Source organism: Sorangium sp. So ce381, from assembly GCF_051473845.1.
Taxonomy (GTDB): Bacteria; Myxococcota_A; Polyangia; order Polyangiales; family Polyangiaceae; genus Sorangium; species Sorangium atrum.
Window position 1 is genome coordinate 7,366,225 of record NZ_CP150336.1, and the last position, 461,373, is coordinate 7,827,597.

The 461,373-nt window shown below is 71.5% G+C and carries 309 protein-coding genes and 3 pseudogenes (2 of these 312 cut by a window edge); 133 read left to right on the forward strand and 179 right to left on the reverse strand.

Annotated elements, in window-relative coordinates:
* The 5 genes from WMF29_RS27450 to WMF29_RS27470 form a co-directional block, all read right to left on the reverse strand.
* Window positions 1-476, reverse strand: the 5' portion of a protein-coding gene (locus WMF29_RS27450; RefSeq protein ID WP_437323096.1) for a hypothetical protein. 127 nt of this gene lie to the left of the window's left edge; the window shows 476 of its 603 coding nt (coding positions 1-476); the start codon lies at window positions 474-476; its stop codon lies beyond the left edge, outside the window.
* Window positions 477-534: 58 nt separating this feature from the next.
* Complete coding sequence (locus WMF29_RS27455) at window positions 535-3,864, reverse strand: hypothetical protein (RefSeq protein ID WP_437323097.1); 3,330 nt, start codon at window positions 3,862-3,864, stop codon at window positions 535-537.
* A 147-nt stretch (window positions 3,865-4,011) separates the two neighbouring features.
* Complete coding sequence (locus tag WMF29_RS27460) at window positions 4,012-7,224, reverse strand: hypothetical protein (protein ID WP_437323098.1); 3,213 nt, start codon at window positions 7,222-7,224, stop codon at window positions 4,012-4,014.
* 204 nt (window positions 7,225-7,428) lie between these two features.
* Window positions 7,429-8,871, reverse strand: a complete 1,443-nt coding sequence (locus WMF29_RS27465; RefSeq protein WP_437323099.1) for a sigma 54-interacting transcriptional regulator — start codon at window positions 8,869-8,871, stop codon at window positions 7,429-7,431.
* 162 nt (window positions 8,872-9,033) lie between these two features.
* Window positions 9,034-12,228, reverse strand: coding sequence for a hypothetical protein (locus WMF29_RS27470; RefSeq protein ID WP_437323100.1), 3,195 nt, complete (start codon window positions 12,226-12,228; stop codon window positions 9,034-9,036).
* Window positions 12,229-12,474: 246 nt separating this feature from the next.
* Between WMF29_RS27470 and mug the strand changes: the two genes are divergently transcribed.
* On the forward strand, window positions 12,475-12,987 hold the full coding sequence (gene mug, locus WMF29_RS27475; protein ID WP_437331175.1) for a G/U mismatch-specific DNA glycosylase: 513 nt from the start codon (window positions 12,475-12,477) through the stop codon (window positions 12,985-12,987).
* 181 nt (window positions 12,988-13,168) lie between these two features.
* Here mug and WMF29_RS27480 read toward each other — a convergent pair whose 3' ends face one another.
* Window positions 13,169-13,675, reverse strand: coding sequence for a hypothetical protein (locus WMF29_RS27480; RefSeq protein ID WP_437323101.1), 507 nt, complete (start codon window positions 13,673-13,675; stop codon window positions 13,169-13,171).
* A gap of 392 nt (window positions 13,676-14,067) precedes the next feature.
* Here WMF29_RS27480 and WMF29_RS27485 point away from each other — a divergent pair, with 392 nt between their 5' ends.
* From WMF29_RS27485 to WMF29_RS27500, 4 genes are all read left to right on the forward strand, one after another.
* Entirely contained in the window at window positions 14,068-16,521 is a 2,454-nt protein-coding gene (locus tag WMF29_RS27485) for a PAS domain S-box protein (RefSeq protein ID WP_437323102.1), read from the forward strand.
* 129 nt (window positions 16,522-16,650) lie between these two features.
* Window positions 16,651-17,223, forward strand: a complete 573-nt coding sequence (locus WMF29_RS27490) for an OmpA family protein (RefSeq protein WP_272094017.1) — start codon at window positions 16,651-16,653, stop codon at window positions 17,221-17,223.
* Window positions 17,224-17,581: 358 nt separating this feature from the next.
* Window positions 17,582-18,088 carry a YtxH domain-containing protein gene (locus tag WMF29_RS27495; protein WP_437323103.1) on the forward strand — a complete coding sequence of 169 codons (507 nt, stop codon included), beginning with the start codon at window positions 17,582-17,584 and terminating at the stop codon, window positions 18,086-18,088.
* Window positions 18,089-18,098: 10 nt separating this feature from the next.
* Window positions 18,099-18,647 (forward strand): hypothetical protein, encoded by a 549-nt coding sequence (locus tag WMF29_RS27500; RefSeq protein ID WP_437323104.1) that lies wholly within the window; start codon window positions 18,099-18,101, stop codon window positions 18,645-18,647.
* Between the two features lie 373 nt (window positions 18,648-19,020).
* Here the strand turns inward: WMF29_RS27500 and WMF29_RS27505 are convergent, their stop codons facing one another.
* Complete coding sequence (locus WMF29_RS27505) at window positions 19,021-20,139, reverse strand: CBS domain-containing protein (protein ID WP_437323105.1); 1,119 nt, start codon at window positions 20,137-20,139, stop codon at window positions 19,021-19,023.
* Window positions 20,140-20,572: 433 nt separating this feature from the next.
* Window positions 20,573-21,754: a mechanosensitive ion channel family protein gene (locus WMF29_RS27510; protein WP_437323106.1), complete on the reverse strand. Its 1,182-nt coding sequence runs from the start codon at window positions 21,752-21,754 to the stop codon at window positions 20,573-20,575.
* A gap of 407 nt (window positions 21,755-22,161) precedes the next feature.
* Here WMF29_RS27510 and WMF29_RS27515 point away from each other — a divergent pair, with 407 nt between their 5' ends.
* The 4 genes from WMF29_RS27515 (at window position 22,162) to WMF29_RS27530 (ending at window position 31,167) form a co-directional block, all read left to right on the forward strand.
* A complete protein-coding gene (locus tag WMF29_RS27515) occupies window positions 22,162-22,758 on the forward strand; it encodes a hypothetical protein (RefSeq protein ID WP_437323107.1) in 597 nt (198 codons plus the stop codon).
* Window positions 22,759-23,302: 544 nt separating this feature from the next.
* A complete protein-coding gene (locus WMF29_RS27520) occupies window positions 23,303-28,330 on the forward strand; it encodes a HAMP domain-containing protein (RefSeq protein WP_437323108.1) in 5,028 nt (1,675 codons plus the stop codon).
* A 277-nt stretch (window positions 28,331-28,607) separates the two neighbouring features.
* The gene (locus WMF29_RS27525; RefSeq protein ID WP_437323109.1) at window positions 28,608-29,114 is read left to right on the forward strand and encodes a hypothetical protein; all 507 of its coding nucleotides are present in this window, start codon (window positions 28,608-28,610) and stop codon (window positions 29,112-29,114) included.
* Between the two features lie 184 nt (window positions 29,115-29,298).
* Complete coding sequence (locus WMF29_RS27530) at window positions 29,299-31,167, forward strand: serine/threonine-protein kinase (RefSeq protein WP_437323110.1); 1,869 nt, start codon at window positions 29,299-29,301, stop codon at window positions 31,165-31,167.
* A gap of 45 nt (window positions 31,168-31,212) precedes the next feature.
* Here the strand turns inward: WMF29_RS27530 and WMF29_RS27535 are convergent, their stop codons facing one another.
* Window positions 31,213-32,346 carry a phospholipase D-like domain-containing protein gene (locus tag WMF29_RS27535; RefSeq protein WP_437323111.1) on the reverse strand — a complete coding sequence of 378 codons (1,134 nt, stop codon included), beginning with the start codon at window positions 32,344-32,346 and terminating at the stop codon, window positions 31,213-31,215.
* A 430-nt stretch (window positions 32,347-32,776) separates the two neighbouring features.
* Here WMF29_RS27535 and WMF29_RS27540 point away from each other — a divergent pair, with 430 nt between their 5' ends.
* Both WMF29_RS27540 and WMF29_RS27545 read left to right on the forward strand, forming a co-directional pair.
* Window positions 32,777-33,283, forward strand: coding sequence for a hypothetical protein (locus WMF29_RS27540; RefSeq protein ID WP_437323112.1), 507 nt, complete (start codon window positions 32,777-32,779; stop codon window positions 33,281-33,283).
* 7 nt (window positions 33,284-33,290) lie between these two features.
* Entirely contained in the window at window positions 33,291-33,776 is a 486-nt protein-coding gene (locus tag WMF29_RS27545) for a DUF421 domain-containing protein (protein ID WP_272094028.1), read from the forward strand.
* A gap of 7 nt (window positions 33,777-33,783) precedes the next feature.
* Here WMF29_RS27545 and WMF29_RS27550 read toward each other — a convergent pair whose 3' ends face one another.
* The 5 genes from WMF29_RS27550 to WMF29_RS27570 form a co-directional block, all read right to left on the reverse strand.
* The gene (locus WMF29_RS27550) at window positions 33,784-35,274 is read right to left on the reverse strand and encodes a DUF2330 domain-containing protein (RefSeq protein ID WP_437323113.1); all 1,491 of its coding nucleotides are present in this window, start codon (window positions 35,272-35,274) and stop codon (window positions 33,784-33,786) included.
* A 244-nt stretch (window positions 35,275-35,518) separates the two neighbouring features.
* Window positions 35,519-36,952, reverse strand: coding sequence for a methylenetetrahydrofolate--tRNA-(uracil(54)-C(5))-methyltransferase (FADH(2)-oxidizing) TrmFO (trmFO, locus tag WMF29_RS27555; RefSeq protein WP_437323114.1), 1,434 nt, complete (start codon window positions 36,950-36,952; stop codon window positions 35,519-35,521).
* A gap of 33 nt (window positions 36,953-36,985) precedes the next feature.
* Window positions 36,986-39,586 carry a type I DNA topoisomerase gene (gene topA, locus WMF29_RS27560; RefSeq protein ID WP_437323115.1) on the reverse strand — a complete coding sequence of 867 codons (2,601 nt, stop codon included), beginning with the start codon at window positions 39,584-39,586 and terminating at the stop codon, window positions 36,986-36,988.
* A 127-nt stretch (window positions 39,587-39,713) separates the two neighbouring features.
* Complete coding sequence (locus WMF29_RS27565; protein ID WP_437323116.1) at window positions 39,714-40,685, reverse strand: DNA-processing protein DprA; 972 nt, start codon at window positions 40,683-40,685, stop codon at window positions 39,714-39,716.
* An 82-nt stretch (window positions 40,686-40,767) separates the two neighbouring features.
* Entirely contained in the window at window positions 40,768-41,517 is a 750-nt protein-coding gene (locus tag WMF29_RS27570) for a hypothetical protein (protein ID WP_437323117.1), read from the reverse strand.
* A gap of 79 nt (window positions 41,518-41,596) precedes the next feature.
* Between WMF29_RS27570 and WMF29_RS27575 the strand changes: the two genes are divergently transcribed.
* Window positions 41,597-42,601: a hypothetical protein gene (locus WMF29_RS27575; protein ID WP_272094034.1), complete on the forward strand. Its 1,005-nt coding sequence runs from the start codon at window positions 41,597-41,599 to the stop codon at window positions 42,599-42,601.
* On the forward strand, window positions 42,598-43,404 hold the full coding sequence (locus WMF29_RS27580) for a glycerophosphodiester phosphodiesterase (protein WP_437323118.1): 807 nt from the start codon (window positions 42,598-42,600) through the stop codon (window positions 43,402-43,404). The genes WMF29_RS27575 and WMF29_RS27580 overlap by 4 nt, the downstream gene beginning before the upstream one ends.
* A 26-nt stretch (window positions 43,405-43,430) precedes the next feature.
* Here WMF29_RS27580 and WMF29_RS27585 read toward each other — a convergent pair whose 3' ends face one another.
* The 3 genes from WMF29_RS27585 to WMF29_RS27595 all read right to left on the reverse strand — a co-directional run bounded on the left by WMF29_RS27585 (window position 43,431) and on the right by WMF29_RS27595 (window position 48,087).
* A complete protein-coding gene (locus WMF29_RS27585) occupies window positions 43,431-44,945 on the reverse strand; it encodes a serine/threonine-protein kinase (RefSeq protein ID WP_437323119.1) in 1,515 nt (504 codons plus the stop codon).
* Window positions 44,946-45,106: 161 nt separating this feature from the next.
* The gene (locus WMF29_RS27590) at window positions 45,107-45,994 is read right to left on the reverse strand and encodes a LolA family protein (protein ID WP_437323120.1); all 888 of its coding nucleotides are present in this window, start codon (window positions 45,992-45,994) and stop codon (window positions 45,107-45,109) included.
* 197 nt (window positions 45,995-46,191) lie between these two features.
* On the reverse strand, window positions 46,192-48,087 hold the full coding sequence (locus tag WMF29_RS27595; protein ID WP_437323121.1) for an HTH domain-containing protein: 1,896 nt from the start codon (window positions 48,085-48,087) through the stop codon (window positions 46,192-46,194).
* An 891-nt stretch (window positions 48,088-48,978) separates the two neighbouring features.
* Between WMF29_RS27595 and WMF29_RS27600 the strand changes: the two genes are divergently transcribed.
* Entirely contained in the window at window positions 48,979-49,371 is a 393-nt protein-coding gene (locus WMF29_RS27600) for a hypothetical protein (RefSeq protein WP_437323122.1), read from the forward strand.
* A 33-nt stretch (window positions 49,372-49,404) separates the two neighbouring features.
* Here the strand turns inward: WMF29_RS27600 and alaS are convergent, their stop codons facing one another.
* The 3 genes from alaS to WMF29_RS27615 all read right to left on the reverse strand — a co-directional run bounded on the left by alaS (window position 49,405) and on the right by WMF29_RS27615 (window position 55,681).
* A complete protein-coding gene (alaS, locus tag WMF29_RS27605; RefSeq protein ID WP_437323123.1) occupies window positions 49,405-52,158 on the reverse strand; it encodes an alanine--tRNA ligase in 2,754 nt (917 codons plus the stop codon).
* Window positions 52,159-52,336: 178 nt separating this feature from the next.
* Window positions 52,337-53,176 carry a HEAT repeat domain-containing protein gene (locus WMF29_RS27610; RefSeq protein WP_437323124.1) on the reverse strand — a complete coding sequence of 280 codons (840 nt, stop codon included), beginning with the start codon at window positions 53,174-53,176 and terminating at the stop codon, window positions 52,337-52,339.
* A 312-nt stretch (window positions 53,177-53,488) separates the two neighbouring features.
* On the reverse strand, window positions 53,489-55,681 hold the full coding sequence (locus WMF29_RS27615) for a TIGR04551 family protein (protein ID WP_437323125.1): 2,193 nt from the start codon (window positions 55,679-55,681) through the stop codon (window positions 53,489-53,491).
* Window positions 55,682-56,300: 619 nt separating this feature from the next.
* On the opposite strand from WMF29_RS27615, the gene WMF29_RS27620 reads away from it, so the two are divergent.
* Complete coding sequence (locus tag WMF29_RS27620; RefSeq protein ID WP_012237759.1) at window positions 56,301-57,092, forward strand: OmpA family protein; 792 nt, start codon at window positions 56,301-56,303, stop codon at window positions 57,090-57,092.
* Between the two features lie 96 nt (window positions 57,093-57,188).
* Here WMF29_RS27620 and WMF29_RS27625 read toward each other — a convergent pair whose 3' ends face one another.
* Both WMF29_RS27625 and WMF29_RS27630 read right to left on the reverse strand, forming a co-directional pair.
* Window positions 57,189-61,064 (reverse strand): protein kinase domain-containing protein, encoded by a 3,876-nt coding sequence (locus tag WMF29_RS27625; RefSeq protein ID WP_437323126.1) that lies wholly within the window; start codon window positions 61,062-61,064, stop codon window positions 57,189-57,191.
* A gap of 253 nt (window positions 61,065-61,317) precedes the next feature.
* Entirely contained in the window at window positions 61,318-64,746 is a 3,429-nt protein-coding gene (locus tag WMF29_RS27630; protein ID WP_437323127.1) for a caspase family protein, read from the reverse strand.
* 152 nt (window positions 64,747-64,898) lie between these two features.
* Here WMF29_RS27630 and WMF29_RS27635 point away from each other — a divergent pair.
* Window positions 64,899-66,448, forward strand: a pseudogene (locus WMF29_RS27635) (ATP-binding protein).
* A 484-nt stretch (window positions 66,449-66,932) separates the two neighbouring features.
* Here WMF29_RS27635 and valS read toward each other — a convergent pair.
* The 5 genes from valS to WMF29_RS27660 form a co-directional block, all read right to left on the reverse strand.
* Window positions 66,933-69,632: a valine--tRNA ligase gene (valS, locus tag WMF29_RS27640; RefSeq protein WP_437323128.1), complete on the reverse strand. Its 2,700-nt coding sequence runs from the start codon at window positions 69,630-69,632 to the stop codon at window positions 66,933-66,935.
* Window positions 69,633-69,773: 141 nt separating this feature from the next.
* Window positions 69,774-70,508 (reverse strand): ferredoxin--NADP reductase, encoded by a 735-nt coding sequence (locus WMF29_RS27645; protein ID WP_437323129.1) that lies wholly within the window; start codon window positions 70,506-70,508, stop codon window positions 69,774-69,776.
* Between the two features lie 213 nt (window positions 70,509-70,721).
* Window positions 70,722-70,931: a hypothetical protein gene (locus WMF29_RS27650; protein ID WP_437323130.1), complete on the reverse strand. Its 210-nt coding sequence runs from the start codon at window positions 70,929-70,931 to the stop codon at window positions 70,722-70,724.
* Between the two features lie 916 nt (window positions 70,932-71,847).
* Window positions 71,848-72,528, reverse strand: coding sequence for a hypothetical protein (locus tag WMF29_RS27655; protein ID WP_437323131.1), 681 nt, complete (start codon window positions 72,526-72,528; stop codon window positions 71,848-71,850).
* A gap of 157 nt (window positions 72,529-72,685) precedes the next feature.
* Complete coding sequence (locus WMF29_RS27660) at window positions 72,686-74,011, reverse strand: flavohemoglobin expression-modulating QEGLA motif protein (RefSeq protein ID WP_437323132.1); 1,326 nt, start codon at window positions 74,009-74,011, stop codon at window positions 72,686-72,688.
* Window positions 74,012-74,369: 358 nt separating this feature from the next.
* On the opposite strand from WMF29_RS27660, the gene WMF29_RS27665 reads away from it, so the two are divergent.
* Both WMF29_RS27665 and WMF29_RS27670 read left to right on the forward strand, forming a co-directional pair.
* A complete protein-coding gene (locus WMF29_RS27665; RefSeq protein WP_437323133.1) occupies window positions 74,370-75,830 on the forward strand; it encodes a serine/threonine protein kinase in 1,461 nt (486 codons plus the stop codon).
* A gap of 535 nt (window positions 75,831-76,365) precedes the next feature.
* The gene (locus tag WMF29_RS27670; protein WP_437323134.1) at window positions 76,366-77,406 is read left to right on the forward strand and encodes a serine/threonine-protein kinase; all 1,041 of its coding nucleotides are present in this window, start codon (window positions 76,366-76,368) and stop codon (window positions 77,404-77,406) included.
* A 134-nt stretch (window positions 77,407-77,540) separates the two neighbouring features.
* Here the strand turns inward: WMF29_RS27670 and WMF29_RS27675 are convergent, their stop codons facing one another.
* On the reverse strand, window positions 77,541-78,503 hold the full coding sequence (locus WMF29_RS27675) for a serine/threonine-protein kinase (protein WP_437323135.1): 963 nt from the start codon (window positions 78,501-78,503) through the stop codon (window positions 77,541-77,543).
* Between the two features lie 135 nt (window positions 78,504-78,638).
* Complete coding sequence (locus WMF29_RS27680; protein ID WP_437323136.1) at window positions 78,639-80,372, reverse strand: serine/threonine protein kinase; 1,734 nt, start codon at window positions 80,370-80,372, stop codon at window positions 78,639-78,641.
* Between the two features lie 314 nt (window positions 80,373-80,686).
* Between WMF29_RS27680 and WMF29_RS27685 the strand changes: the two genes are divergently transcribed.
* The 3 genes from WMF29_RS27685 to WMF29_RS27695 all read left to right on the forward strand — a co-directional run bounded on the left by WMF29_RS27685 (window position 80,687) and on the right by WMF29_RS27695 (window position 82,756).
* The gene (locus tag WMF29_RS27685) at window positions 80,687-81,637 is read left to right on the forward strand and encodes a sigma-70 family RNA polymerase sigma factor (RefSeq protein ID WP_437323137.1); all 951 of its coding nucleotides are present in this window, start codon (window positions 80,687-80,689) and stop codon (window positions 81,635-81,637) included.
* Between the two features lie 165 nt (window positions 81,638-81,802).
* Window positions 81,803-82,219 (forward strand): VOC family protein, encoded by a 417-nt coding sequence (locus WMF29_RS27690; RefSeq protein ID WP_437323138.1) that lies wholly within the window; start codon window positions 81,803-81,805, stop codon window positions 82,217-82,219.
* 33 nt (window positions 82,220-82,252) lie between these two features.
* Window positions 82,253-82,756 carry an SRPBCC family protein gene (locus WMF29_RS27695; RefSeq protein WP_437323139.1) on the forward strand — a complete coding sequence of 168 codons (504 nt, stop codon included), beginning with the start codon at window positions 82,253-82,255 and terminating at the stop codon, window positions 82,754-82,756.
* Window positions 82,757-82,811: 55 nt separating this feature from the next.
* Here WMF29_RS27695 and WMF29_RS27700 read toward each other — a convergent pair whose 3' ends face one another.
* On the reverse strand, window positions 82,812-86,705 hold the full coding sequence (locus WMF29_RS27700) for an ATP-binding protein (RefSeq protein ID WP_437323140.1): 3,894 nt from the start codon (window positions 86,703-86,705) through the stop codon (window positions 82,812-82,814).
* A 460-nt stretch (window positions 86,706-87,165) separates the two neighbouring features.
* Here WMF29_RS27700 and WMF29_RS27705 point away from each other — a divergent pair, with 460 nt between their 5' ends.
* Window positions 87,166-87,366, forward strand: a complete 201-nt coding sequence (locus WMF29_RS27705; RefSeq protein WP_437323141.1) for a DUF6289 family protein — start codon at window positions 87,166-87,168, stop codon at window positions 87,364-87,366.
* Window positions 87,367-87,541: 175 nt separating this feature from the next.
* Window positions 87,542-88,732: an endo-1,4-beta-xylanase gene (locus WMF29_RS27710; protein ID WP_437323142.1), complete on the forward strand. Its 1,191-nt coding sequence runs from the start codon at window positions 87,542-87,544 to the stop codon at window positions 88,730-88,732.
* A 96-nt stretch (window positions 88,733-88,828) separates the two neighbouring features.
* Here the strand turns inward: WMF29_RS27710 and WMF29_RS27715 are convergent, their stop codons facing one another.
* Complete coding sequence (locus WMF29_RS27715; RefSeq protein ID WP_437323143.1) at window positions 88,829-89,194, reverse strand: DUF4180 domain-containing protein; 366 nt, start codon at window positions 89,192-89,194, stop codon at window positions 88,829-88,831.
* A gap of 159 nt (window positions 89,195-89,353) precedes the next feature.
* Window positions 89,354-90,286, reverse strand: a complete 933-nt coding sequence (locus WMF29_RS27720) for a DUF2935 domain-containing protein (RefSeq protein ID WP_437323144.1) — start codon at window positions 90,284-90,286, stop codon at window positions 89,354-89,356.
* A 511-nt stretch (window positions 90,287-90,797) separates the two neighbouring features.
* Here WMF29_RS27720 and WMF29_RS27725 point away from each other — a divergent pair.
* From WMF29_RS27725 to WMF29_RS27735, 3 genes are read left to right on the forward strand one after another with little or no spacing between them, the layout of a single operon-like run.
* On the forward strand, window positions 90,798-91,190 hold the full coding sequence (locus WMF29_RS27725; protein WP_437323145.1) for a YciI family protein: 393 nt from the start codon (window positions 90,798-90,800) through the stop codon (window positions 91,188-91,190).
* Complete coding sequence (locus tag WMF29_RS27730; protein WP_437323146.1) at window positions 91,190-92,452, forward strand: RNA polymerase sigma factor; 1,263 nt, start codon at window positions 91,190-91,192, stop codon at window positions 92,450-92,452. Before WMF29_RS27725 ends, WMF29_RS27730 begins: the two co-directional genes overlap by 1 nt.
* Before the next feature lie 12 nt (window positions 92,453-92,464).
* Window positions 92,465-93,547 carry an AraC family transcriptional regulator gene (locus tag WMF29_RS27735; RefSeq protein ID WP_437323147.1) on the forward strand — a complete coding sequence of 361 codons (1,083 nt, stop codon included), beginning with the start codon at window positions 92,465-92,467 and terminating at the stop codon, window positions 93,545-93,547.
* A gap of 63 nt (window positions 93,548-93,610) precedes the next feature.
* Here the strand turns inward: WMF29_RS27735 and WMF29_RS27740 are convergent, their stop codons facing one another.
* From WMF29_RS27740 to WMF29_RS27795, 12 genes are all read right to left on the reverse strand, one after another.
* Window positions 93,611-94,204: a hypothetical protein gene (locus WMF29_RS27740; protein ID WP_437323148.1), complete on the reverse strand. Its 594-nt coding sequence runs from the start codon at window positions 94,202-94,204 to the stop codon at window positions 93,611-93,613.
* 45 nt (window positions 94,205-94,249) lie between these two features.
* Entirely contained in the window at window positions 94,250-94,699 is a 450-nt protein-coding gene (locus WMF29_RS27745; RefSeq protein ID WP_437323149.1) for a hypothetical protein, read from the reverse strand.
* A gap of 215 nt (window positions 94,700-94,914) precedes the next feature.
* Complete coding sequence (locus WMF29_RS27750; RefSeq protein ID WP_437323150.1) at window positions 94,915-95,772, reverse strand: hypothetical protein; 858 nt, start codon at window positions 95,770-95,772, stop codon at window positions 94,915-94,917.
* A gap of 21 nt (window positions 95,773-95,793) precedes the next feature.
* On the reverse strand, window positions 95,794-96,720 hold the full coding sequence (gene coaA, locus WMF29_RS27755) for a type I pantothenate kinase (protein WP_437323151.1): 927 nt from the start codon (window positions 96,718-96,720) through the stop codon (window positions 95,794-95,796).
* Window positions 96,721-96,764: 44 nt separating this feature from the next.
* Complete coding sequence (locus tag WMF29_RS27760) at window positions 96,765-97,997, reverse strand: hypothetical protein (RefSeq protein ID WP_437323152.1); 1,233 nt, start codon at window positions 97,995-97,997, stop codon at window positions 96,765-96,767.
* A gap of 400 nt (window positions 97,998-98,397) precedes the next feature.
* A complete protein-coding gene (locus tag WMF29_RS27765) occupies window positions 98,398-99,039 on the reverse strand; it encodes a bifunctional 4-hydroxy-2-oxoglutarate aldolase/2-dehydro-3-deoxy-phosphogluconate aldolase (protein WP_437323153.1) in 642 nt (213 codons plus the stop codon).
* Window positions 99,036-100,133, reverse strand: coding sequence for a PfkB family carbohydrate kinase (locus WMF29_RS27770; RefSeq protein WP_437323154.1), 1,098 nt, complete (start codon window positions 100,131-100,133; stop codon window positions 99,036-99,038). Before WMF29_RS27770 ends, WMF29_RS27765 begins: the two co-directional genes overlap by 4 nt.
* Window positions 100,134-100,242: 109 nt before the next feature.
* A complete protein-coding gene (locus WMF29_RS27775) occupies window positions 100,243-101,907 on the reverse strand; it encodes an MFS transporter (RefSeq protein WP_437323155.1) in 1,665 nt (554 codons plus the stop codon).
* Complete coding sequence (locus WMF29_RS27780; protein WP_437323156.1) at window positions 101,904-102,677, reverse strand: SDR family NAD(P)-dependent oxidoreductase; 774 nt, start codon at window positions 102,675-102,677, stop codon at window positions 101,904-101,906. Before WMF29_RS27780 ends, WMF29_RS27775 begins: the two co-directional genes overlap by 4 nt.
* Window positions 102,674-103,792, reverse strand: coding sequence for a hypothetical protein (locus WMF29_RS27785; RefSeq protein WP_437323157.1), 1,119 nt, complete (start codon window positions 103,790-103,792; stop codon window positions 102,674-102,676). The genes WMF29_RS27780 and WMF29_RS27785 overlap by 4 nt, the downstream gene beginning before the upstream one ends.
* Window positions 103,789-105,030 carry an enolase C-terminal domain-like protein gene (locus tag WMF29_RS27790; protein ID WP_437323158.1) on the reverse strand — a complete coding sequence of 414 codons (1,242 nt, stop codon included), beginning with the start codon at window positions 105,028-105,030 and terminating at the stop codon, window positions 103,789-103,791. Before WMF29_RS27790 ends, WMF29_RS27785 begins: the two co-directional genes overlap by 4 nt.
* Before the next feature lie 445 nt (window positions 105,031-105,475).
* Window positions 105,476-105,691 carry a hypothetical protein gene (locus WMF29_RS27795; RefSeq protein WP_437323159.1) on the reverse strand — a complete coding sequence of 72 codons (216 nt, stop codon included), beginning with the start codon at window positions 105,689-105,691 and terminating at the stop codon, window positions 105,476-105,478.
* A 175-nt stretch (window positions 105,692-105,866) separates the two neighbouring features.
* On the opposite strand from WMF29_RS27795, the gene WMF29_RS27800 reads away from it, so the two are divergent.
* Window positions 105,867-106,727, forward strand: coding sequence for a PAS domain-containing protein (locus WMF29_RS27800; protein WP_437323160.1), 861 nt, complete (start codon window positions 105,867-105,869; stop codon window positions 106,725-106,727).
* A gap of 69 nt (window positions 106,728-106,796) precedes the next feature.
* On the opposite strand, the gene WMF29_RS27805 is transcribed toward WMF29_RS27800, so the two are convergent.
* Both WMF29_RS27805 and WMF29_RS27810 read right to left on the reverse strand, forming a co-directional pair.
* Window positions 106,797-107,408 carry an antibiotic biosynthesis monooxygenase family protein gene (locus WMF29_RS27805; RefSeq protein WP_437323161.1) on the reverse strand — a complete coding sequence of 204 codons (612 nt, stop codon included), beginning with the start codon at window positions 107,406-107,408 and terminating at the stop codon, window positions 106,797-106,799.
* 55 nt (window positions 107,409-107,463) lie between these two features.
* Window positions 107,464-107,904 carry a hypothetical protein gene (locus WMF29_RS27810; protein WP_437323162.1) on the reverse strand — a complete coding sequence of 147 codons (441 nt, stop codon included), beginning with the start codon at window positions 107,902-107,904 and terminating at the stop codon, window positions 107,464-107,466.
* Between the two features lie 249 nt (window positions 107,905-108,153).
* Here WMF29_RS27810 and WMF29_RS27815 point away from each other — a divergent pair, with 249 nt between their 5' ends.
* Both WMF29_RS27815 and WMF29_RS27820 read left to right on the forward strand, forming a co-directional pair.
* Window positions 108,154-108,690, forward strand: coding sequence for a GNAT family N-acetyltransferase (locus tag WMF29_RS27815; RefSeq protein ID WP_437323163.1), 537 nt, complete (start codon window positions 108,154-108,156; stop codon window positions 108,688-108,690).
* Window positions 108,691-108,994: 304 nt separating this feature from the next.
* Window positions 108,995-112,939, forward strand: a complete 3,945-nt coding sequence (locus tag WMF29_RS27820; RefSeq protein ID WP_437323164.1) for a protein kinase domain-containing protein — start codon at window positions 108,995-108,997, stop codon at window positions 112,937-112,939.
* Window positions 112,940-112,954: 15 nt separating this feature from the next.
* Here the strand turns inward: WMF29_RS27820 and WMF29_RS27825 are convergent, their stop codons facing one another.
* Genes WMF29_RS27825 through WMF29_RS27840 form a run of 4 tightly spaced genes read right to left on the reverse strand, consistent with a single transcriptional unit; the run spans window position 112,955 to window position 116,890 of the window.
* Window positions 112,955-113,725, reverse strand: coding sequence for a response regulator (locus tag WMF29_RS27825; protein WP_437323165.1), 771 nt, complete (start codon window positions 113,723-113,725; stop codon window positions 112,955-112,957).
* Window positions 113,722-115,257 (reverse strand): sensor histidine kinase, encoded by a 1,536-nt coding sequence (locus WMF29_RS27830; RefSeq protein WP_437323166.1) that lies wholly within the window; start codon window positions 115,255-115,257, stop codon window positions 113,722-113,724. Before WMF29_RS27830 ends, WMF29_RS27825 begins: the two co-directional genes overlap by 4 nt.
* Entirely contained in the window at window positions 115,254-116,162 is a 909-nt protein-coding gene (locus WMF29_RS27835) for a hypothetical protein (RefSeq protein WP_437323167.1), read from the reverse strand. The genes WMF29_RS27830 and WMF29_RS27835 overlap by 4 nt, the downstream gene beginning before the upstream one ends.
* Window positions 116,159-116,890: a sensor histidine kinase gene (locus WMF29_RS27840; protein ID WP_437323168.1), complete on the reverse strand. Its 732-nt coding sequence runs from the start codon at window positions 116,888-116,890 to the stop codon at window positions 116,159-116,161. Before WMF29_RS27840 ends, WMF29_RS27835 begins: the two co-directional genes overlap by 4 nt.
* 1,045 nt (window positions 116,891-117,935) lie before the next feature.
* On the opposite strand from WMF29_RS27840, the gene WMF29_RS27845 reads away from it, so the two are divergent.
* Entirely contained in the window at window positions 117,936-119,009 is a 1,074-nt protein-coding gene (locus WMF29_RS27845; protein ID WP_437323169.1) for a GDSL-type esterase/lipase family protein, read from the forward strand.
* 128 nt (window positions 119,010-119,137) lie between these two features.
* Here the strand turns inward: WMF29_RS27845 and WMF29_RS27850 are convergent, their stop codons facing one another.
* Window positions 119,138-121,780 carry a pentapeptide repeat-containing protein gene (locus WMF29_RS27850; protein WP_437323170.1) on the reverse strand — a complete coding sequence of 881 codons (2,643 nt, stop codon included), beginning with the start codon at window positions 121,778-121,780 and terminating at the stop codon, window positions 119,138-119,140.
* Between the two features lie 73 nt (window positions 121,781-121,853).
* On the reverse strand, window positions 121,854-122,696 hold the full coding sequence (locus WMF29_RS27855; RefSeq protein WP_437323171.1) for a hypothetical protein: 843 nt from the start codon (window positions 122,694-122,696) through the stop codon (window positions 121,854-121,856).
* A gap of 560 nt (window positions 122,697-123,256) precedes the next feature.
* Between WMF29_RS27855 and WMF29_RS27860 the strand changes: the two genes are divergently transcribed.
* Window positions 123,257-127,486: a TOMM system kinase/cyclase fusion protein gene (locus WMF29_RS27860; protein WP_437323172.1), complete on the forward strand. Its 4,230-nt coding sequence runs from the start codon at window positions 123,257-123,259 to the stop codon at window positions 127,484-127,486.
* 145 nt (window positions 127,487-127,631) lie between these two features.
* Window positions 127,632-128,081 carry a BMA_0021/BMA_0022 family TOMM bacteriocin gene (locus WMF29_RS27865; protein WP_437323173.1) on the forward strand — a complete coding sequence of 150 codons (450 nt, stop codon included), beginning with the start codon at window positions 127,632-127,634 and terminating at the stop codon, window positions 128,079-128,081.
* A 1-nt stretch (window position 128,082) separates the two neighbouring features.
* Here the strand turns inward: WMF29_RS27865 and WMF29_RS27870 are convergent, their stop codons facing one another.
* Complete coding sequence (locus tag WMF29_RS27870; RefSeq protein ID WP_437323174.1) at window positions 128,083-129,255, reverse strand: amidohydrolase family protein; 1,173 nt, start codon at window positions 129,253-129,255, stop codon at window positions 128,083-128,085.
* Between the two features lie 674 nt (window positions 129,256-129,929).
* On the opposite strand from WMF29_RS27870, the gene WMF29_RS27875 reads away from it, so the two are divergent.
* Window positions 129,930-131,036, forward strand: a complete 1,107-nt coding sequence (locus WMF29_RS27875; RefSeq protein ID WP_437323175.1) for a sensor histidine kinase — start codon at window positions 129,930-129,932, stop codon at window positions 131,034-131,036.
* A gap of 289 nt (window positions 131,037-131,325) precedes the next feature.
* Here the strand turns inward: WMF29_RS27875 and WMF29_RS27880 are convergent.
* Window positions 131,326-131,502, reverse strand: a pseudogene (locus WMF29_RS27880) (hypothetical protein); the annotation flags it as partial.
* Window positions 131,503-131,704: 202 nt separating this feature from the next.
* On the opposite strand from WMF29_RS27880, the gene WMF29_RS27885 reads away from it, so the two are divergent.
* The gene (locus WMF29_RS27885) at window positions 131,705-133,558 is read left to right on the forward strand and encodes a sigma 54-interacting transcriptional regulator (protein WP_437323176.1); all 1,854 of its coding nucleotides are present in this window, start codon (window positions 131,705-131,707) and stop codon (window positions 133,556-133,558) included.
* A 16-nt stretch (window positions 133,559-133,574) separates the two neighbouring features.
* Here WMF29_RS27885 and WMF29_RS27890 read toward each other — a convergent pair whose 3' ends face one another.
* From WMF29_RS27890 to WMF29_RS27900, 3 genes are all read right to left on the reverse strand, one after another.
* Window positions 133,575-135,068 carry a flavin monoamine oxidase family protein gene (locus WMF29_RS27890; RefSeq protein WP_437323177.1) on the reverse strand — a complete coding sequence of 498 codons (1,494 nt, stop codon included), beginning with the start codon at window positions 135,066-135,068 and terminating at the stop codon, window positions 133,575-133,577.
* A gap of 65 nt (window positions 135,069-135,133) precedes the next feature.
* The gene (locus WMF29_RS27895; RefSeq protein ID WP_437323178.1) at window positions 135,134-136,615 is read right to left on the reverse strand and encodes a hypothetical protein; all 1,482 of its coding nucleotides are present in this window, start codon (window positions 136,613-136,615) and stop codon (window positions 135,134-135,136) included.
* Window positions 136,616-137,119: 504 nt separating this feature from the next.
* Window positions 137,120-137,917, reverse strand: coding sequence for a sensor histidine kinase (locus tag WMF29_RS27900; RefSeq protein ID WP_437323179.1), 798 nt, complete (start codon window positions 137,915-137,917; stop codon window positions 137,120-137,122).
* An 836-nt stretch (window positions 137,918-138,753) separates the two neighbouring features.
* Here WMF29_RS27900 and WMF29_RS27905 point away from each other — a divergent pair.
* Entirely contained in the window at window positions 138,754-139,929 is a 1,176-nt protein-coding gene (locus WMF29_RS27905) for a lactonase family protein (RefSeq protein WP_437323180.1), read from the forward strand.
* A 409-nt stretch (window positions 139,930-140,338) separates the two neighbouring features.
* Here WMF29_RS27905 and WMF29_RS27910 read toward each other — a convergent pair whose 3' ends face one another.
* Window positions 140,339-140,803 carry a nuclear transport factor 2 family protein gene (locus WMF29_RS27910; protein ID WP_437323181.1) on the reverse strand — a complete coding sequence of 155 codons (465 nt, stop codon included), beginning with the start codon at window positions 140,801-140,803 and terminating at the stop codon, window positions 140,339-140,341.
* A 36-nt stretch (window positions 140,804-140,839) separates the two neighbouring features.
* Between WMF29_RS27910 and WMF29_RS27915 the strand changes: the two genes are divergently transcribed.
* Both WMF29_RS27915 and WMF29_RS27920 read left to right on the forward strand, forming a co-directional pair.
* Entirely contained in the window at window positions 140,840-141,523 is a 684-nt protein-coding gene (locus WMF29_RS27915; protein WP_437323182.1) for a TetR/AcrR family transcriptional regulator, read from the forward strand.
* 553 nt (window positions 141,524-142,076) lie between these two features.
* On the forward strand, window positions 142,077-142,331 hold the full coding sequence (locus tag WMF29_RS27920; RefSeq protein WP_437323183.1) for a hypothetical protein: 255 nt from the start codon (window positions 142,077-142,079) through the stop codon (window positions 142,329-142,331).
* A 63-nt stretch (window positions 142,332-142,394) separates the two neighbouring features.
* On the opposite strand, the gene WMF29_RS27925 is transcribed toward WMF29_RS27920, so the two are convergent.
* The gene (locus WMF29_RS27925; RefSeq protein ID WP_437323184.1) at window positions 142,395-143,735 is read right to left on the reverse strand and encodes an Acg family FMN-binding oxidoreductase; all 1,341 of its coding nucleotides are present in this window, start codon (window positions 143,733-143,735) and stop codon (window positions 142,395-142,397) included.
* 5 nt (window positions 143,736-143,740) lie between these two features.
* Between WMF29_RS27925 and WMF29_RS27930 the strand changes: the two genes are divergently transcribed.
* Window positions 143,741-144,703 (forward strand): LysR family transcriptional regulator, encoded by a 963-nt coding sequence (locus tag WMF29_RS27930; RefSeq protein ID WP_437323185.1) that lies wholly within the window; start codon window positions 143,741-143,743, stop codon window positions 144,701-144,703.
* Between the two features lie 117 nt (window positions 144,704-144,820).
* Window positions 144,821-145,741, forward strand: coding sequence for a transposase (locus WMF29_RS27935; RefSeq protein ID WP_437323186.1), 921 nt, complete (start codon window positions 144,821-144,823; stop codon window positions 145,739-145,741).
* A 140-nt stretch (window positions 145,742-145,881) separates the two neighbouring features.
* Here the strand turns inward: WMF29_RS27935 and WMF29_RS27940 are convergent, their stop codons facing one another.
* The 3 genes from WMF29_RS27940 to WMF29_RS27950 are packed head-to-tail and all read right to left on the reverse strand — an operon-like array spanning window position 145,882 to window position 149,442.
* Complete coding sequence (locus WMF29_RS27940) at window positions 145,882-147,669, reverse strand: hypothetical protein (RefSeq protein WP_437323187.1); 1,788 nt, start codon at window positions 147,667-147,669, stop codon at window positions 145,882-145,884.
* A complete protein-coding gene (locus WMF29_RS27945; protein ID WP_437323188.1) occupies window positions 147,656-148,495 on the reverse strand; it encodes a S8 family peptidase in 840 nt (279 codons plus the stop codon). The genes WMF29_RS27940 and WMF29_RS27945 overlap by 14 nt, the downstream gene beginning before the upstream one ends.
* Complete coding sequence (locus WMF29_RS27950) at window positions 148,492-149,442, reverse strand: hypothetical protein (RefSeq protein ID WP_437323189.1); 951 nt, start codon at window positions 149,440-149,442, stop codon at window positions 148,492-148,494. The genes WMF29_RS27945 and WMF29_RS27950 overlap by 4 nt, the downstream gene beginning before the upstream one ends.
* 206 nt (window positions 149,443-149,648) lie before the next feature.
* Between WMF29_RS27950 and WMF29_RS27955 the strand changes: the two genes are divergently transcribed.
* The gene (locus tag WMF29_RS27955; RefSeq protein WP_437323190.1) at window positions 149,649-150,254 is read left to right on the forward strand and encodes a hypothetical protein; all 606 of its coding nucleotides are present in this window, start codon (window positions 149,649-149,651) and stop codon (window positions 150,252-150,254) included.
* Window positions 150,255-150,293: 39 nt separating this feature from the next.
* Here WMF29_RS27955 and WMF29_RS27960 read toward each other — a convergent pair whose 3' ends face one another.
* Window positions 150,294-152,318, reverse strand: a complete 2,025-nt coding sequence (locus WMF29_RS27960) for an ATP-binding cassette domain-containing protein (RefSeq protein ID WP_437323191.1) — start codon at window positions 152,316-152,318, stop codon at window positions 150,294-150,296.
* A gap of 18 nt (window positions 152,319-152,336) precedes the next feature.
* Here WMF29_RS27960 and WMF29_RS27965 point away from each other — a divergent pair, with 18 nt between their 5' ends.
* Window positions 152,337-153,011 (forward strand): hypothetical protein, encoded by a 675-nt coding sequence (locus WMF29_RS27965; RefSeq protein ID WP_437323192.1) that lies wholly within the window; start codon window positions 152,337-152,339, stop codon window positions 153,009-153,011.
* 342 nt (window positions 153,012-153,353) lie between these two features.
* Here WMF29_RS27965 and WMF29_RS27970 read toward each other — a convergent pair whose 3' ends face one another.
* From WMF29_RS27970 to WMF29_RS28020, 11 genes are all read right to left on the reverse strand, one after another.
* On the reverse strand, window positions 153,354-154,856 hold the full coding sequence (locus WMF29_RS27970; RefSeq protein ID WP_437323193.1) for a pyruvate kinase: 1,503 nt from the start codon (window positions 154,854-154,856) through the stop codon (window positions 153,354-153,356).
* A 223-nt stretch (window positions 154,857-155,079) separates the two neighbouring features.
* A complete protein-coding gene (locus WMF29_RS27975) occupies window positions 155,080-157,548 on the reverse strand; it encodes a SpoIIE family protein phosphatase (RefSeq protein ID WP_437323194.1) in 2,469 nt (822 codons plus the stop codon).
* A gap of 19 nt (window positions 157,549-157,567) precedes the next feature.
* Window positions 157,568-157,945: a hypothetical protein gene (locus WMF29_RS27980; protein ID WP_437323195.1), complete on the reverse strand. Its 378-nt coding sequence runs from the start codon at window positions 157,943-157,945 to the stop codon at window positions 157,568-157,570.
* Complete coding sequence (locus WMF29_RS27985; protein ID WP_437323196.1) at window positions 157,926-158,339, reverse strand: hypothetical protein; 414 nt, start codon at window positions 158,337-158,339, stop codon at window positions 157,926-157,928. The genes WMF29_RS27980 and WMF29_RS27985 overlap by 20 nt, the downstream gene beginning before the upstream one ends.
* A gap of 283 nt (window positions 158,340-158,622) precedes the next feature.
* The gene (locus WMF29_RS27990; RefSeq protein ID WP_437323197.1) at window positions 158,623-161,112 is read right to left on the reverse strand and encodes a SpoIIE family protein phosphatase; all 2,490 of its coding nucleotides are present in this window, start codon (window positions 161,110-161,112) and stop codon (window positions 158,623-158,625) included.
* A 17-nt stretch (window positions 161,113-161,129) separates the two neighbouring features.
* Window positions 161,130-161,507, reverse strand: a complete 378-nt coding sequence (locus tag WMF29_RS27995) for a hypothetical protein (RefSeq protein WP_437323198.1) — start codon at window positions 161,505-161,507, stop codon at window positions 161,130-161,132.
* Complete coding sequence (locus tag WMF29_RS28000) at window positions 161,488-161,943, reverse strand: hypothetical protein (protein ID WP_272094116.1); 456 nt, start codon at window positions 161,941-161,943, stop codon at window positions 161,488-161,490. The genes WMF29_RS27995 and WMF29_RS28000 overlap by 20 nt, the downstream gene beginning before the upstream one ends.
* Before the next feature lie 183 nt (window positions 161,944-162,126).
* Complete coding sequence (locus WMF29_RS28005; protein WP_437323199.1) at window positions 162,127-164,604, reverse strand: SpoIIE family protein phosphatase; 2,478 nt, start codon at window positions 164,602-164,604, stop codon at window positions 162,127-162,129.
* A gap of 40 nt (window positions 164,605-164,644) precedes the next feature.
* Complete coding sequence (locus WMF29_RS28010; RefSeq protein WP_437323200.1) at window positions 164,645-165,022, reverse strand: hypothetical protein; 378 nt, start codon at window positions 165,020-165,022, stop codon at window positions 164,645-164,647.
* Window positions 165,003-165,536: a hypothetical protein gene (locus WMF29_RS28015; RefSeq protein WP_373372160.1), complete on the reverse strand. Its 534-nt coding sequence runs from the start codon at window positions 165,534-165,536 to the stop codon at window positions 165,003-165,005. Before WMF29_RS28015 ends, WMF29_RS28010 begins: the two co-directional genes overlap by 20 nt.
* A 148-nt stretch (window positions 165,537-165,684) precedes the next feature.
* Complete coding sequence (locus WMF29_RS28020) at window positions 165,685-170,277, reverse strand: nSTAND1 domain-containing NTPase (protein ID WP_437323201.1); 4,593 nt, start codon at window positions 170,275-170,277, stop codon at window positions 165,685-165,687.
* Between the two features lie 124 nt (window positions 170,278-170,401).
* Between WMF29_RS28020 and WMF29_RS28025 the strand changes: the two genes are divergently transcribed.
* Both WMF29_RS28025 and WMF29_RS28030 read left to right on the forward strand, forming a co-directional pair.
* Window positions 170,402-170,983, forward strand: a complete 582-nt coding sequence (locus WMF29_RS28025; RefSeq protein WP_437323202.1) for a Uma2 family endonuclease — start codon at window positions 170,402-170,404, stop codon at window positions 170,981-170,983.
* Between the two features lie 324 nt (window positions 170,984-171,307).
* Window positions 171,308-176,443, forward strand: coding sequence for an AAA family ATPase (locus WMF29_RS28030; protein ID WP_437323203.1), 5,136 nt, complete (start codon window positions 171,308-171,310; stop codon window positions 176,441-176,443).
* Window positions 176,444-176,546: 103 nt separating this feature from the next.
* Here the strand turns inward: WMF29_RS28030 and WMF29_RS28035 are convergent, their stop codons facing one another.
* Together WMF29_RS28035 and WMF29_RS28040 are read right to left on the reverse strand one after the other, a co-directional pair.
* Window positions 176,547-178,157: a DUF1552 domain-containing protein gene (locus tag WMF29_RS28035; RefSeq protein WP_437323204.1), complete on the reverse strand. Its 1,611-nt coding sequence runs from the start codon at window positions 178,155-178,157 to the stop codon at window positions 176,547-176,549.
* The gene (locus WMF29_RS28040) at window positions 178,154-179,938 is read right to left on the reverse strand and encodes a DUF1592 domain-containing protein (RefSeq protein WP_437323205.1); all 1,785 of its coding nucleotides are present in this window, start codon (window positions 179,936-179,938) and stop codon (window positions 178,154-178,156) included. The genes WMF29_RS28035 and WMF29_RS28040 overlap by 4 nt, the downstream gene beginning before the upstream one ends.
* A 395-nt stretch (window positions 179,939-180,333) precedes the next feature.
* Here WMF29_RS28040 and WMF29_RS28045 point away from each other — a divergent pair, with 395 nt between their 5' ends.
* Window positions 180,334-181,686: a glucuronyl esterase domain-containing protein gene (locus tag WMF29_RS28045; RefSeq protein ID WP_437323206.1), complete on the forward strand. Its 1,353-nt coding sequence runs from the start codon at window positions 180,334-180,336 to the stop codon at window positions 181,684-181,686.
* A gap of 38 nt (window positions 181,687-181,724) precedes the next feature.
* Here the strand turns inward: WMF29_RS28045 and WMF29_RS28050 are convergent, their stop codons facing one another.
* The 5 genes from WMF29_RS28050 to WMF29_RS28070 all read right to left on the reverse strand — a co-directional run bounded on the left by WMF29_RS28050 (window position 181,725) and on the right by WMF29_RS28070 (window position 193,246).
* Window positions 181,725-183,362, reverse strand: coding sequence for a serine/threonine-protein kinase (locus WMF29_RS28050; RefSeq protein WP_437323207.1), 1,638 nt, complete (start codon window positions 183,360-183,362; stop codon window positions 181,725-181,727).
* A 41-nt stretch (window positions 183,363-183,403) separates the two neighbouring features.
* A complete protein-coding gene (locus WMF29_RS28055; protein WP_437323208.1) occupies window positions 183,404-185,578 on the reverse strand; it encodes a CHAT domain-containing protein in 2,175 nt (724 codons plus the stop codon).
* Complete coding sequence (locus WMF29_RS28060; RefSeq protein WP_437323209.1) at window positions 185,548-189,771, reverse strand: CpXC domain-containing protein; 4,224 nt, start codon at window positions 189,769-189,771, stop codon at window positions 185,548-185,550. Before WMF29_RS28060 ends, WMF29_RS28055 begins: the two co-directional genes overlap by 31 nt.
* A gap of 378 nt (window positions 189,772-190,149) precedes the next feature.
* Complete coding sequence (locus tag WMF29_RS28065) at window positions 190,150-191,973, reverse strand: sigma 54-interacting transcriptional regulator (protein WP_437323210.1); 1,824 nt, start codon at window positions 191,971-191,973, stop codon at window positions 190,150-190,152.
* 214 nt (window positions 191,974-192,187) lie between these two features.
* Window positions 192,188-193,246 carry a hypothetical protein gene (locus tag WMF29_RS28070; RefSeq protein ID WP_437323211.1) on the reverse strand — a complete coding sequence of 353 codons (1,059 nt, stop codon included), beginning with the start codon at window positions 193,244-193,246 and terminating at the stop codon, window positions 192,188-192,190.
* Window positions 193,247-194,190: 944 nt separating this feature from the next.
* Between WMF29_RS28070 and WMF29_RS28075 the strand changes: the two genes are divergently transcribed.
* Window positions 194,191-195,090: a hypothetical protein gene (locus tag WMF29_RS28075; RefSeq protein WP_437323212.1), complete on the forward strand. Its 900-nt coding sequence runs from the start codon at window positions 194,191-194,193 to the stop codon at window positions 195,088-195,090.
* A gap of 149 nt (window positions 195,091-195,239) precedes the next feature.
* Entirely contained in the window at window positions 195,240-198,050 is a 2,811-nt protein-coding gene (locus tag WMF29_RS28080; RefSeq protein ID WP_437323213.1) for a protein kinase domain-containing protein, read from the forward strand.
* A 38-nt stretch (window positions 198,051-198,088) separates the two neighbouring features.
* On the opposite strand, the gene WMF29_RS28085 is transcribed toward WMF29_RS28080, so the two are convergent.
* Window positions 198,089-198,358 (reverse strand): hypothetical protein, encoded by a 270-nt coding sequence (locus tag WMF29_RS28085; RefSeq protein ID WP_437323214.1) that lies wholly within the window; start codon window positions 198,356-198,358, stop codon window positions 198,089-198,091.
* A 376-nt stretch (window positions 198,359-198,734) separates the two neighbouring features.
* Window positions 198,735-199,283 carry a hypothetical protein gene (locus WMF29_RS28090; RefSeq protein ID WP_437323215.1) on the reverse strand — a complete coding sequence of 183 codons (549 nt, stop codon included), beginning with the start codon at window positions 199,281-199,283 and terminating at the stop codon, window positions 198,735-198,737.
* Window positions 199,284-200,015: 732 nt separating this feature from the next.
* On the opposite strand from WMF29_RS28090, the gene WMF29_RS28095 reads away from it, so the two are divergent.
* From WMF29_RS28095 to WMF29_RS28105, 3 genes are all read left to right on the forward strand, one after another.
* Window positions 200,016-203,255, forward strand: a complete 3,240-nt coding sequence (locus WMF29_RS28095; protein WP_437323216.1) for a right-handed parallel beta-helix repeat-containing protein — start codon at window positions 200,016-200,018, stop codon at window positions 203,253-203,255.
* 370 nt (window positions 203,256-203,625) lie between these two features.
* On the forward strand, window positions 203,626-204,138 hold the full coding sequence (locus WMF29_RS28100; protein ID WP_437323217.1) for a hypothetical protein: 513 nt from the start codon (window positions 203,626-203,628) through the stop codon (window positions 204,136-204,138).
* 49 nt (window positions 204,139-204,187) lie between these two features.
* A complete protein-coding gene (locus tag WMF29_RS28105; RefSeq protein WP_437323218.1) occupies window positions 204,188-206,707 on the forward strand; it encodes a right-handed parallel beta-helix repeat-containing protein in 2,520 nt (839 codons plus the stop codon).
* An 81-nt stretch (window positions 206,708-206,788) separates the two neighbouring features.
* Here the strand turns inward: WMF29_RS28105 and WMF29_RS28110 are convergent, their stop codons facing one another.
* The 4 genes from WMF29_RS28110 to WMF29_RS28125 all read right to left on the reverse strand — a co-directional run bounded on the left by WMF29_RS28110 (window position 206,789) and on the right by WMF29_RS28125 (window position 214,814).
* Window positions 206,789-208,216 (reverse strand): right-handed parallel beta-helix repeat-containing protein, encoded by a 1,428-nt coding sequence (locus WMF29_RS28110; RefSeq protein WP_437323219.1) that lies wholly within the window; start codon window positions 208,214-208,216, stop codon window positions 206,789-206,791.
* A 62-nt stretch (window positions 208,217-208,278) separates the two neighbouring features.
* Window positions 208,279-212,619 carry a protein kinase domain-containing protein gene (locus tag WMF29_RS28115; RefSeq protein WP_437323220.1) on the reverse strand — a complete coding sequence of 1,447 codons (4,341 nt, stop codon included), beginning with the start codon at window positions 212,617-212,619 and terminating at the stop codon, window positions 208,279-208,281.
* A 301-nt stretch (window positions 212,620-212,920) separates the two neighbouring features.
* On the reverse strand, window positions 212,921-213,754 hold the full coding sequence (locus tag WMF29_RS28120; protein WP_437323221.1) for a Uma2 family endonuclease: 834 nt from the start codon (window positions 213,752-213,754) through the stop codon (window positions 212,921-212,923).
* A gap of 283 nt (window positions 213,755-214,037) precedes the next feature.
* The gene (locus WMF29_RS28125) at window positions 214,038-214,814 is read right to left on the reverse strand and encodes a hypothetical protein (protein WP_437323222.1); all 777 of its coding nucleotides are present in this window, start codon (window positions 214,812-214,814) and stop codon (window positions 214,038-214,040) included.
* A 471-nt stretch (window positions 214,815-215,285) separates the two neighbouring features.
* On the opposite strand from WMF29_RS28125, the gene WMF29_RS28130 reads away from it, so the two are divergent.
* The gene (locus tag WMF29_RS28130) at window positions 215,286-216,797 is read left to right on the forward strand and encodes a sigma 54-interacting transcriptional regulator (protein ID WP_437323223.1); all 1,512 of its coding nucleotides are present in this window, start codon (window positions 215,286-215,288) and stop codon (window positions 216,795-216,797) included.
* Window positions 216,798-217,045: 248 nt separating this feature from the next.
* Here the strand turns inward: WMF29_RS28130 and WMF29_RS28135 are convergent, their stop codons facing one another.
* Both WMF29_RS28135 and WMF29_RS28140 read right to left on the reverse strand, forming a co-directional pair.
* Entirely contained in the window at window positions 217,046-219,421 is a 2,376-nt protein-coding gene (locus tag WMF29_RS28135) for a hypothetical protein (protein ID WP_437323224.1), read from the reverse strand.
* A gap of 193 nt (window positions 219,422-219,614) precedes the next feature.
* Window positions 219,615-222,125 carry a PAS domain S-box protein gene (locus WMF29_RS28140; RefSeq protein ID WP_437323225.1) on the reverse strand — a complete coding sequence of 837 codons (2,511 nt, stop codon included), beginning with the start codon at window positions 222,123-222,125 and terminating at the stop codon, window positions 219,615-219,617.
* Between the two features lie 362 nt (window positions 222,126-222,487).
* Between WMF29_RS28140 and WMF29_RS28145 the strand changes: the two genes are divergently transcribed.
* Together WMF29_RS28145 and WMF29_RS28150 are read left to right on the forward strand one after the other, a co-directional pair.
* Window positions 222,488-223,849, forward strand: a complete 1,362-nt coding sequence (locus tag WMF29_RS28145; protein WP_437323226.1) for an SGNH/GDSL hydrolase family protein — start codon at window positions 222,488-222,490, stop codon at window positions 223,847-223,849.
* 215 nt (window positions 223,850-224,064) lie between these two features.
* Window positions 224,065-225,990, forward strand: coding sequence for a PAS domain-containing hybrid sensor histidine kinase/response regulator (locus WMF29_RS28150; protein WP_437323227.1), 1,926 nt, complete (start codon window positions 224,065-224,067; stop codon window positions 225,988-225,990).
* 66 nt (window positions 225,991-226,056) lie between these two features.
* Here the strand turns inward: WMF29_RS28150 and WMF29_RS28155 are convergent, their stop codons facing one another.
* Entirely contained in the window at window positions 226,057-226,512 is a 456-nt protein-coding gene (locus WMF29_RS28155; RefSeq protein WP_437323228.1) for a GFA family protein, read from the reverse strand.
* A gap of 114 nt (window positions 226,513-226,626) precedes the next feature.
* On the opposite strand from WMF29_RS28155, the gene WMF29_RS28160 reads away from it, so the two are divergent.
* Window positions 226,627-227,616: a helix-turn-helix transcriptional regulator gene (locus WMF29_RS28160; RefSeq protein ID WP_437323229.1), complete on the forward strand. Its 990-nt coding sequence runs from the start codon at window positions 226,627-226,629 to the stop codon at window positions 227,614-227,616.
* 13 nt (window positions 227,617-227,629) lie between these two features.
* Here WMF29_RS28160 and WMF29_RS28165 read toward each other — a convergent pair whose 3' ends face one another.
* Together WMF29_RS28165 and WMF29_RS28170 are read right to left on the reverse strand one after the other, a co-directional pair.
* Entirely contained in the window at window positions 227,630-228,286 is a 657-nt protein-coding gene (locus tag WMF29_RS28165) for a hypothetical protein (RefSeq protein ID WP_437323230.1), read from the reverse strand.
* 128 nt (window positions 228,287-228,414) lie between these two features.
* The gene (locus tag WMF29_RS28170) at window positions 228,415-231,837 is read right to left on the reverse strand and encodes a protein kinase domain-containing protein (RefSeq protein WP_437323231.1); all 3,423 of its coding nucleotides are present in this window, start codon (window positions 231,835-231,837) and stop codon (window positions 228,415-228,417) included.
* Between the two features lie 540 nt (window positions 231,838-232,377).
* On the opposite strand from WMF29_RS28170, the gene WMF29_RS28175 reads away from it, so the two are divergent.
* Genes WMF29_RS28175 through WMF29_RS28185 form a run of 3 tightly spaced genes read left to right on the forward strand, consistent with a single transcriptional unit; the run spans window position 232,378 to window position 236,353 of the window.
* Window positions 232,378-232,692 carry a hypothetical protein gene (locus WMF29_RS28175; protein WP_437323232.1) on the forward strand — a complete coding sequence of 105 codons (315 nt, stop codon included), beginning with the start codon at window positions 232,378-232,380 and terminating at the stop codon, window positions 232,690-232,692.
* On the forward strand, window positions 232,689-234,098 hold the full coding sequence (locus WMF29_RS28180; protein ID WP_437323233.1) for a hypothetical protein: 1,410 nt from the start codon (window positions 232,689-232,691) through the stop codon (window positions 234,096-234,098). The genes WMF29_RS28175 and WMF29_RS28180 overlap by 4 nt, the downstream gene beginning before the upstream one ends.
* Window positions 234,095-236,353 carry a hypothetical protein gene (locus WMF29_RS28185; protein WP_437323234.1) on the forward strand — a complete coding sequence of 753 codons (2,259 nt, stop codon included), beginning with the start codon at window positions 234,095-234,097 and terminating at the stop codon, window positions 236,351-236,353. The genes WMF29_RS28180 and WMF29_RS28185 overlap by 4 nt, the downstream gene beginning before the upstream one ends.
* A 40-nt stretch (window positions 236,354-236,393) precedes the next feature.
* Here WMF29_RS28185 and WMF29_RS28190 read toward each other — a convergent pair whose 3' ends face one another.
* Entirely contained in the window at window positions 236,394-237,716 is a 1,323-nt protein-coding gene (locus WMF29_RS28190) for an RNA polymerase sigma factor (RefSeq protein WP_437323235.1), read from the reverse strand.
* A 446-nt stretch (window positions 237,717-238,162) separates the two neighbouring features.
* Here WMF29_RS28190 and WMF29_RS28195 point away from each other — a divergent pair, with 446 nt between their 5' ends.
* Window positions 238,163-238,675, forward strand: a complete 513-nt coding sequence (locus tag WMF29_RS28195) for a hotdog fold domain-containing protein (protein WP_272094140.1) — start codon at window positions 238,163-238,165, stop codon at window positions 238,673-238,675.
* A 329-nt stretch (window positions 238,676-239,004) separates the two neighbouring features.
* Window positions 239,005-240,489: a hypothetical protein gene (locus WMF29_RS28200; RefSeq protein WP_437323236.1), complete on the forward strand. Its 1,485-nt coding sequence runs from the start codon at window positions 239,005-239,007 to the stop codon at window positions 240,487-240,489.
* 72 nt (window positions 240,490-240,561) lie between these two features.
* Here WMF29_RS28200 and WMF29_RS28205 read toward each other — a convergent pair whose 3' ends face one another.
* Window positions 240,562-241,881 (reverse strand): DUF5690 family protein, encoded by a 1,320-nt coding sequence (locus WMF29_RS28205; RefSeq protein WP_437323237.1) that lies wholly within the window; start codon window positions 241,879-241,881, stop codon window positions 240,562-240,564.
* A 151-nt stretch (window positions 241,882-242,032) separates the two neighbouring features.
* On the opposite strand from WMF29_RS28205, the gene WMF29_RS28210 reads away from it, so the two are divergent.
* Entirely contained in the window at window positions 242,033-242,554 is a 522-nt protein-coding gene (locus tag WMF29_RS28210) for an ion channel (RefSeq protein WP_437323238.1), read from the forward strand.
* A gap of 618 nt (window positions 242,555-243,172) precedes the next feature.
* Here the strand turns inward: WMF29_RS28210 and WMF29_RS28215 are convergent.
* The gene (locus WMF29_RS28215; RefSeq protein WP_437331260.1) at window positions 243,173-244,357 is read right to left on the reverse strand and encodes a hypothetical protein; all 1,185 of its coding nucleotides are present in this window, start codon (window positions 244,355-244,357) and stop codon (window positions 243,173-243,175) included.
* Between the two features lie 147 nt (window positions 244,358-244,504).
* Between WMF29_RS28215 and WMF29_RS28220 the strand changes: the two genes are divergently transcribed.
* The 4 genes from WMF29_RS28220 to WMF29_RS28235 all read left to right on the forward strand — a co-directional run bounded on the left by WMF29_RS28220 (window position 244,505) and on the right by WMF29_RS28235 (window position 250,122).
* Entirely contained in the window at window positions 244,505-244,858 is a 354-nt protein-coding gene (locus WMF29_RS28220) for a BON domain-containing protein (RefSeq protein WP_437331176.1), read from the forward strand.
* A 1,035-nt stretch (window positions 244,859-245,893) separates the two neighbouring features.
* Window positions 245,894-248,377, forward strand: coding sequence for a hypothetical protein (locus WMF29_RS28225; RefSeq protein WP_437323239.1), 2,484 nt, complete (start codon window positions 245,894-245,896; stop codon window positions 248,375-248,377).
* Window positions 248,378-248,559: 182 nt separating this feature from the next.
* Window positions 248,560-248,811 (forward strand): hypothetical protein, encoded by a 252-nt coding sequence (locus tag WMF29_RS28230; protein ID WP_437323240.1) that lies wholly within the window; start codon window positions 248,560-248,562, stop codon window positions 248,809-248,811.
* A 177-nt stretch (window positions 248,812-248,988) separates the two neighbouring features.
* Window positions 248,989-250,122, forward strand: a complete 1,134-nt coding sequence (locus WMF29_RS28235; RefSeq protein WP_437323241.1) for a radical SAM protein — start codon at window positions 248,989-248,991, stop codon at window positions 250,120-250,122.
* Window positions 250,123-250,230: 108 nt separating this feature from the next.
* Here the strand turns inward: WMF29_RS28235 and WMF29_RS28240 are convergent, their stop codons facing one another.
* Window positions 250,231-251,511 (reverse strand): lipase family protein, encoded by a 1,281-nt coding sequence (locus WMF29_RS28240; RefSeq protein WP_437323242.1) that lies wholly within the window; start codon window positions 251,509-251,511, stop codon window positions 250,231-250,233.
* A 655-nt stretch (window positions 251,512-252,166) separates the two neighbouring features.
* Between WMF29_RS28240 and WMF29_RS28245 the strand changes: the two genes are divergently transcribed.
* Window positions 252,167-253,057, forward strand: a complete 891-nt coding sequence (locus WMF29_RS28245) for a glycine zipper family protein (protein ID WP_437323243.1) — start codon at window positions 252,167-252,169, stop codon at window positions 253,055-253,057.
* A gap of 208 nt (window positions 253,058-253,265) precedes the next feature.
* On the forward strand, window positions 253,266-255,479 hold the full coding sequence (locus WMF29_RS28250; protein ID WP_437323244.1) for a hypothetical protein: 2,214 nt from the start codon (window positions 253,266-253,268) through the stop codon (window positions 255,477-255,479).
* Window positions 255,480-255,797: 318 nt separating this feature from the next.
* Here WMF29_RS28250 and WMF29_RS28255 read toward each other — a convergent pair whose 3' ends face one another.
* On the reverse strand, window positions 255,798-257,186 hold the full coding sequence (locus WMF29_RS28255; RefSeq protein ID WP_437323245.1) for a hypothetical protein: 1,389 nt from the start codon (window positions 257,184-257,186) through the stop codon (window positions 255,798-255,800).
* Between the two features lie 376 nt (window positions 257,187-257,562).
* A complete protein-coding gene (locus tag WMF29_RS28260; RefSeq protein WP_437323246.1) occupies window positions 257,563-260,481 on the reverse strand; it encodes a DUF4215 domain-containing protein in 2,919 nt (972 codons plus the stop codon).
* 479 nt (window positions 260,482-260,960) lie between these two features.
* Here WMF29_RS28260 and WMF29_RS28265 point away from each other — a divergent pair, with 479 nt between their 5' ends.
* The gene (locus WMF29_RS28265) at window positions 260,961-266,621 is read left to right on the forward strand and encodes a DNA repair ATPase (RefSeq protein ID WP_437323247.1); all 5,661 of its coding nucleotides are present in this window, start codon (window positions 260,961-260,963) and stop codon (window positions 266,619-266,621) included.
* 295 nt (window positions 266,622-266,916) lie between these two features.
* Window positions 266,917-268,119 carry an FIST signal transduction protein gene (locus WMF29_RS28270; RefSeq protein ID WP_437323248.1) on the forward strand — a complete coding sequence of 401 codons (1,203 nt, stop codon included), beginning with the start codon at window positions 266,917-266,919 and terminating at the stop codon, window positions 268,117-268,119.
* A 117-nt stretch (window positions 268,120-268,236) separates the two neighbouring features.
* Here the strand turns inward: WMF29_RS28270 and WMF29_RS28275 are convergent, their stop codons facing one another.
* Entirely contained in the window at window positions 268,237-269,199 is a 963-nt protein-coding gene (locus WMF29_RS28275) for an L-lactate dehydrogenase (RefSeq protein WP_437323249.1), read from the reverse strand.
* A 123-nt stretch (window positions 269,200-269,322) separates the two neighbouring features.
* On the reverse strand, window positions 269,323-270,516 hold the full coding sequence (locus tag WMF29_RS28280; protein ID WP_437323250.1) for a mechanosensitive ion channel family protein: 1,194 nt from the start codon (window positions 270,514-270,516) through the stop codon (window positions 269,323-269,325).
* 83 nt (window positions 270,517-270,599) lie between these two features.
* Here WMF29_RS28280 and WMF29_RS28285 point away from each other — a divergent pair, with 83 nt between their 5' ends.
* Complete coding sequence (locus WMF29_RS28285; protein ID WP_437323251.1) at window positions 270,600-271,046, forward strand: CoA-binding protein; 447 nt, start codon at window positions 270,600-270,602, stop codon at window positions 271,044-271,046.
* A 37-nt stretch (window positions 271,047-271,083) separates the two neighbouring features.
* On the opposite strand, the gene WMF29_RS28290 is transcribed toward WMF29_RS28285, so the two are convergent.
* Window positions 271,084-271,506, reverse strand: coding sequence for a cupin domain-containing protein (locus WMF29_RS28290; protein ID WP_437323252.1), 423 nt, complete (start codon window positions 271,504-271,506; stop codon window positions 271,084-271,086).
* 232 nt (window positions 271,507-271,738) lie between these two features.
* Here WMF29_RS28290 and WMF29_RS28295 point away from each other — a divergent pair, with 232 nt between their 5' ends.
* Window positions 271,739-272,776 carry a PA0069 family radical SAM protein gene (locus WMF29_RS28295; protein ID WP_437323253.1) on the forward strand — a complete coding sequence of 346 codons (1,038 nt, stop codon included), beginning with the start codon at window positions 271,739-271,741 and terminating at the stop codon, window positions 272,774-272,776.
* A gap of 348 nt (window positions 272,777-273,124) precedes the next feature.
* Here the strand turns inward: WMF29_RS28295 and WMF29_RS28300 are convergent, their stop codons facing one another.
* Together WMF29_RS28300 and WMF29_RS28305 are read right to left on the reverse strand one after the other, a co-directional pair.
* A complete protein-coding gene (locus tag WMF29_RS28300) occupies window positions 273,125-273,499 on the reverse strand; it encodes a molecular chaperone DnaJ (RefSeq protein WP_437323254.1) in 375 nt (124 codons plus the stop codon).
* Window positions 273,500-273,689: 190 nt separating this feature from the next.
* On the reverse strand, window positions 273,690-274,598 hold the full coding sequence (locus WMF29_RS28305) for a LysR substrate-binding domain-containing protein (RefSeq protein ID WP_437323255.1): 909 nt from the start codon (window positions 274,596-274,598) through the stop codon (window positions 273,690-273,692).
* A gap of 158 nt (window positions 274,599-274,756) precedes the next feature.
* On the opposite strand from WMF29_RS28305, the gene WMF29_RS28310 reads away from it, so the two are divergent.
* Window positions 274,757-275,584: an alpha/beta hydrolase fold domain-containing protein gene (locus WMF29_RS28310; RefSeq protein ID WP_437323256.1), complete on the forward strand. Its 828-nt coding sequence runs from the start codon at window positions 274,757-274,759 to the stop codon at window positions 275,582-275,584.
* Window positions 275,585-275,687: 103 nt separating this feature from the next.
* Window positions 275,688-277,952 (forward strand): ATP-binding protein, encoded by a 2,265-nt coding sequence (locus tag WMF29_RS28315; protein WP_437323257.1) that lies wholly within the window; start codon window positions 275,688-275,690, stop codon window positions 277,950-277,952.
* Window positions 277,953-278,076: 124 nt separating this feature from the next.
* Here the strand turns inward: WMF29_RS28315 and WMF29_RS28320 are convergent, their stop codons facing one another.
* Complete coding sequence (locus WMF29_RS28320) at window positions 278,077-278,424, reverse strand: response regulator (protein ID WP_437323258.1); 348 nt, start codon at window positions 278,422-278,424, stop codon at window positions 278,077-278,079.
* A gap of 329 nt (window positions 278,425-278,753) precedes the next feature.
* Here WMF29_RS28320 and WMF29_RS28325 point away from each other — a divergent pair, with 329 nt between their 5' ends.
* Together WMF29_RS28325 and WMF29_RS28330 are read left to right on the forward strand one after the other, a co-directional pair.
* Complete coding sequence (locus WMF29_RS28325; protein WP_437323259.1) at window positions 278,754-282,275, forward strand: CHASE domain-containing protein; 3,522 nt, start codon at window positions 278,754-278,756, stop codon at window positions 282,273-282,275.
* Window positions 282,276-282,780: 505 nt separating this feature from the next.
* A complete protein-coding gene (locus WMF29_RS28330; protein WP_437323260.1) occupies window positions 282,781-284,154 on the forward strand; it encodes an extracellular catalytic domain type 1 short-chain-length polyhydroxyalkanoate depolymerase in 1,374 nt (457 codons plus the stop codon).
* A gap of 101 nt (window positions 284,155-284,255) precedes the next feature.
* Here WMF29_RS28330 and WMF29_RS28335 read toward each other — a convergent pair whose 3' ends face one another.
* Window positions 284,256-285,140 (reverse strand): hypothetical protein, encoded by an 885-nt coding sequence (locus WMF29_RS28335; RefSeq protein WP_437323261.1) that lies wholly within the window; start codon window positions 285,138-285,140, stop codon window positions 284,256-284,258.
* An 89-nt stretch (window positions 285,141-285,229) separates the two neighbouring features.
* Here WMF29_RS28335 and WMF29_RS28340 point away from each other — a divergent pair, with 89 nt between their 5' ends.
* From WMF29_RS28340 to WMF29_RS28350, 3 genes are all read left to right on the forward strand, one after another.
* The gene (locus WMF29_RS28340) at window positions 285,230-286,825 is read left to right on the forward strand and encodes an SOS response-associated peptidase (protein WP_437323262.1); all 1,596 of its coding nucleotides are present in this window, start codon (window positions 285,230-285,232) and stop codon (window positions 286,823-286,825) included.
* A gap of 480 nt (window positions 286,826-287,305) precedes the next feature.
* Window positions 287,306-288,085 (forward strand): HAMP domain-containing protein, encoded by a 780-nt coding sequence (locus WMF29_RS28345; RefSeq protein WP_272094172.1) that lies wholly within the window; start codon window positions 287,306-287,308, stop codon window positions 288,083-288,085.
* A gap of 25 nt (window positions 288,086-288,110) precedes the next feature.
* Window positions 288,111-288,569 (forward strand): tellurite resistance TerB family protein, encoded by a 459-nt coding sequence (locus tag WMF29_RS28350; protein WP_272094173.1) that lies wholly within the window; start codon window positions 288,111-288,113, stop codon window positions 288,567-288,569.
* Window positions 288,570-288,617: 48 nt separating this feature from the next.
* Here WMF29_RS28350 and WMF29_RS28355 read toward each other — a convergent pair whose 3' ends face one another.
* From WMF29_RS28355 to WMF29_RS28365, 3 genes are all read right to left on the reverse strand, one after another.
* Entirely contained in the window at window positions 288,618-290,300 is a 1,683-nt protein-coding gene (locus tag WMF29_RS28355) for an NFACT RNA binding domain-containing protein (protein WP_437323263.1), read from the reverse strand.
* Window positions 290,301-290,316: 16 nt separating this feature from the next.
* Complete coding sequence (locus WMF29_RS28360; protein WP_437323264.1) at window positions 290,317-291,129, reverse strand: hypothetical protein; 813 nt, start codon at window positions 291,127-291,129, stop codon at window positions 290,317-290,319.
* 169 nt (window positions 291,130-291,298) lie between these two features.
* On the reverse strand, window positions 291,299-292,036 hold the full coding sequence (locus WMF29_RS28365) for a hypothetical protein (protein WP_437323265.1): 738 nt from the start codon (window positions 292,034-292,036) through the stop codon (window positions 291,299-291,301).
* 125 nt (window positions 292,037-292,161) lie between these two features.
* Here WMF29_RS28365 and WMF29_RS28370 point away from each other — a divergent pair, with 125 nt between their 5' ends.
* Complete coding sequence (locus WMF29_RS28370; protein ID WP_437323266.1) at window positions 292,162-292,905, forward strand: formylglycine-generating enzyme family protein; 744 nt, start codon at window positions 292,162-292,164, stop codon at window positions 292,903-292,905.
* Between the two features lie 305 nt (window positions 292,906-293,210).
* Window positions 293,211-295,982: a DUF5916 domain-containing protein gene (locus WMF29_RS28375; RefSeq protein WP_437323267.1), complete on the forward strand. Its 2,772-nt coding sequence runs from the start codon at window positions 293,211-293,213 to the stop codon at window positions 295,980-295,982.
* A gap of 4 nt (window positions 295,983-295,986) precedes the next feature.
* Here WMF29_RS28375 and WMF29_RS28380 read toward each other — a convergent pair whose 3' ends face one another.
* The 4 genes from WMF29_RS28380 to WMF29_RS28395 are packed head-to-tail and all read right to left on the reverse strand — an operon-like array spanning window position 295,987 to window position 302,875.
* On the reverse strand, window positions 295,987-297,168 hold the full coding sequence (locus WMF29_RS28380) for an ATP-grasp domain-containing protein (protein ID WP_272094180.1): 1,182 nt from the start codon (window positions 297,166-297,168) through the stop codon (window positions 295,987-295,989).
* Between the two features lie 30 nt (window positions 297,169-297,198).
* Window positions 297,199-298,221, reverse strand: coding sequence for a hypothetical protein (locus WMF29_RS28385; RefSeq protein WP_272094181.1), 1,023 nt, complete (start codon window positions 298,219-298,221; stop codon window positions 297,199-297,201).
* Window positions 298,218-301,964, reverse strand: a complete 3,747-nt coding sequence (locus WMF29_RS28390; RefSeq protein WP_437323268.1) for an ATP-binding cassette domain-containing protein — start codon at window positions 301,962-301,964, stop codon at window positions 298,218-298,220. The genes WMF29_RS28385 and WMF29_RS28390 overlap by 4 nt, the downstream gene beginning before the upstream one ends.
* Window positions 301,961-302,875, reverse strand: a complete 915-nt coding sequence (locus WMF29_RS28395; protein WP_437323269.1) for a phytanoyl-CoA dioxygenase family protein — start codon at window positions 302,873-302,875, stop codon at window positions 301,961-301,963. The genes WMF29_RS28390 and WMF29_RS28395 overlap by 4 nt, the downstream gene beginning before the upstream one ends.
* Window positions 302,876-303,002: 127 nt before the next feature.
* Here WMF29_RS28395 and WMF29_RS28400 point away from each other — a divergent pair, with 127 nt between their 5' ends.
* The 4 genes from WMF29_RS28400 (at window position 303,003) to WMF29_RS28415 (ending at window position 308,050) form a co-directional block, all read left to right on the forward strand.
* A complete protein-coding gene (locus WMF29_RS28400; protein ID WP_437323270.1) occupies window positions 303,003-304,013 on the forward strand; it encodes a methyltransferase in 1,011 nt (336 codons plus the stop codon).
* Between the two features lie 172 nt (window positions 304,014-304,185).
* Complete coding sequence (locus WMF29_RS28405) at window positions 304,186-305,250, forward strand: cupin domain-containing protein (protein ID WP_437323271.1); 1,065 nt, start codon at window positions 304,186-304,188, stop codon at window positions 305,248-305,250.
* 281 nt (window positions 305,251-305,531) lie between these two features.
* Window positions 305,532-306,389: an aminotransferase class I/II-fold pyridoxal phosphate-dependent enzyme gene (locus tag WMF29_RS28410; protein WP_437323272.1), complete on the forward strand. Its 858-nt coding sequence runs from the start codon at window positions 305,532-305,534 to the stop codon at window positions 306,387-306,389.
* Between the two features lie 512 nt (window positions 306,390-306,901).
* The gene (locus WMF29_RS28415; RefSeq protein WP_437323273.1) at window positions 306,902-308,050 is read left to right on the forward strand and encodes a hypothetical protein; all 1,149 of its coding nucleotides are present in this window, start codon (window positions 306,902-306,904) and stop codon (window positions 308,048-308,050) included.
* Between the two features lie 38 nt (window positions 308,051-308,088).
* On the opposite strand, the gene WMF29_RS28420 is transcribed toward WMF29_RS28415, so the two are convergent.
* Together WMF29_RS28420 and WMF29_RS28425 are read right to left on the reverse strand one after the other, a co-directional pair.
* Window positions 308,089-308,919 carry a class I SAM-dependent methyltransferase gene (locus tag WMF29_RS28420; RefSeq protein ID WP_437323274.1) on the reverse strand — a complete coding sequence of 277 codons (831 nt, stop codon included), beginning with the start codon at window positions 308,917-308,919 and terminating at the stop codon, window positions 308,089-308,091.
* Between the two features lie 67 nt (window positions 308,920-308,986).
* Window positions 308,987-309,595: a hypothetical protein gene (locus WMF29_RS28425; RefSeq protein WP_437323275.1), complete on the reverse strand. Its 609-nt coding sequence runs from the start codon at window positions 309,593-309,595 to the stop codon at window positions 308,987-308,989.
* Window positions 309,596-309,911: 316 nt separating this feature from the next.
* Here WMF29_RS28425 and WMF29_RS28430 point away from each other — a divergent pair, with 316 nt between their 5' ends.
* Window positions 309,912-311,168 carry a hypothetical protein gene (locus WMF29_RS28430; RefSeq protein ID WP_437323276.1) on the forward strand — a complete coding sequence of 419 codons (1,257 nt, stop codon included), beginning with the start codon at window positions 309,912-309,914 and terminating at the stop codon, window positions 311,166-311,168.
* 381 nt (window positions 311,169-311,549) lie between these two features.
* Window positions 311,550-312,041, forward strand: coding sequence for a protein kinase domain-containing protein (locus WMF29_RS28435; protein ID WP_437331177.1), 492 nt, complete (start codon window positions 311,550-311,552; stop codon window positions 312,039-312,041).
* Window positions 312,042-312,125: 84 nt separating this feature from the next.
* Here WMF29_RS28435 and WMF29_RS28440 read toward each other — a convergent pair whose 3' ends face one another.
* Entirely contained in the window at window positions 312,126-312,674 is a 549-nt protein-coding gene (locus tag WMF29_RS28440) for an ester cyclase (RefSeq protein ID WP_437323277.1), read from the reverse strand.
* 249 nt (window positions 312,675-312,923) lie between these two features.
* Here WMF29_RS28440 and WMF29_RS28445 point away from each other — a divergent pair, with 249 nt between their 5' ends.
* Window positions 312,924-313,895 (forward strand): LysR family transcriptional regulator, encoded by a 972-nt coding sequence (locus tag WMF29_RS28445; protein WP_437323278.1) that lies wholly within the window; start codon window positions 312,924-312,926, stop codon window positions 313,893-313,895.
* A 54-nt stretch (window positions 313,896-313,949) separates the two neighbouring features.
* Here WMF29_RS28445 and WMF29_RS28450 read toward each other — a convergent pair whose 3' ends face one another.
* The gene (locus tag WMF29_RS28450; protein ID WP_437323279.1) at window positions 313,950-314,519 is read right to left on the reverse strand and encodes a hypothetical protein; all 570 of its coding nucleotides are present in this window, start codon (window positions 314,517-314,519) and stop codon (window positions 313,950-313,952) included.
* A 253-nt stretch (window positions 314,520-314,772) separates the two neighbouring features.
* Between WMF29_RS28450 and WMF29_RS28455 the strand changes: the two genes are divergently transcribed.
* On the forward strand, window positions 314,773-315,744 hold the full coding sequence (locus WMF29_RS28455) for an aldo/keto reductase (RefSeq protein ID WP_437323280.1): 972 nt from the start codon (window positions 314,773-314,775) through the stop codon (window positions 315,742-315,744).
* Between the two features lie 202 nt (window positions 315,745-315,946).
* A complete protein-coding gene (locus WMF29_RS28460) occupies window positions 315,947-316,909 on the forward strand; it encodes an MBL fold metallo-hydrolase (protein ID WP_437323281.1) in 963 nt (320 codons plus the stop codon).
* Window positions 316,910-317,170: 261 nt separating this feature from the next.
* Here the strand turns inward: WMF29_RS28460 and WMF29_RS28465 are convergent, their stop codons facing one another.
* From WMF29_RS28465 to WMF29_RS28480, 4 genes are all read right to left on the reverse strand, one after another.
* Window positions 317,171-318,037, reverse strand: a complete 867-nt coding sequence (locus tag WMF29_RS28465) for a carbohydrate ABC transporter permease (protein WP_437323282.1) — start codon at window positions 318,035-318,037, stop codon at window positions 317,171-317,173.
* Window positions 318,034-319,032, reverse strand: a complete 999-nt coding sequence (locus WMF29_RS28470; RefSeq protein ID WP_437323283.1) for a carbohydrate ABC transporter permease — start codon at window positions 319,030-319,032, stop codon at window positions 318,034-318,036. The genes WMF29_RS28465 and WMF29_RS28470 overlap by 4 nt, the downstream gene beginning before the upstream one ends.
* Entirely contained in the window at window positions 319,029-320,399 is a 1,371-nt protein-coding gene (locus tag WMF29_RS28475; protein WP_437323284.1) for an extracellular solute-binding protein, read from the reverse strand. The genes WMF29_RS28470 and WMF29_RS28475 overlap by 4 nt, the downstream gene beginning before the upstream one ends.
* 283 nt (window positions 320,400-320,682) lie before the next feature.
* Window positions 320,683-321,366 carry a TetR/AcrR family transcriptional regulator gene (locus tag WMF29_RS28480; RefSeq protein WP_437323285.1) on the reverse strand — a complete coding sequence of 228 codons (684 nt, stop codon included), beginning with the start codon at window positions 321,364-321,366 and terminating at the stop codon, window positions 320,683-320,685.
* A 197-nt stretch (window positions 321,367-321,563) separates the two neighbouring features.
* On the opposite strand from WMF29_RS28480, the gene WMF29_RS28485 reads away from it, so the two are divergent.
* Together WMF29_RS28485 and WMF29_RS28490 are read left to right on the forward strand one after the other, a co-directional pair.
* The gene (locus tag WMF29_RS28485; protein ID WP_437323286.1) at window positions 321,564-322,805 is read left to right on the forward strand and encodes an HlyD family secretion protein; all 1,242 of its coding nucleotides are present in this window, start codon (window positions 321,564-321,566) and stop codon (window positions 322,803-322,805) included.
* Window positions 322,806-322,820: 15 nt separating this feature from the next.
* Window positions 322,821-324,404: a DHA2 family efflux MFS transporter permease subunit gene (locus WMF29_RS28490; RefSeq protein ID WP_437323287.1), complete on the forward strand. Its 1,584-nt coding sequence runs from the start codon at window positions 322,821-322,823 to the stop codon at window positions 324,402-324,404.
* A 36-nt stretch (window positions 324,405-324,440) separates the two neighbouring features.
* On the opposite strand, the gene WMF29_RS28495 is transcribed toward WMF29_RS28490, so the two are convergent.
* From WMF29_RS28495 to miaB, 4 genes are all read right to left on the reverse strand, one after another.
* The gene (locus WMF29_RS28495) at window positions 324,441-325,877 is read right to left on the reverse strand and encodes a VanW family protein (RefSeq protein ID WP_437323288.1); all 1,437 of its coding nucleotides are present in this window, start codon (window positions 325,875-325,877) and stop codon (window positions 324,441-324,443) included.
* A 234-nt stretch (window positions 325,878-326,111) separates the two neighbouring features.
* A complete protein-coding gene (gene thiS / locus WMF29_RS28500) occupies window positions 326,112-326,312 on the reverse strand; it encodes a sulfur carrier protein ThiS (RefSeq protein WP_272094203.1) in 201 nt (66 codons plus the stop codon).
* Window positions 326,309-326,893 carry a gamma carbonic anhydrase family protein gene (locus tag WMF29_RS28505; RefSeq protein WP_437323289.1) on the reverse strand — a complete coding sequence of 195 codons (585 nt, stop codon included), beginning with the start codon at window positions 326,891-326,893 and terminating at the stop codon, window positions 326,309-326,311. The genes thiS and WMF29_RS28505 overlap by 4 nt, the downstream gene beginning before the upstream one ends.
* Window position 326,894: 1 nt before the next feature.
* Window positions 326,895-328,409 (reverse strand): tRNA (N6-isopentenyl adenosine(37)-C2)-methylthiotransferase MiaB, encoded by a 1,515-nt coding sequence (gene miaB / locus WMF29_RS28510; protein ID WP_437323290.1) that lies wholly within the window; start codon window positions 328,407-328,409, stop codon window positions 326,895-326,897.
* A gap of 337 nt (window positions 328,410-328,746) precedes the next feature.
* On the opposite strand from miaB, the gene WMF29_RS28515 reads away from it, so the two are divergent.
* From WMF29_RS28515 to WMF29_RS28525, 3 genes are all read left to right on the forward strand, one after another.
* Complete coding sequence (locus WMF29_RS28515; RefSeq protein WP_437323291.1) at window positions 328,747-330,591, forward strand: AMP-dependent synthetase/ligase; 1,845 nt, start codon at window positions 328,747-328,749, stop codon at window positions 330,589-330,591.
* A 168-nt stretch (window positions 330,592-330,759) separates the two neighbouring features.
* Window positions 330,760-331,722, forward strand: coding sequence for a prolyl aminopeptidase (pip, locus tag WMF29_RS28520; protein WP_437323292.1), 963 nt, complete (start codon window positions 330,760-330,762; stop codon window positions 331,720-331,722).
* Window positions 331,723-332,005: 283 nt separating this feature from the next.
* Window positions 332,006-332,503: a host attachment protein gene (locus tag WMF29_RS28525; RefSeq protein WP_437323293.1), complete on the forward strand. Its 498-nt coding sequence runs from the start codon at window positions 332,006-332,008 to the stop codon at window positions 332,501-332,503.
* Here the strand turns inward: WMF29_RS28525 and WMF29_RS28530 are convergent.
* A complete protein-coding gene (locus tag WMF29_RS28530) occupies window positions 332,469-333,965 on the reverse strand; it encodes an OmpP1/FadL family transporter (RefSeq protein ID WP_437323294.1) in 1,497 nt (498 codons plus the stop codon). The genes WMF29_RS28525 and WMF29_RS28530 overlap by 35 nt on opposite strands.
* Before the next feature lie 5 nt (window positions 333,966-333,970).
* Window positions 333,971-337,837, reverse strand: a complete 3,867-nt coding sequence (locus WMF29_RS28535) for a hypothetical protein (protein WP_437323295.1) — start codon at window positions 337,835-337,837, stop codon at window positions 333,971-333,973.
* Window positions 337,838-338,013: 176 nt separating this feature from the next.
* On the opposite strand from WMF29_RS28535, the gene glmU reads away from it, so the two are divergent.
* From glmU to WMF29_RS28565, 6 genes are all read left to right on the forward strand, one after another.
* Window positions 338,014-339,435 carry a bifunctional UDP-N-acetylglucosamine diphosphorylase/glucosamine-1-phosphate N-acetyltransferase GlmU gene (gene glmU / locus WMF29_RS28540; RefSeq protein WP_437323296.1) on the forward strand — a complete coding sequence of 474 codons (1,422 nt, stop codon included), beginning with the start codon at window positions 338,014-338,016 and terminating at the stop codon, window positions 339,433-339,435.
* A 20-nt stretch (window positions 339,436-339,455) separates the two neighbouring features.
* Window positions 339,456-340,244 (forward strand): endonuclease/exonuclease/phosphatase family protein, encoded by a 789-nt coding sequence (locus tag WMF29_RS28545; RefSeq protein ID WP_437323297.1) that lies wholly within the window; start codon window positions 339,456-339,458, stop codon window positions 340,242-340,244.
* On the forward strand, window positions 340,241-340,864 hold the full coding sequence (locus WMF29_RS28550) for a hypothetical protein (protein WP_437323298.1): 624 nt from the start codon (window positions 340,241-340,243) through the stop codon (window positions 340,862-340,864). Before WMF29_RS28545 ends, WMF29_RS28550 begins: the two co-directional genes overlap by 4 nt.
* An 822-nt stretch (window positions 340,865-341,686) precedes the next feature.
* Window positions 341,687-341,866, forward strand: coding sequence for an FmdB family zinc ribbon protein (locus WMF29_RS28555; protein ID WP_437323299.1), 180 nt, complete (start codon window positions 341,687-341,689; stop codon window positions 341,864-341,866).
* 18 nt (window positions 341,867-341,884) lie between these two features.
* Window positions 341,885-342,268, forward strand: coding sequence for an encapsulin-associated ferritin-like protein (locus WMF29_RS28560; protein WP_437323300.1), 384 nt, complete (start codon window positions 341,885-341,887; stop codon window positions 342,266-342,268).
* Window positions 342,269-342,270: 2 nt separating this feature from the next.
* Complete coding sequence (locus WMF29_RS28565) at window positions 342,271-343,074, forward strand: family 1 encapsulin nanocompartment shell protein (RefSeq protein WP_272094216.1); 804 nt, start codon at window positions 342,271-342,273, stop codon at window positions 343,072-343,074.
* A gap of 15 nt (window positions 343,075-343,089) precedes the next feature.
* Here the strand turns inward: WMF29_RS28565 and ribA are convergent, their stop codons facing one another.
* The 8 genes and pseudogenes from ribA to WMF29_RS28605 all read right to left on the reverse strand — a co-directional run bounded on the left by ribA (window position 343,090) and on the right by WMF29_RS28605 (window position 349,428).
* Window positions 343,090-343,767 carry a GTP cyclohydrolase II gene (gene ribA, locus WMF29_RS28570; protein WP_272094217.1) on the reverse strand — a complete coding sequence of 226 codons (678 nt, stop codon included), beginning with the start codon at window positions 343,765-343,767 and terminating at the stop codon, window positions 343,090-343,092.
* Between the two features lie 300 nt (window positions 343,768-344,067).
* Complete coding sequence (locus WMF29_RS28575; RefSeq protein WP_437323301.1) at window positions 344,068-345,312, reverse strand: serine hydrolase domain-containing protein; 1,245 nt, start codon at window positions 345,310-345,312, stop codon at window positions 344,068-344,070.
* Between the two features lie 214 nt (window positions 345,313-345,526).
* Window positions 345,527-345,796: pseudogene (locus tag WMF29_RS28580) on the reverse strand (ATP-binding cassette domain-containing protein); the annotation flags it as partial.
* Window positions 345,796-346,173, reverse strand: coding sequence for a DUF1048 domain-containing protein (locus tag WMF29_RS28585; protein WP_437323302.1), 378 nt, complete (start codon window positions 346,171-346,173; stop codon window positions 345,796-345,798). The pseudogene WMF29_RS28580 and the gene WMF29_RS28585, both read right to left, overlap by 1 nt.
* On the reverse strand, window positions 346,157-346,486 hold the full coding sequence (locus WMF29_RS28590) for a PadR family transcriptional regulator (RefSeq protein ID WP_437323303.1): 330 nt from the start codon (window positions 346,484-346,486) through the stop codon (window positions 346,157-346,159). Before WMF29_RS28590 ends, WMF29_RS28585 begins: the two co-directional genes overlap by 17 nt.
* 437 nt (window positions 346,487-346,923) lie before the next feature.
* Complete coding sequence (locus WMF29_RS28595) at window positions 346,924-348,726, reverse strand: acyl-CoA dehydrogenase (protein WP_437323304.1); 1,803 nt, start codon at window positions 348,724-348,726, stop codon at window positions 346,924-346,926.
* Between the two features lie 136 nt (window positions 348,727-348,862).
* Complete coding sequence (locus WMF29_RS28600; RefSeq protein WP_437323305.1) at window positions 348,863-349,189, reverse strand: type II toxin-antitoxin system RelE/ParE family toxin; 327 nt, start codon at window positions 349,187-349,189, stop codon at window positions 348,863-348,865.
* Window positions 349,186-349,428 (reverse strand): addiction module protein, encoded by a 243-nt coding sequence (locus WMF29_RS28605; RefSeq protein WP_437323306.1) that lies wholly within the window; start codon window positions 349,426-349,428, stop codon window positions 349,186-349,188. The genes WMF29_RS28600 and WMF29_RS28605 overlap by 4 nt, the downstream gene beginning before the upstream one ends.
* A 612-nt stretch (window positions 349,429-350,040) precedes the next feature.
* Between WMF29_RS28605 and WMF29_RS28610 the strand changes: the two genes are divergently transcribed.
* Window positions 350,041-351,405, forward strand: a complete 1,365-nt coding sequence (locus WMF29_RS28610) for a Vgb family protein (RefSeq protein ID WP_437323307.1) — start codon at window positions 350,041-350,043, stop codon at window positions 351,403-351,405.
* Here WMF29_RS28610 and WMF29_RS28615 read toward each other — a convergent pair.
* Together WMF29_RS28615 and WMF29_RS28620 are read right to left on the reverse strand one after the other, a co-directional pair.
* Entirely contained in the window at window positions 351,382-354,564 is a 3,183-nt protein-coding gene (locus WMF29_RS28615) for an efflux RND transporter permease subunit (protein ID WP_437323308.1), read from the reverse strand. The genes WMF29_RS28610 and WMF29_RS28615 overlap by 24 nt on opposite strands.
* A complete protein-coding gene (locus WMF29_RS28620) occupies window positions 354,561-355,907 on the reverse strand; it encodes an efflux RND transporter periplasmic adaptor subunit (RefSeq protein WP_437323309.1) in 1,347 nt (448 codons plus the stop codon). The genes WMF29_RS28615 and WMF29_RS28620 overlap by 4 nt, the downstream gene beginning before the upstream one ends.
* Before the next feature lie 225 nt (window positions 355,908-356,132).
* Between WMF29_RS28620 and WMF29_RS28625 the strand changes: the two genes are divergently transcribed.
* The gene (locus tag WMF29_RS28625; RefSeq protein WP_437323310.1) at window positions 356,133-357,053 is read left to right on the forward strand and encodes a methyltransferase domain-containing protein; all 921 of its coding nucleotides are present in this window, start codon (window positions 356,133-356,135) and stop codon (window positions 357,051-357,053) included.
* Here the strand turns inward: WMF29_RS28625 and WMF29_RS28630 are convergent.
* From WMF29_RS28630 to WMF29_RS28655, 6 genes are all read right to left on the reverse strand, one after another.
* Window positions 357,019-357,918, reverse strand: a complete 900-nt coding sequence (locus tag WMF29_RS28630; RefSeq protein WP_437323311.1) for a helix-turn-helix domain-containing protein — start codon at window positions 357,916-357,918, stop codon at window positions 357,019-357,021. The genes WMF29_RS28625 and WMF29_RS28630 overlap by 35 nt on opposite strands.
* A gap of 147 nt (window positions 357,919-358,065) precedes the next feature.
* On the reverse strand, window positions 358,066-358,860 hold the full coding sequence (locus tag WMF29_RS28635; protein WP_437323312.1) for a hypothetical protein: 795 nt from the start codon (window positions 358,858-358,860) through the stop codon (window positions 358,066-358,068).
* Between the two features lie 83 nt (window positions 358,861-358,943).
* Window positions 358,944-359,831 (reverse strand): hypothetical protein, encoded by an 888-nt coding sequence (locus tag WMF29_RS28640; protein ID WP_437323313.1) that lies wholly within the window; start codon window positions 359,829-359,831, stop codon window positions 358,944-358,946.
* On the reverse strand, window positions 359,797-360,663 hold the full coding sequence (locus tag WMF29_RS28645; protein ID WP_437323314.1) for a hypothetical protein: 867 nt from the start codon (window positions 360,661-360,663) through the stop codon (window positions 359,797-359,799). The genes WMF29_RS28640 and WMF29_RS28645 overlap by 35 nt, the downstream gene beginning before the upstream one ends.
* 11 nt (window positions 360,664-360,674) lie before the next feature.
* Window positions 360,675-361,460 carry a hypothetical protein gene (locus WMF29_RS28650; protein ID WP_437323315.1) on the reverse strand — a complete coding sequence of 262 codons (786 nt, stop codon included), beginning with the start codon at window positions 361,458-361,460 and terminating at the stop codon, window positions 360,675-360,677.
* 454 nt (window positions 361,461-361,914) lie between these two features.
* A complete protein-coding gene (locus tag WMF29_RS28655) occupies window positions 361,915-362,958 on the reverse strand; it encodes a hypothetical protein (protein WP_437323316.1) in 1,044 nt (347 codons plus the stop codon).
* A 941-nt stretch (window positions 362,959-363,899) separates the two neighbouring features.
* On the opposite strand from WMF29_RS28655, the gene WMF29_RS28660 reads away from it, so the two are divergent.
* Window positions 363,900-364,583 carry an HAD family hydrolase gene (locus WMF29_RS28660; protein ID WP_437323317.1) on the forward strand — a complete coding sequence of 228 codons (684 nt, stop codon included), beginning with the start codon at window positions 363,900-363,902 and terminating at the stop codon, window positions 364,581-364,583.
* A gap of 198 nt (window positions 364,584-364,781) precedes the next feature.
* Here the strand turns inward: WMF29_RS28660 and WMF29_RS28665 are convergent, their stop codons facing one another.
* From WMF29_RS28665 to WMF29_RS28690, 6 genes are all read right to left on the reverse strand, one after another.
* Entirely contained in the window at window positions 364,782-365,048 is a 267-nt protein-coding gene (locus WMF29_RS28665) for a hypothetical protein (RefSeq protein WP_437323318.1), read from the reverse strand.
* Window positions 365,045-366,070 carry an AAA family ATPase gene (locus WMF29_RS28670; RefSeq protein WP_437323319.1) on the reverse strand — a complete coding sequence of 342 codons (1,026 nt, stop codon included), beginning with the start codon at window positions 366,068-366,070 and terminating at the stop codon, window positions 365,045-365,047. The genes WMF29_RS28665 and WMF29_RS28670 overlap by 4 nt, the downstream gene beginning before the upstream one ends.
* A gap of 698 nt (window positions 366,071-366,768) precedes the next feature.
* Window positions 366,769-367,233 (reverse strand): hypothetical protein, encoded by a 465-nt coding sequence (locus WMF29_RS28675; protein ID WP_437323320.1) that lies wholly within the window; start codon window positions 367,231-367,233, stop codon window positions 366,769-366,771.
* A 217-nt stretch (window positions 367,234-367,450) separates the two neighbouring features.
* Window positions 367,451-367,588 (reverse strand): hypothetical protein, encoded by a 138-nt coding sequence (locus WMF29_RS28680; RefSeq protein ID WP_437323321.1) that lies wholly within the window; start codon window positions 367,586-367,588, stop codon window positions 367,451-367,453.
* Between the two features lie 4 nt (window positions 367,589-367,592).
* The gene (ppk2, locus tag WMF29_RS28685) at window positions 367,593-368,498 is read right to left on the reverse strand and encodes a polyphosphate kinase 2 (protein WP_437323322.1); all 906 of its coding nucleotides are present in this window, start codon (window positions 368,496-368,498) and stop codon (window positions 367,593-367,595) included.
* 260 nt (window positions 368,499-368,758) lie between these two features.
* Window positions 368,759-369,643: an STAS domain-containing protein gene (locus tag WMF29_RS28690; RefSeq protein WP_437323323.1), complete on the reverse strand. Its 885-nt coding sequence runs from the start codon at window positions 369,641-369,643 to the stop codon at window positions 368,759-368,761.
* Between the two features lie 206 nt (window positions 369,644-369,849).
* On the opposite strand from WMF29_RS28690, the gene WMF29_RS28695 reads away from it, so the two are divergent.
* On the forward strand, window positions 369,850-371,745 hold the full coding sequence (locus WMF29_RS28695) for a MutS-related protein (RefSeq protein ID WP_437323324.1): 1,896 nt from the start codon (window positions 369,850-369,852) through the stop codon (window positions 371,743-371,745).
* A 1-nt stretch (window position 371,746) separates the two neighbouring features.
* Window positions 371,747-372,730, forward strand: coding sequence for a hypothetical protein (locus tag WMF29_RS28700; protein ID WP_437323325.1), 984 nt, complete (start codon window positions 371,747-371,749; stop codon window positions 372,728-372,730).
* A gap of 42 nt (window positions 372,731-372,772) precedes the next feature.
* On the opposite strand, the gene holA is transcribed toward WMF29_RS28700, so the two are convergent.
* Together holA and WMF29_RS28710 are read right to left on the reverse strand one after the other, a co-directional pair.
* Window positions 372,773-373,840 carry a DNA polymerase III subunit delta gene (gene holA / locus WMF29_RS28705; RefSeq protein WP_437323326.1) on the reverse strand — a complete coding sequence of 356 codons (1,068 nt, stop codon included), beginning with the start codon at window positions 373,838-373,840 and terminating at the stop codon, window positions 372,773-372,775.
* Between the two features lie 91 nt (window positions 373,841-373,931).
* Entirely contained in the window at window positions 373,932-374,453 is a 522-nt protein-coding gene (locus WMF29_RS28710; protein WP_437323327.1) for a hypothetical protein, read from the reverse strand.
* 54 nt (window positions 374,454-374,507) lie between these two features.
* On the opposite strand from WMF29_RS28710, the gene WMF29_RS28715 reads away from it, so the two are divergent.
* Window positions 374,508-375,764, forward strand: a complete 1,257-nt coding sequence (locus WMF29_RS28715) for an SLC13 family permease (protein ID WP_437323328.1) — start codon at window positions 374,508-374,510, stop codon at window positions 375,762-375,764.
* A 52-nt stretch (window positions 375,765-375,816) separates the two neighbouring features.
* On the opposite strand, the gene WMF29_RS28720 is transcribed toward WMF29_RS28715, so the two are convergent.
* Window positions 375,817-376,014, reverse strand: coding sequence for a hypothetical protein (locus tag WMF29_RS28720; protein ID WP_437323329.1), 198 nt, complete (start codon window positions 376,012-376,014; stop codon window positions 375,817-375,819).
* Window positions 376,015-376,308: 294 nt separating this feature from the next.
* Here WMF29_RS28720 and WMF29_RS28725 point away from each other — a divergent pair, with 294 nt between their 5' ends.
* Together WMF29_RS28725 and WMF29_RS28730 are read left to right on the forward strand one after the other, a co-directional pair.
* Entirely contained in the window at window positions 376,309-377,070 is a 762-nt protein-coding gene (locus WMF29_RS28725; protein WP_437323330.1) for an SDR family oxidoreductase, read from the forward strand.
* A gap of 140 nt (window positions 377,071-377,210) precedes the next feature.
* Window positions 377,211-379,364, forward strand: a complete 2,154-nt coding sequence (locus WMF29_RS28730) for a hypothetical protein (protein ID WP_437323331.1) — start codon at window positions 377,211-377,213, stop codon at window positions 379,362-379,364.
* A gap of 160 nt (window positions 379,365-379,524) precedes the next feature.
* Here the strand turns inward: WMF29_RS28730 and WMF29_RS28735 are convergent, their stop codons facing one another.
* The 6 genes from WMF29_RS28735 to WMF29_RS28760 all read right to left on the reverse strand — a co-directional run bounded on the left by WMF29_RS28735 (window position 379,525) and on the right by WMF29_RS28760 (window position 387,240).
* Window positions 379,525-380,367 carry a CPBP family glutamic-type intramembrane protease gene (locus WMF29_RS28735; protein ID WP_437323332.1) on the reverse strand — a complete coding sequence of 281 codons (843 nt, stop codon included), beginning with the start codon at window positions 380,365-380,367 and terminating at the stop codon, window positions 379,525-379,527.
* Between the two features lie 53 nt (window positions 380,368-380,420).
* Window positions 380,421-381,392 (reverse strand): OmpA family protein, encoded by a 972-nt coding sequence (locus WMF29_RS28740; RefSeq protein WP_437323333.1) that lies wholly within the window; start codon window positions 381,390-381,392, stop codon window positions 380,421-380,423.
* A 17-nt stretch (window positions 381,393-381,409) separates the two neighbouring features.
* Entirely contained in the window at window positions 381,410-381,811 is a 402-nt protein-coding gene (locus WMF29_RS28745; protein WP_437323334.1) for a DUF4398 domain-containing protein, read from the reverse strand.
* A gap of 228 nt (window positions 381,812-382,039) precedes the next feature.
* Window positions 382,040-383,944, reverse strand: coding sequence for a DEAD/DEAH box helicase (locus WMF29_RS28750; RefSeq protein WP_437323335.1), 1,905 nt, complete (start codon window positions 383,942-383,944; stop codon window positions 382,040-382,042).
* A gap of 261 nt (window positions 383,945-384,205) precedes the next feature.
* The gene (locus WMF29_RS28755; RefSeq protein ID WP_437323336.1) at window positions 384,206-386,143 is read right to left on the reverse strand and encodes a glycoside hydrolase family 9 protein; all 1,938 of its coding nucleotides are present in this window, start codon (window positions 386,141-386,143) and stop codon (window positions 384,206-384,208) included.
* 197 nt (window positions 386,144-386,340) lie between these two features.
* Window positions 386,341-387,240, reverse strand: a complete 900-nt coding sequence (locus WMF29_RS28760; protein WP_012237941.1) for a 1,4-dihydroxy-2-naphthoyl-CoA synthase — start codon at window positions 387,238-387,240, stop codon at window positions 386,341-386,343.
* Between the two features lie 357 nt (window positions 387,241-387,597).
* Between WMF29_RS28760 and WMF29_RS28765 the strand changes: the two genes are divergently transcribed.
* From WMF29_RS28765 to WMF29_RS28785, 5 genes are all read left to right on the forward strand, one after another.
* The gene (locus WMF29_RS28765; protein ID WP_437323337.1) at window positions 387,598-388,776 is read left to right on the forward strand and encodes a PAS domain-containing protein; all 1,179 of its coding nucleotides are present in this window, start codon (window positions 387,598-387,600) and stop codon (window positions 388,774-388,776) included.
* Window positions 388,777-388,896: 120 nt separating this feature from the next.
* Window positions 388,897-389,970, forward strand: coding sequence for a fibrinogen-like YCDxxxxGGGW domain-containing protein (locus WMF29_RS28770; RefSeq protein ID WP_437323338.1), 1,074 nt, complete (start codon window positions 388,897-388,899; stop codon window positions 389,968-389,970).
* A gap of 83 nt (window positions 389,971-390,053) precedes the next feature.
* Entirely contained in the window at window positions 390,054-390,575 is a 522-nt protein-coding gene (locus tag WMF29_RS28775; RefSeq protein WP_272094248.1) for a hypothetical protein, read from the forward strand.
* 26 nt (window positions 390,576-390,601) lie between these two features.
* Window positions 390,602-391,240 carry a hypothetical protein gene (locus tag WMF29_RS28780; RefSeq protein ID WP_437323339.1) on the forward strand — a complete coding sequence of 213 codons (639 nt, stop codon included), beginning with the start codon at window positions 390,602-390,604 and terminating at the stop codon, window positions 391,238-391,240.
* Between the two features lie 111 nt (window positions 391,241-391,351).
* Complete coding sequence (locus WMF29_RS28785) at window positions 391,352-393,424, forward strand: protein kinase domain-containing protein (RefSeq protein ID WP_437323340.1); 2,073 nt, start codon at window positions 391,352-391,354, stop codon at window positions 393,422-393,424.
* A gap of 51 nt (window positions 393,425-393,475) precedes the next feature.
* Here WMF29_RS28785 and WMF29_RS28790 read toward each other — a convergent pair whose 3' ends face one another.
* Both WMF29_RS28790 and WMF29_RS28795 read right to left on the reverse strand, forming a co-directional pair.
* Complete coding sequence (locus WMF29_RS28790; RefSeq protein ID WP_437323341.1) at window positions 393,476-394,399, reverse strand: hypothetical protein; 924 nt, start codon at window positions 394,397-394,399, stop codon at window positions 393,476-393,478.
* Between the two features lie 241 nt (window positions 394,400-394,640).
* Window positions 394,641-398,531: a serine/threonine-protein kinase gene (locus WMF29_RS28795; RefSeq protein WP_437323342.1), complete on the reverse strand. Its 3,891-nt coding sequence runs from the start codon at window positions 398,529-398,531 to the stop codon at window positions 394,641-394,643.
* 205 nt (window positions 398,532-398,736) lie between these two features.
* Between WMF29_RS28795 and WMF29_RS28800 the strand changes: the two genes are divergently transcribed.
* Window positions 398,737-400,290 (forward strand): serine/threonine-protein kinase, encoded by a 1,554-nt coding sequence (locus WMF29_RS28800; protein WP_437323343.1) that lies wholly within the window; start codon window positions 398,737-398,739, stop codon window positions 400,288-400,290.
* Between the two features lie 129 nt (window positions 400,291-400,419).
* Here the strand turns inward: WMF29_RS28800 and WMF29_RS28805 are convergent, their stop codons facing one another.
* Window positions 400,420-401,496 (reverse strand): class I SAM-dependent methyltransferase, encoded by a 1,077-nt coding sequence (locus WMF29_RS28805; protein WP_437323344.1) that lies wholly within the window; start codon window positions 401,494-401,496, stop codon window positions 400,420-400,422.
* Between the two features lie 178 nt (window positions 401,497-401,674).
* Here WMF29_RS28805 and cysS point away from each other — a divergent pair, with 178 nt between their 5' ends.
* The gene (gene cysS / locus WMF29_RS28810; RefSeq protein ID WP_437323345.1) at window positions 401,675-403,213 is read left to right on the forward strand and encodes a cysteine--tRNA ligase; all 1,539 of its coding nucleotides are present in this window, start codon (window positions 401,675-401,677) and stop codon (window positions 403,211-403,213) included.
* Between the two features lie 649 nt (window positions 403,214-403,862).
* On the forward strand, window positions 403,863-406,484 hold the full coding sequence (locus WMF29_RS28815; RefSeq protein WP_437323346.1) for a LamG-like jellyroll fold domain-containing protein: 2,622 nt from the start codon (window positions 403,863-403,865) through the stop codon (window positions 406,482-406,484).
* A gap of 96 nt (window positions 406,485-406,580) precedes the next feature.
* Here WMF29_RS28815 and WMF29_RS28820 read toward each other — a convergent pair whose 3' ends face one another.
* The 4 genes from WMF29_RS28820 to WMF29_RS28835 form a co-directional block, all read right to left on the reverse strand.
* Window positions 406,581-407,396 (reverse strand): arylamine N-acetyltransferase family protein, encoded by an 816-nt coding sequence (locus WMF29_RS28820; RefSeq protein ID WP_437323347.1) that lies wholly within the window; start codon window positions 407,394-407,396, stop codon window positions 406,581-406,583.
* 121 nt (window positions 407,397-407,517) lie between these two features.
* The gene (locus WMF29_RS28825) at window positions 407,518-408,588 is read right to left on the reverse strand and encodes a type IV pilus twitching motility protein PilT (protein WP_437323348.1); all 1,071 of its coding nucleotides are present in this window, start codon (window positions 408,586-408,588) and stop codon (window positions 407,518-407,520) included.
* Window position 408,589: 1 nt separating this feature from the next.
* Window positions 408,590-410,437, reverse strand: a complete 1,848-nt coding sequence (locus WMF29_RS28830) for a type IV pilus twitching motility protein PilT (RefSeq protein ID WP_437323349.1) — start codon at window positions 410,435-410,437, stop codon at window positions 408,590-408,592.
* 206 nt (window positions 410,438-410,643) lie between these two features.
* Entirely contained in the window at window positions 410,644-411,159 is a 516-nt protein-coding gene (locus WMF29_RS28835; RefSeq protein ID WP_437323350.1) for a hypothetical protein, read from the reverse strand.
* A 1,056-nt stretch (window positions 411,160-412,215) separates the two neighbouring features.
* On the opposite strand from WMF29_RS28835, the gene WMF29_RS28840 reads away from it, so the two are divergent.
* The 3 genes from WMF29_RS28840 to ilvD all read left to right on the forward strand — a co-directional run bounded on the left by WMF29_RS28840 (window position 412,216) and on the right by ilvD (window position 415,429).
* Complete coding sequence (locus WMF29_RS28840) at window positions 412,216-412,959, forward strand: class I SAM-dependent methyltransferase (RefSeq protein WP_437323351.1); 744 nt, start codon at window positions 412,216-412,218, stop codon at window positions 412,957-412,959.
* Window positions 412,960-413,059: 100 nt separating this feature from the next.
* On the forward strand, window positions 413,060-413,296 hold the full coding sequence (locus WMF29_RS28845) for a hypothetical protein (protein WP_272094263.1): 237 nt from the start codon (window positions 413,060-413,062) through the stop codon (window positions 413,294-413,296).
* Window positions 413,297-413,512: 216 nt separating this feature from the next.
* Entirely contained in the window at window positions 413,513-415,429 is a 1,917-nt protein-coding gene (ilvD, locus tag WMF29_RS28850; protein WP_437323352.1) for a dihydroxy-acid dehydratase, read from the forward strand.
* Between the two features lie 174 nt (window positions 415,430-415,603).
* On the opposite strand, the gene WMF29_RS28855 is transcribed toward ilvD, so the two are convergent.
* Window positions 415,604-416,089 carry a hypothetical protein gene (locus WMF29_RS28855; RefSeq protein WP_437323353.1) on the reverse strand — a complete coding sequence of 162 codons (486 nt, stop codon included), beginning with the start codon at window positions 416,087-416,089 and terminating at the stop codon, window positions 415,604-415,606.
* Here WMF29_RS28855 and WMF29_RS28860 point away from each other — a divergent pair.
* The 3 genes from WMF29_RS28860 (at window position 416,088) to WMF29_RS28870 (ending at window position 419,854) form a co-directional block, all read left to right on the forward strand.
* A complete protein-coding gene (locus WMF29_RS28860) occupies window positions 416,088-416,978 on the forward strand; it encodes a formylglycine-generating enzyme family protein (protein ID WP_437323354.1) in 891 nt (296 codons plus the stop codon). The two genes, WMF29_RS28855 and WMF29_RS28860, sit on opposite strands and share 2 nt — an antisense overlap.
* Before the next feature lie 162 nt (window positions 416,979-417,140).
* Complete coding sequence (locus WMF29_RS28865) at window positions 417,141-418,151, forward strand: FAD-dependent oxidoreductase (protein ID WP_437323355.1); 1,011 nt, start codon at window positions 417,141-417,143, stop codon at window positions 418,149-418,151.
* Between the two features lie 806 nt (window positions 418,152-418,957).
* Window positions 418,958-419,854: a fatty acid desaturase gene (locus tag WMF29_RS28870; RefSeq protein ID WP_437323356.1), complete on the forward strand. Its 897-nt coding sequence runs from the start codon at window positions 418,958-418,960 to the stop codon at window positions 419,852-419,854.
* A 202-nt stretch (window positions 419,855-420,056) separates the two neighbouring features.
* Here the strand turns inward: WMF29_RS28870 and WMF29_RS28875 are convergent, their stop codons facing one another.
* The 5 genes from WMF29_RS28875 to WMF29_RS28895 form a co-directional block, all read right to left on the reverse strand.
* On the reverse strand, window positions 420,057-421,781 hold the full coding sequence (locus WMF29_RS28875) for a hypothetical protein (protein WP_437323357.1): 1,725 nt from the start codon (window positions 421,779-421,781) through the stop codon (window positions 420,057-420,059).
* 180 nt (window positions 421,782-421,961) lie between these two features.
* A complete protein-coding gene (floA, locus tag WMF29_RS28880) occupies window positions 421,962-422,954 on the reverse strand; it encodes a flotillin-like protein FloA (protein ID WP_437323358.1) in 993 nt (330 codons plus the stop codon).
* A 48-nt stretch (window positions 422,955-423,002) separates the two neighbouring features.
* On the reverse strand, window positions 423,003-423,476 hold the full coding sequence (locus WMF29_RS28885) for an NfeD family protein (protein ID WP_437323359.1): 474 nt from the start codon (window positions 423,474-423,476) through the stop codon (window positions 423,003-423,005).
* Window positions 423,473-425,050: an NfeD family protein gene (locus WMF29_RS28890; protein WP_437323360.1), complete on the reverse strand. Its 1,578-nt coding sequence runs from the start codon at window positions 425,048-425,050 to the stop codon at window positions 423,473-423,475. The genes WMF29_RS28885 and WMF29_RS28890 overlap by 4 nt, the downstream gene beginning before the upstream one ends.
* Before the next feature lie 41 nt (window positions 425,051-425,091).
* Window positions 425,092-425,889 carry an alpha/beta fold hydrolase gene (locus tag WMF29_RS28895; protein WP_437323361.1) on the reverse strand — a complete coding sequence of 266 codons (798 nt, stop codon included), beginning with the start codon at window positions 425,887-425,889 and terminating at the stop codon, window positions 425,092-425,094.
* A 346-nt stretch (window positions 425,890-426,235) separates the two neighbouring features.
* On the opposite strand from WMF29_RS28895, the gene WMF29_RS28900 reads away from it, so the two are divergent.
* Window positions 426,236-428,335 (forward strand): hypothetical protein, encoded by a 2,100-nt coding sequence (locus WMF29_RS28900; RefSeq protein ID WP_437323362.1) that lies wholly within the window; start codon window positions 426,236-426,238, stop codon window positions 428,333-428,335.
* An 88-nt stretch (window positions 428,336-428,423) separates the two neighbouring features.
* Here WMF29_RS28900 and WMF29_RS28905 read toward each other — a convergent pair whose 3' ends face one another.
* Both WMF29_RS28905 and WMF29_RS28910 read right to left on the reverse strand, forming a co-directional pair.
* Window positions 428,424-432,431 (reverse strand): serine/threonine-protein kinase, encoded by a 4,008-nt coding sequence (locus tag WMF29_RS28905; RefSeq protein WP_437323363.1) that lies wholly within the window; start codon window positions 432,429-432,431, stop codon window positions 428,424-428,426.
* 8 nt (window positions 432,432-432,439) lie between these two features.
* Window positions 432,440-433,261 (reverse strand): hypothetical protein, encoded by an 822-nt coding sequence (locus WMF29_RS28910; protein ID WP_437323364.1) that lies wholly within the window; start codon window positions 433,259-433,261, stop codon window positions 432,440-432,442.
* Between the two features lie 245 nt (window positions 433,262-433,506).
* Here WMF29_RS28910 and WMF29_RS28915 point away from each other — a divergent pair, with 245 nt between their 5' ends.
* Window positions 433,507-434,913, forward strand: coding sequence for a serine/threonine protein kinase (locus WMF29_RS28915; RefSeq protein WP_437323365.1), 1,407 nt, complete (start codon window positions 433,507-433,509; stop codon window positions 434,911-434,913).
* A gap of 43 nt (window positions 434,914-434,956) precedes the next feature.
* On the opposite strand, the gene yddG is transcribed toward WMF29_RS28915, so the two are convergent.
* Together yddG and WMF29_RS28925 are read right to left on the reverse strand one after the other, a co-directional pair.
* Window positions 434,957-435,952 carry an aromatic amino acid exporter YddG gene (gene yddG / locus WMF29_RS28920; RefSeq protein WP_437323366.1) on the reverse strand — a complete coding sequence of 332 codons (996 nt, stop codon included), beginning with the start codon at window positions 435,950-435,952 and terminating at the stop codon, window positions 434,957-434,959.
* Between the two features lie 99 nt (window positions 435,953-436,051).
* A complete protein-coding gene (locus WMF29_RS28925) occupies window positions 436,052-436,903 on the reverse strand; it encodes a matrixin family metalloprotease (RefSeq protein ID WP_437323367.1) in 852 nt (283 codons plus the stop codon).
* Between the two features lie 478 nt (window positions 436,904-437,381).
* Between WMF29_RS28925 and WMF29_RS28930 the strand changes: the two genes are divergently transcribed.
* The 5 genes from WMF29_RS28930 (at window position 437,382) to WMF29_RS28950 (ending at window position 443,027) form a co-directional block, all read left to right on the forward strand.
* Window positions 437,382-438,209 (forward strand): TIGR02452 family protein, encoded by an 828-nt coding sequence (locus WMF29_RS28930; RefSeq protein WP_437323368.1) that lies wholly within the window; start codon window positions 437,382-437,384, stop codon window positions 438,207-438,209.
* 203 nt (window positions 438,210-438,412) lie between these two features.
* Window positions 438,413-440,074, forward strand: coding sequence for a serine hydrolase domain-containing protein (locus tag WMF29_RS28935; protein WP_437323369.1), 1,662 nt, complete (start codon window positions 438,413-438,415; stop codon window positions 440,072-440,074).
* Window positions 440,075-440,170: 96 nt separating this feature from the next.
* Window positions 440,171-441,433: a glucose-1-phosphate adenylyltransferase gene (locus tag WMF29_RS28940; protein ID WP_272094280.1), complete on the forward strand. Its 1,263-nt coding sequence runs from the start codon at window positions 440,171-440,173 to the stop codon at window positions 441,431-441,433.
* Window positions 441,434-441,608: 175 nt separating this feature from the next.
* Entirely contained in the window at window positions 441,609-442,643 is a 1,035-nt protein-coding gene (locus WMF29_RS28945; RefSeq protein ID WP_437323370.1) for an aspartate-semialdehyde dehydrogenase, read from the forward strand.
* Window positions 442,644-442,652: 9 nt separating this feature from the next.
* Window positions 442,653-443,027 carry a DUF4406 domain-containing protein gene (locus tag WMF29_RS28950; RefSeq protein ID WP_437323371.1) on the forward strand — a complete coding sequence of 125 codons (375 nt, stop codon included), beginning with the start codon at window positions 442,653-442,655 and terminating at the stop codon, window positions 443,025-443,027.
* Between the two features lie 61 nt (window positions 443,028-443,088).
* On the opposite strand, the gene WMF29_RS28955 is transcribed toward WMF29_RS28950, so the two are convergent.
* From WMF29_RS28955 to WMF29_RS28970, 4 genes are all read right to left on the reverse strand, one after another.
* Window positions 443,089-444,096, reverse strand: coding sequence for a hypothetical protein (locus tag WMF29_RS28955; protein WP_437323372.1), 1,008 nt, complete (start codon window positions 444,094-444,096; stop codon window positions 443,089-443,091).
* 168 nt (window positions 444,097-444,264) lie between these two features.
* Window positions 444,265-445,908 carry a cache domain-containing protein gene (locus WMF29_RS28960; RefSeq protein ID WP_437323373.1) on the reverse strand — a complete coding sequence of 548 codons (1,644 nt, stop codon included), beginning with the start codon at window positions 445,906-445,908 and terminating at the stop codon, window positions 444,265-444,267.
* A 742-nt stretch (window positions 445,909-446,650) separates the two neighbouring features.
* Complete coding sequence (locus WMF29_RS28965; protein WP_437323374.1) at window positions 446,651-448,381, reverse strand: glycoside hydrolase family 5 protein; 1,731 nt, start codon at window positions 448,379-448,381, stop codon at window positions 446,651-446,653.
* 655 nt (window positions 448,382-449,036) lie between these two features.
* Window positions 449,037-449,783: a TVP38/TMEM64 family protein gene (locus WMF29_RS28970; protein ID WP_437323375.1), complete on the reverse strand. Its 747-nt coding sequence runs from the start codon at window positions 449,781-449,783 to the stop codon at window positions 449,037-449,039.
* Window positions 449,784-450,059: 276 nt separating this feature from the next.
* On the opposite strand from WMF29_RS28970, the gene WMF29_RS28975 reads away from it, so the two are divergent.
* On the forward strand, window positions 450,060-451,970 hold the full coding sequence (locus WMF29_RS28975) for a DUF4215 domain-containing protein (protein WP_437323376.1): 1,911 nt from the start codon (window positions 450,060-450,062) through the stop codon (window positions 451,968-451,970).
* Window positions 451,971-451,979: 9 nt separating this feature from the next.
* On the opposite strand, the gene WMF29_RS28980 is transcribed toward WMF29_RS28975, so the two are convergent.
* Window positions 451,980-453,206, reverse strand: coding sequence for a GAF domain-containing protein (locus WMF29_RS28980; protein ID WP_437323377.1), 1,227 nt, complete (start codon window positions 453,204-453,206; stop codon window positions 451,980-451,982).
* A 163-nt stretch (window positions 453,207-453,369) separates the two neighbouring features.
* On the opposite strand from WMF29_RS28980, the gene WMF29_RS28985 reads away from it, so the two are divergent.
* From WMF29_RS28985 to WMF29_RS29005, 5 genes are all read left to right on the forward strand, one after another.
* Window positions 453,370-455,427, forward strand: a complete 2,058-nt coding sequence (locus WMF29_RS28985; protein WP_437323378.1) for an ATP-binding protein — start codon at window positions 453,370-453,372, stop codon at window positions 455,425-455,427.
* A 173-nt stretch (window positions 455,428-455,600) separates the two neighbouring features.
* On the forward strand, window positions 455,601-455,834 hold the full coding sequence (locus tag WMF29_RS28990) for a hypothetical protein (RefSeq protein WP_437323379.1): 234 nt from the start codon (window positions 455,601-455,603) through the stop codon (window positions 455,832-455,834).
* A gap of 865 nt (window positions 455,835-456,699) precedes the next feature.
* On the forward strand, window positions 456,700-457,200 hold the full coding sequence (locus WMF29_RS28995; protein WP_437323380.1) for a hypothetical protein: 501 nt from the start codon (window positions 456,700-456,702) through the stop codon (window positions 457,198-457,200).
* 228 nt (window positions 457,201-457,428) lie between these two features.
* On the forward strand, window positions 457,429-459,033 hold the full coding sequence (locus WMF29_RS29000) for a carboxypeptidase regulatory-like domain-containing protein (protein ID WP_437323381.1): 1,605 nt from the start codon (window positions 457,429-457,431) through the stop codon (window positions 459,031-459,033).
* A gap of 110 nt (window positions 459,034-459,143) precedes the next feature.
* Window positions 459,144-461,373, forward strand: partial view of an AgmX/PglI C-terminal domain-containing protein gene (locus WMF29_RS29005; protein ID WP_437323382.1) — the 5' portion only. Its footprint extends 1,304 nt past the window's final position; 2,230 of the gene's 3,534 nt are visible here — the first part of the coding sequence; the start codon lies at window positions 459,144-459,146; the stop codon falls past the right edge of the window.

Genomic DNA, 461,373 nt, shown 5'->3' on the forward strand with positions numbered 1-461,373 from the left:
TAGATGGTGGTGAACATCGCGCGCTGGGCCCCCTCGAGCTTGCTGAACGCGCTCTTGCACGCGGGGACGGGCACCCTCTCGCAGCGGGCCATGCGCGCGCAGCGGGACTCGATGACCTGCGCCGCCGTGGGCTCGTCCGGGTTGAGCTTGACGGCCACCTCGTCGTTGCACTCCAGGATGATCTGGCTCCGGTCCGGCGAGCTCTCGGTGGCGGCCTCCATGCGGCGCGAGAAGCAGCTCGTCATCGCGCGGAGGTACGTGGGCGACGCGGTCGGGTAGGCGGCCTTGCACGCGTTGAGGTGCTCCCAGGACGCGCCGGCGCGCTGGAGCTTGGCGAGCGCGGCGCACCACTCGGCCTGGGCTGCGATGACACCGTCGCGATCGGGGAAGCTGGTGGGCCGCTCAGAGCAAGCGTTCAGCTCAAGCATCGACGCGGCCACCGCGATCGGCAGGGCCAAGGATCGAAGGGCGGGCATGGGCGGACCCTAGCACGAGAGCCCCGCCGACGCGGAATCTCCGGATGCTCGCCGCCCGTCATGGCCGGTTTGGCAGAAGCTCGCAGCGGAGTCTCATGCCCCCGCCGCCGCGGAGGGCCGCGGCGCCGCCGGGGCCGAAGACCACACCGAGGTCCAGCCCACCCCGGGCCGCGGCGCGGATCTCGATCGCCTCGACGCACAGGGCGCCGGGGCCGCCGGCGAGCAGCGCGGCGCCGGGGGCATCCCCGTCGAACAGCGGCGCCCCGCTCCTCGAGGCCACCCGCAGCGCGGCGGGCAGCTCGGCGATGAACCGGTGCGACGGTCGCGCGCCGCCGCAGCCGCCGGCGCCCATCTCCGCGAGCGACGCGAGGGTCCCGAGCGGCTCGAGCGGGCCGACCTGGCCACGGGCGACGTCGATCGACCCCGCGACCACCTCCCCCGAAGCGACGGAGTAGCCGATGAGGGCCACGCCAGGAACGTCGAGCCGGCGGCCCAGGGTGAGGCGGGCGCCCGCGAGCTCGGGGACACGCGCGAGCCCGAAGGCCGGGAAGGTGCCCTGCCGCACCGCGACGACGAAGCTGCGCCTTCCGGCGTCGAGGGCGAGCAGCTCGCCGCCCGGCAGCTCGACCGCGGCGGCGATCGTGCCGGCGTGGTCGAACGGCAGCAGCGCAGGCGGCTCGGCGCCCGCGCGCACGCGGAGGCCGCGCCGGCCCTGCGGCCCGCTCGCGTCGAACAGCAGCAGGAGATCCGCAGGCGCCCTGGCGCCGGGCGCGAGCAGCACGGGGACAGCATCGCCGGACACCGCGCCGAGCGAGCCGTCGCGGAGCGACAGGCGGCGCGGCACTTCGGCGCGCGCGAACGGCAGGAGCACGCTCGCGGTGAAGGTGCCGTCGCGGAGCGCGCCCAGGGGAGAGGACGGGGCGGTCGACAGCGAGACGACCGGGAGCTCGCCGCCGGTCAGACGGGCCGTCGCGGGCTCGCCGCCTGCCGCGGGCATGCCCCGGGGAACGCGGCGATCGGGGAGGCGACCCAAGGCGCGCGGCGCCGGGGCGGCCGACGGCGGTGGGAAGGAGGACGGGTCGTCGTCGAGGCGGCAGGAAACGAGCGGCGGAGGGGAGGCGCGGAGGGCTGGGTTCGCCGCAGGAGCGAAGGGCGGCGCGCTGCGCGGCGAGGGCGGAGGGCCGCCCCAGCCGAGGCGGACGAGGCCGTGCTCACCCATCGCGCAGCCGATCGGGGAGCACGCGAAGGGGGCGCCCTCGTCGAAGGGAGGCTCGATCTGGCGTGCGGGCGGGCCCTCGGCCGGGCGCCACGAGCGGCCGCCGTCGGTCGACTCGAAGAAGGCCGGCGGGTCGTCGCCGGTGGCGGCGAGCGCGAACCGCCCGCCGACGACGACGTTCTGGACGCCCGCCGGGAGGGGAAAGACGGTGACGCCGCCGCGCGCGTCGATGCGCAGGCCGGCGATGCGGCCGCCGCGGCGGCGCGAAAGCAGCCGCTCCGCTCGACGGGCGCGCGCGGGAGAGCCCGCCTCCGGCAGCGCCTCGCGGACGGGCGAGACGCCGTCGGCCTCCTCGGGCAGGTGCAGCCAGCCGCGCACGGCGCCGTCGTCGTCCTCCCAGAAATCGGTGTCGATGAGGCGCGGCGATGCGGCATCGCCGGACCCCGGGAAGGCGCCGCCCACGAGCGCCGGCAAGGTGCCGCCCGCGAGCGCCGGGTCGCGATCGCGCACGCGGACCACGCGGACGCCTTCGGGTGGACCCACAGGACGACGTTGGCGCCCGCTCACGGGGGGGCCGAGGGGCGACCTCCGCGGCGCGCCGTCCTCCTCCTCTATCTCGGAGGTCCGGCGCCCTTCGTCTTCGTCCTCCTCGGAGGGCCGCGGCCCCCTCGGCGCCTCCAGCACGAGCGCGGTGACGGTCCCGCGCTCGCCGACGATCCAGCGGTAGAGGCGGTCGGCGTCCTCTCCCTCGATCCGGCGCTCGACCCAGCGGCCGCCGCCGACGCGCACGCACACGCGCGCAACGCCTTGCTCTGCGGGCTCGCGGCTCTCGGCGTCCTCTTGCGGCTCGTCCGGCGCCGGCCGCGCAAAGCGCCGGGGCCATGGCGTCTCGTCGTCCGTCGGGACGACGTCTCCCGGGCTCTCCGGAAAGTCGTGGAGCCCAGGGGGAACGCTGCCGCACCGGCCGATGAAGGCGAGGCGACCGCGATCGTCGCCGACGAACGCGCCCGGCGAGCTCGCGATCGGATCGGGGCCTCGGCTGCGGGGCGGGAACGTGGCCTCCAGCCGTGGCGCGGAGAGCGTCGTCTCGAGCCGGAGCACCTGGGCGGCCTCGTGCGCGCACGCGAGCAAGACGTCGTCGCCCGACCGGAACGGCTGGCAGCGCGCATAACTCGGGTCGAGGCTCTCGATCTCCGCCTGCGCGAGGGGCTGGGCGGTCGCCGCCGCGAGCACCGCGAGGCCGCCGTCGCGAGCGACGAGCAGCCTGCCGCCAGGGAGGAGAGCGCCTGTGGCCGCGGCCAGCGCGACCCCCGCCGGAGCGAGCGCGCGGACCGAGGTGGTGCCGAGCGGCAGGTCCCGCGCAGGCGGGAGAGAGAGCGAGGCGCTCGGCCCGGACCGCGGCGGAGCGGGCACCGCGGGTACGAGGCCGGCGGCGCTCACGTGGAGCGTGGCGCCGCCCGACGGCCCGAGGAGCGCGACCGCTCCGCCGCCGTCCTGCTCCTCGAGGAGCGACGTGGCGAGCCCGCGCGTCTCGAGCACGTCGATCCAGGTAGCGCCCCCGTCGAGCGTGACCGAGGCGCGGCCGACCAGGTCGAGGCGCGCCGCGCGGCGCGCGTCGACGGCCACCGCGTCGACGACGCCCGCGGCGCCGAAGCGGCGAACGGCGAGCGTGGAGGGATCGATCTCGAGGAGCCCCCGATCGCTGCGCAGGAGGATCGTGTCGAGGTACGGCCGCGCGCCGCCGGGAGCGCCGACGTCGGCGATGGGCGCGAGCTCGCCGAGGAAGTCGGCGGCGCGGTAGACGCGGCCCTCGGACCACAGGAGGAACCCGCCCCCGAGGCGCGCCGGGATCGACCGGAACCCGCGGAGCAGCTCGGCCGCGGGGGCGTCGGCGAGCACGACGCCGCCCTCGAGGCGCACGCGGCGCCCCTCGAAGAGCGCGGGCTCCGGGCGGGGCGCGGGCGCGCGTTCGCCGTCCCCGGCGGCGTCGAGGAGGACGCCGATGTCCTCGGTGAGGACGTAGCGCGCAGGAGAGAGCGGCAGCGGGTCGGCGAGCGCGGCGGCCCGAGGCTGCGCAGGCCGCGGTGGGCGCTCCGGAGCGGCGCTGCACGCGGCGGCGAGGGAGAGCGCGAGGAGCACGCCTGCGCGGGAGGGCATCGCGGCGGCGCTCACGCGACGCATTCTAGACCATCTGAAAATCCACTGCAGGGTGCTCCTGGACGGGCAGACGGTGCGCCGCGAACGCTGCGCCCTCCGCGGCGCCCCGCGCGGTCCGGGGCCGTGCGCCGCGGCCGAGAGGACCGAGAGCGCGCGCTCAGCTCAGCGCACGCTCACGACCGCCTTGCACTGCACCGGCTGCCGGCTCTCCTGGCCGTACAGGACGAGCGCGAGCGTGCCGCCGCCGGCGCCCTGCGCCGGCTCGCTCCGCCGCGCCGCCGCGGGGCTCGGCCCGCCGCGCCCGCGCCGATCGACGAGCCCGCCGTGCGCGCCGAGCGGCACCGCGGGAGATGGCCCCGCGAAGCGCGCGATGAGCTTCTTCACGACGCCGGGCGGCTCGTAGAAGCCGAGGCCGCCCTCGTAGCGCTCGTCGCGCACGACGAGCTCCACGGCGTCGAGGCACGCGCGCTCGCGCGACCACCGGATCACCGCGACGCCGGCTGTCCCGGCCGCGGTGATCCCCGGCAGCGAGCCGGGCACCAGGCCGATCTCCGTGTCGAACGGCAGGACCACGCGCGCCTCTCCGGCGCGCGGCGCGCAGGCAGGGTCGCTGCCCGCGCCGAGCGCGCCGAGCGGGGCGAGGGCTTCCTCGGGGCCCAGGGTGCCGAGCACGGGGTCGACCGGCGAGAGCACCGCGCCGCCGTCTCCCGCCACCGCCACGAAGACGGGCGCGCCCGCGCCCGCGCGCGCGCCTGCGCCGAAGGTGAAGCGCGCCCGCTGCGCCGCGGTCGCGCGCGCGGTGCGCTGCACGTGAAGCTCCCGGATCGCCGGAGGCGGCCCGCCGCCCCCGGGCCGCGCGAGAGGAGCCCCACCGCGCGCGCCGCGGAAGTCGACCGAGCTCACCGCGAGGCCGTCGTGCCGAGGGCTCAGGAACACCGCGCGCTCGCCGAGATCGACGCCGATCGCGGGCTGGGGGGCGCAGCCGCCGACCGGCCGCGTGACGCGCGCGGCGTCCAGCAGGCCGGCGAGGCACGCCTCCGCGGGGCCGGCCGCGACCGGGGCCACGCGACCGTCGCGATCGATCACGAGCCCGACCTGCGCCTCGTACGGCCGGTACGCGAGCTGGAGCAACCCGGCGCTCGCGAGGGGCACGGTGGCGCGGTGGATCTCGGCGTGCACGTCGAGCGGCGCGATCCACGCGAGCTCCGCGTCGGCAAAGGAGGGGCCCGGCAGGCCGCCGCTGCCCGACAGGCCGACGCTGCCCGACAGGCCAACGCTGCCCGACAGGCCAACGTTGAACGACGGCAGCCTCAGCATCCCGAGGGTGCCGAGCCGCAGCGTGCCCGCCATGCGCGACGGCGGCGCGGCGACGGCGCCGAACCCGGACGACTCCGGCACGCGCGCGGCGTCGAGCGGCCCCGCGAAGCTGCAGGCGAGCCGCGCGAGGGGCGGCGGCGCCGGAGGCCGCGCCGCCCTGTCGCGATCGGGCGGGGGCCGCGCGGCGGGCGGCTCCGCCAGGGCCGCGCCGGGCGGCGACGCGGCGCGGCCTCCGCCGCCGCCGCCGGAGCGCGGGGCCGACGCCCACCCGAGCCGGAGGAGCGTGCCGAGGCTGCAGCCCACCGCCGAGCAGGCGTTGAGGCGCGCGGCCCCGCCGCCCGGCGGCGGCGCGACGGGCACCCACCGCTGCCCTCGATCGATCGTCTCGAAGAGCCCGCCGTCCTCGGTCTCGGCGAGCGCGAAGGGGCCCGACGCCGCGATCGAGCGCGCGCGCGCCGGCACGGCGTGGCGGCGCAGCCGGCCGGCGGGGTCGATCGTGATCGGCGCGGGATCGGCCGCGTAGCCGTGCACGGGGAGCCAGCCCTCGATGGCGCCGTCCGCGCGCGCGGCGAGCGCGCGCGAGAGCAGCTCCGCCCGCTCGTCGCCGTACGGGGGCAGGAGGAGCGGCGGCTCGCCCCGCGCGAGCCGCACGACGCGCAGCGCGCCGCGCACCTCGACGCGCTCGCCGTCCGGCAGGAACGTGCCGGGGCGCGCGATGAGGGCGACCGCGCCCCCGCCTCGGCGCGGTATCCAGGCGAGGACGTCGGTCGCGTCCGCCGCGTCGAGGCGGTGCTCGACCCAGTCTCCCGGCCCGCGCCGCACGCAGAACACCGCGCTCTGTTGCGTCGAGTCGCCGCCGAGCGCCCCTTGAGAGAACGCGCGGAGATCGATCCGCGGCCTCGGCGGCCCCTCGCAGGGCCCCACGTAACCGAGCGCCTCGCCGTCGACGCCGACGAAGCGATCGGTCTCCCGCGCCGGCTCGGGCAGGAGCTCGAACGAGCGCTCGACGCGGAGGGCGCGCGCGTCGCTGGAGAGGTCGACGACGCTCGCGCGCTCCGGGCCGGCGCAGACGGCGAGCAGCGCGTCGCCCGCGCGGAACGGCGCGCACTCGCCGCTGCCGGGCGGGAGCGGCGCGACGGACGAGGCGCGGCCGGTGGCGAGGTCGATGCGGCCGATGAGGCCGTCCACGGCGAGCGCCGCCCCGCCGTCGGCGAGCGGCAGGCCCGAGGCGACGGCGTCCGCGAGCTGCTCGAAGGGCGCGCGGCCGGGCCACCCGGGATCCACGCCGGCCGCCGGCGGCGCGCGCCGCGCGCGGGGCTCGCCGAGGCGACCGCTCGGCTCGAGGGCGCGCTCGAGGCCGAAGGCCAGCGACGCGACGATCTCCTCGCCGCGGACGTCGAGCGCGATCGCGTCGCCGAGCTCCGCCGTGACGTCGCGGTACGACGCGCCCCCGTCCAGCGTGAGGAGCGCGCGCCCGAAGACGGTGAGGCCGAGCGCGCGCCGCTCGCTGGCCGCCGCGGCCGCGACGAGGGACGGCGAGCCGAGCGGCCGGAGCGCGCCGCTCGCGCCCTGGACGACGAAGCTCCCGGCCGCGGTGAGCAGCCCGATGCCGTCCAGCCATGGGAACGCGCTGGCGACGTCGCCCGGCAGGGTCGCGAGCTTGCGGAGCTCCCCGCCGAAGCTCTCGGCGGCGTAGATGTCGCCGCCGCTCCAGAACAGGTAGCGCGCGGCGTCGACGGCGGCCGCGCCGGGCCGGGCCCACGCGGGGAACGCCGCGCCGCCGGCGAGCACCACGCGGTCCGCGCCCAGCGGCTCGAGCCGATCGAGGCCGTGCAGCTCGGCGCGCTGGCCGTTGACGATCGCCCTGTCGACCTCCCGGCCGCCGATGACCACGCGTTCGACCAGGCCGACGAGGTAGGGCTGCGCGACGTACCGGGCCGGGCCGAGCGCGACGGTCGCGGTGGCGCGGGGAGGCGGTTCGAGCGCGCCGGGCGGCGCGGCCGCCGGCTCGGCCGCACCGCACGCCGCGAGCGCGAGCGCGGCGAGGAGAGGGGCCACGACGTCCAGTCTCAGGCGGGCAGGATCCATCCCGTGCGGTGCTCGGCGCGATCGAGGGCAGACCGCTCAGCGCCTGCGCTGCAAGAGGCGGTGAGCGGGCATGATCTGGAGCTTGCGGGTGAGCGGGCTTTCGGCGGTCATACGGGTGCAGGTCGGCCTCGGCGGGCGCGAGCGCAGCCGCTCTGCGCGGCGCCGAGCGCGATGCTACCCGCGAAACGCGTCGGCCTTGAGGTTGTATCGCCTCATCCAGCGGTGCACCTGCACTCGATCTCTCCCCAGCACGCGCGCCACGGCGGCGACGTTCCCCTGGTGCCGCGCGAGGAGATCCCGAAGCACGCTCTCCTCCGGGGTGGTCCTCGGCGGCAGCGGCCCGCCCGGCGCGGACGCCCCGTCCTCCGCAGGCTCCTCGTCGTACTGCGGGTAGACCGTGGCGCGGGAATCCTCCCCGAGCTGGCTCGCGAGGGCAGCGCCCCGGGCCCCGTACGTCTTCATCCGATCGCGGATGCTGTCGCTGAGATCCTGGACGCCGAACTCGGCGCCGCGATCCGCGGCGGCCCAGCGCTTCAGGAGCGCCTCGAGCTCCCGCACATTGTAGGGAAAATCGTGGTGGAGCAGGGCCGTCATGGCGACCATGCTGGGCCGGATCTCGGACCGACCGTGGCGCGCCGCGAGCGCGGTGCAGAGCAAGAACATGTCTTCCTTGCGTTCCCGGAGGGCGGGCAGGGTCACGCTGTGCTCGTTCAGACGACCGAACAGATCGGCGCGGAAGGCTCCCGTCTGCTGGAGCTTGTCGAGATCGCGGTGCGTGGCGGCGACGATCCGCACGTCGATCCGCTCGGACTGCGTCCCGCCGAGCGGCGTGAACTCCTTCGACTGGATCACCCGGAGGAGCTTCGCCTGGGCTTCCGCCGGCATGTCCCCGATCTCGTCGAGGAAGAGCGTGCCCTCGTGGGCCGCGCGGAGGAGGCCCGCCCTGTCGCGGTCGGCGCCCGAGAACGCGCCGCGCCGGTGCCCGAAGAGCTCCCCCTCGACGAGGGCGGCGGGGATGGCGGCGCAGTTGACGGCCAGGAACGGGCCGCGCCGGCCGCTCCAGTCATGGAGCTGGTGGGCGAAGATCTCCTTTCCAGTCCCGCTCTCACCGCGAATCAGCACCGAGAGCTCGCTGCGCGCGATCTCGTACAGGCTGCGAGCGAGGCTCCGGGTCTGGTACCCGCCCACGATCCGCCCCATCGAGAAGCGCGGCGGCCCCTCCGGCACCTCCTGCGCATCGAGGGTCGCGCCGTCGATGCGGTAGCGGGCGTAGCTCTCGACGTCGCGCTCGACGAACTTGAAGATGGCGTCGCCGACCCGGACCTGGTCGAGGTGCGCGATGGGCACCTCCGTGACGAACTCGCCGTTGCAGAGCGTGCCGTTGCGGCCGCCGAGATCGGTCAGCACCCAGACGCCGCCCCGCCGCTCGATCCGGGCATGATGGCGCGAAGCGCTCCGCGTCGGTACGGACACATCCGCGGCCGGATCGCGGCCGAGGACCGAGCCTTGCTCGAGCACGGGGTACGCCGGCCGGAATTGCTCGTAATTGTCGGCGTAGAGCAACACGAGCCCCGCCCCGGCGCTGTCCTGCCGAGAGAACGGAGCACGAATTTGCATTGTCGCTGTACTATCGATGTCCTTTGATCGCTGTGTCCCGTCGCCGTGCATTGCAAATGGTGATGGTACCAACCTATCCGTCCGCAGGGCGCATCATTCGTCCGATCCGATCGTGCTCGCGGAGCGGTCTTGAGACGAGCTGATCCACATCCGCGCCGCGCCTCAGCCGTCCTCGGGCCGCGCGCCCACGGAGCACACGAGGCGCTGGGTCGTCGCCTGCGCTCGCAGCACGCCTTGTCCTGCGCCGGCGCCGGCGCCGCGCCTCTCCTGCCCGCGCGGGGCCGCCCACCGCGCGACAAGCGCCGCGCCCTCCGCACGCTCACCGCGCCGCCTCGAGTCGGAGGCCGCGAGGTGCAGCGCTTCGAGGCAGACGCGCTCGCGCCCCCAGCGCACGTGCGCGAGGCCCTGGTTCCCGAGCGCGAGCGCGGGCAGCGCCCTCCCATCGAGGCGCAGGGCGCGCTCCGGATCGAGCGCAACGAGCGCGCGCCACGCGCCCTTCAGGGCGCGGCAGCGCGCGTCGCTGGCCGCGGTCAGCGTCGCCCAGGGCGCGAGCGCGACCACCTCGCCCACGGTCCCCCCCATGCGGTCCAGCACCGCCGCGCCCGCGATCTCGAGGGCCGAGCCGTCGAGCACCAGCACGCCGGCCTCGCCGTCGTCGCGCCACGCGAGGGTCATCGGCCGGCCCCGGAGCTCCTCGCGGTCGAGCGCCACGAGGCGCGCAGGCCGCCGGGGCTCCGGCGTGTGCTCCTCGATGGCCACGCGGCGCCGGAGCTCGCCGAGCACGAGCGCGCGGCCCGGACCGAGCAGGAGACCCGGGGCCCGCCCCGGCGCGGTGTCCGCATAACCTCGGCGCGGCTCGAACGCAGGGAGCGCCCGCGCGCCCTGCGGGCCGAGCAGCAGCTCCCCCGCCTCGGCGAGGACGAGCAGCCCGACCTCGCCGCTCGCGGCGAGCAGCGGCATCGACGCGCTGCGCTTCCCGCGTTGACCGCCGCTCAGCGCGAGCTCGGTCGCGTTCAGCCGCAGCGCCTCGCCGCGCAGATCGAACGGCGGGAGGTAGAGCACGCTGTGCGTCCGGACCGCCGCGACCTTCGGGCCTCCCTTTCCCGGCGCCGCGGCGCCCTTGCCCGACGCCGCGCCGTTGGGCGGCGCCTCCTCGGGCGCGGCCTCCTCGGCGGGCGGCGCCTCCTCGGCTGGCCGCGCGGCGCGCCCAGGCGCCGGCGCGTCGGCGACGAGCTCGAGCGTCTCGCCATACGACGTCGGCACGGTCCATCGCTCCGAGCCAGCCTCGGGCGCGGCGCCCGGGCGCAGCGCCGGCAGCTCGATCGGCGCACAGGAGAGCGACGGCAGCGCTGCCGGCGGCTCCTCGATCCGGCCGGCGCCGCCCCCGCAAGCCGCCGCGTCCGCCGCGGCGGCGCCCGCGCGGCTTGCCTCCGCCGCCCCGCAGCCGAGGCCCGGCGCGGCGGCGATGGTCGGCGACAGCTCGCCCGCGCCCCAGCCGAGCCGCACCACGCCGCTCAGCGCACAGCCGAGCGCGGAGCACCCGCCCTGGAACGACGGCGGCGGCACCGGCGAGCGCCCTGCGGCGCGCCACGTCCGGCCGTGATCGAGCGTCTCGTAGAGCTCCGCGCCGGCCGTGACGAGCACGCCGCGGTCGCCGGTCACCACCATCCCCGCTGGATCCGGCGGCAGGGCGTGCGGCGAGACCGTCCCGTCCTCCGCGATCGTGACGCCCAGGCTCGCCTGCCCGACGGGATCGGGCCACTCGACCGACGACAGCCACCCGTCGACCCCGCCGTCCTCGCGCGCGCGGAAGCGCCTGTCGACGAGCGCCCGTGTCCCGTCGCGGAGGGGCGGCGTCCAGTACCAGCCGGGGAGGTGTCCGCGGAGCTCCACGACCCGCGCGCCCCCCTCGTCGCGGCCCCGCGGCGCCCCGGCCGGCGCTGGCAGCCGCGCGTCTCGCTCGCCCCTCAGCAGCGCGATCGCGCTCCCGTCCCGGCGCGGCGCCCAGCCGACCAGCGTCTGTGACTCGCCGACCTCGACCGCGTGCTCGACCCAGTCGCCCGGGCCGCGCCGCACGCAGATCCTCGGGTGGATCACGACCTCGCCGTAGCGGCGATCCCGCTCCTCGTCGCTGGCGACCCGCGGCGACGCCGCGCAGCCGCCGACGTAGCCGAGCGCGCCGCCGTCGTCGGCCACGAAGAACCCTTCGTCGCTGAAGGAGCGCTCCATCCGCGGCGCCTCGCCGCGCTCGGAGCGCAGGACGTAGCTGCCGTAGCCGTCGTAATCGTCCCACACGCAGAGGAAGAGCGGCCCGTCCTCCGCGGGCACGGGCGCGCAGCCCAGCCCGTCCGGGAGCCAGCCGGAGAACCGCTCGCGCACCGCGCCCGTGCTCACGTCGATCCGCGCGGCGCCGCCCTCGAACACCCCGAGCGCGGTCCCGTCGGGCAAGAGCGCGCCCGAGGAGACGGCCGCCGCGAGCGGCGCGAGATCGTCGAGGGCGAGGGCGTCGCGCGAGGCGGCCTGGGCGCCCGCGAAGAGCAGCTGGAACGACCCGCTCGGCCAGCTCGAGCGGAGGTCGCCGTCGGGCCGGCCGAGCGAGCCGTCCGGGAGGACGGCCACGCGCCCGAGCGCCGTGTCGAGCGCGAGCGCGTCCGGGGCGACGCTCAGGGCGCGCACGGCGAGCCCGAGCCGCTGGCCGGCATCGATCCACGTCCTGCCGCCGTCCGCCGTCGTCGCGGCGCGGCCGAAGACGTCGAGGCGCGCCGCGCGCGAGGCGTCCAGCGCGGCCAGATCGTGGATGGCCGGCATGTCGAGCGCCCGGCCCCGATCCTCGCCCGGCAGGAGCTCCCGCGGCCCCTGCTCCATGAAGACCACGACGCCTCGCAGGCCGTTGCGGGCGCCCCGCACCGCGCCGCCGCCGCCGAGCGCCACCTCCGCGAGCGGCCCCGTGAAGCCGCGCGAGCGGAACGCCCTGCGCCGGGTCCAGTGCAGGAAGCCCCCGCCGAGGTGGGGCGCGATCGCGAGCGATCCGACGACGGGATCGCCGGACGCCCACAGCTCGGCCTCCCACGCCGCCGCGGCGATGCGCCCGTCTCCGCCGAGCTCGATCCGCGCGCCCTCCGTGACGACGCGAGCCGCGACGGCCGCGGCCGGTCCGTCGTGCGTCGCCCGGAACACGCCCTCGGAGAGCGCCTGGAAATAGCGCGCCCCCGCCGGGGCAGCGCTGGCGGCGCCGGTCGCGCCCGGCGCACGCGCGGCCCGAGCAGCCCCCGCGCCGCTCGCCGGGCTCGGCTCGGGCGCACGCGCGCAGGCGGCCGCGAGGAGAGCCGAGATCAGACCGAGGGAACGCACAAGCATCCGGGGAAAGCACGACGGTATCCGTTGTCGCGCCCCCGTCCAGGGTCGATCCACGTCCTCCCCCCGGCGGCCGCGCCCGTCGTCCCCGGCTCCCGCGCTCCTCGCCTCGGCTCCCGCGCTCCTTCATGCAGCGCCGTCGTAAGCTGCAGCCGCGGCGCCCTGCGCCCGCCCGGAAAGCCTGTGTACTCCCCTCCCCGACCTCGACGACCCACCCGCGACGAGCTCCTCGCCGCCGCCGGCAAGACGGTGCCGGACGTCATCGCCCCGGACCTCGATGTCCTCTTCTGCGGCATCAACCCGGGCCTCTACACCGCCGCCGTCGGGCACAACTTCGCCCGCCCCGGCAACCGGTTCTGGCCGGCGCTGCACGCCGGCGGGTTCACCGATCGCGTGCTCTCCCCGTTCGAGGAGCGCGAGCTGCTGAAGCTCGGGGTCGGGATCACCAACGTGGTCGAGCGCGCGACCGCGTCGGCGGACGAGCTGTCCGCCGAGGAGCTCGCCGCGGGCGGGCGGCGGCTCGAGGCCACGGTGCGACGCTACCGCCCTCGCTTCCTGGCCGTGCTCGGGATCGGCGCCTACCGAGGCGCGTTCGGCAGGCCTCGCGCCGTGCCCGGCCCCCAGACAGAGACGCTCGGCGCAACGCGGCTCTGGGTGCTGCCGAACCCCAGCGGGCTCAACGCCAGCTATCAGCCGGACAGGCTCGCGGCGATGTTCCGCGCCCTCCACGAGGCGGTCACGTCGACCGGGGCCTCGCCGTGAGCGGCGAACGCGCGCCGACGCCGATCCCCTGAAAGGCAGGATCCAGCGTACCGTCGCCGCCCCGCGCGACGTGCGTCGTGCGCCGACTCGGCTCTTCCGCTTCAGGCCAGCTCAGCGACCGCCATGACCGACAGACAGGCGGTCTCCCGGCGCGCGCTCGCGGCGTCGCTCGCCGGCGCGCCTACTCGGGCAGCGCGCTCGCCTCCTCCTGAGGCACCTTCGCGCGCGCCCTCCGGGCCTCTTCCCGGACGGCGGCGAGGCCGGGCGGCCCCTCGGACGATCGCCCGCCGCGGTTGCTCACCGCGGCGAGCCACGCGAACGGCGAGTCCGGCGCGCTCTGCGCGACGAGGAGGACGGCGCGGGACGCGTAACGCGAACAGCCGTCCTCGCACACGGGCAGCACGAGGCGGAGCCCTCCGCCGCCACCTCGGCTCACGAGGGGCGCCACGCGGAGCTCCGCCGGAGGCGGCGACAGCACGGCCATGATCGTGCGCTCCATCAGCTCGACGAACGTCGCTCCAGACATCGCAGGCGGCTCGGATGTCGGCGTCCCCGCGCGGTCCGCCGCGTCGAGCCGGCCTGGCGGGAGCGCGAAGAGCCCCGCTCCGTCGGCCGCCGCCGCCGGCGAAGTCGGCAGCGCGCCCACGAGCGCCCCCACGAATGAAGCCAGCTTGAGTCCGAATCGCATACCTGCTCCCTCTGCGGCATCGTCTGCGGCACATCCAGCAGGCCCCATGCCAGCCACGCGCGGCCGCCCGCCCCGTCGCGGCGCCCCATCCAGCACGGTCCGCTCCGCTCGCCGCGCGTGACGGATCGCCACAGCGTGGCGCGCGGAGGCCCGATCCCGCGCGGCCTTGTCGCCGCGCGCTGGAGACGCCGCGGCGAGCCGGAGATGACTGCTTCGAGCGCGTCGAGCAGGCGAATGGCCCTCGCCGGCCGAGCGCCGCTTTCGCTTGCCAGAAGGTCCGGGCGCCGTTAACCGTCTTCGTCATGCCCGACCGAAAGCCAGGGCTGAGCCCGCTTCAGGTGAAGTCCTCTGTCCTTCCGGGCGCTCCCCTCCCGTCCGCTCCTTCCGAGCCCGTGGCGAGCATTCTGCTCGTCGACGATCACCGCGCCAACCTCCTCGCCCTCGAGGCCGTGCTCGATCCGCTGCGCCAGCGGCTCGTCACCGCGCAATCCGGCGAGGAGGCGCTCGAGCACCTCAACCGCGAGGAGTTCGCGTTGATCCTCATGGACGTGAAGATGCGCGGTATCGACGGCTTCGAGACGGCCGCCCGCGTGAGGGGGCTCGATCGGGCGAGGCACACGCCGATTATCTTCATCTCGGGGCTGCCGGAGGACGAGGACCGACGGTATCGCGGCTATCGCGAGGGCGCGGTCGATTATGTCGTCAAGCCGTTCAATCCCGACATCCTCCGCGCCAAGGTGGCGGTCTTCGTCGAGCTGCACCGGAGGGCCGAGCAGATCAAGCGGCAGGAGGCCGCGCTCCGCCAGCTGGAGCGCCAGGCGAGCGACGAGGTGTTCCGGCGCATCATGGACACCAGCATGATGGGCCTGCTCTTCAGCGACTACGAGGGGCGCGTCATCGAGGCGAACGACTGCTTCCTGTCGATGATCGGCTACACCCGCGAGGACCTCAAGGCGGGGCTGCTCAGCTGGCAGGAGCTCTCCCCGCCGGAGTACGAGCACGTCCACCACGACGCGGTCAACGAGCTGAGCCTCCACGGCGTCACGAAGCAGTTCGAGAAGGAGTACATCCGCAAGGACGGCAAGCGCGTCGCGGTCCTCGTCGGGTCCGCCCGCATCGAGACGCAGCGGCGCAACCTCACCTACGTGCTCGACATCAGCGAGCGCAAGCGCGCCGAGGCCAACGTCAGCCTCCTCGCCGGCGCGGGCGAGATCCTCTCGTCCTCGCTCGACTTCCGCGAGACGCTCGGGCAGCTCGCCCGGCTCGTCGTCCCGCTCCTCGCCGACTGGTGCGCCGTGGACATCCAGGGCCAGGACGGCGCGATCCAGCGCGTCGCCGTCCAGCACACCGACCCACAGAAGGTGGAGCTCGTCCGCCAGATCGAGCAGAGCTATCCTGTCGATCCCGCGGCGAGCCGCGGCGTGCCGAAGGTGCTCCGGACGGGCGAGGCCGAGTGGGCCTCCGAGATCCCGGACTCCCTGCTCGTCGAGAACGCGCAGGACGAGGAGCACCTCCGGATGGCGCGCGAGCTCGGCCTCCGGTCGTACCTGGTCGTGCCGCTGGCGGCGCGCGGCCGCGTCCTCGGCGCGATCACGCTCGCGCACGCCGAGTCGGGCCGGAATTACACGAAGGTCGACGTGCAGTTCGCCGAAGAGCTCGCCCGGCGCGCCGCCCTCAGCGTCGACAACGCCCTCCTCTTCGAGCGCGAGGTCACCGTGCGCAAGGAGGTCGAGACGCTCGCGGAGGAGCTGAAGCACAGCGAGGCGCAGTTCCGGCTGCTCGCCGAGACGATGCCGCAGCTCGTGTGGACGAACCGCCCGGACGGTCACCACGAGTACTTCAACCGGCGCTGGTACGACTACACGGGGCTCACCGCGGAGGAGACCGGCGGCGAGGGCTGGAGCCGGATGATCCACCCCGAGGAGCACGAGCGGGCGATCGAGGCCTTCCGGGAGGCGCTCCGCACGGGCGAGCCGTACGAGAGCCAGTGCCGGCTCCGGCGCGCGGACGGCGTGTACCGCTGGTTCATCGGCCGGGCGGTCGCCGCGCGCGACGGGTCGGGCCGCATCGTCCGCTGGTTCGGCACGTACACGGACATCGACGATCAGAAGCGCGCCGAGGAGGAGCGGCAGCGGCTCGTCCAGGCGCTGGAGCGCAGCAACAAGGAGCTCGATCAGTTCGCGTACGTCACGAGCCACGACCTCAAGGCGCCGCTCAGGGGCATCGCCAACCTCTCGCAGTGGATCGAGGAGGACCTCAACGACAAGATGACGGCGGAGAGCCGCAAGCAGCTCGATCTGCTCCGCGGGCGCGTCCACCGGCTGGAGAACCTCATCGACGGGATCCTGAGCTACTCGCGGGCGGGCCGCGCCCGCGAGAAGCCCGAGGCGATCGACGTCGGCAAGCTCCTCCGGGAGATCATCGAGCTGCTCGCGCCCCCGCCGGAGACGCGTGTCGAGATTGTCCCCGACATGCCCGTCCTCGTCACGGAGCGCGCTCCGCTCCAGCAGACGTTCCTGAACCTGATCGGCAACGCGCTGAAGCACGCCGGGGGCACCGATCCGGAGGTCCGGATCACCGCGCGCGACGCCGGCCCGTTCTGGGAGTTCTCGGTCTCCGACAACGGGGCGGGCATCGCCCCCGAGTACCACGACCGCATCTGGGGCATCTTTCAGACGCTGAAGGCGCGCGACAAGGTCGAGGGCACCGGCATCGGCCTGTCGGTCGTGCAGAAGATCGTCCTGAGCAAGGGCGGGCGCGCCTGGGTCGAGTCCGCCGTCGGCGCCGGCGCCACCTTCCGGTTCACCTGGCCCAAGCTCGAGGCCAGAGAGCCTTCATCCCCCTGATGACCCCGCCTCGAGCGCGGGGCGTGGCGCGCGGCGACACGGCTCGATCGCTGGACAGGCACGGAGCTTGAACGACCCCCTCGGAACACAAGGCGGCTCATCACGGCCGACCTCGAAAGGAGGGTTCTCATGCTGTCGATGTCCAACCTGCCCAGGCTCTGCCTTGGCGCGCTTGCGCTCTCGCTGTTCACCGCGTGCGCCGCGGCCCCACCCCCGGAGCAGGCTCACCCCGAGCCGAGGTTGCCCAACCCCGGCCCGGATGGAGTCTACAAGGTCGAATGGCCCGATCTCAGGGAGGGCGAGGATCGGTTCATCGGCCTCACCCTCGGGGCCGACATCGCCGACGTCTGCCGCCTGCCCAAGACGAGCTTCGCCTTCGACTCCGCCGAGCCGCTGCCGCAGGAGCACGTGGAGCTCCGGGCGCTCGTCGACTGCCTGCTCTCCTCGGGCCTCCAGGGCGCGAGGATAGAGCTCGTCGGCCGCGCCGATCCGCGCGGCACCCAGGCGTACAACCAGGATCTCTCGCTCCGCCGCGCCGCGCGGGTGAAGGAGATCCTCGTGAAGGAGGGCATCCCTGCGGATCGCATCACGACGCGCGCGACGGGCGACGCCCAGGCCGTCGGAGCTCAACCGATGTACTCCTATGGCTATGATCGCAGGGTCGACGTCGCGCTGATCGGCGTCGCCCACGCCCCCCGGTGACGCGCGCGTTCGCCCGCTCGGCGGACGCGGCTCGGGGCCCCTGCCGCAGCGGCGCAGCCGCTGGATCTCCCGCTCTCCGCGGGCCTGCTCTCCCCTCTCCTCCCCTGATCCCATCTCTTCCGTTGGCGACGGGGCCGCGCGCCACGACCCTTGGTTCACGGGCGCTCGTCTCATGGCATGCGTTGCGCCCGAGGCGCGTCACGACAGCTGTGGCGTTTCGTCACGCTCGCGCCACGCCGAGGGTGCGCGGCCTCGGAGATAGGCGCTCTGGACGCGAGCTCTCGGTTGGTCCGGGCCCTGCAATGGTTTCCTGACACGAACCGGCGGATGTCGTGTCCGTCACGAGGAGACAAGAGCCATGACGAACCGAATGAGCAACGCGGTGGGGACTGCGAAGGGTGTGGTCGAGTCGGCGGCTTCCGGAGCGGGCGTCGCCGCCACGGCGGCCAGGACGACGGCGTTCGACGTCGCGAAGGCGATCGCCGGCGTCGCCGCCACGGTCGGGGCGCTCGGCTTCGACGACGTGCTCGGCTGGGTCGGGCTCGCGCGCAAGCGGAGCCCGCTCACGGCGCTCGGCCTCTTCGGCGCCGGCCTCGCGGTGGGCGCGGGCGTGGCCCTGATGCTCTCGCCGACGTCGGGCGAGGCGCTGCGCCGCGAGCTCCTGACCCGCCTCGACGGCCTGAAGCGCCAGGCGACCCGCGGGGTCGAGCAGGCCGAGCGCAAGGTCCAGGACAAGGTCGGCAACGCGGTCGACGCGGTGAAGGGCGCGGTCGCGCCGTCCGAGACGAGCTCTGCGAACTCGCATTACGGCATCGAGGGAGCTGGGCGGACCCACGGCGGCGAGAGCGGCCATCACCTGAGCTGAGGCGCTTGCCGTGTGGCTCGAAGCCATCATCACGCGGGAGGATCTCGCCCAGCTCTTGGGCGAGTTCCTCCCTGTGAAGATCCACCTGGACGACGACGAGACGACCGATCGCTGGCTGTACCTGGGCAAGGCGACCGAGATTGCCCTGGCCGATGAGCTGGGCTTACGGGTCACCTGCCCTGCGGAGCTCCAGTGGTCCATCGCGGGCGTCAACCCCACCATCCGGCTCGATGAGCTCAAGGTGCTGATTTGCCCCGAGATCATCGAGAGGAACAAGGGGAACGTCCTTGCGTTCAACGTAGAGCTCGAGGAGGCGGACATCCGCGGCATCCCCTCGATCCTCGATCACACCGTCATGAGGGCGGTCAACGCGGCGCTCGCGAACAAGCGGCCTGAGTGGAACTTCACGAAGACGCTCACGCACACCGTGGGTCTCCCCTCCAACCTCGATCCCATCGAGGGGCTGCACATCGGGGTCGCCTGGGGCAAGCGCCGCATCAGTCAGGACGCGCTCGTGCTCGTGGTCTCCTTCAAGCTCAATTTCGTTCGAGGCGATTGAGCTCCTGAGCTCCGCCTCTCGATTCCCGACGAGCGCCCCGCCCCCCTCTCCGGGTTGGCGGGGCGCGTTGCTTGAGCGTCCTTGTGTCCGGAAACACGCTCGCCCCTTACGTCCCGATCCCGGAGGGGGCCGGGCATCCCGCCGAGCCCCCCACCATCGGTCGCCAACGTGAACGTTTACGTGGTCGTGAACGTTTACGTGGTCGTGAACGTTTTCGTGGTCGTGGTCGTGGTCGTGGTCGTCAACGATAGGCCGTGAACGGCCACGACCACGACCACGACCACGAAAACGACCACGTAAACGTTCACGACCACGACCACGTAAACGTTCGGATGTAGGAGGACGCGGCGCGAAGCTTGGTTAGCGCCTATGACTATCCGACCTGAGGAGCCAGGTGAATCCTCCCGAGCCGCCCCCCCCGCCCGCGCGTGAGCGCGCCCGCGATGTCCGAGTGCTTCACGAGCCCGAGGTAGCTCTCTCCGTCGAAGACGGCGACCACCGGCGTGTTCTTCTCGATCATCTGCCGCCCCACCTCATTGAGCGGCACGTCCGCCGCCACCCGGGGCAGGTCGCAGCGCATGATCCACGCGATGAACGACCCTTCCTGGCCGGCGGCCAGCGCGCGCATGACATCCGTTCGCGTCACGATCCCGATCACGCGGTCCTCGTAGACGACCGGGAAGTCCGGCTCCTGGCTCGCGAGGATCCGCCGCGCGGCGTCGCCCACGAGCTCGCCAGGCCACAGCTGGACCGCCCTGCCCTCGCTCGGATGTTCTTCGGGCGGCGCCACGGGCGCCATCACCGCCTGCGCCGCGCTCCACTCCCGCCGCGCCTCCACGAAGAGGAGCGCCGACACCGCGGCCACGACGAGCTGACCGCCGAACAGGCCCATGAAGAACAGCACCGCCGCTGCCGCTTGCCCGAGCGCCGCCGTCATCGACGTCGCGAGCCAGGCGCCGGTGAGCGGTGACAGCGCCTCGCGCAGCGCGCGCCCGCCCTCGAGCGGCAGCGCCGGCAGCAGGCCGAGCAGCGCAATCCCCAGGTTCGCGCTGGCGATCCACACGATCGCCGCCTCGCGCGACGGCGCTTCGGCGGCCTGAAGAACCGAGATCCACCCGAGCTCGCCCACCCCGCGCTGGGCCTCGACGGCCAGCACGAAGAGCGCCCCGAGGGCCACGTTCGCCGCGAGGCCGAGCGCGCGGCCCTGCGCCCGTCCCCCGGCAGGACGCGAGCGGAGGGCCATCGGGCCGAGCGGCGAGAGCTGGACCTCCCGCAGCCTCAGCCCGAGCAGCCTCGCCACGATCCCATGCACGAGCGCTTGCAGCGCCGCGCACCCGAGCAGCGCCGCGCCCAGCGCGCAGCCGAAGAGCGCGCCGCTCCACCCGTGCCGCGCCCCCCACTGGAGCGCCCCTATCGGGAGCAGCAGGCCGAACGCCGCGTGCGCAAACACATCAACACCGCCGAGCCGCGTGATCCTGATGACCGACTTCATGGTGTCTTGCTCCTGGGGTTCCCGCGCAGGCACCTGCACATGGCGGGAGGCGCAGTTCCGACGTGCCACTGCCTCCTCCCCCGGGGCGTGGCGAACACCTCGTCGCGCGATCGACGGCTCGGCTGACGGGCACTTGTCCCAGATCTTTCTGATTTTACTGCAAATCACGTGCCGGTTTCCTGCGCCTCGCTTGCAAGGGAGCGGCGCGCGGAGCCACTCCTGGCGGTCAGAGCGGGCGTGACTGGCCTGAAGGGCTGTTCCGCCGCGTTGGTGGTCCTCATCGCGTCAACATCGCCTCAACCGAGGCGGTGCGCCTGCGGCAGAGCCTGGACGGGCCTGCGGCGCACCCGAGGGCGCAGCGGATGCGCCGGGCTCATCGCACCTCGCCTGAACGCCGCGGTGTGGCGTTCCGCGACATGGTGGGCGCATACCGTCACGGCGCCGCATCGGGCAGCCTGTCGCCCGCTCCAGCCCGGCGTGTGCGGCCCGAGGCCGGACCACGACCCTCCGCCGCTTCCATGACAGAGGAGGTCCGGGTCAAACGCTCCTGCGGCAGGTACGCGCCGCTCTCGAGCTCCTGGACCCAGCGGAGCATCTCCTCGCGAAGCCAGCACCGCAGATCGAACAGCTGCCCAGGATCGCGCGCCGAGACGAGCAAACGCACCTCGATCGTGCGCTCTGTCACATTCGTGACTTGAACCGCCTTCACGCGCTCATCCCAGAGCTCGCTGCTCGGGAGGATCGACTCGAAGTGCCGCCGCAGGGCGTCCACCGGGGTCCGGTAATCCACGTAGATCTCGACGGTGCCCAGCTTCTCCGACCCGTGCTTCGTCCAGTTCTGAAACGACTGGTCCAGGAGCCTCGCCGTCGGGACGATGAGCCGCCGCTCGTCCCAGATCTTCACGACCACGTGGGTCAGCCGGATCTCCTCGATCGTCCCGAACTCGCCGTCCACCACGACCTTGTCGCCGAGGTCGATGGGGCGGGTGAACAGGATGTGGAGGCCCGACAGGATCGCGCCGACCGGCTTCTGCGCCGCGAGGCCGAGCACGACGCCGGCGATGCCGGCCGACGCCAGCAGCGAGACGCCGACGTTCCTCACCGCCTCGAAGTTCATGAGCACGAGCGCGCCCGCCACCATCACGATGAGCACCCGCGCGACCCGCTCGAGCACGCGAGCCTGGGTGCGCAGCCCGCGGGACGACTCGCTCCCCTCCTTGAGATGACGCAGGGCGCGCGCGTCCAGCACCTCCGTCAGGATCCCCACGATGCGCATCAGGAGCCACGCCACCCCGCCGATGAACAGCGCCGAGAGGAGCGACCGCAGATCGGTCACGAGGCCCTGGCCGATCCGCGTGAGCTTGGCGAGCCCCGCTGTCAGGACGACCCCGAGACAAAGGGTCACGGGGCCGATTGCCGCGTCGAGTGTCTTTTCGTCCCACGGCGTCGCGGTCCGTCGCGCGACGACCGAACCGCCGCGCCGAAAGACGCCCGCGGCGATCCGAGCGAGCCCGAAGCCGACCGGAACGCTCGCCGCGACGATCACCCACGGCCACACGCCATCACCCGGGATCCCCAGCCGGGCGCCGAGCGATTCAAAGTTCGAGTTCTGCATGCGTCCACTCCTTCACCAGCGCACCCGCGCCGCGCGCGCCTCCGTGGCCTGGAGCCCCGGGGACACGGGCCTCCCCGCCGCGCTCTGGAGAGCGGCGGGGAGGGCTGTGACCGAGCGAGGCGTGGCGGGCTCATCCATCGTGTGTGCGGCGTCCCCACGGCACAGGGCGTGCCGCCGGACCCTCCCCCGCGCGTCCAGCCGGATCTCCGCCGCTCGCCGAGCTGAGCTGGCGAGGACGGATGGAGGCACGCGCGCCCCGTTGCGGCGATCTGCACCAGCGCCGCTCGACCCCGCCGGGTGCGTGCGACCGACCCGAGCGGCGCGGCATGCTGTGTGCACGCTGGATCTGCAGCGGAGCCGACGGGGCGTCGAGATCGGCTGAAGAAACGCGGCAAAAGGACTCGTTTATGTCAGAGCGCAGAAGCCAGGTCGATGATTTCACTCGGCTCACCGAGGAGGATTTCACGCGGCTCACCGAGGAGACGGAGCGGCTCGCGAGGCACGTCGAGGACCTCCGGCACCGGATCGCCGCGACGACCGCGAAGCGCCGCGCGTCCTCCGGCACGCTCCCTGCGCAGAGCGCCGCCCCGTTCGCGCCGCCGCACGGGTCCCCCTCGGAGCGGACGCACAACGCGACCCCGGAGCGGCCGTGCGACGCCGCCGCGGAGCGGCCGTATGACGCCGCCCAGGAGCGGCCGTATGACGGGCCGCCGGAGCGGCCGTATGACGCCGCCCAGGAGCGGACGCACGACGCGGCATCGGAGCGGCCGCTCCGCGGAGCGACGGAGAGGCCGCCCCCCCGTCACTCTCCCTTTCCTGAGCGCACCTCGTGCCTCGCGAACGTGTCGCGGTGGCTGCCGCCGCTCAGGACCGGGAGAGACGCCATGGAATCGGGCGTCCATGAGAGGGTGGGAGAGGCAGGGCGTTACAGCATCATCACGCCGCGCAACAAGCCGAGCGATCTCCCGACGAGGCGCCGCTCGCCCAAGTCCGACGTGGCCTGAGGCGCCGACTCGGAGGGTAGCCGCGCCGGCGCGAGGGGCCCCCTGCCCCGGTGTGCCGCCGCGGCTTCACGCGCGCGCTCGGCCCGATAGAACGCGGCGAGCACGCGCGCCTTGCGCGCTGCACGCGCGCGCCCTGCGCGCTGCGCGCTGCGCGTGGCGCGAAGCTTGCGCGGCTGAGCGCCTGCGGTGTAATACGAACACATGCTGCTGCGCGGTGGGAGCAGAAGCGCATGGCCGACGTGCCATGAAGCCTGAACCCGAGGGGACCCCGACGGCCCCCTCGCGGTCGGCCAGCGAGGGCCCCGCTCCTCGGCGGCGGGAAGCGTCGCGCGGCGCCCGAGCGCAGCGTCCATCGATGAGACCGCCGTCCAGGCGAGAGGGCCTGTCCTCCTGTCGTCCTCTCGCGCGGCGCCCTGGGATCACGCCGGGGCGCCTGGTCCGACGGCCTCGAGCGCTCCGGCGTCCCTCCGCGCCCGGGGCGCGCGCTCATTTCCCTTTTTGACCGATCGGTCCTATCCGCAGGCGGGACCAGGAGAACAGCGGCATGGAGCAGCGAAGCGACCTCGACAAGGCGGCCCGCAAGGCGAGAGCCGGCAATGGCAAGAGCAAGAAGGCCGCGTCCGGGGACGGGCTGGACGGCGCCGCGCGCGCGGCGAAGGCCCGCCCGGCCGAGCGCCCCCGCGCCGCCGCGCCGCTCGAGAGCGACAGGCTCGATCGGCGGACGCTGCTGATGGCGCTGACCGGCCTGAAGAAGGGCGATTTCTCGGTGCGGCTGCCCGTCCACTGGCTCGGGCTCGACGGGAAGATCGCCGACACGTTCAACGATGTCGTCGAGCGCAACGAGAAGCTCGCGAAGGAGCTCGCCCGCCTGAGCCGCGCGGTGGGCAAGGAGGGCAAGCTCTCGCAGCGCGCCTTCATCGGCGAGGTCAGCGGCGCGTGGGCCGACGAGATCGGGTGCATCAACGCGCTCATCGGCGATCTCGTCCACCCCACCGCCGAGACGGCGCGCGTCATCGGCGCCGTGGCCAAGGGCGATCTCTCGCAGACGATGGCCCTCGAGGTGGACGGCAGGCCGCTCGACGGCGAGTTCCTCCGGACCGCCAAGACGGTCAACACGATGGTCGAGCAGCTCGGCTCCTTCGCCTCCGAGGTCATCCGCGTCGCCCGCGAGGTCGGCACCGAGGGCAAGCTCGGCGGGCAGGCCGACGTCCGCGGCGTCGCCGGCAGTTGGAAGGACCTCACCGACTCCGTCAACTCGATGGCCGGCAACCTCACCTCCCAGGTGCGCAACATCGCCGCCGTCACCACCGCCGTCGCCACGGGCGATCTCTCGAAGAAGATCACCGTCGACGTGAAGGGCGAGATCCTGGAGCTCAAGGACACCATCAACACGATGGTCGATCAGCTCCGCTCCTTCGCCTCCGAGGTCACCCGCGTCGCCCGCGAGGTCGGCACCGAGGGCAAGCTCGGCGGGCAGGCCGACGTCCGCGGCGTCGCCGGCACCTGGAAGGACCTCACCGACTCCGTCAACTCGATGGCCGGCAACCTCACCTCCCAGGTGCGCAACATCGCCGCCGTCACCACCGCCGTCGCCAACGGCGATCTCTCGAAGAAGATCACCGTCGATGTGAAGGGCGAGATCCTGGAGCTCAAGAACACCATCAACACGATGGTCGACCAGCTCAACTCCTTCGCCTCCGAGGTCACCCGCGTCGCCCGCGAGGTCGGCACCGAGGGCAAGCTCGGCGGGCAGGCCGACGTCCGCGGCGTCGCCGGCACCTGGAAGGACCTCACCGACTCCGTCAACTCGATGGCGTCGAACCTCACGGCCCAGGTGCGCAACATCGCGACCGTCACCACCGCCGTCGCCAAGGGTGATCTCTCGAAGAAGATCACCGTCGACGTGAAGGGCGAGATCCTGGAGCTCAAGAACACCATCAACACGATGGTCGACCAGCTCAACTCCTTCGCCTCGGAGGTCACCCGCGTCGCCCGCGAGGTAGGCACCGAGGGGAAGCTCGGCGGGCAGGCCGACGTCCGCGGCGTCGCCGGCACCTGGAAGGACCTCACCGACTCCGTCAACTCGATGGCCGGCAACCTCACCTCCCAGGTGCGCAACATCGCCGCCGTCACCACCGCCGTCGCCAACGGCGATCTCTCCGAGAAGATCACAGTCGACGTGAAGGGCGAGATCCTGGAGCTCAAGAACACCATCAACACGATGGTCGATCAGCTCCGCTCCTTCGCCTCCGAGGTCACCCGCGTCGCCCGCGAGGTCGGCACCGAGGGCAAGCTCGGCGGACAGGCCGACGTCCGCGGCGTCGCCGGCACCTGGAAGGACCTCACCGACAACGTGAACTCGATGGCCGGCAACCTGACGAACCAGGTGCGCGGCATCGCCAAGGTGGTGACCGCGGTCGCCAACGGCGATCTCAAGCGAAAGCTGGTCGTCGACGCCAAGGGGGAGATCGCCGCGCTCGCGGACACGATCAACGGCATGATCGAGACGCTCGCGACGTTCGCGGATCAGGTGACCACGGTGGCGCGCGAGGTCGGCGTCGAGGGCAAGCTCGGCGGGCAGGCGAGCGTGCCCGGCGCGGCCGGCACGTGGAAGGACCTCACCGACAACGTGAACCAGCTCGCGGCCAACCTCACAACGCAGGTGCGCGCGATCGCCGAGGTCGCCACCGCCGTGACCAAGGGCGATCTCACCCGGTCCATCAAGGTCGAGGCGCAGGGCGAGGTCGCCGCGCTGAAGGACAACATCAATGAGATGATCCGGAACCTCAAGGACACGACGCTGAAGAACAGCGAGACGGACTGGCTCAAGAGCAACCTCGCCAAGTTCTCGCGCATGCTCCAGGGGCAGAAGGATCTGCTCACCGTCGGCCGGAGGATCCTGTCCGAGCTCGCCACCGTCGTCACGGCGCAGCAGGGCGTCTTTTACATCATGGATGCCTCCCGCGAGGAGCCCGTCCTGAAGCTGCTCGCGAGCTACGCGTTCAAGGAGCGCAAGCACGTCGACAACCAGTTCAAGCTGGGCGAGGGGCTCGTCGGGCAGTGCGCGCTCGAGAAGGAGAAGATCCTCCTCGTCAACGCGCCCCCCGATTACATCACGATCACGAGCGGCCTCGGCGACGCGCCCCCGGTCAACATCATCGTGATGCCCGTGCTCTTCGAGGGGCAGGTGAAGGCCGTCATCGAGCTGGCGTCGCTCGAGCGCTTCAGCCCCACCCACCAGGCGTTCCTCGACCAGCTCACCGAGTCGATCGGCATCGTGCTCAACACGATCGAGGCCAACATGCGCACCGAGGACCTGCTCAAGCAGTCCCAGTCGCTGGCCCGCGAGCTCCAGAGCCAGCAGGAGGAGCTCCAGGAGACGAACGCCGCGCTCGGCGAGAAGGCGCGGCTCCTGGCGGAGCAGAACGTGGAGGTCGAGCGGAAGAACCACGAGGTGGAGCAGGCCCGCCAGGCCCTCGAGGAGAAGGCGCGTCAGCTCGCCCTCACGTCCAAGTACAAGTCGGAGTTCATGGCCAACATGTCCCATGAGCTCAGGACCCCGCTGAACAGCCTGCTCATCCTGTCGGACCAGCTCTCCAGGAACAACGACCAGAACCTCACCGCGAGGCAGGTCGAGTACGCGAAGACGATCCACGCGTCAGGCACCGATCTCCTGGGGCTCATCAACGACATCCTGGATCTCACGAAGATCGAGTCGGGCACCGTCGTCGTCGACGTCGGAGAGATCAGCTTCACGGACCTCTCGGACTACGTGCGCCGCACGTTCCGGCACGTCGCCGAGGCGAAGAAGCTCGATTTCGAGCTCTCCTTCTCGTCGACGCTGCCGACGTCGATGTCCACCGACGCGAAGCGGCTTCAGCAGGTGATCAAGAACCTGCTCTCCAACGCCTTCAAGTTCACCGAGCGCGGCAAGGTGGTCCTGGAGGTGACAGTGGCCCGCAGCGGCTGGAGCCGTGAGAACGATGTGCTCAACCGGTCCGACGCTGTGATCGCCCTCTCCGTCCACGACACAGGGATCGGGATCGCGCCGGACAAGCAGCAGATCGTCTTCGAGGCGTTCCAGCAGGCGGACGGCAGCACGAGCCGCAAGTACGGCGGCACCGGGCTCGGGCTCGCGATCAGCCGGGAGATCGCGGGGATGCTCGGCGGCGAGCTCACGCTGGTCAGCGCGCCGGGGCGCGGCAGCACGTTCACGCTCTACCTGCCGCGCACCTTCCGGCCCGTGCGGGCGGCGCGGCGGCAGCCGACACACGTCCTCGACGCGCCGCCGTCCGTCGATGATGCCGTCCACAGCAGCCGGCCGTCGGATCGCACGTCCGCGAGCGCGGACGTCCAGATCATCGACGACAGCGAGAGCGTCCGCCCTGGCGACCGCGCGATCCTGATCGTGGAGAACGACACGGTGTTCGCCCGCTTCCTCGTGGATGTCGCGCGGGAGCACGGCTTCAAGGCGGTCGTCGCGCTCCGCAGCGCGACAGCGCTCTCGCTGGTGCGAGAGATCGAGCCCGCGGCGATCACGCTGGACATCAACATGCCCGACGTCGACGGGTGGCGCGTGCTCGACGGCCTGAAGCGCGACCTCTCGGCGCGGCACATCCCGGTCCAGGTGATCACGACAGAGACGGAGGAGGAGCGGAGCCGCGCGCGGCGGATGGGCGCGGTGGGCCTGCTCAACAAGCCGCTCAGCAGCAGGACGGCGCTCGACGAGGCGTTCGCGCGGCTCGCCGGGCTGATCGACTCGCCGCGGCGCCGGCTGCTCGTCGCGGCCCCGGACGAGGCCTCCTTCGCCCGGCTGACCGAGTTGCTCGGGGACGAGGAGGTCACGGTCGCCGGCGCGACGACGGCCCAGGAGGCGCTCGACGCGCTCGATCGCGAGGCGTTCGACGCGATCGTGATCGATCTGCACCTGCCGGACATGCCCGGCCTCGAGCTCATCGAGCGCCTCGATCGCGCGGGGCGCTTCGCCGATCTCACGGCCATCGTGTACGCGCCGGCGGGGGTCGCCGGGGACGACGAGGCGCGCCTCTCCCGGCTGGCGCAGACGCTGCCCGTGAAGCCTGTCCAGTCGAGAGAGCGCCTGCTCGACGAGCTTACGCTCGCGCTGCACCGCCGGCTCTCGGATCTGCCGGAGCAGACGCGGCTCATCGTGGAGCAGCTCCACGAATCGGCAACCACGCTCTCCGGCAAATGTGCGCTGATCGTCGACGACGATTTCCGCAACATCTATGCGCTGAAGACCGTCCTCGAGAGCTACGGGATGACCACCCTCACCGCCGACACGGGGAAGGCCGCCATCGAGCGCCTGGGGAGCACGAGCGGGATCGACGTCGTGCTCATGGACATCATGATGCCAGAGATGGACGGATACGACACGATCCGCGCGATCCGCAAACAGCCGGCATTCCAGACGCTACCGATCATCGCCGTCACGGCGAGGGCGATGAAAGGCGACCGGGAGAAGTGCCTGGAGGCGGGCGCGACCGACTACACCTCGAAGCCGGTCGACACGGAGCAGCTGCTGGCGCAGCTCCGCATCTGGCTGCATCGCTGAGCTCGCTTCACCGCGCGTCACCGCCGCCTCCACACAACGCCCCGAGACAACTCCCGAGCACGTCCGTCGCTTTCGTCTGCGCTGCAACGACGCCTCAGTGTGGCGCACCTGCGCAAGATCTTGCGCGGCACACGGACCGTCGACAGCGCAGAATACCGAGCATTTTCCGCATTTTCTCTTGGCATGCCGCCTGCTGTAGCGATGCAGCGATGTGGGATTCCAGAATACAGGCAAGGCGCGCGACGCGAGAGGACGTTCGTCGGGAAAGGAGCTGTAGGTGACGGCAAAGCTGGTGACCGGTCTCGTCAGGACCTGGCCGGACGCCGAGAGGTCGGTCGAGCGCGTGATGAGCTGCGGATACACGCGTGACGCCATCAGCGTTGTCATGAGCGATGCGGGGCGCGACCAGCGCGCCGTGGGCGGAAGCACCGGCGCGGCGGCGGACGTCGGCGGGGCGGCGGGGTCGGCCTCGGCCGCGCTCGCGGTGCTCGGCACGAGCGTGGCGTTCCCTGGCCTGGGGCTCGTGGCGGCGGGGCCCATCGAGGCTGCGCTCGCCGGCGCCGGCGCGGCCGGCGGGCTCGTCGACGCGCTCGTCGACGCCGGCATCCCCGAGCACCGGGCGAGCATCTACGACAGCGGCCTGCGACAAGGCGCGATCCTCGTGGGCGTAATTGCTTCCTCCGAGCGAGATGCAGAGATCCTGGAATTGATCCTCGAGTATGCCGGCGCCGAGGACGTCCGGAGCGAGAGCTCGCAGCGGCGTCCGTACGACAGCTTCATCTGAGCGCTCGCTGAAGAGCGAAAGGCACGTGGCAACTTGCCTCGCTGAGGCGCGCTGCCGCTGACGCGCCCGTGCAGGGGTTCAGGAGCTCCCCGAGCGGATCGCCTGGCACAGGCGATGCTCCAGACTCGGCGCGTGCCGTCGCGTGGCGAGCGGCGGATGGCCGGAGCACACGGCAGGAGACCGCATGTCGAGCAACATGACCCAGGCGTTCGATCACACCTCAGGGGAATGCTTCGAGGTCGGCACGGTGGTGGGCGACAAGTATCAGCTCCTCCGCAAAGCGGGAGAGGGCGCGATGGGGTCTGTCTGGGTCGCCACGAACACGGCGCTCGAGGCCAATGTGGCCATCAAGGTGCTGCGGCCGGAGATGCGCTCTCCCGCGATCGCCGAGCGCCTGCTGCGTGAGGCGCGGGCCGCGGCGAAGCTCAGCCACCCCGGGATCGTGCGTGTCTTCGATCTCGGCAAGACCGCGGGCGGCACCCCGTACATCGTGATGGAGCTCCTGGAGGGCGAGGCCCTCCGGGACGTGCTCTGCCGCGAGCACCGGCTCGCTCCCGAGGTGGCGGTCTCCATCCTGCTGCCGGTCGCGAGCGCGATGCACGCGGCCCACGAGCGGGGCGTCGTTCACCGGGATCTCAAGCCGGACAACGTCATGCTCGCGAATCAGGGCGACGGGCGGATAAGGCCCAAGGTCGTCGATTTCGGGATCGCGAAGGTGACGTGGACCGAGCCCGAGTCCGGATCGACGGGCGCGGCCGTGATCGGGACTCCCCAGTACATGCCGCCGGAGCAGGCGCTGGGGCAGGGCCACATCGATCATCGCGCGGACGTCTGGGCGCTCTGCACGATGCTGTACGAGGTGATCGCGGGCGAGACGCCGTATGCGGGAGAGCACGGGTTCGGGACGCTGCGCGCGATCATCCAGGATCCGGTGCGCTCGCTCGTCGAGCGGTGCGGCTCGGACCCGGCGCTGTGGTCGATCATCGAGCGCGGGCTGCGCAAGGATCCGGCGGAGCGCTGGGGGAGCATGCGCGAGTTCGGCGGCGCGCTCGCGGCGTGGCTCGTAGCGAGGGGTGTCTCGGAGGACGTGAGCGGCGCATCGCTGCGCGCGCAATGGCTGGAGGAGCGGGCCAGCCAGATCCCGTCGCCGTCGCCGCGACAGGTGGCGGTGAGCTCCGCGCCGACGCTGCACTCGCGCCGCGCGGACGACTCCCTGGAGCTGCAGCTGCCCCTGACGGCCCCGCAGAGGGCGCCGGGGGCGGCGGAGCGCAAGGGGATCGAGGAGAGCGGAGAGCGCGCGTGGTCCGAGGCGACGGCGATGGTGAATCTGCCGGGGGCGGCGTCTCCGTCGCCGCGATCCTCGTGGCGGGAGCGCTTTCCGCTCCGCGCCGTCGCGGCGGCGGGGCTCGTGGCCCTGGCGGGAGCGGGGGTGTGGAGCGTCGCGCTGGGCACGACGGGCAGCGCGGTCGAGTCGACGCTGGCGCCGCCGGTCGAGCCCGCGGCGATGATCGCCGCTGCGCCGTCTCCGGCGCAGCCAGCGCTCGAGGCGATCTCCCGGCCGGCCGGCGTGGCGCCCGGGAGCGTGGCGCCGCCGGCCGGGCCCACGGTGCCGCGCCCGGCGCGCGCTCTGAAGGCCACGGTCCCCGCGCCTGCGACGCCGGCCGCGGCAGCGCGGACTGCGACCGCCGCGCCGGCGGCGAGCGCGCCGGCCGCGACAGGGAAGCCGCCGGCGCCGGCGGCGAGCGCGCCGCCCGGGTCATCCGGGACTACCACGGGCGCGCAGGCGCCTGCTCCGCCCGCACAGCCGGTCTCCGCCGGCTCGGCGCCCGTGCCGGGGAGCGCCGCCTGTCCGGCTGGCGGAGGCCGGGAAGGCGGGGAAGCGGCCTGCCCGCCGGCCGCCGAGGCGTCGGCGAGCGCCGCGGAGGTCTACGATGACGCCGGGACGGCCGAGAAGGAGCCCGCCGTCCACCGTGCGGCGCCCACCGAGGAGGCGCCGCCGTCCGCGGATGCCGGCGCAGCGGAGGGCTCTTCGAGCGCTCCAGCGGCGCCGTAGCGGCCCTATGCCGCCCCGGCGCCGCCCCGGCGGGCGAGGCCAGCGCTAGACGCCGAGCGCCCGCAGGAACCCGCCCTCGCACTCGGCCTCGGGGAGCGCGCCTCGCCGGCGCACGCCCGCATGGCGAGGCTCCAGCAGGTCGAGGCCGAAGCTCCACAGCGCGTTGCGCGCCTGCGCGAAGAGGCCCTGCCTGGGCAGGTTGTCGAGGCGCACGGCCTCGCTCCGCCCGAGGTCCTGCTCGAACAGGCGGGCCGCGTCCCTCACGAAGGCGGGTTGCTTGACGATGAGGTTCGCCTCGCTCACCCACCTCAGGCTCGTCGGGTTCACGTTGAAGGTCCCCACCGTCGCCCAGTCGTCGTCGATCACCGCGAGCTTCGCGTGGAGCATCGACGGGAGGAACTCGTGGATCTGGAGCCCGTTCTCCAGCCATGACGCGTACCGCGCGAGGCTCGCGTGCCGGAGGGCCGGGAGGTCGGAGTCGCGCGGCACGATGATCTTCACGTCGATCCCGCGGCGCGCGGCGTCGATGAGCTCGCGCTCGAGCCCGCGGGGAGGGCAGAAATATGCGTTCTCGATCCACACCCGCCGCCGCGCCGCGCGCACCCGCTCGAGGTGGCGCTCGTAGATGACCGCGGGCGGCGTGGGCGCGTCGGTGATGAACTCCACGTCGTCGTAGACGCCGCCCGTCCAGTAATCGAAGGACCGCCCCGCGGCCTCGTCGGCGAGCATCCAGCGGCACTCGAACGCCCGCGCCATGTCGGTCACGCAGGGCCCCATCACCCGGCTACAGACCTCGTGCCAGCCGTCGCCGCCCTCGTCGCGCGGCAGCCACTCGTCGGCCCACGCAGCGCCGCCGACGTACCCGGCGCCGTCGATCACCACGATGCGCGAGTGCTCCCGCGGGAACAGGGCGCCCCCGCGGAGTACGGCGCCCAGCGGCCTGTAGGCGCGGGCGCGGATGCCGCGGGCCCGCATGTCCTCGAAGAACGCCGCCGGCGTCGTGTGGCTGCCGAGCGCGTCGTACAGGAGCCGGACATCCACGCCGCGCCGCGCGGCGCTCGCGAAGGCGTCGGCGAAGCGACGGCCCATGAGATCGTTGCGGTAGATGTACGTGGAGATCCAGATCCGCTCCCGGGCACGCGCAATGTCATCGAGGAGCGACTCGAGCACCCATTTCATCCCCGGGAGGAGGCGCGTCGTGTGGAGAGCGCCCCCTGCCGCAGCGCGACCGGTGCTGGAGTCCGCCCTGGAGCCTGGAAACGTCGGCGCCGAGCAGGTCATGTCGAGTCCCGAACGCCGGGCGGCTGCAGCTCGATTGCCACAGCGGCCCGCGCGTCCTCACCACCGTGGCTCAAGCAGCCGGTGTGCCACGTCGCCAAGGCGCGAGCGCGCAGGGATGTCAGCAGGAGAAGGCGCACCGCGTGGCAAAGTGCCACGCGCGCGGCGCCGGTGAGGCGACCGGTCTCTCCGGCGCATCGCTGTCCTCGCGGGCTTCGCAGGCGGGCCGCGCGTGCGCGAGCGGGCCGCGGCACCAGTCTTGAACGGCGTGGGCGCGATGATGCCCGCCGCCCGCGAGCTCTCCGCTCTTCGACCCGCCCGGACGCGCGCCATGTCGCGCCGGGCGCCCTCCGAGCCCCAACCCAGACCGCCGCCCGCGCCGCCGCTGCGGCGCCGGCTCGCCCTGGACCCCCTGCACGCGATCGGCGCGTTCGCGCTCGCCTGCGTGGCCGCAAGCGCCTTGTTCATGCACGCGCGGGGGACGCGCGAGGCGACGGCGCAGGGGCTCACCCTGCGCGTCGCTCATCCCGAGAGGATGCGCTTCCGCGACATGGAGCGGGTCACGTTCGACGTGGAGAACACGGCGGGCGAGCCCTGCCGGGCGGCCACGCTCACGCTCGACGAGGCGTACCTGGACAGCTTCGAGGAGCACCACGCGACGCCGGCAGAGGCGGCGTTCGGGCGCTTCGAGCTGGGCGACCTCGCGCCCCGCGAGCGACGCCGGATCGACATCGAGCTCCGCGGCGAGCGCAGCTGGCTCGCCTCGGGCAACGCGACCCTGTCGTGCGACGGGGAGCGCGGCGTCCACGTGCCGCTCCGCACGTTCATCTTCCCCTGAGATCACCATGGAGACCGTCGCGCGCGTCGCCTTCGTCTATGTGTTCCTCGCCGCCGCGTTCCGCGTGCTCGGCAAGCGCGAGCTCAGCTCGATGTCGCCCTTCGAGCTCGTCACGCTCATGCTGATCCCCGAGATCGTCTCTCAGGCCCTCGTCCGCGAGGCGTCGCTCGCGAACGCGCTCGCGGGCGTGTCCACCGTCCTCGTGCTGGTGTTCCTGACGTCCGTCCTGACGCACCTCTTCCCGAAGGCGTCCGAGGTCATCGACGGCTCGCCCACGGTGCTGGTCGCGAAGGGCCGCATCCTGGAGGCGGCGTGCAATCGCGAGCGGATCCAGCCGGAGGAGATCCTGTCCGAGATGCACAAGAGCGGGCTGGAGCGCCTCTCCCAGGTGCGATGGGCCATCCTGGAGGCGGACGGCGCTCTCACCATCGTCCCGGAGCAGGGCCACGGCCTGCCCGTCTCCCCGGCCAGGACGCGGGACGAAGGCGTGTGAGCGCCGGTCAGGCCGGGCGGGAGGCGAGGCGGCGCGCGCCGCGGCGGGCGATCGCCGCCGCGAGGGCGAGGGCGCCGAGCGTCATGCCCACGAGCGTGCCCTGCCCGCGGGTCCGCGAGGGGCGGTCGCCGTCGAGGACCGGGATCGCCGCGCCGCAGAGCACGTCGGCGTGGACGCTGACGCGGGCGCGCAGCCAGTTGTCGACCCGCTCCTGCGGCGCGGGGCTCAGGACGAGGTCCGTGTCGAGCGCGGCGCGCGGCAGGTTCGCCTCCAGGCGGGTCAGCCAGACGTCCTTCGGGTGCAGGCCGACCATCGCGATCGCGAGGTCGTCGAGCGCCCCGCACGCGAGTTCGCGCGCGTCGATCTGGCCGGATGCGACCTCCCCGCAGCTCGGATCGGACAGCGGGACGCCGGCCGGGCACGGGTTCGCCACGGCGCGGCTCTCGGTCGCGATCTCGGCGAAGCGCACGGCGCACGCGGCGTCCTGGACCTCGCCGGTCTCGCCGTTGGCGAGCCCCTGCTGGGCGAACGCGGCGGCGATCGTGTCGACCGGGGTGGTCGAGCCGCTCGTGGTGTAGCGCACGCCGAACGGCGCCGCGGGGCTCGACACGGGCGAGAACAGCGAGCCCTGCTGGGCGTAGGGGGTGAGGAACGCGCGGCCGCCGTCGGCCGCCGCGATCGCCTTCTCGCGGAGCACGCCGTAGTTCGACTCCTGCGAGGCGAAGTCCCACGCGAGGAGGTCGATGGGGACGGCCGCGGCCGCGAACCCCTCGGGGGCGAGCCGCGCCTCGCTGATGGTGAACAGGGTGATCGCGACGTTCGCGCCCGTCCCGGCCGCGACCATCCGGAGCGGGAGCGCGGGGTTCGCCCCAGGCGTGACGACCCGCACCGGCGTCATCTCCTTCACGTCCTTGCCGGGCTGCAGCCTGATGGCGATGAAGTCGAAGCCCTCGCCGACATAGGCGTCGATGATTGGCTGCGTGGACTCGTCGACGTTGAAGCCGTTCGTCTCCAGCCACGTGTTCAACGCGCCGGGCGTGTCCGTCGCGAGCGTCACGGTCTCGTACGGACCGGCGGTGCCGCGGTGGAGCACGGTGACCTGATCGCCGACGCCGAGCGAGTCCCCCGCTGCCTCCGCGGAGCCGAGGGTCGAGCCGCAGCCCCCGCCGCTGCGGGCGCAGGTGGAGCTCGGCGCGGTGATGCGCACCGACGTGGCCGCGTCGAGCGTCTCGAACCAGGCGTCCGAGCCGACCTCGAGGAGCGCCCCGCGCTTCACCGGGAGCACCCACCCGAACGCGCTCGGATCGCCGGAGTACTGGATCTGATCCCAGAGCACCGACTGGACGGGCGACACCGAGAGCACCATCCGGTGCGCGTTGACGACCGTCGTCTCGGTGGGCGGGGCGAAGCACCCGCCGCAGGCGAGCGCCTCGCGCGGCGACAGGAGCGTCGCGGAAGGAACGGCGAGCGCAAGGAGCGCGAACAAGCGAAGTTTCATCGGCTACCTCCAGGGGCGCGGATCCGCGCGGGCGGGCTCTCGGGAGCGCGCGGGCGGCGCGGCGCACCGCCGTCAGGCTATCCAAGCCTGCGCGCGGCGGGCAGCCCGCGCACGATTGGCGCGCCGCCGGCCGCGCGGCGAGCCGCCGTCGGCCCGCGCACGATTGGCGCGCCGCCTGCCGCACGGCGAGCCGCCGTTGGCCCGCGCACGATCGGCGCGCCGCCTGCCGCGCGGCGATCCGCGGTCAGCCCGCGGCCCACCACGCGTCGAGATCGCGGAGGGCGCGCTCGGCCATCACCTCGTAGCGGGCGCGCTTGCGCAGCTTGCCGTGCGCTGGATCGAGCGGCGCGATGTGCGCCCAGGTGATGTTGGACGGCTGATACGTGGGCTGCTTCCGGCCGAGGTGCGTGAGGATGCCGCCGAGCGCCGTCGTGGGCGGCGGCGGCCGGAGCGGCTCGTTCCGCAGCTGCTGCGCGAGGAGGATCGCGCACACGAACCCGGCCGCGGCGCTCTCCACGTAGCCCTCGACGCCCGAGATCTGGCCGGCCAGGTGCACGCCCGGGAGCGCCCGGAGCTCCATCGCGGGGCCGAGGAGCGCCGGAGCGTCGACGAAGGTGTTCCGGTGCACGGAGCCCATGCGGAGGAACTCGGCCTCCTCGAGGCCGGGCACCATCCGGAACACCCGCAGCTGCTCGGCGTACTTCATGCGCGTCTGGAAGCCGACCAGGTTGTACGCCGTCGCCGCCTCGTCCTCCGGGCGCAGCTGGAGCACCGCGTAGGGGCGCCGGCCGGTGCGCGGATCGGTGAGCCCCACCGGCTTCATCGGCCCGAACGCGAGCGTCTGCTCGCCGCGCGCCGCCATCACCTCGCAGGGCAGACACCCCTCGAAGTAACGCACCTCCTCGAAGGCGCGGGCCTCCACCTTGTCCGACGCGACGAGGGCCTGGACGAACGCCTTGTACTGCGCCTCGTCGAAGGGGCAGTTCACGTATGCCTCGTCGCCGGCCTCGGCGTCGTCGCGGCGCTCGGCCGCGTCCTCCGGCTGCGCGGCCCGCTCCGGCTGCGCGGCCCGCTCCGGCTGCGCGGCCCGGTCGCCGCGGACCGCGCCCCCCTTGCCGTAGCGCGACTGCTTCCACACGCGCGACCAGTCGATCGAGTCGGCGCTGACGATCGGCGCGATCGCGTCGTAGTAGGCGAGGTGCTCGGCGCCGACGGCCGCGGCGAGGCTCGCCGCGAGGGCGTCGGAGGTGAGCGGCCCCGTCGCGAGGATCACGGGCCGCTCGGCGGGGATCTCGGTCACCTCCCGGTGCTCGACGGTGATCCGTGGGTGGGCCTCGATCTCACGCGTCATCGCCTCGGCGAACCGCTCGCGGTCGACCGCCAGCGCGCCGCCGGCCGGCACCGAGGTCTCGTCGGCGCACCGCAGGGCGAGCGAGCCCACGCGCCGGAGCTCCTCCTTGAGGAGCCCCACCGCGTTGCTCAGCGCGGCGCCGCGCAGCGAGTTCGAGCACACGAGCTCGGCCAGCCGATCGCTCGTCTGCGCGGGCGTGCGCTTGTGAGGCTTCATCTCGACGAGGCGCACGCGCAGCCCGCGCTGCGCGAGCTGGTACGCCGCCTCGCAACCGGCCAGGCCGCCTCCGACGACGACGACGTCGTGCTGGCTCTCCGCTCCGTTCATACAGCTCACCAGGTGGGGGGTGTCGCGGGCTTCTTAGCTCGCCGTGCGGCGGGCGCGCACGGCCCGCGCGGGCTTTTCGGCGGCTCCCTGGGCCGCTCCGGCGCCCTGCGGCGCCGCCTCGGGCCGGCTGGCCGGCGTGGGCTCCGCCGGCGCGGGCCGGGCGGCCGGCGCCGGGGCGGCGCTCGCGACGAGCGCCGCGGCGTCCGGGGTGGCGGCGCCATCCGCGGCGCCGTCCTCCCCTTCGCCCTCGACGATCTCCTGCTTGAAGCCGCAGTCCTTCGTCGCGCAGACGAGCATCGCCTTCTTGCCGCCGGTGCGGGTGACGAACTTCGCTCCGCACTGGGGGCACGGGACCGGCACCGGCTTCTGCCAGAGCTTGAACTCGCACTTCTGCTCGGCGTTCCAGTTGGAGCAGCCGTAGAAGGTGCGCCCGCCCTTCTTGCGCGGCCGGATCTCGATGAGATCTCCGCCGCAGCTCGGGCACGCGACGCCGAGCGGCACCGGGCGCGTGTTCTTGCAGGCCGGGTACCCGGTGCACGACAGGAAGTCGCCGAAGCGGCCCGTCTTGATGATCATCGGCTTCCCGCACTTGTCGCACGAGATGTCGGTCTCGCGGACGGCGGCGGTCCCCCGCGCGTCGGACAGGTCGCGCGTCGCCTTGCACTTCGGGTAGCGCTCGCAGCTCAAGAACCAGCCGTTCTTGCCCCACTTCTTGAGCATCATCGACCCGCACTCGTCGCAGACGATGTCGGTCTTCTCTGCCTCGGGCTTCCACGGCGCGAGCTTCTTCGACTTGTCGAGCTGCTCCCTGAACTTCTTGTAGAAGCTCTTGAGCAGCTGCTCGCGCTTCAGGCTGCCGGCGCCGACCGCGTCGAGCTCCTCCTCCATCTGCGCGGTGAAGTTCGGGTCCATGATGTCGAGGTTCGACCGGACGAGGCCGTCGACCACGAACTTCCCGAGGAGCGTCGGCTGGAACGCGCCGCCGTCCCGCTTCTCGACGTACGCGCGCTGCTGCACCTTGCTGATGATCTCCGCGTACGTCGACGGGCGGCCGATGCCGCGCTTCTCCAGCTCGCGCACGAGCGAGCCCTCGTTGTAGCGGGGCGGCGGCTGCGTGAACTTCTGATCGGTGATGACCCCAGGGGGCGACACGGCGAGCGCCTCGCCCTCCTTCATGTCGGGCAGGAGCGCCTCCGAGTCCTCCTCGGCCGAGGGCCCCGGCGCCGCGCGCTCCGCCTCGGCGGCGGTCGCCTCGGGCGCCGGAGCGGCGGCGCCGCCGTCCGCGGCTGCGCCTGCGCCTGCGCTCTCCTCCTCGCCGGCGAACTCCTGCTGGCCCTCGGTCACCTGCAGCCAGCCGGCGAACTTCAGGATCCGCCCGGTCGCCCGGGCGAGGTAGCTCCGGTACGCGGGCGCCGCGACCGTCGGCGCGACGTCGATCTCGACCGTCGTGCGGTCGTACACCGCCGGGGTCATCTGCGAGGCGACGAAGCGGTTCCAGATGAGCTTGTACAGCTTGTACTGCTCGTCCTTGAGGTGCTTCTTGATCGAGTCCGGGTGGATCTCGACGCTCGTCGGCCGGATCGCCTCGTGCGCGTCCTGCGCGTTCTTCTTCGACTTGTAGACGTTCGGGCGCTCGGGGACGAACTCCTTGCCGTACCGCTTCGCGACCACGCCGCGCACCTCGGCGATCGCGTCGTCGCTCACGCGCGTCGAGTCGGTACGCATGTACGTGATGAGGCCGACGGGGCCGCCGTCGCGCTTGAGGTCGATGCCCTCGTAGAGCGCCTGCGCGATCTGCATCGTCCGCTTGGCGCCGAAGTGCAGGTAGTTCGTCGCGTCCTGCTGGAGCTTCGAGGTGGTGTACGGGGCGGGCGGGTTGCGCTTCTGCTCGCGCCGCACGACCTTCGCCACCCGGTAGCGGGCGGTCTCGAGATCGGCGCGCACCTTCCCGGCGACCTCGCCGTTCGTCACCTCGAGCTTCTTGCCGTCGGCGGAGGCGAGCTTCGCGACGAACGGAGCGCGCTGCGGCGGGCTCGCCGCGCCGAGGCCGACCGCGATGTTCCAGTACTCCTCCGGGACGAACGCCTCGACCTCGCGCTCGCGGTCCACGATGAGCCGCAGCGCGACCGACTGCACCCGCCCCGCCGACAGGCCGAACGCGAGCTTCGACCAGACGAGCGCCGAGACGTCGTAGCCGACGATGCGGTCGAGCACGCGCCGCGCCCGCTGCGCGTCGTACAGGTTCTCGTCGAGCTTGCGGGGGTTGTGGACGCCGTGGTCGACCCCCTTCTTCGTGATCTCGTGGAACTCGACCCGCGCCACCTTCAGCTTCGGGTTCTTGATCTCCTCCGAGATGTGGAACGCGATCGCCTCCCCTTCGCGATCGGGGTCGGTCGCCAGGAGCACCTCGTCCGCCTTCTTCGCGGCGGACTTCAGCTCCTCCAGGACCTTCTCCTTGCCCTCGATGACCTCGTAGGTCTCGGCAAAATCGTTCTGCACGTCGACGGCGTTCTGCTTCTTCGGCAGGTCCTTGACGTGCCCCTTCGAGGCGAACACCTCGTACCCGTTGCCGAGATATTTCTTGATGGTCTTCGCCTTCGCCGGCGACTCCACGATGACGAGCGTCTTGGCCATCACCACCTTCTGAGCAACGAGATCGGGCTTGTGAGGATTGAGGGGCGCCCTTCGGTGCGAGGGAGGCCCCCCCGCGAGGAGGCGGCCACCCGAAACCGCACTGGGCAGGGTGAGCCGGCGCGCCCCTTCAACGAAGAGCCCGCCGAAACAACCCGGCGGGCCCCTCTACTACTACGGCCTGGAGCGTCAACGTCAAGAGTGCCTCCACGGCGCGTCTGGGCGGAAGCCCCGTCCTCTCGCAGACCTCATCGACGTGCGCCGGCCGGGCGTCCAGGGCGTCGAGGACCGCGCGTTCGGCCGCGCTGATCGACGGAAATGGCCCGCTTTCCCCGGGCGAAGCGCTCGTCGGCGCCCCGAGGGCGGCCTCCGGGAGCGGCAGCGTGCCGCCGCCGGGCGACCTGCTGCGGGCCGAGCGCCGCGCTCGCCGGCGGGGAGGGGGCGCCTGCCCGCCGAGGACGTCGATGACGTCGTCCGCGCGCGTGACGGGGCGCGCGCCGGCGACGAGCTCCAGCGCGCAGCCCACGCCGCGCGGGCTCCACGGGGCGTGGGGGACGACGCAGAGGTGGCGGCCGAGGCGCCGGGCCGCCGCGGCGGCGGAGCGGGCGCCGCTCTCGACGCCCGCCTCGACCACGACGGTCGCGAGCGTGAGCGCAGCGAGGACCGCGTTGCGCTGGAGGAACAGCGCCGGCAGCGGCGGCGTGTCGTCGGGGACGCGCGCGAGCAGCGCGCCGCCGGCGGCGAGGACGCGCTCGAACAGCGCCGCGTGCTCCCGCGGGTACGGGCGCGCGTGGCCGCCGCCGCTGACGACGACCGTCGGCGCGCCCGCGTCGAGCGCGCCCTCGTGCGCGGCCGCGTCGACGCCGCGCGCGCCGCCCGACCAGATCGAGAAGCCCGCCTCGCCGAGCGCCGCGGCGAGCGCGCGGGTGAACCGGAGCGCCTCGTCGCTCGCGGCGCGCGTCCCGACGATCGCGACGCCCGGGCACGCCGGGAGCGCGCCGCGCAGGTAGAGCGTCGGCGGGGCGGCCTCGGTCTCCGTCACGAGGGCCCAGAGCTGCGCGGGGTAGGATGGATCTGCGGGCTGGATCTCGATCGACGCCATACGCGGCGTGTCGACCGACGCCCGGGGCGAGTTGCGCGAAATGAAGAGCGCGCGGCCGCCCGCTCCCGGCGAGATCGCCGCGCTACCGGGGCGGCACGCGGGGCGGCGCGCTCGGCGGCGCCGTGTTGGGCGGGGTCGCGCCGGACGGCGCGGCGCCGGGCGGCGCGGCTGGACGCGCGCCCCGGAAGCCCTGGACGAGCACGACGCCCGCGCCGCGCCGCACCTGCGCGTGGAGCTCGACGGCGAGCGGCGCGGCGGCGGGCGCGGAGAGGCACGCTCCCCGGCCGCCGATCACCGCGACCGGGCCGCGGTCCGCGTCCTGGGCGACGATCTCGAGCGCGGGCGGCGCGCCCTTCGTGACGAAGAGATCGACCTCGATCACGCCGAGCCCGCCCTGCGCGATGAACACCGCGCACTCGTCAACACCGCGCGGGATGCGCGCGGGGATCGCGCCGCTCTCCCCTTCCGCGATCGCGAGCGACACGACGTCGCCGAGGGGCGCCATGCCCCTCGCCTCCCCGCGCGCGGTGTTGGCGAGCGCGAGCGCCGTCACGCGCGGCACCGGCGCGCTCGCCGCGGGCCGCTGCTGCGCCGCGCGGCTCAGGAACAGGCGCGACGCCTCCGGGTCCGGCTCGGGCGCATCGCGCGGAGGCGGCGGGTTCCGCGACGTGTCGGGCGCGGGCGAGGAGGCCGGCGGAGGCGGCGGGCTAGGGTGCAGGACCTCGGCGCCGCCTCCGCCGCAAGCCGACACGGCGAGCGCGAGCGACGCAGCGAGCAGGCGGCGCGCCGGCCCGAACGGATGCAGTTCGATGAGAGCGAGGGCGCGCCGCACCGCGCGGAGCCTACCAGAACCGCCGCGCCGCGCTCGGTCTGCGAGCGGCCGGCCGTGGGTCGTGCTACCCACTCGCCCGATGAAACCCAGGGACATCGTCGTCGCGACGCATGGTCACTGCTTCGACGGCATGGCGAGCGCGGCGCTGTTCACCCGCCTGATGCAGGCGCTCCGCCCCGGCGAGCCGCTCGCGCTGCGGTACCGCTCCTGCGGGTACGGCCCGGGCATGACGATGATCCCGCCGTCGTGGCTCGACGGCGACGAGAACGCGATCCTCGACTTCCGCTACACGCCGACGAAGAAGCTGACGTGGTACTTCGACCACCACGTCACCGGGTTCGGCTCGGACGAGGAGCGCGACGCGGCCCTCGCCGGCGCGTCGCGCTCGAAGGTCGCGGGCGACGCGCCCCAGGTCTTCTACGACGCCGCCTACGGCTCGTGCACGAAGCTCATCGCGGACGTCGCCCGCGATCACTTCGGCGTCGAGATGTCCGGCGCCGATGAGCTCATCCGGTGGGCCGACCTCATCGACACCGCGCGCTTCCCCTCGGCCGAGGCCGCCGTGAGCCGGGAGGAGCCGATCATGCAGCTCGCCTCCGTGGTGGAGCATCACGGGGACGGGCCGTTCCTCGCCGCCGTGGTGCCCCGGCTCGTCGAGCGGCCCGTGAGCGAGGTGGCGCGCGAGGCCGACATCCAGGAGCTCTGGCGTCCCCTCTCCGTCTCGCGGCAGACGTTCGTCACGCGCATCGAGCGCGGCGCGCGGAAGCTCGGCCGCGTGGTGCTCGTCGATCTCTCCGACGCGCCGCTCGAGGCGGTCGGCAAGTTCATGACGTACGCGATGTACCCGGACTGCGTGTACTCGGTCACGCTCTCCCGGCAGAAGCAGCACTACAAGCTCTCGGTCGGCTATAACCCCTGGTGCGGCGTCCCCCGCGATCGCGACATCGCCCCGATCTGCCGCCGCTACGACGGGGGCGGGCACCCGGCGGTCGGCGCGGCGTCCTTCCCGCTCTCCGCGCTCGAGCGCGCGCGCGAGGCGGCCCGCGCCGTCGCCGAGGAGCTCGACAAGGAGCCCGAGCGGTGACCTGGGCCGAGCAGCGCTTCCGCAGGAGCGCGCGCGAGACGGGGCGGGCAGCGTCATCACGCGCGCAGGCCGGGGCGGCGGCCACGCGCGCGCCGCTCCTCTTCGGGCACCGGGGCGTGCGCGGCGAGGGCGCCCCCGCGGAGAACACCCTCGCGGCCTTCGAGGAAGCCGCGGCGCAGGGGGCCGACGGGATCGAGCTCGACGTGCGGGTGTGCGGCTCGGGCGAGCTCGTGGCGCTGCACGACCCGGACCTCGCGCGGATGACCGAGGGCGCGGACCCGCGCGCCGCGGCGGCGCTCCCCTGGGACGAGCTCCGGCGGGTCGACCTCCGCGGCGAGCGGGTGCCGCTCCTGTCCGAGGTGCTCGCGTTCGCGCGCGGCCTTCGGCTCGCCGTGAACATCGAGATGAAGCGGGACGTGCCCGATCGCACCGCCGTCGTGCTCGCGACCGCGCGGCTCGTGCGCGCCTGGGATCCCCGCCACGCCTTGCTCGTCTCGTCGTTCGATCCGGTCATGATCGCCTCCTTCGGCGCCCTGGTGCCGGCCGTCCCGCGCGCGCTCCTCGTGCACCGGAGCCGCTACCACGACGCGGCCGTGCGCCTCGCGCCGGCGCTCGGGGCGCTCGCCGCGCACATCGAGCGGACGATCGCGTCGCCCGAGCGCATCGCGCTCCTGAAGCGGCAGGGCCGCGTCATCAACGTGTGGACCGTGAACGACCCGCGGGAAGCGCAGGACCTCGCGGCGCTCGGCGTCGACGGGCTCATCACCGACGCGCCACGCCGCATCCGCGACGCGCTCGAGTAGCCAGCGTCGTCCGGCGCGGCCGGGCGCTACCTTCGCTGCCAGGGGTCGATGATCTCGCGCGACCGGCGCGGGCTCCGGCGCGGGGCCGACGGAGCCCGCGGGGCCTTTCGCTCGGCGGACGCAGCCGGCTCCGCCGTGGCCGCGGGCAGCGCGGCGTCCGCGGCTGGCGCGCCCTCGGCCGCGGGCAGCGGGGCGTCCGCGGCTGGCGCGCCCTCGGCCGCGGGCAGGCGCACCACCACCGCGGTCGATGCGCGGACCACCTCCAGAGCCGGCGCAGGCGCAGCCGCGCTCACGCTCTCGGGCTCGATCGGCGCGATCACGTGGTAGGGCGCGGCGTCCTCCTCGCCGACGGGCCGCAGCGCCGTCACCGCGACCGTCCCGCTGATCGCGGACAGCGCGCCGCACGCCACGAGCCAGCGGAGCGTCGCGCTCGAGTGAGGCCTGCGATCCGCGCGGACCTCACCGGCCGATGCCGCCGTCAGCGTGCCGGGCTGGGACGGCTCGGCCAGCGAGGCGAGCGTGTCCTGCCGCGGTCGCGGGCCCTGGTCCCCGGACCGGGAGAGGGAGGCGAGCTCCCCTGGGCCCTCCAGCTCGCCGGTGCCGCCCGGTGACAGCCCGAGCAGCGTCCCCGTGCGCGACGTCACGGGCGCCGGCTGCGGCGCCGAGGGCACGGGCAGCGGGATGCTCGGATCGCCCGCCGCGGCGACGAAGGCGTGCACCATCTCCTGCGCCGACTGGAACCGCTGGGCCCTGTCGCGCGAGAGCGCGCGAACGAAGAAGCCGTCGAGATCGGCCGGCACGTCGGGCGCGAGGTGCGTCGCGAGCGGGATCGGCTCGACGAGGATCCGCGACAGCACCGCGCCGAGCACGTCGCCCTCGAACGGGAGCTTGCCCGTGACGGCGCGGAAGAGGATGACCCCGAGCGACCACAGGTCGCTGCGCGCGTCGAGGTTCCTGTCGCCGCGCGCCTGCTCCGGGCTCATGTAGAACGGCGAGCCCAGGAGCTCGCCGGTCCTCGTCGTCTCGTCGGTGAGGAGCTTGCCGGTGAGCTGCTTGGCGATGCCGAAGTCGAGGACCTTGACGATCTCCTCGTCCTCGTCGACGCGCGAGAGGAACAGGTTGCCGGGCTTGAGATCGCGGTGGACGAGCCCGGACTCGTGCGCGCGGCGCAGCGCCTTGCCGGTCTGGATCGCGATGCGCGCCGCCTCGGCGAGGGAGATGCGGCGGACCCGCCTGAGGCGACGGCTGAGATCCTCGCCCCGGAGCAGCTCCATGACGAGGTACGGGACGGTCCCCCAGATCCCGTAGTCCTGCACGCTCACCACGTGCGGGCTATCGAGGTTCGCCGCGGTCCGCGCCTCGCGGTAGAAGCGCGCGCGGAACTCCGGCGAGGCAGCGTGCTCCGGATCCATGAACTTGATCGCCGCCGGCGCCCCCAGCTGGAGGTGCCGGGCCAGCCACACCGAGCCCATCCCGCCCCGCGAGAGCGGCCCCTCCAGGCGGTATTTATCGCCGACGATCGTTCCCGGCTCGACGTCCATCGCCGACTCCTCCCGCCACGGCGAGGTAGATGGCGTCTGTCTAGACGTTCGAGCGAGCGGCGTCCACGCCATCAGGCGAGCGCTGCCATACGCCGGCCGGCGCCACCCGAGATGGCCTTTGTCCTCTCAGGAGCCGCCTGAGCGCGCCTGCTCAGAGCACCTTAGTCCTGGCAGTCGACATGACGGCGGACGACGCCGCCCGGGACCGGCTGCGTGAACGCGCCCGAGATGATGGGCGGATTCCACTTCGCCTCCTTGTACTGAAAGATCACGTCGTCCTCGGTGTTGGGCACCCGCATCCGGATCGATCGGGGGATCTCGGCCAGGCAGGCGCCGCCGCTCGGCGGGATCGGATCGTCGATCCCCTCCGGATCGACGCGCGGCGGCGCGGTGCGGATGGCCTCGTGATGGCTCAGCTCCACCTGATAGAGGTCTGTCCCGCGCTGCGCGACCCGGACCTCGCGGACGCGCAGGCGCTGCTGGCTCCACGGCGCGAGAAAGTCGCGGGGGTGCGGCTCGAGGTGGATCTCCTCCACCGCGTCGCGGGAGCCCTGGATCAGCACACGGTAGAACCCGTCGCCGTCCCAGGCGATCGAGGCGCCGTGCGGCTCGTGAGCGAGCACCGGCGCCTCGCCGCGGAGCAGCGAGACGAGGGCGTGCCCGGGGATGGGCACCTGGGTGAGCCGCGCCAGGTTGCACGTGCTCGCGGGCCCGTGAAGGAACTGCTTCTCCCGGACATCGAGCATCTGGAACTGGGTGCCATTCGACGTGAGCGTGAAGAGCGTCGCGCCGAACGGGCTCACCACGTCGAAGCGCACCCGATCCGGGTTGACCGCGAGGATGTACATGTCCCCGCGGAGCCGCCCCTGGCGCGAGAAATGGTCGACCTTGGCGGTGCCCTGGACGCCGTTCACGCAGGCATAGGAGGCCTTCATCCGGTCGAGCGCCGCGTCGGCGGTCGGGAACCGGGACGCGGGCGGAGCCACGGAGGCACAGCCGGTCACGAGCACGGCGAGGGGCGCGGCCCAGACGATCGCGCGATGGCGCATGGGCGCGGACGCTGGCAAGGATCGCCGAGCCCGTCAACCGCGGAAGCGGCGCCGAGCCCATCCACCGCCGGAGCGGCGCGAGGGGCGTGGCCGTGGAGGAGGGGTGTCGAGGGAGGGCCGAGGGCCCAGGAGACGGCGGCGGGAGGGCCGCGCGTCCGGCCCGGAGCGAGCCCCCGGCCGGACGCGCGCGAGCAGGATCAGGACGCCCGGAGCGCCTCGAGCAGATCGACGTCGGGGATCGCGACCGGGAGGCGGGCGCGGAGCACGGCGACGTCGTTGTCCTCGCAGAGGCGAGCCACCGCGAGCCCGTCGAAGAGGGAGATGGGCGCGGTCCCCACGATCGCGGCCTCCTCGCGCGCACCGGAGAGCATCTGACCGGCGGTCAGGATCCAGCCGGCGGTCGCGGGGCCGTAGTGGTGGAGCGAGCCGCGCAGCTCGGTGACCCGCTCGCGGCCGACCTCGCGGCCGTCCCGCCGGATGACCAGCGCGAGCTTGATCTCGTCACCCGCCGTTCGGAGCGCGCCGGAGAAGTGGCTCTCGCCGCCCGGCGCCCCGGCGCGGCGCACAGCGCGCAGCTGGCCGATGCCGATGCGCTCGAGGGCGAGGACACAGATCTCGACGAAGGCATGGCCCGGGAGCTCGGAGAGCTTGCGCACGAAGGCGCGCCGCGCGGCATCGCGGTAGCGCTCCACCGCGGCGAGCGCCTCCTGCTCCAGCCGCGCGAGGTCGCCCGGCAGCAGCCAGTCCGTCAGCGCGATCCTGCCGCCGGCGAAGCGGAAGCGGGGCCGCTGCCCCGCGGCGGTGCGGCGCGCGTTGTCGGCGCGCACGGCGGCCGCGACCTGGGACTGCACGAGCTGCACGTCGCCGGCGAGGCGGCCGCGGCGCTGCGCCGTCTCCGCGATCTGCCGGAGCGAGACCGCGCCCGCGTTCCGATCGAAGGTCGAGAGGATGCCGGCCACCGCATCGGCGAGATCACGGCCGGCCAGATCGTCGAGCGCGTGCCCTTCGCCGCCCGTGAGCTCGATGACCTGCGGGCCGCGGTAGACGGGCTCGGCGCCGAAGCTGTCGGGGCGGTCCGCTCGGTCGATGCGCTCGGCCCGGTCGATACGCTCGACCCGGTCGGTGCGCTCGGCCCGATCGGTGCGCTCGCCTCGCTCGGGGCGATCGAAGCGCTCGGTCCGGTCGGAGCGCGGCGGCTCGCGGCCGTTCTCGCGCCGCGCCTCGAACACGGGCGTCGCGACGTAGGAAGGCAGCCCGCCGGTGCTCGGGTTGGCCTCCGCGGTCCCGCGGCCGCGGCGGCGCCGGCGGCGGCGGCGGCGGCCCTCGCCCTGCTCGCCCGACGAGCCGGGCGTCGCGCGGTCCTCGCCGCCGAGGATCGGCTGATCGTCGTCGTCCTCTTCGTCGAAGAGCTCCGCGGCGCCGGCCACGGCCTCGGCCCGCATCGCCTCGTCCGGGCCCGGCGGCTCCGCGTCGTCGAGCTCGCCCTCTTCCTCGTCGACGTAGGCGCTCGCGGCGCGCGGGGACGACGGCGTCGGCGGCGGCACGGGCTCGCGCGCTGCCGCGATGTCCACGCCGTTCAGCCCGGCCGCGCTCGTCGCGCCGGCCACGACGTCCTCGTCCTCGTCCTCATCGTCGATCGCAGGCGCGGCCTGCGCCGCCTCGTTTGCGGCTCCGCCCTCGACCTCGACCGCTCCGCTCTCCGCCTCGAGCTCCGCGGGAGCGCCAAGCTCGCTCTCTTCCGCCGCGTCGTCGTCGGCGCCCGCATCGAACAGGGTCGGCTGCTCCTCGTCCTTGCGCGCCTTGACCGCCTCGGGCTTGCCGCCGCGCTTCGCCTTCTTGCCGTCGAGCCCGGACTTGATGGTCTTCTCGTCCCACTCGCGCAGCGCGAACACGCCCGGCTTCACGCGCACCAGGGGGTTGTCCGCCGTGTCCTTCTTCAACGTCGCCGCCAGGCGGGCGCCCATCGTCACCTCTGGGCTCTTTCCAACGTGGCTAAGGAGGTTCTTCTCGATCGCGATATCGGTGATCTCTTTATAGTGAAGCGGTCTACCGATGAGGCGAAGCACCTCGGCGGCTGCATCCGTGAACGTCATCTTTGTTCGCCCTTCGGGCGCGCCGCCCGGCGGGCGCCCTCGTCGTCCCCATCGCGGCCGCCCCGTCCAAAGTGGCTGACGAAGCGCGCGGGATACCCCACCGCAGCCGGGAAACGCACATTCGCTCCCACTCGGCCACGACGCGCGGAACGGCGTGCTCGTAGCATGCTCGGAAACGGCGGTCAACGGGCCGCACGATCCGGCTCAGAAGAAGCCGCTGACCGACCTCTAGGGCGCGGAACCGGGGGGCGGGCGGCGCGAGGCCCGGATCGACCGCGCGCCGCGCCGAGGCGAGCGCGCGGCGGCCGGCGACGGCAGCCTGGATGAACGCGCGGCGCGCAGTCAACGGCGCGCGGGCTCCTGGATGAGCATCGATATGGCTCGTGAGCGGATGTCGGCCAGTCCGGAGCACGGGAGAAGACAAAGGGAGAAGATGAGTTGACGCGTTGCTCTGTCGAGGTGTTGAGTGCGTCGACATGTCCGGGAGTCCAGGAGTCGAAGTCTCTCGCTCAACTCACCGCGTCGCCGCACGACCGCACCACCACCGCGCGACCGAGGAGCGCTATGCGATGATGGAGGACGCGATTGGCCGCAGCGCGCCTGACGGACCGGGCATCACCGCAGTTCACCACGGATAATCATGCATGTTCATGCGCGACCATGCGTAACCGCGCGCCCCCACGTGTAACCGCGCGCACCGACGCGTAATCGCGTGTAACCGCGCGTAACCGCGTGTAACCGGGCGTGAAAAGGCGCTCCAGGACGGCGCGCCGCGGTCGTCACGCGGTCGTCACGGCCGCGGCTCGCCCGGCCAGCGGTGGCGCGGCGCGGCGCGGGCAACAGCGCTTTTGCGCTTTGCCATCTGCCGGACAGGAGGGCTACGCTAGGTGGGTGGAGCTTTCGCGGCTGCTCGACGAGCTCACCCTGGCGGCGGAGAAGGTCGGCATCGCCGTCAGGATGGAAGCGTTCGATCCGCACCTGTCGGACGCGCGCAATCCGCGGGGCGGGCTCTGCACGGTGCTCGGCCGGCGGATCATCCTGGTCGACGCCAACGCGTCGCTGCCGGATCGCATCGCGACGGTCGCGGGCGCGCTCGCGCGCGTCGATCTGGAGTCCGTGTTCTTGCCGCCGATCGTGCGCGCGACCATCGGCGCTCACGCCCGCGGCGCGCGGCCCCGGGCGGCCGCGCCGGGCGAGCCAGCGCGGCTGCCGGCGCGCCCCGCGCGGGGCGGGAAGGCCCCGAAGCTGCTCCCGCTCGCCCGCACCAAGTGGCGTGACGCCTGAACGACCGTCCCGGCGGGGCGCGGGCAGCGCGCGCTACGAGGCGAGAGTCCGCTCGACCTCGGCGTAGAGCGCCGCGATCGCCGCGTCGAGCTGCGCCACGTCGGTCCCGCCGGCCTGCGCCATGTCCGGGCGGCCGCCGCCGGAGCCGCCCACGATGCGAGCGATCGGCTTGATGAGCTCGCCGGCCTTGAGCCGCTCGGTGGCCGACTTCGAAAGCATCACGGCGAGCTGCGCCTTGTCGCCCACGGCCGCGCCAAGCAGCACCGCCGAGCGATCGCCGAGCTTGTCGCGCAGCTTCTCCGCGAGATCGCGCAGCGCGCCCGGGTTGGTGCCGTCCGGCACCCGGCGCGCGAGCACCTTGATCCCGCCGATCTCCCGGGCGCCGTCCAGCATCGCGTCGATGCCACCGCCGCCGCCGCCCTGCGCAGGGCCCGCCCCCTCCAGGATCCGCCGCTCGAGCTCGGTGACCTTCTTCTCGAGCTCCCGCTCGTGCGCCACGATCTTCCCGATCTTCTCGGCGAGATCGCCGCCCTGCGCCTTCGCGACCTGGCGCGCCCGGGCGAGCTCGGCCTCGACGCCCCGCGTGTACGCGAGCGCGTTCAGCCCCGTCGACGCGAGGATCCGCCGCACGCCCGCGGCCACGCCGCCCTCGCTCGTGATCTTGAACAGCCCGATGTCCCCCAGCGCGCACGCGTGCGTACCGCCGCAGAGCTCCACCACCTCGGGCGTCATCGTGAGCATCCGCACCGTGTCGCCGTACTTCTCCTCGAAGATCGCCATCGCGCCCCGCCGCCGCGCCTCGTCCATCGGCAGGATCTCGGTCGTCACCTTCGCGTTCGTCAGGACCTTCTCGTTCACCAGATCCTCGATCCGCGAGATCTCCTCGCGGGTGAGGGGCCGGTTGTGCGTGAAGTCGAAGCGGAGGACGTCCGGGCCGACCCGCGAGCCCTTCTGCTGCGCGTGCTCGCCGAGCACCTTGCGCAGCGCCCAGTGCAGGACGTGCGTGGCCGAGTGGTTGCGCCGGGTCGCCGACCGCGCCGCGTGGTCCACCGCCAGGTGGACCCGCTGCCCCACGGCGATCGCCCCCTCGCGGACCACGCCCTCGTGCACGACCAGCCCGGCGAGCGGCTTCTGCGTGTCCTTCACCTCGACGCGCGCCCCGTCCGCCGTCACCTCGCCGACGTCGCCCACCTGGCCGCCCGATTCGGCGTAGAACGGCGTCTCGCGCACGACGATCTCGACCGTCGCCCCGGCCTCCGCGCGCTCGACGAGCGCGCGGACCTTGCGCGCCCGATCGCCTTCGCCCTGGACGTCGACCCGGACGATCGCGACGATCTCGCTGTCGCCCTCCTCGTGCTCGTAGCCCGTGAACACCACCGGCTGCGCGAGCTTGGCGCGGGCCTCGCGGTGCGCCGGGTCCACCGCGGCGGTCGGATCGATCGGGCCGTCCGCCTCGCCGGCGCCCTTGATGATCGCCTCGGCCCCCTGGACGTCGACGCCGAAGTTCGACTCGGCGCAGATGACCTGGGTCAGATCGAGCGGGAAGCCGTAGGTGGTGTAGAGATCGGCCGCGGCGGCGGCCGGGAGCGTCCGCTCGCCGGACGAGCGCATCTCGTCGAAGCGCTCGTCGAGGATCTTCATCCCGCGCTTCAGCGTGGAGCGGAAGCGGACCTCCTCGTCCTCGGTGACGCGGGCGATGAGCTCTCGCCGGTCGCGGAGCTCGGGGTACGTCTCGCCCATCCGGCGGACCACCTCGAGCGCGACCTCGTGCAGGAACGGCCGATCGATCCCGAGCCGGTGCCCGTGGCGGATCGCGCGGCGCATCACCCGGCGGAGCACGTACTCGCGCCGCTGCCGCTCGGGCATCACCCCCTCGGCGATCAGGAACGCGGCCGTCCGCGCGTGATCCGCGATGACCCGCATCGACACGTCGTCGTCGGCGCTGCCCCCCGTGTACGGCTTGCCGCTGAGCTCGGCGGCCTTGTCGACGAGCCCGCGGAGCAGGTCCGTGTCGTAGTTCGAGGTCACGCCCTGGAGCACGCTCGCGAGCCGCTCCAGGCCCATGCCGGTGTCGATGCTCGGCGCCGGCAGCGGCACGAGCGGGCCGTCCTTCTCGACGCGCTCGTACTGCATGAACACGTTGTTCCAGATCTCGGTCCAGCCCGTGCCGTCGATGCGCGGCTCCTCGCCGAAGCGCGCGACGTCGGGCTCCTTCCCGTGGAAGAAGTGGATCTCCGAGCAGGGGCCGCACGGGCCGACGTCGCCCATCGTCCAGAAGTTGTCGGCCAGGCCGAGCCGGAGGATCCGGTCGTCGCCGAAGCCCGTGACCTTGCGCCAGATCGCCGCCGCCTCGTCGTCGGCCGGGAAGCCCCCCTCGCCGTTGTAGATGGTGACCACGAGCCGCGACGGCGAGATATCGTAGACCTTCGTCAGGAGCTCCCAGGCGAAGGCGATCGCGTCTTCCTTGAAGTAGTCGCCAAAGCTGAAGTTGCCGAGCATCTCGAAGAACGTCTGGTGGCGCGCGGTGACGCCGACGTTCTCGAGATCGTTGTGCTTGCCGCTGATCCGGATGCACTTCTGGCTCGAGGTGGCGCGCTGGTACGGGCGCCTGTCCTTGCCCGTGAAGACGTCCTTGAACTGCACCATGCCCGCGTTCACGAACATCAGCGTCGGATCGTTCTGGGGCACGAGCGGCGCGCTCGGGACGATCTCGTGCCCGCGCTGGGCGAAGAACTCGAGGAATGTGCGGCGGAGCAGGTCGGAGCTGGCAGGCGTTGCGATGGACATAGGAGGACGCGCGGTCTAGCACGACCGGAGAGCGGCTTCCGCCTGCTCGACGCGCGCCCGCGACGCCCGCCGCGGAAGACGCGCGCGCCGGGTCGGTGTGCGCCGGGCCGGGCTGAGAGCCGGCTCGCGCCGGGCACGCTGGCGCGCTGGCTCACGCCGGCGAGGCCGGACCGCCGGGTCAGCGGCCGGAGGCGACGACGCTGCTGCCCGAGGCGGCCTCGAGGGCGAGCGGCGCCCTCTGGAGCGCGCTCTCGATCGCGCCGGCGACGGCGTCGCTCTGCAGCTGGGCGAGCTCCCTCAGGCCCTGGGCGCGCTTCGCCTCGGCGAGCGCCTGAGCCGAGCCGGTCATCGAGCCCTTCAGCGTCTGGCTCGGCATCTCGCGGATCACGTACTCGACCTTGGCGGCGAAGCCGACCCCCTCCGCCCCATGGCGCCTGCTCAGGTGCGTGACCGAGCCGTCCAGCGTGAAGGCCGGCAGCTTGCGGCTCTTGCCTTCAGCGGCCACGTCCATGCCGTCGGCCACGATCTCGATGTCGGCGAACTGCGCCACGCGGTTGCGCGTCTGCTGCCTCAGCTGCGGTCCGAGCTTCGCGTCCTTCACGCCCGAGCGGTTCTCGAACTTGCCGAGGCTGACAAGGAAGCGCGCCTTGGACGACGAGCGCGACAGCTTCTCGATGGCGGCCTCGATCGGGCGCTTGAGGTTCGGGGCAGGCTCGAGGTTGAGCGCCGCCTTGAGCGCCGGGACCGCCGCGGGGTTGCCCATCGCGCCGAGCGCCGCGGCGGCCGACGCGCGCACCGCCGGGTGCGGGTCCCTGAGCGCCTTCTCGAGGGCAGGCCGCGCGCCGGGGCTCTTCGACCTGCTGAGCGACAGCGCCGCCGCGACACGGAGCCGGTAGTCCTTGCCGACCGCGATGTCGCGGAAAGCGGACGTGTCTGCGTCCTGGGCGACGGACAGGGCGGTCGACCCGAGCACCATCGACGCCGCCAAGAACATCGCAATGAAGAGACGACGAACCATCACGTCCCTCCGGAGAACGGCGGCTCGCGCCACCCGTTCTCCTCGGTGATCCACGGAAGTATCGCGACGCGCTGGCGTCCAGACAATCCTATCCTTGGCCAGGACGGTCGCGAGATCAAGGGCTGTTTGGCCCCGGATGGCTCATGCAGGACTCATGACGAGAGCGACGACGTCGCCGTTTCGCGCCGTCTCGCGCCGTCTCGCGCCGTTTCGCACGGTTTCGCGCCGTCTCGCACCGATTCGCCGCCCCGAGCGTTCATTTCCAGACACGCGGCGACGCGCGAGGCTGGCTGAGCGCCGGGCGGGTTCGGCTCAGAAGAGGATACCGAGATACCAGCGCACCGTCTGTGCGGTCTCGAGATCGATCTTCTGGACCGTGTCTTCACCCCTGAGCTGGCCGAGCCCGCCGAGAGGAAACAGCACGCCGTACTGCACCGCCGTGTAGAAGCCGCCCATCTTGTCGGGGTCGTCGTTGAGCGTCCCGTCCTTGGACTGGAAGTACAGCTGCGCGTTCAGCTCGATGCCGAGATCCCGGGAGTTGCCGGGAGCCTGGAGGAACTCGGAGGCGCGGCTCCAGATGGCCGCGGCGCCGAGGCCGGCGCGCTGGCCGTTCTTGTCGCGGGCGAAGTCCCAGTCGACGCCAGGGCGGAAATAATACGCCCCCTGGACCCGAGAGAGGATGTTCCTGAAGAGGATCTGGTCGACCCGGTAATCGGGGTGGAAGCGGAATGTCGAGTACGTGCGATCGGTCGAGTTCTGGGGATCCATGGCCCCGAGCTGCGTCCCCTGCGGCTTGAGGGCGGGCGCGTCGTCGTCGCCGCTCGCGTACCCGAAGCCGAAGTGGACGCGCAGCCGGCCTTCCATCTCGGTGAGCTCGGCCTGCGTGGCGAGCCCGAACTGCCGGATGCCCCAGCCGGTGTCCTTCGGCGAGAGGACGTTCGCATAATCGCTCTCGTCCTGCCCGCGCAGGTCGAGGGATCCGTAGATCATCGCCGCCTCGAGCTCGAAGCGGAACTTCTTGTAAAGGAGCTGGAGCCACACGTCGGGGATGACCATCTCCGCACCCCGGTGCACGTACCCCGCCGCGACGTTGTCGGCGCTCTGGCCGAGCGACGCGGACAGCTGGGGGTTCGTGTCGCCGGCGGTGACGTCGTTCGCCAGCGTCTGCTGCCGGTAAGCGAAGTAGACGCCGCCGTTCATGACCATGTTGCCGCGGGCGAGCTCGAGCTTCTGGAGCTCGGGATTCTTGCGGCGGACGGCGACGAACACGTACTGATCGACGTCATCGGACTGGGCGAGGTCGTACGGCTGTCCCTCGAGGTCCTGGAGCGAGGCGCTCGTCGCGCCCTCGTTGGCCCAGTCCCACGCGCCGGCGAAGTAGATGTCGTATTTCTTGATGCCCGTGACGAACATCAGCCGGTCGACGGTCGACTGGTAGTCGGAGTCGTACCCGTCACCGCTGTTCGCCACCATACCGAGGCCCCAGTGGTTCGGCATGCGGCCGAAGCGGAGGAGACCGACGGGGGTCATGTACTCTCCCCAGATCCGCTTGACGGAGATCGAGTCTTTCGTCGAGTTGACGCCGGCGCTGGGCGCCCACTGGGTGCTGGAGAAGGCCCCGAGCGGCGCGTAGCCGCCCCGGCGGGCGACCTGGTAGCCGCCGCCCGCCGCCGGCTGGTTCGCGTAGCCCTCCGGGGTCGAGCCGAGCACCACGTTGTCGAGGAGATCGACCTGCGTGAGGATGCGCAGGTTGTCGCTGATGTGCAGCTCGGGGTTGAGCCGGAAACGCATGTTCGCGCCGGCCTGGGTGTCGTTCTTGCACGCGTCGAACGAGCGGGTGCCGCCGCTCGTGGTCTCGCTCGGGTTGCAGAGCGAGAGCACGCTCCCCTTGTAGGAGTTGTCGGCCGGCTGCGGCCAGAGCGCGCGATTGCGCGGGTCGATGCGGCCGAGGGCGAAGCTGTTGAAGAGCTCCCAACGGAGCCGGTAGTAGCCGTGGAACTCGAACGTCGGTCGCGCGTGGGACCACCAGTCCTCGGCGTAGACCTCGCTGGGCCGGGCGCCGATCTCGGCCTGGGTCGCCTGCCGCTCGGGCTGCTCGGCCGCCGCAGCGGCTGCAGGCCCCTCCGAGGCGGCCGGCGCGGCCGGCTGCGGCGCGGAGGGAGCGGCCGTGTCGGCCGGCGGCAGGAGCGGCTCGCGCGCCGCCGGGGGCTCGGGCGTCTCGGCGCCGGCCGGCGCGGCGCCTGGCTGGGCCGGCGCGGCGGGCTGGGCCGGAGCGGCGGGCGCTGCACCGGGCTGGGCCGGAGCGGCGGGCTGCGCAGCGGGGGCGCCCGCCTGCCCGGCGGGCGGCTGCGCTGGGGCCGCCGGCGGCTGGGCCGGCCGGCGTGCCGGCTGGGCGGACGCGGAAGACGCGCCCAGCACGAGCGCGAGCGCGAGGCCCGACCGGAGGCGACGGCGAGGGGTGCCAGGGCGGCACGACGTACCCGGAGACCGCGACGAGATGGGCATCTGCTTGGTTTCGTTCGCGCGTTTTCGCCCCGCGCGCAGGAAGAGGTTGAAGATCCGAGCTCTCGGTGGCCCGGGGGCCGATGTCTCACGCCCGGCCTGTGTGGTCAAGGCACCACTCGGCCCCGAGCCCTGGAAGCGGGTCACGGATACACACCCGGGACGCATCGAAGCAGGGGCCACCTCAACCTCGGTCGGCCGGCGGGGCCGCCTCAACCTCGGTCGGGGTGGCGGGCCCCGCCTCAACCTCGGTCGGGACGGCGGGGCCGCCTCGGCCGCCCAACCTCGGTCGGGGTCGGCAACCTCAACCTCGGTCGGGGTCGGCAACCTCAACCTCGGTCGGGGTCGGCAGAGGACCCGGCGCGTCGAGTTCATCCTCGTGCACTCGCCGAAGGAGCCGCAACAGACGCCAGCAACGCCCGCGGCCGCCGCGCCATCGCCTCCGGCAGCGCCGCCGCTCTCGCCTGCGCCGCCGAAGCCCCGATCCCTCCCCACCTGCAGCGCGCGGCCACGCGGACGGGCAGATCTCGCCGTCCTCCCCTCTGGATCTCTCGCCCGAGCTGAGCGACGCTCTCGCCCGCAGCATCCCGCTCCCGCCGACGGAGCCATGGAGAAAGCGCTCATGAACCGGACACTCATTGCACTACCCCTCGCGCTGTCGTCGCTGCTCGCCGCGGGCTGCGGCCACTCCGAGCAGGAGTGGAAGTCGCAGCTCGACAAGTACAACCAGCTCCAGAACCGGAGCCAGAAGAGGGAGGCCGAGCTCGAGAAGGAGCTCGCCGACGCGAAGCAGCGCGTCGAGGAGCTCGAGAAGAAGCTCGCGGACCAGGGCGCCGACATCTCGAAGATGAGCTCGACGCTGGAGGACCGCGAGAAGGCGCTGGCCGAGTACAAGGCGCGCGCGAAGCAGCTCGAGGCGATCCAGGCGCGGTTCGACCTGCTCCGGAAGAAGCTCGAGGAGCTCGTCAAGCTCGGCCTGGAGGTCCAGGTCCGCAGGAACCGGATGGTCATCTCGCTGCCCGGAGACGTCCTGTTCGACTCGGGCAAGGACACGCTGAGCAAGGACGGCCAGCAGATCCTGAAGAAGATCTCGGACGTCATCCGGGGCGACAAGTCGCTCGTGGACCGCGACTACCAGGTCGCCGGGCACACCGACAGCCAGCCGTACAAGAGCGGCCCGTTCCAGGACAACTGGGGGCTGTCGCTGATGCGCGCCCGGGCGGTGCTGCTGTTCCTGATCGGCAAGGAGGGCCAGCTGCCGACGAGGCACTGGAGCGCGGCAGGGTTCGCGGACACGGACCCCATCGCGAGCAACAACACGCCGGCCGGCAAGCAGAAGAACCGCCGGTGCGACCTGATCGTGCTGCCGGACGTCGACGAAATGCTCGACCTGACGAAGCTCGCCACGAAGTAAGCGCCCGCAAAAGACGGGCCCGTGACGCCGACGGCGGTGTGCCGCTTCGTGCGCCACGGGCTCCCCCGCGTCGTTCGGCGCGCGCGGCGCGACGGCTCAGCCGCCGAGCCACTGCCGCGCGAGCTCGAGCGTGCGGGCGTTGTCCGGCACGTCGCGGAGGAAGCGCTCGCGCCAGGTCGGATCGCTGAGCTGCTCGGCGCGCGCGAGCAGCGCCGTCCTGGCCGACGCGATCGCGACCTCGGCCTCGGCGCGCCGCCCGCTCGCGGCGAGCGCCTCGGCATAGGCCAGGCGGACGAGCGACTCCCCCTCTTCCAGCGTGCCGAACTCCGAGAGCCGCGCGCTCGCCTCGGCGGCAGCCCGCATCGCCTCGTCGGTGCGTCCGAGCCCGAGCAGCACGCGAGCGAGGATGGAAAATGCCTGCACGCCCAGGGTCGGCGCGCTCTCGAAGAGCGCGATGGCGGCGCGCGCCTCGCGCTCGGCGGCCTCGGAATCGCCCATGGCCAGGGCGATCTTCGCCAGGTAGCAGCGAGCGAAGAGCTCCGTGCGCACCATGCCCGCTCCCTGGCTCGACGCGACCGCCTCCTCGGCGAGCGCCCGCCCTTCGGCGAGCTGACCACGGTACCCGAGGACCTGCGCGAGGTTGGCCAGCCCAGAGACCTTCAGCTCGTCCAGGTGCATCCGGTCGGCGGCCTCCATGGCTGCCCGCAGCATCGACTGCGCCGTCTCGAAGTCGCCGAGCTCCATGCACACGGCGCCCAGGCTCGCCCGGGCGCTGAGCGCGTTGCGATGATCGCCGGCCTGCTCGAAGGCGAGCAACGCGGCTTCCTGGCTGCCCGCGCAGGAGCCCAGGTCGCCTCTGCACATCTCATAGGCCGCGCGCGCGTCGTGGAGGTGCGCGATCACCTCGAGATCCCTCGTCTCCGCGCTCGCGAGGGCGCGCTGCACCACATCGAGCAACGCGGCGCCCTCGGCGTACCGCCCACCCAGCGCCAGCGCGCTCGCGCCCGCGGACAGGCAGCGGAGCTTCGCGTCCTGCGCGTCGCCGGAGGCGGCCACGTCCACCGCCTCGGTCGTCACGCGAGCGACGACGTCCAGCCGACCCAGCTTCGACGTGGCCCATACGAGGGGGATGATGGCCGAGAACCATGCGGCCGAGCCGCGCTCCACCAGGGCCAGCGCCTCGCTCCCCCGCTCCGCGGAGAGCGCTAGATCGCCGCGCCAGACATGGGCTTCCGCCTGGAGTTGGCGGAGCCTGCCCGCGGCGTCCCCGGCCGCGCCGCAGCCGATACCCCGCTCGGCCCGCGCGATCGCCGCGTCGAGATCGCCGCCCCGGAGCGCCTCCTCCGCCGCGCGCAGGTACGCCTCCGCCGCCCGCGCCGGCGCGCCGCCGAGCTCGAAGTGCTCCGCCAGCGCCATGGCGTCCGCCCCGCCGGCCCGCGCCAGCCAGTCGCCCGCAAGGCCGTGCCCGACGCGGCGGTCGCGCTCGGTCAGCATGCCGTAGGCGGCTTCCCGCACCAGCGCGTGCCGGAACTCGTACTCCACCTCGCCCGCGATCCGCGCCTCGCGCCGCCGCACCAGGAGCTCCCGCCGCCCGAGCTCCGCGAGCGGCTGCGCCACCGGCGCGCCGCCCACAAGGGCCGCCACCGCGCCCTCCCACGACGTCTCGCCGAACACGCTCGCCGCGCGCAGCACCCGGCGCTCCTCCACGCCCAGCGCCTCCAGCCGCGCCTGCACCATCGCCAGCGCCGTCTCCGGCATCCCCTCGCCGCGGCCCTCGGCCACCGCGCGGATGTGCTCCTCCAGCACGAACGCGTTGCCCTCGGCGCGCGCAAGCAGCTCGTCCACCTGCGCAGCGCTCACGCCGTCGCCGAGCACCTGCCGCACCAGCCGCTCGCTCGCGCGCCGGGGCAGCGGCGCGAGCCGCAGCCGGAGCCCGACCCGCTGGCGCCACAGCTCTGGAAACAGCTCGTCCACCTCGGGGCGCGCGAGCGCCAGCACCAGCAGCGGGAGGTCCCTCGCGTGCTGGAGCGCCGCCTCGATCAGCCGCACTGTCGGCAGGTCGCCCCAGTGCAGATCCTCCAGCACCAGCAGCACCGGCTGCCGCTGGCACTCGGCCCGGACGAAGTCCTCGAACGCCTGGCGGATCCGGTCGCCCATCAGCACCGGGCTCTGGCGCGCCGCCTGCAGCTGCACATCGCCCTCGTCAGGAAAGGGCGCCCCCACCAGCTCGCCGAGGAACGCCGCGACGTGCGGCCCCTTGCTCCCGAGCCCGTCGAGCCGCTCGACCCGGGCCAGCACCTTGCTCCGCCGCACCTCCAGCGCCTCGCCGTCGAGCAGCCCCATGGCGCGGCGGAGCGCCTGGGCGAGCAAGCCGAACGCCGAGCCGGCCGCCATGGGATCGGCCCTGCCGATCCAGACCTCGGCGGCCTCGCGCTGCTCCTCGACGGCGCGCAGGAACTCCCAGGCGAGGCGCGACTTGCCCATGCCCGCCGCGCCAACGACGACCACCGCGCTCGCGGTCGGCTCGTCCACGCAATGGCGCCACTCGGCCGCGAGCTGCGAGAGCTCGCGCTCGCGCCCCACGCACGGCGTCGGCTTCCCGAGCAGCCTCGGCACCGTGTCCGGCTCCTCCTTCCGGCCCCGCAGCCAGCACCCATCCGGGCCCTGCACGGTCTCGAAGCGGCTCGCGAGCAGGCTCGCCGTCGCGCTGTCGAGCCGGATTCCCCCGGACGGCGGGCCGTCGCGCCCGACGATCAGCTGGGCCACGCGATCGACGAGCTCGCCGACAGGCAGCCTCCCCTCGATCTCCGCCAGCCCCGTCGCCACCGCCACGGGTGCGCCGCCGACCACCGTCCGGAGCGCGAGCGCGCAATGGGCCGCCCGCACCGCGAGGTCCGTCGGAGACTCGGCGCCCGACAGCGCGATGAGCAGCCACTTCGACTGCAGGAAATCGAGGCTCCCACCGTGGCGCGCCGCGAGGTCCCGCAGCGCCTGGGCCTGCGCGATCCCATCGGCCTCCGCCAGCGTGGCGTCGCTCTCCTCGCTGCCATGGGCGGCCAGGATGACGCACATGACCCGCCGCTCCGACGTCGTGATCTCCTCGCCAGGCGCGCGCGGCGCCGCGATCGCGCCCCCTCCTGCGGCGAGCCCCTCGCCGGCGAGGGCGGCGAGCTCCGCCGCGACGGCGGCGCCGTCGCGCGGCCGGTGCGCCGCCGACTTCGCCAGCATCCGGGCCACGAGGCGCTCGATCGGCTCGGGGATGCCGTCGCGCAGCTCCCCGAGCCGCGGCGGCTCTTCCAGCACGACCTTCACGAGGAGCGACAGCAGGTTGTCGCCAAGGAACGGCCGGCGCCCCGTGAGGCACTCGAACAGGATGCACCCGAGCGCGAACACATCCGCGCGGGCGTCCACCGGCGCCTCGCCGCTCACCTGCTCGGGGGCCATGTACCCGGGCGTCCCGAGGATCGCTCCGGGCGCCGTCAGGCTCCGCGTGAGCCAGAGCTCGCGCGCGATGCCGAAGTCGAGCAGCGTGGCTCGCTCCACCGCGCCGCCCACCAGCATCAGGTTGCTCGGCTTCAGGTCGCGGTGGACGATGCCCTGCTGGTGGATCGCGCCGAGCGTCGCCGCCACCTGCGCCGCCAGCGTCACGCCCTCGGCGATCGAGAGCGGTCCTTGGGCGAGCCGCTGCTCCAGGGTGACGCCGTCGAGCCATTCCATCGCCAGGTACGGCTGTCCTGCGGCCGTCGTCCCGTGCGCCACGTACCGCACGACCCCTGGCAGCCGGAGCGTGACGAGCACCTCCGCCTCCCGCGCGAACCGGCGCAGATCGCTCGCGCTCGCGCCTTGCAGCACCTTCAGCGCGACCGCCTCCCCCGACCGCCGGTCACGCGCGCGATAGACGTCCCCCATCCCGCCGCTTCCGGCGAACCGCTCGATCTCGAACCTTTCCTCGACCACGTCCAAATCGCGCATTGCGTCTGCGATGTCGTTCACACGGGCCTCTGGCGACGGCCCTCCCCCGCAGGATCACGGCGCCTCGTCGGGAGCCATATGTAATCTACAAAACGATCATCCCGATGCGTGGTCTATCTCGGCACCTGGATCGCAGAGCGACCACGACGCGTTCTGGTGCCCGGGCGTCCGGAGACATTCGCGACCACAGCGCGTTCTGGTGCCCGGGCACCGAGGTCCTGGCCCGCCGTGCAGGGCAGCGCGCGGCGTGATCTCAACCGCCGAGTCGGATCCGGAATGGCGAGGCAGGCTCGTGGCCGCACTCCGTTGCCGCCCGGCAAGGCTCGACCTCGACGCGGTAATCGCCGGGCTCGAGGTCCTTGAGCGGCACACGGAGGCGCTGGACCTGGCCGCTCTTCCATGGCCCCGGCTCGAACACCTCGGGCCGCGCCGCCGGAGGCGTCTTGTCGATCGCGTACACGCCGATGCGCACGGACTCCGTATCATGGCCAAAGGCGATCTCGACCTCCAGGGTCCCGTCGATCCGATGCCCGAGCGCCGTCAGGCGACTTGTCCCGAGGACCGTCCCCTTCACGCGCGCGAGCGTGGTGCCTGGAGCGGCGGCCTCCTCGCTCGCCATCACCGCGGGCGCCTCGGCGGCGCGGAGCCGCGGCCACGCGAGCGGCAGCGTATCGAGCCCGCCGAAGAGGCGCGGGCGCTGCGCGTGGGTGCCGCCCAGCGCCCGGTTGAACGCCAGGCCGAGCGTGACCGCCTCGCGCTCGGGATCCACGGCCGCCGGGTCGGTCCAGGCCCCGACGAGCGCCTGCGTGAACACGCCCCCGCGCGGCGTCTCGGCGGCGTCGCTGCCAGAGCTGGCCGCGGTGACGACGCCGACGCGCTCGCTGTGGTCGTGCTCCACGCCGAGATCCTTGGGCAGCGAGAAGCCGCCGGCGCGCCCCGCGTCCAGGATGAGGAGCACGCGCCCCGCCTTCGACGCGGCGATGGCCTGGAAGAGGCGCGCGGCGGACAGCGCGTTCCGAGGATCGGCAGGGCGGGCGGGGTCGTAGTCGATGGGCAGGAGGAAGCCCTCGCCGCGCTGGTCGAGGCCGTGACCAGAGAAGTAGACGAGCAGCGTCTCCCCCTCGGCGGCGCCGGCGAGAAAACCGGTCACGGTCGGCTCCAGGTTGGCCGCGTCGAGATCCTTGGAGGCCTTGATGCGGTCATCGTCGAGGGCCCAGCCGTCGTTGCGCTGCAGGGCCCCGCGCATCGCGTCCACGTCGACCAGCGCGCCCGGGAGGCGCTTGACGCCCGGGGCGCGGTACGCGGCGTTGCCGATCAGCAGGGCGCGCGGGCGGAACGCGCGGGCGCGGAGGTCGGGCTCGGGCCGGATGTCCGCGCGGGCGCTCTCGCCGCCGGGGCCGAGCACGTCGAGGCGGTGGGGCGCCGGGGACCGATCGCCGAGGAGGAGCTCGACCTCGTACGCGGACACGGCGGTCGGGCTCGGGGTCACGCCGCGCACGTCCCAGCGGCCGTCGAGGCGCACGCGGGGGACGCCGCGCGGGGAGAAAACCGTGGCCCGGACGAGGAGGTGCCCCTCGGCCGTGCGCGTCGCCGACGGCGGGCTGACGCCGACGTGGGGGAGGCCGCCGAGCGTCGTGACCTTGCGGGTGACGGGGTCCTCGAAGCGCAGGCCGAGGGCGGCGCCGCTGCCGGACGAGACGAAGCGGCCGTCGGCGAACACCGTGGCCCAGCTGCCGTCACCGAGCGGGACGAGGTGGGCGACGAGGTCGCCCGACGGGAGCGCGCGCACCGAGGCGCGGCCATCGCCGAGGGCGGCGATGAGGTGCTTGCCGTCGGGGGTGGCGGCGATGGAGTGGATGGGCGCGTGCTCCTCGATGCGGAGCGGCGCTGCGGCGGCGCCGGCGTGAATCGGCCAGCGGACGAGCACTTCATCGTCACCGCCGGCCCAGAGGTGCTCGGGCGTGAGGACCAGGGCGTGGACCTGACGTTCGAGCCCCTCGAAGCGGCGGGGCGGGGCGTCGCCGGGCTCGGCGTCGCGGAGCGCCACGGTGCCGTCGGTGCCGGCCTCGGCGAGCCAGCGGCCGTCGGGGCTGTAGGCCAGCGCCATCACGCTCTCTCGGAGCATGGTGGCTCGTGGCCAGGATGCGTTCCGGTCTTCCGCTTGGACGAGGCTCACCCGGAGCACTCGTTCTGCCATCCCGGCGACGACCACTTCAGGACGGCCGGGGGCCACGGCGAGGGCATAGAGCGGCCGCCGCTCGGAGAGCAGCGTGGCCGGCGCCCCGCCCTCGCCGAGCGGCAGGAGCGTCAGATCCCCTGCGGCATCGGCCGACAGGACGGACATGCCGTCAGGGCTGGGGCGGACCGCCCAGGGGAAGTTGCGCAGCTGGCCAATCCGACGAGGGGGAGCGCTGGAGACGCCGGACATCGCGACGACGGCATGATCGAGACCCCCAGAGACCCAGCCGCCATCGGGAAGCGCGGCCAGCGCGGTCACCTCGCCCGCGTGGGCGGACCACCGGCCCGCGAGCGACCATGTGGCCGTCGACCACGCGCTGACGTTGCCGGCGCCGTCTCCGACGAGCACGGCTTGCCCCGCCGCGACGCTGCGCATCCGCCGCTGCGGGATCCCGAGCTGCCGCACGGCGAGCTCGCGATCCACGCCTGTGCAGTCCGCGACCCTGGGCAGCGCGATCGAGCCATCGTCGCCGGCCACCGCGAACCAGGTCCCGGTGGGATCGAACGCGGCGGCGGAGATGCCCGCCGATCGTTTCAGCTCACACCGCAGCGACCTGTCGGCGAGGCGGAAGACGCGAGCGCCTCCGGCGGCGTCTCCGGCGAGCAGCAGATCGCGCCGCGGGCTCAGCGCGAGCCCGTACACCCAGCGTTCCTGCGCGCCGAGGCGTTCGAGCGCGCCGCCGGGCTGGAGCAGCGTCACCTCGCCCTCGCCGCCGAGCGCGAGGAGGCCGCCAGGCAACGCCACCGCGCTCGCGGCGTCGTACCTGGCTGTCACGGCCTGTCGCCCATTCCACACCACGACACCGGCGTTCCCGCCTGCGAACGCGCGCCCGTCGTCGAGGTAGCCCGTCGCCCACACGACGCTGCTCTCACCAGGGCGGATGAGCGCGTCCTGTTCGAGGGTGGCTGCGCCCGAGCCCAGCTCCCAGGCCCTCGCCACACCGGAGAGCGTACCGACGAGGATCTCGCCTCCATCGGGTCGCACGCTGAGCGACATGACAGCATCGGTCGGGCTCAGGGCTCCGAGCCGCCGCCGCTCGCCGCTCTTGCGATCCCAGGCGAAGACCTCGCCGCCCCAGCCGCCGCTCACCACCCCGCGCCCGTCCGGCAGGAACGCACAGCCACAAACCCATCCGCCGTGCCCCTCCAGCCGCTGGACGACCCGGCCGGTCGCCACATCCCAGACGAGCAGCACCCGATCCTCGCCCCCGGACACGAGCTGCCGACCGTCCGGCGAGAACGCCAGGCAGGTCACCTTGGCGAGGTGCCCCTCGGGCTTCGCCAGCCGCGCCCCCGGCGGCGGCCAGGCCTCCGGAGGGGCGGCCGGCGTGTGCTGCGTTTGCTGCGACGGCGCCGGCGGCGCGCTTCCGCAGCCCACGATCGCCGCCACCACGGCGATTGCGCATAGCCCCGCCGCGCCGCCTCCGAATCGCCCGTTCGACATTGCCACCCATCCTATCTGATCGAGGTTCGCGGCCGCCGGGCGAACGCAGCGGACGTCGCCGCGCTGGCCCACCGGCGCCGCTCCGGCGAGCGAACACCGCTGCCAGCGGCGCGCTGGCCATCCCGCGCGCTGCTCTCTAGACTCGCGCCGCGATGCACCGCTGGTTCAACACTGCAGGCCCCTGCAATCCGGCCGACCACTACATGCTCCCGCCCGAGGAGCGCCTGCCGGGGGTGCGCGACCTCATCGATCGCAAAGCCTACTTCGTCCTGCACGCGCCGCGGCAGATCGGAAAGACGACATCGCTGCTGACGCTCGCCCAGGCCCTCACGCGGGAAGGGCGCTATGTGGCGGTGCTCGTCTCGATGGAGGTCGGCGCCCCCTTTCCCGACGACCCCGGCGCGGCGGAGCTCGCGATGCTGAGCGAGTGGCGAGGTAACGCGAGCTCGCAGCTCCCCGAGGACCTGCAGCCGCCGCCCTTCCCGGATGCGCCCCCTGGCCAGCGCATCGGGGCCGCGGTGCGGCCTGGGCCCAGGCCGCACCGCGGCCCCTCGTCATCTTCCTCGACGAGATCGACGCCTTGCGAGATACGACGCTGATCTCCGTGCTACGTCAGCTCCGGAGCGGATATCCGGGCCGCCCGCATGGCTTCCCGCACGCGCTCGCCCTCATCGGTCTGCGCGATGTGCGCGATTACAAGGTCGAATCCGGCAACAGCGACCGCCTCGGCACGTCGAGCCCGTTCAATATCAAGGTCGAGTCGCTCACCCTGCGCAACTTTACCCGAGAAGAGATCGCCGCCCTCTACGCCCAGCACACGGCCGAGACGGGCCAGAGCTTTCAAGCGAGCGCCGTGGATCGGGCCTTCGAGCTCACCCAGGGCCAGCCGTGGCTCGTCAACGCGCTCGCCCGTCAGCTCGTCGACGTCCTGGTCAAGGATCGCGCGCAGCCCATCACGGCCGCGGACGTCGATCGCGCCAGGGACATCCTGATCGAGCGGCAGGACACGCACCTCGATAGCCTGGTAGAGCGCCTGCGCGAGCCACGCGTCCGCGCCGTGATCGAGCCCATGCTCGCCGGCACCGCATTGCCAAGCGTGCCCTCCGACGACCTTCGGTTCGCGATCGACCTCGGCCTCGTGCGCATGACCGCGGAGGGCGGACTCGGTATTGCGAATCCCATCTACCGGGAAATTATCGTCCGCGAGCTCGCGTTCCCGATCCGGGCGTCACTGCCCCAGATCAAGGCCACATGACTCACCCAGGACGGCCGCCTCGACGCCCATCGCCTGCTCGACGCCTTCCTCTCCTTCTGGCGCCAGCACGGCGAGCCGCTGCTCAGAGCGGCGCCCTACCACGAGATCGCGCCGCACCTCGTCGTCATGGCCTTCCTCCACCGCGTCGTGAACGGCGGCGGCAGCATCGAGCGCGAGTACGCCATCGGCCGGGGCAGGATGGATCTCTGCGTTCGTTATGCCGGCGAGACGCTCGCGATAGAGCTCAAGGTCTGGCGCGACGGCCGGCCGGATCCCCTCGCCGAGGGGCTCGCTCAGCTCGACGAGTACCTCGCCGGGCTGGGGCTCCAGCGCGGATGGCTCATCCTCTTCGACCAGCGCTCGGGACAGCCCCCCATCGCCGAGCGCACGCGCCGCGAGCTCGCGTTGACCCCTGCCGGTCGCGAGGTCGTCGTCATTCGCGCCTGAGCGCGCTCGTCGTTCAGGAGCTGTCCCGGGACGCTCTCGACGTGCCTTCCGACCCGACGCTGGCCGCGCGGGACCAGATGACGCGCGCGGCACGCGCCGTGCGGCACGGAATCACGGGCAAAGGAAGGCGCGAGGTGTCCTGACGGGTGCCTGGCATGTCCTGATGGGCACCCGCGTGTCCTGATGGGAGGCTGGCATGTCCTGATGGGCACCGACGCGTCCTGATGGAAGGCTGGCATGTCCTGATGGGCACCGACGCGTCCTGATGGAAGGCTCGCGTGTCCTGATGACCGCCGCGCATTTCCAGACGGCCGCGTAGTCAACGAGATCAACCCATCTCGCGGTGGAGAAATGGGCCGACGCCATCGGGCACGCGGCGCAGGGCATCCGCCGTCACCTCGCGGGAGTTCGTCCCCCCACAGCAAAGCCGTAGGCCCTCGCGGCGGGCTCCCTCCGCGAGGGCCGGGCCTATCTCGATACCGTGCTACTCCGTGGCCGCCGCCTCCCCTGCCCCGGCCGCCGCCGCAGCCGCCACCTCCAGCTCGCAGCGCACCACCTGGACCTCCCCGTCCGCGAGCTCCGCCCGCTCCACGAGCTCGTGCGCCCCTGCCCGCACCGCCGCGAGCACGTCCCCCAGCGCCGGCTTCAGCCGCGCCAGCGTCGCCGCGTTCGCCCCCAGCGCCAGATGCGTCACCACGCGCCCCACGCTCGCGCCCAGCTCGCTCTTCCGCTTGTTGACCGCCGCCATCGCCGCAGCCGCCAGCTCCAGGAGCCCCGCGTCCGCAGGCGCCGCGACCTCCGCGAAATCTCCCGCCGCCGGCCACTTCGCCCGGTGGATCGACCGCTGCCCCGTCTCCTCCGCGTACACCCAGGCCCAGACCTCGTCGGTGATGTACGGAAGCACCGGCGCGAACAGCCGCAGCAGCACCGAGAGCCCGAGCCGCAGCGCAGCCACCGCCGAGCCCCGCGCCGCGTCACCAGCGCCGCCCTCCCCGCGCGCACGCGCCTTCGCCAGCTCCAGGTACGCGTCGGTGAACCAGCGCCAGAAGAAATCCTCCGTCCGCTCGAGCGCCGCCGCGAACTCCTGCGCCTCGAACGAGCGCGTCGCGTCCGCCACCACCGCCGACAGCTTGTGCAAGAACGCCCGGTCGAGCTCCTCGGAGACCGGATGGACCTCCGCAGACTGGCTGAGCACGTACTTGCCCGCATTCCAGATCTTCGTCACGAGCCGCTTGCCGATCTTCAGCACCTTCTCGTCGAACGCCGTGTCCGTGCCGAGCCGCGCGCTCGCCGACCAGTAGCGGACCGCATCCGACGAGTAGTTGTCGAGCAGGTGCATCGGCGTCACGACATTGCCCTTGCTCTTCGACATCTTCTTGCGATCGGGGTCCAGGATCCACCCCGAGATCGCGATATGACGCCACGGGACCGACGCCTCGTGCAGCATCGCCTTCGCGATCGTGTAGAAGGCCCACGTCCTGATGATGTCGTGCGCCTGCGGGCGCAGATCGGCCGGGAACAGCCGCGCGTGGCGCCCCTCGTCGAGCCCCCAGTGCGAGCTGATCTGCGGCGTGAGCGAGCTCGTGAACCACGTGTCGAACACGTCGGACTCCGCCGTGAAGCCGCCCGGCTTGTCCCGCTGGGACGCGTCGTACCCGGGCGGCACGTCGACCGTCGGATCGACCGGGAGCATCTCGCGCGTCGCGAGCAGCGGCCTACCGTGATCCGGGTTGCCCTCGGCGTCGAGCGGATACCAGACCGGGAACTGCACGCCGAAATACCGCTGGCGGCTGATGCACCAGTCGCCCTGGAGCCCCTCGGTCCAGTTGCGGTACCTGAGGCGCATGAAATCCGGGTGCCACTCGATCTTGTCGCCGAACTCGAGGAGCTTTTCCTTCTTGTCCGCGAGCCGCACGAACCACTGCCGCGTGGGCACGAACTCGAGCGGCTGATCGCCCTTCTCGAAGAACTTCACCGCCCGCTCGATCGGCTTCGGCTCGCCCCGCAGCGCCGGGCCCGTACCCGCCACCGCCGCGTGCTCGTCGCGGCGGAGGAGCTCGACCACGGCCGCGCGCGCCTGCTTCACCCCCTTGCCCTGGAGCGGGGCATACGCCGCGTTCGCGGCGGCCGGATCGCGGCTCTGCCAGTCGCCCTCCCCGAACGTCACCGGGAGGACACGGCCGTTCTTGCCGAGCATCTGGCGGAGAGGGAGCTTCTGCTCCCGCCACCAGATCACGTCCGTCGCGTCGCCGAAGGTGCAGACCATCAGGATGCCCGTGCCCTTCTCGCGATCCACGAGCGTGCTCGGGAAGATCGGCACCGGCGCGCGGAAGATCGGCGTGAGCGCCGTCTTGCCGAAGAGGTGCTGATACCGCGGATCCTCGGGGTGCGCCGTCACGCCGACGCAGGCCGCGAGCAGCTCCGGGCGCGTCGTCGCGATGACGAGCTGCTCGCCCGTGCCCTCCACCGCGAACGCGATGTCGTGGAACGCGCCGGACTGCGGGCGATCCTCGACCTCCGCCTGCGCGACCGCGGTCTGGAAATCGACGTCCCACATCGTGGGCGCGAAGACCGAGTAGAGGTGGCCCTTCTCGTGCAGATCCAGGAACGACAGCTGCGCCGTCCTGCGGCAGTGATCATCGATGGTGGCATACTCGTACTGCCAGTCGACCGAGAGGCCCACCCGGCGGAAGAGCGCCTTGAAGACCTGCTCGTCCTCGCGCGTGACCTTGTGGCAGAGCTCGATGAAGTTCGGCCGCGACACGATGCGCGGCGGCTCCTTCTTGAGCGCCTCCGGCGCCGCCTGCGGCAGCGAGAGGCCGCGCTCGTACGGCGTGCGCACGTCCGTGCGGACGTGGAAATAGTTCTGCACGCGCCGCTCGGTGGGCAGGCCGTTGTCGTCCCAGCCCATGGGATAGAAGATGTTGAACCCGAGCATCCGGCGCTGCCGGACGATGACGTCCGTGTGCGTGTAGCTGAAGACGTGGCCGATGTGCAGCGAGCCCGAGGCGGTCGGCGGAGGCGTGTCGACCACGAAGGTCTCCTCGCGGGGGCGCGAGGGGTCATAACGGTACGTCCCGTCGGCCTCCCACGCGTCGGCCAGGCGCTGCTCGGCGACGGGCGAGTCGAAATGCTTCGGGAGCGTCGCTGGATCGATGGTGCGGAACGTCTTCTTGGTCGTCACGTGATCACCTGCAAAACTGACCCCGCAGGTACCGCCCGCGGGGGCGCGCATCCTACGTCGTACCCAGGGTAACGCTCAAGGCGCGCCGCGTCACCGGAGGGCGATCCACGCTCGCGTCCGCCCGGGATCGGCGCCTCCGGCTCAGTCGTAGCGCTCGACGTGGACGTGCTTGCGGGGGACGCCGAGCTCGCCGCGGGCGAGCTCGCGGACGAGCGAGACCATCCGATCGAGGCCGCAGATGAAGACCTGCGGGGCCGGATCCCCGCTCACCCCGGCGAGCTCCCGGTAGAGCTCGGGCACGTGCGCCTGCACGTAGCCGCGGCGGCCCGGCCAGGACGGGCCGCCGCGCGAGAGCGTGATCTCGTAGCGGATCCGGTCCGAGCCGCGCGCGAGCGCCTCAAGCTCGTCGCGGTAGATGACGTCGTCCTCGAAGCGCGCGCCGAACAGGACCCACAGGTGCGCGGCCGCCCCGGCGCGCAGCGACGCGTGCAGCATGCTCCGGAGCGGCGTGACGCCGGTGCCGGTGGCGACGAACAGCGAGGGCGCTGGGCTCTCGGGATCGCGCGTGAAGAGCCCGTGCGGGCCGACGGCGCGGAGCGTCGCGCCGGGCTCCAGCCGGTGCAGGTACTCCGAGCCGGCCCCGCCCTCCACCCGGGTGACCGCCAGATCGAAGCGAGGCGAGCCGTCGGGCGCAGAGGCGATCGAGTAGGCGCGCTTCACCTCACCGCCCGGGAGCGGGAGGACGAGGTTGACCCATTGCCCGGCCTCGAACAGGAACGCCCTGCCGTCGCTGCGCTCGAACGAGAGCTCTCGCACGAAAGGGCTGAGAGGCCGGACGGCGACGAGGCGGGCTTCGAACGGTTCGGCTTGGATCATGATGGGGCCTCTGCGGGGCCACAGGCTGCCGGGCCGCGCGGGTGGCGAGGTCTTACCGCAGCCCTCGCCCTGGCCCAATCACGATCGGAGCCGTCATGGCGCCGCCGGACGGCGTGGAGTCGCGGAAGTCTAGGCCTTCCGGCTCCACGCCGCCGGCGCGCACGGCCGGGCCGCCGCCCGTTCGCGGCGCTCCGGCGCCGGAGCGCAGCGGATCTACCGCTGCACGCCCATGCGCCGGCGCTGCGGGATGTTCAGCGCCGGCCGGGAGCGGTCCTGGTGGGGGAGCTTGCTCGGCGGGCGGGGCTCCCGGTGCGCGGGCTTCGGCGCGGGGACAGGCCCCGTCTGCGGCGGGCGCCGCTCGGGCGTCTTGGCCGAGCCGAGCTGCAGTGCGCGCTCGGGGAGATACGCGGGTCGCTCCGTCATGGAATCCTCCATTCGATCACTCATCACCACGGCAGAAAGAGCACCAAGGCTGAACGAACCCTTCGAAGAACCGGCTCTCATATACCCTCCATTCATCGTACGACCCCGGATTGCAGGCACACCGATGCCGCGACGGACGCTGGCCATGGACGCCGCCCCAAGGCCGCTCGACTGGCGCTCTCGCGCGATGGACGCACCTCCACGCATCGCCGGGGCAGGGCGGTCCGCATCACCACACGCCCCCTCGCGAGGCGCCTCAGCGCCTCGCCGTCAGGAGAGATGGCGAGTCGGCCCGCCGCGCCACGAACCATCCGGCTCGGTGCTTCGCGCGAGCGGCCAGCGAGCGAGGGCGTGCGACCGCGAGGTCAGCGACCTCCAGCGCATCGGACTCGTTCGCAGTTAAGCCACGCTCCGTCCCCACGAGCACACGATCCGCGCCCGCGCGGGGATCCGCGGGCGACCGTCGTGGCTGCTCACGCGCGGCACCAGAAGGGCGCCGTGCCTACCTGGGCAACAGGCGCTCCCCCTTCGGGGCCGCGTGACGGAGCGGTGGTATCAGAGGGAAGTGTGCATGATTGACGCGGGCGACGCGTCGACAGCAACGCTAGCACCGGAGCCAGAGATCGCCCAGCACTTTCTGGTGGTGGGGGGGCTTCGGCCGAAAGTGGGGTCTTTTGAACCGCCAGGACGCCAAAAGACGCCAAGATTTTTGTGGTTTCTTGGCGTCTTTTGGCGGCTTGGCGGTCATTCCGGCAGAGTGGGGGGGGATTCCGCCACCACCCACGTTCTGTGTCTGTGGAGGAGCGCTGTCCTCGCGGAGCGTTCCTCTCCTCATTAAACTTCTGCTTCTCCCCCCGCTCCACGAGCGGCAGGAGCTCGCACGGACACGCCAAGCCACCACACGCCAAGCCACCGCTCAGAACGTCAAGCGCAGCCCCACGCCGAGCGGGACCGCTCCAGGTGACGGACCGACGGCGCCCGGACCGACGAGGAGGCGCGCGGCGGCCGGCCCGCGCGTATCGAGCCCCTTCCGCAGCACCCGCTTCTTGCCGATCACGTAGAGCGGCAGGCCGACGCCGACCGCAGCCACGCCCCCGGCCGCCGTCGCCAGGGCCACCGTGTACGTGTCACGGTGCTTCGTGGCGGACTCGTCGTGGTTCGCGGTGATCAGCACCGCGCCGGTGACGAGGGCGGCTGCTCCGAGGCTCGCGAGGACGATGCCCGAGACCATCATGACCGTGCTGTTCCGCTCGGTCGTCCGCTCCACGAAGTCGCGGAGCTCTCTCTTCGTCGCCTCGATCTCCAGCTCGATCTGGCGCCCGTGGGCGTCTCGCATGCCCTCGTCTTCAACAAAATCGTGGACGGCGTCCGCCTCGTATTTGAGCGCCTTGATCCTCGCCTCGTACGCAGCGACCGTCGCCTCCCACATCGCCTGCGGCGGGAGCCCCTCCACGGCCGGCGCGGCCGGGGGCGCGGAGGGCGCGAGCTGCGGGGGCGGCGTGCGGTCCGCGCCCTCCGCCGGCGCCTGCGCGGCCGCGCTCGACGCGAGCACCGCGCCGGCAAGGGCGAGCGCCCACGCGACGAGGCGGCGGCGCACCGCGGCCGCGGCAGTGGAAGACGCGCGCGCCGGGGGCGCGGGGAGATGCGCGAAACGGGAATGGACTCGTCCCATCGGCGAGCGGCATACCTCAACGGTGGCGCAGCGACATCCGTCGCGTCCCGCTCGCCGGCTTACGCCCGCGCTCGCGGCGCGCTCACCCCTCCCGCGGCCGGCGGCGGCGTTTGCTCCCCTCCCCGTCCCCGACCGGCCGCGCCTCGGCGGCCACGCGGAGCAGTTCCTGGAAGTGCCGCTCCACCGGGCCGAGGTCGATGCCATCCATGAACGAGGTGAAGGCGAAAAAGGGCAGCAGCGTCTGCCAGGCGCGAAGCCAGCCCGGCAGGTAGCGCGGCCGCTCCAGCACGCCGGCCGCGCGCAGCTCCGCCAGCACCGCGATGTCGTCGAGCGCGATCCGGCCGCAGACGAGCAGCTCCACCTCGTCGCGCAGGCCGCCGCGCAGGACCGCGGCCAGGAAGGCATAGACCTCGAGCAGGCCGGCCAGGTAACAGGCGTCCTTCGTGAAGGGCGCGCCGCCCTCGACGAGCCCGCCGCGGCAGACGCGCTGGGCGTCGAAATAGGCGTCGCGGCGGCCGGCGCCGCGCTCGCGCAGGTACCGGTAGAGATCGAGGAAGCTCGCGCCCTGCTCTGCCATGTCCACGAGCCGCACCCGCTCGGCGAGCCGGGTGAGGCGGCCGATGGAGAGCGAGCGGCTGTACAGCTCGGCGAAGATGGCGAGCCCCTCCTGCGTGCGCGTGGTGCGCGGGCCGCCCGACCGCAGGAACGCGCACCGCGGCTGCGCCGCGCCGTTGTGCGCGGTGAGCGCGTGCGTCTCCACCTCGTGGTGCCACAGCCCCTCGGCCTCCCAGGACGCGAACGTGGCCTCCGGGCGGATGCGGACGCGGCTCATGCCGGCCACCACCTTGGCCGTGATCCGCGGGTCGAGCACGATCTCGAGGTCGAGCGGCGGCGTCCGCGCGGCGACGCGGGCGGCGAGCAGATCCCGGAGCGCGCCGGCGTCGAGCGGCTCCTCCTCGGGATCGCTGGCCTCGTCCCAGCCGTGGACGCGCAGGCGCGCCGTGAGGTGCTCGGCGAGGTCGATGTTGCGGACCTCGCCGCCGAAGAACCGCGAGCGCGCGCCGCCGTAGAGCGCCCGCGACCGCTCGGCGAACTCGCGGGTCCCCGCCGCCTCGAGCAGCTCCGCGGCCTGGATCTGCGCGCGGACGTTGTCCCGCAGCCAGCCGAGCGCGGGCGCGTCGCCGTCGATCGATCCGAGCAGCTCGCGCAGCTCGGCGATGCGCCGCGCGAGCCCGTCGCGATCCACGCGGTGCTCGATCTCGGGGAGGCGGTCCTCGCCGGCGGCGAAGAAGCGCTCCTCGACCTCGCGAGGCCAGGCGATGTCCTCGAGCAGCCGGAGCGCCTTGCCCTCGGAGAGGCGGGCGCCGACCCGATCGAGCTGCTCCAGCACGGCGCGGTCGATGCTCATGGCCCCATGCTCGCGCGAACCGCGGGGCGCGGAAAGCCGCCGGCGCAGGCGCTTGCGGCTCCGGCGCGGATCCGGGGCTGGATCGCGAGCGCGCCTGGCTCCGCGTGCCAGCGATCCCTGGCGGGACGATGTCGCGGGGGCGAACCGCCACGATCCCGCCCGCGGGCTCTGCTGAGATCGCCCGTGCGCAGGGGTTGCGTGCCGAAGCGCCCCGGAGGCCCCCGGCAACGTGTTGTCGGCAACCAGCAGGCCTGTGCCGGGGAGGCCAGCGCGAGGGTGTGCGCCGGCGCTCCCCGTGGCCACGCCGAGCATGTTGTTCAGCTCCTCGCATCCGGGATACATTGGAGCCTGAACCTCGATGAATGATGATCCCCAGCTGGCGCACTGTACAGCGCGAATCGGAACGGTCCTCCGGGGCAAATGGCGCATCGATTCGCTTATCGGCGTCGGCGGGATGGCTGCGGTTTACGAGGCGACACACAGGATCGGCCGGCGCTGCGCGATCAAGATCCTCCATCCGGAAATCGCGGTCTCGAAGGAGCTTCGAGCCAGGTTCGAGCAAGAGGCGCTCGCGGTAAACCAGCTCGGTCACCCCGCAGCCGTCAATGTCCTCGACATCGACACGAGCGAAGATGGCTCGCCGTTCCTGGTGATGGAGTTGCTCGACGGTGAATCGCTCGGCAAGCGCGCCCACGGCTCCGGCGGCATCACGGAGCGCGAGCTGCTCCGCGTTGTCTCGACCGTGCTCGAAGTGCTCGAAGTCGCGCACGGGCTCGGCATCGTCCATCGAGACATCAAGCCTGACAATCTGTTTTTGACCTCTTCAGGCGGCGTCAAGGTCCTCGACTTCGGGATCGCTCGAATGCAACAGGGCGGCTCCAACGTTCATACACGCACCGGCGCGATGCTCGGGACTATACCTTACATGTCGCCCGAACAGCTCACGGGTGGCCAGATCGATGGGCGGGCCGACGTCTTCGCCGTTGGCGCGACGATGTTTCGAATCCTGGCAAAGCGCCGTGTGCACGAGGGCTCCATGGAAAGCGAGCTCCTCATCAAAATGGCGACGCAGCCTGCGCCGGCCCTGCGCACCGTTGCCCCCTCCGTCAGCCCAGAGGTTTGCGCCATCGTCGATCGCGCGCTCGCTTTCGATCCATCGCGCCGCTATCCGACGGCCCGCGCCATGCGCGAAGACATCGAGCGCGTTCTGGGCGCCAATGCTGCCCCTCACGCGCCAGCCCCAGTGTCGATCCGAGCCGACGTGTCGTCTCCCATCAGCGTCGATGGCCCGACGATGGCCGCTCCCGCTCCCGGCCAAGCGATGCAGGCACCGATGGTCGTACCCGCGCCGCCTCGATCCGCTGCAACCAGCCCACGAGCGAGCTCGAATTCGCCATTCTTGATGATCGCAGTGATCGCCTCGTTCGCTGTCGCCGTTTGCCTCGCCGCCGTCTTCTTCGTTGCTCGTTCGCGAGGCTCCGTCGAAGGCACTCGTGAGAGCGCGGACGACGAGACATCGCAAGAGGACAAGACGAGCGGTAGCTCTGGCACGATGGCCACGGCTTCCACTGCCAGCACGCCATCCACGCCATCCTCGACCGCTGCGCCCCCCTCGACGCGCCGGCCCGCCCCCAATGGCAAGTATCGCCTCCTCGTCAAAGACGGCAAATATCCATTTTGCGTCACGTCGAAGCTGAAACACGCCTATCCAGTACGCACGAATGACGAGGGCGTCAAAGTGTGCAGCGGCACCCCCGATGGGCCCATTCCGATTGAAGGCCTCAAAGCCTACCACCCCTCGGAGCTTCAATGGGAATAGCTTCGTGAGGTGCGGCGGCCTCGTCGTGCACCGTGGCGGCGTGCCGAAGAGCACCCAGCCGCCCAACTCTTCGATCGCTGTCCCCCGATGTCTTCATCATGCCTTCGGGGCGGGGCTGGAGGTTCCGGCGATGCGGGCGGCGACCAGCGAGCTACGGTTCGATGCACCGTGGACATCCGTGTAGGCTGATGTCGGTGTACGGAACCAGATCCACGAACATCGCGGAACTGCACAGATCTTCCGTACGGAGGGTGGATTGAGCAGGATGTCCACTCGGACGGCGGTGCGGTTCCTCCGCTCTCAGCGCCTTTGTGCGTGTACAGTCCTCGGCATGCCAGGGACAATCCCACCCAAGGGGCCCTCAAGCACCGACGACGTCACGGTGCCGATGCTCGGGAGACAAGGCGACGCATCCGTCGTTGAGCTCACAAGCTCGGCGCTGGTGGAAGAAATCGAGACTGCGGCGCGGCCGTGGTCGGACGACGCACCCACGTTGGTGCGCTCAGACAACAGAGCGCCAGCGCTGATCGGGAGCTTGATCTCGGAGCGGTACCGCGTCCACGAGCTCATCGGGGAGGGGGGTATGGGAGCCGTGTACCGCGGCGAGCAGGTGCACCTCCGCAAGCAGGTCGCGATCAAAGTCCTCCAGCCGAGCGCCCGGAACCTCCCCCAGATCGTGGCGCGGTTCGAGCGCGAGGCGATCGCGGGGGCGCATATCCAGCATCCGAACGTGGTCTCCGCAAGCGACTTCGGTCAGCTCGCGGATCGGTCGCATTTTCTCGTCCTCGAGTATGTCGAGGGCACCCCGCTCCAGGACGTGATCGCCTCGGCGCCGCTCCCCGCGCGGCGCGCGCTCCACATCGCGCGGCAGATCGCGTCTGCTCTGGAGGCGGTGCACGCGAAGGGGATCGTGCACCGCGATGTGAAGCCGCAGAACGTCCTTCTCGGCGACCGTGATCAGGTGAAGCTCATCGATTTCGGCCTCGCCAAGGTGAACGTGGAGCTCCTGTCCACGGAGAGCCGCGAGGCCGCGCGCAAAGGCCAGGACCTCACCGCTGCCGACCAGGTCCTCGGCACGCTCAGTTATCTCGCGCCGGAGGCCGTGCGCGGCATGGATGCCGTCGATGCTCGCGCAGATCTTTATGCGCTTGGAATCATTTTGTACGAAATGCTGTCCGGGAGGAGCCCGTTCGACGCGAGCGACGGCCAATCTTCCTTCCGGAAGCGGCTCGTCGAGGATGCGCCCCCCCTCCGCCAGCGTGCGCCGGGATCAGGTATCCGCCCCGACGTGGAGGCGCTCGTGATGCGGCTCGTCCAGCGAGACCCGATCCAGCGCTATCCGACGGCTACGAACGTGATCGCGGCCATCGACGGGGCCATTGCGGCGATGGAGAACGCGCCGAGGCAGATCGAGCCGACCGTTGCGATGCAGCCCGGTGCTCCGGGGCACCAGACGAGCGCGACATCGCTCGCGTCCAGGTGGAGCTCGCCGGCGATGCGGCCGTGGCTCATTGCGTCCATCGTCGTATCGCTCTTGCTCAGCGTCGCGCTCTTGATCGCCATCCTGCTCAGCTGACAGAGACTCAAAATGGCCACATCGAGAGAGCGGGCTCATCGCTCGGCGGCAGCTCCATGAGCCCCGTCGGCTCGGTCCCCCGCCGCTGACGCGCGCCACGGCCGCGCAGGGCGCCCTTCGCGAGGTGAGCTCCCTCAGCGACGCGGAAGCGGGGCCCCCGCCGGGATCCGCCCTTCCTCGACGGCCACGACGTAGGGCGGCAGGCGGCCCGACCGCACCGCGCGGACGTCGGCGCGCATCGTCGCCGCGTCCGGGTAACGCTCGACCTTGTCGAACGCGAGGGCACGATCCACGACGTCGCACACCTCCGAGGGCACGTCCGGCGCGCACTGCGCGAGCGACGGCGCCCGCGCCGTCGCCGCGGCGATGAGCAGGCGCGCCTCGGCCACGTGGCCGTGGATCGCGCGACCGGAGAGCAGCCGAAACATCGTGGCGCCCAGGCCGAAGACGTCGGTCCGGCCGTCGATCTCGCGGACCATCCCCCTCGCCTGCTCTGGCGCCATGTACTCGCACGTGCCGAGCGCCACGCCCGTCTTCGTGGCCGTCTTCTCCGGCAGCTCCCCCATCCCGAAAGGAAGCGGATCGAGCACGCGGGCGATCCCGAAATCGAGCACCTTCACCCGCCCATCGCTCCCGATATGCAGGTTCTCGGGCTTGATGTCCCGGTGAACGACGCCGTACGCGTGCGCCACGACCAGCACATCGAGGACCCGCTCGGCGAGCGCCAGCACCTCGCCCACCGCGAGCGTCCCCACCCGGGCCATGCGGTCGAAGACCGTCTCGCCCTCGAGCACCTCCATCGCAAGGTAAGCGGCGCCGTCGTCCGCGACGCCCGACTCCAGCACGAGCGGCAGCCCCTCGCAGAGCGGGCCGACAGCCGCCAGGGCGCTGCCGATCGGGCCCTCGCGCAGGAAGCGCTTCCGGAGCTCCTCGATCTGGCTCAGCGACGGGTGCAGAACCTTCACCGCCGCGACCTGGCCGTCAGCGCGCCGGCCAAGGAAGACGCTCGCCATCCCGCCGCCACCGAGCACGCGCTCCACCGTCCAGGTCCCGATCTGGGTGCCGATACGCCGCGCCGCGAGTTCCTCGTCGTCCATCGAGCGGGCGGATGGTACCATCCCGTTCACCAGGAGCGATCGCGAAAGGCCACTCGGCCAGCTGGAGAGTCCGCGCAAAGCCAGAGGAGGCGCGTGACCTCCGGCGGATAGCAGCGCATGAGCGCGACGCGGCGATCAGTCGGGGCATGGGGCCCCGCACGCCATGACGTTGCCAGGACAGGCTTCTATCTGCCCGAGACACGTGCCGATGACGCAATCGGAGCCAGGCGTGCAGTACACCAGACATGGAGCGCTCGTCATGCAATTGACCGAGCAATCACCTTCGCACCAGATCTTGTGCATCCCCGCTCCCATGCAGTTCACCAGCGCGTCTCGGCGCGCCCCGATGTCGCAGACGGTCCCGTCCTGACAAGCGATCTGGCACGGTTCATCGCACACGTGATCGCAGTCGTTTGTCAGCATACAGCTGGTCCGCTGCGACGCGCCGCGCCCTTCCTCGGGGCCGCGGCTCGATGGGCCAGGGAGGCGGGCTCTCGTGTCGCCCTTCTTCTCGGGGCCGGGATCCGGAGCCTTTGCCAGGGGGCGATCCGCCGCCGGGCCACCGGGAACCTTGGCGGGCGGTGGGGCCGCCGGTCGCTGCGCGCCGGTCGCCCCCGGCGATCTCGCGTCGGGCTCGACGTTCACCGCACGGAGAACCACGGCGGCGAGCACGCCCGCGGCGAGCAGCGGGAACGCCAGCACGGCCCATCGCAGCCTCCGTCCACGTACCGTGGTCGCGGTCCACGGCGTCGCCTGGGTGAACCCCGACGCCGCCGGTGAGGGGGCACGAGCCGGAGCGACGGCCGATCCGCCGCCCGGGACGCCCTGCGCGCTCGACCTATTCGGGGCGCTGGCGATGGAGACATCGCGGATGACGCTCCCCATGTCACCTGCCGGCGGCGGGGCGGGATGCAGGCCACCGGCGCCCGAGGCGCGCACCGAGACGGCCGAGGAAGGGGCGAGCCCCTGCGGCATCCACACCGTCGTGGCGGTGCTGAGCGGATCCGCCGCGGGGGCCCCGGCCGCGCCGAACCGCAGGGCAAAAGCGGGCGGTTGACCGGCGAGGACCGCGCGCACGTCCTGCTGCATGACCGTCGCGCTCGGGTAGCGCTCGCCTCGATCGAACGCGAGCGCGCGATCGATGACGGCGCACACCCACTGCGGGGTCTCCGGAGCGACGCTCGCGAGCGGCGGCGCAGGCAGCGTGGCCATCTTGACGACCAGATCGGTGTCAGAGCTCGCGTCATGGATGCGCCGCTTCGTGATCAGACGAAACATCGTCGCTCCGACCGCGAACAGGTCGGCACGCGCGTCGATCTCGTCGCCTCTGACTTGCTCCGGTGGCATGTAGGCGACCGTGCCGAGCGTCGTTCCCGTGCGCGTCCGGACGTAGTCGGCCGCGGCCTGCCTGACGCGGGCGACGCCGAAGTCGAGCACTTTCAGGCGCCCGTCGCGGAGGCGGAACAGGTTGTCTGGCTTGATGTCGCGGTGGATGATGCCGTGCGCATGGGCCGCTGCCAGCACGTCCAGCAGCCCGTCCACCATGGCCAGCAGCTCGGCCATGTCGATCCTGCCCAGGCGCCTCGCGTACCCGGCGAGCGACTCACCATCGAGCAGCTCCATGACGAGGAACGGGCAGCCGTCCGCCGTCGCGTCGATATCGCGTATTTCCACCGCGCCGGGATGGACGAACCGATTGACGGCTTGCGCTTCCTGATCGAACCGCGCGCGCAGCTCGGGCATGCGCGCGATCTCGGGGTGGAGGATCTTGATGGCATCTCGCCGCCCGATCTTGTGCGCGCCGACGTAAACAGCGGCCATGCCGCCCGAGCCCAACAACCGCTCGATCGTCCACTTCCCGCACAACACGGTGCCGACTCTGCGCTGCAGTTCCTGGTCGTCCATATCCGGGTTCAGGGTTGCTAATTTGTCGAACGGAGTCCTCGCGGCGCCCCAGCACCGCCCTGACCGTCGCCCATCCTAGCCGATTGGCCGTGGCGTCGTGACCGCGCGACACTCGGCGTGCCGTCCCGGGTGTGTCGACGACCGAGCGCAGCCGCAGGCCGACCAGGCCAACCCAAAGTGCCCGAGTCGAGACCAGCGCCCTGCCCGAGGCGCGCGTGTCGCGCGACGAGGGAGCGTGACCGTGGATCCGCCCGAAAGCCGATGGTACCGTCGCCGCGATGTCGGGGAGCGTGGATCAGCTCGAGGAACACCGCGCGGCGCTCACAGGGCACTGTTACCGGATGCTCGGTTCCGTGGTCGACGCCGACGACGCCGTGCAGGAGACCATGGTGCGCGCCTGGCGGAGCCTCGACAAGTTCGACGGGCGATCGTCGCTGCGCACCTGGCTGTACCGCATCGCGACGAACGTCTGCCTCGACGCGCGGGCCGATCGCGCGCGCCGGGCGCGCCCGCTCGAGGAAGGCCCTGTCGGCACCGTGGACGACGAGCTCCAGACGCGCCCGCGCACGCACTGGCTGGAGCCCGTCCCCGACGCGCACGCCCTCCCGGCGGACATCGACGCCGCGGAGCGGGTGGTGCTCCGCCAGAGCATCCGCCTCGCGTTCGTCGCGGCGCTCCAGCACCTGCCGCCGAAGCAGCGCGCCGCGCTGCTGCTCACGGAGGTGCTCGGGTGGTCCGCCGCCGAGGTCGCCGACAGCCTCAGCACCTCGGTCGCCGCGATCAACAGCGCGCTCCAGCGCGCGCGGGCGACGCTCGCGAGCCGCGATCTCGGCGACGTGCGCGCCGCGCTGCCGGAGCCAGAGGCCGCTCTGGTCGACCGCTACGTCACCGCCTTCGAGCAGTACGACGTGGACAGGCTCGCGGCGCTGCTGCACGAGGACGCGACCCTGTCGATGCCGCCTTTCACCCTCTGGCTCCGCGGCCCCGACGCCATCCGCGCGTGGCTGCTGGGCCGGGGCGCGGGCTGCCGCGGCTCGCGGCTCGTGCCGACGGCCGCCTGCGGCTCGCCGGCGTTCGGCCAGTACCGCCCCGCGCCGGAGGGCGGCCACCGGGCCTGGGCGCTCATCGTGCTCGAGCTCGCGGGGGACCGCATCGCCAGCATGACGTCCTTCCTCGACACCGAGACGCTCTTCCCGCGGTTCGGCCTGCCGCTCGAGCTCCCCGCGTAGCCCCCGCGCCCGGCCGGATCGGGGCGGCGAATTTTTTTCCGGTCGACCGATGAGTCCCGGCGCAGGCGGGGGTCTGTGGGGGTGAACTCCGGCACGACGGCTCCCCATGGCCGCGATCGTTGCCGGCATCACCCGGCGTCCATGCTCGAACAGGAGAAGAGGACCATGACAACGAACAGCGCTCGCAAGATCTTCGTCAACCTGGCCGTCCGCGACCTGAAGCGGTCGATGGAGTTCTTCGCGAAGCTCGGCTTCGAGTTCAACCCGCAGTTCACGGACAACAACGCCGCCTGCATGATCGTCAGCCAGGAAGCCTTCGTGATGCTCCTCGTGGAGCCGTTCTTCAAGGGCTTCACGAAGCGGGAGATCTGCGACACGCGCACGCACACGGAGGGGATGTTCGCGCTCTCGTGCAGCAGCCGGGCCGAGGTCGACGAGATCGTGAAGAAGGCGATCGCGGCGGGCGGATCGCACGCCATGGATCCGCAGGATCACGGCTTCATGTACGGCTGGAGCTTCTACGACATCGATGGTCACCACTGGGAGGTCGTCTGGATGGCCCCCGAGGCGATCCAGTCGTAGCCGGCGCCTCGACGGAGGAGAAGGAGGAGAGCCATGGTCGAGAGCCAAACAGCGAACAGCGATAGCTTCCAGGTCACGACGCCGTCGGCGGACGAGGTCCGCATGACGCGCCTGTTCAACGCGCCGAGGCACCTCGTGTTCGAGGCGATGACGAGGCCCGAGCACATCAAGCGGTGGTGGGGCTGTCTGGGCGAGGGCTACTCGGTGCCCGTCTGCGAGATGGACCTCCGGCCGGGCGGCAAGTGGCGCTTCGTGAACCGCCACCCCGGGGGCGAGGCCGCGTTCCACGGCGAGAACCAGGAGATCACGCCGCCGAGCCGGCACGTGTTCACCGAGATCTTCGAGCAGTTTCCGGACACTGTCACGGTGGTGACGGCGGTCTTCACCGACGAGGGCGAAAAGACGCGGCTCACGGCCACGGTGCGTTATCCGTCGACGGAAGTGCGCGACATCGTCCTCGCGTCCGGGATGCCCAAGGGCGCGGGCATCAGCTACGACCGCCTCGAAGATCTGGTCGCGCAGCTGCAGCAGCGATGAACCGACCGGCCGGCGGTGAGCGGGCGCGGCGCTGCCAGCCCGCGCGCGCGCTCGCTCACGCGCGCCGCCCGGCGAGCACCTGCCGCAGCGTCGCGCCGCCCACGGGCTTCGTGAGGTGCAGGTCGAAGCCGGCCTGCCTCGACGTGGCCTGGTCCTCGGGTCCACCGTAGCCCGAGAACGCCACCAGGTAGAGCGCGTCGCCCCCGGGCGCGGCCCGCGCGCGACGGGCGACCTCGCGGCCATCGATGCCCGGCAGGCCGATGTCGATGAAGGCCACCTCGGGGCGCAGCGCCAGGAGCTTCGTCACGCCGTCCAGCCCGTCCACCGCGACCGTCACCTCGTGCCCCAGCGCCTCGATGAACTCGCTCATCACCCGGCGCACGTCCTCCACGTCCTCCACGACGAGCACCCGGCGCCGCTCGGCGGCCTCGGCCGGCGGCGGGGCGGCGGGCGGCTCGGCGCCCAGTGCGGGGGGCGGCAGCGGCGCGCCCCGGCCGAGCGGAAGGCGCACGATGAACTCGCTGCCCTGGCCCGGTCCGGCGCTCTCCGCGACGACGCTGCCGCCGTGCATCTCCACCAGCCGCCGCACCAGCGTGAGCCCGAGGCCGAGCCCGCCCGTGCTGCGGTCGATGCTCTGATCGACCTGCGTGAAGAGGTCGAACACCCGCTCGAGCATCGCCGCCGGGATGCCGCGGCCCGTGTCGCGCACCCGCAGCACGGCCTCGAGCGCGCCGCCCGCCGCCTCACGGGTCAGGCGCACCGAGATGGCTCCCTCCGGCGGCGTGTACTTCGCGGCGTTCGTCAGGAGGTTCGTGACCACCTGCTCGAGCCGCGTGGCGTCGGCCCGCATCCCGAAGTCCCCCGGCCCGACCTCGACCGAGAGCGCGTGGCGCCGCGCCTCTACGGCCGGGCTCACCGCGGCGGCGGCGTTCCTCACCGCCGCCGCGAGATCGACGTCCTCCAGGCGCAGCTCCACCGTGCCGCGCGTGATGCGCGACACGTCGAGGAGATCGTCCACCAGGCGCACGAGGTTGCCCACCTGCCGCCGGGCGATCTCGCGGTAGCGCGCCGACCTGGGCGCCTCGCCCGCCAGATCGCCGAGCAGCGTGAGCGACAGGCTGATGGCGGCCAGCGGGTTGCGGAGCTCGTGCGCGAGCGTCGCGAGGAACTCGTCCTTGCGCTGATCCGCGAGCTTCAGCGCCTCGACGAGCGCCTCCACGCGCCGGCGGGCGTTCACCTGGTCGGTCACCTCGAAGGCGAACACGAAGATGCCCTCGACCGCCCCGTCGCGGTCGCGCATCGGCTGGAAGACGAAGTTGAAGAAGCCCTCCTCCGTCGTGCCATGGCCCTTGCGATCGAGCCGCACGGCGAGCTCCCTTCCCACGAAGGGCTCGCCGGTGCGGGTCACGGTGTGGAGGAGATCCGGGATGGATTGCCCCTCGAGCTCGGGCAGGGCGGCCAGGATGGGCTTGCCCACCTGCGCTCGTCCGCCGACGAGCTGCTGGTAGAGCGGATTGACCACCTCGAAGACGTGCTCCGGCCCGCGGAGGATCGCGATGGGCCCCGGGGCCTGCATGAAGAGGTCGTTCAGGTACTGGCGCTGCCCCTCGGCTTCCCTCCGTCGGCGCGCGAGCTCCACGTGGATGCGCACGCGCGCGAGCAGCTCCCTCGCGGAGAACGGCTTCACGAGGAAGTCGTCCGCGCCGGCCCCGAGGCTGTCGACGCGCACCTCCTCGCCCGCGCGCGCGGAGAGCATCATCACGGCGACGCCGCGGGTGCGCTCGTCGGCGCGCAGCGCCTTGAGCAGGCCGAAGCCGTCGAGCCGCGGCATCATCACGTCGGTGAGCACGAGGTCCGGGACGTGGGCGCGGGCGCTCTCCAGCGCGGCCTGGCCGTCGGCCACGGCCTCCACCGTCCACCGCTCGGCGAGGAGCAGCCGCTGCACGTAATCGCGCATGTCCGCGTTGTCGTCCGCGACGAGGATGTGACCCGGCCGCTTCGGGGCCGGGCGCTCCTCCGCCGGCAGGGCGTCCAGCGCCCGCTCGTCGCGCCCCCACTGCGCGGCCTCGTCGAGGAAGGGCGCCGCGCCGCGCGCCTCCGCCGCGGCCGGCGCGGGGGCGAGGTCGATGCGATCCGCGGGCAGGTGCGCCTTCCCGAGCGGGATCGCGACCGAGAAGCGGCTGCCCGCGCCGAGGCGGCTCTCCACGGCCACGCTGCCGCCGTGGAGCTTCGCGAGCTCTCGCACCAGCGCGAGGCCGATGCCGCTGCCCTCATAGCTGCGGCCCCTGGCCCCCTCGACGCGGTAGAACCGATCGAACACGCGCGGCAGCTCCTCCTCCGGAATGCCGGTGCCCGTGTCCTCGACCGACAGGACGATCCGCCCCCCGGCCTCCTCCAGCGTCACCCGGACGCCCCCCGAAAACGTGAATTTGAAGGCGTTCGAGATGAGGTTGAGCACGATCTTCTCCCAGAGCTCGCGGTCGACGTAGGCCGGCTCGGAGAGGGGCGGGCACTCCACCGTGAGGGCGAGGCCGGCCCGATCCATGAGCGAGCGGAACGAGCTCGCCAGCTCCGCGGTGAAGGAGCCGAGATCGGTAGGCTGGTAGCTGGCCTGGATGCGGCCCGCCTCGATGCGCGAGAAATCGAGCAGCGTGTTGACGAGCCGGAGGAGCCGGAGGCTGTTGCGGTAGACGATCGCGAGGCGGTCGCGCTGAGGCGCGGGCAAGGGGTGCTCGGCGTCCGAGAGGCCGTCCTCGACGGGTCCCAGGATCAGCGTGAGCGGCGTGCGGAACTCGTGGCTGATGTTGCTGAAGAACACCGTCTTGGCGCGGTCGAGCTCGGCGAGCGCGTCCAGCCTGCGCCGCTCCTCCTCGCTGGCCCGGGCGTTCTGGAGGGCCGCGGCGCCGTGGCCGGCCAGGAGACGCAGGAAGCGGCGGTAGTCGTCGTCCAGCACAAGCCGGGGGCTGGCGCCCGCGACGAGGAAGCCGGCCGGACGACCTCCGTTGCCGGCGCGGGGGAGCGGCAGCACCACCGCCTGGCGGGCGGCCTCCGGCCACGGCCCCCCCGGAAGGGAGCCGACGCCTGCGGGCAGCTCCGACAGCTCCACCTCCACGTCCTCGCGCAACACGCGGTGAAGCGGCCACAACGCGCCGGCCGCCGCGCCGAGCTCCACCGCCGCCGGCGCCGCCGCGTGGCCCGGGTCGAGCCCGGCGGTCCCTGCGAGCCGGGCGGGCGCGCCGTCGTCGTCCACGAGATAGAGCAGGGCGAAGGGCACGTCGCGCCCGGCCTCTGCCAGGGTCGCCATCATCACCCGACAGACGTCCTGAACGCTCTTGGCGTCAGCCGCCCTCGCCGCCAGGGCCCCGAGGATCTGCAGCCGTCGCTGTCCGAGGATGTACCCTGTGCTCTCGGAGCAAGCGACGAGGATGCCCGCGACAGCGCCGCTCTCGTCCCGGATGGGGCTCTGACCGTAGCTGAAGTAGCACTCCTCCATGAAGCCGTGCCGATCGAGGACGAGCAGGCCATCGCGGACGTAGGTGGCCCCTCCCGCGAAGACCTTCTCGATCATCGGCTCGATGATCTCCCAGATCTCCTTCCAGCACTCGCGGCCCGCCTGACCCATGGCGGCGGGGTGCTTCTTCGAACCGAGGATCGGGCGGTAGCCGTCGTTGTAAAACTGGATGAGCTCCCGGCCCCACCAGAGGAACATGGGGTGTTCGGACGAGAGCAGGATGGACAGCGCTGTCCGCAGCGACTGGGGCCATGCCTCGACCGGGCCCAGCGCCGTCCGCGACCAGTCGATCGAGCGTATCAGCGCCCCCGTCTCCCCGCCGCCGGCGAGCGCGCCGCCGGCCGGATCCGGCCCAGCCCCGGCGCTCGCTTTCTCGACGCGCCCCGCGCCGGTCCGCTCCTCGACGCGATCGTGCTGGCCGGTGCGCCGTCTCGCCATGGCGAACACCTGCTTTCTTACCACAGCCGAGTCCAGCCATCCTCGGCGCCGCCACGCTGGGGGCGGCCGCCCGCTCGGCTCGACGACCATCGCGACGCGTACCGCGTCGATACGCCGGCCCAGCCCCATCGGGGCGACTGAATTTCCTTGACACCTCAATCACTCCACCGCGTGCGGCACACCTCCGTGGCGCCCTCGCAGAGGCTCGCGCGCGCTCTCACCATCTCCTGAAATCACGCGCGGACGCGCGGCCCTCCTGCCGCCGAATGAATATTTACAGAGCTCCGCAAAGGCCACTCCGGCGCGGAGCGCTTGCTCGATCCGAACAATCGGTCTAAGCTCTCTCGCATAGCTTCGGAGGCCGAAATGGCCTCCCATTGCAAGAGGAGCGTCCATGCGCCGTCTCAGCCCTGCTGCCCGCGTTCGGTACTTCTTCGCTGCCCTGACGGCAGGCGCAGCGATGTTGGGCACCACTGCCCTGCTGGTCCCCTCGAGCGCGGCGGCGCCCGGGGGGAATTGCACCTTTTACAGCGACGAGAGCCTCGCCACGGTCGTCGGCCAGTACGGCCGCGACTGCTGCAACAACCGGATCGCGTGGGGCACCACGACGCAGCACTACGAGTGCGGCGGGTGCTTCACCTGCACACCGCCTCCTCGCTGAGGGAAGCGCCGGTGAAGGGCGGCCGGCTCGACGGCGATCGCCGGCCGCAATCGTTCAGCTTCTGAGAACAATTGAACAGGGAGGCGGGGAGACGGGGAGATGGGTTGGATTTTTCTCCCCGTCTCCCCGCCTCCCTGTGAATTTTCCCGAACTTCGGGGGGATCTTCAGGTCGGCATGAACAAGAGCCGTTCTTTTCGATGGTTGTACGGCACAGCCAGCATCGCGCTCGGAATCGTGGCCCTCTCCGGCTGCTCTGGCCGGGTGGACCGGGGCGACGATGCGCCGGGCGGCTCGTCGAGCGCGGGCGGCCATGGCGGCGACGCTGGCACGACGGGCGCCGGCGGAGCTGGCACGGGCAGCACGAGCGCTGCTGGCTCTGGAGCGGGAGGCTCGTCGAGCGCGGGCGGCTCGGGTGAGGGCGGCTCTGGAGGCGCTGAAACGAGCGGCTCCGGGATCGGCGGCTCCAGCGACGGGTCGGGCGGATCGAGCAGCACGAGCACCGTCGAGTTCGTCGGCAACATCACGACGAACCGCGCCGTGCGCGACGGCTTCGTCCGGTACTGGGACCAGATCACGCCCGAGGTCGAGGGCAAGTGGAGCGCCGTCGAGCCGTCCCGCGGCGAGCGAGACTGGAGCAGGCTCGACGCGATCTACAAGTACGCGCAGGACAACGACATCCCCTTCATGCAGCACGCCTTCGTGTGGGGAGCCACGAGCCAGGGCTGGCTCGGGCGCCTCTCCGCGGAGGAGCAGCGGCAGGCCGTGATGGACTGGATGCAGGCGTTCTGTCAGCGATACCCCGAGACGAAGTACATCGTCGTCGTGAACGAGCCGCCGCCCCACACCACGCCTTCCTTCAAGAACGCCATCGGCGGCGACGGCGAAAGCGGAGTTGACTGGATCGTCAACTCCTTCAAGTGGGCTCGCGAGTTCTGCCCGGACGCGACCCTGATCCTCAACGACTACAACATCATCGAGTACCAGAGCGACCACGACCGCTTCGTCGCGATGCTGAGCGCGGCGCTGGAGGCGGGCGCCCCGATCGACGCCGTCGGCGCGGAGGCCCACGACGTGTACAAGAAGGACGCCGGCACCGTGAAGGGCTTCCTCGACAGGTTCGCCGCCATGGGCCTGCCCGTGTACATCACCGAGCTCGACATCGACATCGCGGACGACGACGAGCAGCGCAGGGTGATGGAGGAGCAGTTCACGATGCTCTACAACCACGGCGCCGTCAAAGGCATCACCTTCTACGGTTACGTCGTCGGCTCCACCTGGCGGGACAGCACGGGCCTCATGCACCCGGACGGCACGATGCGGCCGGCCATGGCCTGGCTCATGGACTTCCTTGGTCGCGGCCAGTGATCCCGCCTGCGTGGCGTGGTGAGCGCTCGAGATCGAGGTCTGGCTGCGCCGGAGGCGGCGATGGCGCAAGAGGCGCTGTCGGCCGGGCCGCCAGGGCTACGTCTGGGCAAGCCACGCGATCGCGGCGTGACGCGCCTCGAACACGCCGAAATGCTGGCCGCGGCGCTCCTCGGCCACCATCTCCCCGAACCGGCTGCTGAAATCAGCGGCCCCCGGAGGGCACACCACCGCGAGCCGGATCCAGTAGTTTCTCAGCTTCTGCAGGATCTCCCCAGCCTCCCCTGAGCTGAGGTCGAAGAAGGCCGCCGTCAGGTTCGCCGGGTGGAGGAGCGCACACCGCACGCCGCCCGAGAAACAGGCCTCGATCACGCGGTCGACGTCGCGGACGCTCGCCATGAGCCCGTGGTCCGGCGACCCCTCCACGAACTGCACACCGCCCTCGTCGACCACCGCCAGATCCATGGCACCCCTCCGACACCGCCTCTGCGCCGCGGGCTCGGCGGAGAGCTCCGCTCGGCCCGCGACCAGGGTAATCCCACCGAGCGGCCGCTGTACAGGCGGCAGCGCGCGGCAGCCCGGACGAGGGGCCGCGCTCGCCCCCGCCGCGCGGCGCCCCGGGCGTCACTGGGCGCGCCTGACCTCGTCGGAGAACCTCACCGCCTCGCGGAGCACGTGATCGGCGAGCGTTGGCTCGATGATGCTCTTGATCTGCCCCGTCTCGATGCCCTGTTCCGCGGCCGTCTTGAAGTCGATGACCTCGTCGGCCATCGTCGCGAGCTGCCCGCTCTCGACCCGGAACTCGTGCGCCTGGTACATCTGCCCGGCGCGCGCGGTCGCCTGGTCGATGAGCGCGCGCTCCTGCGGATCGAGCAGGTGCGCGATGAACTCGAGGTGCTCCGCCATGATCCTCGTCCAGAACGCCGCGACCTCGTCGCTCTCGAGCGCGGTGTTGCCGTACGCGAGCCGATCGAGCCGCGCAACGAAGCGCTCGGCCTCCCGCGCGATGTGGTCGAAGAAGAGCGGCCAGACGAGGCTCCGGAGCGAGCCGCTCTCCTGCGCGCGCTGCATGCGACGCTTGTACTCGATGAACCGCTGGACGTTCGACCGCAGCGAGGCGAGGAGCGAGGAGATCCCGTAATCGTTATACCCTTGATCGCGCGCCGCGAGGAAGTGCCTGGCGAAGAGGTTCTGGTACTGCCGCGCCTCGTCCCGGGGCCCGCGGAGGTGGTCGCCGGGCATGAGCAGCGCGATGAAGAACGCATGTTCCATCATCTGGTCCGTCCAGAAGAGGACCTCCGAGACGGCGTGCGCTGCATAGCCGGCGCCCGGGGCGGGCAGGAAGACCGGCTTCCTCGAGCGCCGGTCGACGGAGATGCCGGGCGTATAGGCGACCCCTTCCGGGAGGGCGAGAGGCGCGATCGACTCGCAGACCGCGTAGCTCTTGTCGGGGAGCGCGAGGCTCGGTGTGGCGAGCAGCGAGGCACCCGCGGTGGCCATCGCGCCGCCGGCGAATCGCCGGCGTCCAAGTTTCCCTTGCGGAACACGCTTCTCCATCGACGCTCCTCCAGGTTGTTGCATCCGTGAGAATGGGAGCGCGAGGGTGCATGTCCCGCGCCCGAGCCAAGGAGTCGACTCGCAGGGCTGTCCGCCGGCGCGCGCCTCACCGATCACGACGGCAGATGACGCGCGGAATCACCACGCCCGAGCGCCTCGTCAGCGGAGAGGTCGCGTGGGGGCGCGCCGGACGTCATCCGCGGAATCCGCCCGTGATGGGCCACCCCGCGGTCGGCGGCCTGCGAAGACCGAGCACATCTCCCCTCCTTCACCGACCACCTGCGACCATGGAGCACATCGCGCCGCGGAGGACGCACGCTCGCGACGACAGACCTGCACACCTCCTGCTGGCGCCGAAGGCGCACCTACACCCACATGCAGCCGTCCTTTGTGTCGGGCTTCGGATTTCTTCGCTATCGTCGCCCGGGATGTCGAGGACCCGCCCTCGGCTCCGACATCCCCACGAAGGCGCGCCCGATCCCGGGGCGGCAGCGAAGAAAAGGAGCCGATCATGAAGTACATCCTGATGATGAACACCCCGTGCGGGGGGCCGTACCAGGTCGCCAACTGGCAGCAGAAGGACTTCCAGGCGCACATCGCGTTCATGAAGAGCTTCCACAGGAAGCTCAGCGAGTCGGGCGAGCTCGTGGCGGCCGAGGGCCTGGCGGGGCCCGACCAGGCCAAGCTCGTGCGCGCAGGCAAGGACGGCGCGCCGATCACCGACGGGGTGTTCCCGGAGACCAAGGAGTTCCTCGCCGGGTACTGGATCGTGGACGTCGAGAGCCCCGAGCGCGCGTACGCGATCGCCGCGCAGGCGTCCGCCGCGCCCGGCCCCGGCGGCGCGCCGCTCAACATGGGAATCGAGGTGCGAGAGGTGATGAGCGCGCCGCCCACCGATCTCTAGTGGCCTCTCCGTCCCAGGGCCCCACGGCCGAGCGCCTGCTGCGCGATCTCGCGCCGCAGGTGCTCGGCGCCGTCATGCGGCGATTCCGAGATTTCGGCGCCGCGGAGGACGCAGTCCAGGAGGCGCTGATCGCGGCGGCCACGCAGTGGCCGCGCGAGGGCGTGCCCGACGAGCCGCGCGCCTGGCTGATCCACGTGGCGTCGCGGCGCATCGCCGATCACGTCCGGAGCGAGGCGGCGCGCCGCCGCCGCGAGGCGATCGTGGTCAGCCTCGTGCCGCCCGAGCTGCAGATCGCCCTCGCCGCCGACAGCGACGAGGCGCCGCTCGAGGACGACACGCTCACCTTGCTGTTCATGTGCTGCCACCCCGCGCTGTCCACGCCGTCCGCGATCGCGCTGACCCTGCGCGCCGTCGGCGGCCTGACGACCGCGGAGATCGCAAGGGCGTTCCTCGTCCCGGAGGCGACCATGGCGCAGCGGATCAGCCGGGCCAAGCAGACGATCAAGGCGTCCGGCGTGCCGTTCGAGCGCCCGACGCCCGAGGCGCGCGCGGAGCGCCTCGGCGCCGTCCTGCACGTGCTCTACCTGATCTTCAACGAGGGTTACACCTCGAGCTCCGGCCCCGCGCTGCACCGCGACGATCTGTCGGGCGAGGCGGTCCGCCTGACGCGCGCCGTGCACGCGCTCCTCCCGGACGACGGCGAGATCGCGGGCCTCCTCGCGCTCATGCTCCTGACCGACGCGCGGCGCGCGGCGCGGACCGGGCCTCTGGGCGAGCTGATCCCGCTCGCGGAGCAGGATCGAGGCCTGTGGGATCAGCGCGCGATCGCCGAGGGCGTCGCGCTCGTCACGGGGGCGCTGTCCAGGGGCTCGATCGGCGCGTACCAGGTGCAAGCCGCGATCGCGGCGGTGCACGACGAGGCGGCGCGGGCCGAGGACACGGACTGGCCGCAGATCCTGGCGCTGTACGGCGTGCTGATGCGGATGTCCGACAATCCCATGGTGGCGCTCAGCCACGCGATCGCGACCGCGATGGTGCACGGCCCTCAGGCGGGGCTCGATCTGCTGAAGGAGCTCGACGCCGACGCGCGCCTCTCGGGTCATCACCGCCTCGACGCCGCCCGCGCGCACCTCCTGGAGCGGGCCGGCGATCGCGAGGCGGCGATCGCGCACTACAGGCGCGCGGCGAGCCGCACGACGAGCGTCCCGGAGCAGAACTACCTGACGACGCAGGCGGCCCGGCTGAGCGACGCGATGAGATAGACTCGCTCGTCCATGCCGTCTTCCCCGTCGCGGCCCACGGTGTCCATGGCCATCGTCGGCCGGGTGATCTCGTATGCCGCCTCTCGCGGCCTCCGCCACGGCGATCTTCTGGAGGTCGCCGGCGTCTCCGCCGAGTCGCTGACCGACGCGGACAGCCGCATACCGGTGACGTCGTTCGACGCCCTGTGGGCGCACCTGGTACGCGCGCTCGACGATCCCGGGGCGCCCATCCGCCTCGCGGCGCGGACGCGCATGGAGGAGATGCACGTCATGGGCTTCGCGGTCATGACGAGCGCGAGCGCCCGTGAGGCGCTCGACCGTGTCGACCGCTACATGGTGCTGCTGCAGGACACACCGCGCTGGGTGACCGATACCACGACGGACCGGGACGCTCCGTTCGCGGAGATGCACCGCTCGCCCCGCTTCACGCTGGGCGCGCGCGTCGCGACAGAGTGCAGCCTGGCGGTGTACATCCGTTGCTTCCGCCAGTGCGCCGGCGTCGAGTTCTCGCCGCTCCGGGTCTGCTTCCGCCACGCCGCGCCGCGCGATCTCGCCGCGCACCGGGACTTCTTCCGCTGCCCTGTCGAGTTCGACGCGCCCCGCGATGGCTTTGCCTTCCCACCGTCGTTGCTGGACCTCGTGCCTCGCGACGCGAACCCGGCCCTGAGCGCGTTCTTCCACCAGCACGCGGAGGAGCTCCGCCGCCGTCGCGTCGTCGACGCGTCGCCCATGTCCGATCGGGCGCGTGACGTCATCGCGCACCTCCTCGCCTCGGGCGAGCCGTCGGCGACCGCCGTCGCGCGGCGGCTCGGGACGAGCGAGCGCACGCTGCGGCGGCACCTCGAGGACGAGGGGACGACGTTGCGGCAGCTCGTCGGCGAGGTGCGCCGTCAGACCGCCGAGGAGCTGCTCCGCGAGAGCGACACATCGATGTCGGAGATCGCCTTTGTGCTGGGGTTCTCGGAGGTGACGGCCTTCGCGCGGGCCTTCAAGCGCTGGTCCGGGAGGACGCCCGGCCGGTTCCGTGAGGACGCGCGCGGCGGCCGGGGGCGCCGCGCCGCAGCGGGCGTGGACCGCGCGGCGGACGACGGCTGACCGCCGGGGCGATGGCCCGCCTGGCGCGGGGCCTCGGGCCGCGGCCGTCGAGCGCGCCCGGCCTCAGTACGATATCTCGGCGGCGGCGACCTTCTCTCTCGCCGCTTCCCACGACAGCGGGAGATCACCCGCGCCGACGGTCCACTGGGTCACGACGCCGTGGACGCTGACCGCGCTCGCCGCGCTCATCGCCGAGAGGTGGGCGTCCGACATCACGAACTTCCCCATCGCCTCTTCGTCCTTCCACACCGTGATGGTCCTTGCATAGCCGCACTTCGCCGACGTTCCGAGCGTGAAGCCGATCAGCCCTTCCTGCGCGGGCAGCTGGGCGAGGATGGGCCCCATCAGCTCGCCGAACCTCCGCTGGGCCGCCTCGTCGGGCTTCATCCAGAGCAGGGTCGACGAGACAACATAGGAGTCCTGCGCGGCGCCCGTGAGCGCGCCGTCCGCGAACCCGGGCCCGCCGAACGGCGCGCTCTGCAGGTCGTCGTCTGTGCACGTGAACTCGGAGGCGGCGGTCTGCGTGCCCGAGCCGCCGCCCGTGTTGCCCGTCGTCCCCTGCTGGTCGTCCGCGCCGCACGCCGGGACGAGGGCTGCGACCGCGACGAGGAACGGGACAAGCGCGACGCGAGAGAGGGAAAAATCGATTCGAGACATGATGGACCTCATGACAGGTAAGTGAGTGATGTTGTCGGGTGCAAATCAGCGCTCGTCGATGCGCACGGGCGAGACCACGCCGAAGACGAGCACGGGGAAGGTCCGCTGCAGGCGGCGAGACGTGAACTCCGTTCGCCGGCCGAAGCTCCTGACCGAGACGCGCGCGCCCACCGGCTGTCCGCTGCCGAGGGTCACGGCCCACATCGGGCTGCCGCCGTCCGGCCGCACGGCGAGGTAGGTATAACTCCCCGCTGCGAGCCGCTCCTCGACGACGCCGACCACGGGCGCGAGGTCGCCGAGGGATCTCGATAGATCGCCGAGCGGGCTGCCAGGCGGCGCGTCTCCAGCGGCGTTCGGGTCAGCGTGCGTCCCAGGATGCGCGGCGGAGTGGAAGCCGAGCCAGCTGCCGGCGGCCACGAGCCCGACCAGCAGGGCAGCGGCCACGAGGGCGCGGGTCCGAGGGAAGCGCGAGGTGCGGTGAGCGGCGAGCAGCATGCCGGGAAGCTACGCGCCGCGGCTGGAGCCGGCCTTTGCCCGTACGGCCAAGTTGTTGGCCCGCTCGGCCACGTCGCAGGCCGCCGACCCGACCCAGGTTGGGCGCCCCCCCGGCCCAGGAGCCGACCTGACCCAGCTTGCGTCGGCCGGTGTGGCGACCTGACCCAGCTTGCGTCAGCTGACCCAGGGCGAGTGGGTCAGACCGGGGCCGCCGCTCAATCCACGGAGAAATGTTCCGCTATCCAGGCCTCCCAGCCCGGCGGGACGCGGGTGGCCTCGAGGTAACGACCCAGCTGGTGGGCGTCATCGAAGGCAGACATTCCCCACAAGCGGAACGCGTCGACATAACCCATGTCGTCCTCGAAAGAATCGGCGAAGTCGGCGGGCTCCAGGCCGAGCTGCCAAGGCGCCTTGACGTATCCGGCGCAGAGCAGCCGAGCCAGCGAAAGGAGCCCGTTGCGAGGCTCGATCGGATCTGCGTCGCCGCTCGCGAGCGCCGTCGCGCACGCTCGCCACCCCTCCGGCACGGCGGGAGGCGTCCATCCGTCGCCTCTCCGGAGCTCGGCGACCTGGCGCGACCAGAACCAGAGTTCGCGGGTGTTGTAGCGGGCCGCCTTCTCGGGCGTCTCGTACGATTCCCAGGGCCAACGCACGCCGTCCTGCTGGCCGAGCCATATGGTGAAGGACACGTCGCTCGCGATGAGCCCCTGCTCCAGGAGCGCCGAGCGACGCGAGGCCGCCGCGATAGGGTCCTCCTCGTCGCCGCCGTCCTCCTCGTCGCCGTCCTCGTCAGCTGCCCGGTCATCCGTCGGGTGCAACACCTTGTGAACGGCCTCTGCCCAGGTGATCGGCGCGGGAGGGTGGCGCCGCAGGTAGGCGATGCGTGTCTCGCGGTCCGGCGCGAGCTGTTCGAGAAAGACGCCCCACATCCCCAACCAGTCTTCGCCGGAGCCCATTCGCCAGCCGATCGTGTAGCGCTCGTAGTCGGGGAAGCGCTCCCACGGCGGAGCGATGTCACCGTGCGCGTCGAGGTGCTGATGGAGGCGGGATCGACAACTCTCTTTCCAGTCCATGGCGACGATCCTCCTCTTGGATCAGAGCCGGCGGAGCTGCACGGCGCGCACCGCGTGGTCAGGCCCCTTCTCGAGCACGACGTCGGCGCGCGCGCGCGTCGGCAGGATGTTCTCGGTGAGGTTGGGGCCGTTGATCGTGCGCCAGATCTGCAACGCGAACGCGCGCGCCTCGTCGTCGTCCATCGCGGCATAGCGGTGGAAATAGGAGGTCGGGTCGCGGAACGCCGTGGCCCGCAGCGCGAGGAAGCGCTCGATGTACCATCGTTCGAGGTCGGCCTCGTCCGCGTGGACGTAGATCCCGAGGTCGAAGAAGTCGCTGACGGCGATCGCCGCGGTGCGATCAGGGCCCTGCAGGACGTTCAGCCCCTCGAGGATCACGATGTCGGGCTGCCTCACGGTCTGCGCCTTGCCGACGACCACGTCGTAGGTGGCGTGCGAGTACACCGGCACGTCGATCGCCTCGACGCCGGCCTCCAGGTCGGCGAGGAACTGCACGAGCCGCCGCAGATCGTAGCTCTCTGGAAACCCCTTGCGGTGCAGGCCGGCGCGCGAGGCGAGCACCGCGTTGGGGTACAGGAAGCCGTCGGTGGTGACCAGATCCACCCGCGGGTGGTCGGGCCACCGCGCGAGCAGCGCCTGCAGCACGCGCGCGGTCGTGCTCTTGCCCACCGCGACCGAACCCGCGATGCCGATCACGAAAGGCCGCCGCCCGACGGGGCGGCCGAGGAATGTGTCCTTCACGCGGCGGAGCTGCTGCGCCGCGCCGACGTGCAGGTTGAGCAGCCGGGAGAGCGGCAAGTAGATCGTCGCGACCTCGTCGAGCGAGAGCCGATCGTTGAGGCTCCGGAGGACCTCGAGATCGGCCTCGGTGAGGGGGAGCGGCGTGGCCGCGCGCAGATGGGCCCACTGCGCGGCGGAGAAGACCTCGTAGGTCGTGACGGCATCCATGGTCGGTCGGGAGCGATAGTACGCTCCCCGCCCACCGTCGTCGCTCAGAAGAAGCTGTAGAGGGACAGCTTGATGCGCTCGTTGGTCGCGGTCACGTCGTCCGCGAAGGTCTGCTCCGAGTACTGGAACGAGAGGCCCGCGCGGACGGCCGGCGTGATGTCGGCGAACAGGTTCCCGTCGATGTAGCGCGACTCGTGGTAGGCCGTGCGGAGCGCGCCGTAGCCGTTCTCCTCCGTCACCCGGTCGTTCGAGCCCTGGGTGTAGTTGCCGGAGACGGAGAAGCGCCCCGAGGGCGGTAGATAGTACTGGAGCCCGACCATGAACCCCGTCCAGCCGATCGTCTTCAGCTTGTTGTTCGCGTCGTACACAGCGAGGCCGTTGTCGATGTTCGGCGTGTAGGTCGCTCCCTCCTCGGGGAGCGCCGGGTGCGGCACGTTGCTCGCGACGCCGACCACGTCCGAGATGCCCGTGCCCGTGAAGAACGAGCCGGTCAACGTCAGCGCGTTGCCGGACTCTTCAAGCGACTTGGCCGGGATGATCGGGAGCAGCGCATCGACGGAGATCCCGTAGCCGTTGGCCGAGCTCGACTCGACCGGGGCCGCGGCGTGCTCGTTGACCCTGAACTTGCGGAAGATGCCCGAGACGCCGAGCGTCAGCGGGTCGTGCAGCATCCCGCCTGCGCCGAGCGTGTGGATCCCCTTCCAGCCGTTGAGGCCGACCTTCAACCCCGCCTGCATGTCCGGCACCTCGGAGTCGCGCTGCGGCGGCTTGAGGACGGCGGCGGCGAGCTCCACGTTGGCGGCGTCCCCCTTGAAGTTGTGGCCGACGCGCAGCTGCGGCATCCGCCCGAACACCTGGTTCATCACCGGGAAGAAGGACGTCGTGGCCGGGAAGAAGTACGGCTGCCACCCGAACAGGTGATAGCCCTGTCCAATCAACAGATCGACGTAGTCCGACTCGACCTTGATGTTGGCCTGGCGCAGACGGAAGGTGCCGCTGCTCACCAGCGAGGCCTCGGAGACGGTGGGCGGCTGATTGCCGAAGAAGTCGAGCTCCAGCATGGCCGTGGCCTTGATACCGGACACCTCGGGCGCGCTCACCTTGACGCCGAACCTGGAGTTCCGCGCCGTGAAGTGCGTGCGGCCGTGCGAGCCGGCGTAGGTGTCCTCGCGCTGGATCACCGTGGCCCCCACCGACTCCCCGAAGCTCTGGGTGGAGTCGTGCATGATGTCGAACTCCGCCATCCCGTAGATCGTGGCCTTCCACTTGGAGGTCACCGGAACGGGATCCTTGGAGGCCGGCTTGACGGCCTCCGCCGGCGGCGCGGCCGGAGCGGCCACGCCCGCAGGCCGCGTCCGGCGCCTGCGCGTCCGTCGGCTGGGCCGGCGCAGCGGCCTGCGGGCGCGGCCGCGTCCGGCGCCGGCGGGGGAGTCTGGGCGTGCGCGACCGCCGCCACGAAGAAAATCGACGCACCGACTAGGTTCGCAACCTTCGATTGATCCATGTTCGAAGCCCCTGGGTTATCCATGGCGCCGGGAATCCCCTGCAAACGCCGTAACTATTGGTTTTAACTACGTTTTACGTCGCACCGCGCAGCGCGCGCACCACGCCCGTCTCCCCCCGGGGAGCCGCTGGAATCGATAGGGTGAACGTCGGGCGCGCCTGCTGCGCGCTTCCTCAAGATGCGCGGCCCGCGTCGCAGAACGCACGGGCGCGCGCGACGAGCTCGTCGCGCCGCCCGTCGCGCAGGAGCTTGAGATCCACGAGGTTGCCGCCGACGCCGACCGCCACCGCGCCCGCCGCGAAAAAGGTGCCCACGTTCTGCAGCGTCACGCCGCCCGTGGGCATGAGCGGGATATGGGGCAAAGGCGCCTTGAGCGCCTTGAGGTACGAGGCGCCGCCGAGGGCGTCGCAGGGGAACACCTTCACGACGTCTCCGCCCGCCCGGTGCGCCGCCACGACCTCGGTGGGCGTGAGCGCGCCGGGGGCGTGGACGACGTTCATGGCGACGCACGCCCTCACCGTCGCCTCGTCGAGCGCAGGGCTCACGACGAAGCGCGCCCCGGCCTCGACGCACGCCTCGGCGGTGCGCGCATCGAGGACCGTCCCCGCGCCGACCAGCGCCCGCTCGCCGTGGCGCGCGGCGACCTCGCGCACGACCTCCACCGCGCCGGGCACGGTCATCGTGATCTCGAGCACGTCGATCCCCCCCTCGAGGAGGGCCTCGACCGCCTGCAGCGCCTCGTCGGCCGAGCCGGCGCGCACCACAGGGACGATGCGCCCGCGCGCGATCCACTCGAGCACTGAGTGCTTGTTCATCGGTCCACCCGGGCCGTGCCCAGCTTCATCGCCTTGAGCACCTCGTCGAGGGTCGCCATCGTCGTGTCGCCGGGCGTCGTCATCGCGAGCGCCCCGTGCGCCGCGCCGCAATCGACCGCCCACTGCGGCCCCTTGCCCATCAGGAAGCCGTAGATGAGCCCCGAGGCGAACGAGTCGCCGCCGCCCACGCGATCGAAGATCTCCAGGTCCTTGCGCTCCGGCGCCTTGTAGAGCTGGCCGCCCTGGTACAGCACCGCGCTCCAGTCGTTGCGCGTCGCCGAGGTCGCGACACGGAGGGTCGTCGCCACCGCCTGGATGTTCGGAAACACCCCGATGACGCGCTCGATCATGCTCTCGAACGCGCCGACGCGCAGGGTGGCGTGCCCCTCGTCGAGGCCCTCGACCTCGAAGCCCAGGGCAGCCGTGAAATCCTCCTCGTTCCCGAGCATCACATCGACGTACGGCGCGAGCGCTCGATTGACCTCCTGCGCGCGGGCCTGACCGCCGATCGACTTCCAGAGCGAAGGACGGTAGTTGAGATCGTAGGAGACGACGACGCCGTGCCGCCTGGCCGCCTCCATCGCCTCCTTCGCCACGAAAGGCGTGGTCTCGGAGAGCGCGGCGAAGATACCGCCGGTATGGAACCACCGCGCGCCCTGGGCGCCGAAGATCGTATCCCAGTCGATCTCGCCGGGCTTCAGCTGGGACGCGGCCGTGTGGCCGCGGTCCGAGAGGCCGACCGCCCCGCGGATGCCGAAGCCGCGCTCGGTGAAGTTCAGGCCGTTGCGCACGAGGCGCCCCACGCCGTCGTGCGTCGCCCAGCGGACGTGCGTGAGGTCCACGCCGCCCTGGAGCATGAGATCCTCGAGCAGGCGGCCGACGGGGTTGTCCGCGAGGGCGGTCACGATGGCCGACCTGAGCTTGAAACAGCGGCGCAGGCCGCGGGCGACGTTGTACTCGCCGCCTCCCTCCCAGGCGTGGAAGCTGCGGGCGGTGGAGATCCGCCCGTCGCCGGGATCGAGGCGCAGCATGACCTCGCCGAGGGAGACGAGATCCCAGCGGCAGGTGGAAGGATCACGGAGCGTGAAGGACATGGATCACTTGCAGGGGTGCGGGCCGCGTGGCCGGAGAGCTGGTGGACAAGCAGGGTTCAAGGGGTCGACGCCATCGCGGAGATGCGATGAGGCGCGCCCATGGCGGTGATCACCGATCGCCTCCTGGCGCGCGAGACGACTCGACCTCCGCGGCGGACGGGCCCGTGTAGCCCTTGGCGGCAGCGCCCTTCCCCTCGATGATGGGCCGCCCGTCGCGGTCGAGCTTGACGAGCTCCGCCTTGGTCCCCGCGGCCGTCGGCCAGAGGTACCAGCGCGCGTCCATCCAGCCCACGTGGGCGGCGGGGCCCTCGACCGGCGCGCCCGTCGCTTTCAGCTGGGCCTGCCGCGCCGCGCGGTACTGGTCGAGAGAGGTGTACGCAGGGCGGTTGAGGGCGAACTGCAGCCCCGCGATGCTGGCGAGCATCACCAGGCCGCCGGCGACGACCGCCACGTTCGGCACGCGCCGCTTCGGCGCGACCGGCTCGACGCGCGGCAGGATGAGGTGCAGCGCGAGCAGGCCGACGAGGTACAGCGTCCCCGCGAGCAGGAACGGCAGGGCGTACGAGCCCGTGGCCGTGAGCGCCCAGCCGACGAAGATCTGGAAGAGCGCTCCGCCGGCGACGCCGAACGCGGTCATGACGCCGACCACCGTGGCCATCGCGGGGCGCGGGAGGGCGTCCGAGACGAGCGTGTAGAGGTTGCTGCTCCAGCCCTGGTGCGCGGCCGCGGCGAGCGACAGGATCGCGACCGCGACGTAGATCGTGGGGATGCCCGCGACGCTCGGGACATCGACGAGCAGCCCGACGGACATCACCGGCACCGCGGAGAGCGCACACGCGAGCATCGCGAGCTTCCGCGCCGTGCCGACCGATCGGCCGCTCGCGATGAGCCTCGACGACAGCCAGCCGCCGCCGATCGCGCCGCCGTCGGCCACGAGGAACACGACGGGGATCGCGTAAGCCATGAAGGTCGGCTTCAGGTTGAACTCGCTGACAAGGAACTTCGGCAGCCAGGTGAGGTAGAACCACCACGGGGCGTCGGTGAAGAACTTCGCCGCCGCGACCGCGTAGACAGGCCGCATCCCGAACACCTCGCCGACGCCGAGGGACCCTGTCGCCTCCTTCGCGTCCGAGCGGATGTGCGCGAGCTCCTCGGGCGATACCTTCGGGTGCTCCTCGGGCCGCCGGTAGAGGCGCGCCCAGAAGAAGATCCATATGACGCCGACGCCGCCCAAGAGGAGGAAGCACGTCCGCCAGCCGTACGACTCCGCGATGCGCACGGCGAGCAGCGGGGCCAGGATGGCGCCCACGTTCGATCCGCAGTTGAACAGCCCGGTCGCGAGCGCCCTCTCCTTCTTGGGGAACCACTCGGCCACGGTGCGGACGGCGGCCGGGAAGTTACCGGCCTCGCCCACCCCGAGCAGGAAGCGGATCCCGGCGAAGCCGGCGAAGCTGGCGACGATGGCGTGGCCGGCCGAGGCGACGTTCCAGAGCAGGAACGTCGCGCTGAGCCCCTTGTGCGGGCCGACGCGGTCGATCCAGCGCCCGACGAACACCATGCCGAAGCCGTAGGCGAGCAGGAAGCTCACGTTGATGAGCGCGAGATCCGTCGGCCCGAGGCGCAGCTCGTTCTCGAAGAACGGGATCAGCAGGGAGAAGAGCTGCCGATCGAGGTAGTTGATCGTCGTCGCGAAGAAGAGGAGCGCGCAGATGGTCCAGCGCGTGCGGGTCATGACGCCGGCGGTCGCCGGGGCCACGGGAGACGCTGCGGTCATTGGTTCACCCCGGAGGCGAGGAATCCACCGTCGACTGTGATGCTCGTGCCGGTGATGAAGCTCACCGCGTCAGAGCACAGGAAGAGGGCCGCGCCGACCAGCTCCTGCGTGTCGCCGAAGCGGCCGAGGGGCGTGCGCGCGAGCAGCTCCTGACCGCGCGGTGTGCCGTTGAGGAGGGCGCGGTTGAGGTCCGTCACGAACACGCCCGGCACGAGCGCGTTCGTCCGGATACCGTGCTTCGCCCACTCGGCGCCGAGGCTGCGGGTGAGCGCCAGCACCGCCGCCTTCGACGCTCCATAGGCCGCGACCTCGTGGAACGCGACGAAGCTCGACAGCGAGGCGATGTTGACGATGCGGCCCCGGCCGCTGTCCTTCAAAGGGCCATGGAAGGCCTGGCAGGCGCGCAGCATGCCGGTGACGTTGGTGTCGAGCAGGCTGGCCCACTCGGCCTCTCCAACATCGGCGGTGGGCCTCCGGAAGGTCCGACCGGCGCAGTTGACGAGGATGTCGACGCGGCCGAACGCCTCGAGCACGCGGTCGCGCAGGGCGTCGAGCGTCGCGCGATCGCCGACGTCGCACGCCGCCTCGATCGAGCGGACGCCCCGCTCGCGGATCTCGGCGGCGACGGCCTGCACGCGGTCCGCGCGGGTGCCCGTGGCGACGGTGTGGGCGCCCGCCTCGGCGAGGCCGAGGGCGATCGCGCGCCCGATGCCGGAGGTGCCACCGACCACGACGGCCGTGCGGCCCGAGATGTCGAAGCGGTTCGTCATGCTCCCAGCCAGTCCTTCGCGATGCCCCCGAGGAGCGCCCGCGCGTCGCGCTCGATCTGCGCGTCGGTCGGCGGGACGGGCATCGCCCCGTAGCGGCGGGTCAGCGCTGAAGCGATCGACCGCCGCGAGTGGCGCCACTTGTAGATGAGCTGATCGAGGACGCGCGCGTCGGAGTGCTGCGGCACGAAGGTCGGCCCGAGCATCTCCAGGCGCATCATCGTCGTCTCCTCGATGAGGCTCGGGTTGTTCATGAACCACCAGCAGCCGAACGGCAGGACGTTGGCGAACTTGCGCGCCACGACGCAGAGGGGGTGGGTGTTCTCGCGCGCGAGCGTCGTGACGAGGAAGCGCACGTCGGGGTTCTCCGCGGCGAGCCGCTCGAGCGGGATCAGGTCGACCGTGCTCACGCCGTCGCCGGCCACGCCGAGGCGGGGGTTCACCGCGCGCCGGACGCCGATCATCATGGCGAACGGCAGCCCGTGCTCGCGGCACGCGTCCAGCACGGCCCGGGGCGGCGCCGAGACCTCGTTGACCGAGATCGCCAGGTAGCGCGGCCTCATGCGGGCGATCCACCGCTCGAGCTCGGACGCGAGATCGCTCGCGTGGATGAGCCGATCGAGGCGCAGCGCCGTGTAAAACCGCGGATCGGGCGTGGCGCCCGACTCCCAGATCGCGCGCTCCGCCGGGTCGGTCGGATCGTTCGTCATCGCGAGCGCGCTCACGCCCGAGAGCCGCAGCACGTCCTCCACGTGATCCTCGACCCGGCGCTCGGCGAAGAAGGCGCGGGCCTCGCGCAGATCCGGCGCGGCGGGGTCGAGCCCGAACGCGGCGAGCACCGTCGCGACGCCCGCGGTGGCCTCGGACAGCGGCGATCGGCGGACGAAGAGCGACGCCCACACGAGATCGGCCTGCGCCTTCTTGTCGAGCGCGAAGAACGCCTCGGGCGTGACCTTCGGCTCGGCGCGCAGCGTCTCGGCGACGAGGTAATGGTACGTGAGGAGCTCGTCGACGCCCCAGAGGTTCAGCGCGGGGAACTGGGGCGCGAAGAGGTGGGTGTGAAGATCGATGATGGGCGCGGCGTCGACGGCCGTGGCCACGCGCTCGGCGAGGGTCATCTCGGCACCTCGGGGATTCGGTCGTCCTTCGGATCGGCCCAGCGGTCGTTCGGCACGGTCGCGCACCAGGCCGGCCGCAGCGGGTCCTTGTCGTAGGGATAGGAGCCCAGCCGGCGGTACTCCTCGGCGTAGTGAGCGAGCTTCTCGCGATCGAGGCGGACGCCGAGGCCGGGGCCGGCGGGGACGCGGATGCGGCCATTCCGGTACGGGAGCGGGCCTCCCTGGATCACGTCGTCGCGCAGGTGGTGATAGTGCGCGTCGGCGGCGAACGAGAGGTTCGGGATGACGGCGCCGAGGTGCAGCATCGTCGCGAGCTGCACGCCGAGCTCGCCCGAGGAGTGGACGGCGACGCCGAGGCCGAACGTCTCGCAGATCCCCGCCGCCTTCACGCACGGCCGGATGCCGCCCCAGAACGTCGTGTCGAGCAGGATGACGTCCACCGCCGTGTCGAGGACGTTCGCGGCGAGCTGCTCGAAGCCCACGACCACGGTGTTGGTCGCGAGCGGCATCCGCACCTTCTCGCGGGTGCGCCGCATCGCGTGGAGGCCGAAGACGGGGTCCTCGAGGTAGTCGTTGTTGAGGTCCTCGATCGCCTGCCCGAAGCGGATGCCCTGCTCCGTCGACCAGACCGCGTTCGGATCGAAGCGGACGCGATCCCGGCCCACGGCGCCGGCGACCGCGCGGTAACACTCGAGCTCGTAGTCCGGGTGGAACACGCCGCCCTTGAGCTTGTGCGAGGTGAACCCGTGGTTCTTCTTCAGCTCCTTCGCCTGCTCGACGAGCTGCTCCGGCGTCCGCACCTCGCCTGATCCGTCGGCGTTCGGGTAGCGGAAGAAGAGGTAGGACGCGAACGGCACCTCGTCCTGCAGCTTGCCGCCGAGGAGATCGTGGACCGGCACGCCGAAGGCCTGTCCGAGCAGGTCGAGGCACGCGAACTCCAGCGCGGCGAGGACCTGGGTGCGGTTGTTGTAAAGAGAGGCCGTCGGGTTCGCGATCTTGAACCGCATCTCCTCGAGGCGGGCGGGGTCGTGGCCGACCAGGTAGCCCTTCATCGCGCGGAACACGGCCTCGGCCGACTCGCCGCCGCCGCCCATCTCGCCGAGCCCTATCAGCCCGTTGTCCGCCTCGATCTCGACGATCGTGCGCACGAAGCGGCCCCAGTGACAGCCGTTGGCGTGGCGCAGAGGCGCCTCCAGCGGCACGGTGACGGTGGTGGCGCGGATATCGACGATTCTCATGCGGGACGGGACTCCAGGGGCCCCCCAGCGGTCCGATGTGCCTCGACAAGAGGCATCCCGACGGGGCAGTGACACCTGCCTCGGCGGGCCATCGCTCGACCTCCTGCAGAGCGCAGGGAACAGATCAGCGAGGTAACGAGTTATATATGTAACGGCCTCGTTTGGAAGGAGACTTGCCGAACGGCCCGGATGAATTCCCGGACCGCGACAGAGTGATCACACCTCGCGGTCGAATCTGGACGGAGCCCATCGCCCCGCCGACGACGCCGCGCGGGAGGGGGCTCCGGGGGGCGCGCCGAGGTCGCTGCGGCGCGGCACCGTCACGCCGGAGCCGCGCCGAGGCGGGGGTTCACCGCCGCTCGCTGTCCAGGTGCCGCATCTGCTCGGCGCCGTAGCGGTCGCCGGAGATCGCCGCCAGCGCCGCGAGCACCGTGAAGTCGTCCGTCTAGGACGGCCGTTCGAGCGCGGCGAGCGCATCGTCAAGCTGTGCGGGGGTCTCCGCGCCGATCACGGGGACGAACGCCGGCTGCCGCGCGAGCACCCGCGCGATCGCGAGCTGCCCGGTCGTCGGGCCCCGGAGGGCGGCGAACTCCACCGAGAGCTGGACGAAGAATATAGACATGAATTTCGTACGCCTCCTGTCGAGCGCCTGCGTCGTCATGTAGCGGCAGTTAGCAAGGCGAGGCACACGCTTGCGCTCGGTGGACGCTCGGTGGAGCACGCCAACACGTCTCCGGGTCTCCGCGGTGATCCGCCGCATTTCTGCCCTTGCATGGCCATCCACGATGGCTGATAAAGAGAGGCTGGTCGGGGTCGGGGGAGATGGGCTTGGCTGAATGGCGTTCACGCTCCGCTGCATCGACGTCTCGGACTGGAAGACCTTCGGGCTGCTGCAGCTCGTGATCGACACGATCCCGGATCCCATCTTCGTCAAAGATCGGCAACATCGCTGGATCGCCTGCAACCCGGGCTTCTGTAGGTTGATCGGGCAGCGCTACGAGGATCTGATCGGCCGCAGCGATCCGGACTACTGGCCGAAGGAGCAGGCCGAGATCTTCTGGAGCTACGACGACGTCGTCTTCAACTCGGGTGAGCCGAGCGAGAACGAGGAGAGCGCCACGGGCTCGGACGGGGTGGCGCGCACGATCTGGACCCGCAAGTTCCCCATGAAGAACGAGCAAGGGCAGGTGGTCGGCCTCTGCGGGCTCATCACGGACATCACCGACCTGAAGCAGCGGCACATGGAGGCCGAGCGGATCGCGGCCGAGAACCGGGAGCAGCGCGCGATCATCCAGATGCAGGCGGAGCTGCTCGATCGCGTGGCCATGCCGGTCATCCAGGTCTGGGAGGGGATCCTGCTCATCCCGCTGGTCGGCGAGATGAGCGATCGGCGCGCGTCCCAGGCGCTGGAGAGCCTGCTCGCGGCCATCGGGCAGCGGCGCGCAGAGTTCGTGATCCTCGACATCACCGGCGTGCCGGTGATCGACTCCGCCGTGGCGCGCCACCTGGTGCGCGCCGTGCAGGCGGCAGAGCTGCTCGGCTGCCGGAGCGTGATGGTGGGCATCGGCCCGGAGATCGCCAGGACGCTGGTCGGCCTGGGCATCGACTTCGGCCGGATCACCACGCAAGGCACGCTCCAGAGCGGGCTCGCCTACGCGATGAGCCGCCTCAGCGGGCAGCGCGCGGCCGCCCGCTGAGCCCGGGGGCTCGCCCCGCCGGCGCAGGCGATGCCGGCGCGCGCAGGGCGCGGCCGCCGCCGCGTCGGCTCATGGCGCACGAGCGTCGAGCGCCCGGATGCGACGGACCGAGTCGGCCATCGTGATGCCATCGGTCTCGGCCGTCTCCCAGTGGGTGACCACATAGGTGGGCTCGAGCAGCTCGTCCGCGGCGTCGATCGCCGCGAGGTGGGCCTGGCCCATGACGAACTCGTACATCGCGTCGGTCGAGGCCCACACGGCCAGCGTGCGCCCGGAGCCACAGGACGGCGACTGGCCCAGCTGGAGGGCCAGGAGGCCGGGCTGTGACGCGAGGTCCGCCTGGATCGCCCCGAAGATCTGCCCGTATCGCTCCATCACGGCCTCGCCCCGCCGTGGAACCCCGTACGTCGCGCTGACCGTGTACGACGACCCCTCCGGAGGCGGCCTGAGCTTCCCGGTCTCCGGATCGACGCCGGGCCCGCTCAGCGTGTCTGCCTCCAGATCGGCTTCGAGCACGCCCCCCGTGCACTCGGCGAGGGGAGGGTCGGCCGTCTTCCCGTCGGAATCGGAGCTGCACCCCGACAGGATCGCGCCGAGCGCCGCGATGACGGCGGCGGCGAGCGCGCCCGAGGAGCGATCGATCGTCGCGCTCGGCATCTTGTCGAATCCACGTGTCGTCATGGTCATGGTCCTCTCTGCTCTGTCCGTTGCCGGAGGCTCTGTCCGTTGTCGGGGCTCAGTCAGCGCGCGAGACGATCCCGAAGACGAGCTCCGGGAACGTCCGCGCGAGGCGGCGTGAGTGGAAGTTCGCCTTGCGACCCATGCTCCGCACCTGCACCGGTGTGCCGGGCGGCGGCGCGTCGCCGACGGTGACAGCCCATGTGAGGCTCTCGCCGGTGCGCACGGCGACATAGGTGTACGGGCCGGCCGGGAGCCGCTCCTCGACGAGGCCTGCGATGGGCGCGCGGTCGGCGGCGGCGCGGGAGAGCTGGCCGAGCGGGTTGCCGGCCGCCGCGTCGAGCGGCCCGGCGGCCACAGAGGGCCTGTCGAGCCGCCACGCGAGCACGACGAAGAGCGCCGCGAAGACCGCGAGGCCGAGGAGCGGCTTCACGAGCCGGCGCCGGGCGGATCGCGGCGCGGAGCTCCGCGCGGCGCGGGCCGAGGAGACGAGCGTCATCTGTGGCTCCTTGCGATCACGCGTCGGGCCTCCCTCCGTGGGGGCGCCGCTGCGTGACCGGATGGACCTCAGTTCCCGGACGGTCCCGGAACGTTCAATCGACGCCGCTCTTTCGTCCGCGGCGGCCCCGAGCAGCCGCGGCGTGCGGCGTGCGGCATCGACGACCCCCCAGGGGTCGCCCTCCCCCGGAGCGCCGTCGCACCCCGATGTTGCGGGTGGGCCCGTGGCTGCCTAGCCTGAGCATCCCCGATGACATCGACGTTCATTCGACCTGCCGTCGAGTCCGACCTGCCTCACCTACCCGAGATCGAGCGCTCGGCGAGCCGCGCATTCCGGGGGACGGACCTCGACGTCGAGGCCCTGGCGAACGCGACGCCGGCGGAGGGCTGGCGCGGCGCGCTCCGGGCCGGGACGCTCTGGGTGATGGACGACGGCACCGGCACGCCTGTCGCGTTCCTGGGCGCCGAGGCGGCCGGCGAGGAGCTCCACATCCGCGAGCTCGACGTCGTCCTCGACCGCCAGGGGCAAGGGCTGGGGCGACGCCTGCTCGCCCACGTCATCGCGTGGGCGCGGGCCGCGAGGCTGGAGGCGCTGACCCTGACCACCTTCCGGACCGTGCGCTGGAACGGGCCGTTCTACGCCTCCATGGGCTTCCGCGAGCTGTCGCCGGCCGAGACGCCCCCGCGGCTCGCGGAGATCCTCGGGAACGAGGCGCGCCTGGGCCTCGACCCGGCGCAGCGCTGCGCCATGCGGCTCGACCTCCATCGCGGTGACAGCGCTTCGTAACGATTCCTGTCCAACTCGGTCCACGCCGCGATGGGCCTTTGAACCGATTGAGCGGGTCCGCGGACAGCCATCTTGGGGTAGATCGAGCCCGCCATGACAGGGCTCGATCCATGAGCACCGCGTGGGAGTGGGTCGTTCCGATTCGACAGAAGCACTTCGGCGAGCGGCTCGCGGAGCTCGGAATCGGACGATGCGCGTCCGCGCCGGCCGAGCTCGCCTGCGCACATCGCGCGGGCGCCACGGCACGGTCGCGCCGTCCGTCCGCCTTGCCTCGCGCTCCAGTGAAGGTGCATCCTTCACGCGCATGCTGCCTGGCAGGCTGCTGGACGGCCGCTTCGAGCTGGCGGAGATCGCCGGATCCGGCGGCATGGGCACCGTTTACCGGGCCCTCGATCGCTCGAGCGAGACGGTGGTCGCCGTCAAGCTGCTGCGCAAGGCGGCGGACGCGCGCGCGCAGGCGCGCTTTCTCCGCGAGGCAGAGACGCTCTCCCGGCTGGAGCACCCCCACATCGTGCGCTACGCGACGCACGGCATGGCGCCGACGGGGGAGCTGTACCTCGCGATGGAGTGGCTCTCCGGCGAGAGCCTCTCGGATCGGCTGGCGCGGCAGGAGCTGCGCATCGACGAGTCCATCGCCCTCGTGAGGACGGTGGCAGACGCGCTCGGCGCGGCGCACGCGCGCGGGATCGTGCACCGCGACATCAAGCCCAGCAACCTCTTCCTGGTCGAAGGCGCGCTCGATCGGGTCAAGCTCCTCGACTTCGGCATCGCGCAGCTGGCGGACGCCTCGAAGCGGCTGACGCGGACGGAGGCGGTGCTGGGCACGCTGGGCTACATGGCGCCGGAGCAGGCGCGGGGCGAGCGCGACACTCTGGACGCGCGCGCGGACATCTTCTCGCTCGGCTGCGTGCTGTACGAGTGCCTGACCGGGAAGCCGGCGTTCCGCAAGCAACACCCGATGGCGCTCGTGTGGAAGCTGCTCCTGGAGGAGCCGCCGAGGACGAGGGAGCTGCGGCCCGACGTGCCCCACGCGCTCGACGAGCTCGTCGCGCAGATGCTGGCCAAGGATCCCTCGGCGCGGCCCGAGGACGGCGCGGCCGTGGCGCGCACCCTGGACACGCTCGGCGCCTGGAAGACGGGCAAGGTGTCCTCGGCTCCCCTTCCCGGCGCGGTCATCACCACGGGCGAGAAGCGCCTTGTCTCGATCGTTGCGGTCCGGCCGGCGCAAGCCTCGTTCTTCGAGTCGACAGAGTCGCTGGATCTGCACGCGTCACCGCCGAACGCGCTCGCCGTGGTGCGCCGCGCGGCCACGCCGCTGAGCGCGCAGGTGGAGGAGCTCGGCGACGGGATGGTGGTGACGCTCGTGGTGAGCGCGGGCAGCGCGACCGACCAGGCGGCGCTCGTCGCGCGCTGCGCGCTGCAGATCTGCGCGCAGCTCCCGAGCGCGGCGGTCGTGCTGGTGACGGGGTGGGGCGAGCCGGCGGGTCGATCGCCGCTCAGCGAGGTGCTGGACAGGGCGGCCGCCCTGCTCGACGAGGCCGCCGCGCCCGGCCGCGCGGAGAGCCGGCGCGAGGGCGTCCAGATCGACGCGGTGACGCGCGCCCTGCTCGACGTGCGCTTCGAGGTCGTGGAGCGGGGCGGGATCTCCTGGCTCAGGGCGGAGCGCGAGATCGGCGAGGGGCCGCGCAAGCTCCTGGGCAAGCCGAGCCCCCACGTCGGACGCGAGCGGGAGCTGCGCCACCTGCTCGACCTCGTCGACGAGAGCTTCGCCGAGCGGCGCGCCGCGGTGGCGCTGGTGACCGCCGCGGCGGGCATGGGCAAATCGCGCCTGCGCCACGAGGCCGTCGAGGTGCTGCGCCAGCGCCACCCCGACGTGAGCCTGAGCGTCGTCCGCGGCGACTCCATCGGCACGGGCGCCGCGTTCGCGATGCTCGCCGGATCGCTGCGGGGCGCGCTCGGGATCGCCGCGGGCGAGGCCGTCGACGTGCGGCGACGGAAGCTCGCGCAGGCCCTCGCGCCGCTGTTCTCGGGCGAGGAAGGGCTACGGGTGGCCGGGTTCCTTGGCGAGCTGCTCGGCGTCGCCCCCCTCCCCGACGAGGATCTGCCGGCGCTGCGGGCCGCTCGGCACAATCCGGCGCTGATGGCCGAGGGGATCCAGCGAGCGTACCTTGACTACGCGCGGGCCGTGACGGGCGCGCGCCCCGTGCTCGTCGTGCTCGAGGATCTCCACTGGGGAGACGCGCCCTCGATGGGGATCTTCGACCGGGCGCTGCGGGAGCTCGGCGACCGGCCATACGCGGTGCTCGCCTTCGCCCGGCCCGAGGTTCACGCGGTGTTCCCGAGGCTCTGGGCCGAGCGGGGCCTCTCGGAGCTCCGGTTGCGCGAGCTGCCCGCCCGCGCGGCCGAGCAGCTCGTGCGGAGCGCGCTCGGCGGCGCGGGCGGGCAGCTCGCGCCCGGGGAGATCTCCGCGCTCGTCCAGCGGGCCGGGGGCAACGCCTTCTATCTCGAGGAGCTCATCCGGGCCCTGGCGGAAGGGCGCGGCGGCGCGCTGCCGGAGACGGTGCTGGGCATGGCGGAGGCGCGCCTCGCGGCGCTCGGGCCCGAGGCGCGGCGGCAGCTGCGGGCGGCGAGCGTCTTCGGGGAGGTCGCCTGGGTGGGCGGCGTGCGCGCGCTGCTCGGCGCCGGGACGTCGGGGACGAGCGAGCGCGACGCGTGGGCCGAGCTGGTCGAGCGCGAGATCATCGAGCGCCGGCCGAGCTCCCGGTTCGCGGGCGAGGAGGAGATCGCCTTCTGCCACCCGCTCTTGCGGGAGGGGGCCTACGCGATGCTGACGGATCGCGACCGGGCGCTCGGCCACCGGCTCGCCGGCGAGTGGCTGCTCGAGGCCGGCGAGCAGGATCCGATGGTGCTGGCCGAGCACTTCGCGCGGGGCGACGACCCGGCACGCGCCGCGGAGCAGTACCTGCGCGCGGCCGAGCTGGCCCTGCGCGGCGCCGACGTGCCCGCGATGCTCACGCGCGTTCAGAAGGGGCTCGACTGCGGGGCCACGGGGGAGACGCTGGCCGCCCTCCACGTCCGCCAGATGGACGGCCTCCTCTGGAGCGACGCCCACGACGAGGCCTACAGGGCCGCGCTCCGGGCGCTCGAGGCCTCCGCTCCCGGCAGCCACACCTACCGGCGCGCCTTGATCGGCGCCCTGAGCTACATCGTGAGCTTCGACGACCGAGGGGCGCTCGACGCGCTGCTCCCGCGGCTCGATCCAGCGGATCTCCCCGCCGATCTCCAGGGGGCGGAGCTCGCTTGCCGGATCGTCCTCTGCCTGCTGTGGGAAGGGATGCCCGCGCTGGCCGAGCGGTACCTGAGCCGACTCGAGAGCGACGTCGCCAAGGAGCTCGCGAGCGATCCGCGCGCCGAGATCTGCGCCCAGATCGCGCGGGGCGCCTGGCTGTGCCAGGCGGCGCGCGACCCGTGGGGGGCGCTCGACGCGCACCTCGCCGTGGTGCGGCACTTCGAGTCGCTCGGCCATCAGCTCTACGGGCTCGTGGCGTCGGTGCTCGCGGCGATGGACTGCGTGTGGCTCGGCGCCTTCGACGCCGCCGAGCAGCACCTCGATCGCGTGCTCACCGCCGAGGGCGCGCCCGGCTTCATCTCGAGCCGCGCGCTGACGTTCCGGATCGTCACGCTCCTCGAGCGGCGAAACCTCACGGAGGCGCTCGAGCAAACCGGCGCCGCGCTCCAGCGGGAAGCCACGACGCCCATCGCCAGGAGGCGCAGCGCGGCGACGCGCCTGCTCCGCGTCGAGGCGCGCTGCCTCCTTGGCGAGCTGGTCGAGGCGGAGGAAGAGCTCCGCGCGGTGGGGGACCCGGCCGCGCTGATGCCCCCGCTCCAGGCGACGCACCTGTCCTTGATGGCCGAGATCCGGCTCCGGCAGGGGCGCGCGGAGGAAGCGGCCGCGCTCGCCCGCGAGGCGCTCGCGGCGGAGCGGCGCGCGGGCGCGGTCTTCACGCCTCGTCAGGAGGCGCTCCCGGCGCTCTACGCCCAGGCGCTCCGCGCGAAGGGCGACGTCGAGGAGGCCCGCGAGATCCTCCGCGCGGCGCGCGACGATCTGCTCGCGCGCGCCGACCGGATCGGCGACCCCGCGTTCAGGAGAGGCTTCCTGGAGGACGTCTCCGCCAACGCCCGCACGCTCGCGCTCGCCCGCGCGTGGCTCGGCGAGGTCCCCTCGCCAGCCGCACGCGCGCCCGCATGAGGTGGGCGCGCGCGCTCATCCCTGCGCCGCGTCCCCGCGCGCGCGGGCGATCGTGTGGATGAGCTCGTGCGCGTCGAACGGCTTGTGCAGGCACGCGTACCCGCCCTTGCTCATGATGGCGCTGACCATCTCCGGGACCGCGTGGCCGGTCATGGCGATCACCGTGACGCGCCTCTTCAGCCCCCGCATCTGCGCGCACGTCGTGACGCCGTCCTGATCGGGCATGACGAGATCGAGCACGCAGACATCGATGCCCCGCTCGCTGACGTACTGGACGGCGGCCCGCCCATCATGAACGGCGAGGGCCGACAGCCCCGCGGCCCGGAGCACGGCCACGATCGAGTCGGCGACCTTCGGGATGTCGTCCACCACGAGGACCGCCGGCGAGTCCACCGCGCGAGCGACGATGCGCGCGAGGTGGTCCATCGAGAACGGCTTGTGGATCACCGTGTACACCCCCTCGGCGATCGCCTCCTCGATGAGCTTCTCGAGCGCGAACGCGGTCATCAGCACGACGGTGAGCTCCGGCTGGATCCTCTTGAGCTCCCGGAACGTCTCGACGCCGTTGAGCCCGGGCATGCGGATGTCGCTGATGACCAGCGTGAACGCCTGCTGCCGGACGAGCTCGAGCGCGTGGATGCCGTCCCTCGCCTCCACCACCTCGTAGCCCTCGAGCTCGAGGCTGGCGGCGAGCGTGACGCGCATGCCCTCCTCGTCGTCGATCACGAGCACCCGCTTGCCCCGCTGCGCGGCCTCCTGCACCTGCATGGCTTGCCCCCCCGTCATGCGCCCTGAGTTCCGGTCGGCGAAAGGGATGGCTCCGCGGCCTCCGGCTCCTCGCGCACCGGCAGCCGCACGACGAAGGTCGTGCCGTTGCCGAGCGCGCTCGTCGCCGCGATCGTGCCGCCGTGCCGCTCCACGATCCCGGCGCTGATCGCCAGGCCGAGGCCCGTCCCCTTCAGCTTGGTGCTGAACAGCGGCTCGAAGATCCGCGCGAGCGTCTCCTCCGAGATGCCCGTCCCATCGTCGACGACCGAGAGCGTCACCCCGTCGCCCGTCCGCTCCGCGGCGATGCGCACGCGCCCCTCGCGCTCGGCCGGGATCGCCTCGGCCGCGTTCTGGATCAGGTTCACGAGCACCTGCCGGAACTGGTCCTTGTCGATCTCCACGACGGGGAGCGTGTCCGGCACGTCGTTGTCGACGCGCACGCGCGGCGGGATCTCGACGACCGAGATGGCGTCGTCCACGAGGGGCCTCAGCGCGCACGCCGCGAAGCGCGGCCGCCGCTCGCGCGCGAAGTCGAGCAGGTTGCCGATGATCTTGGTGCACGCCGCGAGCTCTTTCTCGATGATCGAGAGGAACTGCGTCACGCGGGGCTCCGCGCCGAGCTCGGTCCCGGCGAGGCGCTTCTTGAGGTAATGGTTCGCGTTCCGGACGGCGCCGAGCGGGTTCCTCAGGTCGTGCCCGACGCTCGCCGCGAGCTGCCCCACCGCCGCGAGCTTCTCCATGCGCATCCTCGCCTCCTGGGCGGCGCGGAGGCTGGCCGCCATGTGGTTGAACGCCGCGCTCATGCGACCGAACTCGTGCTCATCGAGCTCGGGGAGGCGCAGCTCGAGATCCCCCTGGGCGATCCGCCGTGAGCCTTCGAGCAGCGTGTTGAAGCCGCGGTCCACCGAGCGGAGGAGCCGCCCGAGCAGCACGACGAGGACGAGCAGCGCGCCGCCGGTCGCCACGGCGCCGAGCACCGCCACCCGCGCCCGGAGGTGACGCTCGTCGTCGAGGATCCTGGCGACGTCGCGCTCCGCGTCGTGCACGGCCGCGCTGATGTGCGGGAGGAACCCCGCCTTGTACTCGCGGTCGGAGAGCTGCACGAACATCTCGTGTCGCTCGTTCGTGCGCTCGCGCTCGACATGGGTCGTGGCCGCCACGCCTTCGGCGATGCGCTCGAAGCTCTCCCGCATGAAGTGGATGTGCTCGATCTCCTCCGTCGATTCCTCGTCGGTCTCCCTGATCTCCTCGTCGGCGCGCATCGCCCTCTTGCGCGCCTCGATGGCGTCGAGATCGCGCGCCGTGGCCTCGCCCGCGCTCGTGAGCTCCGCGCTGATGCTGCCGTGGAGCACCGACTTGACCGCCTCGTTCATGTAGCGACTGGCGTTGCTGGCGAGGGTGACGTGCAGCCTCAGGTCGTCGTAAGACGCCTCGGCGCGCCGCTGGAAGACGAGCATCTCCGCGATGGCGAAGTAGAAGGCGCCGCCGGCGACGAGGACCGCCGCGAGCGCGACGCCGAAGATGGAGGCCAGTGTGGCTCGAATGCTCATGGGGAGCGGCTCCTGCTTGCGTGCTTCACGTGGTCGTCGCCGTCGCCCGCGAGCTCGATCTCCCTCGTGAAGAGGAGCATGAGCCCGGCGTCGGGCGTCTCCCCCGCGAGGCCGAGCTCGAGCGCGGCGCCGAGCTCCAGGCCGCGCGCGGGGTGCCAGAGCACGCCGGGCGCGATGAGCAGCGACGTGGTGTCCTCGAGCTCGGCGGCGAGCTCGAGGGTCGGCACCACGTCGCCGAGCGGCACGATCACGCCCAGCGAGGCGCCGGGGCTGAGCTCCGCGGCGTCGCGCCCCGCTGCCGGGAGCCGGATCTCGGCCGACGCGGAGATGCCCACGTGGACGCCCCCGATCGCCTTGTCGAGGCTCACGAACGGCTCCAGCGCATACCCCGGCGCGCCGAGCCCGCGCGCGCCGGCGGGGAGCCCGGCCCCGAGCCCCGCGGACAGCGCGAGCCCGAGCCCCCGCTCGTTGACGAGGTTGTACAGGGCCTCCAGCTCGACGGAGCCGAGCCCGGCCACGACGCCGCCGTCCTGGCGCGCGAGCTCCAGGGGAAGCTCTCCCCCGAGCTGCAGGCGATCGGTGATACCGAGCTCCAGCAGCAGCGGGATGCGGAAGCCGACCTGGCGCCCGTCGCGTTCCCACCTCGGCGCGCTCGTGATCTGCAGCTCGAGCGCCTCCTGCGGAAAGGCCGTCTCGCCGAGGAACAGCTCCTCGATCGGCGGCCGCGCCGGCTCGTCCTCTGCCTCCGTCCGCTCCGGCTCCGCGGGCGCGGCCGCCGTCGAGGCGACAAGGAGCGAGACCAGCGAGGCCCGGGGGCGCGCGCGCCGCGCGGAGGGCCTGGCCGCTGGTTCCCGGGCCGCCGGCGGGCGCCGCGCGCGCCCTGCGGGCTGACCGCCCACGCTCACGGCGCCGGCTCCGATCCGACGTCGCCGAGCGCCGGCGCGGCGGCGAGCGGCAGCGCGATGACGACCGACGTGCCGGGCGCCCGCTGCTCGACGGCGAGCGTCCCGCCGTAGCGGCGGGCGACCCGCCTGGCGATGTTCAGCCCCAGGCCGGAGTGACCGGGCTTGGTCGTGTAGAACGGCCGCAGGATCGCCTCGCTGTCGGCCTCGCAGGCGGCAGGCGCCGTGTCCGTGACCTCGATGCAGTACCGCGCGCCGCTCGCGGTGCCCCGGACCGTGACCACGCCGTCCCCCGGCGTCGACTCCACGGCGCTCTCGATCAGGCACCGCACCGCGACGGCGAGCTCGATCGGATCGGCATCGACGTCGCCGTCCTGGGCCGAGAGGACGATGCGGGCCCCGGACGTGCCGATCCGCGCGCACGCCGCCGCGCGGCGCACGCAGCCCGCCGCGCTCATGCACACGCTCCTGCGGTTGAAGACCCTCGCGGCGTCGACCGACTCCTCGAGCCGCGCGCTCGCCGCGATCACCTCCTCGTCGATGATCCCGAAGAACTCCTCGATCCTCGGATCCGACGAGTAGGCCGCGTCCCGCGCGACCTTCCGCTTGATATAGAACGACGCATTCCGGACGATCGCAAAGCGGTTGCGCAGGTCGTGACGCAGCACGGACAGGATCTCGTCCGCGACCGCAGCCTGCTCCGCTGCACCCAGGGGATCCCAGCTGTTCATGCCGTTCCTCGCTCCTCGGCCCTCGCGAACGGCGCGGCTCGCGTGTCGCCGCCGACGAGGAGCACTCGAACCCTTCTCTGCACCATCGCGCCGACGCCGCCGTCGCCTCGACCGTGCGAGAGCTCGGGATGAGTTCTTAAAGACACTGACACAAGCGCCGTCTCCCTGGGGCCATCGCGCGCCCGAGCCTCGCGCCGCTGCGTCGCGGGCGCACGAGAGCACGCCTGGCCGATCCGTGCCATCGGTCACGTCTGCACGTCTGCACGTCTGGTGCGACGCCACCCCTCAACCAGCGTCACCCTTGATAAACATACGTGACAAAGCTTGTGTCAGTCAACGGCATAATAATGCCCTCCACAGCACATCTCCATTCAACGGATTTCCGTCCACCTTCCGCCCTCGTGCCCCTTGCCCTGCATCACGGTGATTGCCGTGGTTGCCCAGCCTGCTGGCCAATACGTCGCTGGACATCGCCGTGTGTCGTGAACGAACCGCCGCGGCTCTCCTCTCCACGAGCGCGGCGTTGGTGCGGCGGGTGGACGGGCGGAGACGCTCGACCGCGCATCCCAGGCTCCGAGGGCCGACAGCAGGCAGACGTGCCGTGTGCGGAGCGACTCACGACCATCGGCGCGTCCCGGGGTGACGGCGCCGGGAGCGGGCGCCGAGCGCCACACGTCCAGGCGACAGCCGCTCGCGCCGGCCTCGATTCTGCCACCGCTTCAGATTTGCGATGGGTGTGCTCCGGAGCGCACCCTGGCATGCGGATCCGAAAAAAAAACGCCTCTCCGTGATTGGTTCGGAGCCGTTCAAGACACAGTGACGCGAGCCGTGCTCGCTCCCCGTCGCCCCCGCCGCTCGCCTCGTCGGCGTTGCCTTGCCGCTCGCGGCGCGCCCTGCGCCCGCAGCGGCGCGCGCTCGTCGCGCCGCTGGCCTGGCGCCTCGACCGAACGTGCCGTGACGGCCTGCGGGACCGGGAGGCGAAGGGCCAGCGCCATCCGGCGTGGATGGGGCTGGTGCTCGTGTCGTGACTGGAGGAAGCATGTTCATGGACTGGAACGTTCGATCGGCCGCGCGCGCGCGCGGCCGGATGCTTGCGCGGGTGTCCTGTCTCGCGCTGCTCACCGCCGCCTGCTCCGCCGATCCGGAGACGGCAGCGGGCGGCGCCGGCGGAGGCGGGGGGACGGGCGGAGCGGGCGGGAGCTCGCAACCAGAAGCGAGCAGCGCGAGCGCGAGCGCGGGCAGCACCGCGATCTCGGCCGGCTCCACGGGCGGCGCGGGGGCCGGGGGCGACGCGCCCGCCGGCTCGGGAGGCTCGGCGGGATCTTCAGGTGGGCCGAGCGGCAGCGGCGGCGCGGGCAGCGGCGGCGCTGGCGGCGCGGGGCCGCTGCAGGACATCACGATCTGGATCGCGGGGGACTCGACGGTCGCCAACGGGCAGACCCCCTGCCCGACCGGCTGGGGTGGCCAGTTCGCGGCGCTCTTCGACGAGCGGGTCACGGTGGTGAACAGCGCCGTCGGGGGCCGCAGCGTGCGCACGTGGCTCTACAACGTGAAGACCACCATGGATAGCGCGGGGGAGTGCGAGCTCGAGCGTGACTCGAGCGGCGAGCCCGTACTGCAGAGCAGGTGGGTCCAGATGCTCGACGGCATGAAGCGGGGCGATTACCTGTTCATCCAGTTCGGCATCAACGACGGCTCGAGCACGTGCGATCGGCACGTGGGGCTCAACGCCTTCAAGTCGAGCTACGGGATGATGGCCCGCGCCGCAGAGGAGCGAGGCGCCCAGCCCGTGTTCGTGACCCCCGTGAGCGCGATCTCCTGCAACGGGAGCACGGCCCGGGGGACGCGCGGCGGCTACGTGACCGCGACCCACGAGGCGGGCAAGGAGTACGGCGTGCCGGTGATCGACCTGCACGAGCTCAGCATTGCGCTCTACAACACCCTGGGCTTCTGCCCTGTCCCCGGGGGCGACGTGAGCGCGACGACCAGCGGCCCCGTCGGCGAGTTCTTCTGCGATGATCACACACACTTCTCGCGCTCCGGCGCGGTGCAGATCGCGAAGGTCATGGCCGGCGCTGTCCGCGATCAGAAGCTCGGCCTGGCTGCGTACCTCGAGTGATCCGCGCCGGCGCGCGCCGGCCAACGCCGCGCCGCCCTCGCGGCGCGGGCCCCCTCGGAACCTGACGAATCGTACAGGCTGACCTCGCTGTCGCCGGCGGCGACCGTCAGCTCGACGCCCGGGTAGCTCTACTGCGGGAGCCTGGCGCCGTCGAACCTGGCGCCGTCGAGCTTGGCGCCAGTGAGCTTCGCGTACCGCAGGTCCGCATCGCGGAAGTCGGCGCCGCGGAGGTCGGCGCCGTCGAACTCGGCGCCGGTGAACTCGGCGCGGGCCAGCTTCGCTTCGCGGAGGTCGGCGTTCGAGAAGACGACGCGGCCGCAGCGAGCGCGTTCGAGATCCGCCCCGCGGAGGTCGGCGCGGCGGAAGACGCAGTCGTAGAGATCGACCCCCTCGAGGCGCGCGTCCGAGAGCTTCGCCTCTTCGAACGGGATCACCGTGAGGTTTGCCTTTCGCAGGTCGGCTCCCGTGAGATCGATGCCCGAGAGCTGCACGAACCCGCCGCTCAACGTGCGCCAGCGCGACCGCCAGCGGTTCCAGCGCTCGATGCCGTCTTTGACCTCACCTCGCAGCATCGCGCGCGACTCTTCGAACGTAGGGAGCAGCATCTCGATGAGCTTCTTCTCGCTCAGCTTGATGACTTTGTCGCCCTTGGCGATGCGCGCGTCGATCTCGGTCTCCGCCTTCGACGGGACGTGCTTCGCGTACGGAATACGCGCGCCGACGAAGTGCGTCGCCTCCTTCGCCTTCTTCGCGACCGCGCCGCCGAGCTCGATCAGCATGTCTTCGCGGAACTCGCGCGACGTGCGCACATCCATCGCCGAGCTCTGGAATCTGCCTGCATAGAGAATGCATGTCCCGACGAGGCGCTCCTCGAACATGCCCTGCGGCTTCTTCTCTGCCAGCGGGGTGAAGCCGAGATCGAAGGGAGCGACACGCTCCTTCGCGCCTTCGATCGCGCGGATGGCGAGGTTGCCGTGCCCGTCGATGTGCGCGATCTCGGCTCCGTCTTCGGAGGCGGTGAGCGGGAGGATCTCGAAGCCGTGGAACTCAACGTCTTCCGGAGCCTCGGGCTCGTCGAGCCATTTGCCCGTCTCGGCGTCGGCCGTCCTCGTACGGCCCGCGGAGTCGACGACGACCGCGCGGGCATCGTCGATGAACGCGACCTGCCCGAGGCGCTTGTCTGGATGGGAGAGGGTAGCTGTCACCTCACCCGAACGCGGATCGATGAAGACAAGCGCGCTGTCCGACGAATGATTGCTGATGTCACGATCGATGCTGACGGCGATCCATCCGACGCGCGAGACGGCGACGCCGCCGCAGTACTCGGGCGCACCGCTCTCCAGCTCGATCGTCTGGACGGGTGTCTCCGGATCGTCGAGCCGCCAGATCCGGACCGCGTCGGACACCGAGACGGCCCAGGTGTCGTCGGACCCGAACGTGCAGGCCGACACCTTGGCGTCGTGCGAGAGCGCCGCGGCGCGGACGCCGCGCGCACGGTCCCAGAGCTCGACGTTCGACGCGACGGGGAGCATCACCGTCTTTCCGTCGCGCGAGACCGCCGCCACGCCCTGGGGAGAGATCGCGTCGTTCGCGAAGATCGCCTCGCCCTTGTCGGTGATCTCGCGCACCACGACGGCGTTTTGGGGCTCGACGATGAGCAGCTCTCCCTGCGGGAGGTTCGCGAGCGCAGCGGGGCCCCTCGCGCGCCGCTCGCTGACCGTGCCGTCGGTCCTTCGCCAGGACCAGATCCCTGACGAGCCGGCGACGACGACGCGCTCGCGGCTCAGCGCGATCGCGTGCGGCGCGTCGATCCCGAGCTCGCTCGAAGCCGGCTCACCGTCCGAGGTCCAGATGCCGATTCCAGACGCCGTCGAGCCTGCGGCGAGCCACTTCCCGTCGCGCGAGAGCGCCATCGCGGGGCCCTGGCCGTACGCGTGGTGGCGAGGCGTGCGGACGCGACGGATCTCCGCGCCGCTGCGCTTCCACCAGCGAAAGTAGCGATCGTTGCCTTGCGAGACCACCGTCTTGCCGTCGGCCAGGAACGCGAGCCAGCGACAGCCGGCCGGCCCCGCGTCCTGCTCGCCCGAGCCATAATCTTCCTGGAAGCGATGCGAGCCCAGGAGGAGGACGGGCTCGAGCGATGCGCCGTCCCAGAGGTGGACGTCGCCTTGTCCGTGGCCGCCGGCGAGCACGCTGCCCTCGGGTGAGAACGCGAGTACGAGGATCTTGGAGCTCTTTCGCTGGGCGAGCTCCTCCTTCGACTTGCGATCGAAGACGCGGACGATGCCCTTCTGTCCGCCGGTCGCGAACGTCGCTCCGTCGGGTGAGAAGGCGAACGCGAAGATCTCGCCTGCGGGCTCGCTCAGGTCGTGAAGTCGGTCGCCGGTACGCGCGTCGAAGACGCTGGCGACGGAGTCTTCGCCGTAGGTCGCGACGCTCGCGCCGTCGGCGCTCACGGTGGCGAAGGCGAACTTCTTCGTCGCCTTCTCTCCGAGCTTCCACGAGAGCTCGCCGTCCTGGCCGAGGCGCGCGATGGATCCACGCGCCCACAGGAGAAGGTCGCCGTCAGGCAACGCGGAGACGCCAGTGAAGCAACCGGTCACCGTCTGCTCGTCGAGGGCACGACCGTCGTCGACGGCGAAGCGATGCACCTTCGTGCGCTTTTCGCCGGTCACGAGCGCGACGAGCGTCTTGGAGTCCGGAGAGAAATCGAGACCAGTGAAGTTGCCGGGCGCGTTGAAGCGGGTGGCGCCGAAGACCTGTCGGATCATCGAACCCATCTTATTCGGATCCGTTACCTTTCAGCGCCCCATCGGTCTTTATTTTCGGACGTGAATCGTTCCGTCAGAACCCGATGTCCTCGCGGATGGCGACCACGATCTTGCAGTGGTTCACGAGATCGTCCGTCGTCTTGACCTCGGTCGTGTAGTTGAGGCCGTACGGCCAGAAGTGCTGCGTGTCCGCGTGAACGACGTCGCTCTCGTTGCCCGTGATGACCCTGAGCTGGCGCGTCGCCGCCTCGCCCGTGAAGACGCCGTCCACCACCAGCGCGCCGAACTCGCGGCTGCCGACCCCCACGGTGTGACCGATCTCGTGCATGGCGGTGATGTAGTTCATGGAGCTCGTCGCGCCGAACCTGATCGAGCCATTGACGTTGCCGTCGGCCGTCGCGACCGACGGCACGTAGGACACCGACAGGCGCTTCTCGATGCTCGTGTGACAGTTGTAGTACGACAGCGCCTCATCCATCGCGCTCGTGATCTTGTCGTAGGCAGACTGCTGCTCCGCCGTCGGCGAGGCGACCTTCGCGAGCGTGTAGGTGATTCCCCCCGTCCCCGGGCAGCCGGTGCCCGCGCCGCCCGCGCCGCCGTCGCCCGCGCCGCCGGTGCCCGCTTCGCCCGCGCCGCCCGTGCCGCCGGTGCCGGCGCCCGCGCCGCCGGTGCCTGCGCCGCCCGTGCCCGCTTCGCCCGCGCCCGCGCCGCCGCTCCCCGCGGCGCTGCCGCCCGTTCCGCCGTCTCCTCCGGTCGCGCCGCCTCCCGAGGTCTGTCCGCCGGAAGCGGCCGCGCCGCCGCTCCCGCTGGCGACGCTGCCGGCGTCCGCGGGGCTGTCACCCGAGCCCGCGCACGCGACCGGACCAGCCGCCGCCAGCGCGAGCAAAACGATGTGGGTCGCCAGTTGCCTCAGCATGTTTCGTGCTCCTTCCACAAAGGATTGAAAAGCATTGAATCGTCTCTCACCGTCGGAGGAAAGCTCGCAGCTCCCCTCGCGCGTCGCGCGCCGACGAAGTCCGCGATCTGCCCTCTCACCGACCGTGCCAGAGGTCAATTCGCCGCCGTTCGCCGCGACTCGCCCGGTCGCCGCGACAGCAGCCACAATAGAAGTTTGTGGCCGAATCGAACACGCAAGAGGAGCTCGGCCGCCGCCCCGCGAGGGGCGCGCTCGCGCACGCCGGCCCGCCTCCACGAAGCCAAGCCCGACGGAGCCGACCGGACGCGAGCGCCTTCCGGGGTTTCTTCGCCGCAGGCACCGGAACCCGGTCGGCATCGACGGACGTCGACGGAGTACCACCCTATATGGACCAACGTGAGCAGCGAGGTCGGCCGCGGACAAGCTGTGCTGACGAGATCGACAGCCGCTCTGTCCAAACGCTTCATCGATGAGGCGGGCCGGCCGGCGCAGCGCGCCGCCCTCCCCGGATCACGCCCGCTCCTCCGGCCGCGCCGGGCCGCCCGATGGAGGGAGATGGGATGAGCCACAGCGCCATCGCGTCGGGCGCCGTGTTCCAGGAGCGCTACGAGATCGTCTCCGCGCTGCGCGAGAGCGGCTTCGCCGACGTCTACAAGGGGCGTCAGCTCGCCACCGGACAGGCGGTGGCCATCAAGGTCATGCACCCGATCCGGGGCTGCAAGCCCGCCGACGTCGCGCGGCGCTGCGCCCGCTTCCACCAGGAGGCGCGGTTCTGCGCGCAGCTCCACCACCCCAACATCGTCCGGCTCATCGACGCCGGACAGGCGGACGACGGCACCCTCTATACGATCTTCGAGTTCGTGCCCGGCCAGAACCTGGCGGAGGTGCTGGCCGAAGAGATCGCCCTCGATCCGCGCGAGGCGCGGTACCTGATGCTCCAGGTCCTCGACGCCCTCGGCTGCGCCCACGCGCAGAACGTCGTCCACCGCGACCTCAAGCCGAGCAACATCATGATCGTCTCGACCGGCGCGCGGCGAAACGCGCTGGTGCTCGACTTCGGCATCGGCGCGGTCATCGCCGGGGCCATGGAGGGCGTCGACCCCAAGCTCACCCCGAGCAACGAGATCCTCTGCACGCCCGCGTACGCGGCGCCGGAGCAGCTCCTCGGACAGCCGGTGAGCGTGCGTTCGGACCTGTACGCCTGGGGGCTCGTCTTCCTCGAGTGCCTCACCGGCAGGCCGTCGATCACGGGCAGATCGGTGCAAGAGGTGCTCTTCCGGCAGGCCAGCCCCGAGCCGATCCCGATCCCCCCGGCGCTCCTCGGGCACCCGCTCGGCGCCCTCCTCCGGCGCGCGACCCTCAAGGACATGTCCGCGCGCGTCGTCACGGCCTCGGGCCTGCTGCGCGAGCTCGAGGCCTGCGACGTGGACGCGCTGAGCCGCGAGGACCTCGCCGAGCCCGCGCGAGCGCGGAGCTCGCCGTCAGCCCCGATCCGAGGCGCGGCGGACGCGAGCCCGTGGCGCCGCGTCGCGAGCGAGACGGCGCCGCTCGACGCGCCCCCGCGGGAGCCCCGGGCGCTGCCCGGCGACAACGCGGCGGCCGAGACGATGCCGTCTCCGGCCACGCCCCGGCGCGTGGAGGCGCCGGCCACGCCGGGGCCCGAGGGACCGGAGCTGGAGCGACCCGACGGCGAACGGCGGCCCCTCACCGTCGTCTGCTGCACCTTCACCGCCTCGGGCCCGGGGCTGAAGACCACCGACGTCGAGGAGATCGACGATCTGCTCGACGAGCAACAGGACGTCTGCGCCGAGATCGCCCGCCGCCACCGAGGGCGCTTCGCCGGCGCGCTGGGGGATCAGGTCCTGCTGCACTTCGGCTATCCCTCCGCGCAGGAAGATGACGCCCGGCGCGCCGCCCGCGCGGCGCTGGAGATCGCGGCGGACGTGAAGGCGCGCAGCGCGCGGCTCACGGCGGCGCGGGGCGTGGCGCTCGAGGTCCGGATCGGGCTCCACACCGGCCTCGTGGTCGCAGGCCAGCTCCAGCGGCACACGCAGCACCTCGGGACGACACCGCAGATCGCGGCCCGGCTGAGCGCGATCGCGGCGCCGGGCACGGTCGTGGTCAGCGGCGAGACCTTCAGGCTCCTCCGGAGCCGGTTCGCGCTCGAGCCGATGGCGCCGCCCGATCTCTCATCCGTCGCGCGCCCGCTCGCTGTCTACCGCATGGGGCAGGAGATCCCTCCCCCGGCCCAGGACCAGGACATCGCCGGCCGCGACACCGAGCCGCTGATCGGCCGGAGCCAGGAGCTCGATCTCCTGCTCCAGCGCTGGGGCCAGGTCCGGCAGGGCATCGGGCAGAGCATCCTCATCACCGGCGGCCCCGGGATCGGCAAGTCGCGCCTCACCGGCGAGCTCGCCCGGCGGCTCCGCGGCGAGCGGCACAGCTGCCTCGAGTGCCGCTGCGTGCCCGATCAGCGGAGCAGCGCCCTCTACCCGTTGATCGAGCTCCTGGAGCGGCTGATCGACACCGGCCGGGACGACGCGACGGGGCGCCGGCTCGCCCGGCTCGAGGCGCTCCTCTCGCGCCGCGGCTTCGATCTTTCGGAGATGGTGCCGCTGCTGGCGGCGCTGCTGTCGATCCCCCTGGAGGGGCGCTACGCCGCCCCGCTGGATCCGCCGCCGCGGCAGAAGGAGCGGACGCTCAACGCGCTCGTGATGATGCTCTTCGACATGGCCGAGGAGCAGCCCGTCCTGTTCGTGGTCGAGGACCTGCAGTGGGCCGATCCGACGACCCTCGAGTGGCTCGGCGTGATGATCGCCGACGTGCCGTCGGCGCGGCTGATGGCGGCCTTCACCGCGCGGCCCGAGTTCTCGCCGCCGTGGTCGATGTCGGGCATGCTCCAGATCCAGCTGAGCCGCCTGGATCGGTCGGACGTCGAGCACCTGGTGGCGCGCCTCGCCGGCGGCCGCGCCCTGCCCGAGCCGGTGCTGGCGCAGGTGGTCGACCGGACCGACGGCGTCCCGCTCTACGTCGAGGAGCTGACGCGGATGATGCTCGAGTCCGGGGCGCTCGTGGAGGAGGGGGACCACTACCGCCTCGCCGAGCCGCTCTCGGCGCTCGCGATCCCCACGACGCTGCGGGGCCTCCTGGTGGCGCGCCTCGACCGGCTCGGCAGGGCCAAGGAGACGGCCCGCATCGCCGCGGCGCTCGGCCGGGAGTTCTCCCAGGACGTGCTCTGCGCCGTGTCCACGCTCGACGGGGAGCATGTCCAGGAGGACCTCGAGCGGCTGATGGCCGCGGATCTCATCCACAGGAAGCGGCGGCTGAACAACCCGACGTACCAGTTCAAGCACGTGCTCATCCGGGACGCGGCCTACGAGTCGCTCTCGAAGCGGAGCCGGCGGAAGGTGCACGCCACCATCGCCCGGACGCTCGAGGCGCGCTTCCCCGAGATCGTCGCGGCGCGGCCCAACCTGCTCGCGCACCACCACGCGGCCGCTGAGCAGCTGGAGCGGGCGATCGCGTACGCGGAGATCGCGGCCGAGCGCGCGCTGAAGCGGCCCGCGAACGCCGACGACACCGAGGCGATCGTCCACGTGACGCAGGCGCTCGGCTGGCTGTCGGCCATCGCGGACGCGCGGGAGCGCGCGCTGGCGGAGCTGCGCCTGAACAGCCTGCTGATCCTCGCGCTCATCGGCCGGCGCGGGTACATGCCGAAGGAGCTGGAGGCGGCGGTCCACCGCTGTGAGGAGCTGAGCGACGAGCTCGGGGAGAGCTCGATGACCCCGCCGACGCTGTGGGCGATGTTCTGGTACCACCACATGCGGAACCATCGCCCCGAGGCGCGGGCGATCGCGGAGCGGTGGCTCGACCTGGCGAGGCGGTCGCAGGACACCGGGCAGCTGGTCTCGTCGATGGTGCTGCTGGGACAGTGCTCGTTCTTCGAAGGAAAGCTCGCAGAGGCCCGCCAGCAGCTCGATGGCGGCATCGCGCTCTACGACCCTCGGGCACATCGGGAGCACGCATTCTTCTACGGCGTCGATGTCAAGGTCTGGGGCCAGTACACGCTCGCTGTGGTGCTCTACCTGATGGGCTTTCCAGCCCAGGCGCTCGCCCACGGGCAGGCCGCGGTGGCGTGGGCGCGCGAGCTCGATCACCTGAACAGCGTCGGGATGGCGCTGCTCCACCTGGCCGGCGTCTACCACTATGGCCGCGAGCGGGCGCAGGTCGCCGCGGTGACCGACGCCGTGCTGCAGCTGACGGAGCATCATCAGCTCTGGTTCAAGGTGCACTGCTGGGCCCTGCGCTGCTGGGCGCAGCGCGATCTCGAGCAGCTGAGGCAGCACGTCGAGGTGATCCGGGACGCCGGCCAGAAGACAGGACTGCCGTACTGGCTCTCGCTGGTGGCGGAGCTCGAGGCCGAGCGCGGACAGCACGAGGCCGCGATCGAGCAGCTGGCGAGCTGCCTTCTGCTCGCCGAGGAGTCGGGGGACGTGTACTACCTCCCGGAGCTCTGCCGCCTGAGGGCGCTGTCTCTCCGCGCCTCCGGCGCCGACGCCGAGCAGGAGAGCGAGCGGTGCTTGCGGCGATCGATCGCTGTCGCGCGGGAGCAAGGCGCGCGGACGTTCGAGCTGCGCTCGACGCTGGCGCTCTGCCGGATGCTCGCGCAGCAGGGCCGGCGCGACGAGGCGCGCCGCCTGCTCGGGGAGATCACCGACTGGCCCGCGGAGTGCGCCGATCTTCCCGATTTTGCCGAGGCGCGAGCGCTGCTCCAGGAAATGATTGATTGATCTGCCCCGGCGCCGCCTCGGTCGCTCTCATCGCGTGTGCATTTATCTGCATTGGATGCGCGCAGGGCTCGACGGCGCGCGGCGCCGGTTCCATGAGCCTCATATCCCACGCCAGGACCTGCGGCGCCGGCAAGTGGAGGGTGCCATGTTTTCCCATCAGTCATCCAAGTACACGTCCAGGATGCCGAACACCGACGGCGAGCCCACGCATCTCGACGAGGAGGCGCGCCCCCCGAGCGAGCGAGGCGCGATGGAGGAGGGTCTCCTGGAGCTGGAGGGAGCGTGGCTGCGCGCCGTCGCGATCTGCTGGGAAGACCCGACGCAGCTCGATCGGCTGAAGAGCGACCCACGGGGCTTCTTGATGGCGTGCTGCGGCTATCGGCTGCCGCCGGGGATCGACCTCACCATCCGCGAGGCGCGGGAGCCAGGCTCGCCGGGCGGCGACGCGCTGCGCTTCTGCGAGCAGCGCAAGGGCTGGGACCCGTCGGCGCGCGCCATCACCCTCTATGTCCCACCGCCGCCGGAGCTGGACGATCAGCCCGTCGCGCTGGCCGAGCTCGCGAGCGACCCCGGGTCGGTCGGCGTCATCTGCTGAGTCATCCGTCGATACCGTAGAAGCTGGCGGCGTTGTCCCATAGGATCTTGCGGAGGCCCTCGCCGGGGAGCCTGCGGCGGAGCGCGAGCGCCCGCTCCACCATGCCGGCGTCGTGATCGATGTGGGGGAAGTCCGTCCCGAAGATCGCCCTGTCCTCGCCGAGCCACGGGATGGCCTGCTCCAGGCACGGCTCGTCCGGCTCGATCTCGACGAAGCACTGGCGGCGGAAATACGCGGACGGGTCGCGGCGGACGTGCGGCGCGACCTCCTCGGCGAGGCCCCGGTACTCGATCTCGTCGAGGCGCCAGAGCCAATAGGGCAGCCACCCGCAGCCGGCCTCGAGGAAGGCCACCCGCAGGCCGGGGTGGCGCTCGAGCACGCCGCCCTCGATCAGCGCGAGCAAGGCCATCATCTGCTCCATGGGATGCGAGCAGGCGTGCAGGGCAAAGCGGGTGCGGAAGCGATCGGCGCCGGCCGCCGGCAAGGAAGAGTGCGTGCCCTCGTGGATGGCGACAGCGATCGAGCGCCGCTCGCACTCGGCCCAGAACGCTTCATACGCAGGGTCGCCCAGCGTCCGCCCCGCGACGGGGTTCGGCCGGAGCACGACGGCGCGGAAGCCGAGCGCGGCCGCGCGCGAGAGCTCGGGCACCATCTGCGCCGGATCGTGCGGGCTCATCAGGGCCACGCCCCGGAGGCGCGAGGGGTCGTGATCGCAGAAGCCCCGTAACCACGTATTGTACGCCCTGGCGAACGCGCTCCCCAGGGCGGGCTCCAGCCCGGTCATGCCGAGGAGCGCCAGCGCGAGCGTCGGATAAAGGAACGCCACGTCGATGCCCTCGCGATCCATGTCGTCGAGCTGCGCCCGCGGCTGATCGAGCGGCCCGAGCGACGCGAGCGCCCCGAGCCGCCGGCGGCCGGCAGCGGCGATCACGCGCCTGGTCCGCGCGCTCATCCGGTGATGGACCGGCCGGCCATCCACCATCGGCTGCGGTGCGAGCCGGAGCAGCCCCTCCGGCCCGAGGTGCGCCACGCGGTCGGCCAGGGGTTCGCCCTCGCCTGCGTACGCGAGGTAAGGCGCGTGGGCGCGGAGCTCCGGTTCGAGGTGGTCCTTCCACAGATCGAGCGGCTCGATCACGTGACGATCTGCGTCGAGGATGCGATAGCCGTCGCGCACGGGACATCTCCTCTTCTGCCGCTGCTGAATCCCCTGGACCTGGCCTGGTGCCGCGGTCAGAAATCCTGTCAGCATTTCTGCGACGACGCCGCGAATCCGGACAAAATTCCAATAATTTCAAATAGTTCTATATCGCTTAAGGCCGAGCCAGTCTCCGGCGTGACCCGACGCGCCGCCTGTAGCCGTCGTGTCGCTCGCTGCGGACGGACGGACGGACGGACGGATAGACCGCGCCCGGTGCTTGGCCGTTCAGCGCATGGACGAGCGACGCGTCGTCGCACGGTGATTCTGCGTCGCCGGTAATTCTGCACGAATCACCCGAATCACCCGGAGCGCTGCGTCGAGGGAATACCCTGTCGCAACGCGGGGTTGGGCATGCTGGAAAGCCCTGCTGAGGAGACCGGGAACGGGGGGTTGCGAAGGGCTCGACCCAACGGCCTTCATCGGTCCCGAGTTCGCAGCCCCGTTTGCGGAGACCCGTGCGCCGCTGCGGGGCGGTTCGAGCGCGCGGTCGAGGTCCAATGCGCCGACGCTCTCGAGCGGATCATTCCGCCCACACCCTCTCGCAGTGACAGCGCAATGCGAGCCCGGTTGCTTGCATGGCCCACCAGGCGGGGCCATATTCGTCCAAAGTGACAATCTCCCTGGAAGCGCGCTGCTCAAGCTCACCCGTCGTGCGCTATGGCGTACCCCTCATTGCCGGCGCAATCGCATTGACACTCGCCATCAGCATTCCTTCAGAACTTCCGCTGAAGCTCCCGCTCCTCCAGCTTTACGCGATGCTCATCATTGCCAGCGCATGGCTTGGCGGATTCTGGCCGGGGCTCATCGCCACGGTGTTTTGCACTGTTGGAGCCAGTTACTGGCTCGAGCCGCGCGGGCTCTTGCTCCAGATCCACCATTCAGTCGACGTTGTCGCGCTCGTCCTGTTATTCCTGATCGGGGCGGCGCTCAGCGCTCTCGGCGAGAACGCACGCAAAGCGGTCCGCTACGAGCGCACCTCGCGCGAGCTGGCCGAGAAGGTTGCCGAGGCGGAGCGCTCCGCTGCGCAGGCCAGGGAGGACATGCTCTCGATGGTCGCTCATGACCTGCGCGATCCGCTCGGCGTCATCGATCTGAACGCCGCGCTGATCTCGAGGGCTTCGACGGCAGAGGGGAACGCGGAGATCTCGCGGCGCGCGGCGCTCGTTCACCGGACGGCACAGCGGATGGAGGGAATCATCCGCAACCTGCTCGACGTCGCGCGGATCGACGCTGGAGGGTTCTCCCTCGACATGGCGACTGAACCCGTGGAGCCTTTGCTCGCCGAAGTGGTCGAGGCCCATGTCGACCACGCAAAGGTGAGAAACATCCAGCTCCAGCACGATGTTCCGGCAGGGACCCCGCACATACTCTGTGACCGTGCTCGAATCCACCAAGTGCTCACCAACCTCGTCATCAATGCGATGAAGTTCACGTCGACCGGAGGGAAGGTGGCCCTACGTGCCGGCGTCTCAGGCCGCTTCGTGCGATTCAGCGTGACGGATACGGGAGTCGGGATCGACGGCGACAAGCTGCCCCGAATATTCCAGCGTTACTTCGGCGAGGAGCGCACGCGCGGCGGGGGAATCGGACTAGGGCTCTTCATCTCCAAATCGATCGTGGAGGCGCACCATGGCACCATAGAGGCTGACAGCAGGGTGGGCCATGGGTCTACCTTCTCGTTTACCGTGCCTATCATCGCTCAAGCCAGCGCCACGGAACCGACGACGACGAGCGCAAGCGGCTCGGGGAACGGGTAGGCTTCGCTCGGCCAGGCGCGCGCGTCGCAGGGGCTCGTCGCCCTGGTAGGTCGCGCTGTAGCGCTCGATCGCCTCGCACAGCGCGCTCGCCCTGGCCTGGGCGAGGGGGCGGCCCGTGCCGCCGCTCGCCCGGTGGAAATCGCCGAACGCAGGGGCGTCCCCCGCCGGCCCAGCACGGCCGCGCGCCCGGCCGGAAGACCGGGCCGATCCACGGCTCGACCCCGCCGGGCTTGGAGACCTCGCCGTCGAGCGCGGCGACGAGCTCGTCCGCCGTCCGCCGGCCGTCGAGGAGCGGCCTCAGGAGGAGATAGACACGGCCGCGGAGCATGGTGCGCTCACGCTCGCCGATCAGGAACACCGTCTCCTTGTCACCACCGAGCTCGACGTTCAGGTGGTGCTTGAATTGCAAGGTGCTGCGGGTGCATTGGACGCGTTGGAGGCGCGGGGTGCGTGGGATGCGCTTCATGAACACCGGACCCTGATGGACAAAGCTGGTGGGTCACGCCCGCCGGAGACGCCCGTGCTGGTGCGCAATTCAGCGTCAGCGGGCGCCTGCCCGGAGCGCGGGCGGGCGGGCTCGCCGGCGCGCGCCGCGGCAGCGCGCGGACGGGCGCGGCGCGCCGCCCGCGAGCCAGGAGGCGAGGTCGTGTGAGAAGGGGGTGAGCAGCGTGGCAGTCATTCGCGAGACGGACATCGGCCCGGAGACAACGCCGCTGTCCAGCAGCTTCATCGATGCGATCCAGGGTGTCAGGCAGGACGATCGACGCGTCGCCCTGCTCGTCTACCACCGCGACGGCGCCGAGCGCGCCGTGCTGAGCCCGGGCGTGCCGGTCGTGATCGGCCGCGCGCCGCCGTCGCAGGTCCAGATCGGCGACGTCAGCCTCTCGCGCGAGCACGCCCGCTTCACCCAGTCCGGCGACAGGGTCGTCATCGAGGACCTGCGCTCGACCAACGGCACATGGCTCGGCGGCGAGCGCATCACGCGAGGCGAGGTGAAGCCGGGCGAGGAGGTGATCCTCGGGAAGGTGGTGGTCGCCGTCCGCTCGATCACGGCGGCCGAGGACGAGCTGCCAGGGCTGATGAGCCACGAGCAGCTCCGCGTCGCCCTCGAGGAGGAGGTGAAGCGCGCGCGGTACTTCGGGCGGAGCTTCGCCGTCGTGATGGCCCGGGTCGCCCGCCAGCCCGGCGCCCACGTGAGCCACCTGTTCCCGCGCGTGCGGGCGCTGCTGCGCCCCGTGGACCGGATCGCGCTCTACAGCTCGGACGTGGTGGCGGCGCTGCTGCTCGAGGCCGGGGCCGAGGTGGCGCTCGACGTGGCGCGCGCGCTCGCCGCGCCGCCCGGGGGCGGGTCGCCCGTCGTGCTCGCGGGCTTCGCGACGTTCCCCGACGCGGGGACCGTGGCGGAGGAGCTGCTCGATCGGTGCTGGAGCGCCGTGCGCAGCGCGACGGTGGAGCAGCCGGTGCGCTCGGCGCCGGGCGGGACATGGAAGAGCAGCCCGGGCCCCGGCCACGCCGAGCCGGTCGTCGTGAGCCCCGCGATGCGCCGCGTCTTCGAGATCGTCAAGCGGGTCGCGCGCTCGTCGATCCCGGTCCTCCTGCTGGGCGAGACGGGGACGGGCAAGGAGGTCGTGGCGCGGGCGATCCACGACAGCGGCCCGCGGAGCGGCAAGCCGATGGTGTGCGTCAACTGCGGGGCGATCCCGCAGCAGCTCGTCGAGAGCACGCTCTTCGGCCACGAGCGCGGCGCGTTCACCGGCGCGTGGCAACAGCAGCGAGGGGTGTTCGAGGCGGCCGACGGCGGGACGGTCTTCCTCGACGAGATCGGCGAGCTGCCGGCCGTGGTGCAGGCCGCGCTCCTGCGCGTGCTCGAGACGCGGCAGGTGACCCGCGTCGGCTCGAACAAGCCGATCGACGTCGACGCGCGCGTCGTCGCGGCCACCCACCGCGACGTCGAGGCGATGTGCGCGTCCGGCGCGTTCCGGAGCGATCTGCTCTACCGCCTGAACACGATGACGATGACGATCCCGCCGCTCCGGGCGCGTCCGGAGGACATCGAGCCGCTCGCGCTGCGCTTCCTCGACCAGGCGAACCAGGCGAACGGCCGGTCGGTCCGCGGCTTCGACGCCGGATCGCTCGCGCGGCTCCGGGCGTACTCCTGGCCGGGGAACGCGCGGGAGCTGCGGAACGCGATCGAGCGGGCCGTGGTCATCGCCGAGGGCGAGTGGATCGCCGAGCAGGATCTGCCAGAGCGCGCCCGGGCGACGCCCACCTCGGAGCCGGCGGCGGACGGGGAGCCGCCGTACCAGGTCGGAGAGCTCACGGCCGCGCCCCCGGGCGGGGACTACCTGAAGACGCGGCTGCAGCGCTGCGAGGCCGAGCTGATCGTCGAGGCGCTCCGCAAGGCGAGCGGGAACCAGACGGAGGCGGCGCGCGCGCTCGGCATGCCGCTGCGCACGCTCGTGTACAAGCTCAAGGCGCTCGGCATCAAGCGGCTCGGGTACGCGCCCCCCCGGGAGCCGTAGCGCGCCGCATCGGTGCTCAGGGCACGGTCTGGAGCGCGCTCTCGGCCGAGCGGAGCGCGCCCTCGATCCCCTGATAATCGCAGTAGGCCTCGCCGCAGACATGGACGCTGCCGACAGGCGCGGCGCTGCCGGGGAGGTCGAACGCCCTCAGCCTCTCGAGGACCTCCCACGACCTGACGCCTGGCCGCCAGGTATGGGCCCCCGCCCCGTACGGCTCCCGGCTCCAGTCCCGGATCGCCCAGGTCGTCACGGTCCCGGCGGCGCGCTGCCGCCCGGCCGGGTCCTGGAGATCCACGCCGAGGTATTTCAGGAGCTGCCGCTTCAGCGCCTCGCTGCCGTCGATCTCCGCGCGATCGTGGGCCTCGCCCTGGACATAGACCTTCCAGAACTCCGTGGCCGGTCGATCGGTGTAGAGCATGATCATGCCCTTGCCGTCGCTCTCGCGGTAGGTGGTGTGGACCTCCCTGGCGGGCATCAGCGACGCGTTCCTGTGGGGCGGCGTGCGCCCCGTCCACCACGGCGCGTCCGTGACCAGGAAGCACTTGAGGAGCGGAAACCCGAAGACCGCGTCGAGATCCCGCTGGATCTCCCGGGAAAAACAGCCGGCGAGCCGCATCAGGGGGCTGCGCGGCAAGGCGAGGATCACGTGCTTGGCGACGGCCTCCACCGTCTCTTCGCCGCGGGCGAACTGCAGGCGGATCTTCCCCCCTTCCGCTGCCGCGAGCGACGTGAGCGCGTGGCGAAGGTGGATGGCGACCTGCTCGGGGCGCCGCTCGAGCTCCCGCACCAGGGCGAGGGGCAGCGCCCGCGAGCCGCCTTCGATGCTGACGAGCGAGGCGTCCCCCTCCCCCTCGCTGGACAGCGCGCGAAGCCAGAAGACGATCCAGTCGATGGCATTGGGGTTCTCCGGGATCAGGTGGAAGAACGTGCCCTGATCCCGGATCGCGAGCACGGCCCCGTGGCTGAGGACGTCGCTCAGCGCGTTCCAGAACCCCTGTTCGTAGAGGAAGGCCCCTCCCAGCGCGGCGCCGCGGCGCATGCTGGCATAGTCGTCCTCCGCGAGGCTCCTCAGCCACTCCCGGTGCTTCTCGTCCCTGGGGTCGTCCGGGTTACCGGGGCTCGCCCACGGGGTATCCTTCAAGATCCTCAGGATAGCGAGCTTCATCAGCTCGAGCGTCGTATGGGGTCGATGAGCGGGCCCGGCCTCGTCGGGGGCGAGGGAGAACCGCGGCCCCTGGACGGGCTCGGCCGCATACGGGGTGAACGGCCTGGTCTTCAGGCCGAGCTCGTCGAGCAGCCCCATCAGCAGGCGCTGCCGGCGCTTCTCGAAGCGCATGGGGCCGCACTCGGCGAGGAAGCCATCGAGGTCGACCGTCTCGATCCGGCCCCCGAACCGCTCCGAGGCTTCGAAGAGCCCGACGGTGCGGCGGGGGTGCCGCCCGGCGAGGCGAAAGCTGCAGTAGAGGCCGGTGATGCCGGCGCCGACCACGATCGTATCGAACTCTTGCACGCGGCTCCTCCTCGGTTCCTGGACAGGGGTCGAGGCCGGCGTCCCCGCCGGCCTCCGCGGCGCAGTCACGCGTCTGCTCGCTCGGCACAGGCGCCGCCCATCTCGGCGCCTTCCTGCGTCGTTTCATAGAACAGGAAGCGGCCGGTGGTCGCCTCGCAGACGGCCTGCCAGCCGCGCATCCGCCCGACGACATCGAACGAGAGCCCCCAGCGAGGCGTCTCGTCGATCACGCGCACGCCGAGGGCGTGCATCGGCAAGAGGGCGACCGGCGCCAGGGCATGGAAGACGCTGAGGGCGGGCCGCGGGCAGCCGGGCTTGGCGTGGACGCTCGCGCGGAGGTAGCTCGCGCTCGAGAAGCCGAGCCCGTCGACCACGCGCTCGATCAAGCCGAGGCCCCGGATGCCATGATGGTTGATGGCCATGTAAAGGGGCGTCACCTCGTCGGTCGCCGCCTGGAAGGCCCTGGCCTGGGCGGCGAGCCCGGGGGGGATCCCGTCCGGGTGCCCTGCCACGGCGGCATAGAACAGCACCGCCTCGTCCTCGTCGGAGAGGCCACAGTCCTTGATGAACATCAGCGACCTCGACTGGGCGGCCGCCGCCTCCCTCACCGCTTCATCCTCCGCGATCGAGGCGACCACCTCCGCGACGCTGCGATCGATGACGCTGCTCCAATCCGAGGGGAGGTGCGCGAGGGTATCGGCCACGATCACCTCGTCATGGATGCCGAGGCGGGGTAGATCGCGCCAGAGCTGCTCGAGGTGGCTCCGGACCTCGTCCGCGCAGAAGCCCATGTCGCGGGTGTGAAGGCACGTATCCGGCACGACCACCACGTGGGCGCCGCCAGGGTGGAACTCGCGCAGGACGCGCGCCAGCGCGGCTCGCATCTTGATGCCGAGGAACTCCGCGAAATCGGGCCCCCGGCCGAACCTGCCTGTCTTGAGCGGCACTGGCACCTTGCCGCCGCCCTCCGGCATGGCCAGCACGATCGGCTCACCCATCCGCACCACCCGCTCGAGCCGAGCGTCGAACTCCGCCATGTCGCGGGGGCACTCGAACCGGGTCTTGCTGGTCTGGATCGAGGCCTTCTTGATGATGGCCTTGAGCTGGGCGGCCCTGTCGCTGTGTCGGGCCCCTGCCTTTCGCAAGCAGTCCTCGAAAGGCCGGATCGCCTGATCGAGCTCACCGAGGAAGACGTCGATCTCGGCAGGCCCGGCGAAGCGGACCGAGGCCGCAGGTAGCCTGCTTCCGGACAGCACGCGCCGCTTCGCGGCGAGGAGCTCCGGGGCCTTCGCGAGGCCGGCGGCCGGCTGGGTCACGGCGCTCTGGTAGCGAGGGACGGCGGTGCCGCGGCCAACCTCCCGCTCCCCGTCGAGCGCCGCGAGGTCGGTGGCGCCGCGGGCCTGCGCCGCCGCGCCGCCGGTGGGCCGCGCGCTCATGGGACGACGCGCGCCGTGAGCCTCGGTGTTCTTCGCAGCCTCAGACACGATGGTGGGGTGACCTTTGCCGAACACAATGCGGATGAGGTCGCTGGTCGCTTCGATCTTCATGGTTCTCCGTGCGACGCGGGCGCCACGGTGGCGCCCCATCGTTCGATCGGCTCCGCTTCGATCGAGCATTCGTCGAAGGCGGATTGCCTATCTGGCCCTAGCTCTCATGTGAGCGAGAGCACATCCCGTGCCGGTCGCGCCCACGCAGATTCGCCGGGATATCGGCGCGCGGGCCGCGCGAACGGGGATGAGCGCGCGGGCCGCTACGCGATCGAGCAATGGATTGCGTACCAGGGAGGGCGCGCCGCGTTGTCGACGGGTGATGGGGTCGTCGGCGAGGCGGGAGATCATGAGATCTCGCGGCGAGCGGCCAACTCGCGCCGTCGCGTGCCCGTGCGGTCTCGCGCGGCGGACCTCGCGTGGAGGGGGATGTCGGGCGCGCCGCGCGCGACCGTGAGCTCACGTCGATGGTGGGGGATGCGCGGCGCCTCGCGGCGTGGGCGGGCGCTCAACGAGGGATGGGAGGGTGATGGCGTGTGGGCGGGCGTCGAAGGAGCGACGGTGTCAGGGAGCGAGCGCGATGGTGGCCCGACTGGCGGGCTCGGGCTCGAGGGGGAGCTCGACCAGGAACGTCGAGCCGCAGCCCGGCGAGCTCTCCACGCCGATGGCTCCGCCGTGAGCGCGCACGATCTCGCGCGCGATGTAGAGCCCGAGCCCGAGGCCGCCGAAGTGCACAACGCCGCCCGCGCGCTCGAAGCACCTGAAGATGCGGGCCTGGTCCTCCTCCGCGATGCCCGCGCCTTGATCACGGACGAGGAGCTCCGCCCCGCCGGGACAGGCCTTCACCTCGATGGATACCGGCCGGCCTGCGCCGAACTGGATGGCGTTCTTGACAAGGTGGAACACGAGGCGCCCCATCTGCTCGCGGTCCCAGCGGCCGACGATGCCCTCCGGCGCGTCGATGGAGATCGTGGAGGACGGGGAGCGGAGCTCCACCGGGAGCCCTGCGATCACCTCCCGGACGAGCGCCCCGAGATCGACGGTCTCGCGCTCGGGATCGAGCGGGCCCGCTCGGAGCCTGATCGCCTGGAGCATGTCGTCGCAGAGCCGGGTGAGGCGGTTGACTTGCCGGCCGACGACCTCGAGCGAGGCGACCCACGTTGACCCGTCGTCCGCACGCTGCTCGCTCAGCCGCTTCATCCGCTGCACCTGCAGGTTGAGCGAGGTCAGCGGCGTCAGGAGCTCGTGCGACGCGAGCGTGAGGAACTCGTCCCGAACACTGGCGCCCGCGTCAGGCTCGCAGGCGCGGGCGGGCCGGCGAGCTTCGGGGGTTGCAGTGAGAGGGGCGTTCGAGACGGACATGGTTCAACTCCCGTTGGAGAGTGGATGGACTTTTGCGATCGCGTCCGAAGCATCGGCGATGCCACGCGTCATCGCCCTCGGAGAAGCGCGGTTTCGGCGGCATCTCGCGCGGGCTCCAGGCTGCCGAGGGCGGGTGTGTCATGGCGCCCGGCGAACGGTTGCTCAGGTGCGCAAGAAGCAGAGCCGATGCTGCGATCGGCAACGCCAGGCTCGTCCGTCCGGGATGGAACGGCCTGACCCAGGTTGGGGCGACCCAGGTTGGGGCGACCCAGGTTGGGGCGGCGGCCCGACCCAGGTTGGGGCGGTGGACCCAGGTTGGAGCTGCGACCCGACCAGGGGCTGCGACCCGACCCAGGTTGGGGCTGCGGGGCTACCCGACCCAGGTTGGGGCTGCGGGGCTACCCGACCCAGGTTGGGGCTGCGGGGCTACCCGACCCAGGTTGGGGCTGCGAGGCTAACCCGACCCAGGTTGGGGCTGCGGGGCAACGACCCGCTGCCCAACCGCCGGCGGAGCGGTCAACGCCAGCGGAGGCGTCGTCGATCCCTCGTTACGCGAGGCAGGGTCACGCACGCGCGCCGACCAGGCTGCCGCAGGCGGATCGACGCACAGCTGAACGGCTGAGGCGCGCCGTAGCGGACCGGTCGACGGCAGCGAAACCGCGGAGGAGCTGCCGCGTAGCAGCCGATGAACCCGCCCGACGGAGCGCGCAGAGCCGCGCTCCCGTGAGCTCGGGGCGCGCAGTGCCCGTCGTCACGACGGAGATGCGCCTCCACGATCGACGCACCGACAAGCCCGCGCCGCTGGGTTCGCGGCGCCATTCCCCAGGAGCTTTCTCATGGTTCGCAGCACGATGAGCATCACGGCCCTGAGCTTCGGTCTCTTCGCGGTGGGCGCGCCCGGCGACGCCATGGCGCACGGCAGCGGCGTCCACCGGCACGGCCAGATCTTCGTCATGACCAACGCCGGAGACGGCAATTCCGTGATGGAATATGATCGGGCGGCGGACGGCTCGCTCTCGTATGCCGGCACGTACGCGACCGGAGGGCTCGGCGCGCCGACCCGGCCGATCAACGCGCTCGGATCCCAGGGCTCGCTCGTCCTCAGCGACGACGGGAAGCTCCTGTTCGCCGTGAACGCGGGCAGCAGCGAGGTGTCGATGTTCCGCGTCGGCCCCCACGGCCTGACGCTGCTCGACGTGGTCGACTCGGGCGGCGACTTCCCGGTGAGCGTCGCCTCGCACGGCGACCTGCTCTATGTCCTCAACGTGGGTGGCGAAGGCAACATCGCCGGCTTTGAAGTGAACCCGTGCGGCGAGCTCGTCCCGCTCGACGGGTCGAGCCGCGATCTCGGCCTCGGCGGCACGACACCGCCGTCGCTCGGTGCTACGCCGGGTCAGATCGGCTTCTCTCCCGACGGCGAGGTGCTGGTCGTGGCGGGCAAGGGGTCCAATCAGCTCCAGGTGTTCCCCATGAGCGGCCGCGGGCTGCCCAGCGACGCGCCGGTCACGACGATCTCCAGGGGCCTTGTCCCGTTCGATTTCACCTTCGATCGTCGCGGCCATCTCATCGTGGCGGAGGTCGGCGGCGACGGCATGCCCGCGACCGGCGACACGAGCGTGGTGTCCTCGTATAAAATCGGGCCCGACGGGAGCCTCGCTGTCATCAGCGATACGGTCGACACCTTCCAGCGGGCGACCTGCTGGATCACCGGCGCCCCTGGGAGCCGCTATGTCTTCACGGCCAACACGGGCAGCAACACGCTCTCCGGGCTCCAGGTCGACGCGCGTGGCGCGCTGACGCTGCTCGACGACGGCGTGTCCGCCTCGTTCCCCACCGGAACGGCGCCGATCGACCTCACGATGACGCGCGACGGCCGCTTTCTGTACACCCTCAACGCCGGCGCCGGGACGATCGCGGCATTCCAGGTGAGCCGCGACGGCGGCCTGATCCCGCGAGGCGAGGCGGGTGGATTGACGCCTGGAGGCGGCGCCCAGGGGATCGCTGTGAGGTGAGGCTCGTTCCTGGCGGGCGACCCGACCCAGGTTGGACAACCCACCCTGGACAACCCACCCAGGTTGGGTGAACGGCGGCGGATCCTGGCCGTCGGGACAACCCCACCCAGGTTGGGTGAACCGGCGGCGGATCCTGGCCGTCGAGGACGGTGGCCCGGGCATCGAGGATCCCGGGCAGCCCTGACGAGGGGGTCGTCGGGTGCCGGGTCGACCGGTCTGGGTCTCGACATCGTCCGCCGCGTCGCCGCCACCACCGGCGGGAGCTCGACATCGGACACAGCCGTCTCGGTGGCGTGCGCATCGCCCTCGTCTTCAGGCAGCCGGCGGAGGAGAAACAGCCGCGCCGCACCGGCGCAGCAGGCACCAGGCCGAGGAGATCGGCCGCAAGGCGGCCAAGGAGACCTGAGCGTTACGGGGTGGGCGTGCCGGTTCCGCCGAGGTCCTCGGGCGTCAGTTTCAGCGCCTCCGTGATCGCCAGGACGTCCTGGTACTCGCGCCAGCTCTTGATCAGGCCGTCGCGGACCCGCAGCACGCCGATGAGGGTCGTCGAGGCGCGCAGGCCGGTGGTGGTGACCGTCCCGCCGAGCTCGTATTCGACGACGATGACCTCAGGGTCGTCGGTCTGATGGGTGGCCAGCTCGCGGAACCTGTCGAAGCACACCGGCAGGACCGCGCTCCTGGCTTCGTAGAACGCCAGCCACGCCTCGCGGCCTTCGTGACGTCGCATGCCAGGAGGGGAGAACGGGGTTTCGACCACGATGTCCTCGGCCAGCAGTTCGGCCGGGAGGAGAGTGGGGCTGTCCCCGAAGAGTGCTTCCTGCATGCGCCGGTAGATCGTGAGAGGTCCCGCGGCGCCGGTCGTCGACTGGGGCATGGTTGAGGCTCCTTGACAGTAAGCTGAGTTTGACTCATGATCAACATGGTGAGTCCGACTCACTTTGTCAAGAACGGAGTGCCGATGGATCGAGACGGTGTGCCGCCCGCCGGCGGCGGTGCCGGTGAACGACCGGTTCGCGCCGACGCCCGCCGCAATCGCGCGCGCATCCTGGAGGCGGCCGAGGCGGTGTTCGCCGAGCAGGGTGCCACGGCCTCGACGGAGGCCGTGGCCGCGCGCGCCGGCGTCGCGATCGGCACCGTGTTCAGGCACTTCCCGACCAAACCCGAACTGCTCAAAGCCGTGGTGATGAACCTGCTGGACCGGCTCATCGCTGAAGCCGACGCCATGGTCGGCGACCCTGACGCTGTCGCCGCCCTGTTCGAGTTCTGCGCCCGCGTCATGGAGATCGGCGCCCAGAACAGGGCCGTGTTCGCCCGACTCGCCGAGACCGGGGTCCAGGTCCGTGTCGGCGACGCCCTGACACGCCTCCGGCCCGCCGTCGATCTGCTGCTCGAACGCGCCAAGGAGGCGGGCACCGTCCGCGACGACTTGCTCCCCGCCGAGCTGGTCGCCCTGCTCGCGGCGATCTGCCAGGAGGCGATCACCGACGAGTGGAGCGAACCGTTCCGGCAGCGCGCGCTGACCATCCTCTTCGACGGCATGCGACCGGCCGCGGCCGGAGAATCGATCGCTCGAGCGACCCGAGCGCGCCGATAGGCTTGGACGAGCTCGGCGTGGGTCGTGCCGCTCCTCCGCAAGAACGAGGCGGCGAGCGCCACCTTCGCCGACATCCTGCGCGGCGAGGGCATCCAGGACGGCGCCGCGGCGACCTGACCCAGGTTGGGGCTGCGACCCAGGTTGGGCATCCAGGACGGCGCCGCGGCGACCCGACCCAGGTTGGGGCTGCGACCCAGGTTGGGGCTGCGACCCGCTGCCCCAACCGCCGGTGGAGCGGTCAACGCCAGCGGAGGCGTCGTCGACCCGCTGCCCCAACCGCCGGTGGAGCGGTCAACGCCAGCGGAGGCGTCGTCGGTCCCTCGTCCCGCTCGACGGGTCGAGCCGCGATCTCGGCCTCGGCGGCACGACACCGCCGTCGCTCGGCGCTACGCCGCTACGCCGGGTCAGATCGGCTTCTCTCCCGACGGCGCGGGGCTGGTCGTGGCGGGCAAGGGGTCCAATCGACACGGTCGACACCCTCCAGCGGGCGCCCTGCTGGATCGCCGGCGCCCCTGGGAGCCGCTATGTCTTCACGGCCAACACGGGCAGCAACATGCTCTCCGGGCTCCAGGTCGACGCGCGTGGCGCGCTGACGCTGCTCGACGACGGCGTGTCCGCCTCGTTCCCCACCGGAATGGCGCCGATCGACCTCACGATGATGCGCGACGGCCGCTTTCTGTACACCCTCAACGCTGACGCCGGGACGATCACGGCATTGCAGGTGAGCCGCGACGGCGGCCTGATCCCGCGAGGCGAGGCGGGTGGATTGACGCCCGGCGGCGGCGCCCAGGGCATCGCCGTGAGGTGACGGTCGTTCCTCGGCGTCCAGGGTTTGCCGCCCTGGGTCAGCACGCCAGCCGGGGCGCGGCGCTCACGCGGCGCGGATCACCTCCTCCGCGGCGCGGCGCGGGCCGCATACGCCCTCTCGCTCCGGGAAGCCCAGCCGGAACGCGAAGGTGAGCTGCCGGTCGCCCAGGCCGAGCGCCTCGGTGAACGAGCGCTCCATTGCCGGTGCTCGTCCGAGCATACGCTCCCGGTCGATGATCTCCGGCACCTGGTTCAGCGGGTGCATCGCGATGCCGCGCGCGGTCGCCCAGAGATGCATGCGTTGCCACAGGCGCCCGGCGCGGAGCGTCGAGCCCAGATCGTAGCGGTCGCGGACCGCGATGACGCCGATGGCGGGATCGCCGGCGAGATGGACCTCGCGGGTGACGCGGAGCCAGTCGTCGTGCATCTGCTCCGCCGACGGACGCGGCAGCAGCTTGACCGCCGCGGTGAGCAGCGGACCCAGCCCCATCACATCGAGGGTCAGCCCGTCCCGATGGCTCGGTACCGCCTCCGGCGCCAGCCTGAACCACGCGTCGCTGTCCCGCACCATCGCCGCGTCGCGGACGATGGTCTCGGTGGCGCGCAGCGTATGAGCGGCGAAGCTCTCGCGCTGCTCGGGGCGCTCCAGCCAGACGATCTCACCGTCCGAGCCCGCTTCGCTCAGGCGCGAGAGCTCCTGGAGCGCCGATACCGGCACGCGCTGCGCCTGGTACGGGCCGCGGTTCGTGTGTCGCCGTGCGATGACCTCCGCGAGCGGGGACTCCGCTGCGCCTGGCTCGATCCGGACGCTCGCCACCCGGATCGCCCGCGGAGCGGCGCGCTCGAGACCGCGCGCTCCCTCCGGGTCGGAGCCCCGGAGATGACCGGCTTCGAGCTCGACGCGGGGCGCCCATCCCATTGAACCCGCCGCGAGCGCCAGGTTCTCTATCGCGCAACCGAGCCCGATGTGCATCTCGCGCAGGAACGGATCCATGGTGCCGAGCGATCGAGACCTGTCCGAGAACACGTCGATGCGATCCGGGTGGACCTCGAACAGCCAGGGCTGCGTGTTGTGCGGGCTCGCGGCGAGCACCGCCGCGCGCACGAGCTCGGCGAGCTCGCCGCCGCGCTGCCCGCGGAACGCGGTCCACGGCGCGAACGGCTCGCCCGTCCGAGCGTCGAACACACCCCGACCGGCCGCGTACCAGCCCGCTCCCGCGGCCACGGCGAGCGTCGCGACGCCTTCCAGCAGGCGCCGCCGCGAGACCTTGAGTTTCCTCTCCATGATGCGCTCCATCCTCCAGAGGACGTCTGGCCGGGCTCCGCGAGCGACGGCCATTGCCCAGAGATTGAGGCGGTTCGAACGATTAGTACAGGCTATCGCTCTACTATGATGTATTAGCAAATCTAATGATCGAGGCGCTCCCCGACGACCTGAATCTCCTGCTCGCGCTCGACGTGCTGCTGCGGGAGCGGCACGTGACGCGCGCTGCGAAGCGGCTCGGCATCACGCAGTCGGCTGCGAGCCAGCGGCTCGGACGGCTGCGCGAGTTCTTCGGCGATGCGCTGCTCGCTCCGGGGCGGCCGCTGCTCGCCCTCACGCCGCGCGCCGAGGCGCTCGCCGATCCGCTGGCTCAGGCGCTCGCGAGCCTGCGAGCGGCGGTCCAGGCCGGCGCGCCGTTCGACCCTGCGACGTCCGAGCGCCGCTTCGTGCTGCTCGGCAACGACCTGCTGGAGGCGGTTGCGCTGCCGCGGCTCTTGCCCATGCTGGCGCGCGAGGCGCCGTACATCACGGTGCAGGTCGACCGCGCCGAAGCGGACTTCGTGAGGCGGCTCGAGCGGGGAACGGCGGATCTGGCGTTCGTCCCGGAGTTCCTCGTGCCCTCGTCGTCACGACAGCTGCGCTTGCCGGAGGAGCGATTCGTGACGCTGATGCGCAGCGACCATCCTGCAGGGACACAGCGGCTGACCCTGGAGCGCTATCTGGAGCTCGGGCACGTGCTGATCGCTCCGCACGGCATGCCGGGCAGCCTGGTCGATCGCGCGCTGGAAGCTCGTGGGCGGCGCCGGCGGATCGTCGCGCAGATCCAGCACTTCGTGACGGTGCCTTTCCTGATCGCGGCCTCGGACCTCGTGGTGACGTGTCCAGCGACCGTCGCGGAATTGTCGACGCCCTTCGGCCTACGCGCGGTCCGGCCTCCGGTCGAGCTCGGCGTGGACCGATCTTCGGCTGTCTGGCACGAGCGCGTGCACGACGATCCAGGCCATCGCTGGCTGCGCTCCTGGCTCAGCAAGGCGATCCGCGCGGGCGCGAGGACCCGACCCAACCAGGTTGACCCGACCCAGGTTGACCGGAAGGGCGACCCAGATTGACCGACCGCAGGGGTGGTTGAGCACAGTCCGACATGGCGCCGCCACCAGACGGCACGGGTAAGTACTTGAAATCGTTCACCGCAATCGCCGGCACGGCTCTTGGAGTTCTGCACGACCATGAGCCAGCCTCGCCAGATCGCGCCCGGCGCAACCTACCTGATCACCCGTCGCGTCCTGCGCCGGCATCTCCTCTTTCGCCCCGATGCAGCCATCACTCAGCTCTTGGTCTACGCCCTCGCGGTCTCGACCCGTCGCTACGGCATCAGCGTCCACGCGCTTTGCGCGATGTCGACGCACCTGCACCTCGTCGTGACCGATGCGAACGGCGTTCTGCCGCGCTTCCTGCAGTTCTTCCATCGCATCGTCGCGCTGGGCACGAAGGTGCTTCGCGCGTGGGAAGGGCCGGTATGGGACCATGAAGCCACGAGCGTGGTGCGGCTACTGACACGCGCGGCGGTCGTGGAGAAGATCGCCTATGTCCTCGCAAACCCTGTGGCCGCTGGACTCGTCCCGCATGCGCATGAGTGGCCGGGCGCCAAGGTGAAGGTGGGCGAGATCGGCCTGGGCGTGTTGTGCGCAGCGCGTCCCGCCGCATACTTTGACCCGAAAAATCCACAGTGGCCGGAGGAAGCGATACTGTCACTCGCGCTGCCGCCGACCATCGACCATGACCGCGCGGAAGACTTTCGCCATGCCATCGCCGCCGAGCTCGAGAGGCAGGAATTGCAGGCGCAAGCGGAGGTGAAGCAGCAAGGGCGCCGCTTCCTTGGCGCGGAGCAAGCCGGCAAGGTCTCACCTCATGAGCGCGTCACGAGCTTCGAGGCGCCGCGCTCTGGCAATCCGACGTTTGCTGTCGGCCGCAAGCAGGGCGACGCATGGCGCGTGGCTCGTGCCGCTGTGCGCGGGTTTCGCGCCTTGTACCGCGCGGCGCTCGATCGGTGGCGTGCCGGAGTGCGCAGCGTGGTATTCCCGGCAGGGACGTGGTGGATGTGCACGTTTCACGGCGCCAACACGGCCGATGTCGTGCTCACGGTGTAGGTGCTTCGAGGGTGGAAGGATAGCGACAACCTGGGTGAGGTAGGATAGCGACAACCTAGGATAGCGACAACCTGGGTGAGGTAGCGAGCGAGGGTGGAAGGATAGCGACAACCTGGGTGAGGTAGCGCGCGGCTCGCGGGTCAACCTGGGTGGCTCGGGTTGTTCGTGACGACAAACCCCAGCGCCTCCACGCTGGCGCGGGCGTCGCCGTCCCAGCCGAGCTGCGGATCCAGGCGAAGCTCGCCCGGCGCGAGCACGGCGGGCAGCGCCATCAGACCAACGAGCTCGACCGCATCGAGCTCCGCGCCGGTGTCGCCCGCGAACGGCGGACACAGTACACGCCCTGCCGGCGCGAGCGCCAGCGCTGCGCGCAGCGGCTCGCCCAGCGTCGCGCGCAGCACGGCTAGATCGTTGCCGATGGCGGCTGGCGTGGCGGCCGCGGGCCAGATCCAAACCGTGAAGCCGGGCAGGTCGGCCACGCAGACCGCCATCGCGCGCTCGGGGGGGAGCGCGCGGCCACGGGTGCCGAGTGGCGATGCCGCGATCGCCGCGACGATGAGCCCCGGCCGGGCGAGCGTCAACGCTGCGAGCCGACCGAGGTTGCGCTGAGCCGCCGTCCGGCGAGCGGCAATCGCGGCAAGGTGGTCGGGACGATCGTAAACGAGCTCGACCTCGCGCTCCATCGCCACGTGAGGCGACGTCTGCGCCGCCGCGGCGAGCGCCCGCTCGCGGACCTCGCCATCCGGCGCCGGCCCTCCCGCCTCCGAGAGCGGCTCCGCTTCCTCGATTTCCAGACGCTCCCGGAGCAGCTGCGCCACCCGCGAGGACAGACCCAGGGAGCCGAGCGACCAGGCGGCGGAGAACCAGTCCGCCGGCTCCGCGAGCCCGAGCGCCTCGGCCGAGGCGCAATCCCAGGCGGCGAGCGCCTCTCCGAGCGGAAGGCCGAGCGCGCGGAAGAGCGCGCCCGCCTCGTCGAGCGCCGCCGCCGCGCCCGGATCGCCGAGATCCCGCCGCGCGCGCCCGATCGCCCTCGAAGCGTAAGCGACCCAGGTTCGGAGCGGCGGCGCGGCGCGCTCCGCAATGTCGCGGGCGGAGGTCGCCAGCACAAGGGCGTCGTCGGCGCGGCCGAGCTCGAGCGCAAGCTCCGAGAGGAACGTGAGGGCGCGCGCGCGGCCGAACGCGTCGCCGAGGCGCGCGCACAGCCACTCCTGTCGCTGGAGCGGGGCCCGGGCGCGCTCCAGGGCGCCGAGGCCGAGCGCCGCCGCGCCGAGCTGGCCGCAGGCGATCGCCTCGCCCACGGAATCGCCGCGGCGGCGGTGGAGCTCGGCCGCGTGCTCGAGCAGCGCCTCGGCCGCGCCGTGCGCGCCGAGGGTCACGTAGAGCGTGCCGAGCGAGTTCAGGATCTGCGCGCGCTCGCCGAGGAACGGCTCCGAGCGGCGCAGCGCCGACAGCAGCGTGCGCTGCGCAGCCGCCGCGTCGCCGAGGAGCCGCTCGGCCGTACCGCGGTAGTGGGCGGCGACGACGGCAGCGCGGCGGCCGGGATCGCCTGCGGCCGCGATGGCGTCGAGCTCCGCGATGGCGGACGCACAGGCCGATCGTACGTCGCGGCGCAAGCGCGCGAGCGCCGCCTCGCACCGCGCGAGGTCACGGGCCTCGGTGGCCCCTTCTCGGTCGAACGCGGCGACAGCGCCGTCGAGGTGCAGGACGGCGGCGTCCAGCGCTCCCTCACGCAACGCGAGCGCGCCGCGCCCAAAGCCGAGCGCCGCCGCGACGAGCGGGCCGCCATGAAGCGCCGCCGCCGCAGGATCGCGGCCGACACCGAGGAGCGCCTCGACGCGGTCGAGCTCGGCGCGGACCTCTGCGCCCGGCGCGCTCCGCAGCAGCCGTGACAGCGCCGACACGCTTTCGATCGGATCAAGCGGGAGCACCGCGCTCCTCCACCCCCTCGCCGCGCGCCCCGCGCGCGAGCCCGTGCAGCGCCGCCTTCACCGCCTCGATCGAGAGCTCGGGCCAGGCGGCGCGGATGCGCGCGACGTGCGCGGTCACGTGGGGCGCAGCGAACGACGTGCCGGTCCAGCGCCGCTCGCCGCCGCCGGGCGCGGGCGCGAGCACGTCGTCGCCGGGCGCGAGGATCTCGTGGTCGAGCGTGAGCTCGCTCCGGAGCGCCTCCGGGTCCTGGAAGGCCCCTCTGCCGACGCCGATCAGCGACTTGAAGCGCCCTGGATAGGTGCGGAACGCCGCCGCGTTCGGGCCGGCGGCCACGAGCACGACCTCCGCGGTGTAGGCGGCGTCCGCGACCTCGTAGAGCTCGACCAGCGAGCGGTAGTCGCCCGGGCGGAGCGGCGCGTTCTTCGGGATGTCGATGCCGAGGCTCAGGTTGACCACAGAAAATCGCTCGCGGACGCAGAAGCGCAGCGCGGCGACGAGCCCGTCACGCGAGCACCGCCCGCCGTCGCCGAGCGCGCGGACGCTCGTGATCTCGGCCGCGGGCGCCATGCGGTGGACGATGCCCGCGCACGCCGTCCCGTGCCCGCTGAGATCTCCCGGAGCGCACGGCGCGACCCCGTACGCGCCGCCGCCAGCGCCGCGCTGGACCAGGGCGACGTGCCGCAGCGCCGCTGCGCGCAGCGCGGGGTGTGAGGCATCGACGCCGGAGTCGACCAGCGCGACGCGCACGCCGGCGCCGCTTCGCGAGCCCGGGCGTGGGGCACCGTGGAGTTCGCCGCCCGGTCCTGCCGGAGAAGCCGTGGTCACGCGGAGCTCCCCTCCCCTGCGGAGGCCGGCTGCCCTGCATCGCCGGCGCCGCTCGCGTAGGCGTCGATCCGCGCGAGGAGGTCGAGGGCCAGGCGGGCCTCCGCCTCGCCGCGCTCGGCGAGCCTCCCCACCACTGCAGCGAGCTCCAGGCGGCGGCGGTACTCGGGCGTGAGGCGCAGCGCGTGGATGTGCCGCTCCAGCGCCGCGCGGAGCGAGGTCGGCGGCGGGGCCGCTCCTTCCGGGATGGGAGGCTCCGCGCCCGACGCTCCCCGCCGGCCCGGCCCCGCCGCCGGCTGGCCTGGCGCCTGCGCGAGCAGGTCGGGCATCGCGCGCGCGAAGAGCTCGAAGACGACGCGCTCGGTGCGGAACGACTCCACGGTGAGCGCGAGGACCTCGGCGAGCCGCTCGGCCATGTCGAGCTCCCGCCCTCCGAGGGGCGCTTCGTGCGAGAGCAGCGCGGCGCCGCCGACGATCGCGTCGCCGACGCGGATCGGCACGAAGATCGCGGACGCCGGCGCGGCGGCCAGGAGCGGCCGGAGCGGCGCGATCATCGGATCGCCGTCGGACAGCTCCACCGCGTGCCCGCCGCCGCCGCCGAGCAGGTACGCGAACGGGGTGCCGCTCGGCGGCAGCTCCGCGCCCGGGGCGCGGAAGCCGACCGCGTCGGCGACGACAGGGACCGTGAGCCGCCCGAGCGTTTCCATCTCGAGCGCGACGAGCGCCTCCGAGCACGGCATCGCGAGGCACGCGAAGCGCAGGTGCTCCCCGAGGCCGCGCACCCGCGCCTCCACCGCGCCGAGGAGCGCCGCCGACTCGACGGTCGAGAGCAGGTCGCGGAGGCGCGCCGTGAAGGGCGCGAGCGGCGAGCGCAGCGCGTGCGGGTGGGGCGGGAGGGCCCGCGCCGGGGCGGGCGAGACACCCGGCGCGGAGCGGTCGGCGAGCGGCATGGGCCGCCGATGCTACCGCCGGATCGCGCCGGAGCGAACCGCCATGACACCCGTGAGATCCGGTTGACGTACCCAGCTCCTCTCCTAGCATGCAGCGACATGCGGCGATTCGGCTGTCCGGCGCACCGTCCGAAGCGTTCGTCCGCGCGCGCGGCCGTTCGAGCGCGATCCACGGGCGCGAGGCCCCTCGATCCGGCGCGGGCGCGATGAGCCCGCCAGTCCGCGAGGGGCGGCGTCGCCTCGCCGTCGTCCTGTGGGGTGTCCTCGGTGTCGTGGCCGTCCTGGTCGAGGCCCTCTGTCGTCTCGGCGCGACGGCGGCGCGCATCCTGACGGTGCATGCGCTCACGACGGGACAGCTCGTCCTGCTCGCGGCCTGGACGGTCACGATCGCCTACTTCGAGGGGTACCGCGGCTTTCAGCAGCGCTTCTCGCCGCGGGTCGTCGCGCGCGCGCTCCACCTCGCCGAGCACGGGCGGCCCCTCCACGTGGCGCTGGCGCCGCTCTACTGCATGGCGCTCCTCCACGCGACGCGCCGTCGGCTGATCGCGACGTGGGCGCTCGTCGCAGGCATCGTGGCGCTCATCCTGCTCGTGCGGCAGATGCCCCCGCCCTACCGCGCGATCGTCGACGCAGGCGTCGCCTTCGCGCTCGCCTGGGGGGCCGTATCCATCCTCGTTTGCCTCGCGCGAGGGCTCGCGGGCCGCCCGCTGGGAATCTCGGCGGACGTGCCCGAGGAGCCGCGCCGCGCTGCCATCGACGCCGAGCATCTCGCCCGCCAGGCCGCGCGGGCAGGCGGCCCCTGCGATCCGTGACCTCGGCGCGCGAGCGGGGTGACCGCGCGCGCGCCTTCGTCAGCCCGCCGCCGGCCTCGCGGACCGCTGCAGCGCCTCGGCCAGAAGCGACCGATAGAGCGGCGAGCTCTCGCGGAGGGATTCGTGCGTGCCCACCGCCGCGACCCGACCGCCGTCGAGCAGCACGTTGAACGTCGACCTGAGGAGGTGCGGCGCGTGGGTCACGACGATGGCCGTGCGCCCGGCGGCGACCTCGCACGCCGTGCGGAGGACCGCCTCGGCGGTGGCGCCCGGCAGGCCCGCCTCCGGCTCGTCCAGCACGAAGACCCGCGGCTCGCGCAGCAGCACCCGCGCGAGCAGCAGCCGCCGCGCCTCACCGCCCGACAGGCTCGGCGGTGAGGCGCGCACCTCCGTCGCGAGGCCGCGCGCGGGCCGCGCCTCGCCCTCCGCCGGCGGCGCGCCTGCGAGCTCGTCGAGCTCTACGCGGCGGAGCGCCTCGCGCATGCGCTCCTCCGTGGGCGCAGGATCCAGGCCGAGCGCCAGGTTGTCCGCGATGCTCCGCTCGAACAGCCGCGTCGATTGCCCCACCACGCCGAACAGCCGCGGGAGCTCCTCGGGCGGGATCTGCCGCAGATCCACGCCGCCCACGGCGATCGCGCCCGACGACGGATCGTCGAGGCGCAGGAGCAGGCGCAGGAGCATCGACTTGCCGCTGCCAGATCGACCGCAGACGCCGACCACCGCTCCGGCGGGGATCGAGAGCGACACGCCGTCGAGGACGGGGCGGCTCGCGCCCGGCGGCGTGAACGTGACCCCCTCGAAGGCGATCGACAGGGGGCGCCTCGCCTCGCCGTCGAGGTGCACCGCGAGGCCGCCGGAGGGACGCGGCGGGTGCTCGGGCAGGCGCAGCAGCGCGAGCGTCGCGCGCAGCAGGGGGGCGCGCTCGATGAAGCCGGCGCGGAGCGCGTCGAGCGCCTCGAGGCGCGCCATCAGCAGCGGCACCACGAGCAGGAGCTCTCCGACCTCGCCCGCGCCGGCGCCCCCGCGAGAGGCCGCGAGCGCGGCGACGATGACGAGCGGCGAGAGCGCCGCGAGCGAGCCCTTGATCTGGCCGGAGACGGCGAGCGCCTGGCCGAAGCGGCGGCGCGCGTCCGCGACCCGGCGCGCGGCCACGGCGAGCTCTCCCTCGGCCTGGGCGCGCGCGCCGAGCAGGCGAAGGTCCTCCGCTCCTGCCAGCGCCTCGCCCACCGCGCCGAAGACGGCCGTGTCGGCGTGCTGCATCTCCCGCATCGCCCGCGCCACGCGGCCCGAGGCCCGATCCGCCGCGAGGCGCGAGGCCGCGAACAGCGCGGCGCCGCCCGCGAGGACGAGCGCCATGCCGCTCGAGACCAGCGACCCGGCGAGGACCGCGAGCGTCGCGAGCGCCTGGGGCAAGCCGGTCGCGACGGCGATCGCGAAATCGGCGACGAGGCCGGCATCCCGCGCGATCGCGAGCCGCACGACCTCCGCGCCCCGGACGGGCGGCGCGGGCCCGGCGCTCGGCGGCCGCGGCGCGGGCCCCGCCGCTTGCGCCGCGACGAGCGCGCGCCCGGCGGCGTCCACGTCGCGGGGCGAAGCGAACAGCGCTGCCCGGAAGAGCGCGACGCGGAGCGCGGCGGTGAGGTCGCCGCCGAGCTCCGAGCTCTTCCGGCCCGAGAGCACCGCCAGGGAGGCGGACACGAGCGTGGCGCCGAGCGCGGCGAGGACCGCGGCCGCCGGCGGTGCGCCGGCGAGCAGCCGGGCGAGCGCGCCGCCGATGCCGCCCGAGGGCGGCGCCTCGCGCCCTGCGACGGTGCCGAGGGCCACGCCGGCGATCGCCGGGAGCAGGCCGGACAGCGCGCCCGCGAGCGACGACAACGCCACGACGAGGGCAAGGCGCGCGGCGGCGCTGGCCGAGGCGCCGCGCACGCCTCCCGATGACGACGACATGGGCGGCGCGCCCCCCTCGCGCAGCGAGCGAAGACCGATCCGCAGGATCGCGAGGAGCGCGCGCATCGACGTGCGATGCCACGGTACACTGCCGACGCCGTTGCGCGCGACGCGCATTCGATCGACCCTCTCCTCGTGCGCACCGCGGTCGTGGTCCTGCTCCCGCTGCTCGCGGCCTGCGAGCGCCCGCCGCCCGCGCCGCCGGCGGGGACCGACGCCGGGGTGCTCACCCCCTGGACGCGCGGCGTCGCCGCGTCGCTGGACGACCACGGAGCCCGCCTCCGGACGGACAGCGTTCCGGCGGTGGGCTCCGTCGAGCCAGACGCGCTCGAGGAGATCCTCGCCGCAGCGCGGGAGGCCGCCCCCAGGCCGGCCGATGGCGTGAGCGTCGAGAAGATCGGCACCAGCACAGGCCTGCCAGCGCCCTCCGCGCTCCCGCCGGAGCCGGCGCCCGCCCCCGCCCCTGTCCCCCGGTCGCGCGTCGAGATCGGCGCGCCCATGGTGCAGGCCAACATGTCGAGCCCGGCGATCGAGAAGGCGGCGCGGGCGCAGCTCTACTGGGACCTCGTACAGCGCTGCCGCGGCCCGGGCGGGAGCCTGCTGCCGCCTGACGCCATCCGGGTGGAGTTCAACGTCGACGCCGAGGGCTATATCGTGGTGCCGACGATCATCGGGAGTGCGTCCGACCCCCGGTACGACGAGGCGGCCACCTGCATGCGGCGGGAGCTGTCGGGCGCAGCGTTCCGCGCGCCGGCGGCCGCGCGCGGGCTCCCAACCCGGGTCGACGCCACCGTGCCTTCGGTTGACTGAGCCGGAGCGGCTCCGGCGGGCGTGCTGGCTGGCTGCCGCGGGCTACCCACTCCACCGGGCTGCCGACCCCCGGCTGCCCACCCAGGTTGGGTCGTCCGGGCTACGCACCCCCGGCTGCCCACCCAGGTTGGGTTGACCCGGGCTGCCCACCCAGGTTGGGTCATCCGGGCTACGCACCCCGGGCTCGGGCTGCCCACCCAGGTTGGGTTGACCCAGACCTCCAACCCGGGTCGGCTCGACGGCTGCTCGACGCCCCAACCCGGGTCGCCCAACCCGGGTCGGGTCCACCGGGTCGGCTCGACGCCCCAACCCGGGTCGCCCAACCCGGGTCGGCTCGACGCCTCAGTCGAGGCGTGAGACCCCGAGCGACCGCATGAGCGCCCGCTTCTTGTCCTGGTGCTCGTGCATCCGGCGCAGGACGTCGACCACGAACGCGACCGTCGCGACGATGTTCTCACCCTGGTTGAGCATCACGCACTCCGCGCGCGAGCTCATCGCCGCGTCCGTCACCTCCCCGCGGGTCGGCACGCCGGTCTTGTTCAGGCTCTCGAGCACCTGCGTCGCCCAGATCGCGGGGACCAGCGCGGCCTCGCAGAGCCACAGGAGCTCCTCCTGGACCTCCGCCAGCCGCATGAACCCCATCTCGACGGCCATATCGCCGCGCGCCAGCATCACCCCCACGTTCTCGCTGCGCATCGCCGTGAGCAGGAGCCTCGGAAACCGCGCGAACCCAGGCGTCGTCTCGATCTTGAGGACGATCCCCAGGTGAGCGGCCTCGCGCGCGCCGAGCTCCGCCTGGAGGCGCTCCACATCGGAAGGAGACCGAACGAACGAGAGCCCCACCATGTCCGCGTGGCGCGCGATGAAGCCGAGATCCTCCAGATCCTTCGGCGTGAGCGACGGGATCCCGAGCTCGGTGTCCGGAAAGTTCAGGCCCTTTCCTGGCTTCAGCTTCACGGAGCCCTGGCGCGCGAAATCCACCTCCACGAGCGCGGCCCCCTCGGTCACGAGCTTGACCGTGCCCCCGAGCCGCCCGTCGTCGTAGAACACCCGGTGCCCGGGCCGGAGGTCGTCGACGACCTCCGGGATGGTGCAGCCGAGCGCGAGCACCTCCCCTGCGCCGGTGCTGCCCGCCGAGGGGCGCGCCCGCTTCACGTCCTTGCAGAGCCAGATCCAGGGCCGCTCACCCGGCTCGGACAGCGTGACGCGCGCCGGATCCCCGTCGATCTTGCTCACGCGCGGGTTGGGCCCGGCGATGTCGCAGAGGACCTTGCACCGGACCCCGGTCTCCTGTCCTGCCTCCCGGAGCCGCTCGATGAGCCCAGCCCACGCGCCCGCGTCCTCCTTCGCGCAGTTGATCCGCGCGACGTCCATCCCGCCCTCGAGCAGCCGCTTCAGCTCGCCCTTCCGCGCGTCCCCCGGCAGCGTCACCATCACCCGCGTCGTTCGCCCCTGGCGCCCCTCCCCGAGCAGCGCCCGCGCGTGCTCCTCGAGCAGCGCGCCCCCCGACGCGAACGTGGTGGGCGACTCCCCGGGAGGCCGCACCTCGGGGCGCCGCGCGAGCGCGTCGAGCGCGCCGCGCACGGCGTCGAGGGAGGCCAGCGCGCAGCGCTCCAGGCGCCCCAGCGAGCTCAGCCCGAGCGACGCGAGCTGCCGTTGCAGCTCGCGGATGTCCTGCTGCCGGACCGCGAGGTAGTGCAGCAGGTTCGTCGCTCCCGCTCGGTGCTTCGGGTGCACCGCGTCGATCAGGTGCCGGTTTCGCTGCTCGTGCTCGATGGCGCTCGCACGCAGCGCCTCGACGGCGGCGAGGGCGCGCTCGACAACCTGCAAGTCGGGATAAACCATGGCGCGATCTCCGGGCTCCGGCGCGCGTACCCTCACGTCCGCTGCAGCGCGACGCGCGGCGCGCGCCGCGACGACGAGTCCAGCATCGCGCGCAAGACCAGTCCAGCGCCCCACGCCGGAAGAGCGCGGGCGATGACGGAACGTCTCCGTTCCTCCACAGCAGCGTCATCGAGCGCTGCCATGCGTCGGACGACGCGACGGCAAGGCAGCGTAGCCCCCGGCGCTACGCCGGCGCCCGGTACCGAGCCACGACGACCGTGATGTCGTCGTCCGGGCTCGGGCACCACCCCTCGACCTCCCTCAGGATCCTGTCTCGGATCGCCTCGACCGGCGCGCTCTGCGCGGCCTCGATGGCGGTGCAGAGCCGCTCCAGCCCGAACTGCTCGCGGTGCGCGTTGCGCGACTCCGTCACGCCGTCGCTGTAGAGCACGAGGATGTCCCCGTCCTCCAGGACGAAGTGGGCGTCCCGCGTCACCTCGTCGATGACGGGCAACACGCCGATCCAGACGCCCGAGCTCGGGATGCACACGCACCGCCGCGTGCGCGCCGAGCACACGATGATGTCGTCGTGCGCCCCCGCGAACGTCACCCGCCCGCCCCGCTCGTACCGGAGCAGGAGCAGCGTCGCGTGCTCGTCCCGCTTCAGGCGGCCGCGCACGTTCTTGTAGAGCGCCTTGTTGAGCGCCGCGAGCAGCTCGCTCGGGCTCGCGCCCGGGTCCCTGCTCGTCAGCGACGACACCATGCTCTGGATCATCAGCATCACGAGCCCCGCAGCGAGCCCGTGCCCCGCGACGTCGCCGATCCCGAGCCACCCCCCCTCGGGCGTCGCGATGACATCGTAGTAGTCGCCGCCCACCTCGGCCGCCGGCGTCATGGCCGCGGAGAGCTCCAGCCCCTCGATGTGCAGGTGCTCCGGCACCAGCGTCGTCTGGAGGCGCGCCGCGAGCACCGTCTCCTGCCGCTCGCTCTCCTGCTCCAGCCGCTCGCGCAGCTCCACCTGCCGCACCATCTCCCGGTGCAGCGCCACGGTCTTCACCGCAGAGCCGATCTGGAGCCGCAGCGCGTCGTAGACCATCTCGTTCATGCCGCTGTTCAGCGCCATCACGCCGAAATACTCCGTGTCACCGAAGGTGAGCGGCATCACGACGACGCTCCTGCGCTCGCTCGAGCTCAGGAACCCCGGAGGGGCCAGGGAGCGCGACGGGAAGCTCTCGGTCGGCGGCGCCACCTCGCGGCCGTCCTCCATCAGGAAGAGCGTCTTCAGCGTGGCTCGCTGGGCGTCGTCGTAGAGCGAGACGGCGGCGCGCGTGAAGTGCAGCCTCGGCATCTCCGAGGCCAGCATGCGCTGGAACAGGGGCAAGCTCAGGCACGTCGAGAACCACCGCCCGCTCCAGCTCAGGTCGATCGAGGCGACCTCGACGTCGAGGCGCTGCCGCCCCTCGACGCGCACGGACGCGCTCCCGATGAGGACGCGGCACGCATGCCACAGCTGCTCCAGGGCCTCGTTCACGGCGGCGTCGCCCCCGTCCTCGACAGGCCGCCGGAGCCGCGCGCGCAGGAGCGTCACCACGCCCTGGAACAGATCGAGGAACACCCCCTCGCGCCCGGCCGTGTCGAGGACGCGCTCCAGCACGTGCAGGAAGCACCCCTCGTGGCCCGCGAGCTCCTCTTCCAGCGCCGACAGGAGCCCGCCGGCCCAGCCGTCGAGCGACGCGGCCGGGATCCCCACGGCCTGCTCGAGCGCGCGCTCCAGCTCGTCGCGCCGGCCGCCGAGCGACATCGCCCCGAGGCGCGGCGGGCTCGTGAGCGGCCGCATCGCGACCGCCTGGTACGCGCAGCCGCAGGACTCGCGCCGCGTGAGCTCGATCTGCTGCATGTTCCGATCGGGGACGGCCTCGCCGTCGAGCATGCGCACGACCGTCTCGAGCGCGATCTCCCCGAGCCGCTTGATCGGCTGGCGAACCGTCGTCAAGGACGGCTTCGCGTAGCGCGCCACGCCCACGTCGTCGAAGCCGCACACCAGGATGTCCCTCGGCACGTGGAGGCCACGCGCCTTCAAGAGCTCGATCGCGCCGAGGGCCATGTTGTCGTTCGCCGCGACAACGGCGTCGAGCTCGACCCCGCGGTCCAGGATCTCGGCCATCGCGGCGCGGCCCGTGTCGATCGTGAACTGGCCGCTCGCGACGAGGCGCTCGTCGTACGGGATCGCGCGCGCGGCGAGCGCCTTGCGGAACGCGCCGGCGCGGATCCTCGCCTCCTCGTTGTTGACCGGCCCGCCGATGTACGCGACGCGCCGGCACGCGTGCTCGTCGAGCAGGTGGCCGGCCGCCATCTCGATCCCGAGGCCGTTGTCCACGACGATGCTCGGGATGCCCTCCAGCGGGATCCCGATGCTGCAGAGGGGCATCGGCGCGTAGTCCTCGCAGAAGCGCTGCACCCCCTCGGCGCCGACGAAATTGCACAGCGTCGCCGACGCGACCACGATGCCGTCGACCGCCTCCGCGCTGACGAGGCGGTAGATGCTGTTCTGAGCGGCCTCGGAGGGACCATGGGCGGAGAGCGTCTCCCCGACGGCGATCACGAGGTTGACGTCGTGCGCCTCCGCGGCGCGCTCGACCCCGATCCGCAGCGCGGATTGGTACTCGCCGCGCACATAATCCATCACGAGGGCGATCGTCCGGCGCTTCTTCATCTTGTCCTGCGGCTCTCCGTCAGGTGTCCTCGATCGAGACCAGCTCCGGAGACATGCGCTCGAGCGCCGCCAGGCTCCGTCTTTGCCATCCCAGCCGCGCGTCCGTGCGGAACTGCACCTTGCACTTCAGCCCCTGGCCCGCGAGCCCGCAGGTGAAGCTGATGAACGCTTTCAGGCAGCTCGAGTTGAGAAAGTAAAGAGCCCTTATATCGAACTGCACCGCGCTGATGGAGAGGCGCATGACCTCCGCCTGGAGGGCCTTGAGGCAAAGGCCGAGCGGCGGCGCCGCCGCCATGTCGCCCGTGCCGGTGAGCTTGACGCCGAGGGTGTCGTCCCTCAGCGTCGGCTCGATCCCGAAGCTCTCCGTGACGACAGGCTCAACCCGTAAACCGCTCATCTCCCCTCCATCCCGCAACGGGCGCCTGCGCGATGATCGTCAGCCTGCTCCCCTCGATCGTGTAGTCCACGTCGAGCCCGCCCTCCGCGCGCACCCGCGCGAGGCCGAGCCCGGATACCCCTTCTATCATCGCCGTCTCACAGATGAGTTCGTCATAGTGCTTCACAGGATCGCTCGCCGACCTCAGCGCGGAGAGCCGCCGCTCCACCTCGCGCAGCCGCTCCGGCGACGCCTCGTTCCGCGCGCGAATCACGAGGACCCGCGCGCCCTCGCCCCCCTCCAGCGCGAGCTCGAGGCTGACCTCCGGGCCGGACGAGTACTTGATGAGGTTCTCGGCGAGCTCGTGCGCGGCCATGTAGAACCGCGAGCTCGCACTCTCATCGTCCAGCACCATCCCACAGAAGCTGGACACCAGCCGTAACACCGCGCTAGCCATCCGTTCACTCGGGAAAAACGTGATGCACAAGAACGGTGAAGCGTCCTGGCTCAGTCCGGAAGCTAACACGGTTCACGCAGCGTACGTAATTCTTGCACCGGATCCAATCCCCCTTGGTCGGCCGTGTGCTCATGTAGGCGAGCGAACGATCGCGAGCGCCCGGCGCGCCGTTCACGTCGTCCGTCGCGACCCCGGCGCTCGCCGCTCCGCCGAGCGCGTCGGCCGCGCCTCGACCGATGCGTCAGGGCTGCCGGGGGGCGCGGTACCTCGCCACGACGATCGTGATGTCGTCGTCAGGGCTCGGGCACCACCCCTCGACCTCCTTCAGGATCCGGTCACGAATGACCACGACGGATTCGGTCTGGACGGCCTCGATGGTGGTGCAGAGCCGCTCGAGGCCGAACTGCTCATGGTGGGCGTCGCGCGCCTCGGTCACTCCATCGCTGTAGAGCACGAGGACGTCGCCGTCCTCCAGGACGAACTCGGCGTCTCGCGTCATCTCGTGGATGGATGGCAGCGTGCCGATCCAGACCCCCGTGCTCGGGATGCACACGCAGCGGCGCGTCTTCGCGCGGCACACGAGGATGTCGTCGTGCGCCCCGGCGAACGTCACCCGCCCGCTCCGCTCGTACCGCAGCAGGAGCAGCGTCGCGTGCTCGTCCCGCATCAGGCGGCCGCGGATGTTCTCGTACAGCGCCGCGTTGATCGCCGAGATCACCCTGGCGGGGCTCGCCCTCGGATCCCTGCGCGTCAGCGCCGAGACCATGCTCTGGATCATCAGCACCACGAGCCCCGCAGCGAGCCCGTGCCCCGCGACGTCGCCGATCCCGAGCCAACCGCCTTCGGCGGTCGCGAGCACGTCGTAGTAGTCGCCGCCGACCTCGGCGGCCGGCTTCATGACGGCGCAGAGCGAGAGCCCCGCGACCGACAGCCGCTCCGGGACCAGCGTCGTCTGGATGCGCGCCGCGACGACGCTCTCCTGGCGGACCCTCTCCTGCTCCAGCCGCTCGCGCGCCTCCACCTGACGGACCATCTCCCGGTGCAGCGCCGCGGCCTTGACCGCGGAGCCGATCTGGAGGCGGAGCGCGTCGTAGATCAGCTCGTGCGCGCCGCTGTTGAACACCGCGACACCGAACTTCTCCTCGTCGCCGAACGCGACGGGGAGCGCGATCATGGTCGTGCGCTCCCGGCCTCTCAGGAACCCGTCGGGCGCGAGCCGCCGCGCCGGGAAGCTCGCCGCCGACGGCTCCACCTCGCGGCCGTCCTCCATCAGGAAGAGCGGCCTCATGACACCTCGCTGCGCCTCGGGAGCGTCGTCATACAGAGACACCGCGGCCCGCGATATCCCGAGGACCGGCAGCTCCGACGCGAGCACGCGCTTCAGGCTGGGCAGGCTCAGGCACGTCGAGAAGCTCCGCGCGCTCCAGCTGAGGTAGGTCGCCGCGAGCTCCACGCTCAGCCGCCGCTCCCCCTCGATCCGCATCGACGCGCTCGAAATGACGATGCGCGACACGTGCCAGAGCCGCTCGAGGGCATCGTAGAGAGCGACGCCCCCGCCGCCCGACGGCGGCCGGCCGAGCCGCTCCCGGAGCACATCGATCACGCCCTGGAAGTGATCGAGGATCGCGCCCCCCCGCCCCGCCGCGTCGAGGAGCGCCTCGAGCGCGTGCCTGAAGCGGCCCTCCCGCCCAGCGAGCTCGTCCTCCAGCGCCGACAGGAGCTCGCCAGGCCAGCCGTCGAGCGAGCCAGTCGGGATGGCCACGCTCCTCCTGAGCGCGGTCTCCAGCGACTCCCGCCGCGCCGCGACCAGGGACGCCCCGTCGCGCGCCGCCGAGGCCGACGGCGAGAGCGAGGCGCTCGCCTGAACCCGGCAGCCGCACGACTCACGGCACGTGAGCTCGACGTCGAGGAGCGCCATGTCCTCTACGACCTCGCCGTCGAACATGCGCATCATCGTGTCCATCGCCTGGGCCCCGAGCCGCTTCATGGGCTGGCGAACGGTGGTCAGCGACGGCTTGGAGAATCGCGCGATGAAGGCGTCGTCGAAGCCGGATACGAGGATGTCCTGCGGGACGCGGAGCCCCCGCTCCGCGAGCAGCTCGATCACCCCGAGGGCCATCTTGTCGTTGGCGGCGACAACGGCGTCGACCTCGACACCGCGGTCCAGGATGTCGCGTATCGCGACACGGCCGCTGTCGATCGTGAACGCGCCCACCGCGAAGAGGCGCTCGTCGAGCGGGAGGCCGCGCGCCGCGAGCGCTCCCCAGTAGGCGTCGGCGCGCGCCCTGGCCTCCTCGTTGTTGGCCGGTCCGCCGACATACGCGATGTTCCGGCGCCCGTGGACGTCGAGCATGTGCCCGACCGACAGCTCGATCCCGAGGCCGTTGTTCACGATGAGGCTCGGGATACCGTCGATCGCCATCCCGATGCTGAAGACGGGCAGCGGCGCGTAAGCCCGGAAGAACGCCCGCATCCCCTCGATCCCGATGTGGTGGCAGAGGGTCGCCGACGCGACGATGATGCCGTCGACCGTCTCCGGGCCGATGAGCTGATAAACGCTGTTCTGGGCCGCCCCCCCCTCGCCGGGCAGCGCGAGCGTCTCTCCGAAGGCGATCACGAGATTGACGTCGTGGGCCTCCGCGGCGCGCTCGATGCCGAAGCGCACCTCGGACTGGTAGTCTCCCCCGACGTAGTCCATCAGGAAGGCGATCGTCCGGCGCTTCTCGCTCATCTCCCGCGGCTCTCGCGTCAGACGTCGGCGATGGAGACGAGCTCCGGAGACATGCGCTCGATGGCCGTCAGGCTCCGCCGTTGCCAGCCCAGCCTCGCGTCGGTGAGGAACTCCACCTTGCACTTCGGCCCCTGGCTCGCGAGGCCGGCGATGAAGCTGATGAACGCCTTCAGGCAGCTCGAGTTCAGGAAGTAAAGGGCCCTCACGTCGAACTCGATGGCGCTCACGCGGAGGCGCGCCGCCTCGGCGTGGAGGTCCTTGAGGAGCAGACCGAGCGGCGCGACCGCCGCCATGTCGCCCGTGCCGGTCAGCTTGACGACGACGGTGTCCTCCCTCAGGGAAGGCTCGATCCCGAAGCTGTCCGTGACGACGGGCTCAACCCTTAAGCTGCTCATCGACCCTCCACCTCCCCACCGGCGCGTGCGCGATGATCGTCAGCTCATTGCCCTCGATCTTGTAGTCCACGTCGAGCCCGCCCTCCGCGCGCACCCGCGCGAGGCCGAGCCCCGACACCCCTTCTATCATCGCCGTCTCACAGATGAGCTCGTCATAGTGCTTCACAGGATCGCTCGCCGCCTTCAGCTCGAAGAGCCGTCTCTCCACCTCGCGCAGCCGCTCCGGCGACGCCTCGTTCCGCGCGCAGATCTTCATGACGCAGGAACTCTCGCGCTCCTCCAGCGCGAGCTCCAGGCTGACCTTGGGGCCCGAGGAGTACTTGATGATGTTCTCGGCGAGCTCGTGCGCGGCCATGTAGAACCGCGAGCTCACGTTCGCGTCGTCCAGCACCATGCTGCAGAAGCTGGACACCAGCCGAAGCACGCTGTTGGCCATACGCTCGCTCGGGTGGAACGAAATGCAAAGAAACAGTGACCCGTTCTGACTCGGTTCGGACACTGACACGATTGGCGGAGCGTACGTGGTTCTCAACCCGGATCCAATCCCTTCTGCTGACACCGACGATAGCGCTCATGTAGGAAAGCGGGCGGCCTCGGGCCACAGTTGCCACAGTTACAGTTATCGAGGCGCGCTGTACCTCGCCACGACGACCGTGATGTCGTCATCGGGGCTCGGGCACCACCCCTCGACCTCGCCGAGGATGCGGTCCCGGATCGCCTCGGCGGGCGCGCCCTGGGAGGACTCGATGGTGGTGCAGAGCCGCTCGAGGCCGAACTGCTCATGGTGCGCGTTGCGCGCCTCCGTCACGCCGTCGCTGTAGAGCACGAGGACGTCGCCGTCCTCCAGGACGAACTCGGCGTCTCGCGTCATCGCGTCAATGGCGGGCAGCGCGCCGATCCAGACGCCAGAGCTCGGGATGCACACGCAGCGGCGCGTCTTCGCGCGGCACACGATGATGTCGTCGTGCGCCCCGGCGAACGTCACCCGCCCGCTCCGCTCGTACCGGAGCAGGAGAAGCGTCGCGTGCTCGTCCCGCTTCAGCCGACTGCGGACGTTCTCGTACACCGCCCCGTTCACCGCAGAGAGGATGTCCCCGGGGCTGGCGCGCGGGTCGTTGCGCGTCAGGGCCGAGATCATGCTCTGGATCATCAGCATCACGAGCCCTGCAGCGAGCCCGTGCCCCGCGACGTCGCCGATCCCGAGCCACCCGCCCTCGTCCGTCGCGAGCACGTCGTAGTAATCGCCGCCGACCTCGGCGGCCGGCTTCATGACCGCGGAGAGCTCGAGGCCTTCGACCGAGAGCTGCGCCGGCACCAGCGTCGTCTGGATGCGCGCCGCGACGACGCTCTCCTGGCGGACCTTCTCCTGCTCCAGCCGCTCGCGCAGCTCCACCTGCCGCACGACCTCCCAGTGCAGCGCCGCGGCCTTGACCGCCGAGCCGATCTGGAGGCGGAGGGCGTCATAGACCATCTCGTTGGCGCCGCTGTTGAGCACCGCGACACCGAACTTCTCCTCGTCGCCGAACGCGACCGGGAGCGCGATCACGCTCCTACGCTCTCCGCCGCCCAGGAACCCTTCGGGCGCGAGGCGGCGCGCCGGGAAGCTCTCCGCCGGCGGCTCCAGCTCGCGGCCGTCCTCCATCAGGAAGAGCGCCTTCATGGTGGTGCGCTGCGGGTCGTGCGCGGTGTCATAGAGCGACACCGCGACCCGCGAGAACTGCATCCGCGGCAGCTCCGACGCCATCATGCGCCGCAGGATGGGGAGGCTCAAACAGGTCGAGAAGCTCCGCGCGCTCCAGCTCAGGTAGAGCGACGCGAGCTCCACGTTGAGCCGCTGCTGCCCCTCGGCGCGCACCGACGCGCTCCCGATGACGATGCGCGAGGCGTGCCAGATCCGCTCGAGCGCCTCGTCGAGGACCGCGTCCCGGAGGGCCCCGTGGCCCCGGCGGTACTGCTCCCGGAGCAGCGTGATCATGCTCTGGAAGTGCTCGAGGATCGCGCCCTCGCGCCCCGCCGCGTCGAGGAGCGACTCGATCGCGCGCAGGAAGCGGCCCTCGCTCCCCCCGAGCTCCTCCTCCAGCGCCGACAGGAGCAGACCGGCCCAGCCGTCGAGCGAGCCGGCGGGGATCGCGACGCTCTTCTCGATCAGGCGCTCCACGTCGTCCCGCTGGCCAGCGGAAGGGAGCGACGCGCTCCACGCCTTGCTCGAGGGCGCGCCCACGGGCTCCACCTGGTAGCCGCAGCCGCAGGACTCGCGCAGCGTGAGCTCGACCGGGAACAGGTTGTACTCGGGGACCGGCTCGCCCTCGATCATGCGCACGATCATGTCCACGGCGCGCGCGCCGATGCGCTTGATGGGCTGGCGGATGGTGGTCAGCGACGGCTTCGCGAAGCGCGCGATGACGGCGTCGTCGAAGCCGCACACGGGGAGGTCCCTCGGGACGCTCAGGCCGTGCGCCTTGAGCTCCTCGATGGCCCCGAGCGCCATGTTGTCGTTGGCGGCGACCACGGCGTCGAACGCGGCCCCGCGCCCGATGATCTCCCGCATCGCGGCGCGCCCGGTGTCGATCGTGAAGCTGCCGAACGCGACGAGGCGCTCGTCGACGCGGAGCGAGCGGTCCGCGAGCGCCCGCCGGTAGGCGTCGGCGCGGACCTCCGCCTCCTCGTTGCTCGGCGGGCCGCCGATGTACGCGACGCGCTGGCGCCCGTGGTCGTCGACGATGTGCCCGACCGAGAGATCGAGCCCGAGGCCGTTGTCGACGACGAGGCTCGGGATGCCGTCGATCGCCATCCCGAGGCTGCAGATCGGCAGCGGCGCGTAGGACCGGCAGAACCGCTTCATCCCCTCGATGCCGACGTGGTGGCAGAGCGTCGTCGAGGCGACGAGGATGCCGTCGACCGTCTCCGCGCCGATGAGGTGATAGATGCTGTTCTGGGCCGTGCTGGCCGCCCCGGGGAGGGCGAGCGTCTCGCCGAAGGCGATGACGAGATTGACGTCGTGCGCCTCGGCGGCGCGCTCGACCCCGAAACGCACCTCGGACTGGTACTCGCCTCGTACGTAGTCCATCAGGAGGGCGATCGTCCGGCGCTTCTTCATCGTGTCCTGCAGTCCTCGCTTCAGGCGTCCGCGATGCGCTTCAGGCGTCCGCGATGGAGACCAGCTCGGGGGACATGCGCTCGAGCGCCGTCAGGCTCCGCCGCTGCCACCCCAGCCTCGCGTCCGTGACGAACTGCACCCTGCACTTCAGCCCCTGGCCCGCGAGCCCGCAGATGAAGCTGATGAACGCCTTCAGGCAGCTCGAGTTCAGAAAGTAAAGAGACCTTACGTCGAACTCCACGGCGCTCACGGAGAGGCGCGCCACCTCCGCCTGGAGAGCCTTGCAGTAGGAGCCGAGCGGCGCGGCCGCCGCCATGTCGCCCGTGCCGGTGAGCTTGATGCTGAGGGTGTCCTCCCTCAGGGCCGGCTCGATCCCGAAGCTGTCCGTGACGACGGACTCAACCTTTAAGCTGCTCATCTCCCCTCCATCTCCCAACCGGCGCGTGCGCGATGATCGTCAGCTCGTTCCCCTCGATCTTGTAGTCCACGTCGAGCCCGCCCTCCGCGCGCACCCGCGCGAGGCCGAGCCCCGACACCCCTTCTACCATCGCCGTCTCATGGATAAGCTCGTCGTAGTGCTTCACAGGATCGCTCGTCGTCTTCAGCTCGAGCAGGCGCCTCTCCACCTCGCGTAGGCGGTCGGGAGAGGCCTCGTTCCGCGCGCGGATCTTCAGGATACAGGAGCTCTCGGCCTCCTCCAGCGCGAGCTCCAGGCTGACCTTGGGGCCCGTCGAATACTTGGTGATGTTCTCGGCGAGCTCGTGCGCGGCCATGTAGAACCGCGAGCTCACATTCGCGTCGTCCAGGATCATCCCGCAAAAGCTGGACACGAGCCTCAGCACCGCGGTCGCCAGGCGGTCGCTCGGGAAGAACGTGATGCACAGGAACAGCGATGCATTCAGGTTCGGTTCGGACGCGGGCACGATTGCCACAGCCTACGTCGTTCCCGCAGCGGAGCCAACGCCTTCTGCTCTCGCGCGAGCGCGATCACGATCGCGCGCGGGTGAGGGCAGACCCTACAATACAGCGCGACGGCGGGCTTTGGCTTTGACCTGCCGCGTCGGCCGCGTCGGCGCGGCCTCACGGCCGCGGGACGAGCCGCTTCCCCTGGGCCCTCAGGTTCGACACCGCCTCTCCCACGCGCTGGGCGAGCGGCAGCCCCCGGGGCACCACGTGGCCGGTCGCCCCGCCAACGCGGCCGAACGACCATGAGAGCACCGAGCCTTCGGCGTCCCACGGCGCGAGCCGCTCGCGGCCGTCGGACGGCATGGCGCCGACGAGCTCGTGCCGCTCCAGGTCGAGCGCCGCGATCCGGTCCGCCGACGAGAGCAGCAACGTCTTGCCGTCGGGCGCGGCGGCGATGTCCTCCCACTCCGCCCCGCTCACGCCCTCGAGCACCCGCTCGGTGAGGCCGGCGCGGCGGATCACGACGACGCCCGTCGCGTCCGCGAAGGCCGCGTCGCCCGGCAGGGGGCCGTCCGCGATCGCGGTCGCGCGCGGCGTGGCGTACCCGAGGACCCGCACCTCGCCCCGCGCCTCGTCGATGCGCGCCAGGGCGCCGGAGCTGAACGCGAGCCACAGCCCGGGGCCGACGTCGCCGCGCGCGGCGCTCGGGCGCGCCTCGTAGACGTAGCCGTCGGTCACCGCGATCGTGCGGGACGACAGGTCGCGGAGCGACGTCGCGACGACGTTTCCGTCGAGCTCCTGCGTGAACAGCGTCCGGCAGGCGGCGTCGACGCCGAGCACGAGCGCCGGCGCCCTCGGCACCACCTCCACGGTCGCGCCGGTCACCGCGTCGAACAGCGTCCACACCCCCTCGTCCCGGCGGTACGCCATGAGCCGGCCGTCGTCGCAGGCGCGCAGCAGGTGGCCCTTCCGCGCGGCCGTGCGGCGCCGCGAGCCCTCGTCGTACAGGCGCACCTCGCCGCCGATCTCGAAGGCCACGACGCCCCCGCGCCGCAGCGCGGCGGCGGCCGAGGCGGCCGCGTCGCGCACCTCGGGGCTCCCCTCCGGGTCGAGCCCCTCGAACCCGAGGAGGCGCTCCGCGGCGGGCGCGCCCGGGCTGAACAGGACGAGGTCGCGCGTGAGCACGCGCCGGTCCGGCAGCCGCCACCCGCCGACGAGCGCGTGCGGGCCGACGTCGCGCTCGGCGATGTCGGCGATCTCGCCGCGCGCGCGCAGCGGCCGCGGCGCTCCCTTGCCCGGGGACGCCTCGCACGGCGAGCCCTCGGGCGGCGGATCGCCCGCGGCGCGACCGCCCTTCCGGAGGTAGTGCCAGACGCTGCCGCCGCTGCCGCACACGCCCAGATCGAGCCCGCCGGCGTCCCAACGCGCCGACGCGGGCGCCGGATCGGTGTCGAGCTCGAAGAGCGGCGCCTCGGGCCGGTCGAGGGCGTAGATCGCCGTCCTGCTCTGCTGCACGAGCGCGATCACGGGATCGCGCGGGCTGAACCGGCCGAGCACGGCGGGCGCGCCCAGGGTGATCTCGGCGCCCGCGCCGGCGCCGGGCCCCCAGAGCAGCGCCCTGCGCCCGAGCACCGCCGCCACGTGCGCGCCGTCGGGCGAGACGCCGAGCACGTTGCCGCGGAACGGGTGCCGATCGACAGCCTCGGCGCCGCCGCCGCGCCGCATGTCCCAGCGCGCGATCCCGCCGTCGGTCGAGCAGGCGAGGACGGGCGCCGCCTCGGCCGCGTGGACGGCGCTGCTGCAGCGCACCGGCGCGACCGCGGCCAGCGCGACCGTCCCGCCCTCCCGCAGCCGGAAGACGCGGACCTCGCCGGTGACCGAGCGCGTCGCGAGCGCCGTGTCGAACGCGAACGGCACGCGCTCCACGTGCGGGGCGTCGTGCGGCCGCAGCGCGAGGACGCGCGGCGATTTGGCGCGCGGGGCGCTCTCCGGATCGGCGTCGAGCGCCACGTCGTCGATGACCTCCGGGTCGGGCGGGCGCAGGTCGGCGACGAGCAGCGAGCCCCCGGGGCCGCCGGCGATGACCCACCGATCGTCCCACGGCAGCGCCGGCCCCACCACGCCGTCGACGGTCAGGAAGCGCGCGCGCGGCAGGCCCACCGCGGCGGACGCGAGATCGAGCGGCAGCGCCGCGTCGTCCGCGCGCCGCGCGAGGGCCGCGGCGATCCACGCGGCGCGGTGGTACGGGTCCTCCGTGCGGCGCGCCTTGCCGATGAGCTCGGCGAGCTCGGCGCGCTCCTCGGCCTCGCGCGCCTTGGCCTCCGTCTGCGCCTGGCGCGCCGCGACCCACCGCTCGGCCACGAACGCCGAGGCGACCGTGAGCCCCAGCGCCACGGCCGCGCCGATCTTCTTGGCGCGCTGGGCGCGGGCGTGCCGGAGGCTCTCGCGCACGAGCGCCTGCTCGCGCCGCGGCAGCCGCGAGGCGAAGGCCGCGCTCTTGCTCACCTGATCGAGCAGGTCGCGGCGCAGGAGGAGATCGCGGCTCTCGCCGGAGCGATCCCACACGTCGGCGGCCTCGCGGAGCCGCTCGAGCAGGATGAGCCGCTCCATGTGCAGCGCGCGGGTGGCGGCGGCGTGCGGCCAGCTCGAGACGAGCGACTCGTGGGCGAGCTCCACGGTCCTGTCGCGGCGGACGAGGAGGCGCGCGCGCTCGAGGGCGCCGAGGACGCGGTCGACGTCCGCGGGCGGGGCGGCGACGGCCTCGACGAGCTCTGCCTCGGCCCAGCGGACGCGCGACCCGTCCATCGCGCCGAGCCGGAGCAGCGCCTCGTCGGCGATCGCGCGATCCTCCGGGGCGAGGGCTTTGACAGCGGCGTCGGCGTGCCGCGCGAGGGCGCCGCGCACGCCGCCGAGCTCCTGCCATGCCTCGCCGCTCAGCGCGCCGCGCGGGTCGCGCGCGCGCTCCCACCATTCGGCGAGGGCGAGCGCGATGAACGAGAGCGCCGCCCCGCCGCTCCGGAGCTCGCGCTGCGCCTCGGCCGCGACCTGGGCGAGCCCGCGCACCTCGGCGCCGGCGAGCTTCGCCGGGCCTGCGACGAGGTCCTTCACGGCGGCGGCGGCGGGCAGCCCCACGTAGCGCAGCGCGGCCCGGAGGCCCTCGCCGGCCGGGGTGGCGAGGAGGGCCGCGGTGCGGTCGTCGGCCTCGTCGAGCACGCCGATGAGCCGGAGGCCTCGCCGCGGCTCGCCGGTCGCGAGCGCGCCCACGAGGGCGGCGAGGCGCCCGCCGCCGAGGGGCGCGATGGGGTCGACGATCAGCGCGACGCCGACGGCGGACGCCATGCAGAACCTGGTGAGGGCGTCGAGGTCCGCGGACTCGAGCTCCGGCGAGACGGCGGCGAGCGCGCGGGCGAGGGCGCCGTCGGGGTCGTCGCCCGGGGTGAGGCGCGCCTCGATCCAGTCGTCCTTCTGGTCGACGTGGCGGCGCGCCAGGTGGGGCACGAGCCCCGCGGAGGCGAGCGAGGTCTTGCCCGATCCTCGCGGCCCCTGGAGCACGACGCACGGCTCGAACTCGAGCTCGCGCCCGAGGCGCGCGGCGTCGTCGTCGCGCCCGAACAGGAGCCCCTCGTCGGTGGACGAGAGCGGCGCGAGGCCCCTGTACGGCCGGTCGGGGACGCCGTGGGGCCGCTCCCAGACCTCGTCGAGCAGCTGCGTCAGCTTCCCCGGCGTGACGCGCCGGTGCGCGGGGTCGACGGACAGGAGGCGCTGGAGGAGCGCGACGAGGCCGCGCGGCAGCCGCGCGGGGTCGCGCTCGAGGTCGCGCATGGTGCCGCGCAACGTCGCGGCGCGCAGCTCGGTCCACCAGGCGGAGACGCTCGCGGGGTCGGAGCAGTCGTCCGGCTCGTCGGGCACGGCGTGCGGGAGGCGCCCGGTGGCGAGCTGCGCGATGCAGACGGCGAGCGCGTAGGCGTCGGTGGCGGCGGTCGGCTCGGCCATCTCGAGCACCTCCGGCGCCATGAAGCCCGGTGTTCCGATGACGTTGCGCGCGGCGGCGGGGCTGTCCGCGCCGGCGAAGGCGCGGCGCGTGGAGGCGTAGACGTCGCGCTCGGCGAGGAACGCCGCCGTGCCGAGGTCGCTCCCGCCGCTGTCGTGGCCGCCGCCGACGGCGACGGCGGGGGGCGCGCCGGAGGCGCGGGAGACGGGGGCGCCTGCGCGCCGCGAGATGCCGAAGTCGAGGACCTTGAGGGCGCCGTCCTGCGTGAGGAACAGGTTGGCGGGCTTGAGATCGAGGTGGACGACGCCGCGCGCGTGGATGACGTCGAGCGCGCCGGCGACGTCGCGGGCCCAGGCGACGACGCGGCGCCAGGGGATGCGGCGGCGGAAGCGGATCAGGTCGGCGAGGTTCCGGCCCTCGAGCAGCTCCATCGAGACGAACGGGGTCTTCGGCGCGCCGTGGAGGATGCCGGCGGCGTAGATGGTGACGAGCGACGGGTGGCGGAACGAGGCGAGGAGCTTGGCCTCGTCGGCCCAGTCGGCTGCGTCGGCGAAGTCCGAGACGAGGAGCTTGAGGGCGACCTCGCGGAACGGCGCGCCGTCGGGCAGGAGCTCCTCAGCGCGCCACACGTCGCCGAAGCCGCCCCGGCCGAGGCGGACGCGGAGCCGGTAGCGGCGATCGAGCACCTCGCCGGGGGCGCGCGCGAGCCCGCCCGCGGGCATGGGCACCGGGCCCGGATCGCGGGAGCTCCCCTCGTCGACGAGCGTGCGGTCCATCGCGGGACGACGGTATCACCGGCGCAGCGAGAGGTGGACGGTCCCGCTCACCGCAGCCCCCGACGCCGCGGCGGTCCGCCCGGCTGCGTGGACATCGGAAGCCCGGCGCGCGACACTGCCGCACATGGGAGAAGCGGCGCCGCGACGGAAGCTCTCGCCGGAAGAATACCTCGATCTCGAGCGCGCATCGGAGGCGAGGCACGAGTACGCCGGCGGCGAGCTCTTCGCGATGTCCGGCGGTACGTTCGAGCACAGCGCCATCGCCGCGAACATCGGCCGACTGCTCGGCAACGCGCTGGGCGAGCGCGGATGCGTGGCGCTCAACTCCGACATGCGCATCAAGATCCCCGCCGCGGATCGCTACGTCTACCCGGATGGCTCGGTCGTCTGCGGCCGCCCCGAGTTCGAGGACGAGCGGCGCGACACCCTCCTGAACCCGGTCCTCGTGATCGAGGTGCTCTCCGATTCGAGCGAGGCGTACGATCGCGGCGACGAGTTCGCGCACTACCAGACCGTGGCGTCGATCCGAGAGGTCGTCCTGGCGTCACAGAAGGCGCCTCGCATCGAGGTGTTCGCGCGTCAGGCCGACGGGAGCTGGGTGCTCCGGGTCCATGGCCCCGGCGCTCGGGCTGCGCTGTCGTCGGTGGGGTGTGAGATCGGCGTGGATGACGTGTACCGGGGCGTGCTCGCGGCCACCAACCTCTGAATCTGTGGTTTCAGCGACACCGCATCGAACCGGTCCACCAGCGCTGTAGCGGGGAGTCGCGCCGGTTCAGGGCGAAGACTGTCATGGCGCCAAGTTCGCCACTTCGCTCCATTCCCGCACGGAATGCCCGGGGAGGCGCCCCGAGGATGCCGCCCGAAGTCGCGAGGAGCGCTCAGCGTCGCCAGGCTGGACTTCCATGCCTTGCCGCGTATTCTGCCGGCGGGCGAGCCTCTGTCCGACCGGGGGACGGCGGAGGCTCGAGATGATGTGTGGGGGCGTCACGCTCCTTTGGGTGGCTGACGCGGAATACGGGACCTTGGTGCCATGATCGATCTATCAGGTCACACGCTGCTCGAGAGGGTATACGAAGGCTCCGAGAGCGTGCTGTACCGCGGCCGCCGGAACGAGGACGGCGCGCCGGTCGCGGTCAAGATGCCTCGGTCCGAGTTCCCGACCGCCAGGGATCTCGCGCGGCTGCGGCGCGAGTTCGCGATCCTGCGGGACGCGGGCGAGGTGGCCGGCGTCGTCAAGGCGCACGCCATCGAGAAGTGCGGCAGGGGCCTCGCGCTCATCATGGAGGACCTCGGCCCCTCCTCGCTGCACGCCGTGCTGAAGGCGCGCAGGCTCGACGTGGGCGCGGCGCTCCGTATCGGCATCGCGCTCTCGGGCACCCTCGACGCGCTCCACGGACTCCGGATCATTCACAAGGACATCAAGCCGCTCAATATCCTGATCGACGAGAAGACGCACAGCCCGCGGCTCGTCGACTTCGGCATCGCGGCGCGCATCTCGAGGGAGACACCGGAGACGGCCCCCCCGGACGCGCTCGAAGGCACCTTGTCGCACATCGCCCCGGAGCAGACTGGCCGCATGAACCGGAGCGTCGATCTGCGCGCCGATCTCTACTCGTTCGGCGTCACGCTCTACGAGATGCTGACAGGGGCCCTCCCGTTCCAGGAGGGCGATCCCACCGCGCTCATTCACAGCCACATGGCGCGGATGCCGACGCCGCCGCACGAGCGCGCGCCGGGGGTGCCCCGCGCGCTCTCGGAGGTGATCATGAAGCTCCTGGCCAAGATGCCGGAGGACCGATACCAGAGCGCCCGCGGGGTCAAGCTCGACCTCGAGGAGTGCCTCCGGCGGTGGGAGGCAGCGGGCCGCGCCGATCCGTTTCCCCTGGGCCAGCACGACCGGCCCCTGGATCTGCGCGTTCCGCAGCGGCTCTATGGCCGGGATCACGAAGTGAATGTGCTCCTGTCCGCCTTTCATCGGGCTCGCCAGGGCGCGGCCGGGCTGGTGCTCATCTCGGGTTACTCCGGCGTCGGCAAGACCACGCTGGTGAACGAGATCCACAAGCCCATCGCCCGTCATGGTGGGTATTTCGCGAAAGGGAAGTTCGATCCGATCAACAGGGATGTCCCGCTCGCGTCGGTGGCGCAGGCCTTCCGTGAGCTCATCCGGCAGATCCTGACGGAGTCGGCGGCGGCCGTCGAGGGGTGGAAACGCAAGCTGCTCGCTGCGGTCGGCGCGAACGGGCAGCTCCTCCTGGAGCTGATCCCGGAGCTCGAGCTGATCCTCGGGCCTCAGCCGGACGTACCGGCGCTCGGGCCGACCGAGGCCAGGAACCGCTTCGATCTGCTGGTGCAGCGCTTCGTGCAGGTCTTCGCTGCCTCGACGCACCCGCTGACCCTCTTCCTCGATGATCTTCAGTGGGCCGATCCGGCGTCGCTCAGGATCCTCCAGCGCCTCCTCACGGACGTGGAGGGAAACCACCTCCTGATCGTCGGCGCCTACCGGGACAACGAGGTGGACGCCGCCCATCCGCTGCACGCGACGCTGGGCGAGCTTCGCAAGGCGGGCGCAGCGATCGCCGAGCTCACGCTCAAGCCCCTCGACATGCCCACGGTCGCGCAGATCGTCGCCGACACGCTGAGCGCGCAGCCGCATGCGAGCGCGCCGCTCGCGGCGCTGGTCTTCGAGAAGACCGAGGGCAACCCGTTCTTCCTGGGCCAGCTCCTCGGCGCGCTCCACGACGCGGGGGCGCTGTGGTTCGATGCGCCCTCGGAGGCCTGGGCATGGGACGTGGCGCGCGTCCGGGAGGCGGTCGCCGCCGACAACGTGGTCGACCTCATGCTCGACAAGCTGCACCGGCTCCCGCCGGCGACGCAGCGCGCGCTGAAGCTCGCCGCGTGCCTGGGCCACGCGTTCGATCTCACCACGCTGGCGGCCGTCCACGAGAAATCGCCCGCCGCGACGGCCGCCGATCTGTGGGACGCGCTGCGCGGAGGCGTGATCGTGCCGCTCGACAGCGATTATCGCTTCTTCGACGAGAGCGCGGGCACGGAGCCCTCGGCCCCCTCCGAGGTCAAGGTATCGTATCGGTTCCTGCACGACCGGGTGCGCCATGCGGCCTACTCGCTGGTCGAGCCTTCGCACAAGGAAGCGCTGCACCTGGCGATCGGCCGGCTGCTCCGCGGGCGGGCCGGCGAGGCGCCGCCGGACGAGGACTTGCTCGACATCGTTCGCCACCTGAACCTGGGCGCGCGGGGCATCGCCGACGAGGCCGAGCGGGTCGCCCTCGCCCGGCTCAACCTGCGAGCCGGCAGGGCGGCCAAGACCAGGACAGCCTATCAGGTGGCCGCAGGCCACTTCAGCGCGGGGATAGCGCTGCTCGGGGACGCGGGCTGGGGGCGCCACGAGGATCTCTGCTTCACGCTCAGCCGCGAGAACGCGGAGTGCGTGTACCTGAGCGGCGCGCCCGAGCGGGCCGAGGCGCTCTTCACGTCCCTCTTGCCCCGAGCGAGGTCGAACGTGGAGCTGGCGCAGGTCTACACCCTCCGCGTGCTGCTCTACACGACGCTGGGGAGCTTCGTGGACGCGGTGCGCGTGGGCGGCGAGGGCCTCAGCCTGCTCGGCTTCACGCTGCCGCGCACCGAGGCGGAGCGGCAGGCGTGCTTCGAGGCCGAGCTCGCGGAGCTCGAGGCGAACCTGGCGGGACGGCGCATCGAAGACCTCATCGATGCGCCGAGGATGGACAACCCGGAGCAAACGGCGTTGCTGCAGCTCCTCAGCGATATGAGCGGGTCGATCTTCACGATGAGCCCGGAGATCTACCCGCTGTTCGTCCTCAAGCAGGTCAACACCTCCCTGAGGTACGGGAACTCGGACGTGTCCGCCTTCGGGTATGCTGCCTACGGGTTCATGCTCGCTGCCCTGCACGGGCGGCCCGCGGAGGGCCGTGCGTTCGGCCGGCTCGGCCTTGCCTTGAGCGACAAGCTCCGAAACGCCAGCCTGGCCGCCAGGGTGAACAACGTCTTCGCCGCGTGCTCTCACCTGTTCGAATCCGTGCGTGACGGGATGACTTATTTCCTGAAGGCGCGCCAAGGAATGCTGGAGTCAGGTGACTTGGCCTATCTCGGCAGCGCATGGATGTCCTCGGTCTGCAACATGTTCACCGCGGGCTATCCGCTCGAGGAGCTGCGCGAGGAGGTGGGGCGAGGCCTCGTCGTGTCGCGGCGAACGAGCGACGTGCTCACCACTGCCGTGCTGACGCTCGTGAGACAGGCTATCACGAGCCTGCAAGGAAAGACGCGGGGCCGCGACAGCCTGAACGACGACCATTTCGATGAGAGCGAGTTCCTCGCGAAGCTCAACGAGAGGGACCATTTTCCGGCATTCTTCGTTCACGCGATGCTCAAGCTGCAGCTTCGTTATCTCTGTGGCGATCGCGAGGGGGCCGCGGCGAGCGGCGAGGACGCCGAGGCCAGGAGCGCGGCCATGTTCGGCATGTATCAGCCGACAAAGCTGCATTTTTATACCTGCATGGCGCTCCTGGCGCTGCCCGCCGCGGCCTCGCCCGACGAGGCGGAGCGCCGCGCGCGGACCATCGCCCGCCACAAGGAGCGGATCGCGGGCCTCGCCGCGAGCGCTCCCATGAACTTCCAGCACCTGCTGCTGCTCATCCAGGCCGAGGAGGCGCGCGTCGCCGGCGATCAGCTCGAGGCCATGGGCCTTTACGACCGGGCCATCTCCCTGGCCCGGGAGAACGAGTTTCCTCACGACGAGGCGCTCGCGAACGAGCTGTGCGCGATGCTGCACCTCCACGAGGGCAGGACGAAGGTGGCGCGCGCCTACATGATCGACGCGCACCTCGGCTACCGGCACTGGGGAGCGACGGCCAAGGCGGACGCGCTCGCGCGCGATCACGCCGCGCTGCTGCCCTCTTCGATCGGCAGCGAGCCGATCTCGTCCATCCCCTCGGCGACGTCGGGCCCGGCGCACGCGGGGACCATCCTCGGCCGGACGACGGTCGGCAACCTGCGGGACGCTGCGCTGATCGTGCGCGCCGTGCAGGGCATCGCCGGCGAGACGGAGCTCGAGCGGGTGATCGAACGCCTTGTGACGCTCGTGCTCGGGAACTCCGGCGCGCAGCGGGGGGCGCTGGTCCTGGAGCGGGACGGGCGGCTCTTCGTCGAGGCGACCTTCGGGGTCGAGCCCGGGACGCTCGCGCTCGGGCCGAGCGAGCCGCTCGATGTGCGCCCCGACCTTCCGCACAAGGTCGCGCTGTTCGTCGCCCGCACCCGCGAGCCGCTGGTCCTCGACGACGCCAGCGCCGATGCCCGGTTCTCCGACGACCCGTGTATCCTCCGGCAGGGCACGCGATCCGTCCTGTGCCTGCCGCTGATCCACCAGGGCCGCATGAGCGGCGTCCTTTACCTGGAGAACAACGCCGCGAGCAGGGCGTTCAACGCGAGCCGCGTGGAGCTGCTCGGCCTCCTGTCGTCCCAGGCCGCGATATCCATCGAGAACGCGCTGCTCCTCTCGGGCATGCGGGTCGTGAAGGAGCAAGTCCTGCACGCCAACCGGCGGCTCGAGGCCGAGGTAGCGCAGCGCACCGAGGAGCTCCAGCGCTCCAACACGCAGCTCAGCGCGAGCAACGAGCGGCTGAAGATCGAGCTCGCGCAGCGCGAGCAGGCGGAGCGGGACCGGGCCGCGCTGCAGCGGCAGATGTTCGAGGCGCAGCAGTCGAGGCTGGCGGAGCTCTCGACGCCGCTCATCCCGATCACCGATCGGATCATGGTGATGCCGCTCATCGGGACCATGGATGCCGCGCGGGCGGCCCAGGTGCTGGAGGTCGCGCTCGACGGCGCCCAGCGCAACCAGGCGCGCGTCGTGATCCTGGACATCACGGGGATGAAGCACATCGATACCCAGATTGCGCAGACCCTCGTGGGGACCGCCAATGCGCTGCGGCTGCTCGGCACGGAGGCCGTGCTCACCGGCACACGCGCCGAGGTCGCCCAGGCGATGGTGAGCCTGGACATCGAGCTGAAGTCCATCGTCACCATGGGCACCCTTCAGAGCGGCATCGCCTATGCGCTCCACCGCGCCGGGCAGTCGACCGGGATCGGCGCGCCGCTGTCCTCTGGGCCAGCCCGCGCGCGCCCGCCGGCGAGGTGAGGGTCGGGCGGTCACGCTCGAACCGATCGTGGAAGTCAGAGAGCGCCGACGGCGCTCTCCCATGTGCGTGCTGTTCCGGGCCTGCGGCGTACGTTCGGCCGCCTCACGCCTTGATGGCGTCGAGCTCCCCCGGATTGCTGATGCCAGGCCCGTCGGTGACGTTGCCTGCACCGTCGGTGGTGAACGCCGGCCCGCTGCCACCGAAGCCGGCCGCGACCGCATCGGAGACGCCGAAGCGATCGACCGGAACCCAGTTGGGCGTCCCGGCGCCGAGCGCGTTGATCAACGTCGTGTAGAGCTTGTTCAGCGGGACGGTTCCGCCCGACGAGCCGGTGTTGCCGCTGTTGCTCTCGCCCTCCGCGCCGCTCGAGCAGGAGGCTTCGCTGTTGCCTGCCTCGAGCTTCCCGCTCCCGACGTTCACCGAGACGCCCTGCTTGAGGTAACCGCCGGCGCTGCCGGCGATCACGATGGGCAAGTTGTTGTTGTTGTGCGCGTTGCCGTCGGCGAGCTCCGGCAGCCACATGACCGCGGAGTTGTCGAGCATGGTGCCTCCCCCCTCCTCGACGCTGTCGATGGTCTTGACCAGCTTGGCGTACCGACCCGCATACCAGCGATCGATCTCGTGGATCTGCTCGATGACGCCGCTCACGCACTGGCCGCCGACGGCGGCGCTCCCGTTCCGGTGCGAGAGCCCGTGATGATCGTGGGTGTGCGCGATGCCGTCCCACTTGAACGTCACATAGCCCGGCCACTGGAGCACGATGGAGCGGTTGTTGTCGCACATCATCGTGAGCGCGATGAGCCGGATCATCATCTCGCTGCCGAGCGTGTACACCGTCTCGCTGCTGGGGAAGCCGCCGCCGCGAGCGGGGTAGCCCGCCTGCGTGAGGGCGGCGTCCGTGATGCCGAGAGCGGTCGCCGACTCCGCCGTGCAAGCCGAGGGGACGACCCGCTGCTCGGTCTCGCGGAGCAGGGAGAGCCAGTCGTCGATCTTCTTCCGATCGCCGCCGCTCATCTTGCGGGCCTTGTAGGCGTTCAGGTCATGGCTCACCAGATCGATGATGCTCTCGCCGCGAGCCACGCGATAATCCGCTTCGGTCGCGGTGCCGCTCGTGAAGAGCCCGGTCAGGCTGCTGTACACCGTGCGCGCGTTGGTCACGGGCGCGTACGGCGTCTTCGGCGCCGAGTACGATACGATGCCCTTGACGTTCGTGAACGCATTGCCGACGGAGAGCACGAGCGGGACCTTGTTGGTGCCCTGGTTGAAGCGCTGCGCGATCTCGTGATCGAGCGAGTGCGACAGCGCCCAGTGATCTCCGGTGGGATCGAGGGGCGCGCAGGTCAGCTTGCTGCCCATGCCCTGATCGTGGGGATCGAAATAAGCCGTACCGTCGATCTTGTTGTTGAAGCCGTTCAGCGGCATCGCGAGCCCGCGCGGGAAGAGCAGCTTCGACGCGAAGGGCGCGAGCGGGGCGAGGGTCCGGGGCTTCCCGTCCGCCTGCGCCGTCTCCAGGGACGCCGCGGTGACGCTCCCGGCGCCGTTCTCGATCGTCGGGAACCAGCGGTTCGTCAGGCAACCGTTGTTGGTGTAGAAGATCACCAGGCGGCGCGGCGACGGCGCTTCCTGCGCTCGCGCGGAGCGGTCGAGCGTATTCAAGAAGGGGACGGCGAGCGCCGCGCCACCAAGTCCACGCAGGAACAGTCTTCGGTTCACGGCTCCACCTCCGCCTGCAGGGCACGAACTCGGAACGATTGACTCTGTGTGAGGTCCGCGATGAGGTCGAGCACCGTGTAGCCGCCCTGGGTGAGCTTGGCGGTCAGCTCGTCCACGGTGCAGGAGTCCTCGTTGTTCAGCTCGCGCTGGTAGGCGAACGAGACCCACTTTCGCACGTAGCACTTGTGCGCTGCCGGAGAGCTCGCGATGGCCTCGGAGAGCGCCACCGGGCCGTCGACCGCCACGGTGTCGTCGCCCACGCCGACGTCCACCCGTGTGTCGATCGGCGCGCCCGAGAACGATTCGGTCTGCTGGTAGGCCCCCACGGCGTCGTACGCCTCGAACGCGAAGCCCGCCGGGTTGATGTACGTATGGTGGCAGAACTTGCAGGAGTCTCCGGCCGTCTGCGCGTCGACCCGAGCGCGGTTGGTCGTCAGGCTTTCGTCCGTGGGCAGCGGCGTGCCTTCCACCATCGGCGGCGGCGGCGGGATGTCCGCGCAGAGGACCTCCTTCTGCAAGAACGCCCCGCGCAGGATGGGCGACGTCCGGTCGTACCCCGAGTGCGACACCAGGAAGCCCAGGCGCGTGAAGAGGCCAGAGCGCTTCGTCGGGTCGAGCTCGACCGGCACGAGCTCCGCGCCGTTGAACTCCGCAGGATCGAGGTCGTAGAGCGGCGCCAGCGAGGCGTTGACGAAGCCCACAGGCGTGGTGACCAGATCCTGGAACGTCCCGGCCTGATCGAAGACCACGTGCTCGATGAAGCGCTCGGTCTCCTCCGACAGGAGCGGGCCCATCGACGCTTTGAAGTCCGGGAAGGCGGCCGGATCACGCTGGATGTCCGACCAGCGCGTGCCGGGGCCCATGTGGAGGTAGAGCTCGTGGAAGGCCTTGACCATCCCGCGGCTCTTGGGATCCGCCAACATTCGCTGCGCCTGAGCGAGGATCTGCTCCGGCGTCTGCAGCGCATCGGCGTCCGCTGCCGCGAACAGCGCGTCGTCCGGCATGGTCCCCCAGATCAGGTACGAGAGGCGCGACGCCACTTCATGGCTGTTCAGCACGAAGTACTCCCCCTCGGGCTCCTCGCTGATCTCGGCTCGCATCAGGAAGGAGGGCGAGAGCAAGAACCCCTCGATGATCAGCTGGGCGCCGTCGTCGAACGAGCCGGTCGGCGTGAGCGCCTGGCGGCGAGCGTAGAGGGCCTGGAAGAGCCCTCTCTCCTCCTCGGTGAGCGGTCGCCGGAAGGCGCGCCGTCCCAGCGTATCGATGAGCTGGTGCGCGCACGCGGTGCCGTCGCCCGACGGCGTGCACGGGATGGTCTTGGCGCGCGCCCTGGGGTCCGCCATCACCGCCGCCGCCACCGTCGCTGCAGCGGTCTTGTACCCGTCCCACGCGCGCTGATCGACGCTCCCGACGCCATCCGGCGCGAGCATCGACGACGGCTGGTTGTCGATGCCGACCAGATCGCGAATCGTGTTGTCGTACTGCGCCCTCGTCAGCCGCGGCAGCGCCGACGTTCGCGGGATGCCCGGCACACACACCGTCGGCTCGACGCCGGGGCCACCCCCCGCCGAGCCGTCCCCTCCGGCGCCGTCTCCGGTTCCAGACCCGTTGCCAGATCCATTGCCAGATCCGTTGCCAGCGCCGCTCCCAGGCCCGTCGCCAGAGCCGCTGCTCGCCTCCGGGTCATCGCCGCCGCCGATCATCGCGGTGCAACCACCCATGGCCGCGTAACTCGCCGTGAGCAGCACAGGAACGATGAATCGTCTCGCCCACGTGTTCATAGGACTCACCTCGTCCGAGGGGCTCGCACATCGGGCATCGCCCAGACCTAGGATGCCTTGTCGTGGGTCGCAGATCACGAGTTTTCTCGTATTTTCGTCTTGGCGCAAGTTTGCTTTCGGCCGGCAAATCCGCTGGTTTGCAAGGCGCCGGGGCGAGGCGCGTGAGTAGAATTTCGACTTCTCTTGTGATACAGCAATTATTGCGTGAGAGTGGCATGATATTGTGAGCGTTCACATGGACATCGACGTACAGCGGACAGCGCCACGCGACCCAATGCGCTCTTCGCGCGAACCGAACCACGCCTGCGCAGGAGCGGCCGGACACGCTCTCGGCGCTGCTCCGCTGAGCGATTCGAGCCGTCGCGAACCAAACCAACTTTCGGGCATCGAGGACAATGCGAAAAATTCTTCTGACTCTGCTGTTCCTGTCGATCCCCGGCTGCGGTGATGACCCCTCCGACACCACGACATCGAGCACAACGACGTCGAGCGGCGGGGACAACAGCGGAGGAGCTGGCTCTTCCGGCAGCTCATCGGTCTCGGGAGGGGGTGGCAGTGGATCCACCGGCCCGGGCGGCCCAGGCGGCGTCGAAGACAGCGGCGCGAGCTGCCCCGAGCCGACGTTGCCTGACGCGGCGTCTCTCCCTGTCTACGAGACTCATCACGATCCGTTCACGATGCTGGATGGATCGCGCATCACGAAGAAGTCGGAATGGGCATGTCGGCGCGCGGAGATCAAGGCGCAGGTCGAGGAGTACGAGTCCGGACCGAAGCCCGCGGTGTCCAAGGATGACGTGACGGGGGAGTTCTCGGGGAACAAGCTGACGGTCGGCGTCAACGAGGGCTCGAAGAGCGTCTCCTTCTCCATCGACATCAACCGGCCTGCCGGGGCGCCTTCCGCTCCGATTCCACTGCTCATCAGCCTCTACGGCTTTGGCGGCGTGACCCTGGACGCGAGCGTGTTCAGCCAGAACGGCGTCGCGACGGCCGTCTTCAACAACAACGACATGGGCGCCCAGGGCGGCGGCGGCACGCGTGGGACGGGGATCTTCTACGACCTCTACGGCAAGGACCACCCGGCCAGCTCGATGATCGCGTGGGCCTGGGGTATCAGCCGGATCATCGACGCGCTGGAGAAGACCCCGGCGGCCAACATCGATCCGAAGCGCATCGCCGTGACGGGTTGTTCGCGGGATGGAAAGGGTGCCCTCACCGCAGGAGCGTTCGACGAGCGCATCGTGCTGACGATCCCGCAGGAGTCGGGCGCCGGAGGCTCGGCGAGCTGGCGCGTGTCACAGGCAGGGAAGGACGCTGGGGAGAACGTGCAGACCCTGTCCAGCGCGGCCGGTGAGCAGCCGTGGTTCCGTGAGAGCTTCGGCTCGAACTTCGGCAACAAGGTGACGACCCTCCCGTTCGATCATCACATGGTCATGGGCCTCGTCGCCCCGCGCGCGCTGCTCGTCATCGACAATCGCATCGATTGGCTCGGCATCGACAGCACCTTCACGGCCGGGTCCATCGCCCACGCGATCTGGGAGGGGCTCGGCGTGCCCGACAGGATGGCCTACTCGCAGCTCGGCGGCCATGAGCACTGCCAGTTCCCCGCGCAGCAGAGGGCGATCCTCGAGGCGTACGTGAAGAAGTTCCTCGTCGGGGGCGGCACCGACGACACCAACCTGCTCGAGAGTGACGGGGCGAAGGCCGACCTCGGCCGGTGGATGACGTGGACGCCGCCGAGCCTCCAGTGACCGCCGGGCTCACGAGGACGAACGGCGGTGCCGTCGCCTCAGCAAGGCATGCACGCCTCGATCGGGTTTGAATGGTAGATGCCGAGCTGCGTGCGGGTCGCGAGGCGGACGATCAGGTCCTTCGGCAGATGTTGCCGGACATCGTCAACAGTCATGCCAAACCGGTAGGGCGCGCCGGATTCAAGGTAGACCGGGTCGTCCAGCTGGCACCACACCGTCTCCCCGATCGTGACGATCCCCACGTCGTGCTTGTTCGGAGCGGCGGCGCCATCGATGGCGCCGCCCACGTCCTTCACGGTCGTGCCCCCGCGCACGGTCGACTGTCTCAGCGCTTTCACGACGTGGGTCCTGAGCACATTGAATATCTGCTGCCCCTCGACAACGTACACATCCTGCTTCGTCACCTTGCTCGCCGCTGGGATGCCTCGCGTGCTCGAACGCAGAAGGACCTCCGATATCCGCTCGAAGCTCGGTAGAACCTCGACGATCTCGATGCCGACGTGAGTCAGCGTTACCGGACGGCTCGCCAGGTTGAGCACGGTCACGTCGAAAGCCAGGTCGGCCTCCGTGGCGGTCCCCTCCAGCTGGAGGTGGAGACAGCAACGCCTCTGGAACGGCGACGTGTCCGGCCGGTCGGGTACCACCTTCCACGGGGCCGCGCCCCGCGCCAGGCCGACGCTCGCGAACTCCAGCTCGCCCGCGACAACGCTGGTCCTGCGACCGAAAGCGTCCGCGCTCTCTCCTGCGGCTGCGGTGATCGCGGCGTCGGGCCGGTCGATCGTGGCGCAGTCGCGTATCCCGAGCTGCTCGAGTCGAGACGAGAGGTCACGAGCGGTCGGAATGCGGTCGAGCTTGCGCTTGCGCAGGCAGAGGTCGATGATGTCTGCGAGAGCGCCGAGGCTCGGATTGGCGGCGCGTGCGCTCGGCATGGGTACGTGCGGCGCGCGCACCATGCCCAGCGCGGCCGGGCTGAGCGGCGCGAGCGGGTGCCGGCCGACCACCAGCTCAAACAGCATGATGCCGACCGCCCACAGGTCGCTGCGATGGTCGATCGCATCGGCCCCCCACTGCTCGGGGGACATGTAGGGCGCACTGCCCATGATGTGCACCGGCTGCGTCTCCGCCGAGAGCTCGGAGGCGTCCGCCTGGGCCTGCTCGGTCGTCCCGTATTCATCGGCCAAGAGCTTCGCGATGCCGAAATCGAGGAGTTTTACCGTCCCCGACTCGGTGACCATGATGTTCTCGGGTTTGAGATCGCGGTGGATGATCCCGCGGCCATGGGCGTACTCGAGAGCTCGCGTCACCGGCAAGATCATCGTCATGGCCTGATCGGGCCGCAGCGGCAGGGTCCGCTCCTGCATCCACGCCCGCAGCGTCTGCCCCTTGTGGTACTCCAGCACCATGTAGGGATTCCCATGGTGCTCATCCGCCGCGTGGACCACGGCGATGTTCTCGTGGCGGCAGCGCGCCATGGCGCGGGCCTCGATCATGAAACGGCGGACGAAATCGGGCCGGGTCTGCAGCATGAGCTTGATCGCGACCAGACGATCCAGCTTGGTGTCGCGGGCCAGGAACACGGCGCCCATGCCACCGCGCCCCAGCTCGCGGAGGATCTCGTAGTGCGCCACGTGGTCACCTGGCTCGGGAAGCTCGCGGCGTGTGGGTTCGACGCTCATGGCAGCATTTTACCTCCGTCGAGGCCCGCAATGCTCTCGTTTCATATTCCCGTGACGTAGAAGGCAGCCCAGTGCACGGGGTCGGCGAACGAGAGGGTCTCCGGGTCCTGCAGCAGCGCGCGGAGGTGCAGCGCCTCCGCGGTCTCCCGCGACATCCTCGGCGCGAGCTCGGGCACGAGCCGCTCCAGGTACGCCGCGAGCTCGCGGTTGGTCAGGTCGCGCAGCCAGATCTGCGCTCTCCGCAGCGCGACGGCGGGGGCGAGGCGCTCGCTTCGCCACAGCTCGTAAAAACGCCCCATCAGGAGCGACGCGCTGATGTCGTAGACGGGCCACAACGACGCGACCACACCCGCGAACCCGGCCTGCAGGAACGCCGAAGGCAGCGCGACCACCTCGTTGGGCACGCCCGTACCCACGATCCCGGTCTCGCACGCCGACAGGACGGCGAGGCGCGCCCGCTGGCCCGGCAGCGCGAACAGCGCCTCGACGGTGAGCACCTCGTCGTTCGCCATCAGCAGCCCGCTCTGGAGGGGTTCGTTCCAGTTGTTCATTCCGTGGCATGAGAAGTGGCAAACGTGCGCTCGCGCGATCGCCGCCAGCACCTCGTCGCGGCGGCACTCCTCGCCCACCATCCGGGTCACGTCCTCGACGGCGAACTGCGCAGCGGCGGCCTCGACCTCATGGCGGCTGTTCTGCAGCGGGACCGCCGAGGTCGGCCTCGGATCGTCCACCACGAGCAGCCTCGTCTGCCCGCACGCCCCCGCGACGTCGCGCGCATGCGCCAGCGCGCGGATCGACGGCGCGTAGCTGAACGACACCTCGTCGAGGGCGCAGCGCGGCGGATCGCCGGCCTCGCCGGTCCAGGCGGCGTGCAGCGGCAGCAGCGAGAGGAGCCCGTTCGGGATGAGCGCCGCCCTCGCGCTCCCCGAGAAACGCTCCGTGAGCAGGGCGACGACGGGCCCCATGGCCAGATCCCACAAGGTGCGTGTCGTTCGCGTGATGCTCTCGTGCCAGCGAGCGCGCGCCTCCCGATCGTCCGGGCGCAGCAGCTGCTCCCGATAGGCGCCGAGCCAGCTCTCCGGTGGGAGCTGGCCCTGGGCTCCTTGGACGATTCGATTCACCTCGTCCGTGGTCATCGAATCCAGCCAGAGCGGCGTCACTTCCATGGCACCGGACGCGCTGGATACGACCAGCGCGATGCCGCCCACGTCCGTCGCCGCGAGATAGACGACCGGCACGCCCGGCTCGAGCGCGGCCGCGAGCGACGCAGCAGAAGGATGCGCGAGGAAGGACTCGTTGCCGGGGATCGATCGGATCGCCTCCATCACCCCGCGCAGATCGGCGCGGGCCACGCGGACCTGCTCGCGCACGCTCCGGCCGTGCTCGGATTCCCCCAGTGGATGCGCCACCACCCCGTTTGCCGCCACCGCTTCCAGCTGGCGGAGCTGGGCCAGCATCTGCCTGTAGCGGTGAGCGAGCTCGGGCGCTCGCTCCTCGACCGCTTCGAGGTCGGTCCGGCTGCGGTCGAGCATCTCGGTGAGCACGCGCGCGCGACCCGTCTCCAGGGCGAGCACCGCGCCCTGGAAATCGCCCATGCGCGCCAGGCTGTAGGCGGCTCCTGCATAGAGCGCCGGCGCCGAGCGCAGATAGCTCTGCTTGTCCGAGCGCAGCAGCTGCGCTTCACACAGCGTGTCCACGATCGCCATGGCTTCTGCGTAGGCGCTCGCCGCTTCTCGCCAGGCCGATCGCTTGAGCGAGCACAGCCCGAGCAGCTCGGCGCTCCCCAGAGCAAAGCCCGGAGAGCGCGCGCGACCCAGCTCCAGCGCCTGGCGGGAAGCGGCCGCGGCCTCACTCAGGTCCTCCCTGCTCCCTGTGCGCACGAAGCGTTCGTGGAGGTCGCCGGCCAGGCCGTAGAGGCTCGCGAACAAGCCGTCTTGATCCGGGGAATGCATAGAAGGGTTCGCGGGCTGGAATACATCCACGGCTTTGCGGTAGACCGAGACCGCCTCCTCCAGGTCTTCCAACCTCCTCGTCTGTCCGTACCAGCAGTCCAGGCTGCTACCCAGCCGGATGAGCGAGCGCGCCCAGCCTGGCGAACCCGTATCCGCGCTGCCCACTGCCAGGCGGCAGGCGGCCGTGGCGTCGCGCAGGTCGTCCAGGCTCCCCGTCCGGTGGTGCCGCTCGATCAGCCATGCTCCCAGGTTGCTGAGCAACATCCGTCGATCCGGCGACTCCGAGGGCGTGGCCTCCACGGCCTGACGCAAGAGCGCGATGGCGTCCTGCAACCCCCCATCTCACGCGTGTGTTGGTACAGGTACACGAGGGCGACGCTCAGGCTGTTGAGCGTCTGCGGCTTCGGAGAGGCCGGTGCGGCGGCGTCCACGGCCCGGCGCAAGAGCGCGATGCCCTCCTGAAGGTCGTCCAGCGCGCCGGTACACCGATAGCGATCCACGAGGGCCAGGCCCAGATGGTCAGCGCATTCATGTTGGTGTGGGCTCGCATTCACGGCCAGGCGCAGGAGCGCAATGGCATCCTGTAGATCGTCGACCCTCGCCGTGCGCTGGTACCGCGTCCGAAGGGCGTCGGCCATGCTGGTCAGCGAGACAATCCGCCTCGATCTCGGTGAATCTGCTGGTATGGTGTGCAGATCCCGCTGATGGACCGCGATCGCTTCGTCAAGGTCCTCCACGTTCCTCATCTTCTCGTACCGCGTGAGCAGGCCGATGCCGAGCTCCTGGAGACAAGCCGGTCGATCCGGGGCGACGGGATCCCGGGCCTGACGGCAAATCGCGATCAGCTCGTCCAGATCCTCCGGCTTCCCCATCCGGTGGTATCGCGCGTGAAGAGCTCTGCCCAGCGCGTTGACCACCCAGGGACTCGTCGGGTCGAGATCCAGGGCCGCGCGGCAAATGCCGACGGCATCCTCCAGATCCTCCATCTGGCCGGTACGCTCGTACCGCTTGAGGAGGCCGCCACCGAGGCCAGCCCGGAGGAGCGCAGTCCGTGCTGGGGAGGCAGGGTAGCCGGCATCGACGGCCTGCCGCTCGAGCGCGATGGCCTCCTCCAGATCCTCCGACCTGGCCGTCATGTCGTAACGAAGCTGAAGGCAGGCGCCCAGGTTCGCGAGGTAGGCAGGCCTATCCTGATAGCTCGACGGCAACATCTCCAGAGCCTGCCTCCCCAGCGTGATGGCGCGCTCCAGGTCGGAGAGCTCACCGCGCGCCTCGTATCGCTGACGAAGCAGGCGTGCGGCGTGGCTCGATTGGTCGGCCTTCACCAGGGAGGCAGCCAGATCCAGGCCGGGATCGGAGAGCACACGCTCCCTGCACGCGATCGCGGCGTCCAGCGCCTGCGTCTGCTTGCTGCGGAGGTAGCGCTCCTCGTGGTACTCTGCTTCGCGGACGCCAGCCTGGATCGATCGAGGGAACTGCTCGGCCTCGACGACCACGGCGAAGCTCGCCCGGAATTCGTCGTATGCATTCTGCACGCCGAGCTCGCGGCAGCGGCGGAGAAACGCCGCGTGCTCCTCGTACCTCCGTGCGGTCACTTCATCACCGGCCGCGCTCGCTCTCTGCATCATCCCCAGCAGCGCGGGTTCAGCCCGTCCACCGATGAGCTCCAGATGCTCGTGGAGGACGAGATACAGCTCGTCCACTGTCCTCGCCGAAACGAGCTGCACGAGCGCGGTCATGACGGGATGCTCCGGCTCGGCCATGGCCGCAGCGAACCGCGCCTGCGCGGTCTCCACGCCCTCGTCCACCACCGCAGGGAGAAGCTCCCTCGGAATGAGGACTGCCCTCGGGCTCACGTCGTCGCCGGACTCGCCGAGGAGCTTGCGCCACTCTTCAACGAGGTGCGCCGCATGCTCCTGGTCCTGCTCGTCTGTGGTATTCTGCGCGGGCGAAAAGACGAGCGTACGCTCCGGCCCAGGACAGACGAGCAGCAGCGGCATGTCGGCCACACCGAGCTCCGCCCCGCATCGATGGCAAACAACCTGCTGGATCGTGCCGCTCCGGATCGCGCCCAGGAGCTCGGGCCGTCGCTCGATGCCCTCCAGATCGAGGATCACCCAGGTCTTCACGGTCACCGGCCCACACCGCGGGCACGCGACCTGGATCGGCAACATGAGCCCCTGAGCCACGCCCGCCTCCGCGTCGAGCTCACGCTTCAGCCTCGCCGCCTCGCGATGGGTCGCGTTCGCCTCCGCCAGATCGTCGATCTGCTCCGTGCTCTCGTACCGCCGTTCGAGCCAGAGGGCCAGGTTCTTCAGGTATATCGGCCTGTCCGGAGAGCTCGCGGGAAGGGCGTCCAGAGCCCGGCGGTAGACGGCGATCGCCTCCTGCAAGTCGCCCATCTGCCGCATCTCCAGGTACCGCGTGCCCAGGGCGTTGCCCAGGGTGCTGAGGATCAGCGGCAGATCGCTGGAGCCAGGAGCCGCCGCATCGAGGTTGTAACGAAAGAGCGCGATCGCCTCTTGCAAGTCCTTCAGCTCCGTGGAGCGCTCATACCGTTTGCGAAGGGCAGCTCCGAGGTTGTTGAGGATGACCCGCCGGTCCGGAGCGTCTGGTGCGATGGCGGCGCGGGCCCGGCGGAAGGTGGCGATGGCCTCCTCCAGGTCCTCCTTGCGGCCGGTGTGCTCGGACCTGGTTCGAAGGACCGTGCCGAGCCCGTTGAGCCACAGCGGCCAGTTGGGGAGCTCGGGCGATCCGGCGTCGATGGCTCCCCGGAACACCGAGATGGCCTCCTCCAGGTCCTCCAGTCGGCCCATGCGCTGGTGCCGCTGGCTCAGGCTGGCCCCCAGAAGCGAGAGCAGCCTCGGTCTGGAGGGGGAGTCGGGTGGAATGGCGGCGACGATCCGGCGGTCGAGCGCGATCGACTCGTCGAGATCCTTCATCCGGCCCGTGCGCTCGAAGCGCATCCGAAGAGCCTCGCCCAGGTTCTTGAGGTTCATCGGCAAGTCCGAGGAGCCCGCCGGCGTGGCGTCGAGGGCCTGGCGGTGCAGTACGATGGCCTCCTCGATGTCTTCCATCCGCCCGGCGCGTCCATCGCGCCTGTACCGAAGGAGCAACGCGTTTCCCAGGCCGATGGTGGCGTTGCGTCGCCCCGGAGAGCCCGCCGGGGCTTCCTCGAAGGCTCGACGGTAAAGGACGAAGGACTCGTCCAGATCCTCGGACTGCCCTGTGCGCTCGAACCGCTTTCGGATGCAGGTGGCCAGGCCGACGAGGACGTCTGCCAGGGCTGGAGAGCCGGACGAGCCGGCGTCGAGGGCCTGCCGCGACAGGGAGATCGCTTGCTCCAGATGGTCCATCCGCGCCGTGCGCTCGAACCGCATCCGGTAGGCCGTACCCAGGTTGGAGAGACACCGCAGCCGCTCCGGGGTGTTGACCGGCGCCTCGTCCAGCGCCTGGCTCCACAGCGCGGTGGCCCTGTCCAGATCGGACAGGGCGCCGCGCGCTTGGTGTCTCTGCAGGAACAACCCGGCCGCTCCTTCCAGCGCGGCGAGCCGCAGGTGCGCTCGGAGGTGCCTCTCCGAGCGCCCCGCGGCCTGGGCTCCCGAAGCAGGGCGGAAGAGCGCCTCTTCCCAGAGGGCTGCCGCCCTGTCCAGGGCCTCCAGATCACCGGTCTCGCGATAGCGTCGCTCGGCGCTCTCGGATTCCTCCAGGACATCGGGGAGCGGCTCGGACGAGCCCGCAGCGAGGCGCTCCAGCTCCTCCGCCGCGCAGCGGAGCTTCTCGGCGAACGCTCCCTCGATGCCCACCTGTTCGCATCGGTGCAGCAGCGCCAGTCCCTCCTCGATCGCGCTCGTGTCAGCCGTGCTCTTGAGCGCTTGCGCGGTGCCGAGCATTGCCGCGCGCGCGCCTTCGCCCTCTTCACCGGCGAGCTTCAGCAGCTCCGGATGCTGGCGGACGACGAGGTAAGCTTCCTCCCAGGAGAGTGCTTTCATGAAGCGCCACGCGATCCGCAGGAGCGGATTTCCGTGCGCAGCCGGATCGCGTTGGAGTTGTTGCAACTTCTCCAGCGCGCCCTCTGCGAACACCCCGGGCAGGTGCTCCCGAAGAACCGGAACCAGCATGGGCGGGCGGTCCGAGCCCCATGGCTGTCGTTGCGTCCACCACCGGGCAACCAGAGCCCTCACGACCGCTTGATCCCGCTCGGCGTTCGTCTCCTGTGCCGGAGAGAAGAAGAGCATCGATTGCTCCCCCGGGACATGAAGCAGCAAGGGCGCATCCGCCGACAGCGCCGATCCACACCCTGGACACGCCACCTGGTGGATCGTCCCGCTGCAGATCGCCGCCACCAGCTCGTCTCGATGGGCCGCGTGCTCGAAGTCGATGATCGCCGTCACGGGCACCGTTACCGGCCCGCACCGCGCGCAGGAGAGCTCCAGGGGGTCTTCGTATCTGTGCATGTCCGGTGACCGTTCCATCGTGTCAGCTCCTCTGCTGTTCACCCTCGTTCGCCGGAGGTCCGCCCGGACCCGCAGAAAGGCCGCGCGGAACCATGTCTCCTGGCGTCGGCATCTCGTCGTGAGCACCGCCCGCTGGCTCGGGGCCGCGGGCGCTCTCCCTTCTCGCGGGCCTGCGCGGCGAGCTCTCCTTCTCGCCTTGCATGACCTTGCACAGCGCGTACCACGAGTTGCTTGCGCCGCAGACCCATCCCCCGGACCGGCCCGTGACGAACGCGAGCGCCCTCGCTCGGGTTTGACGGCGTGTCCCTGCCGGCGGCACACCTGCGATCGCGTCTTCGGAGCGGAGCGAGGGCGCCTCCGTCGGCGCGCCGCTTTCCCTCACTCGTCGCGGGAGCCCAGCCCGAACCGGTCGATGCGCCGCTTGATCATGATCCGGGTGATCCCGAGCAGCCGCGCCGCCTCGGACAGGTTGCCGCGCGCCGCCTTGAGCGCCTCCTCGATGAGCCGCCGCTCCGTCGAATCGAGCGCCGCGAACTGCTCGGCGAGGGACATGCCTTCGCGCCCCACCGGCGCCTCCCGGGGGCCCTTGCGGATCCGCGAGCTCAGGTTGTGCAGATCCACGATCGGGAGCTCGGCGTCGATGGCCGCCCGCTCCATCTCGTTGCGGAGCTCCCGGACGTTGCCCGGCCAGCTGTACGCCTTCAAGGCCGCCAGGGCGGCCGGCGTGAACTCCATCTCCCGCTTGCCCATGCTCGACGCCGCCGCCCGGAGCAGCGCCCGCGCCAGGAGCTCGATGTCGTCGCCGCGCTCGCGCAGCGGGGGCACCGACAGCTCCACCACGTTGAGCCGGTAGTAGAGGTCCTCGCGGAACCGCTTGTTGGCGATCTCCTCGGCGAGGTCCTTGTGCGTGGCCGATACGACCCGCACGCTGACGTGCACCGGCCTCTCGGCGCCCAGCGGGTGGATCTCCCCCTCCTGGAGCGCGCGGAGGACCTTCGCCTGCGCGGCGAGGCCGAGATCGCCGATCTCGTCGAGGAACAGCGTCCCGCCGTCGGCCAGCACGAACTTGCCCCGCTTCTTCGCGACGGCGCCCGTGAACGCGCCCTTCTCGTGGCCGAAGAGCTCGCTCTCGACCATCGACTCCGGCATCGCGGCGCAGTTCAGCGCCACGAACGGGCCCGCCGCGCGCGGGGACACGCTGTGGAGCGTGCGCGCGACGAGCTCCTTCCCCGTCCCGCTCTCGCCCTGGACGAGCACGTGGGCGGTGGACGCGCCGTACTTCTGGATCTCGAGCTTCAGCCGTCGCATCGGCTCGCTCGCGCCGATCAGCTCGCTGGCCGGGCCGCCTGGCCCGAGCGCCTCGGCGAGCGCTTCCATCTGCCGGTAGCGCTGCGCGCTCTCGAGCGCCGCCGCGGCCAGGTGCCCGAGCGCCAGGAGAAAATCGAGGTCCTGCGGCGTGAAGAGCGCCGGCCGCTGCCGCGCGTCGACGTAGAGGAAGCCGAGGAGGAGCGAGCCCGCCTGGAGCGGGACCGCCATCGCCGTCAGGATCCCCTCCCGCACGAGGGTCTTCGGGGCGCCGCGCTCGCCTGTGTTGTGGAAGATGACGCCCTCGCGCCGCACCGTGACCGCCTCGAGGAGCGTGCGGCTCACGGCGATGTCGTCGGCCCCCGGGCCGCCCGCGCGCGTCCGCGCGACGCGGCGGAAGCCCCGCGCGCCCGGCTCTGCGAGGCCGACCAGGGCGCGCTCGCAGCCGAGCGCGTCGAGGATGGCCTGGAGCATCCTGCCGAGCAGCTCGTCGCGGTCCGCGAGGCCGAAGGCGGCGCGGCTCAGCTCGTAGACGAGCTCGAGGCGGCGGTCGCTGTCGTGGCGCAGGGGCGCGAAGGCCGCCGTGGCCTGCTGGTGGACCATCTCCGGCTCCCCGTCCTCGCGGAACGCGAGCAGGGTGTTGCCCGCCTGGATGCGGTCGCCAGCGCTGAGGAGGTGGGTCGTGATCCTGACGGTGTTGACCAGCGTGCCGTGCGTCGACCCGAGGTCCTCGACGAGCCAGCCCTGCTCCGATCGGGTGAACCGGGCGTGGAAGCGCGAGACCTGGTGATCGTCGAGCACGACGTCGTTCTGCTCGCTCCGGCCGAGGCGAAGGCCTTCCCGGAGCGGGAGCGTGTACGACACCTGGCCGGGTTCACGGACGACGAGGTAGGACATGGGCGCGGGCGTCGGAGCCCGCGCCATTGTCGCCCACGATGACGGAGCGGCGCAACGACCCGGGGAGGGGCGCGCTCGCCCTCACCTTGGCCTGGCCGCGCCGAGCGCCCCCCCGCTGGCCGCCGTTCGGCGGCGAGGGGCCTGGCGGTGCGCGCTCGTGCCCGTCGGCGGTCGCGGAGCGGGCGCGACCGCAGCGCCGAGGAGACGATACGTCTTAGTTGTAGCAGCGCCCGGCGTTGCCCGTCCCCACGCTGTCGCAGTAGTAGCAGCCCGGCTGGCCGACATACCACGTGCGCGCGTCACAGATCTTCCTGCACGTGCCGCCATAACACTGGTATCCGGCCCCGCAGGTCTCCCCGGAGCAGGCCCCGCCCGGAGGTGTCGAGCCCGGCTGGCCGCAGCTCGCGAAGCTGCCGCCGGTGTACTGGCACGCTTCGCCCTCGGCGCAGCCCGTCTGGGTCAGGAGATCGCACGTCCCCTCGGGCGCGGGCCCCTCGAAGCCGATGTCGCTGTCCGGGAGGCCGAGGCTCAGGCAGTTGACGCCGAACGCCGAGCCGCTCACGCGGCAGAACTTGACGCACGAGCCTTGCTCCGGGTTGGCCTGATCCACCTTGAGGCACTGAGCGCCCGCGACGCACTGGTCCGAGGTGCACGGAGAGCCCACCGGCAGCGAGCCCGGGGACGCACAGAACGTGCGGCCGCTCGAGTCCGCGAGGAGACAGGTCTGCCCCGACGGGCAGTAGTTGTAATCATAGGAAGAGACCAGGTTGCACTGCCCTCGATCCTCGTTCGGGGCGACATCGAAGCTGATGCCGACCGAGCCATCACCGAGGGTGATGGCGCCCTGTCCGGTCGTGAAGGTGAACGAGAGCTCGGTCGTCACGGACGGGTTGACCTCGAACGCCTGGGGATTCGGCGAGAGCAGCGCCGCGGAGACGGGAGACTCCGTGCCGTCCGGCTCGATCCTGGCGAGCTCCCAGCCGTCCGCCAGGCGAACCGTGTAAGGCCCCTGGAACAGCGTCGCCGTCAGCGTCTCCGCGGCCGGATCGCTCTCGGAATCGAGGGTGGCAGCGTGGGCGCCGTTCGTCGAGTGGACGGCGAACACGGCGTTGTGGAGGCGGAACTCGCCTCCCGCCGACGTCACGAGCGGCAGGCTGACCACCCCGGCAGCCTGCTCGTCAGGCGAGTCCACGGGCGACGTGCAGCCGATCGTCGTGATCGCTCCGGCGGAGACAAGGAGCGCCAATCCGAGAGAAAACCACCTGAACTTCATCTGATCATCCATCCTTCTGCGTGCTCGGCGCGGGGGGCGCAGCCTGGCGTCGACGTCGATCGCGCCGGACGAGGCGGCGGGATCGCCATCGCTGTCAGCCTGCGGGAGGCGGTCGATGCCCGCGGTCGCGCTGTGCGCCGCGGCTGCTGCCGACATGCGCGTGAGCGTCGCGCGTCGGCATCCGGCCCCGGCCATCATCGCAACGGCCATGCCAGCGCGGGCGCGCCGGCGATCGCCGCTGCGTGGCCCAGGGGCGCCCTCGGCGTGCGCCGTGCGCTTGCCGGGCTTCGCGAGGGATGGCGCGCGTCGGCGCTCGCTGCCGCGCTGGGTCTTTCGCCCCCGCGCGGTGGCGCCCACCGTGCCGGGCGATGGATCGAACGATCGATTGGCTTGATCGAACGATCACCTCCGAAGGGTCGAGCCCGCGGCGCTGCAGAAGGCGCTCAGGAATGCCGGCGGCGGCAACACGCGCGGGCCGCCAAGGATGGCCGTGTCGTGGAGCGCTGGCGCAGGGGTTGCAAACGCAAACGGGGATGGGAACGTCACGGGCCGGAGGAGATGGGGCGCGCTGCCTGCCCATCATCCGGCCAATGCAATCCGCCCGGCGATCTACCTGACGAGCTCTCTCGTCATTCGCCGAGCAGGCCTGGAGGTCTTCCGATGGCAACTCTGGTGCAGCGTCCCATGCTGCTCGGCGCGCTCTCTTTCGCGCTCACGCTTTTCCTTGCGGGCCCGGTCCTCGCTCGAGGTGACCCGCACCGACGGGACAGGCGGCGCGCCCGGCGCGATCGCGAGAGCCGACGATGAGCGAACGACGATGAGCTGACGCCGAGCAGGATGGCGCGCCGGAGGACGCTGGGCGAGCCATCGAGGGTCTCTCCGACATCGGGACAGCAGGCGATCTCCTCTCTCCTGCTTCGAGAGGTATGGACATGAATCTGTATATGCAAAAGCGACCCCTGGCGGCGCTGATCGCGGTCTGGCTCGGGTTGTCGTGCTCTGGTTGCTCGCTCATGTTCAGCCGTGGACCGAGCGTCGAGCCGGAGAACGTGGACACCACGACGAACCTGAGCTGCAGTCAGAACGTCTTCTGGCCCGTCTGGGATACCATCGATGTCTTCGGCAACGGCGTGTACATGGCGATGGCCGCGAGCGGGAGCGGGGTCTACGGGGAGGACTATCCTCCCGAGGCGCGCAATGCCGCTGTCGGGATCCACGCCGCGGCGATGGCCATCTACGGTGCCTCCGCGATCTATGGTTATTACGTCACGAACAAGTGCCAGCGCGCTCACGAGCGCCAGGAGGAGCTCCGCAAGGCCGAGGAGAGCTCGAAGGAGCCGCTCGAACCGCTCCGCGTCGTCCCCACCCCACCCCCGCCGCCCGAACCGGTCGAGCTCGCCCTCGGCGCCTCCAGGGAGGAGGCCGCCGCGACTTGCCGGCGAGCCGGACACGAATGGAGTGAGGGCGAGGGTATCCTCCGTTGCAGCGGCGCACCGTTCGCAGGGCTCCCGGCGGGCGCATCCTCGGAGCTCGAGTTCGCAGAGGACCGGCTCATCGCGATCGAGGTCACCGTCCGTCCACCCGAGGACGCGCAGGGCTGGGCCGGCGCGCTCCGCGAGGCCGAGGTCGCGCTGGTCCGGCGCTACGGCAAGCCGCAGCAGCGCAGCTTCGCGGTCCCCGACGAGTGCAAGGCCGCGGAGGTGTTCCTCGCCTGCGTGGCCGACGGCAGGGTGACCGGCAGCGCCTCGTGGTCGCTCGCCGACGGCCGAGCCGTGACGCTGGCCATCGCCACCGCGCCGCCGCCGACGACGATCCGGGTGCGCCTTACCGCGGCCCCGGAGTGACTTGGACCAGAAGGGGTCCGGAAGAGCGAGTGTATCGCACCCGTCGCCCTGTCCCCCCTCGTCCCACGCGTCGGCCGCTCCCTCCCCGTCATCCGAAGGACGATCGCCACCGGCTCTACAGAGTTTTCGTATAAGCTGTGTCGTTGATCATGACGCGACACAAGTCGTCCGACATCCCGACGGCGCCCGACGCACCGCGGGTCCTCGACGCGTCGACTTCCCCCCACGCGCCCCCCGTCCTGCGCGCCTGCATCGGCGCCGACCTCGGCCCTGGGCACGTCATCGGCGGCCGGTACGAGATCCTCTCTCGGCTCGGCGTGGGCGGCATGGGCTCCGTGTGGCGCGCCCTCGATCGCGCACTGGAAGAGGAGGTCGCCGTCAAGGTCCTCCTCGCCGACCGGTCGAGCGCGCCGATCATGGTGGCGCGCTTCCACCGTGAGCTGAAGCTCGCGCGCAAGATCTCCCATCCCAATGTCTGCCGCGTCTTCGATCTGGGCGAGGCCGACGGGCTGCGCTTCCTGACCATGGAGCTCGTCGAGGGCCAGACGCTGCGGGCCGTCCTCCTGGAACGCCCCCTCGATCCGAGGCGGGCGCTCTCGCTCCTCCACGAGGTGGCGAGCGGGCTCGCCGCGGTGCACGAGCAGGGGATCATCCACCGCGATCTCAAGCCGGAGAACGTGCTGGTGCGGCGCGACGGGCGGGCGATCGTCGCGGATTTCGGCCTCGCGCGGGGCGCGCTCGCCCTGGCGTCGACCGTCGACAGCATCGCCGGCACGCCCGCGTACATGGCTCCGGAGCAGCTGCGCGGCGAGCCCCTCAGCCCGGCCAGCGACATCTTCTCGCTCGGCATCCTCGGCTTCGAGCTGCTCACGGGTCGCTCCCCCTTCGGCAGCGGCGCGCCCCTCGTGATCGCGAGCGCCATCCTGCAAGATCCACCGCAGCGCCTCGAGGTGCCGGCGCTGCCGGCGGGCGCCGTCCACGCGCTGGATGCGTTGCTCGCGCGCGCCATGGCCAAGCGCCCGGAAGAGCGCTTCCCCTCGGCCGCCAGCTTCGAGGCCGCGCTCGCGGCGGTCGTCGCCGATCTGGACAGGGCGAACGACAAGACCACGGCGACGGGCGAGGCGATCCCGAGCCGCGGCCCGTCGATGCCTGCCGGCGTGATCGCCCCGACGCTGCCGGACGGCCGGGCGTCGCTGTCGACCACGCTGGACGCGACGACGCCGGGTGTCCCGTTGCCGCCGGCGGCGGGCGCGACGCCCCCCGGCGGCCACACGTCGCTGCCGCCCCGCAGGCGGCGGTGGAGCGCGGCCCTCGCGGCGGCGTCGGCGATCGGGCTCGCGGCCGTGGCCTTTCGCGGTGCCGGCGGCGGGCAGGCGGCCTCCCTCGAGGTCGCCCCGCCCGAGGAGCAGGCGCAGGGCGCGCGCTCGGCACCTCCCGAGGACCCGCGCCCCTCCATCGTGGTGATGCCCTTCGACAACCTGACCGACGACCCAACGTGGGACGGGCTCGGCCAGGGAGCGGCGGAGGCGATCCTCGGCGGCCTCCGCACCATGCCGCAGGTGCGCGCGCTCGACTCGGCTCGGCGCGGCGATCCCGCGGCCGAGGCGGTGCGGCGCGGCGCGACCTGGGTCCTCACGGGCACCCTCCAGCGCGTGGGGGCGGGCCTCCGCCTCTCGGCGCAGCTCCGAGCGACCGACGGCCCGACCGCGGGCGAGCCGATCGAGATCGACGGCGATCCGGGCGGGCTGCCGGGGCTGCTCGAGGCGCTGCGGGACCGCGCCATCGACGAGGTCCGCCTCCTCTGGAGGGACCATCACCGCCTGGATCGCGCGGCCCGCGGGACGAGCGACGCCACGGCCAGGGCGAGGCTGCTCCAGTACTACAAGCTGATCGGCCCCGCGCCGCGCCCTCAGCATCACGCGGAGGGCAAGCGCCTGCTCGACGAGGCGCTCGCCGCCGATCCCGGCTACGTGCCGGCGCTCGCGGAGCGGGCGTATCTCCAGTCGTTGCACGCCTACGCGCAGGACGAGCCCTCGCTGTACGCGTCGGCGCTCGGCGACCTGGATCGCGCCCTCTCGCGCGCGCCGGACGACGCGCAGGCGCTGGTCATGCGCTGCCGCGTCCTCCAGGTGAAGCGCCAGGCCCAGGACCACGCGACGGACGCCGACAACAAGGCCGCGCTCGACGCCTGCGAGGCCGCGCGCCACGCCGATCCCGGGTCGGCGGACGTGCTCCTCGTGTTCGCGCGGCTCTACGACGACACGTGCCAGAGCGACCTTGTCGATCAGGTCGCCGAGCAGGCGATCGAGCTGGATCGCAGCCTGTCGGGCAGGGTCCTGCGACATCGCATCATGCTCGCCATGCAAGAGGACAGGTGGGAGGTCGCAGATCGGGTGTCGCTCCGACTCCTCGCCTTCGAGGAGGAGCAGCGGGCGCTCGGAGCGCGCGGCATCACGCGGCGGATGGGCGTCTTGCCCGAGCCGGGCGCCCACCTGCTCCGCGCCGCGGTCCTGCTGCGCCAGGATCGGCTGGACGAGGCGCGGCGGGAGCTCTCGGAGGAGCTCGCCGCCGACACCGGGGCGAAGGCCGACAGGCCGTTCGAGGCCACCTCGATCCGGGGGCTGCTGCGCATCGCGCGTCAGAAGGGGGAGCCGGGCAACGCCCCGATGGAGCAGCGCCTCGCCGTGCTGGAGCGGCAGTTCCAGGAGGGCGCGGCGAAGAACCCGTACGTGGCCACCGCGGTGGCCGGCGCGTACCTGTGGACGGATCCCGACGCCGCCGTGGCCTGGCTCGGGAAGGTGGGCGCCCCGGGCTCGTTCACGGAAGCGTTTCACCGCGCGCTCGCCTACCGGATGGCTGGCAAGCACGCCGCGGCGCGCGCGTCGCTGGAGACGCGCGCGCCGTCGGAGCAGTGGGAGCGAACCTGCGCGACGTGGCTGCGATCGCAGCTGTCCCTCTGAGCGCGGCGGCGCGCGTACCGGTCTCCTCGCCCTCCGCTTCAGATGCGACCGCAGAACGGCTGGCACAGCGCCTGAGGCGTGATCGAGGGCGCCTTCACGCTCGGGGCGTCCTCCTCGCCTGGGGGCGCCTCCTCGTCCGCGCCCTCCTCATCACAGGCGCCCTCGCCGTGCTCGCTGCCGACTCCATCGCCGAGCCCACAGGGGCTGTCCTCGCTCGACGCGACACACGCGGTCGTGGACAGCATCGAGAGGAGGCCAGCGAGGAAGAGCGAAGACAGACCAAGAGACTTCAGGATGTGACGAGCCATGATCGCACCTCTCCATCGAGCAGCCGGAGGGCTGCTGTTGCAGGGATTTCCACGGGCGATCCGCTCGCTGACCGGATTGCCGATCATGAGATCATGAGTGGCAATCAGGACCCACGCTGGCCGTCGGCGATTGTCCTCGAGGAGGGGCTCCTCGTGAGCGCTCGCCGGAACCCTCGTGAGAGCGGCGTCGTCCGTTCGCGAGGGGGATATCGCACGTGCCGTACCAGGGATCGTCGCGGGCCCTGGTCGCGGAGCGTCCGAGGTGCGTGAGATGGGGAAAGCGGCGAGATCCTCGGGGAAATGAGGATCTCTCAGCGGGCTGCGGGCGGGCGAGAGGCGCCTCTACCAGCGACTCTCAGACGGCAGAAGAGCGCTGTTACACAACCCTTGCGCAAACTGAGCTGACGACTTGCACAAAGTGAGAAACAGCGCTGCGCACGCTACGGGGAGGCGCGCTCCTCGTCATGGGCGAGGGGAAGACGGGTCGCGGAGCGTGGCGTGACGAGACACCGAGGGAAGTCTCCGTCGCCGTGATAGCCCTCGATGCAGCGGAACGTGGCTCACGACTTCCGGCGGAGCTCAGCGCGCTGTTGCGCTCGACCAACTCCGGGGGAGCCCGAACCGCACGCTCGGCCTCGTCCGGGGTCGGCAGCAGATCGTGGCCTTCGCGATCGCGCGCCAGCCGGAGCATCGGGCCGACCGACGGGTCGTCCACCACGGTCCACCAGAGCCCCAGCGCCTCGCACGCGCGGAGCTCCGGGTCGGCGGACGTCCGCTCCACGAGATCGCCGTCGTGCGCGTCCCAGACGCGGATTGGCCGCTCCCGATCGTCGGGATGGAAGCGCACGACCTCGCGGATGCCCGAGGCACGGTAGCGCGCCAGCTTCTGGTCCCAGTCCGGCTCGCCCTCGTCCGACTCGCTCACGATCTCGACCGCGAGGTCGGGCGCCCCGTGCAGCCACGTCTTCCAGGTGCGGCTTCCCCTCGGGAAGCGTCGCGGAGCCGTAGACGACGCGGAGGTAGGCCATTTTGTCACCGCTGGCGACAGCGGATTGGAGATCTCTGGTCTTGAGCTCCACGGCGCCGCGGGAGACCGCCACCTGCCTCGGTGGTGGCGTGGAGGGGGGCGTCGCGTGGGCTGCCGGCGTGATCGTTTGATCAAGCGGATCGATCCGTTGGATTCAGCCGTCCTTCCGGCCCGCGCAGCGCCAGCTGGATCCGGGGCCGCGACGGCGCGCCGCTCTCGGGATGGAATGGAGGCGCATGGCGTCGTGGATGCCCGAGGCACGGCAGCGCGCGATCCAGGCTGCCGCCAGCGGGCGATCGAGCTCGGCGGCCTCACCTTGATGGGGTTCCGATCGCCTCCTGACGATGGTATCAACCGATCCACGGCCGTCCCAGGGCCGCGGCCTGCACCGCGGGGCTCCAGCACGGGTACGCACCCTGGCATCAAACTTGATGCCTCTCTGGCGGCACCCGCTCGTCGACGAGACCTGCCGGTCGGCGCCAGACGTCACGCCCTCAGAGAACGAGCCGTCTCGGTCCCCCATCCCCGGGCGCGGTGCTCGCTTCTGGACGTACTCGTGGGGTCATGAAAGGCACTATGCATCCTCTCTCTGCCTCGGCACGAGCTCTTCTATGTTCCCCGAGCTCGCTCGTGCTCCTTGCGCTCGCCCTGGTGGTGGCGGGCTGCGGCGCCGACGACGGCGCGCCCGACTCGTCGACCACAACCTCCGGCCCGACCAACTGCGCTCCCGGCGAGATGCCGCTCGACGACGGCCGCTGCCAGCCGGCCGGGCTGCCGCTAGACATGCCGTGCCCTCCGGGGGAGATGCCCCTCGACGACGGCCGCTGCCAGCCGGCTGGGGTGCCGCCGGACATGCCGTGTCCTCCCGGCGAGATGCTGCTCGACGGCGGCGGCTGCCAGCCGGCCGGGCTGCCGCCGGACATGCCGTGCGCGCCAGGCGAGATGCCGCTCCCGGGCGGCAGCTGCCAGAAGGCCGGCGTGCCGCCGGTGGCCTGCGGCCAGGGGTTCGAGCCGGATGGGCGCCGCGGGTGCGAACCCATCCTGCCCGAAGGCATGTGCGCGCCCGGGCAGATGGCGATCCCGGGCGACACCGAGTGCCACGAGGTGGCGCCGTGCGGCGACGGCGAGTACGGGTCGATCCCGGTGGAGGCGACGACGCAGTTCGTCAACGGGGCCTACACCGGAGCGGACAGCGACGGCACGCGGGCAAAGCCCTGGAAGCGCATCCAGCAGGGCATCGACAACGCGCGCGCGGGCGCGATCGTGGCCGTCGCGGCGGGGAGCTACGCGGAGGATGTCCGTATCCGATCGAGACGGGTACGGCTCTGGGGGAGGTGCCCGGCCCTGGTCGAGGTGGTCGGCACCGGCGAAGAGATCGCGGCGCTCGCGGTCGTCGACGGAGCCGCGAGCGGCTCCGAAGTCCGGGCGCTCTCGATCACAGGACCGGAGCTCGGCTTCTTCACGACCGGCGCCAGCGATGTGCTCGTCGAGCGGGTCTGGATCCACGACACCGGATTCCGGGCGTTCCACGTGGAGGACACGCTGGGTCCGACGAGCGTCGCGCTGAACGCGTCGCTGATCGAGGCCGCGACAGACGTTGCCGTGGGTCTCGTGGGCGCGGAGACGACGATCGAGGCGACCGTCGTGCGCGATACGCAGGCAGGAAACGGCGGGTCGAACGGGCTCGGGATCGTGACCCAGCGCAGCGAGGAGGGGCGCGCGACGCTCAGGATCCACCGCTCGCTCGTGGAGCGGAACCGCGCGGTCGGGATGCTCATCCAGGGCTCGGACGTGACCATCGAGGCGACCGTCGTGCAGGGCACCCAGCCACAAGGCGACGGGAGGTTCGGTCGCGGCCTCTCGATTGAATACGACCCCGACACGCGGGAGCGGGCGAGCGTGACGGTCCGCGCCTCGGTCCTCTCGCAGAACCATGAGCTCGGGATGCTCGTGACCGCCTCGGACGCGACGGTCGAGTCGACCGTCGTGCAGGGCAGCCGGCCTCAGAGCGATGGGACGCGTGGAGCTGGGATCGAGATTGAACACGACGGGATGGGAAGCCGCGCGACGCTGGCGCTCCGCTCCTCCCTCCTGGAGAGCAATCATGGGGTCGGATTGGGTATCTTGGGCTCTGATGCGACGGTCGAGGCGGTCGTCGTTCGCGACACGCAGCCGGGCATGGATGGAACGGGCGGGCGCGGCATCGAGGTCAGCGGGGACAAGAACGAGCACGGGATGCTCGCGCTGCACGCATCGCTCCTGGAGCACAATCATGACGCCGGTGTGCTGATCACCGGCGCGTCGGCGGACATCGAGGCGACGGTCGTGCGCGGCACGCAACCCGTGAAGCAGACGGGCGGGGCTGGCATCATGGTCCAAGGTGATCCCGACACCGACGGACGGCCGCAGCTGTCGCTCCGAGCTTCGCTCCTGGAAGAGAACCATTACACGGGCGTGCACGTCCTCGGCTCGGACGCGACGATCGATGCGACCATCGTGCGCGACACGCAGCAGCTCGCCGGCGGGTCCGAGGTAGCTGGCATCGTCATTCAGCAGTTCCCCACCACGCAAGAGCGGGCGAAGGCGACGCTCCGCTCGGTGCTCATCTCACGGAACGACGGCGCAGGCGTGCTCGTGGCCGGCTCCGACGCGACGATCGAGGGGACCGTCATGCGCGACACACAGCCGCTCCCCGATGGGACAGGTGGATATGGCGTCGCGATCCAGAACCAGCACGGGAGCTCGGAGGTGACGCTCCGCACCTCTCTCCTGGAGCAGAACCGCCATGCCGGCGTGATGGTCGCCGGCTCGCTCGCGACGCTCGAGTCCACGGTCGTGCGCGGCACGCAACCCAACCGCGAAGAGAAGGATGGATTCGGGGTCACGGCTCAAGGTGACCCCGAAGACGGGCGCTCGGAGGTGACGCTCCGCACGTCGCTCCTGGAACAAAATCATACCGGGATGCAGGTGCTCGGGTCGGACGCCACCATCGAGGCGACCGCAGTGCGCGACACGCAGGCACTCAGCGATGGAACGGGCGGGTTTGGTGTCGTGATCGGGTACTTCCCCGCCACGGAGGAGCCGGCGAACGTGGCGCTCCGTGGCTCGCTCGTGGAGCGAAACCACGGCATCGGCGTGCTCGTCCAGAGCTCGGACACGACGGTCGAGGCGACCGTCGTGCGCGACACGCTGCCGGGCGGCGACGGGGCGTCGGGAGCTGCCATCGAGGTTCACGATCAGATGAACTCGCCCGACGGGGCCAACTTGACAGTGCGCGCTTCGCTCCTCGAACGAAACCATGACACCGGCGTGCTCGTCCTCGGCTCGAACGCGACCATCGAGGCGACCGTGGTGCGCGACACGCAGCCGCTCGGCGACGGGCGGCGAGGGCACGGGATCCACATCCAGGACGACGCCGATACGCACGAACGGGCGACGACGATGCTCCGCAGCGTGCTCGTGGAGCAAAATCATAGCTTCGGCGTAATCATCTTCGGCTCGGACGCGACGATCGAGGCGAGCGCCGTGCGCGCTACCCAGGCAGGCATCGAAGGGACGAGAGGCGATGGGATCGCCGTGCGCTCCTCCGACTTTCCAGCCACGGCCACCATCACCTCGACCGCCGTGGAGTCGAACGCCCGCGCCGGCATCTCGAACTTCAGCGCGGCCGTCGTCCTCGTCTCGAGCACTGTCCAGTGCAACCGGATCGACCTCAACGGCGAGGACCTGGTGGAGGGGCAGCCCTCCACGTTCGATGGCAGCAAGGAGAACCTCTGCGGCTGCGGAGATGAGGCAAATCCCACCTGCGCCGTGCTGGGCGAGAATTTGAGCCCGCCTGAGCCCATATCCCCCGTCCGTCCGACACCGTGACGCGACCGCGCTCCGCGGCGGTGGGGAGGCGCGCACACCATCCAAGCGGAAGCGCGTATTCTACGGCCAATATCACAGGAAGAAAATCATGCTCGCACTCCCATCGTCGACGCTCGGTTTTCCGGCGCGAAGCCGACAGGCGGCCTCCTTCGGCGCGCAGCCGGCGAGGCCTCCGACCACCCCGAGGCACACAAACACCCCCGCATACCAGGCGTTTCGTTGCATGACGCCAGCTCCTCTCTCCTGTCTTGCGTGATGGCCGGCCATCGGCCGACAACCATCTTGGCCAGGCGACTGCTGTGGATCGCTGCGCCAGGCTCGTCTGACACGGCTCGATCGGCATCGAGCGCGTCAGCTACCCGAGCCGCTCATGCAGAGGGCTCGGTGCGCGCGCTGCGGGGCGCTGGCAACCATCACCTCGGCGATTGCAGAGCCGAATACACGCGCCGGCATCTTGAACTTCAGCGCAGCCGCCACGCTCGACTCGGGCACCGACCAGCGCAATCGCATCGATGATCAACGACAGTGCGAGGAGAAGCGCCAGCCTTTCAGCTTCGGCTGCACCAAGGGGCAACCACGCGGCCGGCAGCGGCAGCCGCCGCTCCGCCCGCAGCTCGAGCGTGTGATGCCACTGGTAGCGCTTGCGCAGGCACTCGTGCAGCTCGGCCACGTCGAGGGCCTGGCTGAAGACCTCCACCATCCCGGGCTCGAGCGCCATCGAGCGCAACAGCCCCGGCTCGATCTCGGGGTGGGCGACAAGCAGGGCCGGATCGGGACGTGCCAGACGTCGATCCGCTGCGCATCGCCGGCCGGGACCTCCACCTCGGTCTCGGCGGCGCCGACGAGACCGAAGAAGTCACGGAGGATGTTCTTGCCGAGCTGATCGAAGCGGAAGTGCATGCTTCGCATGCGGATACCACAGAAAGGCATTCATGCTCGCATTCCCATTTTCGACGCGATTTTTCCATCGTTCCTGGCGCGCGTTCGTGCTGCTCGCCCTCTTCTTCGCAATGGCGGGCTGCGGGGCGGATGACACCCCGCCCGGCGCCGGCCCGCCGGACGCCGGGCCAGCCGCGTGCCCTCCCGGGACGATGCCGGTCGACGGCGGCTGTCAAGAGGCGGGGTTGCCTCCAGGGGTCACCGCAGGTCTGCCGCCGGACATGCCGTGCTCTCCTGGGGAGGCGCCGATCGAGGGCGGCGGCTGCCAGCCGGCGGGCGTGCCGCCCGATGCGTGCGGTGAGGGGTTCGAGCCGGATGGGCGAGGCGGATGTAACGCCATCCTCCCCGAAGGCACCTGCCCGCGGGGGCAGATGGCGATCCCCGGTGAAACCCGATGCCATGAGGTCGCGCCGTGCGGCGACGGCGATTACGGAACGATCCCGGTCGAGGCGACCACGCAGTTCGTGAACGGGGCCTATGCTGGCAGCGACAGCGACGGGAGCCGGGCAAAGCCCTGGAAGCACATCCAGGACGGCGTCCGCCGCGCCGAGCCGGGGGCGATCGTGGCCGTGGCGGCGGGGCGCTACGCGGAGGACGTGCTGATTCAAGGGAAGCCGATTCGGTTGTGGGGGAGGTGCCCGACCCTGGTCGAGGTGGTGGGCACTGGAGCAGCAATCGCCACACTCCAGATCCTCCGAAGGAGCGCGAACGAATCCCAGGTTCACGGCCTCGCGATCACGGGGCCGCGAATCGGCCTCCTCACCTCCGGATCCAGCGAAGTGTTCGTCGAACATGTATGGATCCATGACTCGGGCAACAGGGGAATTGGTGTGGAGAACTCGCTCGGTCCGACGAGCATCACGTTGAGCGCTTCGCTGGTCGCCTCAGCGGAGGAAATAGGCGTGTATGTGGGAGGCGCGGACGCGACGATCGAGTCTATCGTCGTGCGTGGCACGCGGTCTCGCATCGACGGCACGTCGGGACGTGGCATCGCTGTCGAAGATGATCCCTCGACGAAGCAGCGGGCGAGGGTGGCAATCCACACATCATTGGTGGAGCAGAACCATGAAATTGGCGTGTTCATCGGAGGCTCGGACGCGACGATCGATGCGACCGTCGTGCGCGACACTCAGCCAAACAGCAACGGGGAAAACGGAGCTGGAATCGTGGTCCGAGATAACCCCATCACGCACGAGCGGGGAAAGACCAAAATCCACACCTCCCTCCTCGAGCAAAATCATGATGTCGGCGTTTTAAACCTCGGCTCGGACACGACGATCGAGGCGACCGTCGTGCGCAACACGCAACCAAGCACGGACGGCTATTTCGGCAACGGTGTCCAGATCGACGAGCACGCGAAGCTCACGCTCCTGACTTCGCTCCTGGAGCAGAACCATCATGCAGGGGTGCTCGTCATAGGCTCGGACGCGGCGATCGAGTCGACCGTCGTCCGCTATACCCAGCCAAGCGGCATAGGGGAGGGCGGACATGGCATCACAGTTTACTCAAACCCGATCACGCAGGAGCGCGCGAACGTGACGCTCCACACCTCACTCGTGGAAGAGAACCGTGAGCTCGGCGTGTTCGTCGGAGGCTCGGACGCGACGATCGAGTCTACCGTCGTGCGCCACACCCAGCCAATCAATGATGGAACATTCGGACGCGGCATCGAGATTCAAGATGACACCTCCACGAACGAGCGGTCTAACGTTACCATACGCACGTCGCTGCTAGAACGGAACCATGACGCCGGCGTGTTCATCTCCGGTTCGGACGCGACGTTCGAAGCGACCGTCGTGCGCGACACCCAGCCACTTGGTGATGGGTCATCCGGGCTCGGCATTGAGATTCGACTTGACCCCGATACGAATGAACGGGCGAACGTGACGCTCCGCAGCTCGATCGTTGAGCAGAACCATGACGTCGGCGTGTTGGTCTCCGGCTCGGACGCCACCATCGAAACGACCGTCATCCGCGCCATTCAGCGGGGTACTGGCGGGACAGGGGGGCGGGGAATATCTATTCAACATGTGCCCGGCACGCAGGAGCGGGCGAACGTGACGCTCCGCAGCTCGATCGTTGAGCAGAACCATGACGTCGGCGTGTTCGTGGGCGGCTCGGATGCGACGATCGAAGGGACCGTCGTTCGCAACACCGAGTCCAATGTTGATGGAACCTTTGGAGATGGAATCGCTGTGCTCTCCTCCGGCACGCCGACCACGGCCACCATCATCTCGACACGCATCGAATCCAATGCCCGCGCTGGCATCTCGACCTTCAGCGCCGCCGTCGTCCTCGTCTCGAGCGCCGTCCGGTGCAACATATTCAATCTCAGCGTAGCGAAGTTGAATGATCTGCCTTTCACCTTCGACGGCAGCAAGGCAAACCTCTGCGGGTGCGAGGGCCCAGCGCTCACGTGTGCGGTCTGCGAGGACCTGGCGTCCCATTGCCCGCACTGGAGCGCGGGCCTGAGCCCGCCTGAACCCATCTCCCCTGCCGAGCCGCTCGAGTGAACCACCGGCGCGCCGCGGCGAGCGAGGACGCCCGCACCGCAGCGGCTCGCCCTCGCCGCCCACGCCTCCGGCCCCGCTCGGTCAGCGCTCGAGGTGCAACGGCGCCACCGGCATGTCCGGTACCGAGAACTCCTGCTCCGCAACGACACGCAGGGCCGGCGTGCTGCCCATCACGTCAGGCTTCACCTCGCCGCTCCTGGCATTCTGCTGCACGATCCCCCGCTCCTCATCGCCGCCGCTCAGCGTCACCTCGCTGAGCGCCCCGCTGGCCTCGCCGTCGATGACGACGCTGGCGCGGGCGCTCTCGCGCAAGGCCAGCGCGGTGACCGTCGCGCTCGACCGCTCGGCCCAGACGAGCCCATCTCCGATGTCGTCGGCGCCTATCTCCGCGGTGGGCAGGGACTTGAGCCCCGTCCTCGACACGCCGGATCTGCAGATGATGATGCCACGCGACTCGCCGCGCAGCCCGATCCCGACTCCCTGGTTCTCGTCGAGCTGCGCGTTCTCCAGCGTGAACGACTCCTCCACGTTCTGGATCGAGAGCCCGATCACGTTGCGATGGATCTCGACTTCTTCGTCGGCTCCCATGCCTCCGATCTTCCCCTTCGACGCCTCGACCAGCACGCCGTAGGAGATGCTGTCGTGGACGCGCAGGCCCCTCGCTTCCATATCCGAGCAGCTCGCGACGGTGAGGCCGCCCCCGCCGTCCCCATAGTTCCATACATCGCCCGGCAGCGTCGCGAGGATGTCGACCCCCTGGAAGGTCGCCTTGGCGCCGAACAGGGCCACTCCCGCGTTGTGGCTGCCACGCACGATGGATCTCTTCACGTCGACAACGGGCTGCTCGGATGGAGCGGCGCACTCGCTGCTGCTCGCGATCCACAGCCCCGGCCCGCCGGATCCATCGATGACCACCCCATCGAGGCTCACCTCGAGCGGATCGACCGCGTAGAGTCCGTGGACCGCAGCACGCTCGATCGTCGAGGTGATCAGGGCCACGGAGGACCCGGCGTCGACGAGCACACCGTCCTCGGCGCTTCCCACCGCGCCGCCTGCGACACGGACCGACTTGATCTTCGCCCTCGTGGCGCCTTTCACATGGATGGCCGACGTGGTCACCCCGCGGAGGACCGCGCCCTCGCCGGCGCCGAGGGTCACCTTCCCGACCGCGACGTCGCCCGCCCCTCTCCCGAGCAGGCTCACCCCCCCGGGGAGCTCCACCGCGCCGTACGTGCCCGACGCGAGCGCGATGCACTCTCCTGGAGCAGCTGCCGCGGCCGCCGTCTGGAGCTCTGCGTCGCTCGCGACCGGGAAGAAACTCCTGCAGCCGATGCCCGCGATGCAGACGTCCCCTTCGCACACCCCCCCCCGGGGCACGCCTGCGCACGTGCCGCGGATCTCGTTCTCCGGCGCGCAGCCAGGGGGCGCCTCCGAGCCCCCGCAGGCAGCGAGCCCGCCGACCGCACCGAGACACACAAGCACCCGCGCATACCACGCATTGCTCTGCATGATGCCAGTTCCTCTCTCTTGCCCGCCGTGATTGCCCGGCAAGCGGCCGACAACCACCCTGCCTAATCGACCCCTGCGAACCCCTGCGCCAGGATCGCCGCACACTCCTCCGCCTTGCGCTGGAGGTCTCCTTCATTGAAGTGCACCTTCAGCGATACCCGCAGCGCCTCCACCGCCTCCGCCGCTCGGGCGCGCACGGCGCTGTTCGGTGGAGCGTCGCTGGCCGCCCGCGCGCACACCCGCGCGAGCGTGAGCGCCGCCTCGCCCAGGTAAACCCGCCCTGTCTCCTCTGCGATCGCGAGCGCCTTGCGCCCCGCGGTCATGGCCTCCTCGAGCTGCCCGGCGGCGAGCGAGACCGCCGCCAGGTTCCGGTACATCTCAGCAAGGTCCGAGCCAGCGCGCGCCTGCTCGCCCAGGTGGACGCTCCGACGGGCGTGCTCCAGCGCCGCGGGGAACTCCTTCAGGAGGATCTCCACCTCGGCGAGGTTGCTGTACGCGACGGCGATCTGGTGCAGATCCCCGGCGCGCTCCTTGAGCCGCAGCGCCCTGAGAAAGATCGCCCGCGCCCCGCTCCAGTCGCCGACCGAGTACCGCATCGCCCCCACGCCGTTCAGCGCGATCCCCGCGAGGTACGGGTTCGCGCTCTCCGAGATCATCCGCGCCGCCTGCCGGTAGCTCCGCTCGGCGCCCACCAGCTTGCCGCGGCCGAACAGGGCCGCCGCCACGCCGAACAAGAGCTGCGTGACGTTTTCCTGCCAGCGCTCGTCGTGCCGCTCGATCCCGCGGCACACCCTGAGCCCCTCCCTCGCGGCCGCCCAGCTCGCGTCGGGCCGGCGCTCGCGCCGGTGCAGGAACGCCAGGAGCGCGTACATCGCCGGCGTCTCCTCCACGGCCCCGGCCTCGTTGGCGCGCGCGATCGCGCGCTCGACCAGCGGCCGCGCCTCCCTCGTCGCCCCGCGCACCTTGTGCACCAGCGCGAGCCGGTGATCCACACGCGCCTCGAAGCGCAGCGCGTCCGCCGCCTCTCCTGGATCCCCCGCAGCGCCCTCGCCCAGCGCAGCGCCGCCGATCCGCGCCCGCGCCTCCTCGTACGCGCGCTCCGCCTCGTCCAGCCGCCCGAGCCGCCGCAGCACATCGCCGAGGTCGAGCCGCAGCCGCACGCTCTCCCGCCAGGGGATCCCCCTCCCCTCCCCCTCTTCCCGGGTCTCCTCGCCCCCGGCGCCCTCATCCGCCCCGCCGCCTCCCGCGCCGCCCTCCTCCAGCACCTCGTCGTGCAGGTCGCGCGCCCTCTCCAGCTGCCGCAGCGCCTCCGCGTTCTCCCCCAGCGACGCCGCGTGCGCCGCCGCCCGCGCGTACGCCGCCGCGGCCCTCCTCGCGTCCCCGCCGCGGTCGTAGTGCAGCGCGAGCAGCGCGTTCCCCGCGCTGCCCGACGCGCGCTCCTCGAGCCACCGCGCGATCACGAGGTGCAGCGGCCGCCGCACCTTCACGCTCAGCATCTCGTACGCCACCTCGTACATCGCCGACTCCGCGAAGACGTACTCCCGCTCTCCCGGGAACATCGCCGGCTCGCGCGGCCGGATGAGCTGCCGGTGGCGCAGCCGCGCGAGCAGCTCGGCGGGCGCCGCATCCGGCGCGCTGCCCGGGGCGCCCCCCAGCTCCGGCCGCTGCAGCCGCTCGAGCGCCCCTTCCCAGAAGGTCCGCCCTACCACGGCCGCCTGCGCCAGCATGCTGCGCGGCTCCACCTCGAGCCGATCGAGGCGCGCCTGGACGATCCCCTGCACGGTCGTCGGGAGCGCCAGCGCGAGCTCGCCGAGCTGCTCCTCCCGGATGACCCACGGCCCCTCGCCGCGCGGCTCGATCACGCCCGCGTCCACCAGCAGGTGGAGCGTCTCCGCGAGCGTCAGCGGGTGCCCCTCGGCCCGGTCGGCGAGCGTGCGCACCACGGCCGGCGACAGCCCCGGCACCCGCCGGAGCCAGTCGCGGACCATCTCTTCCATGTGCCGGCGCGCCAGCGGCGCGAGGTCGACGCGGAGGTGCCCCCCCTTCCCCTGCCCCCAGGCGGGCAGGCGCTCGAGGAGCTCGGGCCGCGCCGCGCACACCGCCAGCACGGGCAGGTCCTCGGCACGGACGAGCAGCTCGTCGATCAGATCGAGGCTCGCGCCGTCCGCCCACTGGATGTCGTCGCAGAGGATCACGATCGGCGCCGCGTCCGCCACGAAGCGGAGCAGCCGCGCGACGGCCGCGAAGATGCGCTGCCTCGCCGGGTTGCCCGCCTCGTCGATCGCCATCGGCGCGGTCTCGTCCGCCCCGCGCGCCCCGAGGATGGCCGCCACCTGGCGCAGCGCGTCCTCGAGGTCCGCCGGCTCGAGCCCCTCCGTGAACGCGTGGCGCGGCGACGCCTCCTGCCCTCGTGCGCCCTCCCGCTCCTCCCTGCTCCTGCGCAGCGCGCCCCGCACCTTCAGCCACCGCATGCCCCGCCGGAGCTTGCTCATCACCACGCCGGGCGCGTCGGTCTCCGCGATCTCGAAGCGCCGCCGGATCATCGACGCGATGAGCCCGTAGCTCGTGCTCCTGAGCAGCGGCGAGGACTGCGCCACCATCACCACGAAGTCCTCCTCGCGGCGGAGGATCACGCTCGCGAAGAGGCCCGCGAGCACCCGGCTCCGGCCGACCCCGGGGGGCCCGACCAGGGTGACGAGGCACGCCCTGCGCTCGGAGAGCGTCGTCTCAAGCGCGTCGGTGAGGCGCTGCATCTCGGCGGCGCGCCCCACGAGCCTCGTGTCCACCCCGTGGAACTCGGAGAGCGCCATCACCGGCCGGTAGGCGACCGGGCCGCGCACCTTGTAGACGGGCAGCACCTCGCTCCGGCCCGCTACCTCGATGGGGGCGAGGGGCTCGACCTCGAACAGGTTCACGACCTGCCGGTACGTGTCCCGTCCGATCGCGATCGCCCCCTTCGGCGCGGTCTGCTGGAGGCTCCTCGCGGTGTTGACGGCCTCGCCGAGCACCGTGAACCGCGGGCGCGTCCCGCCGCCGGCGGCCTCCGCGAAGACGCGCCCGGTGGTGATCCCGATCCGCGCCGTCAAGCGCGAGCCCCGGAGCGCCCGCGGGAGCGCCACGCGCCCGATCGCGGCCTGCACGCGCAGCGCGGCGTGGACCGCGCGCTCCGCGTCGTTGTCGGTCGCGCGCGGGACGCCGAAGAGCGCCATGGCCCGATCGCCGCCGGGCAGCTCCTCGACGAGCCCGCCCATCGCCTCCACCTGCTCCTTCACGGCGGCGAAGCAGCGGTCGACGATCTCCTTCACGTCCTCCGGGGCGAGGCGCACCGACAGCGCGGTCGCCTCCGCGAGATCGACGAACATCACGGTGCAGACGCGGTTCTCGCCGGCGGCGGGCGCGGCCGGCGCCGTGCGCTGCAGATCCCAGCTCGGCGGCTCGCCCCTCGCGGAGGCCGGCGGGAAGGAGGAAGACGCCGGCGCGTCGACCGTGGACGTGAGGGCGGCCCACATCTCGCCCATGTCGCGGAACCGGAGCCTCGGGCTGGGCGCGAGCGCGCGCGAGAGGACGGCCTCCAGGGCGGGGCTCGCGCGCACCCCGCGCGCCGCGAGGCTCGGCCGGCTGCTCTCCTCGACGGCCGCCGTGTAGAGCTGGATCACGTCGTCGCCGGCGAGGCCCGGCTGCCCCGAGGCGACCTCGATGAGCACCAGCGCCATCGCGAAGACGTCGGTCCACGGCCCCGTGGCGCCGAAGCGCCCGCTGAACTGCTCGGGGGCGCCGTAGTGCGGGGTGAACGGCGGCAGCGCCGTGCCCGGCTGCGTGCGCAGGCCGCCCTGCAGGGTGGCCTCGGAGAGCACCTTGGCGATCCCGAAGTCGAGGATCTTGAGCGTGGTGCTGCTCCCGGAGCTCGCGAGGAACAGGTTGGCCGGCTTGACGTCCCGGTGGGACACCTTCTCTTCGTGGGCGATCGCGAGCGCGCCCGCGGCCGGCGCGAGGAGCCGGATCGCGTCGCCGACGCCCCGCGGCCCCTCGCCGGCGGCGCCGCGGCGCCTGAGATCGCCGGCGAGCGTCTCGCCCTCGAGCCACTCCATCACGATGTACGGCGTCCACTGGCCGTTCGGCGCGGTGGCGGCCCCGATGTCGAGCGCCTGGACGATGCTCGCGGTCCGGCGCGAGAGCCGGTGCAGGAGCCGCGCTTCGGCGCGGAACTGCGACAGGAGCCGCTGGCGCTCCGGCGCGCCGACTCCCGGCGGGATCCGGAGGCACTTGACGGCGACCGGGAGCTCGAAGCCGAGGTGCACGCCGCGGTAGACGACGCCGAAGCCGCCCTCCCCTGCGACAGACTCGATCGCGACCTTGTGGTCGAGGGTCGCTCCCACCCAGCCGAACGGATCGGTCGGTTGCATTCCAGCCGAGAGCCTAGCCTCGAACCCGCCCGAAGGGGACGAGGCCATGCGCACCGACGGAGCGCCCCGCGCGCGGGATGCCGGGACAGAGGGGCCGCGCTCGCAATCGACGGCGTCCATCCCCCAGTCCTGGCGCGCGGTCGCCTGATCGCGGTGGAAGATGCAGCAGTTGGCCGACGGCTGGTGCTTGTCATTCTTGCCCGCGGACGCGGGCGCGATGCTGCTCAGCGCGATGAGGTCGGCTCGCGCTCGACCGTTCGGGCTCCGGCGGGGAGACGGATCCCCGGGTGAGGCCAGCGCTTCACCCCGGCGCTCGTCGCCGCGTCTTCCGCTTCCCTTGGGCTTGCGCCAGCGCTGCCCGCAGCGCCTGTACCTCGGCCTGCAGCTTGTCGTTCGCCTCGCGCGCCTTGCTCTCGGCCTCGCGCGCCTTGCTCTCGGCCTCGCGCGCCTTGCTCTCGGCCTCGCGCGCCTTGCTCTCGGCCTCGCGCGCCTTGCTCTCGGCCTCGTCCGGCGTCGGCAGCAGATCGTGGCCTTCGCGGTCGCGCGCCAGCCGGAGCATCGGGCCGAGCGACCGGTCTTGCACGACGGTCCACCAGAGGCCCAGCGCCTCGCATGCGCGCAGATCGGGGTCGTCGGACGCCCGCTCGACGAGATCGCCGTCGAGCGCGTCCCAGACGCGGATGGGTCGCTCTCGATCCTCGGGATCGAAGCGCACGACCTCCGGGATGCCCGCGGCGCGGTAGCGCTCGAGTTTCTCGTCCCAGTCGGGCTCGCCCTCGTCCGACTCGCTCACGATCTCGACCCCGAGGTCGGGCGCCCCGTGCAGCCACGTCTTCCAGGTGCGGAACGTCCGGTGAGGCACTCCCAGTCGAACGAACGCGTCGGGGGCGAGGCGCTTCTTCGAGGTCCTCGGGTCCCAGTAGACGAACTGGTCGGAGCCGAGGGTCGCCGTGTGCACGAGCTCGCGCTTGAGGATGAGGTACAGCGCCGTGCGGAGCTCCATGTGGCGGTTCGTCTCGGGCACTTCTTCGCTCTCCGGGAAGTACACCGGCTCGGGCGGGCGGCTGTAGACGTGCGCCCGCACCCGTTCGCGAGGCGCAGCGGGCGCGCGGACCGTGGGCTCGATGGTTGACATGCCTGCGCCAAGGGTACCACGAGCGCCGCCGTGCGGCATCGCACGGGCGAGCCTGGGGGTGGAGCGCAAGAGGAGCAGGAGAGCGAGCAGCGCCCGCGCAGGAGGTCCTGCGGGCGTTCACGAGGAGTGCTGCGCTCGTGCGCTGTCTCGTGATCATTACGGCTTCCCGTCGGCAAGCGTGGAGGTGCCGCCGACGATACGGAGCCACGGCGCGCGCTCCGGTTGCGGCTCAGGGCACGCGAACCTCGGAAGCCGCGCGAAGCCGATAGGCCTCAGGCCGGCTTCAATTGCACACGAAGCTCGAGCTCGTCTGCGTGATGTTCGGCGGCGTCACGTTCACCGACGCGAACCCGATTCCGGAGCCCGCCCGGATCGTGCCCGCCGTCCACGGCGTCGCGCAGACCGTCCTCGTTGCGGCCGGGGCGCTGGAGCACCCGCTCGAGCAGCACGCCTGCGACGTCACCGTGAACGTCGCACAGCCGCCGCTGCACACGATCTGCGCGAGCGCCGCGGCGCCGAAGATGGGCGGACTGGTCACCAGGCTGCTCGCCCCCGTGTAGCGTGCGATGTTGCAGCTCACCGCCGCCGCGGCGGACATGGTGGCGCTGGCGTGGATCGACCGCTCGATGGCTGCGCGCTGCTCCTCGGCCGCCGCGATCCGCTGGAGGAGGTCGTCCCTCGCCTCCCCGAGCTCCCGCTCGGCATACAGCTCGTCCAGCTCGGCGTCCGCCCGCTCGAGCAGCCACCTGTGCCCCTCCTCGCCGACGACGATGCGCTCCGCATTCCCGTCCTCGGACGGCAGCTCCCACACCCCCTGCGCTACGCTCTTCCAGCCCGCGCCCTTCACCAGCGAGAAGCCCGACTCGCCGGCGCCGCGCTCGATGGTCAGCTCTGCGCCCGGGAGCGCAGACTGGCTCTCCTCGTCCACGACGAGCGTCTCGCCGCTCGCATCGGAGTCGGTATCCGACTCAGGGACGGACGGCGAGAGCGCGCAGCCCGTCGAAGCCCCGAGGATCGCCAGCGCAGCAGAGAGGACCGAGACCATTCCATGGTTCTTCATGATGAGTGCTCCTTTCTATCCAGTGAGGTAGATGATCGGCGCCGGCAGACGCCCGCGCGCACGGGCGCAAGCACCGCTCGCCGGAGCTCCGGCTCGAGCGGCCCAGCCGCCGTCGCGCTCTGCGTTCCCTCAAAGCACGACCGATGCCATCGTCAGATCAGGCCAGCTCCTCGGGCGAGGGGCGCGGCCGTCGCAGCGCCTCGACCGTCGGCGCGGCCCGTTTTGCGCTCCACGGCGCCGCAGAGGGCCGCTGCCTCCCACGGTGGCGACGTGGAGGGGAGGACGTCACGGGGGCTGCGGGGGTGATCGTTCGATCGAATGGATCGATCCGTTCGATCCATCCGCCCCCGCCGACCGGCGCGCCACCGGCTGGATCCGTGGCCGCCGCTCGTGATCCATGGAGCTCCGGCACGTCGAGCTCATCGCACCTTCCCTGGAAGCACCATCGAGGTGTAGAAAGGATCGGTGAGTATGGATCGTTCACGGCGGATCCAGCCGGCCAGCGCGGTGCCCCTGAGGGATCGCGCCGCGGCGTGCCTCCCTGGAGAGAAGGTGCTCCGGGAGCTCGCGGTGTTCGCCAGCGACGGGGTCGTGGCCTACCCGCTGCCCGAGAGCGGCTCTGTCTCTATCGGCCGCTCCTCCGACAACGACATCTGCATCAACCACCGTTCCGTCTCGCGCCGGCATGCGATCCTGCACCTCGGACCCCAGCTGCGGCTCGAAGATCTCGGCGGCACGAACGCGACCTTCGTCCAGGCGTCGCTCGCGACCGTCGAGACGGTGAAGACAGAAGAGCTGCGGCAGGTCTCGAAGCAGACGATCGATATCGCGCCCGGCGAGTGCATCACCCTGGGTTCCGTCTTCGTGGTTGTCCGCCGGACCCAGGCCGCCGAGAGCTCACCTTCCGCCGGCGGGCGCTCGCCCTCCGCGTCCGACGGGAGCAGCGGTATCGTCCTGCGGGACCCGGCCATGCGGGCCCTCTACGAGCAGGCCAACCTCGCCGCCCCGGGCCGCATCAGCGTCCTTCTGCTCGGAGAGACCGGCACCGGCAAGGAGGTGCTGGCTCAGGCCATCCACCGCCGTTCTTCGCCTGCCCGCGCGCGAGGGCCCTTTCTCGGGCTCAACTGTGCTGCTCTGTCGGAGTCGCTCCTGGAGAGCGAGCTCTTCGGTCACGAGAAGGGCGCCTTCACCGGGGCGGTGCAGGCGCGGCCGGGGTTGTTCGAGGCGGCCGACGGGGGCACGGTGTTCCTCGACGAGGTGGGCGAGCTGCCGCAGACGATCCAGGTCAAGCTCCTGCGCGTGCTCGAAGAGCACCAGGTGCTCCGCGTCGGCGGCCGGGTCCCACGCAGCATCGATGTCCGCTTCCTCTCCGCCACCCACCGCGATCTCGAGGCCGACGTCGCGCGCGGGGCCTTCCGGCAAGATCTCTATTTTCGGCTCAACGGGGTGACGCTCACGATCCCGCCGCTGCGCCAGCGCGTCGCCGACATCGCCCCTCTCGCCGAGCTCTTCGCGGCGAGGGCCTGCAAGGCGTTCGAGCGATCGCAGATCCCCGCGCTCTCGGGCGAGGTCGTCGCGCTGCTCGAGCGCTATCCTTGGCCGGGCAACATCCGGGAGCTGCGCAACGTGATGGAGCGCGCCGTCATGCTCTGCGCCGGCGATCGCCTTCTCCCGGAGCACCTGCCGCCCAGGATGACGGCGGGCGCCGCGCCCCGGGCCCCAGCGCCGGACGCCGCCGCGCGGGACCACGAGGTGAAGAGCCGCCCGGAGGAACCGATAGCCCCACGCGGGACAGAGGGGACCACGCCGCAGGCGCTCGCGTCGGCTCCAAACGAGAGACAGCGCATCGTCGACGCGCTCGAGAAGTGCGTGGGGAACCAGACGTATGCCGCGAAGATGCTCGGCATCTCGCGGCGCACGCTCGTCAGCAAGATCGAGAAGTACAACCTCCCGCGGCCGCGAAAGCCGAAGGAGACGAGCTAGAACATCGATCAGGTTGAAAGCCCGAGAGAATCCACATGAAGACGGGAAGGCGGGAAGAGAAATCCACGAAACCTTCCTAACTTCCCGCCTTCATGTTAAAATTTCTGGCTGTTTCACGGGCATTCAACCCGTTTGTCGCTCTAGAGCGGGATGGGGGACGAGGACGGACACGCGCGCGGAGCCAGGCGCGGAGGACAGGAGACGGCCGGCGGCAAAGCCCGCTGCGCGACCGCGCTGCGCTCGGCCCCTCAGCCGCCCGCGGCGTCCAGCATCGCCCGCAGGAGCGGCGGCGTGCGCCGCGGATCGCAGGGCGCCTTCACCGCCCGGCCCGCGACGACCGCGCTCATATGGCATGTTCCCGGCCGCGGCAGGTGGTCCATCCAGTAGAGATCGAACCGGTCGTCCGGCGCGAGCCGCCGCACCATCGGCTCGAGCGGCAGCATCAGCCCCTCGCGGAAGCGGGCCAGATAGACCACGTTCGACAGGCGAACAGGGGAGTTCAGCCCGATGCGCCGCCGCGTCCCGGACGCGTACGGGCCTGTGTGATCGATGAACTCCACCGTCTGGAGATCGCCGTAGAGGTGCGGCTCCGTCTTCTCGACCGTCACAAGCGTCCACGCGCAGAGCGGCCGCTGCGCCCGCAGGAGCGCGCGCGTCATCTGCTCGAAGTCGGGCAGATCCGCGGCCGCCCGCGCCTCGGTGTAGTGGCCGTGCGCGAACTGGTTGCGCTCGGCCTGCATCAGGTTCGAGAGCGTCTCGAACGTCTGGTTGTGCGACAGCTTGACGTCGAGCACCTCCCTCGCCATCGAGCCGATCGGATCGTCGCGATCGCCGAACGCCCGCGCGGCCGTGCGCGCGAGCTCGCGCCACGCGCCGAGCGCCAGGCCGTCGCGCGTGCGCGTGCGGCCGTGGAAATCGAGCAACGCGCTCCACCCGGGAGGCGCCCCGCCCGCGCCCGGACCGCCCGTGCCCGGACCGCTCGCGACGCCGCTGCGCGCCGAGGTCGGGGGCGCGCTGCCGCCGCTGAAGAAGGCCGAGACGAGCACCGTCGCGATGAAGCGCCACGTGCCCTCGAGCACGTCGAACAGCATCTTCACCCGCTCGATCGCGCTCGACGCCCCGATCGCCGCCCGCACCCGCCCCGCGATGGGATAGGGCAGGCCGCCGCTCAGCGCCGAGAGCACCCCGTGCGGATCGCCGCACTCGCGTGAGATCTCCGCGGCCCGCGCGCCCGCGTCGGCGTCGTGCAGGAGCTCCCACGACAGGGTCCGCGCGTGCTCGACCCTCCCGTCCAGGATGGGCGGCCGGCCGTGCCAGTCGCATTGCACAGCGCTCGCCATCACCGCCGGATCCGCCTTGCGGGGCACACACGCGGCGACCACGCCGGGCGCGAGGGGCGCGATCAGCGCGCCGGCGCCCGCGTGGGTCGCGACGACCGCCGCGAGCTCCTGCGCGAGCGCCCCGATGACGTGCGGCCCGACGCCGCCGAGCGCGCTCTGCTCCTCGATGCCGAACAGGACCGTCGCCCGGCGCCCGCTCCGCGACGCCTCGATCACCTCGAACGGCGCGGCGAAGCGCGCGCTGGCCGCGCCGTCGCGGAGCTCCACCACGGGGGTGGACGCGCCGTCCACGCCCGCCGCGCCGCGCTCACGCTCCGCCACGGGCGACGCGCCCCGCTCACGCTCCGCCGCGAGCGACGCGCCCCGCTCGCGCTCCGCCGCGAGCGACGCGATCGCGTGCAGGCCGAGCTCGACCTCGCGGCCAGCGACGTCCGCCTCGCCGGCGACCGTGAAGTAGCCGCACGCGAACGCCCCGAGCCCCGCGGCCTCGGCGGCCTCCAGGGCCTGCCGGGCCGCGGCGGCCGCCTCCGCGGCGCCGCCCCGCACGAGCACCACCGCCGTGCCGTCCGCGTCGCCGACCGGCCGATCCGGCCACAGCCGGTGCACCGCGACCAGCGCGGCCGCCGCGCGCGAGGGCGCGCCCGCCTCGATCGGCCGCAGCAGGACGAGCGCGCCCTGGCCCTTCCGCGCGAGGAGCGACGCGCACTCCTGCTCCAGCCCGGCGCGCGCGAGCAGGCCCGTCGCCGGGTCCACCGCCCCGGCGGGGACCGACAGCGCGGCGTAGCGGCGATCGAAGAACGTCGCGCGCATGCCGCCGACGCAGACGAAGGTGCCGTGCACGAGCGGCGACTCCTCCCCCCGCGCGAGGTGCCGCGCGCCGACCTGCACGGGCACGCTGCACTCCTCGCGGCGGCGCAGCCACCAGCGCACGCCGTCGTGGCGCAGCGAGGCCGCGAGCCGCGACGCCACGTCGGGGTAGACGAGCTCGTTTCGCTCGTCGCCCACGCGCTCCACGCGGCCGAGCCGCAGGACGCCGACCGGCTCGAGCCGGAGCTCGTGGAGGTAGCCGTCGCGCCCCTCGATCCGCAGCCGATCCGGCGCGGCCACCTCGCCGCGCCACAGCGAGAACCCGGGCGCCTGCGTGAGCCAGAGCGTGGCGCCGCCCGCCGCGACGGACCGCAGCTCGGCCCCGGGCGCGCCCTCGGGGCCGCTCGCCTCGACGGGCGCGGGCGGGACGCTCTCGCCCGCCGGAAGGTCCCCGCCGCTGTCTCGTCCGCCCGTCACGCGTCCCTGTCCATGGTGATCCCGCGCGCCGCGCCGCCCGAGCACCCGGCGGGCTCCTCGGGCGATTACCGCACCGCGCCACGGCAAATTCAACGCAAATGCGCCGCGGAGCATTCCTCGAGCGCCGCCGCCCTCACCAGCGTCGCCCCCCCGAAGCACGGGAGCCGGCGGAGCGCCGCGGAGCTCGAAGCCCCTAGCGCCGCGCGGCCCAGGCCTGGCTGGGACAGGGCAGCGTGAACCGGAAGGCCGTCTTCCCGGGCGCGCTCTCCGCCCAGATCCGCCCCCCGTGGGCCTCGACGAGCCCTCGAACGATGTAGAGCCCGATGCCCAGCCCGGCGGCGCCTCCCGCCTTCGCCTCGCGCGTCCGGTAATAGCGGGTGAAGAGCCTCGGCAGCTCGTCCGGAGCGATCCCCTTCCCCTCGTTCTCGACCGCCACGAACACCTCGCCGCTCCGCCGTTCCACCGCGATCCTGATCGGCGTCCCTGGCGCGCCGTACTTGGCCGCGTTGGACAGCAGGTTGGTGAGCACCTGCTCCAGGCGCCCGGGATCGGCCCAAAGCGGCGGCCCCCCGTCCAGCACCTCGACGTCGACCCGATGTCCCCTCGTGGCGTCGGCCGTTCGCTCCACCGTCGCCCGGATGAGCGCTGGCAGATCGACCTCGACGCGCCTGAGATCCAGCCGATGCGACTCGAGGCGGGAGACGTCGAGCAGATCGTCGATCATCCGGTTGAGCTGCTTCGCGCTGGCCAGGATGTGCTGCGCCCTGTCGCTGCACTGCGGTTCCTTCGCGAGCAGAGAGGCCTTGAGGAGGATCGTGGTGATCGGCTGACGCAGATCATGAGCGATGATGCTCGTCCACTCCTCGCGCATGCGCGAGAGCTCCTTCAACGCGCTGATGTCCTCGCCAGCGACGATGGCGCCCGTGATCTTCCCCGCGCTGTCGCGGAGCGGCGCGGCGGCGATAAGGAACGTCCCGACAGAGCCGTCCGTCTTGGTGACGAGGAGCTCTTCGCCGGGGATCGTCTCGCCGCGCAACGCCCGGCTCGACGGCAGCTCGTCCAGCTCGAGGGCGGCGCCGTCCGGGCGCCGCACGCGACCGACGCACCGCGCCCGCTCCTCCGCGCCCCCGGTGAGATCTCGCCCGTGCGGGTTGGCGAGCAGGCGCTCCACGCCGCTTCGATCGATGAGCAGGAGCGGGATGGGCGCGCTGTCGAAGACCGTTTGCAGCGTCCTCCGCTCGGCGTCCAGCTGCGCGAGCAGGCGCTCCCGCTCCTCCTCGGCCTGCTTGCGCGCCGTCACGTCCTCCACCTGGGCGATGTAGTGAACCGGCTCGCCCTCCTCGTCGCGCACCACGGAGGTGTGCAGGACGACGTGGATGATCGTGCCGTTCTTGTGGATGTACCGCTTGGCGAGCTGATAGCGCGGGATCTCACCGCGGCGCAGCCGCTCGACCAGGCCCACGTCGGTGTCCACGTCGTCGGGGTGGGTGATGTCCTGGAAGCGGAGCTTCGAGAGCTCGTCGGCCCCATAGCCCACGATCTCGCAGTAGACGTGGTTGACGAGGAGGAACCCCCCATCGAGCCCGACGAGGGCCATGCCGATGGGCGCGTTCTCGAAGGTGAGCCGGAAACGCTCCGCGCTCTCGCGGAGCGCCTGCTCCATCTGCTTGCGCTCGGTGATGTCGCGCCCCTCGGGGATGAGCATCACGACCCTGCCACGGTCGTCGGTGATGGGCTTGATGGAGAAGTCGATGCAGCCCCGCCCGCTCGCTCCGATCACCTCGATCTCGTCCCGCACGAGCCGGCCCGCCGCGGCCTCGGCGACGGCGGCGCGGACGCGCTCCCTGTGCTCGGGGCTCCACCCCGTCAGCTCCCAGAACGGACGGCCTATCGTCTCTGCCTCCGTGGCCCTGCAGAACTCGAGAGCGGTGCGGTTGTTCTCGAGGACGATGCCCTCCGGCGAGAGCAGGCCGATGAACTGGAGGGCCCCGTCGAAGATCGCCCGAAAGCGCTGCTCTCTCTCCCGGAGCGCCCCCTCCAGGTGACTCGTGCGTCGGAGCTCCTGGGCCATCGACCGCCGGACCGCCTCGCTCTGGGCCTCGGCGCGCGCCCGCCCCTCGCGCGCGAGGGCGCTGTCCAGCCCGATCGCGAAGAGCGCGGCGCGCGCGCCGAGCTCGGCGCCGGCGTGGGGATGAGGGCAGGGCAGGCAAAAGGAGAGGACGCCTAGGCAGCGATCGCGGACGCAGAGGGGCATCGAAACCGCGCTCTGCGCGTCGATCCGCGCGCAGAGCTCACGTGTCATGGATGGCCCCCGATCGAGCGAGCGCACATCGCTCATCACCTGAATCCGACCCGAGCTCGCCGCCCATGCATCGAGCAGCGGCGCGTCCGGCGCGACCCGCGCGAGGCATCGACGGAACTCGGCGGGCAGGTGGCGATCGGAATGGAGCCCGAGCTCGCCGGTGTCCTCGGAGGTCAGGAGCAGGTAGGCGGCGCGCGCGCCGAGCTCCATCGCCTGGTCGAGCAGGAGCCCCGAGAGCTCGTCGAGATCGGCCGCGCGCGCCATGCGGAGCGCAGCGCGCTCCACGAGCTCGCCCGGCGCAGGGTGGGGCTCGCGGCACCCGCCCTGGTAGGGGGAGGCCGCGCAGCCGATCTCTTCGTCGTGGCCGCTCGGCGCCTCGATCTCCATCTCTTCTGGCGACACCGTGACCCTCACCCTGATCGGCCGATTGTTGCACGAGAGCCGCGCTGCCTGCAGCGCCAACGTGGACAGGCCGATGGGGAATGCCCTCCCCGAATGCCGATCTGTTCACGCTCGCCAGCGACAGGAGCTCGGCGCGGCCCTCTGAGTCCGCCCGGGCAGATCGGGCTTGACGCCCCCGAAGTGTTTGCATTTCCTTCTCCCCGCCTCCCCGCGCTGGCACCCTGCCCCTCGGTCGCGCCACAGCCCCGAGCTTCGGCCCATCTCCCGCAGTTTCGACGATCACGTCGGGCGAAGCGAGCGCGCGGCCCCCGAGGAGCCAGGGGAGCTCTCCGCGCTCCACGCGAACCAATGGGATAGAACCGATGGGAAAACCACAGAGACACCACAGAGTCACCTCGGCGCGCCGCGACGCGCGCCGCTCCTCGCTCGATCTGCCCGAACCGAAGCGCCGCCCCTCGCCGCGAGGTCCCCTCATCGCCGCGGCGATCGCGCTGATGACCGCCGCGCCGGGGCGCCCCGCGCTGGCCGCCGACAAGGCGCCGGAGGGGCGATGGGTCTCCGCCTGGCACAGCAGCCCGACGCCCGGCGGCACGTTCAACTCGCAGGATTGTCCCTCGGATGTCGGCCTCGCCGACCAGACGGTCCGGAACATCGTCCGCGTGAGCGCCGGCGGGAGCTCCGTGCGCGTGCGCATCTCGAACGCGGGCGGCAGCGAGCCGCTCAAGGTGGGCTCGGCGTCGGTCGCGCTCTCGGCGGGCGGCGCGGCCACGGTCGCGGGGAGCTCCCAACCGCTGCGCTTCGGAGGCCAGACATCGATCCTCATCGCCGCGGGCGGCGAGGCGGTGAGCGACCCCGTGGCGCTGAAGGTCCAGCCGCTGCAGACGCTGGCGGTGAACGTCCACCTTCCGGTCAAGACAGGGCCGATCACGCAACATTACTTTGCGGCACAGGACAACTTCCTCGCTTCGGGCAACCAGACAGGGAACGGCGCCGACAAGCAGTTCACGCGGAAGATCTCGTGCTGGATGGCCGTGTCGGGCGTCGACGTCAAGGCCTCGCCGGACGTCGTCGGCACGCTGATCACGCTCGGCGATTCGATCACGGATGGATATCTGTCGACCAAGAACGACAACCATCGCTACCCCGATTACCTCGCGCAGCGCCTCGCCAGCCGGAAGGGGCCGACCCTCGCCGTGGTGAACGCCGGGATCATCGGGAACGAGCTGCTCACCGTCCGTCCCCAGCTCCAGTTCGGGTACCCCGTCCCTGCCCGCCTCGCGCGCGACGCGCTGACCCAGCCCGGAGCGCGCGCGATCATCCTGCTGGCAGGCATCAACGACATCGGCGATCGCTCGGCCAAGGCCGCGGATCTGATCCCGGCGATCCAGCAGATCATCCAGTCTGCCCGCGCCGCCGGGCTCAAGATCTACGGCGGCACCCTGGTGCCGTTCGCCGGCTCGACCGGCACCTACAAGGGCGATTATGGAACCGCCAAGGGCGAGCAGGAGCGGCAGAAGCTGAACACATGGATCCGCACGAGCGGCGCCTTCGACGGGGTGATCGACTTCGACAAGGCCCTGCGCGACCCGGCCGATCCGAGCCGCCTGCTCCCGGCCTACGACGCTGACAAGCTGCACCCGAACGACGCCGGGTACCAGGCGATGGCGAACGCCGTGGACCTGGACGCGATCATCAACGGCGTCGTCAAAGCGACCTCTCCGTAACGCCGCGCACAACGCGCTCGCATTCGAGCCCCCGCGCGCCCGTGCCTTCGCCGGGGCGAGCACCCGACATGCAATGATTGTCTGTGGGCGCCACACATGATAAGTGGCCTTATCATGCCCGTCCGTGCGCTCGATCAACCCGCCCGAGACGAACGAGATTGTCCTGGTCGGATGTGATCTTGGCGTGAAAGGCCGGTATCACGCGTCGAGGGGATATGAGCTCTGACGACGGCGATCAAGGGGACTACAGGAAGCTCGCCAACGCGCTGCCTCAGATCATCTGGACGTGCGACGCCGAGGGCCGCCTGGATTGGGTCAACGATCGATGGACGGAGCTCACCGGCCTCAGCCTCGAGGAGTCGCTCCGGGACAAGGGCGCGCTCGCCGCCGTGCACCCCGACGATCGGGAGCACGTGCAGCGGTGCTTCGCCGCGGCCCTCTCCACCTCCAGCACCTGCGAGATGGAGTACCGGCTCCGCACCCGGGCGGGTGTCTATCGCTTCCACCTCGGCCGGGTGGCGCCAATCCGGGGCGACGACGGCAAGGTCACGCGATGGGTGGCCGCCGTGTTCGACATGCACGATCGAAAGGAGGCCGAAGCGCTCGCGCGAGCGCGCGCAGACGATCTCTCGGTCCTCATGGATGCCGTCCCGACCGCGGTGCTCGTCGCCCGCGACCCTGGCTGCCAGGAGCTGCACGGCAACCGCGCCTTGCACGCGCTCCTCGGGAGCGATCCTGGGCAGAACCTGGCACGGACGGCCCTCGGCGCGGGAGACGACCGCGGGTTCAAGGTGCTTGTCGACGGCGTGGACGTGCCCCCGGGGGAGCTTCCGCTCCAGCGGGCGGCGCGCGGCGACGAGGTGAGGCCCCACGAGTTCGTGCTCGAGTTCCCGGGCGGGCGCGCGATCCACCTGTACGGCGGGGCGGTGACGCTGCGCGAGCCGAGCGGCGAGCCGCGCGGCGCCATCGGCGCGCTCGTCGACGTGACGCGGCTCAAGGAGACAGAGGCTCGGCTCCACGAGGTGGCGCGCCAGAAGGACGAGTTCCTGGCGCTCCTGTCGCACGAGCTCCGCAATCCGCTCGCCCCCATCCTCACGGCGGTCCAGCTGATGGAGCTGCGCGGCAACGTCGCGACGCCGCGCGAACGCGAGGTGATCGCGCGCCAGGCGCAGCACCTGATACGGCTCGTCGACGACCTGCTCGACGTCGCGCGGGTGGCGCGCGGCAAGGTCACGCTGTCGAAGAAGTGGCTCGAGCTGGCGAGGGTCGTGGAGCAGGCGGTCGAGGCGACCGAGCCGCTCCTCTCGCAGCGAAGGCACGAGCTCACGTTGTCGGTGCCCGCCGAGGGCCTCGCGATCGAGGGCGACGAGGTGCGCCTCACCCAGGTGGTCAACAACCTCCTCACGAACGCCGCGCGCTACACCCCGCCCGGAGGCCACATCGAGGTGACCGCCCGCCGCGAGGGCGGCGACGTCGTGCTGCGCGTCCGGGACGACGGCGAGGGCATCGATTCGAGCCTGCTGCCCCACGTGTTCGAGATGTTCGTGCAAGGCGAACGTGGCTCGGACCGGGCCCTGGGCGGGCTCGGCCTCGGGCTGTCCCTCGTGCGAACGCTGACGATGATGCACGGGGGCGCCGTGAGCGCGAAGAGCGCCGGCGTCGGTCGAGGGAGCGAGTTCACGGTGCGTCTTCCGGCGGCGGCGGCCCCGCCCTCGGCGGCGCCCGAGGCTCGTCCGCCGCAATCGAGGCCGCCGCAGGCGCGGCGCCGGCGCGTCCTCGTCGTGGACGACAACCGAGACGGCGCAGAGCTGATCGCGGAGATGCTGAGCAAAAACGGCCACGAGGTGCGCATCGCTCACGACGCGTCACGCGCGCTGTCGCTCGTGGACGCTTTCCGGCCCCAGATCGCCATCCTCGACATCGGCTTGCCCGTGATGGACGGCTACACGCTCGGGCGCGAGCTCCACACGCGCCTCCAGGACGCCCCGCCGATCCTGATCGCCCTCAGCGGCTACGGCCAGGACAGCGACAAGCGCAGCAGCGACGCGGCGGGCTTCCGGCTGCACCTCGTCAAGCCGATCGACGCCAGGGTGCTCGTTCCGCTGCTCGACGGGCTCCCCGACGACGCCGGCGGGCGCTGAGCGCCGCTCACGCCGGGAGCACCGTCGCCATCGCAGCGGCGAGGCCGAGCCGCGGCGCGCTCCGGCTCAAGCCACCTTTGCGGCGGAGAACGGATGCACGTACGTCGTGGCGCCGATCTGCGCCCAGGTGTCGTGGAGCCCGTCGAGGTACACAACCGGGACGCCGGTGAGGTCCGCGTCGTCGAGGCAGTTCAGGTTCACGGTGCAGTAATCGCCGCCGAGCATCGGGAGGTGCCCGTGCCCGAACACGCGGACGCCGCAGGTCTTGCAGAACCGGGCATGGCCGGCCTCCGATCGCGAGTGGTCGCCGAGGACCTCCTCGCCGGCGAGCAGACGGAAGGCGCTCGGCTTCACGATGATGCCCCACCACCTCGTCTTCGTGCAGATCGTGCAGTTGCACTGCGTCGTCCCGGCGCTCGGGTCGAAGTCGGCCTCGAAGCGGACGGCGCGGCAGACGCAGCTGCCCTTGTAGGTCCGGAGGCCGGGGGTCGTCGTCGTGTGCTCGGAAGCGGCGTTGCTCATGGGAGGTGGCTCCAGGGATTGGGGGCGGGGCGCCTTCAGGCGCCTCGCCCGCGGGATGAGAGGAAGCTAGACTGGGTTGCGGACAGATTCGGTCCGCAAGGAGAGAGGCGGCACATGGTCCAGACCTCCGCGCGGCTGCTGAAGCTCCTGTCGTTGCTGCAATCCCGGCGCTTCTGGACGGGCGGCGAGCTGGCCCGCGAGCTCGCGATCACCGAGCGCAGCGTCCGGCGCGACGTGGACAGGCTCCGGAGCCTCGGGTACCCGGTCCACGCGGCCACGGGCATCGGCGGCGGATACCAGCTGGGCGCCGGGAAGGAGCTGCCGCCGCTGCCGCTCGAGGACGACGAGGCCGTCGCCGTCGCGGTGGGGCTGCGCGCGGCGGCGACCGGGACCGTGCGGGGGCTGGAGGAGGCGTCGGTCCGCGCGCTCGGGAAGCTGGAGCAGGTGCTCCCCAAGCGGCTCCGGCGCAAGGTGACCGCGCTGGGCGCCGTGAGCGTGCGGCTGGGCGACGGCGGCCCCACCATCGACGCGGACGCGCTCGCCGTCATGGCGAACGCGTGCCGCGACGCCGAGATCCTGCGCTTCGACTACAGCAGCCACAGCGGCGCCGCGAGCACGCGCGCCGTCGAGCCTTACCGGCTCGTGCACACGAGCCGCCGCTGGTACCTGCTCGCGTACGATCTCGATCGGGGCGCATGGCGGACGTTCCGCGTCGATCGCATCCAGGGCAGGCCGAAGACCGCGGGCCGCTTCAAGCCGCGCCCCCTGCCCGAGGAGGATGTGGCCGCCTACGTGTCGAAGTCGGTCTCCACGGACGCCTACCCGATCCGCGCGCGCGTGACCGTGCACGCCCCCGCGCAGGCCGTCTCGGAGCGGCTCTCGGGCGTTGCGGGGCGCATCGAGGCGCTGACCCCGGACCGCTGCGTCGTCCACACCGGCGGCGGCAGCCTCGACGCGCTCGCGTTCCACCTCGGGTTCATGGGGTTCGAGTTCGAGGTGCACGAGCCCGAGGAGCTCATCGACCAGCTCCGCCGCCTGGCCGAGCGCCTCGGCCGGGCCGCGGGGCGGAGCGGGGCGGCCGGAGAGGGCTCAGGCGCGCGGTGAGCGGGTCGCGACGTCAGGTCCAGTTGCAGAACTCGAGCGAATCCGGGTCCGATGCGACCTGGACTTCCACTTCAGAGCAGTCGACCGGCTCGTAGGAGTCGAACCCCTCGCCTTCCGGCGCCGCGACGCACTTGCCGCAGCCGAACCCGGCCGGAAAGCTCTTGGACCAGCCGAATCCCTGGCCGGAGGTTTCGTGCCAGACGATGACGTGTCGCGAGCTCGCCCCGAGGAGCGCTGTATCCAGCACATCGGAGTCGATCTCGCCCTCGGGCACCTGGGTGCCCGGCGCGAGGAGCATGACGAAGCCCATGCCGACACCGTTGCTGTTGATCGCCTCGCGCGGCGGCGCCGACCCGAATCCGACGGTGAACGTCGCGCCGGAGGCGGTCCCTTCGCCGAAGCTGAAGCCGTAGTCGGGGCTGGACGAGCTCACCACCCAGACGACGGCCACCACGGCGTCCTCTGGAGCCGTCTCGCCGGAGATCGGCCCGGTGACCGTGAATCCGCCTGTCCCGCCGCCGCCCTCTCCCGGGCCGCCGCCGCCCTCTCCCGGGCCGCCGCCCCCCTCTCCCGGGCCGCCGCCCGAGCCTTCCTGCGTGTCATCGGAGCATGCGGGCAAGGCCAACATCATGCCGATCAACCCTGCGAACAACCATCGTGCGCTCTTCATATCCACCATCGAGCACGGCGCGCTCGACGACGGAAGCGAACCGCACTGTTTCCAGGGCGCGAAATCCTGCTCGAACCGACCCGTTCACCCGCGTTGAAGACCTGTTCCCTCACGCGACGCGGACAGGCTCACTCCGAGAGCGCCGCCGCGATCGTCGCGTCGAGCCCGGCGCCCCGGCCCTCGAGGAGGCAAGCCTCGTGGACCGCTCCCCCCAGCGCCGCCCGCGCGGCCGCGGCGCACTCGGTGAGCGCCGCTCGCTCGATGGGCGGCACCGGCGTGCCGATGTCCTCGCGGAGCGCCGCGGCGCCGCCGAGCAGGCGCGCGCCGCGCTCCGCCTTCCCCGCCCGCACCGCCGCGCGCGCCAGCGCCTCCAGGACGCTCGCGGAGCGCCAGAGATCGCCGAGCTCCCGGTGCAGCCGCAGGCTCGCCCGCAGGCGCCGCTCCGCGAGGGCGAGATCGCCGCGCTCGATGGCGATGAGGCCCAGGATGTTGCTCGTCCAGGCGATCCCCTCCTTGAATTTCACCTGCCGCGACAGGCCCTCGCTCTCCTCGCAGAGGCGCACCGCCTCGCCGAGCTCCCCGCGGTAGAGCGCCGCGCAGCCGAGGTAGAGCAGCGCCGTCGCGGTCCCCTCGCGATCGCCCGCGCGGCGGAGCTCCGGCAGGGCGAGGCGGCACGCGCCTTCCGCGCGCGCGGTGTCGCCCGAGAGCCACGCCGCGAAGCCCGAGTAGCCGAGCGCGCGCGCCGCCTCGAGCGTGTCGCCGCGGCGCGTGGCCAGCGCGAGGCTCTCGCCGTGCAGCGCGAGCGCGCGCTCGTAGTCGCCCTGCTCCCGGGCGACGCTGCCGAGGATCTGGATCACCGAGGCGAGCCCGCCCTCGTCCCCGAGCTCGCGGTAGAGCGTCGCGCCCCGCTCGAGCAGCGCGCGCGCCTCGCGGTAGTCGCACTGGAGGAGCGCGAGCCTCCCCGCGCCCCGGAGCGCCGAGGCCACGTGCTCGGGCGCGACGCCCGCGGCGCCCGCGAGCGCCCGGCCGAGCCACGCGCGGCCCTCCTGGTAGTGCCCGTGGATGTACCAGAACCGCGAGAGCGCGGCGGCGAGGCGCACCGCGGCACCCGCGTCGGCGCCCGCGAGCGCGAGCTCCAGGGCGAGGCGGAGGTTGTCGTGCTCGAGATCGAGCGCCGCGAGCCACGCGGCCTGCTCCGTCCCGCCGAGCGCCTCGGCCGCCCTGTCGGCCAGCTCCAGCGACAGCTCGACGAAGCGCCGGTTGCACGCCGCGGCGGCGCCCTCCTCCGCGAGCCGATCGAGGCCGTACTCGCGGAGGATCGTGAGCATCTGGAACCGCGGCTCCTCGCCCGCGACCTGGAGCACGAGGCTCTTGTCGATCAGCGACTCGAGGATCCCGAGCGCGTCGAGCGCCGGATCGCGGAAGGCGCACATCTGGTCCGCCATGGCGAGCGAGAAGCCGCCCGCGAACACGGCGAGCGTGCGGAAGGCCAGCTGCTCCTCCGGATCGAGGAGGCCGTAGCTCCAGTCGATGGCGGCGCGCATGGTCTGCTGGCGCTCGGGCAGATCGCGCGCGCCGCCCGTGAGCAGGCGGAACGAGCCCGCGGGCGCGGAGGCGCGCCCGGCGGCCCCGCGGTCGCCGAAGCGCGAGAGCAGCGCCGCGGGGGTGAGGACCCGGAGGCGCGACGCGGCGAGCTCGATCGCGAGCGGCAGGCCGTCGAGGCGCGCGCAGATCTCCACGATCTCCGCGGCGTTGTCGGGGCCGAGCTGGAAGCCGGGCTTGATCGCGGCGGCCCGGCGGCAGAACAGGCTCACCGCCGAGCTCGCCAGCGCGACGTCGACCGTGACGTCGCGCGGCTCCGGCACCTCCAGCGGCGGCACGACGTAGCGCCGCTCGCCCGAGAGGTTCAGCGCGGCGCGGCTCGTCACGAGGAGCGAGAGGTGCGGGCAGCTCGCGGCGAGGTGCGCGATCGCAGGCGCCGCGGCCGTCAGGTGCTCGAGGTTGTCGAGCAGGAGCAGCAGGCGGCGGTCGCGGAGGAACTGGACAACGCGCTCGAGGTCCGGCCGCGCGCCGCCCTCGCCGAGGCAGAGCGCCTGCGCGATCGCCGAGGGCACGAGCGCCGCCTCGCACAGCGACGCGAGGGGCACGAAGCAGACGCCGCCGGGGAACGCGGGGACGAGCTCCTCGGCGACCTGGAGCGCGAGCCGGGTCTTGCCGGTGCCGCCGACGCCGGTGAGCGTGAGCAGCCCGGCCCTCGGGTCGAGCAGGAGCGCGGCGATCTCGGCGCGCTCGCGGGCGCGGCCCACGAACGGCGTGCGCTGGACCGGCAGGTTGTGGCGCGGCCGCTCGGCCTCCAGCGAGCCGAACAGACCGAGCGGCGGCGTGCTGTAGGAGCCGGACGGCGGCGTGGTGCCGCGCGGCGGAGCGCCGGAGAGGCCGTGGGGCGACGTGCCGTGGGGGCCGGGCGGCGGAGCGCCGTGGAGGCCGGGCGGCGAGGTGCCGTCGAGGCGAGGCGGCAGGGAGCGGTCCGAGTCGCGGTGCGCGCCGCCGGCGAGCGCCTGGGGCGGGGCCTCGACCGTGCCTGCGAGCTCGATGGTGTCGGTGCTGAGCATGTCCGCGGGGACGCCGCCCCCGCGCGACGCCGGCCCGCCGGCGCCGGGCGGCTCGGCGGCCGAGGAGCCCTCGAGCGCGGCGCGCAGCGCGAGGCTCTGCTGGCGGACCGAAGGGAAGCGCCCGGCCGGATCGCGGTCGCACGACCGCAGGAACCACGCGTCGAACGCGGGCGGGAGCCACCGCCAGCGCGTCGACGGCGGGTAGAGCCGCATCACGAGGAGCGCCGCCATCAGCTCGGCCATGCTGTTCGCGGTCCAGTAGATGTCGCCGGTCAGGAGGCGGACGGCGATGAGGCCGATCGCCCACACGTCCGCCGCGGGGCCGATCTGGTCCGAGCGCCCGCGCGCCTGCTCGGGGGCCATGTAGATGGGCGTGCCGATCGCCGTGCCCGTCGCGGTGATGCCGCCCGACGCGCCGAGCGCGCCCGGGTCGACCGCCTTGACCAGGCCGAGGTCGAGGATCTTCACGCGCTCCCGCCCGTCGTCGCCGATGGCGAGGAAGAGGTTCGCGGGCTTGAGATCGCGGTGGGAGAGGCCCCGCGCGTGGGCGAGCTCGAGGGTCTCGGCGACCTCGCCGAGCCAGCGCTGCACCTCGCCGGGCGAGCGCCTGCCCTGGGTGGTGACGAGCTGCTCCAGATCGTGGCCCCGGAGCAGCTCCATCACCAGGAAGGGGGCATCGTCGAGCTCGCGGGCGGAGCCGGCGTCGAGCATGCGCACGAACCCGGGCGCGTCGAGGAGCCGCATGGCCCGGATCTCGCGCTCGAACCGGGAGGCCGCCGCCGTGCCGGCCGCGTGCGTCCGGAGCAGGACCTTCACCGCGACCCGACCGCCTCCGTCGAGGTCGTCGGCCATGTACACGACGCCCGCGCCGCCGCGGCCGATCTCGCTCAGGAGACGGTAGCGGCCACCAAGGACGAGCGGGCAATCCGGAGAGAGCATGAGGCGGCCGCGACCGGGACGAGCTCGGGAGGGGCCACGGCGGCGGCAGCTTACCACAGGGGGCGCCGACGCCCCGCCGCCGGCGGCTTCCGTTCCGCGTCGATGTCCCGGCGCGATGCTCCCGCGCAGCGCTCCCGCGCGACGCGTCCGCGGGGCGGATCCGCGCGAGGGAGAGGGCATGTCCATGACATCGAACGACGCGATCGCGCTGGTGGTCGGCGCCACCGGACACGCGATGTCCATCCATGCGCCGCGCGCAGGTCCCTCCTCGAAACGATCGTCGCGTGAGGCCTCCCCTCGCCGCGGCGGGCCCGCTCGCGGCGGCTCCAGCGCCGAGAGCGCGGGAACACCTCGGCCCCGCATGCCCGCGCCGCGCGAAGCGCTCCCTCGCGTTGCGGGAAGCGGGTATGCTCGGCGCCGCGTTGGAGGGACGGCGCCGAGCACCGGTGAGAGCCCGCGCTCCGGCGCGACCCGCGGCCACGGAGCCTGCGCTCCGCGGCCCGGGACGCCGCCCCCCGCTGCTCGCCCGGAGAGAGCTCCATGACCAGCACCGTTGACAAGAGCGACGTGTTCCTCATCCCGATGCCCGGCAAGCGCGTGGCGCGCATCCCCATCGCGGTCCTCGAGCGCTACCTCGACGAGGCCACGCAGGTCGTGCACGACCCGGCCGAGCCGGAGAGCGACGTGACCGCCCACGGGATGTCCGTCGACCCCGCGACGGGCGCGAGCGTCTGGCACACCGAGTGGGAGCTCGGCCCTTGCGACTACACCGACGAGAGCGGGTTCCCGCAGAGCGCTTACGCCTGGCACCGCCACCCGCTCGGGACCGAGTACACCGAGATCTACCAGAAGTGAGCGCGCCCCGGCCGGCCGTGCCCCGCTCCTGCCCGCGCGCGCCGCGCGCTCCACGCGCGCTCCACGCGAAAGCTCGCCCGCGCCGCCCGCACGACCCGCGCCGCCCACGCCGACCGAGCGCGCCGCTCCTCGCGGCGGCCGCCGGCGCGCTCCTCCTCGCCTCGCTCGCCTCGGCCTGCATCGAGCGCGGCTACCCCCTCGCCGGGAGCGGGCAGGTCGAGCTCCGCGCCGACGTCGCCGGGCCGCTGTTCGCCGCCGACACGCTCGACGAGGCGGGCAAGCCGGTGCTGCCCCGCCAGAGCCCGTGGTCGACCGCGGTCTCGCTCAAGCTCACCGAGGCGAACGAGCCGGCGTACGGCGGCTACGTCGAGGTCCGCGCGGTCCCGAGCGAGGCGCTCGCGCTGCACCCCGCGGGCGACGACCAGGAAGTTGGGGCCTCGTGCGGCACGAAGGACGGCGCGTTCCGCTGCACCGCCGGAACCCAGGGCTACGCCCGCTTCACCGCCGCCTCGGAGGGCGACTGGTCCGGCGAGGCGCGGATCGTCGTCTCGTGGGCCGACCGCACCGAGGAGCTCCCGATCACCGTCCTCCCCGCGGGCTTGCCGGAGGACGCCACCAACTTCGCGCTCATCGCGGGGGGCCTCGGCGACAGCGACCGGGTGCTCGCGACCTACGTCCCCCTCAGGTGCACGATCGGCCCCCTGCCGGACGATCTCGGCGCCACCTGGCGGCCGGGCGCGATCCGGGCGCGCGAGGCGCGCGTCCGCGCGTCGCCTCCCCTGAACGCGCCGGGCGTCGTGGAGCACGCGCCCGTGATCATCGAGTCGCTGCACAGCGAGGCCGCCCTCTCGCTCACCCCCGATTGCCGCGAGCGGACCTCGCGCCTGCGCGTGCTGCTCGGCGCGACCGGGGAGAGCCCGCCCTTCATCCTGTGCTTCAGCGACCTCGGCGGCGAGGTGAAGATCGCCGTGAGCTCGGGGCAGAAGGCGCTCGACCCGATCCCCTCGCTCACCGTCGACCCCGAGCCGCGCCTGCTCCGCGTGCGCGCCCTCCGGAGCGTCGTCGCCGCGGGGACGCCCGGCGATCTCTTCGAGGTGAGCGCCTACAACGCCGAGCGCGTGCGCATCGCCGTCCCCGTCGACCTGACCGTCGGCGACGACCAGGTGATCGCGCTCGGCGAGGCGTCCGTGACCCTGCGCGGCGAGGACAGCGAGGCGACGATCATCCAGGGCGTCGCGGTCGCGCCGGGGACGACGACGCTCCGCGTGACGCCCCGCCTGCTCGCGAGCCCGGAGTGCTCCTCCGAGCCCATCACCGTCACGCGGAAGCCGGAGCCGGAAGCGGACACCGAAACGGAGACTGAGCCGGAGCCCGAGCCGGGCGCCGGAGGGGGAGGCTCGCCGTGAGCGCACGCAGATCCGCCATGTCCCTGTCGGCCGCGGCGCTCGCGATCGCGCTCGCCGCGCCCGCCACCGCGCCGGCGCAGGACGATCCCGAGGCGGACACAGGGGAGACCGATGGAGAGGCGACGCCGGAGGCGGCCACGCCGGCCACCCTGAAGCGCTCGACCGACGCGGCGCCGATGGCCGTCCCCGCCGACTTCGGCGGCAGCCTCCAGGTCGTGCGCGCGCCGCCGGGCACCGCCAGCGCCGCCGCGTCGTCGGCCGGCGGGCCGGAGATCTTCCCGGACGCGCGCCGCGTCTGGATGAGCGTCCGCGACACCGATCCGGTCCCGATCGAGGCCGCGCGCCGCGGCGGCCGCTGGCTGTGCAGCGGCGGCGGCTGCGCGGCGCAGACCGGGGATCCCGGGCAGAGCGCCATCGGCGACCAGATGCTGCGCTCGATCAAGCTCCAGACCCCGACGCTGCCCCTGCCGCTCACGGTGTGGGGGCGGCTCACCGAGGACGGCCAGCGCCTGCTCGACTTCGACCCGGTGCTGCTCGGCCGCCGCTCGTACCGGCACGTCTGCGCCTACCGCCCGGTCGCCGATGCCCCGCGGTCTCCCGTGGGCGCCCCCGCCGCGCCGGGCGCGCCGTCACCCGATCGAGTGGACGGCTGCCGCGACGGCCGGCCCGAGCCGCCGCCGGCCGACGCCGGCGAGCTCACGCTGGGCATGCAGTGGCCGAAGCAATCGGAGATGGCCGATTTCCACTACCTCGCCATCGTCGACAGCTGCGGCAACGCCCGCGTGCAGCCGTTCCAGCGCACGTTCACCGTGCCGGTCCTCGAGGTCGCCTCGGGCGGCTGCGGGCGCCCCGATGGCAAGATCCTCCGCGTCTTCCCGGGCGGCGGCTGGCTCCGGGTCACCGCCTTCAACCTCCACGCGCCCGCGGCGGGCAACGTCGTCAACGCGACGTACCGGGTCACCATCCCGCCGCTCGAGAACCTCGTCGAGTCGAACCCCGCGCGGCTCCTCTTCCCCGATCCGCTCGCCGACGACCTCAAGGTCGACTGCGGCCCCACGCCGATCGCGCCCCGCACCGACGCCGGGAGCACCCCGCCGCCCGGGAGCGCCCGCCCGCCCGGGCCGCGGGCGCCGTCCCCTGCCCCGCCAGGCATCCGGAGCCCTCCCCGCGCGGCCGGACAGGTCCAGGGCGGCGCAGGCGCCGGCCGGCGGCCTCCGACGGCGGCGCAGGCCGGTCCGACGGCGCAGCCCGGCGCAGCGGAGCAGGCCCCGCAGGCCGCCGCGCCGCCGGCGGGGCTGCCGCCTCCTCGCCGGGCGCCCGACGTGGATCCATCGCGCCCCGGGCCGCAGCCGCTCGCGCACGGCGCTGTCGTCATCTCGCCGGCGCCGCTCCGGCTGGGCAACTGCCGCATCCGGCTGACGGGCCAGGCCAAGCACCGGCTCGTGGCGCCGCTCGCGCTCTACGTCTCGCTGACGCGCACCGATCAGATGCGGGGCGGCACGCCGATCGAGCTCCTCCAGAACGGCACGTGGATCGTCACGCCGAGCAGCGCGGAGTTCCCGCTCCCGCCGCTCGCCGAGGACTTCGACGGGGACGCGCGGCTCCGGCTGGCCGTCTACAGCGATCCGCTGAGCCCGCAGGGCAAGGTGGTGCTCGTCTCCGACGCGGGCCGCGTCGCGAGCTCGCTGCGCTCGAACGAGCCCGGCGAGCCGGAGCGCGCCCGGCGCCTCGTGGGATCGGTGGCGATCCACTCGGTCCCGCTGTGCGGCGAGGACAACTTCCAGACGCTCGAGGCCGCGGGGACCTGCTTCCGCGCGTACCTCACCGTCCCGGCGATGCTGGCGACGCTGCAGGTCACCCGCGCGCCGTGGGTGGAGAAGCCCCTCGTCACGCGGAGCGTGCTCAGCGCCGTCGGCGTCGCGCTCGCGATCGACCGCTACGACCCCGTGGAGCGCCGTGCCTTCCCGATCGCGGCGCAGCTCGGCGGCTTCGTGCAGACGCTCGGCGAGGGGCGGGTCGGCCTCCTCGGCTACGTCGGCGTCGCGCCGACGATCCCCATCCTCGGCTCGGGCGGCAACACAACGTCGTTCGGCTTCCTGGCCGGGCTCGGGCTGGAGTACATCACCAACGAGGCCGGGCCCGACGAGGGGCTCAAGCCGGCCGCGTTCGTGTCCGCGGTCGTGCAGGTCGGCCAGGCCGCCCCGCAGGTCTCCACGAGCGGCCGGGCGAGCTTCGGCACCTACGCCGGCGACTGAGCCGCCGCGGCGCAGAGCCCGCGGCGGCCCGGTCGCCCGCTCACCGGCGGTTCAGGATCGTGTCCAGCTCCTCGATCGTCGGCCGCTGGATCGCGGTATCGAGCCGCACCTCCTCGAGCAGGGCGCGCGCCTCGGGGAAGCGCCCCGCGATCACGAACGCCCGGATCCAGAGCACCTTGCGCTCCGACGGGAAGAGGGTGTTCGGCATCTCGCGCTCGTAGCGCTGGAGCGCCGCGATCGACCGGCCCGGATCGCGCGCCTGCAGCGCCTCGGTGACCGCGTCGAACAGGGCGATGTCGTGATTGCTGCCAGGCCCGTCGATCTCGATCTTGAGCTTCTCGATCGTCTCGGCGGCGACCGGCGCCGGCGCGCGCTCCCCCCGGTCGGGCGCCGGCGCGCGCGCTCGCCGCTGGGCCGGCGGGCTCCGCCGCGGCGCCTCGACGGGCGCCGGGGCCGCCGGCGGCTCGACGAGCGGCGCCGGCGGCTCGACGAGCGGCGCCGGCGGCTCGACGAGCGGCGCCGGCGGCTCGGCGGGCCGGCGCGGCGGCATGGCGGCGACGAGCGCGGGCGCGACGTGCTGCACCTCCGGCGGAGGCGGCGCCGGTGCCTGGAGCGCGAGCCAGGCCGCCCCCGTGGCCGCCGCCGCCGTGGCCGCGGCGGGCGCGGCGACGAGGCGCGCGGCGCCCTGGGCCGGCAGCTGGACGAGCTTCGCGAGGCCCTTGAGCCACGTCGCGGCGTCGCTCAGCGCCTGGCCGACGCCCCCGGCGGCCTTCCCGGCGCTGCCCGCCTTGAGCGCCCCCACCGACTCCTGCACGCCGCGGAGGATCGAGACCCGCACGTCGTCGGGCACGCGCGGCGAGATCCGCGCGGTGGCGAGGAGCGCCGCCAGATCCAGGGGCAGCACGAGGCGCGAGCCCTCCCGCTTCCGGTCCTCGCGCCGGCGCTTCACGACGATGTCGTGGAACAGGCGGATGGCGCGCGCGCGCCACTTGTACGCCGTGGACAGCGGAATGCCGCGCTGCTGCGCGAGATCCGCCATCGGGATGCTGTGGAGATCGTGCCCGACCAGGATCCAGTGCGCATCGGCGTCGAGCTGTTGCATGAGCTCCAGCACGACGAGCCGCTCCTGATCCGAGATCAGCAGCTCTTCCGAGGTCTTGGCGGGGTCGACGAGGGGGGGGATCTCTTCGTCGGGCAGGAGCTCCTCGTAGCGGTGCTGGGCCCGCTGCAGGTAGTGCGAGGCCGTGTGGACCGTGATCCTGTTCAGCCAGCGCTCGGGCCGGGAGATCTCGGGGTTGTATTTGTTGAAGCTGAGGAACGCCGCGAACAGGACCTCCTGCGCGAGGTCCTTGCGATCGCGCAACGGGACCCCCAGGCCCGTCAGCCAGCGCCCTACGAGCGCGGATGTTTGCTCACGAAAGAGAAGCTCGAAAGCGCGCTCTTTCTCGGGTGGACCGCCTTGGCCCGGGCGTCGAGGTCTTGTCATACACAAGTCCAGTTCCCGGCACGGACGGGAGATTGCCGCCCGAGGCAGGCCAGGCGCGACGGACGGGGGGCCGGACGGCTGCTCGAGGGCGTCCGGAGGCCGGAAATGCCGCAAAATCCTCGCGAGAACTGGGCGCCAGGGCGCTCCGGAGCCATCCGAATTTCGAATAACACAATGAAATATAATTCATGCGGAGAATGGATCGTTCCGCACCCGGGTTGCGGCTCGCGGCGGCGCCGGGATGAACCGGCTGGCCGGGGATTCCGGGTGCGCCCGGGCGCGATTCGAGGCAGGCTGCCGCCCCCGCCCCGCGGCTCCAGCGCATGAAGCTCACCGACTTCTCTCTCGCATCGCTCGCGGCGACCTCGCGCCGCAACACCATCCGCGACGTCTGGGACAAGCTGAGCCCCTTGCCAGGGGGCAAGCGCCTGTTCAGCAGGCTCATCGGCGCGATGGCCCCGTACACGGGGACGATCCGCGCCGAGGTCGAGGTCCTCGAGCGCGGCCGCGCGGAGGTCTCGATGCGCGACCGGCCGGGGCTGCGCAACCACCTCCGCTCGGTGCACGCCGTCGCGCTCGTCAACCTCGCCGAGCTCACCGGCAACACGGCGCTGTCCTACGCGCTGCCCGACGATGCCCGGTTCATCGTCGCGGGCCTCTCGATCGAGTACCTGAAGAAGGCCCGCGGGACGATCCGCGCCGTCTGCGAGTGCCCTCTCCCGGAGACCAGCGAGCGCAGGGAGTACGATATCCCGGTGAGCCTGCGCGACGCGACGGGGACCGAGGTCGCCCGCGCCGTCCTCCGCAGCCTCGTGGGTCCGAAGAAGCATCCCTGAGCTCGGCAACGCGCCGCCCCCGGAGCCCCGGGTGCTCCCGCCCCGCGCATTCCGGCAAGGCTCCACGCGCCGGAGCCCCCCCTGTACGCCAAAGCCCCCTGCGCTCCGGCGGAGCCCTACGCTCCGGAGCAGCCCTGTGCTCCAAAGCACCTTATGGTCCGGAGCAATCCTGTGCTTCGGAGCAATCCTGTACCCGCAAGCACACGGGGAGCTCAGCTATCGCCTGACCTCGAAGCGTCTCACCCCGTCCCACATCGAGCCAGGGTCCCGACAGAGCGTTCGAGTCAACACGCTCGACAAAGCGCTTCCAGGATGTTTCGATTCTTCTCATGAGGAACCGGTCAACGAGGGTGGCGCTCGCCGCGACGGGGATCAGCGTGATCTTCGCGGCGTGCGGGGGGTCCGACAGCTCGGTCTCCGGCGGAGCGGGCGCCGGAGGAGCGGGCGCCGGCGCCAACGCGAGCTCGGGGAATGGCTCGGGGAGCGGCCCGGGATCAGGCGGAGCGACGAGCACCGGATATGGCACCGACGGGCCTGGAGAGATCACCACCGGGCCCAGCAGCGGCGCCGGCGAGGGCGCCGGCGGCGAGGCTTCGTGCGCCGGGGAGACGAAGACGGCGGAGCTCGTGCCGCTCGACCTCTACATCATGCTCGACTCGTCGGGGTCGATGAGAGATCGGCTCGCGACCGGCGGCACCAAGTGGGACGCCGTGACCGACGCGCTCGAGGCCTTCTTCACCGACCCCAAGTCGGAGGGGCTCGGCGTCGGGCTCCAGTACTTCCCTCTGCTCAACGCCGGCCTGCCCATGAGCTGCAGGAGCAACGACGAGTGCGGCATCAGCGGGCCGTGCGCGCTCCGGGGCTGTAGCAGCTCGTTCGGCGCCCGCACGGGCATCCAGGTCTGCGTCGCCGACGCGGACTGCCCGGACGGCGACACGTGCGTCGACCTCGGCGTGTGCTCCCAGAGCCCAAACACCATCTGCGGTGAGATCGGCGAGCGCTGTCCCGGCCGCGCGGGCACGTGCAACAAGCTGTCCCGGAGCACCTGCGCGCACCCGTACTCGTGCGTCACCGAGGACTACGCGACGCCCGACGTCTCGATCGCGCCGCTCGACGCCGCCTGGGCCGACGAGCTCATCGGATCGATCGGCCGGACATTCCCCGACGGGGGCACGCCCACCGCCGGCGCCCTGTCCGGCGCGATCGCCCAGGCCAGGGCCCACGCCGAGGCGAACCCGACCCACAGGGTCGTCACCGTGCTCGCCACCGACGGGATGCCCACCGAGTGCAATCCCACGTCCGCCGACGGCATCGCGGAGATCGCGGCCGGGGGGCTGAGCGGCTCGCCGAGCATCTCGACCTTCGTCATCGGCGTCTTCGGCAGGGACGACGACGGCGCCCAGGACACGATGAACCGCATCGCCGAAGGCGGCGGGACGACGTCCGCCTACTTCATCGACACGAGCTCCGACGTGACGCAGGCGTTCCTCGACGCGCTCAGCGAGATCCGCGGGACGAGCCTCGCGTGCGAGTACCAGGTCCCGGCGCCGTCCGCCGGGCAGACGCTCGATTACGGGACGCTCAACGTCCAGCACACGCCGCCGGAGGGCGCCGACCCGTCGACCATCTTCTACGTGGCCAGCGAGGCGCGCTGCGACGCGACCGCCGGCGGCTGGTACTACGACATCGACCCCACGACCGGCGGCACGCCGACGAAGATCGTGATGTGCCCGGCGACCTGCACCCGCTTCCAGGCGGGCGGACAGGTCCAGCTCCAGGTCGGCTGCAAGACCGAGATCCCGCCGGTCAACTGAGCCCTTCCCCCCGCACGCCCGCGCCACGCGCCCCCCATTGCTCGCCCGCGCGGCTGGCAGCGGGCGGCGCGCTCACGCGTCGAGCGCCGCGGGCCGCGCGGCGGCGGCCGGGCCGCGGGTGCGCAGCCAGAAGTACACCGCAGAGGCGGCGAAGAGGACCCCGCAGACGAGCGCTGTCGCGTAGCTGAAGCCGAGGAAGAACTCGATCCACGAGCGCTTCGCCTGGCCAAAGCTCTTGTAGAGCAGGAGCGCCACGCTCCCGAGGTAGCCGAAGGCGTCGGCCGCGGTGATCAGGAAGCCCGCCGTCGCCACCGAGCCCACGGCCGCGATGAGCCGGTCGAAGAGGACGCAGTTGTACGGGACGTACCCCACGTAGAGCCCGAGCCCGACGCTGATCATCCAGGCGACAGGGCCGATGACGCCCGCCTGGTAAAGCGCGGTGCTCAGCCCCGCGAGCGCCGCCCCGGCGACCATGACGCCGTGGATCGCGGCGAGCGCCGTGCGGTTGTTGCGGATGCCGATCATCGCCGCGACCGAGAGGAGCGCGCCGACCGCCACGGGGATCTCGGCCGTCGTCAGGATGGCCGGCTGGTCGGTGTAGCCGAGGGCGTCCCAGATCTCGCGGGCGAAGTTGTCCCGAAAATCGCGGTAGGCGGTGAGGACGACGTAGCCGAGGACGAGGGTCGCGAGCCCGCCCGCGTTCGCGAGGACGAACGCGCGCCGCGCGGCGCTGTCCATCGGCGCGCGCCGGGTCCGGAGCGCTTCATCGTCCACCGACGGCGGAGGGATCTGCGCGAGCATCCACACCGAGAGGAGCAGCGGCGGGAAGAAGAGGGCCCCCGTCACCGCCGGCATCCAGACCTCCGGGACCCCCCAGCCGAGCGTGATTTTGCCAACGGTCTTTACGAAGCCGCTCGCGACGATGAAGCTGGCGCAGAGTCCGGCGCCGAGAAGATCGCTCACGCGGCGCCCCTCGAGGAAGCCGAAGACGAGCCCCCAGACCATGCCGAGGGGCAGGCCGTTCAGCACCAGGAAGACGGCGGCGTACGGGGCCGGCGCGAGCGCGAAAAGGACGAGCGCGACCTCGCTCACCCCGATGCACGCGAGGATGGCGAACGCGCGCCGCTCGGGCGGCATCTCGGAGACGATCTTGATGCCAAGGAACTTGGAGGCGCAGTACCCGAGCACCTGGGCGATGATGTAAAGGCTCTTCAGGTCGAGCGCGGGGAGCAGCGGCAGCGCGACCATCCCCTTGTAGGAGCCGACCGCGAACGGCTTGCGGAAGGCGTACATGCAGAAGTAGGTCGCGAACGCGGCGATCACGGCGAAGGCCGTGAACACCGGCGCGGGGGCTCGCTCGAGCCATTTCGTCACGCTTCGCTGGGCCGGCATGGGAGCTCCGAGGAAGGCGCGAGGGTAGTCGCGGCCGCGCAGCGCGCGCATGGATTTTCAATGAGGAGCGCGGCCGGTTCCCTTCGGCCTTCGTCCGTGCGAGACATGGATCCCGCGCCGCGGTCTGCGGCGTGGTCAGGGAGGGCACGCCTTGGCAGACCCGTCATCGCTCGCCGCAAGGAAGATCCTGGAAGATGTCGTGGCCGCCGCCCCTTCGGCCGGGCGGGCGGCCTCGGCGTTCGCGCGGGATGAAAGGCTGCGCGGCGCGGCCGCCCTGGTCGCGATGGGCCTCGCCGCCGGGGGAGCGGGCGAGCTCTCGTACGACCAGCTGAAGCAGCGCTTCCGGAGCGCGATGACGCGCGATCCCCTCGACTCGCTCGCGGTGATGATCCTCGGCTGCTCGTACCTCTTCTACCTCGCCGAGCACGGCGAGAACCCGCGGTGCGCGAGCTTCATGGACGCCCTTCTGTTCATCTCGACGTGCCTGTCCGTCGGCTACGCCGACATCTTCGCGCGCACCGCTGCGGGCAAGGCGATCGCGTCCTTCGTGATGACGTGCGGACCGACGCTCGCGGCCTCCGCGCTCAGCACGCCGCAGGGAGCGGAAGCCGAGAGCCGGGCGATCATCGAGCGACTGGACGGGATCCTCGAGGCGCTGCGCGCGCCGCGGTGAGCGGCCGCGGGCCGAGCCGGCGACACCGCGCTGACCGCGCCGGCTCAGCCCGAGAATTCACACGCTCGGCGCCGTCCCCTCGACCGCTCGGAGCGCCATGACCTGCCTCCCCGCGGCGCCGGATGAGCCTGCCAAGGAGCCGATCGAACCGGGTGGAATGGCTCCGCGTGGAGCACAACCGTGCTGCCGACGTCCGGGGCACCTGACCCAAGATGTTTTGCCCACGGGCCCTCCCATGAGCCCTGTAGAGCGCCCTCGATTGCGCCGGAGATCGGTCCGTCGGTTCCCTGAGCATGCTCAGGGGAATCCCTGACTCACACGTCATCACTGTGGCATGACGTCTCGATGGGACGCTTTGTCGCTCTGACGTGGGGCGCTTTGCACCTCGGCGCGCGCGCGGCGGGGCCGTAATCTTCCTGAAAAAGCAGCGAAACATCGCTCCGCCGGCTCTGGAATACCTCTTGCGACGTCGGGCCGCGCCGGGGCATCGAGGCCTCGGATCTCCAGGTCACGCGGAGCCGGACAGGCCCGCATAAAAGGCGGCCCGATGACGGCTGTCCGCCGTGCGCCTGAGCGTCGACTGAGCGTCGACTGAGCGTCGACCGGACGTCGACTGGATCACAAAAGCGTCGCGACACGGGCTCGCTGCGGTGTCGCTCGTGCTGCAAGAAAGGCGGAGAAGCCATGCCGAATCGCCATGGTTGGATCGACGAGGAACATAACGACGGGCGAGGTCACGACGAGGACAGGGGCGGGCGACACCAGGGACCGCGAGGAGACGAGGCGTATCGCAGCGAGCGCGGAGCGACCGGGGATGCTAGTTACGGGCATCGTGGCAATTACGAGCAAGTCCTCCAGCGAGACGATCGAAGCCATTCCCGAGGAGGTCACGATGATTTCCGCGCCGTATCCGATCAGCGAGAATCCGGCGGACGCGGCTACGAGGGCGACCCGAGCTGGCGCGGCCACGGCGGCGAGCGCGGATGGGAGGGCAGGCAGGATCGCGGCTGGGGCCAGCGCGAGGACGTCCAGCGCCGGGCGTGGGGCGGCCAGCGTGATGACTTCCAGCGAGGAGGTCGCGACGATCTTGGCGCCAGGCGCGGCTACGGCGGCGGCGAGGGCGGCTTCGGCGGCCGCCAGGGCGGCTTCGGTGGCGGCCAGGGCGGTTACGGCGGCCAAGGTCACTTCGGCGGCGGCCAGGGCGGCTACGGCGGCCAAGGCGGCTTCGGCGGCGGCCAAGGCGGTCACGGCGGCGGCCAGGGCGGACTCGGCGGCCGCCAGGGCAGCTTCGGTGGCAGCCAGGGCAGCTTCGGTGGACAGGGTGGACTCGGCGGCTACGGCGGCCAGGGATTCGGCGCCAGCCACGGCGGGTTCAGCGGTGGGCAGGGCGGCTATGCCGATGAGGGCGGACAGGGCCACTTCGGCGGACAGGGCCACTTCGGCGGACAGGGCGGCTTCGGCGGCGGCCAGGGCGGTCAAGGCGCCGGTCAGAGCAGCTTCGGCGGCCAGGGTGGATTCGGCGGCCAGGCTGGCCAGGGCAGCTTCGGCGGCCAGGGTGGATTCGGCGGCGGCCAGGGCGGTCAAGGCGGCTTCGGAGGCCAGGGTGGATTCGGTGGCCAGGGTGGATCTGGTGGCGGCCAGGGCGGCTTCGGTCGCCAGGGAGGCCTGGGCGGTGGCCACCACGAAGGATACGGAGCCCGCGGCGGCCTCCGGCAGTGGGCCGACGACGAGCGCGGCTGGAACGAGCGGCCAGGACAGCAACGCGGGTACGAAGGCAACGAGTCGTCCTCCGGCGGCGATCAAGGCGTTTATCCTCAGCCCTACGGCGGACAGGGGTTCGGCGGACAGGCCTCCGGCGGCCGAAGCTTCCTCCAGACCGCTCGACAGGGCGGCGGGCTCAGCGGCTCGCGCGGTCGCCCGCCCAAGGGGTACAAGCGCTCGGACGAGCGGATCCGTGAGGATATCTGCGATCAGATCTCCGATCAGCCGGACCTCGACGCGAGCGACGTCGAGGTGAAGGTGCAGAACGGCGAGGTCATCCTCTCCGGGACCGTCCGCGAGCGTCGCTTCAAGCACCAGCTGGAGGCGCTCGCCGAGCGGATCTCGGGCGTGAACGACGTGCGGAACGAGATCCGGCTCTACCGCGAGCAGCAGCAGAGCGAGGCGAGGACGAGCTCGGGGCTGTCGTCGAGCGAGCGCGCCGCCACGAGCACGACCGGCGCCACGGCGAGCTCCGCGACGTCCATCGGCGCGACGTCACCCCCGGAGACGAAGAACAACGAGTCGCGCCGGAACGCCTCCTGAGCTCTGGCGCGAATGGCCGAGGTGGGCGGACCGCCGCGCAGCGGTCGATTGCAGGCCGAGCGCGTGGCACACGTGGCGGCAGGAGCCGCCGCGGCCACGCCTAGTTCCGCCAGCCAGAGGTCCGGCCAGGGGTCCGGAGAGATTTCAACGCAAAGTCGCAAAGACGCAAATTCGCAAAAAAGAAATATTCTATATATTTTGCGTCTTTGCGCTCTTGGCGCCTTTGCGTCAAAATCTCTCTTGTTTGCGAGACAGAGCCCTGGCGGGATTTGTGACACGCGGAACTAGCCGCATCCCCCATCGGCGCCCCCGCCGCCGCCTTCATTACCCCCGCCGCTGTCGTTGCCTCCGTCACTCTGGTCACCGCAGCTGACCACCCAAAGCCCGGTCGGCCCGTCGCTAGCGGCGCTCACCGTGCCACACTCGCGCTTATACCTGCACGGCCCCACGCTGTAATAGGCACTGCAGTCCGTTCCGTTCTCAGGCTCTATCGAGGGACATGCGGTGCAGTGCTCGACCCACACGCCGTCGGTGCAGGTGACGCTGCAGGGGGAGCAGGCGTAGTCGCAAAGCTCGCCTTCATTTGCGCAGCGCGCTCCCGGCGGAGCGCCCCCTCCTGAGGAATCACACGCGACGGGGGTGTCGCCGCCGGTCGATGCGCTGGACGACGTGGTCTCCTCGGGCGTGCCGCCGGCGCCGCTCGATATGCTGGTGGACGGGGAGTCGTCGGGCGTGCCGCCCCCCGAACCGCCGTCGGAAGGCTGCTCGACCGCGTCGGAGCAAGCGAACACAGGAAGGAGCGTGACGGGAATGAGCCACCGGATAAAGGTCTTCATGCCGCCCCCTCAGCAACCGAGGTGCCAGCGTAAATAGCGATTTTCTGAGCGTGAAACGATGGAATGCGCCACGGTGAGCCGCACGCTGCGCCGTCGGCGGCCCATGGCCATGGCACACTCTGTACATCGACGCCGCGCATCCGACCACGCAGACGTGGAGAACGCGTCCTCGACGCCGTGCCCCGTAACGAGGTGCCCCGTGCGCCGGCCCCCGGCGCGCAGGACCGGCTCGCAGCTCTACCTGCCGCAGGACGGCCGCTGGGAGTCGACCCCCGGGCCGTATGCTCCGGCATCGAGCCCGTGCGGGTGGGACACCTCGAGTATCCAGGGGATGCGCACCTCGCTGCTCCCGAGCGGAAAGGTGCTGTTGACCGGAGGCGTGGAGCCATGCAGAGCCGTGGGTTCGACAGCGAACCTGGTCCCCTTCTATGCGACCCAGGCGCTCTTCGATGGGGCGACCGGCTCCTGGTCGAGCCTCGACCTGGCGCCGCCCGTGACCATGGCGCGCGCCTACCATTCCTCGACGCGGCTCAACGACGGCAGCGTGCTGATCGCCGGCGGCTACGTCGACGCCGCGACCGCCACGGCGTCTGCCGTGCTCTTCCGCGAGCGCTCAGCGCTCGGGGAGGCCTGCGACACCGACAGCGACTGCGGGAGCGGCTTCTGCGCGGACTCGGTCTGCTGCGACGCGGCCTGCGCCGGCCCCTGCGACGCCTGCGCGGCCGCCTCGGGCGCGTCGCAGGACGGCGTCTGCACCCCTCTCACGGGCGTCGCCTGCGACGACGCGGACGCGTGCGTCGCCGGGGGTCTCTGCGAGGCGGGCGCATGCGTCGGCGGCGCGCCCGCGCCGGACGGGACGCCGTGCAGCGACGGCGACGTGTGCTCGGCGACGAGCGCTTGCGAGGGCGGGGCCTGCGTGGGGTCGAGCCTCGCGGTGTGCCTGCCCGTCGATGACTGTCATGAAGCGCCGGTGTGCGACCCCGCGGCGGGGTGCGCCGCGCCCGCGTCCGCGAAGCCGGACGGTGCGCCCTGCGACTTCGCCGGTTCCGCAGAGGGTTGGGAGGTGACGGGGCGGATGGGCGTCCTCCTCAACCTGCCTGCGGCCACGCTGCTCCAGGATGGGACGCTCCTCATGATCGGCTTCGGCGAGACAGGGAATCCGCCGCGGGCGGGCGATGTCTGGCTCCGCTACGACCCGAGCACGGGCTCGTGGCAGCCCCCCGAGAAGTTGAACGCGGCGAGGCGCCCGATGAGGCTCGCAGCGCTTCCGGACGGGAGGGCCCTGGGGATCGCAGATGGCCCGCTCCGGCGCCCCTCGCAGACGGTGCGATTCGACCCTGCGACGGGCGTCTGGTCGCCGGCCGCGCCCACCCTCGTGTCGCGCTATATGGCCGACGCGACGGCCACGCCGCTCGCAGACGGCCGGGTGCTCGTCGCCAGCGGCGACGGCAACGTCGACGGCGGCGGAGAAAAGGCCGAGATCTACGACTCCGTCACCGACACGTGGACCCTGGCAGCGCCCATGAACGTTCCGCGAAGCCTCGCCACGGCGACGTTGCTGCAGGACGGCAGGGTCCTCGTCACGGGCGGAGACAGGCAATCCCAGGAGGTGAGCGCGGAGATCTACGACGCGGCGACCGACACGTGGACACGCGTCGCCTCGATGCAATGGATGCGCCGCCGTCACGCGGCAACGCTGCTTCTGGACGGCCGGGTCCTCGTCGTCGGGGGACGAGTAGGAGTCACCGGAGTCAACATGAAGACGACCGAGATCTACGATCCGGCGAGCGACACGTGGACCTCGACCGGAGAGATGGTCGAGCCACGGGACTCCCCCCGCGCAGCGCTCCTCCCCGACGGCAGGGTCCTGGTGATGGGCCTCCCGTCCCCATCCAGAGCCAATGATGGTGCCTTCACGGCCGAGATCTACGACCCGGCGAGCGACACCTGGACGCTCGCGCCGGCGCTGGACGTGAGGGCTCAGAGCGCCGTGATGGAGCGGCTCCACGACGGCCGCATCCTGATCGCCGGCGGCAGTTCCGGGTATCAACGTCTCGACAATGCGTGGCTCTATGTCGCAGCGCAGCCTGCGTCGCCCGGGATGTGCCAGAGCGGCGCCTGCGTGCCGGGCGAAGGCGGGGGCGAGAGCGCTGGCGCGGGGGGCGGCAGCGACGGCACCGGCGGCAGCACCACGGGCGAAGGCGGCGGCACCAGCGGCGGTGTCGGTGGCAATCCGGACGGCGGCGGCGCCAGCGGCGGTGTCGGTGGCAATCCGGACGGCGGCGATGCCAGCAGTGGCATCGGTGGCAATCCAAGCGCCGGCGGCGGCGATGCCAGAAGTGGCACCGGTGGCAACCCAGGCGGCGGAACCAGCGGCGGGGGCGCTGGCGGCGAAGGTGGCGCTGGCGGCACGGACACAGGCGGCCAGGGCGGTGGCACCAGCCATCAAGGAGGCGCCACATCCAACACGACCGGCGCTGGCAGCGATGACCTCACGACCACCGGCGCCAGCGCGCAAGGCACGCAGAGCAGCGGCGGCGGCGATCTCCCGAGCGCAGGAGGGGGCGGCGGCTGCAGCATGGCCAATGGCCCTCGGGAGGCACCGTCCTGGTTGCTCGCCCTCGCGGCGCTCGCCGCCACGCGGCTGCGTCGGCGCCTCGTAAGGCCCCGCCGCACCGCCTGAGCTGTCGGGCTGGGCTTGCCGGAGCCTCCCGCCAGCGTCGCCGGGAGGACCGGTTATACCTCGGAATCCAGACCTGCTCCCCGCTGCCACCCCATTGCGAGTGCCTGCAAGTAGCACAAGCTTACCATGAGGTGCGCCCGCACCCGATGGGCGTGCCGGGTGTAAGGGATCTGGAGTTGACGATGAATAAGGACATGAATGAATCTTTGCGCGTCGAGGCAGAGCCGCCTGGCGACGAATCCAAGGAGATCAACCTTGCTGCTCTGAACCCTGATCCGGAGCACATCCGGAAGATCGGGAAAGAGGCGGTAAAGTCCGCGATGCTATCGGTCGCAGACCTGCGCGAGGGGCGGCGGCGCCACGACTCACTCACCCTCAGCGAGTGGACTGACTTCGGCTCCGCGCCGAGGCCCGGCGTACTGCCGGAGGGCTAGCGACAGCGGCGCTCCGAGGAGACATGCCCTCTTCGAGGTTGGGCTCGGCGCACGCTGCTGCCCGGAGCCCCCTTCCTCGCAACCACACTCATCATGGAGAGCGCCCGGATGGCCCCCGTCGTGAGACTGCCTATCGCAACCGACCGATCTCACGCCGTACCCATATCGACGTACGTGGTGAAGGTGGTGAGCCGCTGCAACCTCAACTGCAGCTATTGCTACATGTACAACCTGGCGGATCGGACCTACGTGTCCCAGCCCGCGGTGATGCGCGAGGACGTCACGACGGCGCTGTCGAAGCGCATCGTATCGCACGTGGCCCGGCACGACATTCCGACCGTTCACGTCATCCTGCACGGCGGGGAGCCGCTCTTGCTCGGCAGACGCCGCTTCCGCGGGTGGGTGGAGCAAGTCAGGGGCGCGCTGGAGGAGGCCCACGTTCGCTCGCACTTCAGCGTCCAGACCAACGGTGTGCTGATCGATGACGAGTGGATCGATCTGCTCGCGGATCTCTCCATCAACGTGGGTCTCAGCATCGACGGCCCGAAGCGCTTTCATGACCGCCACCGCGTGGACCACCAGGGCGCCGGGTCGTTCGACGACGTCGTGGCGGCCATCCGGCGCCTCCAGGCGCACCCGAGGGGGCCCAGGATCTTCGCGAACGTGCTCGCTGTGATCAACACGGACATCCCACCTCGGGAGATGTTCGAGCTGTGGCAGTTCCTCGACGTTCCGGGCATGGAGATCAACCTTCCGCACGCGAACCATGAACATCGGCCGCCTGCGGGGGCGATGCCGTACGGGGACTGGATGATCGAGCTCTTCGATCTCTGGTTCGAGCAGAATCGACCCGATCGACACGTGCGGTATTTCGAGAACATCCTGCGCCTCTTGTTCGGCCATCCGATGAGCACCGACAACATCGGCGGAAGACCTGCAGGGGCGATCATCGTCGAGACCGACGGCAGCATCGAGCCGACCGACGCGTTCAAGTGCTGCGAGCACGGGCTCACGAAGCTCGGCATCAACGTGCTGCGCAACGAGCTCGACGACGCGCGTCGCTCGTCGATCGTCCGCGCGATGCAGGGCGGCGTCACGGCGCTCTGCGCGACGTGCCACGCCTGCGATCTGCGGGATGTGTGCGGAGGCGGCTACATGCCGCATCGCTTCAGCCGGGAGCGACGGTTCGACAACCCCTCCGTATACTGCGAGGACCTGCAGAGGCTCATTCGCCATATCCGCCAGCGCGTCATCGAGTCGCTGCCCCCCGAGATGATCGCGATGGTCCATCCGAGCGCGGTCCGTCCCTGAAGGGACAGATCCACGCCGGCGAGCTCCAGCCGCGTCCGGATCTGGCGTGCAAGGCAGGCCAGGCCCCGCTCGGCCACGATCACAGAAGGCCCTGACGAAGGCGCTCGCTCACAAGAACTCGCTGCCAGGGACGGGTCCACGGGAGGCGCGGAGGTAATTGATTGGCATATGATCGCCCAGCGAATAGCGGAGCAGGAGCGGTTCACGCAGGAAGGGAGGAACGATCTTCTTCGCGAGCCATCCCACGGGTCCGAGGTCGGGGAGCAGGCCGCGAGGGGAGAACTGCTCACCGAGCCACGAAAGAGCGCTGCCGAGCATGGCGACCCCCCCGATGCGCACCTGGGCTGCAGTCGGCCCCCTGTTGCTGATCCAGCCTTCTATCGAAGAGATGTACTCCTGACCGAAGTGCTCGAAGATCCCTGCCGAGCGCGGCGGCAAGTGCGGGATAATATCTCGGGAATAGACGTGCCGGAAGAGCTTGCTCCCGAACTCTCCCTGAAACTTCGTGGCAAAAGCCTGGTCGCCGACCATCGGCTGTCCGAATGTGTAGATTCCGCGCAACAGCGGCCGCAACTCACGGAGCTTCTCGTCCGAGTAGATCAGCGCCGCCGCGAGGACGGCGAGCGCGCCGCCCAGGCTGTGGCCGGTGATGTAGAGCGCCTCCATCTTGAACCGGAGCGCGTCCTCGAGCGCCCCCACCATGGACCGCAGTCTCTCCTTTTTGCGAGATTCGTCATCTTGCTTCGGCAAACCCGACACCTCGTCACAGGACACACGGACATCCTCCGTCCAGGGCTCCTGAGCGCAGCGCTTGTTTATCGCGTCGCGCTGCGATGCTCGACAGATTGACTCACCGTTCTGGGCGGCGACAAGGTAATTTCTCACACGTGACCATACCGACAGAATGCCGTGATAAAAGCCTCCGTGCACACGTCCGGCGGCATAGAACGCCTCCGTCTTCATATTGATATTGGCCAACCAATTGGTCAGAGGCTGCAGCTGCGATCCACGAAAAACGAGGATTCCCACACGCCCATCCCTGCTCAGGACGAAGTGCGCGAGCGAATCCATGAGAAAACCCTGATTATTGAACTTGACCGTGACACAGACATTCGAGAATCCGCGTCGTTCTAGCATCCTGATGACTTCCTCGTTGTCCGAGTATGCCCATGCCGACGCGGAAGCGAGAAGAGATGAAGCAGTGAGGTCGTATGCGCCTGGACTCACGTTCACGAGGTCGTCGACGAGGTCACCGGTCCTCACGCGTGCCGCGGCAGCCGCCCACTGCTCCGGAAAGAGAGCGATTGCACGCTGAAGCGTTTCAGCGATCCGGATGTCGCCGGCGCTGCTCGACATGTCCTGTTCTGGCCACAAATCCTTGTCTGTCATGGCTCACCTCGCTCCTCATCGCCATTCGCCTGCGTTCGCTATGGAAGCTGCGACGAGCACGCGCCTCCGGCCGGGGGCGCGCGTGCCGTCGCTCGGAGTCCGGTCGGCGTGAGCCGCACTTTTATCCAGCGCTCATCGTGAGCTGGTTCGACGCGCAGCGTAGCCTTCGCGCCGACGACGCACCCCGCGCCCACCAACGCCGGAGCGGGTCGACCCCACACCTAAAACTACCACCGCCTCCCCCCTCTGCAACCGCCCGCGCGCGGCGGAGGCCTGCGAAGAGCCTGTCAGGTCTCCCGACGAGAATGCGTGAATACCCGGGCCAGAAGATCGAGCACCCTCGCAAGATATGGAGGAAAGAGAGACCGGAGCGGTTCAAGCATACCAGGGTGGATCACCGCGCACGCCTCGGGTCGCAAAGCGCCCCGTTGGATGAAGCGGCTCCATGGCAGGGCGGCTTGGCCGCACTCCGGGCGTCTGCGCGGCGCGCAGCGCCCCCACGGTGCGCTCCGCGATCGAGTGCCCACCCAGGCAAGTCAAGTCTTTTCGGCGGCACGCTGGGCGGCCGAATTTGGCCCCATCGCTTCGCTCCTTGTGATCCTATCGGAGAGGCCGGTCGAAGGCGCCGCATCCTGCGCCCAGCCCGCGTCTACCTATGGCCGAGGTGCTCGCCGCATCGCTCGCGTTCCCTGCCGTGATCTTCACGGTCTTGCTTGCGCTCGCGCTCATCTACTGGCTGTTCGTCCTCTTGGGCGCGCTCGACCTCGACCTGCTCGGCGGCGCCCACGGCGACGCCGCGCCCGACCTGGGCGGGCTCGAAGGCGCCGCCAAGGGCGCGCTTGAGGGCGCCGCCAAGGGCGCGCTCGAAGGTGCCGCCAAGGGCGCGCTCGAGGGCGCCGCCAAGGGCGCCGCGGAGGGTCTGGCCGACGGGGCCGACGGGGCCGACGGCGCGCACGGCGTCGGCTCGCTGCTCGCGGCCCTGGAGCTGCACCGCGTGCCGGCGACCGTGACGCTCTCGCTGATCGCGACGTTCGGCTGGTTCACGAGCGCCCTGTCGACGGTGCTCGTCGGGCCGCTCTGGCTCGGCTGGGGCCTGCCTGGCTGGACGCTCGGCCTCGCGGTGCTCGCGGGCTCGCTCGTCGCGGCCGTGCTCTTGACATCGCTCGCGGTGCGGCCGCTCGGCCCGCTGTTCGTGACCCGGCACGCCCAGTCGAAGAAGGATCTCGTGGGCCGCGTGTGCGTCATCTCCACCGGGCGCGTCGACGAGCGCTTCGGTCAGGCCACGATCGACGAGGGCGGGGCGAGCCACATCCTCGACGTCCGGTGCGACACGCCCGGCGCGCTCCGCCGGGGCGACCGCGCGCTGCTCGTGAGCTGGGACCCGGACCGAGAGGTCTTCGGCGTCGAGCCGCTCGACGCCCTGCTGGGCCCTCCCCCTCCCCTGACCGAGCGGGGTGCGTCCCGCATGGAAGCTCGCCCGGCCGGCGTCGAGGAGGAAGAAGCGCCCGCGGCGCGCGCAGCGGACGAGCGGCAGCGCCGCGGCTGAACGCCGGCGTGGGCGCCGCGGCTGAACGCCGGCGTGGGCGCCGCGGCTGAACGCCTCTGTCGGGCAGGCGGTTTCGTGTACGCTCGTCCCCGAGGGGGCGTCATTCGACCCCCGACCCGGCTCTGAGCGGGCCTGGACGTCCGACCCTCACCGACGTGAACGCGGGGGCCGGCGCCCTCCCCTCCACCGAAACGCGAAGGAGCTCCGCGTGCCCACTGTGACCGTCCCCTTAATCATCGTCCTCGTCGGCGTCCTCGCCTTCGTCGCCCTCGGGATGCTGGTGATGTACGCCAAGTTCTACCGCCAGGTGGATCAGGGCAAGGCGCTGATCATCAACACGAGAGGCCAGGACCCCATCGTCACCTTCACGGGGACGCTGGTGCTGCCGATCATCCACCGCGCCGAGTACATGGATATCTCGGTCAAGACGATCGAGATCGACCGGCGCGGCAAGGAAGGCCTCATCTGCAAGGACAACATCCGCGCGGACATCAAGGTCACCTTCTTCGTGCAGGTGAACAAGACGCAGGACGACGTGCGCACGGTCGGGCGGACCATCGGCTGCGTCCGCGCGTCGAACCCGGAGACGCTCGAGCAGCTCTTCGCCGCGAAGTTCTCCGAGGCCCTCAAGACGGTCGGCAAGCGCCTGAACTTCGAGGACCTCTACAAGGAGCGGCAGAAGTTCAAGGACGACATCATCGACGTCATCGGCAAGGACCTGAGCGGGTTCGTGCTGGCCGACGCGGCGATCGACTACCTGGAGCAGACGCCCATCGACCTGCTCGACAAGGACAACATCATGGATGCCGAGGGCATCCGGAAGATCACCGAGCTCACGGTCGCGCAGAACGTGCTGACGAACGAGCTCCGCCAGAAGGAGCGGATGGAGATCGGCAGCCAGAACCTGAACTCCGACGAGGCCATCTTCCGCTTCGATCAGCGCCGGGCCGAGGCCGAGGCGAAGAAGAACAAGGAGATCTCGGTGGCGCAGGCGCGCGAGCAGAACGAGGCCGCCCGCATCACGAGCGAGGAGCGCAAGAAGACGGTGCTCCTCCAGGAGAAGAACGACGAGGAGGCCTTCGTCGCCCGCGAGGCGAAGGAGCGCGGCGTCTCGGTCGCCCAGAAGAACAAGGAGCGGGAGGTCGCGGTCGAGACCGAGCGCGTCGAGAAGGCGCGTCAGCTCGAGATCGTGAGCCGCGAGCGCGACGTGATGCTCCAGCAGATCGCGCGCGAGAAGGAGATCGAGCTCCAGAAGAAGGACATCGCCGACGTGGTCCGGGCGAGGATCGCGGTCGACAAGACGGTGGCCGAGGAGGAGGAGCGCATCAAGGACGTGCGCGCGGTGGCCGAGGCGACGCGCCTCAAGGACGTGACGCGCATCAACGCGGAGGCCGAGGCGCAGGAGCAGCTCGTCAAGCAGCTCAAGGGCGCCGAGGCGAGCGAGGAGGCGGCGAAGTTCCGGGCGCGCGAGAGGCTCATCACGGCCGACGCCGAGCTCGAGGCGAGCGACAAGGCCGCGCGGGCGAAGATCCGCCTGGCCGAGGGCCTGCAGGCCGAGTCCGCGGCCGAGGGGCTGGCGCGCATCCGGGTGAAGGAGGCCGACGCGCAGGCGATCGAGAAGCAGGGGTTCGCCGAGGCGCGCGTGACGCTCGAGAAGATGAACGCCGCCGCCGCCGGCGAGGAGAAGCAGGGCCTCGCGCGGGTGATGGTCAAGGAGGCCGAGGCGATGGCGATCGAGAAGCAGGGGCGCGCCGAGGCGCTCGTCGCGAAGGAGCGGCTCCTCGCCGAGGCGGCGGGCATCGAGCAGAAGGGGCTCGCGGCCGCGCGGACGCGCGAGGCCGAGGCGCTCGCCCTGGAGAAGACGGGCCTCGCCGAGGCGACCGCGATCAAGCAGCGGCTCCTGGCCGAGGCGGCGGGCACGGCGGAGAAGGCGGCGGCGATGAAGGCGCTCGACGGCGTCGGGCGCGAGCACGAGGAGTTCCGCCTCCGGCTCGAGAAGGAGCGGGCGGTGGAGCTCGAGTCGCTGCGCATCCGGGCCGAGATCGCCAAGGCGCAGGCCGAGATCCTGCATGGGGCGTTCGAGCACGCGAAGATCAACATCGTCGGCGGCGACGGGGCGTTCTTCGATCGCTTCGTCAAGGCGGTCACCCTGGGCCAGTCGGTCGACGGGCTGGTCGACCAGAGCGCCACGGTGCGCGCCCTGGCCAGCGACTACCTGAACGGCAACGCGAGCGTCACGGAGGACCTGAAGCAGCTCGTCGCGCACGGGGGGAGGCCCTCGGACGGCACGCTGTCGGGGATGCTGACGTCGCTCCTGCCGAGCGCCGACGCCGACGGGAAGAAGAAGATCGAGGCGCTGGCCCAGAAGGCGCGTGAGCTCGGCATCGACGAGCTCGTGAAGCCCCGCCCCCCGCGCGCCTGAGCGGCGCTCTCCCGCACAGGAGACGGTGGGGGTATCAGCGTTCACCAAGCTCGTTTGGTCGCGCTCAGCGCATGAAGCCCACCCCCCTCCACCCCACCATCGGTCACCAATGTGGTCGTGGTCGTGGTCGTGGTCGTGGTCGTATTCGTGGTCGTGGTCGTATTCGTGGTCGTGGTCGTGGTCGTGGTCGTGGACGTCAACGGTAGGCCGTGAACGACCACGACCACGACCACGAGCACGTCCACGACCACGTAAACGTTAGGATGGCCGTCGTCGACCGCTACCGAGCTCCCACCCCCATCAATACACGGATCGCTCCTAATTCCTCGTCACGTGGATCACGGCGGCGAGGCACATCTCGTCGAGGGTGCTCTCGCCGAGGTGCACGTCCACCGGGGCGGGGAGGTGCTGCTCCTTGAGCGCCTTCGCGAGGAATGGATTGCTGTTCGAGTTGTCGTAAGTGCAGCGCATCGTCAGCAGATCGCCGCCGCGGAGGCGCGGGAGCCGCTCGATGGGAGCGTCGTAGTAGAACCCGCGCTGCCACGAGAAGTCCCACCTCGGCGTCTGCACCAGGCACTGCTCCTCAGGCGCGCCGGCGGCGCCCTCCTCGCGCGCGAGGGTGACCTTCATGTCCGTGCCGACATAGTGCATGTGCGTGCCCGCGCCGTAGAGGTACACCTCCTTGGCAGACACCGCCGCGGGCAGCTTGAACTGCATCGTCTCGACATGGCCTTTCGCGCCGGCGGGGATCCGGAACTCGACGCCATCCGCGTCGTCCGGCCCGGGGAGGAGGCCGCGCCCCTGCGCGAAGGGAGACTCGAAGTTGCCGATCAGCGCGATGCCCATGAGCCACTCCGGAACGCCCTGGGTGAAGCGCAGCTGGAGCCGCGTCGCGTCGGGCTCGGCGGTCGTCCCGGCCGGGTGATAGTGGACCTGCATCACCAGCCGCGCGCCCGCCGGGAGCTCAGCGCCGATGTTCGGCTCGAGCTCGATGGGGACTCCCCCCGGCGCCCACGCGGCGACGAGCTCGCCGGAGAACCCGGGGCCGCCAAAGCAGTCGTATCCGCCGTGCTCATCCACGAGCGCATCCGATGCGCCGTCCCTGTCGAGGAACACCAGCGCGTGGTGCACCACCTTGCTGTTGCCCGGCATGAGGTGCACGCCGTTGATGTACCGCGCCTCCGTGAGCCCAGGATCCATCACGAAACACCGGAACTGATCGGCGTCGCCGCTCGCGACGAACGGCTCCTTCGGCGCGACCTCCAGCTCGACGCCGGGCAGCCCCGGCGCCTCGGCCACGAACGGGGGCGGCGCGTCCGCCGGATCCCCTTCGGGAGCGCCCGAGGCGGCCCACGCCTCGAGGAGCGCTATCTCCTCCTCGGTCAACCGGAGATCGTCCTTCCAGCCGTGAGGAGGATGGCACTCGTCCGTCTCCATCGCGCCCCACGGCGGCATCGTGCGCTCTCGCGCCGAGCGCGCGAGCAGGCTGGCCACGCTGTGCGCGGAGTCGTACTCCGTCAGGCTGAACGGGGCGATGTTGCCCGGAGAATGGCAGCTCATGCAGTGCTTCTGCAGCAGCGGCTCGACGTCTCGATGGAACGTCGGAGATGCCGCCGTGGAGCCGGGCGCATCCTCGCCGGAGCACCCGAGAAGGAACCCCGGAAGGAGCGCAAGCAACGTGAGCACTCCAGATGTCGAATTTCGCATGGTACCCCTTTTCGATAGCCCGCGTGTTCAATAGCCCCCGTCGCGCCGACGCGGCGCCGAGAGCACGAATGTCCCGCCGCAACACGGCTCGCCAGACGTTGACAGCATGAGCACACAGATACAGTAACACGGCTCCCCCTCCAGCACAGGTGTGCGGGGGCGGAGGATCGGCACGTCGGTGTCGCTCACGGGCAACGTCGTCGCGCGCGGCTGGCACGGTCGGCACCGCCCTGGGCGACGCCGGCTCGGCGGGCGCCTCGGGCAACGTGTTCTGAGCTGTCGGGACGGCAGCACGGCGGCCGAGGCGGTCCTCCACGCGAGCACGGCGGCCCAGGCGAGCCGCCGCGCTCCCGTTGCCGTCAGGGCTCGCCCTGGATCAGTGGACCTCGTTGTGGCACGTGGCGCTGCAGCCGTCGCCGCTCGCGGTGTTGCCGTCGTCGCACTCCTCGAACGCCGCCTGCCGCACGCCGTCGCCGCAGTGCGGGCCGAACACGCAGCCCGGCGCGCACTCGCCGTAGCCGCCGTCGTTCTCCCCGTCGTCGCACTGCTCGGGCGGCGCCTGGGTCACGCCGTCGCCGCAGCGCGGGCCGTACACGCAGCCCGGCGCGCACTCGCCGTAGCCGCCGTCGTTCGCTCCGTCGTCGCACTCCTCGCCGAGCTCCCGCTGCACGCTCCCGTCGCCGCAGACGGCGCCGATCCGGCAACCGAGGCAGCCCATGCTGCCGTCGTTCACCCCGTCGTCGCACTCCTCGCCCCACGCGTCCTGGGTGACCCCGTCGCCGCACTTCGCCGCGTCGCCGCACTCCGGCGTGCACCCGCCGTAGCGGCCGTCGTTCACCCCGTCGTCGCACGTCTCGTTGGGCTCCTGGACGACCGCGTCGCCGCACCGCGGCCCGATCAGGCACTCCGCCGTGCACCCGCCGTAGCGGCCGTCGTTCACCCCGTCGTCGCACTCCTCGCCGAACTGGCTGTCGATCTCCTCGTCCCCGCAGCGGGGGGCCGCCACGCAGCCCGGCGCGCAAGCCTCGGAGCCATAGCCGCCCAGGTTGGTGCCGTCGTCGCAGATCTCGTACGGCGAGGTCGTCACCCCGTCGCCGCAGTAGAGCCCCAGCGTGCAGCTCGTGGAGCACTTCCCGTACCCCGGGCCGTTCTCGTCCTCGTCGTCGCACTGCTCGTCCGGCGTGACGATGCCGTCGCCGCACACGGGCTCGCAGACGGACGAGGCCGCGTTGAAGCCGCCGAGCGTCAGCTTGTAGCTCGACGCCGTGGTGTGGCGCTCCGCCTGGAACACGACGACCTCGTAGACGCGCCCCACCGTGAGGCCGAGGTCATCCATGCGCACCGTCCCGCGATCGTCCTCGACGCCGGCGACCTCGCCGGTCCCCATCGGGGTGTGGATGCCGCCCAGGTCGATGCGGAGCCGGTTGTTGATGAACACCCAGACGTCGTCGTCCCCGTAGAAATCGAGCCGCTCCCCGCCGCGGTACTCGAACCAATAGCGGACCTCGCTCGTGAAGTAGAAATTGTGACTGCCCGCCACGTCCCAGTTGTTGAACGGGTCGCGGGCCTCGCGGCTCGCCTCCCGCTGCGCCGCCGGCACCGACGGGTCCTGCCAGCCCTTGCCGTCGAGCGGGAAGAACAGGTGATCCTCGAAGAGGAACACGTCCGACGTCCCGACGCGCGCGAGCGGGAGCCAGTCCACGACCGTCTTCGAGAGGGACGAGTCGTTGTACCAGCGGCTGAAGTCCGTGGCGTTCGTGAGGAAGGCATTCGGTCGCGCCGCGGCGAACTGGGGCTTGCCGTCGGCGCCGAGCGCGCTCTGCACGATGCCCGTGACGATGCCGTCCGGAGGGTTGGTCCCGGGCTCGAAATTCGGCTGACCTGCCTTGAAGTCGCGGTACACGATCGGCACGCGGAGCTCGTCGCCCAGGACCGAATCGTTCCTGCAGCTGTACCCCGGCTCGACCGTGCACCCGGACGAGCAGCCGTCGCCGCTCCTCGTGTTGCCGTCGTCGCACTCCTCGTCGCCGAGGCGCAGCCCGTCGCCGCAGGCCGACGTGCACCCGCTGTCGCCGCAATCCGGCTCGACCTGGCAGAACGGCGTGCAGCCGTCGCCGAGGTTGGCATTGCCGTCATCACACGGCTCCGAGCCCTCCCTCTTCCCGTCGTTGCAGACGGTAGCGCGGCAGGTGTAGCCGCCGGGCGCGGACTGGCACACGAGGCCAGGCTCCCACTTGCAGCTGGCGTCGCACCCGTCGCCGTTCCTCGTGTCGCCGTCGTCGCAGTCCTCGCCCGCGACGACGCGCCCGTCGCCGCAGACCGCCGTGCAGCGGCTCCCCGCGCGCGCGCAGTCGAACCCGGCCTCGAGCGCGCAGGTCGACGAGCAGCCGTCGCCGGAGACCGTGTTGCGGTCGTCGCACGCCTCGCCCACCCCGATCTGTCCGTCGCCGCACACGACCGTGAACGTGCAGTGCACGCCGTCCGGGCATTTCCAGCCAGCCTCCACAAGGCAGCTCGGCGAGCAGCCGTCACCCGGCTCCGTGTTCCCGTCGTCGCACCGCTCGGTCGGCCGCAGGCGGCCGTCGCCGCAGCGCTCCACCGGCTTGCAGGGCTGCCCTGGGACAGGGCACGTGACGCTGCCGGGGTCCTCCAGCGCGCAGACCTCGGAGCACCCGTCTCCGGACACCGCGTTCCCGTCGTCGCAGCTCTCCCCGCCCGAGACGCGCCCGTCGCCGCACGAGTGGAGCCGGTAACACGGCTCGCCCGGGGTCCGGCAGACCCAGTCGCCCGGCTCCCTCTGGCAGCGATCGTCGCAGCCGTCGCCCGAGGCGGTGTTCCCGTCCTCGCAGCTCTCGCCGGGCTCCACCGCCCCGTTGCCGCAGGCGATCGTCGTGTGACAGAGCTCTCCGGGCTCGCAAACGCAGTACGGCTCCACCTTGCAGGCGCCAGAGCAGCAGTCCCCGGGAAGGCTGTTCCCGTCGTCGCACGCCTCGCTCGCCTGGTTGATCTCGCCGTCGCCGCACGCCGGCTCCACCGCGTCGCACTCCGGCGGAGGATCCGGCGACTCGCAGGGATCGCCCCCGCCGCCGCTCCCGCCCGATCCGACCGTCATGAACCCGCCGAATCCCCCGCTCGTATCCTCGCCGCCGGTGCCCGCGGCTCCGCCGCCGCCCGCCCCGCCCACGCCGCCGCCCGCGCCGCCCTCGCCGCCGCCCCCGTCGTCGCCGCCGCAGGCGACGAGCGAGCCGGCGAGCACGACGAGGAGCACGGAAGTAAGTCTCTTTCCCAAGCCCATCGACGCCACCATCCCAACTTGCTGCAGAAGGTCGCCACGCTGTCCAAGCCACGCCGCGAGGCGCCTCGACCGACGAGGTGCGCTGGAGACGGCGTAAGCGCGCGTCGCACAGGCGCGCGCTTGCATCGACATGTGGGTTGCCCTCGTTCCCGCTCATCGCAACGCAACCACCCCCGTGGAGCAAGCGGATTTCACGGCATGGCGGGTTCCCGACGCGCCGCCCGCCGAGGCGCGACGGAATCCGCGGGCGACGCGGCGGCGCGGCGGCGCGTGAACGACGGCGGCGTCGCTCGGGCTTGACATCCTCGGAAGACATCCCGCCGCCGACGCCGAGAACGCCGCCTCGCGGCGGCCCCGCCGCGCGGTCGCCATCTCGCCCCCCGGACGCGGCGAACGGCTGTAACCTGGCCGCGGGCAGGCCGAGGCCCGCGCGGATTCGACGCGGGGGCGGGCCTTTCGGCTGACCACACGGAGCATGCATGGTGTCGACAGGGGCCTTGGACGGCGCGGCCCGGGCGGCGGGGGCGTCCCCGCCGCAGGCGGCGGAGCCGCTGGATGGGGGCAATTACGAGGTCATCCGGCGGAGGCTCGTCGAGCGCGCCGAGGAGCTCGCCCGCCGCGCCGAGGCGCTCAACGCGCGGCGCAAAGAGGTGTTCGGCGGCACGGACCTGGCGCTCCTCGAGAACGCCCGCGTCAGGACCGAGAACAACTGCGTGCCGCGCGACATCGTGAGCATCCGGGGCAAGCTGCTCGTCGGCTACCTCGTGTTCATGGGGCTGAAGGAGGTCAACGTCGGCGACGTCTTCAGCCTCCACCGCTTCGCGAAGGACGGCGGCGCCTTCGACCTGTCCCCCGCGCCGCTCGAGGAGGGCGACGCGCTCCTCGGCGACCCCAACTTCGTCAAGGAATTCAAGGACCTCCACCGCTACGTCAAGGAGCCCCGGCTGCTCCAGCTGCGGCGCAGCGACACGCGGCTGCTCGCCATCTTCCAGGTCGGCGCGACCGAGCGCGACACCAAGGTGTTCCGCTGGAGCATCGACGCGACCGGGCGCGTCCGGTACCTCGACGCGCGCGGCGACGAGGACAACGTCCGCCCGCGCGCCCACGACTTCGCCTGGACCCAGGCCACGCGCGACGACCACGTGCAGGGCAAGCACCCGCACGTCGCCATCCTCGGCGAGATCTTCGTCGAGACGGTCGGCGGCGATCTCACGGTCAAGATCGAGAACAACACGACAACGGGGCTCGGCATCTACCGCGAGCCGGTCGACGACGCGGGCCAGGCGCTCGACGACGCCGACATCCAGTACGCCCGGCTCGGGCCGCTCATCCTGCTCAAGATCAAGCCGTTCCGCGAGCCCTCGTACCGCTACCTCGTCTACAACGGCCGCACCCGGAAGGTCACGCGCATCGACGCGATCGGCCTCGCCTGCCTGAGCCTCCCCGAGGACCAGGGGATCGTCTTCCCGAACGGCTACTACCTCATCACCGGCGAGACGAAGCGCTTCGAGGGCAGCACCGAGAGCCTCGTCTTCGAGCGGGTCATCCGCTCGCCGAACGGGGAAGACGTGCTCTACGTGTTCCACCAGGTCGTCGAGGGGCGCTACGTGCTCTTCCCGTACAACCTGATCCGCAAGGAGATCGCGACGCCGATCCAGTGCCACGGGTACAGCCTCTTCGACGACGGCAAGATGGTGATCTTCCGGGCGTCGGGCGACGAGGCGACCCGCGTCCACCCGATGCAGATCTGGCAGACGCCGTTCATGACCGCGGAGTTCGCGGCGTCGGCGCCGACCGACGGCTCGTACCTCGCGAAGGTGGGCAACGCCGACCTCGTGCGGGGGATCTCCGACGCGCTCAGCATGCGGCGCGCGGCGCTGGACGGGTCGCCGACCCGGCAGACGTACGAGGATCTCATCAAGACCGCCGAGCGGATGACCGACGCCTACTACTGGCTCGGCCACGCCGAGGCGGGCGATCTCCTGTCGGTCGTGGGCGAGCTCCGGGGCGTCTCCGAGAGCATCGTCGACGAGTTCGAGAAGGTCGAGGGCATCAAGGCGCGCGCCGCGGCCGCGCTCGCCGAGACCGAGGCGGCGCAGCGGCAGCTGCTCTCCGGGGTGCGGCCCGAGGACGCGGCGAGCGTCGACGCGTTCCTGAAGGCCCTGACCGCGCTGCGGCGGCAGCGGGGGCACCTCATCACGCTCCGCGAGCTCAAGTACATGGACCTCGGCCGCGTCGACGCGCTCGAGGCCGAGATCGTCGCGCGCGCCGACGAGGTGAGCCAGGCGTGCGTGACGTTCCTCCTCGGCGAGCAGGCGTTCCGCCCGCTGGCCGACCGGCTCGCGGGCCTCATCGCGAAGATCGAGGCGGTCGCGAAGTCGCCCGAGCTCGCGCCGTTCGCCGCGGATCTCGACGCCGTGAACGAGGGGCTCTCGGTGCTCGCCGAGATCGTGGCGAGCCTCAAGGTCGACGACCCCACGGCGCGGACCCGGATCCTGGAGGGGATCAGCGAGGTCTACGCGCAGCTGAACCGCGCGCGCGCGACCCTGAGCGCCCGCGGCAAGGACCTGCGGGGCGCGGAGGGGCGCGCCGAGTTCGGCGCGCAGTTCAAGGTGTTCGGCCAGAGCGTCTCGAGCGCGATCGCGGTGTGCGACACGCCCGAGCGCTGCGACGCCGAGCTGTCGAAGCTGCTCGTCCAGCTCGAGGAGCTCGAGGGGAAGTTCGGCGAGTTCGACGAGTTCCTCGGCGAGCTCGCGGCCAAGCGCGAGGAGGTGAACGACGCGATCGCGGCGCGGAGACAGGCGCTGCTCGACGAGCGGCAGCGGCGCGTCTCGAACCTCGTCGCCGCGGCGGACCGGATCGTCCAGGGGGTGGCGCGGCGGGCGCGCACCTTCGCGGGCGTGGACGAGCTCAACACGTACTTCGCGTCCGACGCCATGGTCGCGAAGCTCCGCGATCTCGCGGCCGATCTCCACGCGCTCGGCGACAGCGTGAAGGGGGACGAGGTCGAGGCGCGGCTCAAGTCGGCGCGGCAGGACGCGCTCCGGGCGCTGCGCGACCGCGAGGACCTGTTCGAGGGCGGCGGCGACGTCATCAAGCTGGGCCGCCACCGCTTCAACGTGAGCACGCAGGCCCTGGAGCTCACGCTGGTCCCGCGCGGCGACGGGCTCGCGCTGCACCTCACCGGGACCGACTTCTTCGAGCCGATCGAGGACCCGGCGCTCGAGGGCGCGCGCGATCTCTGGGGACAGGAGCTCGCGAGCGAGACCCCCGAGGTCTACCGGGGCGAGTTCCTGGCGGGCTCGATGCTCGCGGACGCGGAGGCCGGGCGAGGCGGGCTGTGCGGACTGTCGATCGAGCGGCTGCGCGAGGCGTCGCTCGGCCCGGGCGGGCTGCTCGGCGCGGTGCGCGCGTACGCGGAGGGCCGGCACGACGAGGGCTACGAGCGCGGCGTGCACGACGCGGACGCGGCGCTGATCCTGGAGAAGCTGCTCGCGCTGCGGTCCACGGCGGGGCTCCTGCGCTTCGGCAGCGCGCCGCGGGCCCTCGCGTGCCTGACCTGGGCGGGGCTCGACGCGCGCGCCCGGGACCTCGCGCACCGGCGGGCGCGGAGCCTCGGCCGGCTCGCGGCGCAGCTCGGCGAGAGCGAGGCGCGGGCGGCGCTCGCGGCCGAGCTCGCGCAGGGCGTGGCGGCGGCGGCGGCGGCGCACCGGATCGAGGCGAGCGCGGCGGACGTGCGCGTGGCGGCGCGGTACCTCGTGGAGGAGCTCGCGGCGGAGCGCCCCCGGTTCGTGACGAGCGACGCGGCGCTCTCGCTGCGGGACGCGCTGCTCGCGCGCCTCGACCTCGCGGGCGGCCGCGCGGCGTTCGAGGAGGACCTGCGGCAGCTCGAGAAGCACCCGGCCGAGCGGCTGGAGCTCGCGCTCGCGTGGCTGAGGGGGTTCGCCGCGGTCGCCAACGATGGGGGCTCGCCCGGCAAGCCGGGCTCTGCCCCCAAACCCCCGGCCGCGCTTGCCCACCTAGCGCTCGAGGCGGCGGTCGTCGTCGTGACGGAGCGGCACATCGAGCGGGAGCCGAGCGCGGCCGTCACCGAGGCCCGCGTCGAGGGGCTGCTCGGGCAGCACCCGCGCATCAAGGAGCGCGCGATCGCGCTCCGGCTCGACGAATTCCTGAGCAGGATCGAGGACTTCCTGCACGAAAGGGCGCCGCGCTACCGCGCTTACAGGAAGGTGCGGAGCGAGATCGCGGAGCGGGAGCGGAAGCGGCTGCGCCTCGAGGAGTTCGCGCCGCGGGTGCTCACCTCGTTCGTGCGCAACCGGCTCATCGACGAGGTCTACCTGCCCCTCGTCGGCGCGAACCTGGCGAAGCAGCTGGGCGCCGCGGGCGACGTGAAGCGCACCGACCTGATGGGCATGCTGCTGCTCATCTCGCCGCCGGGCTACGGCAAGACGACGCTGATGGAGTACGTCGCGAGCAAGCTCGGCCTCGTGTTCATGAAGGTGAACGGGCCGTCGCTCGGCCACGAGGTGACGTCGCTCGACCCGGCCGAGGCCCCGAACGCGACGGCGCGGCAGGAGGTCGAGAAGATCAACCTCGCGTTCGAGATGGGCAACAACGTGATGCTGTACCTGGACGACATCCAGCACACGAACACGGAGCTGCTCCAGAAGTTCATCTCGCTCTGCGACGGGCAGCGCCGGATCGAGGGCGTGTGGCGGGGCCGGACGCGGACGTACGACCTGCGCGGCAAGAAGTTCTGCGTGGTGATGGCGGGCAACCCGTACACGGAGTCGGGCGCGCGGTTCCAGATCCCGGACATGCTGTCGAACCGGGCCGACACGTACAACCTCGGCGACATCCTCGACGGCAAGGAGGCGCTGTTCGCGCTGAGCTACCTGGAGAACGCGCTCACGTCGAACCCGACGCTCGCGCCGCTCTCCGGGCGGGCGCCGGGCGACACGCACAAGCTCATCCGGATGGCGCAGGGCGAGGCCATCGCCGCGACGGAGCTCGAGCACGCCTACTCCGCGGCGGAGGTCTCGGAGATGGTCGCCGTGTTCGAGCGGCTCTTCCGGGTGCAGAAGGTGCTGCTGTCCGTGAACCTCGAGTACATCCGGAGCGCGTCGCAGGACGACGCCTTCCGGACGGAGCCGCCGTTCAAGCTGCAGGGCAGCTACCGGAACATGAACAAGCTGGCCGAGAAGGTCGTGGCGGCGCACACGCACGAGGAGGTCGACCGGCTCATCGACGATCACTACGTGAGCGAGTCGCAGACGCTGACGACGGGCGCCGAGCAGAACCTCCTCAAGCTCGCCGAGCTGCGCGGCCGGATGACGCCGGAGCAGGCGGCGCGGTGGGACGAGATCAAGAAGGGCTTCGTGCGGATCAAGCGCATGGGCGGCAAGGAGGACGACCCGGTCGTGCGCGTGACCGGCACGCTGTCGATGCTGGGCGAGCAGCTGGAGGGCATCCGCGGGGCGATCGGGAAGGCGGCCGCGGTGGCGCAGGCGGGGGACGCGCGGGCGCGGGAGATGAAGCAGTGGCTCGCGCCCGAGATGGAGCGGCTCTCCACGGCGCTCAAGGGGGTGGCGCAGCCGCGGGTCGACGTGAAGGTCGAGACGGATCGCTCGGTGTCGGAGTTCGTGGGGCACCACCTGTCGCTTGTGGAGCGGCTCGTGGCGCCGCTCGCGAAGGCGACGACGCAGAGCGCGTTCGGCATCCGGGCGATCGAGGCGCAGGTCTCGGAGCTCGCGCAGGCGCTCCGGTCGCTCGAGGAGAAGGTCCGCGCGGCGGCGCGCCCGCAGAGCCAGCCGCCGCCGCCGCGCTTCGAGGCGCGGGTCGGGGCGGCGTCGCCGGCGAACTTCTACCGGACGGCGCCCGCGGCCGACGTCGTCGACCACGGCGGCATCTTCGTGCCGACCTTCCGGCCGCCGCCGGCGCGGGGGACGACGGTGGCGCTCAAGATCCCGTTCGCGGAGGGCGGCGAGATCGACGCGGTGGGGGTGGTCGAATGGACGCGCGAGGCAGAGGAAGAGGGTCCGCCTGGGTTCGGGGCGCGCTTCGTGCGGCTCTCGGGCGAGCAGCGGGAGCTCGTGGAGGGGTTCGTGCGGCAGCGGGAGCCGATGCTGCTCGGCATGTGAGCGCGCTCGCAGAGACGGCGCTCGCGCGCTCGCCTCGTGACGCCGACGCCGCGCTCGCGCGCGCAGGGCGGAGCAGGGCGCCGTGCGCCGGCGCGGAGGTATGCGGCCCGAACACAGCATCCGAGCTGAGCCGATGCTCGTCCCCCGAACGAGCGGCCGCGCGCGGCGGGCACCCATCCATGAGGAGTGGAGAGGCCTCCCTCGTGCGTGATATCACCGTCCGGTCGCGGTTCGTCGGTGATGGCCTGGATCCGAAGCCCGCGCTCCGGCGCCGGGCACGCAGGAGCTTCAGCGCATGAAGATGATGACCCTCGGACCCTTTGACGGGAACGCGTGGCTGCTCGGCCGGAAGATCGAGCGGACGGTCGCGGAGTGGAAGGAGCCCGCGCGGCTCGCGATCGTGGCCATGCCGAGCGGGACGAAGCACGAGGACTACCTCGCCGCGGTCGAGGACGCGACGGGCGTTCCGGTGGTCGGAGCCACCACCGGCGGGGCGTCGTTCACGGAGCGCGGCTTCAGCAGGAGCGGGGTGACGTGCGCGTTCCTCGGCGGCGCGAACATCGACGTGGCGTGCACGGCGGCGCGCGAGCTGCGCTCGGATCACGCCAAGAGCATCAGGGCGGCGCTGAGCGACATGGACGAGGCCGTCTCGAGCGGCAGCGGGCGGAGCGGGGCGACGAGCTCGATCCTGGTGCTGGCGGACGCGTTCGCGTGCGACGGCGACGATCTGGTGGCCGCGCTCCGCCAGGGCGTGCCGCCGCACACGCGCGTCTTCGGCGGGACGGCGGGCGACGGGTGGACGTTCGAGGGGGCGCGGGTGTTCCTGGGCCGTAAGGTGCTGACGGACGCGGCGGTCCTCGTGCGCCTGACGCACCGGCAGCGGGTGAACATCGACGTGGTGCACGGGTTCCGCGCGGCCGAGGGCGGGCGGGATTTCACGATCACGGACATCGAGCGGAACGTGCTCAGGACGCTGGACGGGCAGCCGGCGGCGCGGGTGTACGAGGAGGAGCTCTCGCGGCTCGGCTTCCGTTCGAGCGGCGAGGGGCTGCTCCAGACGATGGCGAAGCACGCGCTCGGGGCGAAGACGCCGTTCGGCGAGGCGCTGAAGATCAGGTCGCCGATCGCGATCCGCGGGGACGGCGCGGTGGTGCTGACCGGGGGGCTGGCGCGCGGGCAGGTGGTGCGCGTCGTGAACGCGGCGACCGACGCGGTGCTCCAGGCGGCGAAGAGCCTGTCGACGAAGGTGCTGGGGCCGCTGCCCGGCGTGGCCGGCTCGCTGGTGTTCGACTGCGCGGCGCGGTTCCGGATGCTTGGCGAGCGGTACCGCGAGGAGGTGCGGGCGTTCCTCTCGCCGAACGCGGCGTCGAACCCGATGTTCGGGATGGCGTGCTACGGGCAGATCGCGAAGTTCGGGGGGAGCGTCGAGGGGTTCTACAACACGAGCGCTGTCATGGTGGCGTGGGGGGAAGCGGACCAGGGGACGGCTGGCGGGTGAGCAGACGAGCTGGGGTTGGCCGGCAGACGGACGATAGACGCCTTCGACGGGCACGGGCGATTGGGCCCGACGGGAATCATAGGGCGCGATGGCAGTCGCGGCACACCGGGCGTCGCCTCAGAATCCGAGCGATCGAATCGCCTTGCGGATCGTGTCCGCGCTGGCCCGGACACCCGCCTCCTCCTCGGGGCTCATCGGTATGGGCAACCGCGACTCGACGCCGGACCGGTTCACGATGCACGGCACGCTCAGACAGACATCATCGATCCCGCGATAGCCGCTCAGCAGGCTGCTGACGGGCAGCACGCGGTTCTCGTCGCGGAGCAGGGCTTCCAGGATCTTGGCGGTCGCGAGGCCGATAGCGTAGTTCGTCGCGCCCTTGCCGGAGATCACCTGGGCTGCGGCGTTCTTCACGTTGGAGAAGATCTCCGCCCGGTCGCTCGCGCCGAGCGCGCCGTGGCCGGGCACGGACCACGCGTCGAGCGGGATGTTCGCCACGCTCGCGCTGCTCCACAGCGGCACCTCGCTGTCCCCGTGCTCTCCCGCGATGTACGCGTGGACGTTCTGCACGGCCACGTCGAGCTTCCTCGCGATGAGGAACCTGAACCGGCTGCTGTCGAGCACCGTGCCGCTGCCGATCACGCGGGCGGGCGGGAGGCCCGTCAGCTTGAGCGTGACATACGTGATCACGTCGACCGGGTTCGTGACGAGCAGGTAGAGCGCGTCCGGCGCGACGGCCTGGAGCCTCGGCAGGAGCTCGCGGCATATCGCGACGTTCGCGGTGGCGAGGTCCATCCTGCTCTGCCCGGGCTTCTGCTTCGCGCCGGCGGTGATCACGACGACGTGCGCCCCGCGGCAGACCTCGACATCGTCGCTGCCATCGAGCGTGGCCACCGGGACGAACTGCAGCCCATGGTTGAGGTCGAGCACCTCAGCGTCGACCTTGGCCCGGTTCGCGTCGAACAGGGCGACCTGCTTTGCCACGCCGCGGATCAGGCACGCATAGGCGATCGTCGCCCCGACGCTGCCAGCACCCACGATCGCGACCTTGCTGGGAGAGACGGACTGGTGATCAGGCATGCCGCCGGGGTACCGCGGCGAGGCGGCTGCACCAAGGCAAATCAGGCCGCTGAGCCCGCGCGGACGCGGCGGTGATCGCCCGGCGGCGGGGCGGCCGGCGCCACGACCCGAGCCCGCGCGGGCTCAGAGGTGAGCGTCCGGCGGCGGGGCGGCCGGCGCCACGACGATCGCCGCCAGGACCGCCGGCGCCGCCCTCGGGTCGGCCGCGGGCCCTGCGGCGCCGGCGGCGGCCCCTGCGGCGCCTTCGGCGGGCCCTGGGGCGCCTGCCGGGGGCCGTATCTCGACGGCGAGGGCCGGCTGCGCCGCGGCGGGGCTGAGCGCCACGCCCTCGTCGCGGCACGCCCGGAAGAACGCCTTCATGACCTCGGACTCCAGGAGATCGTGGCGCTCGAAGTCGGCGATCCAGAACTTGATGACGTAGCGCTGGAAGAGCGGCGTGACGGAGGCGAGCCAGAGCCTCGGCGCGGGCTCGCGGAGCACCTCGGGCACCTCGCCGCAGGCGCGCTGGGCGGCGCGCTCCACGGCCTCGGGGGAGGCGGCGAGCGCGACGAGCATCTCGATGTTGCGCGCGCAGTTCCGGTCCGGCGCGCAGAAGTTCTGCACGCGCGCCTTGGCGATGATCGAGTTCGGCAGGATCACGACGTCTCCGGAGAACGTCCTCAGGCGCGTGGAGCGCCATCCCACGTAGATCACCTGGCCCTCGACCCCGTCGACGAGGATCCAGTCCCCGACGCCGAACGAGCGCTCGGAGTGCAGGGCGAGCCCGGCGAAGAGGTTGCCCAGGGTGTCCTGCAGCGCGAGGCCGAGGACCACCGTGATGACGGTCGAGGTCGCGAGCAGCGGCACGAGATCGACCCCGGTGACCGCGCCGACGATCGAGAGGCCGGCGACCAGGTAGAGGATCGTGAGCAGGAGGTGCCGCACCAGCGCCGGGAGCAGCACCTTCCGGCGCTCGGCGAGCCAGTAGTCGATGATCAGCGTCTCGGCGATCTCGATGGCGAGGTACGCGGCGAGGGTGAGCTCCAGGAGGAGCACGCCCTTGTGGAGCGTGGGCAGCTCTCCCCCGCGAAGGGAGATGAACGCGTGCATCGCGAGCAGCGCGACGAGCATGCGCGCCGGCAGCCGCATGCGGCGGACCAAGAGGTCGTCCAGCGACGTCTGCGTGGCGCCCGCGAGGCGGGAGAGCGAGGCGAAGACCAGGCGGTAGGCGAAGAAGCCGAGCGCGAGGACGGAGGCCGAGAGCGCCAGCGCGACGGGCAGCGAGGCGGGAGAGCGGATGAGGTCGGCCCAGAGCGCGGGGAGCCGGTCGAGGTTCACGCGGCCGAGTCTGCCACAACTCTGCCGCGACCCGAGCGCGGGGATCTGTCGCCGAGCGGCGCCCTGGGGCGTAGACTCCCTCCATGGACGACATTCGCGATATCAGCCACGACGAGGCCCGGGTGGCGGAGCTGGTGCGCTCGGCGCGGCGCGTCGCCGTGCTCGGCATCAAGACCGAGGCGCAGTCGGATCAGCCTGCCTTCTACGTGCCCAGCTATCTGCAGGGCGCGGGTGTGGAGGTGATCCCGGTCCCTGTCTATTATCCTGACGTGAAGACCATCCTCGGCCAGCAGGTCTATCGCCGGGTGGCCGACGTCCCGGGCCCCATCGACATCGTCGATGTCTTCCGGCGGGGCCAGGACGTCGCCGGGCACCTCGACGACCTGCTCGCCGCCCGGCCGCGCGCCGTCTGGCTGCAGAGCGGCATCCGGAACGACCAGGTGGCCGAGCGGCTGGTCGAGGCAGGCATCCTGGTCGTGCAGGACCGCTGCCTGATGGTGGAGCACCGCCGCCACGCAGGGCGGTGCTGAGGCGTCGAACGTCGAACTCGGGCTCGCCGTGGGGCGACTACACCGCTCGATGCTGCGTCCCCTTGCCGTACGTGATCGCCAGGAAATCCCCCGGTTCGTGGACGATCATCCGGTGCCACACCCCTTGCGGCACCGTGCACGCGGTCCCTGCGCGCAGCGCGACGACCCGCTCGCCGCCCTCGTCCTGCAGCACGACGTCGATCGTGCCCGAGAGGAGGTACAGGATCTCATCCCCTGCCGGGTGCATCTCCCACCGGGCCGTGTCCTCGGCCATGTGAAACCTCGTCACGAGCCAGCCATCCACGCGCTTGACCCGCCGGATGTCGGCGCCCGTCGGCTCGTCGGACATGAGCTCTTGCCAGAACGTCGGCTTCACATCGATCTGCAGCGCGTCCCCGCCCTCCGCGAGGTGCAGGTAGGTGCTGCGGAGATCGAACCCAGGCTGTCTCGGCTCGGCCATATTTCCCTCCCCCGTCTCGACTGAGGGCGTCCATGCCAGCAGGGCTCCCCTACCGCGTCAATCCGCTCTTCCCACCGTCGCCCCCCCCCGGACGCACGCCCGGCGCAGCCGGTGCGTCCCAGGCGCCCCGGCGGGGCCCGCCGGGCTCTACTGAACAAACGCTCCCATCCTGACCGGGACGCGCTACACTGCGCTCGCAGCGCTCGCCTCTTCGCCCGGAGCACTCCGCACCATGCCGCGCCCCGTGAACAACCCTCCGAACCCGTGGTCGTCCACGCAGGTCGAATACCTCGAAGAGGCGCCCCCGGCGACGCTGCAGATCTTCGAGGAGCAGGCCCGCTCCATCGTGGCCGCGAACGACAGCCCCGATCTTCCTTTCCGGTACAGCGTCAACCCGTACCGGGGCTGCCTCCACGCGTGCGCCTACTGCTATGCCCGGCCGTCGCACCAGTACCTCGGGTGGGGCGCCGGCACGGACTTCGACCGCAAGATCGTGGTCAAGTCGAATGCGCCCGAGCTGCTCGAGAAGGAGCTCAACAAGCCGAGCTGGCAGGGAGACACGATCGTGTTCTCGGGCAACGTCGATTGCTACCAGCCGCTCGAGGCGAGCTACGAGCTCACCCGCCGCTGCCTCGAGGTGTGCCTCGCGTTCAGGAACCCGGTCGGGCTCATCACGAAGGGCGCGCTCGTGCGGCGCGACGCCGCGTTGCTCGGCGAGCTGGCGCGCCGGGCCCGCGCTCGGGTCCACTTCAGCATCCCGTTCGCCGACGACGCGGTGGCGCGCAAGATGGAGCCGTATGCGAGCCGCTCGTCGCTGCGCTTCGCGGCGATGCGGGCGCTCTCCGACGCGGGGGTGCCGACGGGGATCTCGCTGTCGCCGATGATCCCCGGCCTGAACGACAGCGACGTCCCGGAGCTCCTGGAGCGCGCGCGGGACGCTGGCGCGGAGAGCGCTTTCATGATGCCGCTGCGCCTGCCGCGCGAGGTGCTCCCGGTCTTCGACGAGCGCCTCGAGGAGGCCTTCCCGGACCGCGCCGCCAAGGTCCGCCGCGGCATCCAGGAGATGCGCGGCGGCAAGATGAACGAGGCCGCCTTCGGTGCGCGCTTCCAGGGAGCGGGCCCGCGCTGGGCGGCGATCCAGCGGCTCTTCGAGGTCCACTGCCAGCGGCTCGGGCTGAACCGGGCGCGCGTGGGCGACGCGGCCGGCGAGGCGGAAGAGCGCTCGACGTTCCGGCGGCCGAGCCGACAGGGGACGTTGTTCGACCTCTGAGCGTGGCACGAGCAGCGCGGTGCTTGCCGACGGGCATTGGCGGTTGGCGGTGTCGGCGCCGAGGTAGGCGCGCCACGGCCACGCGCCCGAGGCGGGCACCGCGGCGGCGGAGAGCGAACGACAGTGCTCGTCGGCGCCCGCGAGGCCATCGGTGTCCGAGGGCGAGCGGCGGAAGTCACCGCCGGTGGGCAGGTCAACGAGCGCGATTCAAACCGGCCAGCCGGAAACGTGCATTGTCTGAGGGTATCTCAAGGCGGCAGGACTGGAATCGTCTCCGTCGCCGGCGCCTTTACCTTTGGTGACGTAGCCACCACCCGAGAAGGGGTGCTCGCGGCTGCCTTTCGCCGATCACGATCCGGGCGGACGGAGCTGCTTGCGGACCTTCTTGATGAAGGTCTGGGTGCACTTTCCGTGGGTGGCCTCATGCTCCACGATCTCGAGCGTGAGCTTGGTCTTCGTCCCGCTGGAGAGATGAGCAGCCGCGTTCACCTCCCTGGCGAGCTGGATGCCTTCCAGCGACGCAGGTCCCTGCTGCTTCTCGACGGCCGCCTGCTTGTTCGGCTGCCGGAAGTGGGAAGGCTTCGTCTTGGTGACGTCGCGGAAGCCGGTGTCGTCCGAGCGCCGACCGGTGCCGTGGCAGCCCGGGCAGGTGGCGGTGGTGCCGGAGAACGAGTTGGCGATGCGGCCGTCGCCGCCACAGATGCCGCAGGATTCAGCAGCCATGAGCCTGGCCCTCGGGTCGGGACAGGTGCTTCGGGTCCTTCATGCCCGAGAGCATACAGCCGATTGTGGCCCGTGGAAGCCTCGCCTGGGGCGATCCGCCATTTTGTGCGTTGCGGCTGTCCTCGACTCGGCTGTCGAGGAGATCATGCGCTGCCGGGTGCCCCTCCCGCTTGTGAAGCCGAAGGCCGGCTCAGCGCCCCATGTCGAGCAGCGGCTCGCGCGCGAGCTCACGAAGCAGGAACTGCTCCACCACGCGCACGCGGTCAGGCGGACGCTTCTGAGCCGGCCGCACGAAGAAGAGAGGAATGGGCTCGGGCTCGTGCCGCCGCAGGACGGCCCTCACGGCGCCGGTCGAGAGATCCTGCGCGACGAGCCACCCCGGCACCTGGGCGAGGCCGACGTCGGCGAGCACCGCGGCGCGGATGTCGTCCGCGTTGCTCGAGAGGAAGGTCACACGTGAAGGGTGATGGCTCGTCGCCGCCGGCCGCCCGAATCGCCATGCGCGCCGCGCGCCTCGAGTGAAGAACACGACGCACTCGTGCTCTTGGAGATCGGGCAGGTCACGCGGCTCGCCGTGGCGCGCCAGGTACGCCGCAGAGCCCACGGTGAGCAGCGGCGTCTCCCCCACGCGCCTCGCGACGTGGCCCGAGTCGCCGAGCGCCCCGGCTCGAACGGCGAGGTCGATGTTGTCGGCCACGAGGTCCGCGAGCCGATCGGAGACGGCGAGCTCCACGGAGACGCCCGGGTGCTCGGCGCGGAGCGCCCGCAGGAGCGGCACGACGCAGGCGCGGCCGAAGCCTGGGGCGACCGCGATACGCACGGTGCCGCTCGGCGCGCGATCGCCGCGCGCGAGCCGCGCGACGCGCTCGTCGAGCGCTCGGACGAGCGGCCCGATCTCGTCGACGAGGCGCTGCCCGGCCGGGGTCGCGCTCACGTGCCGCGTCGTGCGCCCGACCAACCGGAGCCCGAGCTCTTCCTCCAGACGCGCGATCGTCTTGCTCACGGCGGGCTGACCCACGCCGAGCTCGCGCGCCGGCACCGAGAAGCTCCTCGTCTCGACGACTCGAAGGAGGATCTTGAGCGCTTCCAGTCTATCCATGCGCCGCTCCGGTTATTCCGACGAGGAATGGATCTTACCCTCCGCGACGCCGTTCTCAAGCCACGTGGGAGGTCGTATTCGTTCACGACGTCACCCCTTTGCCGAGGCCGCCTGTGCCGCAAATCCATCACCCGCTCTCTTCCGCCGACCGTGACGCGATGACCGCGCTGCGCTCCCAGCTCGCGAAGGGTCGCGTCGCTCCGACGCGAGCGTCGTTCGACCAGCTCATCGAGCTCACGCCGCCCGGCGCGGGCGCCTCGCACCGCGAGGCTCGCGTCGGCGGGGTGCCGGGCACATGGTGCGTCCCGCCGTCCCCGCGGCCCGGTCGAGCGATCCTCTACTTGCACGGCGGCGCGTTCATCCTCGGCAGCGCCCGCGCGTTCCGCCACTTCGCCGGCCAGCTCGCGGTCCGCGCAGGCATCTCCGTGTTCGTCGCCGACTACCGCTTGGCGCCGGAGCACCCTTTCCCCGCCGCGTGGGAGGATACAAGGGATGCGCACCTCGGCCTCGCCAGCGAGCTCGGTGTGGAGCGGGTCGCCATCGCCGGAGACTCGGCGGGCGGCGGGCTCGCGCTCGCCCTGCTGGTCGCTCAGCGCAGGGCGCCGTGCGGCGTGCTCCTCTCGCCGTGGACCGATCTGTCCATGACTGGCGCGAGCATCGAAGCCAAGGCCCTTGAAGATCCGGTGCTCTCCCGTGGGGCGCTCGAGGCCGGCGCGCGTCACTACCTGTGCGGGCACGACCCTCGCGATCCGCGCGCCTCCGCGCTGTACGGCGCGATGGACCACCTCCCGCCTGTGCAGGTTCACGTGGGCACGGCCGAGATCCTGCTCGACGACTCCGTTCGCCTCGATGCGCTCGCCGGCGCTGACGTCCACGTCTGGGAGGGCATGCCCCACGTCTTCCCGAGGAGCGTCGCGACGCTCGAGGCCGCGCGCGACGCGCTCGACCTCGCGGGCGCGTTCTTGCGCCAGGGCATCGACCGGTAAGAACGGAGGATGGAGGCGACAATGCGACGAGACAGCTTCGATGTCCGAAACGTCGATCCCGGGCACCGCACGGCGAGCGCTGACCATGGTAAAGATACCCACGATGCGTTTTCCGGCGGTGACGAACCTCGGTCGACGCGCTTCCAGGTTCGACCCGATTCCTCTGGTGCTCATCGCGCTGGGGATCGCGACCCTCGGCGCTGTCGGCTGGTCGCACCGCGTCATGGTGGATAAGGTCGCCCAGCATGAAGCGCGGAGCTCGCTCACGGATCGTGTCGAGCAGCGCCTCACCTTGGCCCACCTGTGGCTTGAAGAGCTGCTCGGCGGCGATGCAGCGCTCGACCTGAACCATGACGTGTACCGGAACATCGACGAGGCGCTCGGCCTGATCAGCGTGCTCCTCGACGGCGGCGACGCGGGCACCGGCCTCGCGCTCGACCGCATCGACGACCCGGCCCGGCGGGTAGAGCTCCTGCAAATCCGGACCGCGGTCGAGCAGTGGCGACGGATGAGCCAGGCGCGCTACGAGACGCGCGACGCAGGCGGCGCGATCGGGATGCCGGCGGATCAGGAGTTCGACGCGCTCTTCGAGTCGATCATCTCGGCGTCGGTGTCTTTCCAGCGCGCCACGCTGGCGTCGCTCGAGTCCGAGCGGCGCAAGGTCACGTGGAATCACCGCGCGATCATCGCGTTTCAGCTCCTCCTGTTCGCGGGCGGCGCCGCGCTCGTCGTACGCCACAAGCGGAGGATCGAGGCCAGAAACGCGGAGCTCGAGGAGCGCGTCGAGGCGCGCACGCGCGATCTGCGCCTGGCCATGGAGGCCGCGGAGACCTCGAGCCGCGCCAAGAGCGACTTCCTGGCGAACATGAGCCACGAGATACGGACGCCGATGAACGCGGTCATCGGCATGACCGGGCTGCTCCTCGACACCGAGCTCACCCCGACCCAGCGCGAGTTCGTCGAGACCGTCCGCGCGAGCGGCGACGCGCTCCTCCAAACCATCAACGATATCCTCGATTACTCGAAGATCGAGTCCGGCAAGCTGGACTTGGAGAGCGCGCTCTTCGACGTGAACGACTGCATCGAAGAGGCCATCGCCCTCGTGGCAGGAGGCTCCGAGGAGCACCGGATCGAGATCGCCTATACGATCGCGGAGGAGACGCCGCGCGTCGTGATCGGAGACGTCAAGCGCGTCCGGCAGATCCTCGTCAATCTCATCGGCAATGCCGTGAAGTTCACGGACGCGGGAGAGGTGGTCATCCTCGCGTCCTCGGCCCCGGCCCCTGGCGATCGCGTCGAGCTGCGGTTCGCGATCAAAGACACCGGCATCGGCATTCCTGCCGAGCAGATGGGCCGGCTATTCCGCTCGTTCAGCCAGGTGGACGCGTCGCCGTCGCGCCGGTACGGCGGCGCCGGCCTCGGCCTGGCCATCAGCAAGCAGCTCTGCGAGCGGATGGGCGGGCGGATAGGCGTGGAGAGCACGGTCGGGGTGGGCTCCACCTTCTCGTTCTCGGTCGTCGTCGGCGTCGCCGGGGGCGTCACCCGCGCGCCCCCGGACGGGCACGTACCGCCGCTCTCGCGCCTCGAGGAGGGCCTCTCCGCGCGGCTGCCCCTCAGGATCCTGCTCGCCGAGGACAACTCGGTGAACCAAAAGGTCACCATCGCCATGCTCTCACGCCTGGGCTATCACGCCGACGTCGCGGCGACCGGGCTCGAGGTGATCGACGCGCTGGCCCGCCGGCCGTACGACGTCGTGCTCATGGATCTGCAGATGCCGGAAATGGACGGCATCGAGGCCACGCGCCGTATCTGCGCGGAGCGGCCGCCCGAGCGGCGCCCCTGGATCGTCGCCATGACGGCCAATGCCACGGCCGGAGATCGGACGATGTGCATCGAGGCGGGCATGGACGATTACCTGATCAAACCGATCCGGGTGGACGATCTGGTCGGTATGATGGCGCGCATCGCGCAACCCGGCGGCATCGCGCCTGCGCCGCCCGAGGGCGACGCGGCGGCGCCGCTCGATCCCATCGCGCTCGCAGGCCTCCAGGAGCTCGATCTGCTGAAGGACGTCACCGCGAGCTACGTGCGCGACGCGGCCCGCTGCGTGGCCGTCATGGCGGAGGCGATCTCGGCGGGCGACGCCGCCGAGGCGGCGTCGAGCGCTCATCGTCTGAAGGGCAGCAGCCTGGCGATCGGGGCGGTCGTGGTCGCCGCCGCATGCGCGCAGCTCGAAGAGCTGGCGCGCGCCAGTCACCTGGACGGGGCAGAAGCGCGCCTGGCCCGGCTCGAGGAGGAGCTCGCGCGCGCCGCGCGCGCGCTCCGGAATGCCGAGCGCGGGTCGGCAGGCCGAGCGCCTCGTGCCTGATCGCGGCGCGCCGCGCCCGGATGCGGGAGAGCGTCGCGCCCCGGCGCCGCGCCGTCACGCAGCGCCGCGCCGGAGAGCGGAGGGCATGGCGACGGGTTGAATCTCCCCGGCTGCTCTCCCAATGTCAGCGGCGAAGCCAGCGCATCAGGCTTCTTTCGAAGTGGACCAAGCCGAGCGACTTCGAGATGTATCCATCGGCGCCGCACTGCTGCGCCTTGAGCTCGAGCTGCTCCACGTCGAGCGCCGAGTGCAGAAGGATGACGGTCGACGCGATCTCCGGGTCGGAGCGGACGAGCGTCACCAGGGTCGGCCCGTCGAGCCCCGGCATCTTGACGTCGAGAATCACAAAGGATGGACGGTAGTCCACGATCAGGTTCATCAACCCGAACGACCTCGCCGCGGTGCGTACGTCGACCCCCCGACGCTGCAGAAGGCGCTCCACGATCTGGAGAGTCACCGGGTCGTCGTCCACGATCAGCGCGCGCCGTCCGGAGAGGCCAGCGGTTACCGCGACGTCATGGTTCTGTTCCATGGATCTCCCCTCCCCTGTCGCGGCACCACCTCGCCGCGGGATGGACCAACGTAACATTGGCCCGCAACTCTTTGTAGGCGGGATATGCGCGCCTGGCTCGACTCGGCGAGCCAGAGCGCCGATGTGGTCGCGTGTCCCCTCCACCGCCCTCGGCGGTTTGCCACCCAGGACGTTTCGCGCGACGCCAGGTGTCGGCGTCCGGTCTGGCGTGCAGCTGGACCCGGCTGTCTCGTAGAGTTATCGCGCGCATCGAGGCTCGAGGAGGGACGATGGGCCGCTTCGCGAAGACCATGGCACCGCGGCAGATCGCCCAGCAGGCCGCCATTTTCCTGGGCTATGTCGCGGCGGCGAAGCTCGGCCTGCTGCTCGCCACGATCAACCGATCGGCTTCGCCCGTCTGGCCCGCCACAGGGCTCGCCATCGCGGCCGTCCTCGTGTTCGGAAGAGGGGCATGGCCTGCGATCGCCGCCGGGGCGTTCGTGAGCAACTGGCTGAATGGCAGCTCCGCGCCGCTGTCGGCGGGGATCGCGACGGGCAACGCGCTCGAAGCGCTCGCAGGGGCGCTCATCGTGCAGCGGCTCTCGGTGCTCGAGGACCAGCTCGAGCACCAGGCCGCCAACCTCGCCCTGGTCGCGGCGAGCGTCCTCGCGACCGCGGTGAGCGCGACGATCGGTGTCCTGAGCCTGGGTGCAGCGGGCTCTGTCGCGTGGACCAACGCCCTCTCCGTCTGGTTGACCTGGTGGGTGGGCGACATGATGGGGGCGCTCGTGTTGACGCCGGCCCTCCTCGCCCTGAGCGCGAGCAAGCTCCGGCCGAGCGCGGTCTCCCTCCGCGGCGCCCTGACGCTCGCCGGAGTCCTGGGTGTCTCGGCCGCCGCGCTGGGGTTCATCTTCTTGCACCCCGCGGGGAACTCGCTCCTGTTCATCGTCTTCCCGCTGCTGCTCGTGTGCGCGGCGCGGTGGGGGGAGCTGGCCGTGAAGCTCGCGGGGGTCGCCCTCGCCGTCGTCGCCACCGCCGCGACGAGCCAGGGGCTCGGACCGTTCGTCGGGCGTACGCTCAACGAGAGCCTCGTCCACCTGCAGCTCTTCATGGGCGCGACGGCCGTGACCGTGGGCACGCTCGCCGGCTTCTCGGCGGTCGCGGCGCTCCGGTCAGCCGCGCCGGTGCTGCTCGCCGGCTGGCTCCTCTCGGGCATCGCGTTCCACGCGTTCCACCGGGCGGAGCGCCTCGAGGACGCCCGTCACCTCGACGCGCTCATCCACGACGCGCAGGTCAACATCGAGCACCGGATGCAAGCGTACGTGGGAGCGCTGCTCGGCGGCGTCGGGCTCCACGCGGCGTCCGACGACGTCTCGCTCGACGATTGGAGGGACTATCTCGACGCCACGCGGATCGTCACGGAATACCCGGGCATCCATGGCGTCGGGCTGATCCTCCGGGTGCGTGTCGCCGAAACCGCGGCGTACATCGAGAGAGCGAGGCAGCTCGGCGTCACGGAGCTCGAGATCAAGCAGGTGCCCGGGGTCACGCCGCCTGCCGCAGACCAGCTGGAGCGCTATGTCATCACGTTCATCGAGCCCTACGCCATGAACCGCGAGGCGAGGGGGCTCGACATCGGCTCCGAGGCGGTCCGGCGACACGCGGCCGATCTCGCCCGCGACAGCGGACAGCCGGCGATGACGACGAGGATCACGCTCGTTCAGGACGAGCAGAAGAGGCCCGGATTCCTGCTGCTCTGCCCGATCTACGCGCGCGGCGCCGCGCACAGCACCGTCGCGGCGCGGCGAGAGGCGCTCGTGGGCTGGATCTACGCGCCCTTCGTCACGGAGACGTGGTTTCAGGGCGCGCTCGGCCGCATGGCGGAGGAGGTCTCCCTGACCGTCTTCGAGGGCCGTACGCGGTCGAATGACAGCGTGATCTACAGATCGGACCCGCGCGCCGGCGAGCGCTTCCCCTTCGACAGGCTCACCTCCCTCGGGGCGGCCCAGCTCGATCTGGTGCTCGGCTGGAGCAAGGGGCCAGCGTTCGTCTCCTCGCACACCACCAGCTCGTCGTGGGCCGCGGTGGCGGGGGTCGTCATCACGCTGCTCATCGCGAGCGTGGTCGTCGCGCTCCGGCGGACCGGCCAGCGCGCGACGGCCATCGCCTCCGAAATGACCCGGAGCCTCGACCTGGCCCGCGAGACAGCGGAGCGGGCGACGCGGGTCAAGTCCGAGTTCCTCGCGAACATGAGCCACGAGATCCGGACGCCGATGAACGGTATCATCGGGATGACGAGCCTCCTGCTCGATTCGGATCTCGACGCGAACCAGCGCGCGCAGGCCAGGATTATCGAGAGCAGCTGCGAGGTGCTGCTGACGCTCGTCAACGATATCCTCGACCTCTCGAGGATCGAGGCCGGGAAGATCCGGCTCGAGGACGCGTCGTTCAGCGTCATGGCGAGCGCCGCCGAGATCATCGAGCTGCTGCGCCCCAAGGCATCCGAGAAAGGGGTGCCCCTCACGCTGCAAGCGGCGCCGGGTCTGGAGGAGTGGGTGCGGAGCGACGCGACCCGGTACCGGCAGGTGCTCCTCAACCTCGTCCACAACGCGATCAAGTTCACGCTGAGCGGTAGGATCGATGTGCGTGTCGCTTCGAGGCTGCTCGACGGCGGCCGCCGCGAGATCGAGACCTCGGTGGCGGACACCGGGATCGGCATCGCGCCCGACGCGAAGGAGCGGCTCTTCAATCCATTCTCCCAGCTCGACGCCTCCACGACGCGACGATTCGGCGGCTCGGGCCTCGGGCTGTCGATCTCGAAGGGGCTCGTCGAGCTGATGGGCGGGAGGATCGGGGTCGAGAGCGACCTGGGGAAGGGATCGACATTCCGTTTCACGATCGTCGCGGAGGCGGTCTCGGGCGTCTCGCTGCTCCCGATCGCCGGCGGCGCCGCCGCGGTGATCCCGGGGGCGGCCGCGGCCCTGCCGCTCCAGCTCCTCGTCGCGGACGACCATGATGTGAACCAGACCGTCGCGCGCCGCTTCCTGGAGAAGCTCGGCTATCGGGCGGACGTGGCGGCCAGCGGCGTCGAGGTGCTCGCCGCGTTGGAGCGCAAAGAGTACGACGTGATCTTCATGGACTGCCACATGCCGGAGATGGACGGGTTCGAGGCCACCGCGAGGATCCTCGCCCGCGCGGAGGGGAGCGGCAGGCGCCCGCGGATCGTCGCGATGACGGCGAGCAGCATGCCCGAGGATCGCGCGCGCTGCTTCGCGGTGGGCATGGACGATTTCATCAGCAAGCCCGTGCACATCGGCGATTTCGCGCGGGCGCTCCAGGCATCTTCCTCCGGACGGGAGGCGCTGTCGGCGGAGCAGCCGAGCGCGCATCCCGGGCAGCCCGCATCCGGTCCTCCGCGCCCAGGGATGATCGATCGGAGGGAGCTCTCATCGCTCTTCGGGCAGGACGCGCGGCTCCTCGACGAGGTGATCCGCGAGTTCATCGCTCGCGCGCCGGAGATGCTGCGATCCATGGCTGCGGCGCTGGATCGCGGCGACGCGCCGGCGCTGTACTTCGCCGCGCACAGCTTCAGGGGAGCGGCCGCCAACTTCTTCTGCGCGTCCGTGACGCAGGCCGCGGCCGAGCTCGAGAGTACGGGCAAGAAAGGGGCTCTCGATCTCGCGCGCGCGTCGCTCCGCGAGCTCGAGGCGCAGACCGCGCTCCTGTGCCGCGAGCTCGAGCAGCTCCAGCTCAGTTCCCCGCCAGACCCGGCCCCCACGATCGACGATCACCGCGCGCCAGTTTGTGGTTGACGCCGACAATGTGAGCGTTCACATTCGGTGCTCCGGAGCTTCTTCTGCCTTGCCCTGGACAGGCCGTCATGCGCACCGGGCTTTGCCTCCTCCTGCGCCTTCACGTCGACGGTCGCGCCATGGCTCCAGACGGGGCACACGCAGGGGAAAGGAGGCGTTGCAGGTGGGCTCGGCTGGGATGACATCAGGGCGCGCTCCGGAAGACGCCCGTCCGCGGCGCGCCTGGCTCGCACCCCCCCTGGGATGGATGCCAGCCGATGCCGTCTCGTGTTGGCTCCGGCGGCCGGGCCTGCTCAGACCACGAGGGCTGCTCGGCGGGGCATCCCACCCGCTGGTGTGATTACGACGGCGGTCAACCTCCGTCACCGAACGACGCCGGGCAGCACATGCCGTGGATGCCGCAGGAAGTCTGGGTCTTCGTGAGTCGATCCTAGATTCATAGCTCGCGAAGCAAAGCGGCGCTGGCTTGCGTACCAGGTTGGCGTTGATATAGAATCTCTGCCCGATGAATCACTTCCAAAATCACGTTCTCGGATTCGCATCGCTCTCGTTGGCGCTGCTTGTCGCGCTCCCCGCGCGCGGCGCGTCGCTGCAAAAAGTCAACCAGAGCGAATGGGGGGCGGACGGCCTGCCCAGCTACGTCAACATGTACATTTACGTGCCTGACAAGCTGGCGAGCAAACCTCCCATCGTCGTCGCTCCCCATCATTGCCAGGGCAACGGCCAGGGGACGTTCAGCGAGATGTCGAGCCTGGTTTCCATAGCGAACACCAGCGGCTTCATCATGATCTTCCCGGAGGCCACCGGGCAGAACTGCTGGGACGCGGGATCGAAGCGATCGCTCGCCCACGGTGGTGGTGGCGATACGGGAGCCATCGTCCAGATGGTGAAATACGCGCTCGCGAAGTACAAAGGCGATGCGGGCCGCGTGTACTCGGTCGGCGGGTCATCGGGCGGCATCATGACCGAGGCGCTGCTCGGTGTGTACCCCGACGTGTTCATGGCCGGCGTGTCGCTCATGGGCGTTCCGTGTGGCTGCTGGGCCGAGGGCTACAACGACGTCACCGGGACGGGGAGCTCGGCCCAGTGGAGCGGGCCCTGCGGGGGCGGCAACGTCACGAAGACCGGGCAGCAGTGGGGAGACCTCGTTCGTTCCTACTATCCCGGTTACACCGGCCATCGCCCGCGCCTGCAGCATTGGCATGGCACCGCCGACACGGTCCTCAACTACAAGAACATGGCGGAAGACGTCAAAGAGTGGACGAACCTTCTGGGGTTGAGCGCGACCGCGGATGGGACCGACACGCCAAAGCGTGGAACCACGCGCCAGTTCTGGAAGAGCTCTTGCGGCTACACGGTCTACGAGGCGTTTTCGATGGACGGCGTCGGGCACGCTGTGCCGTTCGACGGACCCGCCGTCGCCGCCTATTTCGGCCTCGACAAGGCCGGCGGCCAGGATCCAGAGACGGCAGCGTGTCCCGGCGCTGTTCCCGGGGGCGACGGCACCGATGGCGCGGGTGGCGCGGGTGGCGCGGCGGGAACCGGTGGTGCGGGTGGCGCACCCGGAACCGGGGGCGCGGGTGGCGCACCCGGAACCGGTGGTGCGGGCGGCGCGGCCGGAACCGGTGGCGCGGGCGGGGCCATGGAAAGTGGCTCGAGCGGCAGCGTAGGCAGCGGCGGCGCGATTGACGCCGGTTCCGGGGGAGCGAATGGACAAGACGCCAGCTCGGGAGCTGGCGACTCGACGGAAGGAGACAGCTCGAGCTCCGGTTGCAGCTGCACCGTGGGCAACGACGCGAGAGACTCGGGCGCCCAGGCGGGGCTCCTCCTCGCGGCGCTTGGAGTGCTGCTCGGTCGCCCGAAGCGCCGCCCGCGCTGAACGCATAAGACCCCTGCCGTTTTCGGCGCCGTGCCCTCCACGGCGCGTCCGCCGTCTTCTTCTGCTCCACGTCGCGCTCAAAGGCGGCGGGCTTCCGAGCGCTACCAGTCGTTTCCGGCCTCGAACTGCGGGACGCAAGCGCGGGCGAAGGTGTCGGGGTCGTCGGCGCGGCAGGGGTCGGCGCGGCGGAAGCCGGTGAAGGTGATGTCGGCGGTGGCGATGTCGCGGGCATCGCCGCTCGCGGAGTCGAAGCAGTAGAGCTCGCCGTCGCCGCTGAGGTAGGCGCCGCTGACGAGGGTTTCAGTGGCGCCCTGCTGGGCGAGCTTGGCGATGAGGACGCTCCAGCCGACGTGCAGGTAGAGCGTGTCGCCGGCTCGAGCGTGATCACCGGTCACCTCGACGACAGGCTCGCCCTCGAGCGTGCCGGTGATGGCGTAGCTGCCCTGAAGGCAATCGTGGCAGTAGCGGAGCTCGCCCGGGACGACGTCGCCGCTGCAGGTCAGCGCGCCCAAACCGCCAAGCTCGACGGCGGCATAGCGTCCGTTTCGCACGGCGCGCGCCTCGCCGGCTGCGCAGAGGAGCTGACCATGGCTCGCGATGAGGGCACTGCTCAGCGGGCGCACCTCCCGATCTTCGAAGGGCGCGCTGCCGGAGCCCTTCGACCAGATTCCGGTGAGAAAGTCGATGGGACCACGCAGGGCGTCGCCGCGGAACGTCTGCCACGAGGTGGGCGAGAGCAGCCTGTCCTTCTGCCAATTCTCGGTGCCGTCGTCGGCTCCCGACACCTCGAGCAGCGGAGCGTCGCAGACGGGGAGCACATCGTCCGCCGGCGCGAGCACGACTTGCCGACCGCCCGCCGCGCCCCCTTCCCCGCCCAGCCCCGCTTCGCCGCCCGCGCTCCCCGCCTGCTCGTGCGCGTCACGCGGGCTGTTGCCACATCCCCAGAGCAACGCCGCCCCGAACCACACGAACCTCATCGATGTCATGCCGACCCGGCTTAGCAAAGGGCGTGCTCGTCCTACGCAGCCGCGGAAATGCCGCCGGCCGCAGCCAGCAGTGAACGCACCGTCACAACGTGACGCGCCGCAGGCACATCCCTCGTCTACGCCACCCTGACGCTCGCGCAGAGGATCTCGACCACAAGCCGTTGTGGCGTGGCGCGCTCGAGCGCTATCGTTGGTTTGTGCCGGCGACCGGTTGGCGAAAGTTCAAGGCCGAGGGTGAGAAGAAGCAGCCGTATCAATTTCGGCTGTCACGGCATTTGTTCGCGTTTGCCGGCTTGTGGTCGCGCTGGACGTCGCCGGATGGTGAAGTCGTCGACTCGTGCGCGCTCGTGACGACCGCGCCGAACGCCCAAGCCGCCGAGGTGCATGAGCGCATGCTGCTGGTGATGGAAGAAAGCGCCGCGAGCGCGATGAACCTCCGGTCTTACGCGACCGTCGTCGCGATGGCATGGCTGGCCGCGTGCAGCAGCGGCTCGAGCGAGCCGCCTCTACCATCGCCGTCGGGCGGAGCAGGCGGTACGTCGGCGGCCGGCGCCTCGTCCGTGGCAGGTGGCTCGGGCGGGAGCGCAGCACAAGCAGGCGGTGCGGGGGCGAGCGGCGGCGCTGGGGCTGTCGCGGGCTCGACCGGCGTAGCTGGCACCTCGAACGGTGGCGGAGCCGCCGGCGGCGCCGGGGGCGGTGGTGCGAGCGCGGGGGCGGGCGGCGCCGGCGCGTGCCCGGCGGGCTCGACGCAGCTGTCGCCGTGGCCCGGCGAGGCCGAGGTTCGCACGCTCGACAGCGAGGACGCGTTCGAGAGCGATCTGAGCGGGCTGACCTACGAGGCGCCCGGAGTGCTGTGGGCGACCAACAACCTCTCCTCCAAGCTGTTTCGGTTGCTGAAGAGCGGAGGGAGCTACGCGCCGGACACGTCCAATGGCTGGGCGTCCGGCAAGCGGCTACGTTATCCGAACGGCCAGGGCACGCCCGACGCGGAGGGAGTGACGCTCGCCGCCACGAGCGCCGCGGGCGTCTACGTGTGCGCCGAGCGCGACACGGACAATCCGTCCGTGAGCCGGCTGTCCGTGTTGCGCTATGACGTGAGGGCCGCCGGAGCGACGCTGACCGCGACTCACGAGTGGAACCTCACCGCGCTCTTGCCCGAGGTCAACGCGAACGCGGGTCTGGAAGCTGTCACCTGGGCGGCCGACAGCTTGCTCACGGCGCACCACTTCTTCGACGAGAGCAAGGCCCGAGTTTATGTCCCGAGCGACTACGGCGAGCACGGCGCCGGCCTGTTTCTGGTGGGCGTGGAAGAGACCGGCAAGGTGTATGCTTTCGCGCTGAATCACGAGAGCGGCGCGGCCACCTTGGTGGCCAGCATCTCGACGCCGCTCGCGGGCGTGATGGGGCTCGAGCTCGACCGTGATACAGGCAGCTTATGGGCTACCTGCGACGACACGTGCGACAACCAAGCCGCCGTGTTCGGTATCGACGACGCGCTCGGACGCTTCGTGCTGGAGCGGCGTTTCACGCACCCCAGCGGGCTGCCGGACTCCAACAACGAAGGCATCGCGATCGCGCCGGACGCGGAGTGCAGCGGCGGCGTCAAACCGTTCTTCTGGACCGACGACGCCGATGCCGACGGCTTTTCGGTGCGCGAAGGCTCGCTCGCCTGCGGTTGCCTCTAGCGACTGAAGGTCGTGTGGTGGAGCGGCAGCGCCTCGGGCGCCGGAAAGAACGCCCCCCGAGCCCGCTCTGGAGCCCGTCGCTCGTGGCGATGAGATCGGGAGTGATCGGGGTGCCCGTGCCGCTGCTCTTCCTGAGCTGGGCCGGGCCGAACGACGCCTCCCGCGGCTCCGACGACCTCCTGCGCCCCGACTGGGCCCGACAGGAGCGCACACGGTGCCCCGGCCGGATGCGCCGTCATCACGTGGCCCCTCTGCGTCGATGCCGCGCCGGCCCCGGATAACCAGCGCCGCGGCCTCATGGGCCTTACAAGCCGCGAACCGCGTCGGAGCCCCCGCCCGCGGATTGGCCCTTGCGACCGGCGCACGGAATGCTGTACCACGGAGACCGCAGTGCGTTTTCGTGGGGGGTCGCACCGGCGCGGCCCGCTCCTGGTCTATCCTGGGGACGCGACGATACCGCACGCCCGCTGACGAGCCCTCATGACCTCACCTGCCCAGGATCGCGCCACAGCCCGCCCGGCATCCCGCCGCAAGCTGCTCCTGAACCCGCGATTCCAGCTCAAATACACCGGGCTCCTGGTCTCGGTGGTGCTCGCCGTCATGGTGGCGCTGGGACTCGTCATCTGGCAGACCGCGAGCGTCGCGAACGAACAGGCGCGTTACGCGGCGACCCAGGCGGAGCTCGCGCTCAAGGAGGCGGCGAACAGCGCCAAGATCCTCAAGATGAGCACCGCCGCCATGGGCGGCGACGGCGCCGAGCTCGGCAGCACCCTCGACGAGGAGCTCGAGAAGACGAACCGCGAGTACGAGCGCAACCTGGCAGAGGTCGCGAGGCGGCGCGCCGACGTCGAGGCGCTGCAAGGTCGCCTCCTCGGCATCCTCGTCGGCGGCGGCGCGTTCCTGCTCGCCGTCCTCGGCGTGCTCGGGATCTTCATCACCCAGCGCATCGTGGGGCCGGTTCACCAGATGAAGCGCCTGTGCCGCCAGGTCGGCACGACGCGGCTCACCATCGGAGAGGGGCTGCGGAAGGGCGATGAGCTCGGAGACCTGTTCGACACGTTCGTGCAGATGACCTACTCGCTCAAGGCGCTCCAGACAGGCAGGCTCGCCTCGCTCGACGCGGCCATCCAGCGGGCCGAGGCCGAGTCGGCCTCGGCCGAAGTGCTCGCGGGGCTGCGCGCGCTGCGGGCGCAGCTCTGCCTCGGCCTCAGCGAGTCCGAGACGGTGCGGCGCCGCGCTCCGAAAGGTGGTGAGTCATGAGGCGAATCGCCGGGGCGGAGGCGACATGAAGCCTCCCGAGCTGATCCAGCAGGCGGCCGGCTTGCTCCGAGCCCGCTTCGATCTCAACGAGTACAACCCGACCCCGATCGTCGACCTCGGCGCGCTCGTGGCGAACGCCGATGGCACCGTCGACGCCGAGGAGATCGACGCCCTGCGGCAGCTGATCGAGCCGATGCTGGGCGCCCAGCTCAACGCCGAGCTCGTCCGCTACCTCATCGAGGCGAGCCTGAAGGTGATCGCGGCGGCGGGCGTCGAGCCCCGGGTGCGCCTGCTCGCGGAGATCCTCATGGACTGCGACGCGGTGGAGGAAGGCATCCTCATCGCGCTGGCGGTCGCCCACGCGAGCGAGGGGATCTCCGACGCGGAGCGCGCGGTCATCGAGCTGCTCGCCCGCGCGGCCGAGCTCCCCGCGCGCCGGCTCGATCAGCTGAACGAGCAGGTCCGGGCGGCGTTCGCCGCCTGACGGCGGCATCCGCCGAGGGATAAAGGCCTTGGCAGACCGTGCGTGGCGTCAGCCCTCTTCCTTGGTCGCGAGCAGCCGCGAGAGGCGATCGCCCTCGATGCGGACGGCGATGACCTTCTCCCGGTCGAAGACCACCGCGCCCGGGGCCGCGCCGCGCGGCTTGCGCACGTAGCGGCGCTGGACGTAGCTCACCTCGCATACCGCCTCGCCGCGCGCGTCGCTGAAGTGCGCCGCCAGGGTCGCGGCGTCCACGAGCACGTCCGCCGGGCAGCTCGCCCCCTTCGCGAGCGGCACGACGACGTGCGAGCCCGTGACGCCCTTTGCATGAAGCCAGAGGTCGTGCGGGCGCGCGTGCTTCGTCGTCAGCGCGTCGTTGTCCTCGGCGCCTCGGCCGACGAGGATCGCGGCGCCGGACGCGCTGCGGTAGGCGTGGAACGGCCGCCGCGGCGCGGGCCGCCCCGCCCCGGGGGCGCGGGCGCCCGGCGGCCTGGGCTCGCCGGCGCCCGCGAGTTCCGCGCGCGAGACGCCGAGGGAGCGGGCGCGCTGCGCGAGCGGCTCGATCGACTCGGGCCGCGCCTCCGCCGCGGCGACGTCCGCATCGAGCGCGGCGATCGCCGAGAGGGCGCGCTCGGTGTCGGCGAGGCGGGCGCGCATCACCGCCTCGCCGCGCTGGTAGCGCCGCGCCTTGGCGAAGAAGACCTCGGCCTGCGCCTTGGCGGGGCGCGACGGGTCGAGCGCGACCTCGATCTTGCCGCCGGTCTCCCAGTCGTCGAGGAGCGCCTTCGCGGCGCCCCGCGGCACGCGGGCGGCCTGCGCGAGCAGGAGCTGCCCCGTCTTCTGCAGCCGCGCGACGCTGCCCAGCCGCCCGAGATCGCCGCGCACCGCCTCGGCCCTGCGCTCGAGCGCCGCGCGCCTCGCCTTCACGGCGCGCGCGAGCGCGGCCTTCTCCTGCCCGGCGGCGGCATCGTCGCTCGCCTCGACCAGCGCCGCGCCGGCGGCGAGGGGATCCGCCGGGTAGGCGATCGCTGCCGGCGGGGCGCCCCCCTGAGGCGGCCAGCGGAGGATCAGGTGGCCGGCGGCGTCGAGCAGTCGCGCCTCGCCGCGGCGTCCTGGAGCGAGTTCCAGCCGCGCCCCCGGGGACGATCCCAACCTGGGTGGGGGTGCTACCGGCACCGACCCGGGTTCGGGCGCCACCAACCCCAACCCGGGTTCGGGAACTGCCGCCGGCCCCAACCCGGGTTCGGCCGCGGCCAACCCCAACCCCGGTGCCGCCGGCCCCAACCCGGGTTCGGCCGCGGCCAACCCCAACCCCGGTGCCGCCAACCCCAACCCGGGTTCGGCCGCGGCCAACCCCAACCTGGGTGCGACCTTCGCACTCCCTCGGTCATTTTCCACCATGACCGCATCGCCACCCTCCGCGACGATCACGATCCCGTCGCTCCGCACCTCGATCGCCAGCACGCGGCGGCCGACCAGGTGCGCCCTCATGGCGGCGACGAGCGGGTGCGACGCGCCGGCGCGGAGCCGGGGCAGCCTCGGCAGGATCCCTGCCCCCACCACGCGTGGTCCGATGCCGGCGCCGAGCACGCGCCGCGTCCCGTCGTAGACGGCGAGCGCGACGAGCCCCGTCGCCGGGTTCGCGTGCGCCGCGTCGATCCGCGCCCCCACGCAGCGCGCGAGCGCCTCGGCGAGCGCCCCGCCCTGCGCCGCGCCCCCCGGGTGGTCCTCCATGGCGAACGCGGCTCGTTCAGCGCAACGCTTCGAAGTACGGCCCGCAGCAACGCAGCCCGAGATCGCACGCCGGGCCGCGGTCCTCGCACGAGGCCACCTCTTCACCGTTGACGAAGCAGGAGCAGACGGTCCTGCCGGCGCCCTGGGCGCGGCACTCGGCCGCGACGACGAAGCCCTGGCACGCTCCCTTGCAACTGCAGGCCCTGTCGCGATCGCCGGCGCACTCGATCCCCGGGCAGCCGTCGCCGTTCACGCACACGTCATACTCGTCCAGGAACCGCTGGCACCGGGGCCCGACGACGTCGCAGTCGAACCTGCCGTTCGTCAGGCAGTCGAAGAACGGGATGAGCAGATCGTTGCACTGGGGCGCCTGGGCCAGCTCCGTGTCACACGTCGTCCCGCAGCCGCCCGGCTCCGACGCTCCACACGCCTCCGCGTAACGCTCGCAGAAGCGCACGCACGCCGACCAGGCCTCGCCGCCGCCCGCCCCGCTGGAGGCGCTCCCTGTCCCCGACGTGGCCATCCCGGTCGCGCCGGTGCTGACCGCGCTGGAGCCGCTCCCGCCGATGCCGCCCCCACCGGTGCCCACCGCGCTGGAGCCGCCCACGCCGACGGTCACCCCGGTGGAACCGCCCACGCCGGAGCCGCCCACGCCGACGCTCACCGAGACCGCACCCGTGCTGACCGCGCTGGAGCCGAACGCGCCCGTGCTGACGGCGCTGGAGCTCGTCGCCCCGGCGCCTCCCGACCCGTCGGGCATCCCATCGACGACGACGTTGCCACCGCACGCGCTCCCCCACGCCAGGGCGGCAAGCGCAGCGGTACGCATCCTGAGCATCGTCATTCCCATGGACCGCGAGAATACCCCAGGTGCGCGCCCGGGCGCGAGCGCCGCGTCGATCCGCGCCCCCCGCAGCGCCCGATCGTCTCGGCGAGCGCTCCGCCCTGCGCCGCGCTCCCCGGCTGGTCCCCCATGGCGGACGCCGCGCGGGCGTCCCTCAGCGAAACTCGTCGAAGAACGGCTCGCAACAGCCATGGGCGAGCTCGCACGCCGGGCCGACATCCTGGCACGTGGCCAGCTCCTTGCCGTTGACGAAGCAGGAGCAGACGAACCCGTCGCGCATGTCGGGGTGGCACTCGACCCCCAACGACGCGTTCGGGCACGAGCCATTGCAGAAGCAGGCCCGGTTGAAATCGGTGAAGCACTCGAGCGGCGAGCAGCGGCCGTTGCCCCGGCACTCGTCGTACTTGGCCAGGAACGGCTGGCAGCGCTCCAGGGCGAAGTCGCAGTCGACGCCGCCGTTCGCCGCGCAGTCGAAGAACTGGGAAAGCAGGTAGTTGCACTGGGGCGCCTCGCCCAGATACTGCTTACAGAACCCCTCGCACTGACCCGGCTCCACCTGCTCGCAGGCATCCGTATAGGTCTCGCAGAACTTCATGCACATCGCCCAGGAATCGCCGCCGCCCGCCCCGGTGGAGGCGCTCCCTGTCCCTGACGTGGCGGTCGCGCTGGTGCTGACCGCGCTGGAGCCGCCAACGCCGGCGCCGACCGCGCTGGAGCCGCCCACGCCGACGCTGACCGCGAGCGCGCCCGTGCTGACCGCGCTGGAGCTCGTCGCCCCGGCGCCTCCTGATCCGTCGGGCATCCCGTCGACCACCACGTTTCCACCGCAAGCGCTTCCCCAGGCCAGGGCGGCGAGCGCAGCGGCGCGCATCCTGAGCAGCGCCATTCCCATGGGCCGCGAGAATAGCCCAGGTGCGCGCCCGAGCGCGAGCGCGGCACAGGCGCGACGGGCGGATCGAGGCGAGCCGCCGCGCGGCCTCTCGTCCGCCGCGCCGCTTTGCGATAGAGACCCGCCGCGTGCTCCTCGACCTCCTGCTCGCCCCGCTGCTCGCCCAGGCTGACGCGCCACCCCGGCCCGGACCCGCCGCGTCCTGCCCGTCCGACATGGTGCTCGTCGAGGGCACCCACGCCGAGAACGTGCAGCGGATCTGCACGAGCTACCGCGGCGGCCACTGCTTCGACTTCTTCCCCGGCCTGTTCGCCGCCGAGCCGCGCTTCACGCCGGTGCGCACGTGCATGGACCGCCACGAGTGGCCGAACCGGGCCGGCGCGCTGCCGGTCGTGATGCTCCGCTTCATCGAGGCCGAGCGGGAGTGCGCCGCCGTCGGCAAGCGCCTCTGCACCGAGTTCGAGTGGGAGCTCGCGTGCGAGGGGCCGTCCGCGCTCCCCTTCCCCTACGGCCACGCGCACGATCCGGCCGCCTGCAACGTGAGCAAGCCGTACCGGGGGATCAGCGAGCGGCGGCTCGCGTCCGACGACCCGGCGGTGCGGGCCGCCGAGACGCAGCGGCTCTGGCAGGGAGAGCCGTCGGGCTCGTATCCGGCGTGCGTGAGCCCGTACGGCGTCGTCGACCTGGTCGGCAACGTCGAAGAGTGGGTGTCGACCTCGCGCCCCGAGTGGCCACACCGCTCGTCGCTGAAGGGCGGCTACTGGTCCAAGCCGTGGGCCGGGTGCCGGGGGACCAACGACTCGCATGGACCGATGTTCCGGTTCTACGAGATCGGGTTTCGCTGCTGCAAGGATCCGCGGCCAGGACCGTAGCGCAGGGCCCCCCGAGGGCGAATCGGCGAGAAAATCGGTCGTCGATTGCACGGAGCGGAGATGACCGGTATGCCCGCCCTCTCGGCGCCCCGATGACTACGATCGAGACCTCGATCAATACCACCACCGCCGAGCAATCCACCTCATCGCAATTCCCGGTTTGCCAGTGATCGGTGCGGCTCGGCAGGCGCGGATCGGCCGACTCGCATGCACCTCGGCAGGGGGCGACTCGACCCGCAGCCTGCCGCTCCTGCCGGCGGCGTTTGCGCTTCCTCCTCCCCGCCGCGCTCGACTATCCTCGGCGCGTGATCCTGGAGACGCGGCTTCGCCGCCGCCCGACGGGCGCCGCCGCCACAATCCTGCTCGCCGTCGCCGCCTCGTGGGGCCCGCGCCCAGCGGCGGCCCAGACCGACTCGGCGCCCGCGCCGCCGCCAACGCCGTCAGGCGTGACCACGACGGACCCTTCCTCCGAGCGACCCCTGACCAACCCGGCGCCGGAGCGCTCCTCGCCGCCCAGCCCTAGCCCCGCAGCCCCGGCGCCCCTGCCGACCTCGGTCGGGCGCCCCCGCATCGCCGCCGCGCGGGCCCGTACGCCCCCCGCCGTCGATGGCGCCCTCAACGACGCTGTATGGGCCAGCGCGACGCCGAGCGACGCCTTCGTCCAGAAGTTCCCCGACGAGGGGGGCTCGCCCGTCGAGCGGACCCTCGTGCGCGTCCTGTACGGGGACGACGCGCTCTACGTCGCCGTGGAATGTGAGCAGCGCTCTGCCCCGCTCCGCGCCCGGCTGACCCGCCGCGATCGGGAGATCGAGTCAGACTACGTGCGTGTCGCCATCGACAGCCGCTCCACGGGGACGAGCGCCTTCGAGTTCGGCGTCAACGCGGCCGGAGTCCTCTACGACAGCCTTCGCTACAACGACACCGAGATCTCCGCGGACTGGGACGAGGCCTGGGAGGCTCGGACCGCCCGCACGGCTCGGGGATGGACGGCCGAGATGCGCATTCCCTACCGCATCCTCCGGTTCGACGCGGCGCCCGACATGGCATGGGGGTTTCAGGTCCGGCGCTACGTGTCCGCGCGCCAGGAGACGGACGAATGGGCCTTCATCCCACGAGCCGTCGGCGGCGAGGTCTCCCACTATGGTCGCCTCACCGGCCTGCGCGACGTGCCCTCGCGCGTCGAGCTCGCGCTGCGCCCGTTCGCGCTGGCGCAGATCCGCAAGCGTGATATCGACCCCGCCGTCGCTGACAGCGGCGTGGATGGATCCGCGTCGGCGGGGCTCGACCTCGCATGGAACATCACCGAGGACCTCACGCTCGACGCCACCGTCAACCCCGACTTCGCCCAGGTCGAGGCGGACCAGCGCGTCCTGAACCTGACGAACTACGAGGTCCTGTTCCCCGAGCTGCGCCCCTTCTTCCTCTCGGGGATCGACGCGTACTCGACGCCCATCCAGGTGCTCTACACGCGCCGCATCGGGCTCGCGCCGCCGTGGCCCGCCGTGCGCACCGACGCGCCCTACGGGGAGCGCCTCGCCGACGTGCCCGGCCCGACGACCATCCCGTTCGCCGCCAAGCTCGCCGGCACGCTCGGGCCCTACTGGTCCATGAGCGCGCTCACCGCGACGACAGCGCCCAACTCGGTCGAGATCGCCCCCGCGACGGGCCCCAGGGAGCTGCGCCTCACGGAGCCATCGGCCCTCTACGGCTTCCTCCGCGTGAAGCGCGAGCTCGGAGACAACGCGCATGTCGCGCTCCTCGGCACAGCCGCCCTGCGCGGCGAGCCGGGGCACGTCCCCGAGCTCCTTTCGGGCTCGGCCGCCTATCCCAGCGTGCCCGGGGAGGCCGCCGCGCCGCCCAGCCAGCTGTGCCCCGACGGGTCTGTCACCGAGGTGGGAGCCCGGTGCTTTCGAAATGCCTTCGTCGGCGGGGTGGACGGGCGCTGGCGCTCCCGCGGAGGAGATTACACCATCAAGGGCCAGGCCATCGCCACCGCGGTGACCGCAGGACCGGAGCAGCGCCTCCGAGACGGCACCGTCATCGCGTCGGGAGACGTCGCGCCCGGCGCGCTCCTCGATCTTATCAAGGATGGCGGTGAGCACTGGGTCGGCGAGCTCTACGGCGACATCTACGCGCCCAAGGTGGCGCTCAACGATCTCGGGTACCTCCAGCGGCAGAACCTCCAGCGCCTGGGCATCAACATCGAATACCGCACGCTGAAGCCGTGGTGGGCGACGCTCGAGACGCACACATCCCTCTTCGGCAGCTACAAGAACAACTTCGACGGACTGGCGCTCGCGCGCACGGTCCAGGTCGAGACATCGTGGAAGCTCCGCGGCTACTGGAGCGTCCTCGCCAACGTCGCGCTGATGGGCGCGTACTTCGATGATCGGGAGGTGGGCGACGGCACCGCGCTCGAGCGCGCGCCGGCCATCGAGACGGTGCAGACCATCTCGACCGACCCGCGCGCCCCGGTCGCCGGGAAGCTCACCTCCACGCTGCAGTTCCGCGGGAACGGGAGGAACGTGGGGTTTGACGGCGAGCTGAACCTGCGCCCCGTCTCTCAGCTCGAGCTCGATCTCCTCTCGAGCGTGTTCCTGACCGACGGGGAGCCACGGTACGCCGGATCGGGCCCCGGCCCGGACGATCTGCTGTTCGGCCGCCTCTCGGCGCGCAGCGTCAGCGGGACCGTGCGCTCGACGTTCACCTTCACGCCACGGATCACGCTGCAGGCCTACGGGCAGCTGTTCCTCGCGTCGGCGCATTTCTCGGACTTCTCCGCGTCCTCGGCGACGCGCGGCGACGGGGCGCCGCGCGTCGTCACGCTCGAGTCCCTGCAGCCCGCCGCGCCCCCCGCGATGAACCCCGATGTCGAGGAGGTGGCGCTCAACGTGAGCGTGGTGTTCCGGTGGGAGTACGCCCTGGGATCGACGCTCTATGTCGTGTACACGCGGGCGCAGGCGCCCCTCGTCGAGCTCGCCGAGGGGGCGATCGCGACGCTCCGCCCCTCGCTGCTCGGCGCGGCCCCGGCGGTGGACGTAGGGCTCGTCAAGCTCTCCTATTTCCTCCCGCTCTGACGGGTCACGCGCGGACGAAGCGAACCCTCGCGTGCGCCGCGGAGGCGCGGGAGATGGCCTCTTCGCGCGAGGCGCCCGTCGCGATCACGTACCCCTGACGCGAGTCGCTGGAGAGGATCGGACCGAGCGCGTCGCCCGGCTTCGCCGAGCAGGAGACCCGGACCACGCCGGGCATGGCGCGCGCCTCGTCGAGGCCCTCGATGGCCTGAAGCGCGCCCCCGTCGACCGCGAAGAACCGGACCGCCGCCGCCTCGGCGACGGGACGGCGGGGCTCCTGCGGCAGGCCGACGAGCGCCCGCACGGTCTCTTTCACGAAATCGACCCCGCGCGTGAGGAGCGCGAGCTCCCAGATGAAGTCGCCGCCAGGGCGCGTGTTCGACTCGATGATCCTGGGCCCCCTGGAGGACAGGCGGAGCTCCGTGTGAGCCGGACCGTGCCGGTGCCCGATCCGGTCGAGGAAGCGGAGCACGCACGCAGAGATGCGCTCCGCCTCCGAAGGATCGAAGCGCGCCGGCATCTGGTGCCCCACCTCGACGAAGCCCGGCTCGCCCGTGGTCAGCTTCTCGGTAATGGCGACGACCTCGTGCCGCCCGTCCACGCTCTGCGTCTCGACGCTGATCTCCTCGCCGTCGATGAACTCCTCCGCCATCAGGGGGAGCACCCCCGCGGCCGAGCTCCGGTCCCACGCGGCGCGCAGGCCCTGCCCGTCCCTCACCATCGAGACGCCCTCGCTCCCCGAGCCGCGCGCGGGCTTGAGGATGAGGGGGCCCGAGATCTCGGCGTGGAAGCGCTCGAGGTGCTCGAACGATGGACACTCGGAGAAGCGCGTCGTGCCGACGTCGCCGCCGGCGAGGAGGCGACGCATCTCGACCTTGTCGCGGGTCGCACGGACGGCGCCCGGCGGGTTGCCCGGGACGCCGAGGGCCTCGCAGACCGCGGCAGCCGGCTCGAGACCGTACTCCGTGAAGGAGAGGGCCGCCGACACGGGCTCGACGGCGTGGACGGCGCGGGCGAGCTGCAGCGTCTCGTTCAGATCTTCATAGTTGAAAACAAAGAGCCGAGTCGCCGACTCCACCTGTTGCGGTGTCGCCATGGCGCGACTCTGGAACACGGTCAGCTTGACGCCGGTCGAGGTGATCCGCCCGACGGTATCCTCGTGTCCACCCACCAGAAGCACGTGTGCCATTGTGACCTTCTCCCCGCGGCGCGGGGCTCTTCACTCGAGCGTGAAATCGCCGGCCGCGCGCGCCTCGTCGTCGTCCAGGCCGAGCGCCTGGACGGCCGCCGCGCGCAGGGTCGTGAGCTCCGCGCGCGCGGCGGCGGGCGCGTATACCCAGTTCTCCAGGAGGCGGAAACGGTTCGCGCCGAGCTTGCGCTTGGCCGGGTGGCCACCTCGCCCGAGGTGGACCTCCCGCAGGCCCGCCCGCTCCGCCAGCCGGTACATCTGGAGCGTCTCGGCGATGTAGAGGTTCTGGCCGCCCGGCACCCTCGCGCGATCGATCCCCTGCACCATCTGGAAGAGCTGGCCCCTCGTCCTGTCGATGAAGTTCACGGACGCCTGCACCGCCTCGCCGGTCGCGCGCTCGCGACGCAGGCAGAGCAGCAGGTGCGGGCCGAGCGCGGACGCCGCGATCGCCGCGAGTGTCCCTTCGTCGTAGAAGTTCCGCGCGTGCCCGTACTTCTCGATGTTCATGCCGTGCAGCCGCGCCACCTCGCGCATGGCTGCCGGGTCGCGCAACGCCTCCTCGCCCTCCAGGAACACGAGGTCATAGGTCTCCTCGGCGCGCCGCACGAGGCGCGCGAGCTCCTTGCGCTGGTGCAAGGAGAGGCGCTCGGCGAGCGCGGCGTCCACCCCATCGCGCAGATCGACGATCGCCTCGATGAACCACGGGAGCGCGAGGAACCCGGCGTCGCGGAGCGCCGCCCTGTCCGAGGTGCGGCGCACGGTGGGCACGAGCAGCTGCGCGGCCCCCAGCGCGCGCGCCCGCGCGCGCGCCTCGGCGATGGCGTCCGCCGACGGCGCCACGCTCGAGAAGTTGTAGAAATAACCGCCGAAGACCAGCGTCCGCTCGTGGTCCACGGCAGGGCAATCGACCTGGAACCGACGGACCCAGTGCATGATCTGCTGGAGCGGCAGCGCCGGCCCGGAGAGCTCGTAGAGGCGCACGAACAGCGCTTCGAAGACCCCGAGCGCCAGCTCGGACTCCAGCAGCGTCGCCGCTCCGGGCTGGCCGGTCACGCGTCACCTTCGACGAAGGGCGCGAGCGCCGGCAGCACGGCTTGCGCCGCGCCCGCGGCGTTGACGACCTTCACGACCTCGCCGCGATCCATGATGAGGACCCGGTCGACGCCGCGGAGCGCCTCGAGGCGATGCGCGATGATGATCACGGTGGTGTCGGACAGCGCGGTATCGAGCGCGTCGAGGAGGCGCCCCTCGCTCTCGACGTCGACGCTGGCGGTCGCCTCGTCGAGCACCACGACGCGCGAGCCGCGGAGGAGCGCCCGCGCCAGGCACACGAGCTGGCGATGGCCGGCGCCGAGCCGGGCCGCATGCCCGCCCATGTCGCTGTCGAGCCCGATCCCCTGCGCCGAGAGCGCGTCCCGCACGCCGGCGCTGGAGAGGGCGCGCCAGAGGGCCTCGTCATCGTGCTGGCCCCGCGGATCGAGGTTCGTGCGCAAGGTCCCGCCGAACAGCACCGGATCCTGGGGCACGACAGTGAGACGCGAGCGCAACGCGTCGACCGGCACGCTCATGATATCGACTCCTTCCACCAGGATCCGGCCGGCCTGGATGGGCGCGGTCCGCAGCAGCGCCGCCACGAGGCTGCTCTTCCCCGAGCCCGACCGCCCCACGACGCCGATCTTCTCCCCGGGACGCGCGGTGAACGAGACGCCGCGCAGCGCGGGGACGATGCCATCTCGATAGGCGAGCTCGACCCGATCGAACTCGACGCTCCCCTCCATCGGCCAGGTCGTCTCCGCGGCGGATGCCCCGCGAGCCTCGGGGGCGAGCCGCGAGAACTCCCGCACGCGCTCGAGCGCCGTCATGCTGATCTCCAGCTCCGCGCTGGCATGCACCGCGCGCTGGAGGCTGCTCGTGATGGTGAGCACGTACGTCACGGCCAGGCTCCCCAGCGCCAACGACCCCCACCCACGCAGGGCGATGGTGAGCAGCGCCGTGGTCCCCAGGAGCACGGCCCCGAGGGCGTCCAGGTTGAAGGAGAGCCAGCGCTCCAGGCCGAGCTGCGCGTACGCGGTGCGCTGGGCCTCGGCGACGCGCGCGAAGAAGCGCGCGTCGAAATGGCCCTCGCGCCGGAGGGTCCGGACGCACGGGAGGCCCACCCACACCTGCTCGACGCTCGACAGGAGGGGCGCCTGAGCCACCGCGTCGAGGCGCGCGACCTCGCGCGACGCCAGGCGGAAGCGCCGCTGCACCCGCAGGTACACGGCGAGGAGCGGCGCGAGCACGAGCAGCGCATAAGGCGAGCTCACGACCACGACGGCCAGGGCGGAGGCGAGCGCGAAGAGGACGTTGAGCGTGTCGAGGGCGGCAGGGACCACGGCCGTGTCCACGGCGCGCTGATCGCGGGTGAAGCGGTTCAACACCCGGCCGATGGGCGTCGCGTCGAAGAACGCGAAGGGCGCGTGCGCGACGCCGCTCAGCAGCCTGTCGTGCCATCTCCTGGCCGCCTCGACGCCTCCGCGCGCGACGATCAGCGAGCGCGCGAACGTAGCGATCGCCGCCAGCGCCCCGAACAGGGCATATCCCTCGACGACGGCGCGCGCGGGCGTGCCGGGGGCGCCGGAGCGGAGCGCCAGCCAGGCGTCGCCGCCGACGGCGAGCAGCTCACGCAGGATAAAGAGCACGGCCACCGCGGCCGCGAAGCCCAGGGGGCCCATGGAGCGCAGGTAGTCGCGGTAGACGTCGAACGGCACGGCGCCCGCCGCCCGCTCCTCGTCGCCCGCGGCCTCCTCGTCCTCACCCGCCGGCGCCGGCGCGGCGCGCCCGTCGTGCCCGCTGGCCGGCGACGCGCTGTCCTGGGACACGACGCCGCCCCTCGCGGCCCGGACCTCCTCCGCGGGCCCGGCGGACGCGGTGGCCCGCGCGATCTCGTCGAGGCGGGCGAACGCTCCCCCGGCGCGCAGGAGATCGTCCGGGCGGCCTTGCTCCACGATCGCCCCCCCGTCGAGCACCACCACGCGGTCCGCGCGCCGGGCGTAGTGCAGGCGGGTCGTCGCGAGGACGCGCGTCCGGCCTGCCATCTCGCCCAGCACAGCGCGCTCGAAGACCTGATCGGCGAGCCGCTCGTCGAGCGCGCTCAGCGGGTCGTCGAGGAGGACGACCTCCGCGTCCGCGTACGCCGCGCGGGCGAAGCTGACGCGCTGGCGCTGCCCGCCCGACAGGCTCGCTCCGGCGTCCGCCACGGCCGTGGTGTCGCCGCCCGGGCGATCTCGTACGTCGACGTCGAGCCCAGCGGCGGCGAGGACGCGCCTGTACCGCCCGTCGTCCAGCGGCGCTCCGCAGAGGACGTTGTCGCGGATGGACTCGCCGAGCACCCACGGCTCCTGCGGCGCGAAGGCGATGCGCCCCGAGACCTCCCGCTGGCCGGCGAGCAAGGTGGCCTCGCCCGCGATGGCCGTGAGCAGCGTCGTCTTGCCGCTGCCGGCCGCCCCGACGACGGCGACGAGCTCTCCCGGCGCGAGGCGGAGGTCGATCTGCCGCAGGACCGGCGCGCCTGCCCACGACACGTCCGCGCGCTCGAGCCGCACGGTCCCCGGGGGGGCCACCGCCGGCGCCGCGGGCGCGAGCTCCTCGATGGCGAAGAACGCCTCGATCCGCTGGAGCGCGACGCGGCCCTCGATGACCGACATGAGGAGACGCGGCAGGAAGAGGAGCGGCGGCCGGAGGATGCCGAGGACGGCAATCGTCGACATCACGATCGGCACGTCCAGGGCGCCGCCGAGCGCGGCGTGGACGGCGAACGTGACGAGGGCGACCAGGATCGGCCCGGTCTGGAAGACGACGTTGAGCGCCGCGAGGCCGAACGCCTTGCGATCGAGGAGCCGGAGCTCCCCGCGCCGCGCCTCCTCCACGCGGGCGAGCAGCACGTCCTCCCAGCCGTTCAGCTTCAGCGCGCGGATCCCGCGGAGCGCGTCCGAGAGGAGCCCCAGCCGATGATCCGTCTTCTGCGCGAGCTCGCTCGACACGCGCTCGAGGGCGCGCGCGAGGCGGTTCGTGATGGGCGTCATCGCCGCGAGGGCGAGGATGCCCGCCACGCTCGCGGCGCCGACGAGCGAGTAGAGCAGGAGCGCCGCGAGCACGATGATGCTCAGCGAGATGACGATGAGGGCGGCGTCCTCGATCGCCGTGCTGGCCCGGATGACGTCGTTCGATACCAGGTTGACGACCGTGCCCAGAGAGCCGCCGTGACGGGCGCGCGGGGCCGCCCGGAGGAGCTTGCGGAACGTGATGCCCGTGAGCGCCGCGCGCACGCGGAACGTCATCTTGCCGAGGACGAAGAAGCAGTGGTGGAGCAGCCCCCAGGCGCAGACGCTGCCGAGGAACAGGGCGGCGGTCAGCAGCAGGCCCTCGCGGACCGGCGCGTCGGGCGTCTCCAGCCACTGGAGGAAGCGCTCGAGCACGCCCGGGAGCGACACGCTCGACGCCGCGTGGGCGAGCCCGAGGCCGAGCGCGAGCGCGATGGCCGGCCCCGCCGTCGAGAGGAGCGCTCGCCCGAGGCGCCCGCCGTGCCGGCGGAGCGCCTCCTCGAGGGCGGCCGTCGACCGGCGCGGCGCCTCCTTCTCGTGGAGATCGAAGAGATCGTCAGCGGCCAGCGTCCTCGACGCCGCGCGGTCGAGGAGCGGCCCGACCCACGCGAACACGAGGCGTGACGCGATCGGGGAGCGCGCGTCGGGGGGCAGGCGCGAGGGCGCCGCGTCCTCCGCCGGGGAGCGCCGGGCGTCTTCCGCGGCGGCGGTCATAGCTGGAAGGCGGAGCGCTCGTCGTAGAAGCCCCCTCGCACCGCGGCGTGCCCTTCGATCGTGTGCTTTCCGGCGTCCTCGGCGACGAGGCGCTCGTACGCGTCCAGGGGGACCACGCGAAAGTCGATGCTCACGCGGGTCGTGTCCTCGCGGTTCTCCGCCGTCCCGTGCACCACGCGGGGATCGAACATCAGCAGATCGCCCCACCGCACGGGCACCGGCAGGCACGCAGCGCAGAGCTTGCCGCGGAGCGCGTCGTCCGAGACGAGCAGCTCATAGAACGCGGTGCGCCCCGTGCGGAAGCGCTCGAAATCGTGGCCGACGCTCGCCGCGAAGGCGCGCAGCACCTCGATGCTGGTCTCGAACGGCGTCGCCAGGAGGCAGGCCGAGCCCGCGGCGTCCGTCAGCGGGAGCCACATGTTGATTTGCTCGAAGTAGTCCCCCAGCAGGATGTCCGAGTGGTGGGCGAGCAGGGTGCCGTCCGGCGCGCGGAAGCGCTGGGGAGCCGGCACGGGGAAGTGAAAGCGGATCGTCGGAGTGCGCTCGAAGACGACGTCGAAGCCGAGCACCTCGCGCGCGACGAGCCGCACGAGGTCGTGGTATGCGGCGAGCAGGCCAGGCGAGGCGCTGGCGAGCTCGCAGGAGGGGCGACTCAGCCTCTCCGCCGTCCAGGCCTGGTCCTCCGCCGAGACGTGGTGGTGCAGCTCCTCCAGGGGAAGGGGGCGGCTCGTGAATCCCCGCTCCACGAGGTATTTCGCGGCCTCCTCGCGAAGCGGCGCGACCGCCTGCTGGAGGGGAACACGCCGGGGCCCACCGTCAAACAGCGCTGGCTGCGCGAGCGCCCGCTGGATCTTGCCGCTCGTATCGCGCGAGTCCGCCGTGGTGTCGGTCGTCGCCGGTCGTGAGTTCATCGGTCACTTGATCCCTTCCTAGCGCTCTTCTGCCGCGATAACATAAGCGGGGAAGCGGACGCGCGGCAAGGGTTGCGAGCCAACGCGCACCCAGAACGCAGCGGCGCCCTGAAGAAAGCCAAAGCCCATGCTCCCCAAGCTACCCGACAGAGACGCGCTCCGTCTCGCTGCCCATGGCTATTATTTCTCGTGTGCGCTCTATGCTGCCGTCAACCTGGGCATCGCTGACGCGCTGGCCGGAGGCCCGCGGACGGCGGCGGAGCTCGCCCAGCAGCTCGGCACCGACGCCGACGCGACCGAGCGCCTCCTTCGGCTGCTCGTGTCCGTCGATCTCTTCGCGCGCGACGCGGAAGGCCGAGTCTCCCTGACGCCCGTCGGAGCCTACCTGCGCTCCGATCACGAGCAGTCCATGGCGAAGGAGATTCGGATGTTCTCCGGCGGCGAGGTCTACCAGACGTGGGGGGACCTCCTCGAGTCCGTCCGGACCGGGCGCTGCGCCTTCGATCGGCGACGCGGCAAGCCGCTCTTCGAGTGGCTTCCGGAGCAGCCCGTCACGGCAGAGCTCTTCCACCAAGGCTGGCACGAGATCACGACCCGCGCGGCGCGTGAGACGGCGGAGGCGTACGACTTCACCGGCGTCTCGACGATCACGGACGTGGGCGGCGGGTATGGCATCTTCCTCGCGACCATCCTCGCCAAGCTCCCCGGGTTGCGCGGCGTCCTCTTCGACCTGCCCATCTCCGTCCGCGGCGCGCCGGACAACTTCCGGAGCCTGGGTGTGGCGGACCGGGTGAGCATCGTTCATGGCAACGCGGAGGAGTCCGTTCCCGCCATGGAGCTGTGCACGATGAAGAGCGTGCTCCACATGTGCACCGACGAGCAGTGCGTGCGGATCCTCTCGCGGTGCGCCGCGGCGCTGCCTCGAGGCGGCAAGCTCCTCGTCCTCGAGCGCGTCATCCCGGATCACGACGGGTACCACTGGAGCAAGCTCGTCGACGTGAACATGCTCGTGATGACGGGGGGACGCGAGCGCACGCGGGCCGAATACGCTCGCCTCTACGAGGCCTCCGGCCTCGAGCTGACCCGCTGCGTGGCGCTCGCGTCCGGCTTCGACATCATCGAGGGTCTGCGCGCTTGAGCCGCGGTCAACGCGTCGCCCCGCGCGGCGCTGGCCTCGCGGGGGCGGCGGGGCCTCGGGGGGAGGTCGAGCACGTTTTCAATCAGCAGGACATCCGCGACCGCCTGTGCACGCCCGCGATCGAGGAGCCATCAAGGCAGCTTGTCGAGGGCGTCGCGAGAGAGAAGAACACATGAGCAAGAGAACGTTGAACAAGGTCACCGTGATCCGGCGCGAGGCCATCCCGACGCTCCGCTCTGTCATCGTCGATGGAAAGGAGCACGGGCTCGGCCTCCACAAGGACTTCCGCCGGGATCCGGTCCTCTCCCAGTTCATCCCTGACAACACACGTCTCTCGATGGCGTGGGTCCACCTCGAGCCCGGCGAGACGCTCGACGCCCATGAGCACCCCATCGAGACGATGATCGTCATGTGTGCCGGTCAGGGTCGCATGTTCGGGGACGTCACGACCGAGCTCCTTGAGGGCGATGTCGTCGCCATCCCGCGGGGCTGCGCTCACGGCTTCGTGGGTGCGGGCACGCACGGCTACTGGGCGCTGTCCATCCAGTTCGAGGCGCGCGGGCTCTACGAGCGCCCCGACGACGCGCTCGTCTCGTTCAAGGACGAGAGCGCATCTCAGTACGAGGAGCTCTTGCGCCGCAACGACCGGTACATGGAGGAGCACAAGTCCAACGCGATCTTCCGCTTCGTCGAGAGCGAGCGCGTCAACGACGCCGCCCAACGCGGGCGGCTGATCGACACCATCCAGGTGTGGTCCGGCTACTTCCAGAAGGTCATCATGAGCCGCATGGTGTTCGGCCGCGACGAGCGTTATCTGGCCCTGGCGCGCCAGCATTTCGCGGGCGAGTACGGCCACGACGAGAACCTCGCAGCGAGCCGGCATGGCAAGGGGGCGCCGGTGTGGGATCCGCTGCTCGAGGCTTGCTCGGCGTGGTTCGCCTCCAAGATGCTGTCGATCGACGACGCGGAGAAGACCGTGCTCGTGCACCTCGTCCTGGAGGGCGCCGCGACGGTGTTTCACCGGGTCGCCCACCCCATCATGGCGAAGTTCAACGAGACAGACCACTTCGCCGTACATGACCTCGCGGACGACGGCCACCTCGAGATGGGGCTGGAGGTGCTGAAAGGGCTCTCGCCGGCTGCCTACGCGCGGTGTCTGCGCATCCAGAAGGAAGGGTGGGACATGCTGAACGCGCTCACCGCGCGGATGGCCGAGCTCGCCGAGGCGGCCGGTTGAGCCAGCGCGGCTCACCGCTCGCGCGGAGGACGCTGGCGGACGCCGGCCTGGCGCCCATCATCACAGGCTACCGGCCTGGCATCACGGAGCGGCTCTTCACCAACCCACATGGAGGCCAATGGGCACCCTATCCGTGCCCGGTCCCGGTCGAGCTCGCGCGGAGGTACGCCGTGGTCGTCGACCTTCTGGAGGAGGCTCGCCCCTCCATGGAGGCTCGCCCCCCGATGGAGGCTGGCCCCTCCATGGTGGAGGGCCGAGCCTCCATGGAGGCTGGCCCCTCCATGGTGGAGGGCCGAGCCTCCATCGACCCGGAGGGAGTCTTGTTCACGGCGGGCTCCATCGCCGGGATCGACCTCCTCGTCCGCTGCTTCTGCGAGCCCGGCGAGGACCGCGTGTGCGTCTCGACGCCGACGTTCCCCGCGTTCGCCCAGTACGCCAGGTTCCACGGCGTCGAGGTCGTGGATGTCCCGCTCGAGGGGCGCGATTTCAACGTGCTCAGGACAGAGGCGATGTCGGCGCTCGGCGCGAAGCTCACGTTCGTGTGCACGCCCAACAACCCCGTCGGGACGACGGTCGCGGCCGAGCAGGTGCTCGAGCTCGTCCAGCGCTCGCGCGGGCTCGTCGTGGTCGATGAAGCGTACGTGGAGCTCGCGGATGTCGGCTCGTTCGCGCGGCTCGTCTCCCAGTACCCGAACCTCGTCGTGCTGAGGACGTTCTCGAAGGCGTGGGGGCTCGCGGGCCTGCGGGCGGGCGTGGTGATCGCCGCCCCAGACGTGGTCCACACGCTGCGCGTCGTCCAGGACCCGTTCGCCTGCACGGCCCCCGTCCAGGCCGCGCTGGCCCGGGAGCTCCATCGCGTCGGCGAGCTCCGCGCCGTGCTGGCCCGGCTACGGGCCGAGCGAGCCGCTCTCGTGGCCGCACTCACGCGCTCGCCGGCTGTCGAGTATGTGTATCCCACATCCACCAACTTCGTCCTAGTCCGGCTCCGCCGCCCTGATGCGGTGTACGCCGCGCTGGAGCGGGAGCCGGACGTCTTCGCTGCGAATGCGCACGCGCATGTCCCGGGAACCCTGAAGGTTTCCATGGGTCGGCCGGACAACGACGCGCGCCTCCTCTCGTTTCTCCAGGCCCACGGCTGACCGCGGCACGCGCCGGCACGAACGGCGGCGTCGGCTGATTCCTGCGGAATCGAGGCCGAGGATGTGACGCCAACGCCCTGCGTCGTGCCAGCTGCGCCGGCACACAGGACGACCGGCCACTGGCCGGCCAGTCGGTGTCGCATGCGGCGGCCAGCGAGCGTTTCACGCGGACTCCAGCGCGCCGGAGCGCACGTCACCTGGGTTCCTTCGTGGACCTCGACCGCCGCGGCGGGCGTACCCGCCGGCGCTCTCCTGGCATGGGGCGTGCACAACAATCATGCACGCGCCAGCGGCCACCCATCAACTTGCTTCAGCGAGTCCCCAGCTGCGCGACAGAGTCGATCTAGCGGGCGCCTCACGGGCGCGTCTCTGCTGGTGAGATCGACGCGGTCGTGTGTCTGCGCGGGGTGCCCCACTGGACCGAAAGAGAGCATAGGTCGATGACAACGAAATCACGGATCGGCACGCACACCACCGCTCATGTAACCCAGAGTGAGGCTCGCTGTCTCGCTGTGAGGTCGGCATCCGTCAACCATTCTATCGGCCTGACCCGGACCGGCACGACCGAACGTCGACTCACCGCTCGTACGCACGGCTCCTGCGGCGAGCTCGCCCGACGCATCGTCGGGTCGGCCGCGCTGTCGCGGTACGACGCGGGGGCGAGCCGCGCCGCCTCCTCGCTGGCGAGCGACGCGCCCCTCCAGGGGGGCGAGCGCCTCCGGCGGTCGGCGGGGGCGCCCGCTTGGCTCGCCACGCGCCGCGTACCAGCGAGCGCGCGCGACTTCGTGATGCCGCAGCGGCACGAACAATATACCGAGACAGAGCACCTCGTCTGGCGCACGCTCGTGCGCAGGAACCTGCAGGCCGTGGAGCAGTACGCAGAGCGGCTCTACGAGCCGTACATCGCGGGTCTCAAGGACCTCGGGCTCGACCAGGAGCGGATCCCCACGCTCGAGGCCATCAATGCGAAGCTCGCGCCGACAGGATGGATGGCCGTGTGCGTCGAGGGCTACATCCCCGCCCCCGTCTACGCGGAGCTCATCGCGAACCGGATATTCCCCATGTCGCGCAACGTTCGGCACATGGCGCACATCGATTTCTCTCCTACGCCGGATCTCGTGCATGACATCTTTGGTCACCTCCCGCTGCTCTTTCATGCCCCCTACCAGCGGTACCTCCAGCGCCTGGCCGCCATGACGGCTCGCGCCGAGGCGTCCCCCTGGGACCACGCGCTCTACCTGGCGAACCGCCGGATGGGCGCGCTGAAGAGCGACCCCGATGCCCCGCGCGACCTCGTCGCCGCCGCCGAGGCGGAGGTCGACCGCGTGCAGCGCCACCTGCTCGCGAACCCCTCGGAGCTCACGCACCTCGCGCGCGTCTTCCTGTGGAGCATCGAGTTCGGGCTCATCGGGACGCGCGATTCGTACCGGGTCCTCGGAGCGGGGCTGCTCTCCTCCCTCTCGGAGTGCGCCGCCCTGTATGAGCCAGGGGCCGACATCCGCCCGTTCTCGATAGCGGTCATCGAGAAGGACATCCACTTCTCGGATCATCAGGCGCAGTACTATCTCTTCGAGTCGTACGAGCAGCTCGATTTCGTGCTCGACGAGTACCAGGCGAAGATGCGCCTGCGGGCCGGGTCAGCTGTCGCTGGGGTGATGTGACGCCGTGACAGCGTGACGGCCGCCGCGCCGCGGTCGGCTCAGCGGACCCGCCCGACCAGGGTCCAATGCCGATCGCTCGTCATGCGGAGATCCACCGACGAGAACGGCAGCTCGCGAATCAGCTCGTTCACCTCTTCGACCGTGAGCGCGGCGCGGAGCGAGGCTTCGAAGAGTGCGCGCTGGCGGAGATACACGTCACGCTCCGGGACAGGAACGCCATCCGGGACCTCGGCGTGCATCTCGACCAGGCGGAGCACGTCCGCATCCGACGGTGGGCGCGCCAGATCGCGCACGAACACGACACCCCCGCTCTCGACGACGCGGACCATCTCGCGCAGCGTCTCGAAGGGCTCCGGGATGTGGTGGACGATGCTGTTGGACAGCGCGAGATCAAACCCGCGCGGGTAGCCGGTGTCCTTGGCGTCGCGCCGGGCGAGTTCGATGCGGGATGCCAGCCCCGCCCGCTCGACGTTGCGTCGCGCCAGGGCGAGCATCGAATCCGCCATGTCGATGGCCACGACGTGCACGCCCGCCGCGCGACGGCAGAGCGCGATCGGGATGAGCGCGGTGCCCGTCCCCACGTCGAGGGCTCTCCGCGGAGCAGGGGCGACCGCGAGCACATCAGCGCAGAACTGCTCGTTCACCTCGCGGTTGTCGATAGCGTCGTAGTCGCCCGCTTCTTGTTCCGAATCCATCACCTCGGGCTCGAGGACGCGCTGTAATCTCATGGCCACGTACGATACACAGTTCGCAGCGCCGGCTCCAGAATCAATTCCTCCACGCAGCTCTGACCGTCGAGCGACGCGCTGATCGCATGGTCGGCGGTAGCCGCCGCGCGCCACGCGGCGAAGATGGCGGCGGGCGCCCACGAGATCGAGCTGATCGAGCAGCGCGCGGCGATCGCGGGCGCGCGCCGGCGCTGAGCAGGGGCAGCGCTCAGCGGGCGGGGGCGCCCGCGCAGATCCAGTCGTTGATCGTCTTGATATCGGCCGCGGGCAAGGGTGCGGTCGGCGGCATCCTGCTCTCGTCAGGGTCGCACAGGCCGACCTCCTTCAGCTTGTTCATGAGATAGCTGCTGCTCGGCTTGAATGGCACGACGAGCGCCTGCTCGCGGGAGCAAGACGCGCTGTCCTGATCGACGAGCTTGCCCACGGCCGCGCTCGCGCGGAGGTCGAGCCCGCCGGACGGTGCGCCGGCGTTGCCATGGCAGTACTGGTTCGCGCAGCTCCTCGTCAGGATGGGCTCCACGTCGGCGAACGCCGCCGCGTCCGCGCCGCAGGCGGGATCGCTCGGAGGCGCGCCGCCGCCCTCGCCCCCGGTGCCGGCCGCCGCGCCGCCGCCGCCCTCGCCCCCGGTGCCGGCCGCCGCGCCGCCGCCGCCCTCGCCCCCGGTGCCGGCCGCCGCGCCGCCGCCGCCCTCGCCAGCGCCGCCGCCGCCCTGGTTGGAGCCGCTGCCGCTGCTGGCCTGGCTCGAGCTGCTGCCGTTCGTCGTGCTGGAGGCGGCACCGCCGCCGGTGCCCGTGGAATCGTCATCGGAGCAAGCCACCGCCGAGAGCCCGAGAGCCAGGCAAACGACCAATCGAAGCGAATTGTTGTGATAATACAAGGTACCTCTTCATGATGGTGTTGGTCACGCGGCGTTCGCCGCGCGAGCGATTCACGAAGAGACTAGAAAGCATGCGGACGCACGCGACGCAATCGCGCGATGGTGGACGAGGGGGTCGCCAAATTCCAACCGTGGCAGCGGGGCCGGCGCGTTGACCTTCTTCCTGCCGACGGGAGTCGACGCGTGTCGATCAGGAAATGACATTGCGCGCGCGTCCGGCTTCTCCACCGCAAGCACGCGGCGGTAGAGTACCGAGATGCGACGAACCTATTGGACCGGCCTGGCGGTGTGCGCCGCCCTGAGCACGGCGCTCGGCTGCAACGCGATCTGGGGCATCCCCGACGGGGAAGCCAGCGGCGATCCCGCGGCCAGCAGCGCAGGGAGCTCAGGAGGCGCCGGGGCCGGCGGGGGCGGCGCGGCGGGCGGGCCCCTTGCCGACTGCCCGAGCGAGCCGTTCACAGGGCGCGCGCCGGACGCGTGCCAGGCCGCCGACGGCGACCACGATTACCTCTCCGATCGGGAGAATTGCTGTGTTCCGGGCAGGAGCTGCCTCGGCGGCGCCTGCGATCAGGGCAGGTGTCTGCCGGTCGTCCTCACCACAACCAACGACGAGGAGCACGAGGCGATCGGCCTCGTGGTGGAAGGGGACGGGGACGATGGGCGCGTGCTCTGGGCGAGCGGCTATGGGAACACGATCTTCGCGACCGAGAAGGCGGCTTCCGGCTCGACCGAGCCGCTGGTGGTGCTCGACTCGCTCGCGACCCTGCTCGCGCGCACGGAGAGCTCGCTGCTCATCACCGACGAGACCGAGCCGGACGTGTACCGGATGCCGCTCACGGGGAACGTCACCGTCTCGACGGCCGCCGGCGCCCAGGGAGCGGCGGGCTACCGGCGGCCCGTGGCCGGCGGCGGCTGGGTCTACTGGACCACCGGAATGATCGAGGACCCGGAGCAGGATCCCGACGCGCGCGAGGTCCCGAAGCGCATCTGGGCGGCGCGGGCCGACGCGACCGCTCAGACAGGCCTCTCCGTCTTCGACCGGGACACGTACGTCGGAGGCCTCGCGCTGGACGCCACCCATCTCTACTGGACCGAGCTGGAGCCCGGCGGGACGCACAGCACCGTTCGGCGGATGGCGCTCGGGGAGCCCGGCCAGACCGAGATCGTCGCGTCGATCCCCATCCACGACGGCGATCTCCCCGGAGACATCGCGGTCGGCGATCGGATCTTCTGGATCAGCGGCTACGCCATCTACGCCGCGAACAAGGACGGCACCGACGCAGGGACGCTCGTGGCGACGGACTTCCCCACGCGCCTGCTGGCGGACTCCACCTTTGTCTACTGGTACAGCCGCGAGGGGCAGCTCCAGCGAGTGCGCACCTCGGGCGGCGCGCCAGAGCCGCTCGCCGACAGCGCGGACATCCGGGATCTCGCCCAGGACTGCGGCGCCCTCTACTGGACGACCTGGGCCACCGAGGAGCAGCCGGCGTCGGTGATCAAGCTGGTCAAGTGAGCTGCGCCCCGATCGCGCTCCCGGCGAATTTGCTACGATGGTTTTGCCACGATGTGACGAAATACCCCGTGGCCGCGCCGCGCACCATCCTCTCGCCGACGCGCGCCACGCGAAGCTCCTCAACGGCCTAAGGATCCCACGTACGCAGAATCATGCGCTCGGCCGCCGCGCGCGTCGGGGCACGCTCCTTGCTAAGTTCAAATTACCAATAACGAATAACGACCGCGACCACCGATTCGGCTCGCTCCGAAGCTCTCGCGCCGGTCGACGCGACGGAATCACCAGCTCACCATCCCCCGCCGATCCCCCCCGGCCCAGCGCGCTCTCCACGGCAGAGGTGGCGATATCGCCCCTCGAACGGCGTGGAGCGCGCTGAGGCGCATCGAGTCATCACGATCGAGAACGGAACGCACCCCCTTCGATGGGGCCACGCTCTGGTACATGAGCCCGGAGCAGCTCGACGGCAAGCCGCTGGATCACCGCACCGATCTGTGGTCGCTCGGCCTCGTGATCTACCGAGCGCTCACGGGGCGGCTCCCCTTCCAGGGGAAGACCGTGGGAGAGCACCTGATGGTGCTCTTCGAGGGCAAGGCGCCCCGCATCGCCGAGATCGCGCCGCACCTCCCCGCCGACCTGGATGGCTTCTTCGAGCGCGCGCTGAAGGTGGATCCCGCGCCGAGATTTCAGACGGCCGATGAGCTGGCCCGGGCGTTCGTGGCGATCTCCAAGGTATCCTGGCGGCCGCCGCCTCCGCTGGCGGAGGCGCGCGGCGAGCCCGAAGGCGCTCCGCTCCACGCCGTGGCGCCCACCGTGCCGAACGAGGCGATGGGGTGGCGAGCCGCCGAGCAGCCACAGAGCAGCTCGGCCCGGTGACCCCGGACGGCGTACGCCGGGTGCTCGCTCGTCAGCGCGAGGAAGCCCCTCGATCGCCGAGACCCGCTCCGCCCCCCTCGGCGGTCACTGCGCCACGACGCCGAGCTGCTGGAACAGCGTCAGGTTGTCCTCGATGTGCCAGTTGTCGGTGATGCGACCGTCCTGCACGCGCAGGATGTCTGTGGCGATGAAGTCCACGGCCTGCCCGGCGCCCTTCCTGTCGCCGAAGGCGCCGGTGAAGCGGCCTCGGAAGCGCAGGTGCGCCACCACGCGATCGCCGGCGACGATCAGCTGCTCCACCTCGCAGCTCAGGTCCGGCACCGCCGCGCGGAAGCTCTTCGACGCGAACGCCGGGCCCTCGGGGCCCTGCGGGCGCCCCTTGGGCAAGGTGCGGTCGGTGAACGTCGGCGCGATCGCCGCGTCGAGGTAGCGCGGCTCGCCGGTGCTCCAGAACGCGTAAAAGCGGCGGGCCGCGAGGATCTCCGCGTCCGCCTGCGCCCTGGGCAGGCTCGCGTCGACGACCATCGACCGCGGCGCGGGCAGGTCCTCCGCGCCGGCGCCCTGCACGTAACAGGCGCTCGCGGCGGCGAAGAGCGAGAGGGAGAGGGCGCTGATCAACAAGGGCTTTCTCATGACGTGTCTCCTTCGAACGGCGATCTCGGGCGGCCGGTCGGCGCGCACGAGCCGACCGGAGGCGCCGCCGGCACGGCGGGGCGCAGGGCCGAGCGCGGCGGGCCCCAGGCCCGGCCCGGCGCGGCGACAGGGACACCTTGATCCTTTCCCCTGCGAAGGAGAACGACCGCATCGACCGAACCAGCTTTTCGATAAAGTTGAAGATGTTCGCCGGCGCGCCTACCCTTCCGGGGTTCGCCGAGGTGCGCGATGGTCGAGCTCGAGGACATGCAGCTGTTCGTGTGCGCCGTCTCGAGCGGCAGCCTGTCGGCGGCGGGGCGCGAGCTCGGGTTCTCGCCGGCGGTGGCGAGCAAGCGCATGACGCGGCTGGAGGCGGCGCTCGGCGTGCGCCTGTTGCAGCGCAGCTCGCGGCGGCTCACGCTCACCGGCGAGGGCGCGACCTACCACGAGCGCTGCATGGCCATCCTCGCCGACGTGAGCGAGGCCGAGCTCGCGGTGACGGCTGGAAAGGCCGAGGCGCGCGGCCTCCTGCACGTGGCGGCGCCGGTGGATCTCGGCCGCCAGTGGGTGGGGCCGGCCGCTGCCGACTTCGCGGCGGCGCACCCGCGGCTCAGCGTGCGCGTCAGCCTGTCCGACCGCGTGGTGGACCTGTTCGAGGCCGGCGTCGACGTGGCCGTGCGCATCGGCGCGCTGGCCGACTCCCGCCTCGTCTCGCGCCGGCTGGCCCGGAGCCGCCGCGTGGTCTGCGGCGCGCCGGCCTACCTCTCGCGGCGCGGGCGGCCGCGCACGATCGCAGACCTGGCCGAGCACGAGTGCATCGTGCTGCAGCGCCCGGGCATGCGCGCGCTCTCGTGGACCTTCCGCACCGAGCAGGGGCTCCACGCCGTCCGGCCCTCGGGACGGCTCGTGGCCGACAGCGGCGACCTGGTGCGCGACTGGGCCGTGGCCGGCCATGGCCTCGCCTTCAAGTCGATCTGGGACGTCGCCGCCGACATCGACGCCGGGCGCCTCGTCCCGCTGCTCACCGACCTGCCCGCGCCGGGCTCGGCCGTGAACGTCATCTACCCGAGCCGGCGCTTCCTGCCCGCGAGGGCGCGGCTGTTCGTCGACTTCCTCCAGCGGCGCTTCGCCGCGCACGAGGCCGCGGTGCTGGCCGCGTCGACGCCGTGCGCGGGGCCGCCTTCACCGCCGCCATCGCCTCGCGACAAACGGCGCGCCTGAGGAGCCCCCCCGCGGCGCGCGAGGCGGGGCCGCTGCCGAGACGAGCAGCGCGCTTCAGGCGTCGGCCTGCGGCCCCTCGTCGATCGCCGACAGGAACTGCTCTCTCTCCTCGTCCGTCGGGCGCCGGCCCGAGAGGTAGCGCCGCTGGTGCGCGCGGGCCGCCGCCAGCGACGCCTGATTCAGGACCGTTATCGGCACCTTGGGCGCATACAGGCTCGTCACCTCGATCAGCGTCGTGCCGTCCGAGCCCGGCGAGAAGCGGTAAGTCCCGAGCCCCCTCGTCCACAGCACGTTCTCCTCGAACGCATCGACGACGATGACGAAGACCTCGGGCGAGACACGCTCTGCAGAGAAGCGCGACGTCTGCGTGAAATGACCGACGCCCGGGAGAGGCACGCTCATCCGGACGACGAAGCGCGGCTCACGGTACGATCCCGACTGCATCTCGCACGCGGTCCCGGGGAAGAGCTCCCGCGCGCAGCCATGCTGATCCCACCACACGGCAGCGGCGTCGAGAGGGTCGATGTTCCCGATATCGATGACGAACCGGACGCCCCGCATGCCTCGCGCCTCGTCGTGGACGCTCTCGGCGTGCGCGATCTCCGTGTCTTCTTGCTGCCACATGGTCGTCTCCTCGCCCCGCCGAGCGAGCATAAGTGAAGCACCGTTGCGCATCAAGGAAGCGGCCCTTCACGCTGATCCGCGCCGCCGCCAGATCACGACGAGGTCTCCGGCGCGGCGCGCAACGCCTGTCGCGCGCTCGGCGGCGTCGCCGCCGGGCCGGCTCATGACGGCGCGACTCAGGCAGAACCCTACGACGCGTTCAGCCCTGGGGCGTGGACGGCTCACGGAGCGCGTTGCTACCCTCCCCGTCGCCATGAACTACCGCAATCTCGGACGCACTGGCCTGAAGGTCAGCCCCCTGTGCCTCGGCACGATGAACTTCGGCCCGGAGACCAGCGAGCCCGACAGCTTCGCCATCATGGACCGGGCGCTCGGGCACGGGATCAACTTCTTCGACACAGCCAATGTCTACGGCCGGAAGCGCGGAGAGGGGATCACCGAGCAGATCGTCGGGCGCTGGCTCGCCCAGGGTGATGGGCGCCGGGACCGCATCGTGCTCGCCACGAAGGTCTACGGCCTCATGGGCGAAGGGCCCAACGACAGGAGGCTCTCGGCCTATCACATCCGGCGCGCCTGCGAGGCGAGCCTGCGCCGCCTGCAGACAGACCATATCGACCTCTACCAGATGCACCACATCGACCGCGAGACGCCCTGGGACGAGATCTGGCAGGCGATGGAGCAGCTCGTCCGCGAGGGGAAGGTCCTCTATGTCGGCAGCAGCAACTTCGCCGGATGGCAGATCGCGCACGCGAACGGCCTCGCCGCGCAGCGGCACTTCCTCGGCCTCGTCTCGGAGCAGAGCCTGTACAACCTCGACGCGCGCACCGTCGAGCTGGAGGTCCTGCCCGCGTGCCGCGCGCTCGGCCTCGCCGTCCTGCCCTGGAGCCCGCTCGCCGGCGGGCTGCTCGGCGGCGCCCTCCAGAAGGCGCGCGAGGGCCGGCGCTCCTCCGCCGACGCGCTGGCGCGCATCGAGAAGAACCGCGCCAAGCTGGAGGCGTACGAGGCGTTCTGCGCCGAGATCGGAGAGAGGCCCGCCGACGTGGCCGTGGCCTGGCTGCTCCGGAACCCCGTCGTGACGTCGCCCATCCTCGGCCCGCGCACCGTCGAGCAGCTCGACGGGAGCCTGCGCGCCCTCGAGATCGAGCTGACGCCGGAGCACCTCGGGCGGCTCGACGCGATGTTCCCCGGCCCCGGCGGCGAGGCGCCGGAGGCCTACGCCTGGTAGCGCCGCCCGCGCCACGCTGCGCGGCGCTCGCCGCCCGTGCCACGCTGCGCGGCGCTCGCCTGCACCCGGGCGCCACGCCTGCGCCATCCTCATGAATCGCGCCGCGGGACGGGTCGATTTCGATTCCATGGCGTCGCGCGGGTGGCCTACGCTCAGAGATCTGGAGACGCGTCAAGAGACGCTCGCGCACAAGGGGACGGATATGGGCCGATGGCGGTATGAGCGAGGGCTGCAGGACATCGGCAATGGCTGCTTTGCCTATCTCCAGCCGGCCGGGACCTGGGGCCTCAGCAACGCGGGGCTCGTCACGTCGGACGGCGAGGCCCTGCTCGTCGACACGCTCTTCGACCTGAAGCGCACGCGCGAGATGCTCGACGCCATGCGCGCGGCGGCCCCCGCCGCGGCGCGGATAGGCACCGTCGTGAACACCCACGCGAACGGCGACCATTGCTACGGCAACGCGCTCGTCGAGGGCGCGACCATCATCGCCACGCGCGCCGGCGCCGCCGAGATGGACGAGATCCCCGCGCCGATGCTGGCCACGCTGATGCGACAGGCGCGCAGCGGCGCCGCCGGCGCGCTGGGCGAGTACCTCGTCCATTGCTTCGGCGCCTTCGACTTCGACGGGATCGCCCCGACGCCGCCGACCCGGGTGTTCGACGGGGAGCTGACCATTGCGGTCGGGGGCAAGGAGGTCCGCCTCATCGAGGTGGGCCCGTCGCACACGAAGGGCGATCTGCTCGTGCACGTGCCGTCGGACCGGGTGATCTACACGGGAGACGTCCTCTTCATCGACGTGACGCCGATCATGTGGGCAGGGCCCGTCGGCAACTGGCTCAAGGCCTGCGACATCCTGCTCGCGGCCGACGTCGACGTCATCGTGCCGGGACACGGCCCCATCACGGATCGCGCGGGCGTGCGCGCGGTCCGCGACTATCTCGTGTACATCCGCGACGAGGCCCGGCGCCGCTACGACGCCGGCATGCCGCCGGCGGACGCCGCCCGCGACATCGCGCTCGCCGACTACGCGAGCTGGGGCGACGCCGAGCGCATCGTCGTCAACGTGCACACGCTCTACAGCGAGTTCAGCGGCGGGAAGCTCCCCTTGCCGGGCCCTATCGCGCTCTTCGGCCTCATGGCCGAGCTCGCGCGTCGGCCGCGTTGAGCGATCCAGGAGAAGATCGCGATCATCATGAGTCTGTCGTCGCAAGCAGCGAAGTTAAGCTAAGCGAAGATCACGCCCGTCGTCGTCCCTGGCAGCAGGCGATCCTCGGCGCCTCGGCCGCGCACAGAGGGGCGCCGCCCGCCGCCATGGACACAGAGTTTCCCCTGAGGACGATTCCCGGTCAAGCGAGGTCACGGGCTCGCTGGGACAGCCAATGTCCTTGCCATCGCATGTGCATCTCGCCCCCTGTCGGGGCGCCGATCACCCTTTCAGGCCGGTGCGAGCGACACCCTCGATCACGTACCGCTGGGCCGCGATGAACACGGCGAGGATCGGGACGCTCGCGACCACCGCGCCCGCCGCAACGAGGGCGTAATCGGTGGAGTGAGCCGCCTGCAGCAGCGCGAGGCCGGGCGACAGCGTGAGCTTCTCGGGGTTGAACAGCACATAGATGGGCCAGAGGAAGTCGTTCCAGTTGCTCAGCACGCTGAGCACGGCCAGCGTGGCCAGGGCCGGCTTCGACAGAGGCAGAACAATTTTCCAGAGCACTTGGAGCCGGGTGGCGCCGTCGAGCGCCGCCGCCTCCTCGAGCTCTCGCGGGAAACCGAGGAAGAACTGGCGCAGGAAGAGGACGCCGAACGCCGAAGCGGCCGGCGGCACGACGAGCGCCGGGAGGCTGTCGAGCCAGCCGAGGGACCTGACGATGAGATAATTCGCAGGCAGGAACAGGATCGGCGGGACGAACAGCGTGGCGAGGACCGCGGCGAGCACGAGCCGCTTGCCGCGGAACTCCATGCGCGCGAGCGCGTACGCCGCCGGGGCCGCCGTGGCCAGCACGAGCAGCGCGTGCGCCACGGCGGAAAGGACGCTGTTCAGGAGCCAGCGGAGCACCGGCGCCTGGGAGCCCGAGCGCGCGAGCGCCTCGTAGCTCTCGACGGTCACCCGCGCGGGCAGGAGCGTGGGCGGCATCGACGTCGCCTCGTGCGGCGACTTGAGCGACGTGAGCGCCATCCAGATCACCGGGGCGAGGTAGACCACGGCGAGGAGGATCAGCGCAGCATACGAGAGCGCTCTCCAGACCTGCAGGCGGCGGACAGGGCAGCTCCCCTGGACCCGCGGGAGCCTCATCGAGCCTCCTCATCGCCGCTCCGGCCGAAGAGCAGGAGGACCATGCCGAGGTTCACGAGCGCGAGGAGCAAGGCATGGACGTAGCTCATGGCCGCCGCGGCGCCGAGCCGGAAGCTCCGGAACCCCTCCTCGGCGATGTACATGATGACGGTGCGGGTCTCGCTCCCAGGTCCGCCCCCGGTGACCAGGTAGGCCTGTCCGAACATGTTGGCCGACCCGAGGACGGTCATCATCACGACGAACATGACCACCGGCCTGAGCCCAGGCAGGGTGACGTGGCGGAACAGCTGCCAGCGGGTCGCGCCGTCGATGCGGGCAGCGTCGTAGAGCTCCCGGTGGATGTTCTGCAGCCCGGCCAGGTAGATCACGGTGTTGTATCCGAGGGTCCACCAGACCGTCATGCCCACCAGCGAGACCCACACCCAGGGGACCGCCGTGGTCCATCCCGTGCCGGCGGGCAATCCCACCTTCCCCAGCAGGTGGTTGATGACGCCGACGTGGGGGTCGAGCAACAGGCGCCACACGAGGGCCACGACCGCCACGCCGAGCACGTAAGGCGCGAAGAACAGGGCCCGGAAGAGCGATCGCCCGGGAAAGCTCCGGTCGAGCGCGAGGGCGAGGAGCAGCGGGAGCGTCACCAGGACAGGCACGCTCAGCGCCGTGAAGAGGGCTGTGGCTCGCAGCGCACGCCAGAAGTTGCCGCGGATCGGCGAGCCGGACCGGAACAGGTCAGCATAGTTGTCGAGCCCGACCCACGGACTCGACGGCAGGAACGGGTCCCAGTCGTGAAGGCTTATCCATATCCCGAGGGCGATCGGCGCCAGCACGAAGAGGCCGAACAGCGCGAGGTACGGCGTGAGGAACAGGTAGGGCGCCCACCAGCGCGAGCGCGCGGGGCCGCGACCCCGGAGCTGGCCGACGCCGGGGGCGCTCTGCGCGCCGCCGTCCACCTCCGCTCGGCCGGGCTCCACGAGGGGTACGTCGATCGCGCTCACAGGGCCCTCGCGAACTTCCTCAGGTTGGCCGCGAGCAGCGCGTCGGCCTCGCGGGCCGCGCGGCGCAGGGCCGCCCTCGGCGCGGCCCGCAGCAGCACGGCCTCGTTCACCGCGAGATCGAGCGTGGACGCCCGCACCGCGTCGATCCCGGCGATCGCCGGCGGAAAGCGGAGCACCGGCAGCTGCTCGGCGAAGATCGCCTGCTCGGTCATGCGCTGGAACGCGGCGCTCTCCCGCGCCTCGCGCCGGGCGGGCACCATGCCGGCCTCCGCCCACTCGAGGGAGTGCCTGCTGAGCCAGTCGAGGAAGACCACCGAGGCCTGCAGCCGGCGCTCGCCGGCCGAGGGCTGGCGCGCGAGCACGAGGTGATGCGCGTTGGCCCAGACCGCCCGCTGCGCGCCGATGGTGGGCACCGGCATGACGCCCCACCGGAGCCCGGGGGTCGCCCTGTAGATGTTGATCATCCAGATGCCGTTCCAGATGAAGGCGTTCCGGTCGTTGGTGAAGGCGATGCTGTCGGCGTCCTGGCCGACGTCGCGCGGGCTGTAGCCCCGCTGGATCAGCTCGAGCATGAAGCCCAGCGCCTCGACGCCTGCCTCGGCGTCGAACGTGGCCCGGGCGCCGTCCTCCGAGAACAGCTGTCCGCCGTCCTGCCACAGGAGCGACTGGAACATCAGCCCTCCGGTGAACAGGGCTGGCGACACCCACGATCCCTGGACCCCCCTTTGCTTCAGCTGCTCGAGGATCGCCAGGTAGTCGCGCCGCGAGCGCGGCAGCGCGGCGTCGCCGAGGCCGGCGCCGGCCAGCACGGCGCGGTTGTAGTAGAGGCCGAGGGGGTGGACATCGAGGGGAACGCCGTAACGGCGGCCCCGGAAGACGCCCACGCTCCAGAGCTTGTCGGAGAAATCGCCTGCGCCGAGGCCGAGCGCCTCGGTCACCTCGTCGAGCGGAAGGATGGTGCGGTGGACCGCCGCCGTGGCCAGCTGATCGGCGTGCATGGCGGCCACGTCGGGGCCATGGCCGCTGTCGACCGCGGCCGGCATCTTTTGATAGAAGTCGCCCCACCGGGTCACGCTCATCCGTACGGTGATGTTGTCGTGCTCGCGGTTGAACCGCTCGATGAGCCGCTCCATCGGCAGCCGGTCGCCGCCGGTGAAGCCCGTCCAGAACGCGAGCTCGACGGCCGGGCCCCCGTATCCCCGGCTGCCGCCGGCGGCGATCGCGGCCTGATCGCGCACGTCGACCGGCTCGCCGCGACAGCCGAGCAGCAACAGCCCCGCTGCCGCCCCCGCGCCCGCGAGGAGCTCGCGGCGGCCCGGCGATCGCTCAGGCCCTCCTCGCGTCTCCGGTGCTCGCGCCCTCCGCATTTGCCCTCTGTTCCTGCGATCCCCGCAGAGGGCTCGCTTCGGCCTGTCGCGTGCGACCGGGCCGAGCCGTGGCTCAACCCCGGGTCCCCCGGCTGCCGCGGCGATTTGCACCGACGTCATCCGCCGTCCAGCGGATTATTCCCGGAGAGCAGCGGAGACCACGCGATCATCCCTTGATGCTCTGATCTTCTGTTTTTCGAGGGCAGATTTCATCCCGGTTCATCGCCGAGGACAGGAAGGCTGCCAGAGGACATGATGGCTGCCGGACGGCCTCCTGTTGCGCCTATGGCGCTCCCGGCGCGGCGGGGCCGCGGCGGAGAGCGCCGCCGGCCTTCGCGCCGAGCACAACGACATCGACGATGGACTCCAGGGCGCCGGCGTCGACGGGCCCGCGCAGGCGGAACAGGCGGTTCGTCACGACGCCTCGGATCATCTCCACCAGGAGGTCGAGATCTGTGCCCGGCGGCAGCTCGCCGCGCGCGACGCCGCGCTCGAGCACCTCCCGCCACGGGGCGAGGCGCTCCTCGCGGAGCGCGCGGGCGAGCGCCTCGACCTCCGGCACGTGCAGCTCGGCCAGGAGCATGCGGTAGATGCCCTGCCCCTCGGGCGTCGAGGCCACGGCGACGAAGCGCCGCACGAGCTCGAGCAAGTCGAGCCGCAGCGCGCCGGTGTCCGGCGGCGCCTGGCTGCCATCGGAGAACGAGCGCAGCGTCGCCTTGACGAGCTCGGCCTTGGTCGGCCAGCGCCGGTAGATCGTCGTCTTGTTCACGCCCGCCCGCGCCGCGACGTCCTCCACCCGGAGCGCCGCGTAGCCCGCGCGCGCGATCTCCGCGGCGGCCGCGTGCATCACCGCCCGCACCACGCGCTCGCTGCGGCCCCCGTGCCGCGCGCCGTGCACACCGGTCCGACGGCGCCCCACCGCGGGGGCGGGCTCAGCCGAGGGCGGCTCTCTCAGGGTGGGCGACATGGCGCTCCGCATCTCGAGGGCGCTCCATGGAACCACGACCGCACAGGGCGGTGGGTGCGGGAGGCCTCGGTCCGACTATGGCAACAAACAGTTGTCTTTGGTAGCCCCCGTGGTACCACTATCGCAACGATAGGTTGCCTTAGAGTCGCGGCCGTTCGATGCGCCGCGGTCGGGGCGACGAGGAGCAAGCGGCGACCATGTCCACGACGACGAGCGCTCTCCCTCGAGAGCCGGGGGCGGCCCCGGAGGCGATCTCCGGGGCGGTCAAGGCCGGGAAGCCGAGCAAGGCGGCCGGCATCATGGCGGCGGTCGCCGCGCTCGCCGTCGCGGCGGGCGCGGGCTGGTACGTCGCCCACCGCGGGGTCGAGGCGACGGACGACGCGCAGATCGACGCGGAGGTGGTGTCGGTCCCCGCGCGCGCGGCGGGCGTGGTGGTGAAGGTCCTCTTCGCGGAAAATCAAGCGGTGAAGGCGGGCGACGTGCTCGCCGAGCTCGACGCCGAGCCTGCGCGCGCGCGGCTCGCGCAGGCGGAGGCGAGCCTCTCGGCGGCCAGGGCGAGCGCCGACGCGGCCGACGCCGACGAGCGCATCGCCGAGACCAACGCGCGCAGCAACAAGTCGGTGGCCGAGGCCTCGCTGCACGGCGCGGCGAGCAGCGCGACCGCGTCGAAGCAGCAGATCGCCGAGGGCGAGGCGCAGGTCGCCTCGACGACGGCGACCCTGGAGCAGGCCACGCTCGAGCGGGACCGCGCGAGCAAGCTCGTGGAGACCGGGGCGCTCGCGCAGGCCCAGCTCGACCAGCTGCAGGCGTCCGTCGACGTCGCCCGCGCGTCGCTCGAGCAGGCGAAGGCGCGCCTCGCGGCGCTCCGGGCGACGACCACGCAGGCGTGGAGCCGGGTCGAGGAGGCGAACGCGAAGGTCCAGCAGGCCAGCAACGTCGACGCGTTCATCGCGCAGGCGCGCGCCCGCGCCCGCGTGGCCCACGCCCAGGTGGAGACCGCGCAGGCCGCGCGGGACCTGGCCGCGCTCGAGCTCTCGTACACGCGCATCGTCGCGCCCCAGGACGGCACCGTGTCGAAGAAGACCCTCTCGGTCGGGCAGATGGTCTCGGCGGGCCAGGCCGTGGGCGTGCTGGTCCCGGCGCGGCAGGTCTGGGTGACCGGCAACTTCAAGGAGACGCAGCTCGCGCACATGCACGTCGGGCAGCCGGCGCGCGTGTCGATCGACGCCTACCCCGGCGTGACCGTGCACGGCGAGGTCGAGAGCTTCTCCGCCGCCACGGGCGCGCGCTTCAGCCTGCTGCCGCCGGACAACGCGACCGGCAACTTCACGAAGGTCGTCCAGCGGGTGCCGGTGCGGATCCACGTCCACGACGCGCCGCCCGACGTCGTGCTGCGCCCGGGGATGAGCGTCGAGCTGACGGTCGACACGAGCCAATAGGATGAGGAGGGAGCCATGGCAGAGGTGGCTATCGCGGCCCCGCCGGCGTACGCCGACGCGCCCGCCAACGCGAACAGGTGGCTCGTGGCCGTGGCGGTGGCCCTCGGCGCGCTCCTCGAGATCGTCGATACGAGCATCGTCAACGTGGCGCTCACCGAGATGCAGAACTCGCTCGGCGCCACGCTCACGCAGGTGAGCTGGGTCGTCTCGAGCTACGCCATCGCGAACGTCATCATCCTGCCGCTCACCGCGTGGCTCGGGCACCGCTTCGGCAAGAAGCGCTATTTCGTCTTCTCTCTCGTCGCCTTCACCGCGGCGTCGGTGCTCTGCGGCGTCGCTCACAGCCTCCCGATGCTCATCGTCGCCCGCGTGCTCCAGGGGCTCGGCGGCGGCGGCCTGCTCGCGAAGGCGCAGTCGATCCTGTTCGAGACGTTCCCGAAGCACGAGCAGGCGATGGCGCAGGGCTTCTTCTCCGCCATCGTCATCGCCGGCCCCACGATCGGGCCGACGCTCGGCGGCTACATCGTCACGAACATCGACTGGCGCTGGATCTTCTTCATCAACGTCCCGCTCGGCATCGCGGCCGTGCTCATGTGCCTGGCCTTCCTGCCGCCGGACGCCGCGGGCGAGCGGGAGCGCGGCGGCGTCGACTGGCTCGCGATCGCCCTGCTCGCGGCCGGCGTCGGCTCGCTGCAGACGGTGCTCGAGGAGGGGCACTCCGAGGCGTGGTTCGACTCGCCGTTCATCCTCGCGTTCTCCGCGGTGGCGGCCGTGAGCCTCGCCCTGTTCATCCACCGCGAGCTCACGTCGAAGAGCCCGATCGTCGACCTGCGCGTGCTCCGGTACCGCTCGCTCTGGGCGGGCAGCCTCCTCTCCGCCGTCATCGGCATGGGCCTCTACGGCGCGCTCTTCGCGGTGCCCATCTTCGCCCAGTCGATCCTCGGCTTCACGTCGCAGCAGACCGGCCTGCTCCTGCTCCCCGGCGCGCTGGCCTCCGCCCTCTCGATGCCGCTCGTGGCGCGGCTCCTGAACCGGTTCGACCCGCGCGTGCTCCTCGTGGTCGGGGGGCTCATCCTGCTCGCCGCGCTCTTCCAGCTCCAGACGCTGACCCCGATGACGGGCTCGGGCGACCTGTTCTGGCCGCTGATCATCCGGTCGTTCGGCACGACGCTGATGTTCCTGCCGCTGAGCATGGCCACGCTGGGGCCGCTCCCCAAGAAGGACATCGCGGCCGCGACCGGCCTCTACAGCCTGACGCGGCAGCTCGGGGGCAGCGTCGGGGTCGCCTTGCTCACCACCGTGCTCGCCGACCGGCAAGCGTTCCACCGGGCGGTCCTGGTGAGCGACATGGGGGCGAGCGACCCGAAGACCCTGGAGCGCGTCGCCGCGTACACCGCGGGCTTCGCCGCGAAGGGCTTCGATCTGGCCGACGCGCGCGACAAGGCGCTCCACGTCCTCGACGGGATCGTGAACATGCAGGCCGCCGTTATGTCGTTCAACGACACGTTCTGGGTCACGGCGGTGCTGGTCATCGCCACGCTCCCCCTGGTGCTCCTGCTGGGGAAGGGCCGGGGCGGCCCGGCGTCCGCGGGGCACTGAGCCGCTCGCCGAGGGGTCCGGCGCCCTCGACCGAGCTCACATCGAGTAGGCGCCGCCCTGGCCCGCAGCGGGGGCCTCGGCAGGGGCCTCCCCCTCGCGGAGCTCTTCCACCGCCTTCGCGTGCTCCGGGAGCGCCGGCAGCGCCTGCGGGTCGTAGTCGGGCGCGACCCAGAAGACCTCCGGCGCGGGCTTGTACTCGCTCGAATAGCTGCGCTCCGAGGCCCTGCCGTCCTTGTAACGGATCGAGACGAAGGACCTCACGTCGTATCCGCACGAGCCCTTCTGGTGGCGCTTCACCTTGCCCTCGGAGAGCTCGGACTTCACGTAGATGCGCCGGATGAAATCGTCGGTGTGCTCGGCCGAGACGTGGTGTTCGACCTCCGCCACGGGGTCTCCGCCCAGGATCTCGACGCGGAGCACCGTCGGCTCGGGGAGATACGCGTGGATCATGATCGGGAACGGGAGCGTGTTCCTGATCTTCAGGTCCGACTCCGGGTAGGTCACCATCGCGTCGAGCCCCATGGGGATGTAGGCGCTCGGGCGGGAGTGGCTCTGGCGATCCGGCGTGTCGAGCGCGCCGAAGAGCGACGCGGCGTAGAGCGTGCTCGAGACCTGACACGTCCCCCCGCCGTAACCGGGGACGGTCTCGTCCCCCAGGATCTCCGGGGCGATCGTGAACCCGTTCTTGGCCGTCCGGGGGCCGACGTGGGCGTTGAACGAGAAGGTATCGCCCGGGGCCAGGATGGTACCGTCGATCTTGGACGCGGCGTTCCTGATGTTGCGGGCGCGCCCCGCCTCCTTGCCGAGCTGCTTGAACTTCGTCTCGTAGGCCGCGACGACCCTCGTGACATCGACGCTCACCAGGTCGGCGACCTCGACCTGCGGCAAGATCTGCCGGACGGCGAGCTCGATGAGCTCCTCGTCGCCGTGCTCCCCGACCCGCAGCGCCGCGAGGGAGGCCTCGACGTCGAGCGCCCGGCCGGCCTGCTCCGGGATCTTGCGCCGGTTCGCGAGGTCGAGCCGCGCGTCCACGGGCGCCCGGTAGATCTGCGGGGCGAGCCGCTCGAGGAACGCCCGCGCCCGCTGCTCGTCGACGGCCCAGGCGAGCGGCACGTCGATCTCGCCGCGCCGCGCCTGCCGGGCCTCCCGGAGCCGCCGCGCCCAGGGCCCCTCGTGGCCGACGCGCAGCGCCGCCGCGAGCGTCTCGTCGACGTCGACCTCGACGCCCGCCTCGCCGAGCGTCGCGGTGAGCTCCACGTCGTCGTGGCGCAGCCGGACCACGCGCTCGCGAAGCGCGTCACGCCGCGCCGCGAGCCAGGCCGCCGGCGCGGCGCCGTCCGGCAGGAAGCGCTCGCCGACCGAGAGGCCGCGGACGACCGGAGAGGCCGGCAACGCGTGGCGCACCCCCACGGCGGCGCCCACGCCGGCCGACCCGCCGAGCGCCAAGACCAGAACGAGGGCCCTCGTATCCACGGCAGCTCGCCATGCTACCCGGATCGCGGACGATCTGGAAGATCGCCAGACCGTCGAGAAGGGAAAAAACCGCCATGGCGCCAAGGACGCCATGAGAAAGAGAAAAAAACGCAAAGGCGCGGAGGCGCAAAGACGCGAGGAGATTTTCTTCCCCTTTTCTCCCGTCTTTTTGCGCCTTCGCGGCTTTGCGTTTCTTCTCGTCCCTCCAGAAGCCGCGCCGCCAGCCGAACGGCCTCAGCCGCCGCCGACGAAATGGACGATCTCGATCACGTCCCCCTCGGCGATCTCGGCGGCCGTGTGCTCGGCGCGCGGCACCACCTCGCCGTTGCGCTCCACCGCCACCGGCCCCTCGGTCAGCCCGAGCAGCTCGACGAGCCTCCGCACCGTGAGCGCCGCCGGCACGTCGCGCGCTTCCCCGTTCACCGTGATGTTCATGGCTTCCTCACCTCTCGCATCACCAAGCGCGCCGCGACCTCCGGCGGCTCGACGGCCTCGCCGGCGAGCGCCGCCCGGAAGCGCCGCGCGTTCTCCACGTAACCCGCAGCGCCCAGCTTCCCGAGCTCGGCCTGGTCCGGTCGCACCTCGCCCACCACCCGGGCCGGGTTGCCGCGCACCATCGAGCGCGGCGGGATCACCCGCCCCGGCGGCACCACCGCGCCCGCCGCGATCACCGAGCATTCGCCGATCTCGACGTTGTCGAGCACGATGCTGCCCATCCCGATCAGGCACCCGTCCCCGACGAGGCAGCCGTGCAGGATCGCGCTGTGGCCGATCGTCACGTCGGCGCCGACGATCGTCTGCGAGACGCCGCCCGTCAGGTGCAGGCACGCGAGATCCTGCACGTTGGTCCGCGGGCCGACGCGGATCGCGCCGATGTCCCCGCGCAGCACCGCGCCGAACCACACGCTCGCCTCGTCGCCGAGCTCGACGTCGCCGATCACCGTCGCGTTCGGCGCGAGGAACACGTCGCGCCCGAGCCGCGGGGACACCCCGCCGAGGTCCAGGACGAGCGCCACGTCAGCCGCCCTCGGCCGCGACCACCGGCAGCGAACGTCGGGCGGGCCGCGCCTCCAGGCCGCCCCGCTGCCGCGGCCGGGCCGCGGCGCGCGCCGCCTCGGTGAGCTCGGCCTGCAGCGAGTGCTTGTTCGCCCGCGTGATCGAGACCTCGACGACCTCGCCGAGCAGATCGAGCTCCTCGGCGCCCTCGATGTGCGCGATCTCGTGGCGCCCCGTCCGGCCGGACCAGAGCGCGCCCCCGGGTCCGCGCTCACCAGTCGCGCCCCGCTCCTTGTCGCGCCCCTCGACGAGCACCTCCTGCGTCGTCCCCACGAGGGACGACAGGTGGGCGGCGAGCAGCGCCTCGCTCTCCTCGAACAGGCGCGCGAGCCGCTCGCCCTTCACGCCCTCGGGCACGTCGTCCGGCAGCTTCAGCGCGGGCGTGTGCGGCCGGCGCGAGTACTTGAAGCCGAACAGCCCCTTGAACCCCACCTCGCGCACGAGCGACAGCGTCGCCGCGAAGTCGTCCTCCGTCTCGCCCGGGAAGCCGACGATGATGTCGGTCGAGAGCGTCAGCCCCGGGACCGCCTCCACGAGCGCCCGCGTCCTCGCGACGTACTCGGCGCGCGTGTAGCGGCGGATCATCCGCCGGAGGACCCGATCGCTGCCCGACTGCACCGGCATGTGCACGTGGCGCGGCAGCGCCGGGAGCTCGGCGTGGGCGAGGACGAGCGACGGCGTGAGGTGCCGCGGGTGCGGGCTCGTGTAGCGCAGGCGCGCGAGGCCGGGGACGTCGGCCGCGACGCGCCGGAGCAGCGCCGCGAACTCGCTCTCGTCCGGGTCGTCCGCGCTCGCGCCCGGGGCCCGCGGCAGCGCGCCGAGCGGGTCGCTGTAGCTGTTCACCGTCTGGCCGAGCAGCGTGACCTCGCGCGTCCCCGCCGCCACGAGCGCCGCGATCTCGGCGACGATCTCGTCGCTCGGCCGGTACCGCTCCGGCCCGCGGGTGTAGGGGACGATGCAGAACGAGCAGCGCTCGTCGCAGCCCTTCATGACGGTCACGAACGCCGTCGGCGCGGCGCGCGGCGAGGAGGAGGACGCGGGCGACGGCGGCGACGGCGGCGATGCGACGAGGAACCGGGGCGCGTCGAGGTCGAACACCGTGCGCGCGATCGGCAGCCCGCCGATCGCGAGGTCGCCGAGCAGGCCGGGCAGCTCCGGGATGTTGTCGGGCCCCACCACGACGTCGATCGCGCGCATCTGCTTGAGGAGGCGCTCCCCCTCCTGCTGCGCCACGCAGCCCGCCACGACGAGCACCCGGTCCGCGCGCTCCCGCTTCCAGCGCGCGAGCCGACCCACCTCGCTCCGCAGCTTCTGCTCGGCCTTCTCGCGCACGCTGCACGTGTTGAGCACGAGCACGTCCGCCTCGTCGGCGCTGCCGGCCTCCGTGTAGCCGGCGCAGCGGAGCACGTCGTGCATCCGCTCGGAGTCGTGCACGTTCATCTGGCAGCCGAACGTCGTGATCGAATACCGGGGCATCGAAGCGATGCACGCTCTAACAGAAGGGGCCCGAGGCCGCCACCTCGCGCGCCGGGAGCCGCGCCGCAGGCGCCGCGCGCCGCTCCCCTCGCCCTCTCCATCCGCCGCACCCGCCCCACGGTCGCCCTCCGTCTCCAGCCTCCGCGCAGCCCCCCCTCCGTCTCCAGCAGCCCCGCGGCCGCCCTCCGTCTCCAGCGCCGCGCGAGCGCTCCCCCCCATCGTCAACCCCGCGCGAGGCAGCCTCAGCGGCGGCGCGACGACAGCCGGCGTCGCGCGCCGCCAAAAGGACACGGACGCGGCGCAGTACCATGTTAACAATCAGCTCGGGAGGAGACCGATGGCGAAACTGGAGAATCTGGTAGACCTGCTCGATCGCGCGCTGAAGCGTCATGGCCACCGGCCGCTGTTCGGCACGAAGACCGATGGCCGCTGGGACTGGATCACATACGCGGAGTTCGGGCAGCTCGTCGCCAGGTTCCGCGGTGGGCTGGCGTCGCTCGGCGTCCAGCGGGGAGAACGGGTGGCCCTCATCTCCAACAACCGCGTCGAGTGGGCGGTCTCGGCTTACGCCTGCTTCAGCATGGGAGTCGCCGTCGTGCCGATGTACGAGGCGCAGCTCCCGAGCGAGTGGGCGTTCATCATCAACGATTGCGAGGCCGTGGCCGCGATCGTCGCCACGCCGCAGATCTACGGGAAATGCAAGGACCTCCCCGAGAAGGCGCCCTCGCTGAAGCACGTTGTCTGTCTGTTCGACCCCGAGGGGGCGAGAGACGGCGTTCCCGGGGCGAAGACCAGCTCGTACAAGGAGCTCCTCGCCGCGGGCGAGGGGAGCCCGGCCCCGGCCATCCAGCCGACATCGAAGGACACGGCGTGCCTCATCTACACGTCGGGCACGACCGGCAACCCCAAGGGGGTGATCCTGTCGCACGGCAACATCGCCTCCAACGTCTGCGCGGTGCTGGATCTCATCCCCTTCGGCGGCGACGATCGCAGCCTTTCGTTCCTCCCGTGGGCCCACTCGTTCGGCCACACCGGCGAGCTCCACGTGATGATCACGGTGGGCGCGTCGATGGCGCTCAGCGAGTCGGTCGACAAGATCGTCGCGAACCTCGCCGAGGTGCACCCCTCCGTGCTGATGAGCGTCCCGCGGATCTTCAACCGCATCTACGAGGGCGTGCAGAAGCAGATGGCCGAGAAGCCCGCCGTCATCCAGGCCCTGTTCCGCGCCGGGCTGCGCGCCGCGACGAAGAAGCAGAAGGGCGAGCCCCTCGGCCTCGTCGAGCGGCTCGCGCTCGCCGTGGCGGACCGCGTCATCTTCTCGAAGATACGTGCCAAGTTCGGCGGCAAGCTGAAGTACGCCATCAGCGGCGGGGCGGCGCTCGCCTATCAGGTGGCCGAGTTCGTCGACGCGCTCGGCATCACCGTCTTCGAGGGCTACGGCCTCACGGAGACATCGCCCGTCGCCGCCGTGAACTACCCGGGAGCCCGCCGCCTCGGCAGCGTGGGCAAGCCGATCCCGGGCGTGAAGGTCGTCATCGACAGGTCGGAGACGCACGACCCGAAGCAGGGAGAGATCGTGGTCTACGGCCCGAACGTCATGGTGGGCTATTACAAGCGCGACGAGGAGAACAAGGCCGTCTTCACGGAGGACGGCGGCTTCCGCACAGGCGATCTGGGCTACCTCGACGACGACGGCTATCTCTTCGTCACGGGCCGCATCAAGGAGCAGTACAAGCTGGAGAACGGCAAGTACGTCGCGCCGGCCCCGCTCGAGGAGAAGCTCAAGCTGTCTCCGCTGATCAACGGAGCGATGATCTACGGCGACAACCGCCCCTTCAACGTGGCGCTGATCGTGCCCGAGATGACGGCGCTCACGGAATGGGCGCGGGCCGAGGGGCTCTCGTTCGAGTCGACGGACGCGATGCTGAAGCACCCGCGGGTGGTCGCGCACGTCCGGGCGGAGGTCGACAGGTACGCGTCCGATTTCAAGTCCTTCGAGAAGATCAAGCAGATCGCCCTCGCGGCCGAGGATTTCACCGCGGAGAACGGGATGCTCACGCCGACCCTGAAGCTGAAGCGGCGCGTGGCCCTCCAGAAGTACGGGCCCGTGATCGAGGCGCTCTACGCCGGCGCGGGCGGCGCGGAGAAGACCGCGCCGCGCGCGGCCGCGCAGCCCAGCTGAGCCTCCCGCGCCCCCCCCCGACCTGCCGTCCCTCGCCGCTCCCCCGCCGCGACCTGCCGTCCCCCGTCCACGCCCTCTCCCCTCCCGGCGCGCCTTCGCGTACGCTGGACGCGCAGGGGACGCGCCGGCGCGCGCGACGCGCGACGTCGGCCGACGAACGGGAGCGGCATGACGACGACAGGCACCCAGAGGCGAACGCTGTATCCCGAGATCGAGCCGTACCGCGCCGGGAGGCTGCGCGTCTCCGATCTTCACGAGATCTATTTCGAGGAGTCGGGCAATCCGCGCGGCAAACCGGTGGTCTTCGTGCACGGCGGCCCCGGGGGCGGCACGGAGCCGAAGCAGCGGCGCTTCTTCGACCCGGCCGCCTACCGGATCGTGCTCTTCGACCAGCGGGGCTGCGGCAGGAGCACGCCGTACGCGAGCCTGGAGGAGAACACCACCTGGCACCTCGTCGAGGACATGGAGAAGCTCCGCGAGCACCTCGGGATCGAGCGCTGGCAGGTGTTCGGCGGCTCGTGGGGGAGCACGCTGTCGCTGGCCTACGCCGAGCGGCACCCGGAGCGGGTGACGGAGCTCGTGCTGCGCGGCATCTTCCTCCTGCGGAAGCAGGAGCTCGACTGGTTCTATCAGCGGGGCGCGAGCGCCATCTTCCCCGACGCGTGGGAGGAGTACCTCGCGTTCATCCCCGAGGCCGAGCGGGACGACCTGCTCACGGCGTACCACCGGCGCCTCACGAGCCCGGACCCCGGGTTGCAGCAGCGGGCGGCGCGCGCGTGGAGCGTCTGGGAGGGGCGGACGAGCTGCCTGTTCACGAACCATGAGCTCGTCGCGAAGACGTCAGGTGATGATTTCGCCCTCGCGTTCGCCCGGATCGAGTGCCACTATTTCATGAACAAGGGGTTCTTCACGGCGGAGACGCAGCTGCTCGACGACGTGCACCGGATCCGCCATATCCCGACCGTCATCGTGCAGGGCCGCTACGATGTCGTCTGTCCGCCGGAGAGCGCGTGGGCGCTCCACCGCGCTTTCCCCGAGTCCGATCTGCGCATCGTGGCGGACGCAGGGCACTCGGCGATGGAGCCGGGCATCCTTCACGAGCTGGTCGAGGCGACCGACCGGTTCCGTTGACCGGCGGTCAGCGACCTCGGCCGCGGCGGCGCGGCCGAGGTCGCTGGACACGCGCGGTACACCAAACTCCGTATTTCGCGGTCAACCACCTCCTGAGCGCCGCTCTCCCCCTCTCGCTCTCCACGAATTCAGGCCGAGTGCAGGTTGTCGAGTCTGCTGGAGCCTTCCTCTCGGGGTGCGATCCGGCCGAATTGCGCCGGACTCGGCCCTCCGGCCGCTTGCGCCGCGTGGGGTCGGTCTTTAACGTAAACCAAGGGAAGGGTTGATTCCCCCGTGGAGGCTTATGGCGAAAAAGGCAGCACGGAAGACATGGATCCTGGTCTCCGACGCAAGCCGTGCCCAGCTCTATCGTGAAGAGCCTGCGGGCAAGGGCTTCACCCTGCTCGAGTCGTACAACCATGACGAGAGCCGGGCGCGCGTGCGGGATCTGATGGCCGACGCGCACGGCCGCAAGCCGAACGGCACCTCCGGCGGGAACGGCACCGTCGGCGGCGGGGAGGGCCAGTACCTCGGCCGCCCCGGCGCGGCCCCCGACACCGATCCCAAGGAGGTCGAGAAGCAGAAGTTCGCCCAGCAGCTCGCGGCGGTGCTGGAGAAGGGGTTGAACGAGCACGCTTACGAGACGCTGGTGCTCATCGCGCCGCCGCACTTCCTGGGCCTGCTCCGCGGCACGGTGAGCAAGCAGGTCAGTAACCACATCGAGACGAGCGTGGACAAGGACCTGAGCTGGCTGGACGGCCCCCGGCTCACCGAGCGGCTGCGCGAGCTGCGGGCCGGGTAACACCGCTTCCAGCTGCCTCGAACGTGTAGGCGACGCCGAGCCCGACGACGTTCGCACGGGCGCTGTAGGCGCCGCCATTGATGGTGTTCGGGTCCTCCGGCGGATTGGCCCGCACCGGGCTCACCTGCGGGAGCCGCGCTTGCCTCGGATCGACCCTCACGTCCGCGGCGAAGACGTGCGCGTAGCTCGCGTCGAGGCGCCACCGGCCGAGGTGGACGCCGAGGCCGGCCGCCGTCGTCAGCTTGGTCGCGTCGATGGTGAGGACCGACAGGTACTCGGGCGGGACGGCGCTCTGCTCGAGGCTCACGCCGGCGCGCAGATCCCACCGCGCGCCCGCGAGATCGAAGGAATACTCGCCCCCGAGCCTCGCCGAGAGCGAATTCTCGAATCGCCGCGGGAACGAGACGGCTGGCACGCGGAACGCCTCCGGGAAGCCGACGACGTTCCGGAGCACCACGCCGTCGGGCTCGACGAGGATGTCGTCGTGCATGCTCCAGCCCTCGACGCCGAGCCCGAGCTCCACGCGCAGATCGTCCACGACCCGCGCCTCCACGCCGGCGCGGAGGACCCACGGCAGATCGAACGCGACGTCGGCGTCCTCGCCCTCCTGGACGGCGCGCTCGAAGACGGGCGCCGCGGGGAGCCGCGCCCTGAATTTGGCCGGCGCGCGCACCCAGATGGGAAGCTGGAAGGCCAGGCCGACACGCCAGCGCGGCGTCGGGACGAAGAGCGCCCCGAGCTGGCCCGTGGGCGCCACGATGGGCGCGACGCTGAGCTCGGAATGGATGTCCCACTCCGGATCTTCGGGCGCGCAGAACATCCGCTCCGGGAGGCACCCGGAGACCACCATCCGGCTGTTGAACGTGCCGACCAGCGCGCCGAGCCCGGCGCCGAAGCGCCACTCGGGCGACGGCGCGTACGCCGCTCCGACCCCCAGGAGCGCGAGCGCGGAGCCCTCGAGCGTGAGCAGCGCATAGCGCTGGGGCGCCGGCATGCCATTCACCTGCTCCGGATAGCTGGAGAGGGCCGCGTACGGCGCCCACATCCCGCCCCAGACGACCCATCGCGGATCGACCTTGAACGACGCTGCCAGCGTGGGGATCGGCAGCACCGGCGCGCTGCCGGTCACCGGGTCCATCGTCTGCACGAAGCTCGCGCCCGTCGGCTCGCCGGTGTTCGGATCGACCTGCCGTACGATCGCCTGGCGCGTGTGCCGGCTGCGCCACTCGAAGAGCCCGACGTCGAACAGCACCTGGGTGCCGGCCTCGTAGACGCCCGCGGGGTTGTAGGCGATCGCCCCGAGATCGTCGCCTCCGGCGATGTACGCCCCGCCGCGGGACGACGGGCGGACGCCGCGGTCGGTGAAGTACAGCCCGGCGGCGACGGCGTCGCCCGCGGGCAGGAGGAGCGCCCCCGCGGCGGACGCCACGGAGAGCACGGCGCGGATCGTGGGCTTTTGCACGTGGATCACTCGTGCGGCCGGTTCTTGACGATGGCGTAGATCTGCTCGAGCCCGCGGGTCTCGTCCGTCAGGAAGTCCCTGGCCGAGACAAGGAGCTGCCGGTAGTCCTCCGCCGTCAGCGGCGCGCCGCTCCCGGCCTCGATGCGGTTCACGTCCGCGAACGCGTCGAGGAACACGTCGAGCGGCGCTCGGCCGTCCGCCATCGGCGTCACGAGCGCCGGGAGCACGTGATCCATCGCGTGATACCTGTCGTAGCGATCGTCGTTGAGCGCCTTCAGCGCGTTGAGCCCCGCGTCGGCCGCGCCTGGTCCGCCGGCGCCCCCCGCCGGGGTCAGCGCGGTCGACGCGGCCTTCAGGATGCGGCGCAAGGCGTCGTCGTCGGCGAGGAGCTGGAGGCCGTCGGCGAGCGTCGTCGAGAGCGCCTGGAACGGGGCGCCGGCTGCGTCCGCGTCGAGCAGGTAGGTGAGGAACCGCTCGATCTCCCGCCGCGCCGGCTCGTGGGCGCGGACTGCCTCCATCACGTCGACGGCGGCGGCGAACAGCGGGTGGCTCAGGAGGTCGCTCACCGTCGCGCCGAGCTCCTTCTGCGCCCAGGCGCACCGCCCCGTCGTCTCGCGATCGGGGCAGTGGGCGTTCAGCTGCTCGCGGAGGACGCGCAGGACGAGGGCGCCCATCCTCGGGAGCGCGCGGTTCTTGAACCGGGCCTCGGGCCCCGACCCCTCGACCGCGAGCAGCGCATCGACGAGCTCGTCCACGCCGCGCTTCCACTGGCCCTCTCGCTCGGCGGCGTCGGGCGCATTGCGCTGCGCGAAGCGCGCGTCGATGCCGTTCAGAGCGCCGGCGAGGAGGGTGAACACGGTGAGCTGGTCCTGGACCCGGCCATCCGCCCACGTGGCTTTCTTCTTCCCCCAGCGGTCGACCATGCCCACGCCGGCCGCGTAGCGGGTGCTGAAGAGGGTGCGCGCGAGCTTCTCGAGGACCTGCGCCTTCGTCAGCGGCCGATCTGCCGCGGGGCCGCGCCGCACGGTCACGGACGTGTCGCGCGCCATCCGGGCGAACGCCACCGACGATGCGAGGACGTCCTTGGCCCGGAGCGCGTCGGCGATGAGCGGCTCGTAGGAGTTGGCCCCTGCCTCCGAGCAGTACGCGGTGTTGGTCTTGGGCGAGCCGGCCTTGATGCACTCCGGCCCGTGCTGCTTGCCCGGCCAGTGATGGTACGCCGTGCTGAAGAGATCGATCAGGATGTCCTCCCCCGTGGAATCCGGGGCGACCTCGGCGAACGCCGCCACGATGGGGCTCAGGTACTCGCCGAGCCCGAGCTGCTCCAGCAAGAAGGCCGTCCCCGGGTGGCGCACCCGGATCAGGCCCTCGGGGGAGCTGCACTCGTTCACGCCCAGCGCGTTCCTCGGGCAATGGATCGTGCCGGCCGGCTCGAGCGTCCCGGAGATGAACAGGTTCGTCGTCAGGTTCCCGCCCGTTCCCGACAGGGCCCGGAAGGGATCCAGATCCTGCAGCGCCGGGAACCTGTCCGAGTCGGCTCCGAAATAGATGAGGCGGTTCAGCGCCGCCGGGGTGGGATGGCTCGTCAAGCCGTCGATGCCGCTCGATGACTGGAGCACCGAGTCCGTCACGGCGAGCGCGAGGACCGTCGGCTTGACCTCGAGCACCGCCTTCTTGTCGTGCCCCTCCGGGAGGAGCGAGTCGAGGTAGAAGGCCGCCAGGTTGTCGATCTGGAACAGCTCGCACGCGGCGTACTCGACGAAGGGCACAGTGACCTCGAAGACGCTGACCACCGCGCCCTCCTTGTTGCACTGCCTGACGCCGGCGGTGTCGTGCATGAGCTGCATCAGCCGCTCCATGCCCGAGCGGTTGTCGCCGATCTTCGGCTTCGTCTGATCCACCGGCGTCCGCGGCGCGGCGATCGTCGGCGCCCCGACCGTGAGGTTGATCGCCGGGCCGTTCAGCTGCGCCGGGTTGTACGCGTACCGGTCGCGGGTCGTGAGCATCGCCGCGATCGCGTCGCCCGCGTGCCGCGCGCCGCCGCGCGAGGCGAGCAGCGCGTCGCTCCCGAGCGCCTCGATCAAGCGCGCCACGAGCCCCGGCTGCTCGACCGCCCTGCCGAGCACCGCCGAGAGCTCGTCCCAGAGCGGCGCCTTCTCGTCGATCCGCGCGGGCGCCTCCTTGCCCTGGGCGGCCAGCCGGTCGTGCTCGCGGGCGACATCCCGGATGCGCAGCGCCGCGGCGGTCATGCGCGCGAGCTCCGCCTCGCGGTTCTCGAGCAGATCGATGAGCGTGAGCAGGAGGACGTCCGAGTCCCTGTCGGCGAGCACCTGGCCGATCGCGTGCGCGAGGTCGGCGAGCGGCGAGCCCTCGCCGCGGAAGCGGCGGTACGACAGGCAGCCGTCGCACCGCTCGCCCGCGGGTACGATCCTGCCGCGGCGGGCGTCGTAGCGGGCCTCCTCGCGGTCGCCGAAGAGCAGGTACGCGCCGGAGAGCGCGTACATGAGCCCTTCGTGCTCGGTCTTCCACGGCTCCGGATCGCCTTTGCCCGCGTACCGGGTCCCGTCGACGAGCGGCACGATCGACCGCAGCGCCGCGCCGAGGACGGTGCGGGAGGTGTCGACGTAGGCGTAGAGCTCCGGCGAGAGGCCCCCGAACGGGTCCCGCGGCGGCTCGGTGACGCCGGGGATGGCGAACGGCGGTTCGATCGCGAGCGGCGCGCCGCTCCGGTCCACGAACCTGCCGGACGCGTCGATGTCGGCGAGGCCGTCGCGGTCGGCGTCGGCGAACGGCGCGGGGACCCCCTCGCCCTGGGGGAGGACCCACCCGCGACCATCGCGGCGGGCGATGAAGATCGACGGCGGCGCGGCGAGCCCGGGGTGCTCCGCGAGCAGCGCCGCCTGGGCGAGCTCCAGGGTCGTGCGCGGGCGGCTCGGCTGCGCGGTGGCGGCGTCGACCCCGAGCGGCGCCCGCTCCGGCAGCGACAGCGTGGCCAGCTCCTGCTCGCCTGCCGCGAGCAGCGCCTGGAGCGCGGGCGCCCCCGGGCCGCCGGGGCCGAGCACGTCGAGCGCCGCCACGGTCATCGGGCGCAGCCCGGGGTACGCGAGCGCCGCGCCCGCCATGCCGAGCCCCACCTCCGCCGAGCGATAGCCCTGGCGCCCCCAGATGCTGGCGAGGGCGCAGACCGGCGCTCCCTGCCCCTCTGCCCTGTCGCAGGCGATCGGCGCCCGCTCCCGCTGCCTCTTCTGGTCGCCCTCGTCCAGCCTCGCGTTCTCCTCGCCGCCGTGGATGAGCGCGTCGAGGAGCCGGGCGATCCCCCGGGTCGACTCGGGCAGGACCGCCGGCCCCGCCGCGTCGAACGGGTTCGTCTCGTAGAGCGGCGCGAGGGTCTGCGAGAGGCTCAGGACGGCATCGTGCAGCCGGATCTTGCCGCCCCCCTCGCCGGGCGCGACGTTGTCGATCTCGATGTCCGGCACCGCGGCGTTGACGGCGTCCACGAGGGCGTTGCGCCACCGCGCCATGGCCTCCACCTTGGCCACGCCCAGCCTGCGCGCCTGCGCCGCCCGCTCGCTGGAGACCGGCGGGAGCACCGAGACGTCGACCTCGTCCTCGTACCGGCCCTCGCGGTCGTAGTGGCAGACGCGCTGGTACGAGGCGCCCGTGTGGTCCTCGTGGAGGCTCGACGCGCCCACCCGGTCGCAGAGCATGCCGAAGACGTCGTCGCCCAGCCCGCCGCCCTCCTTCACCTTGGGAGGCGCCTTCCGCGTCGTGTCGAGCGGCTCGTGACACGAAGCGATCACCCCGCCGGCCGCGATGAGCGCGACGAGCCGGAATGCGACACCGACCGAGGAACCCAGCGCGCGCCTGCGCATGACGACAACCTCCCCCAGTTGCCTCCAGGGTAGACGATTCCACTCCAGGTGCGTAGGGGCTTGGCGCCCCAGCGGGGGTGAGGTGGGCGACGCCGGAGCGCGCCTTCTCCAGTTCTCCAGCGTCACTGCGCTGCGACGGGGACGGCGGCGGGCTCGTGGGTATAGGCTGCGGAGCGATGGCGACCCAACCCACCCCGCTCACCGCTGTCGTTCTCGCTGCTGGACAAGGGACTCGGATGAAGAGCGCCCGGCCGAAGGTGCTCCACGAGCTCTGCGGCCGGCCGATGCTCCATTACGTCGTCGACGCGGCGCTGGCCGCCGGCGCCTCCGACGTCGTGGTCGTCGTCGGCCACGGCCGCGACGAGGTCTCCGCGGCCCTGGACAAGGCGTTCGGTGCCCAGGGGAAGAAGGTCCGCACCGCGCTCCAGCCCCAGCAGCGCGGCACGGGCGACGCGGTGCGCTGCGCCATGCCGCACATCGACGCGACCTCCGAGGCGATCCTGATCCTGTGCGGCGACACGCCGCTGCTCGATCCGGAGCAGCTCACGCAGCTCCGCGGGGCGCTCGACCGCGCGGGCGGCGCGCCGATGGCGATGCTCACCGCGGAGGTCTCCGATCCGACGGGGTACGGCAGGATCCTCCGCGACGCCTCGGGCCGTGTGATCGGCATCCGCGAGCACAAGGACGCGACGCCCGAGGAGCGCGCGATCACCGAGGTGAACCCCGGCGTCTACCTCGCCCGCAGCGGTTTCCTCGAGCGCGCGCTGGCCGGGCTGACGACGGACAACGCGCAGGGTGAGCTCTACCTGACCGACATCGTCGCGCAGGCGGCGAAGGCCGGCGGCGCCGCGGCGGTCGTGGCCAGGGACGTGGGCTCGCTCGTGGGCATCAACGACCGCGCGCAGCTCGCCGCCGCCGAGGAGGTGCTCCACGGCCGCATCGCCGACCGGCTGCGCAAGAGCGGCGTCACGATCCGCACGAGCGCCCGCATCGACGCGGGCGTGGCCGTCGAGCCGGACGCCGTGATCGAGCACGCCGTCGTCCTGCGGGGCCGGACGCGGGTCGGCGCGGGGGCGCGGATCGACGTGGGCTCGGTGCTCACGGACGTGGTCGTCGAGGCGGGCGCCTCCGTGAAGCCGTACACGGTCGCCTCGCAGGCGTCGATCGGCGCCGGCGCGCAGATCGGGCCGTTCTCGCACCTCCGGCCGGAGAGCCAGATCGAGGCCGACGCGCACATCGGCAACTTCGTCGAGACCAAGAAGACCGTGGTCCGGAAGGGCGCGAAGGCGAACCACCTCGCCTACCTCGGCGACGGCGACATCGGCGAGGGCGCGAACGTCGGCGCCGGGACGATCTTCTGCAACTACGACGGCTTCCGGAAGCACCGGACCGAGATCGGCGCCGGCGCCTTCATCGGCAGCGACTCGCAGATCGTCGCTCCGGTGAAGATCGGCGCGGGCGCCTACGTGGCGACGGGCACGACCGTGACCCGCGACGTGCCGGACGAGGCGCTGGCGATCGGCCGAGTGAAGCAGGAGAACAAGGAGGGCTACGCGACGCGGCTCAAGGCGCGGCTGAAGGACGCGGCGAAGAAGTAGGAAGTAGAACGAGCAGCAGCGTGCCGACGATCCAGCTCCTCACGTGGAACCTCTGCAAGCGCGACGCGCCGCTGTCCGTCCTCGTGCGGCACATCGCGTCGCTGTCGTGCAGGCAGGAAGCCTTCATCGCCGCCGTGCAGGAGTGCTTCGATGACTCCGACACCGTGGTCAGGCGGGTGCGGGACCTCGGGGGCGCTGCCGTGTATGCGACGGGAAACGGGACGATGAGCGTCTTCTGCTCGGCGCCGCTGGAGGCCAACGCGAGCCGGGACGACGTCATCGATACCATCGGCGGGCGTCTGATCCTCACCCGAACGATCCTGGCCGGCCAGCGGCTCGCCATCGTGAACTACCACGGCATGCCCGATGGCCTCGACGGTTCGCCGCATCACACCGAGCGCGGCGGGATTGCCTCGGAGGCCCGGTGGCGCATTGACGAGCACGCCAAGGGTGATCCCGTGGTTGTGCTCGGCGACTTCAACGCCGCGCCGACATCGCCGGAGGTCGTGAGCCGCTACTGCTTCTCCCTCGCGCCGGAGCCTGCCCCGAGCAGCGGCTATTCCCACAACCGCGCCCGGAGCACCCTGCGGATCGCGCCTCTTGATGTCACGCCGAGCTCGGGCACCTATCTTTTCACGTCGACGTCGCAAGGAACGAGCTGGCGTGTCCTCGATTTTCTGGCGGCCGGGCCAGGTCTTGCGGTCCGGACGCGCGTCCTCGACATCCTCGACGGCGAGCCGCTGACGAACGGGCGAAAGCCCACGCTGAGTGATCACCTCCCGGTCGCTGGTACACTGGATCTCCCATGAACCGCTTCGATCGTTTTCAGCAACTCATCGACGAACCGGAGCCCCCGCCCAATCCCCATCCGGCCGCCGAGATCGTGCATCCGCTCGTGGATTTCGCCGCGGCGCTGGAGGCGAGGGCTAGGGTCGGCGCGCGCGTGCAGTCGTCCGAGGATGGACGGCGGCACCATCTGGCGCTCTGGCCTCTCCATCGCCCGGCTTTCCGACACATCATGGTGACCGTCCACGTGGCGAACGGGCGCGGCGCGGTGAGCGGGGAGCCGATGTTTTGGTTCACGAACGCCGACGAGCTCACCGGGTGGCTCGAGCACTTCATGCAGGGGCCGGCGTTCAAGGCGACCCTTTCGCAGCTTCGCTTCGCAGCGACGGAGCCGGTGGACGCGCGGCTCGAACGGGCGAACGGGATGGCCACGCTGGCGGTCGTCACGCCTGAACAGCAGGAAGCGCTCGATCGACTCCAGGTCGGCGAAGAGCTCAGCCTCGCTCTCCCGCTCCATGACCAGGAACCGCTGCCCGATCTCGCTGCGCTCCGTGTGCTGAACACCGCGGGCCTGAAGTTCGCGATCCGCGACCCGAGCCTCATGGGCCGCACGGTCCAGCTGCGCGCCGTTCGTTTGCCCTAGCTCCGTTCGCCTGCGAGGGGCTGGAACGCGAGCGCACCTCGCTCGTCCCACGCCAACTGACGCACCGTGCACTAATTTGAGCCGAGCACGTGCGCCACGTTTCATCCATCGCGTGCCCTGAGCGCAGCACAACCCGAGGGGCAGCTCAGCTGCCCGGTCCAGACCGTTGCCGGTTTCCGAGGGCAGCTCAGCTGCCCCGTCCCAACCGTTTCCGGTTCCGAGGGGCAGCTCAGCTGCCCCGTCCCAACCGTTTTCGGTTCCGAGGGGCAGCTCAGCTGCCAGGCCGTCACCGTTTCCGGTTTCCGAGGGCAGCTCAGCTGCCAGGCCGTCACCGTTTCCGGTTTCCGAGGGGCAGCTCAGCTGCCAGGCCGTCACCGTTTCCGGTTTCCGAGGGGCAGCTCAGCTGCCAGGCCGTCACCGTTTCCGGTTTCCGAGGGGCAGCTCAGCTGCCAGGCCGTCACCGTTTCCGGTTTCCGAGGGGCAGCTCAGCTGCCAGGCCGTCACCGTTTCCGGTTTCCGAGGGCGGCGCCGTGCTGTTCACGCACGGTGGGCGGCCGTAGCCAGGCGACCGGCCGACCCGTCGAGATCACACCTTCCAGCGCCGGGAGGCGCGTGTCGAGCGCATCGGCGCTCCCGCCCGAGCCTCCGGCCGCGGCGTCAGCTCGGCCTCCGACAACGACCGCGCAGCGTCATTTGCGCGCGACGCCGACGACACTCGTGCTCGTCCGGCTGCAACCCGGGTCGGCTCGAATCCTGGGAGGGCACGGATCTCGCTTGTGCCCGTACATGTGATTCAGTTCACATTTGCAAGACAGGAGCTCCATGCCGACGTACGAGTTCAAGTGCAACGACTGCGGCGCCGAGTTCGAGGTGGTCGCGTCGCTCTCCGAGTTCGAGCGCCAGAAGCGGGAGCACACGGTCCAGTGCACGGCCTGCGGCCGCTCGAACGTCGAGCCGGAGATCGTGTCGTTCCAGGTGCAAACGGCGCGAAAGAGCGCCTAGGCAGAAGGACGAAGCGGCGTGTCGAGCGAGAACTACCACGAGCTGCCGGAGCTCCTGTCGGAGGCGACCAAGGAACGGCACCGCGCGATCGTCTCGTTGATCGAGGAGCTCGAGGCGATCGACTGGTACCAGCAGCGCGCCGAGGCGTGCTCGGACGCGGAGCTCCGTGCCGTGCTGCTCCACCACCTCGAGGAGGAGGTGGAGCACGCGATGATGAACCTCGAGTGGCTCCGGCGGAATGATCGCGTCTTCCAGGAGAAGATCGACATCTATCTCAACAGCCAGGGGCCGATCACCGAGGTGGAAGCGGCCGAGGAGGCGGCGAAGCTCGGCGCCACGGCCAAGGCCGGCGCCATGGCGCCGAGCGGCGCGCTCGGCATCGGGAGCCTGAAGGGGGCATGATCATGGATCTTCTCAAGCGCGAGCTCGCTCCCATCCTCCCCGCCGCGTGGGACCTCATCGATCACGAGGCGACGCGCGTGCTCAAGCTGCACCTCGCCGGCCGCAAGGTCGTCGACTTCCGCGGCCCGTTCGGCTGGGAGTACGCCGCCGTCAACACGGGCCGCACGCGCGCGCTCGAGCGGAAGGAGGCGTCCTCGGTGAGCGCGGGCATCCGCCTCGTGCGGCCGCTCGTCGAGTTCCGCGCGCCCATCCGCCTCGATCTCGCCGAGCTCGACGCCGTCGGGCGCGGAGCGCAGGAGCCCAACATCGAGGACGTCGTGCGCGCCGCCGAGCACGCCGCGCGCTTCGAGGACGGCGCCATCTTCAACGGGCTCGCGGCCGCCGGGATCGAGGGGATCCTGGAGGTCGCGCCGCACAAGCCCGTGGTGATCCCCGCGCCGGAGGCGTGGCCGCGCGCCGTGGTGGCGGCGAGAGAGGTGCTCCGCGCCGCGGGCGTCGACGGTCCCTATGCGCTCGCGCTGGGTCCGAAGGCGTACGACGAGCTGGCCGCGGCCGCGGAGGACGGGTACCCGCTCCTCAAGCACATCGAGCGCCAGCTCATCGACGGGCCGATCGTGTGGGCGCCCGCGCTCGAAGGCGGCGTGCTCCTGAGCACGCGAGGCGGCGACTTCGAGCTGACCGTCGGGGAGGACCTGTCCATCGGCTACGACGGGCACGACAGGCACGTCGTGGAGCTCTTCCTCACCGAGAGCTTCACCTTCCGCGTGCTCGAGCGCGCCGCGGCCGTGGCGCTGCGGCGGGGCTGAGAGCAGTCCCCGCGGCTACTCGGCGTCGCCTACCGCGGCGCCCTCGCCGTCGCGCAGCGACGGGATGACGTGGCCCATCCGGAGGCGCTTCGCCTCGAGGTAGGGCGCGGAGAACGGGTTGGCCGGGACGATGGCCGCCGAGCGCGAGGCGATCCGGACGCCGAGCGCGCGGAGCGCCTCGACCTTGTCCGGGTTGTTCGTGAGGAGCCGGATCGACTCGATGCCGAGGTGCTCGATCATCGCGGCCGCGGGCTCGTAGCCGCGGGCGTCGTCGGGCAGGCCGAGGATGCGGTTCGCGTCGACCGTGTCGTGGCCGAACGCCTGGAGCTGGTATGCCCGGATCTTGTTGGCGAGCCCGATGCCGCGCCCTTCCTGCCGCAGGTAGAGCACCACGCCGAGCCCGCGTCGCCCGATCTCGGCCTGGGCCGCCTCGAGCTGCTCGCGGCAGTCGCACTTGAGGGAGCCGAACACCTCGCTCGTGAGGCACTCGGAGTGGACGCGCAGGGTCACGTCCGATCGGCCGCGCACGTCGCCCATGACGAGCGCGACGTGATCGGGTGAGAGCCCCTGGTCGGGGCTCGTCGTCCCACCGAAGTGGAACACCAACATCTGAAAGACGCCGTGCTTCGTGGGCACGGGCGCCTGGGCGCGAATATCGAGCTGAGGCCGGATCGCCGTCGTCGGGACGTGCATCTCGCTCTCCTGGTGGAGAAATTCTGGGTCACCTGTCAAGCAAGGAGCGCGCCTTGGTCGCCCGCTGCCCTGCCCTTGTCCGGCCACCCCTGAAGGTGGCGTCAATCAGGTAGCGTAAGCACCCGGTAGGAACAAGGTAAGCTCTCCAAGATGTTGCTCCAAGGACATACCTGGAGCAGCCGAGCCGCATCGGCTCCTCGCGAGCACTGGAGCCACCAGCAGTGAGGTAGCTCACCGTCGAGGAGGCTGCACCAGTTCCTTCCTCGAGAACGTCATGAAGTTCAGCACGTGAGGCCTCGGTCACCCGAGGCAGGCCGCGACCGCCGCGGCCAGGTTCGACGCTCGCGGTTCGCCGATCCGGAATGACCAGAGGTTCGTGACGTAGCCGAAGCCGACACCGGCATCGGGGTCGGCGAAGCCGACCGATCCGCCGGAGCCGGGGTGGCCGAACGACCCGGGCCCGGCCCAGGGCATCGGCGGGCAGGCCCGCCAGAACCCGAGCGCCATGTAGAAGGAGCGGTCGGCCGGAACGTCCAGTCCTGGCGGCAGCCCGTTCATCTTCGTCTTGTCGGTCTGGACGACGGTCATCTTCTCGACCGTCGCCGGATTCAGCAGCCGCACGCCGTCGACCTTGCTCACCGTGGCCGCATACATCCGCGCCAGCGATCGAGCGTCCGTGAACATGTTCCCAAAGGGGAGCTCAGCAGCGCGGAAGGCACGCGTGTTCATGTAGTCGCTGGCGGGATCGAAGGCGCCGCCGAGCTGGCCGGCGCGGGCTTGCACGGAGTCCGGGCCCCACACGGCGTTCATCCAGGCGATGACCGTGTCCCTATCGAGGCCGGTGGTCTCGATCATCCCGGCGGTCATCTCCTCCAGCGTGAACGGAGCGGCGTACTCGATCCGCGCCACCCGTCCCTCTTGCTCCTCGGGCAGTCCGATCCAGGCGCTCAGCCCGAGCGGGGCAGCGACCTCGTCGGCGAAGAAGGTGCCGAGCGACTTGCCGGTGATCCGCCGCACGACCTCCCCGACCAGGAACCCGAAGGTCATGCTGTGGTAGACGTGCTCCGTGCCCGGCTGCCACAGCGGCTTCTGCGCCTCGAGCGCCCGGATGACCGGATGCCAGGCGCAGGCGTCCTCGAATGTCAGCGGACCATCGACGACCGGCAGACCGGCCTGGTGTGAGAGCAGCCAGCGCACCGGGATATGCTCCTTGCCGGCAGCGCCGAACTCCGGCCAGTACTGGATCACCGGAGCGTCCAGATCGAGCTCGCCGCGCTGTGCCAGCAGATGGGCGCAGATCGCGGTAGCGCCTTTGGTCGTGGAGGCGACCAACGCGATGGTGTCCTCGTCCCACGGACGGTTCGCCTCGCCATCGGCGAAGCCGCCCCACAGGTCGACGACGGGACGGCCGTCCACGTAGACGCAGCACGCCGCGCCGACCTCGCCTGGGCTCCCTTCGAAGTTCCCGCGGAAGGCATCGGCCACCTTCCCCCAGCCGTCCTCGACGTGTCCCTGCACTACTGTCCCGCTTGTCGTGTCCGACATGCTGCACCGCCTTTTCTGGAGGGTCTGAAACGAATCGCATGCGCAGCGCCGCAACGCTTACGGCACTGTGCTTCGCGGGCTGACGTCATAGGTCCGCTGCTGCTCGTGTTTCGAGAGAGCGGTGAATCGTGATGTCGCCATAGCCCGTCCGAGCACGGGTCTTGACGGCTTCCTCGCTCGGCTCTGGTGCGCTGGCAGCGTGGAGCTCGTTGCGAACGTCCCCGTAGTTCGTGGGAAGCTCCAACCAGGCCGGTACATCCGCAGCCTGCGTGGCGACATCGAAGTCGTTGACGCTGGCAGTCCCGGCGTCGGCCCGCAGCAGCGTGGACAGGCTTCTCACGACCGTGGTCTTGCCCGCCCCGTTCGAGCCGAGCAGGGCGAAGATGCTGCCCCGCGCCACGTCGAAGTCCGCGCCGCGCAGCACCTCCAGGCCGTTGAACGATTTCTCCAGGCCCTGAACGTGGAGTGCGTGCTGTCTCGCCATCAGACTCCCCTCGCTTCTTCTTCGGCGGCGCGCTCGATGGCGTTGGTCAGCCGTTCCCGCTCCCGGATGATCCACTTACCCTTCGGGTAGTTCCGGACGAACGTCTCGATGAACTCCACGGGGTCTTCCCCGACGATCTGGCGGATCGGGGTCCGGTTCGCCGCGCTCTGTTCGAACAGGTCGACGAGGTCCGCGTAAATCGCAGTCCCGTCGCCCCCCGTCCCGAAGTACATCAGGTATCGCTCCAGCGCATCGACCGCCGTGCGATAGCTCGCGGGAAGTTGTCTCGCGCGCGCCTTGTACTGCCGCCATTGCCCCTTCTCGCCGATCACCTTCGAGATGAACTCTGAGATGAACATGTCATCTGCCTCCTTCATGGAGCTGCTCGAGCCGCTCAGCGAGGAAGCTCCAGGTCCTCCAGAACTCTTCGAGGTATTCCCGCCCCTGAGCGTTGAGCGAGTACACCTTGCGCGGCGGCCCCTTCTCGGACGGGACCTTCTCCACGTCGACGAGGCCGCGCTGCTCGATCCTGACGAGCAGGGCGTAGACGGTGCCCTCGGCGATGTCGGAGAAGCCCTGAGCCCGCAGCCGCGCCGTGATCTCGTAGCCGTACGCGGGCCGTATGGACAGGATCGCGAGGACGATGCCCTCCAGGATTCCCTTAAGCATTTCCGTCATTTGCTTGCCCACGAACAGCTCCTCGAACTACCTAACGTCACTGACTACCAGTACATAGTAACACTGAGTAGTGGCGGAGCAAGCCCCGAGGGGCACGCATCCGTCCGAGGCGCTGCTGCCACAAGCTGCCCATCACCGCTGATTCGTGGCGCGAGACGCACCCGTTCGACGAGGTCCCGCGCGAGCTGCGCGGCGAGCAGGCGCGCCACCTCCGAGAGGTCAAACGGCCAGGCGTAGCGGAGGGTGGCCGACGGGTGCTCTGCGCGGAGCCGCGCGATGGCCTCCGGGGTCTCCACCTTGGCGTGGGCGCCGCCCGGGGTCCGCATCGACGGAACCACCAGCACCTCGGTCGCGCCCGCAGGACCGCAATCGCGACGGTCTCGGCCCGCGTCGGGGCGCAGAGCTCGTTGAGCGCGACGAGGAGCTCGGCGCCCCGCGCCGCGCCCGCCTCAGAACCACCCGGGTTGCATCCTGGCGTACGAGTCCTCGCCGGAGCGGCAGAGCGCGGCGAGCGCCTCGACCCGGGGCAGCTCCGTCGAGAGCCAGTACTGCGCCGCGCAGAGCTTGCCTTCGTAGAAGCCGGCCGGGGCGGCGCCCCTGGCCAGCCCTTCGCGGGCGGCCGCGGCCATCGCGAGCCATTGCCAGGCCACGACGACAACGGAGACGAGCTCCATGTAATCCGCGCTGTGCCGCAGCATCCGCTCGGTGTCGCCGCGCATCCCCGCCTCGGCGAGCTGCACCGTCACCTCGCCGAGCAGCGAGAGCGCCGCGCCGAGGCGCTCGCCCCACGCGGGCTCGACGTCGGCTCGCTGCGCCCGGACGATCGTCCGCTGGATCTCGCCGCCGAGCGCGATGAGCGCGGCGCCGTTCCCGGCCACGACCTTGCGGCCGAGGAGGTCCATGCCCTGGATCCCGGTCGTGCCCTCGTGGATCGAGTTGAGCTTCTGATCCCGGAGCCAGGCCTCCGGGAGGTACTCGCTCGAGTAGCCGTAGCCGCCGTGGACCTGGAGCGCGAGGGCGTTCGACTCGAAGCCCTTCTCTGCGGGGAAGGTCTTGGCGATGGGGGTGAGCAGGTCGAGGAGCCGCTGCGCGCGCTCCCGGTCCGCCGCGTCCGCGGCGTGCGCCGCGAGATCGGCGTACAGCGCGGTCGTGGAGACGAGCGCCAGGCCGCCCTCGACGATGGCCTTCTGCCGGAGCAGCATCCGGCGCACGTCGGCGTGCTCGATGATCGGCACCTGCGGCGCCCCCGGGTCCTTCGCGCCGAGCGGCCGGCCCTGCGGCCGGACGAGCGCGTAGCCGAGCGCCTCGTGGTAGGCCGCGGAGGCGGTCGCCACGGCGTTCGCGCCGACCATGATGCGGGCCTCGTTCATCATCTGGAACATGCAGGCGACGCCCTGGTGGGGGCCGCCCACGAGGTAGCCGTGGCAGTCCCCCTTCTCGCCGAAGCTGAGCGACAGGCTGGGGAGCCCGCGCCAGCCGAGCTTGTGGATCATGCCGGCGACCTCGACGTCGTTCGGGACGAGCTGCCCGCCCTCGGGCCGCCGCTTGGGGACGGCGAACAGGCTCACGCCCTTGATGCCCCGAGGCGCGCCCTCGATGCGCGCGAGCGTGAGGTGGACGATGTTCTCGGTCAGGTCGTGATCGCCGCCCGAGATGAACATCTTGGACCCGCGGACGAGGTAGTGGCCCGCGTCTGTCTTCACCGCGCTCGCCTGCACGTCGGCGAGGCTCGAGCCGGCCTGGGGCTCGGTGAGCGCCATCGTCCCGGTCCACTCGCCGGCGTACATCCGGGTCATGAAGGCGGACCGCAGGGCGTCGTCGCCGAACGTCTCGATGAGGTGCGCCGCGCCGGCCGTCAGGCTGAGGTAGCCGCACGCGCTCAAGTTCGCCGCCTGGAGATAGGCGCCGGCGAGCGTGGCGACGACGAGCGGCAGCTGCTGGCCCCCCACCGCGGCCGGCCGCGTTGCGGTGAGCACCCCGAGCTCGACCATCGGCCGGAAGACCCGCTTGATGGCGGGGTGCACCGTGATGGCGCCTCCCTCGAAGCGCGGCGGCGCCTCGTCGACCGGCCTGTAGGTCGGGAACAGCACCTCCCGCGCGAAGCGCCGGCAGCTCTGGAGGTAGAGATCGAACGTGTCGCGCGAGTGCTCGGCGAAATAGGGCAGCTCGCAGAGGCGCGGCGCGTCGAGCACCTCGTAGAGGAGGAACTCGACGTCGCGGTCGTTGATGAGGGGGTTCTGGGGAGCGGTCATGTGTCTCTCGCCGGACGTGGCGCACGCTAGGCGCCGATGAAGCGGGATGTCGAGCGGCTTGTCTCGGTCATGGGTCCGGCGAGCGCGGGCGGAAACGAACCGACAGGATCCGGCCGGCGTCGGCGCTGGCGCCGAGTTAGCCCGCTCCGCCTTCGTCTCGAGTGCGTTTCTTCCAAACAGACGGGCGGCGCCGCTGATGAAGTACGGCAAGGATCACCGCCGCCCGCTGGTCGGCTTCACCACGAAGCAGGAAGTAGATCGCATAGGGGAATCGCTTGAGCAGTGCACGACGAGTCCCCCGCCCGACGTCGGGGAACTGCGACGGGAGCTCGCGGATCCGGCTGACGATGTGCCGTAATTCATCAACGAACTGTCCGCCCAGCCCGGCCTCCTCGTCCTCGTACCATTCCGCCGCCTCCCGGATGTCCAGCTCGGCAGACGGGCGTACGATGAGCCGGATCATCGACGCGTCGCGAGGCTCGTACGAAGGTCGGCCTCGACCTCTTCCCAGGACCGGCCAGCGTCTGGCGCTGCTTCGTACTCGGCGAGCCGGCGATCGAGCTCGGCGCTATGCCACTCGGGTACCGGCACCTCGTCCTCCCTCGCCGCGATCCGCTCCCAGAGCGCTTGGACGTATTCGATCTGCTCGTTCACGGTGAGCTCGTCGAAGCCAGGCGGCGGGTTCTGGATGGCTCGCTCCATGATCCGCAGGATACCACAAGGGGCACGCGACGGCGCAGCGCGTGGTTGACGCGGTCAAGAGCGAGCGGCGCCGACGGCGAGCCGCGCACCGCGGCACCGTCACGCCGATCCGGGACCGCAGCGCCGCCGGTGAACGTACGCCTGAACCCTACCGTGGCCCTGTCGTCGAGGTCCGTGCGTCCCTCCCCTGGATTTCGACCCTGCTGCGGTATGCTTCATCTCGGCGTCGAGATCGCCCGCAGCGGGTCGACGGAGCTGCGCTGGCTAGCGCCTCGCTCTCTGCTCAATTGAGCCCCGCCACGCGAAGAGAGGCTCAATGCGGTGTCAGCAACAGCGGCGAGTTGGCAGCCTATTCCGCGCGATGCGACTGGGCGCAGGAAACACCTCATTGGCCTCGCCACGCCGGCCGGATGCGTGCTGCTTCAATGGATCGTCTTGGTGCAAGGGGAAGGATTCGAACCTTCTAGCGTCACTCTCGGGAAGCACAAGTCGCGCGCGCACGTCCACGCGGCGCCCGCTGTTGTTGGTAGATCCACGCTTTTTTTGAAATCGAGCGTTCGGCGGCCACACGCCCTTTGCGGTGCTTGCCCCGGGTTCCTAGACTCGTGACCCATGAGACGACTTTCCTGGGTTCTGCTCGCGGCGCTGGTTTCCGTGGGCTGTGGGGACAACGGCGACGACCCGTCGGAGGCGGGTTCGGGCGGTGAAGGCGGCGGCGGTGAAGGTGGTGGCGCGGCTTGCGAAGCCGGAGGCGACGGGACGCTCGACGTCGAGATCGTGAGCCCGAACGACGCCGGAGACGTCGCCGTGACCTCGCCCGGAGTGCCGGACGAGCGCGTGGTCTCGAGCGCGTCCCTCGACACGCCGGCGGGTGAGTACACGCTGCGCGCAGGCAGCGTGGCCGACTACCCGGACGACGAACGCGTCGGCTTCGTGTACCGGCCCGATGACCCGGAGCAGAGCGCTTGCGTCGCCGACGGCGCGACCACCGAGGTCACCTTCAACTACGAGCTCACGCCCGGGAGCCACAAGCTCTGGTTCACCGCGCAGAACGGCGACCAGCTGGTCGGCGCGCTCGACGGCGAGGCGCTGCTCGAGTCGGGCGCGGTAACACCGAGCGTCGCATTCCAGGGGAGCGCCGAGATCATCAACCAGGGCGCTATCGCGTTCGACGGGGCCGGCAACCTGTGGGTCTCGGCCAACGCGGGGCAGATCACCGTGCGGCTCGTCGACACGCTGGGCGAGAGCAGCGACGCCGCCCCCGACCGCGTGCTCGACGTGTCCGAGGCGTGCGCGGGCGTGATCCCGTGCGCCGCGGGCGGCCTGGCGTTCGACGCAGCGGGCAACCTCTGGGTCGGGATCCGCGATCATCTGCTGAGGATCGACGCGGCCGATCTCGAAGGCTCAGGCGAGGTGGAGCCCTCCGTGACCATCACCGGAGACGAGATCGAGAACGTCCAAGCGCTCGCGTTCGACGGATCGGGCAACCTGTGGTTGGCGAGCGCCGAGCAGGACGCGGTGCTGATGTACACGGCCGAGCGGCTCGCCGCGGACGACGGGGATCCCGCCGACGTGGTGCTGAAGGCGCTCACCCCCGAGCCGGTGATCGGGCCGCTGGGCCACCCGACGGGGCTCGCGTTCGACGAGCAGGGCGCGCTCTGGGTGGGTTACTGGGGCTCGAACACCATTGCCAAGTTCGAGCCCGGCGATCTCGAAGCGTCAGCGGAGCTCACCCCGGACGTTCAACTCGAAGTGGGGGTGCTGGCGCTTCCGGAGAGCATCGCCTTCGATCAGCAGGGGAACCTGTGGTTGCCCTCCAAGGTCGGTTCGGCGGCGGCGATCGCCAAAGCCGAGCTCGTCGCGGGCGGAGACGTGGAAACGGGAGCCACCGTCCTCACGAGCGAGGCGTTCGGATCGCTCATCGACCTCGCCTTCAACCCGCCCCCCGACTGGTCACCGATCCACGGCCCCAAGTGAGCCCGTGGCGGCCGTGGAGCCCGGCCGCCGGAGCCGGGCAAGGCGCGCCCGCAGGTCGTCCGCGACCACGTAGAACGCCGGCACGACGAGCAGGCTGAGCGCCGTCGAGACGACGAGGCCGCCGATCACCGCCGCGGCCATCGGGGCTCGGATCTCGGCGCCTGGGCCGAGCGCCAGCGCCGACGGGACAGCGGCCATCAGCGTCGCGATCGAGGTCATCAGGATAGGCCGCAGCCGCACCGGGCCGGCGCGGAGCATCGCCTCGCGCGCGTCCATCACCTCCCCTTCCCCCTCGCCGTGCCCGCGCCTCACCTCGATCGCGTGATCCACGAGGATGATCGAGTTCTTCTTCACGATCCCCATGAGCAGGAGGATCCCGATCATGCTGAAGATGTTGAGCGTGTGCCCCGTCAGCAGCAGCGCAAACGCGGCGCCCGCGATCGACAGCGGCAAGATCGTCAGCACCGTGACCGGGTGCAGGAACGAGTTGAACTGGGACGCGAGCACCATGTAGGCGACCAGGATCCCGAGCACCAGCGCGAACAGGAGGCCGCCCATCGACTCGCGGAACGTCACGCTCGCGCCGCCCAGCACAAGGCGGTAGCCGGCCGGCAGATCCCGACCGAGCTCCTCGACGCGGGCCACCGCCTCGCCCTGCGAGCGCCCCGGCGCGACGTTGCCGAAGACCGAGATCGCGCGCTCCCGGTCGCGGCGCGTGATCGCCTGGAGCGCGGGGCGCTCGTCGTAGGTGACGACCGACGTCAGCGGGACCAGCGCGCCCGACGCGCTCCTCACCTGGATGCGCGCGAGATCCTCGGGCCGGCTCCGCTGCTCCGCGAGCAGGCGCGCGCGGACATCGATGCGGCGCCCGTTGTCGTTGTACTTGGCGACGCGCCCGCCGCCGATCAGCGTGTTCAACGTCGTCGCGATGGCCTCGACGCTCACCCCGAGATCCGCCGCGCGCGCCCGGTCGGGCACGATGCGGAGCTCGGGCATGCCGAGCTGGTAGTCGGAGTCGAGATCCACGACGAGGCCGCTCTGCGCGAGCTCGGCCCGGATGCGCTCGCTGTGCTTCGTGAGCTCGTCCCAGTCGGGGCCGCGGATCGAGAACTCGACAGGGAACCCGCGCTGGGCGGTGAAGCCCGACTGCGAGAGGTCCTGGACCACGGCGCGCAGGCCGGGATAGCCGTTCAGCTCCTTGCGGAGCGCGCCCTGGAGATCGGCCTGCGAGAGCGCCCGCTCCTCGGCCGGCTTCATCGTGACGAACAGGATGCCCGTGTTCACGCCGCCCCCTCCGCCGAAGCCCCCGACCACGGCGAAGACCCGCTCCACAGCCGGGTTCGCGCCCACGGCCGCCTCGGCGCGGCGGAAGAGCCTGTCGGTCTCCTCGATGTCCGAGCCGACCGCCGTCTGGAGGCGGACAAGGAGCCTCCCCTGGTCCTGCGACGGGACGAACTCCGTCGGGAGGCGCTGCATGGCGACGATCGCGCCGGCGAAGAGGATCGCGCCGAGCAGGACGACCGCGGCCGGGAACCGGAGCGCCCGGGCGAGGAGCCAGCCATAGCCGCGGGAGAGCGCCTCGAAGCCGCGATCGACGAGCCGCCCGAGGCGGCCCCGGCCCTCGCGGGAGACGTCGAGGATCTGCGCGCAGCGGGCGGGCGCGAGGGTGATCGCCTCCAGGTACGAGAGGAGCACGGCGATGCAGAGGGTCACGCCGAACTGGAGGAAGAACCGGCCGACAACGCCCTCCATGAAGATGATCGGGAGGAAGATCGCGACGACGGCGAGCGTCGCGGCGAGCGCCGCGAAGGTGATCTCGGCCGTGCCCTCGCGGGCGGCGCGGACGCGGTCCTTTCCCCCTTCGGCGTGCCGATGGATGTTCTCGAGCACCATGATCGCGTCGTCGACGACGATGCCGACGGCGAGCGAGAGCCCGAGCAGCGTGAAGGTGTTCAGCGTGAAGCCGAGGAAGTAGATCGCGGCGACCGTGCCGAGCAGCGACATCGGGATGGCCAGGACGACGTTGATCGTGCTCGAGAGCGAGCCGAGGAACATCCAGCAGACCAGGGCCGTGAGCGCGATGGCCATGCCGAGCTCGAGCTCGATCTCGTGGACCGACTCTTCGATGAACTTCGTCGAGTCGAAGTTCACGCCGACCTCCATCCCCTCGGGCAGGGACTTCTGGACCTCGGCAAGCGCGGCCCGGACCCCGCGGGCGACCTCGACCGCGTTCGAGCCGCGCTGCTTCCTCACGCCGAGGCCCTGGGCCGGCTCCCCGTTCACCCGGGCGAGCCGGCGGACGTCCTCGAAGCCGTCCTCGACGAGCGCGACGTCCTCCAGGTACACCGTGGCGCGCGCCGACGACGGCGGCCCCGCCGCCTGGGCGGCCGCGCCCGGCTGGGCGGCCGCGCCGGGGTTGCCCTGGCGGAGGACGATCCGCTTGAAGGTCGCGAGATCGAGCGCCTCCCCCATCACCCGCACGTTGAGCTCCCGCCCTTCGGTCTCGATGCGGCCGGCGGGGAGCTCGATGTGTTGCCGGCGCAGGGCCTCGGTGACGTCAGCGACGGTGAGCCCCTTCTCGGCGAGTCGATCGGCGTCGATCCAGATGCGGACGTTGCGCTCGAGGTAGCCGCCGAGCGTGAGCTCTCCGACGCCGGGCACCGTCTGGAGCTTCTCCTTCAGCCGGTAACGCGCGATGTCGGCGACGAGCTGGGGAGAGAAGGGGCCGGAGAGCCCGACCCACATGATCGGCTGGTCCTCCGGGTTCGTCTTGGAGACGACGGGCGGGTCGAGGTCGAGCGGGAGCCGCCGCTGCGCCTGGGAGATCTTCGTCTGAACGTCCTGGAGCGCGACGTCGACGTCGCGCGACAGGTCGAGCTCGATGGTGACCGAGGCGCTCCCCTGGCGCGACGTCGACGTGATCGATCGGATCCCCTCGACCTGGACGGCCGCCTCCTCGAGCGGCTCGACCACGTCGTGCTCCATGATCTCGGGAGCGGCGCCCTCCAGCGTGGCGGAGATGGTGATGGTGGGGAAGTCGACGTCGGGGAACTGGCTGATGCCGATGCGCGACACGGCGACGAGGCCGAAGACGATGGTCGCGGCCATCAGCATCCAGGCGAAGACCGGCTTCCTGAGGCAGGCTTCGGTGAGGCTCACGGCACGCTCCGTGACGAGCTGGCGGGAGAGGTCGGCGGCGATGCGCCCGCCGAGGCGGGTGGCGACGCGCCGGCCGCCGAGGCGGGCGGCGACGCGCCGGACGAGGCGGGTGGCGACGCGGGCGGTGATGCGCCGGCCGAGGCGGGCGGCGGCGCGCCGGCCGCGGAGGCGCTGGCATCTGCGCCTCCCTCGGGGCGGCGCGCCGGGGATTGGCCTCCCGGTACGCTGCCTGGCGGTGCGATGCGGACCTGCGCCCCCTCGCGCAGCGCCTCCGCGCCGCGCGCCACGAGGAGCTCTCCCACGGCGAGGCCCGATTTCACCTCGACGCGCCCGTCGGGCGTGCGCAGCCCCAGCGAGAGCACGCGCTCGCGCGCGGTGGTGCCGTCGACCACGTACGCGAGGAACCCTCGCTCGCTCGGTCGCACGGACGTCAGTGGGATCACGGGAGCGTCGCCGCTCGCGCCCACGGGCACGGTCACCTCGGCGAAGGTGCCGGGGCGGAGCAGCTCCTTGCCCTCGCCCTGCACCTCGCCGGTCACGGCGACCATGCGCGTCGCGGGATCCGCCGCGTCGGCGACGTGCGTCAGCCTGGCGCTGTAGGTCCGCTCGTCGCCCTTCACGGTGAAGCGCGCGTCCATGTCGGGCCTGACCCGCAGGGCGTCGGCGGCGGGGATCTGGAAGCGGAGCAGGAGCGGGTCGCGGCGCAGGAGCGTCGCGAGCACGGTGCCGACAGGCACGTGCTGGCCCGTCTGCACGGTGCGCGTCTGGATCTTCCCCTGGATGGGGGCGCGCACGTACGCGTCGCGCAGGTTCAGGAGCGCCTGGTCCACGGCGACCTTCGCCTCGGCGACCTGCGCGGCCGTCGTCGCCGCCCTCGAGCGCCAGGACGCGACGTCTTCCTTGCTGAAGACGCCCTCGGCGCCCTCGGCCTCGCGCCGCTCGAGCCCCGCTGCGGCCTCGGCCTGGGTGGCGGTCATCCGCTCGAGCGTCGCGCGCGCCGCGCGGACGGCGAGGTTGTACCGGGCCGGGTCGATCTCGACGAGCACCTGCCCCGCCTTGACCTCGGCGCCCTCCATGAACCTCACCGCCTCGACGACGCCGGCGACGCGCGCGGTGAGCTGCACCTGCTCGAACGCCTCGACCGCTCCGACGGCCGTCACGGCGTACTCGACCCGCTCCGCCGTGACGGGCACGACCTCGACCGGGAAGCTGAGCCCCTGCTTCGCGGGCTTGCGCCCCTGCTCGGGCGAGGCCTCCCCGCCCTTCTTGCACGCCGGAGATCCGAGGAAGACAAGACCTGCCACCAGGGCGAGCGCGGCCACGCGAATCGGTTGGAGCACCATCTAGGTGGAGGAGTAGCGCAACTTGAGCCGCTGTGCGCGCGGGCCGAGCGGGGGTGGCCGGGCAGCGTCACGCCGGCCACCGGCCGCGCAGCGGGGCGTGCACCCGGCGAGGCCTGCGGGGCCGGTCCTGCGCGCGGCGGGGTCTGCGCCGCGCAGCGGAGGGGCGCCGGGGAGCACGGTGCACGCGGCCCGATCTCGCCGGCGGCGTGCACCGCCGCGCTCGCGATGGGCGCCCAGGACTTCCGCTGTCCGCCGATCGAAAACCCCGCCGATCCAGCACAAAGACCCGCACTGCCGCACAGGACGGACAGTCCGTACATTCCTGGCGTGCTGCGCCGATGCGAGGCGCGACGAACATCACTGGACGAACTCGCGGAGACGACGATGACCGACCTGGTCAACGACATGACCGAACGATTTCTGCGCGACGCCGGCATCGCTCCCGGCATGCGCGTCCTCGACGTGGGATGCGGCCGAGGCGACGTGAGCTTCATGGTCGCCCGCATCGTCGGCGAACGGGGCTGTGTGCTCGGGGTGGACCGTGATCCGGCGCCCATCGCGGTCGCTCGCCGGCGAGCCGCCGAGCTGGGGCTCGGCCGAGTCGCCTTCGAAGAGCGGGACATCGCCGCGCTCTCCCCCACCGCCGAGCGCTTCGATGCCGCCGTCGGCCGGAGGGTGCTGATGTACCAGCCGGATCCTGTCGCTGCGGTCCGCGCCATGGCCGGTGCCGTGCGCGCCGGCGGCCTGATCCTGCTCCAGGAGAACGACCCGACGATGGGCCAGGGCAGCCTCATGCCCATGGATCTGCACCGCCAGGTGCACCAGTGGATCTGGCGGACCGTCGAGCGCGAGGGCGCGAGCCTCCACATGGGATTCCAGATGCCGAGCGTCTTTGAAGAAGCGGGCCTGACCGTGCAGCTCGTGAGGGCCGAGGCCATCGTGCAGACGCCGAGGATCCAGCATCAGCTCGCGTTCATCGTTCGCGCGATGCTCCCGCGCATCGTGCAGCAAGGCGTGGCGTCGGAGGCCGAGGTCGACGTGGACACCCTGGAAGAGCGTCTCGCCGCCGAACGGACGAAGGCCAATACCACCTTCGTCGGCGACCTCGTCTTCAGCGTGTGCGGCCGGACGCGGTCTCCTGTGTGAGCGTGCGGCCCTTGCTCCGCGCTTCTGCGCGCCACGCCGCCGGCGTCGCCCCGTGCTCTCTGCGGAACATCCGGATGAAGTGCGTCGCGTCCGCGTAGCCGACGCGCTCGGCGACGATCTCGACCCTCTCGTCGGAGTGGAGGAGGATGCGGCGAGCCTCCGCCATCCTCCCAGCCACGATCCACTCGACCGCGCTCCGGCCCGTCGCCCGGGAGAGCGCCGTCGTCACGTGCGCCGGGCTCCGCCCCACGGACCGCGCGACGTCCTTCAGCGAGAGCGGACGAAGGCAGTTTCGCTCGATGAAGCGAAGGGCATCGACGACGACTCCCGGCGACGCCGAGGCAGGGTGTTGCGAGCGCGCGGCCTGCCGAACCTCGTCGAGGATGAGCACAAGGAGGCTCCGCTGGACGACGTCGGGAGCGCCGCCATCGCGCGATTCCGTCGCGCGCATCAGCTCGCGGAGGAGCATCTCGATGTGCGCGTGACGATCCGCGCCCACCCGGACGACGGGGGATGCGCCGGCGCGCACGCGCTCGAACGGTTCGAGCAAGGTGCCCGCCTCCTCGGCGGCCAGGCAGGGGACACAGAAGCCAACGCCGATCCAGTCCGGGGCCGCCTTCTCGATCGAGCGGTGCGGTTGTCCGGCAGGCACCAGGAGGACGTCTCCAGCTTCGACTTTCCATCGACCGCGCTGCTCGATCCGGGAAGAGCCGCTCGTGTAGAACGCCAGCGCGGCAAAGGCGTGGGTCACGGACGCCCGCATGGCGGGCTGCACCGGAGAGGGCTGCCGGCAGCAGAAGATCGCTCGGCCTCCGCCCACGAGGTCTTCTCGCTGGATCGCCGGCGCAGGGGGCATGCGCGCCATGATGACATCGGCGGCAGCAGGGGGCGAGCGCCGGCGCTCTCCGCCGAGCAGGCTGCTGGATGGTAAGGAGCTCTTCCCTACGCTGCGCCAGCGAAAGGCCAGCGAAAATCTGGCGGCCCGACCTGCGCGCACGCCTGGAGGACGGCGCTACGGCTTCAGCGTCATCCGCATCTTGTAGACCTGCATGCCGAACATCACGCCCGTCGGAGCAGCAGGATCGATGGTCCCGTCCCGACCGCGGCTCAAGCGCACGAAGGCCTGACACCCCTCGGCGGGAAGCCCCGTGGGGTACGAGCCTTCGGGAACGGTGAACGAGCCGGTGTCGTCCACCGCCCCCGACGAGTCGTCCCAGGATACGTCATCCAGACAAGGACCCGGCTCATCGAAGCTGACAGGCCCGATAGACCACCGCATCATGTCGTCCTTGCCCAGCGCCTCCCACGCCAGCACCAGATCCTCGCCGGCGCCGACGCTGAACACGCTCTCCGGCTCGGGAGACGTGAGCTCCGAGAGCTCGGGCATCACGATCTCCCAGCCGTCGAGGTCGTTGAACCGGGCATGGATCGCGCGGCCCGGCTCGGCGTGCTTCAGATAACCGCGGCACTTGGCGGCGATGAGGTCGTCCTCTGGATGGCTGTCATGCCACCAGTAGCAGGCGAGCTCCGCCTCCTCCACGCCGTTGCTCACGACGAACCTGTCGGGGAGGTACTCCCCGTCCCCGGGATCTCGAACGCCGGACGCGCCGCTGACGTCCACCTTCGTAACGTAGGCCTCCGCTTCGCCCAGGTATTCGACTCCATCGCGGACGATCGGCACGTTGTATCCGTAGACCCGGATGACGACCGCCTCGTTCTCCGCCAGAGGCCGGTACTCGTCCGGGCCACACGCTGCCCCGGAGAGCCCCAGGACGGCGATCAAGGCCAGCCACACAATGCCTCTCATGAACTCCTCCACGATCCGATGTCATTGCAGCAGACGGCTGCGCCGTATGGGGGCAACCTGTGCGCCTTCTCGCTGGAAAGAAGCTAGGGTTTCAGCGTGATCCGTACCTCGTAAGACTGGCGCGCGAAGATCGAGCCCCTCTGGACGCCGGGATCGATGGTCCCGCGGCGGCCGCGGTCGAACCGAAGGAAAGCCTCACACCCGTCGGGGGGAAGGCCCGTGGGATACGAATCCCTGGGAACGACGAACGCCCCGGTGTCGTCCATGGACCCGTCCGAACGGTACCACTCTACGTCATTCACACACGGCCCCGGGTCGTCGAAGCTGGCGGGTCCGAGAGACCATCCCATCCGGTCGTCCGTGCCCAGCGGCTCCCACGAGAGCACCAGATCCTCGCCGGCGCTGAGGCTGAACTCGCTGTCCTGCTCAGGAGAGGTGAGCTTCGAGAGCTCGGGCATCACGACCTCCCAGCCGTCGAACTCGTTGAAGGTGGCACGGATCGCACGGCCGGGCTCGGCCTGGACGAACTGACCGTGACAGGAGGTGGCGATGAGGTCGTCCTCCGGATAGATGTCCTCGTAGAGGACGCAACGGAGCGTGGTCTCCTCAAGGCCGTTGCTCACGACGAACCTGTCGGGGAGATATTCCCCGTCGTCGTGCTTCCGGATACCGAACGCATTGGGGTTGTCCGTCTTCCAGACGTAGCCCTCCACCGCGCCCCGGTACGTGACGCCATCGCGGACGAGGGGCGGCTCGAACCCGTAGACGTCGATGCGAACGGCGTCGTTCTCCGCGAGCGGCCGGTACTCGTCCGGCGCGCACGCCACTCCCGAGAGGCCCAGCGCCGCGATCACGGCCGGCCTCGCGAACTTGCTCATGATATCCGCCTCGCTCCCGTGCTCTTTGAGAGAGACGGCGACGATGCCCCTTCCGCGCTCAGGGGAGCCCTGCCGGGCAAGGAGGGCAGTCACCACCGCAATCTACACCTATTTCCAAGCCATTCTGGCGATCATCATCGCACCTCGGCGGCTGGCACCTGCCCTTGAAGCACACCTTCGTCAGACAATCCGGGCCGTCGATGCACTTGTCTCCAGCGGCGCAGGTACGGCAGTTGGATCCGCAGTCGATATCGACCTCATGCTCGTTCTGGATGCCGTCGCTGCACGTGGCAAAGCTGCACCGATCATCGAAGCCACACACACCGGTGTTGCAATCCTCTCCCGTGGTACACGGGTACGTCGGGCGACACGGATCGCAGCGACCACCGCAGTCCACATAGGACTCGCCGGTGCCTACATCGAGCTCCCCATTGTCGCAGTCGAGCGGGATGCACTTGCTGCGCGGGGAGCAGTACATGGTCGGGTCCCCGCAGTCGGCGTCCGACAGGCACTCGACCAAGTTTTGCTGGCCGTCGCAGAGCCCCGAGCCGTCAGGAGCCGGACCTCGCCGGGTCCATTCGTTCAGCTGATGCGCGCCGTCGCAGAAGTCATCCGTGCAAGGGTTGCCGTCGTCCGGCACGTCGTCCGGGGCCGGCAAGACGACCTTTTGCCCGTCCCTGTCGCACGCGATCGTCATGCAGTCGCCTGGGTACTGGCCGCGGTACTCCCCCACCTCTCGCTGGCACTTGCCTTCGACGCACTTCACCGTGCCACAGGCGGGGTCCGGCGGGTCGTCGCAATCGTACTCGGTCACGCACTCGGGGCGCTCCGGCGGAGGCGCCGGGGCCCCCTCCGAGCACGCGATCCACAGCGGAGCCACGGAGAGCATCGCGCCGGCGGCAAAAAGGTGCCTGCTCGTGGTCATGTTGCCTTTCTTCATGTCTCTTCGCCTGAGATGAACAGCGGGCAGGCAGTGGGGCAGCTCGCGCCGCAGTCGAGGCCTGTTTCCTTGCCGTTCATCACTCCATCCTCGCACGTCGGGCGACGGCACCTGCCGTCCGCGCACACACCGCTCTGGCAGGACTCGTGGGCGTCGCACCGCCGGCTGGCAGCGCATGCGGGACACGACGGCGCGCCGCAATCGACGTCGGTCTCGGCGCCGTTCAGGATGCCATCACGGCAGCTCGTCTCCTTGCACAGCATGTCCGAGCCGCACCCGCCCGCGATGCAGTCGCTGTCGGCCGTGCACGGCTGTCCTGCCCTGCACGGCTGGCACCGGCCGCCGCAGTCCCGCGCCGTCTCGCCCGACGCATCATCAAAGATGCCATTGTCGCACCACTCGAGGACGCACGTGCCCGATGTCGAGCAGGCGTACGATGGGCTCCCACAGTCCTCGTCGCGAAGGCATCCGACCAGATGCCCTTCGCCATCGCAGTACCCGGAGCCCTCTACGGCGTTCCCCGCTACCCTCGGACGGTGCACGCTGACCCCTTGCACGCATGCGTCGTTCGTGCACTCGTTGCCGTCGTTGAAGACGTCGCCGTCGTCGGCCTCGGCGACCACCCGCCCAGCCTCGTCGCAGCGCAGGGTCACGCAATCGCCAGCCCGCTGGTTCGGGAATCGCTCTCGCAGGGCCAGCCTGCAGACCTCCGCTTCGCACACGGCCTCGCCGCAGCGGGGGTCAGCAGGCTTCGGGCAATCCTCGGCTGTCTTGCACAGCATGGCGTTACACTCGCTGATGGGCCGACACTCCCGCTTGCAGGAATCGCCCTCTTCCTCCCTGGCGCCGGGCTCGCAGCAGCGCGCCTCCCCCGGATCCGGACACCGGCAGCGCCCATCGATGCACTGCGTTCCGCTCAGCTTGGGCTGGCAGTCTGCGGTTGAATCGCACAGAGGCTCCTGTTCCACATCGACATAGGGGTCACCGCTGCAGGCAGCCCAGAGCAAGCACCCCAGGAACACCGCGCCGGAAGCGCGCAGCCCGCGCTGCCACATTGGAGCCATGATATCAGGCCTCCTCGTCCGGAGGATCGCGGAGATCCCCGCCATGCGTCGAACGACGCGCGTTGTTCGCATTGCGATCGACGTCCGCAAATTCTCCACCAAAGATGAACTGCCATTCAGAAAGATGAAGTCGGCTCTCTGCCCGGGACCACGTCTCTGCGGAGCTCGGGCGCTACCACGCGAACGAGAGCCCTACGCCTGGGGCGGTCCCTACGACCCCAACGCGGACCTTTACCTCTGGCGCGAGCAGGAACCCCGCGGCCACGGCGCCGCCGGCCGAAAGACCCGCACCGACGAAGGCGCCCACGGACAGGGCCGTGAACGTCTTCGTGCGCCCATCGGCGTCGGCATACGCGTCGCAGGCAGGGAGCCCCGGCCGGCAATGGAAGACCTCCCACTGCGCTCGGTCCATGGCGGCGTCTCGATCCTCGGAAGCGTCGTTGGCCTCCAGGACCGAGAGGGCCCCGACGGTGGCGAGGGCGGCCGACGTGGCCGCGAGGGCGCCCACGATCCACCACCGCAGCGCGGGGCTGGGCGTGGAAGAAGGGGGCGCCGCGACGGGCCGCGACGCCGCCTTGCTCACCGGGGGGGGATGCGCGGGCGCTTCGGCTCGGGTGCGCGGGAACGTCAGCCAGACGGTCCTCTCGCCGCCCGCGTCGGCGGCGGCGGTGGTCTCGATCTGCTCCCCGGCGAGCTGTCCGCTCACGCGGTACTGGCCGGGAGCGACGTACACGGGTCGCGGGAGCGGGGACAGGCCGACCTGCCGCCCGTCCACGAGCACAGCAGCGCCGGGCTCGCTCACGCGCACGTCGAGCGCGCCGACGTGCCGCCGCGCTTCCGCGAAATTGGCCCGCGCGAGCTCGTAGCTCTCCTTGAAGCCCGGGGGCACCCAGATCTTCGGGGCGTCGGGGGTGCCGACCATATCGAAGTAGATCGAGAGGAACTCCGCCGCCTTCGCGAAGTCGTGCAGCCTGAACGACAGCATCCCCACGCGGAACGCGTCGGAGGCGCTCTTCGTGAGCCCCCACAGCGTCAGGTGGATGTCGCGCGCGTCCGCGAGCCGCCCTTCGTCCAGGAGCCGCTTCGCCTCATCGAGCATCTCCCGCTCCGGCCCGGTCGGCGGCGGTCGCTGCGGGAGCGGCGCTGCCGCCGCCGGCGCCGTGCACCAGAGCAGCAGCAGGACCGTGGTGATCGGGCTGTGCAGCGGGCATCGCATCGTCTTGTCTCCCGGGTACCCTTCACGCAGCGATGGAGCCCTGCGCAGCTCGCGAGGGCGTCGCAGGCGCGGTGCGCCTCGGGCTCAGGGTCGAGGCCTGGCACGAGAGCTCAAGCAGCGCGCTCTCTCGATTTCCAGCGCCTCTCCTACCAGAGATCACCGCACGGTTGCGCTCGAAACGCTCGACACCAACAGGAAGGAGTGAGGACGACCGACATGAGGAGAAGGCGCCAGGAGCAACGACGCCATTGCGTTTAGAGAACAGAAATTCTCACACCAAATGAGTTTTCGCGTCAGAATTTTGACTGTGTTCTCAACCTGGGTCAGCTGATGCCCGAGATCACCGTGCAGCTTCGTTCGAACCACTTACTATGTAGGCCAAACACCAAGCGAGCGCCTTGCATTGCGTCGATCTGTATAAATTTCTCACCTTTGATGAGCTAACGCTTCGAAAAATTCTCAACCTGGGTCAGCCGACGCGACGCCGCTCCTCAACCTGGGTGAGCTGGCACCGCAACCTGAGCTGGCGCCTCAACCTGGGCTGACGGTGCGGGCTGACGGCTGCTCAACCTGGGTGAGCCGACGCTCCAGAATTTCCCAACCTGGGCGAGCCGCGCGGGGCGGACAACGCGGCGAGCCTTCAACCAACCGCCGGAAGCCCGCGCCGACGTTACAACCGCGCCGCGATCGGGCGCTCCCGGCGTGCTGCTGGCTGGACGCCCGGTCGCCGGCCGACGCCGCCGGGTTCCGGTGCCGTGGAGCCGGACGAGCGCTGATCCCTGGCTCCAAGGTCGACCCGCGCCGGATCGCCGCCTTCAAGGTCGACCCACGATGACGCCGACGACCCCCGGTCCACCCGCCCGGCGAGGCCGCGCGAGGCCGTCGCGCCCGCCGCCCGTCCGCGCTCGCCCTGGGGCGGCGCCGATCTATACCATGGGGACATGCGCCCCACCGTGCTCCTCTGGGACATCGACGGCACCCTGCTCTCCACCGGCGGCGCAGGCCGGCGCGCCATGGAGCGCGCGTTCGCCCGGTACGCCGACCGGCGCGACGCGTGCGAGGCGTTCTCGTTCGCCGGCATGACCGACCGGGCCATCATCCGGACAGGGCTCGAGACGGTCGGGCGCGAGGCCACGGAGGACGCCATCGACGCGCTCCTCGCGATCTACGTCGAGCTCCTCGCGCAGGAGATGTCGCTCGCCGGCGACACCCGGGTCCACGCCGGCGTCATCGAGGCGCTCGACGCGGCCGCCCGGCGCGCGGAGTGCGCCATCGGCCTCGGGACGGGGAACGTCCGCGCCGGGGCGCAGGCGAAGCTCACGCGGGTCGGCATCTACGAGCGGTTCGCGTTCGGCGGCTTCGGCTGCGATCACGAGCTCCGCGACGAGCTCCTGCGCATCGGCGCGGCGCGCGGGGCGGCGATGCTCGAGGCGCCGCTCGCGGCGTGCCGCGTCGTCGTCATCGGCGACACCCCGAAGGACGTCGCGGCGGCCCGCGCGATCGGCGCCGAGTCGATCGCCGTGGCCACCGGCACCTACGCCCTGGCAGAGCTCGCCGCATGCGCCCCGACCCACAGCTTCAGCGACCTCCGGGCGAAGGGCGCGCTCGAGGCGCTGCTCGGTTGAGATCCGAGATCTCTCGACGAGACGAGCGGCCGCCTGACCGCTGCGGCTCCGATGCGACAGGGTGTCTCTGCGAGATCACGCCAATGGTCGACTGATCCTCCGGAAGAGGCTCGGATGGCGCGGCGAGTTCTCTGACACGTGGGGCGGCGGGTGCTTGGAGGTCAAACCCGCGTCGGTCCGCCGAACGAGAACCTGTGCTCAGTGACCGATGCGACGCCGGATTGCGGTTCGCAGCTCGCGGATCTCATGCGGTACCCGATTCAGATCGAGCTGAGCTCTGGCGATCTCCTGGACGAACGTGAGCCGACATTCGGGGTCTTTCGGACGCTTTCTGGTCCAGATCCTGGTCGTGAGGTCGCGGAGGATCTCCTTCCCGGAGAACTCCTGCCGCCAGGCGCCGGTGCTCAGCATCGCGCGGTAGCTGGCCTCGTGCTCCGTGAGCTTCCTCGCGATCGACGGCTTCATGACGCCTCTTGCGTGCGCGGAAGAGGCTGCGCTTCACGCCATGCGCGCGAGCGGGGATCCGTGTCCGGCACGAGGAGGAAGCGCGCGTAGCTGGCCGTCTGATCCCAGACCGCATCAGCGTGCGAGGCAACGAGGATCTGCACCTCCGGGGCGAGCGAGTGGAGGGCCGGGAGGATCGTCGCCTGCCATTGCGGGTGCAGATGCAGCTCGGGCTCATCGATGACGAGCAGGCCGCCCTTCCAGTCGTTGAGGATGATCCAGCCCGCAAAAGAGAGGAGTTCGATCTCGCCCGAGCTGATCTGGTCGATGGAGCAGATCCTTCTCCCGTCGTCGGTCACAACGAAGAGATCGGCGAGCAGCTCTTCATCGTCCGGATCGACGATCTGGGCGTCGATGCGGGTGCCGTCGTCCCCGTGAAAGCGGCTCCACGCATCGTTGAGCCGCTTGAGCCAAGCATCCGCCTTTCCGAGTCCCGGCAGGGTCCCCTTGTACCCTCCTCGCGCGCGCTCGTCATTGATCCGTTGCTTGAGCCGCCACAGGCGGTTGGTCTCGTTGTCGATGGGACGCCCGCCGCGCCCGACGAGCGGCTTGATCGGGCCTACCAGCTCCGGCGCGCGCCATGAAGAGAAGTACTCGACGGCCAGGAACTGCAACCACTGAGGAGGAATCGGCTCCTCCGCGCCGTCAGGGAGACGGTGGACATGCTTGTCCGCCGTGCGGATCCAGGTGGTCGGATTCGCACCGTCGATGGCGACGTCTATTTCGATGACGGCACCTTCAGGCACGAGGACACGCCAGTGCTCTTCCCTGCGGGAGCGCTCGAGGTCACGCACGATGAGCGGGCCCATCCCCAGGCCGAGGAGCACCGCCTCGATCACGCTGGTTTTCCCGCAGCCGTTGGGCCCGGCAAAGACGGCCTGCTGCACTGATTCTCCCCGGGGCGTGGTCAGATCCACCTCCAGCGCTTCCTGGATGCGCCGGAATTTCTCGATCCGGATCCGGAGAATCTTCGGTGCGTGCAAGGGGGCCTCCTTCGCGGGCGCGGGACCCTAGCACAGGCCACAGGGTGTTCGAAGGATGGGGCGGGCTCCAGGATCGAGCCGACGTCCGCGTGGCGCCCGACTTGGACCCCGCCGACCGCGAACCGGAAAGCCGCCGTGAGTCACGCCCCCGTCGGCGCTTACGGTCGAGCACATCCATCGCGGGCGATCGGATCCCGCGGATGTCGTGCTCCGCGATCCGACGAGAGGCGTCTCCGAGCGGCGGCGGACGCTCTGTTCTGCGCTCTGGAGGGGTCCCGAGCGGCGGCGGACGCTCTGTTCTGCGCTCTGGAGGGGTCCGCCCCCCCCTTCTGGCACAACAAAGAGGGCGTTCGCAGGGCTCTTGGCACAAAAATGCGATGCGAGACGCGAATTTTGGCACATTTTTACTCCCGAAGACGCTCTGCGGAGCGATCTCGAGGGGTCCGGCCCCCGGTGTGTCGCAATGCATTGCGTTTGAGCCAGTGCCAGACCCCCCTCCCCTGGCACAGGTCACGGCGGCCTGGCACAGGTCACGGGCGCTGTCCGCTCCGTGGCACACGGAGGCAGGGGGACGGGACGCCCGGGCGCCCGTGGCGCCGGAGGGCGCGAGGCGGGGGGGACGGAGGCATGCTCCTGGGGAGGGGGACGAAGCGGAGGGAGCGCAGCGCCAGCTGCGAGCGTGCGTTACGCGAGCGGGCTCAGAGATCGGCCGGCACCGGCTCGGCGCCCTGCCCATCGGGCGGAACGGGCGCCGCGGGCTCGCCCTCGGGTTTGCCGTTCTTCCGGGCGGCTCCCCGGCCGCTCGGCCCGACGCTCCAGCTCGCGAGCGGCGCGAGCAGCTTGTCCGCGAGCTCCTGCGTCTCCGGCTCGTCGGGCTCGACCGAGCCCATCACCTTGATCACGTACGCGCGCAGCGCCTCGGTGAACGCGTCGAGCGCCTCGCGCACGCTCGGCGGCGCCGCCGCGGCGGCCGCAGGCGCGGTGACGCCGAGCGCCTTGCCGTACGCGGCGTGCGCGGCCTCGAGGGCGGCGAGGAACCGCTTGCCGCCGAGCGCCTCGATGCGCGCGTCGAGGCCGTTCTTGTGGATCCGCTGGATCCGGAGCTCGCTCTCCGACCATTGCAGGACGTACGAATGCCAGACGGGCCAGCGTCCTCTATTCATGATGTGAAGATAGGTGTCCAGGGAGAACTGGAGAGGAAGACGATTTATAGAAGAAGCGAGGGTGTCGAATTCCTGCTCTGTGGCGGGGAGCGCGGGGGAAAAGGATTCGAGAGAAGGATGAGGGAGGTTGCGGGGATAGCTGGGTTGGCATCGTTCTGGCCAGGAGGGACAGGAGGCACGCTGTGCGGCCCGGGGCGGGACCACGGCGGGGGCGCTGTCAGCGGCGGCGGCGTCCCCGGCCTGGGGATCGCTCCGTGCGACGCAGGGATGTGGCGGCGGTGAGGCCGGTGGCCGCCGCCTCGACGCCGGCCGCGCTCCCTTCGCGAACCTGGAACTCGATCTCGAGCTCGGCCATTCCCTCAGTATTTCTCCGGCACGAACATGTCGCGCGGCACCGGCCGGCGCGAGTAATCCTCGTGGCGCACCCGCGCCGGCAACGCGACGGCGGGGTGGTCGACCTCGGCATAAGGCACCTGCGCGAGCAGGTGATCCATGCAGTTCAGCCGGGCCTTCTTCTTGTTGTCGGCCTGCACCACCCACCAGGGCGCCTCGCGGATGTGCGTGCGCGCAAGCATCACTTCCTTGGCCCGGGTGTAGTCCTCCCAGCGGCGGCGCGACTCCAGGTCCATCGGGCTCAGCTTCCACTGCTTGAGCGGATCATGGATGCGGCTGAGGAAGCGCAGGTGCTGCTCCTCGTCGGAGATCGAGAACCAGTACTTCAGCAGCTGGATGCCGGAGCGGATCAGCATCTTCTCGAACTCGGGCACCGTGCGGACGAACTCCTCGTACTGCTCGTCGTTGCAGAAGCCCATCACGCGCTCGACGCCGGCGCGGTTGTACCAGCTGCGGTCGAACAGCACGATCTCGCCAGCGGCCGGCAAGTGCGTCACGTAGCGCTGGAAGTACCACTGCGTGCGTTCGCGGTCGTTGGGGGCGGGCAGGGCGACGACGCGGCACACGCGCGGGTTGAGGCGCTGGGAGATGCGCTTGATCACGCCGCCCTTGCCGGCGGCGTCGCGGCCCTCGAACAAGATCACCAGCTTGTGCCCGGTGGCCACAATCCAGTCCTGCAGCTTCACCAGCTCGCCCTGCAGCCGCAGCAGCTCGCGGAAGTAGCGCCGCCGCTCCTGCTTCTCCAGCAGGCTCAGCGGCACCTCGTTGCCTTCGGCGTCGAACGGGCGGTCTTCGAGCTCCAGCTCGAGCTCCTCGTCGTAACTGTCGATCACGTCGGCCTGCTGCCGGCGGATGAATTCGTCGCTTTGCATGCTTCTACCTCGAAGCTTCGATGATAGCGCAGCGCCGGATCGCGGGAGTGACGACCTCGCTGCCGCGCCTCACCCGGGTTGGATGTTGACGAACAGCGCTCGGACGTCAGGCGTCTCAGCGACGGTGGCGCTCTGCTGTGAAAGCGACGTCCGTGAAGCACATTCGAATGACAAGTCCATGAAGTATTCAGAACATCAGGGTGTCATCTCCGCCCTCCGCATCTGGCCGGATCGCGCCTCCGAGCGCGAACAGCGCGGCGTCAGAAGAGCCCCTGTTCGCGCATGCATGCCTTCAATGCCTGACGCAAATTCTGGTACAGGCGGAGGTGGTCGAGCCCGACGCCGAGGCCGACGAGCGTCTGGGCGACATCGGCCCGGATGCCGACGAGGACCCCAGTTGCGCCGAGGAGCCCCACGGCGCCGACGATCCGGAGGAGATGGTCGCTGGTGGCCGTGTCGATCACGGCGATGCCGGTGAGATCGAGGATGACGTAGCGGGCCTGTGTCCGCACGACCGCGTCGAGCAGCTCCGAGGTCATCCTGCTGACGCGTTCGGCGTCGAAGTGCCCGAGCAGCGGCAGCGTCACGATGCCGTCCCAGACCTCGATCACGGGCGTCGAGAGCGCGTGAATCGTCATCTTTTGCGCCTCGATCTCCTTCCGCGCGGCCTCGAGGGAGATGATCGTGTCACGCTGGAAGTCGATCTGCTGCTTCGCCGCCTCGATCTCGTTGCGCGTTTGGATGAGCGCCGAGACGTCGCGCTGGATCCCCAGGACGTACGGGGCGGTGCCGTCCGGAGCTCGCTCGAGCGGGATGAGCAGCGTCTCGACCCATGTCAACGAGGCGCGGACCTCGAGGCCGGCCAATCGCTGCTTCTCCAGCCGCATCTCCGTCGGGGGGAGGATCTGGGTCTCTCCGCGGAACGCGTTCCGATAGCCCTGCATCAGCACCGGACCCACCACCGCCTCGTTCGCGAACAGGTTGAACACGCCGACCGCCGCCGCTCGTGGGACCCCGGTGAGCCGCTCGCAAGTCGCATTCATCGCCACCAGCACCCCATCATCGCGGTAAATGTAGGATATCTCAGGGATATCATCGAGGGCGCTCACGATGCTCAACGAGGACAGCGGCGGGTAGTCGGGCATGCTGTAGGCTCCAGGGGTTGCGCACACCGGCTCGTGCGTCATCGCGTGTCGAGCTCGGGAGCGCGACCGAGCACGCGAACGGACACGGTACTGTAAAGCGTTCGTCCCCAGAAGCCCGATGCCGCCGCGGCAGCGCGCGGCACCACTATTTTCATCGGTGTTCCCTGGGCGGGGGAACTTTTCCTGCGAGCGCGGGTCGTCTGCTCATGCACCCGATCCGCGCGCAGGTCCCCACCGAGAGCATCGCCCGCCCGCCCGAGCCCGGTAGGGCCCACGCGCCCGACGTGCCCTACGCGCCCGCGCTCCCGTCCACGGACAGGATCCCCAGCCTGCTCTTCGTGGACCCGCCCGCGCGGGCCGATCTCGACGAGCTGCGGCAGTCTCTCTCGTTCGCGTTCACCAGCGGCGTCTCCGGAGGGCTCTTCGCCCAGGCGCTCGATCGGGCGCCCATCGCGCCCTCCACGTGGGATCCGAAGAGCTTCGCGCCCGACCTGTTCCTGGAGGAGCTCGTGGCCCGGTGCTTCCGCGTCCGCGTCGGGGGGCACGAGGCCGTCGTCCACCGAGGGTTCATCCTCCGCGTCCTCTCGCGGCCCCCGAGCGACCCGCGCGTGACCGAGCTCCGGAGGGAGATCCTCCACGAGCTCTCGGGCTCACCCACGTTTCGCAGGCAGCTCGAGAGGCTCTACACGGCCTCGTGCCGATTGCGGGGCGCGCTCGAGGGCGCGGTGGCAGGGAAGAAGTTCGATCCGACGCGGCGGCAGCTCGACGTGCTCGCGATCGTCAAAGAGGTCTTCGACCTGATGAGCGAGTCGTTCGAGGGCGCGCGATCGGGCCTCTCCCGGCTGCGCGATTTCGGGCAGGCGGTGCAGGCGACCGAGGGATATCGATCGATGGCCGATCTCCTCGATTACGACGAGCACCTCGCGACGCTCCGCCTGGACATCCGCGTCGGCGCCGACGGCCGCATCCGAGGCTTCGACGTCGTGACCGTCCGGGAGCGGCAGGAGAACCCGTTCGTCCTGTCGCCGGTGCGGCGCTGGCTCGCGAAGCTCGAGATGTTCTTCCGCGGGTACAGCTTTGGCGACGGAGAGGTCATGGCGAGGCTCGTCGACGCGGTGTTCGAGGGCGTCGAGGATCAGGTCGTCAAGCTGGTCCCGCTCGTCGGAGAGATGGAGGTCTACCTGGGAGCGCTCGGCTTCCGGGATCTCGCCGAAGCGGCGGGGCTCGAGGTCTGCCTGCCAGAGCTCCGGTCCGCCGCGGAGGGCCAGCGCGTGCTCCTCGGCCTCTTCAATCCGCTCCTCGTCGCCGGCGGAGGGAAGGCGGTGCCGTGCGACGTCGTGACCGATCGGGCCGACACGACGCTCCTGGTCACGGGGCCGAACTCGGGTGGGAAGACTCGCCTGCTCCAGTCGGTGGCGCTGACGCAGCTCCTCGCGCAGGCAGGCATGTTCGTGCCGGCGCGCAGGGCGAGCGTCGCCCGCGTCCCAGGGCTCGTGGTGTCGCTCATCCAGGAGACGAAGTTCGATCAGAGCGAGGGGCGGCTCGGCATGGAGCTGCTCCGGATCCGGGCGCTCTTCGAGGAGCTCGGCCCGGGAGCGATGGTGATCCTCGACGAGCTCTGCTCGGGGACGAACCCGTCCGAGGGTGAGGAGATCTTCGAGCTCGTCGTCACGCTGCTCGAGAAGCTCCGCCCGCAGGCGTTCATCACCACGCATTTCCTGACGTTCGCGGCGCGGCTCGAGCGGGAAAAGGCGATAAGGAACCTCCGTTTCGTCCAGGTCGAGCTCGATGCGGCGCAGAGGCCCACGTACCAGTTCGTCGACGGCGTGGCCGCGACCTCGCTCGCGGCCCAGGCCGCGGCTCGGCTCGGCGTGACCCGCGGCGAGCTCGAGGGCCTCATCGATCGCAACATCGATCGCAACCTGCTCGCCTCCCGAGCGCTGTCCGACGTGGGTCGGGACCCCGCGTTCGCCGGTCCCTCCAACGTGGGTCGGGACTCCGCGTTCGCGGGTGCCTCCGACGTGGGTCGGGACTCCGCGTTCGCGGGTGCCTCCGACGTGGGTCGGGACTCCGCGTTCGCGGGTCCCTCCGGGGAGAGCTGACGTGGCGACGTTCCTCACGACGGAGCGGATGAACCCCGCGCTCCGCGCGCGCGTGGAGCGGGCCGCCAGCCACCGGGCGCGCGCGCGCCATCACGCGGCTCGCGCCGGGATCAAGGGGACGTTCGCGAGCGAGAAGCGGCTCGGGCGCGCGCGGCTGCTCACGCTGCTGACGGCGGCGGCCGTCGTGCTCCTCGCGGTCGCGATGTACGTCCAGGATCGCCGCGCCATCGAGGCCGAGCGGCGCGCCCTGCTGGCCGTGCTCGACGAGCGCCGCGCGGAGTTCCCGGCGGGCTACGAGGGCTTCGTCGAGGCGACGGATCGCTGGATCGGCGAGGCCGCGAGCGACGGGGACCCCGCCGATGTCGTGGACCCTTCGCTCCGCGCTCCAGGGGCGCTCGACGCCCTGCTCCACCGGCCCGCGGTGTACGTGCGCGCGCCTCGCGCCGAGCTGCGCGACGCTCGCGGGATCGACGACGCCGCGCGCGGATCCGACAAGGATGCGTTCCTCCTGTGCCTCCTGAAGCCTCCGCCCTCGCCCTCGGAGCGCGATCTGCTCACGAAGGTGCGAGGCGTGTATTTCGGCGGAACCAAGGTCGACGAGGAGACAGCGAACGTCCGCCGGCTCGCCGAGGCGCGGCTCGGCCTCGCGGTGCTCGGCCCCGTGTTCGAGGGCTCGGTGCGCGCGGCCCGCGACGTCGCGGCGCTAAGGAGGCACCGCAACGAGCTGGATCGATCCCCCATCGAGCTGGCGAAGAAGGCGGCCGGCGCGGAGTTGCTGATCATCGTGGCCGACAGCCCGGTCGAGAGCGCGACGTCCGCGAGCTCGGCGCGCGTCTCGCTCGTGGATCTCGCGGCGAAGAAGGTCGTTTTGCGCGTGGGCCGGCGGGTCGACCAGCAAGGGCTCTCGCCGACGGGCGTGCTCCATCGCGAGCAGATCGAGGGCTGCGGCCTCGCCTTCGCGGTGCGGCGCAGCGTCGAGGAGTGAAGACGTCGATCGCCGGATTGCGAGGCGATCACCGAGCCCCGCTCAGCGCGCGCACATCTCCATCAGCATCGTCTCCAGCACCGCCTGCGCCGGGCGGCGGCTGCTCTTCAGCGCGAGATCCGTCTCCGCGAGCACGCGCATCCAGCCGGCGAGCGCGCCCTTCGGGAGCTGGCGGACCGACTGCGCCACGTCGTTCGCCTTGAAGGGGGCCACCCCCGCGCGCTGGGCGGCCTCGGCCTGGCTCGCGCCCCCGGCGAGCGCCGACTCGAACTTCACCATCTGCCGCACCGACCACGACACCGCCCCGAGCAGCCGCAGCCCGCCGTCCCGCGGATCGTAGGCGTCGGCGAGCGCCGCGAGCGCGCGGTCGAGGCGCCGCTTCCCGAGGGCGTCGATCAGCTCCCAGACGGTGCTCTGCCGGACGCGGATGACCACCTGGGCGATCGCGTCCTCGGTGATCGGCTGCTTCGCCCCGACGTACAGCGAGAGCCGCTCGAGCGCGTCGACGACGTAGCCGAGCTCGGGCCCGGCGAGCTCGGCGAGCTGATCGGCCACGTCGGGCGCGATCGGGTTGCCCTTCTCGCGGGCGACGGTCGCGATGAAGCCGGGCAAGGCGCGGCGGTTCAGGGGCTCGCACCCGACAAGGAAATCGCCCTTCTTGGCCGCGGTGACGAGGCGGCGCTGGCCGTGGAGCTTCGTCGCGACGAGCACGAGGACCGCGCTCGGCGACGGCGCCTTGGCGTACTCCGCGAGCGCGTCGAGCGGGCTCAGCTGCTTCGACACGCCTCGTTTGCCGCTCGCGCCGCGCTCGTCGTCCCCCTCGCCGTCGTCGCCCTCGTCCTTCTTCTCCCAGCGATCGACGCCGCGGACGAGCACGAAGCGGCGCGGGGCCATCATCGGGAGCATGCGGGCGGCGCCGAGGATCGACTCGACGGGCGCGTCGCCCGCGGTGAACTTGTCCTCGTTGAAGCCGGCGATGCCCCCCTTGGCCGCCGCTTCCCGGATCGCGCTCACCACGCGATCGACAAGCCAGCGCTCCTCCCCCAGCACGAGGTAGACGGGGCGGAGGGCGCCGGTGGCCGCTTCCTTCAAGGCTTGGTCGGGCGTCACCGCTCCGGCATCGGGCGTTCAGGCGGGTGCGTCAAGGGCGCCGCGCTCGCCCCCGGCGCCGGCGAGCCCGCGAGCCCGGCCCTCCCCTCGATCACGGCAGCGAGAACGGGACATCGACGCGCACGTTCGCCCCTGGCGGCGGGACGGCGACCGCCGGGAGCGCGTCGACCACGCAGGCCGTGACCTCGGGGCGCGACGCCTCGCGGTCCTCGATGATGCCGCGCGCGAGCTGCCGGCCCCGCGCGTCGAACGTGAGGTTGAAGATGTACTTCACCCCGCGCAGCGCCGGCTGCGCCGCGGCCGCCGGCTTGTAGCAGCGCTCGAGCAGGGCCGGCCTGTGCGCCTCGAGCGCCCGCGCGGCCTGCATCGCGACCTGCTCGCGCGGCACGCTCGGCGCTGGCGCCTGGAGCGGGCGCGCCGACGCGCCTGCTGCAGGCGCCAGCGCCGCCCCGGCGGAGGACACCGCATCGGCAGGCTGCCAGGGCGCTCCCGCGGCGGGGCGCGGTTCCGTGGGGACGCCGGCTGGGCCGTGGCGAAGGCCGAGATAGACCGCGGCGGAGATCATGGCGCTGCCGAGGAGGATCGCGGTGGGGGTCGAGAGCTGCCTGCCCATGCCTTGGCATTCCCAGTTTGACAGGATCCCCCCCGACGACTCTAGATCCGCGCCGTGTGGTCCGTCCTTCTCGTATTCGCCGCGACGTACGTGCTCATCGCGGCGCGGCGCCTGTCGATCCTTCCCATCGGACGCCCGGCCGGCGCGCTCGCGGGCGCGTGCGCCATGGTCCTCCTGAGCGCGATCCAGCCGGGCGCCGGCCTGGACCCGCATGAAGCGTTCGCCGCGGTCGAGCCGAACACCATCGGCCTGCTGCTCGGCATGATGCTGCTCTCGGCGTCGCTCGACGCCGCGGGGGTGTTCGAGCACGCCGCCGCGTGGGTCGGCCGGCGGGACCTGTCGCCGGTCCGCCTGCTCTACCTCGTCACGGTGACCTCCGGGCTCGCCTCCGCGGTGCTGCTGAACGACTCGGTCTGCGTGATGCTGGCGCCGCTCGTCGACCGGACCGCCCGGCGCGCGGGGCTCGAGCGGGCGCCGTACCTCCTCGCGCTCGCGATGGGCGCCAACGCCGGCAGCGCGCTCACGCTCGCCGGCAACCCGCAGAACATGCTCGTGGGCCACCTCTCCGGCATCTCGTACCGCACGTACCTGCTGGAGGCGGGCCCCGCCGCGCTGATCGGGCTCGCCGTCACGGCCGTGACGCTGCACCTGCTGCTCCGGCGCCGCATCGCGGTGCGGACGCCCGCGCCCGCGCCCGAGCCCGCGCCCGAGCCCGCGTCGACGCGAGGCGACCGGCCGAGCGCCCTGGCGCCGCTCGCCTGCATCGCGGTCGTGTCGGCGCTGTTCATGCTCGGCGCGAACCTGGCGTGGACGGCGATCGGCGGCGCGACCGCGGTCATCCTGCTCCACCGGCGCGACGCGAACGGCCTGTTCGAGCGGGTGTCGTGGAACGTGCTCGTCTTCTTCGGGGCGCTCTTCATCGTCGTGGCGGGCCTCCAGAAGACCGGAATGCCCGAGCAGGCGCTGCGCGCGGCCAGCCCCTTCCTGCCCTCCGGGCCGACGCTGGGCCTGCTCGGGCTGAGCATCGCGATGCTCGCCGGGTGCCAGATCGTCTCGAACGTGCCCTTCATCCTTCTCGCGGACTCGTACATCCGCAGCCAGCCCGATCCGCACCTCGCCTGGATCACGACGGCGCTGGTGTCCACCCTCGCGGGCAACCTCACGCTGCTGGGCTCGGTGGCCAACATCATCGTCGTGGAGACGGTGGGCGCCGAGCGCGAGATCGGCTTCCGCGCTTACGCCAGGGTGGGTGTCCCGGTGACGCTCGCCTCGACCGCCGCGGCGCTCGCCTGGCTCCTCGTCGTACGCTGAGCGGCGCCGCCACCCCGCCGCGCCATCCCCCGCAGCGCGAGCGCCGCGGCGATCACAGCGGCGCCTGCTCGCGCAGGCGCAGCCGGCGATGCCGCACCCCAGCGCGCGCGAAAGGACGCCGCGCCGGCGACCTGCGCCGAACGTCGAGCCACGCGTGGATCACCGTGATCCCCACGGCAGCACAGAACACGGGCCCCATCGCAAGCATCACCAGGAGCCGCAAAGTTTGCCGGATCGTGCGCTTGTTCATGTGGCCCAGCGTACACCACCCCCGCCAGGCCCCGCAGCGGATTGAATTGAAAAACTTCAACTGTGCTGCTGGAAAGACCGATGTTCAAGTTTATACGCGGAAAAATCTTGTATTGCTGGATCCTGCTCGTTTACAGCTGGGGGTGACCGACCTCGACCATCTGTCGACCCTTCTGCCGCGCGGCCAGCGGTCCGCGCCCGCGCGGCAGGGAGGCTCCCGGAGGCGCGCCTGTGCGGCCGATCTCCTTCGCAGCGGCGAGCGAACCGCGGTCACCCATCCCCTGGAGAAGCCTGAATGGCGCACGAACTATCCAAACGAGTCGCCCTTGTCACCGGCGCTTCCCGCGGCCTCGGGGCGGCCATCGCCCGCAAGCTCGCGGCCTCGGGCGCGCGGGTCGCGGTCAACTACTTCGGCAGCCGCGAGGAGGCGATCCGCGTTGTCGAGGGCATCCGCCAGGGCGGCGGCGAGGCCGAGGCGTTCCAGGCCGACGTGCGCGACGAGCAGGAGGTCGCCCGGCTCGTGGGCGAGGTGCAGGCCCGCCTCGGCCCCATCGAGGTGCTGGTGATCAACGCGACGGGCCCGCAGCCGTTCGTCAAGCTGGAGGACCTGACCTGGAAGCACTGCCTCGACCAGCTCGAGTTCTTCGTGAAGAGCCCGGTCCTCCTCGCGAAGGCGGTCGTCCCGGGGATGAAGGCGCGCCGGTCGGGGCGGATCATCAACGTCGGGTCCGAGGTCTTCGAGCAGGGCGTGCCCGAGTTCTCGAGCTACGTCTCGGCGAAGGGCGCGCAGCTCGGCCTCACGCGCTCGTGGGCGATGGAGCTCGGCCCGCACGGGATCACCGTCAACCAGGTGTCCCCCGGCTGGGTCGTCGTCGAGCGCCACATCCAGGAGGGCGCGAGCGCCGAGGCCATCGAGGCCTACCGGGCGAGCAACCCGCTCCGGCGCATGGGCACGCCGGACGACATCGCCGAGGCCGTCACCTTCCTCGCGTCCGACGCCGCCGAGTTCATCACGGGCCAGAAGCTGTCCGTGAACGGCGGCAGGACCCTGGCCTGAGCGCCTCGAGGCGAGCCCGCACGACACGCACGCTCCGGCGCGGCGGCTCATGCCGGCGCCGAGTTCACGGGCGCTGTCCGTCGACGCGGCACACCGCTGCGAATTTGACACTTCCCGGGCGGGGGCGCTGAAATCGCGGCATGCCCGGCACACTGCAAGAGCTCCTCGAGGTGTGTCCGCCCGAGGTCTTCTCGCTCATCGTGAGCTACCTCGACGTGACCAGCCTGAGCAGCCTGCAGCGCGCCCTCCCGCGCCTGAGGAGCCCACGCCAGGCCTACCAGGAGGACGCGGAGCGGATCTACAGGGCCGCCTTGCAGGACTTCGCGGTGTTGATGGGCAGGGCGCCGCGGGTCGTCTCGGGATCGCTCGGATCCGACCCGAGCCGTCGGTTCGAGTTCGAGCGGCTGCGCCTGTTGCACCAGGTCGTCCAGCTGACCCTCGCCGGCGTGAACCACGCGATCGGCGAGGAGGCCGAGCTCAACGTGATCACCGGAGAGGACCTGCTCTACACCGTCGGCCGCCTGTCGATGATGATCAACGAGCAGGACTTCCTCGCCAACGACACGCGCGCGATCCCCCTCAACTGGATGCCCCCGGATCTCTTCAAGGCTCGCACGCACCTCAGCTCGGCGAACATCGAGCATATCTCCCGGGGGCTCACGGCGACCGCCGAGGGGCAGCGGCGCCAGACGGCGCCATTCCGCAGCTACGTCTCCGACGCCAGGTTCCGAGTCTACCAGATCGTGCGCAGGTCGCTCCTGAAGAACCTGGGGGGGACCTTGCCGATCGCGTGGACCCCAGCGGATATGCTGGTGCTCGACCTCATCCTCCGGATGACCCGGTTCATGGGGGCCAGAGACGCCACCGAGACGATCTTGAAGCTCGCCCGGATGAACAAGCGCTTCCTCGTCCTCGTCTCGCTCATGCCGCCGGACACGCTGCTCGAGGACGCCCCCCGCCGGGATGCCGTCGTCAAGAGCTTCACCACCCTCGCGAAGGTCCTCGCCCGCAAGAAGAACCTGCTCGAGAACACGTGGGGCAAGAATTACAGCCTCGATGACCTGGTGAAGGCCAAACGCAGCGCGCTCATCATGAACGTGCAGCAGATGGAGAAGGCGTTCGGCAAGACGCTCGACGGCATCGATCTCATGAAGGCCATGCAAAAGCCGGAGTTCCGCAACATGGCCCTCCCGTGGGGCAACGGCCGTCACGTCGGGATGGCGTACGCGGGCTCGGTGCGCCTCATCTTCTCGCAGGCGCTCTCGATCATGCACCGCATCGGCGACGACTCGAGCGCCGCGCTCGACCTGAGCTACGAGCGCATCGTCGACTACCTCGACCTCCTCCCCCCCGCGAGCGTGATCGAGGAGCTGTCGCGTGCGCTCCGCATCCCGGGCCAGGCGAGGAACCCGTTCTTCGGCGAGCTGGCGATCCTGCTCGTGGGCATCGAGGGGAGCCAGAACAACATGACCGTCCTGCAGGCCCCCATGTGCCTGGACCTCGTCGCCAACCGCCACCTCACCTGGGCCCAGGTGCTCTTCCAGCGCCAGGACATCCCCTTCTTCGTCATGGGCGCCGACAAGCCCGAGAAGGGCCTCCGGCCGATGGTGCGCCACAGCCAGATGCTGAGCAATGGCACCCTCTCGAGCGCGGAACAAAGCGAAGCGACGTACCCCAAGTTCCAGAGGTTCTTCCAGCGCGAGCTCGACCTCAACCTGCTCTTCTTCAAGGTCTTCTTCCCGCAGATCGCCGCCCACGAAGAGATGGACCAGCTCATCCTCTCGGCCCTCTGCACCGCGCGCTACCTCTGCAGTAAGTTCAACGTGAGCGGGCGAGCCCAGCGGATGATCTTTCACAACCTCGCGCGCGTCCTCACCCAGATGGCCGGCGGCGGCTCCAAGGGCGACGGCAAGTCCACGGGCGAGAGCAGCTCGAAGGAGAAGCTCGACCAGCGCGGGGAGGAGTTCCGCCCGAGCCCCTCCGGCCAGGTGTACCCCGTCCACCTCGGCTTGGCGCACATGGCAAATCAGACCGTCAGCCCCGAGATCATGGAACAGTGGTATTCCGAGATGTCGGCGGCGCAGCCCAGCCGCGCGCTGCTCGAGCGGCTGGACCGCGTGATTACCCACCTCGACTGGCAGGTCGCCGAGCAGGAGCCCGATCCGTACGAGCGCGCCGAGTTCGGGAGTCGCGTCCGTGAATATGCGGGGCGCTCGCGGAAGGCCTTCCACACCTGGCAGATGTTCAAGAAGTTCTGCGAGCTCCGCGACGCCCTCTCCCGGCGGGTGTCCTGACGGCTCGCCCCGCGACAGTGCAACGCGCCCGCGACAGCGGGTGTGACGAGCCCGCGAGGGGCGAGGCATCCAGGCGTGCTCCTCGAGCCCGTTCGAGGAGGGCGCGCGCGATGCGGCGCCGAAGTTCGGCCATCCGCGGCCTGGCTTCGGGCGGGAAGCGCTAGAGAAGCCCGCGATGGGCCAGGGAGAGCAGGTCCATCGACGTCGCGACGACGATGTGGATGGCGCAGCCGCCCCAGATGGAGTCGCTCTTCAGGCTCACCGTGCCGAGGATGAACCCGGCGAGCACCGAGCCGAGCGCCTCGGGCAGCGGCTTGCCGAAATGGATCATCGCATAAGGCACCATCATGGCGAAGATCGAGGAGTAGCCGAGCGCGCGGCGGATCCCGTGGAGGAAGAAGCCGCGGTAGAAGAACTCGAGCGCCACGAACTGGGCCGCATAGAGCGCCTCCCACGCCCAGAGCCAGGGCCACAGGCCCTCACCTGGCGCGAGCTTGTAATAGGGGTACTTCGCCTGGAAGGCCGGCGAGAGCGACGCGGCGAAGAGGAACGGGGCCATGACGGCGAAGAGGACGCCGTAGACGGGCAGGTGCCGCGCCGTCCCGCGGACGCGCAGGCCGAAGCTCCGGATCGGCGCCCGCAGCACGAGCTTCGCGACGACGAGGGTCGGGATCAGGTAACCGACGAGGCGGCCGAGCGCCCAGACGATCCGCTGGTGAAAGCGGCGATCCGGCGACGTGTTCAGCGCGTCGTGGAGCCTCGCCGCGGCGCCGTCGAGGCCCACGGCGCGCAGGCCGTCGACCATCCAGCGCGTGTCGTTCTCGTTGCCAGCGAACCGGACGAAGAGGAGCGCCCCGATCACGGTGAGGAACACGCACACCATCCGGCGGGTGACCTCGCCCACGGGCGTGGTCGCCCGGTGGTGCGCCGCCTCGGCGTCGAGCCGGTCGCGCAGGTCGATGACGTACTCCTGCCAGATCCGGCGGAAAAAGCGTCCGATCACGCGCCGTGCTTAACACCGCCGGCGCCCCCCGCACAACCGCGGGGCAGGCGCCGCTATTGCTGGCCGGTGGGATTGACGATGATCTCGACGCGCCGGTTGTTGGCCCGGCCCTCGGCGCTCGTGTTGTCCGCCACGGGGCGATCCGGCCCGTGGCCCACGGTCGCGATCTTGTCCCCGGGCAGCCCCGCCGTGATGAGGTGGGCCTTCACGGCGTCGGCGCGCTCCTGCGAGAGCTTGCGGTTCGCCTGCGCGGAGCCGGTCGAGTCGGTGTGCCCCTCGATCCTGATGGGCGGCGACCCCTGGTCCTTCAGCGTGGCCGCGACCTGGCTGAGCTTCTCCTTGGCGATCGGCAGGAGATCGGACTTGCCCGAGGCGAAGAGCACCGCGCCCGAGAGCGTGATGACCACGCCGCGCTTCTCCTCCTTCACCGCGGCGATCTCCTTGAGGCTCGCGAGCGCCGCGTTCGCGACGCGCTCGGCCTCCCGCCGCGCCGCCTCGGCCTCCTGGCGGCCCTTCTCGGCCGCGGTGCGCGCGCTCTCGGCCTGCTGCCGCGCGCTCTCGGCCTGCTGCTGCGCGGTCTCGGCCTGGGCGCGGGCGAACCGCTCCCGCTCGATCTGCTGCTGGCCGCTGTGCAGCGCCTCCCTCGCGCTGGCGAGCTGCTGCTGCGAGAGGTCCTTGAAGGCGCCCTCGGCCGAGGCCTTGTCGCGCTGCGCCTGCAGCAGCGCCGCCGCCGCCTCGGCCTCCTGGGCCTTGCGGTCGGCGATGTACGCGAGATCGCGCGTCTGCGGGGCCTCGGGGTCCTCCCCGAACGCCCCCTCGGCGCGGGAGAGCGCCTGCTTCGCCGTGTCGAGCTGGGCCGGCGCGAGGCGCGAGGCGGCGCCTTCCGCCGCGCGCCTGTAGCTCGCGCGGGCGTCGACGAGCTCCTTCGGCGGGACGGCCGCGCCGCACCCCGACGCCGCGTAGAGCGCGGCGCACAGGGCGAGGGACCGGCCAGACCAGGACGGGTTCTTCACCAGGGAAGCCATCACCATCACCTCTCGCTTCACTTGACCCCCGCCTGCTTCAGCTTCTCGACCTGCTTCAGCGCCTCCTGCGCCTCGGCCTGCGTGGAGCGCACCTTCGCGAGCGCCAGCGCGAGCTCGGCGTCGGCCTCGGCGCGCTGGAGGAGGCGCGTGGCAGACGCGTTGTCCTCGACCTGCATCTGCTGCTTGGCCTTCTCGAGCTGCTCGCGCGCGAGCTTCAGGTGGAGGGTGGCCTGGGGGTCGGACCCGGCGCCCATCTCGTCGGCCGCGCGGATGGCGGCCTGGGACGAGGCGAGCTGGTCGTTCGGCGGAGGTACGGTGCCGCCGCACGCGGCGAGCGCAAGACCGAGCACTGCAGCGAGCACCGCGGCCGGGCTCGCGAGGCGGCATAGGGGTGGCTTGTTGTTCGGGCTTCGGTTCACCCGGCCGTTGTACAACACCCGAGGTCTCCGAGAAATCAGGAAACCCCACGCCCTCGCAGGCGATCACAGCAGTAGCGCGGGATCTGCCTCGCAAGCGGAGAGAGAGTTCAACGCAAAGGCGCAAAGACGCAAAGGCGCAAAAGGAAGAACAATCGCCGTGAATTTTTGCGTCTTTGCGCGCTTGGCGCCTTTGCGTCCAATCTCTCGCCGGATCCCTGGCGGGCGGCGCTACTCGACGCGCATCGAGCTCGCGCGGACGATGCGGATCCGCGCGTCACGCGCGTCGGGCTGGTTGACCGCGCGCGCGAACTCGGGCGCGGCCGGGGAGGCCACCTCGACGACGGACGCGGTGGAGCCGATGCGGATCGCGCCGATCTGCTGGCTCGAGACGCCGCCGCGGCGGCACACGAGGGCGAGCAGGCGCCGGGGGTCGGCGCCGTGGCGCTCTCCCCAGTTGACTTGGAAAGGCACGAAGGGGAGGCGCGGGGGCTGCTCCCCGTTGCCTTGACGAGCGGCGGGGCGAGCGCGCGACGGGGCCTCGGACCAGGGCGGCGCGGAGGACCGGGCGCGCGATGGGGCTCCGGACCAGGGCGGCGCAGAGGGCCGGGCGCGCGACGGCGCCCCGGACCAGGGCGGCGCAGAGGGCCGGGCGCGCGACGGCGGCTCGGAGCGGGGCGGCGCGACGGCGGTGACGGGCTGCGGAGCGCAGGGGCCGGTGTGCTTCGCCCGCGCGAGGAGGGCCGCGACGAGCTCGGTCGCGTCCATGTCCGCGAGCAGGCGGGCAGCGAGCTCCCTGTGCCGCGCCTCGGGCGCGGGGCCGGACGCCTCGCGCGGGCCGCGCACGTTCGCGTCCACCACGGCCGCATCGACCGCGGCCGCGTCGCCCGCGACCGCATCGCCCGCAGCCGCGCCCTCCAGGCGCACCGCGGCGAGCTCGGCGGCGAGCCGCTCGTCGGCGGCGCGGAGCACGTCGTCCGGCGACGGCGCCGGCCGGAACGTGGCCTCGACGCGCGCGCGCCGGAGCAGCCGCAGCGCGTGCTCTCGCGCGAACGGCGCGACGAGCAGCACGCTCGTCCCCTTGCGGCCCGCCCGGCCGGTGCGGCCGCTCCGGTGCGTGAAGATCTCGGGATCACCCGGGGGATCGGCGTGGATGACGCGCCCGACCTCGGGGACGTCGATGCCGCGCGCGGCCACGTCGGTCGCGACGAGGGTCGTGATGGCGCCCGAGCGAAACGCGTCGAGCGTGCGGGTCCGCTCGCGCTGCTCGAGGTCGCCGCTCAGGGCGCGCGCGGGCAGGCCGAGCGCGGTGAGCTTGTCGGCGAGCTCGGCGGCGCCCTCGCGGGTGCGCACGAAGACGAGCGTGCGCTCGCCGGGCGCGAGGAGCAGCAGGTTCACGACCGCCGCGTCGCGCTCCGCCGGCAGCACGAGGTGGGCGACGTGGGCGATGTCGCCGTTCGCGGCGCCGGGGCGCGTGCCCTCGACGCTCACGGCGTCGCGCTGGAAGCGATCGGCGAGCGCGCGGACCTCGCGGGAAAAGGTGGCCGACACGAGGTGGGTCTGGCGAGCCTCGGGCATCTTGCCGACGATCGCCTCGAGGTCATCGCGGAAGCCGAGGTCGAGCATCTGGTCCGCCTCGTCGAGCACGAGGGCGAGGACACCGCGCGGATCGAGCGTCCCGCGGTCCAGGTGATCGAGCAGGCGGCCGGGCGTCCCGGCGATGACCAGGGGGTCGCGCCGCAGCGAGCGCGCCTCGTCGCCGAAGCTCGTGCCGCCGGTGACGCACGCGACGCGCGCGCCGAGGGGCGAGAGCAGCCAGCTGAGCTCGCCGGCGATCTGCGCGGCGAGCTCGCGCGTCGGCGCGATGATCACCGCGGCAGGAGCCGCCGCGGTTCGGGGCGCGCCGTCGGGCGCGGCCGCGCGCTCGGCGAGGGCGCGCGCGAGACGGGGGGCGAGCGCGAGGCCGATGGCCACGGTCTTTCCGGAGCCGGTCTGCGACGAGACGCGGAGGTCCCGCCCGGCGAGCTCAGGGGCGAGGACGGCCTGTTGGACGGGGGTGAGGGAGGTGAAGCCGCGGCGGGCGAGGGCGCCCGCGAGCGGCGCGGGCAAGGCGTCGAGCGATGAGGCTGGATTCATGAAAGCCGCGCAACCTAGCAGATGCTGGACGGTTGTCGCGGCCAATCGCTCATCGCGGGCATGGCGCGGCGGGCGCAGCGGGGCTGCACGGCGCTCCGGGGGTGGCGGAAATCCCCCACCCTGCCGGGATGATGGAACCGCCAAGGCGCCATAAGACGCCAATAAGACGTCGATATTATTATATTTTTTGGCGTCCTCGGCGTGCTTGGCGGCTCAAAAGCCCCCACCTTCAGTCAACGTGCCCCACCCCCGCGCTCCGGGTCACTGGGCGCTCGCCTTGGCCTTCTCGTCGAGCCAGGCCACCGTCCACGCGAGCGGGCTGTTCCAGTTGATGGTGATCTCGTTCGCCGACCACGCCTCGATGTGGTCGATGTAGCACTTCTGCGGGACGCACTTCGCGCGGCCCTCCGCCGCGTCGAGCGCCTCTTTCGCCACCGGATCCTCCAGCCCGGAGTTCGGCCCACCGGAGACCGCGCCGGGCGGAGCGGACGGGAACGACGCGTCCAGCTGGTGCGCCCAGAAGCGATGATGCGGGTTCTCGAGCGGGTGCTCGCCGTAGCCGGAGACATAGGACTTGTCCATCGGGTTGCGCCCGAGGAGGTAATCCGCGCCCGACGCGACGCCGTCGAAGTACTTTTGCTCGCCGGTGAAGTCGTGGGCGAGCGCCAGGACCAGCATGTTGTTGAGCACGAAGGAGTTGGAGCCCCAGGGATACCCTTTCTCGTTCGCCTTGAAGGGCACCCGGTACCCCTCCGCCCCGACGACCTCGAGGTACTTGTCGGCGATGGCGATCAGCTTGGTCCGGGCCGCCTCACGCTCCGCCGCGGCATGCTGGGCCTCGACCACAGCGAGCGAGATGGCGCCCAGCCCGTCGACCTGTCCCCACGTCATGGCGCTGAACGTGCCGTCCGCGCCGGCGAGCTCCTCGCTGTACGGCGACGCCGCGAGCTCGGCCTGGTACGCGGCGTCCTCCGTGGTGAGGAAGAGCTCGGCGGCCGCCCAGTAGAACTCGTCGCTCAGCTCGGCGTCTCCGTAGCCGCCGCCGCCCACGACCTTGCTCTCGTCCGGGACGACCTTCGGGTTCGCCTTCGCCGCGGTCCACGCCCGCGTCGCGGCCTCAAGGCACTTGGCCGAGAACCCGGGATCGAGCTCGCGCCAGATGCGCGCGGCCTGGGCCGCGGTGGCAGCCAGGTTGAGCGTCGCCGCCGTGCTGACCGGGCGCAGGAAGCGCGGCTGCGGATCCTCGTGCGGCGGCATCGGCAGGCCGGTCCACTCCAGGTCGTGGATCTTGTGGTGCACCATGCCCGCGTTGGTCTGGCCCTCCGGCACCTGCATCGCGAGCATGAACTCGATCTCCCACCGGGCCTCGTCGAGGAGGTCGGGGATCTGGTTCGCGTTCTCCGGGATCTTCAGCTTGCCGTCGCCGAAGTCGTCCGCCGTCGACCCGAGCGCGACGAAGCGCTCGTACTGGTTCAGCAACGTCCAGGCGGAGATACCGCCGTTGACCACGTACTTGCCGTGATCGCCGGCGTCGTACCACCCGCCGGTGACGTCGAGCGTGTACGTGCAGCCGATATCCGCGCCGCAAGGGGCCTTGTCCGGCAGGTGCCCCGCCGGGCGCGCGTGGTCGGGGCCGACGTACTGCTCCAGGATCTCGATGCCGGAACGGTTGTGATAGAAGTACGCGAGCGCGTCGTACTTCATCTGAGAGTAGATGGTCGGGCCCACGTCGAACGGGTGGCTCGACACCTCCCCGACACGGAGGGTGTACCCCTCGCCGACGGTCGTGAAACCGCTGAAATCGATGGTGTGCACGTGCTCGCCGGAGCTCGCGTCGTCGCCCACGACGCGGGTCGCCCCGCTGGCGACCACCGTGCCGCCGGCGTCGACGAGCTCCCACGCATGCGGCTTGTCGGCCGCGGCGACGACCGTGGCGACCTTGGCGGCGGCCGGCAGGTACCCGACCTGGTTGACGCGGATCAGCTCGGTGCCCGACGGCGGCACCGTCTCGACCGGCGCCTCGCCGCCCGCGCCACCCGCGCCGCCCGCACCGCCGGCGCCACCCGCGCCGCCGGCGCCCCCCGTACCGCCCGCGCCGCCCGACGCCTCCGCACCGCCCGCGCCGTCCGAGGGGCTGTCGTCGCCGCAGCCAACAGCGGTGAGGCCGCCCGCGAGCGCCAGAAGAAGAGACCCTCCCAACCAAAGCCAAGAACGCTCCCGACGAGCCGACTTCGCAGCCGAAAGACAAAGCATGATGTGTATCTCCAGGTAAAGTTGAAGCCGCGCGGCCAGACGCCGCGCACGGAATCTTACAACGCCGCCACCATCAAGGAAGTGGATGTCGGTGTCAAGCGCTATTGTGCGCTCCGGGCGTGGGAGCGGGCGGCGCGCCGTCGTCAGTAGTGCCAGGGATAACGCGTGAAGTCCGGGCGGCGCTTCTCCAGGAAGGCGTCTCGGCCCTCCTTCGCCTCCTCCGTGCCGTAGGCGAGCCGCGTCGCCTCGCCGGCGAAGAGCTGCTGTCCGACGAGCCCCTCGTCAGGCAGGTTGAAGCCGTACTTCAGCATCCGCATCGCGGTCGGGCTCTTCGAGTTGATGATCGCGCCCCACCGAAGCGCCTCCTCCTCGAGCTCCGCGTGAGGGACGACGGCGTTGACCATCCCCATCGCCGCCGCCTGCTCCGCCGTGTAATCGAGCCCGAGGAAGAAGATCTCCCGCGCCTTCTTCTGCCCGACCTGCCGCGCGAGCAGCGCCGAGCCATACCCGCTGTCGAAGCTCGCGACGTCCGGGTCCGTCTGCTTGAACATCGCGTGCTCGCGGCTCGCCAGCGTCATGTCGCAGACCACGTGGAGGCTGTGGCCGCCGCCCGCCGCCCAGCCGGGCACCACCGCGATGACGACCTTGGGCATGAACCGGATGAGCCGCTGCACCTCCAGGATGTGGAGCCGGCCGAGCCGCGCCGGGTCGGCCTGCCCCGCGCTCTCACCCTCGTATTTGTACCCGTCCTTCCCGCGGATGCGCTGATCGCCGCCGGAGCAGAACGCCCAGCCGCCGTCCTTCGGAGAAGGGCCGTTGCCGGTGATCAGCACACAACCCACGTCCGAGGTCGTGCGCGCGTGCTCGAGCGCCGTGTACAGCTCATCGACGGTGCGGGGACGAAACGCGTTGCGGACCTCGGGACGGTTGAACGCGATGCGGACGGTGCCCTGGTCCACGGCGCGGTGGTAGGTGAGATCCTCGAACGAGAACCCATCGACCTCGCGCCAGCGCGCCGGGTTGAAAATCGCAGAGACGGTCATGGTCCACTCCTTTGGGGCGCGGACCGTACCCGCCTCATCGTGGGCTGGCAACCTCGGCGACATGACAGTGGCGACCTCCGAGCGCGCGCGCTTCGCCAGGCCCGGGCGTCCCTTCTGGCGCGGCCGGCCCAGCACGCCCGCTAACGAGCCTCCCGATACCCTTGACACATAAGCCGTTCTCGTGGACAAGCAGGCTTCGACGCGCGGTGAGGTCGACGTCGCGCCGCCTGGGCATTGCGCGTGCGCGCTCTGGCCAGGCGGCGCGCGAGGCGCTCGCCGGCGCTCGGACAGGAGAATCGCTGATGGCGGGCGGCCTCGACGACGGGCGCGCATCTGCCTGCCCGCGAGGGGGACGACATGGGCTTGAGCTACGAACGACTTTTCCAGGTCTCGTCAGGACTCCTGGCCACCGCGGACGCGCGCGGTTACTTCCATGACCTGAGCTCTGCCTGGGAGCAGACCCTCGGCTGGTCCCTCGACGAGCTCAGGGCCAGGCCCTACATCGAGCTCGTCCACCCCGACGACCGCGAGGCCACGCTCGCCGAGGCCGCCGCCCTCTTCCAGGGTCGTGCGAACGGCCGGTTCGACAATCGTTATGTGTGCAAGGACGGCTCGTACCGGTGGCTCGGCTGGACCGCCCGAGTGGACATGGACGAAGCGCCCTCCGAACGCCTCATGGTCGCCACGGCGCTCGACCTGACGAGCGACCGGGAGCGGACGGCGCAGCTCACGCAGGCGGCGGAGCTGACCACGGTCTACGAGAAGCTGTTCCGGGTGTCCGTGGGCCTGCTCGTGACCCTGGACGCAGAGGGGTACTTCCGCCACGCCAACCCGGCCTGGGAGCGCACCCTCGGCTGGGCCCCCTCGGAGATGATCTCGAAGCCGTTCATCGAGTTCGTCCATCCCGACGACCGCGAGGCCACGCTCGCCGAGGCCGCCGCGCTCTTCCAGGGCCACACGACCATCAAGTTCGACAACCGGTACGCATGCAAGGACGGCTCCTACAGGTGGCTCGCGTGGACCGCGCACCTGGACGCGGCCGAGGAGCCGTCGCGCCGCCTCGTCTACGGCACCGCCCACGACGTCACGCCTTACAGGGAGCTGCTCGACAAGCTCGAGCGGACGCTCGCGCGGCTCCGCGACACGATGCAGGCGATGTCGACGCCGCTCATCCCGATCACCGATCGCATCATGGTCATGCCCCTCGTGGGCCAGATGGACTCGGAGCGGATCGATCAGGTGATGTCGGCCGCGCTCGCTGGAGTCCAGTCCACCCAGGCTCAGGTGGTCATCCTCGACGTGACGGGGCTCAAGGAAATCGACACGCGGGTCGCCGCCGGGCTCGTCGACACAGCGAAGGCGCTGCAGCTGCTCGGCGCACGGACGATCCTGACCGGCATCCGGCCCGCGGTGGCGCAGACGCTCGTCGGGCTCTCGCTCGACCTGGCGGGCCTCGTGACGAAGAGCACGCTCCAGAGCGCCATCGCCTTTGCGCTGCAGAGCGACCAGGGCACGCCACGGGCCCTCGCCCGATAAGAGCGTCGGAAACGTGCCGGCGCCCGGCGGCGGAGCAGCCGACCGCGCTGGGCGGATGCGCGCGCCGGGACGGCTGGTGTATAAGGCCGCGTGGCGTGTGTTCGTGTCCGTGGAGGTCGCATGTCGCTCGGCCGAGGTTCGGTCGCAGGTGCCTGGTGCGCAGCCGTCGTGTTGCTCGCCGCCGTGTCGGCCTGCTCGACCAGGGTGCGGAGGTTCGGAGACGGCGACGCCGGAGGCGGCGGGAGCGCCTCGGCGTCGAGCGCCGGCGGCGGCTCGGCCGGGAGCGCCGAGGGCGGCGCCTCGGCGTCGAGCGGCGGGGGCGGGTGCGAGCCCGGCCGCCAGGAGGCCTGTTACGAAGGGGCGCCGGCCACGTTGAACCGCGGACCCTGCCGCGCCGGCGTGAAGACCTGCGACGACGAAGGGAACGGTTTCGGCCCGTGCGCCGGAGAGGTGCTGCCCGCCGCCGAGCGCTGCGACACCGCCGAGGACGAGGACTGCGACGGCGCGGTCAACGCGGGGTGCGCCTACGCCCGGTGCGCCGACGTCCCCCGCGGCCTGCCGAGCGGCGTGTACACCCTCGATCTGGACGGGGCCGGGAGAGATCCGGAGTTCCCCGTGGTGTGCGATCTGGAGACGGACGGTGGAGGGTGGGCGCTCGTCTACAACAGCGTTGGTTCGGCGGAGGGAACGACGCTGGCGTTCTGGGACATCCCGTACGCCGAGCGGCTCGGGACCAAGGGCGAGCCGGCGCTCGCGCGGAACTTCTACAGGGGCTCTCTCTACCTCGTCGGCCGGGAGTACCGCGATGAGATCGAGGACATCGAGGGCACCGTCGCGGAGGTCCTGCGCGCGACCGCCGAAGGCATCGACACGACGACCATGAAGTTCCTCCGCCCCCTGCACCGCTCCGGGGACGCCGACGTCTTCTTCTCCCATTTCCTCTCGGGGTGGTCGTCGCCCGACCACGACGGTGACACGGCCCCGGACAATAACTGCGCGGTCGAATCCCTGAACGTCACGCAGCACTACGCGCAGTGCTGGGACTACAACCTCGGCGCGGACGGGGACGCGCCGTTCGACGACGGCGGCTGGGGTCCCCACCTCGGTACGCACGTCGCGGACCAGGTCGGCCTCGCGAACGACGATACGCGGTATACCCGCGTGCGGCGAATCTCGCGCTGGACACGGTGGTGAGCCGGGGCCTCAGGCGCACCTCCGCGCGTACCTCCGCGGATTTTGTGACAATTTCCGGGAGGCTCGGGTATGCTCGCCCGGCCATGCGCTTCTATGCACTGACTTTGCTGACGCTCTTCGCGAGCCTCTGCCTGGCGAGCTGCTGGAACAGCGGCGCCTGCGTGGAGGGAGACGCGTGCGAGTGCTCCAACGGGGATGAGTGTTACCTCGGCTGCGACGGTGACAATTGCGACCAGCGCTGCTTCCAGATGGATCGCTGCGGCGCCGTCTGCGAGCACGGGTGCTCGTTCGAGTGCTTCGATGTCGACGAGTGCTCGGCCTCCTGCGGGGACGATTGCGACCTCAACTGCCATAACACGGCGGCGTGCGGGGCCATCTGCGATCGCGACTGCCGGTACGAGTGCCACGACACGAGCCGGTGCGGCGTCGTCGTCGGCTCGCGCAGCGTCGTGACCTGCCGGAACGTGGCGACCTGCGAGGTCGAGTGCCGGGGCTCATGCGAGGTGTTCTGCGACAACGTGGGCGGCGAGTGCCGCGTCACCTGCCCCGGCGGCGATGCTGCGGTCATGTGCCCGAACGGCTCGCGCTCGTGCGGCGGATGCTGAGGAGACCGAGACCGATGCAGAGAGCGATGACATCGCAGCTTCGCGCGCCGCGCCTCCTGGCCGCCGCGCTCTCGTTCGTGGCGCTGACGATCGGGTGGGCCGAGGTCGGCGAGGCGCAGATGACGATCAAGCGCCCCGGCGATCGCCCCGATTACAAGGTCGAGCTGGAGCCGCACCTCCTCCTCACGCCGTTCGAGCCGCTCGGCGGCCCTGGCGCCGGGAACGGCCTCGGCGCCGGGTTCCGCGCCACCATCGACATCGCGCCCGACGGCTTCATCAAGCGCCTCAACGATTCGGTCGGGATCGGCTTTGGCCTCGACGGCATCCACTACGGAGGGGACGCGGACTACCGCGGCGTCTGCACCCGCTTCGAGAACGGGCCCGCGGGCACGCGGATCTGCACCGAGGTCGACCGGTACGGTGCGCCTTCGAACTACGTGTTCGGCTCGGTCGTGATGCAGTGGAACTTCTGGCTTCACAGGAAGTGGTCGGTCTTCGGCGAGCCGGGGCTGTCGCTGTACCTCGGCGACGTGGGCCGCGACGGGGTCTTCGGGGTCTCACCGGCCCTGTTCGTCGGCGGGCGCTTCCACTTCACGGAGAACGTGACGCTCACGATGCGGCTCGGATACCCGGCGTTCTCGCTGGGCGTCTCGTTCCTCCTGTGAATTTCGCGCGCTCGCGGACGCCCGCGTCGCGCACCCCCGCGCCCCTCCCGCTCGTGGAGCGCCTCCTCACCGCCTCCCCGCGACGCCGGCCGACCTGATATCCTGCGCCGCATGCCGGAGACGCCGCGATCCGAAGAGACGCTCGGCTCGGCCTTGGTCGAGGACCTCACGGTCCCGAGGCTCGGCGCGCCGGCCGCGCAGCCCATGGAGGAGCTATCGAGCTCGGCGCTCACCGAGGACATCGAGGCGATCGAGGCGGCGGCGGCCGGGGGCGCCGGCGGCGACCCGCTGATCGGGAGCCTGATCTCGGGGCGCTACCGCGTCCACGAGCTCATCGGGGAGGGCGGGATGGGCGCCGTCTACCGGGGCGAGCAGGTGCACCTCCGCAAGCAGGTCGCGATCAAGCTGCTCCGACCCCTCGCCCGGCGGATGCCGGAGCTCGTGGCGCGGTTCGAGCGCGAGGCCGTCGCGGGAGCGCACATCCGGCACCCGAACGTCGTCGCCGCGATCGACTTCGGTCAGCTGGACGACGCGTCGTTCTTCCTCGTCCTCGAGTACGTCGAGGGGACGCCGCTCAAGGAGGCGATCGCGGGGGGGCGGCTCCCGCCCGCGCGGGCGCTCCGCATCGCGCGCCAGATCGCGTCGGCGCTCGCGGCGACGCACGAGAAGGGCATCGTCCACCGGGACGTGAAGCCCCAGAACGTCCTGCTCGACGCGCACGATCAGGTCAGGCTCATCGATTTCGGGCTCGCGAAGGTGAACGTCGATCTCCTGTCCAGCCAGAGCCGCAAGACGGCGGCGCCGACCCCCGCCCTGACGAGCGCCGGCGAGGTCTTCGGCACGCTCGCGTACCTCGCGCCGGAGGCGCTGCGCGGGATGGACGCGGTGGACGCGCGCGCGGATCTGTATGCGCTCGGGCTCATGCTCTACGAGATGCTCACCGGACAGCACCCCTTCGGCACGAAGAACGTGGTGGAGCGGCTCAAGCAGCAGGGGCCGGAAGGTCCGCCGGCCCTCCGCGCGCGCGCTCCGGATCTGGAGGTGCCCTACGAGGTCGAGCAGGCCGTGATGCGGCTCATGGAGCAGGATCCGTCGTTCCGTTTCCAGACGGCGGCCGACGCCATCGCGGCGCTCGATGAGGGGCTCGCGGCGATCACGCGCGCCGCGGCGCCGGCAGGGGGCGGGATCGCCGCGGCTGGCCAGGCCCCGTCGGGCGGGGCCATCGCGGCGAGCGGGGCCGCCGCGGCGGCGGCTCCCGCGGCGGGCCCGAGCACCGCAGCGGGCCCGAGCATCGCGGCGGGCCAGGCCACCGCGGGCGGGGCCACCGCGGCGGGCGGGGCCGCCGAGCAGGCTGCGAACGCGGCGCCCAGGGCTCAGGCGCCGTCTGCCTGGCCGGGGCCCCGGGCGACCTTGCTCGCGCGCGCGCACCGCCGGCCCGCGGCCTCGCCGGGCTGGGTGCCCCTCGCGGCGGCGCTCTCGGCCCTGGCGGCGCTCGCGATCGGCGTCGCGCTCTGGCTCGTCGTCCGGCGGCCCGCAGCGACCACGGAGACGCCCGCCGTCGCCTCCGTCGAGCCCCTGCCGGCGCCGGCAGCGCCCCCTCCCGCCTCGGCGAGCGCGACGCCCGAGGACGACGCCCGCGGCGCCCCGAGCCCGCGCGCGCAGCTCAGCCGGGCCGTGGCGACCAGGAACTGGGTGCTCGGGGCGCGGTCGCTGCTGGCCCTCGCGGAGGCCGATCCGGAGCTCGCCCTGAGCAGGGGCCTGCGCGAAGAGGTGCTCTCCACCGTGGCGGGCATCGGGTTCGAGGAGGACAACCCGGCGGCGGACGAGGTCTTCGACCTGCTCACGAACCGGCTCGGCAGCGGCGGGCTGGACGTGCTGCTCGACCTCGTGCGCGCGCGCGGAGGCACCAAGGCGGCCCGGCGCGCCAGCGAGATCCTGGCCCGGCCCGACGTGATGGCGCGCGCGACCCCCGCGCTCCGCGTCATCTTCGCGTTTCGCAGGGCCAGCTGCGGCGGCAAGCGGGCGCTCTTCGGCCGCGCCGCGGCCGAGGGGGACGAGCGCATGCTCTTCGAGCTCCAGGTGCTGCACGGCGCGCGGTGCAGGCGGAGCGATCCGTGCTGCTTCCGCGACGACAAGGCGATCGCCGACGCGATTCAGCAGCTGAAGACGCGCCTCGGGACGTGACCTGCGCGCGGCGCGCCTCCTCTCCGCCGGGCCCCGCCGCGGAGGCGCCGCTCAGAGCAGGCCGCAGCCGTTGTAGAGCGGCAGGAGATCGCTGTCGCGCACCTCGCTCCGGATCGTCTCGGAGTAGCTCTGGACGCTCGGCCCCAGCAGCGGGCCCAGGACCGCCCCGAGCAGCGGGAGCGGGTAACAGGTCTGGTCGCCAGCGGCGTTCTTCACGCAGGTCAGATCGCAGAGCCCCAGGAAGGCGATACCGCACGTCGGCACGTGGCCACAGAGCCGCTCCAGCGAGAGGAGGCTGAGATCGAGCGGGCAGCTCAGCGAGAGCGCCGAGAGCTCCCCGCTGAGATCGGGATCGATGCAGGCATACCCGGCGATGGGCCCGGAAAGGAACGCGTTGCCGTACATCGTGGCGTCGTGGACGACGAACTCCGAGTAGGGCGCCTCGTCCAGGGGGCCATCGAGGGCCGGGTGGCTGCCCTGCAGCAAGATATCCACATGCTCGCCGGTGCCGTTCAGGTGCTGGAAGATGCACGCCGAGACCCAGCGCTGCTCCGAGGTGGTGAGAGCACGCGTCGCCCATTCGGGCGCGAACCCGAAGGCGCCGTGGAACTCACGGCCGTCCGGACCGTAGACGACCTGCTCCGAGGACAAGGCGCAGCGAACGGTGTAGTCGAGCACGCTCTTTCCCCCGGAGGTGCCGAGCAGCGCCGTCGGGGCCACGACCTTGTTGGCGCCGGCGAGCGCAGCCCGGCCGAGCGTCTGGAACGCCGTGCGGTTCGCGGGCGCCCAGAAGTCGCTGGGGAGCAGGCCGTTACATCCGATGGGCACCGCAGTGCGCCGTATTGGCAGCTCCGCCGTCTCGACGGGGTCGGTGTCCGCCGTCTCGACGGGGTCGGTGTCCAGCGGGGCGGCGCATCCCGCCGTGAACACACCGACACCAAGGAGACCAACCGCGATGAAACGGGTCGATAACATTCAGCTCTCCTCCGAGGTGGTCGCGCAGCCAGGCACAGGGCCAGGACCAGACATCGACCAGCAATATCGATCTTTCTTAAATTAACAGTCTCCCATCTTCCAGGAAGGCGCGCAATGCTGAAAATCGGTACACGGTGGTTGTGTAAAAGCGTCGTGTAAAAGCGTTGTGCGAAAGCGTTGCGTGAAAGTACGGACTCGCCCGAGCACGACGCGGAACAAACCCTATCGCGACAGGCTCCCATCAGTCCGGCACGGGTGGATGGACGTCCGGAGCCCGCGACCGCTCCGCCAACCCGCGCTCCAGCTCCACGAAGCGGGATAGCCACAGGGGGCTCTCCCCGCGGTGCTCCCGCGCGCTCGCGAGCGCCTCCTCCGCCTCACGCACGTGTCCGCGACGGAGCGCCATGCGAGCACGCCAGTAAAGGAACATCAGCGTCTGCTCGGCGATCGACTGGTCTTTCGCCCGCCGGATCGCCTCGCCCCACGCGAGAGAGGACGGAGGTCCCGGCCGGAGCCCGACCTCCGAGAGCACGAGCTCGAGCAAGCCGTACTCCGTGAGATCGCCCGGCTCGAGGGCGCACGATCGCTGGATCCACAGCACCAGCTGGCTCGCCTGCTCGTACTCGTCGAGCGCCAGGTGGATCTGCGCGAGCAGCATCGCCGTCTGGGGCATCGGGCGCTCGGAGGCCTGCTCTTCCAGCCACCGGGCGCGCCGCAGGAGCGCGAGCGCCTCCCGCTGCCTGTCGCTCCAGTGGAGCAGCACGGCGACGTTGTACGAGGCCATCTTCTCCAGCCACGGATTGCCGATCTCGCGCGCGAGATCGACGGCGCGGCGCAGGTCGCCGACCGCGCCCGGCAGCGACCACCGCCAGGCCCACAGCGCGATGCGGTTGATGTACGCCCCGCAGAGGTGAAATCGATCGCCGGCCGCCGTGACCAGGGCGATCAGGTCGTCGGAGGCGCGCTCGGCGTCCTCGCGGCGACCTGCGCTCGCGAGCTGGAACGACAGCATGATCAACGCAGGGACGCGCGCGTCGTAGTCTCCCGACGCCGCGGCGCGATCGGCGCACGCGGTGAGCTCCGCGATGGCCTCCTCGATCTTCCCCCGCCGCCACGAGGTGCGGGCCTCGGCGACCCGGAGGCGCAGCGCGAGATCGGGCGAGCCCTGCGCGTGCGCGTGCGCGTTGTTGACGAGCGGCCGCGCCTCCTCCACCCGGCGCGCCGACGCCTCGAACTCGAAGGCCCAGTCGAGCACGGTCGCATCCTCGAGCAGGAGGCTCGCCCTCGCCTGCGCGTCGCCGAGCGCCTCGGCCAGCGCGAGCGCGTCGCCGAAATCGCTCCGCGCCTCCCGGACGCGGCACATCCGGTACCGGCTCCTGCCGCGGCCGGCGAGCGCGCGCGCGCGCCGGGGCGCGTCGCCTTGCTCGGCGATCTGGAGCGCGGCGTCGTAGCGCCGGTCGGCCTCGACGGCGTCGTGCCGCGCGGACGCGAGATCGCCGAGCGCGAGGTAGGCGTCGGCCGCCTCGGCGCGCTCGCCGCACACGGCCGCGTGGCGCGCGAGCGCGCGGAGGCCGTCGGTCGAGCCGGCCGCCACCTGCGCCCGCCAGTACGCGAGGGCGCTCCGGTGGATCGCGGCGCGGTGCGCCGGGTCGAGCATCTCGTAGACCGCCTCCTGGAGGACCGCGTTCTGGAACGCGTGCCGGTCGTCCAAGCCGCCGCCGCGGCCCTCGCCGTCGCGCAGCAGGATCCGCCGCTCGACGAGGGCCGCGAGCCCGAAGCCCGCGTCGACCATCGCTCCGGCGCCGCCCGCGCGCTCCAGGCCGTCCAGCACCGCCTCGAGCTCGGCGCGATCGAACGACATGCCGAGCGCCGAGCAGACCCGGGCGCACGTCGCGAGCTCCGGCGGCAGATCGTCGAGCCGCTGCGCCGCGAGCCATTGCCACGCCGGCGCCGGCGGCAGCGCCTCGACCTCCGCGGTCGCCACGTACGAGCCGCCGCCGGCGCGCCGGCGCACGACGCCCGCGCGCTTGAGCGAGCGGACGAGCTGCCGCAGGCAATCCGGGTTGCCCCCCGCCCAGTCGGCCAGCCGGCGGAGGATCTCCGCCGGCGGGTACTCGGCCGGCAAGAGCAGGCGCGAGGCGAGATCCATCGCCGCCTCCTCCGCGAGGGGCGCGAGCGTCACGCGGGTGTGGCGCTGGTTGCGCTGGCCCCAGCTGGGACGGGCCTGCTCGAAGCGATGGCGCGCGGTCACGACCACCCAGAGGGGGGTGCCCTCGCCGTCGAGCGTGGCGTACTCGAGCGCGTCGAGCAGGACGTCGTCCGCCTGGTCGGCGTCGTCGAGGATCACGGCGAGGGGGCCGCGGCGCGCCCCGCGGCGGAGCGCCTCGGCGAGCGCCAGCATCAGGCCGTTGCGGGCCTCCCCGGCCAGGCGCCCACCGCGGGGCCCGGCCCAGCCGAGCGCCGCGGCGACGGCCTCCCACGTCGCGCCGCCGAGCGTCTCGCCGAGCCGCTCCACGCAGAACTGCCGCGGATCTCCGGGGCTCTCCCTCGGCGCGTCGAGCGCGACGGAGAGGAGCGCGCGCACGGCCTGCGCGGCGCCGCCGTGGATGGGGTGGAGCGCGCGCACGGCCACCACGCGCACGTCCGGGACCGGCACGCCGGCGATGCTGGCCGCCTCGGCCGCGAGGCGCGTCTTGCCGAGACCGGCGTCGCCGATGAGCGTGAACAGGCCGGGGCACGTCCCGTCGAAGGCGTCGGTCGCGCTGGCCGCGAGCGCCGAGAGCACGTCGTCGCGGCCGAGCAGCGCCGGCTCGCGCAGGCTCTCCGGGTCGCCTGGCGGCGTGGGGGCGAGCTCGTCGTCGGGCAGCGCGCGCTCGAACTCCTCGGTCATCGCGAGGCCGCCCCAGGGCTCGGCCGGCAACCACGCCTCGGGGCGCTCGACCGGCGCGCCGTAGGCGGCGTGCAGCCCGCCGGCGATCCTGCGCAGGCGCACGCTGGCGAGGTGCAGCGCCACGCGCGCGCCGCCGCTCAGCGCGAGATCGCGCGCCGCGGCCAGCGCGGCGCGGGCTGGATCGTCGACGTCCCTCGCGGAGAACACGGCGAGGCAGCGCTGCCCGCGCTGCCGCGCGACGAACCCCCGGCGGCCGCCGATGGCCGCGATCACCGGCCCGGCGCCGCCCTCCGCGAAGAGCAGCGCGACCGGCTGCAGCCCCTCGGCGACGGCCGCCGCGGCGCCGTCGCCCTGCCGCTGCGATCGCGGCGCGGACGGAGGCGGGATCGAGTCGGCGCGAGGCCGCGCGCGCAGGGCGTGCAGGGTGCGCCGGAGCGCGGCGGCGCTGTCCGGGCGGCGGCTCGGGTCCTTGGCGAGGCAGGCGAGCGTCAGCGCCTCAAGCCCCTCGGGGACGTCCACGAGATCGCTCGGGCGCGGCGGGCGCAGCGCCAGGTGGCCGTGCTCGACGGCGGTCTCGCCCCCGACGAACGGCGGGCGCAGGGTGAGCAGCTCGAACAGGATCACGCCGAACGCGTAGATGTCTGCGCGCGCGTCGATCCGCGAGGCGTCGCCCCGGAGCAGCTCCGGAGCCATGTACTCCGGCGTCCCCACGATGTCGCCGGCGCGCGTCGCGCCTGCCGGCGCGTCCGGCGGCTCGACGCCTTCGGCGGGCCTCGCCAGGCCGAAATCGAGCAGCACCGCGCGGTCGCTCGATCCGAGCAGGAAGAGGTTCTCCGGCTTGAGATCGCGGTGGATGACGCCGCGCGCGTGCGCCGCCTCGATCACGGCGAGGATCGCATCCGCGCGCCCGGCGGCGCGATCCGGATCGAGCGGCGCGCGCAGCGCCGCCAGCTCCTCGGCGAGGGTCTGGCCGAAGAGCCGCTCCATCACGAGATAGGGCTGCCCCCCGGGGAGCTCGCCGCAAGCGACCAGCTGCGGGGCGTGCGGCACGCCGACGCGCTCGAGCAGCGCGGCCTCCCGCCGGAACCGCTCGCGCAGGTTCCACGCCGCGTGCCTCCCCACCTTGATGGCGACCGGCGCTCCATCGCAGCCCTGCTGCGCGGCCCATACGTCGGAGAAGCCGCCATGACCGAGCGGACCGAGCAGCGAGAAGCCCTCGATCGCGGGCGCCGCGCGCTCCACGGTGTCACGCTCACCGGGCGGCGGGACGAAGCCATCTCTGACACACGGAGCGCCAGCGGCGAGCCGCCCGTGACATACGGAGCAACGGTGCATGATTCGGCTCGTCTGCCGGCAACCGGGGTCGCGTTCGACACCGGCTTACGCGTACTGTAATGCGCGAGCTCAGCAGTTGTCATTGAGGAAGTAAGCGGCTGTCGCATATCCCATGAAGAACCCTGGTCAGAACGATGAGCCGCTTCCCGCCGCGCCGCCGGCCGACGCCCCCGCGGCGGGCGAACCGCCGTTGGTCACGTCGCGGACATGGAAACAACACACGCCCGACACACGCGATCGCGAGGACGCCGGCCCGGGCGCCCCGCGCGCCGCGACGCTGCGGGCAGGCGAGTACCTCCTCGACGGCGTCATCGCCGAGGGGGGGTTCGGCGTCGTCCACCGCGCGGTGCACGCGGCGAGCAAGGCGCCGGCGGCGGTGAAGATCATGCACGCCGACCTGATCTCGCGCGCCGACGTGGTGCTCCGCTTCCAGCGCGAGGTGGACGCGATCGGGCGGATCCGGCACCCGAACGTCGTTGAGATCCTCGACGTCGGGCGGCTCGACGACGGGCGGCCCTACTTCGCGATGGAGCTCCTCCAGGGCAGGAGCCTCGAGCAGCACCTGTTCGCCCGCGGGCGCCTCTCGGCGGACGAGGCGCTCGCGATCCTCGATCCGCTCTGCGGCGCGCTCGCCGCGGTCCACGCGCTCGGGATCATCCACCGCGACGTGAAGCCCTCGAACGTGATCCTGTGCGAGCGCGGCGGGGAGCTCAGGGTCGTGCTGCTCGACTTCGGCATCGCGAAGCTGCTCGGCGCGACGGATCTCTCGCTCACGTCGTCACGGCACGTCGTGGGGACCCCGGCGTTCATGTCGCCCGAGCAGCTCCTCAACCGGCCTGTCGACATGCGGACCGACGTCTATGCGCTCGGCGCGCTGCTCTACACGATGATCGCGGGATCCATGCCATTCCTGGCGACCACGTATCCGGTGCTGCGCCACCTGCACCTGCACCAGGCGCCGCCCCGCCCGAGCCTGCACGCGCCGGTCGACCCGGCGTTCGACGATATCGTCGTGCGGGCCATGAGCAAGGATCCCGCGGGCCGCCACCCGGACGTCGCCGCGTTCCTGGGCGACGTGCGGGCCGCGACGGCGCGGATCGCGCGGACCGGCGCGGTGGAGGCGGGGCACGTCCGGCGCCTCGCCATCGGGCTGCTCGTCGAGGTCCTCGCCGAGAGCCGCGCGCTCGAGGCCCCCACCGACGCTTTCCTGGCCGATTTCGAGGCCGTGGTCCCGGGCGCCGTGGCCGCGCTCGCGCCCTCGGGGTTCTCGCCGCTCGCGATCACGAGCACCAGCGTGCTGCTCGCGGCGCCCTTTCGGCGCGATGAGCGCGGCACCGAGGAGGCGCGCCACCGCGCGATCGCGGCCGCCATCGCGCTGCACACGCGGCTCGCCGGGCCGGGCCAGCGCGATCCCAGGATCAGCGTCCGCTTCTGCCTCCACGCCGGCGACGCGGTGCTCACCGAGGACGGCGTCCTGGTGGGCGGGAACCTCCTCGAGCTCTCCTCGTGCCTCCCGGAGACGGCGGAGCCGGGCGTGTACGCGTCGCCGGCCATGCTCGATGGCGTCGCCTTCCTGTCACACCGGGTCCCGGGCGCCGCCGGCGCCACGATCCCGATGCGCCGCGTGTTCGTGCGGTCATCGGGCCGCGCCGCGGCGCCCGCCTAGAGCGGGGCCGCGAGCGCCGGTCACCCGCACAGGAGACGGGCCCAGATCGGCGTTTTCGGCGCGCAAGCGCACTCCGGTGCGCTGAGCACCGAAAACGTCGAGGTGGGCCCGTATCCGAAGCGGAGCGGGTCAGCGGGCGGGCTTGACGAACTTGAGGGTCATGCGGTCGCTCTCGCCGATCGCGGCGTAACGCGCGCGATCCTTGTCGCCGAGCCGGAAGTTCGGCGGCAGGGTCCAGACCCCTTCCGGGTAGTCTTTCGTGTCCTTCGGATTCGCGTTGACCTCGGACTTGCCGCCGAGCTTGAAGCCGGCCGACTCGATCTTCTGGATCACCCACGCTTCCGGGAGGTATCCCTGCTTCGCGCTCTCATCGGGGTTGGCGTCGGGCTTGGCGCGGTGCGCCTCGATACCGAAGACGCCGCCCGGCTTGAGCGCCTTGAACGCCTCGGCGACGTAGGCGTCGAACTTGCCGTTCCGGTGCCAGTTGTGCGCCTCGCGAATGGCGATGACGAGGTCGGCCTTGCCCTCGATCCCGAGCTTCGGGCTGTCGCGATCGATCACGATGACATCGACCTTGCCGAACAGATCGGGTGACTTCTCGAGCAGGCGCTTCACGCGCTTTCCATAGAGCGTGTTGCGCGAGTCCTCGGGGCCGTTCGGATCGAACGCCGTGATGAGGAGCTTGCCCTTCTTCGCGAGCACCGGCGCGAGCAGCTCGGTGTACCAGCCCTCGCCGGCCCCGAGCTCGATGACCGTGCTCGTCTGCTTGAGGCCGAAGAACTCCAGGGTCTCGACCGGGTGCCGGGCGGCGTCGCGCTCGGCGTTGCCCGGGGTGCGGTGCTTCCCCTTGAGCGCCGCCCGCAGCGCGGCGCCCGCGCTCGGGTAATTGGCCGCGATGAGCGCCTTGACCTCGGCCTTGAGCGCGTCGTCGAACCGCGCCGCCTCCTTGTCGGCCTTGGCCTCCATGGCCTTCGTGTCCTCGGCGAGCTTGGCGAGCTCCGCCTGCTTCTTCTCGGCTTCCGGGTCCGCCTTGGGCGGCGTCGCCGCCTCGGGCTGCGCGGCCGGCGCGGCGGCCGGAGGCGCCTGCGTGGGGGCCGGTGGCGGGGGCGGCGGGGCGCTCTCGACGGGCGGCGGGCTCCCCGCGCACGCGGAGAGGGAGAGCGCGCCAGCCAGGACGAACAGCAAGGTCCTTGAAGTGATGTGCATGCGCGGTTGCGTAGACCGGAGGGAGGACGGCCGCAAGACGTGGCAAGACGTGGCGAGACGAGGCACGACACCGCGAAACCACAGGGAAAACCGGCGAGGTTCCGCGTTGACCGGGCCGCGGGGCCAGGGTAGCGTACGCGGCCCCGGGGGGGTGCTCGCACACTCACGTAGGTGGCCGATGCCGCTCAAGGTCCATAACACGCTCACGAGGAAGAAGGAGCCTTTCGTCTCCGCCCGGCCGAAGGTCGTGCGCATCTACACGTGCGGTCTCACGGTCTACGCTCCGATGCACATCGGGCATGCCCGCACCTACTGCTTCTGGGACGTCTTCCGCCGCTACCTCGAGTACCGCGGCTATCATGTGCTGAGCATCATCAACTACACGGACATCGACGATCGCATCATGCAGCGCGCGAGCGAGCGCGAGGGCGCCGTCGACGTCGCCGAGCGGAACATCGCGGCGTTCCGGCGCGACTGCCGCAAGCTCCACATCAAGGACTACGCCGTCTACACGCGCGCCACCGACTTCGTCGACGAGCAGGTCGACATGGCGAAGCGCCTGATCGAGAAGGGCCACGCCTACACGGCGAACGGCGAGGTCTTCTACGAGGTCGGCACGTGGGCGTCCTACGGTGAGCTCTCGGGGCGCAAGGTCGACGAGCAGGAGGTCGGGGCGAGCGGCCGCGTCGAGGAGGACTTCGCTCGGAAGAGGCACCCGGCGGACTTCAGCCTCTGGAAGCCGACCGGCGCGGGCCAGCCGAGCTGGGGCACCGGCGAGGAGGGGTGGCCGACCGGGCGCCCCGGCTGGCACATCGAGTGCTCGGCGATGAGCACGGCGCTCCTGGGCGACCATTTCGACGTCCACGGGGGCGGCATCGACAACATGTTCCCTCATCACGAGAACGAGATCGCGCAGAGCGAGCCGCTCTGCGGGCGGCCCTGGGTGCGCTACTGGCTGCACCCGGAGCACCTCGATCTCAAGGACGTGAAGATGTCGAAGAGCCTCGGGAACGTCATCTCCGTCGAGGAGCTCCTGTCGAGGCACGGGCACGACGAGGCGCGGTGGTTCTTCGTGACGCAGCATTACCGTTGCAAGCTCCCGTTCGGCTGGGAGCTGCTCCAGCAATCCGCTGCGGGCTATGCGCGCATCAAGAAGCTCGCGACGGTCCTCGCCGAAAAGCTGCGCGGCGCGACGGAGGCTCCCCTCGCCCCGGGCGCGTACGCGTCGCAGCGCCCCGAGGAAGAGCGGTTCCCGAGGATGCGCCACCAGTACGTTCACGGCCAGTTCGGGGAGCTCACCGAGCGGTTCATCGCGCGCTTCATCGAGTCGATGGACGACGACCTGAACACACCGAACGCCGTGGCTGCATTTTTCGATTACGTGAGCGCGCTCTACTCGGCGGGGATCGAGCAGTGCGAGGATCGCCCCTCGATGCTCGCTGTCTACCGGGCCATCGTGCGTCACCTCGCGGTGTTCGGGGTGGAGATCGCCGAGCCGGCGCTCTATCCGGAGCTCGTCCCGGACTACGCGCTCGCCCCTGCCGAGGGCGCGGCGGGGCGCGGGGGTGACGCCGCGATCGACCGGCTGATCGCGATGCGCCAGGCGGCCCGGAAGGCGAAGGACTTCGCCAAGGCGGACGCCATCCGCAACCTGCTGACCGAGGCAGGCGTCGTGCTCGAAGACACCCCCCGCGGTCCCCGCTGGTCTTCCTCCTGAGGAGCTCTCCCGCTTCGGATACGGGCCCATCTCGACGTTTTCGGTGCTCGGCGTACATGAGTACGCCTCCGCGCCGAAAACGCCGATCTGGGCCCGTCTCCTGTGCGGGAGAGCTCCGCTAACGGGTGTATCAGAGGTCGGAGAAAGAGCGGAGAGGATCGCGCGGCGGAAACTTGCCGGGGGCAGGTGCCGCGCGGCGAAGGTGGATGCGGCGGCGCGGCATATAGAAGCGGCGCAATGGATGGTCGCTCGACGGCGGAGCTGCGGTCGGGACGAAGTGTGACGGGCGCGCGGCTGCGAGGAGGAGCCTTGTTGTCCCTCTTGGCCGCGCGCAGCTGCGCACCATTTGGACGCGTCGGAAGCGTGCTTGTTTGATCTCGAGCACCCGCCTGGGACCGCAAAATGGGTGTGCCAGATGTGCCAGTGTCGGGGTTCAACGACATGGCCAGGTACGCTGGGTTCGACGCCACAGGGCGAAAATCTCGATCTTGGGCCGGGCATATCAATTGCCAATAGGGTGCTCCGCACCAGCGCCCAAACCCGAACAGCCCGGTCGGGTCTGACAGTCGCCTGTTCGCGTCGCCGACCGCAGCTCGAGCTGCGGCCGGACGGCGCTCGTGCAGTCAACTCTTACCCAACGAGAACGCAGATGCGGAACCTCTCCTTCGGCTTCGCCCATCCTCTCTCAATCAAAACCAGCTCGGCCGCGGTCCTCGCCCTGCTCGCCTCGGGCGCCGCCGCGTGCGGAAGCTATGGCGTCGATGAAGGCTCACTCGGCGATGCAGAACTAGCCCTCGAAGCGACAGTCGGCGCGTCGAGCGCCGTCAGCGGCGTCGGCACCGGCGTCGGCGGCTTCGGCAGCAGCTCGGTCGCCACCTCCACCACCGGCGTCGGCGTCGGCGTCGGCGGCGGTGGCGCCGGCGGCTCCGGCAGCAGCGTGGTCGCCAGCTCCAGCAGCGTCGGCGTCGGCGGCTCGGGCAGCAGCAGCACCTCGTCCATCGCCGGCGTCGGCGGCGGCGACCCCGCCACCACCACCGGCGTCGGCGTCGGCGGCGGCGACCCCGGCGATCCGCCCCCGGTGGGGCCGCCGGCCGTCGGCTTCTGGCAGCTCGACGACTGCAACGCCGCGACGACGGCGCTGTTCGACTCGTCGGGCAACGGCAACACGGCCACCCGCTCGGCCAACGCGGCGTGCGCTCAAGGGATCAGCGGCCTCGGCGTCGCCTTCAACAAGGACAACGACAAGATCCTGGTCGACGACGATGCAGGCTTCACGTTCGGACAGAACCTCGCGGTCGCCGCGTGGGTCAAGCCGACCGCGGTGTCGGGGTCGACGCCGCGGACCATCGTGCAAGAGAAGGGCGGCGGAGAGACGAGCTTCTCGCTCGACATCCGGAACAGCCAGGCGCGGTTCACCGTGACCTTGACCAACGGGCGGACGGTCACCTCCCGCGCCCCCATCCAGGCCAACGTGTGGACCCACGTCGCGGGCACCTTCGACGGCAGGTTCGTGCGGCTCTTCCTGAACGGCGAGCAGGTCGGCCAGATCAGCGCGGCGGGCACGCTCCACGACATCGACGCGCCCATCCGTATCGGCAACAACGTGCAGAAGGAGCGCTTCACGGGCGTGCTCGACGAGGTCTGGCTCTCGGCCTCACCGACGACCGCCTTCGAGATCGCCCAGCTCTCCTGCCTCAGGCGCCCCGCGACGCTCGTCGTCACGCCGGAGAGCAGCGGCGTGGTCGCCCCGAACACACCGGTGCCGTACCAGATCGCCGTCACCAACAACGATGTCGGCTCGTGCACCGCCGGCGACTACTTCCTCCAGATCTCCAGCCCCTCGGCGGGGATCGACGTCTCCGCGGATCCCCAGTTCTTCCCGGGCGTCCTGCCCGGGACCACGGCGACGTTCCCCGTCACCGTCACCGGCACCGAGGACGCGGAGCCCGGCGCCCACGAGATCCCCTTCTCCGTTGTCGACTTCAGCTCGCCCCAGTTCTTCGTCGCCTCGGGGGCCCTCGACTTCGAGCTGACCGAGCCGACGGGGTGCTTCGTCCGGACGAGCCGAGAGATCTTCGTGAAGCACCTCAGCGTGGTCGAGGATCCCCTCCGCACGACGTTCAACGGGCCGCCGGGCGATCCGCGCACGGGCGCATGGACGTTCGCGCGCCTGATGGAGGACATGGCGCCCACGCCCGCCGATGCCCCGGCGATGGTCGAGGAGCTCTTCAGCACCTGGCTGACCGATCAGGCCGTGAACGGCTTCACCGTGCCGGCGCGCCCGGCGATTCAACAGGTCGTGCTCGACGAGTGGCCGAGGAGCCCTGACGGGTCGCTCGACCTGCAGCAGGCGCCGCTCTTGCTGCTCGGCATCGTCAACAGGATCGACGTGCGCAACCTCGCCGAAGGCAACGCCGGCGAAGGGAGGTTCGTGTTCGGCGTCGTCAGCCAGGGCTTCCCGCAGCAGTTCACGGTGATCCTGGAGTACAAGCTCCCCGCGTCGACCGAGGCCGACGTGCTCGACTGGGCCAACGACTGGCACGCCCTCGGCAGCCTGCCCTTCCCGTCCGAAGCGTACAACGCGGCGCTCCAGGACATCACCACGCGGTTCGCAGGCCGGAACGCCGCGCCCGGCAAGCCGAACGGGAGCTCGCTCGGGCAGCTCCGCACGAACGAGATCGCGCTCGCGGGGCCGTGGGAGCTGCGCGAGTTCGTCCTCTCGGCCCAGACGGGCTTCCTGCGGCCGGAGACCGTCAAGCTGACGCCGGATCTCGGGTTCGACGGATCGCCCACGCTCGCTGCCTTCGTGAACCAGAACGAGGCCTCGATCATCGCGGAGCAGCACACGGTGCCCGACACGTTCCAGGGGAGCCCGTTCCTCGGCGGATCGTCGTTCAACAACCTCACGGCCTGGACCGCTCCTGGCATCCTCAACAACGAGGCACGGCACAAGTTCTCGCTCAACACCTGCAACGGGTGCCACGGCGCGGCGGAGACAGGGACGGGGTTCCTGCACGTGAACCCGAGGTCGCCCGGGAACGAGGCGTCGCTGTCGGGCTTCATGACGGGGACCACCATCCCTGATCCGGTGACCGGCGAGCCGCGCACCTTGAACGATCTGAGGCGCCGGAATCAGGATCTTACGGCGCTTGTCTGCGAGCCTGCCCCGGCCTTCGCGGCGCTCAGGGCCGCGCCGAGCGGCGGCGCGTCGTCCAGCGCGGCCGCGAGCCGCTCGGCGTTCATCCGCCGCGGCATCGGGCGCGTGCACTGATCCGGAAGCGCCCCGGCGCGCGGGGCGGCGGGCGCGGCCGGCGAGCCGCGCCCGCCCGGCCTCCCGGGCAGGCCCCGAGGAGGACGCGCCGTCGCTTCAGCTGTCGAGGCCCGCGCAGGAGAGCCGCGTCCCGGCCGGGAGCTCCAGCCCGAAGCGCTCTCTCAGGACGTCGACGAGCGCGTCGTCGCGCACAAGGACGCGCTCGACGCCGTCCCTCCTCCAGATACCCAGCTCACGGTTGCGCAGCGTCACCCGGCCCTCCGGCGACGGGAGCGCCGCGATGAGGTTGTTCACGAACAGCGAGCTCGGGTGCGTGGACGTGTAATGGTTCGCCACCTCGTAGTCGATCGGGAGGTTCTCCTCGAGCGTGAACGCATAGATGTCCTGACACGCCTCACCCGCACTGGAGACGAGCACCCATGACGCGCCCTCCCGGCGCAAGCCGATCACGTCGAGCACCCGCGCGCGGCCCTCGCCCTCGACGAGCGGGAGCGGCTGTAGGAGCCCCGGACCGCCGAAGCCGACATCCGCGATGAACGGCCCCTCGGGCAGCTCGATGAGCGACAGCATGTGAGATCGAGGGCCCGTGTCGCTGCGCTGGAACCGCACCCGCGCGATGAGGGTCGTGAGCTTGAATCCGAGCCGGCGCAGCACCGCGGCGAACAGCGTGTTGTGCTCGAAGCAATAGCCGCCGCGGCGCGCCCCCACGAGCTTCGCCTGGACGCTGGCCAGGTCGAGGCGGATCGGTCGGCCGAGCAGGACGTCGAGGTTCTCGAAAGGGATGGAGTAGACGTGCGCCGCGTGGAGCGCGTCGAGGACCTCCCGCGTGGGGGCGAGCGCGCCGCGATGGCCGATGCGGGCGAGGTAGGCGTCGAGGTCGAGCGACGCGCTGTCCTGTGTCGAAGGTTGCATTGGATCGGTGCAGCGAGGATACGCGGCCCCTCGCTCGACCGTCAACGCGCCGGCCAGCACATTGACGGCGGTGGAGTCGCCCTCCGCCTTCCTCCTGGCGTCTCCGCGGCTCGATTCTGCGTCACGGCCCCTGCGGGTCGGAGAAGAGCTTCTGGAAGCTGTCCTTGTCGATCGCCTTCTCCAGCGCCGCCTGGACCGAGATGGTGTCCTTCTTGACGAGCCGCTCCAGGGCCATGTCCATCGTCTGCATGCCGGCGGAGCGGCCTGCCTGCATCAGGTTCGTGATCTGGAACGTCTTGCCCTCGCGGATCATCGAGGACAGCGCGCTCGATCCGACGAGGATCTCGTGCGCGGCGACGCGGCCCGTGCCGTCCTTCGTGCGGAGCAGCTGCTGGGCGATGATCGCGGCGAGGCTCTCGGCGAGCATGCCGCGGACCTGGAGCTGCTCGTCGGCGGGAAACGCGTTGATGATGCGGTCGATCGTCGCGGCGGCGCTGTTCGTGTGGACGGTGCCGAAGACGAGGACACCGAAGCTCGCGAGCTGCAAGGCGAGCTTCATGGTCTCGTTGGTCCGGAGCTCGCCGATCAGGATCACGTCGGCGTCCTCGCGCCCGGCGCTGCGGATCGCGCTCGCGAAGCTGCCCGCGTCGGGGCCGACCTCGCGGTGCGTGATGTGGGCCTTGATGGGGCTGTGCACGAACTCGACCGGATCCTCGATCGTGAGGACATGGCAGGCGCGCGAGCGGTTGATGTGATCGATCATCGCCGCGAGCGTCGTGGACTTGCCGGAGCCGGTCGGCCCCGTGATCAAGATGAGCCCGCTCGTCCGCTCGGAGAGCCGGCGGATGATCTCGGGGCAGCCGAGATCGTCGAGCGAGAGGATCTTGCTCGGGATGGTGCGGAAGACGGCCGCGAGCCCGGTGGTCTTGTAGAAGTAGTTCGCGCGAAAACGGGCCTTGTCCGCGTAGGAATAGGCGAAGTCGAGATCGAGCTCGTCGACGATCCGCCGCGTCTCCTCGGGGGTCGTGATCTCGAAGAGGAGCGCCTCCATCTCGGCGGTGTCGAGGGGCGTGTCGCGCAGGGCGAGGAGCTCGCCGCGGGCGCGCACGAGCGGCGGATAGCCGATGCCGAGGTGCAGGTCGCTGCCCTTCCTGGAGAGCAGCTCGTCGAAGAGGCGGTCGATCCGGGCCACGTTACGCTCCCTTCTTCCCGAAGAGCGCGCCCGCGCGCTCGAAGAGGCCCTTGCCCGCCTCGACGGGCGCGGACTTCGACGCGTCGGGCGGTGGGGCGGGCGGCCTCCTGTCCGGCGTGAGCATGGGCTGCCGCCTCCCGGCGAGGACGGCCTCGAGCTCTTCGGGGGCCTCCGCCACCTTGAGCGCGGCCTCGAGCGTGGTCTTGCCGGCGCGGACGAGCTCGGCCAGCGAGTCGTCGAGGCGGATGATCCCGAGGCCCTTCCCTCGCTGCTGGAGGCTCGGTATCTGGAACGTCTTGGAGTCGCGGATGAGGTTCCAGAGCGGGACGGAGCCGGGCAGGACCTCGGCGGCGGCGACCATGCGCTTGCCGCCCTCGCTCGGCAGGAGCCGCTGGCTGACGATGAGCCGGAGGCCGCCCGCGAGGGTGACGCGCACCTGCTGCTGATCGCCGGGCGGGAAGAGGTCTATCAGCCGATCGATGGTCTTCGCCGCGCTCGGGGTGTTCATGGTGCCGAGGACGAGGTGGCCAGTCTCGCTCGCGGCCAGCGCCATGCGGACCGTCGCCGTGTCCCTGAGCTCGCCGACGACGATGACGTCGGGATCCTCGCGCAGCGAGGCCTTGAGGGCGTTCTCGAAGGAGCGGGTGTGCGTGCCGACCTCGCGCTGGCTGATCATCGCCTTGCCGCGCGCGTGGACGAACTCGACGGGATCCTCGACCGTGATGATGTGATGGCTGGTCTCGCGGTTCAGGATATCGATGATCGCGGTGAGCGTCGTGGTCTTGCCGTGGCCCGTCGGCCCGGTGATCACGATGAGGCCCTGGTGGTGGCGGGTGGCGAGCCCGATGGCGTCGGGCAGGCCGAGCGACGCGAGGGTCGGGATGCTGCGCGCTATCAGCCGGAACGAGCCCTTGTACCCCTGCCGGTGGCGCGAGATGTTCACCCGGAAGCGGCCGAGCGCGCCGAGCTCGAGGGCGAAGTCGCAGGAGCCCTCGGCCTCGAGCACCGGCGAGAGGCGCGCCGGGACGCGCGGCAAGAGGAGGGACTCGACGGCCGCCGGGTCGAGCGGCTCGCCGTGGGGCATGAGCTCGCCCGCCACACGCAGGAGCGGCGGGCGGCCGGCGACGAGGTGGAGATCGCTCGCGCCCTGATCGCGCGCCATGGCGAGCAGCCCGTCGAGGGCTGTCGACGGCACCTCGGCGGAGGAGGGCCGCGCGCGCCCGCCCGCCGCGACCGCGCGCGCGGCTGCGCGGGGCTCCGGGGACGGTGATGACGGGCGGGCGGCCGGCGCGGCGCGCTCGGCGGCCGGCGCATCGTCGGCGCGCGCCTCGAAGCGAGCCACCGAGGGCCGGTTGGCGCGGGGCTCTGCGGGCGGCGGCGGGGAGCGGAGGTCGAGCGCGACCTCCGAGGAGCTCGTGCGCTTCGCGTCCGCCTCGCGCGGCGGAGGGCGCTGCCCCTCCTCGGGCGCGAGGTGCTCCCGCATGGAGAACTGCTGCGAGGGGCGGGCGGGAGGCGCGGCGGCGGCCGCGGTCCCCGACGCGGCGGACGACTGCATCCGCGTCATGCGGGCGTGCACGAGGTCACCCTGGCGCGCGGCCACGACGGAGATGGCGCCGATGCCCTCGATGCGGATGTGCCACTGCGACGGCTTCGCGCCGAGGGCCTCGACGTGGCGGCCGCCGCCGAGCGCGCTGAGGAGCATGAGGATGTCCTCCGTGGAGAGGGCGCCGGGATCGACGGCCTGGAAGGCGCCCGAGACCTTGACGCTGGGCATGCGCCCGGTCGCCACGGCGAACTCTGTCACCTCGGGGCGGTTCAGTTGCGAGAGCCAGGATCGAAGGGCGTTCATCGTCGTCGCTCGTCTCCGCAAGCCGACTCTATCAACGATGAGGCGCCGCGTTTCAAAATGTCGTGCGACGGCGGCGACATTCGGCGGCGGCGACCCGCGCCGCGCGGCCCCGCGCCGACTCCCTCCCACCGCCACCGCTCGCGGCGCCCGCGCCGGTCCTCCTCGGAGCGGTGCGACCCGGCTCACGCCCGCGGCGCGACGCCGGGCTACTGGATCGCGAGCTTGAGCCTGGCGCCCTTCACGAAGTGGCCCGGCGTCTTGCCCTTCTCGCCGGGAGGCGCCTGCTGCTCCGAGTCGATGGTGAGCTGCATGTTGCCGGTCGACTCGATCTTCTTCATGGTCACCCTGGCGATCTCGACCCATTTCGAGGATCTCGGTCCGTCGGGGTTTTCGACCTTGCGGAAGAGCACCGCCTTGGTCCCCGCGACGACCGGCTTCTCGGTCGTGGAGACGAGCGGCAGCAGGGTCGCGACCTTCCCCGTGCGCGAGACCAGCCTGCCGTAGACCTCGACGGAGTAGCTCTCCCACTCGCCCGCGCCGGAGGCCGAGGCGGGCTCTGCCGTAGGCGCGCTCTCGGCGCCGGCAGCCGCCGGCGCAGCCTGCCGCGGCGTGGCGGGGTGCTCTGCCGAGGCCGCGGTCGGCGTGGCGGAGAGGAGCGCGGCCGCGCCCGCGGCGACGAGCGATCGCGAGCACCTGGAGAGCCAATCACCAACCGTCTTCATGCACCACGCTCCTTCGTTACTTCGAAGCGATCCCACGACCCGCGCGAACTACGCAGGTTCGCAAACACCGCAGTTACAAAACTTCTCATCGTGACGCAGACTGGCCCCCTCCGCAACTCATTTCTCGATCTCGACGGGGGTTTGCGATCATGAACCATTGGCCACACGCTCATCCACATTCACATCCGTATCCACATCCGCATCATCCGCATCCGCATCCGTCATCATCGCGGGTGTCCCCGGCGCGGCCCGTATCACCGGCGCCCAGCCGTGGCTGCTCCCGCGCGCCGCGCAGCTTCACCTTCATCGTCGGCGGCTCGTCCGCTTCGTCCCTGGGCGTCTGGCGCGCCTCGCTCAGATTCCGGTGCTGGCCGCCTCGGCGAGAGGCCGACCGGGCTCCGGCTGCGCGGCGCACACAGGAGTGCGGCGCGGCTCGCCTGAGCTCACCAGGTCATCTGGCTTGCCTGTCGTTCTGGCTCGCCCGTCGTTCCGGCTGCCTGGTTGCCCGGCCTGACCGCCTGCCTGGGCTCTCCGGCTCGCCTCGCTGGTTCTCCGACAGGTCCATCAGCGCGCTTCGCGAGGCGCGCTCTCGAAGAGCGAAACACCCACGCGAGCGACAGGCTGGCTCGGTCCAAGCCCGCCGTGCCTCATTCTCACCCGTCCGACCAAACCAGCTGCGCACAGCAGCGCGACCTCTCCCTCTCCAACCTCGCTCCGGGAACCTTCCCGGTGCCTTCCAACACCGCCGACCCGAAAATCGATGTCGGAGTAAGAGTCGCGTTTCAACCAAGATATCATGTCTTCGTCAAAGCAGAGCAGAAATTTTCGGACGCAATCGATTCTGGTGCGCCCCCGTGCGCGCATGTGTGACGCGCGCCGGCGCAGGGCGCACGCCCGAGCGTCCATGTGTGCCGGCGCCGGCGCGCCGTCTGGCCATGTGTGCCGGCGCCGGCGCGCCGTCTGGCCATGTGTGCCGGCGCCGGCGCGCCATCTGGCCATGTGTGCCGACGCCGGCGGGCCCTGCGGCTGTAGGATGGCCGCGGAGGAACAAAGCCCATGCCCACGGTCGCCGCTCACTACGACACGCTCCTCGCCGAGCACTATTCGAGGATGTTCGGGGATTACGACGCCAAGGTCGCCGAGCAGCGGGCGCTGTTCGAGCGCCTCGGCCTGCGCTCCGAAGGCCCGTCCGGAGCCGCCCCCGAGGCCATCGACCTCGGGTGCGGCTCCGGCTTTCAGTCCATCGCGCTGGCGCAGCTCGGGTTCAGGGTGACGGCCGTGGACACCTCGGACAGGCTCCTCACCGAGCTCGACGCGCGCCGCGGGCCGCTCGCCGTCGAGATCGTGAGAGAGGATCTCCTGGACGCGCTGGAGCGCTCGGGGCCCCCCTGCGCGCTCGCCGTGTGCATGGGCGACACGCTCCCCCACCTCGGCAGCAAATCGGACGTGGAGCGGATGTTCGCCGGCTGCGCCCGGCGACTCGCGCCCGGCGGCCATCTCGTGCTCACGTTCCGCGACCTCACCCGCGAGCTCGAAGGGGTCGACCGGTTCATCCCAGTACACGACTCGGCAGATGTGATCATGACCTGTTTCCTCGAGTACGAACCCGAGACCGTCAAGGTGCACGATCTCGTTCACACCCGCAGCCGAGACGACGGCCGGTGGACGCTGTCAGCGAGCTTCTATCGCAAGCTGCGCCTCTCCCCCGATTGGGTCTGCGACAGGCTCGACGCGGCAGGACTCCGCGTCATCCATCGCGAGATCGCGCGCGGCCTCGTCACCCTCGCCGCGCGCTCCTGAGCTGACGTGGGCCGGGATACGAACACCCATTCAAATACCTCCTGTGGAGGTTGATGATGCGGCCGACGCGGCGCTAACTTGATATGGGAGGATCAGACCCATGTCCGAGAGAGCGAGTCAGACAGGCACGAACGACGCGGGGCAAGCTGCGGTCGTCAACCGGCCGTCGCGGGATGAGGTCCAGGACCTGCGGCGAGAACGAGACGAGGCGCGCGAGCTCCTGGCCACGCTGGTCGTGGCGCTCAAGCGCGCGACGTTCCGGCACGGCACCTACATCGACGGGCTCGGCGCCGCGATGGTCGCCGTGGATCGGTGGTCCAAGCCACGAGGCCGATGACCGGAGGGCCTGCCCCGGGCTGCGGTGACGCCCGGAGTCGCGAGGCAAAGCCCCGAGAGACCTGGTGAGCGCGCCGCCTTGGCCGCTCGAACGACCTCGCCGCTCGTGGATGCAGCGCACGCAGCGCGCGGCGGGCGCGGCGGGCGCGGTGGTCCCACGAGCGCCGGCCCCGCCTGCCGGCTAGGCGCGAGGGCCGGAACGGAGTAGGTTCCTGGCATGGCCGGATACCGCAGTCGTACATCCACCCAGGGGCGCAACATGGCAGGGGCGCGCGCGTTGTGGCGCGCCACCGGCATGAAGGACGCGGACTTCGAGAAGCCGATCGTCGCCATCGCCAACAGCTTCACGCAGTTCGTTCCGGGGCACGTCCACCTCCACGACGTCGGGCAGCGGGCGAAGAAGGTCATCGACGCCGCGGGCGGGTGGGGCGTCGAGTTCAACACCATCGCCATCGACGACGGCATCGCGATGGGCCACGCCGGCATGCTGTACTCGCTGCCGAGCCGGGAGCTCATCGCCGACAGCGTCGAGTACATGGTGAACGCGCACTGCGCCGACGCGCTGCTGTGCATCTCGAACTGCGACAAGATCACGCCCGGCATGCTCCTCGCTGCCATGCGGCTCAACATCCCGACCGTCTTCGTGTCGGGCGGTCCCATGGAGGCGGGCAAGCTCGTCGGGACGCACGACCGCGACGGCAAGCCCCTCATCCGGAAGCTCGACCTCATCGATCCGATGATCGCCGCGAGCGACGACAAGGTGACCGACGCGGATCTCGCCGCGATGGAGCGGTCCGCGTGCCCGACCTGCGGCTCGTGCTCCGGCATGTTCACGGCCAACAGCATGAACTGCCTCAACGAGGCGCTCGGCCTCGCGCTGCCCGGCAACGGCACGCTGCTGGCGACGCACGCGGCGCGCTGGGAGCTCTTCGAGGCGGCGGCGAAGCGCGTCGTCGCGCTCGCGCAGCGGCACTACGTCGACGGCGACGCCTCGGTGCTGCCGCGGAGCATCGCGACGTTCGAGGCGTTCGAGAACGCGATGGCGCTCGACATCGCGATGGGCGGCTCGACGAACACGGTGCTCCACATCTTGGCGGTCGCCCGCGAGGCGCAGGTGGACTTCAAGATGGCGGACATCGACCGGATGTCGCGCAAGGTGCCCAACATCTGCAAGGTCGCGCCGTCGTCGCATCACCACGTCGAGGACGTGCACCGCGCGGGCGGCGTGCTGACGATCCTCGGCGAGCTCGATCGCGCTGGGCTCATCCACCGGCAGGTGGGCACGGTCCACACGGGCACGCTGGGCGAGGCCATCGACGAGAACGACATCCGCCGCCCCACGGCGACGGCCGCCGCGAAGAAGCGCTCGCTGGCCGCGCCGGGCGGCGTGCCGACCACGGTCGCGTTCTCGCAAGACAAGTACTTCGCCGACACCGACGATGACGCCCAGAAGGGCTGCATCCGCGACGTCGATCACGCGTACAGCCGCGAGGGCGGGCTCGCCGTGCTCTACGGCAACATCGCGGTGGACGGCTGCATCGTGAAGACCGCCGGCGTCGATCCCGAGATCTGGAAGTTCGAGGGGCCCGCGCGGGTGTTCCACTCGCAGGAGGCGGCGTGCGACGCGATCTGGGACAACCAGATCCGCTCGGGCGACGTGGTCGTGATCGTCTACGAGGGGCCGAAGGGCGGCCCCGGCATGCAGGAGATGCTCTATCCGACGTCGTTCCTGAAGGGGAAGGGGCTCGGGAAGGCGTGCGCCCTCATCACCGACGGCCGGTTCAGCGGCGGGACGTCGGGCCTGAGCATCGGGCACGTCTCGCCGGAAGCGGCCGAGGGCGGGACCATCGGGCTCATCGAGGAGGGCGACCGCATCCGCATCGACATCCCCTCCCGGACGATCGATGTCCTCGTCAGCGAGGCGGAGCTCGATCGCCGCCGCCGCGCCGCCGAGGCGCGCGGCGCCGATGCGTTCAGGCCGAACCGTGATCGGAAGGTCTCCCCTGCCCTGCGGGCGTACGCGCTGATGGCCACGAGCGCCGCCAACGGCGCTGTCCGCGACGTCGGCCAGATCGAGCCGGGCCGGCGCGCCGGGGATGGCGGGGCCGCGAGCGGCTCCGGGCAGCACAAGTAACGGAGCTCCAGGCGCCGTCCAGCCGCCGTGCCGCGCTGGCGAGGCGCGAACGGGGCCACAGCGCACGCAGCGCGGCGTTCGCCGTCGATGGAACGGTGGCCGCCGCGCCGGCCACCCGGAGGCCGGCGCGCCCGGCGCGGGTCGAGCGCTGCAACGCTCCGTGCCGGTCCGGCATCAACAGCGACGGGGGTGCGCCCGGTCGCGTATGATGCCGTACATGAGAACATTGGCGCTCATCGTGGCCACCTCTCTCGTCTCGGGTTGCAGCCCGAAGGTGCGTGATTTCCCTGGTGACCACGACGTCGGGAGCGGTGGAAGCGGGTCCGGTGGCAGCAGCGGTGCCACCACCAGCAGCAGTGACACCGCCAGCAGCAGTGACGCCACCAGCAGCGGCGCGAGCAGCAGCAGCGGCGGCGGGACAGACAGCTGCGTCGACCCGGCGGAGGACTGCCCGCCAGCGCAGGGCGCCTGCATGGAAGCGGTGTGCAGCGAGGGCGAGTGTGCGGAGCGGCCGAGGCCGGCGCGGACACCCTGCGGGGCAGACGGCAGCGCGCAGTGCGACGGAACCGGGGACTGCGTGACGTGCGCGGGCGGCATGGCGTGCGAGTGCGGGGAGCCGGGATGCCCGAACACGTGCGGATCGATGGACGTGATGGTCATGCCTCCGAGCTGCGCGGGGGGCGGGCCGGGCGCAGGGGACAGCTGCGGGCCGGGCGACGCGAGCTGCTGCGGCAACAGGATGGTCCCCTGTGGCACTTTCCTGAGGGGCTACGACGGGACGCCGAGCACGGACGACTCGTTCCCCGCGGCCGTCAGCGACTTCCGCCTGGACAAGTACGAGATCACGGTGGGGCGATTCCGAGCGTTCGTGGATGCCGGGCAGGGCGTCCAGGAGAGCCCGCCGGCCATCGGCGCTGGCCGGCACCCCCACGTCAACGGCAGCGGGTGGGTCGCGGGGTGGAACACGCGGCTCGCGCCGAACACCGCGGCGTTGAAGGCGGCGCTGCAGTGCAATGGCGATCGCCTCTGGACGTGGACCGACGCCCCCGGGGCGAACGAGGAGCTGCCGATCAATTGCATCACCTGGTTCGAGGCGTTCGCGTTCTGCGCGTGGGACGGCGGCCGCCTGCCCTCGGAGGCGGAGTGGAACTATGCGGCAGCGGGAGGCGACGAGCATCGACCTTACCCCTGGGGCTCCGAGATCGACGGCGATCGCGCGTCGTACAGCTGCACCGGGGATGGGAGCGCCGCGGGGGCTTGCGCGCTGAGCGACATCCTGCCGGTCGGGTCGAAGCCGCGGGGCGACGGGCGATGGGGGCACTCGGATCTGGCCGGCAATCTGTGGGAGTGGACGATGGACTGGTGGCGGGATGCGCCCCCCACGCCGTGCATCGACTGCGTGCATCGCGTGGACGGCGATCGCGACGCGACGCGGGTCACCCGCGGCGGGAGCTACCGCGCGCCGGCGGCGGACGTGCGCGCAGGCAACCGCGACTTCAGCTATCCCATCGACCGCGTAAACAACATCGGCGCCCGCTGCGCGCGCTAGAGCGGCATGGTGCAGCGCTGGGCGGAAATCACTGTAGATCGGACATCACGGGACGTCGCGGAACATCACGGGACGTCGCTGGACGCAGCCGGACGTCGCTGGACGCAGCCGGACGTCGCTGGACGTCCGCGAGACGGGATTCGACGCCGGGCGTGGTGTGCGATGTCGACGGTGAGGCGCGGCGTGCTAGAGCGCGCGATCGTGGCGTCATCGAGGGGCCAGGCTCAGGCGCGGCGGATCACCGTCGTGGGCGCAGGGGTGATCGGGTTGACCACGGCGGTCGTCCTCCAGCGCGACGGCCACCGGGTGCAGGTGATCGCAGCGGCGCGCGGCGAGCGCACGACGTCCGCGGTCGCGGCCGCGCTGTGGCATCCTTTCCTGGCGAACCCGCCCGAGCGCGTCAACGCGTGGTCCTCGAGGAGCCTCGATGAACTCACGCGCATCGCGAACGAACACCCGGAGGCGGGTGTGGATCTCCTGACCGCGCGCGAGGCGGAGGACGACACGCGCCTGCCGTGGTGGGCTCCGAGCGTCCCGGACCTCGCGCTCGAGCCTGGACCCCACCCGCTGGGCGCGCCGTACAGCCTGCGATTCACGGCGCCGCGCATCGAGCCATCGTTGCACCTGCCCTGGCTGGAGGCGCAGCTCGACTGTCCAGTGCGCACCGAGCACGTGCGATCGCTCGCCGAGGTCGAGGGCGACTGCGTCGTGAATTGCACCGGGCTCGGGGCGCGCGCGCTCACCGGCGACAGCGAGCTCATCGGCGTCTATGGCCAGGTAGCGATCGTCGAACCGGGCGAGATCCACCCAGATGTCGCACTGGGTGATGAAAGGGACGAATCGGCGCTCGTCTATGTCATCCCAAGGCGTCGCGAGATCGTGATTGGCGGTTGTTTCATCCCGTCGCCCGATGATCGCCCGTTGACGCCTGATCCCGAGCTCGCTGACGCAATGCTCCAGCGGGTGCGCGCGGCCGGGCTCAGACCGGGCCGCTTGCTCGGTTCACGTGCCGGGCTGCGCCCTTATCGGAGCACCGTGCGGCTCGAGCGTGAAGGCCGCGTGATCCACAACTACGGCCACGGCGGTTCGGGATACACGCTGGCATGGGGTTGTGCCCACGAGGTGAGCGCCATGCTGCGGGACGGCAACGCCTCGACATACGGCCATGTCTAGTGGAATGTGCCGAGCGCACTGTTCTGACGCGCGCCGTGATGTCAGCGTCAGAACGGCGCCTCCGGGCCTGTTCCTCGGACAAAGGCAGCGGCGCCAACGCCAGCTCACGCACGCCGCCGCAAACCAACGCAGGCTGACGCAGGAGGACGACGTCATCGCAAACCGACGCAACGGTTGCGTCGGTCGCAACTGTCGCAACTGTCGCAACTGTCGCAACGCTCGTAACGGCCGCAACCGTCACAAACCGAAACAAACGACGCTGCTTCTGGAATCCAGCCAACCAGAAAGCCCAACGCGACGCTCCGAAAGTCCCGTTGTGCTCCTGTTGCTAGGCTGCTAGATTGGATTCGTGCTCGTCTGCGAGCGTCTCCCGCCTTCTCTCGCAGTGGAACCGCCCGTGGCGCTCCCCTGTTCGTCCGAGAGAATGGCCGTGGACGGCCTCGCTCTGGAGGTCGCTCACCCCTGACGACCTCTCGGTGCCATCCGTGGAACGGTCCCGAGTGGTCGAACGTTCGTTTGCGCTTGATCCGGCGTACACCGTCCGCTGTCACCAACGTGAAGATCCGAAGCTTCCCCCGGGAGTTTTGAGCGCCATGAACAACGACGAGAACCGACTCAGTCGTCCATCGGGGCGGCCAGCCGTCTGGAGTTTCACGAGGAGCAACGACGAGAATGGCCCGAGCCGCCCCTCGGGAAGGCCGTCGGGGAGACCCTCGGGCAGGCCGTCGGGGCGGCCCTCGGGAAGGCCGTCGGGGAGACCTTCCGGGCGGCCGGCCCTCTGGAGCGTCCTGCCGCTCGACAGCGGCTTGCTGCAGACCCGGACGATCGAGTGGCCGACGGTGGCGCTCTTCGCGGGGTCGTACGCCCTCTGGGCGACGGCCGTCTACGCGGGCGTCGCGGGCTGGGTGTCGACCGTGCCGGCCGTGCTCGCAGCGGCCGTCGCCGCGTATGCCGCCTTCACGCCGATGCACGAGGCCGCGCATCGGTCGCTGGCGCGCTCCGCGCTGCTGAACGGCGTGATCGGGCGGCTGTCCGGGCTGCTGCTCGTGGCGCCGTTCCTGGCGGTGCGTCACTTCCACCTCGAGCATCACAAGCACACGAACGAGGCAGATCGGGATCCCGACTACTGGAGTGGGCGCGGCCCGTGGTACGTCCTGCCGCTCCGCTGGGCGACACAGGATCTCCACTACTACTATCTATTTTTGCGCTCCTACCGCGCGCAGAAGCGCGCGGAGCGGATCGAGACGGTCGCGTCGCTCGCGGCCATGCTCGCCCTCGTGGCCCTGGCCTTCGGGCTCGGTTACGGCGAGCTCGCGCTCCTCTACTGGATCTTGCCGGCGCGGCTGGCGATCTTCTTCCTCGCGTTCGCCTTCGACTACCTGCCTCACTACCCCCACGAGATCACGGCGGCGCAGGACCGGTACAGCGCGACGCGCGCGGTCGACAGCGCGCTGTTCAACGTGCTGCTCTTCGGGCAGACGTATCACCTGATCCATCACCTCTACCCGGCCGTGCCGTTCTTCCGCTACCGGACCGTGTGGAAGCACCAGCGCGAGGAGCTCATGAAGCTCCGCTCGGAGAGCCTCCCCCCGCCGCGGGCGCCGTTGCCCCTGATCACGGCGGGCAGCCTCGCCGCGCCGCGGGCGCCCACGATCCAGACGGCCCACCCCCCGCAGGCCGCGGCCGAGCTCGACGCCATCTGACCCGCGCCGCGCCCCGCTCCCGCTCCACGGCGGTATCCGCCCCCCGCCCCTTTTCTCCTGTCACAAGCCCCGCCGAGCGACGGTCTCCCGCACAGGAGACGGGCCCAGATCGGCGTTTTCGGCGCGCAAGCGCACTCCAGTGCGCTGAGCACCGAAAACGTCGAGATGGGCCCGTATCCGAAGCGGGTGACCGTCGCTCGCTCTAGAGGCGGGCGCGGCGGCGGGCGCGACGCGCTCGCGGCGGCAGCAGGACCTCCCGGAAGAGCAGGGCCTCCGTCACGGCGCGGCGGTCCAGCGTGACGCGGGACGCGTCGAGGCGCGACCCGAACGGGTCGGGCCGTCGCTCGCTCGTGCCGAGCGCCGGGATCGCAGCGCGCGCCTTGATGAGGATCGACAGCGACTGCGCGGGCTCATGATGCGCCGCCAGGACCGCGCCCGCGAGGAGCGCCCGGGCGTCGAGGACGGCGGGGACCCGGCCGGCGAGCAGCGCGTCGCGCGCGCGCGAGGCCTCCTGCCGCTCGTGCGGGCCGTAGTCGAGCCCGCTGATGTCCTGCAGACCGAAGCCGGACAGGGCGGTGAGCGGGCCGGCATAGAGGCGCTCCACGATCCACGCGGCCATGCTGGCGAAGGGCGAGAGCGGGAACGGGCGCCACGCCCCCCTCACGGGCAAGAGCAGGTCATCGAGGCTCACCTCGGCGTGGCGGCGCGCCCACGCCTCCCGCAGGGCGCGCGCGTCCTCGTCGAGCCCGCCCCGCTCGAGGACCATGCACCCGATGAGCACGCGCAGGTGGGGCGGAGGGTGCTCGTCATAACGCGCGCCGGTCACGTCCGTCTGGACGGCGATCGACGCGTACGGCTCGTCCTCCTGGAAGAACAGCTCGCTCATCGTGAGCACGTAGGCGGGGCCGAACATGAGCGTGCCAAAGACGTCGCAGAAGATCTCCTCGAACCACACGCCGAACACCCGCCGGAGCTCGGGAGCCTTGACGCGATCGCCGTCCAGCGCGGGCGGGCGCGCCCGCTCGCCCCCCAGGCCGAGCTCGCGGCGCAGCGCCGGCTCGAGGCCGTCGACCGAGGCCAGGAAATCGTGCCCTATCTCGTGCGCGAGCGCCGGCCAGCGCAGCGGGGTCGAGAAGAAATCGACAGGGAGGAAGATGGGCGCGATCGACGTCGGGATGAAGCCCGTCCAGATCGCGAGATCGAAATCCGTGAGCTGCGTGGCCGGCGCTCCGCTCCGGAGCGGCAGCCCCTCCGCCCGCGCGAACGCGATCACGGGGGCGTAGCAGGCGTCGGCGAGGGCGTCCGCGTCGCCGAGCTCGGGCAGGAGCGATGGGTCGCGGCGCTGCCGCACGAGCACCGCGATCTCGCCCACGACGAGCTCGATGCGGTCCGCCGCGGACTCCGCCTCGCGCGCCGTGAGGCCCGCGTCGACGGCGGCGCGCAGGGACCCGATCTCGTGCGGGACGGCCCCGAGGAGCACGTCCGTGAAGCGCCGGTTCGCCCGTTCATGGCGCACCATCTCGCCGAGCGCCGCGGCGCTCTGCTCGAGCTCGGCGAGCCGCAGGAGCACCCCGCGCAGCCGGTCGGCGTCGGGCGCGCGCGGGGCGCCGAAGGGCATCCCCGCCCACGGCGCAGCGCTCGGGGGCGCGACATCGACGAGCCCCGTATCGCTCCCCCGCGCGACATCAACGAGCCCCGTATCGCTCCCCCGCGCGACATCAACGAGCCCCGTGTCGCTCCCCCGCGCGACACCGATGGGCGCCGTATCGCCCCGAGGGGCGTCCGCGTCGCCGAGCCGCGCGACGGCACGCGCAGCGCGCTCGGCGCGCCTGGCTTGCACGCCCCCGTACAGGCTCGCGAGCTTGACGATCGCCCAGATCACTCCGATGAGGGCGCCGACGTATTTCTCGAGGTCGATGTCACGCATGGCGCCCGTCCAGCGTCGTCGGGGCGCGGCCCTCCGGCCGCGCGGCTCTCCGGCCGCGCAGAGCGCGGCGATAGCGCCCGGGGCGGGCCGAGCACCTCGGCCAGGACGAAGCGCCGCACGAGCGCGTCGCGGCGGCCGAGCCACGCGAGGAGCGGGCTCGGCGGGTCGCGCGGCGGCACCTCACGACTCCCCGACGGGATCGGGCTTGCCCCCCGTGGTGCCGGCGATGCCCTGGCGCATCTCGGTGTCGGCGATGACGTTGCGCATGTTGTAGTAGTCCATGACGCCGAGCTTGCCCGTGCGGAGCGCCTCCGCGACGGCGAGCGGGATCGTCGACTCCGCCTCGACGAGCTTCGCCCGCATCTCCTGCGTCTTGGCCTTCATCTCCTGCTCCTGCGCGACCGCCAGCGCGCGGCGCGACTCCGCCTTGGCCTGCGCGACCTGCTTGTCCGCCTCGGCCTGCTCCGTCTGGAGCTTCGCGCCGATGTTGGAGCCGACGTCGACGTCGGCGATGTCGATGGAGAGGATCTCGAACGCCGTGCCCGCGTCGAGGCCCTTCTTGAGCACGTTCTTCGAGATGGTATCGGGGTTCTCGAGGACGTGCTTGTAGTCGTCGGCCGAGCCGATGGTCGAGACGACGCCCTCGCCGACGCGGGCCAGCACCGTCTGCTCGCCCGCGCCGCCGACGAGGCGATCGATGTTGGCGCGCACGGTCACGCGCGCGATCGCGAGCAGCTGGATACCGTCCTTGGCCACGGCCGAGACCTTCGGGGTCTCGATGACACGCGGGTTCACCGACATCGCCACCGCCTCGAGCACGTTGCGGCCGGCGAGATCGATGGCGGCCGCGCGCGAGAAATCGAGCTCCATCCCCGCCTTGCCCGCCGAGATGAGCGCGTTGACGACCGCCTCCACCCGGCCGCGGGCCAAGTAGTGGGCCTCGAGCATGTCGACGGACACCTCCTCGAGACCCGCCTTCACGGCGCTGATCCGCGCGTTGACGATCTGATCGGGCGGCACCCGGCGCAGGCGCATCGCGATGAGCGTGAGCATCGAGACCCCGGCGCCCGACGCCTGCGCGGCGATCCACAGCCGGAGCGGCACCATGTACAGCGTCGCGACGATGGCGACGAGCACGAGCCCGCCGATCACGATGACCGAGATGATCTCCATATCCCTCTCCACCCGTCCCTGTCCGTGAAGGGCCGCCTCTCGCGCGCTCTAGGGCTTGCGCGGCTCGACGACGACCCGGTTCCCCTCCACGCTCGCGACCCGCACAGGCGTGCCGGCCTCCACGTAGAGGCCGTCGGTCACGACATCGACCGCGCGATCCTCGATCTCGACCGTGCCGGCGGGGCGGAGCGGCGTGAGCGCCCTGCCCTCCTTGCCGGCAAGCGCGGCGAGCCGCGCGTCCGGGCCACGCCCGCTCCGCTGGGTCTCGAGCAGCACCATCCTGCGGCCCACAGGCGTCCTCGGGACAGCCCAGAACAGGAGCCCCGTCACGCAGACGCCGGCGCCCAGGGCGAGCAGGCCGTAGCCGATCCCGAGCGACGCCCATGCGAGCGCGACCGCGCCGAGCACGGCGGCGCCGCCGAGGACCCCGACGAGGCCGACGCCGGGGATGACCAGCACCTCGATGGCGAGCAGCACGAGCCCCGCCACGAGCAGCGCGACGACGAGCAGCGCCGGCGTCACGCTCCGCGCTCCTCGTCCGCGCCGCGCGCGATCGCCCTCACGACGACCCGGCCCCCCTCCGCGCGGATCACCCGCACGCGGGCGCCGGCCTCGACGTAGCCGAGCTCCGAGAGCGCCTCCACGCGGCGGCCGTCGAGCGCGACCTTGCCCGAGGGGCGCAGATCGGTCGCGGCCGTGCCGAGCCGGTCCACGAGCGACGCGGGCGCCGCGGAGACCTCGGGAGGCCCTCCGACGGCGACGCCGCGGATCGCCGCGTCCAGGACGAGCCGGCGCCCGAAGCGCGTCCTCGGCGCGATGCGGGCGGCGGCCACGGCGAGCGCCGCCGTCGCCGCGAGCGAGCCGCACACCGAGGCGAGGGCGCGCGGCAGCCAGCCGGCGTGCCAGGCGACGTCGACCGGCACGCGCTCGAGATCGAGGAGCGAAAGGAGGAGGGCGCTCGCCACGCACGCGGCGCCCGCGACCCCAGGGACGACGTGCCCCGGGACCAAGATCTCCACCGCGATGAGGATCGCGCCGACGGCGAAGAGCGCGAGCTCCTCCCAGCCGGCGAGCTTCACGACGTGGTGCCCGAAGAAGAACAGCGCGAGGCACGAGAGCCCGACGGCGAGCGAGACGCCGTGGCCCGGCGCGTAGAGCTCGAGGAGGATGCCGAGCATCCCGAGGGTCATGAGGACCCCGGAGAGCGTGGGATCCGAGAGGAAGCGCGCGAGCTGCTCGGCGAAGCTGGGGCGCGGGCGGGTGATCTCCGCGGGCTGGGCGCGGCCCAGGGCGCCGAAGAGGTCTGCCTCGCTGCCGGCCTGCACCTCGGCGACGCCCCACGCGAGCGCCTGCGCGCCGTCCAGCGTGAGCAGCTTCCCCTTCTCATCGAGGCCGGGGACCTCCACATCGGCGTCGACCATGGCCTCGGCGATGTCGCCGCGCCGCCCCTTCGCCTCCGCGGTCGCGCGCATCTCCTTCCGCATGTAGGACACGACCTTCTCGGCGACAGGCTTCATCTCGCCTCCCTCGCCGATCTGCACGGGCGTCGCCGCGCCGAGGGTGGCGCCGGGGGCGACCGCGATGACATCGCAGGCGAGCGAGATGAGCGCTCCGGCCGAGATGGCGCGCGGGTTGACCCAGCACACCGTGCGGGCGCGCGCCCGGAGCAGCGCGTCCCGGATGGCGAGCGCGGCGTCGATGCGGCCGCCGAGCGTGCTGATGTCGAGCACGAGGAGGTCGCCCTCCCCCTGGGCGGCGACGATGCGCTCCAGGAAGGGCGAGAGGCCGAGATCGATCGTCCCGGAGATCGCGACCACGGTGACCTTCCCCGCGCCGGGGATCGGCGGCAGCGGTCGCGGGCCCGGCGGCGCCGGGGTCCCCGCTGCGGCCGCGCCGCCCGGGCCCGCCGCTTCGCCGCGGGCGGGAAGGCACAGCGCCATCGTCGCGAGGAGCGCGAGGAGCGGGATCGCGAGCCGCGCCCACCTCGCGGCCTGTTCCAGCAGGCGCCACAAACCAGTCAAGCCCCGCTCCCTGCTATGGCGGCTCGGCTCGCGCCGCGCGCCATGCTCCTTGAGGTTCACGCCGAAGAACGGCATGGCGAGGGTAGCGCATGGCGGCGCTCCCCGATACCCCCTGCTCAGGCGGCTCCGCCGCTGCCAGCCATGAACCTCGCCACCGCGTCCGCGAACTCGGCTGGTCGCTCCACGATCCAGTCGTGGTTTCCCTTCGAGGAGACGACAAGGGTCGAGTCGGGGATCAAGCGTTGGATGGCGAGGGCCGAGCCGATCGGCACCGTGAGATCGCGCGCGCCCCAGGCGAGCAGCGTCCTCACGCGCACGCGCGCCGCATGGCAGCTCAGATCCGCGGTCGCGGCGATCCGCAGGAGGCTCAGCGCGCTCCGCGTGTGGAAGAGCAGGTTATGGAGGAGAGCTGGCGCCCCCCGCGCGATGAAGCGAGGCGCCAGCGCCACCTCGGCCGCGCGCGCGAGGACGAGCGAAAGGACCGAGCCCGGCGGGTTGAATCCGATGGAATCGACGAGCACGAGCCCGGAGAGCCGCTCGGGGTACAGCGCCGCGACGACCAGCGCCACGGCGCCAGACAGCGAGTGGCCGATCAGCGTGACGCGCTCGAGGCGCAAAGCCCGCAAGGCCTCGGCGACGCAGCGCGCATACCGCTCCAGGGTCCACGGCGCGCGGAGCGGCGAGGCGCGGCCCGAGCCGGGCAGCTCCACGACGAGCACCCGCGCGTGGCGCGCCATCGCCTCGACCGTGGGCCGGTAAGTCGCGCCGTCGATCAGCATGCTGGGCAGAAGCACCGCGGGCTTGCCGGTGCCCGTCTCGGTCACATAAAGGATCTCGTCTCCGACCCGGATCTCACGCCCACGGCCTTCCGCCCGAGCAGCCCACCTCGCCGCAGGGCCCGCGGAGATGGGCAAGATCTTCTCTCCTCGACCCGACCGCGGGACATACGAGCCGGCGACGAGGAGCGAGCGTCCGGCGCAGGATCCCGTCGTTCCGCTTCGTCGAACGCGCTTTCCCATGATCGGCGAGCCGTTGCCGGACGCGTGCCAGCGCGGGCTGGTTCGCCGCGAATTCGCCGCGGGGATCGCGTGAAAACCTGGAAGGCCGTTGAGCCTGTCGCGCGCCGCGCTAAGCTCCTCGACACAGGCTTCGACATAGCAATCTCCAGGCTGATTGGGGGCCAGCAGGCATGTCGCCGCGGGCCGAGAGCCGGACGGCGCCTGCTCGGATAACCAGCTCTTCTGGAATGACAGAGGCGATATGTTGAGGTTCCGCTCCACGTCCGGAGATCGGAAGACGCCCGAGCTCAGCGTCTCGGCGCTCTCCGTATCCGCTGCGATGTCCGTCCTCTCCCAGGGTGCATGGGGGACGGACGCGCCGCCCGCTGCGGAGGTCCAGTGGGCCTACGCGCTCGTCGCTGCGCTCGGGTATCTGCCGGCCGCGATCGAGATCGCCGCAGCCACGCTGCGGCGGACGGGGATGTCGGCCGAGGTGTATTTGCGGAAGAACGCAGCGCAGCTGGATCCGGGGGGACCCGAGGGGGAGATCGTGGGTGCGGTGCTCGGCGACGCGCTGGAGTCGCTCGGCGAGGAGGCGCGCCGGGTGGTGCATGCGCTCGCCGTGCTGCCTCCGACGGGCGTCCCGCTGGAGGTGGTCGCCGCCGCGGCGGGGAAGCCGGCGCCCTCCGCTGCGCGGCCGCTCCAGCTGCTCGTGCATGGGCGGGTGGTGTCGCTCGAGCAGGGCTCGCAGACCTTCACGATGACGCCCCCCGTGCGCGCCGCGGCCCGCGAGGACGCGGCGGCCGACGCGAGGCGCTGGGATGCGCTCCACCGGGGCTCGGCGGACGCGATGCAGGCGCTGCTCTTCTGGACGGCCGCGGTCGAGGGGCGGCCGGAGGCGGCGTCACGCCGGCGCGTCGCCTGCGAGCTCTTCGCGGCCCTCGACCTCGCGCCGTTCCGGGACGGCGAGCGCGGCGCCGAGGTGCTGGCACGAGCGCTCGTCGATGCCTGCACGGTGGTGGACCTCGGGCTGCCGGCCGAGCTCCAGCAGCGCTTGCTCGACGAGGCGGCGCGGCTCTCGGGCGACGCGCTCCCGGAGCTGCGCGAGCGCGCGCTCGCGGCGCTCGAGAGCGCGCGACGCTCCGAGCTCGCGAGCAAGCGGCGCGGCACCTTCGGGACGCTCCGCGCGACGCCGGCCGCTCGCGAGCGCGGCCGCCCGGGTCACCGCGACGTCCTCCGCAAGGCGGTGCGCGCGAACGCGCAGCGCGCGGCGGCGCGGAGCTCGCCGCCGGCCGACGACGAGGTCTTCCGCAGCGCAAAGGAGCTGCTCGCGCGCGGCAACCGGCGCCTCGGCGAGGGCGCGCTCGAGGCCGCCGTCGCGGACTACAGCGAAGCGCTCGCCGCGTTCGAGGCGGCCACGCACGGGCGCGGCCAGGCGACGGCGCTCCTGCTCCGCGGCGACGTGCGCCGGCGGCAGGGGGACCTCGCGGCCGCCTCGCGCGATCACGAGCGGGCGCTGTCGCTGTTCAAGGCGGCGTCGGACAAGGCCGGAGAGGCGATGGGGTTGCTCGCGCGCGGCAACCTCCGGCTCGACCAGGACGAGCTGGCGGGGGCGGCGAGCGACTACGGGTGCGCGCTCACGCTCCTCAGGGCTTGCCGCGATCGCCTGGGCGAGGCCAACGTGCTGAAGGCGCAGGGCGATCTGTGCTTCAGGGAGGGGGACCTCGCGGGCGCCGCACGCGACTACGATCGCGCGCTCTACATCCTCGAGGGCGTGGAGGAGCGCGTCCTCAGCCAGCTCCGCTCGCCCCCGCCGAGCAGCCGCGATGAGCGTCGCGGCCCGAGCTCCCACGCCCGCGCCGCGCGCGAGGTGCTCGCGCAGCCTGATCTCCTCCGGGCGCTCGGGTGCGAGCAGACCCATGCGCGCACGTGGCAGGCGCGCGGCGACCTGCGCCTGCGAGAGCGGCAGACGGCGCTCGCGGCGCGCGACTATGGCAATGCGATCCTCTTGTACCGGGACAGCGGAGATCGCCGCGGCGAGGCCGCCGTGCTCAAGGCGCGCGGCGACCTGCGCCGCCAGAGGGGTGCGCTGCCGGGCGCGCAGCGCGACTACGAGGATGCGCTGCGGCTCTTCGAGGAGCTCGGGGACGGCGCGGGCCAGGCCGCGGTGCTCCACGCGCGCGCCGATCTGCGCTGCGAGCGGGGCGACACCGCGGGGGCGGCGCTCGATTATACGAGGGCGCTCGCCCTGTTCGACGCGACGGGCGGTCCCGCTGCGCATCCGGGCGCAAAGGGCGCCGTCACGGGCGTCTCCCACCGCGAGGACCCACCGCGCCGCGCCGCGGAGGCCGTCCCGCGGTGAGGACGGGGCTGCGCGGGGGCCGAGCTTTACGCTCAGCGGTGGGTTCGTGGATTACGAGCCGGCGTGGGCGGCTCGCCGAGCATCGGGCCTAGCGGCGTCGCTGCCGCTCGAGCCGCTCCCGCATGACATTGGGGATCCGCCCGGCTACCTCGATCGCCCGCTCGAGCGCCGCCTCCGCCTCCGCGTGACGACCACACCGCGCGAGGGCCCGCGCGCGCGCCTCGATGACCTCGATCTGCTCCTGCCCGACGGAGAACCGGGCAGACCGCTCCTCCAGCTCGTCCCACTCCTCGGCGCTCGCGTCGCGTGTCGCCAGGTCGATCATCGACCACTGCACCTCTTCCGCGGGGGTCATCGCCGTGTACTCGCGCCCCGCCGCGGCCGCCTCGGCAGCTTGAGCCCGGATCGTCTCGATGATCTCCCGCGCCCTGCCCTCTTCGGCCTGGTAAAGGAGCAGCCTCGCCTGAAGGAGCTGCACCACCGACCGCGGCTCCTCCCCCCGACGCTGGCGCTCCAGCGACACGGCCCGCTCGACGTGCAGCATCGCCGTATCCAGATTGCCCATCAGATAAAGGTACTCTCCCAGGTTGAACTCGCTCACGAGTTCCATGATCCCGAGGCCCAGCTCGCGCGAGATGGTGAGCAGTCGACAAAAATCCAGGATCATCCCCGGGTTGTCGCCGCGACAGGCCCGCAGGAGCGCCCGGCCGTTGATCGCCGATGCGAGGTGCAAGAGATCGCCGCGCTCCTCGCACATGCGGAGCGCTCGATCCAGCACCGCGCCTGCCTCGTCGAGCTTCCCCCGGCCCGGGTAGATGAAGCCCAAGAGGAGCAGCGACACGACCAGCGTCTCATACCCCTCATCGCCCAAGGCCTCGGCCTGCGCCGCCGCCCGCTCGAACTGCTGCGTCGCCTCCTCCTCGCGGCCATCGCGGTGCAGCGAGCGCGCCTCGCCCATCGCGAGCCGCGCTGCCAGCGCGGGCGGCAGATCGCCGCGGACGAGCGCCCTCGCGTCCTCCACGCGCTGCTTGGATCGGCCGTAGTCGTCCATCCAGTCGAGCGCCGTGGCCTCGTCGAGCAGGATCTCGATCTGCTCGATCACGTCGCCCTCCTCGACCGCCATCGCGCGCCCGCGATCGAAATCCCCGAGCGCGTCGTGGTAGCGGCCCAGCCGGTAACGCATCAGCCCCCGGCCCCGGTACGCCTTCCTCCGCCGCACCCCAGGCGCCTCGACAGGCTGCGCGAGCGCCCGGCTGTAGTAGAGCTCCGCCTCCACGTAGGCGTGCCGCGCCCGCGCCCGCTCGGCGAGCTCCAGGTAGGCGTCCTCCGCGACCGTCGCGAGCCCCGCCTCGGCCGCGTGGTGCGCGATCCTGAGCCGCCGCTGCTCCCGGCCCTCGTGGGCCGCCTCGCGGTGGTGCTCGTACGCCGCCAGGTGGATCCGCCGCCGCTCGGCCTCGGCGACGTCCTGCGCGACCGCCTCCCGCACCAGCGCGTGGCGGAAGCGCAGCCGGTCCTTCCGATCGCCGACCAGCACGCCCACCTTCAGCAGCCGCTCGGTCCCGATGCGCGCATCGAGCGGGAAGGCCGCGCCGTCGCCGCGGAGATCCAGCTGGCGCAACACGCCCGCGATCTCGTCGATCGACACCTCTGCGCCGAGCAGCGAGACGAGCCGCGCGTGCGCCCCGAGCGCCGGCCCGAGCGCCGCGATCTCCGCCTGCGCCAGCGGATCGAGCGACGGCAGCACGGGGAGGCGCTCGAGCTCGTCGGTCGCCAGGTACCACGCGTCGCCCCGCAGGTGCCGGCGCAGGATCCCCTCGCGCTTGAGCCCGTGCACGAGCTCCACGAGCAAGAGCGGCACCCGCTGCGAGCGCTCGAGCAGGCGATCGATCGCCGGCTCCGGGACGTCCCGCGCCGGCAGGAGCAGCCGCCGGCACAGCGCCCGCGCGCTCTCGTCGTCCAGCGGCTCGAGCCGCAGGGCCTCGTGTCGTGCGGCGCGCTCGCCCCACGAGGGGTGCGCCTCGGCGAACGCCGGGCGCCCCATCGCGCAGATCCACAGCGGCGTGGCCTCGTCCCCGAGCGCCGCGTACTCGAGCGCAGCGAGCGTCGCGTCGTGGGCGAAGTGCGCGTCGTCGAGGAGGACGATCACGGGCGACGCGGCCGCGCACTGGCGCAGGCACTCGCCCGCCGCCCGCACGCGCGCCGAGCGAAGCGCGCCGGGCGCGGCCCGGAGCGCCTCGAGCTCGGGGAAGATGTCGACGCCCGTCTGCTCGTCCACCCATCCGAGCGCCATCGCCAGCCCCAAGCGGAGCTCCTCGCCGAGCACGGCGCCGAGCGACTCCGGGAGCGCCCCGCGGGCGCCGCTCTCCGGGGGCTGCTCCGGCACGCAGAGCGCCTTGCGCACGAGCTCGTGGAGCGTCGCGTCCGACGCGCCGCTCGTGGGCTCCTGCCCGCGCAGCTCGATGATCCGGGCGTGCGGCAGCCGCTCCCGGAGCTGCTTGCCGAGCTCGACGAAGAGGCGGCTCTTCCCGTGGCCGGGCCCGCCCGTCACCGAGACGACGGTGGGCTTCTTCATGCAGAGCGCCTCGTCAGCGCTCTGCATGAGCTGCTCGAGGAGGTCGCGACGGCCGACGAACCCGCCGGGGCGCGTCGCGTCCCGCGACTGGTCCTCGATGCCCGGCGGGAGCTCGTCGCCCACCGCGGCGTGCGACGGCTCGGGGAGCGCGGCCGACGCCTCGGGCGTGAGGAAAGGCCCCAGCGGCCCGGCGGCGGACGGCCACCGCTCGGCGCGCGAGAAGAGCGGGCTCAGGAACCGCCGCGTCCCGTCCGGGCGCGCCTGGATCGACACAGGCGCGAGATCGATGAGGACCCGCGTGCACAGCCCGCGTCGCAGGAGCTCGTCGGCCGCCCGCTGCGCGCGGCGCGCGGGGCTCGCCGTCCCCTCCTGGCCGAAGACGCCCACGTAACGAGCGCCGGAGGCGTGCGCGAGCTCGCCGCCGAGCGCCAGGAGTCTGCGCTGCACCGCGATGCGATCGGCCGCGCTCTCGAAGAACAGGAGCCCCATCACGCGGCGCTCGATGCCGGCCGCGGAGCGCGACCCCTCACGCGCGCTCGCTGCGACCTCGTCCCGGAGCGCGCGCTCCAGCGCCACGCGGAGCTCGCTCGCGCTCGCGAACCGCTCGCTCCGCTCCTTGGCCAGGCAGCGGTGCACCACCTCCTCGACGGCCTGCGGCACGGCCGCGCTGGCCGACAGGCGCGGCGGTCTGCGGCTCCGATGGTCCTCCAGCACCGCCGCGCGCGGCCCCCAGAACGGGGGCCGGCCCGCGAAGAGCTCGTACAGGATGACGCCCATCGCGTAGATGTCGGCGCGCGCGTCGAGATCGGGCCACCCGGCCGACTGCTCCGGCGCCATGTACTCAGCCGTCCCCACGGCGAGGTCCTCGTCCTGCCCGTCGTAACGCCACCCCACGACGCGGGCGATGCCGAGGTCGATGAGGGTCGCCTTCGCCTCATCGACGAGGATGTTCTCGGGCTTGAGGTCGCAGTGCACGTAGCCGCGCGCGTGCACGGCCTCGAGGGTCGCGAGCGTCGCGAGCCCGAGCCGGGCGGCCTCCTCGAGCTGCGGCGCGGGGCGCGCCGCGAGGCGGGAGGCGAGCGTGGGCGCGGCGATGTGCTCGATCACCACGTACGGCGAGCCGTCCTCCAGCGCCCCCCACGCGTGCACGGCCGGCACGTGGGGGGCGCCGATGGCTGAGAGCGCCTCGACCTCACCCCGGAGGCGCTCGGCGGCGCCGCGGCGATCGGCGCGCGCGAGCTTGATGGCCACGCGCGCGCCGCCGCCCTCCGGCTCGGCCTCGAAGACGAGGCCGAAGCCCCCCTGCCCCAGCGTCCTGCGGGTCCAGTAGCCGGGGAAACGAGGCAAGGCAACGGGGACGACCCCCGTGATCTCCGGAGGGATCGACGACTGGCCGGACGGGGGCCTAGCGGACTGCGCGCACTCGGGGCACGCGCCCTGGTTCCGCCGCCCGCAGGCCGGACAGCGCCCCGCTTCCCGGGCCGCGCGTTCCGGCTCCTCGTCTCGCAGCGCTTCCGAGCGCATTCACGCTCCTAGGGGCCGGCCGTCAAGAACGTGGTCACCACCTGGTCCGTGCGCACATAAGGGCTGGTGACATAGTTCGTGACACACCCCCGGAAGAAGCCGGCGTTGGTGTCGATCCCGTTGCACAGCTGATTGCACGAGCCCCAGATCACCATGGAGCCGCACTGTTGCCAAGTGACCTCTCCGGTCGTCGGGTTGGTCTCGACGTGGCCGGCCGCGCAGTCGCGTTTCACCTGGCGCGCACGAACGTAGCCGACCGAATCGTAGCAGGCCCCCACATACGGTGTCGTGGAGAACAGGTTGCCCCAGAACGCGCCCTCTCTCACCGGGAACTCCGCGCGCTCCGCCGGAGTCGACGCCAGCTCGTTGTTGCGCAGGGAGATCCTCACCGAGACACCGTACCAGTTTACCCGCGCGGCGAGGCAGGCCGAGATCTGATGCTGGACATAGGTATCGTTGCCGATGCCAGCGGTCGCCCACCAGTGCGCGTAGCCGAGGTCGCCGCGGTACACCTCCGGGTGGACGACCCCGCTGCTGTCGGTCCATGAGAACGAGAACGTCTGGTCGGCGCGGAGCGAACAGCTCACGACGTAGCGCAGGAGCTCCCTGGACAGGGCGCCGGTCTCTCCCGGGTTCTGAATGGCGGACCGCGAGTTCAGGCTCAGCGCGTTCAGGCTCAGCGCGTTCAAGCTCAGCGCGTTCAAGCTCAGCGCGTTCAAGCTCAGCGCGTTCAAGCTCAGCGCGTTCGGAAGGAAGCCGTTGTCGGCAATGAGCTCGCCCTCGGCCTCCCCGACGGGCTCCTCCGCCTGCTCGTCGAGCTCGGCGCCCATGCAGGCAGCGGTAAGCAGAGGTAATGCGAAGACCGCAACACGTCGTGCACAGCAAAGAACCATGGTGCTCCCCCTTGTCATCGCCGCGATTTGGCGTTTAGGGTCGAGTAGCCGCAAAGTTTAAGTTACCATTTCGAAATGCTTCTGCATAGCGCTTTAGTAAAGGATGTGTTCGATCCGAGCGCGCGCTGGCAGCAGGGCTGTAACGCACCGCGACGCATCACGACGCACGCGCGGAGGGGCAGATGAGCGACGAAGAGGACGAGACCAGGCCGTTTTCGGATTTCGAGAGGTCGGCCGCGCGCGGCGAGTTTCCGCCGGGGACCCTGGCGGGCGAGTACATCCTCGAAGGATTCATCGCGCGTGGCGGCTGCGGCGTGGTCTACGGGGCGAGGCACGTCCGATCGGGCAGACCCGCCGCGGTCAAGGTGCTGAGCGAGGCGGTGGCCCACTCTCGCCGGGTGGTCGATCGGTTCGCACGCGAGATCGACGTGCTGCGGTCGATATCCCACCCCAACATCGTGGAAATCTACGGAGTTGGTGAGCTGAACAACTATCAGCCATTCTATGTCATGGAGCGCCTCGAGGGCCAGACGCTCGACGCGTTGATCCGCTCCGAGACGCGGCTCACGCCGCGCGAGACCCTGGAGCTGATGGAGCCCGTGTGCGCAGCATTAGCAGCCGCGCATACAGCGGGCATCGTTCACAGGGATGTGAAAGCGAGCAACATCTTCATCTGCTCGGGCTCGCCACGTACCGTGAAGCTGCTCGATTTCGGAATCGCGAAGATGATGGCGCCCGAGGAGGGGTCGACATGGCTCACCACGGCCGGACGTATGCCCGGGACGCCATCCATCATGGCCCCAGAGCAGATCCTCGGAGGTCCTATCGATGCGCGGGTGGACGTCTATGCGCTTGGCGTCCTCCTTCATCGCATGCTGGTGGGCCGGTTGCCGTTCCACACGCACGACATGGATGAGATGGTGCGGAAGCACTTGGAGGAGCAGCCGCTGCCCCCGAGCCTGCGGGTCCCGCTGCCCATCGAGCTCGACGCGGTGGTGCTGCGGTGCATGGAGAAGCGGCGGGAGCGGCGCTTTGGCTCGGTCGAGGAGCTGATGCGCGCGCTCAGGGACGCCATCGGCGGGCCCGCGTCGGGCATGCCGAGCGGGCCCGACCCGACGCACCCTGCGGTGGCGGTCTACCTGGAGGTCCGGACCCGCGGCGACGCCGGCGAGCTCGACGACACGCTGACCTTCGATATCGGTCGGGTGCTCGACATCGCCGAGTCGCAGCTCTCGCGCGCCGGGTTCATCCTGGCGTCGATCACCGGCAACGAGGTGCTCGGCGTTCGCCTCCTCCCGGCAAACGCGGCAGAGGCGCTGCGGGAACGGCGCGCTGCGATCGAGCTCGCGACCGCCGTGCACCGCGCGCTGGTCCAGCGGCCGGAGGCGGACCCGCGCCTGCATGTCAACGTGTGCGTGCACGCGGATGACGTGCAGGCGCGCCTCTCGATGCAGCCCGAGATCACCGGGGGCGCGCTCATGTGCGCGGGGCACTGGGCTCCGGCCGACGACGTGCAGGGGGTGTTCGCGACGCCGAGCGCGAACGCGGGCCTGCTGGACGACGAGCCGACCCCCACGCGCCGCGCGTAGCCACGAGCCGCGACGAACGAGAGCGCCCTCGATCGCGGGCGCGTCAGCGCCGCGATCGAGGGCGGGTGATCCAGCGCGCGAACGTCGGACACGCGCGGGTGCCGACGCCGACGATCACCGCGGGCGCGGCCGATACGAGGCCGCCGGCGGTCACGAGCGCGCAGGCGGCGAGCAGCTGAAAGCTCGCCTCGGCGTGGCCGGCGACGCAGAGGAGCAGCGTCGAGAGGATCGGCGCGCCGTAGGACAGCGCCCCGAGCTGCGGCACGTCGCCGTGCTTCGTCGCGTGGTCCCACGCGAAGAACGCGACGCCCACGGGGCCGAGCCCGAGCGCGAGCAGGCCGAGCGCCTCTCCGGCCGTGGGCACGACCGTGCGCTCGAAACCGAGGTGCCCGGCCAGGCCCAGGGCGGCCGTCGCGGCGCAGGGGCCTGCGACGGCGTCGGCAGGGACCTCGGCGAAGCGGCGCTGGAGCACCGAGTACGTCGACCAGAGGAGCGCGCAGCCGAGCGCGGCCAGGTAACCGGGCGTGTGTGCGGCGCTCAAGCGGACGGTGCCCCCGTCGGCGACGAGCGTCCAGACGCCCGCGAGCCCGAGCAGCGCCCCGAGCACGTGCCTGCGGCTCAGGCGACCGCCGGGGAGCGCCGCCGAGAGCAGGACGATGAGCAGCGGCCACAGGTACGAGATGACGCTGACCTGCACGGGCGGCGCGGCGGAGAGCGCATAGAAATAGAGAGCGTGATAACCGAACAGGCCGCCCACGCTGAGGATCCAGCTGCCGAGCGGCTGGCGCAGCGCGCCGAGGCCGCCCCTGCCACGCCGCGCGAGCCGCGCCACGCCGAGGAGCGCCGCGACCGCGAACGTCGACGCGAGCACCTGGAGCGGCGGCAGGCCGCGCACCGAGGTCGAGAGCAGGGCCAGGCCGCCCCACAGGCCGATCGCGGCGACGCCCGCCAGGGTGGCGGCGCGCCGCGAGGGGCGCCCCGCTGGCGCCGCTGACATCGCCGCGTCCGACAGGGCGGGGCCGTGAGTCGTGTCCGACATGGCGCCGAGCATGGCGCGCCGGCTCCCCACCGCGCCAGCGCTCCCGCCGACGCGGCGCTGCGCGCCCCGCGGCCCGCAGCGCGCGCCGCGGGGCGGCGCTCACCGGCAGGGTGGGCCGTACAGGGCCGCGGCGCCGCGCGCGTCGTGCTTCGTCAGATCGAGGTCGCCCCAGTTCGTGCCGTTGCACCACGGATAGTGCATCACCGAGCCCGCGTCGTACGGCGTCAGGGCGCGCCAGCCGTCGTCCTCGAAGCAGGCGCCCGCCTCGGGCCGCGTGTGCTCGTGCCGGAAGCCGAGCGCGTGGCCGAGCTCGTGCCGCAGGACGCCCGTGAGCGTCCAGAGATCCAGCGGGCCGAGGGCGGCCGAGTCGATGAGGAGATTGCGCGCGCGGCGCGAGCTGTCGGGGAAGAACGCGCGCGCGTAGTACGGCTGCCCCTCGACCGGGTTCACGTCGAAGACGACCCTCTTGTTGCGCGCATCGCACGCGGCGTCCTGGTCCGCGCGGTGAACGAAGCGGACGTCCGCCACCTCCTCCCACGCCGCCGCGGCGCTCTCCACCGCGGAGACCACCGCGCCATGGTCGTCACCGAACGCCTCGCTCACGCAGTAGCTGAGGTTCCGCTTCTCCCTGTCGCTCCACCTCACGTCCCTTCCATGGCTCTGGTCGACGATGAGCGCTCCGCGCTGGACGTGGCGCTCATAGAACCGCTCGAGCCCGTCGACGCCCTCGATGGGAGTGTCGCCATCGACGATGTAGATACCGCTCTCCGGCTCACGGTAGGTGCGCGCCTCGAACTCGTCGAAGCTCACCTCCGTATCGCCGACCCGCTCGGAGATCTCCTCTCCTGCGGGCGCGCCAGCGGCGCACCCGCCCGACGCGAGCGATAAGACAAGGAGACCAAGGGTGCCATGAATGAGACCACGAGACTCCGCAAACAGGTGACTCATCATACAAGCTCCTCTCGTTCATGCCTCTCCCTCTCGGGTGAGGCGAGGGCGCGCAGCGCCGCAGCGAGCTCCGCCAGACGGCGCCATGGGACTCCCACGGCGGGTCGGGCCGACTCGACGGCTGGTACTGACGCGGATGGCGTCCGGTTTCGGTGTCCGATATTGGCAAGCGACGTGCCGCATGCGCGATGGCGTGACTTTGCGGTCCACAGGCCGAGCGCGGAGCGATGGAGTCCACACCTGCGGAGCGGGTGCTTGCGCACCTGTGCAAGGACTTGCGTATCGAGATCGAAGCAGCGCGCGCCGCCGGGCCCGGATCGAGGGGGTGGATCGAGGGGTCCTTCGTCCCGCCGTCGCGCCGGTCGGATCACGCGAGCAGCGTCGAGCGCCGTGATCGTGCGCCGCGCGCTGCCGGGGTGGCGGCGCGGCGGCCTGCGCGTTTCGCTGGACGAGCGGCCGCGGCTCGCCAATCCTTGAGCGCATGAAGCTGACCAGCATCGCCGCAGAGACCGTGCAGATCGCGAGTCGGGGCGAGTACACCGCGCCCTCGGGCGCGACGGTTCGCATCCGCGACCGCGTGCTCGCCGCGGTGAAGGGGACCGTGCTTTACCGGCCCGGATCACTCGACGCCTGGGAGCCGAAGGAGCGCCTCGATCGCCCGGCGGCGATCCAGGTCACCGGCGAGACCACGGGGGCGGCGGGGCGGCGGCTCATCGAGCAGGAGGGCGAGGCCCGCGTCATGGCCCTCAACTTCGCTTCCGCCAAGAACCCCGGGGGCGGGTTCCTGCGCGGGGCCAAGGCCCAGGAGGAGGACCTCGCCAGGTGCTCGGCGCTGTACGCGTCCCTGGTCGAGCAGCGCGACTATTACGACCAGAACCGCGCGTGCGGGAGCTTTCTCTATACCGACCACATCATCTACTCGCCGGACGTGCCGTTCTTCCGCGACGAGCAGCACGCCCTCCTGGACCGGCCGTTCGCGCTGTCGATCATCACGGCGCCGGCGCCGAACGCCGGCGAGGCGTTCCAGCGCGACGACGCCACGGACCAGGAGATCCGCGCCGCCCTGGAGCGCCGCGCGGACATGGTGCTCGCCGCGGCGGGCGCGCACGGGCACCGGTGCCTGGTCCTCGGGGCGTGGGGGTGCGGCGTCTTCCGCAACGATCCGCGCGAGGTCGCCGACGTCTTCGCCCGGTGCCTGGGGAGCCCGCGCTTCCGCGGCGCGTTCTCGCGCGTGGTGTTCGCGGTGTACGACCGGGGCGACGATCGGCCGAACTACCGGGCGTTCCAGGAGCGGTTCGCGCAGGCGTAGGCGCGTGCGGCCGCCAGCGCCGCCGATCCCGCGCGCGCCGCCACGGCCCCGCGCGGATCACACCGTGGGATCCCCACACCAGAGCTGCGTAGACGTCGCGCTCCCCGCCTACCTCCACCGAGAAAATCGAGGACTGCCCCCCTCCACCGGGTCCGTTTCGAATTGTCGGGTCGCGATCGAAGAGCGAGAGTCATGGCTCCGACTTGAGGACGATCGACGACAGGCTCGCCGCGCTCCTCGCCGCGGCCGTCTTCTCCGCGTCACCCCTTCTCCTCTGCGGGTGCGCATCGACCGCGCCCGCGCCGCGGGCCGCCGCGCCGGCGGCCGCGGCGCCGCTCGCCCAGCGCTTCGCCAGCGAGCCCGCGCCGACGCCGCGCTTCCCCGATCCGGAGCGCGGGCGGAAGCTCCGCGCGGCGGCGGCCGACGTGCAGGCGCTCGCGCGGCGCGCCGCGGAGAGGGAGCGGCTGCCGGCGCTCGCGCTCGGCGTCGTCATCGACGAGGAGCTCGCGATCCAGGCGGTGCTCGGCGTGCGGGACGCCGCGGCGGGCGGAGCGGTCGACGAGCACACGCGCTTCCGCATCGGCTCCGTCACCAAGCCGCTGACCGCGGCGGCGATACTGCGGCTCCGCGACGAAGGGCGGCTGTCGATCGACGCCCCGGCGGCGCGCTACCTGCCAGCGCTCGCCGGCGTCGTCTACCCGACGCGCGACGCGCGGCAGATCACGGTCCGCGACCTGCTCACGCACAGCTCCGGCCTGCCGCGGCTCGGCGTGTTTCCCCCCGCGTCGACGTCGCGCGACGTCACCGAGCGGGAGATCCTGGCGACGCTCGACGGCTTCGGGCTCGAGACCGCGCCGGGCACCGGGACGTCCTACTCGAACCTCGGCTATTCGCTCCTCGGGCTGGTCGTCGCGCGCGCCTCCGGCGTGCCGTACCGGCGCTACATGAGCGACGCGGTGCTCGGGCCGCTCGGCATGCGCGACGCCGCCTGGGACCCGTCGCAGGTGCCGCCCGGCGCGCTCGCGTCGCCCCACGCGCGCGGCGTCGACGACGGCGCCGTGGCGACGATCCAGCCCTGGCGGCTCGGGGCCTCCGAGGCGACCGCGGGGCTCTACGCGAGCCTCGCCGACATGGGTCGCTTCGTCGGGTTCCAGCTCGCCGCCTGGCCCGCGCGCGACGCGCCCGAGACAGGGGCCCTGCGGCGGAGCACCGTGCGCGAGTCGCACATGATGGCGCGCAACGGCTCGGCGTTCCCGGCCGGCGGCGGCGACGACGGCCCCGGGCTCGGCTGGCACGTGCGCGAGGACTGCGACCTCGGCCACGTGGTGTTCCACGACGGCCTGATCGACGGATTCTCCGCGTCGGTGACGTTCCTCCCGCAGCGGGGCGTCGGGGTCGTCGCGCTCGCCAACGTGGCCGGCGCCGATCTCGAGTCGCTCAACGCGGAGGTGCTCGGCCGCCTCGCGGCGACCGGCGCCATGGAAGCGCGCGTCGTCCCGCCCTCCCCGCCCGTGCGCCGCGCCGCCCAGGCCGTCGCCTCCGTCATCGGCCGCGCGCGCACGGAGGCGCTCGATCGCAGGCTCAGGCCCGGCTGGTTCCCGGAGGCTCACCTCGCGTCCCTGCGAAAGGCGCTGCGCGACGCCGGCGCGCGGGTGGGAGCGTGCGCGCTCGACGGCTCCGCCGCGGTGGAGAGCGCCACGGCGGCGCGCTTCGGCCTGCGCTGCGAGCGCGGCGCGCTCTCGCTGGCCGTGCGTGTGGACACCTCGCCGGACGCGCGGATCACGTCCCTCAGCGTGGAGGAGCAGACGGGGGCGATCGCCCGGGAGGCCCCCCGCCCGAGCGATCGCCCGGCGCGCTGCCGCTGAGCGATCTGCAGCCCGGTTGAATCGCCACACCTGCTAGTGTAACCGCGCCCATCGTCCCGGGCGTCGAACCGTCCCCCTCACCTCGCGGAGACCCGCTTGAAGCACAACGACGTGGTGGTTTTGATCCTCGGCGGAGGCGTAGGAAGCCGCCTCTACCCGCTCACCAAGCTGCGCTCGAAGCCAGCCGTCCCGACCGGCGGCAAGTACCGGCTGGTCGACATCCCGATCAGCAACTGCCTCAACTCGGGCTTCAACCGCATCCACATCCTCACGCAGTTCAACTCGGTCTCGCTCCACAACCACATCACGCAGACGTATCGATTCGACGTCTTCTCGGCCGGCGCGGTGCAGATCCTCGCGGCCGAGCAGACGCCGACCCACAGCGACTGGTACCAGGGCACCGCCGACGCCGTCCGCAAGCAGCTCGTCGAGGTGAAATCGCCGAACCCGCGGGACGTCATGATCCTCTCGGGCGATCACCTCTACCGCATGGACTACGAGCCCTTCCTCGAGCACCACCGCGAGACCCGGGCCGACGTCACGCTCGCCGTTCGCCCCGTCCCGACGGCCGAGGTGTCGCGCCTCGGCATCGTGGACACCGACGACACCGGGCGGGTGGTCAAGTTCATCGAGAAGCCGAAGGACATGAAGCTGCTCGACAGCGTGCGGCAGCTGCCCGATCCGGCGAACCCGTGGCTCGCCTCGATGGGCGTCTACATCTTCAGCGCGAAGGCGCTCTACGAGATGCTCGAGCGCGACAACGCCTCCGACTTCGGCAGCCACATCCTGCCCCGGGCGCTCGATACCCATCGGATGATGACCTACACGTTCGACGGGTACTGGGAGGACATCGGCACGATCCGCAGCTACTACGAGGCCAGCCTCGCGCTCACGGACTCCGATCCTCCGTTCTCGTTCTACGACCCGCAGCGGCCGATCTACACCCGCCCGCAGTTCTTCCCCCCGGCCCACGTCACCGCGGGCTCGGTCCTCGACCAGGTGCTCCTCGCCGAGGGGAGCCGGATCGTCGAGTCGAAGATCTCCCGGTCGGTCGTCGGGCAGCTCTCCTCCATCGGGCCCCACGTCTCGATGTCGAACACCGTCATGATGGGCGCGGACTACGAGTCCCTCTTCCAGGCCCACGGCCCCGAGAGCACGAGGGGCCTCCCGCCCATCGGCATCGGCCGCGGGTGCACGATCGACGGCGCGATCATCGACAAGAACGCGCGCATCGGCGACGGGGTGGTGATCCGCAACATCCCCGATCGGCCGGACACCGACGCCCCGTACTACGCGGCCCGGGAGGGCATCGTGGTCGTCCCGAAGAACGCCGTCGTCCCGCCGGGCACGGTCATCTGAGCGCGGGCCGCGCCCCGGCCGCCGAGGGGACGGCGGCTGGGCGCGCGGGCGGAAGGCGGAAAGCGGAAAGCGGAAAGCGGAAGGGGACGCGCCGCGCGGGTAGGCACTACGTCGCTGCGGCGCCCGGCCACTCGCCCCTCGTCGGCTGGGCGCCGGTCTGGTAAAGAGCGCCCTTATGCGAATCTGCATCCTCGGCGCCACGGGCCTTGTTGGCCGCGAAACCATCACCCTCATCGCGCGGGCCTGGCCCGGCGCGACGCTCGCCCTGTTCGCGAGCCGGGACCAGGAGCTCACCCTCGACGGCAAGTCGTACGAGGTGCTCGGCGCGTCGCGCCTCGAGGCGCAGGACGCCCCCCGCGGAGACCTCGCGTTCGTGGCCCTGGATGACGATCACAGCAAGCGGTACGTCCCGCGGCTCGTGGAGCTCGGGTACCGCGTGATCGACAAGAGCAACACGTACCGCGCCGACCCGAAGGTGCCGCTCGTCGTCGCCGGGGTGAACTCGAGCATCATCGACGACTCGGTCCGGCTCGTGGCCAACCCGAACTGCACGACGATCCCGCTGATGCTCGCGCTCTCGCCCCTGCGCCGCGAGTTCGGGCTCAGCGCGGTCACGGTGAGCACGTACCAGGCGGTCAGCGGCGCCGGCATCGCCGCCCTGGACTCATTCCTCGCGGACGCGCGCGACGGCTTCCAGGCCCTCGATCGGCTGGGCCTGCCGTTCAAGCCGTCGGGCTACGCCGGCAACACCGTCCCGCACAACGGCGGCACCGACGAGAGCGGCTTCTCCTCGGAAGAGCGGAAGCTCATCTTCGAGAGCCGCAAGATCCTGAGCATGCCGGAGCTCGGCGTCTCCGCGCAGTGCTGCCGGGTCGGCGTCGCGGTGGGCCACTACGAGAACGCGTGGGTCACGTTCGATCGCCCGGTGGATCTCGAGCGGGTCGCGAGCATCCTGAGCGATCCGGCGCGGTCGCCCTTCGTGAAGCACCTCCCCGGCGCCGCCGGCGAGGGCCTGAGCGCGCTCCACTGCGTGCAGGACCGAGACCTCGCGCTGGTGGGGCGGATCCGCCCCGATCACCGGGACCGCGACCGGAAGAGCGTGTGCCTCACCGTGGTCGGGGACAACCTTCGGCTCGGCGCGGCCACCAACGCGGTCCGCGCCGCGACGCGCTGGTTCCCGAGCGCCGATCGGGACCTGCAGGCCCCCTGACGGCAGACGATGCAACCTACCCAGCCCCTCATGATCCTCGTCGCCGGGCCCTATCGCTCCGGCACGGGCGATGATCCGGTCCTGATCGCGGCGAACGTTCGCGCGATGAACGACATGGCCGTGCGCCTGTTCCGGGCGGGCCACCTCCCCGTCCTCGGCGAATGGTTCGCGCTGCCGCTCATCGAGCACGCCGGGTCGCGGCAGATCGGAGACGAGGTATTCAACGAGATCTTCCATCCTGTCGCCCGCCGGCTCGTCGCGCGCTGCGACGCTTGCCTGCGGATCGGCGGCCCCTCGAAGGGAGCCGACGAGATGGTCGAGCTGTCCCGCTCCATGGGCAAGCTGGTCTTCTTCAGCTTCGATGAGGTCCCGGGCCGCGGTTAGCCGCGGCTGCCACACGAGAGGCACGTGAGAGGCGCGCGAGACGCCTCGGCGGCGCGGTCCATCATGGCTCGGGCCCCGGCCAGACTGCGCCGACAGGGAGCGCCTGCACGTCGGGGAAGAGCATGTAGACGCGCTTGCCGTCCCCCATCTGCCGGTGGGGCGGCGAGGGCGTGGCCGCCGCGACGCTCGCGCGCACCGCGCGCCCGAGCGCGGCCGGGCCGTCGAGCGCCTGGCTGAGCGCGGCGAGCGCCTGCGCGAGCTCGGGGAGCGACGCCTCGCCCGAGGTGCCCCGCGCGACGAGGGCGTCGACCTCGCGGCTGCGCACCCCGAAGTCCGACGGCAGCGGGTGCGCGAGCTGCGCCGTGGCCGCGGCGTGGAGGAGCTGGCGCTTCGCCACGCTGCCCGCCTCGCCGAAGCCCGCGACGAGCTCGAAGAGCGCCGACGCGACGCCGAAAGCCGGCTCGAGGTCGCTCGGGTCATGGAGCGGGGAGACCCTGATTCCCAGGTCGTCGAGGAACTCGAACCCCGAATCGCTCAGCGCGGCCGAGCGCTCCGTCTCCGGCAGGGGCGGCGCGACCCGCACCTCGCCGCTCTCGAACACGATGACGCGCGCGTACGTGAAGCGCGCGTGCGGCACCGCGAGCCGCACGCGCGCGAGCTGCGCCGCGACCTCCGCCGCCGCGCCGATCTCGAAGCGCGAGCCCGGAAGGTGGCGCGCGATGCCCTCCAGCGTCATCCCCGCCGCGTCGGGCCAGGGGCACACGGCGACGTGCCGCGGGAGCGCCTCCGCCTCGCCCGGCGCGCACACGCGCTCCAGCCCGAACGAGGTGGGGGCGAGGAGCGGCGGCCGCTGGCCCTCTATCCGCCGCAGATCGCCGAACAGCCAGGCGCGGTTCTCCCCGTGGTGCTCGGGCGCGAGCATCCGCGCGCCGACGAGCAGGGCGACGGTGCCCCCGGCGCGCGCGAGCCATGCCTCGGGCACGGAGAGGTGCTCGTACAGGAAGGCCTCGACGATGAGCTGCCACTCGCGGGGCGGCTCGGGAGGCAGCGGAGCGGCGGTTCGGTACATGGCGGGTGCGGGGCTTCGAAGAACGGCGCGCTCGGCCCCGGATCCACACGCGAGACGGGCGAGCTCGTGAGGTAGCGTATCCAAGCCTGGACCGCCGCGGAACACGGCAGCGCGCCGCCGCCGCCGATCGGCGGGCGCGCTGCCCGATCCGCCCTGACCGCGCGGCGCTCAGGTCGCCAGGGACGATCGGAGCGCGGCCGCCTGGCGGGCGGACATGCAGTGCTTGATGCCGTCCTTCAAGCTGCGCAATGGCCGGATATCGCCGAGCTCGACGCCGAGCGCGACGAACGCGCGCGCGATATGGGGGCTGATGCCCGTCACGATGCAGTCGCACCCGAGCAGCCGCACGGCCTTGGCCACCCGGGCGAGGCGCGCCGCGACCTCGTCGTCGATGGCCGGCAGCCCCGTCACATCGAGGATGATCCAGCGGGCCTGCGCGTCGACGATCCGGCGGAGCAGGCCATCCATCATGTCGGCCGCCCGCTCGGAGTCCACGGGCCCGACGATCGAGAGCGCGAGGATCTCGTCCCACACGTCCACGATGGGCAACGACAGCTCCCGGATGGTGACGCGCTGGCGCTCGATCGTCTGGAGCTGCTGCTCGAGGGCGCGCTTGGTGGCCTGCAGCTCGCAGAGCGCCTCCTCGCGCTGGGCGAGCGACTCGGTCTTCGCCTGGGACGCGGCCGCCGACGCGCCGAGCGCCCCCTCGAGCTCGCGCTGCGCGACGATCCGCACCTCGATCTCCTGCTCCAGACGCTCCTTCGCGCTGGTCAGCAGCCTCGATCGCTCCCGGAGATCCCGCTGGATGCGGCCGAGGAGGACGTGAAACATCGCGAGCAGCCCGCCGCTCACGCCGGCGAACGCGGCGCAGCCGGCCACGAGCTGCGCGCGCGCGGCGGCGGCGACGCCCGTCACGTCGCGCATCACGAGCAGCTTCGCTGTCTCGAGCGACCGGACGTCGTCGATCGGGAGCAGCGTGCACTCCAGGACGCGCCCGTCCGCCTGGACGGTCACGGTCGGCTCGTCGAGGTCGAGGCCCTGCCGCGCCAGCCTCGCCGAGAGCTCGTCGGGCAGCGCCTGCGCCGTGCTGAAGACGGCGACGATCGAGGGGAGCGTGTCCCACGGAGGCAGACGCTGCTCCGCGGCGGTCGGCTCCCAGAGCGCTCGATCCACGTACTTCTTGTCGACGAGGATGGCGACATCCATCCCATGGGCCTCGCGCAGCGAGGAGGCGACGAGCTGGAACTCCTTGCCGAGCTCGATATAGCCGAGGAGGCGATCCCCGGAGCGCCACGGCATGACGTACCGGAGGGTATACGTGCCGAGGGGCCCCTGCTCGTTGCCGACGCTCGGCTGTCCCGTCCGCTCCGCTTCCATGAGCGTGACGCGAGAGATCGTGTCGCCGAAACGGTGAGGCTGGTGAACCCGCAGGAAGTTCACGCGGTCGGGAGCATGAAAGTAGAGGTGCGTGATCCCCGCGCGCGCCTGGAGCTCCTGGAGGAGCGGCGCCCCCCGCGCGAGGAGCGCCTCGCGGTCCTGGCGGCGCATCGCGTCCTCGAGGAGGGGATCGCGCCTGATGGCGCTCATGAGGGAGCCCAGGGTCGCGATGTTGTCCTCGGTCGCCCGCCGCAGGAGCTCCGTTGTGGTCTCGGTCGCCTGCTGGAGGCTCGCTTCGCGCTGCGAGGTGAACGCTCTGTAGGTCGTCACCAGATAGAGCGAGAGCAGCAGCGCCAGGGCGAGCACCAGCGGGGCGAGCACCCTGAAACGTACGTTCTGGTCCGCGCTCGCGCGGTCTGTCGTGCGATCCTCCATGAGCCTCCTCCCGTGCCACGGGCTCCGCCGAAACCGGCAATCGCACCGATACGCAGCCGCCCGGGCCCCCCCGACCGATGGTTCACATGCGCCCGTCGCGCGGAACAGCGCTTCACCTCCGGACGCGACGACGATCCAGCTGGCAGGACGAGGCTACGAGTTCCTCGGGCGCCGGTCCATCCAGTTCAGGTGGGGCAGCTCTCGCCACATCGTCGCAGACCACGGGAATGCGGGAAATTGCGCCCAGCAAGCAGCAGAGACGGCAGCGACGTGGCGCGATCGACCCGGACAGAGAAATCCTGCCCAGCACCGCCATGGCGCCGGGCGTGGCGCTCGCGACATCGACCGAGACGAAACGCGACATAGCGCGGAGGGGAAGAAGGGAAGATTCACAGGGAGACCGGGAGGCGGGGAGGCGAGAGATAAGATCAATCGCTCGAACCATCGAGCGACCTGAAAGCAGCCGTCCCCAGGCGAGCAGGCTCGAACGATGGCCCCTCACCCATCCACCTTGGTCTCGAGTTCTCTCTCCTCCCCGCCTCCCGGTCTCCCTGTGTATTCTCTCTTGCTCTATCTGTCTCGCGACCTCACGCTGGTGAACGCGCGCGACAACAGCTGCGATGGGCCGACGACCCGGGTCGACTCCGCCGCGGCAAGCCGGAGCCACAGAGCTGAAATCACAAAAGAGAACCGCCCGCAGAGCCTGGCTCCGCGGGCGGTCTTCTTCAATCAGCGACTCGGCTTACTTGAGACGGGCCAGCATGTCGACCTTCTCGGTGTCGAGGCCCGTCCACTTGCCCCAGCCCGTCTTGTCGGCATCGGTGTACGCGTGCAGGTAGATGCCACCCGTATCACCCGACTCGGGGTTGATGGACCAGTACGTGAAGTCCGTCATCTTCTTCTTGATGAGGTAATCCACGTACATGTTCTGCCACTCCCAGTCGTAGCGCTTGCCGGCAGGCAGGTGCGCCCACAGCTGGGCCAGCCCCGGGTCCATCTCGTTCTTCGGCCAGTCCTTCACGCCGCCGAACTCGCCGGTGATCACGCAGAAGTTCTGGTCGTGCAGGAACCCGAAGTGCTCGTCCCACTGCTTTTCCATCTTCGCGACGGCCTCTGCGTTGCTCCGCTCCAGGATCAGCCCGCACTTGGCCTTGGCGGCCGCCTCGTCCTCGAGCCCGACGCACTCGGGCTTGGACTGATCGACGTGCTGCTTCTGAACGAACACTGCAGGCCCGTAGGTGTGGGGCGAGAAGCAGAGCCGATTCCTGGGGATCTGGATCGGGTACGCCGTCTGTCCGTAGAAGTTCTCACCCCAGTTCGGGTTGAGGTCGGGATCGCCGTGGGGCTCCGGCTCCAGCGTCAGGCCGCTGGCGCCCGCGGGCTGGTGGCTGCCGGACACGCCCTGGACCACGGCGACCATGTCGTCGTTCTCTTCGGCGATGACGTCGTAACACGCCTTGGCCATGTCCGCCCACTCGGGCCAGCTGTACTTCCACGGCTCGTTGAAGCAGTCGATGCCGATGATGTTGTCGATCCCGAGCTTCTTGGGCAGCTGCGCCATCTCACGGATGGTCGCGAGCCACTTGTCGTAATCGTAGGCGTCCTCACCCGTCTTGCAGGAGTAGGCGTCCGCCTTGTAATCGTAGTTCTCGCGATCGCTGTCCACGTAGGGCTTGTCGTCGTCGAGCCTGCCCGCGCGCCACCCGAGGTGGTTCGAGCAGGAGTGGATGCCCAGGATGACGTTCAGGTTGTTCTTGTCGGCCTGCTTGAGGAAGTCCTCGAGCGCCTCGCGGGCATTGGCGTACGGGTAGACTTCCTCGTTGTTGTTCCTGATCCGGGGCGAGGTGGTGCTGTAATTGCCGTCCGGGTGGTTGGCGACCAGGGTCTGCGGCGCGATGGGAAGCCGGATCGTGTTGAACTTGAGCTTGGAGCTCGTGAGCTCCTTCATCGTGGCCTCGATGGTGCGCGGGGCATCGTTCTCGGCCCACCACATCGACCCGATGAAGAGCTCCATGGCGCCGGGGCGCTCGAGATCGTCCTGCCCCTCGAGCCCGAACCAGTTGCCGCCGCGAACCTGGATCTCCGTGCCGTTCTGCGTCAGACGGCCATTGGCGAGGTTGACGCGGAAGATCCCGTTGGGTGAGCCGTCGGTGTCCGGCGTGGGCTTCGCGTCCGGGTTGCCGCTGCCGCTGCCGCTCGGGATTCCAGCGCCCGCGCCGTTGCTGGTGGTGCTGCCGGCGCCCGCGCCGTTGCTCACGCTGCTGCCCGCGCCCGAGCCGTTGCTGCTGCTGCCGGCGCCCGCGCCGTTGCTCACGCTGCTGCCCGCACCCGAGCCGTTGCCGCTGCTGGCGCCGCCGGAGCCCGTCAGCCCACCCCCGGTCGCCGCGGTCGAGCCGTCACCGCCGCAGGCGATGCCCACCAGACCGAGGGCCGCGAAGGAACACAAGAAGATATGGCTTCTTCGGATTCTCATAGGTTCGTTCTTTCGTTAAGCACAAATTCAGAGCACGGCGCACTGCTTCGAGCGACAACCCCCAAGGCTCGTCCGTAAGACAATTCAAGCCAGATCAACGGTTGGTCGCGCTCGACAGTCGACCCTGCGCAGAATTCGCAATCAAGCAACACCGACGGGTTGCCAACCGGACTCGCATGTTACCCGCCACCAAACAGGGGGTCAAGACGAGACGCACCCCCAGATGCCGGGACCAAATCTCGATATGGCGGTGTTTTTCCCACGACGGTGGATCGCAGGAGGCGCTCTCCTCCAACGGGATCCTGCAGGAACGCTGCACGAGGGGACGACCTCCTCGAGACGCTTGACTTTCAAATTGCGCTTCAACGGCCGAGCCGCTCCGCAGCGCTCCGCAGCGCCGCGCTCCCATCGCACGCGGAGCGTCATTTGCCAGGCGCACAGCGTCAGTGAATAGGCGCACAGCGTCATCTCACATACGCACAGCGTCAATCGCGACGAAAGGGGCCTTCGTCAGATCTCGTCAATGGGAGAGGCAGGTTGGAAGACTGCGACTTGCCACAGTGCCTGTCACAGGGGCACGCGACGCGTCGACGCGCTGCTCCGACCTCCATCGTTCCTGACGGCGGCGGGTGTGCCGGCAGCCGAGCTGCCAGCGCTACTCCCCTCCTCTCCCACGGCCCTCGCCCTCCGCTCTCGGTCTCCGCCAGCGCTCCGGCAGGCGGACGAGGAGCAGCGCGAGCCCCGGTAGAAGCACCATCCCTGCGAGCAGCAGCAGGGAAGAGGTGAGACGCGCGGCCGAGGCGCCCACAGCGGCATAGGTCGCCGAGATGCCCAGGTTGGCCAGGGCCGTCACCGCGACGAACGCGCGCCAGGGCATGCGGCCCGCGCCCGCGAAGACGAGAGATGCCTCCGCGAGCACGGGCACGCCGCGGAAAAGGAGCAGGAACCAGCGGCCATGACGCTCGGCGGCCCGCGTCAGGCGCGCGAGCTCCGCCTCGCCCACCATCCGCTGCAACGCCGGCGCGCCCGCGCGCGCGCCGACCAGATAACCCAGCCCCGAGCCCACCATCATGCCTGCCCACGAGACCGCCGTCCCGCGCCAGAAGCCGAGCAGCCCGCCCGCCGCCGTGCTCACCAGGCTCGATGGCACCGGCAGGACGATATCGCCGGCGAGCAATCCGCCGAGGACGAGCGCCGTCGCAATGGGCGAAGGCGGCGCCGCGAGCAGCCTTCGGGCCGCAGCCTCGAGGCTGTCGGCGAAGAGGAAGAACGGCACGAGGATGATCAGAAGGAGCAGGCCAGAGAAGCCGGCCCACCCGGCCCAGGAGCGCCGGGGGCGCGCGGTCGCGCCGGGGAGGCGGGCGCTCCCCGGAGGAGGGGTCGAGTCAGACGATCGCAACATGCAGCGCTCCAGGTCCGGTGACGGGCCGGCCGGCGCGCGACGAGGAGAGGAGGAGCGAGCCGGCCGGCGCGCGAGTATACGTCCCTCACGCGGTCCGCCCTCGGGGGAAAGAGACGCTGGTTGAGGATTTATCCACGCACAGGGGGAGCCCCTTTATTCAACAGCCCTGGAGGTGACGGCTCGCGCAGGAAGGGCTCGAATTCAGGGCACTCGCGTGGGAGACTGTCGCCAATTCACGCATCCCGAGAGGTCCCGGGCAACCGGAAGGAGCAGGTCATGCGTCCTCGATCTTCGTGGTTTGGTTCGACCATTTTCATCATGAGCTGCGCCGCCCTGACGGCAAGCTGCTCTGCGAGCCGCGAGCGTCCGGCCGGAGGCGGTGGCACCGGCGGCGGCGGGGACAACCCAACCACCACGACCGGCGGCGATATCGGCGACGGCGACACCACGGGGAGCGGATCGGACATCGGCGACGGCGACAGCGCGTTCCGTTGCGGCGACGGGGGCCTGACCAAGGACGAGGCGTGCGACGACGGGAACGCGGTGGGCGATGACGGCTGTGCCGCGGATTGCCGCTCGGTCGAGCTCGGCTGGTCGTGCCCGCTGCCCGGAGTCGCCTGCACGCGCATCGCCCGCTGCGGTGACGGCGTTGTGGTGTTCCCGGAGCTCTGCGACGACGGCAACACCGAGGCGGCCGACGGCTGCTCGCCGACCTGCAAGGTGGAGGTCGGCTTCAAGTGCAGCGGCAACCCGAGCGCGTGCACGCCGACGACCTGCGGCGACAGCACCCAGGAGGGCGCGGAGAGCTGCGAAGACGGCAACACGATGCCCTTCGACGGCTGCTCCGCGAGCTGCCAGGCCGAGCCCGACTGCTCCGCGGGCTCGTGCGCGTCGCGCTGCGGCGACGGCCTCGTGCTCGGCGAGGAGTGCGACGACGGCAACAACATCGACGGCGACGGCTGCTCCGCGACGTGCAAGCAGGAGCCGGGCTACACCTGCGCCGTTCCCCAGCCCTCGGGATCGATGGCCGTGCCGGTCGTCTTCCGCGACTTCAAGGCGGCCCACGCCGACTTCGAGCCGAAGGGTCCCGCCAACAGCAAGCCGATCTTCAACATGGTCGGGCAGCGGCTCGACGCCCAGAAGAAGCCGACGTACATGGCCGCCGCCAACAGCCTGGTCACGAGCGCGGACAGCTTCGCCCAGTGGTACCACGACGTGCCCGGCACCAACAGCACCACGGCCACCACCCTCACGCTCTGGGACACCGGCGACGGCCGCTTCGTGAACCGCTGGGGCGAGGACGGCCAGCAGTGGACCCTGCTGTCCACGGAGAGCGAGCACTATTGCGGCAACGTGGGCAACGAGATCAACGACGAGGAGTGCACCTCGTCGGCCCAGGCCACCCCGCAGTGCGGCGACATCCACAGCGAGGAGTTCCACAGCTGCGAGGTGCGCGGCGGGGTCTACTGGGCGAGGTATATCGAGGAGACCTACGACGGGAACCCGCTGTTCTTCCCGGTCGACGACGACCCGTTCACCCCGGCGGCCGAGCGCGTCGCGGCCGACATCTTCCCGAGCTACGGCGGCGGCGACTGGCTGAAGGAGGAGGGCAGCCCGAAGCACAACTTCCATTTCACGAGCGAGATCCGCTACTGGTTCCAGTACAACGCGGGCGAGCAGTACGAGCTCGACTTCACCGGCGACGACGACGTGTGGGTGTTCATCAACGATCGCCTGGCGGTCGACGTCGGCGGCATCCACAGCGCCGTCAACGGGCGCCTCGTCATCAACGCCAACGGGGGAGGCAGGGTGACCTACGCGACGGAGGAGGACGACGTCATCCAGCCGCGGAACGTCGATCTCGGCCTGATGGACGGCGGCGTCTACCAGATCGCCGTGTTCCACGCCGAGCGCCAGACCGCGGCGTCGACGTTCAAGCTCACGCTGCAGGGCTTCGCGACGGCGCGGAGCGAGTGCAAGCCCGTCTGCGGCGACGGCGTCGTCAGCCTGGGCGAGGAGTGCGACGACGGGGTGAACGACGGCGGCTACGGCGAGTGCGCGCAGGACTGCAAGCTCGGCGAGTACTGCGGCGACGGCGTCGTCCAGGCCGTGGAGGAGTGCGACGACGGCAACAACCGCGACGGGGACGCCTGCGGCAGCGGCTGCCGCAACCTCATTCCGCGCTGACCCGGCGGCTCAGGCCGTCCACACCCTGAGATCGCTCGCCGCGCGCTTCGGGGCTCCCGGGTGTGTCGGCACCAGCACCCGCACGGGGGGCGGCGCGCGCGCGGCGACCCCCGCGCCGGGTGAGAGCGTGAGGCACAGCTCTCCGCCCGTCGGCGTCGCCCGGAGCGCGAGGTGCACGACGCCGCGGCGCGCAGCCCGGACGGCGCTCAGCAGCACGCGAAAGAGCGCGCGCGCCAGGGTGTTGTGGTCCGCCTGGACCACCACGGGCTCGAGCTCCTGGATGCTGGTCGTGACGTCGCAGACAGCCGACTCGACCTCCAGCAGCTCCGCGAGATCGCGGATCAGCGCGTCGAGCGCCACCGGGCGCGGCGACGTCGCCCCGTCCAGCGCGAGCGCTCGCCACAGCGCAGCGGAGCGCCGGAAGCGGCGCAGCACGTTGGCGGCGAGGTGGAGCAGATCGCGCGTCTGGGCGAGGACGCTCCCGGCGAGCTGATCCGCGGCGAGATCGATCCTGAGCCGCGCGGCTGCCCGCGCCTGGAGGATGTCCTGGAGGAACCGCTTCAGGTCCTCCAAGGGCACGTCCCGCGCAGTGAGCACACGATCCATGTCCCGCTCGAGGCGCATGGCGAGGAGCTCCATCTCGATGGCGCGCGCGGCGCAGAGCAGAATTTCGCGCAGACGCCAGCCAATCTCGGGTCTCCTGACAGAGAGGCTGAGCACGCCGACGGTCGTGCCGTCGCCGTCCCGGAGCGGGAGCCCATGGCACGTGAAGGCGTGGAATCCCTGAATGAAATGCTCCGGCCCCACGAGCTCCGTATAGCGATCTTCGGCGAGCGCCGTACCGACGCCGTTCGCGCCACAGACGCTCTCCTCGAGCAACGCGCCGGGACCGGGCACCCGTTCGGGACCGTGAATGGTCTGCTCGTCACCGTGGACATCCAGGAGAATCGCCCGCGCGTCCCCCACCATGACCGCATGGCGCTCGTTCCCCGAGGCCTGGCTGAGCGCGCGAAGGTAAGGTTCGGAAGCGAGAATGAGCTCCTGGTGCCGCTCGCGCAGGCGCTCGGTGTCGAGCGCGCTCAGGAACTCGGCCTTGGGACGGCGCGGATCGGCCCCTCCCCCATGAGAGCGCACCCAGGCGCGGTGCACGTGAGGACGCAGCTGCTCCGCCTCCAGGGCGCCGATCGAGCGGTAGAGGCGTCCTGCCTCGAGCGCTGATTCCAGCCACGCTGCCATGAGCCAACCCCTCGTTCGAGCGCGCGGTTGCGTCCGCCGTCGTCCGCGATTCTGATCCGGGATCTTGCACAGTTCGTACCCTCGATACGCCTCCGCGAGAGGCGAGCCGCGAGAAAGTGAGCTATTTCAACTCTCCATTCTCCCAGGGAAGAGCGCGGACCGTATGCAGGCACCTACCGTCCTGATCGTCGATCATGACGAGGCCCAACGAGAGGAGATCCGCCGCACGCTCGAGGCCGCTGGGCTGCGGGTCGAGCTCGCAGCGACGATCGCGGAGAGCCTGCGAAGAGCCCATCGACCGCCGGACCTGGTGCTCATCAGCGTCGATCTGCCGGACAGCGAGCGGTGCGAGCTCTGCCAGCGCCTCCAGGCGGCGCTGGGCGCGGCGGCCATCCCGGTGCTGCACGCCAGCCGGGCCCGCGCGGCCGTCGGGCAGCCGTCGACCTTGAATTCGACGTGCGGTTCCACGTGCGGTTCCACGCATGATTGCTGTCGTGCCGGCTCGCGCGCATGGCCGATCGAGAGTCGGCTCCTGATGACGGCCGTCCGCGCGCTGCTCGACGCGCGCGCAGCGAACGTCGCGCGCGCCGAGAGCGACGAGCGGTTCCGCGCGGCCTTCGACCAGGCGGCGGTGGGGATGGCCCACGTCTCCCTGGATGACCGCCTGCTCCGCGTGAACCCGAAGCTCTGTGAGCTGCTCGGATACACCGTCGAGGAGATGATCGCTCTCCGCGCCCAGCATCTCCGGCATCCGGACCACGCGGAGAGAGCGCTCCGGCACGTCCATGCGCTGTGCGACGGGAAGATCCCCTCTTCCACCACCGAAGAGCGCTGCGTGCGGCGGGACGGGTCGACGCTCTGGGTCGCGGTCACGCGCTCGCTCGCTCGCGATCGCGCGGGGGCGCCGCTGTACGTCGTCGAGGTCGTGAGAGAGATCGAGCTCCGCAAGCGGGCCGAGGAGGCGCGGGAGCGGGCGCTCGCCAGCGAGCGCGTCGCGCGCATCCGGGTCGAGCTGGCGGAGGCGCGCGTCGCGCGCCTCCAGACGTTCACGTCCGAGCTCTCGCGCGCGGCGACGCCCGCGCAGGTGGCCGAGGTGGTCCTCTCGCTCGGGCTCGCCGCGCTCTACGCCGACGCGGGGTACGTCGCGCTCCTCGCGGAGGACGGCGTGATCGAGGTCCTCCGCGCGCCCGGCTACCCCGAGGACGTGGTCGAGCGCCTGCGCCGCATTCCCATGTCCGCGCGCCTGGCTGCCGTCGACTGCATCCGCACGGGTCAGCTGCTGATCTTCGAGTCGCTCGAGGCGTATAAGGCTGCCTATCCCGACGCGCCGGTAGGCGACTGGGCCAAGACCATGATCTGCGTCCCCATGACGCTGGGTGACGTGACCATCGGGGTGCTCGGGGTCACGTACCGCGACGCCTGTCGGATCAGCGAGGAGGATCGGCGCTTCATGACGACGCTCGCCCTGCAGTGCGCGCAGGCGCTGGACCGCGCGCGCCTCTACGAGGCCGAGCAGCGGGCGCGGCGGCTCCGCGAGGAGGCGCTGGCCATCGCGGCGCACGATCTCCGTAACCCGCTGTCGTCGATCATCCTTGCCGCGTCCCTGCTCGAGCGATCGGCCCCGGCGGACGCGGCGGGGCAGCCGATCCGCAATCGGGCGCGGCAGATCAAGCGCGCCGCGGAGCGCACCGTCGAGATGCTCGGCGAGCTCCTCGACGCCGCGATCATCGACGCGAAGGGCCTGAAGCTGGACGTCCAGCAGTGCGAGGTGGGCTCGCTCGTGCGCGAGGTCACCGAGATGCTCGCGCCGCTCGCCGAAGAGAAGCGGATCCGGCTCCACACCCTCCTTCCGGGGAGCGGCCTTGAGCTCCGCTGCGACCGTGGCCGCATGCTCCAGGTGCTGTCGAACCTCGTGGGCAACGCCCTGAAGTTCACCGCCGAAGGGCGGGAGATCACGATCATCGCGGAGCGTCAGGGGCCCGATGTCCGCCTGTCCGTCAGCGACACGGGCACGGGGATCCGGCCCGAAGACATCCCGCGCCTGTTCGATCGCTACTGGCAAGGGCGGGCGGCGCGCTGCGCTGGCGCGGGGCTCGGGCTGTACATCGTCAAGGGCATCGTCGAGGCGCACGGGGGGCAGATCTCGGTCGATAGCGAGCTCGGCGCGGGGACGACGTTCTCCTGCACGATCCCGGTCGCGCACGGAGCCCGAGGAGGCTAGCGCGCTCCTCACCGCATGTCCGACGGTGAGCACGACTCCAGAAGGCTGGAGCCAGCTCCATTATAGGAGCGGTTGCTCCTGCGCGGCGCATCGTCCGCCAGCGCTTCGACCGCTACCACGCCTGCTACGAGCTCGGGCTCCGTCACGACCAGAGCTTGAAAGGCAGCGTCACCGTGCGCGTCACCATCGATCCGCGAGGCGCGGTGGTGAAGGCGCGCGACGACGCCGTCCATGCGGTGAGCGTGCGGACGGCGTGCACGGCGGGCACCCATCATGCCTTCGGCCCGGTCGCGTCATCGACCCATGGACACGAGATTTCCGCCCCAGATACGCACGCGGAGGGCCCACGAGAGATTCTCCAAATTCTGAAATTCCAATCACCGACTGAGCTCGTCAAGATGCACTGAAGCCGGATCGCGCGGAGCAGGGCGCGGCCGCACCGCGGTGCTTGGGCCGCTGCCGCTGGACGGCTTTCGCCATCGGTCCGTCTCAAAGCTCCCTGCGAGCGCTCTTGCCGGCCCCTCGCGGGCCGAGCTCATTCCTCGTGAGCCCTCCGGTCCGTATCGGACAGATCCCCTGCTCTCCTTGTGAGGCGTCCGTCGTCGGGCAAGCGCCGGCGCGCCCTCTACGAGGCCCGAGGGCACCCCCGCGCCGCGGCGACCTTGGCAGGGCGCACAATGAAGGACACAAGCGCACCTGGAGCTGGCCACGCTGGACGGGGCTTTTGTGCGTTCAGCATCGCTCGATGAACCACGTTGGACATGTCTGACAATGCTCCTGACAAACAGGCGCATTCTCGGCTGGACGACCCGTGGCGCGCTTTGGGATGTTCCAAAATTGTGCAGTTTGGGTGCGACCACGGCGATCGACCGAGCTGTGGCGCGCCGTCCACGCGTTTCTCGCTTGTTTGATGTATTCTTTCTTTCTCCAGGACTTGCTCGTTGGCAAATGAGGGGTATCGTCAGCCCCGTCCGATTCGAGGAGTTCCTGTTCAAGCCGACAGGAGTTCCGGTTTCATCGGGGCGTACTTCGGAGAGGTCCGCTGTGGCGTGCTCTCTCCGCTGGCGCCACGCGCCATGAAGTCGACGGGAGGGAGCGAGGCCCACGGTGACCTTCGTGCGAGCTCCTCGCCAGACATCATCGGCGCAGCGGTCTTCGGGTAGCGCATGGCTCCAGGAGAGCAGGCGTATCTGTCGCTCTCCGGGGGGTTATCACCGCGCGATCATCTCAAGGCGTACGTTCTACAGGGCACGAATACAAGGAGCTGTTCTTATGAAGAAGATCATCATCCTCGCCGCACTCGCCACCATGTCGATCTCGGGGAGCGCCATGGCAGTTGACCGAAATCTCGCGCGCGCCATCTTCATCGAAGGGCAGGCGGCCGGTTCGGCGAACTTCATCAACGTCATCAATTTTAACGGCCTGGGTGACAACCTCCTGGCCCCGAACGGAACATGCTTGATCGGCATGTCCTGGACCAACAACGCCGGGACAGCGTCCCGCAGCTGCACGGTCCGCGAGGTAAAGACGACCACCAACCCCAACTGTCCGGACGCGGACATCAATACCACGATGTATGCCGGCACCGGCTTCAATACCAACTGCAGTGGATTCAATCAGTTCAACATGGCGTTCGGGCCCCAAGGTGGAGGCTTTACCACCATCAGCGCCTCCATCGTCCTGGGCGAGACGGCAGCCGGCACGCCGAGCTTCGGCGGGACGTTCCGGGATCCGTTCTCCTTCGGCTTCATCCAAGGCATCACGATCAACTAAGACCAAGCGCCGCCCGACGCGCCGCCATGCGGACGGCGGGTGAGCAGATCTCCCGGACCGCGCCTTGCGGCCGGGAGATTTGCTCACTTGCGCCCGGCCATCATCGCCCGTGTCAGCCGCTGCCTTGCCCGGGAGCGAGCGGGAGTCGCCCTCTAGGGTCCTGCTCCTTGTCGTGGCATCGCAGCGAGCGCCGCAGCCCCCTCACCCTGATCGGATGGAGACGTTCTCATGCAACCGCCTGTCCTGCATCACGATACTCCCCGCCGATGGCCGCTCTGGTGCGCGCTGGCGGCGCTCGCGCTCGCCGCCTTCCTGCTCCTCCGCCTGAAGCACGACGCGCCGCGCGCCGCGCTGCCCGAGCCCGCCGCCCCCTCTTCAACGCATCCAACGCATCAGCAAAAGTCAGGCTACGTCAACCGTGCGCGATGGGATCGCCCCGCCGCGCCTCTGGACCAAGCTGCCACGGAGGTGCCGCCGATCTCCGGGACCGTCTACGACCTGAGCGGCGCCCCGGTCGCCGGCGTCACGATCGCCGCGACGACCTTCGATGTCGCCGGCAATTTCCCCACGACGGCGGCGTCGGCCGAGAGCGATGAGCACGGGCGCTTCGAGATCCGCGCCCCGAACGGAACCTACAACCTCGTCAGCAACAAGGAGGGATACGGCCCCATGCTCGTCGTCGCGCACAGCGGGGACGACGTCGCCCTGCTGCTCCCGAGGAGCGGGATCGTCGATGGGCATGTTTACAACGAGCGCAAGGAGCCGATAACGGAGTTCACGGTGGACATCGTCGCGCTGTCCCCCGACAGCACGGCAGCGCCCGCGCCCCTCTGGTCGAAGCGCTTCGACGCGGCGGACGGGGCCTTCCGCGTGGAGCAGGTCCCCGGCTGGCCGGTGTTCCTCAGGGTCACGGCGGCCGATTACGCTCCTGTCTTCTCAGCGCCCGTCCATGTCGGGCCCGACAAGACCCAGAACGTCGAGCTGACGCTCTCGCACGGGTGCACGCTGACGGGGACGGTTCATGACGAGAACGGCGCGCCGCTCGTCGGCATATTCCTCGACGCGGAGACGCGCTTCACCACGGGCTCGTCGAGCCAGGGGTCGATGGATGCCGCGAGCCAGGCCCAGAGCGATCTGGAAGGGCGCTTTCGGCTGGAGCATGTCCCTCCCGGCGAGATCCTGGTCCGCGCGTATGACGGCGGCTATGCCGCGACGACGGCCCAGGTCCAGGTCGCGCAATGTGACGCGCTCGACCCGATCCAGCTCAGGATGTCCAGGGGAGGCAGCGTCGCCGGCGTCGTGCGGGGGAGCGACGGCAAGCCTGTCGCCGGCGCGCAGATCATGGCGTCTCACCGGAGCATCGGCTTCGTGAACGCGGTGACCGACGCCGAGGGGCGCTATCGCTTCGAGAAGCTCCCGGCGGCCGTCATGCGCCTCGAGCTGGTGGCGAAGTCGCAGCATACCGTGGTGTACGCCAACGTGAGTGAGGGGCAGGTCGTCGAGCGGGACATCTCTCTTCCCGCGGACAGCTCGGGCGAGATCCGCGGGCGCATCACCAGCGGCGGGAAGCCGCTCCGGGGTGTCCAGGTCGTGGTCGCGTGCAACCAGGGCGAGCCCGGGCTCGACATGCGCCACGTCACGACGAGCAACGACGGGACCTATCGGGCGACAGGGCTGCCGGATGGCGCTTACATGGTCATGGTCTCCTCGGCGGTCGAGGGCACCTCGGCCGTCGTTCGTGACGGCGGCGTCGCGCAGGCGGATCTGGACGTGGCCGGGCAGCCCCAGCCAGAGGATGACTCGGTGGCTCCGGCGCACTTCACCGGCGACTGAGCGGCGCGAGGCGGGAACCTCCGGCCCGCCCGGGCTGTCGATCGCCCTGCCCCACCGCTGGCGGGTCCGCGCTCAGGCTCGGCCCGTCGCGCAACGACCGGAGATCCCCCGTGCCCAGAGCCCTCCTCCGCAGCCGCGCTGCGCTCGCCGCGATCGCCGCCCTCGTCCCTGCCCTCTTCAGCTGCGCCGACAGCCCCTCGCCGCCCGCCACCCCCGCCTCGCTCTCGCGCGGGCCGGGGCCTGCCGCGCCGCGCGCCCTGCCCGCCGCGCCGGCCTTCGCCGTCGCGGCGCGCCGCGCCGAGGCGGCGCCGTTCCGGCTCACCGCCGCGGACGGCACGGGGCTGCGCCTCGTCGCGCTCACCGGCCGCGCGGTGATCGAGGCGCCGCTCGCGCTCGCCGAGCTGCACCTCACCTTCGAGAACCCCGAGGATCGCGTGCTCGAGGGCACCTTCAGCGTGACGCTGCCGCCCGGCGCGAGCGTCGGGCGACTCGCCATGAAGATCGACGATCGGTGGCAAGAGGGCGAGGTCGTCGAGCTCCAGCGCGCGCGCGAGGCGTACGAGGACTTCCTCCACCGCAAGCAGGACCCTGCGCTGCTCGAGCAGGCGGCGGGCAACGAGGTGAGCGCGCGGGTCTTCCCCATCCCGGCGCGCGGCGTGAAGCACATCGTCCTGTCGTACTCCCAGGAGCTCCGCCCGGGCGCGCCCTTCACCGTCCCCTTGCGCGGCCTGCCCACGGTGAGCCGCCTCGACATCGAGGCCGCCGTCGCCGGCGCCGCCGCGCCCGTCCACGCGCTGCGCCGGAACGACGCCGCGCCCGAGGCAGATTTCGTGGTGGATCCCGCGCGGCTCACGTCGATCGAGGCGCGCGGCGGCCTGCGCAGCGGCGAGCTCGTGCTCGCCCGCGTGAACGCTCCGGTGGACGCGCGGCCCGATCCGCTCGCCTCCGCGGTGATCCTCGTGGACACGAGCGCCTCGCGCGCGCTCGGGCTCGAGGAGCAGCTCGGCGCGCTCGCGGCCCTCGCGCGGGCGGTCGCCCAGGCAGGCGGCCCGGGCGCGCCGCTCACCGTCGCCTGCTACGACCAGGCCGTCACCCCCATCTTCGACGGCGCGGCGTCGGCGTTCGGCGAGGCCGAGATCGCGCGCATCCGCGAGCGGCAAGCGCTCGGCGCCTCGGATCTCGGGCGCGCGCTCCGCTGGGCCGGCGAACGCGCGCGCGCCCGCGGCCAGCGGCGCGTCGTGCTGCTCTCCGACGGCATCGCGACGGCGGGTGAGGTCGCGCCGGGCGCGCTGCGCGGCGCCGCGGCGGCGCTGCGGGGCGCGGGGGTCGAGCGGCTCGACGCGGTCGCGCTGGGCGGCCTCCGCGACGAGGCCGCGCTGCGGCAGCTCGTCGCGGCCGGCCTGCCCCGCGACGGCGCCGTGGTCGACGGCGCGCGCGGCGCCGCCGAGATCGAGCGGCGCCTCGGCTCGGCCACGCGCTCGGGGATCGCGGTGAACATCGAGGGCGCGCGCTGGGTCTGGCCCCGCACCCTGAACGGCGTGCAGCCCGGCGACGAGGCGCTCGTCTACGCCGAGGTGCCGGCCGCGCTGCCCGTCCGGCTCACGGTCGACGGCCGCACCACGACGCCCGACCTCCGCGGCGTGGAGCGCCCGCTGCTCGAGCGCTCGTGGGCGCGGGCGAAGATCGACGGCCTCCTCGCCCGAGAGGGCGCCGCGGGCGACCAGGACGCGATCCGCAAGCAGATCATCGATCTCTCGATCGCGCACCGGGTGCTCAGCCCGTACACCGCGCTGCTCGTGCTGGAGACCGAGCACGACTACGCGCGCTTCGACATCGCCCGGCGAGGGCTCTCCGACATCCTGACCGTGGAGGGCGGCCGCGTCGCCGTGCAGAGGCGCTCGCGGTCGCAAGCCGGGAAGCCGTCGGCCCCCGCGCCGGCCACCAGCCCGCTCGCCGGCGCTTCGCCTGGCGAGCGCGCCGAGGTTGCCACTGAGCAGAGCGCCGACGTTTCCCCTGGCGGGAGCGCTGCCCTGCGCCCTCCCCCCGCGCCGCCGGCGCCTCCTGCCGGCGCGGACACCCGATATGCCTTCCTCAAGGAGGGGCCCGCGCCGTCGGGCGCCAGCGGGAGCGCCGGCGGGCTCGGGCTGTCGGGCGTCGGCGAGGGCGGCGGCGGTCGCGGCGAGGGCATCGGCCTCGGCGCGATCGGCTCCATCGGCCACGGCAGCGGGGCCGCGGCGCCCGCGCCGAGCGCCGCGTCGGCCACGGGCACCGGCCAGGGCTTCGGCAGCGGCCACGGCCGCCTCGCTGGCAGCCACCGGACCAGGGCGCCGCAGGTCCGCA

What these genes read in the sequence shown, in the direction of transcription:
- WMF29_RS27465 (WP_437323099.1), bottom strand. Translation starts at nt 8,871, where the DNA reads ATGCAAATTCGTGCTCCGTTCTCTCGGCAGGACAGCGCCGGGGCGGGG.
- WMF29_RS27470 (WP_437323100.1), bottom strand. Translation starts at nt 12,228, where the DNA reads ATGCTTGTGCGTTCCCTCGGTCTGATCTCGGCTCTCCTCGCGGCCGCC.
- WMF29_RS27480 (WP_437323101.1), bottom strand. Translation starts at nt 13,675, where the DNA reads ATGCGATTCGGACTCAAGCTGGCTTCATTCGTGGGGGCGCTCGTGGGC.
- WMF29_RS27490 (WP_272094017.1), top strand. Translation starts at nt 16,651, where the DNA reads ATGCTGTCGATGTCCAACCTGCCCAGGCTCTGCCTTGGCGCGCTTGCG.
- WMF29_RS27495 (WP_437323103.1), top strand. Translation starts at nt 17,582, where the DNA reads ATGACGAACCGAATGAGCAACGCGGTGGGGACTGCGAAGGGTGTGGTC.
- WMF29_RS27505 (WP_437323105.1), bottom strand. Translation starts at nt 20,139, where the DNA reads ATGAAGTCGGTCATCAGGATCACGCGGCTCGGCGGTGTTGATGTGTTT.
- WMF29_RS27510 (WP_437323106.1), bottom strand. Translation starts at nt 21,754, where the DNA reads ATGCAGAACTCGAACTTTGAATCGCTCGGCGCCCGGCTGGGGATCCCG.
- WMF29_RS27515 (WP_437323107.1), top strand. Translation starts at nt 22,162, where the DNA reads ATGTCAGAGCGCAGAAGCCAGGTCGATGATTTCACTCGGCTCACCGAG.
- WMF29_RS27520 (WP_437323108.1), top strand. Translation starts at nt 23,303, where the DNA reads ATGGAGCAGCGAAGCGACCTCGACAAGGCGGCCCGCAAGGCGAGAGCC.
- WMF29_RS27530 (WP_437323110.1), top strand. Translation starts at nt 29,299, where the DNA reads ATGTCGAGCAACATGACCCAGGCGTTCGATCACACCTCAGGGGAATGC.
- WMF29_RS27535 (WP_437323111.1), bottom strand. Translation starts at nt 32,346, where the DNA reads ATGAAATGGGTGCTCGAGTCGCTCCTCGATGACATTGCGCGTGCCCGG.
- WMF29_RS27540 (WP_437323112.1), top strand. Translation starts at nt 32,777, where the DNA reads ATGTCGCGCCGGGCGCCCTCCGAGCCCCAACCCAGACCGCCGCCCGCG.
- WMF29_RS27545 (WP_272094028.1), top strand. Translation starts at nt 33,291, where the DNA reads ATGGAGACCGTCGCGCGCGTCGCCTTCGTCTATGTGTTCCTCGCCGCC.
- WMF29_RS27550 (WP_437323113.1), bottom strand. Translation starts at nt 35,274, where the DNA reads ATGAAACTTCGCTTGTTCGCGCTCCTTGCGCTCGCCGTTCCTTCCGCG.
- trmFO (WP_437323114.1), bottom strand. Translation starts at nt 36,952, where the DNA reads ATGAACGGAGCGGAGAGCCAGCACGACGTCGTCGTCGTCGGAGGCGGC.
- topA (WP_437323115.1), bottom strand. Translation starts at nt 39,586, where the DNA reads ATGGCCAAGACGCTCGTCATCGTGGAGTCGCCGGCGAAGGCGAAGACC.
- WMF29_RS27565 (WP_437323116.1), bottom strand. Translation starts at nt 40,685, where the DNA reads ATGGCGTCGATCGAGATCCAGCCCGCAGATCCATCCTACCCCGCGCAG.
- WMF29_RS27575 (WP_272094034.1), top strand. Translation starts at nt 41,597, where the DNA reads ATGAAACCCAGGGACATCGTCGTCGCGACGCATGGTCACTGCTTCGAC.
- WMF29_RS27585 (WP_437323119.1), bottom strand. Translation starts at nt 44,945, where the DNA reads ATGGACGTCGAGCCGGGAACGATCGTCGGCGATAAATACCGCCTGGAG.
- WMF29_RS27590 (WP_437323120.1), bottom strand. Translation starts at nt 45,994, where the DNA reads ATGCGCCATCGCGCGATCGTCTGGGCCGCGCCCCTCGCCGTGCTCGTG.
- WMF29_RS27595 (WP_437323121.1), bottom strand. Translation starts at nt 48,087, where the DNA reads ATGACGTTCACGGATGCAGCCGCCGAGGTGCTTCGCCTCATCGGTAGA.
- alaS (WP_437323123.1), bottom strand. Translation starts at nt 52,158, where the DNA reads ATGTCCATCGCAACGCCTGCCAGCTCCGACCTGCTCCGCCGCACATTC.
- WMF29_RS27610 (WP_437323124.1), bottom strand. Translation starts at nt 53,176, where the DNA reads ATGGTTCGTCGTCTCTTCATTGCGATGTTCTTGGCGGCGTCGATGGTG.
- WMF29_RS27615 (WP_437323125.1), bottom strand. Translation starts at nt 55,681, where the DNA reads ATGCCCATCTCGTCGCGGTCTCCGGGTACGTCGTGCCGCCCTGGCACC.
- WMF29_RS27620 (WP_012237759.1), top strand. Translation starts at nt 56,301, where the DNA reads ATGAACCGGACACTCATTGCACTACCCCTCGCGCTGTCGTCGCTGCTC.
- WMF29_RS27625 (WP_437323126.1), bottom strand. Translation starts at nt 61,064, where the DNA reads ATGCGCGATTTGGACGTGGTCGAGGAAAGGTTCGAGATCGAGCGGTTC.
- WMF29_RS27630 (WP_437323127.1), bottom strand. Translation starts at nt 64,746, where the DNA reads ATGTCGAACGGGCGATTCGGAGGCGGCGCGGCGGGGCTATGCGCAATC.
- WMF29_RS27645 (WP_437323129.1), bottom strand. Translation starts at nt 70,508, where the DNA reads ATGATCCAAGCCGAACCGTTCGAAGCCCGCCTCGTCGCCGTCCGGCCT.
- WMF29_RS27650 (WP_437323130.1), bottom strand. Translation starts at nt 70,931, where the DNA reads ATGACGGAGCGACCCGCGTATCTCCCCGAGCGCGCACTGCAGCTCGGC.
- WMF29_RS27660 (WP_437323132.1), bottom strand. Translation starts at nt 74,011, where the DNA reads ATGAGCATCGACCGCGCCGTGCTGGAGCAGCTCGATCGGGTCGGCGCC.
- WMF29_RS27665 (WP_437323133.1), top strand. Translation starts at nt 74,370, where the DNA reads ATGAATGATGATCCCCAGCTGGCGCACTGTACAGCGCGAATCGGAACG.
- WMF29_RS27675 (WP_437323135.1), bottom strand. Translation starts at nt 78,503, where the DNA reads ATGGACGACGAGGAACTCGCGGCGCGGCGTATCGGCACCCAGATCGGG.
- WMF29_RS27685 (WP_437323137.1), top strand. Translation starts at nt 80,687, where the DNA reads ATGTCGGGGAGCGTGGATCAGCTCGAGGAACACCGCGCGGCGCTCACA.
- WMF29_RS27690 (WP_437323138.1), top strand. Translation starts at nt 81,803, where the DNA reads ATGACAACGAACAGCGCTCGCAAGATCTTCGTCAACCTGGCCGTCCGC.
- WMF29_RS27695 (WP_437323139.1), top strand. Translation starts at nt 82,253, where the DNA reads ATGGTCGAGAGCCAAACAGCGAACAGCGATAGCTTCCAGGTCACGACG.
- WMF29_RS27700 (WP_437323140.1), bottom strand. Translation starts at nt 86,705, where the DNA reads ATGGCGAGACGGCGCACCGGCCAGCACGATCGCGTCGAGGAGCGGACC.
- WMF29_RS27705 (WP_437323141.1), top strand. Translation starts at nt 87,166, where the DNA reads ATGTTGGGCACCACTGCCCTGCTGGTCCCCTCGAGCGCGGCGGCGCCC.
- WMF29_RS27710 (WP_437323142.1), top strand. Translation starts at nt 87,542, where the DNA reads ATGAACAAGAGCCGTTCTTTTCGATGGTTGTACGGCACAGCCAGCATC.
- WMF29_RS27715 (WP_437323143.1), bottom strand. Translation starts at nt 89,194, where the DNA reads ATGGATCTGGCGGTGGTCGACGAGGGCGGTGTGCAGTTCGTGGAGGGG.
- WMF29_RS27720 (WP_437323144.1), bottom strand. Translation starts at nt 90,286, where the DNA reads ATGGAGAAGCGTGTTCCGCAAGGGAAACTTGGACGCCGGCGATTCGCC.
- WMF29_RS27725 (WP_437323145.1), top strand. Translation starts at nt 90,798, where the DNA reads ATGAAGTACATCCTGATGATGAACACCCCGTGCGGGGGGCCGTACCAG.
- WMF29_RS27735 (WP_437323147.1), top strand. Translation starts at nt 92,465, where the DNA reads ATGCCGTCTTCCCCGTCGCGGCCCACGGTGTCCATGGCCATCGTCGGC.
- WMF29_RS27740 (WP_437323148.1), bottom strand. Translation starts at nt 94,204, where the DNA reads ATGTCTCGAATCGATTTTTCCCTCTCTCGCGTCGCGCTTGTCCCGTTC.
- WMF29_RS27745 (WP_437323149.1), bottom strand. Translation starts at nt 94,699, where the DNA reads ATGCTGCTCGCCGCTCACCGCACCTCGCGCTTCCCTCGGACCCGCGCC.
- WMF29_RS27750 (WP_437323150.1), bottom strand. Translation starts at nt 95,772, where the DNA reads ATGGACTGGAAAGAGAGTTGTCGATCCCGCCTCCATCAGCACCTCGAC.
- coaA (WP_437323151.1), bottom strand. Translation starts at nt 96,720, where the DNA reads ATGGATGCCGTCACGACCTACGAGGTCTTCTCCGCCGCGCAGTGGGCC.
- WMF29_RS27765 (WP_437323153.1), bottom strand. Translation starts at nt 99,039, where the DNA reads ATGAACAAGCACTCAGTGCTCGAGTGGATCGCGCGCGGGCGCATCGTC.
- WMF29_RS27770 (WP_437323154.1), bottom strand. Translation starts at nt 100,133, where the DNA reads ATGTCCTTCACGCTCCGTGATCCTTCCACCTGCCGCTGGGATCTCGTC.
- WMF29_RS27775 (WP_437323155.1), bottom strand. Translation starts at nt 101,907, where the DNA reads ATGACCGCAGCGTCTCCCGTGGCCCCGGCGACCGCCGGCGTCATGACC.
- WMF29_RS27780 (WP_437323156.1), bottom strand. Translation starts at nt 102,677, where the DNA reads ATGACGAACCGCTTCGACATCTCGGGCCGCACGGCCGTCGTGGTCGGT.
- WMF29_RS27785 (WP_437323157.1), bottom strand. Translation starts at nt 103,792, where the DNA reads ATGACCCTCGCCGAGCGCGTGGCCACGGCCGTCGACGCCGCGCCCATC.
- WMF29_RS27790 (WP_437323158.1), bottom strand. Translation starts at nt 105,030, where the DNA reads ATGAGAATCGTCGATATCCGCGCCACCACCGTCACCGTGCCGCTGGAG.
- WMF29_RS27795 (WP_437323159.1), bottom strand. Translation starts at nt 105,691, where the DNA reads ATGACGACGCAGGCGCTCGACAGGAGGCGTACGAAATTCATGTCTATA.
- WMF29_RS27800 (WP_437323160.1), top strand. Translation starts at nt 105,867, where the DNA reads ATGGCGTTCACGCTCCGCTGCATCGACGTCTCGGACTGGAAGACCTTC.
- WMF29_RS27805 (WP_437323161.1), bottom strand. Translation starts at nt 107,408, where the DNA reads ATGACGACACGTGGATTCGACAAGATGCCGAGCGCGACGATCGATCGC.
- WMF29_RS27810 (WP_437323162.1), bottom strand. Translation starts at nt 107,904, where the DNA reads ATGACGCTCGTCTCCTCGGCCCGCGCCGCGCGGAGCTCCGCGCCGCGA.
- WMF29_RS27815 (WP_437323163.1), top strand. Translation starts at nt 108,154, where the DNA reads ATGACATCGACGTTCATTCGACCTGCCGTCGAGTCCGACCTGCCTCAC.
- WMF29_RS27820 (WP_437323164.1), top strand. Translation starts at nt 108,995, where the DNA reads ATGCTGCCTGGCAGGCTGCTGGACGGCCGCTTCGAGCTGGCGGAGATC.
- WMF29_RS27825 (WP_437323165.1), bottom strand. Translation starts at nt 113,725, where the DNA reads ATGACGGGGGGGCAAGCCATGCAGGTGCAGGAGGCCGCGCAGCGGGGC.
- WMF29_RS27830 (WP_437323166.1), bottom strand. Translation starts at nt 115,257, where the DNA reads ATGAGCATTCGAGCCACACTGGCCTCCATCTTCGGCGTCGCGCTCGCG.
- WMF29_RS27840 (WP_437323168.1), bottom strand. Translation starts at nt 116,890, where the DNA reads ATGAACAGCTGGGATCCCCTGGGTGCAGCGGAGCAGGCTGCGGTCGCG.
- WMF29_RS27845 (WP_437323169.1), top strand. Translation starts at nt 117,936, where the DNA reads ATGGACTGGAACGTTCGATCGGCCGCGCGCGCGCGCGGCCGGATGCTT.
- WMF29_RS27850 (WP_437323170.1), bottom strand. Translation starts at nt 121,780, where the DNA reads ATGATCCGACAGGTCTTCGGCGCCACCCGCTTCAACGCGCCCGGCAAC.
- WMF29_RS27855 (WP_437323171.1), bottom strand. Translation starts at nt 122,696, where the DNA reads ATGCTGAGGCAACTGGCGACCCACATCGTTTTGCTCGCGCTGGCGGCG.
- WMF29_RS27860 (WP_437323172.1), top strand. Translation starts at nt 123,257, where the DNA reads ATGAGCCACAGCGCCATCGCGTCGGGCGCCGTGTTCCAGGAGCGCTAC.
- WMF29_RS27865 (WP_437323173.1), top strand. Translation starts at nt 127,632, where the DNA reads ATGTTTTCCCATCAGTCATCCAAGTACACGTCCAGGATGCCGAACACC.
- WMF29_RS27895 (WP_437323178.1), bottom strand. Translation starts at nt 136,615, where the DNA reads ATGAAGATCGAAGCGACCAGCGACCTCATCCGCATTGTGTTCGGCAAA.
- WMF29_RS27900 (WP_437323179.1), bottom strand. Translation starts at nt 137,917, where the DNA reads ATGTCCGTCTCGAACGCCCCTCTCACTGCAACCCCCGAAGCTCGCCGG.
- WMF29_RS27905 (WP_437323180.1), top strand. Translation starts at nt 138,754, where the DNA reads ATGGTTCGCAGCACGATGAGCATCACGGCCCTGAGCTTCGGTCTCTTC.
- WMF29_RS27910 (WP_437323181.1), bottom strand. Translation starts at nt 140,803, where the DNA reads ATGCCCCAGTCGACGACCGGCGCCGCGGGACCTCTCACGATCTACCGG.
- WMF29_RS27915 (WP_437323182.1), top strand. Translation starts at nt 140,840, where the DNA reads ATGATCAACATGGTGAGTCCGACTCACTTTGTCAAGAACGGAGTGCCG.
- WMF29_RS27920 (WP_437323183.1), top strand. Translation starts at nt 142,077, where the DNA reads ATGCTCTCCGGGCTCCAGGTCGACGCGCGTGGCGCGCTGACGCTGCTC.
- WMF29_RS27930 (WP_437323185.1), top strand. Translation starts at nt 143,741, where the DNA reads ATGATCGAGGCGCTCCCCGACGACCTGAATCTCCTGCTCGCGCTCGAC.
- WMF29_RS27935 (WP_437323186.1), top strand. Translation starts at nt 144,821, where the DNA reads ATGAGCCAGCCTCGCCAGATCGCGCCCGGCGCAACCTACCTGATCACC.
- WMF29_RS27950 (WP_437323189.1), bottom strand. Translation starts at nt 149,442, where the DNA reads ATGCCGCTCGCCGACCGCTCCGCGCCGGGTGTCTCGCCCGCCCCGGCG.
- WMF29_RS27955 (WP_437323190.1), top strand. Translation starts at nt 149,649, where the DNA reads ATGAGCCCGCCAGTCCGCGAGGGGCGGCGTCGCCTCGCCGTCGTCCTG.
- WMF29_RS27960 (WP_437323191.1), bottom strand. Translation starts at nt 152,318, where the DNA reads ATGCGCGTCGCGCGCAACGGCGTCGGCAGTGTACCGTGGCATCGCACG.
- WMF29_RS27970 (WP_437323193.1), bottom strand. Translation starts at nt 154,856, where the DNA reads ATGGTTTATCCCGACTTGCAGGTTGTCGAGCGCGCCCTCGCCGCCGTC.
- WMF29_RS27975 (WP_437323194.1), bottom strand. Translation starts at nt 157,548, where the DNA reads ATGAAGAAGCGCCGGACGATCGCCCTCGTGATGGATTATGTGCGCGGC.
- WMF29_RS27980 (WP_437323195.1), bottom strand. Translation starts at nt 157,945, where the DNA reads ATGAGCGGTTTACGGGTTGAGCCTGTCGTCACGGAGAGCTTCGGGATC.
- WMF29_RS27985 (WP_437323196.1), bottom strand. Translation starts at nt 158,339, where the DNA reads ATGGTGCTGGACGATGAGAGTGCGAGCTCGCGGTTCTACATGGCCGCG.
- WMF29_RS27990 (WP_437323197.1), bottom strand. Translation starts at nt 161,112, where the DNA reads ATGAGCGAGAAGCGCCGGACGATCGCCTTCCTGATGGACTACGTCGGG.
- WMF29_RS27995 (WP_437323198.1), bottom strand. Translation starts at nt 161,507, where the DNA reads ATGAGCAGCTTAAGGGTTGAGCCCGTCGTCACGGACAGCTTCGGGATC.
- WMF29_RS28000 (WP_272094116.1), bottom strand. Translation starts at nt 161,943, where the DNA reads ATGGCCAACAGCGTGCTTCGGCTGGTGTCCAGCTTCTGCAGCATGGTG.
- WMF29_RS28005 (WP_437323199.1), bottom strand. Translation starts at nt 164,604, where the DNA reads ATGAAGAAGCGCCGGACGATCGCCCTCCTGATGGACTACGTACGAGGC.
- WMF29_RS28010 (WP_437323200.1), bottom strand. Translation starts at nt 165,022, where the DNA reads ATGAGCAGCTTAAAGGTTGAGTCCGTCGTCACGGACAGCTTCGGGATC.
- WMF29_RS28020 (WP_437323201.1), bottom strand. Translation starts at nt 170,277, where the DNA reads ATGGACCGCACGCTCGTCGACGAGGGGAGCTCCCGCGATCCGGGCCCG.
- WMF29_RS28025 (WP_437323202.1), top strand. Translation starts at nt 170,402, where the DNA reads ATGGGAGAAGCGGCGCCGCGACGGAAGCTCTCGCCGGAAGAATACCTC.
- WMF29_RS28030 (WP_437323203.1), top strand. Translation starts at nt 171,308, where the DNA reads ATGATCGATCTATCAGGTCACACGCTGCTCGAGAGGGTATACGAAGGC.
- WMF29_RS28040 (WP_437323205.1), bottom strand. Translation starts at nt 179,938, where the DNA reads ATGAACACGTGGGCGAGACGATTCATCGTTCCTGTGCTGCTCACGGCG.
- WMF29_RS28045 (WP_437323206.1), top strand. Translation starts at nt 180,334, where the DNA reads ATGCGAAAAATTCTTCTGACTCTGCTGTTCCTGTCGATCCCCGGCTGC.
- WMF29_RS28050 (WP_437323207.1), bottom strand. Translation starts at nt 183,362, where the DNA reads ATGAGCGTCGAACCCACACGCCGCGAGCTTCCCGAGCCAGGTGACCAC.
- WMF29_RS28055 (WP_437323208.1), bottom strand. Translation starts at nt 185,578, where the DNA reads ATGTTGCTCAGCAACCTGGGAGCATGGCTGATCGAGCGGCACCACCGG.
- WMF29_RS28060 (WP_437323209.1), bottom strand. Translation starts at nt 189,771, where the DNA reads ATGCACAGATACGAAGACCCCCTGGAGCTCTCCTGCGCGCGGTGCGGG.
- WMF29_RS28065 (WP_437323210.1), bottom strand. Translation starts at nt 191,973, where the DNA reads ATGTCCTACCTCGTCGTCCGTGAACCCGGCCAGGTGTCGTACACGCTC.
- WMF29_RS28070 (WP_437323211.1), bottom strand. Translation starts at nt 193,246, where the DNA reads ATGAAGTTCAGGTGGTTTTCTCTCGGATTGGCGCTCCTTGTCTCCGCC.
- WMF29_RS28075 (WP_437323212.1), top strand. Translation starts at nt 194,191, where the DNA reads ATGCAAAAGCGACCCCTGGCGGCGCTGATCGCGGTCTGGCTCGGGTTG.
- WMF29_RS28080 (WP_437323213.1), top strand. Translation starts at nt 195,240, where the DNA reads ATGACGCGACACAAGTCGTCCGACATCCCGACGGCGCCCGACGCACCG.
- WMF29_RS28085 (WP_437323214.1), bottom strand. Translation starts at nt 198,358, where the DNA reads ATGGCTCGTCACATCCTGAAGTCTCTTGGTCTGTCTTCGCTCTTCCTC.
- WMF29_RS28100 (WP_437323217.1), top strand. Translation starts at nt 203,626, where the DNA reads ATGCAGAGGGCTCGGTGCGCGCGCTGCGGGGCGCTGGCAACCATCACC.
- WMF29_RS28105 (WP_437323218.1), top strand. Translation starts at nt 204,188, where the DNA reads ATGCTCGCATTCCCATTTTCGACGCGATTTTTCCATCGTTCCTGGCGC.
- WMF29_RS28110 (WP_437323219.1), bottom strand. Translation starts at nt 208,216, where the DNA reads ATGCAGAGCAATGCGTGGTATGCGCGGGTGCTTGTGTGTCTCGGTGCG.
- WMF29_RS28115 (WP_437323220.1), bottom strand. Translation starts at nt 212,619, where the DNA reads ATGCAACCGACCGATCCGTTCGGCTGGGTGGGAGCGACCCTCGACCAC.
- WMF29_RS28120 (WP_437323221.1), bottom strand. Translation starts at nt 213,754, where the DNA reads ATGTCAACCATCGAGCCCACGGTCCGCGCGCCCGCTGCGCCTCGCGAA.
- WMF29_RS28125 (WP_437323222.1), bottom strand. Translation starts at nt 214,814, where the DNA reads ATGAAGAACCATGGAATGGTCTCGGTCCTCTCTGCTGCGCTGGCGATC.
- WMF29_RS28130 (WP_437323223.1), top strand. Translation starts at nt 215,286, where the DNA reads ATGGATCGTTCACGGCGGATCCAGCCGGCCAGCGCGGTGCCCCTGAGG.
- WMF29_RS28145 (WP_437323226.1), top strand. Translation starts at nt 222,488, where the DNA reads ATGGGAAAACCACAGAGACACCACAGAGTCACCTCGGCGCGCCGCGAC.
- WMF29_RS28150 (WP_437323227.1), top strand. Translation starts at nt 224,065, where the DNA reads ATGAGCTCTGACGACGGCGATCAAGGGGACTACAGGAAGCTCGCCAAC.
- WMF29_RS28155 (WP_437323228.1), bottom strand. Translation starts at nt 226,512, where the DNA reads ATGAGCAACGCCGCTTCCGAGCACACGACGACGACCCCCGGCCTCCGG.
- WMF29_RS28160 (WP_437323229.1), top strand. Translation starts at nt 226,627, where the DNA reads ATGGTCCAGACCTCCGCGCGGCTGCTGAAGCTCCTGTCGTTGCTGCAA.
- WMF29_RS28165 (WP_437323230.1), bottom strand. Translation starts at nt 228,286, where the DNA reads ATGAAGAGCGCACGATGGTTGTTCGCAGGGTTGATCGGCATGATGTTG.
- WMF29_RS28170 (WP_437323231.1), bottom strand. Translation starts at nt 231,837, where the DNA reads ATGCTCTCTCCGGATTGCCCGCTCGTCCTTGGTGGCCGCTACCGTCTC.
- WMF29_RS28175 (WP_437323232.1), top strand. Translation starts at nt 232,378, where the DNA reads ATGACCAGCACCGTTGACAAGAGCGACGTGTTCCTCATCCCGATGCCC.
- WMF29_RS28195 (WP_272094140.1), top strand. Translation starts at nt 238,163, where the DNA reads ATGAAGCTCACCGACTTCTCTCTCGCATCGCTCGCGGCGACCTCGCGC.
- WMF29_RS28200 (WP_437323236.1), top strand. Translation starts at nt 239,005, where the DNA reads ATGAGGAACCGGTCAACGAGGGTGGCGCTCGCCGCGACGGGGATCAGC.
- WMF29_RS28205 (WP_437323237.1), bottom strand. Translation starts at nt 241,881, where the DNA reads ATGCCGGCCCAGCGAAGCGTGACGAAATGGCTCGAGCGAGCCCCCGCG.
- WMF29_RS28230 (WP_437323240.1), top strand. Translation starts at nt 248,560, where the DNA reads ATGAATAAGGACATGAATGAATCTTTGCGCGTCGAGGCAGAGCCGCCT.
- WMF29_RS28240 (WP_437323242.1), bottom strand. Translation starts at nt 251,511, where the DNA reads ATGACAGACAAGGATTTGTGGCCAGAACAGGACATGTCGAGCAGCGCC.
- WMF29_RS28245 (WP_437323243.1), top strand. Translation starts at nt 252,167, where the DNA reads ATGGCCGAGGTGCTCGCCGCATCGCTCGCGTTCCCTGCCGTGATCTTC.
- WMF29_RS28255 (WP_437323245.1), bottom strand. Translation starts at nt 257,186, where the DNA reads ATGCGAAATTCGACATCTGGAGTGCTCACGTTGCTTGCGCTCCTTCCG.
- WMF29_RS28260 (WP_437323246.1), bottom strand. Translation starts at nt 260,481, where the DNA reads ATGGGCTTGGGAAAGAGACTTACTTCCGTGCTCCTCGTCGTGCTCGCC.
- WMF29_RS28265 (WP_437323247.1), top strand. Translation starts at nt 260,961, where the DNA reads ATGGTGTCGACAGGGGCCTTGGACGGCGCGGCCCGGGCGGCGGGGGCG.
- WMF29_RS28270 (WP_437323248.1), top strand. Translation starts at nt 266,917, where the DNA reads ATGAAGATGATGACCCTCGGACCCTTTGACGGGAACGCGTGGCTGCTC.
- WMF29_RS28275 (WP_437323249.1), bottom strand. Translation starts at nt 269,199, where the DNA reads ATGCCTGATCACCAGTCCGTCTCTCCCAGCAAGGTCGCGATCGTGGGT.
- WMF29_RS28285 (WP_437323251.1), top strand. Translation starts at nt 270,600, where the DNA reads ATGGACGACATTCGCGATATCAGCCACGACGAGGCCCGGGTGGCGGAG.
- WMF29_RS28290 (WP_437323252.1), bottom strand. Translation starts at nt 271,506, where the DNA reads ATGGCCGAGCCGAGACAGCCTGGGTTCGATCTCCGCAGCACCTACCTG.
- WMF29_RS28295 (WP_437323253.1), top strand. Translation starts at nt 271,739, where the DNA reads ATGCCGCGCCCCGTGAACAACCCTCCGAACCCGTGGTCGTCCACGCAG.
- WMF29_RS28300 (WP_437323254.1), bottom strand. Translation starts at nt 273,499, where the DNA reads ATGGCTGCTGAATCCTGCGGCATCTGTGGCGGCGACGGCCGCATCGCC.
- WMF29_RS28305 (WP_437323255.1), bottom strand. Translation starts at nt 274,598, where the DNA reads ATGGATAGACTGGAAGCGCTCAAGATCCTCCTTCGAGTCGTCGAGACG.
- WMF29_RS28310 (WP_437323256.1), top strand. Translation starts at nt 274,757, where the DNA reads ATGACCGCGCTGCGCTCCCAGCTCGCGAAGGGTCGCGTCGCTCCGACG.
- WMF29_RS28315 (WP_437323257.1), top strand. Translation starts at nt 275,688, where the DNA reads ATGCGTTTTCCGGCGGTGACGAACCTCGGTCGACGCGCTTCCAGGTTC.
- WMF29_RS28325 (WP_437323259.1), top strand. Translation starts at nt 278,754, where the DNA reads ATGGGCCGCTTCGCGAAGACCATGGCACCGCGGCAGATCGCCCAGCAG.
- WMF29_RS28330 (WP_437323260.1), top strand. Translation starts at nt 282,781, where the DNA reads ATGAATCACTTCCAAAATCACGTTCTCGGATTCGCATCGCTCTCGTTG.
- WMF29_RS28335 (WP_437323261.1), bottom strand. Translation starts at nt 285,140, where the DNA reads ATGACATCGATGAGGTTCGTGTGGTTCGGGGCGGCGTTGCTCTGGGGA.
- WMF29_RS28345 (WP_272094172.1), top strand. Translation starts at nt 287,306, where the DNA reads ATGACCTCACCTGCCCAGGATCGCGCCACAGCCCGCCCGGCATCCCGC.
- WMF29_RS28350 (WP_272094173.1), top strand. Translation starts at nt 288,111, where the DNA reads ATGAAGCCTCCCGAGCTGATCCAGCAGGCGGCCGGCTTGCTCCGAGCC.
- WMF29_RS28355 (WP_437323263.1), bottom strand. Translation starts at nt 290,300, where the DNA reads ATGGAGGACCACCCGGGGGGCGCGGCGCAGGGCGGGGCGCTCGCCGAG.
- WMF29_RS28360 (WP_437323264.1), bottom strand. Translation starts at nt 291,129, where the DNA reads ATGCGTACCGCTGCGCTTGCCGCCCTGGCGTGGGGGAGCGCGTGCGGT.
- WMF29_RS28365 (WP_437323265.1), bottom strand. Translation starts at nt 292,036, where the DNA reads ATGGGAATGGCGCTGCTCAGGATGCGCGCCGCTGCGCTCGCCGCCCTG.
- WMF29_RS28380 (WP_272094180.1), bottom strand. Translation starts at nt 297,168, where the DNA reads ATGGCACACGTGCTTCTGGTGGGTGGACACGAGGATACCGTCGGGCGG.
- WMF29_RS28390 (WP_437323268.1), bottom strand. Translation starts at nt 301,964, where the DNA reads ATGACCGCCGCCGCGGAAGACGCCCGGCGCTCCCCGGCGGAGGACGCG.
- WMF29_RS28395 (WP_437323269.1), bottom strand. Translation starts at nt 302,875, where the DNA reads ATGAACTCACGACCGGCGACGACCGACACCACGGCGGACTCGCGCGAT.
- WMF29_RS28400 (WP_437323270.1), top strand. Translation starts at nt 303,003, where the DNA reads ATGCTCCCCAAGCTACCCGACAGAGACGCGCTCCGTCTCGCTGCCCAT.
- WMF29_RS28405 (WP_437323271.1), top strand. Translation starts at nt 304,186, where the DNA reads ATGAGCAAGAGAACGTTGAACAAGGTCACCGTGATCCGGCGCGAGGCC.
- WMF29_RS28410 (WP_437323272.1), top strand. Translation starts at nt 305,532, where the DNA reads ATGGTGGAGGGCCGAGCCTCCATCGACCCGGAGGGAGTCTTGTTCACG.
- WMF29_RS28430 (WP_437323276.1), top strand. Translation starts at nt 309,912, where the DNA reads ATGCGACGAACCTATTGGACCGGCCTGGCGGTGTGCGCCGCCCTGAGC.
- WMF29_RS28440 (WP_437323277.1), bottom strand. Translation starts at nt 312,674, where the DNA reads ATGAGAAAGCCCTTGTTGATCAGCGCCCTCTCCCTCTCGCTCTTCGCC.
- WMF29_RS28445 (WP_437323278.1), top strand. Translation starts at nt 312,924, where the DNA reads ATGGTCGAGCTCGAGGACATGCAGCTGTTCGTGTGCGCCGTCTCGAGC.
- WMF29_RS28450 (WP_437323279.1), bottom strand. Translation starts at nt 314,519, where the DNA reads ATGTGGCAGCAAGAAGACACGGAGATCGCGCACGCCGAGAGCGTCCAC.
- WMF29_RS28455 (WP_437323280.1), top strand. Translation starts at nt 314,773, where the DNA reads ATGAACTACCGCAATCTCGGACGCACTGGCCTGAAGGTCAGCCCCCTG.
- WMF29_RS28460 (WP_437323281.1), top strand. Translation starts at nt 315,947, where the DNA reads ATGGGCCGATGGCGGTATGAGCGAGGGCTGCAGGACATCGGCAATGGC.
- WMF29_RS28465 (WP_437323282.1), bottom strand. Translation starts at nt 318,037, where the DNA reads ATGAGGCTCCCGCGGGTCCAGGGGAGCTGCCCTGTCCGCCGCCTGCAG.
- WMF29_RS28475 (WP_437323284.1), bottom strand. Translation starts at nt 320,399, where the DNA reads ATGCGGAGGGCGCGAGCACCGGAGACGCGAGGAGGGCCTGAGCGATCG.
- WMF29_RS28480 (WP_437323285.1), bottom strand. Translation starts at nt 321,366, where the DNA reads ATGTCGCCCACCCTGAGAGAGCCGCCCTCGGCTGAGCCCGCCCCCGCG.
- WMF29_RS28485 (WP_437323286.1), top strand. Translation starts at nt 321,564, where the DNA reads ATGTCCACGACGACGAGCGCTCTCCCTCGAGAGCCGGGGGCGGCCCCG.
- WMF29_RS28490 (WP_437323287.1), top strand. Translation starts at nt 322,821, where the DNA reads ATGGCAGAGGTGGCTATCGCGGCCCCGCCGGCGTACGCCGACGCGCCC.
- thiS (WP_272094203.1), bottom strand. Translation starts at nt 326,312, where the DNA reads ATGAACATCACGGTGAACGGGGAAGCGCGCGACGTGCCGGCGGCGCTC.
- miaB (WP_437323290.1), bottom strand. Translation starts at nt 328,409, where the DNA reads ATGCCCCGGTATTCGATCACGACGTTCGGCTGCCAGATGAACGTGCAC.
- WMF29_RS28515 (WP_437323291.1), top strand. Translation starts at nt 328,747, where the DNA reads ATGGCGAAACTGGAGAATCTGGTAGACCTGCTCGATCGCGCGCTGAAG.
- pip (WP_437323292.1), top strand. Translation starts at nt 330,760, where the DNA reads ATGACGACGACAGGCACCCAGAGGCGAACGCTGTATCCCGAGATCGAG.
- WMF29_RS28525 (WP_437323293.1), top strand. Translation starts at nt 332,006, where the DNA reads ATGGCGAAAAAGGCAGCACGGAAGACATGGATCCTGGTCTCCGACGCA.
- WMF29_RS28535 (WP_437323295.1), bottom strand. Translation starts at nt 337,837, where the DNA reads ATGCGCAGGCGCGCGCTGGGTTCCTCGGTCGGTGTCGCATTCCGGCTC.
- glmU (WP_437323296.1), top strand. Translation starts at nt 338,014, where the DNA reads ATGGCGACCCAACCCACCCCGCTCACCGCTGTCGTTCTCGCTGCTGGA.
- WMF29_RS28550 (WP_437323298.1), top strand. Translation starts at nt 340,241, where the DNA reads ATGAACCGCTTCGATCGTTTTCAGCAACTCATCGACGAACCGGAGCCC.
- WMF29_RS28555 (WP_437323299.1), top strand. Translation starts at nt 341,687, where the DNA reads ATGCCGACGTACGAGTTCAAGTGCAACGACTGCGGCGCCGAGTTCGAG.
- WMF29_RS28565 (WP_272094216.1), top strand. Translation starts at nt 342,271, where the DNA reads ATGGATCTTCTCAAGCGCGAGCTCGCTCCCATCCTCCCCGCCGCGTGG.
- ribA (WP_272094217.1), bottom strand. Translation starts at nt 343,767, where the DNA reads ATGCACGTCCCGACGACGGCGATCCGGCCTCAGCTCGATATTCGCGCC.
- WMF29_RS28575 (WP_437323301.1), bottom strand. Translation starts at nt 345,312, where the DNA reads ATGTCGGACACGACAAGCGGGACAGTAGTGCAGGGACACGTCGAGGAC.
- WMF29_RS28585 (WP_437323302.1), bottom strand. Translation starts at nt 346,173, where the DNA reads ATGAAGGAGGCAGATGACATGTTCATCTCAGAGTTCATCTCGAAGGTG.
- WMF29_RS28595 (WP_437323304.1), bottom strand. Translation starts at nt 348,726, where the DNA reads ATGACCGCTCCCCAGAACCCCCTCATCAACGACCGCGACGTCGAGTTC.
- WMF29_RS28600 (WP_437323305.1), bottom strand. Translation starts at nt 349,189, where the DNA reads ATGATCCGGCTCATCGTACGCCCGTCTGCCGAGCTGGACATCCGGGAG.
- WMF29_RS28605 (WP_437323306.1), bottom strand. Translation starts at nt 349,428, where the DNA reads ATGGAGCGAGCCATCCAGAACCCGCCGCCTGGCTTCGACGAGCTCACC.
- WMF29_RS28610 (WP_437323307.1), top strand. Translation starts at nt 350,041, where the DNA reads ATGAGACGACTTTCCTGGGTTCTGCTCGCGGCGCTGGTTTCCGTGGGC.
- WMF29_RS28620 (WP_437323309.1), bottom strand. Translation starts at nt 355,907, where the DNA reads ATGGTGCTCCAACCGATTCGCGTGGCCGCGCTCGCCCTGGTGGCAGGT.
- WMF29_RS28625 (WP_437323310.1), top strand. Translation starts at nt 356,133, where the DNA reads ATGGGCGCCCAGGACTTCCGCTGTCCGCCGATCGAAAACCCCGCCGAT.
- WMF29_RS28630 (WP_437323311.1), bottom strand. Translation starts at nt 357,918, where the DNA reads ATGGCGCGCATGCCCCCTGCGCCGGCGATCCAGCGAGAAGACCTCGTG.
- WMF29_RS28635 (WP_437323312.1), bottom strand. Translation starts at nt 358,860, where the DNA reads ATGAGAGGCATTGTGTGGCTGGCCTTGATCGCCGTCCTGGGGCTCTCC.
- WMF29_RS28645 (WP_437323314.1), bottom strand. Translation starts at nt 360,663, where the DNA reads ATGACCACGAGCAGGCACCTTTTTGCCGCCGGCGCGATGCTCTCCGTG.
- WMF29_RS28650 (WP_437323315.1), bottom strand. Translation starts at nt 361,460, where the DNA reads ATGCTGTGCAAGACAGCCGAGGATTGCCCGAAGCCTGCTGACCCCCGC.
- WMF29_RS28655 (WP_437323316.1), bottom strand. Translation starts at nt 362,958, where the DNA reads ATGCGATGCCCGCTGCACAGCCCGATCACCACGGTCCTGCTGCTGCTC.
- WMF29_RS28660 (WP_437323317.1), top strand. Translation starts at nt 363,900, where the DNA reads ATGCGCCCCACCGTGCTCCTCTGGGACATCGACGGCACCCTGCTCTCC.
- WMF29_RS28665 (WP_437323318.1), bottom strand. Translation starts at nt 365,048, where the DNA reads ATGAAGCCGTCGATCGCGAGGAAGCTCACGGAGCACGAGGCCAGCTAC.
- WMF29_RS28675 (WP_437323320.1), bottom strand. Translation starts at nt 367,233, where the DNA reads ATGAATAGAGGACGCTGGCCCGTCTGGCATTCGTACGTCCTGCAATGG.
- WMF29_RS28680 (WP_437323321.1), bottom strand. Translation starts at nt 367,588, where the DNA reads ATGGCCGAGCTCGAGATCGAGTTCCAGGTTCGCGAAGGGAGCGCGGCC.
- ppk2 (WP_437323322.1), bottom strand. Translation starts at nt 368,498, where the DNA reads ATGCAAAGCGACGAATTCATCCGCCGGCAGCAGGCCGACGTGATCGAC.
- WMF29_RS28690 (WP_437323323.1), bottom strand. Translation starts at nt 369,643, where the DNA reads ATGCCCGACTACCCGCCGCTGTCCTCGTTGAGCATCGTGAGCGCCCTC.
- WMF29_RS28695 (WP_437323324.1), top strand. Translation starts at nt 369,850, where the DNA reads ATGCACCCGATCCGCGCGCAGGTCCCCACCGAGAGCATCGCCCGCCCG.
- WMF29_RS28710 (WP_437323327.1), bottom strand. Translation starts at nt 374,453, where the DNA reads ATGGGCAGGCAGCTCTCGACCCCCACCGCGATCCTCCTCGGCAGCGCC.
- WMF29_RS28720 (WP_437323329.1), bottom strand. Translation starts at nt 376,014, where the DNA reads ATGAACAAGCGCACGATCCGGCAAACTTTGCGGCTCCTGGTGATGCTT.
- WMF29_RS28725 (WP_437323330.1), top strand. Translation starts at nt 376,309, where the DNA reads ATGGCGCACGAACTATCCAAACGAGTCGCCCTTGTCACCGGCGCTTCC.
- WMF29_RS28730 (WP_437323331.1), top strand. Translation starts at nt 377,211, where the DNA reads ATGCCCGGCACACTGCAAGAGCTCCTCGAGGTGTGTCCGCCCGAGGTC.
- WMF29_RS28740 (WP_437323333.1), bottom strand. Translation starts at nt 381,392, where the DNA reads ATGGCTTCCCTGGTGAAGAACCCGTCCTGGTCTGGCCGGTCCCTCGCC.
- WMF29_RS28750 (WP_437323335.1), bottom strand. Translation starts at nt 383,944, where the DNA reads ATGAATCCAGCCTCATCGCTCGACGCCTTGCCCGCGCCGCTCGCGGGC.
- WMF29_RS28760 (WP_012237941.1), bottom strand. Translation starts at nt 387,240, where the DNA reads ATGACCGTCTCTGCGATTTTCAACCCGGCGCGCTGGCGCGAGGTCGAT.
- WMF29_RS28765 (WP_437323337.1), top strand. Translation starts at nt 387,598, where the DNA reads ATGGGCTTGAGCTACGAACGACTTTTCCAGGTCTCGTCAGGACTCCTG.
- WMF29_RS28770 (WP_437323338.1), top strand. Translation starts at nt 388,897, where the DNA reads ATGTCGCTCGGCCGAGGTTCGGTCGCAGGTGCCTGGTGCGCAGCCGTC.
- WMF29_RS28775 (WP_272094248.1), top strand. Translation starts at nt 390,054, where the DNA reads ATGCGCTTCTATGCACTGACTTTGCTGACGCTCTTCGCGAGCCTCTGC.
- WMF29_RS28780 (WP_437323339.1), top strand. Translation starts at nt 390,602, where the DNA reads ATGACATCGCAGCTTCGCGCGCCGCGCCTCCTGGCCGCCGCGCTCTCG.
- WMF29_RS28785 (WP_437323340.1), top strand. Translation starts at nt 391,352, where the DNA reads ATGCCGGAGACGCCGCGATCCGAAGAGACGCTCGGCTCGGCCTTGGTC.
- WMF29_RS28790 (WP_437323341.1), bottom strand. Translation starts at nt 394,399, where the DNA reads ATGTTATCGACCCGTTTCATCGCGGTTGGTCTCCTTGGTGTCGGTGTG.
- WMF29_RS28800 (WP_437323343.1), top strand. Translation starts at nt 398,737, where the DNA reads ATGAAGAACCCTGGTCAGAACGATGAGCCGCTTCCCGCCGCGCCGCCG.
- WMF29_RS28805 (WP_437323344.1), bottom strand. Translation starts at nt 401,496, where the DNA reads ATGCACATCACTTCAAGGACCTTGCTGTTCGTCCTGGCTGGCGCGCTC.
- cysS (WP_437323345.1), top strand. Translation starts at nt 401,675, where the DNA reads ATGCCGCTCAAGGTCCATAACACGCTCACGAGGAAGAAGGAGCCTTTC.
- WMF29_RS28815 (WP_437323346.1), top strand. Translation starts at nt 403,863, where the DNA reads ATGCGGAACCTCTCCTTCGGCTTCGCCCATCCTCTCTCAATCAAAACC.
- WMF29_RS28820 (WP_437323347.1), bottom strand. Translation starts at nt 407,396, where the DNA reads ATGCAACCTTCGACACAGGACAGCGCGTCGCTCGACCTCGACGCCTAC.
- WMF29_RS28830 (WP_437323349.1), bottom strand. Translation starts at nt 410,437, where the DNA reads ATGAACGCCCTTCGATCCTGGCTCTCGCAACTGAACCGCCCCGAGGTG.
- WMF29_RS28835 (WP_437323350.1), bottom strand. Translation starts at nt 411,159, where the DNA reads ATGAAGACGGTTGGTGATTGGCTCTCCAGGTGCTCGCGATCGCTCGTC.
- WMF29_RS28840 (WP_437323351.1), top strand. Translation starts at nt 412,216, where the DNA reads ATGCCCACGGTCGCCGCTCACTACGACACGCTCCTCGCCGAGCACTAT.
- WMF29_RS28845 (WP_272094263.1), top strand. Translation starts at nt 413,060, where the DNA reads ATGTCCGAGAGAGCGAGTCAGACAGGCACGAACGACGCGGGGCAAGCT.
- ilvD (WP_437323352.1), top strand. Translation starts at nt 413,513, where the DNA reads ATGGCCGGATACCGCAGTCGTACATCCACCCAGGGGCGCAACATGGCA.
- WMF29_RS28860 (WP_437323354.1), top strand. Translation starts at nt 416,088, where the DNA reads ATGCCTCCGAGCTGCGCGGGGGGCGGGCCGGGCGCAGGGGACAGCTGC.
- WMF29_RS28855 (WP_437323353.1), bottom strand. Translation starts at nt 416,089, where the DNA reads ATGACCATCACGTCCATCGATCCGCACGTGTTCGGGCATCCCGGCTCC.
- WMF29_RS28865 (WP_437323355.1), top strand. Translation starts at nt 417,141, where the DNA reads ATGTCGACGGTGAGGCGCGGCGTGCTAGAGCGCGCGATCGTGGCGTCA.
- WMF29_RS28875 (WP_437323357.1), bottom strand. Translation starts at nt 421,781, where the DNA reads ATGCGTGACATCGACCTCGAGAAATACGTCGGCGCCCTCATCGGAGTG.
- floA (WP_437323358.1), bottom strand. Translation starts at nt 422,954, where the DNA reads ATGGAGATCATCTCGGTCATCGTGATCGGCGGGCTCGTGCTCGTCGCC.
- WMF29_RS28890 (WP_437323360.1), bottom strand. Translation starts at nt 425,050, where the DNA reads ATGCCGTTCTTCGGCGTGAACCTCAAGGAGCATGGCGCGCGGCGCGAG.
- WMF29_RS28900 (WP_437323362.1), top strand. Translation starts at nt 426,236, where the DNA reads ATGTTGAGGTTCCGCTCCACGTCCGGAGATCGGAAGACGCCCGAGCTC.
- WMF29_RS28905 (WP_437323363.1), bottom strand. Translation starts at nt 432,431, where the DNA reads ATGCGCTCGGAAGCGCTGCGAGACGAGGAGCCGGAACGCGCGGCCCGG.
- WMF29_RS28910 (WP_437323364.1), bottom strand. Translation starts at nt 433,261, where the DNA reads ATGGGCGCCGAGCTCGACGAGCAGGCGGAGGAGCCCGTCGGGGAGGCC.
- WMF29_RS28915 (WP_437323365.1), top strand. Translation starts at nt 433,507, where the DNA reads ATGAGCGACGAAGAGGACGAGACCAGGCCGTTTTCGGATTTCGAGAGG.
- yddG (WP_437323366.1), bottom strand. Translation starts at nt 435,952, where the DNA reads ATGTCGGACACGACTCACGGCCCCGCCCTGTCGGACGCGGCGATGTCA.
- WMF29_RS28925 (WP_437323367.1), bottom strand. Translation starts at nt 436,903, where the DNA reads ATGATGAGTCACCTGTTTGCGGAGTCTCGTGGTCTCATTCATGGCACC.
- WMF29_RS28930 (WP_437323368.1), top strand. Translation starts at nt 437,382, where the DNA reads ATGAAGCTGACCAGCATCGCCGCAGAGACCGTGCAGATCGCGAGTCGG.
- WMF29_RS28945 (WP_437323370.1), top strand. Translation starts at nt 441,609, where the DNA reads ATGCGAATCTGCATCCTCGGCGCCACGGGCCTTGTTGGCCGCGAAACC.
- WMF29_RS28950 (WP_437323371.1), top strand. Translation starts at nt 442,653, where the DNA reads ATGCAACCTACCCAGCCCCTCATGATCCTCGTCGCCGGGCCCTATCGC.
- WMF29_RS28955 (WP_437323372.1), bottom strand. Translation starts at nt 444,096, where the DNA reads ATGTACCGAACCGCCGCTCCGCTGCCTCCCGAGCCGCCCCGCGAGTGG.
- WMF29_RS28960 (WP_437323373.1), bottom strand. Translation starts at nt 445,908, where the DNA reads ATGGAGGATCGCACGACAGACCGCGCGAGCGCGGACCAGAACGTACGT.
- WMF29_RS28965 (WP_437323374.1), bottom strand. Translation starts at nt 448,381, where the DNA reads ATGAGAATCCGAAGAAGCCATATCTTCTTGTGTTCCTTCGCGGCCCTC.
- WMF29_RS28970 (WP_437323375.1), bottom strand. Translation starts at nt 449,783, where the DNA reads ATGTTGCGATCGTCTGACTCGACCCCTCCTCCGGGGAGCGCCCGCCTC.
- WMF29_RS28975 (WP_437323376.1), top strand. Translation starts at nt 450,060, where the DNA reads ATGCGTCCTCGATCTTCGTGGTTTGGTTCGACCATTTTCATCATGAGC.
- WMF29_RS28980 (WP_437323377.1), bottom strand. Translation starts at nt 453,206, where the DNA reads ATGGCAGCGTGGCTGGAATCAGCGCTCGAGGCAGGACGCCTCTACCGC.
- WMF29_RS28985 (WP_437323378.1), top strand. Translation starts at nt 453,370, where the DNA reads ATGCAGGCACCTACCGTCCTGATCGTCGATCATGACGAGGCCCAACGA.
- WMF29_RS28995 (WP_437323380.1), top strand. Translation starts at nt 456,700, where the DNA reads ATGAAGAAGATCATCATCCTCGCCGCACTCGCCACCATGTCGATCTCG.
- WMF29_RS29000 (WP_437323381.1), top strand. Translation starts at nt 457,429, where the DNA reads ATGCAACCGCCTGTCCTGCATCACGATACTCCCCGCCGATGGCCGCTC.